The organism is Streptomyces fungicidicus, assembly GCF_003665435.1.
Classification (GTDB): domain Bacteria; phylum Actinomycetota; class Actinomycetes; order Streptomycetales; family Streptomycetaceae; genus Streptomyces; species Streptomyces fungicidicus.
Window position 1 is genome coordinate 1,294,207 of record NZ_CP023407.1, and the last position, 458,835, is coordinate 1,753,041.

Below are 458,835 nucleotides of genomic sequence, written 5' to 3' on the forward strand. Positions count from 1 at the left end.
CGCGTCCGTGGCGATGCCGCTGGCCGGCGGCATCAGCCACCGTTTCGGCGCCCGCACCGCGCTGCGCGGGCTGATCGCGCTGTGGACGCTCGCTCTCGTCCTGCCGTCGGTCGCCCCGAACCTCCTCACCCTCTGCCTCGCCCTGTTCGTCTACGGCGCCAGTGCCGGCATGTCCGACGTGGCGATGAACGCGCTCGGCGTGGAGGTGGAGAACCGTCTCAACAAGTCGATCATGTCCGGACTGCACGGCATGTGGAGCGCCGGCGCACTGGTCGGTTCGGCGGCCGGCACGCTCGCCGCCCACCTGGGCTCGGACGCCCGGCTGCACCACGCCCTCGCGGCAGCGGTCCTGACGGCGGCGGGCGTGACGGCCTGCGCCTGGGTCCTCGACCTGCAGCCGGCCGAGGACGAGGAACCGCCGCCGCGGTTCGCGCTGCCGCCCCGCTCCGCGCTGCTCATCGGCGCGATCGGGTTCTGCGCGGTGTTCGCGGAGGGCGCGAGCCTGGACTGGTCGGCGGTCTATCTGCGCGACCAGCTGGAGACCTCGGCCGGTCTCGCGGCGGCCTGCACCACCGGTTTCACGCTCACCATGGCGATCGCCCGGATCGCCGGCGACCGTGTGGTGGACCGCTACGGCGCCGTCCGCACGGTCCGCGCGAGCGGTGTGGTCGCGGTCCTCGGCGGACTGCTCATCGTGTTCGCCGAGCACCCCGCCATGGCGATGGGCGGCTTCGCGCTGATGGGGCTCGGCATCGCGGTGGTCGTGCCGCTGTGCTTCGCCGCCGCCGGCCGCAGCGGCGCCAACCCGAGCCTGGCGATCGCGGGCGTCGCGACCATCACCTACACCTCGGGCCTGATCGCCCCGAGCGCGATCGGCCTGCTGGCCCAGGCGACCAGTCTGATGGTGTCGTTCGTGCTGGTGACGGTGCTGTCGTGCGGCATCGCCGGCTTCGCGAGCGTGCTGCGGGCGGGAGACCGCACGAAGCGGATCAGCCGCCCGGACGCAGCAGTTCCCGACCCGCGTCCCTGAACGTCTCGCTCCAGGGCGCCGGGCGCAGGGTCGTGGCGTCCAGCCGCACCAGCACCCGGCTGCCCCGCGCGTAGGTCACCGCGCCGTCCTCCGAGCAGAAGCGGAAGCCGTAGGTCAGCCCGGTCGTGCCGAGCCGCTCCAGCCACAGGTGGACGGCGTACGCGCCGGCCCGGGTGACGGGCGCCTCGTAGCCGATGCGCAGTTCCCTGACCGCGTTGCAGGCGTCGCCCGCCGCCACCCAGTCGCCCTCGAAGCGGACGCCCTTCTCCTGCCACAGCTCGGTCCACGCCCGCTCGACCAGCAGCGGGTAGCGGGCGTTGTGCAGCAGTCCCAGCGCGTCGAGGTCGTCGAAGTGGACGGTCACGGGGATCAGCCGGCCGTACGACAGGGCGGGGGCGGGCGGGGCTTCGGCGGTCACGGGCGGGACTCCAGGGACGTACGGAATGGGTGCCGCTTACATCCAACAGCGGCGCGCCCTCATCCTAAGCAGACGCTCAGCCGGGCCTCCCCGGCCCGCCCGCCGGTACGGAGCACCGCTGCTCAGCCCGCACAATGGTCCGGACACGCTGCACGTACGACGAAAGCGACACCCCATGAATCTCGGCGTCCGGTGGAAACTGCACGGCGACGGACGCACCCCGGCACCCGGCGCGGTGGTCCGCCCCGACGAACGGCTCTCCTGGCCGCGCACGGCGGGACTGGGCGCCCAGCACGTCGTCGCGATGTTCGGCGCCTCCTTCGTCGCGCCGGTGCTCATGGGTCTGGACCCCAACCTGGCGATCATGATGTCGGGCGTCGCCACGATCGTCTTCCTGCTGGCCACCCGCGGCCGGGTGCCCAGCTACCTGGGCTGCTCGCTCTCCTTCGTCGGCGTCGCGGCGGTCATCCGGGCGCAGGGCGGCTCCAGCGCCACCGTCACCGGCGCGGTGTTCGTGGTGGGGGCCGCGCTGTTCCTGGTGGGTCTCGCGGTGCGCCGGTTCGGCGCGCGGATCATCCACGCCGCGATGCCGCCGATCGTGACCGGCGCGGTGGTGATGCTCATCGGCTTCAACCTGGCTCCGGTGACCGCGGCGACCTACTGGCCGCAGGACCAGTGGACCGCCCTGTTCGTGATGCTGTTCACCGGTCTGGCCGTGGTCTGTCTGCGCGGCTTCTGGTCCCGGATCGCGATCTTCCTCGGGCTGGTCTTCGGCTACGTCCTGTCCTGGGCGCTGGACCGGGTCTTCGGGCGGATCCACTCGGCCGACGCGAGCGGCAAGGTCACCGACCACTGGCGCCTGGACCTCTCCGGGGTGGGCCAGGCCGACTGGATCGGCCTGCCGGCCCTGCACGGCCCGTCCTTCGAGTGGTCGGCGATCCTGGTCGCGCTGCCGGTGGTCATCGCGCTGATCGCCGAGAACGCCGGACACGTCAAGGCGGTCGGCGAGATGACCGGCGACAACCTCGACGACAAGCTCGGCACGGCCATCTCCGCCGACGGCGTCGGCTCCATGCTGTCCACCGCGGTGGGCGGCCCGCCCAACACCACCTACTCCGAGAACATCGGCGTGATGGCCGCGACCCGCGTCTACTCCACGGCCGCGTACTGGGCCGCCGCCGGTTTCGCCCTGCTGTTCGGCCTCTGCCCGAAGTTCGGCGCGGTCGTGGCGGCCATCCCGGGCGGTGTGCTCGGCGGGATCACCGTCATCCTGTACGGCATGATCGGCCTGCTCGGCGCCCAGATCTGGATCAACGCCAAGGTGGACCTGCGCAATCCGCTGAACCTGGTGCCGGCCGCGGCGGGCATCATCATCGGTGTCGGCAACGTCAGCATGGAGTTCACCGACACCTTCTCGCTCAGCGGTATCGCCCTCGGCACGCTGGTCGTCATCACCGGCTACCACGCGCTGCGCGCCTTCGCGCCGGCCCACCTCAAGACGCAGGAGCCGCTGCTCGACGAGGGCACGTCCTCCTACGACACGGAGGGCACCGAGGGCGATCAGCGCGCCAAGTCGTAGGCGTACGAAGGGCTGAAGGCGCCCGGCTCCCCCTCGCAGCCGTCCGACTCCCCGGGCAGCTTGACCCACAGGTAGGCGTCGATCCGGGACTCCCCGGTGCTGAGCGAAGGCGCCCGGCCGAGCTTGCGGCCGGCCGGGTCGCACCACTCGCCGTCCGAGGGGGCGCCGTTGCCGTTGCGGCTGGTGTCGATCACCGCGCCGAGGCCCGGCGGCCCGGCGAGGGCGTCGAGCACGGCCCGGTCGTAGGCCATCTCGTCGGCCGTGCCGTGGAAGTTGGAGACGTTGCTGAACACACCGTCGGAGGAGTCGGCCGAGGCGGCCCCGGCCTGCCGCAGCAGGCTCGCCTGCTTGGCCGGGGCGTGCCAGCCGGAGTGCCCGGCGTCGAAGTAGACCCGCGCCCGGGGGTTGGCGTCCTTCAGCACCCGGCCGGCCCGGGCCAGCGAGGCGAAGCGGTCGGCGCGCCGTCCCGCAGGGAGGCAGTCGGACTGGGCGATCGAGTCGGGTTCCAGGACCACGACGACCTCCCCGCCTCCCAGCCCGGCGGCGAACCGGTCGATCCACTCGTCGTAGGCGGCCAGGTCGGGCGCCCCGCCCCCGGAGTGCCCGCCGCAGTCGCGGTCGGGGATCGCGTACGGCACGAGCACGGGCACCTGTCCCCGCGCGGCGCCGCCGGAGGCCACGGCACGCACCCGGGCGGTGATCGAGTCCGGGGAGTAGTCCGCGAACCACACGGCGGCCGGCCGTCCGGCGATACGGGACTCTATGACCGCCCGGCGCGGGTCCCCGGGGTTCCCCCGCACCCAGTCCAGGACCCGGCTCTCGGGGTGCCGGTAGAGGCGGGTGGACACGGGAACGGCCTGCCGCCTCCTCTCCGCCCCCGAAGCGGACGGCTTCGGCCCCGCCTTCTTCTCCGGGCCCGTCGTCGGCGAAGCGGACCCGGCGGCGGACGGCGGGGGCGACGGCGCGGGCAGCGGTTCCAGGCGCGGCGCGGAGGTCACCCGCGGGCGCGCCTCGTCCGAGCCGCCTCCGTCGCCGGCCGCCGACATCATTCCGGTGACGGTGCCGACCGCGACCACCACGGAGGCCGCCGCGACCATAGTGCCGCGCCGGGCGGCGCGTCTGCGCTCCGCCCTCCGCGCGGACAGGCGCCGGGCACGCGAGCCTGACACGGTAATGCTCCCCCTCCCCCACGGCGGGCGCGTTCCCCCGATCCGGGGATGTACCGGGCCCGCCGCCACCGGTGCCACCCTAAAGGTGCGACTCTGCGCGCATGGCGCAATACGAGCAAGTCCTCATGTCCGCGGACGGGGTCGTCTCCCGTATGCGCGCCCTCGACGCGGCCCTGTCCGCGCGGGACGGGGTCGCCGTCTTCAACCGTGTCTACCTCGCCGTCGCGGAGGCCGGTGACCGGCGCGTCGGCACCCGCCGGTCACCGGCCCCAGGCACGGCGATCACGCTGGACGTGCGGTGCGCGGAGCGCTATCTGACCGCGGTGGACGCGGTGCGGCCCCCCGCGTGCTGGCGTCCGCTGTTCCAGTCCCGCCACCATCCCGGGGTACGTCCCCTGCAGTTCGCCCTCGCGGGCGCCAACGCGCACATCGGCCACGACCTCGCGCTCGCCGTGGTGGACGCCTGTCGTAGCCTCGCCTGCGAACCGGAGGACCTGGAGGGGGAGTTCGACGCCGTGGGCGATCTCCTCGTCGCGCTGGAGGACCGTATCCGCGAGGAGCTGACCCCGGGCCCCGAGCTGCTGCGGATCGCCGACCCGCTGACCCATCTGCTCGGCGCGTGGAGCCTGGAACGCGCCCGGGACGCCGCCTGGACGGCGGCCCGGGCGCTGTGGGCGCTGCGCCAACAGCCCGAGGTCGCAGGTGAGTTCACCGACCGTCTGGACACGGCGGTCGGCTTCGCCGGCCGGATGCTCCTGACGCCGCTGCCGCACTGATCCGGTGTCGGGCTCAGTCCTCGGGCAGTTCGACCGGGGCGAGTTCCGTGTAGAGGTCGCCCGGGCCGGGGTTGGTCGGGTCGGTCTCGCCGCCGAAGTGGTGCATGACGCCCCAGACCGCGTTCAGCGCGGTCTGGACGGCGCCCTCGGCCCAGCCCGCCGTCCAGGAGATGTCGTCGCCGGCCAGGAAGATGCCCCGCTTGTCCTCGGGCAGTCCGTCCTGCATGAAGTGGGTGAACAGGCGCCGCTGGTAGCGGTAGTGGCCGGGCAGGTTGGCCTTGAACGCGCCCATGAAGTAGGGCTCGTTCTCCCAGGAGACGGTGACCGGGTTGCCGATGACGTGCTTCCTGATGTCGACCTTGGGGTAGATCTCGCCGAGCGACTTCAGCATGACCTCCATCCGCTCGTTCGCGGACAGCGGGAGCCACTTCAGGCTGTCGTCGCACCAGGTGTACGACAGACAGATCACGGCCGGCTTGTCCGGGCCGTCGTCCAGCAGGTACGTCCCGCGCGTCATCCGGTCCGTGAGCGTCATCGACATGACGTCCCGCCCGGTCTCCTCGTCCTTGTCGAGCCAGAACGGCCGGTCGACGGGCACGAAGAGCTTGGAGCTCTCCATGTAGTGGGTGCGCTCGATGGCCGTCCAGTGGTCGATCGGGAACAGCGAGTCGTCGCAGGCGATCTTGGACAGCAGCATCCAGGACTGGGCGGTGAAGATCGCCGCCGGGTAGGTGCGGATGTCGCCGTTCGCGTCCGTCACCGTGATGTGGTTGCCGGCGGTGCGGTTGAGCCGCGTGACCGCCGGGCGGGGCTCGCCGTCCACGTGCAGGGACCGCAGCGAGGTGCCGTAGGGCCAGTGGACGATCTTCTCCGGCTCGCGCTCCCACAGCCTGAGCGGCAGTTGCTGGGAGCCGCCGACGATGCCGCGGTGGTGGTCGTCGGCCTCGGTGTAGACGACCCGCAGGATCTCCAGGATGGAGTTGGGGAAGTCGGTGTCCCAGCCGCCGGTGCCGAAGCCGACCTGGCCGAAGATCTCGCGGTGCCGGAAGGACTTGAAGGCCTCGGAGTCGCAGAGGAAACCGTAGAAGGTCTGGTTGTCGAGCCTCTCGACCAGCTTCGCCCAGATCTCGCGGATGCGCGGGACGTCCCGCTCGCGCAGGGCGCGGTTCATGTCGGAGAAGTCGGCGCCCTCCTCCAGGCAGCGGGCCCAGGCGTCGGCCACGTCACGGTAGACCTGGGGCAGGTCGTCGAGGGTCTCGGCGTAGTGCGACTCGCCCTTCAGGTCCACGACGGTCGAGGGCGTGGCCTCGGCGAGCGGGTTGGGGAACGGCCGGGTCTCCAGTCCCGCGAGGTCGATGTAGTGCCGGAGCGCCGTGGAGGACGGCGGGAAGCGCATCGCGCCCATCTCGGCGGTCAGGGAGGGGTCGCAGCCCTCGAAGCCCACGGTCCGCAGCCGTCCGCCGATCCGGTCGGCCTCGTAGACGACCGGCTTCAGCCCCATCTTCATCAGCTCGTACGCGGCGACGATGCCGGACAGTCCGCCGCCGATGACCGCCACCTCGGTGCCGTGCGCGGTCGCCGGCACCTGGCCGAGGCCGGCCGGGTGGGCGAGGAAGTCGTCGTACGCGTACGGGAAGTCCGGGCCGAACATGGTGATCGGCGGCTGCTGCTCGTCGGCGTGCTCGATGGCGTTGGGCACGGTGGACGTCATGGGGTACGGACTCCTTGCACAGGTGAAGCGGTGGGGTTCAGACGAGGGACCCGTAGAGGCCGGGGCGGCGGTCGGCCAGATACGGGTTCGCCTCACGGGAGGCGGCGAGGAACACCGGGTCGGCGTCGGCGAGGAGCAGTTCCTCGTGGCGGCCGGCCCGGGTGCGGGCCACTCCGTCGGGCCCGGCGAGCGTGGACAGCCCGACGAACTCGAACTCGCCCTCCGGACCGACCCGGTTGACGTACGCCACGTACATCTGGTTCTCGAAGGCCCGCACCGGCACCATGTGCTCGGCGACGAACTGGAACGGGTGCATCTGTGCCGTCGGCACGAGCAGGAGGTCGGTGCCGGCGAGGGCGTGGGCCCGCACGTTCTCCGGGAACTCGACGTCGTAGCAGATCATCAGGCCGACGGTGAGACCGTTCAGCTCCGCCTGGACGACGGACTGCTCGCCCGGCGTGAAGTGTTCCCGCTCGAAGCAGCCGAAGAGGTGGGTCTTGCGGTAGTTCGCGAGACGCGTGCCGTCGGCGGAGATCAGCTGCAGCGAGTTGAAGACCCGCTCACCGTCCCGCTCGGGGTAGCCGTAGGCGATCGCCAGGCCGTGCCGGGCGGCCGTACCGGCGATCGCGGCGGCCGCGTCGCCGTCTGCGGGCTCGGCGAGCCGGGGCATGTCGTCGCCGACGGCGTACCCCGTGAGGAACAGCTCCGAGGTGACGAGCAGCCCGGCGCCCGCGGCGGCGGCGCGGCCGGCGGCCTCGTCGAGGACCTTGAGGTTCTCGGCGACGGATCCGGGCCGTCCGGAGCTCTGGAGCAGGGCGGTGCGCATGCGTGTTCCTCACCGGTACGCGGGGGGTTCGGGGGTCAGGAAGACGGTACGGTCGGGCGGCTCGCCCGGACAAGGCGGAGCTGTTGCGTGCCGGTGAGCGGTTCGTTGCGTCTGCTGGGGCGCGGGCGGCGATTCGTTGCATCGCCGTGCTACCGGTGCCCGGTGCGGTGCCGGTGCCCGGCGTGGGGGTGGGCCGGGGGTGGTCTGCGCAGCCCGGCGCTTACGGGGTGCCGTCGCGCCCACCCGTGCCGCCCCAGCGGCACGACTGCCCGCGGCTGGCGACGGGCGCTGCCCGCGGAGCGCGGCGGGTGCTCCCCGCGGCTGGCGACGGGTGCTCCCCGCTGAGCGCGGCGGGTGCTGCCCGCGGCTGGCAGCGGGTGGTGCCTGCGGAGGGCGGCGGGAGCTGCCCGCGGCTGGCGGCGGGAGCTGCCCGCGGCTGGCGGCGGGAGCTGCCCGCGGAACGCGGCGGGTGCTCCCCGCGGCTGGAGACGGGCGCTGCCCTCGGAGCGAGGCACGACTCCCCTCGGCTGGCGGCGGGTGTGGGGGATGGCCGCCGACGGCGCGGAGGGGGTGGGGCGGGGGTGGTCGCCCGCAGTGGCTGGCGCGTCCGCGCCCCTGACGTATTCCAGCCGGGGCAGTCGCGCCAGTCCGAGGACGGCCACCCCCGACCCGCCCCCGCCCCACCCACCGGCCTCAGGCGCTACGGCCCGGCCCGCCCCGCTTCCCGGCCAGAAGCAGCACCGCCGTCACCAGATACGGCACCGCGAAGACCACGAACGCCGTGCTGTGCGCGTACCCCGACGCGATCAGCGCGTATCCCCCGTACACCGCGACCGTCGCCAGTTCCGTGCCCAGCCCCGCGACCGAGGTCAGGGTCGCCCGCCCCGAGTCCTCGATGCGCCGCTGCAGCCGCGCATCGGCCAGCACCGTCGCCGCCTGGAAACCACCGAAGGCGAGCGCCACAAGAAGAAGTCCCGCCGGCGAACCGGCCGCCGCCCCGACAGCCAGGGCCACCCCCGCACCGGCCAGCAGAACACCGAGCCCGCCCGAGCCGAGCCGCTCGCCCTCCCCCGCGAGCAGACTCCCGGCAGTGGCCCCCGCCCAGATCAGCAGCAGCAGATACGGCACGGTCCCGTCGGCGACCCCCGTCCCCCGCACCAGCAGCGGCGTGTACTCATCAAGAGCGCCCCAGACGGCACCCACAGCCGGCACCAGCAGCAACGCCCCCCGCACCGACCGGTCCGCACGCGCCTCCGCGAGTCCCGCACGCAGCGTCGCCGTCCAGCCCACCTGCCCGTCCCCCGACGAGCGCCGCTCCGGAAACCGGAGCGCCAGGACCGCCGCCAGCAGGCACACCACCACACTCGCGCCGCCCACCGCGGCATGGCCGCCCCAGGCGAGCACAGGACCGGCAAGCCCCATCGCCGCCATGACGGCGACCAGCCCCGCCGCCCGCGCCCGCCCCATCACCCGGGCGTACCGGCCGGCCGCGTCGAGCCGCTCCAGCTCGTCGTAGACGAGCGCCTCCAGCGCACCGGAGCCAAGCGCTCCGCCGACCCCCCACAGCACGAACCCGAGGGCGAAGGCACCGTACGACGGAACGAGCACCCACAGCGCGAAGCCGGCCGCGGTGAACAGCGGACCGAGCCACAGCAGCAACCGCCGGGAGACCGCGTCGGCCCAGACGCCGGAGGGCACCTCCAGCAGCACACCGGTGACCGACCAGAGGGCGAACAGCGAGGAGATCTGCCAGACGGACAGCCCGGCGTCGCTGAACAGCAGCGCGTACACCGGGTACAGCAGGATGAAGTCTTCGAGGAACGCGTAGCCGTACAGCGTGGTCGTCAGCCGTCGCACGCGGACGTCGGACACACGCGGGGGCGTGAGAGTCATGAGGCCTTCCCGTAAGGGCGTTTCGGACACCGGACGTCGAGGACGTACGGCATCCGAGGCGGCCCTCGGGAGGCACACAGAGCGCACGAGGCGCAGAGGGATCAATGTCGCCAGGTCATGGCACCGATGCTAGCCGGGCGGCGCCCCCCGCGCCCGCCCTTTACGCGGGTGACCCCGAAGAGAACCGCCGCAGCAGCGGGGACAGCACCAGCACCGACTTGGTCCGCTCCACGAACGGCTCACCCGCGATGCGTTCCAGTACCCGCTCGAAGTGGCGCATGTCGGAGGCGAAGACCTGCGCGACCGCGTCGGCCTCCCCGGTGACGGTGGAGGCGGCCACCACCTCCTGGTACCGCTCCAGGCCCCGCTGGATGGTCTCCGGGGAGGTGTTCCCGCGGCAGTAGATCTCCACGAACCCCTCGGTCTCCCAGCCGAGGGCGGCGGGGTCCACCCGTACGGTGAAGCCGGTGATGGCCCCGGTGGCCCGCAGCCGGTCCACGCGCCGTTTCACGGCGGGCGCGGACAGGCCGATCAGCTGGCCGATGTCCGCGTAGGAGCGGCGGGCGTCCTCGGCGAGGGCGTGCACGATGCGTTCGTCGAGATCGTTCAGCACTGCGGGTGGTTCACTTCGCTTCAGACGTGGCGGGGGCGGCGAGCCGGGAGCGGCGGTAGCCGTACAGGAAGTAGAACACGAGCCCGACGGCCATCCAGACACCGAAGACCACCCAGGTGACGGTGGACAGGCTGCCCATCATCCACACGCAGAAGGCGAAGCCCAGCGCGGGCAGCAGCGGCGACAGCGGCACCCGGAAGGTGCGCGGCATCTCCGGGCGGCTCCGGCGCAGCACCACCACGGCCACGTTGACCAGCGCGAAGGCGAACAGGGTGCCGATGCTGGTGGCGTCGGCGAGCTGGCCGAGCGGAACGGCGGCGGCGAGCACGCCGCAGAAGAGGGAGACGATCAGGGTGTTGGTGCGGGGCGTGCCGGTCTTCGGGCTGACCCGGCCGAACGCCTTCGGCACCAGCCCGTCCCGGGACATGGCGAACAGGATGCGGGTCTGGCCGTAGAGCACGGTCAGGACGACGCTGGCGATGGCGACGACGGCGCAGAACGCCAGCAGGGTGCCCCAGAAGCTCTGGCCGGTGACCTCGCGCATGATCTGCGCCAGCGAGGCCTCGGAGTCGGTGAAGTGCTGCCAGGGCTTGGCGCCCACGGCGACGGCGGCGACGAGGACGTACAGCGCGGTCACGATGACGAGGGAGAGCATGATCGCGCGCGGCAGGTCGCGCTGGGCGTTCTTCGCCTCCTCACCGGCGGTGGAGGCGGCGTCGAAGCCGATGTACGAGAAGAAGAGCGTCGCCCCGGCCGCGCTGACGCCGGCCATGCCGAGCGGCATGAAGTTCTCGTAGTTGCCGGAGCGGAAGCCCTGGACGCCGATGGCGCAGAACAGCACCAGCGCGGCGATCTTCACCACGACCATGATCGTGTTGGCGCGGGCGGACTCGCGGGCCCCGCCCATCAGGAACGCCATGGCGAGCAGGACGACGATCAGCGCGGGCAGGTTGAAGACGCCGCCGTCGCCGGGCGGGGCGGACAGCGCGGCGGGGAGGGTGACGCCGATGGTGCCGTCGAGGAGTTCGTTGAGGTACTCGCCCCAGCCGACGGCGACGGCGGCGACCGACACGCCGTACTCCAGCATCAGGCACCAGCCGCAGATCCAGGCGATCAGCTCACCCATCGTTGCGTACGCATACGAGTAGGAGGACCCGGAGACCGGGATGGTCCCCGCCAGCTCGGCGTAGGAGAGGGCGGAGAAGAGGGCCGTCAGGCCGGCGATGACGAAGGACAGCGTGACGGCGGGACCGGCCTTGGGAACGGCCTCGCCGAGGACGACGAAGATGCCGGTACCGAGGGTCGCACCGATGCTGATCATGGTGAGCTGCCACAGCCCGAGGGAGCGCCGCAGGGAGCCGCCGTCGCCCCGGCCACCCTCCGCGACCAGCAGTTCGACCGGCTTGCGGCGCATGAGGCGCGCGCCGACGCCCAGGGATGGCGGGGCGGCGGGCTGGCCGTTGTGCGGGGGTGCGCCTTGGTCGAGCACGCGCTGGCTCCTTCGTCACTGCCGGTCTTCCGCGGCAGGGACCCGGGGGCGTCCCGTGACAGCCGGGGCCCGTCGGGCGGGTCCCCGCCGCACTACGTACAGCGCGTAACCCTACGAGGTTCTTCGTTGCTACTGAAATGCAGCAACCTTGCGCACCGCCGCAAGATCATTGCGTTCCTCCCGGCGGGACGGGTGTTCGTTGCGCGGACGGTGTGGGCCGCCGCACATCTGGTCAGACCGCACACCGCGCACCCGCCGCACACCCGCCCCGCTCCGGAGGGCCGCCGTCAGCTCCAGCTGGCGTGCAGCGGCTTGCCCTCGGCGTAGCCGGCGGCGCTCTGGATGCCGACGACGGCCTTCTCGGCGAACTCCTCGAGCGATCCGGCGCCGGCGTAGGTGCAGGAGGAGCGGACGCCCGCGATGACCGAGTCGATCAGATCCTCCACTCCGGGCCGGGCCGGGTCGAGGAACATCCGGGAGGTGGAGATGCCCTCCTCGAACAGCGCCTTGCGGGCGCGGTCGTAGGGGGACTCCTCCGAGGTGCGGTTGCGCACGGCCCGCGCGGAGGCCATGCCGAAGGACTCCTTGTAGGGGCGGCCGCCCGCGTCGTGCTGGAGGTCGCCGGGGGACTCGTGGGTCCCGGCGAACCAGGAGCCGATCATCACGTTGGACGCGCCGGCGGCGAGCGCCATCGCCACGTCGCGCGGGTGCCGGACACCGCCGTCGGCCCACACGTGCTTGCCGTACTTCCGGGCCTCGGCCGCGCACTCCAGGACGGCGGAGAACTGCGGCCGGCCGACGCCGGTCATCATGCGGGTGGTGCACATGGCGCCGGGGCCCACACCGACCTTGACGATGTCCGCCCCGGCCTCGATCAGGTCGCGCACGCCCGCGGCGGCGACCACGTTGCCGGCGACGACCGGCACCTGCGGGTCGAGGTCGCGCACCAGCTTCAGCGCGCTGATCATCGACTCCTGGTGGCCGTGCGCGGTGTCGATGACGAGCGTGTCGACGCCGGCGTCCAGCAGCTGCCGGGCCTTGCCGGCGACGTCGCCGTTGATGCCGACGGCGGCGGCGATGCGCAGTCCGCCGTTCGCGTCGACGGCCGGCGTGTAGAGGGTGGCGCGCAGGGCGCCCTTGCGGGTCAGGATGCCGGCGAGCCGGCCCTCGCCGTCCACGGCGGGCGCGTAGCGCCGGTTGGCGCCGTCGAGGGTGTTGAAGGCCTCGCGCGGGTCCGTGCCGGCGTCGATGAGGATCAGGTCCCGGGACATGACCTCGGTGAGCTGGGTGAAGCGGTCCACGCCGGACAGGTCGGTGTCGGTGACCACGCCGACCGGCCGGTGGTCCGCGTCGACGACGACGCCCGCGTTGTGCGCGCGCTTGGGCAGCAGGGCGAGCGCGTCGGCGACGGTCTGGTGCGGGGCCAGCACGATCGGGGTGTCCAGGACGTGGTGCCGGCCCTTCACCCAGGAGACGACCTCGGTGACGACCTCGATCGGGATGTCCTGCGGGATGACCACGAGTCCGCCGCGCCGGGCCACCGTCTCGGCCATGCGGCGTCCGGCGATGGCGGTCATGTTGGCGACGACGAGCGGGATGGTGGTGCCCGTGCCGTCCGGGGAACTGAGGTCCACGTCCTGACGCGAACCGACCGCGGAGCGGCTCGGCACCATGAACACGTCGTCGTACGTCAGGTCGTACGCGGGCCGGATGTCGTTGAGGAAACGCACGTGCTGCACATCCCAGTCGATCAGAGGTGGCCCCCGGACAGGTCAGCCAGGGGGAAGAGCACGTGCTTCATTGTCCCATGTGGCCCGGAATGCCATCTCCGGGCGGATCATCCGAGCAGGTCGGAGCCCTGTCCGGAGGATCCTCCAAGGGCCAGGGCCACGGTCAGCAACGGCGTCCGGCCGGCCGCCTCGGCGAACACCTCCTGGGCGGTCGCCCACTCGGCGGGATGGGCCCGCGCGTACGCCCGCCAGCCGTCCACGACGATCAGCAGCCCCCGTTCCACGGCGCCCTCGGGCCAGACGGTGCGGTCGGAGAGCGAGTCCGCGAGGGCGTCCCAGTTGCGCCCGAACCAGTCGGGCAGCGCCAGCGCCCGGGCGCAGCGGTCCATCAGGCCCGCCTTGTCGGCGACCCCGTCGAGGTCCACCGCGACCACGAGCCGGTCCGTCAGGTCGTACGTCATCCCAGTACCCCCGTGGTCGTCGGCGCGGTGGGGGGTCCCACCGCCCCGTGGCGGAGCGCCGCACCGGGGAAGCCGGCCCCCGGAGGCGGGCCGGCGCGGGGGCGGGCCCGTCCCGGCGGCATGCCGCCGGTGCTGCCCGGACCCGCCCCCGCGTCACACCCGTCAGGGACCGTCCGGGTCCGCGCGGTTCAGGGCGGACCTCGGGGTGGGGCCCGCCGTCATCAGGTAGTCCGCGGCCGACGTGTCCGTCACCAGGCTGGTGACGAGGCCGGAACGCAGTACGGCGTCGATCGCGGGCCCCTTGCGCTGTCCGCCCGCGATCGCGACGACCTCGGGGACCCGGCGCAGCTGGTCGGTCTTGACCGTGATGCACCGCTCCCCCAGGTCCCGGCCGACCCGGCGTCCCTCGGCGTCGAAGAGGTGCGCGGACATCTCCGCGGCGACCCCGAGGGAGGCGTAGTGCGCCCGCTCCTCGTCGCTGAGCATGTCGTGCACCGTGGAGATGCCCGGCTCCCAGGAGCCGATGGAGACACAGGCGACGGTGACCTTGTCGAAGTACTCGAAGGCCCGCGCGATGCCGGTCTGGTGGCGCAGCGCCTGAGCGGTGGCCGCGTCGGGCAGCAGCATCGGCGCGTAGATGGGGTGGGCGTCGCCGCCCGACACCTGGGCCGCGCGCCGCACGGCCTCCACCGAGCCGCGCTCGGCGGTCCCGGCGTCGTACACGCCCGTCAGCTGCACGACCGTGCAGGGCGGCAGCCGGTCCAGGGCCGCCGCCATGTGGATGGTGGAGCGGCCCCAGGCCAGGCCCAGCACATCTCCTTCGTTGACCAGCTCGCCGAGCAGGTCGGCGGCCACCTCTCCCAGGTTCTCGGGGTCGGGTGTCTCCTCGGCCTCGGCCGGGGACTCGACCACGACGGCGTTCCTGAGGCCGTAGCGGGCGCGGAGCGCGTCGGAGCGCTCGGCGTCCAGTTCGGCCGGCACGCGGATCTCGATCCGCACGAGATCCCGTTCGAGGGCGGTCTCCAGGACCCGGGCCACCTTGAAGCGGCTGACGCCGAACTCCTCGGCGATCTGGATCTTGGACTTCCCCTCGAGGTAGAAGCGGCGGGCCATGGCCGCCGCCTGCACCAGCTCAGCGGGTCCCATCCGCATGGCTGACCGGCCCGCCGACATACCCGACACGGCGATCTCCTCACTGCTGTTCACACTCTGGATTCGCCGTTCATCCTTGCAGATCCGGCGCGGTCGATCAGCCCTGCCGGGCGCCGTTCACTTTCCTGAAGCTCAGTGGTCGCATGCCCAGGACGCCTTGGACGTGGCGGCCTCGGCCTGGTTGCGCAATGCACGTACCGCCTCGGCCGGGTCCGCCGCCCCGTACACCGCGGAACCCGCGACGAAGACGTCGGCGCCGGCGTCGGCGCACTGCTCGATGGTGGAGGCGGAGACCCCGCCGTCGACCTGGAGCCAGAGCTCCAGACCGTGCTTGCTGATCAACTCGCGGGTACGGCGGATCTTCGGGAGCATGATGTCCAGGAAGGCCTGGCCCCCGAAGCCCGGTTCGACCGTCATGATCAGCAGCATGTCGAGTTCGGGGAGCAGGTCCTCGTACGGCTCGACGGGGGTCGCCGGACGCAGCGCCATGGAGGCACGCGCGCCCTTGGCCCGGATCTCCCGGGCGAGCCGCACGGGCGCGGTGGCCGCCTCGACGTGGAAGGTGACCGAACCGGCCCCGGCCTCCACGAACTGGGGCGCCCACCGATCGGGGGCCTCGATCATCAGATGGCAGTCCAGCGGAGTGTCCGTCGCACGGGCGAGCGACTCCACGACCGGCACCCCGAGCGTGAGGTTCGGGACGAAGTGGTTGTCCATGACGTCGACATGGAGCCAGTCGGCGCCGGCCACCGCCTTTGCCTCGTCCGAGAGGCGGGCGAAGTCGGCGGACAGGATGCTGGGACTGATCTGCGGGGCCATGGCTCAAGCCTGCCATGCTCCACGGGGGTTGTGTGCACGGGTCCCGGGCGGGGACGGTGGCGCGTAGCCCGCGGGCGGGCCGTGGCCGGCCGCCTCCGGGCTGCGGAGCCGCACACGTCACCGCCCGGCGCCCCACGCCGGTGCGGCTGCGGAGGTGGTCATGACAGGTAGTCGTGGTGTCGCGCGGCTGGTGTGCGGGCGGCGTTCCAAGTGGCTGGTGCTCGGCCTGTGGGTGGTGGTGCTGTTCTTCATGGCGCCGTTCGCCCAGAAGCTGACCGGAGCGCAGGACAACGACGCGGCGTCGTGGCTGCCCGGATCCGCCGAGTCCACTCAGGTGCTGAAGATCTCCGAGGACTTCCGGCCCGAGCAGATTCCGGCCGTCGTGGTCTACGCGCGGGACAGCGGGCTGACGGCCGCCGACCGTGCGCGGATCGCCGAGGACGTGGCGGCGCTCGCACAGCTGAGCGACCACGGCATCAGGGGCGCCGAGACCCGCGGCCCCGTGTTCGACCGGGAGCCGGACCCGCGCGCCGCGCAGGTCCTCGTGCCCATCACGATGGACGAGCGGGGGTGGGAGCGGATCCGGCCCGCCGTCGACTCCATCCGGGGCGAGGTCGGCGGGAGCGGTGAAGGACTCGCCGTGCACATCACGGGCCCGGGGGGCACCTCGGCGGACTTCGCCAAGGCGTTCGAGGGCATCGACTCCACGCTGCTGCTGGCGGCCACGGGCGTCGTCGTGGTGATGCTGCTGATCACCTATCGCAGCCCCACCCTGCTGCTGGTGCCGCTGGTCTCGGTGATCTGCGCCCTGTTCACGGCGCAGGCCCTGATCTACTTCCTGGCCGAGTACGGCGGGCTGACCGTCAACGGTCAGAGTGCCGGGATCCTTACGGTGCTGGTCTTCGGCGCGGGCACCGACTACGCCCTGCTGCTGGTCGCCCGCTACCGGGAGGAGCTGCGCCGGCACCGGGACCGGCACGAGGCGATGGAGCTGGCCCTGCACCGGGCGGGCCCCGCGGTGTTCGCCTCCGGCGCGACGGTCGTGCTGAGCATGCTGGTGCTGCTGACCGCCGAGATGAACTCCACCCGGGGACTCGGCCCGGTCGCCGCGCTCGGGGTCGCGGTCGCCCTGCTGGCGATGCTGACGCTGTTCCCCGCCCTGCTGGTCGTCTTCGGCCGGTGGATCTTCTGGCCGGTGATCCCGCACCACGGCGACCCGGACCCGACCGAGCGGGGCGTGTGGGCGCGCACGGGCCGCCGGATCGCCCGCCGCCCCCGCATGGTCTGGGCGGTGACGGCGGCGGTGCTGGCGCTCTGCTCGCTGGGCCTGGTCCAGCTCCGCGCGGAGGGCATCGGCAACGCGGACGCCTTCACCGGGAAGCCGGACTCGATCACCGGGCAGCAGGTCTCCGCCCGGTACTTCCCGGCGGGCAGCGGCGATCCCCTCGTGGTCGTCACCAATGGGGCGCAGGCCGAGCAGGTGGGCCGCGCGGTCGCCGGCACCGCGGGGGTCGTGCCGGACTCCCTGGGCCTCCCGCCGGGCACCAGACCGTCCTTCGGGGGCAGGGTGCTCTTCGAGGCCACCATGACCGCCCCGGCGGACAGCGACGCGGCCAGGCAGACCGTGCAGCGGGTCCGGGACGCCGTGCACGCGGTGCCGGACGCCGACGCCAAGGTGGGCGGCGGCACGGCGGCGCTGCTGGACATGGACGCGGCGACCACCCACGACAACCTGCTGATCATCCCGCTGGTGCTGGTCGTGGTGCTGCTGATCCTCTGTGTGCTGCTGCGCGCCCTGATCGCCCCGCTGCTGCTGATCGCGACGGTGATCCTGTCGTTCGCGGCGTCGCTCGGCCTCAGCGCCCTGGCCTTCCGGCACGTGTTCGACTACGCGGGCGAGTCGACCGACTTCCCGCTGTTCGTCTTCGTCTTCCTGGTGGCGCTGGGCATCGACTACAACATCTTCCTGACCACCCGCATCCGGGAGGAGGCCGCCCGGAGGGGCACCCGCCCGGGCGTGGTTACCGGCCTGGCCGCCACGGGCGCCGTGATCACCTCGGCGGGCCTGGTCCTCGCGGGCACCTTCGCCGCCCTGGGCACGCTCCCCATGGTCGCCTTCGCCGAGATCGGCTTCGCGGTCGCCCTGGGCGTGCTCATCGACACCTTCGTCGTGCGCTCGGTGCTGGTCACGTCCCTGTTCCTGGACGTGGGCCCGAAGGTGTGGTGGCCGCACCGGGCGGCCCGCGAGGAGGGCGGCGGGGTGAGCGTGCCCGGGGCGGACGTCAGCCGGTCCGGCGGATGAGCGCCAGGTACATCGCGTCGGTCCCGTGCAGATGCGGCCACAGCTGGACGTCGGGGCCCTCGCCCAGGTCCGGTACGCCGGGCAGCAGCGGCCGGGCGTCGATCAGATCGGCGTCCGGGAACTGCTTGAGGAGGTCGGCCACCACGGCCCGGGTCTCCGCGAGGTGCGGCGAGCAGGTGGCGTAGCCGACGACACCGCCGGGCCGCACGGACTCCAGGGCGGTGCGCAGCAGTCCGCGCTGGAGCGGGGCGAAGCCGTCCAGGTCCTCCGGGCGGCGCCGCCAGCGCGCCTCGGGCCGCCGGCGCAGGGCGCCGAGTCCTGTGCACGGCACGTCGACCAGCACCCGGTCGAAGCTGCCGGGCCGCCACGGCGGGCGCGTCCCGTCGGCGGCGATCACCTGGTAGGGCCCCGGGTTGCCGTGCAGGGCCTTCGCCACAAGACCGGCCCGGTGCGGCTGCTTCTCGGAGGCGAGCAGCAGGGCGCCCCGCTCGGCGGCGAGCGCCCCGAGCAGCGCCGCCTTGCCGCCCGGTCCGGCGCATCCGTCCAGCCACATCCGGTCGCGGCCCTCGACGGGCGCGTTGGCGAGCGCCAGCGCGACGAGCTGGCTGCCCTCGTCCTGGACGCCGGCCCGGCCCTCCGCGACCGCCGTGATGGCGCCCGGCTCCCCGCCCTCGGTGAGCCGCACCGCGTACGGCGACCAGCGGCCGGGTTCGGCGGCCTCCTCGTCCAGCAGCTCGGCGGGAGTCGCCCGGCCGGGGCGGGCGACCAGGGTCACCTCGGGCCGGTCGTTGTCGGCCCGCAGCAGTTCCTCGATGCCGGCCCGGCCGCCGCCGAGGGAGTCCCACAGCGCGGAGACGACCCAGCGGGGGTGCGAGTGCACCACGGCGAGGTGGTCCTCGGGGTCCTGGTCGTAGGGCGGCGCCACCCGCTCCAGCCAGCCGTCGAGGTCGTCCTGGGCGATCTTGCGCAGCACGGCGTTGACGAACTTGGCGCGGCCGTCGCCGAGCACCACCCGGGCCAGCTCGACGGTGGCGGACACGGCGGCATGGGTGGGGATCCGCGTCCCGAGCAGCTGGTGCGCGCCGAGGCTCAGTACGTCCAGCACCGGCGGGTCCACCTCGCGCAGCGGCCGGTCGACGCAGGCGGCGACGACGGCGTCGTACGTCCCCTGGCGGCGCAGTGTGCCGTACACCAGCTCGGTCGCGAGCGCCGCGTCCCTGGCCTCGAAGTCGCCGTTCTCGCGCGCCTTGCGCAGCAGCGGGGGCAGGACGAGGTTGGCGTACGCGTCCCGCTCGTCGACGGCCCGCAGGGCCTCGAAGGCGAGGATGCGGACGGGATCCTTCTTGGGCCGGCGGTAGGGCTTGGCGGGCTTGCGGGGCCGACGGGGCTGGTCGCTCACGAAAAAGGTGCTCCGGATGTGGGGTGAAGTGCGCGGTCCAGCCTACGTCGTGCGGGCCGGGCGGCGTCAGCCCCCGACGCTCTCCCCGGCGGTGATCCGCGCCCCGCGCGCCCAGTCCGCCGCCCGCATCGGCTTCTTGCCCTGGGCCTGCACCCACAGCAGCTCGACGGCATACGAGCCGGTGCCCACGTACACGTTGTTCTTGCCGGCGGACAGCTGCCCGGGCGCGAGGTCGGTCAGGGACGGGACGGTGGCGGCCTGCACGATCTTGAGCCGCTCGCCGCGGAAGGTGGTCCAGGCACCGGGCGCGGGGGTGCAGCCGCGCACCACCCGGTCGACGCGCAGCGCCGGGGTGTTCCAGTCGACGTGGGCGTCCTCGACGGTGACCTTGGGGGCGAGGCTGATGCCGTCGGCGGGCTGCGGCACGGCCTTCAGGGTGCCGTCCTCGATGCCGTCCATGGTGGCGGCGAGCAGCCCGGAGCCGGCGAAGGCGAGCCGGGTCAGCAGGTCGCCGCTGGTGTCGGTGGGGCGGATCTCCTCGGTGACGGTGCCGTAGACGGGTCCGGAGTCGAGGCCCTCCTCGATGAGGAAGGTGGCGGCGCCGGTGATCTCGTCGCCGGCCATGATGGCGTGCTGCACCGGTGCGGCGCCGCGCCAGGCGGGCAGCAGCGAGAAGTGCAGGTTGACCCAGCCCCGGGCGGGGATGTCCAGGGCGGCCCGGGGCAGCAGGGCGCCGTAGGCGACGACGGGGCAGCAGTCCGGCGCGATCTCCGTGAGCCGCTTTAGGAAGTCGGGGTCCCGGGGCCTGGCGGGCTTCAGCACCTCGATGCCGGCCTCCTCGGCGCGCTCGGCGACGGGCGACGCGACGAGCCTGCGGCCGCGTCCGGCGGGCGCGTCGGGGCGCGTGACCACGGCGGCCACCTCGTGCCGCCCGGAGGCGAGAAGAGCGTCCAGTGCGGGAACGGCGACCTCGGGGGTACCGGCGAAGACGAGCCTCATGGGGTGCTGGGGGCCTCTCGGGCGGGTCGGACACGGGCAGCGCACCAGTCTATGGGGCACGCGTCACCGGGTCGCACGAAGGGACGGACGCCGGCCGCGGGGCTCCCGCACGGGATCGCCCACGCCGGGGGCGTACGCATATGCCCCCACGCCCCCACCCCGTGACCCGCGGAGCGCTCCCGCGTTGGTCAAGAAAGAGTTGACCGCGGGCCCCCGACACGGGCCCATCCCTTTCAACGCCGGTTCGAGAGGCTTGTTCATGGCCGACCACGCAACCCACGACGCCCAGGCTCGGGCCAGCCTGCACCTGCTGGTGCGGGACATCGAGCGGGTCCGCCGGCAGGTGGACGCGCTGCGCACGCTCACCGCCCAGCTGGGCAACGTCTACCGCCCGCGCCGCTCCGGACCGTCCACGGGATTCGTGGTCTACGGACGCGCCCCCGCCCCGACGGTACGTCTCGCCCAGGAGCTGCGGGACAGTGTCGAGACCCTGGTCACGGCGGCCGTGGACTTCGACCGCTCGCTGGGCTTCTCGTGGGACGCGGTGGGCTCCGCGCTCGGCGTGACCAAGCAGGCGGTCCACCGCCGCTACGGCGCCCGCCGTGCCGCCTCCCAGACCCCGGCGGCCGCCGAGACCACCGCGCCGGAGCCGGCGGGGACGCGCACGGTCAACGTGGGCGCCGGCGTCACCACGGTGCCGACCGTGCCCGCGGCCCGCTCCATGCCGACCCAGCCCACGTCCGGCAGCCCGTCCCTGCGCGACGACCCGCGCCCGACCGCCTTCCCCGCCCCGCGCAACGGCTGATCCCCCGCGGGCCCGCGCCCTCCCGGACGCACCGCCTCCGGGAGGGCGCGGCACGTCCGGCGGCGTCAGCCGATGTCCGGGGGGTCGACACGGACCCACACGGGGGTGTTCCCGCCGCGGGCCATCCGGGCGGCCTGGGCGGACTTCAGCGCGGCGGTCAGCGCCGCGCCGTTCCCGGGGGGCACGCGGATCAGCGCACGGTCCCACTGCTCGCCCGGAGGCGGGGCGCCGGGCCGCCGTGGACGGCCCGCCGGGGTGACCGGCAGGGGCACGGGGCCGAGGATCTCCGCCTGCGCGGGCAGCGCCACCGCGCTGAGGAAGCCCGCCACCGCCTCGCCCGGACCCGACACCGCCGCCATCCGCGACACCGGCGGGAACCCCAGTTCGCCACGCTCGGCCAGTTCCCGCACCGCGTGCCCGACGGGGTCCCAGCGCACCAGCGCCTGCACGGGGCGCAGCGTCGGCTCGGCGACCACGACCACCGTGCCGCCCGCCTGCTGGGGGCGGACCAGCGCCGCCGCGGCGATCCAGCGGCGCAACGCGTCCTCCCCGGCCCGCAGGTCCGGCCGGCTCAGCATGGCCCACCCGTCCAGCAGCAGCGCCGCCGCGTATCCGCCCTCGGCCTCGGGCTCCGCGCCCGGCGTGCTCACCACCAGGGCGGGCGTGCCCGGCACCGTGTCCAGCACGTGTTCGCGCCCCGAGGTGCGCACCGGCACCGCGGGGAATGCCCGGCCCAGCTCCTCGGCGGTCCGCCGCGCGCCCACCACCTGGGCCCGCAGCCGGAACCCGCCGCACTCCGGGCAGTGCCAGCCGGTCTCCCCGCGCCCGCACCACGCGCACCGCAGATCGTCGGTGCCCTGGGCCTGAAGCGGTCCGGAGCAGTGCCGGCAGCGTGCCGGTTCGCGGCACCGGGCGCACGCCATCCGCGGCACATAGCCCCGGCGGGGCACCTGTACGAGCACCGGCCCGTGCCGCAGGCCCTCCCTGGCGGCCTGCCAGGCGAGGCTCGGCAGCCGGGCGGCACGGGCGGCCTCGTCGCGTGCCAGGTCGCCGTCCCCGACGGTCCGCACCAGCGGGGCGGCGGCCCGGACCCGCTCCCGCCCGGCGACCAGCGGCCTGGCCCAGCCGGTCTCCACCAGCTGGGCGGCCTCCACGGTGCAGTCCCGGCTGCCCAGCAGGAAGCCGCACCCGTCCTGCGCCGCCCGCAGCAGCAGCACCTCGCGGGAGTGCGGCTGCGGGGCGTGCTGCTCGCTGTGGCTGTCGTCGCCGTCGTCCCACACGGCGACCAGTCCGAGGTCGCGCACCGGTGCGAACATCGCCGCCCGGGTGCCGATGACGGCCCGTACCGACCCGCGCCGCACGGCGAGCCACTGCGCGTACCGCTTCTCGGGGCCGGCGTCGGCGGTGAGCACGGCGTGCCGTCCCTCGCCCAGCAGCCCGGTGAGCGCGGCGTCCAGGCGCGCGACGGACCGTCCGTCGGGCAGGACGGCCAGCGCGCCCCGTCCGGAGGCCAGGGTCGCGGCGACGGCCCTGGCCAGTTCCCCGCTCCATTCCGGGCCGGGCAGCGCGTTCCACACGGCGCGGGGGGAGCCGCCGGAGGCCAGTGACGCGAGGAAGCCGGGCCCCTGTTCGTAGCGGTCCCAGGAGCCGGGGCCGGGCGCCGGAGGTGGCGGCAGCGGGGCGGGCGAGGGGCGCTGCTCGGCGCGTGCGTTGCGCGGCGGCACGGCCAGCTGGAGGACGTCGGCGAGGCTGCCCGCGTACCGGTCGGCGACCGCGCGGGCGAGCCCCAGCAGTTCCTCGTCGAGCACCCGCTCGGGCGAGACGACCTGGGCCAGCGCCGCCAGGGGGCCCGAGTAGTCGGACTCGGCGAGCCGCTCGACGAGGAATCCGTCGATCAGTCCGCCGCCCTCGCGCCTGCCCTCGCGCACCCGGTGCCGGCCGGCCCCGAAGCGCACCCGCACCCGCACGCCCGGCTGGGCGTCGGCGTCCAGGTCCTCGGGCACGGCGTAGTCGAAGTAGCGGTCGAGGTGGAGCACGCCCTTGTCGACGAGGACGCGGGCCACGGGCAGCTCCTCGGCGAGCGCGGCGCCGCGCCAGGTGCGCGGTTTGGCCCGGGGCGCCTTGGCCTTGCGCACGCTCTCCCGGATGAGCGCGAGCTGCTCGGGGGGCGCGCTCTCCGCGTCCCCGTCCGGCTGTCCGTTCTCGCTGCTCACGCTTGCATTCTTACCAAACACGACTGACAGCGACGCCGGCCCGAGGCCGGCCCGGGCGCGGATCGCGCACGCGCCGAGGCCCGGCGGCCCCTCGGGAGGGGCCGCCGGGCCTCGGGGAGACGCGGGGTGTCCGGGCTACAGGCCGGCCGCCTCGCGGAGGGCGTCCACGCGGTCGGTGCGCTCCCAGGTGAATTCCGGCAGCTCACGGCCGAAGTGGCCGTAGGCGGCGGTCTGGGCGTAGATCGGGCGCAGCAGGTCCAGGTCGCGGATGATCGCGGCCGGGCGGAGGTCGAAGACCTCGTCGATGGCGCGCTCGATCTTCTCGGCGTCGACCTTGGCGGTGCCGAAGGTCTCCACGAACAGACCGACCGGCTCGGCCTTGCCGATGGCGTACGCCACCTGGACCTCGCAGCGGGCGGCCAGGCCGGCCGCGACGACGTTCTTGGCGACCCAGCGCATCGCGTACGCCGCCGAGCGGTCCACCTTGGACGGGTCCTTGCCGGAGAAGGCGCCGCCGCCGTGGCGAGCCATGCCGCCGTACGTGTCGATGATGATCTTGCGGCCGGTGAGACCGGCGTCGCCCATCGGGCCGCCGACCTCGAAGCGGCCGGTCGGGTTCACCAGCAGCCGGTACTTCTCGGTGTCGAGCTTGATGCCCTCGTCCAGGAGCGCCTTCAGCTCCGGCTCCACGACGAACTCGCGGATGTCGGGGGCGAGCAGCGACTCCAGGTCGATGTCGGAGGCGTGCTGGGAGGAGACGACCACGGTGTCCAGACGGACCGCCTTGTCACCGTCGTACTCGATGGTGACCTGGGTCTTGCCGTCGGGACGCAGGTAGGGGATGGTGCCGTTCTTCCGCACGTCGGACAGGCGCTTGGACAGGCGGTGGGCGAGGAAGACGGGCAGCGGCATCAGCGTCGGCGTCTCGTCCGTCGCGTAGCCGAACATCAGGCCCTGGTCGCCTGCGCCCTGCCGGTCCAGCTCGTCGTCGTCGCCCTCGACGCGGGACTCGTACGCCGTGTCGACGCCCTGCGCGATGTCCGGGGACTGCGCGCCGATCGACACCGAGACGCCGCAGGAGGCGCCGTCGAAGCCCTTCTTCGAGGAGTCGTAGCCGATCTCCAGGATCTTGTTGCGCACCAGCGTCGCGATGTCCGCGTACGTCTTGGTGGTGACCTCGCCGGCCACGTGCACCAGGCCGGTGGTGATCAGGGTCTCGACGGCGACCCGGGAGGTCGGGTCCTCACGGAGCAGCGCGTCGAGAATGGTGTCGCTGATCTGGTCAGCGATCTTGTCGGGGTGACCCTCGGTCACGGACTCCGAGGTGAACAGACGACGGGACACAACGCTCCCTGGGGTTGCAGCGGCTGCTGGCTGATCATTGGCGGACGGCGGGGGCTGCACCCGACGCCGTCCGTGGAACAGTTTATCGGTCGCGCTTCGCCGCGGGGGCCCCTGTCTCGTCTCGCGAGAGCGCTGTGACCTGCGGCACGGGCATTCTGCCCATGCGGAGCGATGTTGGCCAGTGGCGCCACGCCCCGGGAAAGGAGGTTTCGGGACCGGCCGCCGCGTCCGGCGGTCAGCCCAGGCGCTCCGCCACCAGGTCCCAGACGGTGTCCGCCAGGGCCTCCTTCGGGCCGTGCGCGACGGGGGTCTCGCTGCCGTCCGCGCCCAGTACCACGGCCTCGTTCTCCTCTGAGCCGAAGGTCTTGCGCTCCCCCACCTCGTTGACCACCAGCAGGTCGCAGCCCTTGCGCTTCAGCTTGGCCCGGCCGTTGGCGAGCACGTCGTCGGTCTCCGCGGCGAAGCCGACGATCACCTGTCCGGCGCGCGCCCGGTCGCCGGAGATCTCGGCCAGGACGTCCGGATTCCGCACCAGGGCGACGGGCTCGGGCTCCTGGCCGTCCTTCTTCTTGATCTTCCCGGCCGCGTAGACGGCCGGGCGGAAGTCCGCGACGGCCGCGGCCATGACCACGGCGTCCGCGTCGGCGGCGGCGCGCAGCACCGCCTCACGCAGCTCCACGGCGGTTCCGACGGGGACGACGTCCACCCCCGCCGGGTCGGGCAGCGCGGCGTTGGCGGCGACCAGCGTGACGCGGGCGCCCCGGGCGGCGGCGGTGCGGGCGAGGGCGTAGCCCTGCTTGCCGGAGGAGCGGTTGCCGAGGAAGCGGACGGGGTCCAGGGGCTCGCGGGTGCCCCCGGCGCTGACCACGACGTGCCGGCCCCGGAGGTCGGGCCCGGCGGCGCCCCGGGCCAGCACCCGCCGGCAGACCTCGAAGATCTCGGCCGGGTCGGGCAGCCGGCCCTTGCCGGTGTCGACGCCGGTGAGCCGGCCGACGGCCGGCTCGACGACGACGGCGCCTCGGGCGCGCAGGGTCGCCACGTTGTCCTGGGTGGCCGGGTGCTCCCACATCTCGGTGTGCATGGCGGGGGCGAAGACCACCGGGCAGCGGGCGGTGAGCAGGGTGTTGGTGAGGAGGTCGTCGGCCAGGCCGTGGGCCGCCCTGGCCAGCATGTCGGCGGTGGCGGGGGCGACGACCACCAGGTCGGCGTGCTGCCCGATGCGGACGTGCGGCACCTCGTGCACGTCGTCCCAGACCTCGGTGGAGACCGGGTTGCCGGAGAGGGCGGACCAGGTGGCCGCGCCGACGAAGTGCAGTGCGGAGGCGGTGGGGACGACGCGGACGTCGTGCCCCGACTCCGTCAGCCGCCTGAGCAGCTCACAGGCCTTGTACGCGGCGATGCCACCGCTGACCCCCAGAACGACCTTCGGCTTGTCCACCGTCTCTCCCCGGACCTCGGAAAACTGCGACCACCCCCATGAGACACCACAGGCCCGGCAGACGTGCTGCCGGGCCTGTGGAAAAGTCAGCTGCAGTCAGCTGATACGACGTACCAACCGCTTACTGACCGGGGCCTTCGACGGCCTCGGAGGTCAGCAGTCCCGCGTTGATCTCGCGCAGGGCGATCGAGAGCGGCTTCTCGTGGACATGGGTGTCGACGAGGGGGCCGACGTACTCGAGCAGGCCCTCGCCGAGCTGCGAGTAGTACGCGTTGATCTGGCGGGCCCGCTTGGCCGCGTAGATCACGAGGCTGTACTTCGAGTCCGTGGCCTCGAGGAGCTCGTCGATCGGCGGGTTGATGATGCCCTCGGGCGCGGAGATGGAAGAGGACACGCTCTACCTTCCGATGGATGGGAAAGAATCAGTCGGCGAGACCGGTGAACGATTGCTCACGATCACACGACGTTCATCAAGGCTAGCAGCTCGCGGGCGACGTCCTCGACGGAGGTGTTGACCAGGGTGGTGTCGAACTCGGGCTCGGCCGCCAGTTCGACCCTGGCGGCGGTCAGCCGCCGCTCGATGACCTCGGGCGACTCGGTGCCCCGGCCCGTGAGCCTGCGCACGAGCTCCTCCCAGGAGGGAGGAGCCAGGAACACCAGCTGGGCCTCGGCCATGGACTCGCGGACCTGCCGCGCACCCTGGAGGTCGATCTCCAGCAGGACGGGCACACCCGCCTCCAGGTGCTCCAGCACCGCCCCGCGGGGGGTGCCGTAGCGGTTGCCGGCGAACTCGGCCCACTCCAGCAGCTCGCCGTTGGCGATCAGCTTGTCCATCTCCTCGTCGGTGACGAAGAAGTAGTGGACTCCGTGCTGCTCCCCGGGGCGCGGCTTGCGGGTCGTCGCCGACACCGAGAGCCAGACCTCGGGGTGTTCCTTGCGCATATGGGCGACGACCGTGCTCTTGCCGACCCCGGAGGGGCCGGAGAGCACGGTCAGCCGCGGACGTTCAGTCATGCAGCGATTATTCCAGCAATCCCGGGGTGCCCGGGACTCAGGAGCCGGTGCTGCCGAACTCGCGCTCCAGGGAGGCGATCTGGTTGGAACCGAGACCCCGCACGCGGCGGCTCTCGGAGATGCCCAGTCGCTCCATGATCTGCTTGGCGCGGACCTTGCCCACGCCCGGCAGGGACTCCAGCAGGGCGGAGACCTTCATCTTGCCGATGACGTCGTTCTCCTGGCCCTGCTTGATGACCTCGTGAAGAGAGGCGCCGGAGTGCTTGAGTCGATTCTTGACCTCGGCCCGCTCCCGGCGAGCCGCGGCGGCCTTTTCGAGCGCGGCTGCGCGCTGTTCAGGGGTAAGGGGCGGAAGAGCCACGCCTACGTCACCTCGGATGTCGATCTGTCGGATACGGACCGGTGAGGAACCTAGTCGCCCCACACCTGGGGAGCCACGAGCAACACGCTTGCCCGTTCACTCTCCGTCGGAGACTAGCGGCCAACTCCGCCGGAGTCAGCGAGAACAGCGGAAAAGTCCTGGTCAGCCTCCGTCAGGACGGACATTGAGGACATACTGCCCTGGATTTGAGGGTGTATCCAGAGTGCGGCGACCTCGGAATCCGTCGCCGGCCGGTTCAGGCCGGCGTCACGGCGGCCCTGATCTCCTCCGCGAACCGCTCCACGGCGTCACGCAGAGCGACCGCTTCGGGACCGTGGCGCAACACTCCCCGGCTGACGTTCGGCACGACGTTGCGCACGGCGCGGCCGAAGACCGCCGGGAGGTCGGCCGGTGTGGCTCCCTGCGCGCCGATGCCGGGCGCCAGGATCGGCCCGCCCATGTCCAGGTCGTAGGAGGAGAGGTCGCCGAGTGTCGCGCCGACCACCGCGCCGAAGGAGCCCAGCGGCTCCTCGCCGGCGTTCTCCAGCGCGAGGTGACCGAGCATGGTCGCCCCGATGGTCCGCCCGTCGGCGCGGACCGCGTGCTGCACCTCGCCGCCCTCCGGATTGGACGTGAGCGCCAGCACGAACAGCCCCGTGCCGGACTCCCTGGCCAGTGCCACGGCCGGGCTCAGCGAGCCGTAGCCGAGGTACGGGGAGACGGTGAGGGCGTCCGAGAACAGGGGGGCGTCCCGGTGCAGGAAGGCCTCCGCGTAGGCGGCCATGGTGGAGCCGATGTCCCCGCGCTTGGCGTCCATGAGGACCAGCGCCCCGGCCGCCCGCGCCTCCTGGACCGTCCTCTCCAGGACGGCGACGCCGCGCGAGCCGAAGCGTTCGAAGAAGGCGCTCTGCGGCTTGAGCACGGCGACCCGGCCGGCGACCGCCTCGACCACCGTGCGGCTGAACCGCTCCAGGCCGTTCACGTCGTCGTTCAGGCCCCACTCGGCGAGCAGGGAGGCATGCGGGTCGATGCCCACGCACAGCGCGCCCCGCTCGTCCATCGCACGGCGCAGGCGCGCGCCGAAGGGTTCCGGAGCGGTCATACCGTCTTCCTCACGTCGGCGCCCACCGCGTCGGCGAGCGTGGCGTAGGGGCTGGTGCGCAGCCGCGCGGCGAGCCCCTTGTGCATGGCGCGGCCCCAGAAGGGGCCCTCGTAGATGAACGCGCTGTAGCCCTGGACCAGCGTGGCACCGGCCAGGATGCGCTGCCAGGCGTCCTCGGCGTTCTCGATGCCGCCGACGCCGACCAGGGTGATCCGGTCGCCGACGCGCGCGTAGAGGCGCCGCAGCACCTCTAGGGAGCGTGCCTTGAGGGGGGCGCCGGACAGGCCGCCGGTCTCCTTCACGACGGCCGGGTCGGACGTCAGGCCGAGTCCCTCACGGGCGATGGTGGTGTTGGTGGCGATGATGCCGTCCAGACCGAGCTCCACGGCGAGGTCGGCGACCGCGTCGACGTCCTCGTCGGCGAGGTCGGGAGCGATCTTCACCAGCAGCGGCACCCGGCGGGCCGGCACCGTGCGGTCGGCGGCCTCGCGGACGGCGGCGAGCAGCGGGCGCAGGTGGTCCACGGCCTGGAGGTCGCGCAGCCCGGGGGTGTTCGGCGAGGAGACGTTGACGACCAGGTAGTCGGCGTACGGCGCGAGCCGCTCGGCGGACTTCACGTAGTCGGCCACGGCCTCGTCCTCGGGGACGACCTTGGTCTTGCCGATGTTGACGCCGACGACCGTCCGGAAGACGGGCGTGCGGGAGGCCAGACGCGCGGCGACGGCGAGCGAGCCCTCGTTGTTGAAGCCCATGCGGTTGATCAGGGCCCGGTCCCCGACCAGACGGAACAGCCGCTTCCTGGGGTTGCCGGGCTGCGGCTCCCCGGTCACCGTGCCGATCTCGACATGGTCGAAGCCGAGCATGGCCATGCCGTCGATGCCGACGGCGTTCTTGTCGAAGCCGGCGGCGAGACCGAAGGGGCTGTGCAGCCGCAGTCCGAGCGCCTCGGTGCGCAGCTCCCCGTGGCGCGGGGCGAGCACGGCGGCGACGAAGGTGCGCAGGACGGGGACGCGGGCGACGCGGCGGATCCAGCCGAAGGCCAGGTGGTGGGCCTGCTCCGGGTCCATCCGCCGGAACAGCAGGGTGAAGAGAATCTTGTACATGATGTCCTCATGAAGAGGGGGACACCGTTTCCGGTGTCCCCCTGGGGGCTGCTGCTAGTCGCGGGCCGCGGTCAGATGTTCCGCGTGTTCCTGGAGCGAGCGGACGCCCACCTCACCGCGGTTGAGCGCGTCGATGCCCTGGACCGCGGCGGCGAGCGCCTGGACGGTCGTCAGACAGGGCACGGAGCGGGCCACCGCGGCCGTACGGATGTCGTAGCCGTCGAGGCGGCCGCCGGTGCCGTACGGGGTGTTGACGATGAGGTCGACCTCGCCGTCGTGGATGAGCTGGACGATGGTCTTCTCGCCGTTCGGGCCGGTGCCCTCGGACTGCTTGCGGACCACCGTGGCGTTGATGCCGTTGCGCTTGAGGACCTCGGCGGTGCCGGAGGTGGCGAGCAGCTCGAAGCCGTGCGCCACCAGCTCCCGCGCGGGGAAGATCATCGAGCGCTTGTCGCGGTTGGCGACCGAGATGAACGCGCGTCCCTTCGTCGGCAGCGGCCCGTAGGCGCCGGCCTGCGACTTGGCGTACGCCGTGCCGAAGACGGAGTCGATGCCCATGACCTCGCCGGTGGAGCGCATCTCCGGGCCGAGGACCGTGTCGACGCCGCGGCCGTGGATGTCCCGGAAGCGGGACCAGGGCAGCACGGCCTCCTTGACGGAGATCGGCGCGTCCAGCGGCAGCTCGCCGCCGTCGCCGTGCGCCGGGAGCAGCCCCTCGGCGCGCAGTTCGGCGACGGTGGCGCCCAGCGAGATCCGCGCGGCGGCCTTGGCCAGCGGCACCGCGGTCGCCTTCGAGGTGAAGGGGACGGTGCGCGAGGCGCGCGGGTTGGCCTCCAGGACGTAGAGGATGTCCCCGGAGAGCGCGAACTGGATGTTGATCAGGCCGCGCACCCCGACACCGCGCGCGATGGCCTCCGTGGAGGCCCGCAGCCGCTTGATGTCGAAGCCGCCCAGGGTGATCGGGGGCAGGGCGCACGCCGAGTCGCCGGAGTGGATGCCGGCCTCCTCGATGTGCTCCATGACGCCGCCGAGGTAGAGCTCCTCGCCGTCGTAGAGGGCGTCCACGTCGATCTCTATGGCGTCGTCGAGGAAGCGGTCGACGAGCACCGGCCGGGAGGGGCTGATCTCGGTCGACTCGGCGATGTACGACTCCAGCCGGGTCTCGTCGTAGACGATCTCCATGCCGCGCCCGCCGAGCACGTAGGACGGCCGGACGAGGACCGGGTAGCCGATCTCGTCGGCGATGGCCTTGGCCTCGGTGAAGGTGGTGGCGGTGCCGTGCTTGGGGGCCGGCAGGCCGGCCTCCTTGAGGACCCGGCCGAAGGCGCCGCGGTCCTCGGCGGCGTGGATGGCCTCCGGGGAGGTGCCGACGATCGGCACGCCGTTGTCCTTCAGCGCCTGCGACAGACCGAGCGGGGTCTGTCCGCCGAGCTGGACGACGACGCCCGCGACCGGTCCGGCCTGCTGCTCGGCGTGGACGATCTCCAGTACGTCCTCCAGGGTGAGCGGCTCGAAGTACAGCCGGTCGGAGGTGTCGTAGTCGGTGGAGACGGTCTCCGGGTTGCAGTTGACCATCACGGTCTCGTAGCCGGCGTCGCTCAGCGCGAAGGAGGCGTGGACGCAGGAGTAGTCGAACTCGATGCCCTGGCCGATGCGGTTCGGGCCGGAGCCCAGGATGATCACCGCGGGCTTCTCGCGGGGCGCGACCTCGGTCTCCTCGTCGTAGGAGGAGTAGAAGTACGGCGTCCGCGCGGCGAACTCGGCGGCGCAGGTGTCGACCGTCTTGTAGACCGGGCGGATGCCGAGGGCGTGCCGGACCTCGCGGACGACGTCCTCGCGCAGGCCGCGGATCTCGGCGATCTGCTGGTCGGAGAAGCCGTGCCGCTTGGCCTCGGCGAGCAGGTCGCGGGTCAGCTCGGGGGCGGCGGCCAGCTCGTCGGCGATCTCCTTGATCAGGAAGAGCTGGTCGACGAACCAGGGGTCGATCTTCGTGGCGTCGAAGACCTCCTCGGGGGTGGCGCCCGCCCGGATGGCGCCCATGACGGCGTTGATCCGGCCGTCGGTGGGGCGCACCGCCTCGCGCAGCAGCTCGGTCTTGTCGCCCGGCTCGCCGACGAAGGTGAACTGGCTGCCCTTCTTCTCCAGCGAGCGCAGCGCCTTCTGGAAGGCCTCGGTGAAGTTGCGGCCGATGGCCATGGCCTCGCCGACCGACTTCATGGTGGTGGTGAGGGTGGAGTCGGCACTCGGGAACTTCTCGAACGCGAACCGGGGCGCCTTCACGACCACGTAGTCGAGCGTCGGCTCGAAGGAGGCCGGGGTCTCCTGGGTGATGTCGTTGGGGATCTCGTCGAGCGTGTAGCCCACGGCGAGCTTCGCGGCGATCTTGGCGATCGGGAAACCGGTCGCCTTGGAGGCGAGCGCGGAGGAGCGCGACACCCGGGGGTTCATCTCGATGACGATGACCCGGCCGTCCTCGGGGTTCACCGCGAACTGGATGTTGCAGCCGCCGGTGTCGACGCCGACCTCGCGGATGATCGCGATGCCGACGTCGCGCAGCACCTGGTACTCGCGGTCGGTCAGCGTCATCGCCGGGGCGACGGTGATCGAGTCGCCGGTGTGCACGCCCATCGGGTCGAAGTTCTCGATGGAGCAGACGACCACGACGTTGTCGTGCTTGTCGCGCATCAGCTCCAGCTCGTACTCCTTCCAGCCGAGGATGGACTCCTCCAGGAGCACCTCGGTGGTCGGCGAGAGGGTGAGGCCCTGGCCCGCGATGCGGCGCAGCTCCTCCTCGTCGTGCGCGAAGCCGGAGCCTGCGCCGCCCATGGTGAAGGAGGGGCGGACGACCACGGGGTAGCCGCCGAGCGCCTCGACGCCCCTGAGGACGTCGTCCATCGAGTGGCAGATGTGGGAGCGGGCCGACTCGCCGTGCCCGATCTTCTTGCGGACCTCCTCCACGACCTCCTTGAACAGGTCGCGGTCCTCGCCCTTGTGGATCGCCTCCACGTTGGCGCCGATCAGCTCGACGCCGTACTTCTCGAGGACGCCGTTGCCGTGCAGGGAGATCGCGGTGTTGAGCGCCGTCTGGCCGCCCAGGGTGGGCAGCAGGGCGTCCGGCCGCTCCTTGGCGATGATCTTCTCGACGAACTCGGGGGTGATCGGCTCGACGTAGGTGGCGTCGGCGATCTCCGGATCGGTCATGATCGTCGCCGGGTTGGAGTTCACCAGGACGACGCGCAGGCCCTCGGCCTTGAGCACGCGGCACGCCTGGGTGCCGGAGTAGTCGAACTCGGCGGCCTGGCCGATGACGATCGGGCCGGACCCGATGACCAGGACGGACTGGATATCGGTGCGCTTAGGCACGCTGGCCCTCCATCGGGACGGTGCTCATCAAAGACGTGAAGCGGTCGAACAGGTAGGCGGCGTCGTGCGGGCCCGCTGCCGCTTCGGGGTGGTACTGGACGCTGAATGCCGGCTTGTCGAGGAGCTGGAGGCCTTCCACCACGTTGTCGTTCAGACACACGTGGGACACCTCGGCGCGGCCGAACGGGGTGTCGGAGACCTCGTCGAGCGGGGCGTCGACGGCGAAGCCGTGGTTGTGCGCGGTGACCTCGACCTTGCCGGTCGTGCGGTCCTGCACCGGCTGGTTGATGCCGCGGTGGCCGTACTTCAGCTTGTAGGTGCCGAAGCCGAGGGCTCGGCCCAGGATCTGGTTGCCGAAGCAGATGCCGAACAGGGGGGTGCCGCGCTCCAGGACCGCCCGCATCAGGGCGACCGGGTGGTCGGCGGTGGCGGGGTCGCCGGGGCCGTTGGAGAAGAACACGCCGTCGGGCTCCACCGCGTAGACGTCCTCGACGGTCGCGGTCGCGGGCAGCACGTGCACCTCGATGCCGCGTTCGGCCATGCGCTGCGGGGTCATGCCCTTGATGCCGAGGTCGACGGCGGCGACGGTGAACTTCTTCTCGCCGATCGCGGGGACGACGTACGGCTCGGTGGTGGCGACCTCGGCGGACAGGTCGGCGCCCGCCATCTGGGGGGCTTCCTGTACCCGGGCCAGCAGCGCGGCGTCGTCGCGCACGGCGTCGCCGCTGAAGATGCCGACGCGCATCGCGCCGCGCTCGCGCAGGTGGCGGGTGAGCGCGCGGGTGTCGATGCCGCTGATGCCGACGACGCCCTGGGCGGCGAGCTCGTCGTCCAGGGAGCGGCGGGAGCGCCAGTTGGAGGGCGTCCGGGCGGGGTCGCGGACGACGTAGCCGGAGACCCAGATCCGCTTCGACTCGGCGTCCTCGTCGTTGACGCCGGTGTTGCCGACGTGCGGGGCGGTCATGACCACGACCTGGCGGTGGTACGACGGGTCGGTGAGGGTCTCCTGGTAGCCGGTCATGCCGGTGGAGAACACCGCTTCGCCGAAGGTCTCCCCCACCGCCCCGTAGGCACGGCCGCGGAAGATCCGGCCGTCCTCCAGGACGAGTACGGCGGGAACCTTGCCGGTTCCCCTGGTGGAGGTTGTCATCGTGCGCCTTCCGTCTTGTTGATCAGGTGATTGAGGGTCTCGACCCATGCGTTGTGCTCCGCCGCGCTGTCGGAGCGGAAGCCCGAGTCGATCAGCCGCTCGCCGTGCGCCCAGGTGACGACCAGCAGGCCGCCCTCGGTGAGGACCTTGCCCGCGATGCCCTTGTCGAGCCGGGCGCCGCGCAGCGCACGGGCCGGGACGAAGAAGTCGTCCGCCCCGGGGCGTACGACGTCCAGTCCGGCGTCGGTCAGCGTGAGCTCGGCACGGCTGCGGGTGCCCAGGCCGTGCGCCACGATGCGGTCCAGCCACTGACCGGCGGTGGTGGATCCGTGGTAGCGGCCGCTCATCGTCAGTCTCGCCGGGCCCGGGTCGTCCGGCGCGCCGTGCAGCTCGGGCAGGTCGCCCTGGAGGGTGCCCCGCCACTTCCAGCCTTCGCGCATCAGCCAGTAGACGAGCGCGACGAAGAGGGCGAGTCCGACGACCCAGCCGATCCGGGCGGCCCAGTCGGTCACTTCCGCCGATTCCTTCTCGGCGGCCAGCAGGAGGAGAGGTGTCACGTGAGCTTCCCGTCGACGAGCGTGGCCTTGCCCCGGAGCCAGGTGTGCGTGACACGGCCCGGCAGCTCACGGCCCTCGTAGGGGGTGTTGCGGCTGCGCGAGGCGAAGCCCGCGGGGTCCACAGGGCCACGGTATGCCGAGTCGACGAGGGTGAGGTTGGCGGGCTCACCTGCCGAGACGGGACGGCCATGGCCCTCGGCCTGTCCGATGCGTGCGGGCTGGAAGGACATGCGGTCGGCGACGCCGGCCCAGTCCAGCAGGCCCGTGTCGACCATTGTCCCCTGGACCACGGACAGTGCGGTCTCCAGGCCGACCATGCCCATGGCGGCGGCGGCCCACTCGCAGTCCTTGTCCTCGTGCGGGTGCGGGGCGTGGTCGGTGGCGACGATGTCGATGGTGCCGTCGGCGAGCGCCTCGCGCAGCGCCATGACGTCCCGCTCGGTGCGCAGCGGCGGGTTGACCTTGTAGACCGGGTTGTACGACCGGACCAGTTCGTCGGTGAGCAGCAGGTGGTGCGGGGTGACCTCGGCGGTGACCCGGATGCCGCGGGACTTGGCCCAGCGGACGATCTCGACGGACCCGGCGGTCGACAGGTGGCAGATGTGCACCCGGGAGCCGACGTGCTCGGCGAGGAGCACGTCGCGGGCGATGATCGACTCCTCGGCGACCGCGGGCCAGCCGCCCAGGCCCAGTTCCGCGGAGACGACGCCCTCGTTCATCTGGGCGCCCTCGGTCAGCCGGGGCTCCTGGGCGTGCTGGGCCACGACGCCGTCGAAGGCCTTCACGTACTCCAGTGCGCGGCGCATGATCACGGCGTCGTGGACGCACTTGCCGTCGTCGGAGAAGACGGTGACGCCGGCCGCGGACTCGTGCATCGCGCCCAGCTCGGCGAGCTTCTTCCCGTCCAGGCCGACGGTGACGGCGCCGATGGGCCGTACGTCGCAGTAGCCGTGCTCCTGGCCGAGCCGCCAGACCTGCTCGACCACGCCGGCGGTGTCGGCGACCGGGAAGGTGTTGGCCATGGCGAACACGGCCGTGTAGCCGCCGCTCGCCGCCGCCCGGGTGCCGGTCAGGACGGTCTCGGAGTCCTCGCGGCCGGGCTCGCGCAGGTGGGTGTGCAGGTCGACGAGGCCCGGCAGGAGGATCCTGCCCCCGGCCTCGACGACGTCGGCGCCGTCGGCCGGCAGCCCGGTGCCCACCTGAGTGATCGTTTCGCCGTCGATCAGGACGTCCTGCGGCTCGCCGCCGAGCACCTTCGCACCACGGATCAGGGTCTTGCTCATCGTTCTTACTTCTCCTCGGTGGTACGGGCGGGGGTGAAGGCGGGTTCGTTGCCGCCGAGCAGCAGGTACAGGACGGCCATCCGGACGGAGACACCGTTGGCGACCTGTTCGATCACGGTGCAGCGGTCGGAGTCCGCGACCTCGGCGGTGATCTCCATGCCACGGACCATCGGGCCGGGGTGCATCACGATGGCGTGCTCCGGCATCCGCGCCATCCGGTCGCCGTCGAGGCCGTAGCGGCGGGAGTACTCCCGCTCGGTGGGGAAGAAGGCGGCGTTCATCCGCTCGCGCTGGACGCGCAGCATCATCACCGCGTCGGACTTGGTCAGCACCGAGTCGAGGTCGTAGGACACCTCGCAGGGCCAGGTGTCGACGCCGACCGGCAGCAGGGTCGGCGGGGCGACCAGGGTGACCTCGGCGCCGAGGGTGTGCAGCAGGTCGACGTTGGAGCGGGCGACCCGGCTGTGCAGGACGTCGCCGACGACGGTGATGCGCCGGCCGGAGAGGTCCTTGCCGAGCCCGGCGTCCCGGCCGACCAGCCGGCGCCGCATGGTGAACGCGTCCAGCAGGGCCTGCGTGGGGTGCTGGTGGGTGCCGTCGCCCGCGTTGATCACATGGGCGTCGATCCAGCCGGACGTGGCCAGCCGGTACGGGGCCCCGGAGGCGCCGTGCCGGATGACCACGGCGTCGACCCCCATGGCTTCCAGGGTCTGGGCGGTGTCCTTCAGGGACTCGCCCTTGGAGACGCTGGAGCCCTTGGCGGTGAAGTTGATGACGTCCGCGGACAGCCGCTTCTCGGCGGCCTCGAAGGAGATCCGGGTGCGGGTGGAGTCCTCGAAGAAGAGGTTCACCACGGTCCGGCCGCGCAGGGTCGGCAGTTTCTTGATCGGCCGGTCGGCGACCCGGGCCATCTCCTCGGCGGTGTCGAGGATCAGGACGGCGTCGTCGCGGGTGAGGTCGGCGGCCGAGATGAGATGACGCTGCATCTGTCAGGCTCCGTAAGGCAGTTCAATGAGGAGAAATCGGGCAGACGGGTGCGCCCGTGGGCGCGCCGAGCCGGCGCACGCCGTCGACGTGCGCGCCGAAGCGCTACTGGGCGGTCTGCTTGGCGCCGAGCAGCACGGTGTCGCGACCGTCCTCCTCGGCGAGCAGGACCTTGACCGTCTCCCGCAGCGACGTGGGGAGGTTCTTGCCGACGTAGTCGGCGCGGATGGGCAGTTCGCGGTGGCCGCGGTCGACGAGGACGGCGAGCTGCACCGCGCGGGGGCGCCCGATGTCGTTCAGCGCGTCGAGGGCGGCGCGGATGGTGCGGCCGGAGAAGAGCACGTCGTCGACGAGGACGACCAGCTTGCCGTCGATGCCGTCACCGGGGATCTCGGTGCGGGCCAGCGCACGCGGCGGGTGCATGCGGAGGTCGTCGCGGTACATGGTGATGTCGAGCGAGCCGACCGGGACCTTGCGCTCGGTGATCTGCTCGAGCTTGTCGGCGAGACGCCGGGCGAGGAAGACGCCCCGGGTCGGGATGCCGAGGAGCACCACGTCGTCGGCGCCCTTGGCGCGTTCGACGATCTCGTGGGCGATGCGGGTCAGCACCCGCGCGATGTCGGGGCCTTCGAGCACGGGACGTGCGTCCTGCTGCGGGCTCTGGGAGTTCTGCTTGTCCATATGAAACGGACCTCCTTCTCCGCCTCACGGGACGGATCTTAAAGGACGTCGGATGTGCGTTCCTCAGGCTAGCAGGTCGCCATCCGGCGGCAGCGACACCCCCGATCACCCGTATGGCGTAGCCGATCTTCGCTACCACGGAAGAGTCGGTGTGGACCATTCGGCTTGACGCACGAGTGTAACGCTGCGTAACCTCACAGTGAGTTACCAGCCGCGCGGCATGGAAACCAGCCAGTCGCGTCGACACAGTGCCGGGGAGCCATATGTCCAGCGAATACGCCAAACAGCTCGGGGCCAAGCTCCGGGCGATCCGCACCCAGCAGGGCCTTTCCCTCCACGGTGTCGAGGAGAAGTCCCAGGGCCGCTGGAAGGCGGTCGTGGTCGGTTCGTACGAGCGCGGCGACCGCGCCGTGACCGTGCAGCGCCTCGCGGAGCTGGCGGACTTCTACGGCGTCCCGGTGCAGGAGCTGCTGCCCGGCACGACTCCCGGCGGCGCCGCCGAGCCGCCGCCGAAGCTGGTCCTGGACCTGGAGCGGCTGGCCACGGTGCCGGCCGAGAAGGCGGGCCCGCTGCAGCGCTACGCGGCGACGATCCAGTCGCAGCGCGGTGACTACAACGGCAAGGTGCTCTCGATCCGCCAGGACGACCTGCGCACGCTCGCCGTGATCTACGACCAGTCGCCCTCGGTCCTCACCGAGCAGCTGATCAACTGGGGCGTGCTGGACGCGGACGCGCGCCGTGCCGTGGCCACGCACGAGGAGGCGTAACCGCTTCGCGGGCACGCGGATCCACGGGTACGCAGAAACGTGCCGCCGGGGTGGTCCGGACCTCATGAGGTCCGGACCACCCCGGCGCTTTTGCATACCGTGGGGACAGCGTCCTTACGGCGCGCCGCGCACGCTCACGCCTCGCGGCGGAGCGACGGCTTCAGCTCCTTGAGCCTGCCGAGCAGACCGTTCACGAACGAGGGCGACTCGTCCGTCGAGAACTCCTTCGCCAGCTGCACCATCTCGTCGAGGACAACCGCGTCCGGGGTCTCGTCCACCCAGATCAGCTCGTACGCGCCGAGCCGCAGGATGCTGCGGTCGACGACCGGCATCCGGTCGAGCGTCCAGCCGACCGAGTACTGGCCGATCAGCTCGTCGATGCGCTTCGCGTGCTCCGCGTAGCCCTCGACGAGCTGCATCGTGTACTCGCTGACCGGCGGCTGCCGGGTGTCGGACCGGGCGTGCCGGATCCAGTCGGCGAGGACGGTCAGGACCTCGGCGCCGCGCTGATCGCCCTCGAAGATGATCTGGAAGGCGCGCTTGCGGGCCGTGTTGCGGGCAGCCACGGTTAGCTGTTCACCCGGCCGAGGTAGTCGCTCGTACGGGTGTCGACCTTGATCTTCTCACCGGTGGTGATGAAGAGGGGGACCTGGATCTGGTGACCGGTCTCCAGGGTGGCCGGCTTGGTGCCGCCGGTGGAGCGGTCGCCCTGCACGCCCGGCTCGGTCTCCTGGATGGTCAGCTCGACGGCGGCCGGCAGCTCGACGAAGAGCACCTCGCCCTCGTGCTGTGCGACGGTCGCCTCGAAGCCCTCGATGAGGAAGTTCGCGGCGTCCGCGACCGTCTTGCGGTCGATGTGGAGCTGGTCGTAGGTCTGCATGTCCATGAAGACGAAGTAGTCGCCGTCCATGTACGAGAACTGCATGTCGCGCTTGTCGACGGTGGCCGTTTCGACCTTGACGCCGGCGTTGAAGGTCTTGTCGACGGTCTTGCCGGACAGCACGTTCTTCAGCTTGGTGCGCACGAAGGCGGGGCCCTTGCCGGGCTTGACGTGCTGGAACTCGACGACGGACCAGAGCTGGCCGCCTTCGAGCTTGAGCACCATGCCGTTCTTGAGGTCGTTCGTGGAAGCCACGGTTGCGGAATCTCCTGGGCTGGACTGACTGACGTGGACGACGGCCGGGGCGGGGGCAGGCGCACAGCGCGGGGCTAGAGCGCGAGCAGCTCCTTGGTCGTGATGGTGAGTAGCTCGGGTCCGCCGTCCGCCTCGGGGCGCACGACGAGCGTGTCATCGATCCGGACTCCGCCCCTGCCCGGGAGATGGACCCCCGGTTCGACGGTTACCGGCACGCAAGCGTCCAGTTTACCCATGGCCGCCGGGGTCAATTGAGGGTCCTCGTCGATTTCCAGTCCTACGCCGTGGCCGGTGGCCATGGGAAGGGCCTCGGCGTACCCGGCGGAGTCCAGTACGTGGCGGGCCGCGCGGTCCACGTCACGGCAGGCGGCGCCGGGGACGAGGGACTCCCGGCCGGCGCGCTGGGCCGAGAAGACGAGGTCGTACAGCTCGATCTGCCAGTCCGCGGGGGCCGTGCCGATGACGAACGTGCGGCCGATCTCGCAGCGGTAGCCGCGGTAGGTGGCGCCCAGGCAGACGGAGAGGAAGTCGCCCTCCTCCACGCGGCGGTCGGTGGGGCGGTGGCCCGGCCGGCCGGCGTTCGGGCCGGTGGCGACGGAGGTGGGGAACGCGGGGCCGTCGGCGCCGTGGTCGACGAGGCGGCGCTCGAGTTCGAGGGCGAGGTGGCGTTCGGTGCGGCCGACGAGGATGGACTCCAGGAGTTCGCCCAGGGCCTGGTCGGCGATCTCTGCGCCGATGCGGAGGCAGGAGATCTCCTCCTCGTCCTTGACGATGCGCTGCTGTTCGACCGCGCAGCCGATGCCGGCGAGGCGGAGGCGGGGGGCGACGGAGTGGATCTCGCGGTGGCGGGTGACGGTGAGATGGTGTTCTTCCACCGCGAGGGAGTCGACGCCCTGGGCCGCGGCGAGGCCGGCGGCGGCTACTGCGGCGTCGCCGCCGAGGCCGGGGACGATGTGGACGCGCAGGGCTTCGTCGGGGCGGCTCTGGGGTGAGCGGTCGTCGGGCGGGCCGACGCACACCAGCAGGTCCTCGGTTCCGCCCAGCAGGAGCACGGCGCCTTCGGGGGCGGCGCCGGCGAGGTAGCGCACGTTGGCGGGGCGGGACACCAGCGCCGCCGCGCTGCCGCCCGCGTTGCAGCAATCCCTTAGCCGCGTCCGGCGGACCGCGTGAACCTCTGACATTCTTCGAGCGTAGGAGGGGTGGCGGGATGTCGCCGGTCGAGCGGGGCCGAGTGGGGGGCGGGGGTGGGGTGGTGGGGTGAGGGCGCCGCAATCGGGCCCATCCGGTGCTGCCACGGGGAACGGCGTGAGGACCGGCTAAGCGGCGCCCTCACCCCACCACCCCACCCCCCAGCTGCGGGAAGTCGCAACGCACCCAGCTGCGGGAAGTCGCGACGCACCCAGCTGCGGGCAGTCGTGCCGCTGGGGCGGCACGGGTGGGCGCAGCGGCACCCCGCGAACGCGGGTGAGTGAAACCCAGCCCCGAGCCCGCACAGCGACCCCAGCCGCGATGCCCGCCCAGCTGCAGGCAGTCGTGCCGAGGGCTTCGGGGCCGTCAGAAGGCCGGGGTCGCTACCACGGTGGGGGGCTGGCGATCGAGCGGGCCAGGACGTCGTCCAGGATGCGGGCCGTCTCCGGTATGTCCAGCTGGGAGTTGTCGATGATGGGCAGACCCGACCCGTACCAGCCGGCCATGCGGCCGTGGATACGGGCGACCTCCTCGTCGGTGAGACGCCGGTTGCCCGAGCGCTCCGCGTTGCGCTCCAGGACGATGTCCAGGCCGGGGAGGAGGACGACCGGCAGCAGGCCGGGACCCACGTGCCGCTTCCAGCCGCCGAGGCCGACGACCGGCCGGTCGGGGAAGACGGCGTCGTCGAGGATGCAGGAGATGCCGTTGGCGAGGAAGTTGCGCGCGGCGAAGCCGCAGGTGCGGCGGGCCAGGCGGTACTGCGCCTCGGAGTGGTCGTTCCAGCCGGACTGGGGGTCGGCGAAGCCGGAGCGGACCCACTCGCGCACGTCGTCGAGGCTGATGTGGGCGGTCGGGACCCGGCGGTGCTCCGCCCAGTACTTGGCCACGCTGGTCTTGCCGGCGCCGGCCGGTCCTATCAGCAGCACCGCCATGATCGTCCCGGCCGGGTCGGGTGCCGCGGGCGCCTGCGGAGGGCTGGGCATGGCGACCGGGCCGCCGGGCGGCAGCGGCACATGGCCCGTGGTGTCGGGCGGCGGCGGGAACGAGCCGTGCGGGGCGGGCGCGGGCGGAGGCACCTGAAAGCCCGGTGCCTGGGGCGGCGCGGGCGCGGGGCCCTGGTGCGCGCCTGCTCCGGGCGGCGGGCCCGGGTGATGTGCGGCCGGTGACCAGCCCGCGGCCGGTCCCTGCCCCTGAGGGGGCGGCGGCAGCGGAGAACCCACTGCGTGCTGCATCCGGTGCCACTCCGTCTCGTTCAGGCGATGGGCGCTGACAGCGGGCGCTCACCCGCTCTCCGGCACAGCCTAAGGGGCGCAAGGCGCTCCCCTGCCGATCGGTGCCGCCCCCGGCTGTCGTACGGTGAACGGCCGGGGGCGGTCCGAAGTGCCCTCGTTACTCTCCGACTTCGCCGTAGGCGGCGAGCAGGACGGCCGGGTCCGGCCCCTCCAGCACCGTGGGCTTGCCGAGACCGTCGAGGACGATGAAGCGCAGCAGGTCACCGCGGGACTTCTTGTCGACCTTCATGGTCTCCAGCAGCTTGGGCCACTGGTCGTAGCGGTAGTGCAGGGGCAGGCCGACCGATTCGAGGACCGTGCGGTGCCGGTCCGCGGTGGCCTCGTCCAAACGGCCCGCGAGGCGGCCCAGTTCGGCGGCGAAGTGCATGCCGACGGACACCGCCGCGCCGTGGCGCCACTTGTAGCGCTCGTTCTTCTCGATGGCGTGGCCGAGGGTGTGGCCGTAGTTGAGGATCTCGCGGAGGCCCGACTCCTTCAGGTCGGAGGAGACCACCTCCGCCTTGACCCGGATCGAACGCTCGATCAGTTCCGCGGTGTGCGGGCCGGCCGGGCTGCGGGCGGCCTGGGGGTCGGACTCGATGAGGTCCAGGATCGCCGGGTCGGCGATGAAGCCGGCCTTGATGACCTCGGCGAGTCCGGAGACGTAGTCGTTGACCGGGAGGGAGTCCAGGGCCGCCAGGTCGCACAGCACGCCGGCGGGCGGGTGGAAGGCTCCGACCAGGTTCTTGCCCTCGGCGGTGTTGATGCCGGTCTTGCCGCCCACGGCCGCGTCGACCATGGCGAGCACGGTGGTCGGGATCGCGATCCAGCGGACCCCGCGCAGCCAGGTCGCGGCGACGAAGCCGGCCAGGTCGGTGGTGGCTCCGCCGCCCACGCCGACGATGACGTCGGTGCGGGTGAAGCCGGACTGCCCGAGCGCCTTCCAGCAGTAGGCGGCGACCTCGGCGGTCTTGGCCTCCTCCGCGTTGGGCACCTGGATGGCGATCGCCTCGTAGCCCTGGCCGGCCAGGTCGGCGCGGAGCGCGTCGCCGGTCTCGGCGAGTGCTTCGGGGTGCAGGATGGCGACCCGCTTGGCCCGGTCACCGATCAGCCCGGCCAGCTCGCCGAGGAGCTGACGGCCCACCAGGACGTCGTAGGGTTCGGTGCCCGCCGTGCCGCCGATGTGGATCCGCGTCACTGCTTCGCTGCTCATGCTTCTTTCCACTCCAGTGCGTCCAGGGCGGCCTCGGTGACCTCTTCGGGCGTGCGGCCGTCGGTCGGTACGACGGCGGTGGCGGCCTCCTCGTACAGGTGCCGGCGCGCCTCCATCAGTTCGCGCCACTGCTTGCGCGGGTTGACCGCCAGCAGCGGGCGGGCGACGCCCAGGCCGGTGCGCCTGACCGCCTCCTCGACCTGCATCGACAGGTACACGACGCGCTGCCCGGTGAGCAGCTCGCGGGTGTCGGGGTCGAGGATCGCTCCCCCGCCGAGTGCCAGGACGCCGTCGTGTTCGGTGAGCGCGGTGCGCACCGCCCGCTTCTCGATCGCCCGGAAGGCCGGTTCCCCCTCGTCGACGAAGATGTCGGCGATGGTCCTGCCCTCGGCGGCGACGATGTCGTCGTCGGTGTCGCGGTAGGCGACGCCCAGCCGCTCGGCCAGCAGATGGCCGACGGTGGACTTGCCGACCCCCATGGGGCCGACGAGGACGATCAGCGGGCTCACCGGATGGCCAGGTTCTCGAGGTAGGAGGTCACGTTGCGGCGGGTCTCGGTGACGCTGTCGCCGCCGAACTTCTCCGCGACCGCGTCGGCGAGGACCAGGGCGACCATCGCCTCGGCGACGATGCCGGCGGCCGGCACGGCGCACACGTCGGAGCGCTGGTGGTGGGCGGCGGCCTCCTCGCCGGTGACGACGTCCACCGTCCTGAGCGCCCGCGGCACGGTCGCGATCGGCTTCATCGCAGCCCGCACGCGCAGCAGCTCGCCGGTGGTCAGTCCGCCCTCGGTGCCGCCGGAGCGGCCGGAGGCGCGCTTGATGCCCTCGTCGGTGGCGAGGATCTCGTCGTGCGCCTTGGAGCCGGGCACCCGGGCGAGGTCGAAGCCGTCGCCGACCTCGACGCCCTTGATCGCCTGGATGCCCATGAGGGCGGCGGCCAGGCGTGCGTCGAGGCGGCGGTCCCAGTGGACGTGAGAGCCGAGGCCGACCGGGACGCCGTACGCCAGCACCTCGACGACACCGCCCAGGGTGTCGCCGTCCTTGTGGGCCTGGTCGATCTCCGCGACCATCGCCTTCGAGGCGTCCGCGTCCAGGCAGCGCACCGGATCCTCGTCCAGCCGCTCCACGTCGGCGGGGGTCGGGTACACGCCGTACGGCGCCTTGGCCGCGGCCAGCTCGACGACGTGGCTGACGATCTCGACGCCGGCCGTCTCCTTCAGGTACGACCGTGCCACCGCGCCCAGCGCCACGCGGGCGGCGGTCTCACGGGCGGAGGCACGCTCGAGGATCGGCCGGGCCTCGTCGAAGCCGTACTTCTGCATGCCGGCCAGGTCGGCGTGGCCGGGGCGGGGGCGGGTCAGCGGGGCGTTGCGCGCCAGGCCGGCCAGCACCTCCGGGTCGACCGGGTCGGCGGCCATGACCTGGTCCCACTTGGGCCACTCGGTGTTGCCCACCATGACGGCGATCGGGGAGCCGAGGGTCAGACCGTGCCGGACTCCGCCGAGGAAGGTGACCTCGTCGCGCTCGAACTTCATCCGGGCGCCGCGACCGTAGCCCAGCCGCCGCCTCGCGAGGTGGTCCGCCACCATGTCCGTGGTGATCGGCACGCCGGCGGGAAGGCCCTCCAGCGTCGCGACGAGTGCGGGTCCGTGGGACTCCCCCGCGGTCAGCCAGCGCAACCTGCTCAACGGTGCTCCTCCATGCTCGCGCCCCGGTACTGCCCTGCGTACGCGCGGTCTCGCGTACGGCTGCGGCGTGACGGGGTGCGCGGCCCCGGTCCGCCATGTCCGATCCTCCCACGTCCGGTCCGGGTGTCCGGCCGCCGGTCCATCAGGCGGACGGCGGGATCGCGGGCCGCGGGAGGCGGCCGGGACGCGGGCCGGAGCCGGGCGGGGCGGTCAGGCCCGGCCGTCGCCCGGGCGCTGCCGCGGCGCGTGGGCGCCGAGGAAGTCGGCCCCGCTGGGCTGCTGCGCGGGCCCTGCGGGCCGCGGTGCGTACTGGCCCAGGTAGTCCGCGCCGCTGCCCTGGCCGTACTGGGCCGCGGCGTGTACCGGACGGCCGTCGCGGACCGCGCGGCGATACGCGACCTTGCGTTTGATCTTCACGGCCCAGGACGACAGGACGGCTAGCACGACCAGGGCCAGCACCGTGATCTGCACCCAGTCGGGCAGGAAGCCCAGCACGGACTCGAATATCTGGGACTTCACCGACGCCAGCGGTATGCCTGCGGACATGGAACGCGTTCCCCTCCCCTGTTCCGCCCCCTGCGGAACCGAGGGTGGATCCTAGCGGTCCGCGAGGGCGCGTTCGCCCGCTTTTCGCATGGCCTCCAGCGGCGCCGGGGTGTGGCCGGTCATCTGCTCCACCTGCAGCACCGCCTGGTGCACCAGCAGGTCGAGACCGCCGACCACGGCGCCCCCGTACGCCGACCAGCGGGCGGCGAGCTCGGTCGGCCACGGGTCGTAGAGGACGTCGAAGAGTGCCGCCGGGCGTTCCGGGACGGCCCGGGCGAGGGTGTCCGTGACACCTGCCGGGGTGGTGCTGACGACCAGGGGGGCGTGCAGGGCCCGCTCGGCGTCGTCCCAGTCGGCGATGCGCAGGGTCACGTCGAGCCGCTCGGCCCACCGGCGCATCTCGGTGGCACGGGCGGCGCTGCGGACGTAGACGACGATCTCGTCCGAGCAGATCCGGCCCAGCGCGGCCAGCGCCGAGGAGGCGGTGGCGCCCGCGCCGAGGATCGCGGCCGTCTCCACCTTGTCGATGCCGTGCTCCCGCAGGGCGGCGACCATCCCGGGGATGTCGGTGTTGTCGCCGGTGCGGCGGCCGTCCGGCGTGAGGACGACCGTGTTGACCGCCTCCACCGAGGTCGCGGTGTCGCTGATCGAGTCGAGCAGCGGGATCACGGCCCGCTTCAGCGGCATCGTCAGCGACAGTCCCGCCCACTGCGGTCCCAGCGTGTCGAAGAAGCCCGGGAGCGCCTGCTCGTCGACGTCGAAACGGTCGTACGTCCAGCCTTCCAGACCCAGCTCCGCGTAGGCCGTGCGGTGCAGCACCGGGGAGAGGGAGTGGGCGATCGGGGAGCCGAGCACGGCGGCCCTGCGGGCGGCGGGCATCAGTCGCCCCTCGACGCGTTGAACTTGTCGACGAGCTTCTGGTGCTCCTCGATGGTCTTGGCGAACTCGGTCTTGTGCATGCCGTCCGTGGCCACGAAGTACATCCAGCCGTCGCTGGTCGGTTTCAGGGCGGCCCGCAGGGCCTCCTCGCCCGGATTGCCGATCGGGCCGGGCGGCAGCCCCCTGTTGGTGTACGTGTTGTACGGGTCGGGGTTGCTGTTGATCTCCGACTCGGAGATGTCGATCTCGCTCTGGCCCTTGAGGTAGTTGAAGCTCGAGTCGAACTGGAGTTCCTGGTTCGTCTCGGTGTTGGTGGGCTTGAGCCGGTTGTAGATCACCTCGGACATCTTGCGGAAGTCGTCGTGGGTCTTGCCCTCGGCCTGGACCAGGCTCGCGACCGTGACCAGCTCCCACGGTCCGTCGAGACCGAGGCTCTCGGCCTTGCCCTCGAAGTCGAGCTCCTCGTACTTCGCGGTGGCCCGGGCCACCATCTCCTTGAGCACGTCCTCGGGTTTCTGGCCCTTGGCGACGGAGTAGCTGGACGGATAGAGGAAGCCCTCCAGCGGGTCCTTGACGTTCTCGTGGTTCTTGGCCCAGTCGGGCAGGCCGAGGCTCTTCCACTTGGTCTCGGCCACCTTGGCCGTGGTGCCCGCCTTGGCCCCGAGACGCTTGTCGATCGCCTCGTAGATGACGGCGTTGCGCCTGCCCTCCGCGATGATCAGGCTGTTGCGGCTCTTCGGGCTGAGCATCAGTTCGACCGCGCTCGCGGCCGACATCTCCTTCTCCAGCGTGTACACGCCGTCCTGGATGTTCTTGCCCTGGGGGGCGGCCGCCTGGGCCGCGACGAACGCGTCGACGCTCTTGACCACGCCCTGTTTCTTGAGCACCTGGCCGATGGCGTAGCCGCCGGAACCCTTGGGGATCGTGACGGTCACCTGCTCGCCGTTGCCGGATCCCGCGAAGTCGGGGGCGCTGCCGAAACGATCCTGGTAGAACTGGTAGCCGAAGTAGCTGATACCGGCCAGGCCGCCGCCGAAGACCACGACCACCACGAGGCAGGCCAGTCCGCTGCGCCGTTTCCTCTCCTTGCCGCCCCGGCCCCGGCGTTCGCCGCGTCCGCTCCGGTCACCCGGCTCGTCGTCGTCGGCACCACCGTCGTCGCCGCCCGCGAAGAAGGCGTGTTCGCCCTGGTCGGGGCCCGGGTCCCAGTCGTTCTCCGGCTCGGGTTCCGCGCGGCGCCGGGCGGGTGGCTCGGGGGGCGGGTAGGCGTCGGGGGTGCTGTAGTAGTCGGCCTGCTCACCGCCGTACGGCGGCCCGGGCTGCTGGCCGTAGGGATCCGCCGGGCCGGCGGCGTACGGGTCACCCGGCTGGGAGCCCGTGGGCCAGCCGTTCTGGTCGTACTGCGGCTGGTGCTGCTGCGGCGCGTACTGCTGCTGGTCGTACTGCTGCTGGTCGTACTGCGGGTACTGCTGCCCGCCGCCGTACCCCTGCTGCTCCCCGGTGCCCCAGTCGCCGTACTGCTGCTGCGTCTGCGGCTGCTGCGGATAGTGCTGTGGCTGGCCGCCGTAGGGGGACTGCTGACCCTGCTGGGTCTGCTGTCCGCCCCATCCGCCGTCCCCGTACAACGGGTCGTCCGGATGCCACGGTTCGGAGCCCTGGCCCCGGCCATACTCAGTCATCGATCCCCTAGAGCCGCGAGGCGGCGGGCGCGGGGCCACCTGAAGACCACGGCTCCCGTACCGCCTCTTTCTGTGCGGCGGCTGTTCGAACACCGTCCGCATCGCGCGGAACGTTACCGTACCGCGATCAGATGACCACTTCGACGCCCTCACCGGGTGGTCTGCCTGACACCCGTTCGGATTCCAGCGCCTGCTGGAGGATGATCACGGCGGCGGCCTGGTCGATGACCGAGCGGCCCTTCTTGGACTTCACCCCGGAAGCGCGCAGTCCCTGGCTCGCCGTGACCGTGGTCATCCGCTCGTCGACCAGGCGCACCGGCACGGGGGCGATGCCGCGGGCCAGCTCCCGCGCGAAGCCCCTGACCTTGGCCGCGGCCGGGCCCTCGCCCCCCTTGAGGGAGCGGGGGAGGCCGACGACGACCTCGATCGGCTCGTACTCCTGCACGAGCAGCCCGAGCCGGCGGTGCGCGGCCGGGACGTCCCGGCCGGGCACCGTCTCCACCGGCGTGGCGAGGATCCCGTCGGGGTCGCACGAGGCGACCCCGATGCGGGCGTCCCCGACGTCGATCGCGAGACGGCGGCCGCGGCGCATCACCGGGCCGTCCGTCCGCTCGTTCACCGGGTCGTTCACTTGGCGGTGTCCGCCACGAGCCGTTCGACGGCGTCGACGGCCTCGCCGACGGCGGCCGGGTTCTGGCCGCCGCCCTGGGCGACGTCCGGCTTGCCGCCTCCGCCGCCGCCGAGCGTCTTGGCGGCCGTGCGGACCAGGTCACCGGCCTTGAGACCGCGCTCACGGGCGGCGTCGTTGGTGGCGATGACCGTGAGCGGCTTGCCGTTGTTCACCGTGAACAGGGCGACCACGACGGCCCGGCCGCCCTGGATCCGGCCGCGTACGTCGAGGACCAGCTTGCGCAGGTCGTCGGGCGTCGTGCCGTCCGGCACCTGGCCGGTGACGACGGCGACGCCGCGGACGTCCTTGGCGGACTCGGCGAGACCGGCGGCGGCCTGGAGCACCTTCTCGGCGCGGAACTTCTCGATCTCCTTCTCGGCGTCCTTCAGCTTGCCGAGCATGGCGGAGACCTTCTCGGGCAGTTCCTCCGAGCGGCCCTTGAGCAGTTCGGTGAGCTGGTTGACGACCGTGTGCTCACGGGCGAGGAAGTTGTAGGCGTCCACGCCGACCAGGGCCTCGATGCGGCGCACGCCGGAGCCGATGGAGGACTCGCCGAGCAGCTTCACCAGACCCAGCTGGGCGGTGTTGTGGACGTGGGTGCCGCCGCACAGCTCCTTGGAGAAGTCTCCGATGGTGACGACCCGCACGCGCTCGCCGTACTTCTCGCCGAACTCGGCGATGGCGCCCTGCTTGCGGGCCTCGTCGATGCCCATGACGTCGGCGCGCACGTCGAGGTCGCGGGAGAGCACCTCGTTGATCTTCTGCTCGACGTCGGTCATCACGGCCGTCGGCACGGCGGACGGGGAGCCGAAGTCGAAGCGGAACCGGCCGGGCTGGTTCTCGGAACCGGCCTGGGCGGCCGTCGGGCCGAGGGCGTCGCGCAGGGCCTGGTGGGTGAGGTGGGTGGCCGAGTGGGCGCGGGCGATGGCGGTGCGGCGGCGCCCGTCGATCGAGGCGTGGGCCCTGGCGCCGACGGTGATCTCGCCGACCTGGACCACGCCCTTGTGGACGTACACGCCCGGGACCGGCTTCTGGCAGTCGCGGATCTCGATGACGGCGCCGTTGTCGGCCCGGATCCGGCCGGTGTCGCCGATCTGGCCGCCGCCCTCGGCGTAGAACGGGGTGCGGTCGAGGACGATCTCGACCTCGTCGCCCTCGGTGGCGGCCGGGGAGGAGACGCCGTCGACGAGGATGCCGACGACGGTGGACTCGCCCTCGGTGGCGGTGTAGCCGATGAAGTCGGTGGCCCCGGCGCGGTCGGCGATCTCTCGGTAGGCGCCGAGGTCGGCGTGGCCGGTCTTCTTGGACAGGGCGTCGGCCTTGGCCTTCTCCCGCTGCTCCTTCATCAGGCGGCGGAAGCCGTCCTCGTCCACGGAGAGCCCCTGTTCGGCGGCCATCTCCAGGGTGAGGTCGATCGGGAAGCCCCAGGTGTCGTGGAGCAGGAAGGCCTTGTCGCCGGGCAGCACGGCGGAGCCGGCGGACTTGGTGTCGGTGATGGCCGTGTCGAGGATGTTGGTGCCGGCCTTCAGCGTCTTCAGGAAGGCGTTCTCCTCGGCGAGGGCGACCTTCTCGATGCGCTCGCGGTCGGTGACCAGCTCGGGGTACTGCTGCCCCATCATGCCGATGACGACGTCGATCAGGTCCTTGACGACCGGGCCGGTGGCGCCGAGCAGGCGCATGTTGCGGATGGCGCGGCGCATGATGCGGCGCAGTACGTAGCCGCGGCCCTCGTTGCCGGGGGTGACGCCGTCGCCGATGAGCATCACGGAGGTGCGCATGTGGTCGGTGACCACGCGCAGCGAGACGTCGGAGGCGTGGGCGTCGCCGTACCGCACGCCGGTCAGCTCGGTGGCCCTGGCGATGACGGCCATGGAGGTGTCGATCTCGTACATGTTCTGCACGCCCTGCAGAATCATGGCGAGCCGCTCGAGGCCGAGACCGGTGTCGATGTTCTTGCTCGGCAGGTCGCCGAGGATCTCGAAGTCGTCCTTGCCGGTGCCCTCGCCCCGCTCGTACTGCATGAAGACGAGGTTCCAGATCTCCACGTACCGCTCGTCGTTGACGGCGGGGCCGCCCTCGGCGCCGAACTCGGGGCCGCGGTCGTAGTTGATCTCGGAGCAGGGGCCGCAGGGGCCCGGGACGCCCATGGACCAGAAGTTGTCCTTCTTGCCCAGGCGCTGGATGCGCTCGGCGGGCACGCCGACGACGTCGCGCCAGATCTGCTCGGCCTCGTCGTCGTCCTGGTAGACGGTGATCCACAGACGCTCGGCGTCGAGGCCGTAACCGCCCTTGTCCTGAGAGCTGGTGAGCAGCTCCCAGGCGAGCTTGATGGCGCCTTCCTTGAAGTAGTCGCCGAAGGAGAAGTTGCCGCACATCTGGAAGAACGTGCCGTGCCGGGTGGTCTTGCCGACCTCTTCGATGTCCGGCGTGCGGACGCACTTCTGCACGCTGGTGGCGCGGTCGAAGGGCGGCTTGACCTCGCCCAGGAAGTAGGGCTTGAAGGGCACCATGCCGGCCGGGACGAGGAGCAGAGTCGGGTCGTCCGCGATGAGCGACGCCGAAGGGACGACGGTGTGCCCGCGCTCCTCGAAGAAGCTCAGCCAGCGGCGGCGGATCTCGGCCGACTCCATCAGTGGTCCTCATTCCGGTTGTACGGGTGGGTCGGGTACGCCGGCTTGTGCGCCGGGCCCTCGACGTACTTGGGGCTGTTGCGGTTCTCGATGACGGCATAGCTCCGGGGCGCCGGGAGTTCGCGGTCGACGGGGGCGTTGAGCCCGAGCGCGTCGCCCAGTTCGGCCTCGCGCCGGTGCATGTTGTCGCGGACCTCGAGCGCGAAGTCCACCGCGCGGTCCCTGAGCCGGCCGCCGGCCTCGATCGCCTTGTTCGCCGCGGTGACGGCGAGGTGCTCGGGCGTCAGCTGCTTGATCTTGCGGTTGACCTTGGTGGTGGCCCACACTCCGGCGGCGACGCCGGTGGTGAACCAGAACGTTCGGCGGAACATCGCTGGGTCAGTCCCTCTTCCCCCGGGTCCGCTTGCCCCGCCGCGCCCCCGGGACGGTACGGCCGGCGATCACGGTACGCCTCGGCGCGTCGGCCGGGGCGTCCTCCTTGCGGCCGCTGACGGCACGGCGGACGCCGTAGCCGAAGGCGGCGACCTTGACCAGGGGGCCGCCGAAGGTGGAGGCCACGGTGGTCGACAGCGCGGAGGCGTTGGAGGTGACCTCCTGGACGTCGGAGGCGATCGCGTCGACCCGTTCGATCTGGGTCTGCGCGGACCGCACCGCCGTGGAGGCGTCCGCGAGCAGCGGCACCGCCTGGTCGGTCACCTCCGCCACGAGTCTGGTGGTCGCCCGGAGCGTCTGGGCCAGCCTCGCCAGCGCGACGGCGAGGAAGGAGACCAGGATCGCCCAGAACACGGCCACCAGGATTCCGGCCACCTCGCCACCGGACACTGTGTGCACCCGCTCCCTTGAAACGCGCCTGTACATCGAGAAAGTAGTGCGACCGAGCCTATCGCGCCGGTGACGCGACTCCGTACCGGATTACCGTGCTCCACCGGCCGAGTCGTCCCGGGGCGCGGCGCGGGCGAAGACGAGCCCGCCGCCTCGCCCGCCGGGAGGGCGGGGAGACGGCGGGCTCGGGATACCGCGTCGTCCGCTGGGATCAGCGGGCGTAGTACTCGACGACGAGCTGCTCGTCGCAGATCACCGGGATCTCCTTGCGGTTCGGCTCACGGTCCAGGCGGAACGCCAGGGACTTGAGGTTCACCTGGAGGTAGCGCGGGATCTCGCCGTCGGGGGCGAAGCCGCCTTCACGGGCGATCGTGAAGAGGGTCTTCTCCTTGCTGCGCTCGCGCACCTGCACGACGTCGTCCGGGCGGACACGGAAGGAGGGCTTGTCGACCTTCTTGCCGTTGACCTGGATGTGGCCGTGCACGACCATCTGGCGGGCCTGGTAGATCGTGCGGGCGATGCCCGAACGCAGGACCAGCGCGTCGAGACGGCGCTCGAGCTCGATGACCAGGGCCTCACCGGTCTTCATCGACGTCTTGGCGGCACGCTCGTAGGCGCGGACCAGCTGACGCTCGGAGATGTCGTACTGAGCGCGCAGACGCTGCTTCTCGAGCAGACGGACCTTGTAGTCCGAGTTCTGCTTGCGGCCACGGCCGTGCTCGCCCGGCGGGTAGGGGCGGGCCTCGAAGTACTTGACGGCCTTCGGGGTCAGCGCGATGCCGAGGGCACGCGACTTCTTGACCTTGGGGCGGGACTGGTTCGCCACTTCTTTTCCTTTTCCTTTTCGGCTGCCTCAGGGTTACGGGAGGTCGCATCCGCAGCCGGGGAATTCCCCTCGGGTCCGCGAGGACCCTTGGGGCAGCCGCTCCCCTGGTCTGGGCACATACGTGCAGCACACGAACGGCCCACCGACCGGTCCCGGAAGATACGGGGAGGTGGTGGGCTGCCCGCGACACCTACGACGGTGCGCGACGCTCCTGGATCGAAGATCCGGCTGGATGTCCCGCCTGAGGCGCCGACCGGGGCCGGACACGGGACTCAGCACTGCCGAGGAGTCTACAGGGTGGTCAGGACCGCTTCCGACCGAGGTGTTTCCTGGTCCACTCCACCGCGTCCGCGTATCTCGCCTCCGCGCCGTGCCGGGTGGGCTCGTAGTACTCGCGGTCCTTGAGGGCGTCCGGCGCGTACTGCTGTGCGGCGATGCCCTCGGGCAGGTCGTGCGGGTAGGTGTAGCCCTTCCCGTGCCCGAGTTTCGTCGCGCCCTTGTAATGGCTGTCCCGCAGGTGGGAGGGCACCGGCCCGGCCAGTCCCTTGCGTACGTCGTCCAGCGCGGCGCCGATCGCCGTGGTGGCCGCGTTGGACTTGGGGGCGAGGGCGAGGGCGATGGTGGCGTGGCTGAGGGTGAGGGCGGCCTCGGGGAAGCCGATCATGGCGACGGCCTGGGCGGCGGCGACCGCGACGGACAGCGCGTTCGGGTCGGCGAGGCCGATGTCCTCGCTGGCGGAGATCATCAGCCGGCGGGCGATGAAGCGGGGGTCCTCGCCGGCCTCGATCATGCGGGCCAGGTAGTGCAGGGCTGCGTCCACGTCGGAGCCGCGGATGGACTTGATCAGGGCGCTGGCGACGTCGTAGTGCTGGTCGCCGTCGCGGTCGTACTTCACCGCCGCCCGGTCGACCGTCTCCTCCAGGGTGGCCAGGGTGATCTCCGCCTCGCCCTTGTCGAGGGCGGCCCCGGCGGCGGCCTCCAGGGCGGTGAGCGCGCGGCGGGCGTCGCCGCCCGCGATCCGCTGGAGGTGGTCCGTGGTGTCGTCGGGGAGGGTGACGGCACCCTTCAGGCCCCGCTCGTCGGTGAGGGCGCGCCGCAGCAGGTCGCGGATGTCGTCGTCGGTGAGCGGTTCGAGGGTGAGCAGCAGGGAGCGGGAGAGCAGCGGGGAGATGACCGAGAAGTAGGGGTTCTCGGTGGTCGCGGCGATCAGGGTGACCCAGCGGTTCTCCACGGCGGGCAGCAGGGAGTCCTGCTGTGCCTTGCTGAAGCGGTGGATCTCGTCGAGGAAGAGGACGGTCTCCTGGCCGTACCCGCCGGAGGCGCGGCGGGCGCCGTCGATGACCGCGCGGACCTCCTTGACGCCCGCGGTGATCGCCGACAGCTCCACGAAACGCTTGTTGGTGGCCTTGGAGACGACATAGGCCAGGGTGGTCTTGCCGGTGCCGGGCGGGCCCCAGAGGATCACCGAGGAGGGACCCGCGGGGCCCGAGGCGCCCTCGCCGACCAGTCTGCGCAAGGGGGAGCCCGGCTTCAGCAGGTGCTGCTGGCCCACCACCTCGTCGAGGGTGCGCGGGCGCATCCGGACCGCCAGGGGGCTGCCGGTCGGGTCCTTCTCCTGGCGTTCTTCTGCTGCGGCGGTGAACAGGTCGGGCTCCACGCTGAAACCCTAAAGCACCGCGCCGACAGCCCGGGGCGGGCGGTCAGCTGGTCCAGAACTCCCACCAGCGGGTCAGGATCAGCATGCCGATGATGCCGATGTGCAGGACCGGCATGACCCAGGTGAACTCGCCGAAGAAGCCCTTCAGCCAGCCGGGCGCGGGCAGGAAGCCCTGGCGGACGTTGAACGACGTCACGTACCAGAACATGATGATCGTGGCGACCCAGGCCAGGCAGCACCACAGGCACAGGGCGTTGATCCGGTAAAGGGACTGGAACATCAGCCAGGCGCAGAAGACGACGCCGAAGAGGGTGCCGGCGTTGAAGGTGAGCCAGTACCAGCGCGGGAAGCGGGCCCGGGCGAGCAGGCTCATGCCGACGCAGACGACGATGCCGTAGGCGACGAGGCCGAGCATCGGATTGGGGAAGCCGAAGACGGAGGCCTGGTCGCTCTCCATGACGCTGCCGCAGGAGACGACGGGGTTGAGGCTGCAGCCGGGGACGAACGTCTCGCCCTTGACCTTGGCCTCGAGCAGCTTGAACTTGTCGAGCGTGATCACCCACGCGGCGAGCACCCCGGCGGCGCCGGTGATCACCAGGAGCAGGGCGAGGGCCCGGCTCGCGCCCTCCGTGCGCGGCGCGGAGGCGGTGCGCCGCGGCGAGGCGGAGGGTTCGGGCTCCATGTCGACGTCCTTGACTGTCGTCTTGCTCATCACGCCGATTCCGTCACTGGGGGGTGTGGACCTGCTTCGGGCAGGGCCATTGTGCCGTACGGAACCGTGAACGCGCCGTCGGGCGGACATAAGAACAGACGGGTGTTCGCCCCTGGGCGTGGGGTTTCGGCCGACGTCCGTGGGACGCCCGCACACACGCTCCACCCGGTGTCCCCCGCCGGGGTGCCGGGGCGTCCGCGCGGTTGACGGCGAAGGCGCCGGGCACCCCGAGGGGCACCCGGCGCCTTCGTACGCCGTGTCAGCCGAGCCGTGACTCCAGCTCCGCCACGATCTCGTTGACGCCGACCGCCGTCTGCTCGCCGGACTCCATGTCCTTGAGCTGGACGACGCCCTCGGCGAGGTCGCGTTCGCCCAGCACCAGGGCGTAGCGGGCGCCGGAGCGGTTGGCGGCCTTCATCGCGGCCTTGAGACCCCTGCCGCCGTACGCGAAGTCCGCGGCCACGCCGTTCTTGCGCAGTTCGGTGACCTTCGCGAACAGCACCCGGCGGGCCTCCTCGCCCAGCGGGACGGCGAACACGCTGGTGGTGGCGGGGAGTTCGAGCTGGACACCCTCCGCCTCCAGGGCGAGCACCGTGCGGTCGACGCCGAGGGCCCAGCCGACGGACGGCAGCGCGGGGCCGCCGATCATCTCGGAGAGTCCGTCGTAGCGGCCGCCGCCGCCCACCGCGGACTGGGAGCCGAGGCCGTCGTGGACGAACTCGAAGGTGGTGCGGGTGTAGTAGTCCAGGCCGCGTACGAGCCTGGGGTCGTCCTCGAAGACCACGCCCGCGGCCGTGATCAGCTCGCGTACCTCCTCGTGGTACGCCTTGCACGCGTCGCAGAGGTAGTCCCGCAGCAGCGGCGCGCCGGTGAGCTGCTTCTGGACCGCCTCGCGCTTGTCGTCCAGGACGCGCAGCGGGTTGATCTCCGCGCGGCGCAGGGTGTCCTCGTCCAGGTCCAGGCCGCGCAGGAAGTCCTGCAGCGCGGACCGGTACACCGGACGGCACTCCTTGTCGCCGAGGCTGTTGAGCAGGATGCGGAAGTTCTGCAGGCCCAGCGAGCGGTAGGCCTGGTCGGCGAGGATGATCAGCTCGGCGTCCAGCGCCGGGTCCTCCGCGCCGATCGCCTCGGCGCCGACCTGGGAGAAGTGGCGGTAACGGCCCTTCTGGGGGCGCTCGTAGCGGTAGTACGAGCCGGAGTACCAGAGCTTGACCGGGAGGTTGCCCGCCTTGTGCAGGTTGGCCTCCAGGGCCGCGCGCAGGACGGAGGCGGTGCCCTCGGGGCGCAGGGCGAGCCGGTCGCCGCCCTTGGTCTCGAAGGCGTACATCTCCTTGGTCACGATGTCGGTGGACTCGCCGACACCGCGCGCGAACAGCTCGACGTTCTCGAAGCCGGGCGTCTCGATGTAGCCGTACCCGGAGCCGCGCAGCGGGGCGGCGATGGCCTCCCGCACGGCGAGGTACTTGGCGCTGTCCGGCGGGATCAGGTCGTACGTGCCCTTGGGGGCCTTGAAGGTGCTCACGGAAGGTCTCGTCACATTCCTCGTCGGGGCGCGTCGGAAGCGCCCTGGCCGGCGGCCACCTGCCGCAGATACGGATTGGTGGCGCGCTCCTGGCCGATGGTCGTCTGGGGGCCGTGGCCGGACAGCACCACGGTCGAGTCGTCGAGCGGCAGGCACACGCGGGCCAGCGAGTCGAGCATCTCGGCCATGTCACCGCCGGGCAGGTCGGTGCGTCCGATGGAGCCGGCGAACAGCAGGTCGCCCGAGAACATGATCGGCGGGATGTCCGCCGTCTCGGGCATGCCGAAGGTCACCGACCCCTTGGTATGGCCCGGCGCGTGCGCGACCGTCAGCTCCATGCCCGCCAGTTCCAGCCTGCTGCCGTCGGCCAGTTCACGGAGGTCGTCCGGCTCCCCGACGGTCAGCTCGCCCATCAGCGGCATGCCGATGGCGCGGCCGATGCCCTTCTCGGGGTCGCTCATCATGTACCGGTCGTCGGGGTGGATCCAGGCCGGCACGTCGTGTGCTCCGCACACCGGGACGACCGAGGCGACGTGGTCGATGTGGCCGTGGGTGAGGACGACGGCTACGGGCTTGAGCCGGTGCTTGCGGACCGCCTCCGCGACGCCGTCGGCGGCCTGGTGGCCGGGGTCGATGATCACGCACTCCTCACCGGCGGCGGGGGCGACGAGATAACAGTTCGTCCCCCAGGCCCCGGCGGGGAACCCGGCAATGAGCACGATCGTCCTTCGTTGTGTCGGTTCGGGAGGCTTGCGACGGGGCTGAGCCCGTGGTCAGAGCCTACCGGCGCTGCCGATTCCTCAGCGAACCCATATACGGTACGGGGCACACGCAGGCGGTCGGCTCACCGCACGCACGCACGCGTACCGGCCGGCACACGAGACGCATGAGGGAGAGAACCCGGTGGTCAGCCAGGAACAGCGGCGGCGTCAGCTCGCCCGGGAGAAGTTCTTGCGGCAGCAGCAGCGGCGCACCGAATCACGGCGGAAGTCGCGGATCCGTAACTCGGTGATCGCGTCCGTGCTGGGTGTGATCCTCGTGGGCAGCCTCGCGCTGTACACGACCGGGACGCTCAAGCAGGACGACGAGAAGACCAACGCGAACGCGGAGGTCACGCCGAGCGCCTCGGCGCCGAGCAAGGCTCCGGACCCGTGCGACAAGCCCGCCGAGGGCAAGGTCAAGTCGGAGAACTGGAAGAAGGAGCCGGCGCTCTCCATCGACAAGTCGGCGAAGTACACCCTGAAGCTGGACACGACGTGCGGCGCCATAGACGTGGCGCTGAAGGCGTCGGCGGCCCCGCACACGGTCAACTCGTTCGACTTCCTCGCCGACAAGGGCTACTTCGACCACAGCAAGTGTCACCGGCTCACCACGAACGGCATCTACGTGCTGCAGTGCGGTGACCCGACCGGCACCGGCACGGGCGGCCCCGGCTACACGATCCCGGACGAGAACCTGAAGGACAAAAGCCTGAAGGACAACACCTACCCGGCGGGCACGGTCGCGATGGCCAACACCGGGCAGAAGGACAGTGGCGGCAGCCAGTTCTTCCTGGTCTACGAGGACAGCCAGCTTCCGCCCAGCTACACACCGTTCGGCACCGTCTCGGACGCCGGCATGAAGGTGCTGAAGAAGATCGCCGACGCCGGGGAGAACACCGGAGCCGGTGACGGGGCACCCAACGCGACGGTCGTGATCGACAAGGCGACCGTCACCGAATCCTGACCCCCAACTGCGAAATTTCGGTCGCGCGGGATGCGGACAGGCATCCCGTCGGTCGCCTATGTTGGCCGTGACGAAACTGTGGACGATGCCCGGGGGAGCTTTGAGGCCCCCTCGGCGGCATCATGTGGAGGAGGCGCTGTGAGCAGCGACCCGTGGGGCCGCGTCGACGAGACGGGGACCGTGTACGTGCGTACGGCCGACGGCGAGCAGGTCGTCGGTTCCTGGCAGGCCGGCTCCCCCGAGGAGGCTCTGGCCTACTTCGAGCGCAAGTACGAGGGCCTGGTTGTCGAGATCGGCCTCCTCGAGAAGCGAGTGAAGACCACCGACCTGTCGTCGAAGGACGCGCAGACCGCGATCGGGCACCTGCGCGAGCAGGTGGAGGCCCACCACGCGGTCGGTGACCTGGACGCCCTCAGGGCCCGGCTGGACAAGCTCGTGGAGCAGGTGGACGCGCGGCGCGAGGAGCGCAAGGCGCAGCGGGCCAAGCAGTCCGACGAGGCGCGCCGCTCCAAGGAGGCGCTGGTCGCCGAGGCGGAGGAGCTGGCGCAGTCCGACCAGTGGCGGGCCGCCGGTGAGCGGCTGCGGGCCCTGGTGGACACCTGGAAGGGTCTGCCGCGGCTGGACCGCAAGTCGGACGACGAGCTGTGGCACCGGTTCTCGCACGCGCGGTCGGCGTTCTCCAAGCGGCGCAAGCAGCACTTCGCGCAGCTGGACGCGCAGCGCGAGGACGCCCGCCAGGCCAAGGAGCGGCTGGTCGCCGAGGCGGAGTCGCTGTCGAACTCGACGGACTGGGGTCCGACGGCCGCCCGCTACCGCGATCTGATGGCGGAGTGGAAGGCCGTGGGCCGCGCCCAGCGCGAGCACGAGGAGGACCTGTGGAACCGCTTCCGCGGCGCCCAGGACGTCTTCTTCGCCGCCCGCAGCTCGGTCTTCGCCGAGCGTGACGCGGAGCAGACCGAGAACCTCAAGCTCAAGGAGGAGCTGGCCGGTGAGGCCGAGAAGCTCCTGCCGATCACGGATCTGAAGGCCGCGCGGGCCGCGTTCCGCGCGATCAACGAGCGCTGGGAGGCCATCGGCCATGTGCCGCGGGACTCCCGCCCGAAGGTCGAGGGCCGGATGCACACCGTGGAGCGGGCGCTGCAGGAGGCCGAGGAGACCGAGTGGCGCCGGACGAACCCGGAGGCACGTGCGCGTGCCGCGGGTCTGACGGGCCAGCTCCAGGCCGCCGTGGACAAGCTGAAGGGCCAGATCGAGCAGGCCCGGGCGCAGGGCAACACCGCGAAGGCGGACAAGCTGGAGCGGGAGCTGGAGGGCCGCCAGGCCCTGCTGGACCAGGCGCTGAAGGGCCTGCACGAGTTCGGCGGCTGAGCCCGCGGAGCACGCACGGAAGGGGGCTCCCGTACCTCGCGGTACGGGAGCCCCCTTCCGTGTGCCCTAGGGTCTTTCGTTTGGGTCAGGCCGGATCAGGGAGCGGGGTCCGGTGCCGTGCGTCGCAAGGCGGAGGAGGGCGCCATGGCGGAGCCATGGCAACCGACGACAACGCGGCGAGGCGCGGTGCCGGGGCCCGCGAGCCCGGCGTGATCCAAACGAAAGACCCTAGGTGCGGTTGCGGGCCGAGGTCACCCGGTACACGTCGTACACGCCCTCCACACCGCGTACGGCCTTCAGGACGTGGCCGAGGTGCTTGGGGTCGCCCATCTCGAATGTGAAACGGGAGGTGGCGACGCGGTCGCGGGAGGTCTGGACGGCCGCGGACAGGATGTTGACGTGCTGGTCGGACAGCACGCGGGTGACGTCCGACAGCAGCCGGGACCGGTCCAGGGCCTCGACCTGGATGGCGACCAGGAACACCGACGACTGGGTGGGCGCCCACTCGACGTCGAGGATCCGCTCGGGCTCCCGGGACAGCGAGTCGACGTTGACGCAGTCGCTGCGGTGAACCGATACGCCGCTGCCGCGGGTCACGAACCCGATGATCGGGTCGCCGGGCACCGGCGTACAGCAGCGGGCCAGCTTCACCCAGACGTCGTCGACGCCCTTGACGACGACACCGGGGTCGGCGCTGGAGCGGCGCTTGCGGCCGCGTCCGCGGGCCGGCGGCACCGCCTCGTCGATCTCCTCGGTGGCCGCCTCCTCGCCGCCGAGGGCCTGGACGAGCTTCTGCACGATGTTCGGCGCGGAGACATGGCCCTCGCCGATCGCCGCGTAGAGCGCGGAGATGTCGGAGTAGCGCATCTCGTGCGCCAGCGTGACCAGCGAGTCGCCGGTGAGGATGCGCTGGATCGGCAGGTTCTGCTTGCGCATCGCGCGGACGATGGAGTCCTTGCCCTGCTCGATGGCCTCGTCGCGGCGCTCCTTGGAGAACCAGGCGCGGATCTTGTTGCGGGCGCGCGGCGACTTCACGAAGCCGAGCCAGTCCCGGGAGGGGCCCGCGCCGGCCGCCTTGGAGGTGAAGACCTCCACCAGGTCGCCGTTGTCGAGGGTCGACTCCAGCGGGACGAGCCGCCCGTTGACCCGCGCCCCGATGGTGCGGTGGCCGACCTCGGTGTGGACCGCGTACGCGAAGTCCACCGGGGTGGCGCCCGCGGGGAGCGCTATGACGTCGCCCTTGGGGGTGAAGACGAAGACCTCGTTGCGGGACAGGTCGAAGCGGAGCGACTCCAGGAACTCGCCCGGGTCCTCGGTCTCCTTCTGCCAGTCCAGCAGCTGGCGCAGCCATGCCATGTCGTTGAGGTGGTCGTCCTTGCTCTTGCCGGACGACTTGGGCGCGTCGGTGCGCACCTTGGAGGCGCCGGCGACGGCCTCCTGCTTGTACTTCCAGTGCGCGGCGATGCCGTACTCCGCGCGGCGGTGCATGTCGAACGTGCGGATCTGCAGCTCGACGGGCTTGCCGCCGGGGCCGATGACCGTCGTGTGCAGCGACTGGTACATGTTGAACTTGGGCATCGCGATGTAGTCCTTGAACCGCCCCGGAACCGGGTTCCAGCGGGCGTGGACGGTGCCGAGCGCCGCATAGCAGTCGCGGACGGTGTCCACCAGGACGCGGATGCCCACCAGGTCGTAGATCTCCGCGAAGTCCCGGCCGCGGACGATCATCTTCTGGTAGACGCTGTAGTAGTGCTTGGGGCGGCCGGTGACGGTCGCCTTGATGCGGGCGGCGCGCAGGTCCTGCTGCACCTCGTCGGTGACTATGGCGAGGTACTCGTCGCGCTTGGGGGCGCGCTCGGCGACGAGGCGGACGATCTCGTCGTACATCTTGGGGTAGAGGATCGCGAAGGCGAGGTCCTCCAGCTCCCACTTGATGGTGTTCATGCCCAGTCGGTGGGCGAGCGGCGCGTAGATCTCCAGGGTCTCGCGCGCCTTCTTCTCCTGCTTCTCGCGCTTGAGGTAGCGCATGGTGCGCATGTTGTGCAGGCGGTCGGCGAGCTTGATGACCAGGACGCGCGGGTCCTTGGCCATGGCGACGACCATCTTGCGCACGGTCTCGGCCTGCGCGGCCTCGCCGAACTTGACCTTGTCCAGCTTGGTGACGCCGTCGACGAGCAGGGTGACCACGTCGCCGAAGTCGCGGCGCAGGTCCTCCAGGCCGTACTCGGTGTCCTCGACGGTGTCGTGCAGCAGTCCGGCCATCAGGGTGGCCGGGTCCATGCCGAGCTCGGCGAGGATGGTGGTGACGGCGAGCGGATGCGTGATGTACGGGTCGCCGCTCTTGCGCTTCTGGCCGCGGTGCCAGCGCTCGGCGACCTGGTAGGCGCGCTCGATCTGGCGCAGCGTGGCGTTCTCGATCTTGGGGTCGTTGCTGCGCACGATCCGCAGCAGCGGCTCCAGCACCGGGTTGTACGGGTTCGCCCGCTGCACGCCGAGCCGGGCGAGGCGGGCGCGGACGCGGTTGGAGGAGCCGGAGCGCGGCTGGCCGGTGTTGGGGCGGGCCAGGGGCGCCGAGCGCTCGGGCGGGGCCGGCTTGGGGCGCGGCTGCTCGGGTTTGTCGGCCGGAGCTGCCTGGGCGTGCTGGACCGGCCCGCGCGAGTCGTTCTTCGCGTGGGGCGCGCTCGGCGCGGGCTTCGCCGCGGCCGCCGAGGCGGACTCGGGCTTGGCTGCGGTCAGGTGTTGGGCCTCGTCTGGCAAGAGGACTCCTCGTGCGCGATCCGGGTCCCCCGGTCAGGCTCCGGAGACCCCATGGTAGCGATCCCGTGCCCGGGGATCGCCTTCGGAGCGGTGTGAGGACCGTCTACCCGTGAAACGCACGAGGCGGACACCGGATTCCTCCGGGTCCGCCTGCGTGGTGTGACAGGGCGCCTCTCGCCCGCGCCTTGTCACGGGTCAGATCGTGAGCAGCGCCTCCAGCGGAGCGCCGGCCAGGGCCGGCTCCAGCCGGGCCCGGCCGCCGAGGAATCCGAGCTCCATCAGGACCGCGAGGCCGGCGACCTCGGCGCCCGCCCTGCGGATGAGCTGGACCGACGCCTCGGCGGTGCCTCCGGTGGCGAGGACGTCGTCGACCACCAGGACGCGGTCGTCCCGGGTGAGGTCCTCCGCGTGCACCTCGATCTCGGCGGAGCCGTACTCCAGGTCGTACGCCTGGCTGAGGGTGGCTCCGGGGAGCTTGCCCGCCTTGCGTACGGGGATGAAGCCGAGGCCCGCGCGGACGGCGACCGGGGCGCCCAGGATGAATCCGCGGGCCTCCAGGCCGACGACCTTGGTGGCGCCGGTGCTGCGGGCGATGCCGGCCAGGGCGTCGCTGAGCGCGGTGAACGCCTCGGGGTCCGCCAGGAGCGGGGTGATGTCCTTGAACATCACACCCGGCTCCGGGTAGTCCGCCACGTCCCGGATGCGGCTCAGCAGCAGGGCCGAGATGTCCGTGAGCCCGTTCATCGGCGCTTCCCGGAGGGACGGCCCCGGCCGCGGGCGCGGGCTGCGGGCTGGTGGCGCGGGCCGACGACCGCGGGTGCGGCGTCCCCGTCCTCGTCGCCGTACTCCTCGTCTGTGACCGCGGAGTGTTCGGTGTCGTCCGTGGCCCCGCCCTGGGCGCGCTTGGCCAGGACGCGCTTCTTCAGGGACTTCATCGACGGCTCGAGTTCCTTGAGGTCGGCGACGAGCGGGGTGGCGATGAAGATCGAGGAGTACGCACCGGCGGCGAGACCGACGAACAGCGACAGCGAGATGTCGTTCAGCATGCCGGCGCCGAGGACACCGCCGCCGATGAAGAGCAGGCCGGCGACCGGCAGCAGCGCCACCACCGTGGTGTTGACGGAGCGGACCAGCGTGCTGTTGATCGAGCGGTTGGCGATCTCGCTGTAGGTCCAGCGGGTCTGTTTGGTGATGTCCTTCGTCTGTTCCTTGAGGCTGTCGAAGACGACCACCGTGTCGTACAGCGAATAGCCGAGGATGGTGAGCAGACCGATCACCGTGCCCGGCGTGACCTCGAAGCCGACGAGGGCGTAGATGCCGACGGTGATGGTGATGTCGTGGATCAGCGCGACGAACGCGGCGACCGCCATGCGCCATTCGAAGGCGATCGCCAGATAGATCACGACCAGCACCAGGAAGATGCCCAGGCCCTGCCAGGCCTTGTTGGCGATCTGCTCGCCCCAGCTGGGACCGACCAGTTCGGCGTTGATCTGCTCGCCGTCGACCTTGAGGTCCTTGGCGAGGGTTTCCTTGATCTTGTCCGAGGTGCCGGTGTCGATGCCCGCGACCTGGATGCGCAGGCTGCCGTCACCGAGCTTCTGGACGATGGCGTCGTGGCCGGAGGCGTCCTCCGCGTACCCCTCGGCCGTGGCGACCGAGACGCTCATGTTCTTCGGGGTGGTGAAGACCGCTCCGCCCTGGAACTCGATGCCCATGTGCAGGCCGCGCACCGCCAGGCCGACGATGGCCGTGATGGTGATCAGGATGGAGATGCCGTACCAGATCTTGCGGTTCTTGATGAAGTCGTAGCCGACTTCGCCGTGGTGCAGTCGGGCACCGAGGTTGCCGAGCTTCGACATCTCTCACGCCTCCTTCGTGTGGGTGGGGGCGGAGGGACGGCGGGTCCGGCGCAGCGGCGGCTTCGCTCCCAGTGCCTTCGGGTCGAGACCGGACCACTTGTGGCCGCTCGCGAAGAACTTCCGGCGGGCCATCAGCGTCAGCAGCGGCTTGGTGAAGAGGAACACCACCACCACGTCGAGGACGGTGGTCAGACCGAGCGTGAACGCGAAGCCCTGGACCTTGCCGACGGTGACGACGAAGAGCACCGCGGCGGCGAGGAACGACACGAAGTCGGAGACCAGGATGGTGCGCCGGGCACGCGGCCAGGCACGCTCGACGGAGGGGCGCAGCGTGCGGCCCTCGCGGATCTCGTCCCGGACCCGTTCGAAGAACACGATGAACGAGTCCGCCGTGATGCCGATCGCGACGATGGCACCGCACACGGCCGGCAGGTTCAGCGCGAAGCCGATCGTCGGGCCGAGCAGCGACATGATCACGTAGGTGAGGGCCGCGGAGACCAGCAGGGAGGCGATGGCGATGAAGGACAGGCCGCGGTAGTAGACCAGCAGGTACAGGACGACCAGGGCGAGGCCGATGGCACCGGCGATCAGACCGGCCTTCAGCTGCTCGCCGCCGAGGGCGGCGGTGACGGTGGTGACGCTGTCCTCGCGGAAGGTCAGCGGCAGCGCGCCGTAGGACAGCATGTTCGCCAGTTCCTGCGACGACTGCTGGGTGAAGTTGCCGGAGATCTCGGCGTTGCCGCCGGTCAGGGCCTGGCTGACGTAGGGGTCGGAGACGACCTCGTTGTCCAGCACGATGGCGAACTGGTTCTGCGGCGACTGGTTCTGCGCGAGCTTGCCGGTGATGTCGGCGAACTTCTTGCTGCCCTTGTCGGTGAAGTCCATCGTCACGGTCCAGCCGGCGCCGGACTGCGTGTTCAGCACGGCCTTGGCCTTGTCGACCTCGGTGCCGTCGACCGCGGCGGGGCCGAGGATGTACTTCTGCCACTGGCCCTGGCTGTTCTGGCCGCAGGCGACGGTCGCGTCGGTGGACTTGGAGCCCTCACCGGCCTTGGCGCGGACGCTCTCCTTGGTGCAGTCGAGCGCGGCGTACTGGGCCTGGAGCTTGCTGTCCGCGTCGCCGGAGGTGCCGCCGGTCGCGGAGGGGGTGGGGGCCGCCTTGTCCCCGGCGGTGCCGCTCGGGGAGGCGGACGGCGTCTCGTCGGCCTTCAGGGCGTCGGTGACCGCACGGCCCTGGGTGGTGGCGCTCGCCGAGGGGGACGCGCCGTCGGTGGCCTTGTCCGTCGCCTTGTCGGTCGCCTTGTCCTTGCCGGAGTCCTGCTCCGAGCCGTTGCCGGTCGCGCTGGGCGTGGGAGCGGCGCCGCCACCCGCGAGTTCGGTGGTGAGGACGGGACGGAAGTACAGCTTCGCGGTGGTGCCGACCTGTTCCCGGGCCTGCTTGGAGTTCGTGCCCTTGGGAATGTTGACGATGATGTTGCGGGTGCCCTGCGTCTGGACCTCGGCCTCGGAGACGCCCAGACCGTTGACCCGCCGCTCCATGATGGAGACCGCGGTGGCCATGTTGGTCTTGTTGATCGCGGACTCCTGGCCGGCCTCGGGGACCGCTGCCAGCGTGATGCTCGTACCGCCGGCCAGGTCGATGCCGAGACGCGGGGTCTTGTGCCCGGAGGCGAACATTCCCCCGGTGAGCGCCACGATGGCGATCAGGATCAGAGCCAGCGAGCGCCACGGCTTACTTGTGGCGCTCGCGTTCCGTCCCTTTTTGAGTGCTGCCACCTTCTCGTACTCCCTCTCGGGCCGCCTCGCGCCCGGTCGGGGAGCCGGCGGCCATGACATGGTGTCGGGATTCCGTGCGAGCTGGGCATGTCCCGGGGCGCGCGGGCGGCACCCGCGCGCCCCGGGACACGACTACTTCGCCTCGGAGTCGCCCTCGGACTTCTTCGACTGTGCGTCCGCCTTCGCCTCGCCGGCCGTGTCGGCGTCGGCCGGCTCGTCGGCGGCGTCCTTCTTGCCGAGGTCGACGGGCGTGTCGTCGGAGGCGGCGGCAGCGTCGGAGGAGTCGTCGGTCTCGGTGAGGGAGGAGGCGTCGTCGGGGACGACGTCGGACTTCAGGTCGTGCTCGACGCCGTGGACGATGCGGTTGTACTCCTCGTCGGTCAGGACGGCACCGATCGCGTTCTTGGCGAACAGCAGTTCCACACCCGGGCCGGCGTCGAGGAGGACCGTGTCCTCGCTGACCTCCTTGACCGTGGCGTACATGCCCCCGATGGTGCGGACGCCGGAACCGGGCTGCATCTGGTTCCGCATGTCGACTGCCTGCTGCTGCTTCTTCTTGGCCGACCGGGTCATCAGGAACATGGCCCCGATGAGCACAATGAACGGGAGGAGGGTCAGGAGACTCACGGGTCGGAACTTCCTTCACACGACCGCGATGGTGAACGGCCTGATGGTTGGGGGTATGTGGTGCCGCCGTCAACGGCGGCATCGGCGGAGTCTAAGCGAGTCCGCACCAAGGGAACAACGCTCAGCATGGCACCCAGGTTCCTGCCTCGGCCAACACGCGCGGTGTCACGCCCCGAACAGGTCCCCTTGTCCGTTTCCGGCGGCCTGTGAACGGGGTGGTGCGAGACCGAGGTGCGCCCACGCCGCCGGGGTGGCGACCCGCCCGCGCGGGGTGCGGGCGAGCAGACCCTCCCGCACGAGGAAGGGTTCGGCCACCTCTTCCACGGTCTCACGTTCCTCGCCGACCGCGACGGAGAGCGTGGACAGGCCGACGGGTCCGCCGCCGAACAGCTTCAGCAGGGCCTCCAGCACGGCCCGGTCCAGCCGGTCGAGGCCCCGGGCGTCGACCTCGTAGACGGCGAGGGCCGCCTCGGCGATGCCCCGGGTGATCACTCCGTCGGCCTTGACCTGCGCGTAGTCCCTGACGCGGCGCAGCAGCCGGTTGGCGATACGGGGCGTGCCGCGGGAGCGGCCGGCGATCTCGGCGGCGCCGTGCGCGTCGATCTCCACGTCGAGCAGATGCGCCGAGCGGTGCACGACCCGCTGCAGCTCGGCGGGCTCGTAGAACTCCATGTGCGCGGTGAAGCCGAAGCGGTCGCGCAGCGGGGGCGGCAGCAGTCCCGCCCGGGTGGTGGCGCCGACCAGGGTGAAGGGGGGCAGTTCGAGGGGGATGGCGGTGGCGCCGGGGCCCTTGCCGACGATCACGTCGACGCGGAAGTCCTCCATCGCCATGTAGAGCATCTCCTCGGCGGGCCGGGACATGCGGTGGATCTCGTCGAGGAAGAGGACCTCGCCCTCCTGGAGGGAGGACAGGATCGCCGCGAGGTCGCCCGCGTGCTGGATGGCGGGGCCGGAGGTGATGCGGATGGGGGCTTCCATCTCGGCGGCGATGATCATGGAGAGGGTGGTCTTGCCCAGGCCGGGGGCTCCCGAGAGCAGCACGTGGTCGGCGGTGGCGCCGCGTGCGCGGGCGGCGCGCAGCACGAGGTCGAGTTGTTCGCGGACCTTCTCCTGGCCGATGAACTCGCCCAGGTCCTTGGGGCGCAGGGCGGCCTCCACGGCCTGGTCCTCGCCGTCGGCGACCGAGCCCACCAGCCGCTCGCCGGCGGCGTCCGTGTCGGTGGCGTCGTCCCAGTTCATGTGCGTATGCCTCAGCTCTCGGTACGGGCTATCGGGCGCGGTTCAGCGTCTGCAGTGCCGCCTTGAGCAGCTGCCCCACCTGCGGAGTGCCCCCGGCGGCCTCCGCCTGGGGCGTGACGGCGGCCACCGCCTCGTCGGCCTCCCGGGTGGCGTAGCCGAGGCCGATCAGGGCGGCGTGCAGCTGGTCGCGCCAGCCGCTGGTGACGGGTGCGCCGACGGCGGGGGCGCCGGTCGGCTCGCCGAGGCGGTCCTTGAGCTCCAGGAGCAGTTTCTGCGCACCCTTCCTGCCGATGCCCGGGACGGCGGTGAGCGCCTTCTCGTCCCCGGTGGCGACGGCTCCGCGCAGGGCGTCGGGGCTGTGCACGGCGAGCATCGCCTGGGCCAGCCGGGGGCCGACGCCGCTGGCCGTCTGGAGCAGCACGAAGACCTGGCGCTCGTCGTCGTCGGCGAAGCCGTACAGCGTGAGGGAGTCCTCGCGGACGACGAGGGAGGTGGCGAGCTTGGCGGGCTGTCCGACGCGGAGCGTGGAGAGCGTGTTCGGCGTGCACTGGACGGCCATGCCGACACCGCCGACCTCGACCACCGCGGCGTCGGGGGCGAGGGCGGCGACCGTGCCGGAGACGAAGGCGATCATGTCGTACGGCCTTTCGATGCGTGCGGGCGTGCGGTGGCGCGGGGCGCCTGCGGGGTCCCCGAGGCCTGCCGGGCGACCGCCTGCTGGAGCCGGTTCTGGGCGGGGGCGCGCCAGATGTGGCAGATGGCGAGCGCGAGGGCGTCGGCGGCGTCGGCGGGCTTCGGCGGCGCGTCCAGCCGCAGCAGCCGGGTGACCATGGCCCCGACCTGGGCCTTGTCGGCGCGGCCCGAGCCGGTGACGGCGGCCTTGACCTCGCTGGGCGTGTGCAGGGCGACGGGGATGCCCCGGCGGGAGGCGCACAGGATGGCGACCGCGCTGGCCTGGGCCGTGCCCATCACCGTCCGCACGTTGTGCTGGCTGAAGACGCGTTCCACGGCGACGTACTCGGGCCGGTGCTCGTCCAGCCACTGTTCGAGGCCCTGTTCGACGGCGACGAGGCGGTGGCCGAGGTCGGCGTCCGCCGGTGTGCGCACCACTCCGACACCGAGCATCGTGAGCGGGCGCCCGGCCACCCCCTCCACCACGCCGACACCGCACCGGGTGAGGCCCGGGTCCACCCCCAGTACGCGCACGCGTCGGCTCCTTCCCTCGATCACCTGTTTGTGCAGGCTATCGGGTGCCACTGACAGGGCGACGGGCCGACGGAAGTGTCCCGCCGGCCCGCTGAGCAGTGGACGCGTTACGCGTCGACCTTCTCCATGATCTCGTCGCTCACGTCGAAGTTGGCGAAGACGTTCTGCACGTCGTCGCTGTCCTCCAGGGCGTCGATGAGCTTGAAGATCTTCCTGGCGCCCTCCTCGTCCAGCTCGACCTGCATGGTCGGGACGAAGTTTGCCTCGGCGGAGTCGTAGTCGATCCCGGCGTCCTGCAGGGCGGTGCGCACGGCGACCAGGTCGGTGGCCTCGCTCAGCACCTCGAAGTTCTCGCCGAGGTCGTTGACCTCCTCGGCGCCCGCGTCCAGCACGGCGGTGAGGACGTCGTCCTCGCTCAGCTCGCCCTTGGGGACGATCACCACGCCCTTGCGGTGGAACAGGTAGGACACCGAACCCGGGTCGGCCATGGAACCGCCGTTGCGGGTCATCGCGACGCGCACGTCCGAGGCGGCACGGTTGCGGTTGTCGGTGAGGCACTCGATGAGCACCGCGACACCGTTGGGACCGTAGCCCTCGTACATGATCGTCTCGTAGTCGGCGCCACCGGCCTCGAGACCGCCACCGCGCTTGATGGCGGAGTCGATGTTCTTGTTCGGCACCGACTGCTTCTTGGCCTTCTGGACGGCGTCGTAGAGGGTCGGGTTGCCCTCCAGGTCGACACCGCCCATACGCGCGGCGACCTCGATGTTCTTGATCAGCTTCGCGAAGAGCTTGCCGCGCTTGGCATCGATCACGGCCTTCTTGTGCTTCGTCGTGGCCCATTTAGAGTGGCCGGACATCTGCCTGTCTCCTTCGCGTAACCCATCTCTGCAACGAACGCAGGAATCCTACAAGGACTCGGCCGTCCGGTTCGCGCGTGTCATGTCGACGAACAGGGCGTGCACGCGGTGGTCGCCGGTCAGTTCCGGGTGGAACGACGTGGCCAGCGCGTTGCCCTGGCGGACCGCCACGATGTGTCCGCCGTGCTCGGCGAGCACCTCGGCCCGGGCGCCCACGGACTCCACCCAGGGAGCGCGGATGAAGACGCCCTCCACCGGGTCGCCGGCGACGCCCGCGACGTCGACCGCCGCCTCGAAGGACTCGTTCTGCCGTCCGAAGGCGTTGCGGCGCACGATCATGTCGATGCCTCCGACGGTCTCCTGGCCCGAGCGCGGGTCGAGGATCTTGTCGGCCAGCATGATCATGCCAGCGCAGGTGCCGTAGACGGGCATGCCGTCGCGCACCCGTGCGCGCAGGGGCTCCATCAGGCCGAACAGGACGGCCAGCTTGGAGATCGTGGTGGACTCGCCGCCGGGGATGACCAGGCCGTCGACCTCGGCGAGCTCCCCGGGACGCCTGACCTCCCTGGCCGTTGCGCCGGCCGCGGCCAGGGCGACGAGGTGCTCCCGCACGTCGCCCTGGAGGGCCAGGACGCCGACGACCGGTGCGTCGCTCATCGGCGGACTACCAGCCGCGGTTGGCATAGCGCTCGGCCTCGGGGAGGGTGTCGCAGTTGATGCCGACCATGGCCTCGCCCAGGTTGCGCGACGCGTCCGCGATGATCTTCGGGTCGTCGTAGAAGGTGGTCGCCTTGACGATGGCGGCGGCGCGCTTGGCCGGGTCGCCGGACTTGAAGATGCCGGAGCCGACGAAGACGCCCTCGGCGCCGAGCTGGCGCATCAGCGCGGCGTCGGCCGGGGTGGCGACACCGCCGGCGGAGAAGAGGACCACGGGGAGCTTGCCCAGCGCGGCGACCTCCTTGACCAGCTCGTACGGGGCGCGCAGCTCCTTGGCGGCGGCGTACAGCTCATTGTTGTCGTAGCCGCGCAGCCGGGCGATCTCGTTCTTGATCTGCCGCAGGTGGCGGACGGCCTCGACGACGTTGCCGGTGCCGGCCTCGCCCTTGGAGCGGATCATCGCGGCGCCCTCGGCGATGCGGCGCAGGGCCTCGCCCAGGTTGGTGGCACCGCAGACGAAGGGGGTGGTGAACGCCCACTTGTCGGAGTGGTTGACCTCGTCGGCGGGGGTGAGGACCTCGGACTCGTCGATGTAGTCGACGCCGAGCGACTGCAGCACCTGGGCCTCGACGAAGTGGCCGATGCGGGACTTGGCCATCACGGGGATGGAGACCGCCCCGATGATGCCCTCGATCATGTCCGGGTCGGACATCCGGGCCACGCCGCCGTCCTTGCGGATGTCGGCGGGGACCCGCTCCAGCGCCATGACGGCGACGGCGCCGGCGTCCTCGGCGATCTTGGCCTGGTCCGGCGTGACGACGTCCATGATCACGCCGCCCTTGAGCTGCTCGGCCATGCCGCGCTTCACGCGGGCGGTGCCGGTTTCGGGACCCTGGTTTTCGGAGAGCGTGCTGGACACGGATGACCTCACTGACGGGAAAAGGGGGGTTCTGCAGCACTGAGGAAACGTGAACGGAGCAGTCCACAGCAAGGGCCAATGGGAAGCCGGTGGATCGTTTTCGGTCGGGGGCGGTCCTGCGGCGGGGCCGGGCGGCCGGATCCCGCCGTTACGCGGCCCGCTCGCCCAGGGCGGCCGGCGGCTCGTCGTCCATCTCGACGGCCATCGGGAACGGCGCGTGTCCGGCCAGCCGGAACCAGCGCACCTTGCGGTGGCGGCGCAGCGCCCGCGCGGCGCGGACGGCGTCGTTGTGGAAGCGCCGGGCCATCGGGACCCTGCGCACCGCCTCGCCGAGTTCCAGGGCCGTCTCCTCTCCCCCGGGCGCCTCCTTGACCGCGTCCACCTGCGGCGCGTCGGCGAACACCGCGCGCAGGGCCTGGCTGAGCTCGCTCTCGGCGACCTCGCGCTGCTCCTCGACCGCCTGCCGTGCGGCGTGCGCCGCCTCGTAGAGCACGATCGAGGCGGCGGGGTCGAGCACACCCGAGGTGGCCAGTTCCTGTGCCACGGAGGCGCGGCGCAGCAGTTGCGCGTCGAGCGCGGCCCGGGTGGCGTCGATACGGGTGTGCAGCCGGTCCAGCCGCCCCGCCGTCCAGCTCAGGTAGAGGCCGACGGCGACGAGGACGACGAGGATCCAGATGAGGGTTGCGGTCACGGGCGGCAAGGCTACCGGGACGTCCGCCGGGGCCGGCCGCCGTCACCGGGGGCCGGCCTCGCCCGGGACCTCGCCGCGCCCGGTCACCGGGCCGGCGGCGCCGGCCCGGGACGCCCGTCAGCCCTGGTCGCGCGCCAGTCCGAAGCGTGCCCGCAGTCCCGTCGCGCGGTCGTCCGTCGCCACCGCCGCCGCGCCCGCCGTCACCGTCTCGTAGACCGACAGGATGTCCGCCCCGACCGTCGACCAGTCGAAGCGGCGGACGTGGGCGCTGCCGCGCTCGCGCAGCTCCGCGCGGCGCTCCGGGTCCGCCATGAGCCGTACGGCCGCGTCGGCGAGGGCGTCCGCGTCCTCGTTGGCGAACAGCTCGCCCGCCGCCCCCTGGTCGAGGACCTGGGCGAACGCGTCCAGGTCGGAGGCGAGCACCGGGGCGCCCGCCGACATGGCCTCGACGAGGATGATGCCGAAGCTCTCGCCGCCGGTGTTGGGCGCCACGTACAGGTCGACGCTGCGCAGGAAACGGGCCTTGTCCTCGTCGCTGACCATGCCGAGGAACTCCACGCGCGGGCGCAGCTCCCGGGGCAGCGACTCGACCGCCTCCTTCTCGTCGCCGCGGCCGGCCACCAGCAGCCGGGTCGCCGGGCGGGCGGCGAGGATCTTCGGCAGGGCCCGCATCAGCACCGGCAGGCCCTTGCGGGGCTCGTCGATCCGCCCGATGAAGCCGATGGTGTCGCCCTGCCACTCCGGTCTGGGCTCGGCCTCGGCGAAGAAGTCGACGTCGACGCCGTTGGGGATGACCACCGCGTCCCCGCCCAGGTGCTCGACGAGGGTGCGGCGGGCGTACTCGCTCACCGCGATCCGCGCGCTGATCTTCTCCAGGGCGGCCTGGAGGATCGCGTACGCGGCGATCATCGCGCGGGAGCGCGGGTTGGAGGTGTGGAAGGTGGCCACGATCGGCCCCTCGGCCGCCCAGCAGGTCAGCAGGCCGAGCGAGGGCGAGGTCGGCTCGTGGATGTGGACGACGTCGAAGGCGCCCTCGTGCAGCCAGCGCCGGACCCGCGCGGCGGACAGGAAGCCGAAGTTGAGCCGGGCCACCGAGCCGTTGTACGGCACCGGCACCGCGCGGCCCGCCGAGACCACGTACGGCGGCAGCGGGGTGTCGTCGTCGGCCGGGGCGAGGACGGACACCTCGTGACCGAGCCGGATGAAGTACTCCGCCAGGTCACGGATGTGGAACTGGACGCCGCCCGGTACGTCCCAGGAGTACGGGCAGACGATGCCGATCCTCACGAGGTCCCCTTCTGATCCTTCTCGGGGGCCGTCACCGGGTCCCGCGCGGGGTCGAGGTCCCTCAGCCACAAGCGCTGCAGCATGTGCCAGTCCTCCGGATGGTCGGCGATCCCCGTGGCGAAGGCGTCGGCCAGCGCCTGTGTCATGACAGACGTCTTCTCAGGGCGCGTACCTGACGCGGGGACCTCGACCGGCGGATGCACTCTGCCGCGCATCACGGGCGAGTCGTCGTACCAGAGGGTCACCGGCAGCAGGCGGGCGCCGGTCTGCTGGGCCAGCAGGGCGGGTCCGGCCGGCATCCGGGCGGTCTCGCCGAAGAAGCCGACCTCGACGCCGGAGGCGGACAGGTCGCGGTCGGCGACCAGGCAGACCAGTCCGCCGTCGCGCAGCCGCCGGGCCAGTGTGCCGAAGGCGGAGCCGCCGCTGTGCGGGAGCACCTCCATGCCGAGGCCCTCCCGGTAGGCGACGAACCGGTCGTACAGCGTCTCCGGCTTCAGCCGCTCGGCGACCGTGGTGAACGGTATGCCCAGCTTGGTGGTGACCCAGGCCCCGGCGAGGTCCCAGTTGGCCAGGTGCGGCAGTGCCAGGATGACGCCCTTGCCCGCCGCCATCCCGTCGGTCAGATGGTGCAGGTCCTTGGGGTCGAAGCCGCTCGCCACCCGCTCGGCGCTCCAGGCGGGCAGCCGGAAGGACTCCATCCAGTACCGCAGATACGACCGCATGCCCGCGCGGGACAGCTCCGCCAGCCGTTCCGGGCCCGCGTCGGGCACGACGCGGGCATAGTTGCTCTCCAGCCTGAGCACGCCCTTGCCGCGCTGCTTCCACGCGAGGTCGGCGATGCTCCGGCCGAGACGGACGGCGACGGGTTCGGGCAGCTTCTTGACGGTGCCCCAGCCCGCGCCGTAGAGGGTGTCGGTCAGCCGCTCCCGGGCGCTCACTTCGCGGCCTCGCTCCCCCGGGTGTCCTGCCGCTCGGCGGCCTCGGCCTCGGCGGACTCCCGGCGCACGGTGACGACCCGCTGGATCAGCGTGACCAGGCTGCCGACGGCGACGATCCACAGCGCGACGGGCAGCAGGTACTGGATGCCGGGCACGCCGAACGCGTGCAGACCCGCGAGACCGGCCGCGACCAGCGAGATCACCAGCCGCTCGGCCCGCTCGACCAGTCCGTTCACGGCGACCGGCAGACCGATCGACTCACCGCGCGCCTTGGTGTACGACACCACCTGGCCGCTGGCCAGGCAGAAGATCGACACCGCGCACAGGGCGATGTCGTCACCGCCCCCGGCGTACCAGAGGGCGAAGCCGCCGAAGATCGCGCCGTCGGCGACCCGGTCCAGTGTGGAGTCCAGGAAGGCGCCCCAGCGGCTGGAGCGGCCCAGCTGGCGCGCCATGTTGCCGTCGACGAGGTCGGAGAACACGAACAGCGTGATGACGACCGTGCCCCAGAAGAACTCGCCCACGGGGTAGAAGACCAGCGCGCCCGCGACCACTCCGGCGGTGCCGATGAGCGTGACCGTGTCGGGGCTGACCCCCCGCCGGATGAGAAACGCGGCGAACGGTGTGAGGACACGCGTGAAGAATGCACGCGCGTACTTGTTCAGCATGGCCTTCCCGAGGGTCGGTGGGCCGCGCGGCCCCACTGGCCACCGGCGGGCACAATCGTAGCCACGCGCGCGCGTGGGCGGTGGCGGGGCACCCGGGCGCCCGCTCCGGGACGGGGTCCGTACCGGAGACCCGGAGGCGGGCGGCGGGATCGTGTCCCTCGTATGGACGCGCCGTGACGGGAGTGGAAAGCTCGAAGGACCGCGGGCGTCGCCGGAGCCGCACCGCACGCGGATTCCGCGGGTCCGCGCCCACAGTGACCTCACCGTGCACGGGAGGCAGGATCATGGGCGACAAGGCGCACACACACCCCGGGGCCGCCGGCAGGGCGCGGGCGGCCGACCATCCCACGTCCGTACGGAATGTGGTGCTGGTCGGCCACTCCGGATCGGGCAAGACGACGCTGGTGGAAGCCCTCGCGCTGACCGCGGGGGCGGTGAACCGGGCGGGCCGCGTGGAGGACGGCGGCACCGTCTCCGACTACGACGACATCGAGCACCGGCAGCAGCGTTCCGTACAGCTCTCCCTGGTGCCGGTGGAATGGGACGGCATCAAGGTCAACCTGCTGGACACCCCCGGATACGCCGACTTCGTCGGGGAGCTCAGGGCCGGTCTGCGCGCCGCGGACGCGGCCCTCTTCGTCGTCTCGGCCTCGGACGGCGTGGACGGCTCGACCCGCATGGTGTGGGACGAGTGCGCGGCCGTCGGCATGCCGCGCGCCATCGTCGTCACACACCTCGAGGCGGCCCGCGCGGACTTCGACGAGATGACCCGGATCTGCGCCGAGACCTTCGGCGGCGACGACCCCGACGCCGTGCTGCCGCTGTACCTGCCGCTGCACGGCCCCGAAGGACCCGACGGGCACGCGCCCGTGACGGGGCTGACCGGACTGCTGTCGCGCAAGCTCTTCGACTACTCCACCGGCGAGCGCAAGGAGTCCGAGCCCGGCGAGGAGCAGCGGCCGCTGATCGAGGAGGCCCGCGGCCGGCTCATCGAGGGGATCATCGCCGAGAGCGAGGACGAGACCCTCATGGACCGCTATCTCGGCGGCGAGGACGTCGACGTCAAGACGCTGATCCAGGACGCGGAACGGGCGGTCGCCCGCGGGGTGTTCTTCCCCGTCCTGGCCGCCGCCCCCGCCGCCGACGGCGCCCGGCAGGGCCTCGGCACCGTGGAACTGCTGGACTTGATCACCGGCGGCTTCCCGACCCCGCTGGAACACGGCACCCCGAGCGTCACCACCCCGGAGGGCAGGCCGCGCGAGCTCAGGCCCTGCGACCCCGACGCCCCGCTGGTCGTGGAGGTCGTGAAGACCTCGTCCGACCCCTACGTGGGCCGGATCTCCCTCATCCGGGTGTTCTCCGGCACCCTGCGGGCCGACCAGACCGTCCACGTCTCCGGACACGGGCTGGCCGACCGGGGACACGAGGACCACGACGTCGACGAGCGGATCGGCGCGCTGTCCACCCCGTTCGGCAAGCAGCAGCGGCCCGTCCCGCACGTCGTCGCGGGCGACCTGGCGTGCGTGGCGAAGCTCGGCCGCGCGGAGACCGGCGACACCCTGTCCGCCAAGGACGACCCGCTGCTCATGGAGCCCTGGGAGATGCCCGACCCGCTGCTCCCGCTGGCCATCCGGGCCCACAGCAAACCGGACGAGGACAAGCTCTCCCAGGGCCTGTCCCGGCTGGTGGCGGAGGACCCGACGATGCGGCTGGAGCAGAACCAGGACACCCACCAGGTGGTGCTCTGGTGCCTGGGCGAGGCGCACGCGGACGTGGCCCTGGAGCGGCTGCGCAGCCGCTACGGCGTCCAGGTCGACGTCGTCCCGCACCGGGTGCCGCTCAGGGAGACCTTCGGCGGCAAGGCCGCCGGGCGCGGCCGGCACGTCAAACAGTCCGGCGGGCACGGGCAGTTCGCCATCTGCGAGATCGAGGTGGAACCGCTGCCGAACGGCTCGGGCATCGAGTTCGTCGACAAGGTGGTCGGCGGCGCCGTGCCCCGGCAGTTCGTCCCGTCCGTGGAGAAGGGGGTACGGGCCCAGGCGGTCAAGGGGGTCGCCGCGGGGCATCCGCTGATCGACGTGCGGGTGACGCTCCTCGACGGCAAGGCGCACTCGGTCGACTCCTCCGACGCCGCGTTCCAGACGGCCGGCGCGCTGGCCCTGCGGGAGGCGGCCGCGGACGCGACGATCCATCTGCTGGAGCCGGTGGCCGAGGTGAGCGTCCTGGTCGGGGACGACTACGTGGGCACCGTGATGAGCGACCTGTCGGGCCGGCGCGGCCGGGTGCTCGGCACCGAGCAGTCGGCCGGCGGACGCACCCTCATCAAGGCCGAGGTCCCCGAGATCGAGATCGGCCGGTACTCCATCGACCTGCGCTCCCTCTCGCACGGCACCGCCCGCTTCAGCCGCCGCTACGCACGGCACGAACCCATGCCGCCGCAGGTGGCGCAGCGGGTCACCGAGGAGGCGCGTGCCGCCTCCTGACCGGCGCCGGGCGCCCCCGGGGAGACCCGGCGGGCGCCCGCGCACGCGCCTCGTACGCGCCTCCACAGCGCCTCGTGCCGGGGCGCCTTCGGGCGGGCTCACCCGGTGCCGCGGACGGCTTGGGCCGTCCGCAGACGCGGGGCAGTGGCTGCGGATACCCTGAAGACCTGATCAACAGGTGTGCGCAGCACGGAAGTCGGGAAGGCCGCAAGACGACAGTCGCGGCGATCGGGGGCGGGAATGACCGTTGAGAGCGGTTACGCGGAGTTCTTCGGTCCGCAGGTGCCGCGCACCGGCGACGAGGGGCAGACGCCGACCTTCGCGCTGGCGTCCGCGGCCTACCGGGACAACGAGGCGGAGGAGCTGCTCAAGGCCAACAGCGAGTGGCACAAGTCCGCCGTCGGCAAACCCAGGTTGAAGCTGCTGCGGCCGAACCTGGGCGAGGCCTACTCCAGGGCGATCATCGACCGGATGCTGGGCTCCGGGCGCGCACCGCTCATCCAGTCCTTCGGCACCCAGCCGCAGGTGGTGGTGGAGCACGCGCTCGCCGCGCACCGCATCCGCCGCGAGCGGGACAACTGGCTGAGCGCCGTCATGGTCCTGTGCGGCCTCCTCTTCCTGCCCGGGCTCATCCTGTGGCTGCTGGTCTTCCAGATCCGTACGACGATGGCGAAGCGCGAGGACAAGAGGGCCGGCGCACTCGCCACCACCCTGCTCGTCGCGGTGGGCGCGCTGGCCGTGCTCTTCCTCATCCGCATGCCGTTCGAGGGGTTCTGGGGCTGGTACGCGCGCGCGGCCGTCGTCGCCCCGGTGCTGGGCTGGTTCTGGGCCAAGCAGATCTGCGAGCGCACGGCGAGGGACCTGCGCGAGCGCTGGGCCGGCCTGCTCTCCGGCAGCAGCGTCGGCGCCAAGGTGCCCGAGGCGGTGCCGAGCAGCCCCGGCGAGACGGCGGCCGAGCAGCTGCGCCAGTCCCTGGCCCGGCTCGGCGCCGAGCAGCAGTCCAACTCCGTCTTCTACGCCGGTCCCAAGGGCATACTCGGCATGGGCACCCGCTGGGGCAGCTGGCAGCTCGCCGAGGACCTCGTGCAGGCCGACCCGGACCGGGAGATCCACCCGTTCCGCAGCTGGGACGTCGTCAAGGCCATCTACGACCGGCTGCGGATGCTGGAGCGCGGCCCGCTGCACACCGGGGGCTTCCCCAAGCCGTCCGTGCGGCACTGGATCGTCACGCCCATCGGCGAGAACGCCGACTCGGTCTCCCGGCCCGAGGGGACGGACGTCGAGGCGTACCAGGTCAAGACCCACGCGATACAGGACATCTGCAACAAGCAGCAGTTCGGCGCGGGCGACCGGCACTACCTGGGTGTGCAGTGGACGCTGTGGGACGGCCAGCTGGTGCTCACCATGCTGATCACCGTGACCGTGCTGCACGAGACGCTGCGCATCGAGGTCACCGGGCACGCGCTGGGGCCGGTGCACTCGCTCTTCACCAGCAAGCCGGCGGCCAAGGAGAAGGAGGTCCAGAAGTCGATCAAGTTCTGGGAGACCCGGAAGGTGAAGCTCCCGCTGGTCGACTCCGACGAGGTGGTGCGGCTGGCCGCCCGGGCGCCCCTGACCTGGTACCCGCCGCTGCTGTACTGGCTCGGCGGCAAGCTGAGCCTGCCCGAGCCGTTCGGTCTGCGGCACGCCTGGGCGGACAAGCCGTGGCGGCACCGGTTCATGGCGGACGACGCGCTGCGCGCGGCCGCGCCGGTGCTGCGGGTGGTGCACTCCGCGGCGATCAAGGTGCTGGACGAGCACGGCGTGGACACGGAGAAGTTCGGGTCGCGGTCGTCGTTCCTCAGCACGGCGGTGCAGGACGCCTCGCCCCGCAAGGCGGACGTGTACGACGCGTGAGCCTCCGGCGGCCAGGGCGGGCCCGCCCGCCTAGGCCGCCGGCCAGGCCTCCGCGAGCATCTTGCGGGTGTCCGCGAGGAGCTGCGGCAGCACCTTCGTGTGGCCGACCACCGGCATGAAGTTGGTGTCGCCGCCCCAGCGCGGGACGACGTGCTGGTGGAGGTGGGCGGCGATGCCCGCGCCCGCGACCGTGCCCTGGTTCATGCCGATGTTGAAGCCGTGGGCGCCGGACGCGGCCCGCAGCGCCGCCATCGCCTGCTTGGTGAGTTCGGCGAGCTCCGCCGTCTCCTCCACCGTGAGGTCCGTGTAGTCGGCGACGTGCCGGTACGGCACCGTCATCAGGTGGCCGCCCGTGTACGGGTACAGGTTGAGCACCGCGTACACCAACTCGCCCCGCCGCAGGATCAGCCCGTCCTCGTCGGACTTGGCCGGAAGGGAGCAGAAGGGGCAGCCGTCGTCGGCGCCCGGGCCGCTCGGCTTGTTCTCGCCCTGGATGTACGCCATCCGGTGGGGGGTCCACAGACGCTGGAACGCGTCGGGCGTTCCCACTCCCAGCTGCTGTTCCGGCTCACTCGTCATGCGTGCAGCATATGGCGTCACCGGAGGGGCACGGAAAAGGCCCCCGGGATCGCTCCCGGGGGCCGTGCCCCGCACCTGCGGGGCGTCCGGTCACACCTGGACCCGGCGCTCCACCACGTCGAGGAGCTTCGCCAGTGCCTGCTCGCGCGGGATGCCGTTCTCCTGCGAGCCGTCGCGGTAGCGGAACGAGACGGTGCCCGCGTTCATGTCCTCGTCACCCACGATGATCATGAACGGGACCTTGAGCTTCTGCTGGGTGCGGATCTTCTTCTGCATCCGGTCCGAGGAGGAGTCGACCTCCACCCGCAGGCCCTTCTGCCTGGCCTCCGTGGCGAACTTCTCCAGGTACTCGACGTGAGCGTCGCCCACCGGGATGCCCACCGCCTGCACCGGCGCCAGCCACGCCGGGAACGCGCCCGCGTAGTGCTCGAGGAGCACCGCGAAGAACCGCTCGATCGAGCCGAACAGCGCGCGGTGGATCATGACCGGGCGGGTCTTGGAGCCGTCCGCGGCGGTGTACTCCAGGTCGAAGCGCTCCGGCAGGTTGAAGTCGAGCTGGATCGTCGACATCTGCCAGGTGCGGCCGATCGCGTCCTTGGTCTGGACGGAGATCTTCGGACCGTAGAAGGCGGCGCCGCCGGGGTCCGCCACGAGTTCCAGGCCCTGCTTCTCGGCGACCTCGCGCAGCGTCTGGGTGGCCTCTTCCCAGGCCTCGTCCGAGCCGACGAACTTCTCCGGGTCCTTGGTGGACAGCTCCAGGTAGAAGTCGGTCAGACCGTAGTCGCGCAGCAGGTTCAGGACGAAGGTGAGGGTCTTGTCGAGCTCCTCGGACATCTGCTCGCGGGTGCAGTAGATGTGCGCGTCGTCCTGGGTGAAGCCGCGGGCACGGGTGAGGCCGTGCACGACGCCGGACTTCTCGTACCGGTACACGGTCCCGAACTCGAAGAGGCGCAGGGGCAGTTCACGGTAGGACCGGCCGCGCGCGTCGAAGATCAGGTTGTGCATCGGGCAGTTCATGGGCTTGAGGTAGTAGTCCACGCCCTCGTCGAGCTGCATGGGCGGGTACATGCCGTCCGCGTACCAGTCCAGGTGGCCCGAGGTCTCGAAGAGCTTCCCCTTCGTCGCGTGCGGGGTGTAGACGAACTCGTAGCCCTCCTCCTCGTGGCGGCGCCGCGAGTAGTCCTCCATGACCCGGCGGATGATGCCGCCCTTGGGGTGGAAGACCGCGAGGCCGGAGCCGATCTGCTCCGGGATCGAGAACAGGTCGAGCTCGCTGCCCAGCTTTCGGTGGTCGCGCTTCTCGGCCTCGGCGAGGAACTCCAGGTGCGCCTTCAGCTCGTCCTTGGTCGGCCAGGCGGTGCCGTAGATGCGCTGGAGCATCGGGTTCTTCTCGCTGCCGCGCCAGTACGCGGCCGCGTTGCGCATCAGCTTGAACGCCGGGATGTTCCGGGTGGTGGGCAGGTGGGGACCCCGGCAGAGGTCCTTCCAGCACAGCTCGCCGGTCTTCGCGTCGAGGTTGTCGTAGATCGTCAGCTCGCCGGAGCCGACCTCGACGTCCGCGCCGTCGTCGTGCGAGGCGGAGCCCTTGAGGCCGATCAGCTCCAGCTTGTACGGCTCGTCGGCGAGTTCCTCGCGGGCGGCCTCGTCGGTCACCACCCGGCGCGAGAAGCGCTGGCCGCGCTTCTGGATCTCCTGCATCTTCTTCTCGATGGCCTTGAGGTCATCGGGGTGGAAGGGCTTGTCGACGTCGAAGTCGTAGTAGAAGCCGTCCTTGACCGGCGGGCCGATGCCCAGCTTGGCCTCGGGGAACAGCTCCTGCACGGCCTGCGCCATGACGTGCGCGGTGGAGTGGCGCAGGATGTCCAGGCCGTCCTCGGAGGAGATCTCCACTCCCTCGACGGTCTCGCCGTCCGCGACCTCGTACGAGAGGTCCTTGAGCTCGCCGGCCACGCGCGCGGCGATGACCGAGCGCTCGCCGGCGAAGAGCTCGGCGGCCGTAGTGCCCGTCGTCACCACGCGTTCTTCCCGCTCGGAATCCCGCTGGATGATCACACGGACGTCTGACACCGGTCTCTCCTGACTGAAGGCTGTGGTCGCGGCGCCATACCGGAGCGCACGCATGGGTGCGATCGTACCGACCCGGACCGGCCGACCGCGAAATCATTCCCCGCAGTCCGGCCCGCAGGCCTCACCGAAGAAGGCCGCGGTCTCGGCGTTGGCCTGCAGTGCCTTCATCAGCCGGTCCCGTTCGGCCTCGTCGACCTGGACCGGCGCCACCTCCTGGACTCCGGTGAGCCGGCGGAAGCCGCCCCGGCTCTCCAGCCGCCCGCGCACCCGCACCGGCAGTCCGACGAGATGCGCGTGCCCGGCGACCCGGTAGTCCTCCTCGCCGAGCGTGATCCGGACCTGGCCGACCTCCGCCCCGGCGAGCACCCGCAGCCGGACCGTGCCCTCGCCGCGCGGCCCGGACCGGTGCATCCGCACGACCGCGCCGGTGATCCGCACCGTGACGGACGGCTCCGCGTGCCGGTAGCGGAGTCCGGCCTCGAGCAGGACGGGCAGGTCGCCGGGCGAGAACTCGACGGGCTCGGCGGAGGCCGCGCAGCCGGCGGGCACCCCGGCCGCCGGGGACCAGGCGACGGCGATCCGGGCGCCCTCGGTGCCCCGGACCAGGGCGACGAGGGCCTCGGTGAGCTCATGGCTGACGCCGGCCGTGACCGCCGTGTCGAAGGCGTCCATGCCGCCGGTGGCGCGGCGGTAGTCGATGGCCTCGCGGGTGGCGTGGAGGGCGTGGTGGAGGCGTACGGCGAGGGGGCGGCCGGTGGTGACGGGGGCGAAGACGGTCAGTCTCCGGCCGTCCGGCGCGGGGCCGACCAGGACGGTGTCGAGCTCGGCGGCGGCCGCGCGGCGGTGCCGGGCGCCGTGGAAGCCGGTCCGGGCGCGGGCGGCGAGCGCTGCGGCGAGCAGGATCCGGCGGGCGGCCGAGCGCAGCTGCTCCTCCGTGGTCCAGGCGGTGGCGCCGCCGGGTGCCGCCGGGATGTCGCGCCACCAGTGGATCTCGTCGCTGGGGACGGCGAGGGCGAGCAGGATCTCGCGGGCGGAGGGGGTGCCGGTGCGGGACAGGGCGAGCAGGGCCTCCGCGAGCAGGTCGTCGCTGTCGGGGAAGGCGCGACTCGCCGGTACCAGCAGGCTGGTGCCGGTACCCGGTCCTGGCGGGGTCCAGCGGCCGTAGCGTCCGGCGGCGCCGCCTCGCCGCTGCCAGCCGTGCCGGCGCAGCAGGGCGGTGAGCACGGCGGGGTCGACGTCGGCGGGCGCGGGCCCGTCGTGGACGGCGTCCGTATCGGGGTGCGGGCGTACGGGCTTCAGGGGTTCTCCGGTCGGGCGGTGCGTCACGGTCTTCCTCCCGTCCCGACCCGCGTCATGATCTCGCACAGCGCCCGGTCGTCGAAGATGCGTGAAGTGGGGATCCGTACGGTGGTGCGGCGCCGGCCGGTGACGGGGTGTCCGGCGAGGTTGGTCCAGTAGCAGCAGTGCCGCAGGTCGAGCCGGTCGTGTCCGGCGCGCAGCCAGTCGTCCTGCGAGCGCGGCACGATCATCACGACCAGGATCTTGTGCACGGAGACCGGGGTGCGGGCGAGCTTCTCCAGGTGGGCGTTGTCGAGCGTGAAGGAGAAGTGCCGGCCCGGGGGGCCCGGGGCGAGCTGGTAGGTCGCCTTGAGCTGCACCTTGATGGTGACCTCGTCGTCGACGAGGTGCCCCGGGGCGCTGTGGCTGACGTGCCAGTCGATGCCGTTGTCCGGGAATGGCTGGGACAGGGAGCAGCCCGCGGCGGCCGCGACGGCGTGCAGATAACCGACCTGCAGGGTCTCCATGCAGGCGGTGGTGGCGAGGGTGCCGCGGGTGGGTGGCGTGCGCTCGGGCAGCAGCCCGCCCCGTTCGGGCTGCGCGATGGCCATGGCCAACAGCCTTCCAGAACAAGTTTTTCCCCGTTGCGGGTCGCTGAACTGCACGGACCCGTACTCCTGTTGTCTCCTTCCGGCGTACGGCGCAAACAGCCCGGGTATCACCGGTTCGGGCAGCGGACGGCGCGTCAACTGCCGACGAAGATCGAGGGGTTGGTGGGTATGACGTATTGGTACGAGGGGCCGCTGGCCGCTTTCGACACGGAGACGACGGGCGTGGACGTCGAGAACGACCGGATCGTGTCGGCCGCCCTCGTCGTCCAGGACGCGTCGGGCGCCCGGCCGAGGGTGACCCGCTGGCTGGTCAATCCGGGGGTGCCGGTGCCGGCCGCGGCGACGGAGGTGCACGGGCTGACGGAGGAGCACCTGCAGCGCAACGGCCGGTGGCCCGCGCCCGTGATGTACGAGATGGCGGAGGCGCTGGCGGAGCAGGCCGCGGTGGGCCGTCCGCTGGTGGTGATGAACGCGCCGTTCGATCTGACCCTGCTGGACCGGGAGTTGCGCCGGCACCGCGCGTCGTCGCTGGGCCGCTGGCTGGAGCGGTCGCCGCTGCGGGTGCTGGACCCGTGGGTGCTGGACAAGCATCTGGACCGCTATCGCAAGGGCAGGCGCACGCTGACCGATCTGTGCGCGCACTACGGCGTCCCGCTGGAGGGGGCGCACGAGGCGGCGGCGGACGCGGTGGCCGCGCTGGAGGTGACCCGGGCGGTGGGGCGGCGTTTCGCTGCCCGGCTGGAGCGGCTGTCCCCCGCCGAGCTGCACACCCTGCAGGCGGTGTGGCACGCGGCGCAGGCGCGCGGGCTGCAGGCGTGGTTCGCGCGCAGCGGCACGGAGGAGGTGGTGGACCCGGCGTGGCCGCTGCGTCCGGAGCTGCCGGCGGCGGCCTGAGCCGGAGCCCCGCCGGGGATGCAAGAAGCCGGTCCGTCTGAGACGGACCGGCTTTCCCGGTGGGCGATACTGGGTTCGAACCAGTGACCTCTTCGGTGTGAACGAAGCGCTCTCCCACTGAGCTAATCGCCCGGGAACGCAGTGAACAATACAGGTCCGGGGACGCTTCCTTCAAACCGCTTCCAGGTACGCGGCCAGTCCGCGGCGCCCGGCGCGCATCATCATCGCGTGGTTGGCGCGGAAGACGGGCCGGGCGGGCACGGCGAGCAGGCGCAGCAGCCGCTTGCGGACGTCGACCTCCTGCTCGTAGTGGGCGAGACAGCCGTGGGCTCCCAGACCGGTGACGGTCCAGCGGGCCCAGCCGTCGATGTCGCCGGACAGGCCCGCCTCCAGGACCCCGGTCTCCCGGTCGCGCCGCCCCTCCCGCACGGTGGAGGTCAGGTCGTACGGCAGCAGGGAGCGGATCGTGACGATCCCGCTGGTGTCGTCGAGGCGGGTGACCTCGCGCACCTGGGGCCACCACAGGGGGTAGTCCTCGATCCGTTCCAGTGCTCCGTACACCGTGGCGGCGGGCGCGGACAGGGTCCACAGACTGCGGAAGCGGTAATGGTTCCAGTCCATGTACGGAGTGTGCCCGCCCGCGCCCCGGATGTGCGGTTACGGCATCCGGTCCCCCAGCAGCGCCAGGAGCTCGATGGCGGCGAGTCCGTAGAGCGCGGTGTCGTTGGTGGAGACCCAGGCGGCCTCGCTGCCGGCGACCAGGGCGGCCGGGCCGCTCACCTTCTCGGTCTTCCAGGGCGCCGACTCCTTGTAACCGTCGGAGTCGTAGAACTTCTGCCAGGCGCGCTCGGCCAGCTTCGCGTCGTCCGTCCGTACGGCGGCGTAGGCGTCCAGGCGGGAGTGGCCCTGGAAGAGGATCAGGCTGCCGAAGTTGGAGCCGTAGCGGGCCGCCTGTTCCGTCTTGCTCGCGTTGAAGTAGCGGCAGTAGTCGTAGTACGCCTCGTCGAACTCCGGCATGTCGACGAGGTCGATGAGTTCGGCGCAGAGCTCGTTGAGGCCGAAGACGGCCGAGAGGTGGGACACCTCGACCTTCGGGGTGTCGGCGACGGCGAACCTGCCGGTGTCGAGGTCGTAGAGACCGCTGCCCTGGACGAAGCCGTTGGGCTGGGCGGCGATGGTCTCCATGGTGGAGAGCACGCGGGCCCTGGCCTTCTCCCACTTGGGTCCCTTGCGTTCCCATTCGGTGAGCCAGGCGGAGACCAGTCCGCTCCAGTCGGTGCCGAAGCCGATGGACAGGGCGTTGCGGTCGGGTGTGTAGGGCTCGGTGCGGATCTTGCGCAGCGGGTCGAGGGCGAGGAAGGTCTCGTCGGAGTCGACGTTGGCGTGCATGAGGTCGCCGACGCGTTCGTCGGCGGTGAGGAAGTAGTAGAAGCGGCGGTAGGTGGTGTTGGCGATGCGCTGCTGCTTGGCGCTGTCGGCGTAGTGCTGGACGCCGTGCCGGGTGCCGAGGCCGGCCCATTTGCCGAGGTGGTAGACGTCGACCTCGCCGGTGTGGCGGGTCATCGCCTCGGCGAAGCGGAAGATGTCGGCACGGCCGGAGCGCAGATACGCGTACCAGAGCCACAGGTCGGGTGAGAGCTCGGAGTTGTCCCAGGCGTAGCCGCCGACGTCGTACCGCCACTGGTGCCGGACGGTGTCGTAGGTGTGCATGATGTCGCCGTAGTCCCAGAAGCCGTACCAGCGGCGCTGCTCCACCTGGTCCTTGTAGTAGGTGAAGAGGAAGTCGAGGTGGTCCTCGATCCTCGCCTTGGCGGGGGTGGAGCGGTCGGGTTCGGCGAACAGGCCCTTGCCGAAGACGCCGGCGCCGACGAGCTGTCCGGGCGGGGCGGCGAGCTGCGGGAGGACGCGGACGGCCTCGACCTGTTCGGCGAGCTTCTCGGCGCTCGGGGTGGACTCGTTGGCCCAGAAGAGGAGTTCGGAGGTGCGGGCGATGCCGTAGGGGGTGCCGAACTCGGGCTCGTAGTCCTCGTAGGTGATGTTGAGGCCTTCGAGCTGTTCCGGGAAGGTGTCCTGGCCCATGCCGTCGTGGTAGAAGCGCAGGTCCATGGGCTGGGCCTCGGGCGACCAGAGCCAGAGGGTGACCTCGGCCTGGTCGGTGTGGGCGTCGCGGATGTCGAGCTGGGCGGGGTGCTTCTCCCAGAAGTCGCGCAGGCCGAAGGAGAGGCCGCCGCCGACGCCGCCGACGTAGCCGAATCCGGAGGCGCGGCGGCCGCCGCCGGCGGCGATCCAGCCGTGGCCCTTCTTGGTGCGCTTGCGCAGGGTGAAGCCGTCGGCGGAGAGCTGGGAGAGGGTGTAGTCGCCCCATTCGGGGATGTACTGCAGCCGGGTGGTGACCCGCTGGTCCCAGGTGGACGGGTCGGGCAGCCGCTCGCCGGCGAACTGGGCGGCCTGTACGGCGGCTCCCGGGTCGCGGCGCAGTCCGGTGATGCCCTTGACGGCCTCGCGGAGCAGGCCGGTGCCGTCGCCGCCGAGGCGGATGTGACGGTCGTAGGACTCGTCGCGCAGGGGGACGGTGAAGCGGACGCCGATGCCGCGGATGAAGTCGCCGCTCGCCTTGCCGGGCTCCTGGTTGCCGTCGTAGGTGATGGTGTGGACCATGCGGAAGGAGTCGGCGCCCGCGTAGAAGTAGAGGCGGACGGAGAAGGGCAGCCAGCTCCGGTGGCCCTTGCGGTGCTTGCCGTCGACGCGGACCACCGCGCGGACCGGTCCGTCCTGTTCGACGGTGACCTCGGAGATCGTCCCGTCGAAGCGCTCGGTCCTCACCGTGGTCTGGTCGCCGTCCTCGGCCTCGGGCTGGCGCAGCAGGACGAGCCGGCCGTTCCTGGCGATCTCGGTGGAGCCGCGGGTGACGGACTTGACGAGGGTGGCGCCGGAGGTGCCGATCCGCGCGGTGATGACGCCGGTCGACACGTCGACGGTGCCGCCGCGTCTGCCGACGGTGACCTTCTTCTCGGGTGCGGTGGGCGTCCCCGCGGTCAGGGTCAGCTTGCCTGAGCCCGAACTCACGGCGTGGGCGGTCCATTTGAGGGAGCCGTCGGGCCAGTAGGCGAGAGGCCAGGACTGGACGGGGACGGACTTCCCGCCGGCGTCGGTCACGGCGAAGGTCTGGTTCTCCCGGTGGGCGCCCTTCGGCCAGGGCACACCGACGGTGGAGCCGGGGGCCGCGCCGAGGCCGCCGTCCTCCAGCCAGTCCAGGGTCACCGGGTCGGGGTCCGTGCCGGCGGGCCCGGACCGGGGCGCCGCGGTGGCGGTCTGCGTGCCGAGGGCCCAGCTGAACTGGGCGGCGGCTCCGGCGACGGCGGCCGCCTTGAGCAGGGATCGGCGGGGGATGGGGGACATGGCCTTTCCTTTCCGTTGCGGGGCGTGCAAGGGGTGATGTCAAGGGCATGACAGAGAGACACGGCGCCGGAGCGCCGGCCTCCGTAGCGGGCACCGCCCGTCAGCGGTGCCGGTGCCGTTCCTCCACGGCGACGGCCGCCGCCGCGACGGCCCCCAGCACGGGGACCGCCAGCGGCGGTGCGAACCAGGCGGACAGGGCCACGACGGCCGGCCCGCAGACGATCAGGAAGGACCCGGCGGGATCGAGCACGGTCCGCCGCCCGGCGTCCGCGAGCAGTGCCCGCCAGGTGGCGCCGGGCGTCCAGACGGCGGCCGCCCGCAGCAGGGCCACGGCGGCCCCGATCAGCGCGAGGACGCCGACGGCCCCGACGAGCGGCCCGCCGGGGAGCCCGGCACGGACGGCGAGGACGTCCACCCACACCGCGGCGGCCACCGCCCACCCGGCGAGCCCGGCGATCCAGCCGCCGCGCAGCGCCGTACCGAAGTCCCGGGCGAACTCCCGCAGCCCGCCGCCCTGGTGGGCGGTGCGCCGCCGCAGGTGCCGGGCGCCGGCGGCGAAGGCCGCGGGGTAGGTGACGACGCCGAGGCAGGCCACGGCGATCCACACGCCGGTGAGCAGGCACTCGGCGAAGACCGAGAAGCGTTCGCCGAACACGGACTCCCGGCGCCGGGTGCGCGCCTTCGCGTGTGCTTGCGCCATGGTGACCGCCTCAGCCCTTCAGTCCGGAGGTCGCCATGCCGTCGATCAGATGGCGCTGGAAGGCCATGAAGAAGGCGATGACCGGTACCAGCGCCACCAGCGACATCGCGATCATGCTGCCGTAGTTGGAGACGCCCTCCTGGTCGCGGAACATCATCAGGCCGAGCGAAACGGTGTACTTCTCGGGGGTGTTGAGGTAGATCAGCGGCCCCATGAAGTCGTTCCAGGCGTTGATGAAGGTGAAAATCGCGCTGGTGATGATCGCGGGCCGGCTCAGCGGCAGCACGATCGACCAGTAGGTGCGCAGGTGCCCGCAGCCGTCGAGCTTGGCGGCCTCGTCCAGCTCCCTGGGGAGCCCGCGCATGAACTGCACCATCAGGAAGACGAAGAACGCCTCCGTGGCCAGGAACTTCCCGGCGACGAGCGGCACCAGGGTGTCGGTGAGCTCGAGGTTGCGGAAGAGCACGTACTGCGGGATGAGCAGCACGTGGTAAGGCAGCAGCAGCGTGCCGATCATCAGGGTGAAGAGCAGGTTCCGCCCGGCGAACCGGATCTTGGCGAAGGCGTAGGCGGTCAGCGAGCTGGACAGCACGACACCGGCCACGGCGAGGACCGCGTACATCAGCGAGTTCCAGAAGAAGCTGCCCACGGAGATGCCGGAGATGCCGTCGGCGAGCCCCGAGAAGTTCGCCCAGACCGGCTTGGCGGGCAGCAGGTCGAGGCTGGCGATGATGTCCTTGCTCGGTTTGAACGAGGCGCCGACCACCCAGATCACGGGGTAGAGGACGACCGCGAGGACGGCGAGCGCGCCGACGTGCCAGGCGATCGACCCGGAGCGCCGCCGCTCGCTCGCGGTGGGCAGGGCAGGGCTGGTGGCACTGGTCACTTGGCGGCCTCCTCGTAGTGCACCCACTTCTTCTGCGACCAGAACAGGACCGCCGTGACGAGCGCCACCGCGACCACCAGCGTCCAGGCCATCGCCGAGGCGAAGCCCATCTGGGCCTCCTTGAAGCCCTTCTGGTACAGGTAACAGGTGTAGACGAGCGTGGCGTCGGCGGGCCCGCACCGGGTGTCGGAGACGACGTAGGCGGACCCGAACACCTGGAACGCGTGGATGGACTCCAGCAGCACGTTGAAGAAGAGCACCGGGGAGATCATCGGCAGCGTGATGTTCCAGAACCGCCGCAGCGGGCCGGCGCCGTCCACCTCGGCGGCCTCGTACAGCTCCTGCGGGACCTGCTTGAGGCCGGCCAGGAAGATGACCATGGGCGCGCCGAACTGCCAGATGCTCAGCGCCACCAGGGCGTAGATGACGTAGTCCGGGTTGCCGATCCAGCCGCCCACGTCGAGGCCGAAGATCTTCTGCGTACGGTCCACGACCGCGTCGTCGGAGAACAGCGCCCGCCACACGAAGCCGACGGAGACGCTGGCGCCGATGAGGGAGGGCATGTAGAACGCGGCCCGGTACAGGCCCTGTCCCCGCCGCTTCTGCGCGAGCAGCAGCGCGACGCCGAGCGCGAGCAGCAGCTTCAGGGGGGTCGCCACGACGACGTACTTGAGGGTGACCTCGACCGACTTCTGCCAGCGCGGGTCCTGGAACATCGTCGTGAAGTTGTCCAGACCGATCCACTGGGGCGGTGTGAACAGGTTGTAGCTGGTGAACGCGTAGTACAGCGACGCGATCATCGGTCCCGCCGTGAGCAGCAGGAATCCCGCGATCCACGGCGACATGAAGAGATAGCCGGCGAGATTCTCGCGGCGCCGCCCGCGCCGCCCGGCGGCGGGAGCGGCGGGCCGCTTCCCGGCCGGGCGCGCGGGCGCTTCCTTGACGAGGGTCATGGTGTCGGTACGTCCCCTCAGCCGGCGAACGCGGCCTTGGCCTCGCTGAACAGTGCCTTGGCGGCGTCGGCGGGCTTGGTCTTGCCCTGGGCGACCTCGCCGCCGATGCGCAGGAAGGCCGCCTCGATGACGTCGGCGCCGGACGGGTGCGGAGTGATCTTGCCGAGGACGCCGGCCGCGGCGACCTCCTCCTCGTAGGCCGCGACGCCCTTGTTGTTGTCGTCGGCGGGCTTGAACGCCTCGTACTGCTCGGTGGTGGCGAGGATGCCGCGGTCGTAGCCCATGATCTCGCCGACCTCGGGGTCGTGGACCATGAAGTCGATGAACTGGGCGACCTCCTTGGGGTGCTTGGTCCCCGAGAAGCCGCTGAGCATCAGCGAGCCGAGGTACTGGCCGGTGTCCTTGCCGTCCGTGGTGGGGATCGGGGCGAGCCCGTAGTCCGACTCGCCCTCACCCTCGTAGCGGATGGAGAAGTTGTCCCAGGTGAACTCGGACGCCGCGAGGCCGGCCGAGAGCGCGGACTTGGGCTTGACCTGCTCGACCTTCTTCGGGTCGGCGACCAGGCCGGACCGCACGCGCTTGTAGCCGTCCTCCCACCACTGCGTCAGATCGGCCTCGGTGAAGCCGAGGTCGGTGTCCGTGAAGAAGGCCTTGCCGTTCTGGCGCAGGTAGAGGTCGTAGAGGTACATGATGCTGAAGTAGCCGGTGTCGCCGGCGATCTTCTGCTTGTCCTGGATCTTCTGGAGCGCGTCGAAGTACTCGTCCCAGGTCCAGCCGAACTTCGGCTCGACACCGGCCTTCTCGAAGGCCTTCAGGTCGATGACGAGTGCCATGGTGTTGGCGCCCACGGGGACGGCGATCTGCTTGCCGTCGACCTGACCGTTCGCCAGGACGCCGTTGCGGAAGTTGTCCAGGCTCAGATTCCCGGCGTCCGCCTGCGTCTTGAGGTCCAGCAGAACACCGCGCTTGTCGTACTTCCGCAGGAAGCCGACCGCATTCTGGAAAACGTCCGGGGGATTCCCGCCGGAGGCCTGGGTCTGGAACTTCTCCCAGAACGCCTCGTAGTCGGTGAATTCCGGCTTGACCTTGATCTTCGGGAACTTCTTCTCGAAGAGCGCGATCGTCTTCTTGATGGCGATGGTGCGCGGCTCTCCGCCCCACCACGCGTAACGGATCGTCACCGTCCCGTCCCCCGAGCCGCTGTCGCCACCGCAGGCGGTGGCCGTCGCACCCAGTCCCACGACGGCCAGCGAGGCCCCCGCCGCTTTGAGGATCGTCCGCCTCTCCACATTCCCACCCTGCTGCATATGAGCCTCCCCAGCGACGTTCGCTTCCGCCTCATGAATCGTTTCAAGTAAGCGCTTGCTGGCACAAGTTACGGAGGGCCTACGGGCGCGTCAATGATTCGGACAGGAATTCATGGGCGGCCCCGTCCGCCGGCTGCGGCGGCGCCGTCGCCCGCCGGGCCGGGCGTGGCCACGAACGCCCAGGTGGCAGCCCCACGACCGATCAGTCGAACATTCGGGGGCCCACCGGACCGGCGGCGGGGGAAGGTCACGGTTGGATGAAGGCGAGCGGAACCGGAACGTCCCGGGCGACCGGGAAGGGGGCCCGTCGGCAGCGCCCTGCGTAGCCCCGGGGAGCCGTGCCCCCACGACAGAGCGGCCCGGCTCACTCCTGGTGAGCCGGGCCGCCTGATGATCCGGTGGGCGATACTGGGTTCGAACCAGTGACCTCTTCGGTGTGAACGAAGCGCTCTCCCACTGAGCTAATCGCCCGGACGCAGGAAGAACATTACCCCATGTCAGGGGGTGCCCGTGACCAGCGGGAGCAGGACCCTCCGGCTCCCGCGGCGGTTCACTGGTCCTCGATCTTCCAGGGCATCTGGAGGCCGAACTTCCAGAGGTAGACCCCGGCCAGCCCGGCGATGATCACCACGCCGATCGAGGTCAGGATGATGTTCCGCCGCCGCACCCGGGGGTCCAGGGCGCGCTGGGCCGCCTCGGTGACCTTGCGCTTGGTCCAGCGCAGCACCAGCTGGGCCCAGACGAACTCGGTCGCCCAGATCGCCATGCCGCCGAAGATCACGACCCAGCCGGGCCCGGGCAACACCAGCATCGCGGCACCCGCCGCCACGACCGCGAGGCCGACCACGAAGACGCCGACCTGCCAGCTGAGGTGCAGCGCGCGGCGCGCCTTGACGAACTCCGGCGCCCTCGACCCGAGCGCCCGCTCATCCCGGCTCTCGCTCTCTTCCACCATCACCCCGTGAGCCACCGCCGCGGCCTCGCCGGACCTGTTACTCCCCGTGTTCATACAGCCAAACACTACCCGAGCGAAACACATCACCGGAATGGGCGCACCTCTCGAACGATCTCTCGGCCGGAAGAGTTACCTAAACCCATGCAAAACACTCAGAGGGGTTTACAACGGCACCGTAGGTGGCATGTCGATTTCGCCGACGTGCGAATCCCCGAGCGCACACTGAGCGAAAGGCCCTGGCGCTTATGAACACCACGGTCAGCTGCGAGCTGCACCTGCGCCTCGTTGTGTCGAGCGAGTCCTCCCTGCCTGTCCCCGCAGGCCTGCGGTACGACACGGCCGACCCCTACGCCGTGCACGCCACCTTCCACACCGGAGCCGAGGAGACCGTCGAGTGGGTGTTCGCCCGCGACCTCCTCGCCGAAGGGCTTCACCGCCCCACGGGCACCGGCGACGTCCGCGTCTGGCCGTCGCGCAGCCACGGCCAGGGCGTCGTCTGCATCGCCCTGAGCTCGCCGGAGGGGGAAGCCCTGCTCGAGGCCCCGGCACGGGCTCTGGAGTCCTTCCTGAAGCGCACCGACGCCGCCGTGCCGCCCGGCACGGAACACCGGCACTTCGACCTCGACCAGGAGCTCTCGCACATCCTGGCGGAAAGCTAGGCGAGGCTCACGGAGCAGCCCGGCGCCGTCGACTCGGGGAGACGGCTCGGGCCAGTACAGCCGGATACGGGCAGCCGTACCCGGCCGGCACACGACGGCGCCGACGCCGCGGGTTTCCGCGGGCGGCGCCGTCGTGCTGGGTACCCGCCGGTCCGGGGAGCGGCGGCGGTCGTTCCGGCGTCCGGTGCGCAACCGTGTGCGAAGCGGGGAGGTGCGCGACACGCCGGAGCCACTACCATCGGCCAGCATCGGCGGGCACCCGCCCGACCCCCAGGCCAGGGAGCAAATCGTGCTGATCACCCACGACACCCGGTGCGCGCTCGACACCGTGGTGGATCTGGTGAACTCCGCGCCGGAGGACGACACGACACCGGAGGGACTGCCGGACGTCGCGGCCCTCCAGGAGTTCGTGCGTCAGCACCAGGTCAGCGAGGTCGGGGTGCTCACCGAATGGGACCTGGCCGCCGTGCGCAAGATCCGCGGCCGGTTCTCCGCGGTCTTCGCCTCCCCGGACGCCCACGCCGCCGCCGGGCTGATCAACGAGCTGATCGCGGCCGCCGGCACCACGCCCCGGCTCACCAACCACGACGGCTACGACTGGCATGTGCACTACTTCGCGCCGGGCGCCTCCGTGGCCGACCACCTGGCCGCCGACTGCGGGATGGCGCTGGCGTTCTTCGTGGTCGCCGGGGAGCAGGAGCGGCTGCGCCGCTGTGAGGCGCCCGACTGCCGGCACGCCTTCGTCGACCTGTCCCGCAACCGCTCGCGCCGCTACTGCGACAGCCGCACCTGCGGCAACCGCCTGCATGTCGCCGCGTACCGGGCGCGCCGCAAGGAGGCGGCGGGCTGACGGGCGAGGCGTCCTGTCCGATGCCGTGCCGACGCGGTCCCGACGGGTGACGCCGGGTACCGCGGGTACGGCTCACAGCCACAGCAGGTCGTGCAGGGCAGCCGTGAGCAGCAGACACCCGATCACCGCCAGGAAGATCATCAGCGGTGGCTGGGATAGGGCGAAGAGGCATCCACGCGGCTCGTCCTGCTGCGGCGCGGCATCGCTCTGTGTCGTGTCCAGCATCTCGCCGCGATGATGACGCATCGGGAGGCCCCGAAGCGATCAACACTCACGGAAAGCGTGCGAGTGAGCCGATTCCGCGATCTCCGGTTCGGGTTGTGATCATTTCCGGGCGCTCCGGGACCCCCTGTGACGCTTCCGCCGGTCACAGGGGGTGCGGCGGGGTCAGATGCCGTGCTTCTTGAGGATGGCCTCGATGTCGCTGAAGTCCTCGTCGCCCCGGGAGGCGGGGGCGGGACGGGCCGCCGGCCGCGCTCCCTGGCCGAGGGAGGGCGCGGAGGCGCCGGGGGCCACCGCCTCGGGCTGCGCTGCCGCCCGGGCGGCCTTGCGCTCCTTGCGGGTGCCGCCGCGCCGGCGCTCCACGGTGCGGGTGGTCGCGAACAGCAGCCACGCCAGCCCCAGCACTCCGAAGCCCGCCCACGCGGTCGGGCTGAACGCGGTGTCGGCCAGCCAGTCGACGACACCGGTCATCACCAGGCCGACGGGCACGAGCGAGTAGGCGGCGATACGGGCCGCCGCGAGGAAGCGTTTGCGGTAGGCCGTGACCACCGCGATGCCCAGGCCGGCCGCGGACACGGCTGAGCAGACGGTCTCGGCAATCATCCGGTCCTCCAGGCTGGGTACGGTCGCGTGGCACTTCGTCCCTTCCATCCTGCACCTGTGAGGGCCCGACGGGCCATGCTCCGGGCCGGACATCAGGGACTTCTCCGGGTCGGCGGTCCTCCGGAGGTCCCGGTGACCGGCGCCGCGGGCGCGCGCCCGGTCCGTCCGAGGTCCGATGCGGTGGTCCGGGGACCCGGCTGGGAGACTGTCGCCATGAGCGACTCCTCCCCCGCCCGCCCCGCCGTCCCCGTCCTCGACGTCTGGTGCGAGCTGCAGTGCCCGGACTGCCGCGGCGCCCTCGACGACCTCCGCGCCCTGCGGGCCCGCTACGGCGACCGCCTCGAGGTGCGGCTGCGGCACTTCCCGCTGGAGAAGCACAAGCACTCCTTCGCCGCCGCGCAGGCCGCCGAGGAGGCGCTAGAGCAGGGGCGGGGCTGGCCGTACGTGGAGGCCGTGCTGGGCAGGGTGGAGGAGCTGGACCGCGGCGGGGAGTCCTTCCTGGTCGAGGTCGCCCGGGAACTCGGTCTGGACGCCGAGGAGTTCGACACCGCGCTGATCGACGGACGGCACATCCTGATCGTCGACGCCGACCAGGCCGAGGGCAAGGCGATCGGGGTGACCGGCACCCCGACCTACGTCATCGGCGGTGAGCGCCTCGACGGCGGCAAGAGCCAGGAGGGGCTGCGCGAGCGCGTCGAGGAGATCGCGGACCGGCTGCTGGCCGAGGGCTGATCCCGGCGGGCGCCACCGGCCGTCCTGCCGTCACAGGAGCGGCTTGTAGAGCGTGTACTGCGTCGTGCCGTAGCCGAGCGAGTCGTAGAGCCGCTCGGCCGGGGTGTTGCCGGCGAACACGTTGAGGCCGATGACCCGCTTCCCCGCGGCGGCCGCCTGGGCCTCGGCGAGCAGCATGAGCGAACGTCCGTGTCCGCGGCCGCGGTGGGCGGCGTCGGCCTCGACGTCGAAGACGTAGGCCCCCTCGCCGCGCAGCGCCAGCCACAGGGTGCCCACGCGGGCTCCCCGGTGTTCGAGGACGCTGAACAGCATCCCCCCGGTGGCGCGGCCGTCGGGCAGCAGCACGGCGTCGTCGGAGGCCGCCTTGGCGCGTGCCTCGGCCTCCGGCACGCCGCGGCTGGTCCAGTCCCGTGCGTACTCCTCCTGCCCCTTGGCCCTCCAGGGCCCGAACTCGGCCTCGGTCATGGGGCGGGCCGCGCTGCCCTCCGGAAGCGCGGGCGGGACGGCCCCGAGGGTCTTCTCCATGTTCCGGTTGCGCAGGACGTAGCCGAGCGCCGTGGCGAGGCCGAGGGCTGAGCCGGGGGCGGCGGGGACGGCCGCCTCGATGCGGCGGCAGCCCCAGCCTCGCGCCACCTCCTCGGCGGCGAGCGCGGCCACCGTGCCCCGGCCGCGCCGGCGGTCGGGTTCCTCGATGCGCAGGCTCATGATGCGGGCCACGGCGTCGCCGAAGGCGGGATGCGTGCCGAGGTGTATCTCTCCGACGGGACGGCTGTTCACGCACACCAGGTAGCGGCGTGAGCGGGTCCCGTCGGAGTTCTGCTGAAGCGGCTCGGCCGGCCGCAGGGTCGTGGTCATCGAGGGTGTTCTACCCGTTGCCGCGCTTCCGGTCAGCCGAATTCCGGGTCCGTCACGGATCGAGGTCGGCCCCGGAGCGCTCGTCGAAGATCCGCATCGCCTTGGCGGTCACCGGGCCGGGGGCTCCGGGGAGTTCGCGGTCGTCGACCCGGTGCACGGCCTGGACGTCGCGCAGCGTGGAGGTGAGGAAGACCTCCTCGGCCCGCTCCAGCACGTCCAGCGGCAGATCGGTCTCCTTGGCGCCGGTCCACTCGACGACTAGGGCGCGGGTGATGCCGGCGAGGCAGCCGGAGGCGACCGGCGGGGTGTGGAGTTCGCCGTCGAGGACGACGAAGACGTTCGACCCGGTGCCCTCGCAGAGCTGTCCGACGGTGTTGCCGAACAGCGCCTCGGAGGCGCCCCGCTCACGGGCTCGGGCGAGGGCGACGACGTTCTCGGCGTACGAGGTGGTCTTCAGGCCGGTGAGCGCGCCCTTCTCGTTGCGCGCCCAGGGGACGGTGACGACGGCGGTGGAGTCGGGGCGGCGGGTGGTCTCGCCGAGGGCGGCCACGAGGGTCGGGCCGTGCTCGCCGCGGTCGGAGCCGAGCGGGCCGTGGCCGCCGGTGTAGGTGAGGCGCAGCCGGCCGAGCGGCACCGGGTTGGCCTCGAGGACCGCGGCGCAGGCGCGGCGGACCTCGTCGAGGTCGGGGTCGGGCAGCCCGAGGCCCCGGGCGGACCGGGTCAGCCGGTCGAGATGGCGGGTCAGCGCGAACGGCCGGCCGTCCACCGCCTTCACCGTCTCGAAGATGCCGTCGCCCACGGTCAGTCCGTGGTCGAAGACGGAGACGCGGGCGGACTCGGCGTCCTGCAGTCCGCCGTCGAGCCAGATCTTCACCTCTAGGTCCCTTCACTCACGTCGTACGTTCCCGACGCTACCGCGAGCAGCCGGGAGGCCTTCAGCTCGGTCTCCCGCCACTCCCCCTCGGGGTCGGAGCCCCAGGTGATCCCGGCGCCGGTGCCGAACCGCAGGACGGCGCCGCCCCCGGTCCGGTCGATCCAGAAGGTGCGGATGCCCACGGCCAGCACACCGGTGCCGCGGTCGGCGTCGACCCAGCCGAGACCGCCGCAGTACGGGCCGCGGGGCGCCGTCTCCAGCGCGTCGATGATCCGCAGGGCGCTCGACTTGGGCGCCCCGGTGACGGAGCCGGGCGGGAAGGCGGCGCCGAGCAGCCCGGGCCAGCCGGCGCCGTCCCGCAGCTCGCCCCGCACGGTCGACACGAGGTGGACCAGACCCGGGTGCTTCTCGACGGCGCACAGGTCGGGCACGGTCACCGTGCCGGTGGCGCAGACCCGTCCGATGTCGTTGCGGACCAGGTCGACGATCATGACGTTCTCCGCGTAGTCCTTCTCCAGCAGATCGGCCTCGGTGCGCCCGGTGCCCTTGATCGGCCCGGACTCCACGACCCGGCCGTCCCGGCGCAGGAAGAGCTCGGGGGACGCGGTGGCGATCTCCACCCCGTGCCCCGGCAGGCGAATCGTTCCGGCATAGGGCGCGGGATTGCCCCGGGCGAGCAGGGCGGTGAGGGCGTCCACGTCGGCGTCGGACGGCACGGGCGCGGACAGGACGCGGCAGAGGTTCGCCTGGTAGACCTCGCCGGCGGCTATGTGGCCGCGGATCCGGCGGACCGCCGCCGTGTACGCGCCGCGGTCGAGCGAGGACGTCCAGTCGCCGGCCCCCGGACCCCGCCAGGCCCCCGGCGCCGGGGCTGGCACCGCCTGCTCCCGGACGTCCCGGAAGCGGGCGCAGGTCAGCCGGCCCTCGTAGTCGGCGGCGACGGCCCAGAACCCCGTGGAGTCCAGGGCCGCGGGGTCGTCGGTGACGTCGAGGAGTCCGGTGGCGAGACGGTCGCCGAAGCGGGCGAGAGGCGGGAGGTCGGGCACGCCACGAGTCTATGGCGGGCGTGCTTCCGGCACCGTGGTCACGTCCCTGAGCAGGCGCAGCGCAGCACGCTGCACAAACGGGTTTTTGTGCTGGCCCCGGAATCCGCTAGAGTTCACTTCGTCGCCGGGACGCGCAAGCCGACCGAAACGACAGGCGGACGTAGCTCAGTTGGTAGAGCGCAACCTTGCCAAGGTTGAGGTCGCGAGTTCGAACCTCGTCGTCCGCTCGCAGGAAGAGGGGGCTTCCCGGCCCCTTGCACTCCTGGTGGAGTGGCCGAGAGGCGAGGCAACGGCCTGCAAAGCCGTCTACACGGGTTCAAATCCCGTCTCCACCTCCAAGGACGATTAGCTCAGCGGGAGAGCGCTTCCCTGACACGGAAGAGGTCACTGGTTCAATCCCAGTATCGTCCACTGGATCTTCGGATCCACCCCGCGCGATTAGCTCAGCGGGAGAGCGCTTCCCTGACACGGAAGAGGTCACTGGTTCAATCCCAGTATCGCGCACGCAGTGTCCATGATCCGCTCCACCGAGTGGCCGTGGTTCCCGAGGACGATTAGCTCAGCGGGAGAGCGCTTCCCTGACACGGAAGAGGTCACTGGTTCAATCCCAGTATCGTCCACACCACCCGAAGCCCCCGGTCCTGCGACCGGGGGCTTCGTCGTGTCTTCGTCAGCTGGAGAAGAGCATGCGGCCGAAGCTCTTCTGGCGGTGGTGCCCGTGGTGGCCGTGCGGGGCGCCCCAGGCGGGGGCCGGGGCGGCGGGGTAGGCCTGCGGGGCGGCGGGCGGCGGCGGAGCGGGCTGCGACCACTGGGCCTCCAGCCGGGTCAGCGACTCCAGCTCCCCGTAGTCGAGGAAGATGCCTCGGCACCCGCTGCACTGTTCGATCTGGACACCGTTGCGGTTGTAGGTGTGCATCGGGGCACGGCACTTCGGACACTGCATGATCGGTTCAACTCCTCGCCGGTGGTTCCTGCTTCGCGTATCGCCAGGACAGACTCTGTCCGGCTGCGGGTCGGTTGCACCCTACTTCGCGGAAGTTCGCCTCAACTCGACGGGTCGGCCGCGCAGTCGGAGCCGATGCGGGCGCAGGCGTCGACCAGTGACCGCTCCACCTCGTCGAGCGGCCGGCCCGCGGCGACCGCCTTGGTGACGGCGCGGGCGGCGGTCTGCGCGGTGAGCGCGCGGGCGGGGACGTCCAGTGCGGCCCACGGATCCCCGTCGGCCGGTACGGCCGGCCCGCCGGCCGCGCGGTAGGCGGCCAGGAAACGGAGCCACTCCTCGGACGTGAGCAGTCCGCAGGCGTACCAGGCGGCCGGGCGGGCCAGGTCCCAGGCCGGTACGCCGGTGCCGAGGTCGTCGACGTCGATCAGCAGCCAGGGCCCGTGGGGCGCGGGGTGGCGTACGAGCTGGCCGAGGTGGAGGTCGCCGTGGCAGAGGGTGGTGGTGTCCGGCATGGGTTCCTCACCGCGGGCCCACGGCGGAAGGGTGGCCCACGCCCGCAGTACCGGCTCGGTGCCGGGATGGCCGGGGGCGGTGGCACGGAGGCGCGCTACGGCGAGGGCGGCCTTGGCGGGGCCGCGCATGGGGGGTACGGCGGTGGGGGGCGGTGTGCGGTGCAGCCGGGCGAGGAGGGTGGCCGCGGCCTCCCAGGGCGCGGCGTCCGGGTCCTCGGGGTCCACGGGGGTGCCGTACGGCCAGAGGGTGACGAGCCGTCCCTGCACCGCCACGGGCGTGGGGGCGAGCGGGGGGAGGAGGATGCCGGGGAGGTGGGCGGCGGCGGTGACGCGGGGGGCGAGGTCCGCGGGGGTGATGTCCGGGGCGTGGGCCTTGGCGACGGTGCCCGCGTGGCGGAGGACGGTGGTGTCGTGCCGGTGGGTGAGGGTGGCTGCGGGGCAGGGGCAGGGGCCGGCGGGGGTGCGGCGGGGTGTGCCGGGGTGGGCCGTCGCCGTGACGTGGGCGGTCAGGGCGGGGAGGAGGTCCGGGGTCACGGGGGTGAGGGTATCCGGGCGGGGCCCTGCGGGCGGCGGGGGCCGGGTTTACGCGGTCCGGCGTTGCGAGGGTGCGCCGTGTCGGTGCGGGGCGGGGGTGGGTCTGCGCAGCCCGGCGCCAGCGGGGTGCCGTCGCGCCCACCCGTGCCGCCCCAGCGGCACGACTGCCCGCGGAGTGCGGTGCGACTGCCCGCGGAGTGCGGTGCGACTGCCCGCGGAGTGCGGTGCGGAGGGCCGCGGAGTGCGGTGCGGAGGGCCGCGCGGAGGGCGGACGGCGACTGTCCTCGGCGCGCGGAGGGCGGGGGTGCGGCGCGCGGAGGGCCGGCGGAGTGGCTGCCAGTGGGGGGCGGAGGGCGGGCGGAGTGGCTGCCAGTGGGGCGCGGAGTGCGGGCTGACTGGCCGCGAAGGGCGGCGGGTGGCGCCGGGAGGGCGGGGGTGCTGGCTGTGGTGGGTGGAGTGGCTGCCAGCACCGGGGTTCGCAGAGGGCGGGGGTGCTGGTTGTGGTGGGCGGAGTGACTGCCGGTGCCGGGGGCGGCGGGTGGTCGGCGACGGCGGGAGGGCTGACTGGCCGCGGAGGGCGGGGGTGCTGGTTGTGGTGGGTGGAGTGGCTGCCGGTGGCGGGGGCGGCGGGTGGTCGGCGACGGCGCGGAGGGGACGGGGCGGGGGTGGCCGCCCGCAGTGGCTGGCGCGTCCGCGCCCCGCACCCCTTGCAGCGCGCGTGATCCGCGCCAGTCCGAGGACGGCCACCCCCGGCCCGGCCCCGCACCACCCACCGGCACAAAGCAATGCCGGCGCAGCTCCCCAGCTGCGCCGGCATTCTGCCGTCCGCCGCACCCCCGTCCCCACGGGGTTTCATGGGTGGATGTCCCCGCCCGGACCGCTCTTCCGGGCCTGGGGTCGCTGGTTCAGCGCCCCAGCATCTCTCCCACGGACGACGCCTGTGTGGCCACCGTCTCCCACCCGTCGAAGACGAGGAGGAGCAGGACCGCCAGGGGCAGGGCCATCAGCGTCGCCACCAGCGGATGGCGACGCCCCTCGCCGCTCTCCCGCGTGCGGATCATCGTCCGCGGTGCCGTGTACGCCATGGTCCCTCTCCTGGCCGTTTCTGTTGTGTTGACAGCGGCGGGCGTCTGACCTCGGGGGACGAGTACTGCACCCGCCGCTTGACCTCCAATTTATGGGCCCGGCGCTCCCCCGACGTCATGCCCTCGTACCGAATGCCGGGCCTCCCGGAGGATGAGCCCTCCCCCACGGTGTACTCCTCAGGGTGGAGAAGTCCTACTGCGCCTCAGGGACATCCCCGAAGGGCCGCCCGCTCTGCCCCGCTTTCTCCGAGCCGTCCTCCCGCGGCACCGGCTGTTCCACCAGCGCGAGCACCCTGTTCGCCATGAACCGGGCGGTCCGCACGACGGCCCCGGTTCGGGTGACTTCGCTCACCTCGACCACCCCCCGCCGCACCGCCGTCTCCACCCTGCGCCCCGCCCTGCTCGCCACCACCTCGTACGTGCGCGTCGTGTCCCCGGCGTCCACGACGATCTCCACACGGTCACCCTTCATGCGATCAATCCCCCTTCGCTGTCGGGTGGTTGGGATAGGCTCCCGCGCGAACCCGGCCCGTCCGCGCGCCCCCTGACCACTCTTCAAGTGTCCCACCCAGCACTGACAATCCATCGATCCGCGAGGGCGCGGCCTCTGCGCACGGGCGGCCGTGGAAACGTAAGCTGTGGCACGTCACAGGACCGGGCAGCGGGGATGAACATGGCGATGATGCGCCTGAGGCGCGAGGACCCGCGCGTCGTCGGCTCTTTCAGGCTCCACCGACGGCTCGGCGCGGGCGGTATGGGCGTGGTCTACCTGGGCTCCGACAAGAAGGGGCAGCGGGTCGCGCTGAAGGTCATCCGCCCCGACCTGGCGGAGGACCAGGAGTTCCGCTCGCGGTTCGCCCGCGAGGTCTCCGCGGCCCGGCGCATCCGCGGCGGCTGCACGGCCCGGCTGGTGGCCGCCGACCTCGACGCGGACCGTCCGTGGTTCGCCACGCAGTACGTGCCGGGACCGTCGCTGCACGACAAGGTCGCCGGCGAGGGACCGCTCGGCGCGGCCGAGCTCGCCGCCGTCGGCGCGGCCCTGTCCGAGGGCCTGGTCGCCGTGCACGAGGCCGGTGTCGTGCACCGGGACCTCAAGCCGTCCAACATCCTGCTGTCCCCGAAGGGGCCGCGGATCATCGACTTCGGCATCGCCTGGGCGACCGGCGCCTCCACGCTCACGCACGTCGGCACGGCGGTCGGCTCACCCGGATTCCTCGCCCCCGAGCAGGTGCGCGGCGCGGCCGTCACGCCCGCCACGGACGTGTTCTCGCTGGGCGCCACGCTCGCGTACGCGTCGATGGGCGACTCCCCCTTCGGGCACGGCAGTTCCGAGGTGATGCTGTACCGCGTGGTGCACGAGGAGGCACAGCTGCACGGCGTCCCGGACGCCCTGGCCCCGCTCGTCCGCGCGTGCCTCGCGAAGAATCCCGAGGAGCGGCCCAGCACGCTCCAACTGTCGATGCGGCTCAAGGAGATCGCCGCGCGGGAGGCCCAGGGCCTGACCGACGTCCGCCCGCCGGCCCCGCGCGGCGCCGAGACGGAGCAGCCCACCGGGCGTCTCGCGGACACCTACCCGGACGGCGCGCAGCGGCGCAGGCAGGGGGACCCGGGAGGCAACGGCACTCCCCCACCGCGCGGCGGACGCGGCACCGCGCCCAAGGCCAACGGCCCCACCCCCCGCCGCGGCAACCGGAGCGTCCCCGCGTCGCGCGGCGGCTCCCGCAACAGCGGGTCCCGCAACAACGCCTCCCGCCGCGGCGGCCCCCGCGACACCTCCTCGCGTTCCGGCACGCCGTCCCGCCCCGGCACACCACGCCCCACACCGGCCTCACGGAACTCCACGCGCTCCGGCACAGGCGCCCGCCGCACGGGTCCCCGCACCACCGGGACCGGTCTGCGCCCCGCCAACCCAAGACTGCTCAGGCAGCGCCTCTTCGTGTTCGTCGTGGTGACGCTCCTGGTGGCGATCGGCATCGCCCTGGTCCAGGCCTGCCAGGGCCCGTCGTAACTCCTCGGCCGTCAGTGCCCCCTCTCCCTCCCCTTCTTCTCCCCCCACTCCCGGCTACGGGCGCATCCGCCGGCGTGCGCGTCCCGCCACCCAGCGGAACATCAGCAGGGCGAGGACCCAGCACGCGGCGACGCGGCCCAGTGGATCCGCCGCCTCCGGGATCCCGGCCGGAAGGGGCGCGGCGAGCAGCACGGTGACTCCCGCGACCCCGGTCATCGGACCGACGGCGTACCACAGCATCGCCAGGATCGGGCCGGCGTCGGCGAGCAGCGGACCGCCGTACAGCACCCATACGGGCACGGGCGACCGGTACGCGCTCAGCAGCCCCGCGGCGACCAGCACCGGCGCGGCGGCAGGCACCACCAGCAGTGCGGTGGCGCCGGCCGACAGCGCGGCCGGCACGGACCCCAGGCATCCCGCGGCCACCAGCACGAGGAGGGGCACGAGCGCGTGCTCGAGCGCGAGGCGCTCGTAGGGCCGCGGAGACCAGGCCGTGCGCCGTACGTCGTCGGCGTCCAGCCTGGCCGGCTCCAGCAGCTGTGACCCCGCGAAGTAGCCGAGCAGCGCGGCCGCCGCGGCGGCGAGGTACGTCGTCCCACCCGTCCCGCCCCCGGCCGCAGCACCCGCGGCCGCACCGGCCGGCACGAGCAGCAGGACCATCAGTCCGAGCCGTCTGGGCGCCATGACCAGGCCCACCGCGTCACGCCAGGCGACCAGCAGACCGGGAGAACGCGGCGGGGACAGCCGGGCGGCCCACCGTTCGAGGCGGCCACGGCCCCGGACCTCCAGGCCGCCGGTCATGGACAGCCGGACCGATCGCAGGTCCACGGCGAGGATGCCGGCCAGCACCCCGCCCGACGCCCTGGCCCGCGACCGCAGCACCGCGAGGGGCACCTCGCCGACCGCTTTCCCGGCGTGCACCAGGGCGGCCGCGGTGGCCGCCCCCAGCAGGCCGAGGGCCAGCGGCCACAGCGGGGCGGTCCCGCCCGCGGCGGCCAGGACGGGCTGCGCCGCCCAGCCCCACGGTCCGGACCACAGCTCCACCGTCTCCAGCGCCTTCGACCGGTGCCCCCGCGCCGCGGCCGCCACCTGCACGGCGCAGAGCAGAACGGCGAGCAGCAGCACCGGGGTGGCCCGGTGGAGCCGGTCGGCGGCCTTCCGGGACCGTTCCACCACTGTGGCCCCGGCCACGGCCAGCAGGGCGACGCAGACAGCGGGGCCCAGGAAGGCGGGGGCCAGCAGGCCGATCCGGCCGAGGCCGGCCGCCGCGACGAGCAGCGCGCCCACGAAGCCAAGCAGCAGTGCGGCGAGCGCCCAGATCCCCGCGGACAGGGCGAACCAGGGCAGCAGCACCGGACGGCGCCGGACGGGCAGCGCGAGCAGCCAGTCGACGTCCGGCCGCGGCAGGATCACCGGCCCCCGCCACAACGCGTCGCGGACCGTGAGGAAGAATCCCGCGAGGGCCGCGAGGACCAGACCGGACGGCAGCGTCCGGGCGATGGCTCCGGCACTGTCCGCCAGCGGACTGCGATGGCCGATCTCATGGAAGAGACCGATGGCGAACAGGCCGTACCAGCCGAGCAGCAGGACCAGCGCGACGTACGACACATAGGCGAACCGGCGGACCCGGCCGGCGCCGCGGCGGGCCCGCAGCCAGCGCGTCGTCTCCGCCGTCCGGTCCACGACGTCGCCTCGCCCCGCCTCCGCGGCTTCGCCGGCCTCCGTCCCCAGAGCGGTACCGCTCACTCGCCCGGCTCCTTCAGGACCTCGTCCGGGCTGCCGTCCGCGACCACGGCACCGTCCTCCAGAACGATCACACGCTGGGCGACCCGCGCCAGCTCGGGCTGGTGCGTGGCGAACAGCACCGCCACGCCCGTGCCGCCCTCGGCCCGCAGCACGTCCGCGAGACGCCCGCGCGCGCGGGGATCGAGCCGTTGCTCGGGTTCGTCGAGGACCAGCAGGTCACGGGGGCGCAGCAGAGCCGCCGCGAGCAGCATCGCCTGGAGCTGCCCGGAGGACAGCGCACTGGGCAGTGAGTCCGCGTGACCGTTCAGCCGCTGCTCGCTCAGGAGCGCGTCGATCCGTTCCGCGGGCACCCGGTGGGCCACGGCGACCAGTTCGAGGTGCTGGCGCACCGTCAGGTCGGGGTAGCAGCCGAGGGCGTCACCGACGACCGCCACCCGGGCGCGTACCCGCACGTCGTCCTCCGTCATCGGCTCGCCGTCGAAGTGGACCTCGCCGGTGGTGGGCCGGTCCCGGCCGCAGGCGATGCGCAGCAGGGTCGACTTCCCCGAGCCGTTGGGTCCCAGCAGCGCCACGCACTCGCCCGCAGCGACTTCGAGGTCGATGGCTCTCAGCGCCTCACGCTCGCCGAAGGTGCGGCTCACACCCGTTACTGTCAGCAGGGCTGCTCGCACCCTCTCGACTCCTTCCGCAGACGTCTGCTGCCGTTACATGACCCGAATCTACGGGAACTGTCGCGCCCGGATTGCCCACGAGTACGGTTCACGGCCACCCGCTCGGGCTCATTCCGCGTCTTCCGGGACGCGGCGGGCGGGCAGCGGCACGCCGGGAGCGGCGGGTCCGGCCGAGGAGGGACGCTTCTCACCGAGTCCCGTCCGCAGGAGCCGGTTCAGCGCCGGGCCCGCCATCGCGGTCGTGACCAGGGCCATGACCACCATCATCGAGTAGAGGCTGCCGTCGAGGATTCCCGTCTCCACGCCGACCGTCAGCACGATCAGCTCGGTGAGCCCTCGCGTGTTCATCAGGGTGGCCAGCACCGCCGAGTCGTGGTTGCCCAGCCCGTGCAGCCGGGCCGCCGCGAAGGCGCTCGCGGACTTTCCGACGACGGCGACGGTCAGGACGAGGGCAAGTTCCCCGAAGCCGCCCAGGTCCAGCGCGGACAGATCGACCTTGAGTCCGGCGAGCAGGAAGTAGGCGGGCAGCAGCAGGATCAGTGTGACCTGCCGGGTCTCCTGTGTGGCCGTTGTGCGCAGGTGGTCGCCGGTGCCCCGCGGGAGGACCGCGCCGAACAGGAACGCCCCGAAGAGGAAGTGCAGGCCCAGCCATTCGGTGGCGACGGAGGAGAGCAGCAGGCCGGTGAGCACGACGGTGAGTGCCGGTCCGCGGTCCTGGAACCTCCCGCGCTCCTCCAGGTGCCGCAGCGCGGGGCGTACCGCCCACAGCATGACCGCGACGTAGGCGGGCAGCAGTACCAGGCGCCACGGCTCCTGTCCGTCCCGTCCGACGACCGCCATCACCGCGGCGAGCATCGACCAGGCGAGTACGTCCCCGACGGCGGCGGCGCACAGTGCGATCCCGCCCAGCCGCGTCCGGTTCAGGCCGCGGTCCGCGAGGATGCGCGCCAGGACCGGGAAGGCCGTCACGGACATGGCCACGCCCATGAAGAGGATGAACCCCAGCCGCTGCTCGGGCGCGTGTCGCTCGGCAAGGTGGAGGGCCACCAGCGTGCCCGCCGCGAACGGCACCGCCACGGAAGTCGTGGCAAGCGTGGTGACGACGCGCTGACCGCCGCGCAGCAGGTCGCGGTTGAGATCGATGCCGACGCCGAGCATGAACAGTGCGACACCCACATTGGCCAGAGCGGCGAGCAGGGGCCGCACGTCCGCGGGGAACACCGCGTCGGTGACCTCCTGTCCGAAAAGGGTGGGCCCCAGCAGGATGCCCGCGGTGATCTCGCCGAGGACCGGCGGCTGGCCGAGGCGTTGGAACAGATGTCCCGCGGCACGGGCGCAGACGATGATCAGCGCCAGGTCGAGCAGCAGGAACTGCACCTGGTGGGCGCTCACGGGCGTCTTCCCGTCAGGCGGGCGCGGAAGTCCGGCGCCCATCGGCCCGTGGCCACCTGCGCCGCGGTGCCCGTCACGGACACCTCTCCGGAGCGGGCGGTCTCCACCTCCAGGCTGCCGCCGGGCATCTCGACGGTCACCTTCTCCCCCGTCAGACCCAGGAGCTGGGCGGCGCGGGCAGCGGCGCACGCGCCGCTGCCGGAGGCCAGGGTGTACCCGGCCCCGCGTTCCCAGATCTCCGCGCGCACGGTGGCGTGGTCCCGCACCTGCACGAACTCCACGTTGACGCGCCCGGGGAAGGCGGGGTGGCCGGCTATCCGCGGCCCGAGGGCATGGGCCAGCTCCGGTGTGACGTTCTCCCGTACGACGACACAGTGGGGATTCCCGTCGGACAGACAGGTGATCTCGATGTTCTCCCCGTCCACCCGGAGGGTCTCCCGCAGCATGGGCCGGTCGTGGCCGGTGGCGCCGACGTCCCGGCTGGACGACGACATGGGGCCCAGGGCGAGCCGGATCAGGCCGGAGGCCCGGTCGAGAACCCGGACGGCGGTCAGGCCCGCGTCCGTGCGAATGGTGAAGTCGTCCGCACCGGCATAGCCGTGGTCCATCAGGTAGCGTGCGAACACGCGGATGCCGTTGCCGCTCCTCGCGCAGGGCGTGCCGTCGGAGTTGAAGATCCGCAGCCCGAACACGCCACCGCCGCCGTCGGGCGTCAGGGGCGGCCCGTCGTCCGGACCGAGGTCCGCCAGCGGGCCGAACAGCAGGCCGTCCGCGCCGACCCCGCGCCGGCGGTCGGTGACCATCCGCACCGTGTCGGCGGTCGGGCTCGCCCACGCGGCACTGGGGTCGATGACGAGGTAGTCGTTGCCGAGCGCCTCGTACTTCGTGAAGTCCTGGTCCATGCAGACACGTCTCTCGTCGGTGTTCACGCCGCACACGGGCTCGCCCGGTCCGCCGGGCTCGGCCGGACCGGGTGAGCATTCTGTGTGTGTGGACTTTCTTCCTGTGCGCCTCGGTCAGTTGGGGACGAGGTGGAACATCACGCTGTCGGCCGGGACGGAGATGGGGTGTTCCCCCTCGCACCGCCAGCCGGCCTCCTCGAACACCGGACGCCATTCCTCCAGCGTGGGCAGGTAGTCGCCCATGACGGCGTGGGCCAGCTCGAAGGCCATGCTGAACACCGGCATGTCCGTGTCCGGGTACGAGGTGGTACGGGTCGCGTCGGCGAGCAGGAAGTGCTTGAGGTCGGGGAACACCTCGCGGATGCGGCGCAACGAGGCGACGGCCTCCGCCCTCGGCCAGAAGTCGTGGCCCATCATGAAGCAGGTGAGCAGGTCGACTCCGGCGAACTCGGGGCGGGGCTCGAGCGCCGTGGCGTCGCCCTGGACGAGGCTGATCCTGTCCGACAGGCCCGCTTCCGCCACCGCCGCAGTGGCCACCTCGATGGCACCCGCGGCGAAGTCGATGCCCAGGGCCATGACTTCGGGCCCGGTACGGGCGAGGCGGATCAGCCGTTCGCCGCTGCCACACCCGAGGTCGGCGACGGAGGTGAAGTCCAGTCCGCTGACGACCGGCCAGAAGACCGGGTCCCACCACTCGGCGTTGATCTCGCGGCAGGCCACGCTGATGGCGGCCGCGTCACGGCGGTAGAAGGAGCCCACCCGGTTCTTCTCCCGGACCAGTGCCGGGAGGGTGCTGAACAGCTCACCGCAGCCCCGGGTCATCCAGTGGAAGAGCGACTTGCACCGGTCCGCCTCCTCGAAGTTGGGGCCGCGCCGGATCTGCGCCCCGTCACGCGAGACGATGTCCGCCGCCGCGAGCGCCCGGAACAGCTCGTGCGTCGAGCGGGTGTCCAGGCCCTCACGGGCGGCGAACTCGTCCGCGTCCAGCCGCTCCGACACGCGCAGCGCGTCGAAGGCGCCCATCTCCCACGCCGCGCTGATCGCGGACGCCGTGATGGCGTGGTTGAACACCTCGGTGACCGTCGTCGGCGCCGCCTGCGCCATCACCGTCCCGCTCATGCCGCGCTCCCTTCCAGGGCCTCGACCAGGCTCGTGGGTCGCATGTCCGTCCACTCCCTCTCGATGAAGTCCACGCAGGTCTGCCGGTCGCTCTCCGGGTGGACCACCTTCCAGCCGCCGGGAATCTCGGCGAAGGCCGGCCAGAGCGAGTACTGCGCCTCGTCGTTGATCAGCACCAGGAAGGAGCCGTCCGGGTCGTCGAAGGGATTACTCACTGTTCGAGCTCCATTCTTTTCTCGATCTCGTGGGAAACGAGCAGGGGTGGGCGAGCTCAGAAGAGCGGAGCCGCGGCGGGAGCGCGCAATGTGCCCAGATACGGGTGCCACAGGTGGTCCGGGTTCTCCTCCACACGCCGGACGATCTCCCGCATCCGGGTCAGGGCCTTGGGTTCCTCTTCGCCGTAGACGTCACCCTGGAGCATCTTCAGCACGTCCAGCCGGTAACGCGGGTCCTGGACGAACGCGGTGAACAGGATGTTCAACCGGTAGTAGATGGAGATGAATTCGTACCAGCTGCTTACGCCGCGGCGCAACACCCGCTCGTAGTCGCCGAAGCTCTTCTTGCTGAAATCGTCGCGCTCGACGGCGGAAACGATGTCCTTCGCCAGCAGCCGGGCGCTGTTCATCGCCACGCTGACGCCACTGGAGAAGATCGGGTCGACGAACCGGGCGGCGTCACCGATGAGCGCCCACCGGTCACCGACGACTTCCTTCATTCCGTAGCTGTAGTCGCCCTCGGTCTTGAATTCGCGGACGCGTTCGGCCTTCTCCAGTGCCGCCCGGAGTTCAGGCCGCGTACCCAGGCAGTCCCAGAAGAATTCCTCGCGTTCCTTTCCGGAGGACTTCACCTTTGCCTTCTGGGTCACCACGCCGACGCTGGTGGTGGTCTCGGAGATGGGGATCTGCCAGACCCAGGTGTCGCTCACCGGCAGGAAGTGGATGAAGATGAAGTCCTCCTGGTCCGGGTCGTCGGCGAGCGCCTTGCGGTCGAGCCCGTCGAACCAGGCGTGGATTGCGTACTGGTTGAAGACCGGATCCGGGACCTTCAGCTTCTTCTTGCGGCCCAGCATGGTCTGCCGGCCGCTGGCGTCCACGACCATGCGCACCCTCAGCCGCTCGGTACCCTCGTCGCCGACGGCCGTGAGCACCACGCCGTCGTCGGTGAACTCCACGTCCTGCACGCGGGTCCGCTCACGGACGCGGGCGCCCAGTTCGGCCGCGTGCTGAAGCAGGATCTGGTCGTACTTCCCGCGGTCGACGTGGTAGGTGTAGGCCTGGTCCACGCCGGGCTGGTCGCGCTCCTGGAATTCGACGCTGGCGAGCCTGAATCCCTGGGTCATGCCGGTGAATCCCATTTCGGGCACCGTCTCCTTGGCCGCGGACGTCCAAGCCGCTCCGTACTTCTTCGGGAACCCCGCGGCATCCACCTTCGCCAGTGCCCCGATCTCCTGGAGCACCGGGGTCGTCGCGGTCACCAGCGACTCCCCGACGTGGGGCCGGGGGAATTCCGCGCTCTCCAGGACGATCGCGGATATACCTGCCTTGGCGAGATACGAGGCCATGGTGGAACCGGCCGGGCCACCACCGATGATGCCGATGTCGTAGTCGAAGTCGCTCATTTTTCTCCCTCACTCGTCGGATTCATTTCCCGCAGGGCCTGCGCGATCACACCGGCGATCTCCGCAAGCGGCTCGGGCTGCATCATGTCCTGATGACCGCAGGCGATTTCATGGTTTTCGACGCGGCCGTCCAGGACCTCGTACCAGACATCGAATTCGGGCACCCGGGGGTCCCGGTCACGGGTGGCGGTGAAGAAGAGCATGTCGCCCCGGTATTTCCCGGGACTGTAGTTCACGCGCAGTTCGATGTTGTTGTAGAAGACTTCGATGATGCCGCGTATGCGGCGCTCGTCGATTCCCTGGAGCACGCCGTCGGACCGGCCCAGGATGTCGATGACCTCCGTCTGCCGCAGCGGGCGGCCGTTCAGGCCCTCCACGTCGTAGTCGATGGAGTGCAACAGCGCCCGCAGAACGGCCTGTTCGGCGACCTCACGGGCGGGCGGCGCCTCACCGCCGTCCCCGAGGGCGAACGCGTCGAGCAGGGCGAGCAGGGACACCTCCTGCCCCTGGTGCTGGAGTTGCACCGCCGCCTCGTACGCCGCGACGCCGCCGAAGGACCAGCCCGTGAGGTGGTAGGGCCCGTACGGCTGGATGGTGCGGATCTGGTCGACGTAGTCTTCGACCATCTCCTCCAGGGTGGCGGGCAGCGGCTCGTCGGGGTCGGCCATGCCGCGTGCCTGGATCGAGTACACCGGCTGGTCGGCGGGGAGATGGGGCAGCAGCCGTGTGTAGATCCAGCCCATGCCGCCGCCCGGGTGGAGGCAGAACAGCGGCGGCCGGGTGCCGTGACTCCTGACCGGGAGCACCACCTCGAGCCCGCTGCGCGTGACCCGTCCGTCGAGCGCGGCCGCGAGGTCCTGGGCCGTCGGCGCCTCGAAGACGGTGCGTACGGCCAGTTCGACGCCGAGTTCGTCGCGGATCCGGCCGACCAGGCGTGCCGCGAGCAGCGAGTGCCCGCCCAGCTCGAAGAAGTTGTCGTCCGCGGCGACACCCGTGGTGCCCAGGGCCTCGGCGAACAGCCGGCACAGCACCGCCTCCTCGGGGGTGGCCGGCAGCCGTCCGCGCCCGGTGGCGTCGAGTTCCGCGGGCGGCAGCGCCTTGCGGTCGAGCTTCCCGTTCGGGTGCAGCGGCAGCGCGTCCAGGCTGACGAACGCCGCCGGGACCATGTAGTCCGGCAGGGTCCCGGCGAGGTGGTCGCGGAGAACCTGGTCCTGCCCGGTCGCCGTGGCCGTCGTGGGTACCACGTAGGCGACCAGCACCTTCCCGGCGGGCCCGGAGTGCTTCTCCTGGGTGGTGACCACGGCCTGGGACACCAGCGGGTGACGCTTGAGCGCCGCCTCGACCTCGCCGGGCTCGATGCGGAACCCGCGGATCTTCACCTGGTCGTCGGTCCTGCCGATGAACTCCAGGTTCCCGTCCGCCCGCAGACGGGCGCGGTCACCGGTGCGGTACATCCGGGCGCCGGACGGCCCGAACGGGTCCGCGACGAACCGTTCCGCGGTCGTGCCCGGGCGGCCGAGATAGCCTCTGGCGAGCTGCGGCCCGGCGATGCAGAGCTCTCCCGGCACGCCCGGGGGCACCGGCTGAAGCGCGTCGTCCAGCACGTACACGCGTACGCGTGGGATGGGGCGGCCGATCGGCGCGGCAGCGGGCCATGCTTCCGTGCCGGCCGGCAGCGTGAAGGCCGTCGCCCCGTGCGTCTCGGACGGGCCGTAGTGGTTGTGCAGCCGTACTCCGGGCCGTTCCGCGAAGAACTGCCGGATGCCGGCGGAAAGCACGAGCGCCTCACCGGCCTGGGACACGTCCGTCAGCGCGGGCAGCGCGACCTTGTGGCGCACGGCGGCCTCGCACATCGCGTCGATCACCAGCCAGGGCGCGAAGAACTCCTGCACCGACCGGCGTTCCAGCCAGCGGACCACCTGCGCGGGATCCCTGCGGGTTTCCTCGTCCGGCAGCACGAGGGTCTTCCCGTGCAGCAGCGCGGAGAAGATCTCCTGCATGGAGACGTCGAAGTGCAGTGGGGCGAACTGGGCGGTCCTGATGCCCTCACCGCCCGGGAAGTCGGCGTGATGCCACGCGACCAGGTTGGTCAGCGCCCCGCAGGTCATCACGACGCCCTTGGGCGTTCCCGTGGAGCCGGAGGTGTAGACCGCGTAGGCCGTGCTCTCCGGCACCAGGGGTGCGCCCCGTTCGGCGGGGGTGAGGTCGCTCTGCGGCTGGGCGGCGATCTGTGCCATGTCGTCCGGCCGGTCCTGCACCACCAGGGCGGGCGCCGTCCGCCCCTCGCCGGGTGCCGAGGGCAGCAGGTGCGCCATCGCCTCGGTGGTGATCAGCACGGACGGACGGGCGTCCTGGACGATGAGCGCGATGCGCTCCTTCGGATGGGCGGGGTCGACGGGCAGACAAGCGGCGCCCGTCTTGAAGACCGCCATCAGGGCGACCAGCGCGTCGCAGGACCGCTCCATGACCAACGCGATGAACGACTCCGGGGTGGCTCCGCGACGGATCAGCAGCCGGGCCAGCCGGTTGGCACGGTCGTTCAGCTCCCGGTACGTGAGCTGCCCCCCGTCCGACAGGACGGCGAGGGCGTCCGGGGTCACGGAGGCCTGCCTCTCGAACCGGACCGGCAGCGGCGTCTCGTCGAGGACGGACACACCGTCCGTGCCCGCCGTGGCGCCGCCCAGGGCGAGGTCCCGCTCCTCGGGGGACAACAGCCCGACGGAACCGATCCGGATGCCGGGATCCGAGGTCACCGCCCGGACGAGGCGCTCCAGCCATCGGGCCACCTGCTCGACCAGGTCGTGGTCGAAGAGGTCGGCGCTGTACTCGTAGCCCACGGCGATCTCACCGGGCGACCCGTCCTCGGCGAGGCTTTCGCGAACGCTCACGGCCAGGTCGAACCGTGCGACGTCGGACGTGATGGGCAGGGCCGCACCGGTACCGCCGCCCAGGAGCAGTTCGGCCCGGGGAACGTTCTCCAGCGTCAGCAGGACCTGGAAGAGGGGGTGACGGGCCAGGGACCGCTCGGGGTTGAGTTCCTCCACCAGCCGTTCGAACGGCAGGTCCTGGTGGGCGTAGGCCGCCAGGTCCGTCTCCCGCACCCGCTCCAGCAACTCCCGGAACGTCGGATCGCCCGAGGTGTCCGTCCGCAGCACCAGGGTGTTCACGAAGAACCCGACCAGATCGTCCAGCGCCGGATCCGTCCGCCCCGCCACCGGAGCACCCAACGGAATGTCCGACCCCGCACCCAGCCGCGTCAGCAACGCCGCCAGCGCCGCCTGCACCACCATGAACACCGACACACCACTACTGCGAGCCAGCTCCACCACCCCGGCATGCAACTCCGCGTCCCACCGCGCCACCACCCGGCCACCCCGGTGGGAGGCCTTGGCGGGGCGAGGACGGGACAGAGGGAGGGAGAGTTCCGCGGGAAGGTCCTCAAGGGCCTTGCGCCAGTACTCGAGCTGCCGGGCGGCCGCCGGCGCGACACCGTCGGCCCCCTCGCCCAGGAAGGCGCGCTGCCAGAGGGCGTAGTCGGCGTACTGGACCGGCAGCTCCGTACCCCATACGGGTGCCGCACCGGCCACCCGCGCCGTGTACGCGTGCGACAGGTCCCGCGCCAGCGGACCCATCGACCAGCCGTCGGAGGCGATGTGATGCACCACCAGCAACAGCACGCACGACCCGTCACCGACCGTGAACAGATGCGCCCGCAGCGGGATCTCGGACGCCAGGTCGAATCCCTGGGACGCCGCGCCGGCCAGCGACCGCTCCAGCTCCTCCTCCGCCACGTCACGCTCGACGAGCGGCACCTGCGCCAGGTCGGCCGGCAGCACCCGTTGCCAGGGCACACCGCTCGACTGCGGGAAGACGGTTCGCAGTGACTCGTGCCGGGCCACCACGTCGGCGAGCGCGGCGCGCATGGCGTCCGGGTCGAGTCGCTCGTTCAGGCGCACGGCGAACGGCACGTTGTACAGACCCGTGGCCGGCTCCAGCCGGTCGATGAACCACAGCCGCTGCTGCGCGTACGACAGCGGCACCCGCTCCCCACGCTCCGCCACCGCACGCAACGGCTCGCGCACCGCGTTGTTCTCACCGGTCAGGAGTACGGACAGGTGCTGGGCGAGCCGTTCGACGGTCGGTGCCTCGAACACGGCGCGGACACCGAGGTCGGTACCGAACAGCGCACCGACCCGTGCGGCGAGTCGGGTCGCCGTCAGCGAATGACCGCCCAGGGTGAAGAAGTCGTCGTCGACACCGACCCGCTCCAGGCCCAGGACCTCCGCGAACAGACCGGCGAGGATCTCCTCCTGCGCGGTACGCGGCCCGCGCCCCGACACCTGGGACGCGTAGTCCGGCACCGGCAGGGCGGGACGGTCCAGCTTGCCGTTCACGTTCAACGGCAGCTCGTCCAGCACCACCACCGCCGCCGGAACCATGTAGTCGGGCAGCACCCGCGCCGCATGCTCCTGGAGCTCCTGCTCCAGCCCGTCACCGTGCCGGCCGGCCGGCACGACGTAGGCGACCAGGCGCCGGTCCCCTGGCCGGTCCTCCCGCACCACCACCGCGACCCGGGCCACGGCCTCGTGCCCCGCCAGCACCCCCTCCACCTCACCCGGCTCGATCCGGAAACCCCGAATCTTCACCTGCCCATCCACCCGGCCCAAGAACTCGATCTGCCCGTCCGTACTCCACCGGCCACGGTCCCCCGTCCGGTACATCCGCTCACCAGCGGCACCGAACGGATCCGCCACGAACCGGCCCGCCGTCAGACCCGGACGGTCCAGATACCCACGCGCCAGACCGGAACCCGCGACATAGATCTCCCCGGCCACACCCGGCGGCGCCAGCCGCAGCGCGGCGTCGAGGACGTAGACGCGGGTGTCGTCCATGGGCCGGCCGATGGGGATCGACCGGTCGAGCCGCTCCGGAGCCGTCCGCACCGGGTGGTACATGGCGAAGGTTGTCGTCTCCGTCGGCCCGTAGACGTGCACCACCAGCGTCCCGGGCGAGGTGTCCAGCACCCGGCGGAACGCCGCCGGGGACACCTGCTCGCCGCCCGTCCACACCTCACGTACGTCGCGGAACGTCTCGGGACGCAGATCGGCGAGCAGGTTGAAGAGCGCGGTCGTGAGGAAGACGCTCGTGATGCGGTGGTCCACGATCAGTCGGCTCAGCACCTCGATGTCCGGATCCCCGGCCGGGGCGACGACGACCTGGTTGCCGGACAGCAGAGGGATCCACAGCTCGTATGTCGAACCGTCGAAGGAGTGGGCGGAGTGCAGCAGGACGCGCTGCTGGCTGCCCTCGTTCCTCCAGCAGCGGTCCGCGGCCAACGCGCAGACGGCCCTGTGGGTCGTGATCACTCCCTTGGGCGTGCCGGACGACCCGGAGGTGTACATCACGTACGCCGGCCGGTCGGGGGCGAGGGTGATGTCCGGGGCGCTCGCCGCGGTGGCGGCGGGTGCACCGTCCTCGCCGAGGACCAGCACGCCGACGCCCGCATCCGTGCACACCTTGACGAATTCCGCGTGCCGGGTGGCCGCGTCGGCGATGAGGACCAAGGCCCCCGCCTGCTCCGTCATCATCCGCAGGCGGGCCACGGGATGGCGGCCGTCGAGCGGGAGGTAGTACGCGCCGGCCTTGAGCACGGCCAGGATGGCGACCACCAGGTGCGCAGACCTGTCCATGAAGAGTGCCACCGGTGTGTCCGGCCGCACGCCCAGGCCGATCAGGCGGTGCGCGAGTGCGTTGGCGCGTACGTCCAACTCCCGGTAGGTGAGTTCCTGCGTCCCCTCGACCACCGCGACGGCGTCAGGTGTCTTCGCGGCCTGCTCGGCGAAGGCGGCGACCAGCGTCTCGTCGCCGGCGGCCGCTCCGGTGCCGTTCCACTCCTCCAGCATCCGGCGGCGTTCGGTTCCGGTGACCAGGTCGATGCGGCCGAGGGCGCGCTCCGGATCGGCGACCACCGCGCGCAGGAGCAGGCCGAGGCGCTGGACGTACTGCTCGGCGGTCTCGTCGTCGAAGAGGTCGGCGCTGTACTCGAGCAGCCCGGTCAGGCCTGCGCTGTGGCCGTCCGCCGTGTGCTGTTCGCGGAGATTGAACGCCAGGTCGAACTTGGCCTTCGCCAGCCGCACCGCGATCGGTTCCGCGTCGGCTCCGGCGAGGCGGAGGCTGTCCGGGGTGTCGTTCTGGAGGGTGAGGGCGATCTGGAAGAGGGGGTGGCGGGCCAGGGAGCGCTCGGGGTTGAGTTCCTCCACCAGCCGTTCGAACGGCAGGTCCTGGTGGGCGTAGGCGGCCAGGTCCGTCTCCCGCACCCGCTCCAGCAGCTCACGGAACGTGGGATTGCCGGACGTGTCGGTCCGCAGCACCAGGGTGTTCACGAAGAACCCGACCAGATCGTCCAGCGCCGGATCCGTCCGCCCCGCCACCGGAGCACCCAGCGGGACGTCCGTGCCCGCACCCAGCCGCGTCAGCAACGCCGCCAGCGCCGCCTGCACCACCATGAACACCGACACACCACTGCCACGGGCCAGCTCCACCACCCCGGCATGCAACTCCGCATCCCAGGTGAAGGCTATGCGTCCACCCTCGTGGGACGCGGTGGCCGGGCGGGGCCGGCTGGTCGGCAGGTCCAGCTCGGCGGGCAGGCCCTGGAGAGCCTCGCGCCAGTAGGCGAGCTGCTCGGCGCCGACGGCGTCGTCATCGAGGAGGGCGCGCTGCCAGAGCGTGTAGTCGGCGTACTGGACCGGCAGCTCCGTACCCCATACCGGTGCCGCACCGGCCACCCGCGCCGTGTACGCGTGCGACAGGTCCCGCGCCAGCGGACCCATCGACCAACCGTCGGCCGCGATGTGATGCACCACCAGCAACAGCACACTCGAGCCGTCGTCGAGGGTGTACAGATGCGCCCGTAGCGGCAGTCCGTCCGCCAGGTCGAAACCCTGGGACGCCGCCTCGACGAGGGACTCCTCCAGGTCATCCGCCGCGACGTCACGCTCGATGAGCGGCACCTGTGCCTGGTCGGCGGGCAGCACCCGCTGCCAGGCGGCGCCGCCCTCCTCGGGGAAGACGGTCCGCAGTGACTCGTGCCGGGCCACCACGTCGGCGAGCGCGGCGCGCATGGCGTCCGGGTCGAGTCGCTCGTTCAGGCGCACGGCGAACGGCACGTTGTACAGGCCCATGGCCGGAGTCAAGCGGTCGATGAACCACAGCCGCTGCTGCGCGTACGACAGCGGCACCCGCTCCCCACGCTCCGCCACCGCTCCCAGGGCTCTCCGGGAGGCCTGACCGCCTCCGGCCAGTCGAGCGGTGACGGACCGGGCGAGCCGTTCGACGGTCGGTGCCTCGAACACGGCGCGGACACCCAGGTCGGTACCGAACAGCGCACCGACCCGCGCGGCGAGTCGGGTCGCCGTCAGCGAGTGACCGCCCAGGGTGAAGAAGTCGTCGTCGACACCGACCCGCTCCAGGCCGAGGACCTCGGCGAACAGACCGGCGAGGATCTCCTCCTGCGCGGTACGCGGCCCGCGCCCCGACACCTGGGACGCGTAGTCCGGCACCGGCAGGGCGGGACGGTCCAGCTTGCCGTTCACGTTCAACGGCAGCGCGTCCAGCACCACCACCGCGGCCGGAACCATGTAATCGGGCAGCACCCGCGCCGCATGCTCCTGGAGCTCCTGCTCCAGCCCGTCACCGTGCCGGCCGCCCGGCACGACATAGGCGACCAGGCGCCGGTCCCCGGGCCGGTCCTCCCGCACCACCACCGCGACCCGGGCCACAGCCTCGTGCCCGGCCAGCACCCCCTCCACCTCACCCGGCTCGATCCGGAACCCCCGGATCTTCACCTGCCCATCCACCCGGCCCAGGAAGTCCAGCTCACCGTCCGCACGCCACCGGCCACGGTCACCCGTCCGATACATGCGCTCACCAGCCGCACCGAACGGATCCGCCACGAACCGCCCGGCCGTCAACCCCGCCCGGCCCAGATACCCACGCGCCAGACCAGGACCCGCGACATAGATCTCCCCCGCGACACCCGGCGGCACCGGCCGCAGCGCGGCATCGAGGACATACACGCGCGCGTTGACCATCGGACGGCCCACCGACGGATGCACCTCACCCGTCATCGGCCCGCCCACCGTGCACGCGGCCGTCACCTCCGTCGCCCCGTACACATGCAGCAGACGCCGGCCCCGCGCCCACCGCCCGATCACCTCCGGCGGACAACTGTCACCCGCCACCGTCATCACCAGCCCCGACGGAAACTCCTCCACCGGCAACGACGGCAACAACGCCGGCGGCAACGTCACATGCGACACCCCGCTGTCCCTCACCAGCCGCGCCAGCTCACCACCCGCCGCGAACCCCTCACCACCAGCAGGAACCAGCACCAGACGCCCACCGGTCAGCAACGCCATACAGACGTCCCACACCGACGCGTCGAACCCCGGCGAAGCGAACTGCAACACCCCACACCCCGGCCCCGCCCCGAACACCCCACCGAACGTGGCCACCAGACTCGCCACACCGGAATGCGAAACCACCACACCCTTCGGCCGCCCCGTCGACCCCGACGTGTAAATCACATACGCCGGAGACCCCAACGACAGAACAGAAAGCCGCTCACCATCAGAGACATCCCGCTCCGACATCCGCGAAAGCGCCGACACCGTCTCGGGCACGTCAAGCGTCAGTGCGTCGACACCTTCGGGCACGACATCCGCGTACTCCGTGGTCGTGACCGCGCACACCGGCCGCGCGTCACCGAACATGAACGCCACCCGCTCACGCGGATACTCCGGATCCACCGGCACATACGCACCACCGGCCTTCAACACCGCCAGCATCCCGACCACGAACTCCACCGACCGCGGCAACACCAGAGCCACCACCGACTCCGGCCCCACCCCACGACCCACCAACAACCGCGCCAGCCGATTCGCCCGCGCATTCAACTCCGCATACGACAACTCCACATCGCCACACACCACGGCAATGGACTCCGGCGCCCGAGCCACCCGCTCCTCGAACAACTCCGGAAACGTCAGCCCCTCCACCACCGCAGCCGAGTCATTCCACCGCTCCAACACCAACGACCGCTCAGCCGCAGTGACGACGTCCAGCCGGCCCACCACAGCCTCCGGATCGGCCGCGAACGTCTCCAGCAGCCCCCGCAACCGGGCGACGAGCCCCTCGACCTCACCCCGCGAGAACACATCCGGCCGGTAATCCACCCGCAACCGCAGCGCACCACCCGACCCCACCACCAGACCCAACGGGTAATGCGTCCCGTCCCGGCCCGCCATTCGGGTCAGCCGCACTCCCGAGGCCGCCGCGACATCGTCGAGACCACCGTGGGGCTGGTTCTCGAAGACGGTGGCGGTGTCGAAGAGGGTGCCCAGCCCGGCCAGGGCCTGGATGTCGGCCAGCCCCAGGTGCTGGTGCGCCAGCAACGCCGACTGCTCCTCCTGCACCCGCCGCACCAACCCCACCAACGACTCCCCCGGCACCACCCGCACACGCACCGGAAGCGTGTTGATGAACAACCCCACCATCGACTCCACACCCGGAATCTCCGCAGGCCGGCCCGACACCGTCGCACCGAACACCACATCCCACCGACCCGTCAGACGACCCAGCAAGACCCCCCACACCGCCTGCACCACCGAGTTCAGCGTCACCCCAGCCCGACGCGCCCCCGCCTCCACCGCAGACGACACCCCACCCGGCAGATCCACCACCACCGACTCCGGCACCACCACCGAACCCGGCACCCGACCCGCCGCCAACAACGTCGGCTCCTCCAACCCCGCCAACGCACCCCGCCACGCAACCTCCGCCGCCCCACGGTCCCGCCCCCGCAACCACCCCAGGAACTCCCGATACGACACCACCGGCCCCAACACCCGCCCCGCATACAACGCGAACAGCTCGCGGACGAGCAACGGGCCGGACCAGCCGTCGATCAGGATGTGGTGAACGGTCCACACCAGACGGTGCCGCTCGGGACCCATGCGCACCAGCAGGAACCGCATCAGCGGCGGCTCACCCAGGTCGAAACGCCGCAGCCGGTCCTCGTCGGCCAGTCGTCCTGCTTCCGCCTCGTGCGTGTGCGCCGGAGCGCCTTCGAGGTCGTGCTCGCGCCAGGGAATCTCGACCGTGGAGGGGATGACCTGGAGGGACTCCTCGAACTCCCCGGCGACGAATCCCGCCCTGAGGTTGGGGTGACGCTGGATCAGCTCCCGGGCGGCGGCGTGCAGACGGTCGGCGTCCAGTCGGCCCTCAAGGTCGAGGACGAGCTGCACGGTGTAGACGTCCACGCCGCCGTCCGCCTCGTAGCGGGCATGAAAGAGGAGGCCTTCCTGGAGAGGCGTGACGGGAAGGATGTCCTCGATCTCGGAGTGCGTCATTTCTTCTTCCTCCACACAGCTTCCAGACGGTCCAGCGCGGACTGGCTCAGCGAGAGCAGGGGCACGTCCGAGGGGGTACGGCCGCCCGCGTCGGGCCGCCGGGCGTGCGTGACGAGAGCGCCCAGGGCGCGGAACCACCCGTGTGCCAGCTCCTCGACCCGCTCCTCGGCCAGCAGGGCGGCGGGCCAGGACCACGTGACCACGAGGCGGGGACCGTCGGGACCCACGTGTGTCACGGCATTGATGTCCAGGACGTGGTGGAGGGCCGCTTCGGTGTCATGGGCGGCCGGGCGACCGCCCTTCTCCGCGCTGGGCCTCCAGACCTGCGGGAGGCCGGCGCCGGCGGTGTTGATGCGGCCCAGGTAGTTGAAGCCGATACGCGGTGTGGGCAACGCGGCGAGCCGCTCCGCGGTGGCGCTGTTCAGATGGCGCAGCAGTCCGTAGCCGATGCCGCGGTCGGGTATCGCCCGGAGTTGCTCCTTGAGTCGCTTGAGAGCGTGCCCGGCGGCGGCGCCACCCGACAGCGCCTCGTCCAGGTCGACGGTCCCCGCGTCGAGCCGCACGGGGAAGAGGCTGGTGAACCAGCCCACCGTGCGCGACAGGTCCACGCCGTCGACGAGTTCCTCGCGGCCGTGGTCCTCGAGGTCCAGCAGCACGGCGGTGCCCGTCCCGGGGCCGTGGCGGCGACGGTGGTCGGCGAGGGCGAGCACCAGACCCGTCAGCAGTACGTCGTTGACGCCGGCCCGGAACATCGCCGGGACGCTGGTCAGCAGCGGCTCGGTCTGCTCCTCGGAGAGGGTGAGTGTCAGGTGCCGCAGGGTGCCCGCGACGTCCCTGCCGGGCTCCGGGGCGAGGTCGGCGAAGAGACCCTGGTCGGGCTGCGTCATCCCGGTCCAGAGGTCGAGTTCGGCGGCCGTACGGTCCGGGTCGGCCGCGAGGTCCGTCAGCAGCCCGGCCCACGTGCGGAAGGACGTGGTCACGGGGGCCAGTCCGGCCTGCCGGCCGTCACGCGCCGCTTCCCAGGCGGACCGCAGGTCGGGCAGCAGGATCCGCCAGGACACCCCGTCGACGACCAGATGGTGCGCGACCAGCAGCAGCCGGCCGGGACCACGGCCCACGCCCGTGTCGAACCACACCGCCTGCAGCATCACCCCCGCCTCCGGATCGAGGCGCAACCGCGCCGCCTCCGCCTCCGTCGCCATCACCTTCCGCAGACCGTCGCCGTCCAGGGCGGCCGCGTCGACGCGCCGGAAGCACCGCCCCGGGTCGACGGCCCCGGGACCCGGGACGGTGAGACGCCACTCACCGTCCGGGTATTCCGGACGTACGAGGCGTGCACGCAGGACGTCGTGGTGGTCGAGGAGGGTGCCCAGGGCCGTACGGATCGGCGACTCGCCCAGGTCTTCGGGCACGTGCAGCAGCGTCGACTGGTTGTAGCCGTCGAACGCGCCGCCCCCGTCGATCAGCCAGTGCATGATCGGCGTGAGCGGTACGTCTCCGACGGGCTCGTCCTGGGAGCGCACCGAGGCGGTCGTGACAGGGGCGGCGACGGCCGACAGCCGTTCCACCGTCTTGTGCAGGAACACGTCCCGCGGCGTGACGGCCAGCCCGGCCTCGCGGGCACGGCTGACGAGCTGGATCGACATGATGCTGTCCCCGCCGAGGGTGAAGAAGTCGTCGTCGACGCCGACGCGTTCCAGGCCCAGGACCTCGGCGAACAGGCCGGCGAGGATCTCCTCCTGCGGTGTGCGGGGCCCGCGCCCGGAGATCAGGGCGGCGTAGTCCGGCACCGGCAGGGCGGGACGGTCCAGCTTGCCGTTCGGGTTCAACGGCAACGCATCCAGCATCACGAACGCCGCCGGCACCAGATAGTCCGGCAGCACCCCCCGCGCGTACTCCCGCAGCACCTCCGCCAGACCGGCTGCGCCCCCGGTCTCGGGCACCACATAGGCGACCAGGCGCCGGTCCCCCGGCCGGTCCTCCCGCACCACCACCGCGACCCGGGCCACGGCCTCATGCCCGGCCAGCACCCCTTCCACCTCACCGGGCTCGATCCGGAACCCCCGGATCTTCACCTGCTCATCCACCCGGCCCAGGAACTCGATCTGCCCGTCCCCACGCCACCGGCCACGATCCCCCGTGCGATACATCCGCTCACCCGCCGCACCGAACGGATCCGCCACAAACCGGCCCGCCGTCAAACCCGGACGCCCCAGATACCCCCGCGCCACACCCACACCGGCCACATACAACTCACCCGCAACACCCGGCGGCACCAGCCGCAACGCAGCATCAAGGATGTACACCCGCGTGTTGAAGAACGGACGCCCGATCGGCGGCAACCCCTCCTCCGGATCCGCCGGCCCACTGGTCACACAGGCCACCGTCACCTCGGTCGGCCCATACCCGTTCAGCAACCGCCGGCCCGGAGCCCACCGCCGCAGCACATCCACCGTGCACGCCTCACCACCGGCAACCACCGTGGCGAAATCCGGGAAATCCACCACCTCCACCGTCCCCAGCACCGACGGCGGAATCACCGCATGAGAAACCCGACCCTCACGCAAAACCCCCGCCAACACCTCACCCACCAACGGCCCCCGATCAGGAACAACCAACGTCCCCAACGCCCCGAAAGCCGCACACATCTCAATCACCACCGGGTCATAACTCGGCGACGAGAACTGCAACACCCGCGAATCCGGACCCGTCCCCCACCGGTCCACCGCCGACGCCACCAAATTCCCCAGACCCGCGTGCGAAACCACCACACCCTTCGGCCGCCCCGTCGACCCCGACGTGTAAATCACATACGCCGGAGACCCCAACGACAGAACAGAAAGCCGCTCACCATCAGAGACATCCCGCTCCGACATCCGCGAAAGCGCCGACACCGTCTCGGGCACGTCAAGCGTCAGTGCGTCGACACCTTCGGGCACGACATCCGCGTACTCCGTGGTCGTGACCGCGCACACCGGCCGCGCGTCACCGAACATGAACGCCACCCGCTCACGCGGATACTCCGGATCCACCGGCACATACGCACCACCGGCCTTCAACACCGCCAGCATCCCGACCACGAACTCCACCGACCGCGGCAACACCAGAGCCACCACCGACTCCGGCCCCACCCCACGACCCACCAACAACCGCGCCAGCCGATTCGCCCGCGCGTTCAACTCCGCATACGACAACTCGATGTCACCGCAGACCACCGCCACCGAATCCGGCGCCCAAGCCACCCGCTCCTCGAACAACTCCGGAAACGTCAGCCCCTCCACCACCGCAGCCGAGTCGTTCCACCGCTCCAACACCAACGACCGCTCAGCCGCAGTGACGATGTCGAGATTCAGCAGAGCCCGATCCGGGTCGGTAACCACCGTGCGGAGAAGGGATTCCAGGCGGTGGAGGAGCAGTTCGGCATCGTCGGGCTCGAAAAGGTCGAGGCTGTATTCGACCAGTCCGACAAGGCCGGCGGGCTCCTGATCCAGGGAGTGCCGCTCCCGGAAATTGAAGGCGAGGTCGAACTTCGCCACGCCGAGTTCCACGGGAAGCACGTCCGCGTCGGTGCCGGTGAGGCTGAGGCCGTCGAGGGTGTCGTTCTGGAGGGTGAGGGCGATCTGGAAGAGGGGGTGGCGGGCCAGGGAGCGCTCGGGGTTGAGCTCGTCCACCAGCCGCTCGAACGGCAGGTCCTGGTGCGCGTAGGCGGCCAGGTCCGTCTCCCGCACCCGCTCCAGCAGCTCCCGGAACGTGGGATTGCCGGACGTGTCGGTCCGCAGCACCAGCGTGTTCACGAAGAACCCGACCAGATCGTCCAGCGCCGGATCCGTCCGCCCCGCCACCGGAGCACCCAGCGGGACGTCCGTGCCCGCACCCAGCCGCGTCAGCAGAGCGGCCAGCGCCGCCTGCACCACCATGAACACCGACACACCACTACTGCGAGCCAGCTCCACCACCCCGGCATGCAACTCCGCGTCCCACCGCGCGACCACCCGGCCACCTCGATGGGAAGGAACCGCGGGACGCGGGCGGCTCACCGGCAGCACCAGCTCCACCGGCAGATCCGCCAGCGCCTGACGCCAGTACGCCAACTGACGCCCGCCCAGACTCTCCGCGTCGGCGTCGTCACCGAGCAGCCCACGCTGCCACAACGCGTAATCCGCGTACTGGACCGGCAGCTCCACACCCCACGCCGGTGCCTCACCGCTCACACGCGCCGCATACGCATGGGACAGGTCCCGCGCCAGCGGCCCCATCGACCAACCGTCGGCCGCGATGTGATGCGCCACCAGCAACAGCACACACGACCCGTCACTCACCGCGAAGAGATGCGCCCTCACCGGGACCTCATGGGCAAGGTCGAAGCCCTGGGCAGCTGCACCCGCCAGCTCATCGGTGAGCTTCTGCGCGTCGACGGCCTGCTCGAAGAAGGGCACCTGTGCCTGGTCGGCGGGCAGCACCCGCTGCCAGGCGACGCCGCCCTCCTCGGGGAACACCGTCCGTAGCGACTCGTGCCGCGCGACCACGTCCGCCAGCGCCTGCCGCAAGGCCCCCCGGTCCAACTCACCCATCATCCGCACCGCGAACGGCACGTTGTACAGACCCGAATCCGGCTCCAGACGGTCGATGAACCACAGCCGCTGCTGCGCGTACGACAGCGGCACCCGCTCCCCACGCTCAGCCACCGCACGCAAGGGCTCCCGCGCCACGTCGTTCTCACCGGCCAGGAGGACGGACAGGTGCTGGGCGAGCCGTTCGACGGTCGGTGCCTCGAACACGGCGCGGACACCGAGGTCGGTACCGAACAGCGCACCGACCCGCGCGGCGAGTCGGGTCGCCGTCAGCGAGTGACCGCCCAGGGTGAAGAAGTCGTCGTCGACACCGACCCGCTCCAGGCCGAGGACCTCGGCGAACAGACCGGCGAGGATCTCCTCCTGCGCGGTACGCGGCCCGCGCCCCGACACCTGGGACGCGTAGTCCGGCACCGGCAGGGCGGGACGGTCCAGCTTGCCGTTCACGTTCAGCGGCAGCGCGTCCAGCACCACCACCGCGGCCGGAACCATGTAATCGGGCAGCACCCGCGCCGCATGCTCCTGGAGCTCCTGCTCCAGCCCGTCACCGTGCCGGCCGCCCGGCACGACATAGGCGACCAGGCGCCGGTCCCCGGGCCGGTCCTCCCGCACCACCACCGCGACCCGGGCCACAGCCTCGTGCCCGGCCAGCACCCCCTCCACCTCACCCGGCTCGATCCGGAACCCCCGGATCTTCACCTGCCCATCCACCCGGCCCAGGAAGTCCAGCTCACCGTCCGCACGCCACCGGCCACGGTCACCCGTCCGATACATGCGCTCACCAGCCGCACCGAACGGATCCGCCACGAACCGGCCCGCCGTCAACCCCGCCCGGCCCAGATACCCACGCGCCAGACCAGGACCCGCGACATAGATCTCCCCCGCGACACCCGGCGGCACCGGCCGCAGCGCGGCATCGAGGACATACACGCGCGCGTTGACCATCGGACGGCCCACCGACGGATGCACCTCACCCGTCATCGGCCCGCCCACCGTGCACGCGGCCGTCACCTCCGTCGCCCCGTACACATGCAGCAGACGCCGGCCCCGCGCCCACCGCCCGATCACCTCCGGCGGACAACTGTCACCCGCCACCGTCATCACCAGCCCCGACGGAAACTCCTCCACCGGCAACGACGGCAACAACGCCGGCGGCAACGTCACATGCGACACCCCGCTGTCCCTCACCAGCCGCGCCAGCTCACCACCCGCCGCGAACCCCTCACCACCAGCAGGAACCAGCACCAGACGCCCACCGGTCAGCAACGCCATACAGACGTCCCACACCGACGCGTCGAACCCCGGCGAAGCGAACTGCAACACCCCACACCCCGGCCCCGCCCCGAACACCCCACCGAACGTGGCCACCAGACTCGCCACACCGGAATGCGAAACCACCACACCCTTCGGCCGCCCCGTCGACCCCGACGTGTAAATCACATACGCCGGAGACCCCAACGACAGAACAGAAAGCCGCTCACCATCGGAAACGTCAGAAGGAGAACACCGGTCCCCTGCTGATGCCGTCTCCGGAGAATCCAGCCTCAAGGCATTCACGCCATCCGGCACGACATCCGCGTACTCCGTGGTCGTGACCGCGCACACCGGCCGGGCGTCACCGAACATGAACGCGACCCGCTCACGCGGATACTCCGGATCCACCGGCACATACGCACCACCGGCCTTCAACACCGCCAGCATCCCGACCACGAAATCCACCGACCGCGGCAACACCAGAGCCACCACCGACTCCGGCCCCACCCCACGACCCACCAACACCCGCGCCAGCCGATTCGCCCGCGCATTCAACTCCGCATACGACAACTCGATGTCACCGCAGACCACCGCCACCGACTCCGGCGCCCGAGCCACCCGCTCCTCGAACAACTCCGGAAACGTCAGCCCCTCCACCACCGCAGCCGAGTCGTTCCACCGCTCCAACACCAACGACCGCTCAGCCGCAGTGACGACGTCCAGCCGGCCCACCACAGCCTCCGGATCGGCCGCGAAAGCCTCCAACAACCCCCGCAACCGGGCGACCAGCCCCTCCACCTCGGCCCGCGAGAACACATCCGGCCGGTAATCCACCCGCAACCGCAGCGCACCACCCGACCCCACCACCAGACCCAACGGATAATGCGTCGCATCACGGCCGGAGAAGCCGGTCACGCGTGTGGAGCCCGCGGACATGCGGAAGGCTTCCGGGTCGTGCGGGTAGTTCTCGAAGACGGTGGCGGTGTCGAAGAGGGTGCCCAGCCCGGCCAGGGCCTGGATGTCGGCCAGCCCCAGGTGCTGGTGCGCCAGCAACGCCGACTGCTCCTCCTGCACCCGCCGCACCAACCCCACCAACGACTCCCCCGGCACCACCCGCACACGCACCGGAAGCGTGTTGATGAACAACCCCACCATCGACTCCACACCCGGAATCTCCGCAGGCCGGCCCGACACCGTCGCACCGAACACCACATCCCACCGGCCCGTCAGACGACCCAGCAGAACACCCCACACCGCCTGCACCACCGAGTTCAGCGTCACCCCAGCCCGACGCGCCCCCGCCTCCACCGCAGACGACACCCCACCCGGCAGATCCACCACCACCGACTCCGGCACCACCACCGAACCCGGCACCCGACCCGCCGCCAACAACGTCGGCTCCTCCAACCCCGCCAACGCACCCCGCCACGCAACCTCCGCCGCCCCACGGTCCTGCCCCCGCAACCACCCCAGGAACTCCCGATACGACACCACCGGCCCCAACACCCGCCCCGCATACAACGCGAAGAGGTCACGGATGACGATCGGCATCGACCAGCCGTCCGCGAGGACGTGGTGGAGGGTCCACACCAGACGGTGCCGTTCGGGACCCATGCGCACCAGCAGGAACCGCATCAGCGGCGGCTCACCCAGGTCGAAACGCCGCAGCCGGTCCTCGTCGAGCAGCCGGGCGTACGCCTGCTCGGCGGCCTCCTCTTCCAGGGACGACAGGTCCGTCTCCTGCCAGCTCGGCTCGGCCGCGTTCCCGCCGCCGGGGACGATCTGGACGGGGCGTCCGGAGAGGGTGGTGCGGAAGCCTGCGCGCAGGTTCGGATGCCGCTGAAGCAGGGCCCGTACGGCGGTCCGGAGGGACGGCGCGTCCACGGGGCCTTCGAGCCGGAAGGCGCACTGGACGGTGTAGGGGTCGATTCCGTCCTCCTCGCCCTGGCTCATGTCGGCGTGGAAGAGCAGGCCCTCCTGCAGCGGTGTCACCGGGAGGATGTCCGCCGGGGTGGGGTTCCCGGACTCCAGGGCGTCGATCTCTTCCTGGGTGAGTGGGACCAGCGGGACGTCCGAGGGGGAGAACCCGCCGGCGCCGGGGGTCCGCACGTGGTCGACCAGGGCGTGCAGGGCCCGCGTGTAGGCGTCGGCGAACTGCCGCACCCCGTCCTCCGGCAGCAGGGCTTCCGGCCAGGTGAAGGTGAGCTCCAGCGTCGGGCCCCCGGCGTCCGCGTCGCCGTCGCGCGTCACCGCCGTGAGCGCGAGGGCGTACGGGAAGGGCCTGTCCGGTGCGTCTCCGGCGAGCAGCACCGCGGCGTCGCCCGGCACCGTCCAGTCGGCGTCCCCTCCTCCGGGGGTGCCGAACCGGCCGAGGTAGTTGAACGCGACGCGCGGCCTCGGGAGGGCGGCGAGCAGCGGCGCGGTCTGCGGGTTGAGGTAGCGCAGGGAGCCGTATCCGAGACCATTGTCGCGGCCGGTCCGCGTCCGCAGTGTCTCCTTGACGTGCTTGAGTGCGCGCCCGGCGTCCGGTCCTCCGGACAGCGCGTCGTCCAGGTCGATCGGTCCCGGGGCGAGCCGGACGGGGAAGAGGCTGGTGAACCAGCCCACCGTGCGGGACAGGTCCAGGCCCCCGGCCTCTTCGCGTCCGTGGCCCTCGACCTCGACGAGTACGCCTGAGCCCGGGCCGTCGCCGCTGTCGGCGGTGGGCCACTGCTTGGCCGCGGCCAGCGCGAGGCCGGTGAGCAGGACGTCGTTGATCCGGCCGTGGAAGGCGGCGGGGACCGCCGTCAGCAGGGCGGCGGTCGGCCCCGCGGGGACGGTGACGGTCACGGAGCGGGTCGTCGCCGTCGTGTCCCGGGTGGGGACCGGGGTCAGCGCTGCGGGCAGTGTGTCGGGGCCCTGGAGCACCTCGAGCCAGTTCTCCAGTTCGTCCAGGCGCTGTGCGGAGGACGCTTCCTCGTTGAGGTGCTGGGCCCAGCGGCGGAACGGGGTTCCCACGGGAGGCAGGGTGACCGGCCTGCCGTCGCGGAGCGCTTCCCAGGCGGCCCGCAGGTCGGGCAGCAGGATCCGCCAGGACACCCCGTCGACGACCAGATGGTGCGCCACCAGCAGCAGCCGGCCGGGACCACGGCCCACGCCCGTGTCGAACCACACCGCCTGCAGCATCACCCCCGCCTCCGGATCGAGACGCAGCCGCGCCGCCTCCGCCTCCCGGGCCACGAGGGCGGGCAGGCTGTCCGGGGCGGCGCCGGAGGCGTCCACCCGGTGCAGCAGCGACTCGGCGTCCACGGAGCCGCGGGGTGGGACGTCCAGGGACCAGAGGGCACCGCCGCCGGCCCGCACCAGGCGGGTACGCAGCACGTCATGGTGGTCCAGTGCCGCTTGCAGGACGCGGGCGAGACGCGGGACGTCCGCGTCGGCGGGCGACTGGATCACGGCGGACTGGCTGTATCCGTCGGCGGTCCCGCCGCGTTCCCGGAGCCAGTGGACGATCGGGGTCAGCGGCACGGGACCGGTCGCCTCGGCCTCGGTGTCGCCGGCGGGGCCGCTGTCGGCCGGGCCGGCCACGGCGGCCGCCAGGCGTTCCACCGTCTTGTGCAGGAACACATCACGCGGCGTGACGGCCAGCCCCGCCTCGCGGGCCCGGCTGACGAGCTGGATCGACATGATGCTGTCCCCGCCGAGGACGAAGAAGTCGTCGTCGACACCGACCCGGTCCAGGCCCAGGACCTCGGCGAAGAGCCGACTCAGCTGTTCCTCGCGGGCGTCGCGCGGTGCGGTCGCCGAGGCCAGCGCGGCCATGTCGGGGGCGGGCAGCGCGTCGCGGTCCAGTTTTCCGTTGGGGGTGAGCGGCAGCGCGTCGAGGAGGACGAACGCGGCCGGGACCATGTACTCCGGCAGAACCCCGACGGCGTACTCCCGTAGCGCGGCCACGTACCGCTGTGGGGCGCTGCCCGCCGGTTCGCCGGGGACGACGTAGGCGACGAGCCGCCGGTCGCCCGGGCGGTCCTCGCGCATGAGGACGGCGCTGTGGGCCACGGCGGGGTGTCTGCCGAGCGCGCTGCCTATCTCACCGGGCTCGATACGGAAGCCGCGGATCTTGACCTGGTCGTCGGCTCGACCGACGAACTCCAGTTCGCCGTCGGTCCGCAGGCGGACGACGTCCCCGGTGCGGTACATGCGGGCGCCGGGCGCGCCGAAGGGGTCGGGCACGAAGCGGCCCGCGGTCAGCCCCGGCCGGCCCAGGTAGCCGCGTGCGAGTCCCGCACCGGCGACGTACAGCTCACCGGGGACCCCCGGCGGCAGCAGCCGCAGCCGGTCGTCCAGCACATACGTCCTGAGGTCCGGCAGGGCCTCGCCGATCAGGCTGGAGGTGTGCCGGTCGGCGACGGCACTGTCCAGCACCCGCTGGGTGACATGCACGGTGGTCTCGGTGATCCCGTACATGTTGACCAGGGTCGGAGCGCCGTCCGGGTGGCGCTCGTACCAAGGGCGCAGCCGGCCGAGGTCGAGGGCCTCCCCACCGAAGATCACCAGACGCAGCGCGAGCGCGCCGGAGAGTTCCGGATGTGCGGCGTCCGCCTCGCTGAACCGGTAGAAGCTGGAAGGAGTCTGGTTCAGCACGGTGACGCCTTCACGGACCGCCAGCTCGAGCATGTCATCGGGTGACCGGCTCACCTGGTGGGACACCACGACCAGCCGGCCGCCGTGGAGCAGCGGGCCCCATAGCTCCCAGACGGAGAAGTCGAAGGCGTACGAGTGGAACAGCGTCCACACGTCGGTGTCCGAGAACGCGAAGGACGGTGCGGTGGCGGCGAAGAGGCGCACGACGTTCCGGTGCGGTACGACGACCCCCTTGGGGGCGCCGGTCGAGCCGGACGTGTAGATGACGTACGCCGCATGGCCGGGCGATGCAGGTGCGACGCGGTCGGCGTCGTCCGGGTCGTGGTCCGGGCAGGCGTCGAGCGCGTGCAGCGTGTCGGGCGCGTCGAGCCTCAGCAGCAGTCCGCTGTCGGCCAGTGCGCCGCCGACGGCTGCCTCGGAGGTCGTCAGGACACGGACCGGCTCGGCGTCGCTCAGCATCAGGGCGATGCGGTCCTCCGGGTAGGAGGGGTCGACGGGCAGGTAGGCCGCCCCCGTCTTGAGTACGGCGAGAACCGCGACGACCAGGTCGACGCCGCGGGGAAGGAGCAGGGCGACGAACTGCTCCGGACCCACTCCCTGCTCCATGAGGAGGTGCGCGAGCCGGTTGGCCCGGGCGTTGAGCTCGGCGTACGTCAGAGTGTCGTGGCCGCACACGAGCGCACTGTTCCCGGGGGTACGGGCTGCCTGCTGCTCGAACAGGGCGGTGAGGGTGGCATCGGGGGCCGCGACCTCGTTGCCGGCGAGCATCAGGCGCCGCTCCTCGGGCGACAGGACGTCGACGTCGCCGATGTGTGTCCCGGCATCGGCGGTGACAGTCCGCAGCAGCCGCTCCAGCCGTGCCGCGAACCGTTCGGCGTCCCCCCGGTCGAAGAGGTCCTCGCTGTAGTGGAGGTCGATCCTGCTGTCCTCCAGGTAGATGAGCAGGTCGAACTTGGCCGCGTGGAGGGCGACATCCAACGGATCGACCCGCGCACCCGGGAGTTCGAGCCGGGTGGAGGCGTGGTCCTGGGTGGTGAGGGCGATCTGGAAGAGGGGGTGGCGACCCAGGGAGCGCTCGGGGTTGAGTTCCTCCACCAGCCGCTCGAACGGCAGGTCCTGGTGCGCGTAGGCGGCCAGGTCCGTCTCCCGCACCCGCTCCAGCAGCTCCCGGAACGTCGGATCGCCCGACGTGTCCGTCCGCAGCACCAGCGTGTTCACGAAGAACCCGACCAGATCGTCCAGCGCCGGATCCGTCCGCCCCGCCACCGGAGCACCCAACGGAATGTCCGTCCCCGCACCCAGCCGCGTCAGCAGAGCGGCCAGCGCCGCCTGCACCACCATGAACACCGACACACCACTACTGCGAGCCAGCTCCACCACCCCGGCATGCAACTCCGCGTCCCACCGCGCGACCACCCGGCCACCTCGATGGGAAGGAACCGCCGGACGCGGCCGGCTCACAGGCAGGGCAAGCTCCTCGGGCAGTCCCGCGAGCGTTTCACGCCAGTACGCCAGTTGTCGCCCGCCCAGAGACTCCGCATCGGCGTCGTCACCGAGCAGCGCACGCTGCCACAGCGTGTAATCGGCGTACTGGACCGGCAGCTCCGCACCCCAAAGGGGTGCCTCACCGGCCATCCGCGCCGTGTAGGCGTGAGACAGGTCCCGGGTAAGCGGTCGCATCGACCAGCCGTCGGCCGCGATGTGATGCGCCACCAGCAGCAGCGCACTCGTCCCGTCGTCGACGGTGAACAGGTGCGCCCGCAGGGGAAGTTCGCTCGCCAGGTCGAAGCCCTCGGACGCCGCCCCGGTCAGGGACGCCTCGAGCTCCTCCTCCGCGACATCCCGCTCGACGAGCGGGACCTTCACCCGGTCGGCCGGCCGCACCCGCTGCCACGCGACACCGCGCTCTTCGGGGAACACCGTTCGCAGCGACTCGTGCCGCGCCACCAGATCAGCGAGCGCGGCGCGCAGCGCCTTTCGGTCCAGTTCCCCGGTCAGGCGCACGGCGAGCGGCACGTTGTACAGACCCGAGTCCGGCTCCAGCCGGTCGATGAACCACAGCCGCTGCTGCGCGTACGACAGCGGCACCCGCTCCCCACGCTCCACCACCGCACGCAACGGCTCGCGCACCACCGCGTCCCTACCGCCCGCCATTCGGGAGGTGACGAACCGGGCGAGCAGTTCCACGGTCGGCGCCTCGAACACCGCACGGACACCCGCATCGACCCCGAACAGCGCGCTCATCCGCCCGGCGAGACGGGACGCCGTCAGCGAGTGACCGCCGAGGGTGAAGAAGTCGTCGTCGACGCCGACGCGTTCCAGGCCCAGGACCTCGGCGAACAGGCCCGCGAGGATCTCCTCCTGCGGTGTGCGGGGCCCGCGCCCGGAGACCAGGGCGGCGTAGTCCGGCACCGGCAGGGCGGGACGGTCCAGCTTGCCGTTCGGGTTCAACGGCAACGCATCCAGCATCACGAACGCCGCCGGCACCAGATAGTCCGGCAGCACCCCCCGCGCGTACTCCCGCAACACCCCCGCCAGACCGGCTGCGCCCCCGGTCTCGGGCACCACATAGGCGACCAGACGCCGGTCCCCCGGCCGGTCCTCCCGCACCACCACCGCGACCCGGGCCACGGCCTCATGCCCGGCCAGCACCTCTTCCACCTCACCGGGCTCGATCCGGAACCCCCGGATCTTCACCTGCTCATCCACCCGGCCCAGGAACTCGATCTGCCCGTCCCCACGCCACCGGCCACGATCCCCCGTCCGGTACATCCGCTCACCAGCCGCACCGAACGGATCCGCCACAAACCGGCCCGCCGTCAAACCCGCCCGGCCCAGATACCCCCGCGCCACACCCACACCGGCCACATACAACTCACCCGCAACACCCGGCGGCACCGGCCGCAACGCAGCATCAAGGATGTACACCCGCGTGTTGAAGAACGGACGCCCGATCGGCGGCAACCCCTCCTCCGGATCCGCCGGCCCACTCGTCACACAGGCCACCGTCACCTCGGTCGGCCCATACCCGTTCAGCAACCGCCGGCCCGGAGCCCACCGCCGCAGCACATCCACCGTGCACGCCTCACCACCGGCAACCACCGTGGCGAAATCCGGGAAATCCACCACCTCCACCGTCCCCAGCACCGACGGCGGAATCACCGCATGAGAAACCCGACCCTCACGCAAAACCCCCGCCAACACCTCACCCACCAACGGCCCCCGATCAGGAACAACCAACGTCCCCAACGCCCCGAAAGCCGCACACATCTCAATCACCACCGGGTCATAACTCGGCGACGAGAACTGCAACACCCGCGAATCCGGACCCGTCCCCCACCGGTCCACCGCCGACGCCACCAAATTCCCCAGACCCGCGTGCGAAACCACCACACCCTTCGGCCGCCCCGTCGACCCCGACGTATAAATCACATACGCCGGAGACCCCAACGCAAGCCCACCAACCCGCTCACCATCGGCAACATTCGAGGCAGAGCACCCATCCAGTGCCGCCACAGTCTCCGAAGCGTCCAGGGTCAGAACATCCACGCCATCCGGCACGACATCCGCGTAATCGGTGGTCGTGACCGCGCACACCGGCCGCGCGTCACCGAACATGAACGCCACCCGCTCACACGGATACTCCGGATCCACCGGCACATACGCACCACCGGCCTTCAACACCGCCAGCATCCCGACCACGAACTCCACCGACCGCGGCAACACCAAAGCCACCACCGACTCCGGCCCCACCCCACGACCCACCAACAACCGCGCCAGCCGATTCGCCCGCGCATTCAACTCCCCATACGACAACTCGATGTCACCGCACACCACCGCCACCGACTCCGGCGCCCGAGCCACCCGCTCCTCGAACAACTCCGGAAACGTCAGCCCCTCCACCACCGCAGCCGAGTCGTTCCACCCCTCCAACACCAAAGACCGCTCAGCCTCGGTAACCACATCCAGTCGGCTTACGGGCTGTCCGGGTCCGGCGGCCAGCAGGCGCTGGAGCAGCGCCGCGAAGCGGTCGCGGTGGGCGGTGGTCTCCTGCTGCGTGTAGAGCGCGGGGTTGGTGTCGACGTCGATGCGGACCCCGGAGCCGTCGGAGCGGGCGTACACCGAGAACGCCAGATTCTCGACCGGGCCGTTGGAAACGTTGTGGACCGTCGCCCGGTGACCGTCGAAGCGCAGGTCGTACTCGAAACGCATGATGTTGACGACCGGGCCGTACAGGGCCTGCCGGCCCCTGACGAGGTCGAGGTCGCGGCGGATGTCCTCCACGCGGTAGCGCTGGTGCCGCAGCAGGCCGCGCATGGATCGGGCGACCTGCCCGATGAGTTGCCCCACCGTGGTCCCCGGCCCGAGGGCCACCCGCAGCGGCAGCACGTTGGACACCATGCCGGGGGTGTCGCGTTCGTCGGCGGTGACCCGGGCGGCCACGGGGATGCCGAGCGTGAGGTCGTCAGCTCCGGTGAGCGCCTGGGTGTAGACGGCGGCCGCGGCGACGATCGCGTCGGACCAGCTCAGGCCGGCCCCGGAGACGAGTTCGGTGAACCGGTCGACGTACTCGGGCGGCAGCAAGGTCGTGGCGCGCAGGAAGCCGGAGGAGACGGGCGCGTCGGCACCGGACAGCTGGGCCGGCCGCGGGCAGTCCGCGAGGCGCTCCGTCCAGTACGCGCGGTCGCGGGCGAACCCTTCCGAGGCGCGGTAGTGACGGTCCGCGGCAAGCAGCTCGGCGAGGGTCCCGAAGGGGCTCGGCTGGTCCTCGCCGTCGGTGCGGCCGAGCGCCGTGTAGATCTCGGCGACCCTCCTGGTCAACAGGGCGAAGCCGTATCCGTCGACCAGGACGTGGTGGATCCGCTGGTACCAGAAGTGCCGGTCGGGTGCGAGGCGCAGCAGGGCCTCGCACATGAGGGGATCGCGCGGGTCCCGGCCGGGGGCGTCGTCCGCAGCGGGCGCGTGGGGGCGGTTCAGTTCGGCGTGCATCCAGGCCTGTGCGGCCGCCTCGGGATCCGCTGCGCCGGTGAGGTCGACGAAGGTCACGCCGCACCGGTCGGCGATTTCCCGATCGAGGGTCTGCCGCGGTCCCTCGGCTCCGTCTGTGACCCTGGCGTGCAGGGTGTCGGCCTCGGCCACGGTCCGGCGCACCGCGGTCTCGAAGCGGGTGAGGTCCACGGGGCCGTGGATCTCGACGCACTGGGCTCCGCTGTAGGCGGCGCTCTCCGGAGCGAGCTGCTGGGCGAACCACATACCCGACTGGGCGGCTGACAGGGGGCGGCTGGCGCGCTCAGGCTGCTGCGACATGGTTGTTCCAACTCCGATGAAGATCGCGTTCCGTGAGGTGCGGCGGTGGTCGGGCGGTCAGGGAGAGCGGCAGGCGCCGAGTCGGGGACGACGGGGGCGGGCCGTCACCAGTCGAAGTTGCGCACGTCGTGCATGTCGAGCCCGATCGCGGCCTTGCCGAGGTACTCCAGGCATTCGTCGGGCTTTGCGGGCATCACTCGGCAGTACGCGGCCTCTCGCAGCCGTCGTTCGAGTGGGCGTCCACGGCTGAGCGCTGCGGTGCCGCAGATCCGGACCGCGGCGGAGACGAGATCGGCCAGCAGCTCGCCGACCTTGTACTTGGCCGCGTGCACGGCTTCGGCGGTCTCCACCGTGCCGCGCTGCTCCCCGACGGCCCCGGCCGCGGCGTGTACGAGGGCGCGCACCGCGCGCATCTCCGCGTTCAGCCGGCCGAGTTCGTGGCGTACCACGGGGTCCGTGCTGCGGCGCGGGTCGCGTGCCACGGACTCGATGATCAAGCCGTGGACGGCCGCGGCGAGGCCCAGATAGGCGCCGGTGTAGCCGGAGGTCATCCAGTGGGGTTCCTGGACGAGTTTGAACAGCGACATGCCTTCGACGTTCATCATCAGGCGGGCCCGTCGGACCCGGACGTCGTCGAGCACCATCGACGCGGTGCTGGTGCCGGCCATGGCGTTGCCGGGCCAGACTCCTTCGATGCGGACGCCGGGGTCGTCGCGGGCGACGACGAAGTGGGAGATCTCCCGTTCCGCGTCGTCGTCGGCGTTGCGGGCGGCCACGATGAAGTAGTCGGCGACCCCGGCCAGCGAGACGAAGGACTTGCGCCCGGACAGGACGTACCCGCCGTCGCATCGGCGGTAAGTCGTACTCAGGCGCTGGAGTTTGGCGCCGCTGCCTGCCTCCGAGGTGGCGGAGGCGAACATCCTGCCGTGGTGAACGACCTGGTCGAAGACCCAGGAGCGGAACTCGTGCGCGGCACCGGTCAGGGGACGGTCGCCGCTCTCGCACAGTGAGCCGATCGCGACGTAGTGCATGTTCAGGCCGAGCGCGGTAGGTGTGTCCGCGGCGCCGATCAGTTCGAGGATCAGCGTGTACTCCAGGAAGGACAGACCCTCCCCGCCCGCGCCGCGGGGCACCAGCAGGCGCAGCAGGTCGGCTTCCCGTACGAGCTTGTAGGCCGCCGCGCTGTCGGTCCGGCCCGAGTCGATGTCGGCGGCGAGGTCGGTGACCTGCTCGCCGAGCAGTGCCGCACGCTCTGGTGCCGTCCGGTGTTCCATGCGTTCCCCCTCGGTGTGTCGGCGTCAGTTCTCGACGGGCAGGCCCAGGTCCCGGGCGACCGCGACGCTCAGCAGGTCGTTGGGGCCGGCGTAGGTCAGGGCGGCCATGGGGTCCGCCAGGGATGCCGTGAGGCCGGAATCCTCGACGAACGCGCGCACACCGGCCAGTGCCGTGGCGTGCCGGGTGAGGGCCACGTAGTCCTCGGACACGGAGATCTTGGTGAGTGCCGCCGCCGAGGACAGCCGCCGGACCGACCCGCCCTGGTCCAACCGTGCGGCCATGGCACGCACCATGGTGCGGGAGCGTTCCAGGCGCAGGGCCATGTCGCTGACCCGGGCGGCGACCTGATGGCTGCTGCCCATCGCGCGGCCGAAGTGGTGCCGGGTGCCGGCCCATGCGACGACACGGTCCAGCAGCAGCTGCATGGGGCCGAGGGCGTAGGCGAGCAGCAGGGCCCGCTCCCAGGTCGTTGTGGCGCCGAGCACGGTCAGTCCGGATCCCTCCGCCCCGACCAGGGCGTCGGCGGGTACGGCCGTCCCTGTGAAGGTGAGAGAGCCCATGGGGGCGTCCTTGAGCGCGGTCTTGGTGACGCGCGCGCCTCGGGTGACCGTGTCGTCCGCGAGGTCGACGAGGAAGGCAGACAGCGCGAAGGGGGACCGGCCTTCGCCGGTGCGGGCGAAGACGAGACCCACGTCGGCGACCGGCGCGGCGGTGATGAACGACTTGGTGCCGTGCAGGCGGTAGCTCCCGTCGGGCTGCCGTTCGGCGCGCACCTCGCCGGACAGCGGGTCGCTGCCGCCGCCGGTCTCGGTGGAGGCGTGGCACAGCAGTGCGGTGCCGTCCTCGACGCCGGCCAGCATGGCGTGCTGTGCTTCGGACAGTAAGCGGAACAGCGGGAGTTGGATGCCGCACAGCTGCGATGCGAAGGCGTAGCACAGGCCGGGCTCCGTGCCGGCCAGTCCGATGCCCTCGATCGCGGCGACGGCGTGGCTGACGGGACCGGTGCCCGGGTCCTTGTCACGATCCCGGTGCTGCCGCTCCCGGGGCGTGCGCAGCAGCCCCGAGGAGGCGAGCCGTCGCCAGCGTGCGCGGAAGTCGCCTTCGGGCGCGCCGGTGAGGAGTTCGGCGGCGAGTGATCGGTAGTGGGCGGCTGTGGCGTCCAGCTGCTCTTCCCGGTGAACCGTGTCCATCGGCCAGTCTTCCCGTTCGTCCGTTCCGTCTTCCGTCGTCAGGAAACCTGTGTCCTCAGGGTGGACACGAACTTCCAAAGGTTCTCCGGGGTGCGGAAGTTGGTGGCCACGATCTCCGTCTCGGGGAACTCGAGGTCGAGGGTCTGCTCGATCTCGGAGACGACGCTGAGAACGGCGAGGGAGTCGAGGATGCCGAGGTCGAGGAGGCGGGTGTCGGGTTCGATCGGCACCGACGGCGCGCGTCCGGCGCGGCGGGAACTGGTCGGCGTCACCGCGCGGGTGATGAGCGAGCAGAGGTCTTCTACGGAGTTCATTCGGTTACCTCGGGGTGGGCGGTGACGAGGAGTCTCTTGCGGTCGACTTTTCCGTGCCGGGTCGTCGGGAGGCTGTCGGCCACGACGACCTCGTCGGGGAGCATGAAGCGGGGCAGCCGCTCCGAGAGGGCGGCGACGAGCGTGTCCGCGTCCAGGCCGGCGCTGCCGGTCACATGGGCGATCAGCCTGACGGCGTCGACGGACCCGGTCTGTGCGGCGGCGTCTTCCGGGTCGGTGCGGGCGACGACGCAGGAGGACTCGACACCGGGCAGCTCCGCGAGGGTGCTCTCGATGTCGAGCAGGTCGATGCGGTGACCGGCGCGCTTGATCTGCAGGTCGCGTCGGCCCAGCAGACGGAGCTTGCCGTCGGGCGTGCGCCGGGCCAGGTCGCCGGTCCGGTAGGCACGGCGCGGCCCGTCCGCGAAGCGCAGCTCGGTGGTGGGGTCGTGGACACGGCCGTCCATGAGGTAGCCGCTCATGACGACGGGCCCGGCGACGCAGATCTCGCCCTCGGAGTCGGTGCGCCGGCCGTGTTCGTCGAAGAGATCGACCGTCACGCCGTCGATGGCGGCACCGATCGTCGACGGGTCCGACGCCCGCCAGCCGGACGGGACGCGTTCATAGGTGCAGACGTTGGTCTCCGTCGGACCGTACAGGTTGTAGAAGGAGGTGTGCGGCAGGACCGTGAGGTACTCCTCCAGTACGGCCGGGGGGAACGGCTCACCCGCGTACGCGGCGATGCGCAGCGCTCCCGGGGGTGAGGCGGCGAGGTTCCCCCGGTGCAGCAGCATCTGATACAGCGTCGGCACGGCGTACAGCGCCGTGATCCGTTCGCTGTCGAGCCAGCCGACGACGCTGCGCGGAAAGGCCCGTACCGCTGTGGGCAGCAGGTGGACGGACGCGGCCGCCGCGGCCGTGCTGAAGATGTCGAAGGTGCTGAGGTCGAAGGTGAACGCGGCCTGGGCGCCGATGCGGTCGTCGGGGCCGAGGGCGAACTCGTCCGCGGCCCAGCGGGCGAAGTGCAGCACGTTCTCGTGGCTGAGCAGGACACCCTTGGGCCAGCCGGTGCTGCCCGAGGTGAAGAGCACGTATCCGCCCGACGCCGGTGCGGTGCGGGACTGCTGTTCCGGGGCCGCCGTGGAGGGCGACAGGCAGACCAGGCCGTGGGGAAGTTCCGCGGGCCACCACCCGTCCGGCACGGACTCCCGCGCACCGGTGAGCGTGTCGGGTGCGGCCAGCAGATGGGTCAGTCCGCCGCTGCGCAGGACACGTGCGGTGCGGGCCGGGGGTTCCCCGGCGTCGAGCGGTGCCACCACGGCTCCGGCGCGCAGTGCGCCGTAGATCGCCACGATGGCCTGGTGGCCGCGGTGGAGACGGACACCCACCCGGGTACCGTCCGTCACGCCGTGCTGCCGCAGGGCGTCGGCGGTCTCGGTCACCAGCGCGTCGAGCTGCGCGTAGCCGAGGAGGGTGTCACCGTCCACCACCGCGGTGCGCACCGGGTGGCGACGGGCGGCGTCGGCCAGCAGTCCGTCCAGCCGGCCGGTGCCGCCGCCCCCGGTTCCGGGGGTGTTGCTCATGACCGCCGCTCCTCAGCCCTCGGCCAGGGCACGCTGCTCGAAGTCGTCGCCGTGCCACTTGTCCTCCCAGGGCACCCAGGTGACGATCAGCGTGTCCCGGTGGCCGTAGTCGCCGACCGGCTCGATCTCCGTGACGTTGTGGTACATCTCCCGGTCCGCGAGGAGCGCGCCCTGGCCTGCCGGAACGGTGGCGCGGAAGAAGGGCTCTCCCTCGCCGCCGTGCGGCATGAGGGTCATTTCCGCGCCGGTGATCTGGTGCCGGGAGAACACGGCGATCAGCACGAAGTCACGGCCGTCGGAGTGCGGGCCCTCCGGAACGATCACACCGGAGGTCTCCTGCCGCTTGGCGATGATGCGGAACTGGTGGACGTTGACCTGCCAGTCACGGGCGGTGTCCAGCGGTACGCCCTCGGCGCCGGCGCGGATGTGCGGGGAGAAGTCCGCGAGGATCGGCTCGTAGTGACGCCGGATTCCGCCGGCCACGGGGTTGAACTTGGAGAACGTCACGTAAGGCCGGTGCTCCAGCCTCTCCAGTTCCCAGGACTCTTCCGACCAGTGCATACGGAACTGGGCGAAGCGGCGGTACCGGTTGTCACCCATGTATTCGTCGAACTTGAGGTCGCCGAAACTTTCGCGGACCTCCGGAGTGACTTCCGGGAGATCGATGATGGAGTAACCACGGTCGTTGAGCGGCATGCGCGTACCTCCTCAGGACGTGTGTGCGGCGGAGTCGTGGTGCAGGTGCATCAGCAGAGAGTCGAGGTAACGCTGCGACGAATTCAGTCGAATCAGCGCACCGACGGCGATCTCACGGCCGACGCGGGGGTCCCGGTCGACCGCCGGGGCGATCACGTTCTTGAACCAACCGGAGGCGTGCACCGCGTCAATGCTGATGTGTGCGTCGTGGTAGGCGATGCCCTCGCGCGGAAGTCCGATGTCCGCCCAGCGGTCGACGACCAGCTTGAAGCGCCGCGGCACCAGATACTCGGTGACCCCGAAGAATCCGACGGACTTGTAGTAGTGGCGGCGGGAGATTGCCAGGCAGGAAGCGAGGTTGCCTGATGCCTTGGCTTCCGGGAGGAGATTGCGGCGAATGTAGTCGCCGTTCACATCCAGGGCATCCAGAGCATGGGCGAACATGGCGGTGTGGACTTCGGCCGGCTTTCCATTGCCCATCTCGTCCCAGTAGTTCCCGGCGATCTCCATCTTCTCGTCGGGAGCGGCACCGATCTGCATGAATGCCAGGATGTCGTCGAACTTGGGGTCGAGATTGGTCTCCTGCGCGAGGTAGAAGCGGAAATCACCCTCGGTGGCCCTGGTCGGAACGAAGTCCCGGTAGAAGGGGTGGGCGGCGGCCGGGTGTTCACCGATGATGCGCTTGAGCCAGTGCACGTACTCCTTGCCGCTCCGCGGGTACGCGGAGATCTGCTCCTCGGATATGGAGTCCAGTTCCGCGGCGAGGACGGCGCCTTCCAGGATCGCCGCGATGTCGCGCAGCACCGGCTGGGTCTCGCAGCCCAGCAGCTCCACCGGCGCACCGGAGAAGTCCTGCTGGTAGATGAGGGCCAGTACGTCGTGCAGCTCCTCGAGCGCCGACGGGTCCTCCTCCACGAAGGCGTGGCGGGTCAGCGCCCGGCACGCCTCGCCGATCCTCCGGCGGGCGGTGTAGTCGGCGTTGAGCCGCTCCCAGGCGTCCGGATCCAGTGCCAGGAATTCCTCGACGACAGAGCGGTCGATCTTGAATGACTCAGGAATCATCACGCGTCCAAGATTCTCAGGAGGTTTTTCCTGCAACGGATCCGGTATCACTCGTTCACCAGCGCGTCGGCTTCGATCTCGACGAGTAGCGACGGATCGACGAGTGCGGAGACTTCGACGATCGTCGAGGCGGGACGGATGTGACCGAAGTATTCGCTGTGTACCTGCCCCACCTTCTCCCATTCGCGGATGTCGGTGACGAAAACACGGGTCCGCATCACGTCCTGGAGGGAGGCGCCGGCGTCCTCGAGTGCCGCTTCGATCCGGCGCAGCGCCTCCCGCGTCTGAGCGAGGACGTCGTCTCCGCCGACCGGCCCGTTCGCGGTCATCGCGGTACTTCCCGCGACGGACACGAACGGCCCGACGCGGACGGCTCTGGAATATCCGAAGACTGACTCGAACCGACTGCCGCCCGATACGAGCTTCCGTCCCGAAGAAGTGGTCACCCTGTCCTCCCCAACAAGTGACATTGGCGTCGCAGCGCATGGCGATACTACGTTCAACCGCCACAGAAAAACGGCTCCACGTGCGGGACAGTCGGGCGGCGGCCGTCGGCCTGTCCCGCCGGCGGGACAGGCCGGGCACCGAACGGGACCGCCTCGGATTCACGTTTCACGAGATCCGGGCAAGTGCGCCCCGTCCATGCATACTTGAGCAGCCGCGGCCTCTTGAACGGCCGCCCCGCGCATCCCGGACAATTCTGGATGGTGAAGCTGAGTGAACGCTGGAAGGCCGGAACTGAATGGCACAGTGGGCGCCGTTTCGTCGACGCACTGGCTGGCCTCCGGTACCGCGATGGCGATACTGGAAAAGGGCGGCAACGCCTTCGACGCAGTCACCGCCGCCGGATTTGTCCTCCAGGTCGTCGAACCGCATTACAACGGCCTGGGCGGAGATGTGTCCGTCCTCGCCTACAAGGCGGCCGACAGGCGCACCACGGCCGTGTGCGGGCAGGGCCCGATGCCGCGGACCGCCACTCCGGGCCACTTCCACGCACTGGGCCTGCGTCAGATACCCGGTTCCGGACTGCTGCCCGCCGTGGTTCCCGGCGCCATGAGCGCGTGGATGCGGCTCCTCGGGGAGTATGGCAGCCTTCCGCTGCGCGATGTCCTCGACGCCGCCATCGGATACGCCACCGACGGCTTCCCACTGCTTCCCGACACGGCACGGGCCATCCAGGTCCTTGCCCCACTGTTTCGCACCGAATGGGCCGAATCGGGACGTACCTATCTCCAGGGTGGGGAAGCGCCGCGCGCCGGTGCCCGCTTCCGCAACTCCGCACTGGCCGGCACATACCAGCGCCTGCTGCGGGAGGCCGAGACGGCCTCCTCCGACCGGGAGGCGCAGATCGCCGCGGCCGAGAATGCCTTCTACCAGGGCTTCGTGGCGGAGGCCGTCGACGCCTTCACCTCGGGCGCCCCGGTCCTCGACGCCACCGGACGCAAGCACCACGGGCTGCTGACCGGACAGGACATGGCCACCTGGCGGGCCACCATCGACGCCCCCGCCCTCCTGACCTACGGGAACCTCGCGGTCCACAAGCCGGGCCCCTGGTCACAGGGTCCCGTGTTCCTGCAGCAACTCGCCCTCCTCGACGGCTTCGACCTGCGCGCCATGGGACTGGGGAGCGCCGAGTACATCCACACGGTCGCCGAGTGCGCCAAGCTGGCCTTCGCCGACCGGGAGGCCTGGTACGGCGATCCCGCGCACAGTGACGTGCCGCTGGACACGCTGCTCAGCCCGGCCTACACGGCGGCCCGCCGCGAGCTGGTCGGGAGCGAGGCGGCGATGGACCTGCGGCCCGGGTCACCGGACGGCCGGCAGCCGTGGATCCCGGTGCAGCAGCCGGACGAACTTCCGCCCGCCGACAGCGAGTGGATGGCGCAGATGCACAGTGGCCTGCCGACCATCGTGCAGGCCACCGCCGCGCGTGGCGACACCTGCACCATCGCTGTCGCCGACCGGCACGGCAACCTCGTCGTCGCGGTGCCGAGCGGCGGCTGGCTGAAGAGCTCCCCGGTGGTTCCCGGCCTCGGCTTCTCGCTGGGCACCCGCGGCCAGACCATGTCCCTCGCCGAGGGACATCCCAACTCGCTGGCACCCGGCCGGCGTCCCCGGACCACGCTGAGCCCGACCCTGGTGCTGCGCGACGGTGAGCCGTACCTGGCGTTCGGGACACCCGGCGGCGACCGGCAGGACCAGTGGACGCTCGGCTTCCACCTGGCCGTGACCGAGTTCGGCCTGGACCTGCAATCGGCCGTCGGGACACTCGCCTTCCACACCGACCACTTTCCCTCGTCCTTCACGCCGCACGAGTCCCGGCCGGGGGTGCTCGTCGTCGAGGAGAACTGCGATCCCTCGACCGTCGACGCGCTGCGGCGCCGCGGTCACGAGGTCGAACTCGCCCCGGCGTTCTCGCTGGGCAAGGTCTGCGCGGTCGGCGTGGATCCGGAGCACCGCTTCCTGCGGGCCGCGGCCAGCCCCCGTGGCTCGCTCGCCTACGCGGTCGGCCGCTGAACCGATCATTCTCTCGCCCAGTTTCCCTATGGGGGTCATACGTCATGCCCGAGAACCTCGTGAGCCCAGACACCGGCGTGGGCCCGGCCACAGCGGCGGCGCCCGGGCCGGCCGGCCGGCCCCGCGGACCGGTCCCTCCGGCATGGCACCACCTCGCCGTGCAGACCGCGGACCTCGACGCCAGCATCTCCTGGTACGAGGACTTCTTCGACGCCAGGACGGCCTGGACTCTGGACACCTTCTCGGAACTCACCCGCCGACGGCTGCCCGGCATCACGCGACTCGCCGAACTGACCGTAGGGGACCTGCGCTTCCACCTGTTCACCCGGGGACCGGAGCACTCCGCCCCGCCACCGGCCGACACGGCGCAGTTCCAGCACGTCTGCCTGGCAGTGCCCTCGCACGAGGCGCTGAAGGACTGGCACGACCGCTGGTCGCACCTGTACTCCTCCGGCCGGTACCGCTTCGCGCGAGCGGAACCGGCCACCGAGATCGTGATCGACCCGGACGGCACCTGCAGCTTCTACGCCCACGACGTCAACGGCGTGGAGTTCGAATTCACCTACCAGCCCGGCGGTGGCGATGAGTCGGCGGGGTGAAGGGCCGGCCCGCGCGGGTGAGCCGCGGTCCACGGGACCGGCGGCCGAACCGGGAGCACGCGCGTACGGGCTCGAACCACTCGTCCTCCCCCCGCGCCCTCTGCCATTTCCGGCCCGCCCGGCCGACGGACCATGGGCGGAGTCCCGGCTGGACACAGCGGCCGAGGACGCGGCGTACACCGACGCACTCGACCTCTCCGACCCGGACCACGCCGAGCGGCTCTTCTGGTTCCGGTGGATCACCGGCCACCAGGCCAGCTTCGCCCTGTGGCAGCTCACCGCCGCCGCCCTCGCGCAGGCGTCCGAGGCTTCCGGGAAGCAGCGCCCGGCCGCCGTGGAGCGGGCACTGTCCTTCGTGAGGGGCTACTCCGCACTGCTGCTCTACACGAGTTCCTGCTCGGCGGGTCTCTACCACCGGGTGATCAGGCCGAGCATGGTCCGTCACCATCCGGCCATGAGCGGAAGCTGGGCCTCGGACTACGGGTGGGTGCGGTCGCTGTACTCCGGCCGGGAGCCGCTGCTCAAGGACGAGTGCGCAGCCGGACTGCGCCGCGAGATCGAGCTCAACACCCTGGTGCACGAGGGCGTCGCCGAGACGCTCGTCCCGTCCGGGGCGTCGCTCTTCCAGACGAGCGTGGCACAGGGGGGACCACGTCTGGAGTCCCGGAACACCCTGGTGACCCTCTACGACCTGTACTTCCTCACCCTGCGGGACCCCCACGCCACCTACGAGTCCGTGGTGGCGCAACTCGAGTGGCGGCTGAAGGCGATCTGCGCCGATATCAGCAACAACACGCTGCGCCCGGCGGTCGACGGTGAGGAGCCGATGACGGCCGCCCGGCTACGGGACCCCGCAGTCGTCGACATCGAATGGTCGGTGCCCACGATCCTGCGGCAGGCGGTACGCGCCTCGCGTGGTTGCCCGGCAGTGCTGTCCGGCACGCGTGCCCCGGGCTCCGAATAGCCGGGGAGCGGGCGGAGGCCGCGGCCGGGCAGTGCCCGGCCGCGGCCTCCGGCGTCGGTTCGCCCGGTCCGGATCAGAGTGCGCGCACCCTCGGCAGCACCTCGCCGGCGACTCGCTCCAGCATCGCCGGGTCGCCGGCGTACACCCCTTCCGCCCTTGGCCAGTGGATCACCAGATGCGTGATGCCCGCCTTGGCGTAGTCCACCGCCATCTCCTCGAAGCTCTCGGGGGAGGCAAGCGGGTCTCCGGCCGCCGGCGTGGCGACGAAGATCCGGTCGATCTCGTCGGGGTCGCGGTCCACGGCCTCGCACGCCGCGCGCAGCCGGTCGGTCTGGTCCCGCACCGCCGCCAGGCATGACGCGGGCGTGACACCTTCCGGGAACGCCGGCGGACCGAGGGTGACCCAGCCCTGCCCGTAACGGGCGACGAGCGCGAGGCCCCGGGGCCCGGTCGCGGCGAGCGCGAAGGGAACCCGCGGCCGCTGTACGCACGAGGCGATCACCCGTGCCTCACTGGTCCGGTAGAACCGTCCCTCGTACGACGTCACGGGCTCCCGCAGCAGACGGTCCGTCAACTCCACGAATTCGGCGAACCGGTCGGCGCGTTCGCCCGGGGTGAGGACGGTGTCGTCGACGACACCGGAGTCCCCCGCCCCAGGGGACCCGGCCCCAATTCCCAGGGTGAACCGGCCACCCGAGATGTCGTCGACCGTCATCGCCTCACTCGCGGTGACGACCGGGTGGCGGAAGTTCGGCGAGGTGACCAGCGTGCCGATACGGATTCGGCTGGTCGCACAGGCCGCAGCGGTCAGCACCGGCACGGTGGCGAACCATTCCCCGGCGCCCAGGCTGCGCCACCACAGGTGGTCGTACATCCAGGCCGAGTCGAATCCGAGGTCTTCCGCCCTGCGCCAGAGTTCACCGCTGTGCCGCCACCGCCGTTCCGGCAGGATCACCACTCCGACGCGCACGCTCAGTCCTCCGCGGCCGGTGCGAGGTCGTAGAAGCACATGCGCGGTCCCGCCACGGCCGGGGTGAGGATGCGCCGGCACTCCAGCCGGGTCTGCTCGAACACCCGCAACCAGCTGTGACGGTCCTGCGGGATGCCCTGGTCGGTCAGGACATGTACCAGGAAGAAGTCGGAGTCGTTCTCCCGGTCGTCGTATCGCGGTTCCGGCTCGCCGACGAGGAGCATCTTCCGGCCGGATACGTCGGCATAGGTGTTCAGGACGTCGACGACCGCCTGCTCACCGTCGCGGAAGTGCTCGTGGAGCATGCCGATCGCGAACAGGGTCTCGGCCTCGTGGCAGGCGTCGGGCCAGGTGTGCGGGGCGAAAGCGTCCGCGACGAAGAAGCTGAGCCGGTCGGCGACGCCGTTGCGGCGAGCCAGTTCCTGGGCGGCCGCCACCGCCTCGGGGGCCAGGTCGATGCCCACACCGCTGAAGCCGGGATCGTTCAGACACGCGTCCACCAGCAGCTGGCCGCCGCCACAGCCGAGGTCCAGGGCACGTGTGGCGCCCCGGCCGCGCATCGCCTCCAGGACGATCGGTGTGTAATACCGCGCGAAGACCGTCGCGCAGTGCTTGCTCAGAGGGCCACCGGCACGTTTCACCTCCACGCCGTAAGTGGCCCGCCCGGTCAGCAGCTCGCCGACCTTCCCAGTAACCGGACCGTAAGCTTCCAGATAGAACCCGAGGCGCGCCATGGGTATTTCCCCGGTAAGCAGTTCTCCCTTCCGGGTCAAGCGGTACTCTTCCTCCCACTGCGAGAGCACTCCCCGCACCTCGAGATAGCGCAGCAGGTTCTCAGCGATCCGCGAGTTCAGCCCCTCGAGCAATCCCGCTTTCACACTGTTGCGGCCGGTTCGTATCCTGTCCAGGATCCCGCATTCGGACACGGCCAGAAGAACCTGACCCAGGTGGATGGAGCCGATGATCTCGGGCATTCCCGACAGCTGGAATTCCTCCCAGGTCACCACGCCCTTCCTGTCGTGCAGTTCGAGCATTTCGACACCGGATCCCATGTAACCCGCACTCTCGTAGTCCGCCACAGCGTTACAACCTCTTCCGATGGTTGACGTCAGCAAGTCAAACCGCTCTGTCGAGAACTGCGCCCATCCATTCCGTCAGGGTGGTGCTGCTCTTGCGGGCCGCCGCCTCCCAGCGGTCCAGACGGTCCTGGGCGATGCGCACGCTCAGCCGCACCTCGGACTCGTCCGGCTCATCAGCACTTTCGCGGCTCGCCCGGACCTGCTTGCGCAGTTCGTTGCGGGACCAGCTCAGCCTGGACGCGAAGTCGAGCCAGTGGTCCTGCTCCTCCTCGGTCAGCGCCGCAACCTCCATATGGTGCTGGAACGTCAGGTCCGCGCAGCGCCGGTCGGGCACGAACCTGCGAGCCACCCATGCGTAGTTGCGTAGCGTCTGGTAGTCGAGCGTGGTCTCCGCCATGGCCCGCTTGTAGCGATCCGGAAACCGCTCCTGACCGAAGACCAGCCAGTCACCGATCCACCACGCCGACGAGTCCGAGAGGCCGGCGATACGCTCCCCGAGTCGCTGCCACGCGGCGATCGTCATGTCCCTCGGGAGTCTCAGCGATGTCCTTTCCACCTCGCCGAGAGCTTCCGGGCCGCCACCGCCCGAGAGCACTCGGGCACCATCTCCCGCCGTCATCGCGTTGTGCATCACAGCCATTTCCAAGGCGAAGTGCCCCTTCTCGTCCCGATGCTTCCGATCTGTGCCACCCTGCCGCATCGCTGCCGGTGGCGGGTTCTCGTCTCGTACAGTGCGGTGAAGCCGATGCGCCCCGACTCGTCTCGGCGCACGCCCGCCGGGCCGCCCTACCGCCCGCTGCCCCGTTCCGCCCGGCTTCCCGGCTTCCCGGCTTCCCGGCAGTGACGAGACCTCCGTTGCGACCTGCGGCGCGAAGAAGGAAGGGCCGGCCGCCATCGCCGCACAGCCATCCCTCGGCAACCCGGTGACAGCGTGTCGCCGACACGGCGGGCCCGGAGTCGGCGCCGCAGGACGAGACACGGACCTCTCGGGTACGGCGTGCACGTCCGTCCCCGACGTCAACCCGGCCGGTGGAGGGGGAAGCGAATCATCGACGCTTCATCCCGTCCGAAGCAGCCAACGACTTCCGGAGGCTCTCAGAGTCCTTCTTGAGTCGGGCGCGCCCACATCAGCGGGAGGCGAAGTCTTCTCGTCCCGGACCGTACCGGCGTCTCCGACGCCGCCCGCATTCCGAGGGCAGGACTTTCCTCGAGAAGCCATTCTCACAACGTCCCCCGATTCTTCTGCTTGCCCACCTCGAGGTGCTCTCTCGGGTGGCGAAACATCGAACGTCCAAGCGCCGGGACTTCATCACATCTCTGCTCCCCTCATGATGCAGGCCGCCCCGGGTCATCACGAGCCTTGTTCACGTTCATGCAGTCCCTGCGACGGAATCTCCTAACGGACCCTAGGGTGATCGCGAGCTTCAGAGTTTGTCGTACGTGCTGGAATCTTTGCCAGTCGTGCATGGCCTCGCGGTGCCCCACAGCAGACAAGGACCCTTGCGTGTCCCCCTGCGACGCCATTGCACAGTGGGAGAGACGACTGCCAAGCTGATGTTGCACCCGGCGTTCGAGGGGGAGTTGTGACGGAACGGGCCGAGAACTTGTCAGGTAGACGTTATGGCCGGGACCTGCGAAACCCTGCCTCATGAACCGGGCCCTGGACACCGCCTTCATACCGCCGCAGGACCGCGAAGAAGTAATCCGGAACGCGGTGTGGGAATCCATGGTGGCGGTCGAGATCGACCATCGCCCCCCGGCGGGGGAAATCTCCGCGCGCGTAAGGCTGGGCGCGGCAGGGCCTCTCAGGATCCTCTCGGCGCAGGCGACCGCGGTCACCGTCCGCCGCACGGATCGGAGAGCCCGGCAGGACGAGGAGCCGGCCGTCTTCCTCGGCTTTCAGATGACGGGCACCAGCCTGGTGGTGCAGAACGGCCGTGAGTGCCTGCTGAGGCCCGGTGACTTCGCCGTCTACGAATCGACGTCGCCCTACACGCTCGTCTTCGACGAGGGAGTCGACCATCACTTCATGCGTCTCCCCCGCACGGCACTCGCACTGCCCGAACGGTCGTTACGGAACATCGCCGCGGTACCACTCGGCCCCGGCAACCCCCTGGCGCGCCTCGCCTTCACCTACTTCACCCAACTGGCCATGAGCGACGGACTGCACGACGGGGTGCACGCGCATGCCGTCGTCGAACCCAGCATCGAACTGCTTCGTGCCGTCGTGGCGTCCCAGCCCGACGACTCCGGCCGGGCGAAAGCACCGCTGGACGAGACACTCGGACTGCGGATCACCCAGTACATCCGGGAGCATCTGGCCGCACCCGATCTGTCGGCGGCACGGATCGCCGCCGCACACGGCATCTCCGTGCGTCATCTCTACGCCGTGCTGTCCCGCTCCGGCATCAGCCTCGGCGACTGGATCCGTACACACCGCCTGGCAGAGTGCAGACGGGAGCTGGCCGAATCGAACGGGCGGGTGCGGACCATCGCGGCGATCGGGCAGAGTTGGGGCTTCGTGAACGCGACCCACTTCAGCAAGGCGTTCAAGCAGACCTACGGGATGTCACCCCGAGCCTGGCGCGACCAGAATCGCCCTACCCCGTCGGCCTGACCGTTTCCCTTCAGGGCCTCGTAGCGTAGAAGGCCACGGCGGAGGCCGCGGCGACGTTGAGGGAGTCCACTCCTCCGGACATCGGGATCCGGACCCACTCGTCGGCCGAGCGCAGGGCGTCGGCCGACAGACCGTCGCCTTCGGTGCCGAGCATGAGCACCAGCTTCTCGTACCAGCGGGCAGCCAGCTCTTCCAGCGTGATCGAATTCTCGTCGAGGCACAGGGCAGCCGTCACGAAGCCGTGCTCGCGGAAGATCCCGGCATCCTGCGGCCAGGAGGTCAGCCGGGTCCAGGGGACGTGGAAGACGGCGCCCATCGACACCTTCACGGCCCGGCGGTAGAGGGGGTCGGCGCAGCGTGGTGTGAGGAGGACGGCGTCGACGCCCAGGGCGGCCGCGTTGCGGAAGGCGGCCCCCAGATTGGCGTGGTCGACCAGGTCCTCGAAGACGGCGACGCGCCGGACCGCGGTCTCTCGCGGAGCCGAGGAGGGCATCGTGCCGACGCCGCGCAGCACGTCGGCCGCCGTGGGCAGCGGTGTGCGCTGCATGGAGGCGAGGGCGCCGCGGTGCACGTGGTAGCCGGTGACCTTTTCGGCGAGCGCGGGCTCGACGACGTACACCGGGGCTTCGGCGCGGTCGATGACGTCCCGCATGACGTCGGCCCACTTCGGCGTCAGCAGCATCGACCGCATGGCGTAGCCGGCCTCTCCGGCGCGCCTGATGACCTTCTCGCCCTCGGCGATGAACAGGCCCTCGGCGGGCTCGCGGCGGCGGCGCAGTTCGACGTCGGTGAGGCCGGTGTAGTCGTGCAGACGCGGGTCGTCGGGGTCCTCGACGGTGATCAGCCCGGCCATGTCACACCGTCCCGCGCGGGCCGACGCCGACGACCTCGCCGATGACGATGACGGCCGGCGGCTTCACGTCCTGGGCGACGACCGTGTCGGCGACCGTGGCGAGGGTGGCGTCGACGCGGCGCTGGGCCGCCGTGGTGCCCTCCTGGACCAGGGCGACCGGGGTGTCCGGGGACTTGCCGTTCGCCACCAGGGTCTCGGCGATGCGGCCGATCTTGTCGACGCCCATGAGGACGACGAGGGTGCCGGTGAGCTTCGCCAGGGACGGCCAGTCGACCAGGGAGCGCTCGTCGTCGGGGGCGACATGGCCGCTGACCACGGTGAACTCGTGGGCGACGCCGCGGTGGGTGACCGGGATGCCGGCCGCGCCGGGGACCGAGATGGAGCTGGAGATGCCGGGGACGACGGTGCAGGGGATACCCGCCTCGGCGAGCGCCTGGAGTTCCTCCATGCCGCGGCCGAAGACGTAGGGGTCGCCGCCCTTGAGGCGCACCACGGACTTGCCCCGCCGGGCGTGCTCGATCAGCGCGTCGTTGATGGCCTCCTGGGCCATGAAGCGGCCATAGGGGATCTTCGCCGCGTCGATCACCTCGACGTGCGGCGGGAGTTCGGCGAGGAGGTCGCGGGGGCCGAGCCGGTCGGCGATGACGACGTCGGCCTCGGCGAGCAGACGACGCCCGCGCACGGTGATCAGGTCCGGGTCGCCGGGGCCGCCGCCGACCAGGGCGACGCCCGGGGTGCGGGTGCGGTGGTGCGGGGCGACGAGGGTGCCGTCGCGCAGGCCCTCGACGACGGCGTCGCGGATGGCGGCGGTGTGGCGGGGGTCGCGGCCGCGGGCCTCCGTGGTGAGGACGGCGACGGTGACGCCCTCGCTGGAGCCCGTGGCCGGGGTCCACGCGGTCGCGGCGTCGGCGTCGTCGGAGCGGACGCACCACACGCGGTGGGCTTCCGCTTCGGCCGAGGCGCGGGTGTTCGCGTCGGTGTCGCTGGTGGCGATGAGGGCGTACCAGGCGGTCGCGAGGTCGCCTTCGGCGTAGCCGCGCCGGTGCCAGGTGATCTCGCCGGCGTCGGCCATGGCCTCCACGGAGGGAGTGGCCTCGGGGGACACGAGGTGGATGTCGGCGCCCGCCGCGATGAGGGCGGGGAGGCGGCGCTGGGCGACCTGGCCGCCGCCGAGGACGACGACCCTGCGGCCGGTGAGGCGGAGGCCTACGGGGTAGGCGGGGTTTTCGGCCATCAGGAGGCTCCTCGGACAAACGGTCGGTCAGCGGGCACGCTGCGCCTTCGGAGCGGGCCTGACGTGGGGATTTTATGCGCGCGTCCGGTGGGGGCGGGACGGGTGGGGTGTTTTCCCCGGCCCGCCCCTCCCCGGACCGGGGGCGCTGCCCCCGGTCCCCGCACAGCGGTGCGGGCTACTTCTCCGTGACTCCCGCCGAATCGAAGGTCGCCACCTCGTGCATCGCGCGTGCCGTGCTCTGCACCAGGGGCAGGGCGAGCAGTGCGCCGGTGCCCTCGCCGAGGCGGAGGTCGAGGTCGACCAGGGGGCGCAGGCCCAGCTTGTTGAGGGCGGCGACGTGGCCGGGCTCCGCGCTGCGGTGGCCCGCGATGCAGGCGGCCAGGACCTCGGGGGCGATGGCCCGGGCCACCAGGGCGGCGGCGCCGGCGCTGACGCCGTCCAGGATCACCGGCGTACGCAGTGAGGCGCCGCCGAGGAGCAGGCCGACCATGGCCGCGTGCTCGAATCCGCCGACCGCTGCGAGCACTCCGATGGGGTCGGCCGGGTCCGGCTGGTGGAATTCGAGGGCGCGGCGCACGACCTCGGTCTTGCGGGCGAGGGTCTCGTCGTTGATGCCGGTGCCCCGGCCGGTGACCTCCGCCGGGTCGGCGCCGGTGAAGACGGAGATGAGGGCGGCGGACGCGGTGGTGTTGGCGATGCCCATCTCGCCGGTGAGCAGCGCCTTGTTGCCGGCCGCGACCAGGTCACGGGCGGTCTCGATGCCGACCTCGATGGCCTGCTTGGCCTCTTCGCGGGTCATCGCGGGGCCGGTGGTCATGTCGGAGGTGCCGGCGCGGACCTTGCGCGGCAGCAGGCCGGGCGTGGCCGGGAGGTCGGAGGAGACGCCCACATCGACGACGCAGACCTCGGCGCCGACCTGGGCGGCGAAGGCGTTGCAGACCGCTCCCCCGCCGAGGAAGTTGGCCACCATCTGGGCGGTGACCTCCTGCGGCCAGGGGGTGACGCCCTGGGCGTGCACACCGTGGTCGCCGGCGAAGATCGCCACGGCGGCGGGCTCCGGGATGGGCGGCGGGCACTGCCGGGACAGGCCGGAGAGCTGGGCGGAGATGATCTCCAGCATGCCGAGCGCGCCGGCCGGCTTGGTCATGCGCTTCTGGCGCTCCCATGCCTCGCCGAGCGCCTTGGCGTCCAGCGGGCGGATCTGTGCGACGGTTTCGGCGAGCAGGTCGTGGGGGTCCTCTCCGGGCAGGGCACGGCGCCCGTACGTCTCCTCGTGCACGACCCACGACAGCGGGCGGCGCTTGGACCAGCCGGCCTGCATCAGCTCGGGCTCGTCCGGGAACTCGTCGACGTAGCCCACGCACAGGTAGGCGACGACCTCGAGGTGTTCGGGCAGGCCGAGGGCGCGGACCATCTCGCGCTCGTCGAAGAAGCTGACCCAGCCGACGCCGAGGCCCTCGGCGCGGGCGGCGAGCCAGAGGTTCTCCACGGCGAGCGCGGAGGAGTACGGCGCCATCTGGGGCTGGGTGTGACGGCCGAGGGTGTGCCGGCCGCCGCGGGTCGGGTCGGCGGTGACGACGATGTTGACCGGGGTGTCGAGGATGGCCTCGATCTTCAGTTCCTTGAACTGCTTGGCCCGGCCCTTGGGGAGCGACTTCGCGTACGCCTCGCGCTGACGCATCGCCAGTTCATGCATGGCGCGGCGGGTGTCGGCGGAGCGGATGACGACGAAGTCCCAGGGCTGCGAGTGGCCGACGGAGGGCGCGGTGTGGGCGGCCTCCAGGACGCGGAGCAGCACCTCGTGCGGGATGGGGTCGCCGCGGAAGCCCTTGCGGATGTCGCGGCGTTCGCGCATGACCTTCAGCACGGCCTCGCGCTCGGCGTCGTCGTAGCCGGGGGCGGCCGTGCCGGCGGGCGGAGCGGCGGTCTCCTCGTCGACTCCGGCGCCCTGGGTGTCCAGGTCGTCCGGGTTCTGCGCCGGTTCGGCGTCCGCCTCGCGGGGCTCCTCGGCGGGGACGGTCACGCCCTGCGGCGGGGTCGGCGCGAGGTGCGGGGCGGTGGGCACGGTCCCGTCCACGGGGACGAACTCCCCGAGGGGCAGGCCGGGTTCGGAGTCCGGGCCGACGGTGGCGGGGAGGGGGGCGGGGGGCTGCGGCACGCCCTGGACCGGGGCGCCGTCCGCGGGGGCCGGTGCGGCGGCGGAGTCGGCCGACTCCGCCGTGACGACGGCGGGGAGCGCGTCGGCGAGGGCTTCATCGGCCGCTGTCGCGGAAGCCGCCGCGACGGCTTCGGCCGGTTCCGGGACGGGCGGGGCCGCCTCCGGCTCGACGGCCTGCTCCGGCTCCGGAGCGACCGCGACGGGTGCGGCGTCGTCGGGGACGGCGCCGGACGGCTCCGGCAGTACACCGTCGCCGACCACGGCAGCGGACGGCTCCGGCAGTACCGCGTCGACGACCACGGCGGCGGACGGCTCGGGGGGTACGGCGTCGCCGACCACGGCGGCGGACGGCTCGGGGGGTACGGCGGCCTCCGGGGACGGCATCGGCTCGGCGGCCGGAACCGGCGCGGTGTCGGCCTCCGGGGCGGCGGCCTCCGGAGACGGCGCGGCTTCGGGAACGGCGACGGGTGCGATGTCCTCCGGGGCGGCGGCTTCGGGAGCCGGCACATGCTCCGGGGCGACGGCCTCGGCAGCCGGCGGCTCGACGGCCGGAGCCGCTTCGGCGACCGGCGCGACGGGGGCCTCGGCGACCTCGGCGGACGGGGCCTCGACGGCGTCCACCGCCTCGGTGACCTGGGGCACGGTCGCTTCGGCGGCCGGCGGCTCGACGGCCTGAGCCGCCTCGGCCCCTTCCTGTTCTTGCCCAACGACGGCGGTCTCCGCGTCCGGCGCCTCGGGAGCGCCCGGAACGGCGGCCGGTGCCGGAACGGCCTGCGGTTCCCCGGCCACGGGCACATCCTCCGGAGCGGCAGCCTCCGCAGGGGTGACCGGGACGGCCCCGGCCGCCGGGGCCGGCTCCGGTACGACGTCCGGCTCGGGGGCCACGGCGACGGCCTGCGGCGGCGCCTCAGCCCCGGCGCCCGGCTCCCGCGCGAGCTGCGGAGCGGGGACCTCGGCCGGCGGCACCGCGCCGGGAGCGGGCACCTCGGCGGCCTCCGGACGCGGCGCCTCCGCGACCGCGACGGCTTCGCTGCCCTGCACGGCCCCCGCCTCCGTGGCGACACGGGCGACGACCGCCTGGGCCACGTCCACCGGCTGAGGCGCCGGCAGGGACGCGGGCACCGGAACAACCGTTTCCGCAGTCGGCGCCCCCGCGCCCACCTGGGCCTGCGCCACCCAGGGTGCGGCTCCCTGCGGTGCCGTCGCCTCGCGGGCGCGCGGGATGTCGAGGTACTCCGGGCCCAGGGTCGGCGGCCCCGCGTGGCGGGCCGGCAGGTCGGCGGGCCCCCGGTCGGCGAGCGAGCGGACCGGGCCGGCGGAGACGTTGGGGATGGGCGGTCCCAGGTGCAGCGGGCGGCGAGGCGCCGCCTGGGCCGGCTGCGGGGCTTCGGGGAGCCGGACGCCGCTGAGGTCGACCGAGCCGCTGTCGCGGCCGGCCGTCTCGTGCGGGCCCGGCTCGTGCACGGTCTCGACGACCGGTTCGGGCGCGGGCGGGGCGATCTCGTTGCCCCAGGCGCTCTGGGCGCCGGGCAGCAACAGGTCTTCGTCCTCGGCGGGACTGTCGGAGAGGTAGGTGTACGCCTCGGGCGCGATGACGCCCGGCTGCTCCACCATGCCTGCGTTCTCCGGCAGTCCCTCGCCCGGGACCTGGCCGGTGTCGGTCATGCGTACCCCTCGCCCATCGGTTAGTGCTCCTACGACCAGCTCACCCGGAACGGCGCACCGACCGCCCCACACTGAAGAACGAGCGTGCGTCCCCAGCGGCACGAACGGCCCGTCCGAAAAAGGCGACAAAGCCCTTCACCGTCATTGTCGCGGCCGTACGGCCGTCGCGTCAGCTTGATCGGCGACGGTTCCACTGTGGACTGCGCCACGTTGCGCGTCCTCCGGTTCCCTGCCGTACCACGACCCACCCCAAAACGGGCACGCTTTCCGGACATTGGCCGACGAAGCGCCGGGTGTCCGGGTGCGGTACAACGATCGGCCAGCCTACCCCGCGCGGTCGGACAATCCGATCACGGGGACGGCAATCGGATCAGTTGCCGCGAGCGGGCAGCACCCCGCTGAGCAGGAACGCGACGCTCCGCTCCTTCTCCGTCCAGGCCCTGGTGTCGAGTTCGACGGACTGCAGCAGCGCGCACTCGACCTGGTAGCCGTGTTCCGTGAGATTCCGGCCGATGAGTTCGGCCGTGTCCCGGGTGGCGGCGTGCGTGACGATGCGCTGCGGACGGCGGTCGGCGACCGCGGAGACGACGGCCGCTCCCCCGCCGCCGACCCGGACGACATCCGGCTCGGGGAGGTTCTCCAGGACGTGCGGGGCGGTGCCGTGCACGATCTGCAGCTGGACGCCGTACCGGCGGGCGGTGGCGTCGGTGCGGGCGCAGGCGCCCGGATCGCTGTCGACGGCGATGACGGCGGCGCCCGCGCGGGCGGCGTCGGTGGCGAAGGCGCCGCTCCGGCACCCGATGTCCCAGACGAGGTCGCCGAGCCGCGGGCCCAGCCGGGCGAGTTGGGAGGTGCGCAGGGGTTCCCGCTCGCCCTCGCCGAGTTCGCCGCCGTACTCCCCGGCGGGCAGCGACCAGCCGCGGGGGCCGCCCGCGGGGTCCCGGCCGGCCAGCCAGCCGCCGGACTCACCGGCGCCGGCCCGGCCGCCGACGACGATGACGACGTTGGGGTCGCGCCAGGTGTGGTCGGCGGCCTTCTCCGAGGTGACGACGCTGACCTGCTCGCGTGCGGTGCCCAGTTCCTCGCAGATGACGAAGGTGCGGTGGACGCCCTCCAGGAGCAGCCCCAGTTCGGCGGGGCCGGCGCCGGGCGAGGTGAGGACCGCCACCTTGGTGTGGGCCCGGCATACGTTCACCGCGCGTCGCAGGGTGCGCGGGTGTGCGACGACCACGTGGGCGTCGTCCCAGGGCATTCCGGCGCGGGCGAAGGCCGCGGCGACGGAGGAGACGCCGGGGACGACCTCGACCTCGAGTCCGAACTCGGGTGCGCGCAGGGTCCGTACGACGCCGAAGAAGCCGGGGTCGCCGTCGGCGAGGACGACGGCCGTGCCGCGGTGGGCGGCGATGCGGCGGGCGGCGAGCGCGACGGATCCGAGCCGAATGCGCTCGGCTCCGCGGGGCACCTCGGGGAGTGCCAGGTGATGGGCCGCGCCGGCCACCAGTGTGGCGGCGCCCAGGGCGGAGCGGGCCGCGTCGGTCAGCGGCGAACCGTCCCAGCCGATCACCGTGACCCGGTCGGCCATCGTCGTCAGTCTCCTGGGGTCTGCGCAGGTCGTCGTCGGCTGTCCCGCGACGGGGCGGGTCCCGTGAGACTACCTGGTGCAGCCACGGACCGCGCCGCCGGTACCGCGTCCGGAGCTCAGTTCCAGTCCGGGTACGCGCTGAAGCCGCCGGTGTCGGCGAGTGGTCCGTCCGCGCCCTCGATGTCCTCGGGCAGCAGGCTCCACACGATGAAGTCGGTGCGCACGTCGCTCCAGCCGTCCTCGGTGCGGACATGGGCTATGCACGCGTTGCGCAGCACGCCCTCGCTGATGCAGCCGATCTTCTGGGCGACCTGCTGGGAGGCGGCGTTGTCGGCGGCCGTGCGCAGTTCGACCCGCTCGAACTTCTGGTCGCCGAAGAGCCACTGGGCGGTGGCGAGCGCGGCTTCGGAGGCGTAGCCCTCGCCGCGTGCCCAGGGGGCGACGATGTACGAGAGCTCGGTGGCGCGTACGTGCCAGTTCGTCCTGGTGAGCTGGATGAGGCCGACCAGGCGCTGGGTGAGGAACTCGGTGACGGCGAGGTCGAGTCCGCGGCCGGCCGCGCGCTCGGCGGGGGCGTGATCGGTGATCCAGGTGCGGGCGGCCTGTTCGGAGAAGGGCTGGGGGACGTCGGTCCAGGCGCCGACCTGCTCGTCGTTCATCATCTCTGCGAGGGCGGGGACGTCGTCCGTGTCGAGGGGGCGCAGCACCAACCGCTCCGTGCTGATGGAGATGTTGGGGAAGGTGCTCGTCATGCGCCGCTCCGTAACCTGAGAGACCGTCGGGTGCTGCTGAACTGCCCAGCATGCAGCATGGAAGCACGGCGCCGCACCACGGGGTCTCACCCCGTGGTGCGGCGGGCGCGGCGGATCAGAAGGACGCGAGGACGGAACCGGCGTACTTGTCCTCGATGAACTTCTTCACCTCGGGCGAGGTGAGGAGCTCGGCGAGCTTCTTCACGCGCGGGTCGTCCTCCTGGCCCTCCTTGACGGCGAGGAGGTTGTTGTTCGGGTTGCCCTCCGCCTTCTCCAGGACGAGGGCGTCGTCGGCGGGCTTGAGGTCGGCCTCGATCGCGTAGTTGCCGTTGACGACCGCCGCGTCGACGTCCTCGAGGGAGCGGGGCGTCTGGGCCGCCTCCAGCTCCTTGAACTTGAGGTTCTTCGGGTTCTTCGTGATGTCCTGGGGGGTCGCCGCGGTGCCGACGCCGTCCTTGAGGGTGAGCAGGCCGTTGGCGGCGAGCAGTTGCAGCGAGCGGCCCTCGTTGACGGTGTCGTTGGGGATGGCGATGGTGGCGCCGTTCTTCAGCGCGTCGGCCTTGTCGACCTTGTTCGAGTAGAGGCCGAGCGGCTCCAGGTGCACGTCGACGACGGACACGATGTGCGTGCCGTTCTTCTTGTTGAAGTCGTCGAGGTACGGCTGGGTCTGGAAGAAGTTGGCGCCGACCGAGCCGTCCTCGGTGGCCGTGTTCGGGGTGACGTAGTCGGTGAACTCCTTGACCTCGAGGTCGAGGCCGGCCTTCTCGGCGAGGTTGTCCTTGACGAAGGTCAGGATCTCGGCGTGCGGCACGGGGCTCGCGGCGACGATCAGCGGGCCGGAGGTGTCGGAGGCGGAGTCCTTGTCGGCGCCGCAGGCGGTGAGCCCGAGGGTGAGGGCTCCGGCGGCGAGGACAGCGGTGGTGATCTTGGCGGTGTTACGCACGAAAAGTGCCTTTCCTTGGGTGGTGCGGCCCCGTGTCGGGTATTACGGGGAGTCTTCGGGGGCGGTGCGGGGGCGGGCGGCGGTCACGCGACCTTGCCGACGTCGGCCCCGGCGGGCTCCTTGGCCCTGAGGAGCCGGAGCCTGGGCGAGGGGCCGGAGCGGCCGCCGCGGCGGTGCAGGGAGCGGGCCGCGAAGTCGCCGGCGAACTGGATGACGGAGATGACCACGGCGAGGATCGCGACGGTGATCCACATCAGTTCGCTGTCGAAGCGCTGGTAGCCGTAGCGGACGGCGAAGTCGCCGAGGCCGCCGCCGCCCACGGCGCCGGCCATGGCCGAGTATCCGATGAGGGCGATGACCGTGGTGGTGGTGCTGGCGATCAGCGAGGGCAGCGCCTCGGGGACGAGGACCTTGCGGACGATCGTCCAGGTGTTGCCCCCCATGGACTGCACGGCCTCGACGAGCCCGTGGTCCACCTCGCGGACGGCCGTCTCCACGAGCCGGGCGAAGAAGGGGATGCCGCTGATGGCGAGCGGCACGATCGCGGCCTCGCTGCCGATGGACGTGCCGGTGACCCAGCGGGTGAAGCTGGTCAGGGCGACCATGAGGATGATGAACGGCATCGAGCGGCCGATGTTGACGATCTGCCCGATGACCTTGCTCACCAGAGTGTTCTGCAGCAGTCCGCCCCTGTCGGTGAGGACGAGCAGGACGCCGAGCGGAAGACCGCCGGCGACGGCGATCAGGGTGGACCAGCCGACCATGATCAGCGTCTCGATACACGCCTGTTCGAGCAGCGGCTGCATCTGGGTCCAGGTCACTTGGCCCCCTCCTTCACCAGCGCGGGCTGTTCCCGGTTCACGACGTCGATCTGGAGGCCCTGTTCGCGCAGGAAGCCGATGGGCACGACGTTGTCCTCGTAGCGGCCGGGCAGTTCGATGCGCATCCGGCCGACCTGGAGGCCGCCGACGGTGTCGATGGCCGCGCCGAGGATCGATATGTCGATGTTGTAGGTGCGCGAGAGCTGGGAGATGACCGGCTGGGTCGCGCTCTCGCCGTGGAACGTGATGTCTAGGACGGTGCGTTCGTCGCCGGTGGCCTCGCCGCCCACCGGGAAGAGCGCGGAGGCCAGTTCGGAGCCGGGGGTGGCGAGGAGCTCGCTGACCGTGCCGGACTCGACGATGCGGCCGTCGTCCATGAGGGCGGCCGAGTCGCAGATCTGCTTCACGACGTCCATCTCGTGCGTGATGAGCAGGACGGTGAGGCCGAGCTGCCGGTTCAGGTCGCGCAGCAGCTGCAGGATCGAGCGGGTGGTCTCCGGGTCGAGGGCGCTGGTGGCCTCGTCGGAGAGCAGCACCTTGGGGTCGCCGGCCAGGGCGCGGGCGATGCCGACGCGCTGCTTCTGGCCGCCGGAGAGCTGGGCGGGGTAGGCCTTCGCCTTGTCGGCGAGGCCGACCAGGTCGAGGAGCTCCAGCGCCTTGCGGGAACGTTCCTTCCCCGAGGTGCCCAGGATTTCCAGCGGCAGTTCGACGTTGTCCTGCACGGTGCGCGAGGAGAGCAGGTTGAAGTGCTGGAAGACCATGCCGATGCGGCTGCGCGCCTGCCGCAGCTCCCGGCCGGCCCGGGGGCCGCGGCCGGCGAGCGCGGTGAGGTCCTGTCCGGCCACGGTCACGGTGCCCGAGGTGGGCCGTTCCAGCAGGTTGACGCAGCGGATGAGGGAGGACTTGCCGGCGCCGGACTGGCCGATGACGCCGTAGACCTCGCCCTCGCGGACGTGCAGGTCGACGCCGTCCAGGGCGGTGACCTCCCGGCCGCGGGAGCGGTAGACCTTCGTGAGGCCCGAGGTGGTGATCACGTGGGTTTCCGTCACTGTCGAGGGCACGGCGCGTCGTGGGCGCCGGGCCCGGGGCAATCAGGGTCGAAAGCAGCAGCAGGGCGCACTGATCCCGCGGGTGCGGCAGAGAAGTCCGTGGAGAACGTGCGCGGGGGCGTGACTCAGTCGCACAGGGGGACGGACATGAGCCGGCTCTCGCTTCGGGGCGCGAGGCTCAGGTGGTGCGGGGGCCCTCTAGAAGGCCCACATTCGGCACTGGCGCATACAACGAGCACCGGGCGTCGTGGTCGCCTCGGTCGCAGGGATGCGGTCGCTCGTCGTGGTCATGCGGTCAGTAAAGCAGACGTTTGCTCCTGACCGGACACGGCTGTCCGCATTATGGACAGCCGTGGACACCCGTGAGCCCACGTCAGGGGCGTGCGGAGATCTCCACCCCGCCGTCCGTGACCTGTACGGACAGGGCCGAGAGGTCCTCGACGACGAGGTCGGCGGTCAGCTCGTGGGCCCGGTGGGTTGTGGCCAAGGCCACGGTGGCCATCCCGGCGGCGCGGCCGGCCTGGAGCCCGGCCGGGGCGTCCTCGAAGACGACGCAGTGCGCGGGGTCGACGCCCAGGGTGCGGGCGGCGAGGAGGTAGGGCTCGGGGTCGGGCTTGCCGCGGGTGATGTCGTCTGCGGCGACGAGGGTCTTGGGCAGGATGCCGACGGCCTCGAGGCGGGCCTCGGCCAGGCGCCGGGTGGCGGAGGTGACCACGGCCCAGCGCTCGGCGGGCAGCGCAGCGAGGAGGTCCCGGGTCCCGGGCAGCAGGTGGACACCGCCCTGGGGCACGTCCTCCACCTCCAGGTCCTCGATCCGCGCCACGGCCTCCGGCACGACATGGGCGGGCAGCAGGTCGGCGGCTATCTCCGCGGCCGGCCGCCCGTGCAGCTCGACCCGCCCGAACCGCTCGGCCGTGATCCCGTACTCGGCGGCCCAGCGCGTCCAGCAGCGGTTCACCGAGGCGAGGGAGGAGACGAGGGTTCCGTCGTTGTCGAACAGCAGGGCCTGTGCATGGATGGTCATGCCATCGACCTTACGGTCCTGCCGTACCCCGCCGGATTCCCCGGGTCCGGCACCGGCCGCGGCGGACTCCGGAACCGGTGCTCGCGGGGGCGCGGACACCGGGGGTTTTCCGGCGTAATAGGGTCGCTGGCATGCTTGATGTCCTGACCGTGGTGACCGGTGTCGCCGCGCTGCTGCTCGGCGCCTGGTGCGGTTGGGCCGCCTACCGTGACCAGCCCACGAAGGACTGGCACTTCATCGGGATGGCCGTGGTCACGCTGCTGGCGCTGGTCCAGCTGGCCGTCGGGATCGTGCGGCTGGCCGGGGGCGGGACGCCGGAGCAGGGTACGACGGTCTTCGTGGCGTATCTGCTCGGCGCGTTCGCGTGCGTTCCCGCGGCGGGCTTCCTCTCGCTGGGCGAGCGCACCCGCTGGGGATCGGTGACGGTCGCCGCGAGCGGTGTGGTGCTGGCCGTGCTGGAGGTGCGCCTCCATGACATCTGGGGAGGCTGAGATGACCGCGACGCGGGAGAAGCCGGCCGGGACGCGGCTGATCGGCGGGCCCGGACTGCTGCTGGTGTGGCTGTACGGGGTGATGGTCGTCGGCGCGGTGTCGCGCTCGGCGTACCAGATCGCCACCGAGTTCGACCGGGCGCCGCTCGCGTACACGCTGTCGGCGCTGGCCGGGCTGGTCTACGGCTTCATCACCTACACCCTGGTGCGCGGCGGGGAGACGGCTCGCAGGGCGGCGCTGGTGTGCTGCGCCGCCGAGCTCGTGGGCGTGCTGACCGTGGGCACCTGGACTCTGGTGGAGCCGTCCGCGTTCCCCGACGCGACCGTGTGGTCGGACTACGGGATGGGATACCTCTTCATCCCGGTGCTGCTGCCCCTCACCGCCGTGTACTGGCTGCGCAGGGCGCGTCCCGGGCGGCCGGCGTCCTGATTCACGCGGTCGTCGCGTACGCCTGCGACCGCTTCTCCAGCACGATCATCGGTACGCCGTCGGCGCCCTGGGACGTGCCCACGCGCTGGTAGCCGACCTTGCTGTAGAGGCGCAGGTTGCTCTCGCTGCGGTGCCCGGCGTGCAGCCGGAACGTCCTGGCGCCCCGTTCGCCGGCGAGGGCGGACTCCGCGGCCCGGAGCAGACGCGCCCCGATGCCGTGTCCCTGGAGGCGGGGGTGGACGCAGAGCTTGCCGATCGCGGCGGCGCCGTCCTCGGTGATCCTGCCGTGCACCGAGCCGACGATCTCGTCGCCGAGGCGGGCGACGAACACGCAGTCGGCGGCGACCTCCTCGCGGACCGACTCGAGGGTCTGGACGAGCGGGTCGATGCGGTAGTTGCCGTAGAGGGCCGCCTCGCTCTGGAAGCACAGGTACTGCAACCTGAAGATCTGCTCGGCGTCCTGCTCGGCCGCCGCAGAGATGGTCACGCTCATGCCCATGTGCGCATGCCTCCCGCTCACCTGATCACCTGTCGTCCCTCACTCCTATCCCCGTCCTCAGCGCCCCGCAATCTCCGGTGTGAGCAAACGCCGCAGACATCCCAGGCATCTGGAGCGTTCCGGGCCGAGACTGCCCTGTGAGATAGCCAACTCCCCCGCGATTTCCCGGTATGTCGGATCGCGAGGGGACAGCAGCGCCTCGATCAGCCGGGGGCAGCGGCCGGGCAGTCGCAGTGCGGCGTCGCGCAGCGCGCGGCGGCGGGCGGCGGCGAGCACCAGGCGTTCGGGATCGTGCCGGCCGGTGTCGGCGGGGTCGCCGGTCAACGCCGTTTCCCGGCGGGCCCTGCGGCGGGTGCGGCGGGCCTCCGTGCGGACGGCCCGGCGCAGCCAGTCCGGCGGGTCGGGCGGCGGGCCGTCGGTGCCGAGGCGTTCCAGGAGGCGCAGCCAGACCGCCTGTTCCAGGTCGCCGGGCTCGGCCCCGCAGCCGGGCGCCTCGGCGGAGGCCTCCGCGGTGAGCAGCGGGCGCAGCGAGACGAGCAGTTCGTACGCCGTGACCGGTACAGGTGTCATACGCGCAACGACTCGGCCGCCCCGGGCACGGTTGCCGGGGCGGCCGCGGTTCACCCCTGGCGGGGCCGGACGTCTCAGCCGTTGACGAAGTCCTCGCGGGCCAGCAGCCCGGTGTCCGGGTTGTCGGTGAAGACGCCGTCGATGCCGGTGGCGAAGTAGGCGCGGTAGGCGCCGAAGACGTCGCCGTAGGCGTCGGGGTCGGTGCCCTTGCGGAAGTCGGCGGGCAGGAAGGGGTTCTCGTTGCGCATGGTGTAGGGGTGCAGGATCAGGCCCGCGCGGTGGGCGTCCCGCACCAGGCTGCTGGGCGCGGTGAGCCGGCCGCTCGCGTCGCGCGGGATGACCAGGTCGAGGGTGGGGCCGATGCCCTGGGCGTAGGAGGCGATCTCCTTGAGGCCCTCTGGGGTGACGAGGTCGGCGACGGTGCGCGGGTCGCCGGACTCGACGAAGTCCCAGGGGCGGCTGTTCGCGCCGGACAGCAGCACCACGAGCGGGTTGCCGACGAGCCCGCGCAGCCGCTGGACGCTGGTCGGCTCGAACGACTGGAGGATCACCGGCGCGTTCCGGCCGTCCTTGCCGTGCTTGCGCAGCAGCTTGGCCACCCGTTCCTCCAGGCCGAGGCCCAGACCGCGGAAGTAGGTGGGGTGCTTGGTCTCGGGGTAGATCCAGACCTGCTTGCCGCGCTTGCGGGTCTGCTCGTCCTGCCAGCGCAGCACCTCCTCGAAGGTGGGGATCTCCCAGCGGCCGTCGTACAGGGTGTTGTGCGGGCGGTTGGCGGGGATGCGCTCGACCGCGCGGAGCCGCTTCAGCTCGGCGAGGGTGAAGTCCTCGGTGAACCAGCCGGTGACGGCGGCGCCGTCCAGCGTCTTGGTGGTGCGGCGGCCGGCGAACTCGGGGTGGTCGGCGACGTCCGTGGTGCCGCCGATCTCCGGCTCGTGCCGGCAGACGATGTGGCCGTCCCTGGTGGGCACCAGGTCGCCCGCCTCGACGATGTCCGCGCCCATGTCGAGGGCGAGCTGATAGGCGCCGAGGGTGTGCTCGGGCCGGTAGCCGCTGGCTCCGCGGTGGCCGACGATCGTGGGGACGGGCAGACCCTTCAGCCCCCGGCCCGCGCCGTGCCGCGCGTCGGCGGCCCGCGCCGTGCCGGCCGGTCCCAGGACCGCTCCGCCCGCGCCCAGCACCGCCGCGCCGAGGAGGGCCCGCCGTCCGGTTCCGCCCGCGTGTCCGTTCGACTCCCGCTGTGCCATGTGGGCCCTCCTGATGTCGGCTGATGTCGGCTCGTTCGGTGCGGGCCGATCGTAGGTGGGCCCATGTGACGGGCGGGAGACCCCGGACCGAACACACGGATGATGTTGGATGGCGTAAGGCGGCCGCCGACGCGTCGTACGTCTGTCGTATTTCACCCGGTACCTGAGGGCCCGTCGGATCCGTCCGCCCGGAATGGGGCACCCGGGCGGTGCGCGGGATCCCGCCGGGCGGCCGAGGGGAAACGTGTGTCAATAGTGCGTAGGACCTCGGTGAACCGCACGTGCCCGATGTGCGCAACCCACGGGATCGCGAGTAATGTCCTCACCTGCACAGACTCATACGGCATTCACCGACGTACGTTTCCCACGGAGGGCCCGTTGTCCCGCTTCGCGCTCATCAAGGCCACGCTCGGTCCGATCATGCGCCTGATGTTCCGCCCACAGGTGGAGGGCGCGGAGAACATCCCGGGCGACGGTCCGGTGATCCTGGCCGGCAACCATCTGACGTTCATCGACTCGATGATCCTCCCGCTGGTCTGCGACCGTCAGGTCTTCTTCATCGGCAAGGACGAGTACGTCACCGGCAAGGGCGTCAAGGGCCGGCTGATGGCGTGGTTCTTCACCGGCGTCGGCATGATCCCGGTCGACCGCGACGGCGGCCGGGGCGGTGTGGCGGCGCTGATGACCGGACGCCGGGTGCTGGAGGAGGGCAGGGTCTTCGGCATCTACCCGGAGGGCACCCGCTCCCCCGACGGCCGGCTGTACCGGGGCCGTACCGGCATCGCCCGGCTCACCCTGATGACCGGCGCGCCGGTCGTGCCGTTCGCCATGATCGGCACGGACAAGCTGCAGCCGGGCGGTGCGGGGCTGCCCCGACCGGGCAAGGTCACGGTGCGCTTCGGCGAGGCGATGGAGTTCTCCCGGTACGAGGGCATGGACCGCGACCGCTATGTGCTGCGCGCGGTCACCGACTCGGTGATGACCGAGGTGATGCGGCTGTCCGGGCAGGAGTACGTGGACATGTACGCCAGCAAGGCGAAGGCCGCGTAGCGCCGGACGCCGGCCCGGCGCGCGGCCCGTCTCGCCTTCTGGCGCGGGCGGGCCGTCGGCCGGTTGCGCGGTTCCCCGCGTCGCTAGACGGTCTCGTCGAGGCGTTGGCCGCGGAGCATGAACCAGGACGCCGCCGCCGCGGCCAGCAGGACCGTCGCGCCCGTGCCCGCCGCCAGGGTGAGGCCGTCGACGAAGGACTGGCGGGCCGCGTCCAGCATCGGCCCGGCGACACCGGCGGGCAGGTGCGACGCCGCCTCCACCGCGCCGCCCAGGGACTCGTGGGCCGCCGCCGGTGTGCCCGCCGGACCGGTGAATCCGCGGTAGACACCCGTCACGACGGAACCGAGCACGGCGATGCCGAGGGCCGCGCCGAGTTCGTACGCCGTCTCCGAGACGGCGGAGGCGGCGCCCGCCTGTTCCTTGGGCACGCTGGAGAGGATCACGTCGGCGGTCACCGTGAAGGAGAAGCCGGCGCCCAGACCGACCATCAGCAGCGCCGCCCCGAGCAGGGGGTATCCGGTGGACCGCTCGATCACCGTCAGCGCGGCGAGCGCCAGTCCGATGGCTGCGAGCCCGCCGGCGACCACCGAGCGCACCGAGTAGCGCCGGGCGACCCGGCCGGCGACCAGTCCGGCCGCCACCGCGCCGATCGCGGCGGGCAGTTCGGCCAGTCCCGCCTCGAACGGGCGCCTGCCCTGGACGAGTTGCAGATACTGCGAGAGGAAGAACACCAGGCCGGACAGGCCGAGGATGGTCAGCAGGTCGGCGAGCACCGCTCCGCTGAACCCGCGGTGTCGGAACAGCCGCATGTCCAGCAGCGGGACGGGGAGCGTCAGCTGACGGCGCACGAACCCGTACAGGGCGCCCGCGCCCAGCAGGCCGGACACCAGGACGGGCACGCCGAGGCCGTGCGACGCCGCGTCCTTCACCGCGTACACGACGCCGATCATGCCGGCCAGGGACAGGACGACGCTGGTCAGGTCCCAGGGGCCGGGGTGCGGGGTGCGGGACTCGGGGAGCAGCCTGATGCCGACGACGACCAGTACGGCCATCACGGGCAGGTTGATCAGGAAGACCGAGCCCCACCAGAAGTGTTCGAGGAGGAAGCCGCCGAGGACCGGCCCGATCGCGGTGCCGGCGGAGGCGGTGGCGCCCCAGATGCCGATGGCGAGGCTGCGTTCGCGCGGGTCGTGGAAGAGGTTGCGGATCAGGGCGAGGGTGGCCGGCATCAGGGTGGCGCCCGCGACGCCGAGCAGCGCCCGCGCGAAAATCATCAGCTCGGGCGTGTGCGCGTAGGCGTTGAGCACGGATATCGCGCCGAACGCGGTGGCGCCGTGGAGCAGGAGCCGCTTGCGTCCGACGCGGTCGCCGAGGCTGCCCATGGAGACGAGCAGGCCGGCGATCACGAAGGAGTAGACGTCACCGATCCACAGCAGCTGGGTGCCGGTGGGAGCGAGGTCCTCGCTGATGTACGGGGTGGCCAGGCCGAGCACGGTCGCGTCGACGGCCACCAGCAGCACGGCGAGCACGAGCACGGAGAGGGCGAGCCAGCGGCCCGGGCGCCTGATGTCCTCGGTGGCGGTCTCCGGCCGCAGGGCGCTGGTCATGCTTCCTTCCTTCGCGCCGGGGCGTCCGGGCGTCGTACGCCGCCGAGCAGCAGCTCGACGATCATGTGGGTGAAGTCCTTGGGGGCGACACGGCCCTCGGCCACCGCCCAGGCGCCGGAGGCGAGCAGCCCGTAGAGCGCCTCGGTGAGCCAGGCCGGGGTGAGGTCGATACGGAACTCGCCGCTCGCCTGGCCGCGCCGGAACAGGGCGGCGATGCGCTCGTCGATCGCGGCCCAGTCGCCGTTCTGCTCCTCGCCCTCGAACAGCTGGTTCTCGGTGTAGAGGAAGGCGAGCAGGGGGGCGTGCGGTTCCACCTCGGCGACCAGACGGCGCACGGCGTCGGCGGCGGGCCCCTCGTCCGGCCGGGCCGCCTCCAGGGCCGCCTCGCACTCGGCGATGCCGAGCGCCTCCAGCGCCCGGACCAGCGCGTCCCGTCCGGCGAACTGCCGGTGCAGGGTGGCGCGGCTGATTCCGGCGGCCCGGGCGACCTCGTCCATGGTCGCGGTGGATTTGCGGGTCAGCAGGGCGGCGGCACTGCGCAGCACCTGGTCACGTTCGACAGCCATGAGACGACGATAGCGCATGTGAGACATTCATGTCTCATTCAAGGTGCGCATGTCTCATGGCGGACGGTGTGCGGGCGGAACGGCCGCTCAGTGCCAGGGCAGCTGCCCGCGCCGCTCCCAGTAGGCCCCCGGCTCCTCGGCGAGCGCGGCGAGGCGGGACGCCTGCTCGTCGGTGAGGTCGACGACGGCGGCGTGCAGGTTGGAGGCGAGCTGGGCGGTGGTCGCCGCTCCGGAGAGGACCACACCGGCCCACGGCTCCCGCAGCACCACCGCGAGGGCGACGGCGTCACAGCCCAGACCGGTCTCCTCGGCGACGGCCCGCAGCGCCTCCGGGGCGTGCGGGGCGGCGAGCCGGCCGTTGGCCATGCCCTCCTTGACGATCACCGTGAGTCCGGCGTCACGGGCCTCGGCGAGCGCGGGCCCCGCGGAGGTCTCCAGGGCGTTGTACGTCGACTGGACGGTGCGGAAGAGGGGCTCGCCGTCGACGGTGACGGCGAGGGCGGCGCGGATGGCGTCCGCCTGGGCCGGGCCGCTGGTGGAGAAGCCGACGGTGAGGCCCTGGCCGGCCGCCTCGGCGAGCCGGGCGTGCAGCTCCTTGTCGGTGAGGGCGGGGCTGTCCGGGGTCACCGAGTGGATCTGGTAGAGGTCGAGCCGTTCCCCGAGCAGCGCATCCGACTCGGCGCGCTGACGCTCGTACGCGGCGAGGGAGTGGTCCTTGATCTCGTGCCGCTCGGCGTCGGTGGTCCAGTCGGCGGTGTAGGTGTAGCCCCACTTGCTGCCGACGACGACGTCCTCGACGTCGGTCCGGTTCTTCAGCCAGTCGGCGAGGAACTCCTCCGAGCGGCCGTAGGAGCGGGCGGCGTCGAAGTAGCGCACGCCCTGGGCGTAGGCGGCGTCGAGGAGTTCGTGTGTGCGGGTGCGCAGCGTCTCGACGCTGCGGTCCTCGCCGAGGTCGTCGTTCCGGCCCAGGTTGATGTAGCCGGGGCGGCCGATGGCGGCGAGGCCGAGGCCGATGTGGCAGGTGGGGGTTGTCGCTGTTGCCAGTCGGGCGAAGGGCATCGCGGGCTCCGTTCGGTCGGGTCCGGTCCGGTTCCCGACCAACGTAACCCGCGATGACCTTGGTTTCGCCCGGGCGCTCGGCTGCCCGCGCCCCCGGACGGCTGCCCCCGGCGGTGTCCGGTCAGCTCCGCCGCTTCGCGTTCGCCCAGGCGTGCTGTGCCGCCAGGTCCGCCTTCACCTCGGCGAGCTGGACCGCGACCGCGCTCGGGGCCGTGCCGCCCCGGGCGTCACGGGAGGCGAGGGCGCCGGGGACGTTCAGGACCGTGCGGACCTCCGGAGTGAGGTGGGCGGAGATCTTCGCGAACTGCTCGTCGGTCAGCTCGTCCAGTTCCTTGCCCTCGGACTCGGCGACCTTGACGCACTCGCCGGCCACCTCGTGCGCCACACGGAACGGCACGCCCTGCTTGACCAGCCACTCGGCGATGTCGGTGGCGAGCGAGAAGCCGGCCGGGGCCAGCTCCTCCATGCGCTCGCGGTGCACCGTGAGGGTGGCCATCATGCCGGTGAAGGCCGGGAGCAGGATCTCCAGCTGGTCGATGGAGTCGAATACCGGCTCCTTGTCCTCCTGGAGGTCGCGGTTGTACGCGAGCGGGAGGGCCTTGAGGGTGGCCATCAGGCCGGTCAGGTTGCCGATGAGACGTCCCGACTTGCCGCGCGCCAGCTCGGCGATGTCGGGGTTCTTCTTCTGCGGCATGATCGACGAGCCGGTGGAGAAGGCGTCGTGCAGGGTCACGAAGGAGAACTCCTTCGTGTTCCAGATGATGACCTCCTCCGCGATCCGGGAGACGTTCACGCCGATCATCGCCGTGATGAAGGCGAACTCGGCGACGAAGTCCCTCGACGCGGTGCCGTCGATGGAGTTGGCCGCGCTGCCGTGCTCGAAGCCGAGGTCCTCGGCGACGGCCTCCGGGTCCAGCCCGAGGGAGGAACCGGCGAGCGCGCCCGAGCCGTAGGGCGACACGGCCGTGCGCTCGTCCCACTGGCGCAGCCGCTCGGCGTCCCGGGACAGCGCCTGGACGTGGGCGAGGACGTGATGGGCGAAGAGCACCGGCTGGGCGTGCTGCAGGTGGGTGCGGCCGGGCATGGCCACGTCCGGGTGGGCCTCGGCGAGGCCGGTGAGCGCGTCCTGGAGGTCGGCGATCAGACCGCCGACGGTGCGGGCGTGGTCCCGCAGGTACATCCGGAAGAGGGTCGCCACCTGGTCGTTGCGGGACCGGCCGGCGCGCAGCTTGCCGCCGAGGTCGGGGCCGAGGCGTTCCAGCAGGCCGCGCTCCAGGGCGGTGTGCACGTCCTCGTCGGCGATGGTGCCGGTGAAGGAGCCGTCGGCGACGTCCGCCTCGAGCCGGTCGAGTCCGGCGAGCATCCGGGTGAGCTCGTCCGCGGTGAGCAGCCCGGCCGTGTGCAGCACACGGGCGTGGGCGCGCGAGCCGGCGATGTCGTAGGGCGCGAGCCGCCAGTCGAAGTGGACGGACGCGGACAGCTTCGCCAGGGCCTCGGCGGGACCGTCGGCGAAACGGCCGCCCCAGAGCCGTACGTCACCGCTGTTGCTGCTCACTACCTGCGCTCCTCAAGGATGGTGATGAAAAGCGCCCCCGAAGGGGCGCGGGGAACCGCGCGATCGGCCACAGCGGGCCCGCAGTTCCCCTCCCACAGCCATATCCTGGCCGTCAGGCCAAGTCCCGCTTCGCGGCGATCTTCGACGACAGACTGTAGATGTAGATGAACCCCTTCGCGGCGGCCTGGTCGAACGTGTCGCCCGTGTCGTACGTGGCCAGGTTGAAGTCGTACAGCGACGACTCGGAGCGCCGGCCGGTGACGACCGCGCGGCCGCCGTGCAGGGTCATCCGGATGTCGCCGTTGACGTGCTGGCTGGCCTCGGTGATGAAGCCGTCCAGGGCGCGCTTGAGCGGCGAGAACCACTGGCCGTCGTAGACCAGTTCGCCCCAGCGCTGCTCGACCTGCCGCTTGTAGCGGGCGAGCTCGCGCTCGACGGTGACGTTCTCCAGCTCCTGGTGGGCCGTGATCAGGGCGATGGCGCCGGGCGCCTCGTACACCTCGCGGGACTTGATGCCGACGAGACGGTCCTCGACCATGTCGATCCGGCCGATGCCCTGGGCGCCGGCGCGCTCGTTGAGCTGCTGGATGGCCTGGAGCACGGTGACCGGCTTGCCGTCGACGGCGACGGGGACGCCCTCCTTGAAGGTGATGGTCACCTCGTCGGGCTCCCGCGGCAGGGCCGGGTTCTGCGTGTACTCGTAGACGTCCTCGATCGGGGCGTTCCAGATGTCCTCGAGGAAGCCCGTCTCGACGGCGCGCCCGAAGACGTTCTGGTCGATGGAGTACGGGGACTTCTTGGTGGTCGCGATCGGCAGGCCCTTGGCCTCGCAGAAGGCGATGGCCTTGTCGCGGGTCATGGCGTAGTCGCGGACCGGGGCGATGCACTTCAGGTCGGGGGCGAGGGCGACGATGCCGGCCTCGAAGCGGACACGGTCGTTGCCCTTGCCGGTGCAGCCGTGGGCGACGGTGGTGGCGCCGTGCTTCTGCGCGGCGGCGACGAGGTGCTTGACGATCGTCGGCCTGGACAGGGCGGAGACCAGCGGGTAGCGGTCCATGTAGAGGGCGTTGGCCTTGATCGCCGGGAGGCAGTACTCCTCGGCGAACTCGTCCTTGGCGTCGGCGACCTCGGCCTCGACGGCACCGCAGGCGAGGGCGCGCTTGCGGATGACGTCCAGGTCCTCGCCGCCCTGGCCGACGTCGACCGCAACGGCGATGACCTCGGCGCCCGTCTCCTCGGCGATCCAGCCGATGGCGACGGAGGTGTCCAGACCGCCCGAATAGGCGAGTACGACGCGCTCGGTCACGGGTTTCTCCTCACAGTGCATTCGCTGACATGCATGAGTATGCAGGACTCCGCATGAATCGTCAATCTGCCCGGGAATCGGGGCGTGGGCTGAACGCCCGAAACCGCTTTCGCGTACTGGTGTCCGGACGCAGGCGCCGCGTCGGACCGAACGAGACCGCACCGACCGACCGTGACACCCCCGACCCGAGTGAGGCATCCGCATGTCCAGGGCCCTTCCGAAGTACAACAAGCGCCGCGTCGGCTTCATCGGCGGCGCCGCCGCGGTGGCGCTGACCGGCGCGGTGATCGCCGGCACCGCCCTCGCCGGCGAGTCGTCCGGAGACGGCGGCGCCGCGAACGCCCGGACGCTGGCGGGGCCGGGCACGGTCTCCTGCCCGGACGTGGCCCCGGAGCTGCCCGCGATCCCCGCCTCCGCGCAGGCGGAGGTCGAACGCACCCTCGCCGACCTCGACAAGCAGATCGCCGAAGCCGACAAGCGACTCGTCGACACCGTCGGACAGGGCGGACCCAACTTCGTCCAGAACGCCATCCTCGGCCCCCTCGAGGACAAGCGCTTCGCCGCCATCAACCGCATCGCCACCGCCATCGGCCGCACCGCCGAACGCCCCTCCGGGCTGGACTCCCTGGCCGCCTGCACACTCACCAAGTGAGGTGACAGGCGCTGTGGCCGCCCCGTTTCAAGCGCCGGCCGGGGCGGCCACGGTATTCCTCCGCACCGGTGGCCACTTATTGCTTAGACAAACGAAAGACTTGCCCGCATAATCGGTGGCCATGGGAAAGACGTATGAGCGCATAGACGGCCGCCTCCGCACCTTCATCGAGGAACAGCCGGTCTTCTTCACCGCCACCGCCCCGCTGTCCGCCGACGGCACGGTCAACCTCTCGCCCAAGGGCCTCAAGGGGTCCTTCGCGGTCCTCGACGAGCTCACCGTGGCCTACCTCGACTTCGCCGGCTCCAACGCCGAGACCATCGCCCATCTGCGGGAGAACGGCCGGATCACCCTCATGTGGTGCGCCTTCCAGGGGCCCCCGAACATCGTGCGGGTGCACGGCCGCGGCGAGCCCGTCTTCCGGGACGACCCCCGCTTCGGGGAGCTGCTGACGCACTTCCCCGACATCGACGCCTCCTCCCACGGCCTGCGCGCCGTCGTCGTCGTGACGGCCGAACTCGTCCGGGACACCTGCGGATACGCGGTGCCCTTCATGGCGTACGAGTCGGAACGGGACCTGCACGCGCGGCGGTTCGCGCGGGAGGACGACGCCTCCCTCGACGCGTACTTCACCAGCAAGGAGTACATCGCGACCAGCATGGACGGACTGCCCGGGCTGCCGTTGCCGCTGCCCCCGTCCACGGTCTGAGCCATGCGCCGAGGTGTCGCCCGGCCGGCCTCGCCGCTGCCGGACCGGATGACGGACACCGGGGGGACCGAGTCCCGCGCCACCGACTGCCGGGCCACCGAGGCCGAGCACCTGATCGGCTTCCGCGCGCAGTACGTCACTGAACCGGTCTCCCCTCTGAACACTCCGGCGTGACGGCACGTATCTGTGGGCCAAGGGCCAAGTCCCACGGAGGAACCGTGACCACCACGCTCGCCGGCGGCCGTGCCGCCCGCCGCCAGACGATGCGCCGCATCCGTCCGCGCCGCTCCCCCGCCGTGCCGCTGCTGCTCGCCGTGGGCGCGGGCGCGGTGGCCGTGCTGTGGCTGTGGTGGACCAGCACACCGTCCATCGCGGACACCACCGGGAAGATCATTGCCGCCGGCCGGATCACCGGTCTGCTCGCCGGCTACCTGATGGCCCTGGTGGTGCTGCAGATGGCGCGGGTGCCGGCGCTGGAACGCCGGGTCGGTTCGGACCGGGTCGCCCGCTGGCACGCGATGAGCGGGCGCTACACCGTCACCCTGGTCGTCGCGCACGTGTTCCTCATCATGTGGGGCTACGCCCGGCAGGCGGGCCGGAGCCTCGGCGGCATCGTGCAGCAGACGATCACCTCCGTCAGCACGCTGCCGGACATGGGCAAGGCAGCCGTCGGCACCGGCCTGCTGTTCGTGATCGCCTTCCTCTCCGTCGGCCCGGTCCGGCGCCGGCTGCCGTACGACGCCTGGTACCACGTGCACCTGCTGACGTACGCGGCGGTGTTCCTGACGTTCTGGCACCAGATCACCACCGGAAACGAGTTCGCCGTCGAACCGGCCGCGAAGACCTTCTGGTACGGGCTCTACGGCGTGGTGACCGCCCTGGTCCTGTGGTACCGGGTGATCACCCCGGTCCGGCTGAACATGCGGCACCGGATGCGGGTCGAGGCGGTCGTCGAGGAGACGCCGGGCATCGTGTCCGTGCTGATCGGCGGGCGCAGGCTGCACCGGATGGGCGCGGAGGCCGGGCAGTTCTTCCGCTGGCGGTTCAAGGCGCCGGGCATGCGGTTCAGCTCCCACCCGTACTCGCTGTCGGCGGCGCCCCGCCCGGACATGCTGCGGATCACGGTGAAGGCGATCGGCGACCACACCTCACGGCTGCGCGAGCTGCGGCCCGGGACGAAGGTGTGGGCCGAGGGCCCCTACGGGGCGCTGACCGCGCAGCGGCGCAGCCGCGGGAAGGTGCTGCTGGTGGCGGGCGGGGTGGGGATCACCCCGATGCGGGCGCTGTTCGAGACGCTGCCCGGCGCCGCCGGTGACATCACGCTGCTGTACCGGGCCAACAGCACTCAGGACCTGGCGCTGTGGAGCGAGTTGGCGAAGATCGCCGAGGAGCGGGGCGCCCGGCTGATGTACGCGGTGAACAGCCCCGACGGGGAGCGGCCCGACATCTCGGCGGAGAGCCTGCGACGGAAGATCCCGGACGTCGACCGCCACGACGTGTTCATGTGCGGGCCGCCCGGGTTCGCGCAGTCGGTGTACGACGCACTGCGCGACGCCGGTGTCCCCGCGCGCCGTATCCACCACGAGTCGTTCGAGATGTGAGCGACGGGCCGTCCACCCGGGTCACCCACACCCGTCAGGAGCTTGAGAAGCGATGAGGAAGAGTCACCCCGTCCGGCGTGCCGTGCTCGCGACCGCCGCCACCGTGTCCGGCATCGTGCTGCTGCTGTCGCTCAAACCGGCGTCCGATCCGGGCTCGGCCGCCGCGGCCGGCGGTGCGGCGCCGCCCGTGGCGGCGCAGTCGCCGCAGGGCGGCGCCGAGCCCATCGGGAACGGCACCGTCACCGGTGACGCGGCGCAGACCCAGTACGGCGCCGTGCAGGTACGGCTGACCGTGAGCGGCGGCAAGATCACCAAGGCGGAGGCGGTCCAGGCGCCCAAGGGCGGGCAGAGCGACCGGATCACCTCCAACGCAGTGCCCCGGCTCAACCAGGCCGCCGTCGCGGCCCAGGGCGCGGAGATCGACGCGGTGTCGGGGGCGACCTACACCAGCGGCGGGTACAAGAAGTCGCTGCAGTCGGCGCTGGACAAGGCGCGGGCGGCCGGCGCCGGGCAAGGAGCCGGCACCGGTTCGGGGCAGGGTGCCGGGGGCGGCGGCAGCGCGCAGGCGCGGACCGTCACCGGTGACGCGGCGCAGACCCAGTACGGGCCGGTGCAGGTGCGGATCACCGTGAGCGGCGGGAAGATCACCGAGGCCGGGACGGTCCAGGCGCCCAAGGGCGGGCAGAGCGACCGGATCACCGCCAATGCCGTGCCGAAGCTCAACCAGGCGGCGGTGGCCGCCGGGGACGCGGAGATCGACGCGGTGTCGGGGGCCACGTACACCAGCGCGGGCTACAAACAGTCGCTCCAGTCGGCGCTGGACAAGGCCGGTGGCTGACACGGTGGCCGAGCCGGCCGGGGCTCCCGCCGCGGTGCGTCATGTGGAGGAGACGATGGGGACCGTCTTCTCCCTCGACGTCCGCGGCGGGGAATCCGCCGCGGTGCGCGCGGCGCTGGAGGAGACGGTCGCCGGGCTGCACCGGGTCGACGAGGTGTTCAGCACGTATCGCGACGACAGCCAGATCTCCCGGCTGGCTCGGGGCGAGCTGGACGTCGGGGAGTGCGATGCCGAGGTCGCCGAGGTGCTGGAGCTGGCGGCCGAGGCGGAGCGGGTGAGCGAGGGGTGGTTCAGCCCGCGGTACCGGGGGCGTCTCGACCCGACCGGCATCGTCAAGGGCTGGGCCACCGAACGGGCCGCGCGGCGGCTGGCGGCGGCGGGGGCGACGGGAGTGAGCGTCAACGGCGGCGGGGACGTGCAGCTGCTGGGTGCGCCGGGGGCGGGGCGGCCCTGGCGGGTGGGGGTGTCGGATCCGCTGCGGCCGGGCGGTCTGGCGGCCGTCGTCTCGGCGGCGGGGGCGGACGAACTGGCCGTGGCGACGTCCGGGACCGCGGAGCGGGGGGACCACATCGTCGACCCCCGGACGGGGCTGTCGGCGGTGACCGACCTGGTCGCGGTGACGGTGGTCGCGCCCCGGCTGACGTGGGCGGACTGCTGGGCCACGGCGGCGTTCGCGATGGGGTCCCGGCAGGCGCTCGGCTGGCTGGAGTCCCTGCCGGACGTCGAGGCGCTGCTGATCACCGCGGGTGACGAGGTGCGGTGCACCGGAGGACTGGCGGCACGCCTGGGCTGAGCGGCGCCGCGGCCGGAGTACCGGCGTGCCCCTCGCCCCCGTGCGCTGCCCGCAAGCGGTGGGGCGGCTCCCTCAGGGGCGGGGGGAACTGCGCGACCGGCCCCCGCCGGCCCGCAGTCGCCGTACGGCCCCGCCCCGCCCCCCGCGGAGCGGTCAGTGGCCGTTCTGGGCCAGCCGGAGCATGTGGTCGGCCAGGGCCTGACCCCCCGCCGGCTCCCGGCTGATCAGCATCAACGTGTCGTCGCCGGCGATCGTGCCGAGGACGTCGTGCAGCTCCGCCTGGTCGATCGCCGAGGCCAGGAACTGCGCCGCGCCCGGCGGGGTGCGCAGGACGACCAGGTTCGCGGAGGCCTCCGCGGAGATCAGCAGCTCCTGCGAGAGCCGCCGCATCCGCTCCTCCTTGGCCGACCCTCCCAGCGGCGCCCGGGGGGTGCGGAAACCCCCCTCGCTCGGCACCGCGTAGATCAGGTCGCCGTCGGTGTTGCGGATCTTCACCGCGTTCAGCTCGTCCAGGTCGCGGGAGAGCGTCGCCTGGGTGACGCTCAGCCCGTCGTCGGAGAGCAGCTTCGCCAGCTGGCTCTGCGACCGCACCGGCTGCCGGTTGAGGATGTCCACGATCCGGCGGTGGCGTGCGGTGCGCGTCTGCGGCACGGCGGGCCCGGCCTGCTGGCCCTGGTCCTGCTCCTGGCTCATCGTCGTCTCATTCTCCGGATCGTCCTTCCCCGCCCGCGCTGCCGGCCTCGTCCAGGATGCCGGGCAGCGCCCCGAGGAAGGCGTCCACCGCGTCGTCCCCGAGGGTCAGCGGCGGCATGAGCCGTACGACGTTCGGGGCGGGCGCGTTCACGAGGAACCCGGCGTCCTGAGCCGCCTGTTGCACCTGGGGCGCGAGCGGCTCGGTGAGCACGATACCCAGGAGGAGGCCCGCGCCCCGGACATGGTCGGTCAGGGCGTGCCCGGACGCCTCGATTCCGTCGCGCAGCCGCTCGCTCTGCCGCTTGACGTTCTCCAGCAGTCCGTCGTTCGCGATGGTGTCGAGCACGGCGAGTCCGGCGGCGCAGGCGACCGGGTTGCCGCCGAAGGTCGTGCCGTGCTGACCGGGCCCCAGCAGGTCGGCGGCGCGTCCGAAGGCGACGGTGGCGCCGAGCGGCAGTCCGCCGCCGAGCCCCTTGGCCAGCGTGACCACGTCGGGCAGGACGCCCTCGTGGGCCTGGTACTCGAACCAGTTGCCGGTCCGTCCGACCCCGGTCTGCACCTCGTCGAGGACGAGCAGCGCGCCCGTGGCCGCCGTGATGGCGCGGGCCGCCTTGAGGTAGCCGGGCGGGGGCACGACCACCCCGTTCTCGCCCTGGATCGGCTCGATGACGACCAGCGCGGTGTCCCCGGTGACGGCGGAGGCCAGCGCCTGCGCGTCGCCGTACGGGACGTGGGTGACGTCCCCGGGCAGCGGCTCGAAGGGCGCGCGCTTGGCGGGCTGGCCGGTGAGGGCGAGGGCGCCCATGGTGCGGCCGTGGAAGCCGCCCTCGGTGGCGACCATGTGGGTGCGCCCGGTCAGCCGGCCGATCTTGAACGCGGCCTCGTTCGCCTCGGCGCCCGAGTTGCAGAAGTAGACCTTGCCGTCCCGTCCGAAGAGCTGGATCAGCCGTTCGGCGAGCGCGACCGGCGGTCCGGCGACGAACAGGTTGGAGACGTGGCCGAGGGAGGCGATCTGCCGGCTCACGGCCTCGACGACCGCCGGGTGGGCGTGACCGAGCGCGTTGACGGCGATGCCGCCCACGAAGTCGGCGTACTCCCTGCCGTCGGCGTCCCAGACCCGCGCGCCCTCGCCGCGCACCAGCGGCAGCCGCGGCGTGCCGTAGTTGTTCATGAGCGCGCCCTGCCACCGCCGGGTCAGCTCTTCGTTGCTCATGACTCCCCCTGTTCGTCGGGCACGACCATCGTCCCGATGCCCTCGTCCGTGAAGATCTCCAGCAGGATCGAGTGCTGGACCCGGCCGTCGATGACGCGGGCGGTGGTCACGCCGTTGCGCACGGCGTGCAGACAGCCCTCCATCTTCGGCACCATGCCCGAGGACAGCTCCGGCAGGAGTTTCTCGAGCTGGGAGGCGGTGAGGCGGCTGATCACCTCGTCGCTGTCCGGCCAGTCCTCGTAGAGGCCCTCGACGTCCGTGAGGACCATGAGGGTTTCGGCGCCCAGTGCCGCAGCGAGTGCCGCAGCCGCCGTATCAGCATTGACGTTGTAGACATGGTGGTCGTCCTGGCTGCGGGCGATCGACGAGACGACCGGGATGCGGCCGTCGGCGAGCAGTGCCTCGATCGCGCCCGTGTCGATCTCGGTGATCTCGCCCACCCGCCCGATGTCGACGAGCTCGCCGTCGACCCGGGGCCGGTGCTTGGTGGCGGTGAGGGTGTGCGCGTCCTCGCCGGTGAGGCCGACGGCGAGCGGTCCGTGCCGGTTGAGCAGCCCGACCAGCTCCCGCTGCACCTGTCCGGCGAGCACCATGCGTACGACGTCCATGGCGTCCTCGGTGGTGACGCGCAGGCCGGCCTTGAACTCGCTGACGATGCCGTGCGTCTGGAGCGCCCGGCTGATCTGCGGGCCGCCGCCGTGCACGACGACCGGCTTCAGGCCGGCGTGCCGCAGGAACACGACGTCCTGGGCGAAGGCGGCCTTCAGGTCCTCGTCCACCATGGCGTTGCCGCCGAACTTGATGACGACGGTTTTTCCGTGGTGCCGGGTGAGCCAGGGCAGCGCCTCGATGAGGATCTGCGCCTTGGGCAGCGCGGTGTGCTTACGGGTGCCGGTCATGAGGAGTACGCGCTGTTCTCGTGGACGTAGTCGGCGGTGAGGTCGTTGGTCCAGATGGTGGCGGTGGCGTCGCCGGCGGCGAGGTCGGCGACGATGTGGACCTCGCGGTAGCGCATGTCGACCTTGTCGCGGTCCTCGCCGACGCCGCCGTTCTTGCACACCCAGACGCCGTTGATGGCGACGTTCAGCTCGTCGGGCTCGAAGGCGGCGCTCGTGGTGCCGATCGCGGAGAGCACCCGGCCCCAGTTGGGGTCCTCGCCGTGGATGGCGCACTTGAGGAGGTTGTTGCGGGCGATGGAGCGGCCCACCTCGACGGCGTCCTCCTCGGTCGCGGCGCCCACCACCTCGACCCTGATGTCCTTGCTGGCGCCCTCGGCGTCGCGGATGAGCTGCTGGCCGAGGTCGTCGCAGACGGCCCGTACGGCCTCGGCGAACTCCTCGTACCCGGGGGTGACGCCGGAGGCGCCGGAGGCGAGCAGCAGCACGGTGTCGTTGGTGGACATGCAGCCGTCGGAGTCGACGCGGTCGAAGGTGACCCGGGTGGCGTCCCGCAGGGCCCGGTCGAGCGCGTCGGAGCCGAGGTCGGCGTCGGTGGTGAGGACGACGAGCATGGTGGCGAGGCCGGGGGCGAGCATGCCGGCGCCCTTGGCCATGCCGCCGACGGTCCAGCCGTCCCCGGTCACGACGGACGTCTTGTGGACGGTGTCGGTGGTCTTGATGGCGATGGCGGCCTTCTCGCCCCCGTGCTCGGACAGCTGCGCGGCGGCGGTGCCGACGCCGGGGAGCAGCTTGTCCATGGGGAGCAGCACGCCGATGAGTCCCGTCGAGCAGACGGCGACCTCGCCCGCGCCGGTGCCGAGCACCTCGGCGGCCTTCTCGGCGGTGGCGTGGGTGTCCTGGAAGCCCTTCGGTCCCGTACAGGCGTTGGCGCCACCGGAGTTGAGGACGACGGCGGACAGCTGCCCGCTCTTCAGCACCTGCTCGGACCAGAGCACGGGTGCCGCCTTGACGCGGTTGGAGGTGAAGACGCCGGCCGCGGCGCGGCGGGGGCCGTTGTTGACCACGAGGGCCAGGTCGGGGTTGCCGTTCTCCTTGATCCCGGCGGCGATGCCGGCCGCCGTGAATCCCTTTGCTGCCGTCACACTCACGGCGCAACTCCGATCGTCGTCAGCCCCGTGGTCTCGTCGAGACCCAGGGCGATGTTCATGCTCTGGACGGCACCGCCCGCGGTGCCCTTGGTCAGGTTGTCGATGACGCTGATCACGATGATCCGGCCCGCGGCGGCGTCGTACGCGACCTGCACCTGAACGGCGTTCGAACCGAGGACGGCCGCGGTCGTGGGCCACTGCCCCTCGGGGAGCAGGTGGACGAAGGGCTCGTCGGCGAATGCCTTCTCGTACGCGGCGCGCAGTGACGCGGCGGTGACGCCGGTCCTCGCCTTCGCGGTGCAGGTGGCGAGGATGCCGCGGGGCATCGGCGCCAGCGTCGGGGTGAAGGAGACGGAGACCCGCCCGCCCGCCGCCGCGCTGAGGTTCTGGATCATCTCGGGGGTGTGCCGGTGGCCGCCGCCGACGCCGTAGGGCGACATGGAGCCCATGACCTCGGAGCCCAGCAGGTGCGGCTTGGCCGCCTTGCCGGCGCCGGAGGTGCCGGACGCGGCGACGATCACCGCCTCGGGCTCGGCGAGGCCGGCGGCGTACGCCGGGAAGAGGGCCAGGGAGACGGCGGTGGGGTAGCAACCGGGCACCGCGACGCGCCTGGACCCCTCCAGCGCGGCGCGGGCGCCCGGCAGTTCGGGCATGCCGTACGGCCAGGTGCCGGCGTGCGGGGATCCGTAGAACGCCTCCCAGTCGGCGGCGTCCTCCAGCCGGAAGTCGGCGCCCATGTCGATCACGAGCACCTCCTCGCCGAGCTGCTCGGCGACGGCGGCGGACTGCCCGTGCGGCAGGGCGAGGAAGACGACGTCGTGCCCGGCGAGCACGTCGGCCGTGGTCGGCTCCAGGACCCGCTCGGCGAGCGGCAGCAGATGCGGCTGGAGGCTCCCGAGCCGCTGTCCGGCGTTGGTGTTCCCGGTCAGCGCGCCGATCTCGACACCGGGGTGCGCCAGCAGCAGACGCAGCAGCTCCCCACCCGCATATCCACTGGCTCCGGCCACAGCCACTCGTACGCTCACGGAAACCTCCTCCTCAGAGGCATGACTATACGGACATGCGCACGTTTATGCAACGGGAAGGCCGGCCGCCAGGGTGCCCCTCAGGCGCCGTCCGCCCATGCGCGGCGCAGGAAGGCCGAGGCGTCGGTCAGCTCGGGGACGGCGACGCCGTGGCCCAGGCCCGGATAGAGGCGCTCTTCGAGGTGTGCGCCGGACGCCTCGCGGAGCCAGGCGCCGGTCCGGGCGACGAGGTCGGCGGGGATCACCTGGTCCGCGGCGTCGCGGCCCCAGAAGACCGGCACGCCGGTCAGGCGGCCCCGCTCCTCGGGCAGCCCCGCGTCCCACGGCAGGGTGCCGGACAGCAGGACGGCGGCGGCGAACCGCTCCGGACGGGCGAGCAGCAGGCCGCCGGCCATGGCCATGCCGCCGGAGAAGCCGAGGAGCGAGACCGACGCATGCCCGGCGGCCTCGGTGTCGAGCCAGCCGAAGAGCCAGTCGGCGGTGGCGGCGATGGAGTCGGGCAGGGGCCGCCCGATCCCCCGGTTGGCGAACCACGCGTATCCGCCGCCCTCGGCGAGCGGGGCGCGCACGAAGGCCACCGAAGCCTCGGCCGGCAGCCGCGGCGCCAGCTGGGCGAACGACGCCTCGTCGGCTCCCCGTCCGTGCAGGGCGACGACCAGCGGCGTGCCGGGCCTGCGGTCGGGCGCGACGGACCAGCTGACCGTGGGGGCGGCGGTGTGGGGCATGGCGGCGACTCCTCGAGCGGGGCGGGTTCACGGATGGCGGGCGCGGTCGAGCCTACCCGGACTGCTTGAAAGTTGAAGCAAGAGCCCGAGTGGTTTAGCTTGAAGGTTCAAGATTGCCGGGACGGGGTGCCGCTCGGTGCCGAGCGGCGCGTCCCCACCGTCTTCGCCGTCCCCTTCCGAGGAGTCCCCCCATGACCGGTCCCACCACCCTGTCCCGCCCTGCCGCCGCCGCTTCCGGCCAGGGCGGACCCGCCGTTCCCGCCCGTGCCTACGACATCGGACTGCTGCTCCTGCGTCTCGTGCTCGGTCTGACGATGGCCGCGCACGGCGCCCAGAAGCTGTTCGGCTGGTTCGGCGGGGGCGGTGTCGAGGGCACCGGGATGTTCTTCGCGTCCCTCGGCTACCCCTCGCCCGAGGCGTTCGCGGTCGTGGCCGGGCTCACCGAGACCCTCGGCGGGCTCGGCCTCGCGCTCGGTCTGTTCACCCCGCTGGCCGCCGCGGCCGTGGCCGGCACCATGGTCAACGCGATCGCCGTGAAGTGGGGCGGCGGCTTCTTCGCCCCGGAGGGCGTGGAGTACGAGCTGCTGCTCACCCTGGCCGCGGTGGCGCTCGCCCTGACCGGCCCCGGGCGGATCGCCGTGGACCGGCTGCTGCCCTGGCTGCGTACGCACCGCCTCGCGTACGGCGTCGCCGCGGTCGCGCTGGGCGCCGCGGTGGCCGGTGTCACCCTGCTGCTGCGCCACTGACACGCCGGGCGGCTTCCCGGCCGGTGCCGGGTGCGGGCCGCGTCCACCGGACGACGGCCCGCACCCGGGCCGTCACCGCCGCGCGATGCGCAGGAACGTCACCGAGTGCGCCGGGAAGGTGTACGTGAACCTGTCGGACACGCCCCGCAGCGTGGACGTCACCGGGGTGACCGGGGTGTCCGTCTCCGTGTTGACCGCGTCCGCGTCGGCCGCCAGCGTGGTCACGCGGGCGCGCGAGGCGACCTCGGCGCCGCCGAGGTCGACCGCCGTGCGGGCCTCGGCCGGCTGGGCGTTGACGACCTTGACGATCAGGTCGCCGGTGCGGTCGTCCTCGGTGACCACCTGCCGGAACGGCTCGGCCGGCTTGTCGTCGGTGAAGCCGCCCCACTCCTGGCCGTCGAGGTAGAGGGTGACCTGGCGGCCCCGCACCTTGACGTCGATGTCGTAGGCGCGGCCCGTCTCGATGGACCCGGCCTTGGAGACCAGCGTCGACTTCCCGCCGTCCACGGCCTGCTCGACGGCGGACCGGGTGTTGTTCCAGCCGCCGAGGTTCCACCAGTAGTAGTTGCCGGTGTCCTTGACCCCGAAGGCGACGAGGAAGCCCTCCTTGCCGGCCTTCTTGGTGGCCCTCACGTGCAGGTCGTAGTCCTTCCAGGCCGGGTCACCGGCCGTGACCAGGGTGTTCTCGGCGGCCTCGTCGGTCTGTACGTACTCCCCGTCCCGGACGCTCCAGCTGCCGCCCCCGCTGTGGGTCCACCGCGAGGCGTCACCGGAGAAGTCGTCGCTCAGCAGGGACGCGCCGTCGGCCGAGGTCACCCTCACGTCGTCGTACGCCGCGCTCGTCGCCCACGTCGACAGGCCCACGGCTCCCGCGATGGGGCCGCTGACGTCCGGCGTGCCACTCGCCTCGGACGGCACCACACGGTCGCCGGTGTTGGTCATGAACAGCTTCTGGACCTCGTAGTTGGCCGAGCCCCAGGAAGCGCGGTTGTTGAACCAGATCATGTCCGGACGCCACTGGACGTAGTCCTCGTTGGCGAGCAGCGGCGCGTATGAGGCCAGCTCGACCACTTCGGCGTTGCGTTCCAGGCCGGTCATGAAGGCGGCCTCGGCGAGGCCGTTCTTCCAGGCGTTGCCCTGGGAGGCGTACTCGCCCAGGAAGACCTTGGGGCCGTTCCTGTCGTACGAGTCGTAGCGGTCGTTGTTCTGCAGGAACCACTGCGGGCTGTTGTAGTAGTGCTCGTCGACCATGTCGACCTCGCCCTCGCGGTTGAGCTGCCAGGCGGTCTCGAAGGTCGTGCCGGAGTCGTCGGGGCCGGAGTTGGAGACGACCGTGATGTCCGGGTACTTCGCCTCGATGGCGGCCCGGAACCGCTGGAAGCGGGCGAAGAACTCTCGGGGGAGGTTCTCCTCGTTGCCGACCCCGATGTGGGTGAGGCCGAAGGGCTTGGGGTGGCCCATCCGGGCGCGCACCTTGCCCCAGGTGGAGCCGGCCGGTCCGTTGGCGAACTCGATCAGGTCCAGGGTGTCCTGGATGTGCCGCTTGAGCAGTGCCTCGTCGTCGGTGGCCCGGTTCTGCCCGCAGCCGGTGACCAGCGCGGGGACGACGGGCAGCGGCATCGCGCCGACGTCCTCGGCGAAGCGGAAGTACTCGTAGTAGCCGAGGCCGTAACTCTGGTTGTAACCCCAGAAGTTGGCGTTGGTGGCGCGTTCCTCGACCGGGCCCACCGTGTCCTTCCACTGGTAGGAGCGCTTGCGCTGCCAGCCGGAGGCCTCGCTGTAGTCCTGCATGGAGCCGGTGTTGACCAGGCAGCCGCCGGGGAAGCGGACGAAGCCGGGCTTCAGGGCGGCGATCTTCTCGGCGAGGTCCTTGCGGAGGCCGTTCGGCTGGTTCTTGTAGGTGTCGCGCGGGAACAGCGACACCATGTCGAGGGCCGCCGGCCCGGAGGAGGCGACGGCGAGCCGGCCGCGGTTGCTGGTGCGGGAGGCGGTGAAGGAGGCCCGGTACGCGGCCCAGTCGCCCTTGACGGCCACCCGGCGGACGGTCGCGAGCTCACCGGCGGCGTCCTTGAGCGTGACGGTGAGGGTGGTGGCGCTCTCCGCGCGGGCCCACACCGAGAAGTCGTACCGCTTGCCCTGCTCCACCCGGACGCCGGTGTTGTAGCCGGCGTTGGTGACCGACGAACCGGCGCCCAGGGACAGGTAGTTGCGATTGCGTTCGTTGAGCCGGCCTGAGTCGTTCAGCACCTCGGCCGTGCCGCCCACCGTCCAGGAGGTCAGCGGCGTGTAGGAGCCGTTGTCGGCGGTGGAGTACTCGAAGGACCGGTTCTGCACGAGTTCGGCGTAGAGACCGCCGTCGGCGGCCCGGTTGATGTCCTCGAAGAAGACGCCGTACATCGTGTCCTCGATCGCCGCGCCCCTGGCGTCCGGGTCGACGGTGATCGTGTAGTCGTTGGTGTCCTCGGCGTGCGCGGGGGCCGGGACGAGGGCGGCGGCCGTCAGGAGCGCGGTGGCGGTGAGACCGAGTCTGAGGCGGGCGCGGTGGTGCGCGGTGCGTGACATGGATACTCAGCGGCTCTCTCTAGGAGTGGGGTGACTCTAGGAGTGTTCGACATATCGGCCAATGGTCAGCACTTCGAACGGCAAGATAGGGAGGAGGCAGGGGCACGTCAATGGAGCGTGCGACACCGACGACCACGCGGGAACGAGGCGGGATGGGCGGGTTCTGGCCGGTACCCGACGTACTGGACTACCTGAGCGGCCGGTGGCGGGCGGAGCGGACCGTGCGCGACCTGGCGGGCGGCGACCGGGGGCGCTTCGAGGGGACGGTCGTTTTCGGCCCGCTGGAGGGCGGCGGTCTGCTGCAGCGGGAGTCCGGCGACTTCACCTGGCGGGGCGTCACCCGGCCGGCCGAGCGGACCCTGCGCTTCCTGCCCGGCCCGGGCGGGACCGCGGACGTACGGTTCGCGGACGGCCGCCCGTTCCACGCCCTCGACCTCACCACCGGCCGGTACGTCGCGGACCACCCCTGCTCCGCCGACCTCTACCGGGGCGAGTTCACCGCCCGCGACGCGGACCACTGGCGGACCCTCTGGCGGGTCCGCGGCCCCACGAAGGACCTGGAGCTCACCACGGACTACGCACGCGCGGACTGAGCGAACACGCCTTCGAGGCGCAGCTTCCAGCGGCCCGCCCGGCCGGCCACACCGACCGTCGACAACGGCCGCACGTCGATGTTCCAGTACGCGGCGGGGGGCGCCTTGAGCACATACAGCAGGGCCGCGCGGATCACGGACGGCTCGGCCACGGCCACGACCCGGCAGTTCTCCTCGGCCGGCCGGGTGTCCAGCCAGCCGCCGACCCGGCCGATGAAGTCGAGCAGCGACTCGCCGCCGTGCGCAGTGGACCTCGGGTCGGCGAGCCAGGCGTCCACCGCCTGCGGCTCCCGCGCCATCGCCTCGCCCAGGGTCAGCCCCCGCCAGCGGCCCATGTCGCATTCCCGCAGGGCCAGTTGCACCAGCGGGGCGTACCCGAGGCCCTCCCCGGTGGCGCGGCTGCGCGGGGCCGGGGAGCAGTAGCGCAGATCGGCCGCGGCGAGCGGCAGCAGCTCGTGCGCGGCCCGCTGCACCTCGCTCCAGCCGGCCTGGTCCAGCGGCCGGACGTCCTCGAAACGTTCGGCGAGCACCGAGGAGCTCCCCGCGGCGGCGACGAACGTGACCCGAAGTGCCATGCCGCGATCGTGAGTCGCCGGGGTGCCCGGGTCAAGGGGTGTCACCGAGACGTCACTTACGGTGCATCCGGTCTTACCGGCTGGTAAGGACGCGCCGGACAAGTGCCCCGGAAACACCGCCCGGGACGGGTCACTCGGAGACGAGCACCATCCACTGGTCGGGCCGCTCCAGCGGTCCGAAGCCGAGCTTGGCGTAGACGCCGTGGGCGTCGTGCGTGGCCAGCATGATCCGCTTCAGCCCGCAGGGCCGCAGCTCGTCCCGTACGGCCGCCACCAGCGCCGTGCCGACGCCCTTGCCGCGTACCGACGGGTCGACGTACACGTCGCACAGCCAGGCGAAGGTCGCCCGGTCGGTGATGACCCGGGCGTACGCCACCTGCTCCCCCGAGAGCGTGTCGTACACGCCGAAGTTGAGCGACCCCTCGATCGCGAGGTCCTGCTTCTCGCGGGAGCGGCCCATCGCCCAGTAGGCGTCGGTGGACAGCCACCGGTGCACGCGCCCGGCGTCGATGCGGGCGGGGTCGGTGGAGATCTCGTAGCCCTCGGGCAGGCGCGGGGTGTCGGTCATGGCCGGATGCTCCCAGGTCGGGCGGGGCGGCGTCGAACCCTTTGTCCCCGGTGTCACAGCACCTCGTCGCAGGCGGTGCGCAGGCGGCGCACCCCCTCGGCGATCTCGTCGGCGCCCGCCACCGCCGCGAAGCTCAGCCGGAGGTGGCCGGCCGGGGGCTCGGCGCTGAAGTAGGGGCGGCCGGGGGTGACGGCGACGCCCGCCCGCAGCGCGGCGGCGGTCAGGGCGGGCTCGGGCGCGCCGGCGGGCAGCCGCGGCCAGAGGTGGTAGCCGCCGGACGGGACGTACGGCAGGTGGAGTTCGGGCAGGTGCAGGCGGAGCGCGGCGGTCATCGCGTCCCGGCGGGACCGCAGCGCGGCCGAGATCGCGCGCAGATGGCGTGGCCAGGCGGGCGAGCCGACGAGTTCCAGGGTGGCCTCCTGCAGCGGCCGGGGGACGAAGAAGGTGTCGACGATCTGGATGGCCCGCAGCCGTTCGAGCACCGGGCCGTGCGCGGCGAGCGCGCTCACCCGGAAGCTGGGCGAGGTCGCCTTGGTCAGCGAGCAGACGTGCACCACCACCCCGTCGGGGTCGTCGGCGGCGAGCGGGCGGGGCAGCGGGCCCGCGTCCTCGTGCACCAGCCGCCGCACGAAGTCGTCCTCGATCACGAACGCGCCGGCCTCGCGGGCGATGCGCAGCACCTCCCCGCGCCGCTCGGGGGCGAGCACGGCGCCGGTGGGGTTCTGGAACAGCGGCTGGCAGACGAAGACCCGGGCGCCGGTCGCCCGGAACGCGTCGGCGAGCAGCGCGGGCCGTACGCCGTCCGCGTCGACCGGGACGGGCACCGGGCGCAGTCCGGCCGCCCGGGCGATGGCCAGCATGCCGGGGTAGGTGGGCGACTCGACGAGGACGGGGGCGCCCGGCGGGGCGAGCGCGCGCAGGGCGGTGGTCAGCGCGGACTGTCCGCCCGAGGTGACCAGCACGCCCGCCGCCGTGACCGGCCCGCCGATGCTGCGGGCGAACCACTCGCGCAGCTCCGGCAGCCCCTCCATGGGCGGCCGTCCCCAGGCGCCGGGTCTGCGCCCGGCCCGGGAGAGCGCCGCCGCCATCGCCCGCTCCGGCTGCAGGGTGGGGTGCAGATAGCCGCCGTTGAACTCGATCACCCCGGGCGGCGGCGCGGCCAGCGAGACAAGCACCCCGGAGGCGTCCACCGAGCGCGGCACCAGGTCGGCGGCGCCGTCCGCGCTGAGAGTGACCTCCTGCCACGAGGTGTCCCCGGCGGGAGCGGCCGTGGTCCGCGGCCGGGCACGGAAGGCGCCGGCGCCGGGCCGGGTGACCACCAGCCCCTCGGCGGCCAGCCGCGCCAGCGCGCGGGAGACGGTCACCGGGCTCACCCGGAACCGCTCCACCAGGACTCTGCTGGACGGCAGCTTTCCACCGGGAGAGTAGCGGTCGAGCTCCCGTCGCAGCTGTTCCGCCAGTTCACCGACACTGCTACGCTCATGCATGAGAGCACAGAGTAGCGCTACTGCCGCGCCGCCGATAGCGGTCACCGGCCCCCGGGACCACCGCGGTCTCGGCACCCTGCAGGCCGCCCTCGGCGTGGTCGCCTTCTCCCTGACCTTCCCCGCCACCGCCTGGGGTCTCGAAGGCTTCGGGCCCTGGTCGCTGGTGGCCGTGCGCAGTGTGCTCGCGGCGTTCATCGCGGGCGGCTGTCTGCTGGCCCTCCGTGTGCCCCCGCCGGCCCGGCGGCACTGGCCGGGGCTCGCGGTGGTCGGCGCGGGGGTGGTCCTCGGCTTCCCGATGCTGACCACCCTGGCGCTGCAGACCTCGACCACCGCGCACGCGGCCGTCGTGGTGGGCCTGCTGCCGCTGACCACGGCGCTGCTGTCGGCCCTGCGGGTGGGCTCCCGGCCCTCACGCGTCTTCTGGCTGGCGGCACTCGCCGGGGCCGCCGCGGTGCTGGGGTTCACCGTGCAGCAGAGCGGGGGCGCGCTGACCACGGCCGACCTGTACCTCTTCGGTGCGCTCCTGGTGTGCGCGGCCGGCTACACCGAGGGCGGCAGGCTGGCCCGGGTGATGCCGGGGTGGCAGGTGATCGGCTGGGCGCTGGTCATGTGCCTGCCGCTCACGCTGCCGGTCGCCGCGGTCGCGCTGAGCGCCGAACCGGTGCGGCTGACCGCGCACAGCGTCGCCGGCCTGCTGTGGGTGGCGGCGGGTTCGCAGTTCCTCGGGCTGATCGTCTGGTACCGGGGCATGGCGGCCATCGGCATCCCGAAGGCCAGCCAGTTGCAGCTGGCCCAGCCGCTGCTCACACTGGTGTGGTCGGTGCTGCTGCTGAACGAACGGCTGACGGTGGCCGCCCCGCTGACGGCCGCGGCGGTGCTCGTGTGCATCGCCGTCACCCAGCGGGCACGCGGCTGAGAGGAGGCCCCGATGCGCGCAACCAAGGGTGACCAGCTTGTCCAGCACGGCAGGGTGGTCGGCCAGCACGACAAGGTCGGAGAGATCGTCGAAGTGATGGGCGAGAAGGGGAACCCGCCCTACCGCGTCCGCTTCGAGGACGGACACGAGGGCGTGTGCTCCCCCGGCCCCGACACCGAGATCCGCCACACGACCCCACACCCGCAGCACTAGGGCCTGTCGCGAGAACGCGGTGCCACCGCGGGCCGGCGGTAGTGGTCCGCGGTCACCCTCGCCATCGCTCCGGCCGGATCCGCCGTCACCTCGCGGGCGGCGAAGAAGACGTGCCCGCGGCCTCCGGGGTCTCTCGCCGCCAGGGTGAGGTGGCGGGACAGCTCGGCCGGGTCCCGCCAGGCCGCGGGCTGCGCGGGATCGCCCGCCTTGTACAGGGCCTCCCCCGCGTACAGCTGTGTCCCGGAGCCCCGGACGACCTCCGCCCACCAGGGGAGCAGCTTCGCGTAGTCGGCGGCGGCGAAACCGATGTTCCAGTAGAGCTGGGGGCAGATGTAGTCGATCCAGTTCTCCCTGGCCCATCGGCGGGTGTCCGCGTACAGGTCGTCGTAGGTCTGCACGCCCGCGGACGTGTCCGAGCCCCGGGCGTCCACGTCGGCGTTGCGCCACACTCCGAAGGGGCTGATGCCGAAGCGGGTGCCGGGCCGGATCTCCCTGATCCCGGCGGCCGTCTCGCGCACCAGCCGGTCGACGTTGTCCCGTCGCCAGGCCGCCCGGTCCGGGAAGCCGCCGCCGTGGGTGTCGTGGGCGAGGTCGTCGTCGAAGGTCTGCCCGGCCACCGGATACGGATAGAAGTAGTCGTCGAAGTGGACCGCGTCCACGGGGTAGCGGCGCACCGCGTCGAGCATCGCCTCCCGCACGAAGGCGCGGACCTCGGGCAGCCCCGGGTTGTAGTAGAGCCTGCCGCCGTACGGGACGACCCAGCCGGGGTTGCGGCGGGCCGGGTGGGAGGCGGCTAGCCGTGCGGGGTCGGCGTGCATGGCCACGCGGTACGGGTTGAACCAGGCGTGCAGCTCCAGACCGCGGGCGTGCGCCTCCTCGACGGCGGTGCCGAGCGGGTCCCAGCCGGGATCCCGGCCCTGGGTCCCGGTGAGGTACTGCGACCAGGGCTCGTGCGGCGAGGGCCACAGCGCGTCGGCCGTGGGCCGCACCTGGAAGACGACGGTGTTGAGCCCGGCGCGCACGGCGGCGTCGAGGTGGGCGAGCAGCTCGGCCCGCTGCCGGTCGGCGCCGAGCCCCGGCCGGGAGGGCCAGTCCCGGTTGGTGACGGTGGCCACCCACATGCCCCGCATCTCGCCGGTCGCCGCGCCGCCCCGGCCGGGACCTCCGGGCGCCCCCGAGAGGTCCCGGGGCGCGGCAGACGCCCGTGGTGTCGCGGCAAGCGCGGACAGCGCCGCCGTGGCGAACACCCTGCGTGACACCCGTCCCATCGCGCCCCCTCGCACGCCGTCCGGCCACCCGGCGGGCCGCCTTCTGGCGCCCAGGATGCCCCACCCCCACGATCGATCATCGATACTTCGGAGTAACGTGCACGAACGGAGCAGGCACCGGGACCCGGCAACCTGCCACAGCCGTAAGCAGTAGCGAAGGGAACGATGTGACCGACATCGAACGCGTCGGAGTGGTGGGCTGCGGTCAGATGGGCGCGGGGATCGCCGAGGTGTGCGCCCGCGCGGGTCTGGACGTCAAGGTCGCCGAGACCACCGGCGAAGCCCTGGAGATCGGCCGTACCCGGCTGTTCAACTCCCTGTCGAAGGCGGCCGAGCGCGGCAAGATCTCCGCGGAGGAGCTGGACTCCACCCAGGCCCGGCTGAGCTTCACCACGGACCTCGGCGAGTTCGCCGACCGTGATCTGGTGATCGAGGCCGTGGTCGAGAACGAGCAGGTCAAGACCGAGATCTTCCAGGTCCTCGACCAGGTGGTGACCCGTCCGGACGCGATCCTGGCCTCCAACACCTCCTCCATCCCGCTGGTGAAGCTGGCGGTCGCCACCTCGCGGCCCGACCACGTCATCGGCATCCACTTCTTCAACCCGGCCCCGGTGCAGAAGCTGGTCGAGCTGATCCCGGCGCTCACCACCTCCGAGGGCACGCTGAGCCGGGCCCAGGTCTTCACCGAGAAGATGCTGGGCAAGCACGCGATCCGCGCCCAGGACCGCTCCGGTTTCGTGGTGAACGCGCTGCTGATCCCGTACCTGCTCTCCGCGATCCGGATGTTCGAGTCGGGCATCGCCAGCCGCGAGGACATCGACAACGGCATGGAGATGGGATGCGCCCACCCGATGGGCCCGCTGAAGCTGTCCGACCTGATCGGCCTGGACACGGTGGCCTCGGTGGCGTACTCGATGTACGAGGAGTACAAGGAGCCGCTGTACGCCGCTCCCCCGCTGCTGCAGCGCATGGTCGACGCGGGCCGGCTGGGCCGCAAGAGCGGCTCGGGCTTCTACACCTACTGAGCGCCTGCGGGGGCCCGGCACCCGGCGGGTGCCGGGCCCCCGGTGCGTCTCAGGGCCTGCCGTCCTGGCCGGGCCTGAGATGGTGCAGCAGGAGTAACGCCGCCGCCATGTTGGCGGCCGGGACCTCCCCGGCGGCGACCAGGTCGGGGACCACTTTCAGGGGCACCCACTCCCGGCGGTCCGACTCGAAGTCGTCCACCGGGTGTCCGACGTACTCGCCCTCGTCGGACCAGTAGATGTGGTGCCGGGCGTCGGTGAGGCCGTTGGACGGCTCCACGCTCATCAGATGGCGCAGCGGTCCCGGCCGCCAGCCGGTCTCCTCCTCCAGTTCCCTCGCGGCGGCCCGGACGACGTCCTCGCCGTCCTCGACGACGCCGGCCGCGAGCTCCCACCCCCAGCTGTCGGTGATGAAACGGTGGCGCCACAGCAGGAGGACCTCGTTGGCCTCGTTCACCACCGTGGCCACGGCGACGGGCCGCAGCCGTATCAGGAAGTGGTCGAGATGCCGGCCGTCCGGCAGCTCCACATCCGCGAGATTGACGCTGAACCAGCGGTTTGCGTACACAGTTTGTTCGTTCTGCTTCGTCCACTGCACGGTTCTGCCACCTTCCGACGGGTAAGGGGCAATATCGCAGCAGCGGCGGTGCGGCAGCAGGCGCACGGGAGGCCGCCCGCGGTGCGGCGGCGGGCGCGGTGGAGGCGCGTACGGGGCACGGATGCCCGAGGGCGGCGCCCGTACTACAGCGGTACGCGCAGTGCCCCGTCGATGAGCTCGGCCGCCTCGGCCGTGCCCGCGCAGCCGCTGCGGACGAGGTGGTCACGCACCGCGCGCAGTCTGTCCCGCAGCCGCTGCGACTCCATCCCGCGGGCCTGTTCGGTCATCTGCACCGCGACGGCCACCGCCTTGTCGGCATTGCCCTGGCGCAGTTCGACGGTGCTCAGCATGGCCAGCCGGTGCACCCGGCCCCGGTCGTGCGCGGGGTTGTCCACGGCCGCCGCCGCGTGCTCCCGGGCCGCCGCCAGCTCGCCGAGGCTGAGCAGGGCCTCCGCCACCTGGACGTTGACCAGGCCGGGCTGGACGTAGCCGGTCTCGTCGGGTTCGTGTCCGCGCCGGATGCGCTCGGCGGCCCGCTCGGCCCGGCGGATGCAGGACAGCGCGCCGGTGCCGTCGCCGAGGTGTGCGTACGCCTTGGCCTGCATCGCGTACAGGTCGGAGGCGAGGGCGGGGGTGATGCGGGTGCCGGCGGCGCGCAGCGCGGCCTCGGCGAAGGCCACGGCCTGCCGGTACTCCCGCATGAACAGCGACTGGTTGACGAGCAGGGCGATCACATAGGCGCCGAGTCCCCGGTCGCCGCTGGCCTTCGCCAGCCGGAGCGCCTGGTGGAAGTAGCGCTGGGCGAGGCCGTGCGCGTCGGAGTCGTACGCGCAGATGCCGGTGATCGCGACCAGGCCCCCGGTGGCGCGGTGCAGTTGGCGGCCGGTGGCGTCGGTGTAGTGGCCGCGCAGCAGCGGGGCGGCCTCGGCGTTGAGGAATCCGACGATCCGGGCGCGGGTCGCGACACCGCCGGCCTTGCGGTACATCTGCTCGTAGTGGGTGCGGGCGGCCCGCAGCATGTCGAGGTCGCCGGGGGTGACCCGGTGCCGGCCGCCGCGCGAGACGTCCATGTCCTCGGGCGGGTTCTCCCACTCCCACACGGGCATCACGGCGGGCGTCCCGGTGACCGCGGGAGCGCCGAGCACATGCGGGCGGCGCTGCTGGTCGGAGCGCCACAGCGCGGTGGCCCGCTCGACGAAACCGGAGAGCGAGCCGGTGTGCGGGGCGGACGGTTCGCCGGGCACGCCGAGGCCGATGTCGTCGAGGGTGACCTGACGGCGCAGCCGGGCGGCGAGCACCTCGCAGATCAGGTCGGGCACCTGCCCCCGGGGCCGCTGTCCCTTCAGCCACCGGGCCACGGCGGTGTGTTCGTAGCGCAGCGGCAGACCGCGCGCCCGGCCGGCCTGGTTGACGTGCGCGGCCAGGCCGGCGTGTGAGATCGCGGCCTCGTCCAGGATCGCGTCGAGCAGGGTGTTCGGCTGCATTCCAGGCCCCCCGGTGGCTCGGTGCCGGACAGAGTAGTGGCTGCCCGTTCACACGGGGTGTGAACGGAGTGCCCGAATCCGAAGGGTGCGCGCACTGTCGCGGAGCGTGTCCGGCGGGTTGACTGAACTGCCTCGAAAGAGGCCGGCCGGGCCGCCGGCTCCCCCTCATACAGTGCGGCGGCCCGATCCACGCCGTCCGCCCTGCTGCCTGCCCGACACTCCGTGGCGGGACGGACGGCGTGGCGCCGCCGGTCATGCCAGGGACTGGAGGCGGTCCGTCGGGTGCGGCTGCGCGGCCGAAGGGCGCGCGGCCTGCCGCGCTCCGGAACGAGTGCCTTCCCCGTGCCGCTCGTTCCGGAGGATCAGCAGGGCCACGTCGTCCTTCGGCGGGCCGGCGGTGTGCCGCAGCAGTTCCGTGAGAACCGTGCACAGCAGGGAGCGGGGCGTGGACGGGGTGGTGCGGGCCGCCTCGCCCAGGACGTCCCGCAGCGGGAAGAACCGGCCCCCGGCGTCCCGTGCCTCCTCGGCTCCGTCCGTGTACAGGACCAGCGCGTCGCCGGGCAGCAGACGTCCGCAGGGGACGGTGGGGAGTCCGGGCGGCAGGGGGAACAGGCCGAGCGGGGGAAGCGGGTCGGCGCTCACGAGGGGTTCGGCGCGGGCGCCGGTCAGCAGATACGGCCAGGGGTGCCCGCAGTTGAGAGCCCGCACTCCGCCGTCCGGGAGGATCTCCAGGAGCAGTACGGTGACGAACTCCTCGGCGGAAGCCGCGTGTTGAGCGGTGGACGCGGCCGCGGGTTCCGGAGCTGCGAGGTCCCGCTCCCGCCGGCGCCGGGCCATGGCCCGCTCCAGGCGGCGCAGCACGCCGGCCAGTTCGGCCTCGTCGTGGGCGGCCTCGCGGAAGCTGCCGAGGACGGCGGCGGCGGTTTCCACCGCGGCGAGTCCGTGGCCGCGGACGTCGCCGATCACGGCCCGTACGCCGTGCTCGGTGGCGACGGCCTCGTACAGATCTCCGCCGATCCGGGCTTCCGGATCGGCGGAGAGGTGGACCGCGGCGGCGGCCAGGCCGTCGACCCGCGGGGGCGGCGGTCGCAGCAGTGCGTTCTGCGCGGTCTCCGCGGTGCGGCGGGACCGCCGGAGTTCGCGCAGCAGCCGGTGCCGGGCGTGCACCACCAGGCCTGTGCCGAGGGCGCACATCACCGCGCTGCTGATCAGACGGGCGGCGAGGGCGTCGTCGTGGGCGAGCGGGCAGGTCATCCGTTAGGCGACCGCGGTGGCGCCCAGTGCCGTGGGCACCGCGAGGCCGGGTACCCGGGAGCGGAGCCGGGGTGGCACCCTGCGGGGAGCCCCGGGTTTCGAGCGGATCATGCCGATGGCCCCCCATGTAGGCCCGGACAGCGCAGATGGGCCCCGAGAGGCCGGTCCGATTCTGTCGACCGGTGAGGGCTTTTTGACGCATCGGGCGGAATCGTCACCCGAATGAGTGAGGTGACTGGTGGGGTGGGGGTGGTGGCGAGGTGGGGGTGGGGCGGGCAGGGGTTTTCGCCCCCGCCGCCCCTTCCCGTCCCGTCTTCGGGGGCTTCGCCCCCGGGCCCCCAGTCCTCAAACGCCGGACTGGCTGGAAGTTGCCGGACGGGCTGGAAGTTGCCGGACGGGCGGGAAGCGGCGCCGGACGGGCGCGGGGCCCGTCCGGCGGGGGGTCAGGCTCTGAGGGTGGCTCCTGTGCGGTCGCCCGCGAGGGTGACCGCCGCTTCCCGGGCCGCCGACGCCTCGTCGACGGTCAGGGTGCGGTCGGTCGCTCGGAAGCGCAGCGCGTAGGCCAGGGACTTGCGGCCCTCGCCCAACTGCTCCGCGTTCTCGTAGACGTCGAACAGGCGGATGGACTCCAGCAGTTCACCGGCGCCCTCGCGCAGCGCCGCCTCGACGTCCGACGCCGGGACGAACGCGTCGACGACGAGCGCCACGTCCTGCGTGGCGACCGGGAAGGTGGAGATGCCCGGCGCCTGCGGAGTGTCGTCGCCGACCTGCTCCAGGGCGTCGAGGTCCAGCTCCATCGCACAGGCGCGCGCGGGCAGGCCCAGGTTCTTCAGGACGCGCGGGTGCAGCTCACCGGCGTGGCCGATGACGCGCTCGGCGCCGTCGACGGTGACGGTCAGCTCGGCGCAGCGGCCCGGGTGCCAGGGACCGTACTGGCCCTTGCGGACGCCCAGTTCGGCGCCGGCCTCGCGGGCGACGGTCCGGGCGGCCTCGACCGCGTCGGCCCAGTCGCCGGCACGGCCCCTGCCCCACCAGCCGGCCTGCTCGCGGGCTCCGGCCAGGACCACGGCGACGTGCCGCGGCTGGTAGGGCAGCGCGGCGTCCAGCGCGGCGATGTCGTCCTCACTGGGGCGCCGGTCCACGGACAGGTTGACGGCGGTCCGCTGCTCGTCACGCGGCTGGAAGACCAGGCCCGTCTCGAACAGCGCGAGGTCGTGCGCGCCCCGGCCGTCGTTGCGGCGCAGCGCGCCGAGCAGACCCGGCAGCAGCGTGGTCCGCAGCGCGGGCTCCTCGTCGCTGAGCGGGTTGACCAGCCTGACGACGCGGCGGGCCGGGTCGTCGGCCTCGAGTCCGAGCTGGTCGAAGACCTGCTCGCTGACGAACGGGTAGTTCAGCGCCTCGACGTACCCTGCCCCGGCGAGCGCGCGCCCGATACGGCGGTGCAGACGCTGGCGGGCGGTCAGGCCCCGGCCGGCCGGCGGCCTGGGAAGCGTGGAGGGCAGGTTCTCGTAGCCCTCCAGCCGGATGACCTCCTCGGCGAGGTCGTTCGGGTCGGCGAGGTCGGGCCGCCAGGACGGGACGGTGACGATCAGCTCGTCCTGCCCGTACACGTCGCAGCCGACCTCCTGCAGGCGGCGTACGACGGTCTCCCGGCCGTACGACACGCCCGCGACCTTGTCGGGGTGGTCGGCGGCGACGGTGACGGTGTGCGGCGCGGACGGGGCGACGACCTCGGTGACGCCGGCCTCGGCGGTGCCGCCGGCGAGCAGCACCAGCAGGTCGACGGTGCGCTGCGCGGCAGCGGCGGCGGCCTGCGGGTCGACGCCGCGCTCGAAGCGGCGGGAGGCCTCGGAGGACAGCTTGTGCCGTCGGGCGGTGCGCGCGATGGCCACCTGGTCGAAGTGGGCGGCCTCGATGACCACGTCGGTCGTCGAGCTTCCGCCGTTCTCGGCCGCGTCGTGGTCCGCGATCTCCGTGTCGGCGCCGCCCATGACGCCGGCGAGGCCGATCGGACCGCGGTCGTCGGTGATGACGAGGTCCTCGGCGTGCAGCTTCCGCTCGACGCCGTCGAGGGTGACGATCTTCTCGCCCTCCCCCGCGCGGCGGACGCCGATGGTGCCCTGGACCAGACCGCGGTCGTACGCGTGCAGCGGCTGGCCGAGCTCCATCATCACGTAGTTGGTGACGTCGACGGCGAGCGAGATCGGGCGCATGCCGACCTTCTGCAGCCGGCGCTGGAGCCAGATCGGGGAGCGCGCCTCGGGGCTGAGGCCGGTCACCGTGCGGGCGGTGAAGCGGTCGCAGCCGGCCGGGTCGGAGACCTTCACCGGGTAGCCGAAGGCGTTCGGTCCCGGCACGTCGAGGAGGGCCGGGTCGCGCAGCGGCAGGCCGTAGGCGATGGCGGTCTCGCGGGCGACGCCGCGGATGGACAGGCAGTCGCCGCGGTTGGCGGTGACCGCGATGTCCAGGACCTCGTCGACCAGCTCGAGCAGCTCGATGGCGTCCTTGCCGACCTCGGTCTCCGGCGGCAGCACGATGATGCCGTGGGTGCCGTCGTCGCCCATGCCCAGCTCGTCGCTGGAGCAGATCATGCCGTGGGACGTCTTGCCGTAGGTCTTGCGGGCGCTGATCGAGAAGCCGCCCGGCAGGGTGGCGCCGGGGAGGACCACGACGACCTTGTCGCCGACGGCGAAGTTGCGGGCGCCGCAGACGATCTCCTGGGGCTCGCCGGTGCCGTTGGCCTGGCCGACGTCGACGGTGCAGAAGCGGATCGGCTTCTTGAAGCCCTCCAGCTCCTCGATGGTCAGCACCCGGCCGACGACGAGGGGGCCCTTGAGGTCGGCGCCGAGGTGCTCGACGGTCTCGACCTCGAGTCCGGCCGAAATGAGCTTGGCCTGTACGTCACGGCCGGTCTCCGTCGCCGGCAGGTCGACGTACTCCCGCAGCCAAGAAAGCGGGATCCGCATCAGATCTCCATCCCGAACGGCCGGGTGAACCGGACGTCACCCTCGACCATGTCTCGCATGTCCTCGACGTTGTGGCGGAACATCAGCATCCGCTCGATGCCGAACCCGAAGGCGAAGCCGCTGTACTTCTCCGGGTCGACGCCGCAGGCGGTGAGCACCCGCGGGTTGACCATGCCGCAGCCGCCGAGCTCGATCCAGCCCTCGCTGGAGCAGGTGCGGCAGGGCCGGTCGGGGTTGCCGACGGACTCGCCCCGGCAGACGTAGCAGAGCATGTCCATCTCGGCGCTCGGCTCGGTGAAGGGGAAGAAGTTCGGCCGCAGCCGGGTCTTCATCTCCGCGCCGAACAGCGACTGGACCATGTGGTCAAGGGTGCCCTTGAGGTCCGCCATGGTCAGGCCCTCGTCCACGGCGAGCAGCTCGACCTGGTGGAAGACGGGGGTGTGCGTGGCGTCCAGCTCGTCGGTGCGGTACACCCGGCCGGGGCAGATCACGTAGACCGGCAGTTCGCGGTCGAGCAGGGAGCGGATCTGCACGGGCGAGGTGTGGGTGCGCAGCACCACACCGGACTCGGTGCCGCCGTCGGGGCCCTGCACGAAGAAGGTGTCGGCCTCGCCGCGGGCGGGGTGGTCCGGGCCGATGTTGAGGGCGTCGAAGTTGAACCACTCGGCCTCGGCCTGGGGGCCCTCGGCGACCTCGTAGCCCATGGCCACGAAGACGTCCTCGATGCGCTCCGACAGCGTGGTGAGGGGGTGGCGGGCGCCGGCCGGGACACGGTCGTGGGGCAGCGTGACGTCCACGGCCTCCTCGACCAGCACCCGGGCGTCCCGCTCGGCCTCGAGTTCGGCCTGGCGGGCGGCGAGGCCCTTGTTCACGGCACCGCGCGCCTGGCCCACCCGCTTGCCCGCGTCCGCCTTGGCGTGCGGCGGCAGGGCGCCGATCTCGCGGTTGGCCAGCGACAGCGGGGAGGTTCCGCCGGTGTGGGCGACCTTGGCCTCCTGGAGCGCGTCGAGCGAGTCCGCGGCGGCGAAGGCGGCGAGCGCCTCGTCCCGCATGCGCTCGATCTCTTCCGGTTTCAACGCCTCGACCTCGACAGGGTCGTACGACTTATTCGGTGCCGACATCTCTTCCCGTGCTTCCGATTGCTGGCTGATGGGTCCCCGTCATCGACTCGTGGACGAGTCGTCGCCGTCGCGTCTTCTCGTCGTCGCGGCTCTCGTCCTCGGGACGCAAAGGTGCCAGTGGCCGAGTCTAACGGGGTGGGGGAACGCGGATGCGCCCGTGGGGCCGCCGGGCGTCTCAGGTGAGGTACGCCGGCGCCGCCACGGGCAGCGTAAATCGGAACTCGGCGCCGCCGCCGGGGGCGCGTCCGACCGTGATGGTGCCGCCGTGGGCCTCCACGATGCCCTTGACGATGTACAGCCCGAGGCCTGTCCCGCCGCGCTTGCTGCCCCGCCAGAAGCGGGTGAAGACGCGGTTCATGGACTCCTCCGGGATGCCGGGCCCCTCGTCGCTCACCGTGACCGACGTGGCTGCGTTCTCGCCGTTCTCCCGCTCTCGCGGGGACACCGAGGGCGTGACGTCAATGGTGACGGTTCCCTCGCCGTGGCGCACCGCATTTTCCAGCAGGTTGCTGAGCACCTGGTCGACCTTGTCGGGGTCGGCCCACAGGTCGGGCAGGGGGCGCTGCACCCGCAGCAGGAACCGGTCGGCCGACTGTCCGGCGGCCACGTACGCCTGGATGTGCCGTCCGACGGCGGCGCCGATGTCGACGGGCTGGCGGCGCACCTCCAGACGTCCGGAGTCGATGCGCGATATGTCGAGCAGCTCGGCGATGAGCCGGGTGACCCGGTCGGCGTCGGCGTCGACGGTCTCCAGCATCAGCCGCTTCTGGTCGTCGGTGAAGCGCTCCCACTTGGCGAGCAGGGTGGCGGTGAAACCCTTGACGGAGGTGAGCGGGGAGCGCAGCTCGTGGGCGACGGTGGCGATCAGCTCGGCGTGGCTGCGTTCGGTGCGGCGGCGGGCCTCGGTGTCGCGCAGGGTGACGACGACCCGGTAAACGGGGCCGGTGGGTTCGGTGCGGACGTAGCGGGCGGAGACGAGGACCTCCCGGCCGCCGGGGAGCAGGAGGTTGCGTTCGGGCTGGCGGACGCGGATGGCGAGGCCGCCGTAGGGGTCGGTGAGCTGCCACCAGCGGCGGCCCTCCAGGTCCTCTAACGGCAGGGCGGTCTCCAGCCGCTGTCCGAGGGCCTGCCCGGCGGGGACGGCCGCGATGCGCGCGGCGGCCGCGTTGAAGCAGATCACCCGTCCGTGTTCGTCGGCGACGACGAGTCCGTCGGGCAGCTGGTCGGGGTCGATGCCGAGTTCGGCGAGATCACCGGGCCGGGGCGCGGGCGGGCGCGCCGTCCGCTGTGCTCCCGGTGCGCTGCTCGTGCCGACACTCATCCCCGTACCCCACCTCTCACAACTTCCTCGGGGCGCCCCGTGCCCGGGCCCTGCCGAGAGCTTGGGGGAGGGTCCCCGGGCTGGTCACCCTACTAGTTCCCGGTGACGGAGCGGCACCCTCCGGCGGCGCGCTGTGCGCGTGCCGACGCGTAGAGACATACGGCGGCGGCGGTCGCCAGGTTCAGACTCTCCGCCTTTCCGTGGATCGGCACACGGACGACGGCGTCGGTGAGGGCGCGGGTCTCCTCGGGCAGCCCCCAGGCCTCGTTGCCGAAGACCCAGGCGGTGGGCCCGCCCATGGTGCCCTTGTCGAGTTCGTCGTCGAGGTCCCGGTCGCCGGCGCCGTCGGCGGCCAGCAGCCGCACACCCGCGTCCCGCAGCCCGGTCACGGCCTGTCCGACGGGTACGCCGACGGCGACGGGCAGATGGAACAGGGAGCCGACGGAGGCGCGCACGGCCTTGGGGTTGTACAGGTCGACGGAGGCGTCGGTGAGCACGACGGCCTCGGCTCCGGCGGCGTCGGCGCAGCGCAGTACGGTGCCGGCGTTCCCCGGGTCGCGCACATGGGCGAGGACGGCGACGAGGCGGGGCCGGGCGGCGAGGATCTCCTCGAACGGCGTGTCCAGGAACCGGCACACCCCGACGAGCCCCTGCGGGGTGACGGTGGTGGAGATGTCGGCGATGACGTCCTCGGAGGCGAGGTGGACACGGGCCCCGGCGTCCCGGGCCGCCCCGACGATGTCGGCGTACCGCTCGGCGGCGTCGACGGTGGCGAACAGCTCGACCAGGGTGGCGGCGCCGGCGCTGCGGTGCGCGGCGGCCTCCCGCACGGCCTGCGGTCCCTCGGCCAGGAACAGCCGTTCCTTCCCCCGGAAGTTCCGCTTGCCGAGCCGCCGGGCGGCGGCGACGCGGGAGGAGCGGGGAGAGATCAGCTCGGGGCTGACGGAGGCCATCTTCTTCACCTTCGGGAGCGCTCTCGACACGCGGAACATGCACTTCCCCGGGGCGCGGGGAACCGCGCGACCGGCCACGACGGACCCGCGGCCGGACGGCCGGCCGGCGGGCGGCAACGACAGGACCCGCAAGCCCCAGAGCCTGCGGGTCCCGAAAAACTCACGCCGACTTCAGGCCGACGCGGTGCTCACGCGGCCTTGGGCGCGTTCACGTCCGCCGGGAGGGCCTTCTGCGCGACCTCGACGAGCGCGGCGAACGCGGTCGCGTCGTTGACGGCCAGCTCCGCGAGGATCTTGCGGTCGACCTCGACGTTGGCGGCCTTCAGACCCTGGATGAAGCGGTTGTACGTGATGCCGTTGGCGCGGGCAGCGGCGTTGATGCGCTGGATCCACAGCTGGCGGAAGTCACCCTTGCGCTTCTTGCGGTCGTTGTAGTTGTAGACCAGCGAGTGGGTAACCTGCTCCTTGGCCTTGCGGTACAGGCGCGAGCGCTGACCGCGGTAGCCGGAGGCCTGCTCGAGGATCGCCCGGCGCTTCTTGTGGGCGTTGACTGCCCGCTTGACGCGTGCCACTTGTTAACTCCTTGTAGCGGGGCCGTGGTTGTGCTCACACGGCCCGGAAACGATTGGGTCCCGGTGCAGGTGGGTCAGGCGCGGGGCGCCCGGCCTCACTTGCCGAGAAGCTTCTTGATCTTCGCGGCGTCGCCCGGGGCCATCTCGGCGTTGCCGGTGAGGCGACGCGTCACGCGGGACGACTTGTGCTCGAGCAGGTGGCGCTTGCCGGCGCGCTCACGGAGCACCTTGCCGGAGCCGGTGACCTTGAAGCGCTTGCTGGCACCGCTGTGCGACTTGTTCTTCGGCATAGCGCCGTTCTCTCCTCGTCGGTGGCGCTCCGGTGCCCGGTCGTGAAACCGGGCACGGTGGAGCGTCGTACTTGTGTCGGTCGGTTGATTCCCGGGGCTCGCGCCCCCGGAGTCACGCCTCGGCGGGTTCCTCGGCCGGCTGGGCCTCGGCGTCCGCGGCGTTCTGCGACTTGCCGGGGTTGGCCTTCGCCTCCGCCTTGCGGGCTTCCTGCGCCTGGCGAGCCTCGGCCATCGCCTCGGTCTTCTTCTTGTGCGGACCGAGAACCATGATCATGTTGCGGCCGTCCTGCTTCGGGTTCGACTCGACGAACCCGAGGTCCTGGACGTCCTCCGCGAGCCGCTGCAGCAGTCGGTAGCCGAGCTCCGGCCGGGACTGCTCGCGACCACGGAACATGATCGTGATCTTGACCTTGTCGCCCTGCTTGAGGAACCGGACGACGTGACCCTTCTTGGTGTCGTAGTCGTGCGGGTCGATCTTCGGCCGGAGCTTCATCTCCTTGATGACCGTGTGCGCCTGGTTCTTGCGCGCCTCACGGGCCTTCATGGCCGACTCGTACTTGAACTTCCCGTAGTCCATGAGCTTGCACACGGGCGGACGGGCGTTCGCCGCGACCTCCACGAGGTCGAGGTCGTACTCCTGGGCAAGCTCCAGTGCCTTGGCCAGCGGGACGATGCCCACCTGCTCACCACTGGGACCGACAAGTCGCACCTCGGGAACGCGAATCCGGTCGTTGATGCGGGGCTCGGCGCTGATGGATCCTCCTCGGTAGCACCACGCGACGGTCTGGCGGACAGCCGCGTAACGTCTGTGTTCGTTGGACCTAACCGCGCCGAGGCAAAGAAAATGCCCCGGACGGTCACAGGCGGGGCTCCTCGAACTACCGGAGCACCGCCGCGATGACCGCGGGGCGCGACTTCGGGCGGGTCGCCGCCTCGGGGACGGGACCGCCTGACCGGTGACCTGCCGCCCCGAGGGCGATCAGGTGGGAGTTCGAAGCCTCCACTTGTGGGCCGGAACCGCGAGCCGTGAGGCATACGGGTCCGACCGGTCGTTACACAAGGTTAGCAGCTCCGGGTGAGGTGCACCAACCGGCCGCCTCCGGCCTCCTGCCGTCGGCGGGACGACCGGCTGCGCCTATCGTGTGGGGCATGAGTGACACCTCCGCCTCGGACACCCCCGAGACCCCCGGCAACCCCGACTTCGACGCCATGGCCCGCGACATCGCCGAGGTCCCGGCCGTCGAGGTGATCGTGACGGTCGCCGTCAACCTGATGAGCGCCGCCGCCGTGAAGCTCGGTCTGACCGAGGAGGGCGACACCTACAAGGACCTGGACGAGGCCCGCAAGCTGGTGCACGCGCTGGCCGGTCTGCTGGACGCCTCCGCGACCGAGATCAGCTCGTTCCACGCGGCGCCGCTGCGCGACGGTCTGAAGTCGCTCCAGCTGGCGTTCCGCGAGGCCTCGCTCGTCGCGGACGAGCCGGGCAAGGGGCCGGGCGAGAAGTACACCGGCGCGATCTACGGCTAGGGACTCAGGGACGTACGTACAGGGGCTCGCCGGGTGGCGTCGCCTCGGCCGGCAGGACTGCCAGGTCGAGGCCGCGCACCAGGCGGGCCCTCAGTGTCTCGTCGGCGGCGAGCCGCCGGGCGACGGCGCGGGCGGCCTCCGCGGCGGGCACCGCGGGGTCGAGGACGAGGGCGAGGATGCCGTCGGCGTTCCCCGGCCCCAGGTGGGCGCGGAGCACCGCGGGTTCCGCGGCGACGGCGGCCCGTACGGCCCCGACGACGGCCGGGTCGGCGAGCGGGTCGGTGCTGGTGCGGCCCTCGGCGAGGGCGAGCAGGGTGGGGCCGGTCAGTTCGAAGGCCACCGGTCCTGACAGGTCCAGCACCACCGTGTCCGCCTTCTCGTGGGCGGCGGCCTGCAGGGCCTGGTGCAGCGGTACGGCGACGGGGCGGGCCGCGGGGTCCCAGCGGGCGAGCGACTCGGTGGACGTGAAGGCGGGGAGCGCCTTGCGGCCGCCGGCCCGCAGGGTCGGCACGGCCATGTCGCTGGTCTTCTCGCGCCGCAGCCCGTTCTCGTCCTCCTCGACCTCGCCGAGCACGGCCACCACGGGGACGAGCAGCCGGGCGCCCTTGAGTGCCTCCAGGACGGGGCCGACGGCGTTGCCGTCCTCGGCCCAGGCGGCCAGCGCGGCGCTCAGCCGGGGGTCGGCGGTGCCGTCGTCGTCGCGGAACGGGGAGTCGGGGATGTTCTTGTTCGCCACGGTCACCGAGCCTATCGGGGGGCGGCCGTTGCTCCTCACCGGCCTCTCACCGGGATCTGACGCGGCTCTCAGCCCGGTCCAACGGTCCGCACAGCCACCGCCCCGACGATCGCGGCCATGGACTCCTCCAGTGGACCGCGCCGGCGCCGTCGGGCCCGTCGCCCCCGGCGCCGTGCCCTGTTCTCCCTCGCCCTCGCCCTGATCACCGTCGGCTGCGGTACGACGGCGGGGACGATGTACATGACCTCGCCGGCGCACTCCCCGACGGCGGGCGCCGTATCCTCGTCGGCCACGCGGGCGGCGGACAGGGAGGAAGCGGTGGGGAGCGCTGCGGAGGCTGCGGTGGACCGGGACGCGCTGCTGGCGGCTGCCATGGCGTCGGTGGACGTGGCGGAGGGCGCCGAGGTGTCGGTGGCGGTGCTCGACCCGGACTCCGGGGAGACCGCCTCCGGCGGAGGGGGCGCCTTCGACACGGCGAGCATCGTCAAGGTGGACATCCTGGCCGCGCTGCTGCTCCAGGCGCAGGACGCCGGGCGGACGCTGACCGCCGAGGAGAAGACCTACGCCACCGCCATGATCGAGAACAGTGACAACGACTCCGCGTCGGCGCTGTGGCGGACCATCGGGACGGCGGACGGGCTCGACGCGGCGAACGAGCGGTTCGGGCTGACGGGGACGGCGGGCGGGGACGGCCCGCTGTGGGGACTGACGCAGACCACGGCAGCCGACCAGCTCACGCTGTTGCGGCAGGTGTTCACCGCGACGGGTTCCGAGCTGACCGAGGCCTCGCGGACGTATGTGCGGGAGCTGATGGAGCGGGTCGCCGCGGGGCAGCGGTGGGGGGTCTCCGCGGCGGCCGACGGCACCGCGTGGGCGTTGAAGAACGGCTGGCTGCGGCGCAGCACCACCGGGCTGTGGGTGATCAACAGCATCGGGCGGGTGACGGCGGGCGGCCACGGCTACCTGGTGGCGGTGCTGTCGCGGGGCAGTGCGACCCAGGAGGACGGGATAGCGCTGGCCGAGGCGGCTGCGCGGGCGGCGGTGTCCGTGTTCACCGGGGACGGCGCGGTGGACCCGGCCGTTCAGAGTTCGTCGTAGCGGGCGCGGCGGCCGCGCCACAGGACCACCGCGGCCACCAGCATTACTCCGCCGGCGCCGCCCGCCAGGGGGGCCGCCCATCCGGCCGTGTCGTCGCCGGAGCCGGCGGTGTCCGGGCCGGGGCCGAAGTACTCGTCGCCGTACGCGGCCGCCTTCAGGCCCTCCGGCTTCAGCCGGGACGCGGCCTCGATGGCGGCGGCCGGGTCGACGAAGCCGAAGCCGCGGGAGTCGTCGCGGCCGTCGGCGGGGGCGTTGCGGGCGCTGTCCTCCAGGAGTCGCTTTACCTGGGCCGGGGTGAGGTCCGGGTGGGCCGCCCTGACCAGGGCGGCGGCGCCGGAGACGAACGCGGCGGCGGCGCTGGTGCCCCAGCCCTCGTAGTACTTGTGGTCCGGGTCGGCGATGATCACGTCGACGCCGGGGGCACTGACCGTGGCGTACCAGCGGCGGGTGGAGAACGGGGCGCGGGTGCCGTAGCGGTCGACGGCGGTGGCGGCGATGACGCCGGGGTAGGCGGCCGGGTAGGAGACGTGGTCGCCCTTCTCGCCGCCGTTCCCGGCGGAGGCGACGACGGTCACACCCTTGCGCAGGGCGTACTGGATGGCCTGGTCCTCGCCGGGTTCGGGGTGCGCGGAGGCGGAGTCGTCGCCGAGCGAGAGGTTGATGACGTCGGCGCCGTGGTCGGTGGCCCAGCGGATGCCCTCGGCCAGGGCGTTGCCCCGGGTGCTGCGGGCCTTGGCGCGGGAGGGGTCGCCGTCCTCCAGGATCACGCGGACGGGGAGGATCTTCGCCTCGGGGGCGATGCCCATGACGCCCTCCGTGTCGCCGGGCCCGTGTCCGTGGCCGGCGATGATCCCGGCCATCGCGGTGCCGTGCCGGGCCCAGGCCCGGTCGCCCTCGCTCGCGCCGAAGCCGACCAGGTCCGTGCCGGTGAGCACGTTGCCGTCGAGGTCGGGGTGGTCGGGCTCGACTCCGGTGTCCAGGACGGCCACGGTGACGCCCGCGCCCTTCGTGGTCTGCCAGGCCTGCTCGGTGTGCATGGCCTCCAGGGACCACTGCCGGGCACGGATGCCGTCGGCGTGCGCGGTGGCGGCGGGGACCAGCACGAGCGCGGCGGCGAGGAGGCCGCCGAGGGCCGCGGTGGCGGGGCGGCCGCCGGTGACGCGCCTCATGACGGCTGCTCCGTGGCGGTGCCCGCCCTCTTGCGCAGTCCGCGTTCGGCGCGGTCGGCGAGGCCCTGTGCCTCGTGGCCGAGACCGGCCTGGGCGGGGGCGGTGGTGGCTCCGGACTCCATGGCGTCCTCGGCTGGTTGCGGGGTGTCGACGGTGCGGCCGTCGGCCCATCCGGAGACGGCGTAGACGACGACGGGGGCGTCCGTGAGGACGGAGATCGCCCAGGAGGCACGCTGCCCGGCGCCGAAGCCCGCGGCGGCGGTGCCCTTCGCCGCGTACGGCAGGGGCATCAGGTCGGTGCGGCGGTCCAGGCGCTCCCGGTCGAAGCGGCGGGCGAGGGAGGCCATGGCGGCGGCGTCGGCCTTGGTGAACAGCAGTCCGACGGTGGTGACATGGCTCTGGGTGGCGTCGGTGTAGGTGGCGCGCAGCAGGCGCTCGCAGCCGACGGGGGCCAGGACCTTGCGGAGCAGCGGGTCGAAGGCGTTCCCGCAGCCGCCGTCGGGGGCCACGGCGATACGCGTCCAGGTCCGGTCGGCGCCGCCGGGTCCCGCGCCCCCGCCCTGCACGGTGGGCGGGAACAGCTGGTCGACGGGCACGCTGTGCCACATGTCCTGGGCGGCCGCGAAGCCGTGCCGGGCGCCGGGTCCGTCGGAGTCGTCGGCGAGCACGCTGCCGGTGACGGCGCCGCCGATGAGGCCCGCCCCGAGGACGAGACAGGCGGCGGCCGCCAGTGCCTGCGACCGGCCCCGCCGCCCGAGCGGGCGCGGGAGGGCTCCCAGGTCGTACCCCTCCGGCTCCCCGAACGACACCACGGGCCGGCCGCTGCCGGGCACGGCGCCCGGCGCCCTGGGGGCGCTCCAGGAGAGCGCGGGGTCGGGAGCGGGCGGCGGCGCGTCGTGTGCCGGGTGGGAGGGCGCCGGGCCGGAAGGCACGGGGCGGAGCGGGGTGGTCGTCTCCGACGGGGTCGCGGCGGGGGCGCCCGTGCCGCGTTCGGCGGGCCGGTGGGCGGGCTGCGGCGGCACGGCGGGCGGGCGGCCCGGGAGCCGTGTGTCGCGGCCGACGGTCGGCGGCGCGTCGGGGAAGCGGGCGGAGGCGCGCGGAGGCGGCGGCGCCCCGGGGTCCGTGCCGGAGGGCAGGGTCTCGCCGAAGCCCGGGGCCCGCGGCCGGGGCGCGGAAGGCCCGCGGCCGGGAGCGGCGGCGCCGGCTTCGTCCGGGCCGCCGCCCGCGGCCGGCCGGGCACCCTCCCGGGTTCCGGACGCCGCGGATCCGCCGGCGGGGCCGTCCGGGGGGCGGGTCGGTGTGCGGGGGTCGAAGAGGCCCGCGCCGCCCGAGGTGCGTCCGCGCGGGGCGGTCTCCGGGCCGTGTTCGGTGCCGGGAGCGGGCTCGGGCGCGGCCGGGGGGTGTGCCGGGCGCGGCGGGGCGGTGGGGCGCGGGGGGTGGGAGGCGCGGCGCGCTTCCGTGCTCATGCACCCCCCAGTCGCTCGTGCTCGCCCGGCACGGACTCGTACCGGGCACAGATACCCGCACCGACGGCGCGTCATCCCGGCCGGCGCCGTTCCGCCGTGCGTGCGCGTCACTCTACGGCGTGGTCCGCGCCGAACGGGAACCAGTCCGCTTCGGCCGCGGCATCTGCCCGGAACATCCCCTACCGTGCGGTAATCGTGTCTGGCAGGCTGCGTCCATGACTGCGCGCGCCGCCGACCGGGCCCGTTACGACCGGGCCACCGACCGACTCGACGCCCCGTTCGCGATCGTCGATCTGGACGCCTTCGACGCCAACGCGGACGACTTGGTCCGCAGGGCCGGCGGCAAACCGGTGCGGGTCGCCAGCAAGTCCGTGCGCTGCCGTGCGCTGCTCGAGCGGGTCCTCGCGCGGGACGGTTTCGCGGGGATCATGTCGTTCACCCTCGCCGAGTCCCTGTGGCTGGCCCGGTCCGGTTTCGACGACGTCCTGCTGGCCTATCCGTCGGCGGACCGCGCCGGGTACGCCGAGCTCGCCGCCGACCCGAAACTGGCCGCCGCCGTCACGGTCATGACCGACGATCCGGCTCAGCTGGACCTGATCGACGCCTCCCGCGCGGGCGGCGGCGAGGTGGTGCGGGTCTGCCTGGAGCTGGACACCTCGCTGCGGCTGTTCGGCGGGCGGGTGCGGGTCGGGGCCCGGCGGTCCCCGCTGCACTCCCCCGCCCAGGCCGCCGAGTTCGCGCGGGCGGTGGCACGGCGGCCCGGGTTCCGGGTCGTGGGGGTCATGGCGTACGAGGGTCATGTGGCCGGTGTCGGCGACGCGGTGGCGGGGCGGCCGCTGCGGTCGCGTGCGGTGCGGCTGATGCAGGCCGCCGCGCGCCGTGAACTCGCCGGGCGGCGGGCCGCGGTGGTGGCTGCGGTGCGTGAGGTCGTACCGGATCTGGAGTTCGTCAACGGCGGGGGCACGGGCAGTGTGCAGCACACCGCCGCGGAGGGGGCGGTCACCGAGATCGCGGCCGGTTCGGGGCTGTACGTGCCGCGGCTGTTCGACAACTACACGTCGTTCAGGGGCCGTCCCTCGGCCCTCTTCGCCCTGCCCGTCGTACGGCGGCCGGGGGTGGGCGTGGTGACGGTGCTGGGCGGGGGGTATCCGGCGTCGGGCGCGGCCGGCGCGGACCGGCTGCCGGTGCCGTATCTGCCGGAGGGGCTGCGGTACGACCCCCAGGAGGGGGCCGGCGAGGTGCAGACGCCGCTGCTGGGTCCGCCCGCCGACGATCTGCTGATCGGCGACAAGGTGTGGTTCCGGCACGCCAAGGCGGGCGAGCTGTGCGAGCGGTTCGACGCGCTGCACCTGGTGGAGGGCGACGCGGTGGCGGCGACCGTGCCGACGTACCGCGGCGAAGGCCACACGTTCCTGTAGCCCGCTCAGTCGCCGGGGCCGATGCTGCTGCCGACGCCTCCGCCGGAGGCCGCGTCGGTGACCGGGCGGATGCCCTTGGTGATGCGGTCCATGTCGGCCGGGGGCGGGCCGTCCTCGCCCGCGTCGAAGACGAAGCGGACGAGGATCGGGGACTCGGTGCCGACGCTGGACGGGAACACCAGCGACTGCACGTAGCCGCCGGGTCCCTTCGCGGTGGTGACGCGCCAGCGCACGAGGTACCCGGCGCGGCCCGCCACCGCGACCGGGCCGGACTTCACCACCTCGTGGGACTCCAGACCGCCGTAGGGGCGCTGGCCGAGGGAGTCCTCGTCGAATGCGGCGTCGGCGGCTTCGGGGATGTCCTCCTTCGCGAGCGCCTCGGGCGAGGTCTCGTCGTTCTCGGTCACCGTGCGGGAGATGACGAGGCCGTGGCGGCAGACGCTGCCCTCGCCGGGGCAGTCGTAGGTGCCGTCGGTGGTCATGACGACGTCGTCCTGGGCGACGTGCCGGGGCCGGACCCAGCCGTCGAGGAGCGGGAAGGTGATCCCGTTGAGCTGGTCCTCGACCACGTCCGGGTCCTCGGCGGGGGTCTCGGACGTGGCCGCCGGGGACGACGGGGCGACGGGCGCGGAGGCGGCGGTCGGGCCGGACCCCGCGCGCGGGGCGTCGTCGTCGCCGCCGAGGACGACGACGCCGGTGACGAGCGCCGCGGCCAGCAGGACCCCGGCGGTGGTGAGGGCGACCGCCTTGGCGCGGCCCGTGCCGCCGGAGCCGCCCGGAGGCCGGGACAGCGGCACGGTGGGCGTCTCCGGGGTGCGCCGGTGCTCGGTCCAGGCGGTGCCGTCCCACCAGCGCTCCAGGTGCGGGGCGTGCGGGTCGGGGTACCAGCCGGGCGGGGGCGTCATGCTCATCCCGGCACTGTAGAGGCCTGCCTAGAGGGGCGTGACGTACGCACCCGAGATCCCGCCGTCCACCAGGAAGTCGGTGGCGTTGACGAAGGAGGAGTCGTCGCTGGCCAGGAAGGCGACGGCGGCGGCGATCTCGTCGGCCTCGGCGAACCTGCCGAGCGGAATGTGGACCAGACGGCGGGCCGCCCGCTCGGGGTCCTTGGCGAACAGCTCCCGCAGCAGCGGGGTGTTGACGGGGCCGGGGCACAGGGCGTTGACGCGGATGCCCTCGCGGGCGAACTGTACGCCGAGCTCCCGGGACATGGCGAGGACGCCGCCCTTGGAGGCGGTGTACGAGATCTGGCTGGTGGCCGCCCCCATCCGGGCCACGAAGGACGCGGTGTTGATGATGGAGCCCTTGCCCTGGCGCCGCATGTAGGGGATGGCGGCCTTGCAGCACAGGTAGACGGAGGTGAGGTTGACCTCCTGGACGCGCTTCCATGCCTCCAGCCCGGTCTCCAGGATGGAGTCGTCGTCGGGCGGGGAGATGCCCGCGTTGTTGAAGGCAATGTCGACGCTGCCGTAGGTGTCGTACGCGGTCCGGAACAGCGCCTCGACCTGTTCGGGGTCGGTGACGTCGGCGCCGACGAAGATCCCGCCGGTCTCGTCGGCGGCCGCCTTGCCGCGCACCTCGTCGACGTCCGCGCAGACCACGTGGGCGCCCTCGGAGGCGAGCCGGCGGGCGGTCGCGAGGCCGATGCCGCTGCCGGCTCCGGTGACGACGGCGCTGCGGCCGGTCAGCCGGCGGCAGATGTTCTCTTCGCTCATGTGCGGTCAGGCCTCCGTGCTGATGAAGACGTTCTTGGTTTCGGTGAAGGCGGCCAGCGCGTCCGGGCCCAGCTCGCGGCCTACGCCGGACTGCTTGAACCCGCCGAAGGGGGTCCAGTAGCGCACGCTGGAGTGGGAGTTGACGGACAGGTTGCCCGCCCGGACGGCCCGGGTAAGGCGCAGGGCGCGGCCGACGTCCCGGGTCCAGACGGAGCCCGACAGGCCGTAGTCGGTGTCGTTGGCCAGGCGTACGGCGTCGGCCTCGTCGTCGAAGGGGAGGACCACGGCGACGGGGCCGAAGACCTCCTCGACGGCCACCCGTGCGCGGGGGCCGACGCCGGTGAGGACGGTGGGCGGGAACCAGTAGCCGGGGCCTTCGGGGGCCTTGCCGCGGATCCCTTCGAGGTCGTCGGTGACGTACGAGCGGACCCGGTCCAGCTGGGTGCGGGAGATCAGCGGGCCCATCTGGACGTTCTCGTCGGCCGGGTCGCCGACCCTGACGGACTCGACGGCGGGGGCGAGGAGGTCCAGGAACCTGTCGTACACGGAGCGTTCGACGAGGACGCGGGTGCGGGCGCAGCAGTCCTGGCCGGCGTTGTCGAGGAAGGACATGGGGGCGGCCGCCGCGGCGGCCTCCAGATCGGCGTCGGCGAAGACGATGTTGGGGCTCTTGCCCCCGAGTTCGAGGGTGACGCGCTTGAGGCGGTCCGCGCCCCTGGCCCACACCCGCTTGCCCACGGCCGTCGACCCGGTGAACACGATCTTGGCGACGCCGGGGTGTTCGACGAGGGCGTTCCCGGCGACCGGGCCGTGTCCGGGGAGCACCTGGAACAGGCCCTCGGGCAGGCCCGCCTCCAGGGCGAGTCCGGCGAGCCGCAGGGCGGTGAGGGGGGTGGTCTCGGCGGGCTTGAGGAGCACCGCGTTGCCGGCGGCGAGGGCGGGGGCGGCGCCCCAGGCCGCGATCGGCATGGGGAAGTTCCAGGGGGCGATGACGCCGACGACACCGAGCGGTTCGAGGAAGGTGACGTTCACTCCGCCGGGGACCGGGATCTGCCGTCCGGTGAGGCGTTCCACCCCGCCGGCCGCGTAGTCGAGCAGGTCCCGGACGTTGCCGGCCTCCCAGCGGGCGTTGCCGAGGGTGTGGCCGGCCTCGCGGACCTCGAGAAGGGCCAGCTCCTCGGTGTGCTCGTCGACGGCCGCCGCGAACCGGCGCAGCAGCCGGGCCCGGTCGCCGGGGGCGAGGGCGGCCCAGGCGGTCTGCGCGCGTGCGGCGCGTACGACGGCGGCGTCGACGTCGGCGGGGGTGGCGGCCGGGACGGTGGCGATCACCTCCTCGGTCGCGGGGTTGCGTACCTGGAGCTCAGGGGGGTGGTCGGACACGGAGGGCCTCACATGCGTTCGAAGGAGCGGCGCAGCTCCCAGTCGGTGACCGCGGCGTCGAAGGCGTCGGTCTCGACGCGCGCCATGTTGCGGTAGTGCGCGACGACCTCGTCGCCGAAGGCCGCCTTGGCGATCTCGCTGGTCTCCCACAGCTCGGCCGCCTCGCGCAGGCTGGTGGGGACGTGCGCGAAGTCGGCGGTGTAGGCGTTGCCGGCGCAGGGTTCCGGCAGCTCGAGCCGCTGCTCGATGCCGTACAGCCCGGCCGCGACCATGCCCGCCACGGCGAGGTGCGGGTTGACGTCGCCGCCGGGCAGCCGGTTCTCGAAGCGCAGGGAGCGGCCGTGGCCGACCACGCGCAGGGCGCAGGTGCGGTTGTCCCGTCCCCAGGCGACGGCGGTCGGCGCGAAGGAGCCCGGCTGGAACCGCTTGTAGGAGTTGATGTGCGGGGCGTAGAGCAGGGAGAACTCGCGGAGTGCGGCGAGCTGCCCGGCGAGGAAGTGACGCATGACCTCGGACATGGCGTCCGGGTCCTCGGCGGACTCCGGCATGGCGCTGTCGCCGGCGGCGTCGGCGAGCGAGAGGTGGATGTGGCAGGAGTTGCCCTCGCGCTCGTTGTACTTGGCCATGAAGGTGATCGAGACGCCCTCCTGGGCGGCGATCTCCTTGGCGCCGGTCTTGTAGATCGCGTGCTGGTCGCAGGTGACCAGGGCCTCGTCGTAGCGGAAGGCGATCTCGTGCTGGCCGGGGTTGCACTCGCCCTTGGCGGACTCCACGGTGAGTCCGGCGCCGGCCATCTCGTTGCGGATGCGGCGCAGCAGGGGCTCGATCCGGCCCGTCCCGAGCACCGAGTAGTCGACGTTGTACTGGTTGGCGGGGGTGAGCCCGCGGTAGCCGGCGTCCCAGGCCTGTTCGTAGGTGTCCCGGAAGACGATGAACTCCAGCTCGGTGCCGACCCGGGCGGTGTGGCCGAGCGCGGCGAGGCGGTCCAGCTGGCGGCGCAGGATCTGCCGGGGGGCCGCGACGACCGGGGAGCCGTCGGCCCAGGCGAGGTCGGCGACGACCATGGCGGTGCCCTCGTTCCAGGGCACCCGGCGCAGGGTGTCGAGGTCGGGATACATGGCGAAGTCGCCGTAGCCCGTCTCCCAGGAGGACATCTCGTACCCGTCGACCGTGTTCATGTCGGCGTCGACGGCGAGCAGGTAGTTGCAGCCCTCGGTGCCGTGCCGGAGCACCTCGTCGAGGAAGAAGCGCGCGGCGAACCGCTTGCCCTGGAGCCGCCCCTGCATGTCGGGGAAGGCCAGGACGACAGTGTCGATCTCGCCGCCGGCGACGAGGGCGTGCAGCTCCTCGACGGCGAGCGGGGGCGTGCGGTCTGCCACGGGAGGACCTCCTGGGGCTTCTTCGGTCGAGCCGGGAGCCATAAGGTATTGCCGGGAACCATTGGTTGGGAAGGGGGCACGGCGAGATGCCGGAGGAAGCGGTCGGCGCGGTCGGGGACCGTCTGGCGCCGGTGCTGCGGCAGGTCCGCGCGGGCAACGGCTTCGAGGAGGCCCTTGAGCAGATCCTCCAGGTGGTGCGGCTGGGCCTGGTGGCGGGCGGGGAGCGGCTGCCGGCCGAGCGGGAGCTGGCGGAGCGGCTGGGGATCAGCCGGGTGACGCTGCGCGAGGTGCTGAAGGTGCTCCAGGACCAGGGCCTGGTGGAGTCGCGGCGCGGCCGGTACGGCGGAACGTTCGTGCTGCCCCGTCCGACGGACACCGGCGAGGAGGAGCTGCGGCGGCGGATCGCCGAGGTCGACATCGAGGACGTGCTGCGTTTCCGTGAGGTGCTGGAGGTGGGCGCGGCGGGGCTGTGCGCGGCGCACGGGCTGACGGACGAGCGGGCGGCGCGGCTGCGCGAGGCGCTGGCGGGCACACAGGAGGCCCCGCTGGCGGAGTACCGGCGCCTGGACACCCTGTTCCACCTCACCCTGGCGGAGCTGAGCGGCTCACCGACGCTGACCGCGCAGTACGCGGCGGTCCGGGCGACGGTGAACGACCTGCTGGACTGCATCCCGCTGCTGGTGCGCAACCTGGAGCACTCCCAGCGGCAGCACGCGGCGATGGTCGAGGCGGTGCTGGAGGGGGACGCCGACGGGGCGCGGGAGATGACCCGGGAGCACTGCGCCGGAACGGCGGCGCTGCTGCGCGGGTTCCTGGCGTGAGGGCGTGACGCCGCCCGGAGGGTTTACCGCGGCTTCACGCACGGGGCTTGCGCTCACGGCGTCCGCACCACGAAGGTATGGCCCCACAAAGGTCTGGATCAGTTCCATTGCCACCGTCTCACCGCCGTCCCCTGGGGAGTCGCCCCGTGAGCCTTCCGTCCGCGTCCCAAGATTCCGCCGGTGAGGCGGACGACTACCTCGCACGCAGGAGGCTGCGCCGCGGCAGCGCCGGCTGGCTGCTGCTGACCGGCCTCGGTGTCGCCTACGTTGTGTCCGGCGACTACTCGGGCTGGAACTTCGGCCTGGCCGAGGGCGGCTTCGGCGGTCTGGCGATCGCCATGGTGCTGATGGGCGCCATGTACACCTGCATGGTGTTCGCCCTGGCCGAGCTGTCCTCGATCCTGCCCACGGCGGGCGGCGGCTACGGCTTCGCCCGACGGGCGCTGGGGCCGTGGGGCGGGTTCCTCACCGGGACCGCGATCCTGATCGAGTACGTGCTCGCGCCCGCCGCGATCTCCATTTTCATCGGCGACTACGTCGAGTCGCTGGGCCTGTTCGGCCTGGAGTCCGGCTGGCCGGTGTACCTGGCCTGCTTCGTCGTCTTCATCGGCATCCACCTGTGGGGGGTGGGCGAGGCGCTGCGGTTCAGCTTCGTCGTCACCGGCATCGCGGTCGCGGCGCTGGTGGTGTTCGCGCTGGGAGCGCTGCCCGAGTTCGACGCGTCGTCGCTGGACGACATCCCGGTGGACTCCTCGGCGTTCGGCGCGAACTCGTGGCTGCCGATGGGGCTGCTGGGCATCTGGGCGGCGTTCCCGTTCGGCATGTGGTTCTTCCTGGGGGTGGAGGGCGTACCGCTGGCCGCCGAGGAGACCAGGGAACCGGCCCGCACGCTGCCGAGGGCGATCCGCTGGTCCATGGGCATCCTGGTGGTGCTGGCCGTGGTGACCTTCTTCGCGGCGGCCGGGGCGCGCGGTTCGGCCGCGGTCCAGGACGCGGGCAACCCGCTGGTGGAGGCGCTCCAGCCGGACGGCGAGGCGACGGGGCTCAGCCGGATCGTGAACTACGCGGGTCTTGCGGGGCTGGTCGCGTCGTTCTTCTCGCTGATCTACGCCGGTTCGCGCCAGCTGTTCGCGCTGTCCCGCGCGGGCTATCTGCCGAAGTTCCTCTCCCTCACCAGCCGCCGCAGGGCTCCCTACCTCGGGCTGCTGGTGCCGGGCGCGATCGGCTTCGCGCTGGCCGCCGGCACGGGCAACGGCGCGCGCATGCTGAACATCGCCGTCTTCGGCGCGACGATCTCGTACGCGCTGATGTCCCTCTCGCACATCGTGCTGCGCCGCCGGGAGCCGGAGCTGCCGCGGCCCTACCGCACGCCGGGTGGCGTGCTCACCTCGTCGGTGGCCCTGGTGCTGGCCTGCGCGGCGCTGGTGGCGACGTTCCTGGTGGACGTGACGGCGGCGCTGATCGCGCTGGCCGTGTACATCGTGGCGGTGGCGTACTTCGGGCTGTACAGCCGCAGGCGTCTGGTGGCGAGGGCGCCGGAGGAGGAGTTCGCGGCGCTGGCGGCGGCCGAGGCTGAGTTGTCACGGGACTGAGGCACGGGAAAGGTGAAGGGCATGACGGCCGGACCACTCATCGGCATCAGCACGTACGCGGAACCCGGTGTGCGCTGGGGCGTGTGGCAGCTGGACGCCGTGCTGCTGCCGGCCGGCTATCCGCGGCTGGTGCGGCGGGCGGGCGGACTGGCCGCGCTGCTCCCGCCGGACGCGCCGGAGGTGGCCGCGGCGGCCGTGGCCCGGCTCGACGGACTGGTGATCGCGGGCGGCCCGGACGTGGAGCCCGTCCACTACGGCGCCGAGCCCGGCCCGCGCACCGGGCCGCCCGCACGGGCACGGGACGCCTGGGAACTCGCCCTCATCCGGGCGGCCCTGGACCGGGGTGTCCCCCTCCTGGGGATCTGCCGGGGCATGCAGCTGCTGAACGTCGCCCTGGGCGGCACGCTGGTCCAGCACATCGACGGCCACGCGGAGACCCCGGGCGTCTTCGGCCGGCACCCGGTCAAGCCGGTCCCCGGCACGCTGTACGACGCCGCCGTCCCGGAGCAGATCTCCGTGCCGACCTACCACCACCAGGCGGTGGACCGCCTCGGCGCCGGCCTCATCCCGTCGGCGTACGCGGAGGACGGCACGGTGGAGGCGATCGAACTCCCCGGGCCGCCCGGCTGGACCCTGGGCGTCCAATGGCACCCGGAAATGGACGACGACCCCCGCCTCCTCCAATCCCTGATTGCAGCCACCTGACCCCCACCCACCGCTCCCTCCGCCCTCCGCGGGCCGTCGTGCCGCACCGGCTCACCCCCGCGTCAGGGTCAGAAGATCCCGGGCCGGCCCCGTGGGCCGGTGCCCCGTGGGCCACACCGCTCGCAGATCACGCGTCAGGGCGACCCCGTTCACGGGAATCACGACCAGCCGCCGCATCGCCAGCTCCTCCCCCACCGCCAGCTCACTGAGCACCGCGGGCCCCGCCCCGCCCACCGCCGCCGCCTTCACCGCGATCGTCGACGACAGCTCGATCAGCGGCCGGGCCAGCCCCCCGAGCGCCGCGTCCAGCACCTGCCGCGTCCCCGACCCCTCCTCCCGCAGGATCAGCGGCGTGCTCGCCAGCTCCCCGGCGGCCAGTGGACGCCGCCGCCGGGCCCAGGCGTGCGACGGCGCGGTCACCACGATCAGCCGGTCATGGGCGATCACCGCGGAGTCCAGCCCGCCCGGCACCGTAAGCCCCTCCACGAACCCCACGTCCGCCTCCCCCGTCAGCAGCCGCTCCGCCACCGCCGCCGAGTTCCCCGCGAGCAGCGACACCGCCGTGTCCGGCCGCTCCGCACGCAGCGCGAGCAGCCAGCCCGGCAGCAGGTACTCGGCGATCGTCATGCTCGCCGCAACCCGAAGCCGTGAGTCCCTGCGGTCGCGCAGCGCCTGCGCCCCCACGTCGAAGGCCTCCGCGGCCTCCACGATCCGCCGCGCCCAGTCGGTGACCAGCGCGCCCGCGTCGGTCAGCCGGGACCCCCTGGGCGACCGGTCGACCAGGGCCACGCCGAGCTGCCGTTCCATCGACCGGATCCTGCTGCTGGCGGCGGGCTGGGTGATGCCCACCTCCCGCGCCGCCCCGCCCAGGCTCCCGAGCCGTGCCACCGCCAGCAGCAGTTCCAGCGCCCCGAGGTCCGGCACCCGGTGCGCCAGGGACCCGGGGCTCACGGGGCGGTGCCCCGGACGGTCGTGGTCGTCCGTTGTGCTCATAAGCCCAGCTTATGCCGCCATAGAAGGGTGCTCCCTGGTGCCGGCGCAGGCCCCGCGGGACCGTGTGACCATGGCCACCGCGACCCGTCCCCCGCCCCCCGTACCGCCCCTCCCCCGTGCCGTCGCACGGCCCCCGCGTGCCGCCGCCGTCCGTCACCTCGGGCCGAACTGGTACGCCTGCGTCATGGGCACCGCCATCGTGGCCGGCGCGGGCGCCGTGCTCCCCGTGCGGGCGCCCGGTCTGCGTCCCGCGCTCACCGGCGTGTGGGCGCTGTCCCTCGTCCTCCTGCTGGTCCTGCTCGCCGCCCGCGCCCTGCACTGGGCCCACCACCGCGACCGGGCCCGCGCCCACCTCCTCGACCCCGCCATGGCTCCCTTCTACGGCTGCCTCTCCATGGCGCTGCTGGCCGTCGGCGGCGGCGCGCTGAGCCTCGGGCGGGACTGGACCGGGCTGCGCGCCGCCGTGGTCCTCGACGCCGTGCTGTTCACCGCCGGTACGGCCGTGGGGCTGGCCGCCGCCGTGGCCGTCCCGTACCTCATGGCGGTACGCCACCGGGTGACGGCGGAGCAGGCGACACCGGTCTGGCTGCTGCCGCTGGTCGCGCCCATGGTGTCCGCCGCGCTCGGGCCGCACCTGGTGCCGTACCTCCCGGCCGGGCAGCCGCGCGCCACCCTGCTGCTCGCCTGCTTCGCGATGTTCGGGCTCAGCCTGATCGCCACCCTGGTGACGCTGCCCCTGGTCTTCGGCCGGCTGATGACCGGAGGCCCGCTGCCCCTCGCGCTCACCCCGACGCTGTTCCTGGTGCTCGGGCCGCTCGGCCAGTCCACCACCGCCGCCGGCGCCTTCGCGGACGTCGCCCCGGGGGTCGTGCCGGCGCCGTACGACGCGGGGTTCGGGGTGCTCGCCGTGCTGTACGGGGTGCCCGTCATGGGCTTCGCGCTGCTGTGGCTCTGCCTCGCCGCCGCCCATGTCGTTCGGGCCCGCCGGCGGGGCATGCGCTTCGCGATGACGTGGTGGTCGTTCACGTTCCCGGTCGGCACCTGTGTCACCGGGGCCGCGGCGCTCGCCGCGCGCACCGGGCTGCTCGCCTACGACGTGCTGACGTTCGCCCTGTACGCCGTGCTGGCCGGCGCCTGGGCCACCGCCGCCTGGCACACCGCGCGCGGCCTGTTCAGCGGCGCGCTGCCCGCAGGGCCCGCCCCAGCACTGCCGGGGCCCCGGCCAGCGACGGCCCGTACCAGGTGAGGTGCCGGCCGTCGACGAGCGCGCAGGGCAGTCCGGGGAAGGCCTCCGGCCCGTCGTCGGCGGTGAAGCGGTACGGCTCGTCGGGGAGGACGACGAGGTCGGGGGCGGCGGCCCGCAGGTCGTCGAGCGGGACGCGCGGATAGCGCTCCGGGTGGGCCGCGTAGAGGTGGTCGACGCCGAGGCGGGACAGCAGGTCGCCCGCGAAGGTGTCCCGGCCCAGCACCATCCAGGGACGCCGCCAGACGGGCACGACCGCCGTCCTGCGCTCCGGGGGCGCGGGCGGCGCCGCCCAGGACTCCTCGGCCTCGTCCAGCCAGCGGGGGCGGGAGCGCGCCCCGCACGCCGTGAGCACCCGGTCCAGTTCGCGGAAGGCCCCGGGAAGTGTCCGCACCTCGGTCACCAGCACGTCCAGACCGGCCGTACGCAGTGCCGCAAGGTCGGGCTCGCGGTTCTCCTCCTCGTTGGCGATCACCAGATCGGGGGCGAGGGCGACGATCCGGTCCACCTCCGGGTTCTTGGTGCCGCCGACGCGGACGACGTCCAGCCCGGCCGGGTGCGTGCACCAGTCGGTGGCGCCGGCCAGGGAGCCGGGCGCGGAGAGCGCCACGGCCTCCGTCAGCGACGGGACGAGGGAGACGATCCGGAGGGGACTCATCGGCGCGGCTTGTCCCGCACCGCCTCGATGTGCTCGGCGACGGCGACGACCAGCAGCCGGGTCTCCGGGACCGTGGCCCGCCAGCGGTGCCGTACTCCCCCGGTGAGGTACAGGGTGTCGCCGCGGCCGAGACGGTACGCGCGGCCCTCCGCCTCGATCTCCACGGCGCCGTCCGCCACGTACATCAACTGGTCGTTGCGGAACTGGAGTTCACGACCGGCGTCATGGTCGCCGGTGAACTCGGAGGCGTGCATCTGGTGGTGACCGCGCACCAGGGAACGCGCGCCCGCTTCGGCCCAGTTCCCGGCGTCCCCGGCCCGGACCACGTCCACGCTGCACGCCGGGTCTGCGGCGGCGAGGAGCTCCACGGCGGTGGTGCGCAGCGCGTCGGCGACCTTCTCCAGGGAGGTCTGGCTCGGACGCGCCCGCTCGTTCTCGATCTGGCTCAGGAACGGGACCGACAGGCCGCTGCGCTCGGCCACGACGGCGAGGGTGAGGTCCAGCGCACGACGTCGCCGACGCACGGCCGCGCCCACCCGCAGGGGCTGTTCCTTGTGGTCGCCCATCGCTCCGGCTCCCTCCTCCGCCGATCGTCCCGCACCCCGTGCGCCGCTGCTCCGGCGCACTCCCTCCGGTGAGTTGTCTGCACCCTACGCATGTTCGGCAAACCGTTTCAGGCGCCTGCCACGACGCCGTCACACGCCGGCGGCGCCAACCCCACGGTTCGCGCCGGCCGACCGGCGGGTCCCTCGGTTCGCCCGGTGCGCGACAAAGGGTGCTTCCGCCATTGTTCACCCGTCCGAGCGGAAGGTCACGGGGAGGTCCGGGGAGGGCATAGCGCTGCGTGGTTGTCCGGATTCCGACCGTGTTCCCGGCGGGCTGTGGACATGACCGAGGGGCGGGCCCGGCCGCGCCGTCAGGTGCGGGTCCGGGCCCGCCCCTCGGGGGCGGCCGGTACGGCGGTTACTGCGGGGTCATCCGCTCCACCATGTCCGGGTGCTCCTTCAGCCAGGCCGCGACCGCCTCCTCCTCGTGGCCCTGGCCGCGGTCCTTGATCTCGGCCTCCAGCGTGCCGAGCTCGTCCTCGCTCATCCGGAAGTCCTTGATCCACTCGGTGAGCTGCGGATACTGCTCCGGGAACTTCTTGCTCGCGATGGTGCGGATCGTGTTGCCCTCGCCGAAGGCCTTCTTCGGGTCCTTCAGCTTCGTCAGCTCGTAGTCGCTGTACGCCCAGTGCGGCGACCACAGCGTGACGGCGATGGGCTCCTTCTTGGCGTAGGCGCGCTTGAGCTCGGCCAGCATCGCCGGCGTGGAGCCGTCGACGACCTTGTACTCGTCCTCCAGGCCGTAGCCGGGCAGGACCTCGTTCTTGAGCAGCTGCATCTCACCGGTGCCCGGCTCGATGCCGATGATCCGCCCCTTGAAGAGGTCGGCCTTGCCCTTGAGGTCCGCCAGGGACTTGACGTCCTTGACGTACGAGGGAACGGCGATCTCCAGCGAGGTGGGCTCGTACCAGGTGCCCAGGTCGGTGAGCTTGTCCTTGCTCTTGTCCCAGTAGTTCTTCTGCGCGTACGGCAGCCAGGCGTCGAAGTTGAGGTCGAGGTCCCCGGAGGCGAGGCCGGTGTAGACCGGGCCGACGTCCATCTGCTTGAGGTTCATCTTGTAGCCGCGCCGCTCGAGGACGTTCTTCCACAGGTAGGTGACGGCCACGTCCTCCTCCCACGGGAACCAGGCCACGTCCAGCGCCCGCTCCGCCTCGGCGGGGGTGTCGCCGGAGCCGGAGCCCACCGGGGCCAACTTGTCGGCGACGCCCGGGTTGTCCTTCATCCAGGCACGGACGGCGTCCTGCTGGCGGCCCTTGCCGGCCTTGTTGATCTCGGCCTCCAGGCTGGTGAGTTGCTTCTCGGTCATCGAGAAGTCCTTCAGCCACTTGGCCACGGTGGGGTTGTCACCGGTGAAGCCCTTGCGGGACAGCGTGTGCACGCCGTCGCCCTTGCCCCAGGTGCCCTTGGGGTCCTTCAGCTTCTTCAGGTCGTAGTCGCTGTACGCCCAGTGCGGCGACCACAGCGTGACGACGACCGGTTCCTTCTTGCTGTAGGCCCGCTTGAGCTCGGCCAGCATCGCCGGCGTGGAGCTGTCGACGACCTTGTACTCCTTGTCGAGGCCGTACTCCTTGAGGACCTTGCTCTTCAGCAGGCCCATCATGCCGGCGCTGGACTCGATGCCGGTGATCTTCCCGTCGAAGGTGGACGCCTTGCCCTTGAGGTCCTCGAGGGAGTTGACGTCCTTCATGTACGACGGGACGGTCAGCTCCAGCGACGTCTCGCCGTACCAGGAGCCGAGGTCCTCGAGCTGCTTGCCGTACTTCTTCCAGTACGCCTCGTGGGTGGTGGGCAGCCAGGAGTCGGTCTGGAAGTCGATGTTGCCCTGCGCGAGGGCGGTGTAGAGCGGGCCCGCCTCGAACTGCTTGGCCTCGACCTCGAAGCCGCGCTGCTCGAGGATCTCCTTCCACAGGAAGGTGGAGGCGACGCCCTCGTCCCAGGGGATGTAACCGATGGTGATCTTCTTGCCGTTGCCGACATTCTTGCCGTCCGCGGTGGCGTTGCCGGAGTCACCGGCGCCGCCGAACATGCTCATGCCGCCGGCGACCAGGGCGAGGACGACGACACCGACCACCGCGACCTGCGGGCGGGGCCGATAGGACCAGATCTTCAGCCCCTGGCCGGCGCGCGCCTTGGCGGCGGCGCGACGGCCGAGCGGGGAGACCTGGGTGCCCAGGGCGCTGGTCATGCGGTCCAGGTAGATCGCCAGGATGACGATGGCGAGACCCGCCTCGGAGCCCAGTCCGATGTTGAGCTGGCCGATGGACTCGATGACCGCGCCGCCGAGTCCGCCGGTGCCGACCATGCCGGCGATCGCGGCCATGGACAGGCCGAGCATGATGACCTGGTTGACGCCCGCCATCACCGTGGGCAGCGCCAGCGGCAGCTGCACCCGGAGCAGGGTGTTGCGGGGGGTGGTGCCGAAGGCCTCCGCGGCCTCGACCAGTTCCTTGTCGACCTGGCGGATGCCCAGCTCGGTCATGCGCACGCCCGGGGCGAGCGCGAAGATCAGGGTGGCGACGATGCCCGGCGCGGGGCCGGTACCGAAGAACAGGATCGCCGGGATGAGGTAGATCATCGCGGGCAGCGTCTGCATGAAGTCCAGGATCGGCCGGACGAATGCGCTGACCCGGTCCGAGCGCGCCGCCCAGATGCCCACCGGCACCGATATGACCAGCGCGATCACGGTGGCGACGATGACCAGTGCCAGCGTCACCATCGAGTCCTCCCACAGTTCGAGGGAGTCCAGGAAGGCGAAGCCTCCGAAGGTGAGCACACCGGCGAAGGTGCCGCGCAGCCAGAAGGCGATCACCGCGAAGATGCCGGCGAGCAGCAGCGGTTCGGGCGCCTGGAGGACGGCGTTGACACCGTCGTAGGCGCCGGTGAAGACGGCCTTGAAGAAGTCGAACAGCCAGGTGACGTTGGCGAGCAGCCAGTCGACGGCGCTGTTGACCCAGTCTCCGAGCGGAATCCTAGGCACGGGCCATCACCTTCTCGCCGCCCTTGTCCCGCGGGGTGTCGCAGACCCCCGGGTCGGCCTCCTCGTCGCCGAGGAACCCGACGAGGCGCTGGCGCGGGACGACGCCGACGAGCGCGCCGTCCTTGTCGAGCACCGCCACGGGGTGCGGCACCCGGGCGCTGATCGCGCACAGGTCGGTGAACGGCGTCCGCGGCGTCGCGGTCTCGCAGCCGCAGTCCGCCTCGTCGCCGCGCACCTCGGAGTCCATCACGGACCCGGCGGTCAGCACACGGGAGCGGTCGACGTCCTGGGTGAAGGAGGCGACGTAGTCGTTGGCGGGCCGGATCAGGATGTCCTGCGCGGTGCCGATCTGCACGATCCGGCCGTCGCGCATCACCGCGATGCGGTCGCCGAGGCGCATGGCCTCGTTGAGGTCGTGGGTGATGAAGACGATGGTCTTCTTCAGCTTCTTCTGCAGTTCGATCAGCTGGTCCTGCATGTCGCGGCGGATCAGCGGGTCGAGGGCGCTGAAGGACTCGTCCATCAGCAGCAGGTCCGCGTCGGTGGCGAGCGCGCGGGCGAGGCCGACGCGCTGCTGCATGCCGCCCGACAGCTCGTCGGGCCACGACTTCTCCCAGCCGGCCAGGCCGCACAGGGCGAGCGCCTCGTCGGCGCGGCGTTCGCGCTCGGCGCGGGGCACGCCCTGCACTTCAAGACCGTAGGCAGCGTTGTCGCGGACGCTGCGGTGCGGGAACAGCGCGAAGTGCTGGAACACCATGCTGATCTTCCGGGAGCGGACCCGGCGCAGCTCCCGGTCGGGCAGCGCGGTCAGGTCCTCGCCGTCGAAGCGCACGTGCCCGGCGGTGGGCTCCAGCAGGCCGTTCAGCATCCGCAGCAGGGTGGACTTGCCTGAGCCGGACAGGCCCATGACGACGAAGATCTCGCCCGGCTCCACGCTGAACGTGGCATCGATGACGGCGGCGGTGACGCCGTCGGCGCGCAGCTCCTCCCGGTCGGCTTCCTTCTGGCGCAGTCTCTCGACCGCCTGGTCCGGTCGTCTGCCGAACACCTTGAACAGGTGCTCGGCCTCAAGCCTGGATGACACGCGTACCTCTTGTCTCGACGGCAATGGCAGGAGCGATGCGCGGCGGGCGGCTCACGCGGCCCAAAACAGTTGAATCTGTAACCGGCATCGCTCCGGGGGCGCGCCTCCCCGGTTTCGTATGGCGCAAACACGTTCGTGCGACGGCTCACAGTGGTCGCGCAGGGCGCAACTCGTTGCAGTGAGGGCATCGGGGAGTGTGGGTGGGGTGCGGTTGGTGGGTGCGGTTGGTAGGTGCGGTTGGTGGGCGTGACGGCGGGGTGTTGTCGGTGGGGTGCGGCATGATGCGGTCGTGACCGGACGACTGATGCTCCTCGACACCGCTTCCCTGTATTTCCGCGCCTACTTCGGCGTCCCCGAGTCGGTCAGAGCGCCCGACGGCACACCGGTGAACGCCGTGCGCGGGCTGCTGGACTTCATCGACCGCCTGGTCAAGGACCACCGGCCGGACCAGCTGGTGGCCTGCATGGACGCCGACTGGCGGCCGGGGTGGCGGGTGGAGCTGATCCCCTCCTACAAGGCGCACCGCGTCGCCGAGGAGCGTGCGGCGGGCCCGGACGAGGAGGAGGTGCCGGACACGCTGTCGCCGCAGGTGCCGGTCATCGAGAGCGTGCTGGACGCGGTGGGCATCGCGCGCGTGGGGGTCGCCGGGTACGAGGCGGACGACGTGATCGGCACGTTCACCGCCCGGGCGGCGGGGCCGGTCGACATCGTCACCGGCGACCGCGATCTGTACCAGCTGGTGGACGACGCGCGGGGGGTGCGGGTGCTGTATCCGCTGAAGGGCGTCGGCACGCTCCAGATCACCGACGAGGCGGTGCTGCGCGAGAAGTATGGGGTGGACGGCAAGGGGTACGCGGACCTGGCACTGCTGCGCGGTGACCCGAGCGACGGCCTGCCGGGCGTGCCGGGCATCGGGGAGAAGACGGCGGCCAAGCTGCTGGCCGAGTTCGGCGACCTGGCCGGGATCCTGGCGGCCGTGGACGACCGGCAGGCCAAGCTCACCCCGTCGCAGCGGAAGCGCCTGGACGAGGCCCGGCCGTACCTCGCGGTCGCCCCGAAGGTCGTCCGGGTCGCGGACGACGTGCCGCTGCCGGACGTCGGCACGGCGCTGCCGCGCGAGCCGCGCGACCCGGCGGGAGTGGAGTCGCTCGGGGAGCGCTGGGGGCTGGGCGGTTCGCTGCAGCGGTTGCTGACGACGCTCTCGGTGTGATTCGCGGACCAGGACACAGGTGCTAACTTAGGCAACCCTAACTGTGACATCTGGGAGGCTCCTCATGGCAGAGCGACCGGCACGCGCTTCGCGCGCTCCGCACACCGCCGAGGTCGTCCGCACCGAGCGGCTGACCCCGCACATGCAGCGTGTCGTGCTCGGCGGTGAGGGGCTCTCCGACTTCTCGGCGGACACCTGCACCGATCACTACGTCAAGCTGCTGTTCCCGGTGCCCGGGGCGACGTATCCGGAGCCGTTCGATCTGCAGCGCGTCCGGGCGGAGCTGCCGCGCGCGCAGTGGCCGGTGACCCGGACGTACACGGTGCGCCACTGGGACGCCGCGCACCGCGAGCTGACGCTCGACTTCGTGGTCCACGGCGACGAGGGGCTGGCCGGTCCCTGGGCGGTGAACGTCCGGCCGGGCGAGGTCGTCCGGTTCATCGGGCCTGGCGGCGCCTACGCGCCCGATCCGGCCGCCGACTGGCATCTGCTCGCCGGTGACGAGAGCGCGCTGCCCGCTATCGCCCGGTCGCTGGAGGCGCTGCCGGCGGGGGCGCGGGCGTTCGCCTTCGTGGAGATCTCCGGTCCGGAGGAGGAGCAGAAGATCGACTCCGACGTGGAGGTCCGCTGGCTGCACCGGGGGGGCCGGCCGGTCGGGGAGGCTCTGGTGGAGGCGGTCCGGGGGCTCGCGTTCCCGGAGGGGCGGGTGCACGCTTTCGTGCACGGCGAGGCCCATTTCGTGAAGGAGCTGCGCGCTCTGCTGCGGGTCGAGCGCGGCATTCCGCGGGAGGACCTGTCGATCTCGGGGTACTGGCGGCTCGGCCACAACGAGGACGGCTGGCAGGCCTCCAAGCAGGACTGGAACGCACGGGTCGAGGCGGAGCAGGAAGGCGCGGGGGCCGCCTCGTCCTGAGCCGCGGTGGGTGGGTGGGGCGGGGCCGGGTCGGGGGTGGCCGTCCTCGGACTGGCGCGACTGCCCCCGCTGGAATACGTCGGAGGCGCGGACGCGCCAGCCACTGCGGGCGACCACCCCCGCCCCGTCCCCTCCCCGCCGTCGGCAGCAATCCCCCGAACCCACCGCTCCCGCCATCTCCGCCGCCTCCGCAGACACCCGCCACACCAGCCCGTCTCCGCAGGCACCACACCCGCCGCTCCCCGCGGCCATCCGCCGCACCCGCCGCTCCCCGCGGCCATCCGCCGCTCTCCGCGGCTACCCGCCGCACCCGCCGCACTCCGCGGGCAGTCGTGCCGCAGGGCGGCACGGGTGGGCGCGACGGCGCCCCGTGAGCGCCGGGCTGCGCAACACCCCCCGGCCCACCCCACCGCCGGGTACCGGTGCGGCGCCGGGCCACGCGGACCCGCCCCGGGCAACCGGCGGACCCGGGACCGAGTCACCACCCCGCCGGTGCGCCCAGCACAGCAGCACCGCCACGTCCGCCGGACGAGGGAACCCCACGCCGTCCCCACGGGCACCACGGCGTGGCGGGCGCAAAGCCCCACCGCACTCCCCCATGATCCGGCCGCGTGGCACACACCTTCGACGAACTCGTGGCCAAACAGCGCGCCGCCGACGAGGCACACGCGCGAGTACGGCAACTGCGAGACACCTACGGCGCCCCCACCAGGACCAAGTGGAGCGAGCACCAGACCACCACCTGGGAGACCGCCCGGCGCGCCTGGCGGGACCTCGCCCGCGACGTCCGCCTCGCGGTCACCGAGTACGCCCGGACCGAGGGCAGACCGCTCCTCGAGATCGAGGCGGAGGTGAGACGCGCGGCGGAGGCCGGACCCGACGAGCGGGGCGGCGACCAGGGCTGAGCGGCCCGTACCCTTGCCCGGTGTGAGACGCAGACGGCCCCTTCCGCCCTCTCCCCTGCCACAGCGCGACGGAGTGGACCCGGTACGGGTGCGGCTGCCCGCCGGCGGGCAGGGGGCCACCGTGCGGGACCACCTGGTGCTGCGGCTCTCGGCCGGCCCCGGCGTCGTGGACGGCATGTTCGCCGAGGGGCTGATCGTCGGGGCGGACGGCCGGGCCGTACCGGCGGAGACACCGTACGAGCCCGGAATGTTCGTGTGGTTCCACCGGGAGCTGCCGACCGAGGTCCCGGTGCCGTTCCCGCTGGAGGTGGTCCACCGGGACGAGCACATCGTCGTGGCCGACAAGCCGCACTTCCTGGCCACCACCCCGCGCGGCAGCCATGTCACCCAGACCGCGCTCGCCCGGCTCCGCCGGGAGCTGGACATCCCGGAGCTCGGCGCCGCGCACCGGCTGGACCGGCTCACCGCGGGTCTGGTCCTGTTCACGGTGCGGCCCGGGGAGCGCGGCGCGTACCAGACGCTGTTCCGCGACCGGCTGGTGCGCAAGGAGTACGAGGCCGTCGCCCCGTACGACCCGGAGCTGGTCCTGCCCCGGACCATGCGCAGCAGGATCGTGAAGGAGCGCGGGGTGCTGACCGCACGGGAGGTCGAGGGCGAGCCGAACGCGCTGACCCGTGTGGAGATCGCTGAGCGCCGCTCGGACGGTCTCGCCCGGTACCGGCTGGTGCCGGGCACCGGGCAGACCCATCAGCTGCGGGTGCACATGAACAGCCTGGGCGTGCCGATCCTGGGCGATCCGCTGTATCCCAAGGTGACCGGGCCCGGTCCAGCCGGTGACTTCCGGCGTCCGCTGCAACTGCTCGCGCGGACACTGGAGTTCACCGACCCGGTGACGGGAGCGGAGCACCGGTTCAGCAGCGGGCGGGCGCTCGCGGCCTGGGCGTCATACGAGGACTGGGCCGCCGGTCAGTAGCCGCGCCACCAGCGCAGGAAGCGCTGCCAGGCGTTGAGCGGCGGGGCGGGTTCCGTCACCGGTGGGGGCGCCGGCACCGGCTGCACGGGCGGGGGCGTGGGGTTCGGCGGGGCAGTGTGCCGGTTCCGGCGCGGTGAGGCGTCGTTCTCGTGGCTGGGCTTCTGGAGGACGTCCTGCTGCGGGCGGGGCCTGAAGTGGACGGGAAGCCTCACGAGATGCCGGGAGGCGATGGACTCGGTGAAGGTCAACTCGTCCTCGCTGATGCTCAGTTCCACGTCGGGCAGCCGCATGAGCAGGGCGTCGACGCCGACTTCGGCCATGGTGCGGCCGATGTCCTGGCCGGGGCACTCGTGCGGGCCGCCGCCGAAGGCGAGGTGGGAGCGGTTGCCCCGCATGTCGGCGGCCGGGTCGGGGCGCACGCGCGGGTCGACGTTGGCCGGGGCGGGCGCGAACAGCAGCCCGTCGCCCTTGCGGATGCGCCGGCCGCCGAGCTCCGTCTCCTGCTTGGCGAAGTAGGCGAAGATGGTGCTGAACGGCGGCTCGTCCCAGAGCAGTTGCTCCACCGCCTGGGGCACGGTCATCTGGCCGCCGTTGAGCTGGGAGCGGAAGCGCGGGTCGACCAGCACCTGGCGCAGCACATTGGCGAGGAGGTTGGCGGTGGCCTCGTAGGAGGCGATCAGCACCACTCTGAGGTGCTGGCTGACCTCGTCGTCGGTCAGCCCGGCCGGGTGTGCGACGAGGTGGCCGGCGAAGTCGTTGCCCGGCTCGGCCCGGCGGCGCGCGGTGAGGCGCTCCAGGGCCCCCATGACGTAGGCGTTGCTGGCGATGGCCGTCTCGGTGCCCCTGATCATGTCGCGGGCGGCCTCGACCATCCGGTCGTTGTACTCGTCGGGCATGCCGAGGACGTGGCACATCACGGCCATCGGCAGGTGCTCGGCGTACTGGCCCACCAGGTCGGCCTCGCCCGCCTCGCAGAACCGGTTGACGACGCGCTGGACGCTGCGGTTGACGTGCCGGCGCAGGCTCCGGAAGTCGGTGGCCGCGACGGCGGCGTCGATCGCGCCGCGCAGCCGCCGGTGCTCGTCGCCCTCGGCATGGGCGCACATCGGCTGCCAGGCGATGTGCGGCATCAGCGGATGGTCGGGCTTGACCAGGCCCTCCTCGAGCGCGGACCAGATGCGGCTGTCCTTGCAGAACCGCGCGGGGCTGCGCACCAGTTGCTGGCTCTCGGCGTGGCCGAGCACCACCCACAGCGGCACGTCGTCGTGGATCAGCACGGGGGCCACCGGTCCGTACTCGGCCCGCAGTTCCTCGTAGAGCTTCTTCAGGTCCCCGGACTCGTGCAGCCGGCTCGGCCCGCCGGGGCCCGTACGGTGCGCGGGGCAGCCGGGGGGCGGGCCGGTCCGGGGGGCGTCCGTGCCGGTCGGGGCGTTCGGTTCAGGGGTCACAGTGGTCGCTCCGGGGAGGTGGTCAGGCGGTCGGGCCCGTCAGGGCGAGCGAATGCAGGAAGCGCGTCAGCGTCATCAGGACGTCACGGCTGGAGGCGCGGCGCCGCACATCGCACTCGAGGATCGGGACCCGCTCGGAGAGGTCGAGGGCGCCGCGCAGTTCGGCGACGGGGTGGCGCGGGGCGTCCGGGAAGGAGTTGACCGCGACGACGAACGGCACACCGCGCTCCTCCAGCCTCCCCATGACGTCGAAGCTGACTTCGAGGCGGCGGGTGTCGACCAGGACGACCGCGCCGAGCGCCCCCTCGAACAGCCCGTTCCACAGGAACCAGAAGCGCTCCTGGCCGGGGGTGCCGAACAGGTACAGCACCAGCTGGTCCGTGATCCTGATGCGGCCGAAGTCCATGGCGACCGTGGTGGCCGTCTTGGACGCGGAGCCGAAGTCGTCGTCGACCCCGATGCCGGCCTGGGTCATGGTCTCCTCGGTGGTCAGCGGTCTGATCTCGCTGACCGAGCCGACCATGGTCGTCTTGCCGACCCCGAATCCGCCCACGATCACGATCTTCACCGCGGCCTGCGCCGTGTGCGGCAACTGGTCCTCGGCACGGGGGCCGGGGATGGTCTCAGAGCCTTTGAAGTCCATGCATCACCGCTTCGAGAAGGGAACGGTCGGGCAGCGCCGTGCGGACGATCGAGGAGCGCGCCTGGACCAGTTCCGCCGTCAGCAACTCGGTGAGCAGCGCGGTCACCGCACTGAACGGCAGGCTGAGATAGGCCGACAGTTCGGCCACGGACAGGGGGGCGGCACAGAGCCGGAGCAGTGCCGCCTGCTCGGGGGTGGCGGACGGCGGGGGGTCCGGGGAGCGGGCCACGATCAGGGTGACGAGGTCGAGGTCCGCCCGCGCGCCGTCGGGTCCGGCGACCACGTACAGCCGCTCCGGGTTGCCGCCCGTGCCCTCCTTCCCGGCCGGTCCGGCCGGTCGCGGCGGGGTGTCGTTCCGGGGGGAGCGCCTCCGGCGTCGCGGAGGAGTCATACGGTCTGCCCGTTCCGTCGGGGCGGACTGGTCAGATGGGCGCCGATGCGGACGACGAGGTCGCGCATCATGCCGCCCATGCGGCCGGGTTCGCAGGTCATGTCGGAGAGCACCGCGAGGTAGGCGTTGGCGCCGGCCGCCATCAGATAGAAGTAGCCCCCGTTGATCTCGATCAGCACCATCTTCATCTCGCCGTCGCCGTGCGGGAGTTCCTGGGCGACGGCCCCGGCGAGGCTCTGGACGCCCGCGCAGGCGGCGGCGACCCGGTCCGCGGCGTCCGGCTCGCCGCCGTAACGGGCGATGCGCAGGCCGTCGGCGGAGAGCACCACGATCATCTCCACGCCGGGTACGCCGTCGGCGAGTTCCTTGAGCATCCAGTCGAAGTTGGCGCGTTGCCGGATCACTTGAGGTTCCCCTCGTCGTCGGCCTCGGTGCGGGCCGGTTCGTTGATGAGATGCAGGTAGGCGGTCGGGTTCCGGGTGAAGTCGGTGGGGTGGACGCCCGGGTCGAGGTCCTTCTTCAGTCCCTCCCAGAAGGCGTCGACCCACAGCCCGGGTTCGCGGTCGTCCCGCTTCTTCTCCTCGGGCCGGGGCGTGGCCCAGATGTCGTGGTACTCCTCGCCCCGCTCCCTGGCCTCCCGCTCGGCCCGCTCGGCGGCCGCCTGCTCGGCGTACCGCTGTTCCAGCGGGGTCTTCACCCGGCTGCGGCGTTGTGGCAGCCCGCCCGCGGTCCACTCGGTGACCTCGGGGGCGTCGTCCTCGGCGGAGACGGTGTCGGGCAGGCGGGGGCTGGTGGGGCGACGCCTCTTGGGGGCGCGCTCCGGGCCCGGGAGGGCGTCGACCGGGCGGGGCACGGAGGTCGCCCCGATGCCGTGGGCGAGGCCGACGCCGGGCTCGTCGGTGAGCATCTCGCTGGGCACGACGAGGACGGCGCGGACGCCGCCGTAGGCGGAGGCGCGCAGCGAGACCCGCATGTCGAACGCGGTGCAGAGCCGGCCCACGACGGCGAGGCCGAGGCGGGGGTTCTCCCCGATCTCCTGGAGGTCGGAGCCCTTCTGGGCCTGTTCGAGGAGGCCCTCGATCCGGGCGCGGGCCTGTTCGTCGAGGCTGACGCCGGCGTCCTCGATCTCGATGGCGACGCCGGTCTGCACCTCCGTGGCGGTGACGCTCACCTTGCTGGTCGGCGGCGAGTAGCGGGTGCCGTTGTCGAGGATCTCGGCGGCGGCGTGGATGACCGGCTCGACGTAGATGCCCTTGATGTTGACCTTGGCGATCGACTTCAGGTCGATGCGGCGGTACTCGAGGATGCGGGACATGGCGCCGCGCAGCACGCTGTAGAGCGCGACGGGCATGGGCCACTGGCGGCCGGGGCGGCCGCCGCCGAGGACGGAGATGGAGTCGGCGAGGCGGCCGATCAGCGCGGTGCCGTGGTCGATGCGCAGCAGGTCGTCGAAGACCTCCGGGTTGCGGCCGTGGTCCTCCTCCATCTCGCGCAGCTCGATGGCCTGCTGGTGGACGATCGCCTGGACGCGTCGGGCGATGCTGACGAAGGAGCGCTGGGAGGAGTCGCGCAGGTTCTCCTCGTCGTCGATGATCTTCAGCATCGTCCGCAGCATGCGGAGCTGGTACGCGGGCAGGTCGTGCCAGTCCGGGTCGAGCCGGGGCAGGTCGCGGAGCACCTCGTCGGGTTCGTTCCCGTTGTGCAGGTGGTCCAGGGCCGCGGGGACGACCTGGTCGACGAACCGGTCCGTCTCCGTGTCGTGGGCGGCGATCCGGGCCTCCAGATACGCACGGTGACGGTCGTGCCCGGCCCGGGCCTCGCACAGTACGCGGCCGCGGCGCACCGCCTCGGCGGCGGTGGCGGTCACCAGCAGGGTCGCGACCGCTCCGCACACGCCGACGGCGGTCCGGGCGGGCTCCGTCACCAGGGCGACGGCGGCCCCGGTCGCCGCGGCCATCACTATGGCCGGCAGCAACAGCACACGTGCATAGGGAAGTTGGACACTCGCCATGTGAGCCCTCTGAAGCGAATCGACTGATGAGCGGGAAAGCTGCGCATAGGGAACAAGCGCACGAATCCATCCCAACTCGGTGCGCTGCGGGCGAGCCTAGTCCGGCGGGATCATCGCGATGTCATATTCAGCAAGTGCCGGAAACGGCCTCTGCGGCAGGAGTACGCTCAGGTCGTTTGACACGCTGGGCTTCCGTTCGAACGCGGGCCGTAACGACGCACGCGCGTACGAAGAACACTCACCGTCACGAGTGAGGCGGGCGCGGGAACGCGTGAGCCCGGCACGCGCGGGGCGCACCGGGCTCACGCGGCCGGAACGGGGGTCAGCCCACGGACGAGTAGGCGACCACTCCGCGCAGCAGTCCGTCCACGGCCTTGCGGGCGTTCTTGGGGACCGTCGAGCCGTCGGCGGACGGCGCCGCGGCCGCGATCTGACCGAGCACGTCGATGACCTGCTTGCACCAGCGCACGAAGTCGCCGGCCGGCATCTCCGCCTCCCGCAGCACCTCGTCGAGGCCCTTGCCCGAGGCCCACATGTACGCGGCCCAGGCGAAGCCGAGGTCGGGCTCGCGCTGGCCCACGCCCTCCGTCTGGCTGATCCGGAAGTCCTCCTCCAGGGCGTCCAGCCGGCCCCAGATGCGGACCATCTCGCCCAGCGCCGCCTTCGCCCTGCCCGAGGGCAGCTTGGGCGCCATCGCGTCGTCGGCGGCCCGCGCCTCGTACACCAGCGCCGAGACGCAGGCGGCGAGTTCGGCGGGGGCGAGTCCTTCCCAGACGCCCTCGCGCAGGCATTCGCTGGCCAGCAGGTCGAGTTCGCCGTACAGCCGCGCCAGCCGCTTGCCGTGCTCGGTCACCTCGTCGCCGCGCAGATAGTCCATCTCGGTCAGCAGCGCGACGATCCGGTCGAAGGTGCGGGCGATGGTGTTCGTCCGGCCCTCGATGCGCCGCTCCAGCTGCGAGGTGTCGCGCAGCAGCCGGTGGTAGCGCTCCGCCCAGCGGGCGTGGTCCTCGCGGTCCTGGCAGCCGTGGCACGGGTGCGCCCGGAGCTCCTTGCGCAGCCGGGCGATCTCCCGGTCGTCGGCCGCCTGGGAGCGCTTCTTGCGGTGCCGCTCGGGGGTGATGTGCCCGGCCTTGGTGCGCAGCGCGGAGGCCAGGTCCCGGCGGGACTGCGGGGAGCGCGCGTTGAACGACTTCGGGATCCGCATCCGCTCCAGCGCCTCGACGGGCACCGGGAAGTCGATCGACGCCAGCCGCTTGACCTGCCGTTCGGCGGTCAGCACCAGCGGGCGCGGGCCGTCGTGGTGGTCGAAGCCGCGGTGCCCGTTGGAACGCCCCGCGGGCAGGCCCGGGTCGAGGACCAGCGCCAGCCCCGCGTACTTTCCGGTGGGCACGTGGATGACGTCACCGGGCTTGAGCTTCTCCAGTGCGACGGCGGCCTCCGCGCGCCGGTGCGCCGCGCCCTGGCGGGCCAGCTCGGTCTCCCGGTCCTTGAGCTCGCGGCGCAGCCGCGCGTACTCCTCGAAGTCGCCGAGGTGGCAGGTCATGGAGGCCTTGTAGCCGTCCAGGCCCTCCTCGTTGCGCTGCACCTGCCGGGAGATGCCGACGACCGACTTGTCCGCCTGGAACTGCGCGAAGGAGGTCTCCAGCAGCTCGCGCGAGCGGTGCCGGCCGAACTGCTCGACCAGGTTGACCGCCATGTTGTACGACGGCTTGAAGCTGGACCGCAGCGGATAGGTGCGGGTGCCGGCCAGCCCCGCCAGGTGGTCGGGGTTCATGGCGCGCTGCCAGAGCACCACCGCGTGGCCCTCGACGTCGATGCCGCGCCGGCCGGCCCGGCCGGTCAGCTGGGTGTACTCGCCGGGGGTGATGTCGGCGTGCTGCTCGCCGTTCCACTTGACGAGCTTCTCCAGGACCACCGAGCGGGCGGGCATGTTGATGCCCAGGGCGAGGGTCTCGGTCGCGAACACGGCCTTCACCAGACCGCGGACGAAGAGTTCCTCGACGACCTCCTTGAACGTCGGCAGCATGCCCGCGTGATGGGCCGCGATGCCGCGCTCCAGGCCCTCCAGCCACTCGTAGTAGCCCAGGACGTGCAGGTCCTCGGCCGGGATGGAGGCGGTGCGCTCCTCGACCAGGGAACGCACCTGCTCGCGCGCCTCCTCGTCGTTGAGCCGCAGGCCCGCGAAGAGGCACTGCTGCACGGCGGCCTCGCAAGCGGCGCGGCTGAAGATGAAGGTGATCGCGGGCAGCAGGCCCTCGGCGTCGAGCCGCTCGATGACCTCGGGCCGGCTCGGCGTCCACACCCGTGAGCGCTGTCTGCGCTCGCGCTCCCGGTCGGCCTCGCGCATGTTGTTGCGCCCCCGCCGCCGGTCGCCCCACGACGGGCGGGCGGCCTCCAGCCGGGCCATCCGCGTGAGGTCGGGGTTGACGGCCTTCTTCCGGCCCTCGCCCTCCTCGAACAGGTCGTATATCCGGCGGCCGGCGAGCACGTGCTGGAACAGCGGCACGGGCCGGTGCTCGGAGACGATCACCTGGGTGTCGCCGCGGACGGTGTCCAGCCAGTCGCCGAACTCCTCCGCGTTCGACACCGTCGCCGAGAGCGACACCAGGGTCACGGACGGCGGGAGGTGGATGATCACTTCCTCCCAGACGGCGCCGCGGAAGCGGTCGGAGAGGTAGTGCACCTCGTCCATCACCACATGGCCGAGGCCGAGCAGGGTCTGCGACCCGGCGTACAGCATGTTCCGCAGCACCTCGGTGGTCATCACGACCACCGGGGCGTCGGAGTTGACGCTGTTGTCGCCGGTCAGCAGGCCGACCTTGTCCGTGCCGTAGCGGCGGCACAGGTCGGCGTACTTCTGGTTCGACAGCGCCTTGATGGGTGTCGTGTAGAAGCACTTCTTGCCCTGCAGGAGGGCGAGATGGACGGCGAACTCGCCCACGATCGTCTTGCCGGAGCCGGTGGGCGCGGCCACCAGCACTCCCTTCCCCGCCTCGAGGGCCTGGCAGGCCTCGATCTGGAAGGGGTCGAGGCCGAAGTCGTACATCTCGCGGAAGGAGGCGAGCGCGGTGGCCTGCTCCGCGGCGCGCCTGCGTGCCGCCGCGTACCGCTCGGCCGGTGAGAGATCCTCTGTCATCGTGCTTTCGAGCGTACCGGGCCGCACCGACAACAGGACGATCATTATCCGGAAGCGTTCCGGCGTGCGGCGGGGCCGCCCGCTTCAGGGGCCGACGACCCGCAGGGCGCCCGGCACGCACCGTGCAGTCAGCGGCAGCGGCCCCACCGGCTCGCCGTCCGCGTAGCCGGTGACCTGCTCGGCGGCCAGCTCCACGGTCGCCGCGCGCAGCACGGTGACCGCGGGGTGGTCCACGTGCGTCCCCCGGTAGACCCGCGGGAACACCCGGAGCAGGGTGGCCCGGCTGCACTCGCCGACCACCGTGATGTCGAACAGCCCGTCGGTGAGGTCCGCTCCGGGGCATATCCGCATGCCGCCGCCGTACGACGGCCCGTTGCCGACGGCGACCAGCGTGGCCTCGACCTCGCGGACCCCGCCGCCGTCGAGGGTGATCCGGTACGGCAGGGGGCGGAAGGCGGCGAGTTCGGCGACCGTCGCGAGGTCGTACTTGAAGCGGCCGAGGGGCAGCCGCATCCGGTTGCCGCGGTCGTTGACCCGGGAGTCGAAGCCGGAGGCGAGCACGGCGGCGAACCAGCGGTCGCCGATCCTGCCGAGGTCGATGTCGCGGACCCGGCCGCACTTGAGGGCGTCGGCGATCATCCGGCCGGCCGCGGCCGGTTCCCGCAGCGGCATCCCGAGGGCGCGGGCGAAGTCGTTGCCGGTGCCGGCGGCCACCAGGCCGAAGGGGGTGCCGGTGCCGACGACGGCCTGCAGGGCGAGGTTCGCCATGCCGTCACCGCCGACGGCGATCAGGGCGCCGGTGCCGCCGTCGACGGCGGCGCGCGCCCGGTCCAGGGCGTCCCGGGGGTCGTCGCCGAGCACGGTCCGCACGGAGAAGCCGGCGTCCCGCAGCGCGGCGGCGGCCGGGCGCGCCGCGCGGGCGCCCCGGCCGCCGCCCGCGGTGGGGTTGACGAAGAGGGTGATCTCGCTGGTCACGGGAGTGACCCTATGAGCTGCGGCCCCGTCCTCAGGTCACGTCGTCATAACCGTTGACCCGGTCCCTGGTGGTCTGCTCGGGCAGGGCCTTCACGGGCTCCACCGGATCGATGTCGTCGGGGGTGAGGTCCAGCTCGGACGCCTCGTCGTCTCCGGGGCCCATGGCCTCCAGGCGGCTCTTGCGGCGGTCGTTGAGCAGGGCCACGGCGACCGCGCCGAAGTACAGGACCCAGATCGGCCCGGCGAGCGCCATCATCGTCAGCGGGTCGGTGCTCGGCGTGGCGATGGCCGCGAACAGCGTGATGCCCATGATCATGCCGCGCCACCAGCCGAGCATCCGCTTGCCGCTCAGCACCCCGGTGAAGTTGAGCATGATCAGCAGCAGCGGCAGCTCGAAGGAGAGGCCGAAGACGACCACCATGCGCGTGACGAGGTCGAGCAGGTCGTCCAGCGGCAGCAGGTTGTCGACGCCGAACGGCGTGAAGGTGATGAGCACCTCTGCGGTGGTCGGCAGCACCGCGTACGCGAAGTAGGCGCCGCCGAGGAAGAGCGGGAAGCCGGTCGCGACGAACGCGTAGGCGTACTTCCGCTCGTGCCGGTGCAGACCCGGGGCGACGAAGGCCCACAGCTGGTACAGCCAGACCGGCGAGGCCAGGACGACGCCGGCCATGAGGGAGACCTTCAGCGCCAGCGTGAACGGCGTGAGCAGACCGTTGATGGTGATCTGCGCGCACGGCTCCGACTTGTCCAGGCGGGCGAGTTCCTCGAAGGACTGCTTGCACCCGACGGACTTGAGGACCGGCTCGGTGAAGAAGTTGATGATGTCGTTGTAGAAGAAGGCCGCGACGACCGTCACCAGGACGATGCCCAGCAGCGCTTTCGCGAGCCGGTTGCGGAGCTCACGAAGGTGCTCCGCGAGGGGCATCCGCCCCTCGGGATCCCTCTCCTGCTTGCGGGCAGACTTCAGCAACCCACGTTCCCATCTCGTGCGGCGGGCCGGATTTCACCGGCCCTGCGTCAGCGCTTGGTCGTGTCCGTCGGCTCCGTCACCGGGCGGGAGCTGGTCACGTCGCCGGGGGCGGCCTGGATGGTGCGCTGCGCCGCGGACTGCTCGCCGCTCGCCGGCGGGTCGGCCGGAGCGGAGGACTTGTCCTCCTTCATCGCCTTGGCCTCGCTCTTGAGGATCCGGGCGGACTTGCCGAGCGACCGCGCCATGTCGGGAAGCTTCTTCGCGCCGAACAGCAGGATGATGACGACGAGGATGAGAATGATCTCGGGGGCGCCGAGCCTTCCGAACATAAGTCTTTACCTTCTCACCGAGGCTGCTGGGGGTGGGATGCCGTCCGACCGGTCGGACATACGTCCGAACGATCGTGTCGTCAGCGATCGTAACGCTCGGGGGTGAACGTGAGGCAATCCCCGTGCGTACTCCCGTCCGCGGTCCGGGCCTCGTCTCCGGGCCGCGATCAGCAGCGTACCTGCCGGAACCCGCACGGTGACAGGGCGAAGCCGCGCCAGGCGTGACGCGGCCGGTCAGAGGGCTTCGGCGGAGCGGGCCGTGCCGGCCGCCGCTCGTTCCAGGTCCTCCGCGGCGCGGCCGATGCGGCGGGCCGAGTCCGTGACCTGTCTGCCGAGCCGTTCCGCCTCGACGAAGACCCTGACGGCGAGCACGCCGAGCACCAGCAGACCCAGGAACCCCATGGCAACCGCGAACATCGGCCAGAACATGAGGGTGAGCCTAGACGGTCGAGTGCAGCCGCAGGGTGCGGACCCCGCCCCCGGTGAGCAGCTCGACGATCCGCTCCCCCGCCGGCTTGCGGACGGCCGCCCCGCACTCGGGGCAGGTGAAGGAGTAGAAGGTGGTGCGGCTGCTCGCGCCGATGGCCAGGCGCAGCGCGCTCGCGGCGAGCTCGAACCGCTCCCGGCAGTCCGGGCAGCCCGCCCGGAACACCACCGGGGCCACGCTTCGCATCCCCGCGAACGCGGACGCCGCCGTCATGGTCCGCGCACCGGACGTCGCCGACTCGCTCAAAGCACTCGCTCCCGCCTTGTCGTCCTGTCCGTCCCGCCCCGGGTGCGGCCGGCTCATCCGGCCGCCACCGCTCCGTCGTACGCCGCGAGCGCCTCACGGGCCGCCTGCCGCGCGCTCTCTGCCAGCTCGTGCGGCTCGACGATGCGGCCGTCGCGGCCGAGCCGCAGGGCCAGCCGTCTGAGCGAGGCCGGGTCGGGGGTGCGCAGGGTGATCCGCAGCCCGCCTTCGGGTAGTTCCTCGGCGCTGTCGTGGGGGTAGTACTCGGCGACCCAGCGCCCGCCGGGACCGACCTCGACCACGACCTCGGGGTCCTCGGCCGCGGGCTGCACCAGCCCTTCCGACAGGTCCCGCAGCTCGACCTCGGGCGGCGCGGACGGCTCGTCGAGGATGCGGATCTCGGCGACCCGGTCGAGCCGGAAGGTGCGGCGCGCCTCGGAGCGGCGGCACCAGGCCTCGACGTAGGTGTGGCCGACGCTGACCAGGCGGATCGGGTCGATCTCGCGCTCGGTGACCTCGTCACGCGCGGGCGAGTAGTAGCGGATCCACAGTCTGCGGCGTTCGGCGATGGCCCGGTCGACGTCCGCGAAGACGCCGCCCTCGGACTCGAAGGTCACCGAGAGCCGTGAGCTGGCTCCCGCCGCCTCGCCGGCCGCGGTCTCCACCTTGGCGGTGGCCCGCAGCAGCGCCTGCCGGTCACTCTCGCGCAGCCCCGGCAGGGTGGCCACGGCGCGGGCGGCGACCAGCAGCGCGGTGGCCTCGTCGGCGGCGAGCCGCAGCGGCTCGGCCGCCTCCGCGCCGAGCGCGGCGGGGTTGTGCCACCAGATGCGCTCACCGTCGGTGTCGATGTCCAGCAGATCGCCGCCGCGGAAACTGGTGCCGCACATGGGCAGCACGTCGAGGTCCGAGACCAGCTCGTCCTCGGTGATGCCGAAGGCGCGCGCCACGTCCTCGATCCGCGCGCCGGGACGCTCCCGCAGGTACGTCACCAGGGAGAGCATCCGCCGGGTCTGGTCGATGGCGTTCACGGGCCTGACCGCTTTGCCTGCCACGTTCTTGTCCGCTCCCCCTCAGCCCTTGGCCACGGCCCGCAGCCGGTCCACCACGTCGGCCCGCAGCTCGGCGGGCTCCAGGACCACCACGTCCGGTCCGAACTCCACCAGCCAGGCATCCAGGCCGTGCCCGTACGGAATCTCCAACTCGTCCCAGCCGTCGCCGAGTTCCCGGACCGCGGTGGCCTTCGCCCGGAGCGGGTAGCCGGCGTCGGAGCGCAGCCGGATGCGCGCCGAGCGGTCGGCGGTCTCCCCGGCCCAGCTCGCCACGGTCTCCCGCACGGTGACGACGTCCGGCACCGGCACGGTGAACCGGCCGCTGCGCGAGCGCACCTTCCCGGTGATCCGGGAGAGCCGGAAGACCCGCTCGGCGCCCCGGTCGCGGTCCCAGCCGGCCAGGTACCAGTGGCCGCGCCAGCACTCCAGCGCCCACGGTTCGACGTGCCGCTGCCCGGGCTGGGCGGCGTTGGCCTTGCGGTAGTCGAAGACGACCGGCCGGCGGTCGCGGCAGGCCAGCATCAGCGGCTCGAACGCGGCCTCGTGCACGGGGATGCGCGGCTCCAGCGCGCCATGGGCCCCGTAGGGGTCGACGTCCTCGGGCAGCCCGGCCGCGCGCAGCTTCTGCAGGGCGCCGCTGGCCGCTCCGGCGAGCCGGGCCTGCTGCCACACCTTGGCGGCGAGCCCGAGCGCGGCGGCCTCCTCGGCGTCGAGGGTGATGGGCGGCAGCCGGTTGCTGTCGCGGCGCGCCAGATAGCCGACCTCGCCGTCGAGGTTCTCCACGGTCTCGATGACCAGTCCGAGCTCGCGCAGATCGTCCTTGTCGCGCTCGAACATCCGGTTGAAGGAGTCGTCCGAGCCCGCTTCAAGGTACGCCTCGATGGACTCGCGCAGCTCACGCTTGCTGAGCGGGCGGCGCGTCCCGAGCAGACACAGCGCCAGATTCATCAGCCGCTCGGCCTTGGCAATGGCCATCGACCCGCTTCGCCTCCCTATGGTGCTTACGAGCGATGACCGTACCGTCCCGCAGTGGCCGGGTAAAAGCCGAGGGCCCACGCCCGGACAGGCATGGGCCCCGGATGATCGGCTCCGGTCGGATCAGACGCCGAGCAGGTCGACCACGAAGATCAGGGTCTCACCGGGCTTGATCGCCGGGGTGGGGCTCTGGTTGCCGTAGGCGAGGTGCGCGGGGATGGTCAGCTGGCGGCGGCCGCCGACCTTCATGCCCTGCACGCCCTGGTCCCAGCCCTTGATGACCCGGCCGCCGCCCAGCGGGAAGCGGAACGGGGTGCCACGGTTCCAGCTGGCGTCGAACTCCTCGCCCGTGCTGAAGGCGACACCGACGTAGTGGACGGTGACGGTCTGGCCCGCCTGGGCCACCTCGCCCTCGCCCTCCCAGATGTCCTTGATCTCGAGGTCCGCCGGGGGCTCGCCGCCCGGGAAGTCGATCTCGGGCTTGTCGATGCTCACGTCTAACGCTCCTGCTTGTCTGCGGAAAGGCGAACACGCACAGTCTTACATCCTCACGCGGTCACAGCTTCGCGAGGATGTCCACCGAGAAGACCAGCGTCGAGTCCTTCTTGATGCCGCTGCCCTCCGGCGGGTTGTCGCCGTAACCCAGCTCCGGGGGGATGACGATGAGGACCCGGCTGCCGACCTTCTTGCCGGTGAGCCCCTGCGCCCAGCCCTTGACGACCTGCTGGAGCGAGAACGACGTCAGCTGGCCGCGGGCGTAGGTGGAGTCGAACTCCTTGCCGCCGTCCCACAGCACGCCCTTGTACTGCACCAGGACGCTGTTGTCGGCGCCGACCTTCTCGCCGTCGCCCTCGATGACGTAGCTCGACACGAGCTTCTTCGGGGCGTCCGCGTCGGGCACCTCGATGGAGGGCGCCTTGCCGTCGGTGTTGGTGCCGACCTTGGGCAGGTCCTTGTTGTCCTGGGCCACCTCGCTGCCCTTGGCGGAGCTCTTGGCGTTGAACGTGTCCTGCACGTCGACCACGAACACCAGCGTGTCGGTGCCCTTGATCCCCGCCTGCTGGTTGCCCTGCTCGCCGTACCCCCAGGTCGGCGGGACGGCCATCTCGACGCGGCTGCCGGTCTTCTTGCCCGCCAGCGCGTACCGCCAGCCGTCGATGATGCTGCCCTGGGCGAGCTGGATGGCCAGCGGGCTCTTGCGGTCGTACGAGTTGTCGAACACCTTCGCGGTGCTCCACACCTGACCGAGGTAGTGGGCCACGATGAAGTCGTTCTCGGCGATCGTCCTGCCGCCGCCCGCGATGACCGTCTTCACCGCGAGGTCCTTGGAGGGGTCTCCGCTGCCCTTGGCGACCGTGGGCTTCTCACCGAACTTCGTGCCGGCCGTGATCGCCGGCAACGGCCCGTCGACGATCTTCGGCGAGGGCGCCGCGGACGTCTGGGGCGCCGAGGGCGAGGCGCTGTCGCTGGCCTTGCCCGAGTCGGACTTGTCGTCCCCGCACGCGGCGAGGGTGACCAGTCCGGCGGGAACGGCGATGAGAAGTGAGCGTCGGCGCACGGTGGGGGCCTCGTAATCGTCGATCTTGTGGGTTGGCGTCCGCGCAACTCTACGGCGTGAGAAGGGCGCCGTACGGTGTGACGTACGGCGCCCGTGTGACGTTCCGGGAATTTTGGGATCCCCTGGCGGAACGCCTCTCTCACATTCCGGCGATCAGCTTCTCCACGCGTTCGTCGACCGAACGGAACGGGTCCTTGCACAACACCGTCCGCTGGGCCTGGTCGTTGAGCTTGAGGTGCACCCAGTCGACGGTGAAGTCGCGGCGCTGCTCCTGGGCCCGCCGGATGAAGTCGCCGCGCAGCCGGGCCCTGGTGGTCTGCGGCGGAACGGACTTGCCCTCGAAGATCTTCAAGTCGTTGCAGATCCGGGCCGCTTGTCCCTTTTTCTCCAGCAGGTAGTAGAGACCCCGCCGGCGGTGGATGTCGTGGTAGGCGAGGTCTATCTGCGCGACCCGCGGGTGCGACATGGTCATGTTGTGCTTGGCCCGGTACCGCTCGAGGAGCTTGTACTTCATGACCCAGTCGATCTCGGTGCCGATGCGGTCGAGGTCCTCGGCCTCGATCGCGTCCAGCGTGCGGCCCCACAGCTCCAGGACCTGCTCGACGGTGCCGGTGCGGATGCCGCGGCGCTCGCAGAAGTCCAGCGCCTTCTCGTAGTACTCGCGCTGCACCTCCAGCGCCGACGCCTCCCGGCCGCTGGCCAGGCGCACCTTGCGCCGCCCGGTGATGTCGTGGCTGACCTCGCGGATCGCCCGGATCGGGTTCTCCAGGGTCAGGTCGCGCATCACCGTGCCCGCCTCGATCATGCGCAGCACCAGGTCGGTGGCGCCGACCTTGAGCAGCATGGTCGTCTCCGACATGTTGGAGTCGCCCACGATGACGTGCAGCCGGCGGTAGCGCTCGGCGTCCGCGTGCGGCTCGTCGCGCGTGTTGATGATGGGCCGCGAGCGGGTCGTCGCCGAGGAGACGCCCTCCCAGATGTGCTCGGCCCGCTGGCTGACGCAGTACACGGCGCCGCGCGGCGTCTGCAGCACCTTGCCGGCGCCGCACAGCAGCTGCCTGGTCACCAGGAACGGGATGAGGATGTCCGCGAGCCGCGAGAACTCGCCGTGGCGGGCCACCAGATAATTCTCGTGGCAGCCGTAGGAGTTGCCCGCGGAGTCGGTGTTGTTCTTGAAGAGGTAGACGTCGCCCGCGATTCCCTCCTCGTGCAGGCGTCGTTCGGCGTCCACCAGGAGTCCTTCGAGAATGCGCTCGCCGGCCTTGTCGTGGGTGACCAGCTCGGTCACGTTGTCACATTCCGGCGTTGCGTATTCCGGATGTGATCCCACGTCGAGATAGAGGCGGGCGCCGTTCCGCAGAAAGACATTGCTGCTGCGGCCCCATGACACGACACGGCGGAAGAGGTACCGCGCCACCTCGTCAGGCGACAGGCGGCGCTGTCCCCTGAACGTGCACGTGACGCCGTACTCGTTCTCCAGCCCGAAAATGCGGCGGTCCATGAGGGAACATTACGCCCGATCCCCCGAGCTGAAACGAGGTTCGACGGCACGATTTGGATCATTTTCCGAACGGGCCGCGACCACCGCCCTCCCGGCGGGAACTGCCATTACCCGTCGGGTGGCGATCAAAACCAGCAGCGACACGCCGCCTGCGAGGCCCGGCACCGCGAACCCCCACACCGCCCCGCCCACCTCGATGACCGGACCGGTGAGGCCCGTTCCGACCGAGGCGCCGACGGTGAACGTGGTCACGAGCCAGGAGAACGCCTCGGTGACCGTCCCGCGCGGCGCGTGCCGGTCGACGAGCACGAAGGCGCAGGCGATGGCCGGCGCCAGGAAGACCCCGGCGACCACGGTGAGCAACGTCATGGCCACCACACCGGGCGTCAGCATCAGGGGCAGGTAACACACCGCCAGAAGGGCCACCAGCACCCGCAGTCGCCGCGCGGGCTCACCGGCCCACTGGCGCGCCCCGTAGACCGCGCCGCCGACCAGGGCGCCCAGCCCGATCCCCGCCATCAGCCAGCCGTACACCTGGTCACCGCCGTGCTCGTCCGCGTACCCCACGGCCGCCACGGTGATGGACCCCAGCGCCACACCCACGCACAGGAAGGCGGCCAGCAGCGCCAGCAGCCCCCGCGAGCGCAGCGCGCCCAGCCAGTGCGCCTCACGGGGCGCCGACCGCCAGGCGCGTGACGGCGGGGAGACGACCACGGAGAGGGCGCCCAGCACGCCGATGGCGTTCAGCACGACCAGTGCGGCCCCCGGCGACCACAGCGACGCGCACACCGTCACCAGCAGCGGCCCGACGGTGAACATCACCTCCTGGGCCACGGCGTCCATGGCGTACGCCCGGTGGACGTGGTCCTCCCTGGGCAGCACGGAGGCCCACAGGGCGCGCAGGCCGCCCTCCAGGGGCGGAGTGAAGAGTCCGGCCGCGGTCACCGCGCCGTAGGCGACCGCGCGCGGCTCGGTCCCCACGAAGGCGAACAGCGCCATCGCCAGCGCCGACAGCACGGCGGCGGGCAGCTGCACCCGCGGCTGCCCCCGCAGGTCCACCAGCCGCCCCAGCACGGGCTGCCCGACGGCGTTGGCCACGCCGTACACCGCCGCCAGCCCGCCGGCCAGGCTGTACGTGCCGCCCCCCGCGCGTACGAACAGGACGATCGCGATGGCCGCGGTCACGTTGGGCAGCCGCCCCACGAGCGTGCCCACGAGCAGCCGGGTGGCGTGGCGTGCCCGGAGGATCTCCAGGTATCCCGTAGCCATGCGGATCCCTTCACTGGAAGTGTTACGTATAACTAAGCGCTCCATACGTACCATGTCCGCTGTTGACCAGTCCAGACGAAGGAGCCGCGCGACGATGCCCCGAGCCGGCACCCGCCCCACGAGCCGGGACGTCGCCCGGGCCGCCGGCGTGTCCCAGGCCGCCGTCTCCCTGGTCCTCGGCGACAAATGGCGCGGCCGGGTCGCCGAGGCCACGGCGGAACGCGTCCGCGAGGCCGCGCGCACCCTGGGCTACCGCCCCAACCTGGCCGCCCGCAACCTCCGGCTGGGCCGCACCCGTACGGTCCTGCTGGTCGTCCCCGCGCTCACCACGGAGTTCTTCGCGGGCGTCTACACGGGGGCCGCGCGGGTCGCCTCCCGGCACGGCTTCGGTGTGGTCCTCTACCCCTCCCCCGAGGGCATCGGCCCCGCCCGCGACCCCTTCGCGTCCGCCCAGGCCGCGCTGGACGGCGTGATCGCGTCCTCGATGGCCGCGGAGGCGCTCACGGCGATCCGGGGCGACCAGCTGCCGCTGGTGATGCTGGACAGCGACCCCTCGGGCAGTGTGGGCGCGGCCACGGTCAACCTGGACATCGCCGGCGGTGTCCGCCAGGTCACGGAGCACCTCCTCGCGCTGGGCCACCGCCGCTTCCTCCACCTGGCGGCGGACGTGGCGTCGTGGACCTTCGAGGTGCGGGCGCGGGAGCTGGCGGCGCGGCTGCGGGAGGTTCCGGGCGCGTCGTTGCGCACGGCGCGGGCGCCGCTCTCCATCAAGGGGGCGGAGGTGTCCGCGGAGGCGGCGCTGTCCGGTCTGCCCGCCCCGGACCGGCCCACCGCCGTGGTCTGCGACGACGACCACCTGGCCGCGGGCACGTACAAGGCGGCGCGGCGTCTGGGGCTGCGGGTCCCCGAGGACCTGTCCGTCACCGGGCTGGACGATCTGGCTCTCGCGAGCGCGATCGATCCGGAGCTGACCACGGTGCGGCTGGACGCGGAGCTGTTCGGGGAGCGGGGGATGGAGGCGTTGCTGGCCGTGCTGGAGGGGCGGGCGCCTGCGGCGGGCGACATTCCGGTGGAGCTGGTGGTACGGGGGTCCACGGGGCCGGCGTGAGCGGAGGGCTGGCGCCGGCTCGGTTGCCTCGCTGCCCGGCGTGGGTGCGGGCCGGGGGGTGTTCGCGCAGCCCGGCGCTTACGGGGCGCCGTCGCGCCCACCCGTGCCGCCCCAGCGGCACGACTGCCCGCGGAGTGCGGGGCGACTGCCCGCGGAGGGCGGCGGGTGCTGCCCGCGGAGTGCGGGGCGACTGCCCGCGGAAGCGGCGAGTGCTGCCCGCGGAGTGCGGGGCGACTGCCCGCGGAAGCGGCGAGTGCTGCCCGCGGAGTGCGGGGCGACTGCCCGCGGCTGGCGGCGGGTGCTGCCCGCGGAGTGGGGCAGGTACGCCGGGTGCGGTAGGTGCGGCAGGTGGTCGGGGACGGCGCGGAGGGGGCGGGGCGGGGGTGGTCGCCCGCAGTGGCTGGCGCGTCCGCGCCCCGCACCTCTTCCAGCCGGGCCAGTCGCGCCAGTCCGAGGACGTCCACCCCCGACCCGACCCCGCCCCACCCACCGACCAACCGACCGACCGTCGGCTACTCGACGTCTCCCCCGGAGTCCGTCTCGTCCTCCTCCGCCTCGGACGCCGTCGCCGCCCCGCCCGCTTCCAGCAGACGAGCCAGCTGACGCCCCCCGATCCGCCTGAACTTGCGCTTCTGCGGACGCGTACGGTCCAGCACAGCCACCTCCAGCCGCTCCGCGGGAATCTCCCGCTCACCGCCGTTGGTGTCCCGCGACAACGCCTGCACCGCCAGCTTCAGCGCCTCAGCCAGCGTCATCCCGTCCCGGTGCCGCTGATCGAGGTACCCGCTGATCTGCTCAGCGTTGCCCCCCACCGCCACCGAGCCGTGCTCGTCCACGATGGACCCGTCGTGCGGCAACCGGTAGATCTGGTCGTACTCCGGGGTCTCCCCGACCTCGGCCACCACCAGCTCCACCTCGTACGGCTTCTCCCCCACACTCGAGAAGATCGTCCCCAGCGTCTGCGCGTACACGTTCGCCAGACCCCGGGCCGTCACATCGTGACGGTCGTAGGTGTAGCCCCGCAGATCGGCGTACCGCACGCCCCCGATCCGCAGGTTCTCGTACTCGTTGTACTTGCCGGCCGCGGCGAACCCGATCCGGTCGTAGATCTCGCTGAACTTGTGCAGCGCACGGGACGGGTTCTCACCGACGAACACGATCCCGTCGGCGTACTGCAGCACGACAAGGCTGCGGCCACGGGCGATGCCCTTACGGGCGTACTCCGCCCGGTCGGCCATCGCCTGCTGGGGTGAGACATAGAACGGCGTCGACACCGGTTATCCGTCCCTTTCTGTCAAAGTCACTGGACCACCCTGAACAACCACACAACCGCCCACGCCGCGACTACAGCAGCGAGGCCCGCGGACCGTCCGGCTGCTCCAGCCGCCGCTCCAGCACCGACCGGGCGATGCCGGACGCCTCGTCCTCGGTGAGCCGGCGGAAGCCGTCCTCGGTGATCACGGTGACGATCGGGTAGATCCGGCGGGCGACATCGGGGCCACCGGTCGCCGAGTCGTCGTCTGCCGCGTCGTACAGCGCCTGCACCACCAGTGTGGTCGCCTCGGACTCACTCAGGTCGTCCCGGAACAACTTCTTCATCGCACCACGCGCGAAGATCGACCCGGACCCGGTCGCGGCATACCCCTGCTCCTCGGAGCGCCCGCCGGTGACGTCGTAGGAGAAGATCCGGCCCTTGTCCCGGTCGACGTCGTACCCCGCGAAGAGCGGGACCACGGCCAGCCCCTGCATCGCCATGCCCAGGTTCGAGCGGATCATCGTCGACAGCCGGTTCGCCTTGCCCTCCAGCGACAGCTGCGCGCCCTCGACCTTCTCGAAGTGCTCCAGCTCCAGCTGGAACAGCTTCACCATCTCGACCGCCAGCCCCGCCGTGCCGGCGATACCCACCGCCGAGTACTCGTCGGCGGGGAACACCTTCTCGATGTCCCGCTGCGCGATCACATTGCCCATCGTGGCCCGCCGGTCACCGGCGAGGACCACGCCACCCGGGAACGTGACGGCCACGATGGTCGTCCCGTGCGGCGCCTCGATCACACCCTGCACGGGCGGCAACGACCTCTTGCCCGGCAGCAGTTCCGGCTGGTGCTCGGAGAGGAAGTCCATGAAGGAGGAGGACCCCGGCGTCAGGAAGGCGGCCGGCAGACGCCCCGTACTACGAGTGTTCGCTTCCACGAAGTTCCTTCCAGGTAGGCGGCTGCCCGACGAACAGCGTCGGGATCATCTCCCAACTTGCCGATGGCCGAATTGCAGTTGAAGCACGGTACGCCACGGACCCTACCCGCACCGTGGCAATGATCCACATATACGGCGGAGGCTTTCGGGCGGCTCCGGCGACCCGCGCCCGGAGCGCGAACGCTGCCCGCGGCCGACCCATCCCGCACCACGGACAGCGTTCCACGCCACCTTCGGCTCTTACCTCGATCGGCCACCCAGCCTGCGGTCCGAAGGCCACCAGCCGGCCTGCGGCCAGAGGGCTACTGGCCGCCCTTCTGGACGAAGGACCGCACGAAGTCCTCGGCGTTGGCCTCGAGCACGTCGTCGATCTCGTCCAGGACGTCGTCCACGTCCTCGCTGAGCTTTTCCTGCCGCTCCTTGAGGTCCTCGGAAGCCTGCGTCTCCGCCGCCTGCTCCTCGACCTCCTCGGTGGACCGGGTGGCCTTCTGCTGTCCGCCGCCGGTGTCCTTGGTCGCCATCACCCTCACCCCGCTCGGTTCGCCCGACACACTTGCTCGGTCAAGATCAGACCCTACAAGCCGGGTCCGACAATGCCCCCGCAGTTGCTCCAACGTACGGGGACCACCTCGATGATTCCCGGACCCGGGGTTTTCCACCCTGTCCGGCCGGCCCTTCCCGGGTGTCCCCGGTACCCGCTCAGTTCCCCGACAACACCCTGACCAGGTCTTCCGCCGTCCGGCAGCGGTCCAGGAGCTCCTTGACGTGATTACGCGTTCCGCGAAGCGGTTCCAGGGTTGGCACCCGCTGGAGCGAGTCGCGGCCCGGCAGATCGAAGATCACGGAGTCCCAGGAGGCCGCCGCGACGTCGTCCGCGTACTGCTCCAGGCACCGCCCGCGGAAGTAGGCGCGGGTGTCCTCGGGAGGCGTCGTACGGGCCCGCTCGACCTCTCCCTCGTCCAGCAGCCGCTTCATCCGCCCGCGGGCCACCAGACGGTTGTACAGGCCCTTCTCGGGGCGTACGTCGGCGTACTGCAGGTCCACGAGGTGCAGCCGGGCGGCGTCCCAGTCCAGGCCGTCCCTGCGCCGGTAGCCCTCCATGAGCTCCCGCTTGGCGACCCAGTCCAGCTCGCCGGCCAGGCTCATCGGGTCGTTCTCCAGCCGCGTGAGGGTGTCCTCCCAGCGCGCCAGGACGTCCTTGGTCTGCTCGTCGGCGTCCGCCCCGAACCGCTCCTCGACGTACTTGCGGGACAGCTCGTAGTACTCCATCTGGAGCTGTACGGCGGTCAGCGTCCGCCCGCTGCGCAGCGTGACGAGCCGCTTCAGCGTCGGGTCGTGCGACACCTGGTGCAGCGTCCGCACCGGCTGGTCGACGGCCAGGTCCACCGCGATGAACCCGTCCTCGATCATGGACAGGACCAGCGCCGTGGTGCCCAGCTTCAGATACGTCGAGATCTCGGAGAGGTTCGCGTCCCCGATGATCACGTGCAGCCGACGGTACTTCTCCGCGTCGGCGTGCGGCTCGTCCCGGGTGTTGATGATCGGGCGCTTCAGCGTCGTCTCCAGGCCCACCTCGACCTCGAAGTAGTCCGCCCGCTGGCTGAGCTGGAAGCCGTGCTCGTGGCCGTCCTGGCCGATGCCCACGCGGCCGGCGCCGGTGAAGACCTGGCGGGAGACGAAGAACGGCGTCAGATGGCGCACGATGTCCGAGAAGGGGGTCTCCCGCTTCATCAGGTAGTTCTCGTGCGTGCCGTAGGACGCGCCCTTGTTGTCGGTGTTGTTCTTGTACAGGTGGATCGGCTGGGCGCCGGGGAGCTGCGCGGCCCGCTCGGCGGCCTCGGCCATGATCCGCTCGCCGGCCTTGTCCCAGAGCACGGCGTCGCGCGGGTTGGTGACCTCGGGGGCGCTGTACTCCGGATGGGCGTGGTCCACGTAGAGGCGCGCGCCGTTGGTGAGGATGACGTTGGCCAGGCCGATGTCCTCGTCGGTGAGCTGGCTGGAGTCGGCGGCCTCACGGGCGAGGTCGAAGCCTCGCGCGTCCCGCAGCGGGTTCTCCTCCTCGAAGTCCCACCTGGCCCGGCGGGCCCGGTGCATCGCCGCCGCGTAGGCGTTCACGATCTGGGACGAGGTGAGCATGGCATTGGCATTCGGGTGACCGGGGACGGAGATGCCGTACTCCGTCTCGATGCCCATTACTCGCCGTACGGTCATGCGGCCCTCCTTGCCCGGCGGCGTCCCCGGTCGGGGGCGCCGCAGTCCCGCCGGCGCTCCGGTGCGTGTGCGGTGCCCGTCCCCGCACTGCGCGACTCGGCGATACGGAAGAGCCTAGAACGCCTCCGCGCTGGTGGGGAGATCATTTGCGTCATTGCTGTGCTCCAGCCGTGGCCCGAAAAGCAGTCGGCTGCGGGTACCCGTCGAAGGCACCCGCAGCCGCCCTGGCTTTTACAGGTACTGACCGGTGTTCGCCACCGTGTCGATGGAGCGTCCGGTGTCCGCGCCCTGCTTTCCGGTGATGAGCGTACGGATGTAAACGATCCGCTCGCCCTTCTTTCCGGAGATCCGGGCCCAGTCGTCCGGGTTGGTGGTGTTGGGCAGGTCCTCGTTCTCCTTGAACTCGTCCACGCAGGCCTGGAGCAGGTGGGAGACGCGGAGACCCTTCTGGTTCTTCTCCAGGAAGTCCTTGATCGCCATCTTCTTGGCGCGGCCCACGATGTTCTCGATCATGGCGCCGGAATTGAAGTCCTTGAAGTAGAGGACTTCCTTGTCGCCATTGGCGTAGGTGACTTCCAGGAAGCGGTTCTCCTCGGATTCGGCGTACATCTGTTCCACGGCGGTCCGGATCATGCTCTGGACCGTCATGGACCGGTCGCTGCCGTGCTCGGTGAGGTCGTCGCCGTGCAGCGGGAGGCGCTCGGTGAGGTACTTGCCGAAGATGTCCTGGGCCGCCTCGGCGTCCGGACGCTCGATCTTGATCTTCACGTCGAGCCGGCCGGGCCGCAGGATCGCGGGGTCGATCATGTCCTCGCGGTTGGAGGCGCCGATCACCACCACGTTCTGCAGGCCCTCGACGCCGTCGATCTCGGCGAGCAGCTGCGGGACGATGGTGTTCTCCACGTCCGAGCTGACACCGGAGCCACGGGTGCGGAACAGGGACTCCATTTCGTCGAAGAAGACGATGACGGGGGTGCCCTCGCTGGCCTTCTCCCGGGCCCGCTGGAAGACCAGGCGGATCTGCCGCTCGGTCTCGCCGACGTACTTGTTCAGCAGCTCCGGGCCCTTGATGTTGAGGAAGAAACTCTTGCCCGCGGCCTGGCCGGTGACCTCGGCGACCTTCTTGGCCAGCGAGTTGGCGACGGCCTTGGCGATGAGCGTCTTTCCGCATCCGGGCGGCCCGTACAGCAGCACACCCTTGGGCGGCCGCAGTTCGTGCTCCTTGAACAGGTCCGGGTAGAGATAGGGCAGCTCGACCGCGTCGCGGATGGCCTCGATCTGGCCGCCGAGACCGCCGATCTGCTCGTAGCCGATGTCGGGGACTTCCTCGAGGACGAGTTCCTCGACCTCGCTCTTGGGGACGACCTCGTAGACGTATCCGGAGCGGGGCTCCATGAGCAGGGCGTCGCCGGGGCGGATGGTGACGTCCAGCAGCGGCTCGGCGAGCCGCACCACCCGCTCCTCGTCGGTGTGCCCGAGCACCAGGGCCCGCTCGCCGTCCTCGAGGATCTCCTTGAGGGTGACGATGTCGCCGACACGCTCGTACTCCATGGCCTCGACCACGTTGAGCGCTTCGTTGAGCATCACTTCCTGGCCGCGCCGGAGCTCGTCGAGCTCGACGCTGGGGCTGACGTTCACCCGGAGCTTGCGGCCGCCGGTGAAGATGTCGGCCGTGCCGTCCTCGTTCGCCGTGAGGAAGACGCCGAAGCCGGCCGGGGGCTGTGCGAGCCGGTCGACCTCCTCCTTGAGGGCCACGATCTGGTCGCGGGCCTCACGGAGCGTGCCCGCGAGTCGTTCGTTCTGGGCGGACACGCCGGCCAGGTTGGTCTGCAGCTCGACGATCCGCTCTTCGAGAATCCTCGTGTGTCGCGGAGAGTCGGCGAGCTTGCGTCGCAGGACGGCGATCTCCTGCTCAAGATAGGCGATCTGCCCGGCCGGGTCGTCGGACCCGCGTCCTGGGCGGATGCCGCGGTTGATGTCGTCGTCGTGGGCTGCCACGGTCCTCACCTCCTCCAAGGGGAGCTGGACGCTTCCAGACCCTACCTGGGCGGGTGTCGATTGAAACCCCTAGATCACAAAGACGGTCGAGGTGTGTCCGATCTTCACCCTTGCGCTCTCCCTCACGCCAGGGGAATACCCACCGATGATGATTGGAACCCAGGCGAAGGTAGGGTCGAAGTGTTCAACACCCGTCGGAGCTGGCCGGATTCCCGCCCGGTCCGACGCAGGAGACGGCAGGAGAGATGAGCGTGCAGCAGGAGGCCGGTGTCGACGGGGAGGCCCTGGAGGTCTGGATCGACCAGGACCTGTGTACCGGCGACGGCATCTGTGCCCAGTACGCGCCGGAGGTCTTCGAGCTGGACATCGACGGCCTGGCCTACGTGAAGAGCCCGCAGGACGAGTTGCTGCAGGACACGGGGGCGACGACGCCCGTGCCGCTGCCGCTGCTCACCGATGTGATCGACTCCGCGAAGGAGTGTCCCGGCGAGTGCATCCACGTACGCCGGGTTTCGGACAGCGTCGAGGTGTACGGGCCGGACGCCGCGTGACCGGTGCGGCACGGGCCGTCACGTCTGTCTGATTTCTCGCCTATGGGGCGTTCGCCCCGTGGTGCGCCCCCGCGCGGGTCATACGGTCCGGGCGCCGGAGGGGGCGGAGCGCACGAACGTGCCGTTCTCCCAGTGCCACTTCACGCCCTCCCGCACATCCGGGCAGCAACTGGGCACGTCGGCGGAGGAGTAGCCGAGGAGCACGGCGGTGACCTCGCCGTCGCGCACGGCGAAGTCGTCGACGTTGGTGCGGTCCTTGGGGTCGGCCAGGGTGGCGACCACGCGGGGCGCGCCGCCGCCGGCGGCCCGGGTGAGCACGTAGACGCCGTCGGGCGGGGTGCCCATCGGGGCGTCGCAGTGGACCACGGCCACCGTTTCCGGGCGGCCGTCGCCGTCGAGGTCTCCGGAGGCCTTCTTCTTCACCACGGCCTTCACCGGACCGCATTCGAGGGGGAACTCGACGGCCGCGGGGTCGGGCGGGGCGATGTGCGCCGGGGCGCTCTTCGTCTGCGGTCCGGACGCCGGGGCGGCCGCGGTGGCGGCGTCGGGCCCCAGGACCGAGGAGAGGGCCACGACTCCGGCGAGGGCCGTGGCGGTGGCGACCCAGTGGATGGGCCGGGCGTGCGTGTGGGCGAGCTCCGGGACGGCGGATGGCTGCACGAGGAGTGTCTCCTGTGAGGGCTGTGCCGGTGGGGGTGGCCAGCATCGTGCCACACGTCACAGTGCGGGGGAACGGCGGGGGGTGTGCGAATGCGGCACGGGGGAACCTGGAGGGGTTCGCCGTACGCGGCGCGCTGCCTGCCGTGGGGTCAACGTGCGGGCGCCGTGGCGCAGTTCCGCACCCGTTGCGGGGAACTGCGCCACGGCGCCCGTGCGTTGCGTGAGTGAGGGGCCGCGTCAGCGGGCGGCGCCTCCGTCGGCGTTGGGGCCGGCGTAGTCCTCGCCGTAGGCGCCCTTGGCGGGGCGGCGGCGGCGCATGGGCGGCTCGACGCCGTCGGCGAGGCGACGGGCGGTGAGCAGGAAGCCGGTGTGGCCGATCATCCGGTGGTCCGGGCGGACGGCCAGGCCCTCGATGTGCCAGTTGCGGATCATCGTCTCCCAGGAGGTCGGCTCGTTGAAGCAGCCGATCTCGCGGATGGACTCGACGGTCCGGGCGAGCTGGGTGGTGGTGGCGACGTAGCAGCAGAGGATGCCGCCGGGGACGAGCGCCTTGGAGACGGCCTCCAGGCACTCCCAGGGCGCGAGCATGTCGAGGATGACGCGGTCGACGTCGGCGTCGGACAGGTTGTCCTGCAGATCGCCGACGGTGAGCTGCCAGGCGGGGTGCGGGCCGCCGAAGTACCGCTCGACGTTCTGCCGGGCGATGTCGGCGAAGTCCTCGCGGCGCTCGTAGGAGTGCAGCATGCCCTGGTCGCCGATGGCGCGCAGCAGGAAGCTGCTGAGGGAGCCGGATCCCACGCCCGCCTCGACGACGCGGGCGCCGGGGAAGATGTCGGCGAAGGCGAGGATCTGCCCCGCGTCCTTCGGGTAGACGACGGCTGCCCCGCGGGGCATGGACAGGACGTAGTCGGGGAGCAGGGGGCGCAGCGCGAGGTAGGCGACGTTCCCGGTGGTGCGGACAACGCTGCCCTCGGGAGCACCGATCAGTTCGTCGTGGGGGAAGGAACCCTTGTGGGTGTGGAAGTTCTTCCCGGCCTCGAGCGTGAACGTGTAGTGGCGGCCCTTGGGGTCGGTCAGCTGAACCTGGTCCCCGACCTTGAAGGGCCCGCGCCTGCGGGCGGCACCGGTCGGTTCGGACATGTGAACAGCCTACCGGTCCCGCGAGGGGGCACCGACCACTGCCGCCCGCCCGGGAGCCATGCTCAGCTGGGGCGGGCCATGGCCTTCACGAAGGCGCGCTCCACGTCGGCCGCGGACAGCACGCCGTAGATCTCGCCGGTCTCCTCGACCACCAGGTACTCGGTCGCCGGCGCCGCGCGCAGGGCGTCCAGCAGGTCCTCCCCGGCGAGCTCGGCGGAGACGCGCATCCCGGGGTTGAGGTCCTGGGCGAGCCCGCCGACGGGCACCCAGGGGCGGCGGTGCTCGGGTACGCCCACGATGGCGGCCTCACGGACGAGCGAGAGCGGGACGCCGTCGGGGTCGACGACGACCAGGGCGCGGGCCCCGGCGGCGTTGGCGCGGCGCAGTGCCTCGGAGAGCGGGGTGTCGGTCTCGACGGGCACCGCGCGGCGGGTGAGGTTGCGGGCGCGCAGCTCCGGGAGGTGTTCGCGCAGACGGGCCATGCGCAGGCTGTTGCCGGCGCCGGTCCAGATGATCGCGGCGAGGATGGCGGCGAGCAGCGCGTCCAGGACGGTGTCCATGCCCACGTTGTCCACGGCGTCGGAGCCGAGGGCGCCGGACTGGGTGAGCAGCGGGAGGCCGATCAGGACGGCGACGGCGAGGGCGCGGCCGACCCAGGCGGCGGCGATGGTGCCGGTCATCGGCTTGCCGCTGATCGCCCAGACGACGGCGCGGAGCATCCGGCCGCCGTCCAGGGGGAGGCCGGGCAGCAGATTGAAGACGGCCACGATGAGGTTGGAGACCATCAGCCCGGCCAGCAGTACGCCGGGGACGGTGGCGGGGTCGACGGCGAGCAGCCCGAGGTAGAACAGGCCGGCCAGCACGAGGGAGAGCAGCGGCCCGACGAAGGCCAGCACGAACTCGCGTCCGGGGGTCTCGGCCTCCTTCTCGATCTCGGAGACGCCGCCGAAGAACTGCAGCTGGATGCGGCGCACCGGGAGCTTGAAGCGGAGTGCGGCGAGGGTGTGGGCGAGTTCGTGGACCAGTACGGAGGCGTAGAAGGCGACCGCGAAGAACAGGGAGACGAGGTAGCTGACTGCGCCGAGTTCGGGCAGCACGCGGTCGATCTGTCCGCCGAACACCCAGGTGATGAGGATGGCGACGAGGAACCAGCTGGGCGCGACGTAGACGGGCACCCCGAACGGGCGTCCCATCAGCAGTCCGCCCCGCTGCTGCTCCTGCGGCCGCTGCGGCGGGGGCGTCTGGCCGGTGCCGGAGTGGGCGAGCGGCGGGCCCCCGCCGGTACGCCGGTCCCGCTGTCCGTCGCCGGGGCCCCCGGCGGCCGGGGTCCCCGGACGGGGGGAGTCGGAGGGGGCGGCCGGGGTTCCGGGGCGCGCGGGGGCGTCCTCGGCGGGCTCCTCCGCCGGGCCGGCGGAGGCCGGGGGCCGGGGGCCCTCGGGTCCCTCGGGGCCCTGGTGGGAGGGGTCGGGGGCCGGGGGCTGGGGGCCCGTGTGGTCGGCCGACTCGCCGTTGCCGGGTGGCGGCTGTCCACGCCCGCCGCTTACGTCCACCGGTGTCCCCTCGTTCGCTGCGTCTCCCCCGCCTGCCGGACGGGAGGGTCTGGTGTCGATGGTATGCGGCCTGCGCCACACGTTCCGCCCCGGCACCCTGTCTCCTGCGCTCCTTCCCCCTCCCCCACCGCTGTCACGCGCCGTGGGCGGCGCACGCGCTGTCGGTGGCTGGCCGTAAGGTCTCGGGCATGGAGACGAGCATCGAGGGCGGGCCGGCCGCAGCGGGCGCACGGACGGACGGGGCCGCCGCCGCACCGCCCGCCTCGCTGTCGCCCTCGCGCGCGAGCGATTTCATGCAGTGCCCGCTGCTGTACCGGTTCCGGGTCATCGACCGGCTGCCGGAGAAGCCGAGCGAGGCGGCCACCCGGGGCACGCTGGTGCACGCGGTGCTGGAGCGCCTCTTCGACGCCCCGGCCGCGGAGCGCACCGCGCCGCGCGCGAAGTCGCTGGTACCGGGCCAGTGGGACCGGCTGCGCGAGAGCAGGCCGGAGGTCGTGGAGCTGTTCGCGGACGATCCGGAGGGCGAGCGGCTGGCGCGCTGGCTGGCGGAGGCGGAGTCGCTGGTCGAGCGCTGGTTCACGCTGGAGGATCCGAGCCGGCTGGAGCCCGCCGAGCGGGAGCTGTTCGTCGAGGCGGAGCTGGACTCGGGGCTCAGGCTGCGCGGCATCATCGACCGGGTCGACGTCGCGCCCACCGGCGAGGTGCGGATCGTCGACTACAAGACGGGAAAGGCGCCCCGGCCGGAGTACGCCGAGGGCGCGCTGTTCCAGATGAAGTTCTACGCCCTGGTGGTGTGGCGGCTGAAGAACGTGGTGCCGCGGCGGCTCCAGCTGGTCTACCTGGGCAGCGGGGACGTGCTGACGTACGACCCCGTGCTCGCCGATCTGGAGCGGGTCGAGCGCAAGCTGCTCGCGTTGTGGGAGGCGATCCGGGAGGCGACGGAGACGGGTGACTGGCGGCCGCGTCCCACGAAGCTGTGCGGCTGGTGCGACCACCGGACGCACTGCCCGGAGTTCGGCGGCACTCCCCCGCCGTACCCGCTCACGGTGAGGGCGCCCGAGTCCGGCGGTGCCCGGCAGGGCAGAATTGGGCCGGACTAGCGAAGGAGACTTACGTGGCCATCCGCGTCCTACTGGTCGACGACCAGCCGCTGCTGCGCACCGGGTTCCGGATGATTCTGGAGGCCGAGCAGGACCTCGCGGTCGTCGGCGAGGCCGGAGACGGCCTCCAGGCCCTGGACCAGGTGCGGGCGCTGCAGCCCGACGTGGTGCTGATGGACATCCGCATGCCGCGGATGGACGGGGTGGAGGCGACCCGGCAGATCACCGGGCCCGAACGGGACGGGCCGGCGAAGGTGCTGGTGCTGACGACGTTCGATCTCGACGAGTACGTGGTGGAGGCCCTGCGGGCGGGGGCCAGCGGCTTCCTGCTGAAGGACGCCCCCGCCAACGAGCTGGTGCAGGCTATCCGTGTGGTGGCCGCCGGGGAGGCGATGCTCGCGCCGAGCATCACGCGCCGGCTGCTGGACAAGTACGCCACGCATCTGCCGTCCGGTGACGAGCCGGTGCCGGACACCCTGCACACGCTGACCGAGCGTGAGGTGGAGGTGCTGAAGCTGGTGGCGCGCGGGCTGTCCAACGCGGAGATCGCCGCGGACCTGTTCGTCAGCGAGACCACCGTCAAGACGCATGTCGGGCATGTGCTGACCAAGCTGGGCCTGCGGGACCGGGTGCAGGCGGCGGTGTACGCCTACGAGAGCGGGCTGGTGCGCCCCGGCGCGCAGTAGCGCGGAAGCCGCCGTACGACGAGGGCGCCCTCCACCGTGGTGGAGGGCGCCCTCGTCTTGGTGCGTTCGTGCGGTCCGTCAGCCGGTGACGCCTCGGCCGAGCTCCCACAGCTGCAGCGTCGCGGAGGCGTTGACGGCGTAGGCGGTGCCGGTGACGCCGTCGCGGGCGGCGACGTACTGCTTGCCCTGCCACAGCGGCAGCACCGGGACGTCGTCGGCGACGATGTTCTGGATCTCCGTCAGGCTGTCCGAGGCGGAGAGCCGGTCGGCCTGGCGGCGCGACTCCGGGATCAGGTCCTTGCGGATCTCGTTGTTGGCGTAGGGCGAGTTGAGGAAGTTGTCCTCGTCGAGGAAGGGCGCGAGGAAGGCGTCGGCGTCCGGGTAGTCGGGGAACCAGCCCATGCCGTAGACGTCGTACTTGCCCTTCTGACCCGACGGCCGGAACTTGCTCCAGGCGGTGCCCTCGGTGTCCGTCTCGAACAGACCGCTGTCGTTGAGCTGCTTGCTCAGCTGCTCGAACTCGGCCTTGGTGGCGGGGCCGTAGTGGTCGGTCGTGTAGTGCAGGGTCAGCTTCACCGGGGTGGTGACGCCGGCATCCTGCAGCAGCTCGCGGGCCTTGGCGGCGCTCGGGTCGCCGTACTTGTTGAAGAAGGCGTTGGAGTGACCGGTGACGCCGGCGGGCACCAGCGAGAACAGCGGCTCGGCCTGGGAGCCGTAGACGTTGCCGACCAGCTCGCTGCGGTTGATGATCTGGGCCATCGCCTGGCGGACGGCCTTGTCCTTCACGGACGTGGCGTTGGTGTTGAACGCCAGGTACCGGATCTCCAGACCGGGCGACTCGACCAGCTCGATCTCGCCGCCGGTGGCGGTGCCGAGCTTCTGGATCTGCTCGGGCGACATGCTGCGGGTCATCAGGTCGAGGTCGCCCTTCTCCAGCGCGTCGCCCATGGCGTCGGCGCTGTCGAAGGAGACCATCTCGACCTTGTCGTTGTTCACCTTCAGCGCGCCCTTGTACGAAGGGTTCTTGGTGAAGGTGGCGCTGACCAGGGCGCCGTCCTCGACCTTGCTCTCGATGGTGTAGGGGCCGGAGCCGTCGACGTCGAAGCCCTCGCGCAGCTTGCCCTTGTCGTAGTCCTCGGAGTTGACGATGCCGGCGACCGGGGTGGACAGCTTGTACGGGAAGGTGGCGTCGGCGCTCTTGAGGTGGAAGATCACCTCGCGGTCGCCCTGCGTCTCGACGGTGTCGATGGTGGACAGCAGCGCGAACACACCGCTGTCGCCCTCGAGGGAGAGGGCACGCTCGATGGAGAACTTCACGTCCTCCGCGGTGATCGCGTCGCCGTTCGAGAACTTCAGACCGTCACGCAGGGTGCAGCTGTAGCGCTCGTTGCCGGCGTCGGTGAATCCGCACGACTCGGCGGCCTCGGGCACCGGCTCGCCGTCGCCCCGCGGCTGGACCATCAGGGTCTGCACGGTCTGCCGCAGGATGTTCCAGGTACCGACGTCATAGGCCCAGGCGGGGTCGAGGGGCGCGAGGCCCTCCTCCTCGGAGGCGGTGAACCGGTCCGTGGTGCCCACGACGATCGCGTCGCCGCTTCCGCTCCCGCCCTCGCTGTCGCCGCAGGCGGCGAGCACCGGCGCGAGCAGGCCCATCGCTGCCGCCAGCACCAAAGTCTTGCGGTTCATGCTCGAGTTTCTCCAGGACTGTCGACTCCGTGTATCCAGCACGCAGGGGTTGTTGCAGCGGACCACGGGGATAGGGGGCGAGGTTCTCGCGACGAGATTAGTCCGCGCCCGCAGGACCACTCGCAGCCACCGGAGTTGAGGGCTCATCACGCAGTGAGACCGGGTGTGAACGCACCGGTAAAGGTGACGGGGGAAGGATTAGTGCAGCTTTCCATCAATCGGGACACAAGGGCGCACCGGCGACCCCCGAAATGGTGCGGAAGGCACACCTGGACATCGTTGTCGATGCCCTCTCGCGTGATGAACATCACATGTGAAAACGGGCTGAACGGTACTGGAATTCAGCCACGCACCGCCTCATCGAATTCTTCCGGACACGGGCCGCGATCATGCGGACGGAAGAGGTCGGGAATTCCGGCGGTAACACCGCTGCGCTGGGTGAACGCCTAGCGCATTTCCGTCATCAGACCGCGCAGGAATGTCAGGTCCACCGCTTCCAGGGAGGGCACGACGGTCCGCCGGACGGCCGGGGTGATCGGACCCACCGAGGGCACCGCGACGACATGGCAGCCCGCCGCCTCGGCGGCGGTCACACCGGTCACGGTGTCCTCGACGACGGCGCACCACAGGGGGTCCACGCCGAGCCCGCCGGCCGCGGCGAGATACGGGTCGGGGTGCGGCTTGGTGCGCGGCACCTCGTCGCCGGCGACCGACAGCGCGAAGTGGTGCGGGCCAAGGGTGGTCAGCACCCGGTCGATGATGCGCCGGTGGGAGGCGGAGACGAGCGCCGTGGGGATCTCGAACTCGGACAGTTCGGCGAGCAGCCGCGCGGCGCCGGGCATCAGCGGCAGGGCGCGGTCGATGCGGTCCTCGAAGCCGTCGTTGAGCAGCACCGTCAGTTCGTCGAGGCCGATGTCGGCGCCGGTCGCCTCGATGAGGAAGCCGGCGCTGCGGGTCATGGGGCCGCCGACCACGACATGGCGCCAGGAGTCGTCGAGGGTGTGGCCGAGCGAGGCGAAGACCTCCACCTCGACGTCCCACCAGAAGCCCTCGGTGTCCACCAGGGTGCCGTCCATGTCGAGGAGCACGGCCTGCAGTGACGAGCCTTCGGCCGTCCGGGTTCCGAGCGCGGGGACCGTACTGGTCATCCACGTACCTCCTTATGGGGACGATCAGGCCGGTTCCCACGAGGGGAACCGGCCTGCAGTGGACCGACCAGTGTACGTCGTACGGGGAGCGAATGCCTGGTGTGGCCGCTGAGCGCCGTACGCGTCGCTCAGCGGGCGTTGAAGTACTTCGCCTCCGGGTGGTGGATGACGATGGCGTCCGTGGACTGCTCGGGGTGCAGCTGGAACTCCTCGGACAGCTGCACGCCGATGCGCTCCGGCTCCAGCAGGTCGGCGATCTTGGCCCGGTCCTCCAGGTCCGGGCAGGCGCCGTAGCCGAGGGAGAAGCGGGCGCCCCGGTACTTCAGGGCGAACATGTCCTCCATCGCGGCCGGGTCCTCACCGCCGAAGCCCAGCTCGGCGCGGACCCGCGCGTGCCAGTACTCGGCGAGGGCCTCCGCCAGCTGCACGGACAGCCCGTGCAGCTCCAGGTAGTCGCGGTAGGCGTTCGCCTCGAACATCCGGGCGGTCTCCTCGCCGATCCTGGAGCCCACGGTGACGACCTGGAAGCCGACCACGTCGGTCTCGCCGGACTCCTCCGGACGGAAGAAGTCCGCCAGGCACAGACGGCGGCCGCGCCGCTGGCGCGGGAAGGTGAAGCGGGTGCGCTCGTTGCCCCGCTCGTCCAGGACGATCAGGTCGTCGTCCTTGGAGACGCACGGGAAGTAGCCGTAGACCACGGCGGCCTCCAGCAGGTTCTCCGTCTGGAGCCGGTCCAGCAGTCCGCGCAGCCTGGGCCGTCCCTCGGTCTCGGCCAGCTCCTCGTAGCTCGGTCCGTCGCCGCTGCGCGCCTGCTTCAGGCCCCACTGGCCCTTGAAGAGGGCGCCCTCGTCGAGCCAGCTCGCGTACTCCTTGAGCTGGATGCCCTTGACGACGCGGGTGCCCCGGAAGGGCGGGGTGGGGACCGGGTTGTCGGTGGCGACGTCGGAGCGGACGTGCCCCTCCTCGGGGCGCTCCTCGATCTCGACGGCGGCCGCGCGGACCCGGCGCTGCCTCAGTTCCGGCAGCTGGGCGCCGGGCACACCGCGCTTGATGCCGATGAGGGCGTCCATCAGGCGCAGGCCCTCGAAGGCGTCGCGGGCGTAGCGGACCTCGCCCTGGTAGATCTCGTGCAGGTCCTGCTCGACGTAGGCGCGGGTGAGGGCGGCACCGCCCAGGATCACCGGGTAGTCGGCGGCCAGGCCGCGCTGGTTGAGCTCCTCCAGGTTCTCCTTCATGATCACGGTGGACTTGACCAGCAGGCCGGACATGCCGATGACGTCGGCCCTGTGCTCGTCGGCGGCTTCCAGGATCGCGGAGACCGGCTGCTTGATGCCCAGGTTGACGACGTTGTAGCCGTTGTTCGACAGGATGATGTCGACCAGGTTCTTGCCGATGTCGTGCACGTCGCCGCGGACCGTGGCGAGCACGATGGTGCCCTTTCCGGCCTCGTCGGTCTTCTCCATGTGCGGCTCGAGGTGGGCCACCGCGGTCTTCATCACCTCGGCGGACTGGAGCACGAACGGCAGCTGCATCTGGCCGGAGCCGAAGAGCTCGCCGACCACCTTCATGCCGTCCAGGAGGGTGTCGTTGACGATGGCGAGGGCCTTGCGGGTCTGCAGGGCCTCGTCCAGGTCGGCCTCCAGGCCGTTGCGCTCGCCGTCGATGATGCGGCGCTTGAGGCGCTCCTCCAGCGGCAGCGCGGCCAGTTCCTCGGCCTTGCCCGCCTTCAGGGACTTCGCGGTGGCGCCCTCGAAGAGCGCCATCAGCTTCTGCAGCGGGTCGTAGCCCTCGCTGCGGCGGTCGTGGATGAGGTCGAGGGCGGTGCGGACCTCCTCCTCGCTGAAGCGCGCGATGGGCAGGATCTTCGACGCGTGCACGATCGCCGAGTCCAGTCCGGCCTTGACGCACTCGTCGAGGAAGACGGAGTTCAGCAGGATGCGGGCGGCCGGGTTGAGGCCGAAGGAGATGTTCGACAGACCCAGCGTGGTCTGCACCTTCGGGTGGCGCCTCTTCAGCTCGCGGATGCCCTCGATGGTGGCGACGCCGTCCTTGCGGGACTCCTCCTGGCCGGTGCAGATGGTGAAGGTCAGACAGTCGACGAGGATGTCCTCCTCACGGATGCCCCAGTTGCCGGTCAGGTCGTCGATCAGCCGTTCCGCGATCTCGACCTTCTTCTCGGCGGTGCGTGCCTGGCCCTCCTCGTCGATGGTCAGCGCGATCAGCGCGGCGCCGTGCTCCTGGGCCAGCCGGGTGACGCGGGCGAACCGGGACTCCGGTCCGTCGCCGTCCTCGTAGTTCACCGAGTTGATCACCGCGCGGCCGCCGAGCTTCTCCAGCCCGGCCCGGATGACGTCGACCTCGGTGGAGTCCAGGACGATGGGCAGGGTGGAGGCGGTGGCGAACCGGCCCGCCAGCTCCTCCATGTCGGCGACGCCGTCGCGGCCGACGTAGTCCACGCAGAGGTCGAGCATGTGCGCGCCCTCGCGGATCTGCTCCCGGGCCAGCTCCACGCAGTTGTCCCAGCGGCCCTCGAGCATCGCCTCGCGGAACTTCTTCGAGCCGTTGGCGTTCGTACGCTCGCCGATCGCCAGGTAGGCGGTGTCCTGGCGGAAGGGGACGCTCTGGTAGAGGGAGGCGGCGCCGGGCTCCGGACGCGGGTCGCGCTCGACGGGGGCCAGGCCGCGCACCCGCTCCACGAGCTGCCGCAGGTGCTCGGGCGTCGTGCCGCAGCAGCCGCCCACGAGGGACAGGCCGTAGTCGCGGACGAAGTTCTCCTGGGCGTCCGCCAGCTCTCCCGGGGACAGCGGGTAGCGCGCGCCGTCCTTGGTGAGTTCCGGCAGACCGGCGTTCGGCATGCACGACAGCTGGACGCGGGAGTGGCGGGCGAGGTGGCGCAGGTGCTCGCTCATCTCGGCCGGGCCGGTGGCGCAGTTCAGGCCGATCATGTCGATGCCCAGCGGTTCCAGCGCGGTGAGCGCGGCGCCGATCTCGGAGCCGAGCAGCATGGTGCCGGTGGTCTCCACCGTGACCGAGACGATCAGGGGGACCTCGAAGCCGGCGGTCTCCATCGCGCGGCGGGCGGCCACGACGGAGGCCTTGGTCTGCAGCAGGTCCTGGGTCGTCTCCACCAGCAGGGCGTCGGCGCCGCCGGCGAGCAGGCCCTCGGCGTTCTGCTGGTAGGCGTCGCGGATGGCGCCGAAGGTGGTGTGGCCGAGGGTGGGCAGCTTGGTGCCGGGGCCCATCGAACCGAGCACCCAGCGGGCGCGGCCGTCCCGGGCGGCGTACTCGTCCGCCGTCTCACGGGCGATGCGGGCGCCCGCCTCGGACAGCTCGACGACGCGCTCGGCGATGTCGTACTCGCCCAGGGCGGAGAGGTTGGCGCCGAAGGTGTTGGTCTCGACGCAGTCGACTCCGGCGTCGAAGTACTCGGCGTGGACCGAACGGACGATGTCCGGCCGGGTCAGGTTCAGGATCTCGTTGCAGCCCTCGAGGTTCTCGAAGTCCGCGAGGGTGGGGTCGTGTGCCTGGAGCATGGTGCCCATGGCACCGTCGGCGACCACCACCCGGGAGGCGAGTGCCTCGCGGAGGGCGGACACACGGGTCCGGCTGTCGGCGGAAGGGGTCAGCGGCAACGAGGCCATGTACGGGGCTCCCTCAGGTGCGACGGCTGTCGGCTTTGCGGCTGCCCGGGAAACCCGTCGTCGGAGCGTCCCCGGCTGGGCGCACCCCGTCAGGGTATCCGGGACCTCGCCCCGATGTTCAGGGCGTCCACGGGGCGGACGATGATGACCGGCGGCCGGCGTACGGAGTACGGGTGACGGAACCGATCACGACCGAACATTGGCGAGAGGTCGGCATCGACCGGTAGTGTTCGGCATTGCCGAACAGTGGCAGCGGCGCGTCACGGGGCGACGGGCCGAAGGGGACGGAGGCAGTACGGCGATGGCACGGAACATCCAGTCGCTCGAACGGGCGGCAGCGATGCTGCGGCTGCTCGCGGGCGGCGAGCGGCGGCTCGGCCTGTCGGAGATCGCCTCGTCGCTCGGCCTCGCCAAGGGCACCGCCCACGGGATCCTGCGCACCCTCCAGCAGGAGGGGTTCGTCGAGCAGGACGACGCCTCCGGGCGCTATCAGCTGGGCGCCGAGCTGCTGCGCCTGGGCACCACGTACCTGGACGTGCACGAGCTGCGGGCGCGCGCCCTGGTGTGGACGGACGACCTGGCCCGCTCCAGCGGCGAGAGCGTCCATCTCGGCGTGCTGCACCAGCGGGGCGTGCTGATCGTGCACCACGTCTTCCGGCCCGACGACAGCCGGCAGGTCCTGGAGATAGGCGCCATGCAGCCGCTGCACTCCACGGCGCTCGGCAAGGTGCTGTCGGCCTACGACCCGGTGGCCCACAGCGAGGCCCTGGAGGCCGACCGCACGGCCTTCACCGACCGCACGGTGTGCGATCCGGACGCCTTCGAGCAGATCCTCGACCTCACGCGTGCGCGGGGTTACGCGGCGGACGTGGAGGAGACCTGGGAGGGCGTCGCCGCCGTCGCCGCCCCCATCCACGACCGGCGGCGCATGCCGGTGGGCGCGGTGGGCATCACGGGGGCGGTGGAGCGGCTGCGCCGGGAGGGCGAGCTGCGGCCCGAGCTGATCGCGGCGGTGCGGGACTGCGCCCGCGCGGTGTCGCGGGACCTGGGCGCCGGGCGGTTCTGAGCGGAACAGGAGAACTTCGACCGGGATGCCGTGCGGCATTCCGGTCATGGGCGTACCCGGAGGCCCTCATGCCGGTCACATGGGTACAGAACCGCCTGAAGATCGATAACTCGTGGCGATCAATAACGATCGCGTTTTCGATAACCAAACTCTTGACGCCCGCCTGACGTCGGGAAAGACTCCCGTCCATCGGTCGGCATTGTCGAACACCTACCGGCAATACGCGTTAGAGTGTGACAACGCCATGGGCCGGCATCGCTCTCACCCCTGAGGGCGCCAATCCCCGGTGGGACCCGGGGGTCGGCTCCCTGGACGAAGGACAAAGGAGTCGCGGGTGTCCAGCTCCGACATCTTCATCGGCGAGACCATAGGTACCGCCATACTCATCCTGCTCGGCGGCGGTGTGTGCGCCGCCGTGACGCTGAAGGCCTCCAAGGCCCGTAACGCCGGCTGGCTCGCCATCGCCTTCGGGTGGGGCTTCGCCGTCATGACGGCGGTCTACATCGCCGGACCGCTCTCCGGCGCCCACCTCAACCCGGCCGTCACCGTGGCGCTCGCCATCAAGGACGGCGAGTGGGGCAACGTTCCGGTCTACTTCGCCGGAGAGTTCCTCGGCGCGATGATCGGCGCGGCCCTGGTCTGGCTCGCGTACTACGGCCAGTTCCTGGCGCACCTCACCGACAGCGAGATCGTCGGCGGCCCGGGAGCGCAGGACACCGCCGCCAAGGCGGTCGAGGCCCAGGAGAAGGGCGCGGGCCCGGTGCTCGGCATCTTCTCCACCGGTCCGGAGATCCGGCACACGGTGCAGAACCTCGCCACGGAGATCATCGGCACCTTCGTGCTGCTGCTCGCCATCCTCACCCAGGGCCTGAACGACGCGGGCAACGGCCTCGGCGTGCTGGGCGGCCTGATCACGGCACTCGTCGTCGTCTCCATCGGTCTGTCGCTCGGCGGCCCGACCGGTTACGCGATCAACCCGGCCCGTGACCTCGGTCCGCGCGTCGTCCACGCCCTGCTGCCCCTGCCCAACAAGGGCGGCTCCGACTGGTCCTACGCCTGGATCCCGGTGGTCGGTCCGCTGATCGGCGGCGCCATCGCGGCCGGTGTCCACAACGTCGCCTTCGCGTAACGCCGCAGCAGCGCCTTACGTACTGCCCCGTTAACCAAGGAACTCCAGGAGCACACCGTGACCGACGCCCACACCGCCGGCCCCTTCATCGCCGCCATCGACCAGGGCACCACCTCTTCCCGCTGCATCGTCTTCGACCGCGACGGACGCATCGTCTCCGTCGACCAGAAGGAGCACGAGCAGATCTTCCCCAAGCCGGGCTGGGTGGAGCACGACGCCACCGAGATCTGGACCAACGTCCAGGAGGTCGTCGCCGGTGCCGTCGAGAAGGCCGGCATCACCCGCGACGACATCAAGGCCATCGGCATCACCAACCAGCGCGAGACCACCGTGCTGTGGGACCGCCACACGGGTGAGCCGGTGCACAACGCGATCGTCTGGCAGGACACCCGCACCGACGCCCTCTGCCGCGAGCTCGGCCGCAACGTCGGCCAGGACCGCTTCCGCCGGGAGACCGGTCTTCCCCTCGCCTCCTACTTCGCCGGCCCCAAGGCCCGCTGGCTGCTCGACAACGTCGAGGGCCTCAAGGAGCGCGCCGAGGCGGGCGACATCCTCTTCGGCACCATGGACACCTGGGTCATCTGGAACCTGACCGGGGGCACCGACGGCGGCCACCACGTCACCGACGTCACCAACGCGTCCCGCACGATGCTGATGAACCTGCACACCATGCAGTGGGACGGGAAGATCGCCGACTCCATCGGTGTTCCCCTGACGATGCTTCCGGAGATCCGCTCCTCCGCCGAGGTCTACGGCGAGATCAAGGGCGGCAGACTGGGCGACCTGCTCGGCGGCATTCCGGTCGCCTCCGCGCTGGGCGACCAGCAGGCGGCCCTGTTCGGCCAGACCTGCTTCGCCGAGGGCGAGACCAAGTCGACGTACGGCACCGGCACCTTCATGGTGATGAACACCGGCGACAAGATCATCAACTCCTACAGCGGACTGCTGACCACGGTCGGCTACCAGATCGGCGACCAGAAGCCGGTCTACGCCCTGGAGGGCTCGATCGCGGTCACCGGTTCGCTGGTGCAGTGGATGCGCGACCAGATGGGCCTGATCTCGACCGCCGCCGAGATCGAGACCCTCGCGCTCTCCGTCGAGGACAACGGCGGCGCCTACTTCGTCCCGGCCTTCTCCGGCCTGTTCGCCCCGTACTGGCGCTCCGACGCCCGCGGTGTGATCGCCGGCCTGACCCGGTACGTCACCAAGGCGCACCTCGCGCGCGCCGTGCTGGAGGCCACCGCCTGGCAGACGCGGGAGATCGCCGACGCCATGACGAAGGACTCCGGCGTGGAGCTGGCCGCCCTCAAGGTCGACGGCGGCATGACCTCCAACAACCTGCTGATGCAGACCCTCTCGGACTTCCTGGACGCCCCCGTGGTGCGTCCGATGGTCGCCGAGACCACCTGCCTCGGCGCCGCCTACGCCGCCGGCCTCGCCGTCGGCTTCTGGAACAGCACCGACGACCTGCGCGCCAACTGGCGGCGGGCCGCCGAGTGGACCCCCCGCATGGACGCGGAGACCCGCGACCGTGAGTACAAGAGCTGGCTCAAGGCCGTCGAGCGGACCATGGGCTGGATCGCCGACGAAGACTGACGAGGAGCAAGAACCGCCATGACCACCCAGTCCACCCTGCAGTCCGTGCCTGCCCTGGGGACGCACCCGGCGTCCGGCTCGAACCCGAGCCGTGCCGAGACCCGGGAGCAGCTCTCCAAGGCGTCGTACGACCTTCTCGTGATCGGCGGCGGCATCCTGGGCATCTCCACCGCCTGGCACGCCGCGCAGTCCGGCCTCAGGGTGGCCCTGGTGGACGCCGGCGACTTCGCCGGCGCCACCTCCTCCGCCTCCTCCAAGCTGCTCCACGGCGGTCTGCGCTACCTGCAGACCGGCGCGGTGAAGCTGGTGGCGGAGAACCACTTCGAGCGCCGTGCGGTCTCCCGCCAGGTGGCCCCCCACCTGGCGAACCCGCTCACGTTCTACCTCCCCGTGTACAAGGGCGGGCCGCACGGCGCGGCGAAGCTCGGGGCCGGCGTCTTCGCCTACTCGGCGCTGTCCGCCTTCGGCGACGGCGTCGGCCACCTGCTCTCCCCCGCCAAGGCCGCGCAGGACGTGCCGGAGCTGCGCACCGACAACCTCAAGGCCGTGGCCGTGTACGGCGACGACCAGATGAACGACGCGCGCATGGCGCTGATGACGGTCCGCGCGGCGGCCGAGTCCGGCGCGGTCGTCCTCAACCACGCCGAGGTGACGGGACTGCGCTTCACCCGGGGCCGGGTCACCGGCGCCGAACTGCGCGACCGCCTGAGTGGCGACGAGTTCGGGGTGAACGCCCGGCTGGTGCTCAACGCGACCGGCCCGTGGGTCGACCACCTGCGCCGCATGGAGGACGCGGACGCCGCGCCGTCCATCCGGCTGTCGAAGGGCGCTCATCTGGTCCTGAAGCGGACCTCGCCGTGGAGGGCCGCGCTGGCCACGCCGATCGACAAGTACCGGATCACCTTCGCCCTCCCCTGGGAGGACATGCTGCTGCTCGGCACGACCGACGAGGAGTTCGAGGGCGACCCGGCGGACGTCGCCGTCACCGAGAAGGACACCGCGCAGATACTCGACGAGGCCGCGTTCTCCATCCGCGACCAGCAGCTCGACCGCGATCTGATCACGTACGCCTTCGCCGGTTTGCGGGTGCTGCCGGGCGGTCCCGGGGACACGGCCAAGGCCAAGCGGGAGACGGTCGTCACCGAGGGCCGGGGCGGCATGCTGTCCGTCGCGGGCGGCAAGTGGACCACGTTCCGCCACATCGGCCGTACGGTGATGCGCAAGCTGCAGGAACTGCCGGGGCACCCGCTGGGCGACGACTTCGAGCCGGTGGCCTCGCTGCCGAAGAAGCTGCCGCTGCCGGGCGTGGCCAACCCCCGCGCGGTCGCCCACCGGCTGATGGTGGACGGCCCGGCGCCCGGTCCCCGGATGGCGGCGGACACCGCCAGGCACCTGGCCACCCACTACGGTTCGCTGGCCTTCGACATCGCCCGGCTGGCCAACGAGGACCCGGCGCTGGCCCGGCGCGTCCACCCGGACGCCCCGGAGATCTGGGCGCAGGTCGTCTGGGCCCGGGACCACGAGTGGGCGGAGACCGCGGACGACGTGCTGCGCCGCCGCACCACGCTGACGATCCGGGGCCTGGCCACGGACGAGATCCGCGCCGACGTCCAGGACGTGCTCGACAAGAAGTAGCCGGCGCCCCGGCCTCCCGCAGGGGAGCCGGGACCGGGGAGGAGGGCGGCTCCGCACCGGCGGAGCCGCCCTCCTCCCGTACCGACATAATGGGCTGGATACATCGGAGGTCTGGGGGCAGGGAGGCGCGGTATGGCAGTCACCGACGAGGCGATCGAGAAGATCAAGGGGATGATCGTCTCGGGTGCGCTGCGTCCCGGCGCCCGGCTGCCGAAGGAGAGCGAGCTCGCGGCCGAGCTGGGACTGTCCCGCAACTCGCTGCGCGAGGCGGTGCGCGCGCTGTCGCTGATCCGCATCCTGGACGTGCGGCAGGGCGACGGCACCTACGTGACCAGCCTGGACCCGCAACTGCTGCTCGAGGCGCTGAGTTTCGTCGTCGACTTCCACCGTGACGACACGGTCCTGGAGTTCCTCGCCGTGCGCCGCATCCTGGAGCCGGCCGCGACGGCCCTCGCGGCCACCCGGCTCGACGAGGAGCAACTGGACGCGCTGTCGGAGCAGTTGGACAGGCTCGGTGACGAGCCGCCGGTGGAGGACCTGGTCGCCGCCGACCTGGAGTTCCACCGGAGCATCGTGCGCGGCTCCGGCAACTCCGTGCTCTGCTCGCTGCTGGACGGTCTGTCCGGTCCCACCACCCGGGCCCGGATCTGGCGCGGGCTCACCCAGGAGGACGCGGTCGGCAGTACCCTGCGCGAGCACCGGGCGATCCTCGCCGCGCTGCGGAACCGGGACGCGGAGGCGGCGCGGTCCTGGGCGACGGTGCACATCGCGAGCGTCGAGCAGTGGCTGCGCTCCACGCTGTGAACAGCCGCTTCCGTCCGGAGTGCCGCGGATCACCGCCGGGTGTTTCCGTGTGCCCGACGGGGCAGTGATGGGGCAGTCCCCCCGTGAGGGGGCTGCGGACGCCCCGTGGGCACGCCGTAAGGTTGGGGCGTACGCGAGGGCACGTCGGAAGGAGGCGCTGGGTGATCGAGCTCGAGGGGGTGCCCGAGCTGATCGACCCGGTCATGGTGGCCGCGTTCGAGGGCTGGAACGATGCCGGTGACGCCGCTTCCACCGCGGTCGGGCATCTGGACAGGGAGTGGAAGGGCGAGGTGTTCGCGGCGCTCGACGCCGAGGACTACTACGACTTCCAGGTGAACCGCCCCACGGTGTTCATGGACGGCGGGGTCCGCAAGATCACCTGGCCCACGACGCGGCTGTCGGTGGTCCGGGTCGGCGGCGAGAAGCCCCGCGACCTGGTCCTGGTCCGGGGCATCGAGCCGTCCATGCGGTGGCGCTCGTTCTGCAACGAGATCCTCGGCTTCGCGCACGAGCTGGGCGTGGAACTGGTGGTCGTGCTGGGCGCGCTGCTCGGCGACACCCCGCACACCCGGCCGGTCCCGATCAGCGGGACCACGTCCGACCCGGACCTGGCCCGCCGCATGGACCTGGAGGAGACCAAGTACGAGGGCCCCACGGGCATCGTCGGCATCCTCCAGGAGGCGTGCACGCACGCCGGCGTGCCCGCGGTGTCGCTGTGGGCGGCGGTCCCGCACTATGTGTCGCAGCCGCCCAACCCGAAGGCCACGCTGGCCCTCCTCAACCGCCTGGAGGACCTGATCGACGTGCGCATCCCGCTGGGCGAACTGCCCGAGGACGCGCGTGCCTGGCAGGTGGGCGTGGACCAACTGGCCGCTGAGGACAGCGAGGTGGCCGAGTACGTCCAGACGCTGGAGGAGGCCCGGGACACCGCCGAGCTGCCGGAGGCGTCGGGCGAGGCGATCGCCCGCGAGTTCGAGCGCTATCTGCGGCGCCGCGACGGGGCGTCGGGTCCGCCCGGCGGGCACGCCACGGCCGACGGCTCGGACGGCACGTCGTACCGGCGGGACAGCCCGGGCGGGCGCACCCGCCCGCCGAAGCCGCCGAAGCCGGAGGCGGACTCGGACGGCGAGGAGTCGTCGGAGGACTGAGCGGGTCGGAGGACCGACAGAAGGGGCGCCCCGTCGTGAGGACGGGGCGCCCCTTCTTCCTGCCTCGCCGCGTCCTACAGCGCGACGCCGAGCAGCGCGTCCACCGCGCGGGAGACGACGCCGGGGGCGCCGATGTCCGTGCCGCCGCTCTCCTCCTGGAGCACCGCCCAGCGGTCGACGGCGGCCAGCGCCGCGGGGGCGTTCAGATCGCCCGCGAGCGCCTCGCGGATCTCCTCGACCAGCGCGTCGGCGGGCGGGCCGTCGGGGCGGGACACCGCGGCACGCCAGTGGTCCAGGCGGGTCACGGCGTCCTGGAGGACCTGGTCGGTCCACTCCCAGTCGGCGCGGTAGTGGTGGGCGAGCAGCGCCAGCCGGATCGCCGCCGGGTCCACGCCGTCCTGCCGGAGCGTGGACACGAAGACCAGGTTGCCCTTGGACTTGGACATCTTCTCGCCGTGCAGGGCGACCATGCCGGCGTGGACGTACGCCTTGGCCATGGGGAACTCGCCGGTGAGCACCTGGGCGTGCGAGGCGCCCATCTCGTGGTGCGGGAAGACCAGGTCGGAGCCGCCGCCCTGGACGTCGAAGCCCATGCCGAGGTGGTCGAGGGCGATGGCCACGCACTCGATGTGCCAGCCGGGGCGGCCCCGGCCGAGGGAGCCGCCGTCCCAGCTCGGCTCGCCCTCGCGGGCCGCCATCCAGAGCATGGGGTCGACGGGGTCCTTCTTGCCCGGACGCTCCGGGTCGCCGCCGCGCTCGGCGGACAGCAGCCGCATGGCGGCGGCGTCGAGGTGGGAGACCTCGCCGAAGTGCGGGTCCGCCTCGACGGAGAAGTAGATGTCGCCGTCGAGCTCGTAGGTCGCGCCGAGCTCGCGCAGCCGTTCGACGAGGGGGACGATGCCGGGTATCGCCTCCACGGCGCCTATGTACTGCCGCGGGGGCAGCATCCGCAGCGCCGTCATGTCCTCACGGAACAGCGCGGTCTCGCGCTCCGCGAGGGCGGTCCAGTCGAGGCCGTCGCGTTCGGCCCGCTCCAGCAGCGGATCGTCGACGTCGGTGACGTTCTGGACGTAGTGAACCTGCCGCTTGGTGTCGAGCCACACACGCTGCACCAGATCGAACGCGTTGTAGGTGGCCGCGTGTCCGATGTGGGTGGCGTCGTAGGGGGTGATGCCGCAGACGTAGATGCGGGCGACGGGACCGGGGTCAAGGGTGACCAGGTCCCCGGTCGCGGTGTCGTGGATCCTCAGGTCGCGGCCCTGACCGGGCAGGGCGGGGACCTCGGAAGCGGGCCAGGCATGCATGTCATGAGCGTAACCGGACCGGGGTTCCAGATACGAACCGGAGCGGTCCGGATGACCGGGAAGGCGCTCTTGCGCGGCGTCGTCCGGCGTGCTTGGGACCCCGTCAGACCGGTGGCCAGGGGATGGCGGGCCAGTCGCCGCCGGGCTCCGGGTGGGTGCCGGCGGTGAGGAGGGCGCCGACGCGTGCGCGGGTGGCGTCGATCTCCGCGGGGGTGAGGTGGGGGGCGAGCGCGGCGGTGAGGGCGCCGTCGTCCGTCAGGGCCCGTGCGAGGCTCCCGAGGACGTCCAGCGCGTCCTCGGTCAGGGGCTCCCCCGCCCAGCCCCAGAGGAGGGTGCGGAGCTTGTCCTCGACGTTGAAGGTGACGCCGTGGTCGATGCCGTACAGCCGGCCCTCCGCGGTGGGCAGCAGGTGCCCGCCCTTGCGGTCGGCGTTGTTGATCACCGCGTCGAGCACCGCGAGGCGGCGCAGCCGCTCGTCGTCGGCGTGCACGAGCAGCGCGGTACGGCCCTCACCGACCTCGGCGAAGCCGATCGCCCGCCAGCCCGGCTCGGGCTCCTCGCCGTCGACCAGGGCCAGGAGTTCCGCGCCCGGTGCGGTCTCGATCCACAGCTGGCACATGCCCTCGCCGTAGGGCCCGTCGCGCAGCACGGTCGGGGGCACGAGCCCCCAGCCGGTCGCCCGGGAGACCTCGTACGCCGCCACCTCGCGCCCGGCGAGGGTGCCGTCGGGGAAGTCCCACAGGGGCCGTTCCCCCGCGACCGGCTTGTAGACGCACGCGGCCTCCCGGCCCTCGTGCGCCACGGTGCAGTACAGCGCCGCGTTCGACGCCTCACGGATGCGGCCGCGCACGGTCAGCTCGCCCTCGGCGAGCAGCACGGCGGCGGCCGGGTCGACGGCCGTCACGCCCCGCGGCGGTATCCGTTCTGGCGCGGACATACGTGTCCTTCCGGGTCGAGCGGGAGGCTGCACAGCGGGCAGGGCGGCCGCCCGGCGTTGACGACGTCGAGGGCGCGCTTGGCGAAGGCCCGGGCCTGGGTGCCGGTGAGCCGGACGCGGAGCATCGGGGGCCCGTTCTCCTCGTCCTGGAGCAGCCGCTCCTCCGCCTCGGCGAGGTCCTCCTCGGACTCGGCGTCCAGTTCGACGAGGGCCTGCGCCTCGACGATCATGCGCTGGTCCTCGCCGTCCCAGGCCAGCGCCATGGTACCGACGCGGAACTCCTCCTCGACGGGGGTGTCCAGCGGGGCCGTGTCGGTGATCTCGGCGGGCACCACGGCGGGCACCGAGGCGCTGCCGCCGCTACGGCGTACGACCTCGTCGAGCAGTTCGTCCATGCGCTCGGCGAGCGCCGCGACCTGGGTCTTCTCCAGGGCCACGCTGGTCACCCGGGAGCCGGCGGTGGCCTGGAGGAAGAACGTACGGCGCCCTGGCAGTCCGACCGTACCGGCCACGAAACGTTCCGGTTGGTCGTAGAGGAACACCTGACGGGACACGTCCTGACTCCATTGAGAGTTGTGGCGGGCGTTGGGGGTACGGGCGGCTGTGCGAAACGGGGACGCACTGACGCGACCGCTTCACCCTACTGCGGCCGACGATCACGGTGCGCCCGCGCCGCCCCCGACCGTGGCGTCGCCGGCGGGCGGTTCCTCGCGCGGCGCCAGGGACGCGAAGTCGCCGGTGTCGCCGAGGCGGACCAGGAAGGGGCGCAGCCGGGTGTAACGGATCGCGGTGATGGAACACGGTTCAACGGAAATCCGCTGGAAGAGGTCGAGATGAAGTCCGAGCGCGTCCGCCACGAGCGACTTGATGATGTCGCCGTGGGAGCACACGAGATACACGGCGTCGGCGCCGTGGTCGCGCTCCACGCGCGCGTTCCACTCGCGCACCGCCTCGGCGGCGCGCGTCTGCATCGCGCGCATGGACTCACCGCCGGGGAACGCCGCCGCGGAGGGGTGCGCCTGCACGACCTCCATCAGGGGCTCGTCCTTGAGCTCGGCGAGTTTGCGGCCGGACCAGTCGCCGTAGTGGCATTCGCCGACGCGGTCGTCGGTGTGCGGGACGAGGCCGGGTCGTGCCTCCAGGAGCGGCCGGATCGTCTCCTGGCAGCGCTGGAGGGGGCTGGTGACGATCTCGGCCAGCGGCAGCTCGGCGAGCCGCCCCGGCAGTGCGGCCGCCTGCGCGGCGCCGCGGTCGTCGAGGGCGACGCCGGGCGTCCAGCCGGCGAGCAGTCCCTCGGTATTGGCGGTGGAGCGTCCGTGCCGGACCAGGAGCAACGTGGGCATGCGGCCCAGGGTAGGCGCACCGGTGCGCGGTGCGTCCGTCGCGGGAAAGGAGAAGGTGCTTCGTGATCGTCGACTGTGCCATTTACCGGGAGGGGCATCGGTCGGAGGGGCCCCGGGACTTCTCCGACGCGCTGGACGAGGCGCGGGCGGCAGGGGGTTTCGTCTGGATCGGGCTGCACGAGCCGTCGGCGGACGAGTTCGACCTGGTCGCGCAGGAGTTCGGGCTGCATCCGCTGGCCGTCGAGGACGCCCTCAAGGCCCATCAGCGGCCCAAGCTGGAGGTGTACGACGACTCGCTCTTCGTGGTCCTCAAGCCGGTGGTGTACGAGCCGCGGAGCGACACCGTCTCCTCCGGCGAGGTCATGATCTTCCTGGGCGACTCCTTCGCGGTGACCGTGCGGCACGGGGAGGGCACGCCGCTCAAGGCCGTGCGGCAGCGGCTCGAGCGGGAGCCCGATCTGCTGGGCGAGGGGCCGACGTCGGTGCTGTACGCGGTCGCCGACGCCGTCGTCGACCACTACCTGGAGGTGGCGACGGAACTGCAGAACGATCTGGAGGAGCTGGAGACGGAGGTCTTCCTCCCGGACAGCGGGGGTTCGCGGCACACCGCGTCGCGGATCTACGACTTCAAGCGGCAGATCCTCGAGTTCCGCCGGGCGACCGGGCCGCTGGCGCTGCCGATGACGCGGCTCGCCGGGGTCGGCACGTACGGGGCGCCGGTCCCGTTCGTGCGGGACGGCGCGCGGCCCTTCTTCCGTGACGTGCACGACCACCTCACGCGGGTGAACGAGTCCGTGGAGGGGCTGGACCGGCTGGTGTCGGACATCCTCTCGGCGCATCTCGCGCAGATCAGCGTGCGGCAGAACGACGACATGCGGAAGATCTCCGCGTGGGCGGCCATGGCGGCGATCCCCACGATGCTCGCGGGGATCTACGGGATGAACTTCGAGCACATGCCGGAGCTGCGGTGGGAGTGGTCGTATCCGGTGGTGATCGTGGTGATGGCCGTGTTGGAGGTGCTGCTGTATCGCCAGTTCAAGCGGCGGGGGTGGATGTAGGGGCGGGTGAGTGAGTGGGTGCGTGGGTTGGGGTGGTGTGGGGTGGGGTCGGGTGGCGGATACGCGAACTCCGGTTCCGGGTTCGCCGGGCCGTCCAGGGCGTTGCGGCGGTCGGGCATCCTGAGGGAGACCATGCGGCGCCAGCCGGCCAGACGCTCGTAGGCGTACACCGCGTGGATGCCGGCGGCGAGGACCGCCGCCTTGGGCTTCGGCCAGCCGAGGATGCGGCCCATGTGGGCCATCACGGCCAGGCTGACGTCCCGGTAGACGCGGATCTCCGCGAGTGCGCACTCGCGGAGGGTGCGCTGGATGGCGCGGCCGTGCCCGGCGCGGGCGAAACGGAGCAGTTCCTCGTGGCAGTAGGCGAGGTGGTTGTCCTCGTCGTGGGAGATCATCCTGACCGCGCGGCCGAGGTCGGGGTGGTCGGCGAAGTGCTTGCGGAGCAGGTCCATCTGCTCGGAGGCGCGCTGCTCCGTGACCCTGCTGTGGGCGAGGTAGGTGACGATGTCCGGCAGGGTGAGGGGTTCGTCGCGTTTGAGCTTGTCGTGGGCGAGACCGATGCCGTTCTGTTCGAGGAGCATCGTGTAGTCGGTCTCCGGGGGGACCGGGACGGGACGCAGGCCCCGCTTCTTCATCAGCGCGCTGAAGATGCGGCCGTGCTTGTCCTCGTCGGCGCCGTGCCTGACGATCTTGGGGGCGAGGTCGCGCTGGGTGTCGGGGACCAGCGCGGCGATGCGGGCGTTCTCCCAGCCGCCCTGCGACTCGCCGCTCGCGGCGATGGAGCAGAACAGGGCGAACGACTCGTCGTTGTCGAGGATTTCCTGGAACAGACTCTTGGCCGAAAGCATGGTGGGCTGCCGCCTCTCCGCAGGCTGCCGCGGTCCGGAGTTGTGGGGGTCCGTTGTTCCGGGTTTCCGCGGTCCGGGTTTCTGCAAAGAACGAGTCAAGTGCGCGGGACGGGGTCCGGCAACAGGTGGGGCGGGGAACTCCGCCGAAAGGAGTACGGGAGAGGGGGCCCGGGAGCGTAACCGGGTGGGTGCGCGGGCGTTGTTGTGGGTGACGGCCGTGGCGGGGAGGACCCCCGAGCCCCCACCACGGCCGTGGGGGCTATGCGAGACCGGCGCGCTCCAGGGCCTCGGTGCCGGCGCGCAGGGACGCGAGCCGCTCGTCGAGCGTGAAGCCGGCCGGGGCGAGGGTGAGGGTGGTGGCTCCGGCGGCGGCGTAGGCCTTCATCCGGTCGGCGATGCGGTCGACGGAGCCGAGGAGGGTGGTCTTGTCGATCAGGTCGTGCGGGACCGCGGCGGCCGCGCCCTGCTTGTCGCCGGTCAGGTACTTGTCCTGGATCTCGGCGGCCTCGCGCTCGTAACCCATGCGCTGGGCGAGCTGGTTGTAGAAGTTCTGCTTGCGGCTGCCCATGCCGCCGACGTACAACGCGGTGTAGGGGCGGAAGGTGTCGGCGAGGGTGCTGACGTCCTTGTCGTCGCCCACGGCGAGGGGGACGGTGGGGCAGATGTCGAAGCCCTCGAGGGTCTTGCCGGCCTTCTCGCGGCCCGCCCTGATGTGCCTGACGGCGGTGTCCTCGAGGTGGTCGGCGGAGGGGAAGATCAGCAGGGCGCCGTCGGCGATCTCGCCGGTCTGCTCGAGGTTCTTCGGGCCGATGGCGGCGATGTAGAGGGGGATGCGCTCGCGCTCGGGGTGCACGGTGAGCTTGATCGGCTTGCCGGGGCCGCCGGGGAGGGGGAGGGTCCAGTGCTCGCCCTCGTAGGAGAGGCGCTCGCGGGTCATGGCCTTGCGGATGATCTCCACGTACTCGCGGGTGCGGGCGAGGGGCTTGTCGAACTTGACGCCGTACCAGCCTTCGGAGACCTGGGGGCCGGAGACGCCCAGACCGAGGCGGAAGCGGCCGCCGGAGAGGGAGTCGAGGGTGGCGGCGGTCATCGCGGTCATCGCGGGCTGGCGGGCGGGGATCTGGAAGATCGCCGAGCCGACGTCGATGCGGTGCGTCTGGGCGGCGACCCAGGTGAGTACGGTGGCGGCGTCGGAGCCGTAGGCCTCCGCGGCCCAGCAGACCGCGTAGCCGAGGCGGTCCGCCTCCTGGGCCACGGCGAGGTTGTCCGCGTCCATTCCGGCACCCCAGTAGCCGAGGTTGATGCCTAGCTGCATGACGGGTCTCCCCTTACCGATGAGTAACGTCGCTTGTGCGGAGACCCTATACCTGTGGTGCGCCCCGGGGTGGGGGGTGGGGCGGGGACGGGGTGGGGGTGGCCGTCCTCGGACTGGCGCGACTGTGCCGGCTGGAAGGGGTGCGGGGTGCGGACGCGCCAGCCACTGCGGGCGGCCACCCCCACCCCGCCCCCTCCGCGCCGTACGCGACCATCCGCCGCACTCCGCGGGCAGCACCCGCCGCCAGCCGCGGGCAGCCGCGGGCAGTCGTGCCGTAGGGCGGCACGGGTGGGCGCGACGGCGCCCCGTAAGCGCCGGGCTGCGCGAACACCCCCCGGCCCGCACTAACGCCGGGCAGTCGGTCAAATCCGTTGTCCACAGGCTCCCCACACTCAAGGCTGTGGCCAGTAATCTCGGCGTCCATGGAGCAGAGGCATCTCGGCCGCACCGGCCTGCGTGTGTCCCGCATCGGACTCGGGACGCTGACCTGGGGTCGGGACACCGACGAGCACGACGCCGCCGATCTCTTGAAGACGTTCTGGGAAGCCGGCGGCACCCTCGTCGACACCGCCGACGTGTACGGCGACGGCGAGTCGGAGTATCTGCTCGGCAAGCTGATGGACGGGCTCGTACCCCGCCGGGACCTCGTCATCTCGACGAAGGCCGGCAGCGTGCCCGACCCCGACCGCCGCGTCGACGGCTCCCGCGGACACCTGCTCGGCGCGCTGGACGCCTCGCTGGCCCGCCTCGGCACCGACTACGTCGACGTGTGGCACATCCACGCCTACGACCCCGTCACCCCGCTGGACGAGACGCTCCAGGCGCTGGACGTCGCCGTCGGCAGCGGCCGCGCGCGCTATGCCGGTGTGTCCAACTTCTGCGGGTGGCAGCTGGCCAAGGCGGCGACCTGGCAGCTGGCCGCGCCGGCGCGGACCCGGCTGGCGAGCACGCAGATGGAGTACTCGCTGCTGCAGCGCGGTGTGGAGCGCGAGGTGCTGCCCGCCGCCGTCGATCTCGGGATCGGAATGCTGCCGTCCTCCCCGCTCGGCAGGGGCGTGCTCACCGGCAAGTACCGGAATGGCTCCGCCCCGACGGACTCCCGCGGCGCCTCGGAGCACCTGGCGCCGTTCGTCGAGCCGTACCTCGACGACACGGCGGGCCGGATCGTGGACGCCGTGACCACCGCGGCGGACGGGCTCGCCGTGACCGCGCTCCAGGTCGCCCTCGCATGGGTGCGGGACCGGCCGGGCGTGACCGCCCCCATCGTCGGCGCGCGCAACGCGCAGCAGCTCACGGCGGCGTTGTCAGTGGAGGCGCTTAGTCTTCCTGACGAGATCTGCCGGGCTCTCGACGACGTGTCGGCGCCCGTGCACCGCTATCCCGATCACGACTGGAGCACGCTGTGAGCACGGACCCGCCCGAGACCGCGGAGGACGCCGAGGAGCCGGGGACGCCTGCCGGGGCGTCCGAGGCGGAGGCCGAGCTGGCCGCGCAGCGCGTGGAGCGGGAGCGGATCGAGCGGCGGAAGGCGGAGCGGCAGGGGCCGATCACGGCCGGGGCGAAGCTGAGCGGCACCGCCGCCGATCTGCTGGCCGCGGTCCGTGCCGTGGAGAGCGGTGAGAAGCCGGCCGCCACCGTGTTCGAGGAGCCCGGGCCCGCGCCGCGGCGGCCCGCTCCCGAACCCGTGCGCAGGGTGGCGCCGGCCGCTCCGGGTGAGCGGGTGCCGGACGCGGGCGCCGTCGAGGACGTGAGGGGGGTGCTGGTCCGGGGAGGTGCGCCGGAAGGGCTCGCCGGACCGGCCGCCGGTGTGCTCGGGGAGGGTGCCGCGGCGGTGCTGGGCGCCGATCCCTGGCAGTTGCTGCGGGTTCCCGGGGTGCTGCCCGAGCAGGCCGACTCGTTCGCGCGGGCGCTGCTCGGCGGCGAGGCCGGGCCGGACGACGACCGGCGGGGGCGGGCCGTCACCGTGTGGCTGCTGGACCGGGCCGCGCTCTCCGGGCACACCGCGCTGGAGATGCCGGCGCTGGTCACCGCGCTGGGGCGGCAGGGGGTGCCGGAGCCCGAGGAGGCCGTGCAGAACGCCATCGCGGAGGGGGACGTCCTGGTCTTCCAGGACGCGGTCGGTGAAGCCGCCGGGGAGGACGAGGAGCCTCCGGTGCGGGTGCTGGTGGGGCTGGAGCGGTTCGCGATGGCCGAGGAGAGCCTGGCCGACGGGCTGGCCCGGTTGGTCAACTCCGCGCCCGGGGGGAACGGGGCGGGCGAGGAGTGGGAGCGGGCGGCCTCGGCGGGAGGTTCCGCGGGGGACCTGATCCGGGCGGTCGCCGGTCACGGGCTCGTGCTGCACACCGGTGGGGAGGCCTCGCTGGCCGAGCCGGCTGCGCTGGTCGGCGCCGCGAGAGGTCTCGGGCTGCGCGTCTGGGCCGTCACGCACGGCCCGGTGGGGCGCGCCCGGTTCGCCGCCCTGCTGGGGGACGAGGGGGCGGGGGTCGCCACCGTGGCGGGGCTCTTGTCCGGGGCCGAGGGGCCCGGGCGGGACGCCGACGGGGCGCTGGACGTGGACCTGCTGGTGGTGCTCGACGCGCCTCAGCTGGACGTCGAGGCCGCCGCGCTGCTGACGGAGTCGCTGCCGGACGGGGCCCGGCTGGTGCTGGCCGGTGATCCGGGGGTGCTGTGGTCGGTGGGGCCCGGGCGGGTGTTCGCCGATCTGCTGGCCGCGCGGGCGTGCCCGCAGGTCGCCTCCCGGCGGCCGGATCCCGGGCCGCTCGGTGAGCTGGTCTCCGGCATCGGCGTCGGCGAGCTGAACCAGGTGGCGGCGCCCGGCAAGGAGGTCGTGATCGTGCCGGTGCGGGACGCGGGCGAGGCCGTGCACCGGACCGTCCAGCTGGTGGTGGACTCGGTGCCGCGCGCGATCGGGGTGCCGGCCGAGGAGACCCAGGTGATCACCCCGGGGCACGGAGGCGCCGTCGGTACGCGCGCGCTGAACGCGGCGCTCAAGGAGCGGCTGAACCCGGGTCCTGGCCGCTTCGGCGGGTTCGACCCGGGTGACCGCGTCGTCCACTCCCCCGCTCCGGGGCGTACGCTGCCGGGCCGCGTGGTGACGGCCGACGGTGAGGGGCTGCACCTGGAGTGTGCGGGCGAGCGGATCGTGGTGCCGAGGGAGCGGGTGGAGTCTTCCGTGCGGCACGGCTGGGCGCTCACCGCGCACCAGGCCGTGGGCTGCCGGTGGCCCGCGGTGGTCGTGGTGCTGCCCGGTGACGCCGCGGGGGCCCTCAGCCGGCCCTGGGTGTACACGGCGTTCAGCAGGGCCGACCGGCATCTGTCCGTGGTGCACGGAGTGGAGCAGGCGCTGCCGCGTGCGGTGGCCGAGGTGGCGGCGAAGCCGCGGACGACCCGGCTGCCGGTGCTGCTGGCGCCGCAGGTTCCGGTGGCGGACGGCTGAGACGGGCCCCGGTACGCGGCGACGGCGGCACCGTCGGTGCCGCCGTCCCCGGGGGTGCGGTCAGCGTTCCGCGTCGAGGGGTTCCAGGTCCTCGTCCAGTGCGTCCACCAGGTCCTCGTCGTCGAGGTCGTCCTCCTCGTCGTCGAAGACCGCGCTGACGTCGAAGCGGCACACCACCCGCTGCGGGTCGGCCTGCTCGAACGGCGCCTCAAGCCACTCGCCGGGGTCCGCGGGTTCGTCCGATGCCGTCACCCAGAGCGTGGAGTCGCCCTCCTCCAGCCCGAACTCCTTGTGCCGGGAGGCGATCTCGTCCGGCTCGTACTCGCCGAACAGCAGGCCCAGCGCGCCGTGGACGGTGCCCGAGGCCTCCGAGCCCTCGTCGTCGTCCGCCGCCTCGATCCGCTGGGCGTGCGCCAGCAGCCGCTGGGGTTCCACCACCGCGTAGTCGCGGCGGATCAGCACGCTGAGCCCGTGCGGTTCCTCGGGTCCGGTGTACGGCGGCAGCGCTTCCTCCGCGCCGGGGATCTCGAAGGGGGTCACCTCGTCGTGGCGGTCGTAGAGCAGTTCGTCGTACGTCTCCGCGGCCGCGGCCAACTGGTTGAACGCCTCGTAGACGGCCGGGTCGTCCTCCCCCGACCGGCTCTCGACCGCGGCCAGGTGGCGGTCGATCGCGGTCTTCACCGCCTCGGCGGCGGCGCGTACCTCGGCAGCGGTGGGCTGCGCAGCATCAGACATAGTGCAGACGCTATCCGTACCGGGGCCCGGCCCGCACAATAGATGCGATGCCGGAATACGAATTTGTCGACGTGTACGTGCCGCGCGGGGTCTCCCGCAAGGAGACGGCGCGGCTACTGACGGACCATGCCGAGTACGGACACTGGGAGCTGTACCGCCTGACGCTGATGCGTGACGGCAGCCGCAGGGTGCGGCTGCGCAGGCGGATCATCCGCCAGGTGCGCGCCACCTGGTGAGCCGGGACCACCCGACCTGACTCAGAGAACGGAGCGGGCCCCGCGGTCGCGGGGCCCGCTCCGTGTACCCGGGGTCACGCGGCGGTGCGCGCCTTGCGGTAGAGGATGGCGCCGGCGAGCAGCGCCCCCGCGCCGGCGGGCAGCACCAGGCCCATCGGCACCTCGCTGCCGGTCCGGGCGAGCTGTACGTCGTGCTGGGGCCGGTCGGCGGGGCGGGCGCCCGGCTCGTCGCCGGTCGAGGGGCGCTCCGGGGCCGGCTCGACGGGGGTGTCCGGCCCGTCGCCGGGCTGCTCGGGGCTGCCGGGTTCGCCGGGCTGTCCGGGGGTTTCGCGCTCCGGGCCGCCGTTGGCGCAGCCGTTGTCCTCGGCGGCATTGCCGGCGCCGAGGACGTCGACGCTGTTGCCGCAGACGTTCACCGGGATGTGGACCGGGGCCTGGATGTGGTTGCCGGAGCCCACGCCGGGTGAGTCGGTGGCCTGTCCGCCGGCGTGCGCGCCGCCGGAGCCGCCGTGGCCGTCCGCCGTGGAGCCGCCCTCGTTGGCGCAGGAGTTCCCCACGGCCGGGTTGAGGACGCCGACGACGTCGACGGTGTTTCCGCAGATGTTGACCGGCACGTCCACCGGCGCCTGCACCGTGTTCCCGGAGAGGACGCCGGGCGAACCGGCGGCGGTGCCCGTCGCGCCGGAGTCGGCGTGGGCGGCGCCGCCCACGGCGGCGAGCACGCCCGACGCGGCCGCCATCGTCATCAGGCCCTTGCGGGTGACCTGTCGCATTGCTGAAATCCCTGCCTTCGACCTGGTTCCGGGAGTCGGCGTTCCGCCGGATTCCCGGTGTTCCTACGTTCGGTGAGACCGGTCGGCCCCGGAGCGCATGGCGGGCGCTCCGGGGCCGACGGGCTCGAGCCCTCAGGGGGCGTGCCCTAGAGGGCGAGGCACAACGTCACTTGTTGACGCAGGCGTTGCCGAAGGCGGGGTTCAGCAGGCCGATCACGGAGATCGTGTTGCCGCAGACGTTCACGGGGACGTGGATCGGGGCCTGGACGACGTTGCCGGAGAGGACACCCGGGGAGTGCACGGCGGCACCCTGGGCACCGGAGTCGGCGGCGGCGAGGCCCGCGCCCGCGAGAACCAGTCCACCCGTGGCGGCGGCGACGGCGACGACCTTCTTGAGCATTATTCCTCCTAGTTGGCAAAGCGATCCAAAGTCGCGGATCACATCACGGCTAACGAGGACGGAGTAATGAGGCTACGAGCCTATCGTCGCATTCACTCTTCCCAGACAACTCCGTACGCTTGCCCGATTGTTGAGTTCATCGGGTGATCCGCTCAGGAGGCGTCGAGGAAACGGTCGAGCACCCGTACGCCGAACTTGAGGCCGTCCACCGGGACCCGCTCGTCGACGCCGTGGAACATGCCCGCGAAGTCCAGCTCCGGGGGCAGCTTCAGCGGCGCGAAGCCGAAGCAGCGGATGCCGAGGTCGTCGAAGGACTTGGCGTCGGTGCCGCCGGAGAGCATGTACGGCACGGCCCGCGCGATCGGGTCCTCGGCGCTCAGCGCGGTCTGCATGGCGTCGACGAGCCTGCCGTCGAAGTCGGTCTCCAGGGCCTTGTCGGAGTGCACGTCCTCGCGCCGCACGCGCGGGCCGAGGATCCGGTCGAGGTCGGCCAGGAACTCCTCCTCGTAGCCCGGCAGGAAGCGCCCGTCGACATGCGCGGTGGCCTGGCCGGGGATGACGTTGACCTTGTAGCCGGCGCCCAGCTGGGTCGGCGCCGCCGAGTTGCGCAGCGTGGTGCCGATCATGCGGGCGATGCCGCCGAGCTTGGCGAGGGTCTCGTCCATGTTCTCCGGGTCGAGCTCGGTGCCGAGCGCGTCGGAGAGTTCGTCGAGGAAGGCCCGCACCGTCTTGGTGACCCTGACCGGCCACTTGTGCCGGCCGAGGCGGGCCACGGCCTCGCACAGTTCGGTGATGGCGTTGTCGTCGTTGGTCATCGAGCCGTGGCCCGCCGTGCCGTCGACGGTGAGCCGCATCCAGTGCATGCCCTTCTCGGCGGTCTCGACGAGGTAGAGGCGCAGCTTCTCGTTGACGGTGAAGGAGAACCCGCCGACCTCGCCGATCGCCTCGCTGACGCCCTCGAACAGCCCGGGGTGCTGGCGCACCAGGTGCTTGGCGCCGTACGTGCCGCCCGCCTCCTCGTCGGCGAGGAACGCCAGCACGATGTCCCGGGGCGGCTTGCGTCCGCTGCGCATGCGGTCGCGGACGACCGCGAGGGTCATCGCGTCCATGTCCTTCATGTCGACGGCCCCGCGGCCCCACACGCACCCGTCGGCGATCTCTCCGGAGAAGGGGTGGTGGGTCCAGTCGTCGGCGTTGGCCGGCACCACGTCGGTGTGGCCGTGGATGAGCAGCGCGGGCCGGGACGGGTCCTCGCCCTCGATCCGGGCCACCGTGGAGGCGCGTCCCGGGTGGGACTCGAAGATCTTCGGCTCGAGCCCCACCTCCGCGAGCTTCTCGGCGACGTACTCGGCCGCCTTGCGCTCGCCGGGGCCCGAGTGGTCGCCGTAGTTGCTGGTGTCGATCCGGATCAGCTCGCGGCAGAGGTCCACGACCTCGTCCTCACCGGTGACGCTCCTGGCCGTGTCCGTCTCGCTCACGTGCTTCCTCCCGCTGCTGGTGTTCCCGCTGGTGGGTTCCCCTCATCCTCCCCCGCCCGCGGGCCCGCCCCAAGACCCGGCCCGGCCCGTCACACGCAGTTCGCACGACGACCCCGCCGGGCGGGTGTGATCGGCCACCCCGGAACACCTGGTAATGTTTACGTCGTCGCCGCGGGGGGAAACCCGCGCGACAGACACCTTGTCCGGGTGGCGGAATGGCAGACGCGCTAGCTTGAGGTGCTAGTGCCCTTTATCGGGCGTGGGGGTTCAAGTCCCCCCTCGGACACATGAAGCGCGAGGGCCGCGACCACGAGGTCGCGGCCCTCGGGCGTTGCCGCGGAGGGTGACCATGACCACGCGTTCCTGCCCCTGCGGGCTGCCCGAGGCGTACGAAGCCTGCTGCGGGCGCTATCACTCCGGGGCCGCCGCCGCGCCCACCGCCGAGCGGCTGATGCGGTCGCGGTACTGCGCGTTCGTGCGGCGGGACGCCGCGTACCTGCTCCGGACCTGGCATCCGCGGACCCGGCCGGAGCGGCTCGACCTCGATCCCGGGATGCGCTGGACCGGGCTGGAGATCCTGGACACCACCGGCGGCTCGGCCTTCCACACCACCGGCACGGTGACCTTCCGGGCGTCCTACCGGGGCGGCTCGCTGCACGAGCGGAGCCGGTTCGAGCGGGTCGACGGGCCATGGGTGTACGTCGACGGGGACTTCCCGGGCTGAGAGGCCGGGGAACTACGGCGCCAGGATGTCCAGTTCCTGGAGGGCGCCCTCGGTGATCTCGCGGGTCAGCCGTTCCGCGCGGGCGGCGTCGCGTTCGCGGACCGCCTCCGCGAGCTGGACGTGCAGGGTGACGGCGGCCGGGTCGGGGTCCTCGAACATCACCTCGTGATGGGTGCGGCCGGCCAGCACCTCGGCGACTACATCGCCGAGCCGGGCGAACATCTCGTTGCCGGAGGCGGTCAGGATCACGCGGTGGAACGCCACGTCGTGCAGGAGATAGCCCTCCAGCCGGTGTCCGCTCGCGTTGGCGACCATGCCGAGGGCGCACTCGGTGAGCTCGGCGCACTGCTCGGGGGTGGCGTTGCGGGCGGCCAGGCCGGCCGCGACCGGCTCGATCGCCGAGCGCAGCACCGTCAGTGAGCGCAGCTGGCGGGGGCGGTCGGCGCCGGCCAGCCGCCAGCGGATGACCTGAGGGTCGTACACGTTCCACTCGCAGGCCGGCAGCACCGTCACGCCGACGCGGCGCCGGGACTGGACCAAGTACATGGACTCCAGCACGCGGACGACCTCCCGCATCACGGAACGCGACACGTCGAAACGCTGTGCGAGCTCGTCGGTGCGGAGGACGCTGCCGGGCGGGTATTCGCCTGCGGTGATCTCGGGGCCGAGGGTGTCCAGTACCCGGCCGTACAGCCCTCGGCCCGTGGTGCTCATGCACTCAGAGTACGGGTCGGGTCACGCCAATAAAAAGTCAGACTTATACGTCACACACTCTTGAAGTTGTCGTACTAATGGGCTTCAGTTACGTCGACATCAGGTGTCGACGAAGACAGCAGACAGTGAGGCAGCGATGAACACCCCCCATGTCGTCGTGGTCATGGGCGTCGCGGGTACCGGCAAGACCACCATCGGTCCCCTGCTCGCGGCCCGGTACGGCGTCCCGTACGCCGAGGCCGACGACTTCCACCCGCCCGCCAACATCGCCAAGATGTCGGCCGGCACCCCCCTCACCGACGACGACCGGTGGCCGTGGCTGGACGCCATCGGCGACTGGGCGCACGGACGGGGCGGACTCGGCGGGGTGGTCAGCTGCTCGGCGCTGAAGCGGTCGTACCGCGACCGGCTGCGGTCCGCCGCGCCCGGCGTCGTCTTCGTGCACCTCACCGGCGACCGCGCCCTCGTCGAGGACCGGATGTCGCACCGCCAGGGCCACTTCATGCCCACGGCACTGCTCGACTCCCAGTTCGCCACGCTCCAGCCCCTGGGGCCGGACGAGGCGGGAGTCGCCGTGGACGTGACGGGCAGCCCCGAGGAGATCACCGAACGGGCGCTCGCCGCCCTGGGGGCCCTCCCGGAGCCGGCCCCGTAGGCCACTGGCCGGAACCACCACCTGCCGGGGCGCCCCACCCCCGGCCCCCCTCCCCGACCCCGTAGAAACAAGGGAACCACCGTGACCAGACTCAGCGTTGAGATGCTGGCAGCGGACGCACCCGAGGCGATCACCTCGGCCGGCCACGCTCAGCTGGGCATCGCCGTCCTGGCGGGCATCGCCGTCATCGTCCTGCTCATCACCAAGTTCAAGCTGCATGCCTTCCTGTCCCTGACCATCGGGTCACTGGCGCTCGGCGCGTTCGCCGGGGCGCCGCTGGACAAGGTGATCACCAGCTTCAGCGCCGGACTCGGCTCGACCGTCGCCGGCGTGGGCGTCCTCATCGCCCTCGGCGCGATCCTCGGCAAGATGCTGGCCGACTCCGGCGGCGCCGACCAGATCGTCGACACGATCCTCGCCAGGGCCAACGGCCGCACGATGCCATGGGCGATGGTGCTGATCGCCTCGGTGATCGGTCTGCCGCTGTTCTTCGAGGTCGGCGTGGTGCTGCTGATCCCGGTGGTGCTGATGGTCGCCAAGCGCGGCAACTACTCCCTGATGCGCATCGGCATCCCGGCGCTCGCCGGTCTGTCCGTGATGCACGGTCTGGTCCCGCCGCACCCCGGCCCGCTGGTCGCGATCGACGCCGTGGACGCCAACCTCGGTGTGACGCTGGCGCTGGGCGTGCTCGTCGCCATACCGACGGTAATCATCGCCGGTCCGCTGTTCTCCAAGTACGCCGCCCGCTGGGTGGACGTCCCGGCGCCCGAGCGGATGATCCCGCAGCGGCCCTCCGAGGAACTGGAGAAGCGTCCCGGCTTCGGTCCGACGCTGGCCACGATCCTGCTGCCGGTCGTGCTGATGCTCGCCAAGGCCCTGGTGGACATCGTCGTCGACGACCCCGAGAACAGCGTGCAGCGCGTGTTCGACGTGGCCGGCTCCCCGCTGATCGCCCTGCTCGCCGCCGTGCTGGTCGGCATCTTCACGCTGGGGATGCCCGCCGGTTTCAGCCGTGAGCGGATCTCGCAGCTGGTTGACAAGGGGCTCGCGCCGATCGCGGGCATCCTGCTGATCGTCGGCGCGGGCGGCGGCTTCAAGCAGACGCTGATCGACACCGGCGTGGGCCAGATGGTCCTGCACATATCCGAGGACTGGTCCATCCCCGCGCTGCTGCTGGCCTGGCTGATCGCGGTGGCGATCCGGCTGGCGACCGGTTCGGCGACCGTGGCGACCGTCTCGGCGGCCGGTCTGGTGGCGCCGCTCGCGGCCGACATGTCGACCACGCACGCGGCCCTGCTGGTGCTGGCGATCGGTGCCGGCTCGCTGTTCTTCAGCCATGTCAACGACGCCGGTTTCTGGCTGGTGAAGGAGTACTTCGGGCTGAGCGTCGGTCAGACGATCAAGACCTGGTCGATCATGGAGACGATCATCTCGGTGGTCGCCGGTGGTCTGGTGCTGCTGCTGTCCCTGATCATCTAGCCGGGATCCCGGGCGCGTACGGCCCACCCGCTTCCCCTCGGGGCGCGGGTGGGCCCTGGTGTGTCAGGGCCGCCACAGCGGGTGTTCGCGCTCCGCCCAGTCGCGGCCCACCGAGCCCGTGCGCATGCCGCGCCGGGCCTCGGGATCCGCCAGGGCCATCCCGATGTGCCCGGCGAGGACGATGCCGACGGTCAGGGCCAGCCAGTCGTGGACGAAGGTCGCGCTGGTGCGCCAGACCAGCGGGGTGAGGGGGGTGAACCACATCAGCAACCCCGTGCCCAGCATCACCAGCGTGGCGCCGGCGATCCAGGCCGCGTAGAGCTTCTGTCCGGCGTTGAACTTGCCGGCCGGACGGGACGAGGGGCGCTTGTCGCGGCGCAGGGCGGCGCGCAGCCAGATCCGGTCGTGCGGCCCGAAGCGGTTCAGCCGGCCGAGGTCGGCGCGGAACGCGCGGGAGGCGAGAGCGGCGAGGACGGGGAGGGGCAGGGCCAGGCCGGACCACTCGTGGACGGTGACGACGAGGGCGCGGCGGCCCACCAGCTGGGCGAGCTGGGGGACGTAGAGGCAGGCGGCCGTGGCCACGCACAGGCCCATCAGCACGGCCGTGGCGTGGTGCGCCCACCGCTGGGGGCGGCCGAAGCGCCGTACCGCGGTGACGGCGGGCCCGGGGTCAGTGCGTGGGCTCATCGTCGCGTCCGTTCGAGCGGCCGACCCAGGCGTCGACGTCGTAGCCGCGTTCCTCCCAGTAGCCGGGTTCGACGTCCTCGGTGACGGTGATGCCGGAGAGCCACTTGGCGGACTTGTAGAAGTACATCGGGGCCACGTAGAGGCGGGCCGGGCCGCCGTGGGCGTGGCCGAGGTCCTCGTCCCGCATGCGCAGCGCGACCAGGACGTCGGGGCGGCGGGCCTGGTCGAGGGTGAGGCTCTCCGAGTAGGCGCCGTCGAAGCAGGTGAAGCGCACCGCCCGGGCCGAGGGGCGCACTCCCGCGGCGTCCAGCAGCCGGGACAGGCGCACCCCTTCGAACGGGGTGTGCGGCACCCGCCAGCCGGTGACGCACTGGACGTCCCGGACCATACGGGTCTGCGGCAGGGCCTTCAGCTCGGGCAGGGTGTAGGTGGCGGGGCGGTCGACGAGGCCGTCGACGGTGAGGCGGTAGGTGGCCGCGGTCCTGCGCGGGACGGACGAGGTGACGGAGTAGTAGCGGAAGCCGCCGCCGTTCGGGAGGAGTCCGGTCAGGCCGGTGGGGTCCTTGTCGGCGGCCCCGGCGAGGAAGGACTCCAGGCCGCGCTGGAGGGAGGGCGCGGTGACCACGCCGAGGGCGCCCAGGCCCAGGGTGCCGAGGAAGACCCGGCGGCCGACGGGTGTGCCTCGCGCGTCCCCCTCGTCAGGGGGAGGCGGCGGCTGTTCGGAGTTCACTCCTCCATTCGAGCACCCGCGTCCCCGTCGGACCAGGGAGCGCGGGTGCCCGTCAGACTTTCGTAAGCGTCTCTCCTACGAGGTGCGCTCGGCCTCCCGCTCCAGCTGGAAGGCCTCGTTGCCGAGCCCGATGCGGGCATGCTTCTCGGGGGCGCGGGAGCGCAGTACGGCGCCCTGGACCAGGCCGACGACCAGGGCCAGCCCGATGATGCCGGGCAGGATCCAGCTCAGCGAGGAGTCGGGGCCCGCGCCGACCAGTACGTCGAAGTCCTTGACGGTGTAGCCCGCGATGACGACCAGGGCGATGCCCGCCAGCGCGGAGGTGACCAGCCGCCAGCTCTGGGCGCCTGCGGCGCCGCGCCGGACGAAGAAGACGACGACGGACAGCGAGGCGATCGCCATCAGCACGATGACGCCGAGGGCGCCGATGTTGCCGCCCCAGGTGAACAGGTGCAGGACCGGGGCGGTCGGGTCGCCGGTCGGCTTGTCGTCGGTGAGGGCGAAGGCGAGGACGAGGACGGCGGCGATGACGGTCTGGAGCAGGGAGCCGGTGCCGGGGGCGCCGCTGGTGCCGGTGGTGCGGCCGAAGGCGGAGGGCAGCAGGCCCTCGCGGCCCATGGCGAAGGCGTACCGGGCGACCACGTTGTGGAAGCTGAGCATGGCCGCGAACATGCCGGTCACGAAGAGGATGTGCAGGACGTCGGTGAAGGTGGAGCCGAGCCGGTCCTCGGTGAGGAAGAACAGCAGTCCCGCGCTCTGTTCCCGGGAGGCGCCGATGATCCCGGAGGGGCCGGTGGCGACGGTGAGCGCCCAGCTGCTGAGGGCGAAGAAGACGGCGACGCCGCTGACCGCGAGGAACATCACCCGGGGCACCAGTACGTGCGGCCTGCTGGTCTCCTCGGCGTAGACGGGGGCCTGCTCGAAGCCGAGGAAGGCCGCGATGCAGAAGCACAGGGCGGTGCCGACGCCGGCGCCGGTGAGGGTGTCCGGGTTGAAGGCGTGCAGGGACAGGCCCTCCTTGCCGGGGTCGGCGACGGCGGCGATGTCGAAGACGACGACGAGCAGCACCTCGATGACGAGCAGGACGCCCAGCACGCGCGCGTTGACGTCGATCTTCAGCCAGCCCAGCGCGCCGACGGCGAGGACGGCGAGGAGCGCCGGTATCCACCAGGCGACCTCGAGGTCGGCGTAGGTGGCGAAGAGGCCCGACACCTCGAAGCCGAAGATGCCGTAGATGCCGACCTGGAGGGAGTTGTAGGCGACCAGCGCGACCAGGGCGGCGCCCGCTCCGGCGGTGCCGCCGAGACCGCGGGAGATGTAGGCGTAGAAGGCGCCCGCGTTGTGGACGTGCCGGCTCATCTCCGCGTAGCCGAGGCTGAACAGGACCAGTACGACGCCGAGCGCCACGAAGAGCAGCGGCTGGCCGACGATGCCCATCACCGCGAATGTGGTGGGCATGACACCCGCGACCACCATGAGGGGGGCGGTCGCGGCGAGGACGGAGAGCAGCAGGCCCCCCGTGCCGAGGCGGTCGGCGCGCAGGGCGCGCTCCTGCCCCTTGAACGTACTGATGCCGTCGGCAGGTGCTCTGCTGGTGCTCGAACTGTCCGTCGTCATCGGAAGGCCGTCCTTGGTCGGTTGTGGTGGTGGCGGGCGGGGGGTGGGGGCTGGGGTCAGGTCGTGCCCAGGGCTGCGGCCCGGGCGGTGCGGAAGACGGTGACGCCGTCCCGGTCGGGGTACGACCAGGGCGCCGGGGTGACGTGCTCGCCGATGCGGTGGAAGAGGGCGGCGGCCTCGGCGCCCCGGCCCTCGCAGACCTTGGCGTGGGCCAGGAAGTTCAGGTCGACCAGGCGGCGCGGGTGGTCCTCGTGCTCCCACTCCAGCCACCAGTCGAAGGCGGCCTTCATCACCTGCCGGGCGCGGCGGCCGACCCAGTGGCCGGAGGCGACCGGGTCGGCGGGTTCGTGTCCGGCGGCGGCCAGGGCGCGGTAGCGCTCGGCGTGCGCGATGACCGGCAGGATCGCCAGCGGGGAGTCGGCCGGCGCCTGCTCGGCGGCCCAGTTGGCGAAGTCGTACACCTCGTGCAGCGGGTCGGGGCCCGCCTCCACACGGCGCTCGGCGAGCCAGGCGACCACGAGGTGGTGGGCGTGGTGGTGGTCCGCGTACCGGGTGCGGACCTGTTCGAAGATCCGGACCACGTCACCCTCGGCCCCCTCGGCGCACTCCAGCAGGAGCAGTCCGAGCCAGGGGGTGGGGTCGGCGGGCACCAGGTCCGCAGCCTCGATGCAGGTGTCGCGGACGCGGGCGGGCTTCTCCTTGCCGCCCAGCGCGCGCCGCACCTGGGCCAGGGCGAGCAGCACCGAGGCGTCACCGGAGTCGGGTTCGGCGAGCAGCCACTCGCGGGCCCAGGCGGCGCTGTACGACTCCCGGGCGAGCACCGTGACGCGGTGTCCCCGGCGGTCCCAGTCCTCCCCCGTGCGGACCAGCAGTGAGCGGGTGTCCTGCCAGCGGCCCTGCGCCAGCGCGGCCCGCGCGGCGACGAGTTCGGCATCGTCGAGAGCCTCGTCGAAGGCCTGTGCCGCGCGTTTGCGGGCACGGCCGAGGGGAGGCGGGGGTGGGGGCACCGCGGGACTTCCTCACGCGCTTTCTCTTGTGGTCGTCCGCTCACGGCAGGTGGTCGGTACGGCAGTGGTCGACTGCCGATTGCCATGAACTGATCACTCACAGCAAACCGCCCGTCAGCGGATCACGTCAAGGGCAACCTTCGTGTTACACGCGTCAACCACGGTCACGAAAGGGCGACTTGCGACACGCGGGGCCGACAGGCCGTCCGGAGCGCGCGACGGGCGGCTCCCTCCGCTGCCCCGGCGCGGGGCGGCCGCTGATTGGATGGCCCGATGAGCGCTGACGAGATCATCGACATCGTCGACGAGGACGACCGCGTCATCGGGACGTCCCCGCGCGGTGAGGCCTACGCCCGGGGACTGCGCCACCGCTGCGTCTTCGTCCTGGTCCGGGACGCCGGGGACCGGATCTTCGTCCACCGCCGCACGCCGGGCAAGCAGGTCTTCCCCTCCCTGTACGACATGTTCGTCGGCGGGGTCGTCGGCGCGGGCGAGGGCTACGACGCGGCGGCGCTGCGGGAGGCCGAGGAGGAGCTGGGCGTGACCGGGCTGCCGCGCCCCGAGCGCCTCTTCAGGTTCCTGTACGACGACGGCGCGGGCCGCACCTGGTGGTCGGCGGTGTACGAGGTCCGCTGCGACCTGCCGGTACGGCCGCAGCCCGAGGAGGTGGCCTGGGGTGACTTCCTGCCGGAGGCCGAACTGGAACGGCGGCTGGACGAGTGGGAGTGGGTGCCGGACGGGCTGGCCGCGTACGCGCGGCTCCGGACGTACCGGTCGGGCGGGTCCCGGGGCTGAGAAGTAGGGTCGCGGCGTGAGCGAGTTCGTACGGAACGTTCGGTTGTGGTTCGTGCCCGGTGAGGTGCGGGGGGAGGGCGACACGCCCGACTACCGGTTCTCGCTGGCGAACGAGCGGACGTTCCTCGCCTGGCTGCGTACCGCGCTCGCGCTGATCGGCGGCGGGTTCGCCGTGGACCAGTTCCTGCCGGACCTGCGCTGGGGGTGGCGGGTCGGGCTGGCGCTGGCCCTGCTGGGCGCCGGGGTGCTGTGCGCGCTGCGGGCGGTCAACCACTGGGTGCGGTGCGAGCGGGCGATGCGGCGCGGGGAGGATCTCCCGGTGTCCCGGTTCCCGGCGGTGCTGAGCCTCGTGGTGGCGGTGGTGGCGGTGGCGATGGTCGTCGTCGTGCTGTTCGGGTGGGCCGGATGAGCGGGACGGCGGAGCGGGATCCGGGGCTGCAGCCGGAGCGGACGCGGCTGGCGTGGCGGCGTACGACGCTGTCGGCGACCGTCGTGACCGTGCTCGCCCTGAGGACGGCGCTGGGGGGCGGGGCGTCGGTGGTGGCGGTCGTCGCGTGCGCGCTGTGCTGTGTGTGCTGGTTCCTGTTTCTGCGGGTCGCCCACCGGCGGATCCGGGGGCTGGCGGGGGTGAGTGTGCCGGGGGCACTTGTTCCGGGGTACGCGGTGGTGGCGGCGATCTGTGCGGTGGGCATGGCGGGGTGGGGGGCGGTGCTGGTGGGGGTGGGGTGAGTTTGCCTCGCTCCCGCCCGCCTGAAGCGCCGGGCGGGCTCAGTGGGACACCGTCACCACGATCTTGCCGCGGGTTCGGCCCTCCTGGCTGAGGCGGTGGGCTTCCGCCGCCTGTTCGAGGGGGAAGGTCTTCGAGACGTGGATCTTCACCGTGCCCTGGGCCGCCAGGTCGGAGAGGTGCTGGAGGTCCTGGGGGTCGGGGCGGACGAACCAGTAGTGGCCGCCGTAGGCAACCACCTCGGGATCGGTGATCGAGGCCAGCCGTCCCTCGGGGGCGAGCAGATTGGCGGAGACCTTGAGGGCGTCGCCGCCCACCGAGTCGAACGCCGCGTCCACGCCCTCGGGAGCCAGTCCCCGCACCCGCTCGGCCAGGCCCTCGCCGTAACTCACCGGCTCCCCGCCCAGACCGCGCACGAAGTCGTGGTTGCCCTCGCTCGCCGTGCCGATGACCCGGGCGCCGAGGTGGACGGCGAGCTGGACCGCGATGGATCCCACGCCGCCGGCCGCGGCGTGCACCAGGACCGTCTCGCCCCGTTTGACCTCGAGCACCCGGTGCAGCACCTGGTACGCGGTGAGCCCCGCGAGGGGAAGGCCGGCCGCCTCCTCGAAGGACAGGCCGCGCGGCTTGCGCGCGAGGGTGCGCACCGGGGCGGCCACGTACTCGGCGAAGGTCCCCCGGGAGAGGACGTCCTCGCGGACGTAGCCGATGACCTCGTCGCCCGCGGCGAACTCCGGTACGGCGGGTCCCGGCCGGACCACCACGCCCGAGACGTCCCAGCCGGGGATCACCGGGAACACCGGCTGCAGGATCTGGTCGAGGTGGCCCCCTCGGCACTTCCAGTCGACCGGATTGACGGCCGCCGCGCGCACCTCCACCAGCACCGAGTCGGGCCCGACCCGGGGGTCGTCGGCCTCCCCGAGTTCGAGTACCTCCGGGCCGCCGTACCGTGCGTACCTGATCGCCTTCATGGGTCCGACCCTCAGGGTTCCGGCCGCGCCGTGCAAGCCGAACGGCTCGACATACGCCCATCGCGTGGCCGGCGGACGAACGGCGGGCGCGGCTTGCGCCTATCGTGGCCCCGATCACGTTCGGCCGCCGCTCTGGACGGCATACCGACCGGTCGGCATCATGTGCGGGTACCCTTCACCTGCCCGTAGGAGCGACGATGAGCCCCGATCACCCGCCCGGACTCGACCTCGACCGGCTGCGCGGCCTGCTCGAACGGGAGCGGCCCGGCCTGGTGAACGGCCCGCTGTCCGGCCGGCTGATCGAGGGCGGCAGGTCGAACCTCACCTACGCGGTCTCCGACGGTGACGCGAAGTGGGTGGTACGCAGGCCTCCGCTCGGCCATGTGCTGGCCACCGCGCACGACATGAGGCGCGAGCACCGGGTGATCAGCGCGCTGCACCCGACCGCCGTCCCGGTGCCGCCCACCGTGCTGCTGTGCGAGGACGAGGACGTGCTCGGGGCGCCCTTCTACGTGATGGAGTTCGTCGAGGGCACCCCGTACCGGACGGCCGGCCAGCTGGCCCCGCTCGGTCCCGGGCGCACCCGGGACGCCGTGCTGAATCTGGTGGACACGCTGGTCGAGCTGCACGCGGTGGACGCCGCCGAGGTCGGTCTCGCCGACTTCGGCCGCCCCGAGGGCTTCCTGGACCGGCAGCTGCGGCGCTGGGGCAAGCAGCTGGACGCCTCCCGCAACCGGGAGCTGGCCGGCATCGACGAGCTGCACGCCGCGCTCGGACGCGAACTGCCCGTCTCCCCCGCGCCCTCCGTCGTGCACGGCGACTACCGCCTCGACAACGTGCTGATCGGGGAGAACGACGAGATCACGGCCGTCCTCGACTGGGAGATGTCCACGCTCGGCGATCCGCTGACCGACCTCGGGCTGCTGGTGATGTACAGCATGCCGCTGGGCACGCCGGACTCCCCCGTCTCCACGACCGCCGAGGCCCCCGGGCACCCGACGCCGGGCGAGCTGATCGAGCGGTACGCCGCGCGGTCGGGGCGCGATGTCTCCGCGGTGTCCTGGTACACCGCGTTCGCCTGGTTCAAGCTCGCCGTGATCCTGGAGGGCATCCACTACCGCTACACCCTGGGCCAGACGGTCGGACGCGGCTTCGACCGCATCGGCGACCTGGTCCCGGTCTTCATCGAGCACGGTCTGACCACTCTCCAGGAAGGCTGACCCGACATGGACTTCGCGTTCGACGCGCGCACCGAGGAGCTGCGCGGCAGGCTGCTCGCCTTCATGGACGAGTACGTGTACCCGGCCGAGGCGGTCGTCCACGAGCAGCGTGCCGGCCTGGACTCGCCCTGGCGCAACGTGCCCGTGGTGGAGGAGCTGAAGGCGGAGGCCCGCCGGCAGGGGCTGTGGAACCTGTTCCTGCCCGACTCCGAGTACGGCGCCGGCCTCACCAACCTCCAGTACGCCCCGCTCGCCGAGATCATGGGCCGCTCCCCGCAGATCGCGCCGACCGTCACCAACTGCGCGGCGCCCGACACCGGGAACATGGAGGTGCTGGCGCAGTTCGGCGACGAGGCGCAGAAGAAGCAGTGGCTCCGGCCGCTGCTGGCCGGTGAGATCCGCTCGGCGTTCGCGATGACCGAGCCGGAGGTGGCCTCCTCGGACGCCACCAACATCACCACGCACATCGAGCGGGACGGCGACGAGTACGTCGTCACGGGCCGCAAGTGGTACATCTCCGGGGCCATGCACCCGGACTGCGCCGTCTTCATCGTGATGGGCAAGACCGACCCGGACGGGGCGGACATCCGCCGCCAGCAGTCCATGGTGCTCGTCCCGCGCGACACCCCGGGCGTCACGATCACCCGCGCGATGCAGGTGTTCGGCTACGAGGACCACTACCACGGCGGGCACGCCGAGGTGGTCTTCGACCGCGCGCGCGTGCCGGTGTCGCATCTGATCGGCGAGGAGGGCGGCGGCTTCGCCATCGCGCAGGCCCGGCTCGGTCCCGGCCGGATCCACCACTGCATGCGGCTGATCGGCATGGCCGAGCGGGCCATCGAGCTGATGTGCCGCCGTGCGGTGTCGCGGGACGCCTTCGGCAAGGCGCTGGCGCGGCAGGGCGTGGTGCAGAACTGGATCGCCGACGCCCGCGTGGCGGTCGAGCAGCTGCGGCTGCTGGTGCTGAAGACGGCCTGGATGATGGACACCGTCGGCAACAGGGGCGCCCACACGGAGATCCAGGCCATCAAGATCGCCACCCCGCGCACGGTCGTCGGCATCCTCGACCGGGCGATCCAGCTCCACGGCGCCGGCGGGGTCAGCCAGGACTTCCCGCTGGCGGAGCTGTACGCCGGCGCCCGCACGCTGATGCTCGCCGACGGTCCCGACGAGGTGCACCAGCGGTCGCTGGCCCGGCGGGAGCTGAAGAAGTACCTGTAGAACCCGCTAATAGCCGCCGGACGGTGTGTGGTCCGCCAGCGCCAGCGCCCGGAGGAAGTCGCACAGGCGCAGGAGCCGGCGGGCCAGCAGCCGGGGAACGGCGGGGGCGTCGGGGGCGTAGGCGGTGGTCCACAGGGCCGGCAGGAGATCCATGCCCTCAGCATGGGGACGGCCCCGACCAGCGGTCCAACAGATGGTTTCGCTGGCACCGATCTCTAGAATGGATGGATGGAGATCCGTCAGCTCCGTCACTTCATGGCGGTCGTCACCGAGGGCGGCTTCACCGCCGCCGCCCGCTCCGAACTGATCGTGCAGTCCGCGCTCAGCACCTCGATCCGCAACCTGGAACGGGAGCTGGGCGCCGATCTGTTCGACCGCACCGGCCGCCGGGTCGTCCTCACCGAGGCGGGGCGCGCGCTGCTGCCGCAGGCGCGGGCGCTGCTGGCCGGGGCGCGGTCCGCGCGGGAGGCGGTGGCCGCCGTGGCCGGGCTGCACACCGGCCGGGTGGCGATCGGCACCATCCAGACGCTGACCTGCGTCGATCTGCCCGGCGAACTGGCCGTCTTCCACCGGGAGTTCCCCGGCGTGCAGGTCTCCGTGCGGGACGCGACGGTGGACGAGCTGACCGCGGCGCTGCGGGCGGGCGAGCTGGACCTGGCGTATCTCGCGCCGGACGCGCGGGAACTGCCGGAGGGGCTGACCGTGCACGCGACCTGGCACGAGGAGCTGGTGCTGATCACCGCGCCGGGGCATCCGCTGGCCGCGGCCGGGCGGACGCTGATCAGCGACCTGGCCGAGGAGCCGTTCGTGGACTTCCGCGCGGGGACCGGCCTGGAGACGGCCGTGCGGCGGCTGGCCGCCCACTGCGGGCTGCGTCGCCGCATCACCTGTGACGTCACCCAGGCCGGGCTGCTGGTGGAGCTGGTGCGGGCCGGTATCGGGGTGGCGTTCGTGCCCCGGCCGATCGGTGAGCGGGCGGGACTGCCGTGCGTCACGGTGCGGCAGCCGGACCCGGGGCGCACGGTGGTGCTGGCCGGGCGCGGGCCCCGGCCGCGCAACCCTGCGGCGGCGGCCCTCCTCGACCGTCTGACGGGCCGCGGGGAGACCGTCAGGGACGCAGCGCCCGCAGCAGCAGGTCGGCCAGGTGATCGGCGACCTCCTGAGGGCTGAGCGGACCGTCGGGGCGGTACCAGGTCGACAGGTGGTGCACCGAGCCGAAGTGGTAGTCGACCACCAGGTCGGCCGGGGTCGCCGTGGAGAACACGCCCTCCCGCTGGCCCTCCTCGATCAGCGCGCGGAAGCGTTCGTGGTAGCGGCGGCGCTCGGCGCGCACCTGCTTGTTCTTCTCCGGGCCGAGGTGGTGCATGGACCGGAAGAAGATCGACGCGTCGTCGAGGTTCTCGATCGTGGTGACGACGACGTCGGCCGCCGCGCCGCGCAGCCGCTTCTCGATCGGCTCGTCGGCCCCCGCGAAGTGGTCGAGGCGTTCCTGCTGGAGGCGCAGCACACGGGCGTACACCTCGTGCAGCAGATCGTCCTTGGAGCCGAAGTAGTGGTAGAGCGCCCCCTTGGTGACGCCGGCCGCCTCGACGATCTCCTGCACCGAGGTGCGGTCGTAGCCCTGCTCGGCGAAGAGCCGGGTGGCGGCGGCCAGCAGCCGCTGCGGCACAGGAGTCCCGTCACCGTCCGTCGTCCTGGGCACTGCGGCCACCCGCCTTTCCGTGTCGCTTTCGGTTCTCGTCGGTCGGGGAACGCGGTTCCCGACGGAGGATCTTCCCACTCCCCGCGCCCGGCGTGCGCGGCAGGACCTCCGACCGGCGCCCGGGGGCCGGTCAGCGGGAGGTCTCCCAGTGCTGCTGGAGGCGGTTCATGCCGTTCAGCCAGCGGTCGGGGTCGGCGGCGCGGGCCTGGTAGTACTCGGCGACCTCCGGGTGCGGGAGGATCAGGAAGCGGTCCTCCTCGATGCCGCGGAAGAGGGCGTCGGCCACCTCGTCCGGTTCGATCGCGGTCGGCTTGAGGACGAGGTCGCCCGCGCTGCCGCTGGCGTCGAGCATGTCGGTGCGCACCCCCTGCGGGCAGATCGCGTGGACCTTGACCCCGCGGTGGCGGTAGGTCAGCGAGAGCCACTCGGCGAAGGCGTACGCGCCGTGCTTGGTGACGCTGTACGGAGCGGTGCCGATCATGGTGAGCAGTCCGGCGGCGGAGACCGTGGAGACGAAGCGTCCGCTGCCGCGCTCCAGCCAGTCCGGGAGCAGGGCGTGCGCCGCGCGGACGTGCGCCATCACGTTGACGTCCCAGGAGAGCGCCCAGCCCTGCTCGTCGAGCTCGCCGCCGGGCTCCCCGCCGTCGCGGCCGACGCCGGCGTTGGCGCAGTAGACGTCGACCGTGCCGCCGAGCGCGTCCCGGGCCTCGGCGACGACCGCGCAGGCGTCGCCGGGGACCGCGATGCCGCCGATCTCCTCGGCGACGGCCTTCGCCCGGTCGGCGTCCAGGTCGTTGACGACGACCTTGGACCCGTGGGCGGCGAAGCGGCGGGCGAGCGACGCGCCGATGCCGCCGCCGGCTCCCGTGACGACCACCTTCGCGTTCTGCAGGGCTTGCACCATCGGTCTCCTTCGACGCGGCTCCCAGCGGTTCCGGGCGTCAGACTAACCGGTCGGTATGCCCGGTGGAAGAGCTGTTCGGCGCGGGGTCGGTCCGGTTCGTTCCCCGGGGCGGTCATGCGCGCTAGCGTGCGTGCTCATGACACCCGCAACGATCACGGAGGTCACTGCATGAAGCTGTCCAGACGGAGCCTGCTCGCCACCACCACGGCCGCGGTCGCGGCCTCCGCCGCACCGGCCGCCGCCGCATCCGGGCCGGGGGCGGCGCAGGGAGGTGGCCGGGGGCTGCGCACCGGGTTCGAACGGCTCGCCGCGGACGGCTACGCGCTGCTCGACGGGCGGCGCGTGGGCGTGGTCACCAACCCGACGGGCATCACCCGGGACGTACGGCACATCGTCGACGTGATGCACGCCGACGGGCGGGTGGACCTGAGCGCGGTCTTCGGCCCCGAGCACGGCTTCCGGGGCACCGCGCAGGCGGGCGGCTCGGAGGGCCGCTACGACGACCCCGCGACCGGGCTGCCCGTCTACGACACCTATCTGAAGAGCGGTCAGGCACTCGCCGACGTCTTCACGGCGTCCGGCGTGGACACGGTCGTCTTCGACATCCAGGACGTCGGCGCGCGGTTCTACACGTACATCTGGACGCTGTTCGACTGCATGGAGGCGGCCGCGCTCGCGGGCAAGCGGTTCGTGGTCCTGGACCGGCCGAACCCGGTGACCGGGCGGGCGGCGCTGGGCCCGGTGCTGCACAAGGAGTTCGCGACCTTCGTCGGGCGGCAGCCGATCTCGCAGGCGCACGGGATGACGGTGGCCGAGCTGGCCCTGCTGTTCAACGCGGAGTTCCTGACCGAGCCGGTGCCGCTGGAGACCGTACGGATGTCGGGCTGGAAGCGGTCGGACTTCTACGACGCGTCCGGGCTGCCCTGGGTGCCGCCGAGCCCGAACATGCCGACGCCGGAGACGGCGCTGGTGTACCCGGGCACCTGTCTGTTCGAGGGCACCAATCTGTCGGAGGGGCGCGGGACCACCCGGCCCTTCGAGCTGCTGGGCGCCGAGGGGATCGACGGGCGCTGGGCGGCCGAGGCGAACGGGCTGGGCCTGGCGGGCGTCCGCTTCCGGGAGGCGTACTTCGCGCCGACGTTCTCCAAGTTCCAGGGCAGGACCATCGGAGGGGTGCAGCTGCACGTGCACGACCGGGAGGCCTTCGATCCGGTGCGGACCGGCATCGGACTGCTGATCACGGCCCGGCGGTCGTGGAGCGGGTTCGCGTGGCGTCCGGACAACTGGATCGACAAGCTCACCGGATCCACCCGGGTGCGCACGATGATCGACGCGGGCGCGGACACGGACGAGGTGGTCGCCGGCTGGCGGGACGAGCTGGCGGGGTTCCGGAGGATGCGGCGGGAGTACCTGCTCTACCGCTGAGCGGAAGGCACGGACGGCGGCGGGTCGCGGACAGCGGCCCGCCGCCGTGCTGTGCCGGGCCGTCGCACCTCCGTGACCTGCGATGACGTGACCGGGGGTGTAGCCGCGCGGTCGGCGGCAACCAGGGAGGGACGGCCGGTGTGCATATCCGAGGCGTCTCCAAGGAACCCGTGGAGCCCGCGGGGAGTTCTCAGACTGTCGAGGAGGGGCGCCTCCCCGCGGTGAGGGTACGCGGCGGGCTACCGCCCGGTACCCCCGTGAACGACCACAACTGAAGTATGGGCCAAGGGAGTTGGCCCCGACGTCCCCGCGGCCGGCTGGGGGGCCATCACAAAAAAGGATGGAGCCGATTCGCGTGTCGATACGTCTATTCGGCGACGTCCGTTCGACGACGCCGAAGTGACCGGATTACAGGTGCAGGTGTGACGGAGGTGCAGGACGATGGCCGGTTTCCGGAGTCTGGCGAGACAGGTCCGAGATCCCCGGTGCGATCTGGCGCTGCGGCGCTACTCGCTGCGCAAGTGCCTTGAGCGGTTCGCTCCTTACGGGCACAGGGCGACCTGGGACCATCTGTGCTCGCGGGCCGGGTTCGATCCCGAGGACCGCTCCGTCGACCCGGCGCGGCTCGTGGCCGCACTGGACGAACTGGAGGAGGCCCGGGCGGTCTGGCTGGCCTACGAGGTGGAGTTCGCCGAGCGCCGCAGGAAGGAGAAGCACGACGGTCTGCGCAGGCCGGGCAGTGTGGACGACTGGCACCGGCTGACCTGGGGCGGTTTCGGGGTGGCCTGGTGCGACGATCCGCGGGTGCATCCGCGCGAGCCGCTCGCCGAGGTGCTGCGGCGGCTGATAGCCGCGCTGGAGCGCGAGCCGGGCACGGCGTGTCCCGTGTGCCAAGGGGAACGGCTCGTGTGGCGCCACGACCTGGACCACGAGCCGTCGGCCGGCCCGGTCTGCACGGACTGCGGGATCCTGGTGCCGCGCCCCGTGCTCACCCCCGGGGCCCTGGCGGACGCCCGCCGGGTGAGGCTGCTGGTGTCGGCTTGAGGGCCTGAGCGGCAGGGAGCAACGGGGCGACGGGGTGCGCAGGGGATGCAGCACCCCCGTCGGCGCCCGAAAGGCCCGGCCGGGTGCGCGCCCGCGGGTTCAGCCCTCGCACCCCGGACGGCCGCCGCGGCGCGTGCCGCCGGGTTCCGTCATCAGGCGGGAGCCGGTCAGGCGGTCGCCGGAGACGTCGTCGGGGTTGGACAGGACGCAGGTGTCCAGGGAGAGACAGCCGCAGCCGATGCAGTCCGTCAGATGGTCCCGCAGGCGGTTGAGCTGCTGGATGCGTTCGTCCAGCTCGGAGCGCCACGCCTCGGAGAGGCGCGCCCAGTCGTCCCGGGTCGGGGTGCGCTCCTCGGGCAGCTCGGCGAGCGCCCCGCGGATCGTGGCGAGCGGGATGCCGACGCGCTGGGCGGCGCGGATGAAGGCGACCCGGCGCAGGGTGTCGCGGGTGTAGCGGCGCTGGTTCCCCGGTGTGCGGCGGCTGCTGATCAGGCCCTTGGACTCGTAGAAGTGCAGGGCTGAGACCGCGGCGCCGCTGCGGGCGGCGAGCTGGCCCACCGTGAGCTCGTGGATCTTCTCGGGAATCTGAGGCACTCCCCGAACCCTACCCACCCGTCCGGCGGCCGGTTCCGTTGACAGGGACCGCACGGCACACCATGCTAAGCAGTTGCTTAGGCATGCGCAGCGGGATGCGCTGCGACTACGTGACGCGAGAGGCCGGGACATGGCAGAGCCGAGGATCTTCACGTCCGTCGACGACCTGAAGGCGGCGGTGGGCGAGCAGCTGGGGTACACCGACTGGCTGGAGGTCGACCAGAAGCGGATCGACCTGTTCGCCGAGGCCACCGGGGACCACCAGTGGATCCACGTGGACCCGGAGAAGGCCGCGGCGGGGCCGTTCGGGACCACCATCGCGCACGGCTATCTGACGCTGTCGCTGCTGCCGCTGTTCGGCCCCCAGCTGCTCTCCGTCGAGGGCGTGAGGATGGGCGTCAACTACGGCACCAACAAGGTGCGCTTCCCCGCCCCGGTCCCGGTCGGCTCGCGGGTGCGGGCGACCGCGACGGTCACCGCGGTCGACGAGGTGCAGGGCGGCGTGCAGGTGGCCACCGCCTTCACCGTGGAGCGCGAGGGCGGGGACAAGCCGGTGTGCGTGGCGGAGTCGGTGGCCCGGTACTACCTCTGAGCGGGGGCGGCTTCCCGCGCCCCGACCATCCTGAGCACGAGGTCGGCGTAGAGCGCGCCGACCTGCTCGGGGGTGCGGGGCCCGTGGACGTTGAACCAGCGGGCCACGTCGATGCAGAGGGAGAGCACGGCGAGGGTGGTGCCCGGCACGTCGTCGACGTCGAACTCGCCGGAGCGCACGCCCTCCTCGATGATCCCGCGCACCTCGGCGTCGACCTGCCGGCGCAGTCCGACGATCTCCGCGCGGGCCTCGGGGCCCAGCGAGTCGAGTTCGTACTGCACGACCCGGGCGGTGGTGCGGCCGCCCGCGTGCCAGCGGACGAAGGAGCTGACGGCGTCGGCGAGCCGCTCGGTCGGGCCGCCCTCGGCGCGGGCCGCCGTGCGCAGGATCTCCACGGCCTTCTCGTGGCCGATCCTGCTGATGCGGTGGAGCAGCTCTTCCTTGGTCTTGTAGTGGATGTAGAGCGCGGCCGGGCTCATTCCCGCACGGCCGGCGATGTCGCGGGTGGTCGTGGCGTGGTAGCCGCGCTCCGCGAACGCCTCCACGGCGGCGAGCAGCAGCCGTCGGGCCGCGTCGGGCGTGACCTCACCCCACGGCTGCGCCTCACCGCCGGCCGTCTCCTCCGCCGTACTCATCGCTCACCTCATTCGCTGGCAGGGGTAACACCATACCGGCAAGGGTGAGCGGGCGCTTAGTGCGCCCGCCGTCACAGCTTCTGCAGCGGGTCGTGCTCGGAGAGGAGCTTCTCCAGGCGGGCCTGGTCGACGCGGTTGACGATCTGCCCGGCCTCCTGCCGGTCGCGGACGACCTTGGCCAGGGTGAAGGCGGAGGTGACGAGGTACAGGACCGCGATGCCCAGGAAGGCACGGACCCAGGCGTCGGTGTCGAGGTTGAAGATGCCGACCGCGGTGGCGCCCATGGCCACTCCGAAGGACGCGACGGCCTGGCCGTAGAAGGCGGCCGTACTCTGCTGCTTGACGGGTGTGTCACTCATGGGGACAAGGATCGGCGGAGGCGTCCGCGGCCACATCCGTTCGGCTACTCAGGCCGTACTCAGAACGCCGAAACCCCGGTCAGGGCACGGCCGATGACCAGTTTCTGGATCTGGCTGGTGCCCTCGTAGAGGGTCATCACCCGTGCGTCCCGCAGGAGTTTGCCGACCGGGTACTCGTCGATGTACCCGTAGCCGCCGAAGACCTGGAGCGCGTTGTTGGCGGCGCGGACGGCCGCCTCCGAGGCGAAGAGCTTGGCCTTGGAGGACTCGACGGCGAAGGGCCGCCCCCGGTCGACGAGATCGGCGACCCGCCAGGTGAGCAGCCGGGCCGCGTCGACGTCCACGGCGATGTCGCTGATCAGCTCCTGGACGAGCTGGTGACGGGCGATGGTCTTCCCGAACTGCTCGCGCTCCCCCGCGTAGCGCACCGCCGCGTCCAGGGCGGCCTGGGCTATGCCGACGCAGCCGGCCGCGACCGACATCCGGCCCTTGGCCAGGGCGGACATGGCGACCGAGAAGCCCTTGCCCTCGGGGCCCAGCATCGCGGAGGCGGGCACCCGCACGTCCTCCAGCACCAGTTCCGCGGTGGCCTGGCCGCGCAGGCCGAGCTTGCCGTGCAGTGCGCGCCGGGTCAGCCCCGGGGTGTCGGCGGGGACGAGGAAGGCGGAGACGCCCTTGTGCCCGGGGGCGTCGGTGGAGCGGGCGAAGAGCAGGACGACGTCGGCCCAGGTGCCGTTGGTGATGAACGTCTTGGTGCCGTTGACGACGTAGCCTCCCCCGCCGTCGCGCACCGCGCGGGTGGTGAGGTTGCCGGCGTCCGAGCCGGTGCCCGGTTCGGTGAGACCGAAGCAGCCGACGTACCCGCCGGAGGTGAGGCCCGGCAGCCAGGCGCGCTTCTGCTCCTCGCTCCCCCAGGCGGCGACCGTCTTGGCGACCAGGCCGAGGGAGACGGAGACGATGCCCCGCACGGAGGAGTCGGCGCGGCCCAGCTCCTCGGTGACCAGGCAGTACGCCAGGTGGTCGCCTCCGCTGCCGCCGTACTCCTCGTCGACCGTCAGCCCGAGGAAGCCGACCTCGCCGAGCTTCCTCACGATGCCGCGGTCGACCTCCTCGGCGCGGTCCCAGGCGGCGGCGTGCGGCACGACCTCGCGCTCCACGAAGTCCCGGGCGAGCCGGCGGACGGCTTCCTGCTCCTCGCTCAGCTCCAGGTTCATACCGCGTCACCCCGTGTGAGATCCAAGTGCCGGCACGTCCGTACGGCAGTGGGCCTTTAAATTAGCACTGCTAGTTTCCAGTCGCGGTCCTACTATGTGCGCCATGGCCCGACCGCGCAAGCCCCTGCTCAGCACCGACCGGATCGTCGGTACGGCCCGCGCGCTGGTGGACGCGGAGGGCCTCGCCGCCGTCTCCACACGCCGGCTCGCCGCGGAACTGGGGGTGAGCGGGCCCTCGCTCTACAACCACTTCCGCACCAAGGACGAGATCCTGGAGGCGGTGGCCGACTCGGTGAGCGCGCTGGTCGACCTGTCGATGTTCGAGGACGGCCGGGACTGGCGGACCGCGCTGCACGACTGGGCGGTCTCCTACCGTGCCGCGCTGCGCGACCACCCGAACATCGTCCCGGTCCTGGCGCGCGGTCCGGGCCGCCGCCCGGCGGCGCTGCGGCTCGCCGACGCGGTCTACGGCGCGATGGTCGAGGCCGGCTGGCCCCCCGCACAGGCCACCTCCATCGGCGCGCTGATGCGGTACTTCATCATGGGCTCCGCGCTCGGTTCCTTCGCGGGCGGCTTCGTGGACGACGCGAGCGCCTACGATCCCGCCGACTACCCCCACCTCGGACAGGCCCATCTGCTCGCCGAGCAGCAGGAGAAGATCGACGAGCGGGCCTTCGAGGCGGGGCTGGCGGCGCTGCTGGACGGGCTGGCGCTGCAGTACGAGCAGGTACGGGCCGGGGCATAGGGCCTGTTCGCGGCGGGCCCCGGCCGGGCGGCGGACCCTTCGGTGAACGCCGAACCGTCCGTGCCGCATGCTGGGGGCATGACCACCAAGGACCCCCGGGCGGCGGGGCTGGCCCGGTACGCCGCGCTGGTCGCCGACGAGACCCGGGCCGCGTGTCTGCTGGCGCTGCTGGACGGGCGGGCCTGGACGCAGGGCGAGCTCGCCCGGCACGCCGGGGTCGCCGCGTCCACGCTGAGCGAGCACCTGGGCAAGCTGGTCGCGGGCGGGCTGCTCACCGAGGAGCGGCAGGGGCGGCACCGGTACGTGCGGCTGGCCGGCACCCGGGTCGCGCAGCTGGTGGAGGAACTGGCGGCGCAGGTGTCGCCGGACGCCGCCGCACGCCCCCGCACGCTGCGGCAGTCGGGCGCCGGCTCGGCCATGGCCCGCGGGCGCACCTGCTACGACCATCTCGCCGGGCGGCTCGGCATCGCCGTCACGGACGCCTTCGCCGCGCGGGGGCTGCTGCTGCGGGACACCGGGTTCGCGCTCACGGACGCGGGGCTGCGCTGGTTCGCGGCGGCCGGCATCGAGCTGGACCGCCGCGGCCGCCGCCCGCTGGCCCGGGCATGCCTGGACTGGACGGAGCGCCGCCCCCATCTCGCCGGGGTGGCGGGCGCGGCCCTGTGCCGGCACGCCCTGGACACGGAGTGGTGCGTGCGGATCGGCAGCGAGCGGGCGGTGAAGGTGACGGGAGCGGGCGAACGCGCGCTGTCCGAACTGCTCGGGATCGACGCGGCGACCCTCCGGTGACCCCCGGGACGCCCGTCCGAGAACCGCGGGCGTCCCGGCCCTTGGTCCCGGTCCCGAACGGCGACGACCGTACGGGCGGCCGCCGCCCCGGTTTCCCGGGAGGAGACCGCCCGCAGGCCCTAGAACACCACCAGTGCCCGTCCGCCCTTGCCGGACAGCATGTTGCCGAAGGCCGCCGGGATGCCGTCCAGGGTGATGCGCTCGGTCACCAGGGCGCCCGGGTCGAGGCGGCCGGCCCGGATGTGGCCGGCGAGGACCGGCAGGTCGCGGGCGGGGTCGGAGTCGCCGTAGACGCAGCCGGAGAGGGTCCGGCCCCAGTGGAAGATCTCCAGCGCGTTGAAGGTGACCAGCTGGTCCTTGCCGCCGATGCCGACGACCGTGGTGCGTCCGCCGCGCCGGGTGGACTCCCAGGCCGTGCGGATGGTGACCGCGCGGCCGACGCACTCCACGGCCACGTCCACGCCCTCCTTGCCGGTGAGGGCGCGGATCTCGCGGGCGGTGGTGTCCGAGGCGACGAGGTAGTCGGTGGCCCCGGCGGAACGCGCGAGTTCCTCCTTCTCCGGGGAGACGTCCACGGCGACGATCGTGGACGCGCCCGCCAGACGCGCCGACTGGAGGGCGGCGAGGCCCACTCCCCCGACGCCGAACACGGCGACCCGCTCACCCGGGCGCACCCGAGCGGAGTGGTGGACGGCGCCGTAGCCGGTGAGCACCGCGCAGCCCAGCAGGGCGGCGTCGGCGAGCGGGACGCCGTCCGGGGCGGGCAGCACACAGGACGCGGACACCACGGTCTCCTCGGCGAACGCGGCGACGTTCAGCCCCGGGTACAGGTCGGTGCCGTCGTCGGCGCGGCGGGCGTGCACCTCGGCCGCGCCGCCCAGGGCGTTGGCGCACAGCCAGACCTCGCCGCGCGCGCAGGCGGGGCAGGCGCCGCACGACGGGGCCCAGTTGAGGACCACGCCGTCACCGGGCGCGACATGGGTGACACCCTCACCGACGGCGACGACCGTGCCGGCGCCCTCGTGGCCGAGGACGGCCGGGACCGGCAGGCGCATGGTGCCGTTGGCGAGGGACAGGTCGGAGTGGCAGACCCCCGCGGCGGCGAGCCGGACGCGGACCCGTCCGGGGCGGGGTTCGGGCAGGTCGATCCCGGTGATCTCCAGCGGGGCGTCGACGGCGGGCAGGACGGCGGCACGTACGGCCATGGCGGACACGGCTCCCCTAGAACTGGAAGGACTTGGTCTGGAGGTACTCGGCGAGGCCGTGCGCGCCGAGTTCGCGGCCGACGCCCGACTGCTTGTAACCGCCGAACGGCGCGAGGGGGTTGAAGCGTCCGCCGTTGATGTCGACCTGTCCGGTCTCCATCCGGCGGGCGAATGCCACCGCCTCCGTTTCGTCCGCGGCCCAGACGGCGCCGGCCAGACCGTAGACGGTTCCGTTGGCGATGCGCAGGGCGTCCTCCTCGTCGGTGTAGCGCAGGACGGACAGGACGGGGCCGAAGATCTCCTCCTGGGCGATGGTCATCTCAGGGGTGACGTCGGCGAAGACGGTGGGGCTGACGTAGTAGCCCCGCTCGTGCGGGGAGTCGGGGCCGCCCGCGGCCAGCCGGGCGCCCTCGGCGACGCCCTTGGCGATGTAGCCGCGTACGCGGTCCCGCTGCGTGGCGCTGACCAGCGGGCCGATGCGGTCGCCGTACTTCGCGGCGGCGGCCGCGGCGAGCTCCACCGCCTCGTCGTACTGGTCGTGGTGGACCAGCATGCGGGTCCAGGCGCTGCAGGTCTGGCCGGAGTTGGACATGACGTTGGCGACGCCGACGTTGACCGCGCGGGCCAGGTCGGCGCCGGCAAGGATGACGTTGGCGGACTTGCCGCCGAGTTCCAGGGCGACCTTCTTCACCATGCCCGAGGCGATCGCGCCGATCCGGCGGCCGACGGCGGTGGAGCCGGTGAAGGAGACCAGGTCGACGCCCGGGTGCTCGGCGAGGGCCCGCCCGGCGACCGGGCCGAGGCCGGTGACGAGGTTGAACACGCCCGCCGGGATCCCGGCCTCGTGCACGGCCTCCGCGAACAGCCGGGCGACCAGCGGAGTGTCCTCGGCGGGCTTGACGACGACGGTGCAGCCGGCGGCGAGCGCGGGGGCGGTCTTGGCGACGATCTGGTGGAGCGGGTAGTTCCAGGGGGTGATCGCGCCGACCACGCCGACGGGCTCGTGGAGGACCGTGGAGTTGCCGGTCCGCTCCTCGAAGGCGTACGTCGCCGCCAGCTCCGCGTACGAGCCGGTCACGGCGATCGGGACGCCCGCGTGGACGGTCTGGGAGAGCTTCGGCGGTGAGCCGAGTTCGGCGGTCACCGTTTCGGCGATCTCGTCCTGCCGGGCCACCAGCACGTCACGGAGCGCGGCCAGCCGGGCGGCGCGCTCGGCGGGCGGGGTGGCGGCCCACCCGGGGAGGGCGGCCCGGGCGGCGCGCACGGCGGCGTCGACGTCCTCCACGGTGCCCGCCGGGACGGTGGCGATCACCTGTTCGTCGGCCGGGTTCACCACCTCGATCACGCCGGGACCGGCGGCGGGGCGCCAGGCGCCGTCGATGTACATGCCGTCGTGTGCCTTCATCGCGCTTCCTCCGGGGCGGGGCGTCGGTGTCCGACCGCTCAGTACGTGCGGGCACCTAAACTAGCGGTGTTAGTTTTATCGCGCCAGGGGACTCCCGTACGCGGGTGTCACTCGTCCAGGTCGGGCAGCCGCGCCGGGTTGGGGCAGATCCGTTCGCCGCTCTGGTCGAAGACGAAGAGGTGGGCGAGGTCGACCAGCAGCGGCACCTGCATGCCCTGCCGGAGGCGGAGGTCGGGGGTGGTCCGGACGATGAGGTCGCCGGGCAGCCGCGGCTCGGCGGAGTCGGGAGCGGGGTCCGGCGCCGACGGGTCCGTCGTCACCACGGGCCCCGCGCGCAGCACGCCGGCCCTTCCGCGCAGCCGGTCCAGGACCGTGCCCCCGCGGCGTCGGCGCCTGGACGGGCGCTCGCCGGGGCGCGGACGCGGCGCCTCGAGATCGGCGACGACGGCGGGGCGGGAGCCGGTGTCGAAGTGGACGAGGACCTCGTGGCCCTGGAACTCCAGGTGCTCCACCAGGCCGGTGAGCACCACCTCGCCGGTCCGGGCGGCGGACGGCTTGGCGATCCGTACGGCCTCGGAGCGCAGCCCCACGATGACCTCGCGACCCTGCTGCACCCGCAGCAACTGGTGGTCAAGGCAGAGGGGTTCGGGCAGCCGCAGGAACTGCTTGCCCAGGCTGATGGTCATCGCCCCGTCCAGCGGGGCGCGCACCAGGCCGCGCAGCAGGTTGATCCGCGGGGTGCCGATGAAAGCGGCGACGAAGACGTTGCTCGGCAGCGAGTACACCGTGCGCGGACTGCCCACCTGCTGGAGGACGCCGCCGCGCAGTACGGCGACCCGGTCGCCGAGCGACATGGCCTCGGACTGGTCGTGGGTGACGTAGACGGTGGTGACGCCCAGTTCGCGGGTGAGCCGGGAGATCTCGGCGCGCAGACGGTTGCGGAGCTTCGCGTCCAGGTTGGACAGCGGCTCGTCCATCAGGAAGGCGGAGGGGTGGCGGGCGATGGCCCGGCCCATGGCGACGCGCTGGCGTTCACCGCCGGAGAGCTGGGCGGGGAAGCGGTCGAGGAGGTCCTCGATGCCCAGCATGCGGGCGGTGGCGTCGACGCGCGGGGCCGGGTCGGCGCCGGGCGACTCGATGCGGAGCGGGAAGCCTATGTTGTCGCGGCTGGTCATGCTCGGGTACAGGGCGAAGTTCTGGAACACCATCGCCATGTCGCGGTCGGAGGGGGGCAGGTCGTTGCCGTACTCGCCGTCGAGGAACAGCAGGCCCTCGTCGATGTCCTCGAGTCCGGCGATCATCCGGAGCACCGTGGACTTGCCGCAGCCGGACGGGCCGAGCAGGACGAGGAACTCGCCGGGGGCGATGTCCAGGGACAGCTGGTCCACCACGCGTACGCCTCGCGTGTAGGTCTTGCTCACGTCGTGCAGGGAGATGGCGCGTGTCATGAGGGTGCCCCCGGGGGCGGTTCTGGGGCGCTGGCGCTCCGCGTTCGGAACGCCCCGTGCGGGTCGCACGGGGCGTATGGGTCACGGAAGCTAACGGAAAGTAGCAGCCGGGGGAAGACGCGGGACGGAATCAGGGCGCTCCCGTCCAGCAGGTGAGAAAGCGGACGCCCGCATTCAACGGGATCTCCGGTGTTTCCCCGTCAGTCGCCGTCGCCCTCCCTGTCCCCGCCGCTTCCCGAGCGGCCCTTCGAGCCGGCGCGGAGCAGCTCGCCCGCCGGCAGGGTCCCCTTCGCCACTCCGCGCGCCCCGCGCGGACCGCTCCGGGCCGCCCGGACACGCCGCCGCCCGGTGGGCGGCTCCGCACCTCCGGGTGCGATCGCGTCATCCTGCCGGCACAAGGACGCCGGCCGGGAACGGCCCTAGCGCGAGGTGCGGCGCCGTGGGCGGGGCCCGGTGCCGGCAGGGGTGGACGGCGGGTCGTCCGCCGGCCTCGAAGGGGCCCGCAGCGCGACTCCCGAGGAGAGGAACAGCAGGGCGCCCAGCATCACGAACGGGGCGGCCACGCCCGCGACGCCCGCGATCAGGCCGGCCGCCGCGGGGGCGGCGACCTGGCCCAGGCGGTTGCCGGTCAGCCGCAGGGCGAGGGCGGTGGAGCGGGCGTCGGCGGGGGCCGCCTGGACGACCGTCGTCATCGACAGGGGCTGGCCGACGCCGAGGCAGAAACCGAGCACCGCCAGGACCAGCGCCAGTGCCCAGACCGGCAGCGGCAGCGCGACGCCCGCGCACAGCAGCGCCGCCAGCAGACAGGTGACCGTCAGCAGCACGGTGCGGCCGAGCAGGCGCAGCAGTGGGGTGAGGACGAGCCGGCAGGCGATGGTGGCCGCCGCGCGGAGGCTGAGCAGGACGCCGATGACGGCCGGGTCGATGCCCCGGTGCTCGCCGACCACCGGGAGGTAGGCGGTGAGGATGTCGGTCGCGGACAGCACGGCCAGGCTGATGAGGATGCCCGCGGGGACGCCCCGGGCACGCAGGATGGCCCGCACCGGCACCCGCGTGCCGTGCGCCCCGGGGGGCTTCGGGGGTGCGGGGCGTTCTATGCGCCACAGCGAGGTGAGCGCGACGGCGCCGCCCGCTCCCGCCGCCAGCAGGGCCAGCGCACTGGTCCGGGCCATGTCCGCGCCGATCAGCGCGCCCGCCGCGACGGGTCCGACCAGCTGTCCGAGCGAGGCGCCGATGGTGAAGTGGCCGAAGTTGCGGTCCTGTTCGTGCGGCGCGGACTGGCGGGCGACGAGCGACTGCGCGCCGATGACGAAGCAGAGGTGGCCGAGGCCCATCACCCCGCTCCACAGGGCCATCGTCCACAGCGAGCCGGCGAGGCCGCTCAGCGCGCAGCCGCCGGAGATGAGGACCACCCCGGCCGGCAGCAGGGGCGCGCAGCGGCCGTGGTCGGTGCGCCGGCCGAGCGGTACGGCGGCGAACAGCGGCAGCAGCGCGTACACGCCCGCGATGACGCCGACCGCCCTCTCGTCCGCCCCCAGGGCCAGCGCCCGGTAGGAGACGGCGGGCCGGGCCATCGACACCGCCCCCTGCGCGAAGCCGAAGGCGATGACGAGGCGGAGCAGCCAGCCGCGGTTCCCACCGGGCGTCATGATCGGGTCCTTCCTGACAGGGGGCCGGTACCGGCCTCAGATGATGCCGAACAGGATTCCGGCCGCGAGGATCACCAGGCAGATCATGGCCGCCCACTTCACCACGAACCTGGTGTGGTCGCCGAACTCGACCTTGGCCATGCCGACCAGGACGTACACGGCGGGGACGAGCGGGCTGGACATGTGCAGCGGCTGGCCGACGAGGGAGGCGCGGGCCATCTCCAGCGGGGTGACGCCGTGCGCGGCGCCGGCTTCGGCGAGGACGGGCAGGACGCCGAAGTAGAAGCCGTCGTTGGACATGAAGTACGTCAGCGGCAGGCTCAGCACCCCGGTGACCAGGGCCATGTGCGGGCCCATGCCGTCGGGGATGACGTCCACCAGCCACTTGGCCATGCTGTCGACCATGCCGGTGCCCTGGAGGACGCCGGTGAAGACGGCGGCGGCGAAGACCATCCCGGAGACGTTGAGGACGTTGTCGGCGTGGGCCGCGAGTCGGGCCTTCTGGTCGGGGATGTTCGGGTAGTTGACGGAGAGCGCGAGCGCGGCGCCGAGCAGGAACAGCACCGGGATCGGCAGCAACTCCATGATCATGGCGGTCAGCAGGCCGACCGTGAGCAGCGCGTTGAACCAGTACAGCCTGGGGCGCAGGGTGGGGCGGTGGGGGTCGAGGCCCTGGAAGTCGTCGTCGTCCGCGTCGGCGTCCGTGCCGGAGCCGGAGCCGCCGGTGCGCTTCCCGGCGATGACGCCGGTGCCGCCGCCCGCGCCGACGAGGACCGTCTCCTTCTCCTCGGCCGGCGCCTCGTCCAGCGTCACCACGCCCAGCCGCCTGCGCTCGCGCAGACCGAGCACGTAGGCGAGGACGACCACGCCCAGCAGGCCGACCAGCAGGGCCGGGATCATCGGGACGAAGATGTCGCCGGCGTCGAGCTTGAGCGCGGTCGCCGCGCGGGCCGTCGGGCCGCCCCAGGGGAGGGTGTTCATCACGCCGTTGGCCATGGCGGCGACACCGGTCATCACGACCAGGCTCATCTTCAGGCGCTTGTACAGCGGGTACATCGCCGAGACGGTGATCATGAAGGTGGTGGAGCCGTCGCCGTCCAGCGACACGATCGCGGCGAGCAGCGCGGTGCCGACGACGATCCGCATCGGGTCCGCCCTGCAGAACCTGAGGATGCCCCGGACGATCGGGTCGAAGAGCCCGACGTCGATCATCACACCGAAGTAGACGATCGCGAACATGAGCATCGCCGCGGTGGGCGCGAGGCTGGAGACGCCGTCGATGACGTAGTCACCGAGGTGGGCGCCCTTGCCGACGAACACGCAGAACAGCGCGGGGATCAGCACGAGCGCCGCGATCGGCGACATCTTCTTCAGCATGATCAGGACCAGGAAGGTCGCGATCATGGTGAAGCCGAGGATGGTCAGCATATGAGTGGATACCTAACGTTCGCCCTTGAACATCCCACCAGGGCCGGCGGTGCGACGACGTTAGGTGCCGCGAAGCTGCGTTAACAAGATGTTGACGTGCGAGCAATAAGCGCAAAACCCCAGGTCACAGCTTTGCTCAGGTCAGAGCGCCGGACGCCGTGGCCCCGGCGGGGGTCAGCGGGGCCACCTCGACGGGCACTCCGTTGAGGACGGCGTTGCCCGACAGCGGGTCGAGGAGGCTGCCGTCGAGGAGCTGGTTGACGTTGACGCCGGGGTCGGCGGCGGCGTGCCGGGTGCGGGTGCCGGGGCGGTCGTGTCCCCAGCCGTGCGGCAGGCTCACCACACCGCGGCGCACGGCGTCGGTGACCTCGGCGGGCGCGGTCACCTCTCCCCCGGCGCCCTTGATCCGCACCGGTTCCCCGTCCCGCACGCCGAGGCGTTCGGCGTCCTCGGGGTGGAGCTGCAGGGTGCAGCGGTTGGAACCGCCGGTGAGGGCGGGCACGTTGTGCATCCAGCTGTTGTTGGAGCGCAGGTGACGGCGGCCGACCAGGACGAGTCCGGCGGGGCGCTCGTGGAGGGCGGCGCGCAGCCGCGGGAGGTCGGCGGCGATCGGGGCGGGCAGCAGCTCCACCTTGCCGCTGCGGGTCTTCAGCGGCTGGGGCAGCCGCGGGCGCAGGGGGCCGAGGTCGATGCCGTGCGGGTGGGCGAGCAGCCTGTCCAGGGTGAGTCCGTCCGGGTCGGCGCCGAAGCCGTCGCCGTAGGGGCCGAGGCGCAGCATCATGTCGAGGCGCCGTTCGGGGCCGTTCACTCCGGTGAGCAGGCCGGCGAGGTCCTTCGGGTCGCGGCCGTGGACCGGCGAGTGCGGCTCCCGGACGGCCTTGCCGAGGGTCTGGTCGATCACCATGGCGTCGACGGCGGCGGGGTCGGCGCCGTGCATGCCGGTCGCGGCGAGGACCAGCCTCGCCAGGATCTCGGTCTCCGCCATCCGGCCCGGTTCGAGGGGGACGGCGGGGCGGGTGTACCGGACCTGGTTGCGCACGGCGAGGGTGTTGAAGGCGAAGTCGTGGTGCGGGCTCTGCGCGGGCGGGGGCGGCGGCAGGACGACGTCGGCGTGGCGTGAGGTCTCGTTGAGGTACGGGTCGACGCTCACCATGAAGTCGAGGGAGTCGAGGGCCTTGTCGAGCCGGTCGCCGTCCGGTGCGGAGAGCACGGGGTTGGCGGCGACGGCGATGAGGGCGCGCACCGGCTCGCCCTCGTCGGTGGCGGTGTCGATCTCCTCGGCGACTGCGGACAGCGGCAGTTCGCCCTTGGCCTCGGGGTGCCGGCTCACCCGGGAGTGCCAGCGCCCGAGGGCGAAGCCGTGACCCGGCCCGGCGGGGCGCGGGGTCCTGTCGGTGGCGGCCTGGGGGAAGAGGGCGCCGCCGGGCCGGTCGAGGTTGCCGGTGAGGACGTTGAGGACGTCGACGAGCCAGCTGGCGAGGGTGCCGTGCGGGACGGTGCAGCTGCCGATGCGGCCGTACACGGCGGCGGTGGGGGCGGCGGCGAGTTCCCGGGCCAGGGCGCGGATGGTGCCGGCGTCGACGTCGCACGCCTCCGAGACCGCTTCGGGCGTGAAGTCACGGAGCGCCGACCGGAGTTCCTCGAAGCCCTGGATGTGCGGCGCCCGCTCGCCGAGGTCGGCGAGCCCCTCGTCGAAGAGGGTGTGCGCCGTCGCCGCGAGGAGCAGGGCGTCGGTGCCGGGCCGGACCGCGAGGTGCCGGTCGGCGAGGCGGGCGGTGCGGGTGCGGCGCGGGTCGACGACGGTGAGGGTGCCGCCGCGGGCCCTCAGCGCCTTGAGCCGGCCGGGGAAGTCGGGCGCGGTGCACAGACTGCCGTTTGACTCCAGCGGGTTGGCACCGATCAGCAGCAGGTGGTCGGTGCGGTCGAGGTCGGGCACGGGGATGGCGTTCGCGTCGCCGAAGAGGAGTCCGCTGGAGACGTGCTTGGGCATCTGGTCGACCGTGGAGGCGGTGAACAGGCTGCGGGTGCCGAGCCCGGCCAGCAGGACGGGCGGGTAGAGGGCGCCGGCCACGGTGTGGACGTTGGGGTTGCCGAGGACGATGCCGACGGCGTGCGGTCCGTACCGCTCGACGAGGGGCCGTATCCCGGCGGCCACGGCGTCGAACGCCTCCGCCCAGGTGGCCTCCCGCAGTTCGCCGCCGACGCGGACGAGCGGGGCGCGCAGCCGGTCGGGGTCGCCGTCGACGGCTCCGAAGGCGGCGCCCTTGGGGCAGATGAAGCCCTTGCTGAACACGTCGTCGCGGTCGCCGCGGGCGCCGGTGACACGGCCGTCGTCGATGGTGAGGGTCAGGCCGCAGGTGGCCTCGCACAGGGGACAGATACGAAGGGCGGTGCGGGGCACGGGGCCTCCCGGGTACGGCGGCTGCGGTGACGCGCGGACGGGCCGAGCATACCGACCGGTACGCATGGACGGGAGGGGGTCGCCCGGAGCGTCTCCGGCGGGCCGCTCAGTCCAGCGTCCGGGCCAGGTACGCCCGGAGCATCTCGCGCAGTTCGCCGACGACCTGTCCGTCGCCCTCGGGCGCCATCCGGAACGCCAGGTGGACGAGGGCGTCGGCGGTCTCGACGGCGACGAGGAAGGCGCGGCGCAGATCGTCGTCGGGCTCGCGGCCCAGGTAGCCGGAGATCAGCCCCGCCAGGCGGTCGGCGACCCGGAGGTTGGGCTCGGCGCGGCGGGTGCCGACGGGTATCTGGTTGCCGAAGTCGACGAGGGAGAAGCCGGGCGCGGTGCGCTTCATGTCGAGGTACTCGTCGAGCACGACGTCCATGGCGTCCCGCCAGCCCCGGTCACCGGCGGTGCCGAGCCGTTCGGTGACCCGCGCCGCGAAGCGCTCCAGGTTGCGCTGGGCCAGGGCGTCGGCCATCTGGCGCTTGTTGCCGAAGAAGCGGTAGACGGAGCCGATGGGCACACCGGCGCGCTGGGCGACCGCACGGGTGCTCAGGTCGTCGTAGCCGACCTCGTCGAGGAGGTCGGCGCAGGCGTCGAGGATCCTGGCCAGCCGTTCGGCACTGCGCCGCTGCACCGGCGCTCGGCGGAGCGATGTCGCGTCGGGCACGCTGTCATCATGCCTGCTCGGCGCCGCCCGGTGAACCTCGCCCTCCGTCACGGTTCCGCCCCGCCGTCCCGCGCACCGGTTCCGGCGGCGCCGTGGCGATCGGCTCGACGCTCGGGTCGGGGCTCGGCTCCTGGTCCGACACGGTGATGTCGGCCGTGCTCTCCACCGGCTCGCCGTCCACGGCCCACACCGAGCCGTCGTCGGCGTAGAGGCGGGCGGTGACCTGGTGCGTGCCGCGCGGGACGGAGCCGCCGGAGAGGTGGTACTCGGGGGTGCGCAGCAGGGCGACGCGGCGGCCGTTGAGCTCGAGGTGCGCCAGCCCCCGGCCGGCCACCGCCCGCTCGCCGGTGCCGTCCGGCGAGAAGCGGAAGTTGCGCACCGTCAGCCGCACGTCCCAGCCGCCGTCGGCGTCGGGGGTGACCACGACGCCCACCGCGGGCGCGCCCTCCGCGTCGACCTGGCGGTAGGGGCTGCCCTCCCCGTCCCTCCGGTCCAGGAGTTCGCCCGCCGGGGAGGGCGACGCACCGCCCCGCTCCCGGGCGTCACTCGGACCGCAGCCCGCGGATCCGGTCAGGAGTGCGACACAGACCGCGAGCGCGGCGATCGGGCCCCGCTTCCTCGTCATGCCGGGGAGCGTAGAACACGGGTGCGACACCGCGGATCCCCCTGAAGTCGGGTTCCGCGTCCTCCGCGATGAGGAGCGGACGGAAGGACGGGAGGGAGATCGCGTGGCCCTCTTGCGCCGGGGAAAACGCAATCCTACGGTGGTGCATAGGAATCGGATCGCAAGGGAGCACCGAGCATGAGCGATGGGGGCACCGCCCGCGTGACCACAGTCGAGCGCGAGGGGGCGCGCAAGACCGCCGAAGGACTGGAACACCTCACCGGCTTCGGCAACGAGCACAGCTCGGAGGCGGTCCCGGGCGCCCTGCCCGAGGGCCGCAACGCGCCGCAGCGCGCACCGCTCGGGCTGTACGCCGAACAGCTGAGCGGTACGGCCTTCACCGAGCCCCGCGCGGAGAACCGCCGCTCCTGGCTGTACCGGATCCGTCCGTCGGCCGCCCACCCGGCGTTCATCCGCACGGGCAACGGCGCCCTGCGCTCCGCCCCCTTCACCCAGACGGTGCCGGACCCCAACCGGCTGCGCTGGAACCCGCTGCCGGAGCCCGCCGGGGGCACCGACTTCCTGGCCGGGCTGTGGACGCTGGGCGGGAACGGCGACGTCACCCAGCGCTCCGGCATGGCGGTGCACCTCTACCACGCCACCGCCTCGATGGAGCGCGTCTTCAGCGACGCCGACGGCGAGCTGCTGATCGTCCCCGAGCACGGCGGGCTGCTGCTGCGCACGGAGTTCGGGATGCTGCATGTGGAGCCGGGACACATCGCGCTGATTCCCCGTGGGGTGCGGTTCCGTGTGGAGCTGCTGGAGTCCTCGGCCCGCGGCTATGTGTGCGAGAACTACGGTGCGCCGTTCCGGCTCCCCGACCTCGGCCCGATCGGCGCCAACGGGCTGGCCAACGCCCGGGACTTCCGGGCGCCGGTCGCCGCGTACGAGGACGTCGAGGGGCCGGTGGAGGTGGTGAACAAGTTCTGCGGCAACCTCTGGTCGGCGGTGTACGACCACTCCCCGCTCGACGTCGTCGCCTGGCACGGCAACCATGTGCCCTACGCCTATGACCTGCGCCGCTTCAATGTGATGGGCACCATCTCGTACGACCACCCGGACCCGTCGATCTTCACGGTGCTGACCTCGCCGAGCGACACCCCGGGGCTGGCCGGGGTGGACTTCGTGGTCTTCGCCCCGCGCTGGCTGGTCGGCGAGGACACCTTCCGTCCGCCGTACTTCCACCGGAACGTGATGAGCGAGTACATGGGCCTGATCGAGGGCGCCTACGACGCGAAGGCGGAGGGCTTCGTCCCGGGCGGGGGCTCGCTGCACAACATGATGTCGGCGCACGGCCCGGACCGGGAGACCTTCGACAGGGCGAGCGCCGCCGAGCTCCGTCCGCAGAAGATCGACGACGGCCTTGCCTTCATGTTCGAGACCCGCTGGCCGGTGTCCCTGACCCCCCAGGCCGCCCGGGCGGACCACCTGCAGCAGGGCTACGACAACCGTGTGGCAGGGCCTCGAGCGTCACTTCCGCCCGTTGCACTGAACGTTCCCCGACCGGTACGGATAGCCCCGTGACCTCCTTCGCCCCGGACTCGATAGTCCTGAACCGCAAGCTGCCGCTCTGGTACCAGGTGTCGCAGTCGCTGCGCGCCTCCATCCTCGGGCGCTCGCCCCGGGACCCGCTGCGCCTGCCCACCGAGGAACAGCTGGCCGGGCACTACGGGGTGAGCGTGCTGACCATGCGGCAGGCGCTGAAGGAGCTGGAGGACGAGGGGCTGATCAGCCGCCACCGGCGGCGCGGCACGTTCATCGAGCCGGACGCCCGGCGGGGCACCCCGGTGCGCCTGCTGGGCTCGGTGGACGCGATCGTGGCCCAGCAGTCCGGGATGACCACGGAACTGCTGGAGCACGGCACGGCGCCGGTGCCGGCCGAGCTCGCCGAGTACTTCCCCGGCCTGTCCGAGGCGGCGGCGTACCACCGGCTGCGCAGCGACGAGAAGACGGGCGAGCCGACCAACCACGCCCGCAACTGGGTCCGGCCCGAACTGGCGGCGCGGATGGACCTGGACGACCTGGTGCGGTGGCCGATGACCAAGGTGCTGCGGGACGTCGTCGGGGCGGACATCAGCCGGATCACGGACACGGTGGAGGCGCGGCTCGCGGACCCGGAGACGGCCCGGCTGCTCCGGGTCCCGCTGCTCAGCCCGATCCTGCACTACACGGGCATCACCTACGACAGCGACGGCCGCCCCCTGGACGTGGCCGTCATCCACTACCGCGGCGACCGGTTCTCCTTCACGGTGACGCTGGACGCCACCTGATCCGCCGCCCCCGCGACTCGTTACGATGCCCTGCGTGACGCCCGACGACGCTCCGCTGCTGGCGGACCTCATGCCGTGGTCCGTCGCACCGCCGCGGCTCGGCCGGGGGTGGCCGGCGGCCCCCGACGCGGCGTCCCTCAGGGCCCGTTGGGACGCCCTGCTGAAGGCCGAGGGGGCCGAGCGCGAGGCCCTGTTCCTGCCGACGCGCTCCCGGACCCCGCACACGGCGGTGGGACAGCTGCCGGGGCGTGACGGCGGCACGGAGAAGCTGGTCCGCGCCACCGGCCCGTGCCCCGAGCCGGTACGGGTGCTGTACGCCCCGTTCGACGAGCAGTGGCTGATCCCCGACCAGCGGCTGATCGACGCGGCCCGCCCGGAGCTGTGGCGGGTGGCGGACGCACGGCAGGTCTTCGTGGTCGAGGCGGGCCCGGCGCGGGGCGCCGCCCAGGACCCCGCAGGACCGCCCCTGCTCGCCACTTCCCTGCTGCCCGTGCTGCGCACCGGCCGGGTCCGTCCGCTGTACCGCCGGCCGGGCGCCGCCGAACCCAACCTGGCGCCCGGGCTCACCGGCCACCTGGCCGCCAGGCTCGGCCACGACACCTCGCCCCTGGACGTCCTCGCCTGGACGCTGGCGGCTTCGCGCGCCACGCCCGCCGGGCTCGCGGTGCCGCTCACCGGGGACGCCGAGGTGTGGGCGCGGGGCGTGGAGACGGGCCGCCGGATGCTGTGGCTGTCGCGGCGCGACGGGGAGCGTCCCAGGCTGCCCGGCGGGCGCCGCCCGTATGTGCGCGCCCCGCTGCCCTCCCGTCCGCGGGCCGTGCGCTACGACCGTGACGAGGAGACGCTGCTGTTCGACGAGGGCCGCATCTCCCCCGTGCCGCCGGGGGCCTGGGACTTCGAAGCCGGCGGTGTCCGCGTGCTGGAGGCGTGGTGCGCGGCCCGCACGGAGCCGGCCGAGCCGGGCACCCTGGCCGCGATCCGGCCGGCCGGCTGGCCGCAGGCCTGGACCTCGGAGCTCCTCGAACTGATCACGGTCCTCACCCTGCTGACCGAACTGCGCGCGCAGCCGGCGGATCCTGCGGTCCCCGACCCGGTCACCCCGGCCGAGCTGCGCGCGGCGGGCGTGCTGCCGGTGCCGTCCTCCGCACGCCGTCCCGCCTCGGTCCTGGACTCCCACGAGGAGGGGCCGGAGGGCCAGCTCGCCCTCATCTGAGCGCGCGGGTCAGCGGGCGGGGTCGAAGCCGTCCAGCATCCGGCCGAGCGCCCGCTCGAACACGGCCTCCAGGTCGATCGGCCCGGCGTCCTCCTGGAAGGCGGCCGCCATCCGCGGGTACTGGCCGGTGGCGATCCGGCCGCCCAGGTAGGCACTGCGGATCGCGTGCTCCTGCTCCTGCGACCAGGGCAGCGAGCGGGTGCGCTCGGCGGTGGCCAGCTCGTTGCTGACGTAGGTCGTCACGATGCCGTTCAGCATCGCGATCAGCTCCAGCTTGGTGCCGTAGGTCCCGGGGAGCGGGTCGAGGCAGGCCAGGCAGTGTTCGAGGTAGCGCAGGGAGTTGGGGCTGAAGCCGTAGACCGGTGACATCAGCCGCGGCAGCCAGGGATGGCGGTGCATCAGGGCGCGGGACTGATGGGCCACCCTGACCATGTCGGCGCGCCAGTCACCGGACGGTTCCCACAGCTCGTGCTCGCCGCCGGCCGCGTCCACCATCAGCTCGTACAGGTCCTCCTTGCGGGGGACGTAGTTGTACAGCGACATGGTGCCGCAGCCGAGTTCGGCGGCGACGCGGCGCATGGAGACGGCGTCCAGCCCCTCCGCGTCGGCGATCCGCACCGCCGCCGCCGCGATGTCGGCGCGCGTGTACGCCGGTCTGGGACCTCGGCCGGTGCGCTCGGGGCGCGCCCAGATCACTTCGGGTTCGGCCGCTCGGCCCGCCATCGTTCATCACCTCGCTCACCATCGTAGTTACGTACACCGTACGTAGTGCGCTATGGTCGGACCATGACTACTACGTACGCTGTACTTAGTGAGGGTCTGGAGAAGAGGTTCGGCGCGGTCCACGCCCTGCGGGGACTGGATCTGGCGGTGGCCGAGGGCACGGTGTGCGGGGTGCTCGGGCCGAACGGGGCGGGCAAGACGACTGCCGTGCGGCTGCTGACCACACTGCTGCGGCCCGACGCGGGCTCCGCGCGGATCGCGGGCCGCGACCTGGTGCGGGAGGCCGCCGCCGTAAGGCGCGCGATCGGCGTCACGGGCCAGGACACCTCGATCGACGGGGACCTCACGGGCCGCGAGAACCTGCGGCTGTTCGCCCGGCTGCACCGGGTGAACGGGGCGGCCGCACGGGCCGCCGAGCTGCTCGAGCGCTTCGGGCTCGCGGAGGCGGCCGACCGGCCGGCGTCCGGCTGGTCCGGCGGGATGCGGCGGCGGCTGGACCTGGCGGCCGGCCTGATCCGGCGCCCCGAGGTGCTGTTCCTGGACGAGCCGACGACCGGCCTCGACCCGGGCAGCCGCAATCTGATCTGGGACGTGGTGCGGGAGCTGACCGACGAGGGCACCACCGTGCTGCTCACCACCCAGTACCTGGAGGAGGCGGACCGGCTCGCCGACGACATCGCCGTGGTGGATCGGGGGCGGGTCGCGCACACCGGTTCCCCGGCCCAGCTCAAGTCGCTGGTCGGGACGCACGCCGAGGTGGTCGTCGCGGACCCGGACGCGCTGACGGCGGCGGCCGGGGTGCTCGACCGGCTCACCGGCGCGCCGCCCTCCCTCGACCGGGAGCGCAACGCCGTCGGCGCGGTCACCAGGGACCCGGCACTCACCCTCCCGCACCTGGTGCGCACGCTGGACGCGGCGGGTGTGCCGCTGCTCGACGCGAGCCTCAGGCCCCCGACCCTCGACGACGTGTTCCTGCGGCTGACCGGCCCGGCGGGCTCACCTCACCCCTCCGACGACAAGGAGCGTGCCGCATGAGCACGTTGGCGTACGACGGCACCGCGATGCTCGGCCGGCAGCTGCGGCGGATGCGGAACAACCCGGGCCTGCTGATCATCACCCAGACGATGCCGGTCAGCATGCTGCTCTTCTTCGGCTACGTCTTCGGCAGCGCGCTCGCCCTGCCGGGCGCCGAATACCGGTCCTTCCTGGTGCCGGGCCTGCTGGTGGCGACGGCGGCGGGCGGCGTCATGACCGGCATGTTCCAGTCGGCGCAGGACGTCCACCGGGGGGTGACGGACCGGTTCCGCACACTGCCGGTGAGCCGGGCGGCGGTACCGGTGGGACAGGCGGCGGCAGACGTGCTGGTGACGGCGGCCGGGACGGTGCCGTTCCTGCTGGTGGGACTCGCGGTGGGCTGGCGGGTGGAGGGGAGCACGCTCGAAGCCGTGGGCGCCGTCGCCCTGTTGCTGCTGTTCCGGTTCGCCTGCGTGTGGATCGGGATGTTCCTCGGTCTGCTCACCCGTAACGAGGAGGCGGCCGGCCAGCTGGGCGGGGCGACGTTCCTGCTGCCACTGCTGTCCAGCGCGTACATCCCGACGGCGGGGCTGCCGGACGGGCTGCGCACGGTGGCGGAGTGGAATCCGATCAGCGCGGTGGCGACGGCGCTGCGGGAGCTGTTCGGCAACGCGCCCGTCCCCGGGGGCGCGGCCTGGCCGGTGGCGCATCCCGTCGCGGGGTCGCTGGCGTGGTGCGCGGTGCTGCTCGCGGTGTTCGTACCGCTCGCGGTACGGCAGTACGGGCACGGGAGGCGGTGAGGGAACCGACGGGGAGGATGTCAGGTTCCTGCCAGGGAGGAGCGGGCCGGTGAGCCCCCGGGTGGGTTCGGGGGCGCCGCAGGGGGTGCCGGTGTCGTTTCGGGCAGCGGGGGCCGCCGCGTGCCCGCGGGGATGACGGACGGGCGCGGGGCGCCGCGCCGGGACGGTGGTGGGCCGTCCGGGCGCCGGCGCTACCGGCCGCCGAACAGGGAGCGGCGCAGCCGGCGCAGCGGGGCGAAGAGCGAGACGCGGCTCGCCCGGGCCCGTGCGCCCCTGGCGCCGCGGTCGTGCGCGGTGTCACGCGCGATGAGCTCGCGCATCAGTGACGTCGCCTCGGCCGTCTCCCGCTGCGGGAGCGCGGGCCCCCCGAGGACCGAGAGATGGCGGTCGAGGCGCGAGCTGGTCGCGCTGCCGCCGCACGTGATCGCAGGGACCCTGGCCCTGCTGCGCACCGTTATCTGTTCCATGTCACTCCCCACCCGTACGAGTCCACCCGGCCCGGGCAGGGTAACCCTATCGCCCCGTACGGGCACTCGTGTATCGAGGTCACAGGATTCACCTTCCCCATAAGGGGGTTGACGAACACTCGTCGATTACGCTCCGAATCCGACCGCTTCCAGGGCGAGTTGGACGATGGGCTGGGTGGTGGGCTGTTCGGAGCCGCCCTCCGGCTCGACGGTCACGGCGAGTGATGTCGCGGCGGGGTCGAGGCCGGACGCGACCAGGGGCGTGTCCCCCTCGAAAAGCCCCAGGGAGCGAGGTCGCCCGCCGTCGCCCATGAGCCAGAGCTGGTGCACACGTCCGTTCGGAGGGTCGCCGTATCCGCCGAGGGTGACGATCGCGCCGCGGGCCGACGCGGAGGCGATCACCCCGATCGTGCGGCCCCGCGCGTCCCGGCCGCTGCTTGCCCGGGCGTCCGGGGCGGCGAGAACGTGGGCGATCTCACGTGACCGGTCACGCTCGGCGTTCAGCTGGTCCTGGGTGCGGTTCGCCTGGACGGCGAAGAGCGAGGCGACGACGAGCGCCGCGGCGGCGGTGGCCGTAGCGAACGGCACGAACAGCGGCGCCCGGCGCCGGTCACGGGCGCGCGGCGGCGGCGCGGCGCCCCAGACGTGCGCCGGGAACTGCGGGGCCCGCGCGCGCGGGAGGTCCTGGGGTGCAGGTTCCTGCGGAGTGGTCCGCACGGCGGCCAGGACCCGGTCCCGCATCGCGGCGGGCGCGGGGGCGGCCGTGGACCAGGCGAGGCGGACGGCGTCCTCGGCGAGGGCGCGCACCTCGGCGGCACAGCGGCCGCACGACGTCAGATGCCTCTCGAAGCGGACCCGTTCGGCGGGCTCCAGTGCGTCGAGGGCGTAGGGGGCGGCGAGGGAGTGCGGATTCCCGCGGCGCGGCAGTCGGTCGAACACGCTCATGCCGCGCCTCCCAGGCAGTCGCGCAGGCGGGTCAGGCCGTCGCGCATACGGGTCTTGACCGTGCCCAGCGGCAGCGACAGCCGCTCGGCCACTTCGCGGTAGGTGTAGCCGTCGTAGTAGGCGAGGGTGACCGACTGTCTCTGGAGCGCGGTGAGCCGGTCCAGGCAGCGGCGCACCCATTCGCGTTCGAGGCCGGCCTCGACCTCCTCGGCGACCTGGTCGAAGGCGGGGCCGGGACCGCGCCGGGCCTCGCGCTGCTCGCGTTCGCCGGCCGCGCGGGCGCTGCGCACCCGGTCGACGGCGCGGCGGTGGGCGAGGGTGAGGACCCAGGACAGCGCGGTGCCCCGGCCGGGGTCGAACCGGGCGGCGGAGCGCCAGAGTTCGAGCAGCACCTCCTGCGCCACCTCCTCGGACTGGGCGGGATCGCGCACCACGCGCCGCACCAGCCCGTACACCGGCCCGGAGACCAGCCCGTACAGCTCCTCGAACGCCTTCTGGTCGCCCCCGGCCACCCGCACCAGCAGCTCGTCCGCCTCCAACGCGCATCCCCCTCCCGGGCCCCTGCGGGGCCGCCCTGTCACACGAGGCGTTCGCAGCGGGCGAGCCTCCGGACGGTAAGTACGGATCGACGGACCGAAAACGCGGGTCGGCGGCGAGAAACTCCACGAGCGTACGGCCCCGTGCGCGGGAGGCCCGGACGAATTTCCGAACTCGACCAATCCGGCCCGCCGTTCGCTCCGAAAGCCAGTGCGTCAGGCAAGTTGGCACTGAGGACGGACGGCATGACACCTAACTCCAGGACCGGTGCGGGGCGCGGCGGTCTCGCGACACTGCTCTGCGGCGCGCTGGCCGCCGGGGGGCTCGCGGCCGCCGGCGTGACCGCGCTGGAACCCGAGGCGGCCTCGGCCTCCTCCCACCGGGAGGCCCCGCTGATCTCGGGCACCCCGCAGTACGACAACACGGACCTGTACGCGTTCGTCAGCCCCGACAAGCCGGACACGACGACGATCATCGCGAACTGGATCCCCTTCGAGGAGCCGGCCGGCGGACCGAACTTCTTCACGTTCGCCGAGGACGCGCAGTACGACATCCACATCGACAACAACGGGGACGCGCAGGGCGAGCTGCTGTTCCGTTACACCTTCCGGACGCACACGAAGAACGACAAGACCTTCCTCTACAACACCGGCCCCGTCACCGCCCTGGACGACCCGGACCTCAACATCACACAGACCTACGACATCGAGCTGCTGAAGCTGAAGGACCAGCGGGCGGTGTCCCGCACGAAGATCGCGGACGACGTCCCGGTGGCGCCGTCGAACGTCGGCAAGGCGTCCATGCCGGACTACGACACGCTGCGCAAGCAGGCGGTGCACGAACTGGCGGGCGGGGCCACGACGTTCGCCGGTCAGGCCGACGACCCGTTCTTCCTGGACCTGCGGGTCTTCGACCTGCTGTACGGCGGCAACCTCTCCGAGGTCGGCAACGACACCCTCAAGGGCTACAACGTCAACTCGCTCGCCCTCCAGGTCCCGACAGACATGATCGCCGAGTCGGCGGAGCAGCCGGTCGTCGGCATCTGGTCGACGACGCAGCGCAAGAACGCCGAGGGGCACTTCGTGCAGGTCTCCCGGCTGGGCAACCCGCTGGTGAACGAGGTGGTCAACCCGCTGAAGGACAAGGACACCTTCAACGCGTCGGGGCCGTGGGACGACGCGCAGTTCCTGAAGAACGTCACCGAGCCGGAGCTGCCGAAGCTCATCGAGGCGATCTACAGGATCCCCGCCCCGGACGAGCCCCGCGACGACCTCGTCGACGTGTTCCTGAAGGGCGTCGAGGGGCTCAACCAGCCGCCGCACGTGACGCCCTCGGAGATGCTGCGGCTCAACACGTCGATCGAGCCGGCCGCCGAGCCCAAGCGGCTGGGCGTCCTGGACGGCGACAACGCCGGCTTCCCCAACGGACGCCGGCTGACGGACGACGTGATCGACGCCGCCCTCCAGGTCGTCGAGGGCGAACTGGTCGGGGCGAAGAACGACCTGGGTGACGCGGTCGACGCCAACGACAAGGAGTTCGGGGCGGCGTTCCCGTACCTGGCGAACCCGACGGAGGGGTCACGGGGGCCGCTGGCCAAGGGCGTGGACGGCGGCAACGACGTGCGCAACCAGCTCGGTGACGCGCTGCGCCCGGCGGGCGCGGAGGGCTCCGGCGACACGGCCCTGATCGCCGCGTCCGCGGGTGCGGGCGCCGGCGGGCTGCTGCTGATCGGCGCGGCGCTGATGTGGTGGCGCCGGATGCGCGGCCGCGCGTACTGACCCCCGACAGGCGCGGCCCGTCCCCCGTCCCCCACGGCGCGGGCCGCGCCGCCGACTTCCGACCACCGGCGAACGACCGAGGAGAGAGGCCATGCCTCCGCGTACGAACGACAGCGCCCCCGACGGCGGGGGGCACCCGGTGCCGCCCGCACCGGGAGCGGAGACCACCCGTCCCGTCCGTGCGGAACACGCGCGGGACACCGGCCGCGGCGACGAGGTGCCGGGGGCGGCCGCCCCCGGGCGGCCCGCCACGGGCCGGCGGGCGCGGGGGCTGCGTCTCCTCTCGTGTGCCGCCCTGCTGGCCGTCGCGGCGAGCGCCGGGGCCGTCGCCGTGGGCGGCGGCCGGGACGGCGCGGGGGCCGGGGCGGCCGACGCCGCGCCGGCCGCCGTGGCAGGCGTGCTCGCCGGGGGTGATCTCGGCGCCGGGATACGGTCGTTGCAGGCCCATCTGCGGGCACAGCCGAAGGACGCCGCCGGCTGGGCCACCCTCGGGACCGCCTACGTCGAGCAGGCGCGCACCCAGGGTGATCCCTCACGCTATCCGCAGGCCGAGCGGGCGCTCCGGCGCTCCCTCGCCCTGGACCCGGGGAACGACCAGGCCCTCGCCGGGCAGGCCGCCCTCGCCGCCGCACGGCACGACTTCACCGGCGCCCTGGCGTACGCCGACCGCGCGCTGGAGCGGAACCCGTACAGCGAACGCGCCCTGTGCTCCCGGGTCGACGCGCTGGTCGAGCTCGGCCGGTACGAGGAGGCCGAGGCCGCCGCCACCACCGCCGACCGCAGGCGGCCCGGTGTGCCCGCGTTCACGCGGTACGCGTACGTACGGGAGCTGCGCGGCGACGTGCGCACCGCGCGGGAGGTGCTGCGACGGGCCCTCCGCAGCGCCGCCTCGCCCGCGGACGTGGCGTACGTGGCGACCGCGCTGGGACAGCTGGCCTGGAACCAGGGCGATCACGGGGCGGCCCTCGAGCACTATGCGCGGGCGCTCGCGGCCGACGACGGCTACCTGCCCGCCCTGGAGGGCCGGGCCCGCGCGCAGGCCGCGAGCGGGGACCGCGCGGGAGCCGTCGCGGCGCTGGAGCGGATCGTCGCCCGGTCCCCGCTGCCCGGGCCGCTGGTCGCCCTCGGCGAGCTGTACGAGGACCGCGACGGCGACGGCGACCGCGCGAGGGCACGCGACCAGTACGCCCTCGTCGACGCCTGGACCGCGCTGGCCCGGGCCGGCGGGGTCGACGCCGGCCTCGACACCGCGCTCGCCGCTGCCGACCACGGCGACGCCGGTGCGGCGCTGCGCGCGGCGCGCGCGGAGTGGGACCGGCGGCACAGCGTGCACACCGCGGACGCCCTCGCCTGGGCGCTGCACGTCAACGGCCGCGACGAGGAGGCGCTTCCGTACGCCCGCCGCGCCACCGCCACCGGCTACCGCAACGCCGCCTTCCTCTACCACCGGGGCGTGATCGAGAAGGCCGCCGGGCGGGACGGCGCCGCCCGCGACTCGCTGACCGCCGCGCTGGAACTGAACCCCGGATTCTCGCCGTCGGGCGCCCGTGCGGCCCGTGCCGCGCTGAAGGAACTGGGGGCGGCACGTTGACTCTCCGCCGTTCCGTCACCGCCGGCGCCGCCGTCCTGACCGCCGCCTGCGCGCTCGCGCTGGTCCCGGCCGCGACGGCGGGGGCGCACCCGCTGGGCAACTTCACCGTCAACCGCTACGACGGACTCGTGGCCGCACCGGGCGAACTCCGCGTCCACCACGTCGAGGACCTCGCCGAGATCCCGGCCGCACAGGCCGGACCGGACGTCGAAAGGCTGGGCGGGCGGGCGTGGGCCCGGGAGCGCTGCGCCGCCGCCGCGCTGGACAGCGAGGTGCGCGTCGGGGGGCGGGCGGTCCCGCTCTCGGTACGCGACGCCCGTGCGCGGGTACGGCCCGGTCAGGCGGGTCTCGACACCCTGCGCGTGGAGTGCCGGCTGGCCGCTCCGCTTCCGGAGGGCGAGTCGCTGGACGTCCGCTTCGACGGAGCGGGTCCGGCGTCCGGGCCGGGCTGGCGGGAGATCACCGCGCGGGGCGACCGGATGACGCTCGCCGCCTCGGACGTGCCGGAGTCGTCGCTGTCCGGCGAGCTGACGCGGTATCCGGAGAAGCTGCTCTCCTCGCCGGCCGACACCAGGACCGCGGCCCTGACGGTCCATCCGGGCGGACCGGCGGCGGAGGAGAAGGCGGAATCGGGCGACGCGCCCGCTTCCGCCGTGCTGCCGCGCGGCGCCGACCGCTGGACACGCGCCCTCGACGACCTGGTCGCACGGCGCGACCTCACCGCCGGCTTCGCCGCGCTGGCCGTGCTGATCGCCGTCGTGCTCGGCGCGGCGCACGCGCTCGCGCCGGGGCACGGCAAGACCCTGATGGCCGCGACGGCGGCGGCGCGCGGAGGCCGGGCCGGGCTGCGGGACGTCCTGCCCATGGCCGCCTCGGTCACGGTCACCCACACGCTCGGTGTGGTCGCGCTGGGCCTGCTGGTCACGGCGGGGTCGGCCGCCGCGCCCTCGGTGATCGCCTGGCTGGGCGTCGCGAGCGGCGTCCTCGTCACGCTGGCCGGGGCGAGCCTGGTGCGCCGCGCCCTGCGCGACCGTCACCCCACCCACCGGCACTCGCACACGCACACGCACACGCAAGGCCACGACTACGGCCGCGTCGAGCACAGCCACGGCGGCCACACCCACACCCACCCCGCCGCCCCCACCCTGCGCGGCACGATCCTGCTCGGCTTCGCCGGCGGGCTGGTGCCGAGTCCCTCCGCCGTGGTGGTGCTGGTGGGTGCCGCAGCGCTCGGCCAGGCCTGGTTCGGGCTGCTGCTCGTCGTGGCGTACGGCGCCGGACTGGCCCTGACCCTCACGGCGGCCGGGTACGCCGTGGTCCGGGCGGGCGGCGGGCTGAGCCGGCTGCTGGCACGGCGTCCCCGCTGGACGGCGGCTCCGTGGGCGGCGCTGGCGCGCCGGAGTGCGCCCCTGGGATCGGCGTGCGTGGTCGTGGTCCTGGGGGCCGGATTGGTGTTCAGGGGGGCGGCATCCGCACTCGGCTGAGCTACTTTCATGAGGAAAAGGGGAATTCGCCCGGCTGCGAAGGGGGGCGCCGTGTCCGAAGAACCGGGCAGTGAGCGGGTGGTCGCGGGTCGCTACCGGCTGCTGTCACCGCTGGGCGAGGGCGGTATGGGCACCGTGTGGCGGGCCCGCGACGAGGTGTTGCAGCGCGAGGTCGCCGTCAAGGAGGTGCGCGCCCCGGCCGGGCTGCCGGCGTCCGACGTGGAGCGGATGTACGCCCGGCTGGAGCGGGAGGCGTGGGCGGCGGCCCGGATCACCGACCGCAATGTGGTGACGGTGTACGACGTGGCGACCGAGGGGGGCCGCCCGTGGATCGTCATGGAGCTGGTCCGGGGCCTGTCACTGGCCGAGGTGCTGGACGCCGAGGGCCCCCTGCCGCCGCGCCGTGCCGCGCACATCGGCGCGGAGGTGCTCGCCGCGCTGCGCGCCGCGCACGCGGCGGGGGTGCTGCACCGGGACGTGAAACCGGCGAACGTCCTGATCGCGAACGACGGGCGGATCGTGCTCACCGACTTCGGGATCGCCACGGTCGAGGGCAGCTCCGCGCTGACCATGACCGGGGAGGTCGTCGGATCCCCCGAGTTCCTCGCCCCGGAGCGGGCGCTGGGGCGCACGCCGGGGCCCGAGTCGGACCTGTGGTCGCTCGGTGTGCTGCTGTACGCGGCGGTGGAGGGGCACTCGCCGTTCCGTCAGGACACCCCGCTGAGCACGCTGCGGGCGATCGTCGACGAGGAGCTGCCGCCGCCGCGCCGGGCGGGTCCGCTCGCCCCGGTAGTCGAGGGGCTGTTGCGCAAGGAGCCGGCTGAACGGACGGCGGCGGAACGGGCGCTGGAGGAACTGCGGGTCGTCGGGGCCGGCGGCGCTCCCCGTACGGGCACGACGCGTCCGGTGCCGTACACCCCGACGGTGGCCGCGCTCCCGGGGCCGGGCCCCGGGACGTCCTCCCCCGCTCCCCCGGGCCCGGTGACGGAGGCGGGGACGCCGGTGACGGACAGCCGGCCGGGGCGCGACCGGCGTGCCGCGGCAGCCCTGGTGGCGGGCGTGGTCGTGCTGATGCTGGCGCTCGCCGGGCTGACGTACGCGCTGCTGGACGGCGACGACGACGGCGCCGACGCCAAGGGCACCGGCGGTGGGGTGAGTTCGCCCGCGCGGACCGGCGACGGCGGGGACGGCGACGGCCGGACGCCGGAGACGGCCGATCCGGCGGCGTCGCCCACCGGCAGCGACGACGAGGAGGAGAAGTCCGCTCCGCCGCCGCAGACGGTGTCGGTGACGGTGACCGGCGCGCGCACGGAGTACTCCGGCGGCTGTCCGCCGCCCGCTGAGCGGGCGCCCGCGTTCACGGCGACGTTCACGGTGGGGCGGCTGCCGGCCGAGGTCTCGTACCGGTGGGTGGCCGAGGACGGCTCGGTGGCCGATCCCGGCTGGCGGAAGCTGTCGTTTCCCGAGGGAGGCGGCCGTACGGAGCACGACACGGTGACCGTGACGACGTACTCGGAGACCGGGACGTACCGCGGCGAGATCGGTGTGGAGGTCAGGGAGCCGGTGCGGGAGACCTCCGGGACGGTGCCGTTCTCGGTGACGTGCGAGACGGAGACCCCGCCGGGCGAGGCCTCCCCCTCCGCGTCCGCTTCCGCGGACGACCACTGACCGGTCAGGCCGCGGCGTTGAACACCGGGAGATAGCCGCCGGACTGCCCCGCGGCCTTCGGGTGGTACGAGTTGCCGATGTTGGTCCAGTCCACGCTGTGCAGCCAGGAGCTGCCGGAGCAGAGCTCGTGGCCGGTGAACGTGGAGCGGACGTCACCGAAGGTGAAGCCGTGGGCGCGAGCACGCTGTCCGATCACGTTGTTGAGGTGGTCGGACGCGTCGTTGATCGCCTTCCGCTTGGTCTCCGAGAGACCGACGCAGAACGTGCCGAGCTTGTAGAAGCGGGGGTATCCGAGCACGGCCACATGGGCGTTGGGGGCCTTGCCGCGGATCGACGTGTAGACGTTGTCGAGCTGGCCGGGCAGCGTGGAGTCGATGTACGCCCGCGCGGTGTTGATGCGCGAGATGCAGGTGCTGTCGGACTGGAGCACACAGGTGGTCATGACGTCGGCGAAGCCGGCGTCGTTGCCCCCGACGCTGACGGAGACGAGGCTCGTGCCGCTGTTCAGAGGACCGAGCTGTCCGGCGAGAACATCACCCGTTCGGGCGCCGGAGCAGGCGGTGAAGGAGAAGGACGAAGGGGAGTTGGCGGCTGCCCAGAGGTAGGGATAGGCGTTCGTGCTGCGCTTGCAGTCGCCGCTGGAGTCGATGTACGAGCCTGCCCCCACGCCGGAGGAATAGGAGTCGCCGAGCGCCACATAGCCGCCGCTCGCGGCCTGTTCGGCGGACTGCGCCGTCGCGGCCCCGGTGAGGGCGGTGACGACGGCGAGGAGGAGTGAGCCCAGAAGAAGCAATGGGCGGGGATGTCTCATGGGACCTCCGTTTAGCAGGATTGCTGCATCAACCGTTGTAGCGGCTACGCGCGTTGACAGGAAGTGTTCATGTCAAAACTTGCATCGCATCGAGCGGATTGGCCCGTTCATGTTTAAACCCGGAGCAAATCTGGCCGTTGGACCTTTCGGCCCTTGACGGCCCTTACGGGGTGGGCCACATTGAAGCCCGGCATCCGACACTTCGGGGGGCAAAGTCGGCCATGCAGACACACACATCTCGGCGAGACACGTACGTAACGGCCAAATCAACGAAAACGTGAGTGGCCGTTCCAGGTCTTGCCATTAGGTGTCAATCGTCAATACCGTCATACATCTCACTCGCATCGGTCCGTCGGCAAGCGGCTCCAGGGGAGGGCTCGGGACCGCGACGGAAACCGGCGCGGGGCGCGGTAGGGGGGTGCCGTGCCCGGTGACCGCAGGCGGTGACCGGGCCGTGCCGCGCGGTCGGCCGCCGTTCTCGCGGCCGGCCAGCTTTGCCAGCTCACCCGGCGTGCACGGAGCTCCGTTCGCCGCGCCCGTGGGGTGAGAACCCCCCTTTCGAACCGGACGAACAGCCGGGCCGCCCGAGGGGCGGGCGGTCCACCGGACGAGAGGGACCAGACTCATGAGTTCCGTTCTGCAGCCGGCGACCGAGGACCAGGATCCGCCGGCCGCCCGCACGTACCGGCCCGTCTCCACCCACCTGGCCATCGCGCCACCGGTGAGCGTGGTGATACCGGCCATGAACGAGGCGGAGAACCTGCCGTACGTCTTCAAGACGCTTCCCGACTGGGTCCACGAGGTGGTCCTGGTCGACGGCAACTCCACCGACGACACCGTCGGGGTGGCACGCGAACTGTGGCCCGGCGTCAAGGTCGTCGGGCAGCGCGGCAAGGGCAAGGGGGACGCGCTGCGCTCCGGCTTCGAGGCCTGCACCGGCGACATCATCGTGATGGTCGACGCGGACGGCTCGGCGGACGGCAACGAGATCGTCAGCTACGTCTCCGCGCTGGTCTCCGGCGCGGACTTCGCCAAGGGGTCCCGGTTCGCCAACGGCGGCGGCACCGACGACATGACGTTCATCCGCATGCTGGGCAACCGGGTGCTGTGCGCCGTCGTCAACCGCAAGTTCGGCGCGCGGTACACCGACCTCTGCTACGGCTACAACGCCTTCTGGCGGCACTGCCTGGACAGGATCGACCTCGACTGCACCGGCTTCGAGGTCGAGACCCTGATGAACATCCGGGTCGTCAAGGCCGGGTTCAAGGTGCAGGAGATACCCAGCCACGAGTACTTGCGCATCCACGGCACGAGCAATCTGCGGGCCGTGCGCGACGGGCTGCGCGTGCTGAGAGTGATCCTCGGGGAGCGCTCCAACCGGCGTGCGCTGCGCCGCCGCCCGCGCCCCTCGCCGCTGCTCGGCGCGGTCCGGGGGAAGGTGTCTTGAGCGGACCCGGAACCCCGGGCGTCTCGGTCGTGATCTGCGCCTACACCGAGGACCGCTGGGAGGACGTCCTCGCGGCGGTCGCCTCGGTTCGGGCGCAGTCACGGCCGGCCCTGGAGACCCTGCTGGTCGTCGACCACAACCGGGCCCTCCTGGACCGTCTGGGCGAGGAGTACAAGGAGAGCGGGGACGTGCGGGTGCTCGCCAACGCGGGCCCCCGCGGCCTGTCCGCCGGCCGCAACACCGGGATCGCCGCCTCGCGCGGGGAGGTCGTCGCCTTCCTCGACGACGACGCGGTGGCCGAACGCGACTGGCTGAGGCACTTCGCCGAGGCGTACGACGACCCGCGCGTGATGGCGGTCGGCGGGCGCACCGAGCCCGTCTGGGCCTCGGGCCGGCGGCCCGACTGGTTCCCCGAGGAGTTCGACTGGGTGGTGGGCTGCACCTACCGGGGTCTCCCCGGCGGGCGGGTACGGGTCCGCAACGTGCTCGGCGGCAACGCCTCCTTCCGGCGCACCGCCTTCGACGCGGCGGGCGGCTTCGCCACCGGCATCGGCCGCGACGGGAGCAGACGTCCGCTGGGCGGCGAGGAGACGGAGCTGTGCATCCGCCTCAGCCGCGCCCGCCCGGACGCGGTCCTGCTGATCGACGACCGCGCGGTGATCCACCACCGGGTGCCCGAAGTCCGCGAGCGCTTCGGTTACTTCCGTACCCGCACGTACGCCGAGGGGCTGTCCAAGGCGCTGGTGGCGCGCAGCGTGGGCGCGGGCAAGGGGCTGGAGTCCGAACGCCGGTACACCACGCGCGTGCTGCCCGCAGGGGTGGTGCGGGGGCTGCGCGACGCCCTGCTGGCCCGCCCGGGCGGCGCCGCCCGGGCGGGCGCGATCGTGGCCGGGGTGCTCACGGCGGCCGGCGGCTATCTGATGGGGAGCGTGCGGGCCGTACGGGGCGGGGTCACGTTCTCCGTGGCGGGGACCGGGGAGGGCGGCCGTGACTGACGTACCCGTCCCGATCCTCATGTACCACGCGGTCGCGGCCGATCCGAGCGGGGCGACCCGTGCCCTGTCCGTGTCCCCGGAGGCGTTCGCCGAGCAGATGGCGGTGGTCGCGGACCGGGGCCTCACCCCCGTCACCACGGCGGAGCTGGCCGCCTGCTGGCGCTCGGGCCGTGCGTTGCCCGAGCGTCCGGTCCTCGTCACCTTCGACGACGGCTACGAGGGCGTGCACCGGCACGCGCTGCCCGTGCTCGCCGGGCACGGCTTCCGCGCCACCCTCTTCGTCTCCACCGGCTGGCTCCGCGGGCCGTACGACACCGGCGGCGGCCCGGACACCATGCTCGACTGGGACCAGGTGCGCGAACTGGCGGGCGCGGGGGTGGAGATCGGCGGGCACAGCCACAGCCATCCGCAGCTCGACCAGCTCGACGACCGCCGGCTGCGCTCCGAGCTGACCCTGTGCAGGGAGATCGTCTCGGACCAGCTGGGCTCCGCGCCGGCCTCGTTCGCCTATCCCTACGGCTACTCCAGCCGCCGGGTGCGCCGGGCGGTGCGGGAGACGGGGTACGCCCAGGCGCTGGCCGTGGGCAACGGGCTCGCCCGCCGCGTCCAGGGGCCCTACGCCCTGCGGCGCGTCACGGTGCGGAGGTCGACGGACATCGCCGCGTTCGAACGGCTGGTGACGGGGCGGGCCGTCGCCCGCGTCTTCGCCCGGGACCGGGCGCTGACCAAGGGGTACGCGGTGGTGCGCCGGGCCCGGCGGGTGCGGGCGGTGGCCGGCCGGCCGCCGGACTGAACGGGGGACGGGCCACGCCCGGGCGCCGCGTGTACGCCGGAAACGGGGTGCGCGCGACGCCCGGGTGACCGATCATGGCGGCATGTCCGCGCAACCGCACGACGCACTGCCGATCCGGCTCAACGTCGACGACAGCGACTCCCCGTCCGATGTCGTCGACGCGCTGTTCCTCGGCCGCTTCGCGACGGGCGAGCAGCCGTACTCGCACGCCGTCAACATCGACCGCGTGCGCTCCGGCGCGAGCCTGCTGCCCGCGGGCGCGCGGGTGCTGCGGCTCGCCAGGGACGACGACCGCAGCGCCACCCTGGCCGAGGGCGACGGCTGGACGCTGCTGGTCTCCCGCTGGAACCGGGGCGCCGACGTCACGGTCACCGCGATCAGCGAGGAACTGGCGGCGCTCGTCCTTGAGGAAGCCACCGAGGGCGCGGCCGACGAGCCCGAACCGCAGCCGGAGAACGTCACCATGGGCTTCTGGTACGTCTCCCCGCGCCGGGGTCCGCACCGCACCACCCGGCAGATCTCGGCGGGCACCTGGGAGGAGGTCCGGCCCAACTACACCGCGCCGGTGGCGGACGCGATGGACCGCCTGATGAAGACCACGCCCGAGGACATCTCGGGCCGGCTGCTCCTGCTGCACGGCCCGCCGGGCACCGGCAAGACCTCCGCGCTGCGCACGCTGGCCAGGTCCTGGCGGGACTGGTGCCAGGTGGACTGCGTCCTGGACCCCGAGCGGCTGTTCAGCGACGTCGGCTATCTGATGGACATCGCGATCGGCGAGGAGGACGCGGCGGGCAAGGGCCGCTGGCGGCTGCTGCTCCTGGAGGACTGCGACGAGCTGATCCGCGGCGAGGCCAAGCACACCGCGGGTCAGGCCCTGTCACGGCTGCTGAACCTGACGGACGGTCTGCTCGGCCAGGGCCGCAACGTCCTGGTGGGGGTCACCACCAACGAGGACCTGGAGCGCCTGCACCCGGCCGTGGTCCGCCCGGGCCGCTGCCTCGCCCGGATCGAGGTGGGCAGGCTGACCCGTGCGGAGGCGGTGGGCTGGCTGGGCCACGAGGACGGCGGCGTCGGCCGGGAGGGCGCGACCCTGGCCGAGCTGTACGCCCTGCGCCGGGGTACCTCCCCGACGTCCCTGCCGGAACCCCGGGGCGACGCGGAAGCGGGTCTGTACCTGTAGGTGTTTGATGGCCGTATGACCCTGTTCGTCGGAACGTCGGGGTGGCAGTACAAGGACTGGCGCGGGGTGCTGTATCCGGCCGGGCTTCCGGTGCGGCTCTGGCTGGAGGAGTACGCGGCGCGGTTCGCCACCGTCGAGATCAACAACGCCTTCTACCGGCTGCCGTCCCGGGAGACCTTCGAGTCCTGGCGGGAGCGCACCCCGCCGGGGTTCGTCGTCGCGGTCAAGGCGAGCCGGTATCTGACCCACGTCAAACGGCTGCGGGAGCCCGAGGAGCCGGTGGAGCGGCTGATGAGCCGGGCCGCCGGGCTCGGCGACCGGCTCGGCCCGGTCCTGCTCCAGCTCCCGCCCACGCTCCAGGCCGATCCCGCGCTGCTGCACGCCTGTCTGCGCCGCTTCCCGGAGTCGGTCCGGGTGGCGGTCGAGCCGCGCCATCCGTCCTGGTGGACGCCCGAGGTGCGGGCCGTGCTGGAGTCGCGGGGCGCGGCCCTGTGCTGGGCCGACGTCCTGGGCCGGCCGGCGACCCCGCTGTGGCGCACCGCCGACTGGGGCTACGTCCGCTTCCACCAGGGCCGCGCGCACCCCTGGCCGCACTACGGCCGCCAGTCCCTGCGCACCTGGCTCCACCGCGTCACGACCGCCTGGCCCCCGGAGGCGGACGTCCACGCCTACTTCAACAACGACCAGAACGCGGCGGCGGTGACCGACGCGGCCCTGTTCGCCCGCCTGGCCCGCACCACCCCCCGCCCCGTCCCCCGAACCCCCACAGCCCTGACCAACCCGCCATGACAGCGGACCCCGCCCCCCCAGAGGCGCGGGGCTGAGTGGACATGCGGCTCCGCCGCGCGGGCGCGACCAGCCACGACGCGCCCGCACCGGACGCGGCAGCCCCGCCCCGACGGCGCCCCCGCTCACCGGTACACCGCACGCAGTGCGTCCCGCACCGCGGCCACCGCCTCCTCCTCCGAGCAGCCCAGCCGCCGCGCCCTCGCGGCGAACTCCTGCGCCGCCGAGGCCAGCTCCCGCTCCGCCGCCGCACCCGCCGCGGCGATCAGCGTCCCGTTGCGCCCCCGTGTCTCGATCACCCCGTCGGCCTCCAGCGCCCGGTACGCCTTGGCCACCGTGTTCGCGGCGAGGCCGAGCGTCTCGGCCAGTCCCCGCACCGTGGGCAGCCGGTATCCCACGGGCAGCGCGCCCGACCGTGCCTGCTCGGAGATCTGCGCCCGCACCTGCTCGTACGGGGGCGTGCCGTCGTCGATCCGGATCTTCAGGGTCACGGCCCGATTGTCGCGCACCCGGGCGGAAAATGAGAGGCGCCCCGGGCGCGGCCCCCGTAGCGTGCGCCTCCATGACCGTCACCGTCCGCGATCTCCGCGCCGACGCCCGCGCCGACCTCGAGGGCTTCGCCCGTGTCCGGCACGCCGCGTTGCCTTTCCTCCTCGTCACCCCGGAGTCCCTGGTCCACGACCTGACCCGGCTCCACCCCGACGCCCACTACCGCCCGCTGGTGGCCGAGGCCGACGGCGAGGTGATCGGCACGGCGCAGGTGCATCTGACCCACGAGAGCGCCGAGCCGGGCCAGGGCAACATCAACGTGTACGTGCACCCCGGGCACACCCGCCGGGGCGCCGGGACGCTGCTCGTGCGTGCCGCCGAGGAGCATCTGGCGGCGCACGGGGCGACCCGGCTGTTCGCCTGGGTGGTGGACCGTCCGGGCAACCGCGCCTTCGCGGAACGGCACGGCTACGGGGCGAGCCGCTCCGCCCATTTCTTCCGCCTGGACCTGGCGAACGGCGCCCTGCCCCCGCTCCAGGACCCGCCGCCGGGCGTGGAACTGCGCCCGGGCTCGGACTTCGCCGCCGACCCGCGCCCGCTGTTCGAGCTGGACGCGGAGACGACGGCGGACGAACCGAGCGACGTCGAAACCGAGTTCACGGACTACGAGGCCTGGCTGGAGGAGACCTGGCGGCACCCGCTGTTCAGCCCCGCGCTGACCACGGTGGCGCTGGTCGACGGCCGCCCCGCCGCGTTCACCGCGGCCCGCACGGACGGCGCCACCCGGTACGCCACGGTCATGACCGGCACCGCCCGAGCCCACCGCGGCCGGGGCCTGGCCAAGCTCGCCAAGAACGACTCCCTGCATCGCGCCCGCGCGGCCGGGTACTCGGAGGCGTTCACGGGCAACGACACCGGGAACGGGCCGATGATCGCGATCAACAAGTGGTTCGGGTACGAGATCTGCGGAACGGAGGTGCGGTATGTCCGCGCACTCGGCTAACGGACCGGCCCGGGTGGAGGTCGTGCTCGTCAAGGCGGGGCGGATGAAGATCCGCTACCCGGCCGAACTCCTCGCCGACGACGGCGTCCGGGCCACCGTGCGCGCCCCCTGGGCGGGCGAGGGGGTACGGGACTTCGGCTTCGTCCGCTTCGAACCCGGCGACATGTTCACGGAGCACTACTGGCGCGACCGGTGGTACTCGGTCAAGGAGGTCCGCGCCGCCGACGGCACCCTCAAGGGCCACTACTGCGACATCACCCGCCCGGCCGAGCTCTCCGCCGGCCGGCTGGTCGTCGAGGATCTCGACCTGGACCTGTGGGTCTCCGCGGACGGCGCCGACATACGGCGGCTGGACGAGGACGAGTTCGCGGCGAGCGGTCTGCTCACCAGGGACCCCGAGGCGGCGGCCGCCGCGGTGGCCGCCCTCGACGAACTGGACGCACGGGCCCGCGAGGGCGGGTTCGGCGCGCTGCTGGCCTGAGCCCGCCGGGTCAGTCCGGGACCGCGACCACCGCGTAGCGCTCGTCGTCCACGTCCCGGCCCCAGAGCGCGCGGTCCCCGGACAGCGGCTGCACGCGCACCCGCCCGCCGAGCGGTGCCAGGAGGGCGGTGAGCCGGCCGGCGGATATGCCGACCGGGCTCACCGTCCCCCACACCCCCTCGACCAGCACCAGCCGGCCTCCCGGCCGGAGCAGGTCGCGCCAGTGCCGCAGCGCCCGGTCCGGTTCGGGCAGCGTCCACAGCACGTGCCGGACGAGGACCGTGTCGTAGCGCTCCTCACCGACCGGGGGTGCCGCCGCGTCGCCGACGAGGAACACGGCGTCCCGTCCGGCGAGCTTCTCCCGGGCGAGCGCCACCATGGCCGGGGAGCGGTCGACGCCGGTCACCCGGTGCCCCTGCCCCGCCGCGAGGAGGGCCAGGCTGCCGGTGCCGCAGCCGAGGTCGAGGACGTCTCCGGCCCGCTCGGGCAGCCAGTCCCGCAGCCGCTCGGCCCAGGCGGCGCGCACCTCGGGGTCGCGCAGCCCGTGGTCCGGCTCCTCGTCGAAGGAGGCGGCCGCCGCGTCCCAGTCGACACCGTCCGTACCCGTCCCGTCACCGTCTCGGATGGCCATGACCCCAGAGTGACACCTCCCACTGACAATCGATTCGTGACAGCGGCCACAGACAGAACGGGACCGATGAGGAACTCTCCCCCGAAAGGTCTGCCTCCGTGAGAACGCGGAACCCGGTGGACCCCGAAGGAGGCAGCCATGCGCCGTGTCACCGTGCAGAAGCCCCCGAGGAAGAGCGACGCCCGCCGGGCCCGTGAGGAGGCCGAGGAACGTCCCGCGGGACGACCGGAGGTCCGCAAGGACATCGCCCGCACCTGGTGGCCCGACGGCTGACCGCCCCCGCGGCACGGGGCTCAGCCCGGCCGCTCGCGGTAGTGGATCCGGTCGACGTCGGCGGCGACGGCCGGGCGGATCCGCCCGTCTGTCATGCCGCGCACGGTACCTACCTGATCCCAGCCTGAGCACTCCCTTAACGCGGCCATAAGGATCTCCCTCCGCGGCCTCGGACAGGCGATTTCACCGGTCAGGGGGGCTAGTTTCTGAGCCACCCCCACGGGATTCACCACCCCCCACCCCGATCCAGTGATCGTTGTCGAGGAGTTGCTGCCCCATGCCCGCACGCCGCAAGGCCGCTGTCGCCGCCGTCGGTCTCGTCCCGCTCGCCCTGACCGGGCTGTCCGCCGCGCCGGCGTCCGCGCACGGTTCGATGGGCGACCCGGTCAGCCGGGTCTCGCAGTGCTACGCCGAGGGCCCGGAGAGCCCGGATTCGGCGGCGTGCAAAGCGGCGGTCGCGGCCGGCGGCACCCAGGCGCTGTACGACTGGAACGGCATCCGCATCGGCGACGCGGGCGGACGCCACCAGGAGCTGATACCCGACGGCAGGCTGTGCAGCGCCGGCGACGACACGTTCAAGGGGCTCGACCTGGCCCGCGCCGACTGGCCGGCGACCAGCGTGAGCAGCGGCTCGTACACCTTCAAGTACCGCGTGACCGCCCCGCACAAGGGGACCTTCAAGGTGTACATCACCAAGCCGGGCTACGACCCGTCGCAGCCGCTGGCCTGGGACGACCTGGATCTCGCGAACCCGGTGGCGACCTCCACCGACCCCGCCGCGTCGGGCGGCTTCTACACCTTCTCCGGGGCCCTCCCCGAGCGCTCCGGCAAGCAGCTGCTGTACGCGGTCTGGCAGCGGTCGGACAGCCCCGAGGCCTTCTACTCCTGCTCGGACGTCACGTTCGGCGGCGGAGCCCCGGCGGCCGGAGCGGGGGCGGGCGACGGTGCCGCCGCCGACTCGGGCGACACCCCCGAGGAGGCCGCCGTCCCCGCGCCCACCGCCTACGCCCCGTCCGAGGAGCAGATCGAGGACGGCGCCGCGAAGTCGACCGTCGAGAACCACGGGCACGGCGACGACGACCCCGCCACCACGGCGGAGCCGGCCGCGGCGGACGCCGGCGCGGACGGAACCGGTGCCGTCGCCGGTGACGGCACCACCGACAACCGGCCCACGGCGGCCGGCGCTTCGCGGAATCTCGCGGAGACCGGCGGCGACGGCAACACCGCGTACCTGATGATCGGCGGCGCCGCGGCGCTGGCGCTCGGCTCGGCGGCGCTGTTCGCCTCCGCCCGCCGGCGCACGGCGGGCGCCCGGCACGGCCGCTGAACCGGCTCGGGGCCCTGTCCGGCGGCTCAGGCCGGACAGGGCCCCTGGGCGTTCCGTCGCCCGCACGGGTCAGCTGAAGGCGGAGGCGCAGGTGGTGGGCCTGGCGTGGGCCGGGTCGAGGGCGTTGGCCACCTCGTGGAAGGCGACCCGGTCGAACAGCCCGATCGCCAGGTGCTCTGACAGGTCGAGCGGGCACAGGTCCTGGAGCAGGACGTTGCGCACGTTCGGCCCGGTCAGATAGCCGCTGCGGTAGGGCGTGACCACCTCGTCGTACCGGGTGGCGATGACGGTGTAGCGGACGCCGGGCACGGTGTCGCCGCCCGCGTTGAGCTTGGTGAGGAAGGCCGAGCCGGCGATCTGGTCGGCGAGTGCGGGGGTGGCCTCGCTCAGCAGGTCCTCCGCGCCGGGGAAGTGGGGCAGCAGCCGGGTGAGGCCGTTCAGGGTGGTGCCGTGGTTGCTGGGGGCGATGCCGACCAGCGCGTTCACCTCGTCGGCTCCGCCGAGGAACCTGAGGTAGTAGCGCGGCATCATGCCGCCCTGGGAGTGGCCGACGATGTCGGTCTCGGCGGCGCCGGTGGCGGCGAGCACCTTGTCGACGAAGGCGTCGAGCTGTTCGGCGGACTTCTCCGTGGGGCCGAGGCCGTGGAAAAGGGGGACGCCGGGAAGCTGTCCGTAGTCGAGGGAGTAGACGCAGTAGCCGCGGGCCTTCAGATAGGGCGCGAGGCCCAGCCAGTTGTCGACGGAGTTGCCGAAGGTGCCGTGGACCAGGACGACGGGGCGGGGATGCGCGGCGGAGGGCCTGCAGGAGTAGTCGTTCCAGCCGCTGGACGGCGCGCCCGCGGCCTGGGCGCCGGCGGCGGCGGGGAGGGTGACGCCCGCGGCCAGCAGCAGTGCGGCCAGCGGTCTGATCAGTCGCTTCCAGGGCAGCATCGGGTGATCTCCTTGCGACGCGGGGAAAGGGGTGGGGGTCCTTACGCCCTGTGATCCGGATCACGAGGATGCTGTTCACTCGTCAAGTTACGGGCGAGTAGCAAAAGGGGGAAGTTACGCGTCGGTAAAAACTTCCGGAGTCAACCGGCGGACGTGGGCGCGCCGCTGACAACAGGTCACCAAGCGGGACGGATCGCCCCGTTGGGCGCGATACGCAGCAGCCGTTCCGCCAGCGCGCGCGTCTCCGCCTCCCCCAGCACCTCGCTCCAGGCCCGCACGGCCTCCGCCGCCGCCTCCTCGGCCGCCCGGGTGCAGGCCCACCCCGCCCCGGTCAGCACCACCAGCCGGGCCCGCGCGTCGCCGGGGTGCGGGCGCCGCTCGGCGTACCCCTTGCGCACCAGCTCGTCGACGAGCTGGCTCGCGGCCTGCTTGGTCACCCCGAGGTGGACCGCGAGGTCGGTGACCGTCGCGCCGTCCGGGGCGAGCCGGGCGAAGGCGAACCCGTGCGCGGGCCGTATCCCCTCGAAGCCACGGGCGACCACCCCGTCGTTGATGCGCCGGGTGAGCTCGCCCGCGACGGCGAGCAGGGCGGCGGACAGGGCCATGGCCTCGGAGTTCTGCACGGAGGAATTCAAGCACCTTGACGAAATGGTCAAGGAGACTGACCATATGGTCAAGCTACTTGACTACCGAGAGGTCCCCGTCATGCCCGTGGTCCGCCCGTCCGACGCCGTCGTCCATGAGATGCACGGCGCCCGCTTCGTCTCGTACGCCGCCCCCTCGACCGGCAGCGAGGAGCTGTGCGCCTGGCGGGGCGAGATCCCCGCCGGGACCCGGGCGCCCGCGCACACCGTCAGCCGGGAGGAGATCTTCCATCTGCTCGCCGGCGAACTGCTGATCACCCTCGACGGCACCACCCACCGCGTCACCGCCGGCGACACGGTGATCATCAACCCGGGTGCGACCCTCGCCGTCGAGAACCCGGCCACCGAGGTCGCCGTCTCCTGGGTCACCGCCTCCCGCGGCCTGGAGGCGACCCTGGCCGACGGCACGCGCGTCGTGCCGCCGTGGGCCAACTGAGTGAGCGGCCCTACGCGGCCAGGGTCCCCGGCATCACCGCGCGGGGGCCGAACTTGGCCCGCGCGCGGTCCGCGACCTCCTCCAGCCGGCGCACCTTCTCGTCCACCGGGTCGAAGGTGAGCTGGTGGGACGCCTGCTCGGCGGGGTCGAGCCCCTCCGCGCGGAGGGCGATCACGCGCACCCGGGCACGCTGCAGACCGAGCGCCTCGTACAGGCCGTACGCCGCCCCGACGAGCGCGGCCGAGTGGGCGGTCGGCTCGGGGAGGGTGCGGGTGCGGGTGGTGGCGGACCGGTCGGCGTAGCGCACGGTGAGGGTGAGGCTCCGGCAGACCTTGTCGACGGCGCGCAGCCGGGCGCCCAGTTCCTCGGCGGCCGAGAGCAGGGCGCGGCGGTGCCGGCCGGGGTCCAGTTCGTCGCGGGTGAAGGGGCGTTCGGTGGCCAGGGAGCGGGAGACCGCGTTGGGGACGACCCGGCCGCGGTCGACGCCGTTCGCCTTCTCCCGCAGTTCCCGCCCGGCCCTGGCCCCGATCAGCCGCTGGAGCGTGGACAGCGGGGCGGCGGCGACCCGGCCGAGGGTGTCCAGGCCGTACTCGCACAGCGTGCGGGCGGTCCGGGCGCCGACGCCGGGCAGCGCGGCGACGGGCCGGCCGGCGAGGAACTCCCGCACCTCGTCCTCGGGCACCGCGCGGGTCAGCCCCGGCCGGGCGTCCCGCAGGGCCATACGGGCCAGCATCGGGCCGGGCCCGGCGCCGATCACGCAGTCGACGCCGTGCAGGGCGAGGGCGCGGACCCGGATCACCGAGGCCAGTTCGAGGGCGGTGCGCCCGAAGTACCTTTCCGCGCCGCGCAGATCGGCCAGCGCCCCGTCCGGCGGCAGGGCCTGCACGACGGGGGTGAACTCCTCCAGCAGGCCGAGCAGCCGGGGCAGGGCGGCCTCGTACATCGGAGGCAGCAGAAAACGTACACAGAGGACAGTCATCCCGCACTCCCCGGGCTCTGGTGCCACAACTTCCTTCCCACCGCGGGCCCTTCGCCCGCGGGGCGCAGATCGGCCCAGGGGTGCATCTCGTACCCCGTGGGCATGCGGATCGTCCGGTCCTCCATCGGGTCCCGGGCGGCGGAACCGGCCGGCGCGGGCCGTCCGTCCGAACCGGCGAGCCTGCTGCGGGCCGGACCCCCGCCGTCGTCGCCGGACGCCCCGGGACCGGCGCCGGCCGGCCCGGCGAGCCGCGCGGCGACGCCCTCCAGTCCCTCCTCGCGGCGGATCTCCAGCAGGTCGGCGAGGTTCCAGGCGGCGGAGCCGACCACGCTGAAGCTGCGCGGTCCGCGGCGCTGCACCACCCCGCGCACCAGCAGCAGCCAGGAGTGGAAGACGGTGTGGGCGCAGGCGTCGTGGGAGTCGTCGAAGAAGGCGAGGTCGACCAGGCCGGTGCCGTCGTCCAGGGTGGAGAAGATGACCCGTTTGCCGGAGCGGATGGGCGGGGTCTGGGTGGCCGCCTTGGCGCCCGCGACCAGCACCGTCTCCCCGTGCCGGGTCTCGCGCAGCCGCCGCGCGGAGACCACGCCGAGCTCCTCGAGGAAGGTGGCGTGGTCGTCCATCAGATGGTGTGAGGCGTCCATGGACAGCACGCCCAGTTCGGCGCTGAGCCGCTCCGGCGGGGTGAGGTCGGGCAGTCCGGCCGGGGCGGTCCTGCGGCCGCCGGACAAAGGCAGCTGGTCGCCCCGTCCGCCGCGGGCGCCCCGGTGCAGTTCGGTCAGGTGGAGTTGCAGGTCACGGCGGTTGGCGCCGAACGCGTCCAGCGCGCCGACCTGGGCGAGGCGTCCGGCGAGCGGACGGCTGGGCCGGGCCCGCTCCCAGAAGTCGAGCAGGGAGGCGTACGGCTGCCCCCCGGCGATCCGGGCGGCCTCGGACTCGCTGATGCCGTGCACGTCGGAGAGCGCCAGCCGCAGTCCCCACACCTCCTTCGACTCCTTTGATTCAGACACCAGTTCGATCCTGTGGGCGACCCCCGACTTGTTCACGTCCAGCGGCAGGACCGGCACCCCGCGCCGCCGCGCGTCCGCCAGCAGCAGCCGCTTCGGGTACATCCCGGGGTCATGGGTGAGCAGCCCGGCGTAGAAGGCGGCCGGGTGGTGCGCCTTCAGCCACGCCGACTGGTAGGTCGGTACGGCGAAGGCGACCGCGTGCGCCTTGCAGAAGCCGTAGGACCCGAAGGCCTCGACGATCTCCCAGGTGCGCTGAATCGTTTCCGCGTCATAGCCGCGGGCCGCCGCGTGCTGGGCGAACCAGACCTTGATCCGCCCCTGCGACTCCGGGTCGGACAGCCCGCGCCGCACCCGGTCCGCCTCGCCGCGTCCGCAACCGGTCATGACCGAGACGATGTCGATGACCTGCTCGTGGAAGACGACGACCCCGTACGTCCCCTTCAGCGACTCCTCCAGGTCCGGGTGCGGATAACGCACCGGCGCCCGTCCGTGCCGCGCCTCGATGAACGGACGCACCATGTCGGCGGCGACCGGGCCGGGCCGGAAGAGGGAGATGTCCACGACCAGGTCGTGGAAGGTGGACGGCTGGAGCCGCCCGACCAGGTCCCGCTGGCCCGGGGACTCGATCTGGAAGCAGCCGAGCGTCTCGGTGGACCGGATCAGCCCGTACGTCGCCGGATCGCCCTCCGGCACCGCGTCCAGGTCGATCCGCTCCCCCGTCGCCCGCTCCACCTCGGTGACCGCGTGCGCCATCGCCGACTGCATCCGCACGCCCAGCACGTCGAGCTTGAGCAGCCCGAGGTCCTCGACGTCGTCCTTGTCGAACTGCGCCATGGGGAAGCCCTCGCCGCTGGTCGGCATGACCGGCGTACGGGTCAGCAGGGACGCGTCGGACAGCAGGACGCCGCAGGGGTGCATGGCGATGCCGCGCGGGAGCGCGTCGAGCGCCTCGACCAGCTCCCACAGCCTGCCGTACTTCTCCTTCTCCCCCGCCAGCCGCCGCAGTTCGGGGAGTTCCTCGAGCGCCGCGCGGGCGTCGCGGGCGCGGATGTGCGGGAAGGACTTGGCGATCCGGTCGATCTCGTCCGGGTCCATCGACAGCGCCGCGCCGACGTCCCGGACGGCGTGGCGCACCCGGTAGGTCTCCGGCATGGCGACCGCGGCGACCCGCTCGGCGCCGAACCGGCCGATGATCGCGCGGTAGACCTCCAGACGCCGCGCGGACTCCACGTCGATGTCGATGTCGGGCAGCACGACCCGCTCCTTGGACAGGAAGCGCTCCATCAGCAGCCCGTGCTCGACCGGGTCGGCGTGCGCGATGCCGAGGAGGTGGTTGACCAGGGAGCCGGCGCCGGAGCCCCGCGCGGCGACCCGGATGCCCATGTGCCGTACGTCGTCGACGACCTGGGAGACGGTGAGGAAGTAGGAGGCGAAGCCGTGGTGGGCGATGATGTCCAGCTCGCGGTGCATCCGCTCCCAGTACTCCCGGCGGCCGGCGTAGCCGTGCAGCACCATGCCCGCCGCCGCGCGGGAGGCCAGCGCCCGCTGGGCGGTACGGCGGCCGGCGCCGACGAGGTGCGGTTCGGGGAAGTGGACGCTGCCCATGCCGAGGTCGTCCTCGGGGTCGACCAGGCACTCGGCGGCCGTGGCCTGCGTCTGCTCCAGCAGCCGCGCGGCCGCCTCGCGCCGGAAGCCCGCGGCCTCCACGATCCGCTCGGCCGCCTCCCGCATGGCGCCCTGCTCCTTGAGCCAGGCCTCACCGGAGTCCAGCCCTTTGGCCGGGTCGACGGGGACCAGCCGGCGGGCGGCGTCCAGGACGTCGGCGACCGGGCCGAGCCCCGGGTCGGCGTAGCGGACGGCGTTGCTGAGCACGGGCCGGACGCGCTGTTCGGCGGCGAAGCCCAGGGTGCGGGCGGCCAGCCGCAGCGAGCCGGGGCCGGTGCCCGCGCGGCCGTGCCAGAAGGTCTCCAGGCGCAGGGCGTCGCCGTAGACCTCCCGCCAGGGGGCGAGCAGCCGGGCGGCGCGGTCGGGGCGGCCCGCGACGAGGGCCCGGCCCACGTCGGAGTCGGGGCCGAGGAGGACGGTCAGGCCGTCGGCGCGGTTGTCCTCCCAGGGCAGCCGCGGGAGCCCGTCCCCGGTGTGGGAGGCGGAGACCAGGCGGCACAGGTCGGCCCAGCCGCGGGCGCCGTCCCGGGCGAGGAAGGTGACGCGCGGCGCAGACTCGTCGACGAAGGCGCCGCCGCGCACCGGGGTGCGGCGGCGGTCCCGCCGTACGGTCCCCTCCCCGGGCGCCGCCGGCGCGGGGCCGGCCACCGCGAGCTCCGCGCCGAACAGCGGGCGGACACCGGCCTTCGCGCAGGCCTTGGCGAAGCGGACGGAGCCGGCGAGGGTGTCGCGGTCGGTGAGCGCGAGGGCGTCCATGCCCCGCTCCGAGGCGCGCTCGGCCAGCCGCTCCGGATGGGACGCGCCGTAGCGCAGGGAGAATCCGGAGACGGTGTGCAGATGCGTGAAACCCGGCACACGCACCTCCCGCACTCGTGAGCCCCGACCGACTCTCGAACAACTGTTCCAACTACTTCACCCCCACCATAGACCAATTTTCGAATGCGTGTGCGACATCCGTTCGGCCCCTTCCCACCTGCGCAAACGCCCGCTTCCCCGGACCGTGGGGACATGACGCAGAGCGCCGGCGCCGGTCCTCGCCCGGTCTCGTTCCTCGGCGAGGTGCGGGACGCCGTCACCCCACGGGCCACCCTGCTCGTGCTCGGCGTGATCGCGCTCCAGCTGCTGTTCATCGCCTCCTACGTGGGCGCCCTGCACCACCCGAAGCTGCGGGACGCGCCCTTCGGGGTCGCCGGGCCCCCGGCCGCGGCCGAGCGGACCGTGAACCGGCTGGAGCGGCTGTCCGGCTCGCCGCTGGACCCGCGCGCGGTGCCCGACGCGGCCGCCGCGCGCGAGCGGATCAGGGACCGGGAGATCGACGGCGCGCTGGTCCTCGACCCCGGAGGGACCACCGACACGCTGCTCGTCGCCACCGGGGGCGGCACCTCGCTGGCCACCGCCCTGGAGCGGCTGCTCACCGGCGTGGAGAAGTCCGGGGGGCGCGCCCTGCGGGTCGTCGACGTCGCTCCGGCCTCCGCCGGGGACGCAAACGGGCTCTCGTCCTTCTACGTGGTGGTGGGCTGGTGCGTGGGCGGCTATCTGTGCGCGGCGATCCTGGCGATCAGCGCGGGCGCCCGGGCGTCCACTCCGCGGCGCGCGGTGATCCGGCTCGGCACCATGGCCCTGGTCGCGCTCGCCGGGGGACTCGGCGGCGCCCTCATCGTCGGGCCGGCACTGGACGCGCTGCCGGGCGGGTTCGCGGCCCTGTGGGGGCTGGGCGCGCTGGTCACCTTCGCCGTGGGGGCCGCCACGCTCGCCCTGCAGGCCACCCTCGGGGTCGTCGGCATCGGAGCGGCCATCCTGCTCGTGGTGATCCTGGGCAACCCGAGCGCGGGCGGCGCGCTGCCGCCTCCGCTGCTCCCGCCGTTCTGGGCGGCCGTCGGTCCGGCGCTGCCACCGGGCGCGGGCACCTGGACGGCCCGCTCGATCGCGTACTTCGGGGGCAGGGACGTGACCGCCTCACTGCTGGTCCTGTCCGCGTGGGCCGTGGCGGGCGGCGCCGTCACCCTGCTGGCGTCGGCGCTGCGGCACGAAGACGGACGTCCCGCCCCTCCGTGACGGAGGAACGGGACGTCCGTGAAGGGGGTGCGTTCAGCCGATCTGCGTACCGGTGGCCGACAGGGCCTCCGTCACCGGCTGGAAGAAGGTCTCGCCGCCCGAGGTGCAGTCGCCGCTGCCCCCGGAGGTGAGGCCGACCGCGCTGCTGCCCGAGAAGAGCGAGCCGCCGCTGTCGCCGGGCTCGGCGCAGACGTCGGTCTGGATCAGGCCGTTGACGATGTCGCCGTTGCCGTAGTTCACGGTGGCGTCCAGGCCGGTGACCGTGCCGGAGTGCACCTGGGTGGTGGAACCGCTGCGGGTGACCTGCATGCCGACGGTGGCCTCGGCGGCGCCGGAGATCGCCTGCGTGGAGCCGTCGTAGAGGTTCACCTCGCTCGGGTGGGCCACGTCGGCGGTGTACTTGACCAGACCGTAGTCGTCGCCCGGGAAGCTGGAGTCCGCGTTCTCGCCGATCACGCTGCCCGAGGAGTCGGACCAGGTGGAGATCCCCTCGGTGCAGTGCCCGGCGGTGAGGAAGTGCGGCTCGCCGCCCTTGGTCACGTTGAAGCCGAGCGAGCAGCGCCCGCCGTTGCCGGTGATGGCGTCGCCGCCCGCGACGAAGGGCTTGTACTCGCCCTCGGTGCGCTGGAGTTCCGCCTTGGCGCCCAGCCCGTCGACGACCTTGGTCAGCTTGGCCCACTCGGCCTCCGAGACCGTGCGGTCCGCGGTGACGACGACCTTGTTGGTGGTCGGGTCGGTCACCCAGGAGGTGCCCGGGATGGTGGCGTCCTGCTTCAGGGTGGTGTGCGCGCCCTTCAGCGCGGCGAGGGAGTTCGCCACGACTCTCGCCTCGGCGCCGGCCGACTCGACGGTCTCGGCGGCGGCCTCGTCGAGCACGTTCACCACGAGGGACTTGCTCTTCGCGTCGTAGTACGTTCCCGCCGCGTCGGCGCCCAGGTCCTGGGCGAGCGTCGAGGCGAGCTTTCCGGCCGCCTGGACCGAGAGGGTCCGGGGGGCGGCGTCCGCCGGCGGCTCACTGGCGTTCGCAGTCTGGAAGGTGGCCGCGCCCGCGGCCAGCGCGGCGATGCCCGCACCCGCCATGACCGCACGGCGCCTGGGTATGCGTCGGTGCTTCAACTCACGTCCTCCTGTGGGGGGACGGCCCGGGAGGTTGTGGGGACCCCGCCGGACCGGAAGGCGTACGGCGACGGGGGCGGAACACGAAAGAAGCCACGCCCGTGCCGGTCGAACGGCGCCTACTCTTCCGAACGCCGCGGGGAGCACACAAGGTCGACTTCAGGACGCGCGTACGACAACGGCCGTGCGCCCCCTATGTCCTGACAGGTCATGGACACGCAGGGCCGTTCATTCTGCAAACGCTACGGAGGGGTAACAGGCGGTACGGTCGGCGCCCCGCACCCTTGGCTTGAATTCGCCCCCTCCCGGTCCGGATCGAACCGGGCCGCGGCGGGCGGACGTTGCTTTCGCACCGGTCGCGCGACCGCCGCCACGCGCAAGGGCGAGCCCCCGCACGGCGGTTGCCGTGCGGGGGCTCGTGGTGCTGCCGGCTGCGGTGAGACTCGCGGAACCGGAGGTGCGGCCGGTCCCGGCACCCGGTCCTAGTAGACGCTGACCCCGTAGGCGCTCAGGGCCTCGGTCACCGGCTGGAAGAAGGTCGTGCCGCCGGAGGAGCAGTTGCCGCTGCCGCCGGAGGTCAGACCGTACGCCGTGCCGTTGCTGCCGTAGAGCGCGCCGCCGGAGTCGCCGGGCTCGGCGCAGACCGTGGTCTGGATGAGACCGGAGACGATGTCGCCGCCGCCATAGTTCACGGTCGCGTTGAGCGCCGTGACCCGGCCGCTGTGGGTGCCCGTGGTGGAGCCGTCACGGATGACGGTGGTGCCCACGCTCGGGGTGGCCGCACGGGTGATGTCCACGCCGTTGGCGGTGCCGGGCCGGCTGACGGAGCCGGTGTACCGGACGATGCCGTAGTCGTTGCCCGGGAAGCTGGAGCCGGCGGTCGAGCCGATGGCCGTGGTGCGCGCGGAGTTGGAGTACCAGGTGCCCGCGCCGTCGGTGCAGTGACCGGCGGTCAGGAAGTACTCGACGCCGCTGCTGCTGCGGACGTTGAAGCCGAGGGAGCAGCGCCAGCTGCTCGCGTAGATGGCGTCACCGCCCTGGATCAGCTTGTTGATCTTGCCCGGGGTGCGCTTGACGGTGATCGCGCCCGCGTCGTCCCCGGCCTGCCGCTTGATCTTGTTGATCTCGGCCTGGGAGACGGTGCTGTCCACGGTGACGAGCACCCGGTTGGTCTTGCTGTCGACGGCCCAGGCGGTGCCCGGGACATCGGCCTTCAGCACCGAGCCGCTCACACTCTTGAGCTCGGCGGAACTGAAGGTGGTGGGAGCGTCGGACGCGTTCGCGCTGGGGACCGCGATCGCGGCGGCGGCCACGAGGCCGGTGGATACGGCGATCAGCCGAGTCCGTCTCGAGATGCCGCTGCTGGGGGTGGTGCGCTTGATCCTCACTTCTCGTTCCTCCACAAAGGAAGTAGGGGGCCCTCGTGGGGTTGTGGGCCCGTGAGGCGCAGCCAGGGAGACGGATGCCCGGATTCCGAACACGCCGTGCCCCTGACAAGCGCTGTGGGAAGCGAGTATTCGGCCGACCGACCGTTCGGCGCAAGGGTGCCTTTTGGCCGTCGACCTTTGAACCATCTAGGAGATTTGATCCGCCCGCGGGTCAGCGTTACTGGTGGTCACACCTGCGTGACGATTGATCGACCACTTCACCCGCTGTCCGGAATTCGCCCCTCCGATTAGCCGGGTTCCGGGCGGTCCGCCCGGCTCCGTCCGGCTCCCGGTCAGCAGTCGCAGCCGCAGTCGCAGCCGCTGCAGCAACCGTCCTCACCACAGCAGTTGCAGCACTCGCAGCAGTTGCAGCAGTCGCCGCACCCGCTGCAGTCGCAGTTGGTGCAGGGCCCCTGCTTGGGCTCGCGGCTCCAGGGGTCGTCGTAGGTGCCGCAGCACAGCTGGCAGGTGCAGGCGAGTCCCAGCCACACGGCGCAGCCGGCGAGCAGCCCGCGCCGGTCGCGGCGCGGCGGCCCGGGAGGAATCGGGGCGCCGGGGCCACCGGGAGCACCGGGAGGCGCGTAGGGATGGGATCCGTGGGCACAGGAGACCGTACCGAAGGCGCGGTTGACGGAGTTGGGGAGTTCATGGACGAGCAGCCGGTGCGCGAGACCGCCGTCGGCGAACTCGACCTCGCGCAGCGCGAGCCGGATGCCGTGCACCGCGTCGTCGGCGAGCCGGCGGGCCTCCTCGAGCGGCGTCCCGGTGGCGGCGAGCGGGTTCCAGGCGCCCGAGGCGGCGTCGGCGTCCTTGTCCTCCACCGCGTCCAGCAGATGCGCGAGGCGCCCGAAGAGGCGTCCGGCCTCCGCGAGCGGCACGGCGTTGCGCGGCCGGCCGGCCAGCACGGCGGTGTGCGCGAAGGCCGCCGCAGTGGCGGTCTCGGTCGGCTCGGTGACGGTGAGGATCGGCGTGCCGGGCCCGGCGAGGGTCTCGATGCCCGTCTGCCGGTCCACGGCGTCGACGAGGACCGCGGTGTCGAACCCGATGTCGGCGCCGGTCCGCGCCCCCGCCCGGTCCCAGCCCGCCGCGACCCGGCGCGCGGCGAGCGCCACCGGCCTGCGCGCCAGCAGCCCGTCACCGTCGGCGACATGGTCGCGCACCTTGGCGGAGGCCAGCACCAGGGAGACGGCCGCCGCGAGCCGCGCGCCCTCACCGTGCGCGACGGAGGCGGTGCGCATCCCGCGCAGCGGGCAGGGTCCCGCGGTGCGCCGCCCGTCGTCGGGGCGTGCGGACTGAGCCTCCGTCAGGACGGAGATGAGGAGCCCGTCGTAATTGGTGACGATCCGCGCGAGCTGCCCGTGGTCCCCGCGCAACGCGAGGCAGAGCCCGCACAAATGGGCCATCCACTGGGCGGTGAGCTTCTCCCCGAGCCGGTGCCGACACGGCCTGACCATTCCGAACACGACATTCCCCCGTGCAGTTGTACGACGTCGAGCGGCGGCATCGTACCGGCCGGCGCGTTCACCCGTACGCACCCCTCATCACCCGTACGCCGGGAAGAATCATATTTCACTCACAGTCAGCAGCCGTTTACACCAGGACCCTTGGGAAACCCGGACTCTCGACGGATCAGCTGTGCACCAGTACCGTCACAAACCCCCCGCGCGGCGTCTATCCACTTGGCGCGACGTCCGCATCATGGACGACCATAGGGATGCGCGAAGCAGATAAAGACCGCTGTGAGAGGAGGCGTCCATGGGATCGGTACGCAAGGCGAGTGCCTGGCTTGGCCTCGTCGACGACAACGAAGACGAGCGTTACTACGACGACGACTACTCCGACGGAACCGAGCCCGGCGAGGCCTGGGTCACCGATCCGCGGGTCAAGGTGGCCGCGGACGTCGCCGAGGAGAGGGGCCGCCGGATCGGCACGGTCACCCCGGACAGCTTCCGGGACGCCCGCGCCATCGGTGAGCTGTTCCGCGAGGGCGTTCCCGTCATCATGAACCTCACGGCCATGGACGCCGGCGACGCCAAGCGCGTGGTCGACTTCGCGGCGGGCCTGATCTTCGGTCTGCGCGGCTCCATCGAGCGGGTGTCGAACCGGGTGTTCCTGCTCAGCCCGGCCGACACCGAGGTGGTCAGCGGTGAGCCGGCCGCGCACCGGTCGGACGGCTTCTTCAACCAGAGCTGAGGCGGGGCCGCCCACCGGCCCCGCCCCCGCGCGGGCTCACCGGAAGGCGTCGAGTCCGGTGAGTGCCTTGCCCAGCACGAGCTGGTGCATTTCGACGGTGCCCTCGTAGGTGAGCACGGACTCCAGGTTGGTCGCGTGCCGCATCACCGGGTACTCGAGCGAGATTCCGTTGGCGCCGAGGACCGTCCGCGCCGTCCGGCAGATCTCGATCGCCTCGCGGACGTTGTTGAGCTTCCCGAAGCTGACCTGCTCGGGACGCAGACGGCCGGCGTCCATCCGCCGCCCCAGATGGTGGGCGAGCAGCAACCCCTTGTGCAGTTCGACCGCCATGTCGGCGAGCTTGGCCTGGGTCAGCTGGAAGCCCCCGATCGGCCGCCCGAACTGCTCCCGCGACTTCGCGTAGTCGACCGCCGCCTCGAAGCAGCTCCGCGCGGCGCCCATGGCGCCCCAGACGATCCCGTACCGGGCGTGCGAGAGACAGCCGAGCGGCCCCTTGAGCCCGGTCACCTCCGGCAGCACCGCGTCGGCGGGCAGCCGTACGTCGTCGAGGACCAGCTCGCTGGTGACGGAGGCGCGCAGCGACCACTTGTGCTTGATCTCGGGAGCCGAGAAGCCGGGGGCGTCGGTGGGCACCACGAAGCCGCGGATCCCCTCGTCGGTGCGCGCCCACACCACGGCGACGCCGGCCACGGAGCCGTTGGTGATCCACATCTTGCGCCCGTTGAGCACCCAGTCCCCGCCGTCGCGCTTGGCGTGGGTGCGCATCGAGCCGGGGTCGGAGCCGTGATCGGGCTCGGTGAGCCCGAAGCAGCCGATGACCTCGCCGGAGGCCATCCGGGGCAGCCAGTGCCGCTTCTGCTCCTCGCTGCCGAACCGGTGGACGGCGTACATGGCGAGCGAGCCCTGCACGGAGACCAGGGAGCGGATGCCGGAGTCGGCCGCCTCCAGCTCCAGACAGGCCAGCCCGTACTGCACGGCGCTCGCGCCCGCGCAGCCGTAGCCGTCGAGCGACATGCCGAGCGCGCCGATCCCGCCGAGCTCCCGCGCCAGTTCCCGGATGCCGGGCAGCTCGCCCTTCTCGTACCAGTCGGCGACGTACGGCAGGACGCGGTCGGCGGCCCAGGTGCGCACGGTGTCCCGCACGGCCAGGTCCTCCGGCTCCAGCAGGTCGTCGAGGCCGAGGGGGTCGGCGGGGTCGAAGGCGGGCGGCTTCGCGGACATGGGCACCCTCCGGGGGTTGCTCCGGGACCGTTGATTAGCGGTGCTAGTCAGACTGGGGCGACGCTACGGCGCGGTCTTCCGCGCGTCCACCCCGGGCCGGGAGGGCGTGGCTCACACCTTCACCCCGGCGGCGCGGGGCTCCACGGCCTCCCGCTGCGCGGGCACCTCGGCGGCCGGCGTCTCGCACTGCATCGTCCGGGGCAGTCTGAGCGCTATCGCCGCCCCGGCCAGCAGCAGACCCGCGCTCACCAGCAGGGTCACGTGCAGTCCGTGCACGAAGGAGTGGCGCGCGGCGTGCCGCAGGGCGGCACCGGCGGGCCCGCCGAGCCGGTCGGCCACCTCGTAGGCCTCCCCCAGTGAGTGCGAGGCCGCCGAGGAGGCCGACGCGGGCACCCCCGCGACACCGGTGAGGCCGGGCGCGTAGGCCGCGTTCATCACGCTCCCGAGGAGCGCGATGCCTATGCCGGCGCCCAGCTGGTAGGAGGTCTCGCCCATCGCGGCCGCCCCGCCGGCCTGTTCCGGCGGCGCCTCGCTGAGCATCGACTCGTACGCCCCGAACAGCGTGGTCTCCAGGCCGAAGCCGAGCAGGACGAAACCGGCGAGCAGCAGCGGCCAGTCGTCCCGGCCGCCCATGCCGGTCAGCAGCACCACCGCCGCGGCCGTGAGACAGAAGCCGGCGGAGACCATGCGGCGCGGGCCGAACCGGCGCAGCATCCGCGCGCCCGCCAGGCCGGCCGCCATCGCCGCGACGGTCAGCGGCAGCAGGCGCAGTCCGGTCTCCAGCGGGGAGAGCCCGAGCACCAGCTGGAGGTACTGGGCGGCGATCAGTTCCAGGCCGACCAGCGCGAGCATCGCCAGCACGATGCAGCCCACCGAGGTGCTGAACGCCGGCCGGGCGAACATCCGCAGGTCGATCAGCGGATGCGTGCGGCGCCGCTGCCGGCGCATGAACGCGGCCAGCAGCCCGGCGCCCACGAGCAGCGGCAGTACGGTCCACGGGCTGCCGGCGGCCTCGCCGCCGCCGAGCCGCTTCACTCCGAGGACCAGCGCGAACAGTCCGGCGGCCGCCATCAGCGCGCCGGTCACGTCCCAGGGGCCGTCGCTGTCGCCCTTCGACTCGGGCAGCAGGATCCGTCCGACCGGGAGGCTGACCAGCATCAGCGGGATGTTCACCAGGAACACCGAGCCCCACCAGAAGTGCTCCAGCAGGAAGCCGCCGAGCAGCGGGCCGGCCGCCGCGCCCACCGCGGCGACCGCGCTCCAGACGCCGATGGCCAGGGCGCGCTCGCGCCGGTCCGGGAAGACCTGGCGCAGGATCGACAGCGTCGCCGGCATGATCATCGCTCCGCCGACGCCGAGCAGCGCCCGTGCCGCGATCAGCACCTGGGCGTTGTCCGCGAGGGCCGCCACCGCGGAGGCGACGCCGAACAGGGTGTAGCCGAGCAGGAGGACGCGTCTGCGGCCGACCCGGTCGCCCAGGGTGCCGAAGAGGATCAGCAGCGAGGCGCAGACCAGGGGGTAGGCGTCGACGATCCAGAGCAGCTCCATCGCGCCGGGCCTGAGGTCCTCCGTGACGGCGGGGACCGCCACGTGCAGCACGGTGGCGTCCACGGCGACCAGCAGCAGGCTGGCGCAGAGGACGACCAGCACCGCCCAGCGGTTGGCACCGGCCCCGGCCGCCCGACGGCGCAAAGCGGCGGCGGCCGTGGTCGTCCCGGACATGTACACGTACCTCCCAGCTGTTCCCTCGCGACCGGCGGGCTCACGGGGGTGGGGACTCCCCCGCGACTCGGCCGGAGAGGAGCGGTGGTCTCCGGCCCGCGCAACGAACGGCGAGTGACACGTCAGAGTACGCGAGTGGGAGCCGGGGTCGAGTGGCGGACCTCTCACTGCCGGGGCCGATCCGTGTGGCGTACACCACTTCCCCGCCGCGGCCCGCTCCCCCGCCGGGCCTGCCGGTTCCGCCCGGCGTCGATAATCGGGCGGGTGAACGATCTCGACACGCGCCTCGCCCCGGCCCGGCCCGGGGCACTGCGCCGGGCCGCCCCGGCGCTCCTGGGGTACGCCGCCGTACGCGCCCTGGGGCTGGCGGTGCTGGCCCTGTGGAGCGGGGCGCGCGGCAAGGACGCGTACACACTGCTGACCGCCCGCTGGGACTCCCTCTGGTACACGAGGGTGGCCGAGCTGGGGTACGGCTACGAGGTGCGGCTGCCCAACGGCGACGTGCACTCCAACCTGGCGTTCTTCCCGCTGCTGCCGTGGCTGGAGAAGCTGGGGGCGGCGGTGTCGCCGCTGTCGTATGCCGACGCAGGCTTCGCGGTCGCCCTGCTCGCCTCGCTCGCCGCGGCCTGGGGCATCTTCGCCGTGGCCGACCACGTGTACGGGCCCCGGGCCGGGGTGTGCGCGGTGCTGCTGTGGGCGGTGCTGCCGGTCGGGATCGTGCAGTCGATGGCGTACAGCGAATCGCTGTTCACCGCGCTCGCCGCGTGGTCGCTGTACGCCGTGCTGACCGGCCGCTGGGTGACGGCGGGCGTCCTGGCGGGCCTCGCGGGGCTGACCCGGCCGGTGGGGCTGGCGGTGGTGGCGGCGGTGTGGGCGGCGGGCGCCGCCTCTTTCGTGCGGGACCGCAGCGTGGCGCCGGAGCACGGCGCGCGGGACGCGGAACGCGCCGGTGCTCCCCCGGCCGACCGGCGCGTCCGGGCACCGGAGGGCGCTCGCGTCGGACCGGATGCACCCGGCGTGCGCCTGCGCCGGGCGCTCGGCATGCTCCTCGCGCCCCTGGGAGCAGCCGGTTACGTCCTGTGGGTCGGGCACCGGACCGGCGGCGGGCCGCTGGGATATCTCGACGTGCAGGCCGGATGGCGGAACGGGTTCGACGGGGGCTACGCCTTCGCCCGCTTCGTGGCCGGCAGGTTCACGTCGTTCCCGTCCGCCCTGGCGGGTCTGGGGCTGGTGGCCGGGGTCGGCCTCGTGGTGTGGCTGTACGTCGTCTGCGTACGGCGGCGCCAGCCGCTCCCGCTGCTGGTGTACACCGGGGTCGTCACCGCGCTCGCCCTGTGCGCGTCGAGCTACTTCGGCTCCAAACCGCGGCTTCTGATGCCCGCCTTCCCCCTGCTGCTGCCCCTCGCCCTGGCACTGGCCCGGCTGCGTACGCCCAGGTCGGCCGCGGTCGTGGCGGCGGTCGCGGCGGCCTCGGCGGTGTACGGCGCCTTCTGGCTGAACGGCTCCGGCCCGCCGTGATCCGCCCGAACGGCCGATGAGCGCCGGGGAAATTCCGCGCCAGCCCCCGGTGAACGAATTCATAAGCGCGATAAAACCCTCCCCCGGAATGATCAAAGGAATTGAAGTCCACGGCATCCGGGGTTTGCGGATTCATCCGCGATAAAGGCCTTCCTGAGAGGAATGCCACATCACATCGTCATCACAAAGCCGCTGATTCGACGGGGTTCCGCACTCACTCGCTGTAACGTCGATTGGGTGCGTACCGAACGGAAGCCCACCCGTCTGGACCGGGTGTTCGCGAGGCTGGATCGTGAGCCGGAGCGGCCGGCTCACATCGGCGTGCCGCGAATGAGCCGGCACCGGGTGGTGCTGTTCGGCGCCGCCCTGGTCTGCTATCTGGCGATCGTGTGGGCCGTGCTGATCACCTCCTGGCTGGTCCGGCTGGACTGGCAGGTGATGTTCTTCCGCCCCTACCAGCAGTGGTCCGAGATCCACGCCTTCGTCGACTACTACGTGGTGCTCGGCCAGCGCGGCCCCACCGCCGTGATGGTCGCGGCCTGGCTGGGCTGGCGCTCCTGGCGGCAGCACACCCTGCGTCCGCTGCTCGCCCTCGGCGTCTCCCTGCTGCTGCTCAACGTCACCGTCGGTGCCGCCAAGTACGGCATGGGGCGCCTCGGACCGCACTACGCGACCGAGATCGGCTCGAACGAGATGTGGCTCGGCGGCGATATATTTCCCAGCGGCCACACCGCCAACGCCGTGGTGACCTGGGGAATCCTGGCCTATCTGGCCTCCACCCCGAGAGCCCGCCGCTGGCTGTCGGCCGTGTCCGCGGTGACCTCGCTCGGCGTGGGGCTGTCCACCGTCTACATCGGGACGCACTGGCTGAGCGACGTGGTCCTGGGCTGGATCGCCGGCCTGCTGATCCTGCTCGCGCTGCCCTGGTTCGAGCCGCTGATCGCCCGCGCGGAGGAGCGGATCTTCGATCTGCGCGCCCGCTGGCGGGACCGCAGGCGCGGCGCGGTGCCGGCCGGAGGGCCGGTCGGCCGGCCCGTCGTGCTCAGGCCGCTCACCGACCGTGCGGACGCGGCGCCCGACCCGGTTCCCACTGGCCGTCCGGCCTCCCGGCCGCCCGCCTATCTGGCGCCCGGACCGCACACCACCCGCGCGGAGCGCTCCCCGGTCACGCCGGCCGGCAGCCGCCGCCCGCCGCACCCGGAGCGTCACCCGCGCGGCACGACGCCCGTGACCCGCCCCTGACGGGCGGAGCGTCCACCGCACATGCCACGGCCCCGGTTCCCTGTCGGAACCGGGGCCGTGGCGTGTGTCAGCCCTTCCAGGCGCGTGCCACCAGACCGTCCTTCACCTCGAAGTTCAGCCTGCCCGCGCGGTACTCCATGGTGATGATCGCGCCCGGCGGGAGCGCCCGCACCGTCGGCCAGCCGCGCTCCCGCGCGAGGTGCTCGGCCCGGTCCGCGGCGAGGCCGACATAGGCGTCCGGGCTGTCGTGGGGTTCCGCCGGGGGTGTGGGAATGGGTGCCATACGGTCACGCTATGCCCTGACCCGGAAGCGGGGAACCCCGCACCGGGAACACCCGGCCGGATCCCCCCGCGGTCACACTTCTGTCACAGGATCACGACAGCCGTGGGTGACGGTCGCCGTCACCCGGACGGGCGGTTCCGTACCTCTTCCGCAGGCATTCGAACGTGATTTCCGCGTGTCACACCACTGCCGCGATTAACCCCGGCGGAAAGTGCCCGGGGAAGTACTTCCGGGGCCCCATTTCCTTTTCGTCGCAGCGCGTCGCCGGACGGCCGGATGCGCACAGAAAATACTCGTGTCCACCACACGACCCGCCCCTGTCCTCTGTCGGGGACGGGCGGGGTCGAGCATCATGGCGTGGGCCCGGAGGTATCGGTGGCGCGGGCTCCCGGGGCCCGGCGCGCGTGGAGCGAAGGGGCGAGCGATGGGGACGCAGACCGTGCGGGCGGCGACGCCGCCGGCGGGCGTGCAGCGGCGCGGGCAGCTGGTGATCGACTGGCTGACCACCACCGACCACAAGAAGATCGGCCACCTCTACCTGATCACGTCGTTCGTGTTCTTCCTGATCGCGGGCGTGATGGCGCTGGTGATGCGCGCCGAGCTGGCCCGGCCCGGACTGCAGATCGTCGACAACCAGCAGTTCAACCAGTTGTTCACCCTGCACGGCACGATCATGCTGCTGCTGTTCGCGACCCCCAGCTTCGCCGGTTTCGCCAACGAGCTGATGCCGCTGCAGATCGGTGCGCCCGACGTGGCCTTCCCCCGGCTGAACATGCTCTCGTACTGGCTGTTCCTCTTCGGCGGGCTGATCGTGCTCGGATCGCTGGTGGTCACCGGGGGGCCGGCGGCGTACGGCTGGTTCGCCTACGCGCCGCTGAACAGCATGGAGTACTCGCCCGGCCTGGGCCCGGACCTGTGGATCATGGGTCTTGCGCTGTCCGGCTTCGGCACCATCCTCGGCGCGGTCAACTTCATCACCACCATCATCGGGATGCGCGCCCCCGGTATGACGATGTTCCGGATGCCGCTGTTCACCTGGAACACGCTGTTCACGTCGATCCTGATCCTGCTGGCGTTCCCGGTGCTCGCGGCGGCGCTGCTGGTGCTGGAGGCGGACCGGCGGTTCGGCGCACAGGTCTTCGATGCCGCGAGCGGCGGGGCGATCCTGTGGCAGCACCTGTTCTGGTTCTTCGGCCATCCCGAGGTCTACATCATCGCGCTGCCGTTCTTCGGGATCGTCACGGAGATCATCCCGGTCTTCAGCCGCAAGCCGCTGTTCGGCTATCTGACGCTGGTCGGCGCCACCATGGCCATCACGGGACTGTCGGTGGTGGTGTGGGCGCACCACATGTTCGCCACCGGCGCCGTGCTGCTGCCGTTCTTCTCCTTCATGAGCTTCCTGATCGCGGTGCCGACGGGAGTGAAGTTCTTCAACTGGACCGGCACCATGATCAAGGGCTCGCTGTCCTTCGAGACGCCCATGCTGTGGGCGACCGGGTTCCTGGTGTCGTTCCTGTTCGGCGGGCTGACCGGGGTGCTGCTGGCGTCGCCGCCGCTGGACTTCCACGTGACGGACTCGTACTTCGTGGTCGCCCACTTCCACTACGTGGTCTTCGGCACCGTCGTCTTCGCGACCTTCGCCGGGTTCTACTTCTGGTGGCCCAAGTTCACCGGGCGGATGCTGGACGAACGGCTCGGCAAGATCCAGTTCTGGACCCTGTTCACCGGCTTCCACATGACGTTCCTGGTGCAGCACTGGCTGGGCGCCGAGGGCATGCCGCGCCGCTACGCCGACTATCTGGCGGCGGACGGCTTCACCGCCCTGAACACCGTCTCCACCATCGGCGCCTTCCTCCTCGGCATGTCCACGCTGCCGTTCCTCTACAACGTCTGGAAGACCGCCAGGTACGGCGAGAAGGTCGACACGGACGACCCCTGGGGGTTCGGGCGTTCCCTGGAGTGGGCGACCTCGTGCCCGCCGCCCCGGCACAACTTCACGACGCTGCCCCGGATCCGTTCGGAGTCGCCGGCGTTCGACCTGCACCATCCGGAGTACGCGGCGGTGACGCCGCAGCCCGAGCCAGCGAGCGAGCAAGCCGGTCGTGAGCCGTTCTGACCGCGTCGATCAGCCCGGCCGGTTCCAGCACCTCGAAGTCGAAGCCGAGCAGCATCACGTGGATCACCATGACGTCGAGGCTCGCGGCCCCGGTCCGCAGCAGACAGCTGTGCGGGCCCTCCGGCTCCAGCGTCCCCGCGGTGGGTGAGATCCGCTCGGCGGCCTCCTCGACGGGCGCCAGCAGACGGACCACGGCGTGACTGGCGTAGGCGCGGGTGGAGACGCCCCGGGAGACGTAGGCGGCGAGGTTCTCGGCGGGCGGCTCCCGCGGGACGAAACGCGGCCCGTGCGGCGGCCGGGGGGCGATGCGGTCCACGCGGAAGGTGCGCCAGTCCTCGCGGCCGAGGTCCCAGGCGACCAGGTACCAGCGGCGCTCGGAGCACACCAGGCGGTGCGGCTCGACCGTGCGGCGGCTCGGCGTGCCGTCGTGGCCCCGGTACTCGAACCGCAGCCGCTCGGCGTCCCGGCAGAGGTGGGCCAGTTCGGTCAGCACGGCCGGGTCGACCGCGTCCGGGCCCGGCCCGCGCAGCATCGGCACGGTGAACGCGTTCAGGGCCCCGACCCGACGGCGCAGCCGGTCCGGAAGCACCTGTTCCAGCTTGGCGAGGGCCCGTACCGAGGTCTCCCCGATGCCCTCGACGCCCTGCCCCGCGGCGGTGCGCAGTCCGACGGCGACGGCCACCGCCTCCTCGTCGTCCAGCAGCAGGGGCGGCAGTTCGGCGCCCGCGCCCAGCTGGTAGCCGCCGCCGGTGCCGGGGCTGGCGTTGACGGGGTAGCCGAGCTCGCGCAGCCGGTCCACGTCCCGGCGCACCGTGCGGGCGCTGACCCCGAGCCGGTCGGCCAGGTCGGGGCCGGACCACTCGCGGTGGGCCTGGAGCAGGGACAGCAGACGCAGCAGGCGTGCCGAGGTCTCCAACATGGGGCGAGTCTGCCAGCCGTCGCGGACAGCCACTGTCCTCGACCGCGCGGACCCCGGGGTTCGTGGGCGAACCTCCCGACGACGGCCATGGGCCCCCGGAGGTGTCCGACGGGTGCCGAACAGGGGCGATTTTCGGTCACCCCCTTCATTCGCCGATTTCGGGATTTGTCGACCAGGGCGCGGGTCGTGAAACGAGTCGCCGCACCCGGGCAACACCGTCCGATACACGGGGAGTTGACGGTGAGGAGCAGATTCCGCGTGCGGTCCCACCGGGTGCGCCGGTTGGTTCGATTCCGTTCGCTCCGGGGCGTGACTCCCGCCACCGGTAGCCCGTTGTCTTCTGCATGAGCCGGGGACCCGCCCGGACCACGGGCCGGGAGCCACCCGGCCTCGCCACGCACCGCATCCCCAGGGAGCCACCCGTGCCGCGCATGCTCGACGTCAGCGACGAGGTACGCGCCGAGATCGGCGACGAAGAAGCAGCCCGCCTGCTCGCCGGAGATTCCGCCCCGGGCAGTTACGACTGCACCTCATGCCGCACCCCGGGCCACCCGGAGCAGGAGCGCACCAGCACCGTCCTCTTCGTGGGGGACGAGACCGCCGTTCTCGCCTTCGCCCACGCCACCTGCCTGCCCTCGCAAGTCGTCCAGGTCACCGAGGCACAGCTCCAGGGGGCCGTACGGGCCATCGGCGGTGACACCGGGGAGCCCGCGCCCGTGGACGTCACCCCCGAACAGGCCGTGCTCGGGGTGACCAGCGGACTGGTCCTGATCGCCGGGGAGTTGCACCCGGCGCTGGTCGTCGAGCCGACCGCGCCGGTCGCCCGGCCCGGCTCGTTCGGGACCGGCGACGACTTCCTGCCGCTCCTCATCGAGCAGGGCTTCATGCCGCTGACCGAGCTGTCGGCCGTACCGCCGGTGCTGCACGGCTGGTCGGTGCTGCTCGCCGCGGGCCAGCTGCACGCCGTGCTCCAGCCGAACCCGGCCGGCGGCCACCCGGTGGCCTGGTGGCAGGCGCACCAGCCGCTCCAGGTCACCGACGGCTGGCGGTCGGCCGCCAACAAGCACCAGCAGGTGCTGATGTTCGCCGCGCCGGTCGGCTCGATCGGCCGCCAGCCCCGCGAGGACCTGCTGCGCGACGCGCTGGACAAGGCGGCGGCGAACGGAAAGCTGGTCGCCGCGGCGCTGCCCCTCGCGGGCGTCTGACCGGCCCGGCGGGACCATGTCGCGGAGTGACCGGCGAAAGCCGCAAAACGGCCGCATCCCTTACGGTACGGGGTCGTTTGGACATACGTGCACGCATATGACGTTCCCCGCCGCCAGTCCCTCGCCTCGGTTCCCGCACCCGTGCGGCCGGCACAGGACTCCCGGAGCGGCCTCTCGGCCACGCCCATCTACGACGCCCTCTACACCGAGTACGTCGCGTCCTTCCGTTCGCTGCCGGGTGACCGCAGCGGCGAGGAGGAACTGGGCTTCGTCGCCTTCGGGGACATCCCGCACAGTACGGCCCCGCACGGCGGGCACAGCCCGGGCACGTTCGGCGCCTCCCTCCTGAACGGCGCGTACGGCGCCGGCGGCGGCCGTCAGGGCGCCGGGCCCCAGCCGCAGTGGCAGCGGGTGAGCACGGCCGGCCGTCCCGCCTCCGGGATGCGGCACGTGCCGGCCGGGCTGCCGCCGGCCCCGCGCCGGGGCGCCTGACCCGGGGCATGGCGAAGGGGCGGTCCCGTCCGGGACCGCCCCTTCGCCATGCCCGCCGGGGGCTACTTCTTCCTGCCGCGCTTCTCGCGCACCCGCACGGAGATGTGGATCGGCGTGCCCTCGAAGCCGAACTCCTCCCGCAGCCGGCGCTCGATGAAGCGCCGGTAGCCCGCCTCGATGAAGCCGGAGGCGAACAGCACGAACCGCGGCGGCTTGGTGCCCGCCTGGGTGCCGAACAGGATGCGCGGCTGCTTGCCGCCCCGTACGGGGTGCGGGTGGGCGGCGACCAGCTCGCCGAGGAAGGCGTTCAGCCTGCCCGTCGGCACCCGGGTCTCCCAGCCTTCCAGGGCCGCCTCGATGGCCGGGACCAGCTTCTCCATGTGCCGTCCGGTGCGCGCCGAGACGTTCACCCGCGGCGCCCACGCCACCTGGCCGAGCTCGGTCTCGATCTCCCGCTCCAGGTAGTAGCGGCGCTCCTCGTCGAGGGTGTCCCACTTGTTGTACGCCAGGACGAGGGCGCGGCCCGCCTCCACGGCCATGGTGACGATCCGCTGGTCCTGCACCGAGATGGAGTCGGCGGCGTCGATGAGGACGACGGCCACCTCCGCCTTCTCGACGGCGGCGGCGGTGCGCAGCGAGGCGTAGTAGTCGGCGCCCTGCTGGAGGTGGACGCGCTTGCGGATGCCCGCCGTGTCGACGAACTTCCAGGTCTTGCCGCCGAGTTCGATCATCTCGTCGACCGGGTCGCGGGTGGTGCCGGCGAGTTCGTTGACGACGACCCGCTCCTCGCCCGCGACCTTGTTCAGCAGCGAGGACTTGCCGACGTTCGGACGGCCGATCAGGGCCACCCGGCGGGGGCCGCCGACGGCGGAGCCGAAGGTCTGCGCCGGGGCCTCCGGCAGCGCCTCCAGGACCTGGTCCAGCATGTCGCCGGTGCCGCGGCCGTGCAGGGCGGAGACCGGGTACGGCTCACCCAGGCCCAGGGACCACAGATAGGCCGCGTCGGCCTCGCCGCTCGGGCCGTCCACCTTGTTGGCGCAGAGCACGACCGGCTTGCCGGCCTTGCGCAGCAGCCGGACGACGGCCTCGTCGGTGTCGGTGGCGCCGACCTTGGCGTCGACGACGAAGACGACCGCGTCGGCGGCCTCGATGGCGTACTCGGCCTGCGCGGCCACGGAGGCGTCGATGCCGAGGACGTCCTGCTCCCAGCCGCCGGTGTCGACGACCTTGAAGCGGCGGCCCGCCCACTCGGCCTCGTAGGTGACACGGTCGCGGGTGACGCCCGGCTTGTCCTCGACGACCGCCTCACGGCGGCCGATGATGCGGTTCACCAGGGTCGACTTGCCGACGTTGGGCCGGCCGACGACGGCGAGCACGGGCAGCGGACCGTGGCCCGCGGCCTCGATGGCGCCCTCGACGTCCTCGAGGTCGAAGCCCTCCTCCGCGGCGAGCTCCATGAACTCCGCGAACTCGGCATCGCCCAGCGCCCCGTGGTCGTGCTCGTGCGCACCCTCGTACGCGTCCGGGCCGTCGGGCTGGATGTGGTCGTTCATGAAGTCCGTTACCTCGTCGTTCATCGTGGTGATCGGTGGACCACGCCCTGTGCGGGGGTGGTCCACTACTCAAGTGTCGCTCAGCGCCCGGTGAGGCGCCTCGCGTTTTCCAGGTGCGCGGTGAGCTGCTTCTGGATGCGCTCGGTGGCCTCGTCCAGCGCCTTGCGCGTACGTCTTCCGCTGCCGTCGCCCGCCTCGAACGGGTCGCCGAAGACGACGTCGACCCGGGAGCGCAGCGGGGGCAGCCCCTTCAACAACCGTCCGCGCCGCTCGGAACTTCCCAGGACGGCCACCGGCACGATCGGCGCGCCGCCGCGTACGGCGAAGTACGCGAGCCCCGCGCGGAGCGAGGCGAAGTCGCCGCCGCCGCGGGTGCCCTCGGGGAAGATGCCGAGGACGCCGCCCTGCTCCAGCACGCCCAGCGCCCGGGAGATCGCCGTGCGGTCGGTGGTGGTCCGGTCCACCTTGAGCTGGCCGATGCCGTTCAGGAACGGGTCGAGCGGGCCGACGAACGCCTCCTTCTTGATCAGGAAGTGCGTCGGCCGGGGCGCCACGCCCATGACCATCGGGCCGTCGATGTTGTGGGAGTGGTTGACGGCGAAGATCACCGGGCCGGCCGTGGGCACCCGCCAGGCGCCCAGCACTCGCGGCTTCCACAGCCCGTACATCAGGCCGACGCCGATGCGCCGGCCGACCTCGGCGCCCCGCACCGATGGGACGTCGGTCACTTCCCCGCCCGCTTCTCCTCGACGAGGGTGACGACGCACTCGATGACCTGCGTGAGGGTCAGCTCGGTGGTGTCCACCTCGACGGCGTCGCCGGCCTTGGCCAGCGGTGAGGTCTTCCGGCTGGAGTCCGCCGCGTCCCGCTGGACCAGGGCCTCGCGGGTGGTGTGCAGGTCGGCGCCCTTGAGCTCACCGCTGCGGCGGGCCGCGCGGGCCTCGGCGGAGGCGGTCAGGAAGATCTTCAGGTCGGCGTCGGGAAGCACGGTGGTGCCGATGTCACGGCCCTCGACGACGATGCCGGTGACCGCGGAGGCCGCGATGGACCGCTGCAGCTCGGTGATCCGGGCCCGCACCTCGGGGACCGCGCTGACCGCGCTGACCTTGGAGGTGACGTCCTGTCCGCGGATCGGCCCGGCCACGTCGGTCCCGTCGACGGTGATCGTCGGGTCCTTGGGGTCCGTGCCCGAGACGATCTCCGGCTTCCCGGCGACGGCGGCGATCGCGGACGGGTCCTGTATGTCGATGCCGTTGGTCACCATCCACCAGGTGATCGCCCGGTACTGGGCGCCGGTGTCCAGGTAGCTCAGGCCGAGCTGCGCCGCCACGGCTTTCGACGTGCTCGACTTGCCCGTGCCGGAGGGGCCGTCGATGGCGACAATCACGGGCTGGGCGGCGCCGTTTTCCACGGGGGAACACCTTCCTGGTGCGGTGGAGTGGTGTGTGCGGGGCGCGGACACGCCCCGCACCAGATTACCGGCCCCCCGGGACCCCTCCGACAAGCGGACGATCCGGCCCCTCGGGGGACGGGCCACCCCGGCCCCGGGCCGTCACTGGCGGATCGCCCAGCCCCGCTCCCGCAGCCCGGCGGTGAGGACCGGGGCCGCCTTGGGCTCCACCATCAGCTGGATCAGACCGGCCTGCTGTCCGGTGGCGTGCTCGATCCGGACGTCCTCGATGTTGACGCCGGCGCGGTCGGCGTCCGCGAAGATGCGGGCCAGCTGGCCGGGCTGGTCGTCGATGAGCACCGTCACGTAGACGCGCGGCGCGGAGCCGTGCTTGCCGGGGACCCGGACCTGGCCGGCGTTGCCGCGGCGCAGCACGTCCGCGATGCCGGAGCCGCCCTCGCGGCGCTTGTCCTCGTCGGAGGACTGCAGCGCGCGCAGGGCGCGCACGGTCTCCTCCAGGTCGGCGGCGACGTCCGTGAGCAGGTCGGCGACCGGCCCGGGGTTCGCGGAGAGGATGTCGATCCACATCCGCGGGTCGGAGGCGGCGATGCGGGTCACGTCCCGGATGCCCTGCCCGCACAGCCGTACGGCGGCCTCCTCGGCGTGCTCCAGGCGCGCGGCGACCATGCTGGACACCAGGTGGGGCATGTGCGAGACGAGGGCCACGGCACGGTCGTGGGCTTCGGCGTCCATGACGACCGGCACCGCGCGGCAGTGGGAGACCAGCTCCAGGGCGAGGTTCAGCACCTCGGTGTCGGTGTCGCGGGTCGGGGTCAGCACCCAGGGGCGGCCCTCGAACAGATCGGCGGTGCCGGCCAGCGGGCCGGACCTCTCGCGGCCGGACATCGGGTGGGTGCCGATGTAGGCGGACAGGTCGAGGCCGCGCGCCTCGAGCTCACGGCGCGGTCCGCCCTTGACGCTGGCGACGTCGATGTAGCCGCGCGCCGCGCCGCGCCGCATCGCTTCGGTGAGCACGTCGGCCACGTGGGCGGGCGGGGCTGCGACGATCGCCAGGTCGACCGGCCCGTCGGGGGCCTCGTCGGTGCCGGCGCCGAGCGCGGCGGCCGTACGGGCCTGCTCCGGGTCGTGGTCGGCGAGGTGGACGGTGACACCGCGTCCGGTCAGGGCGAGCGCGGCGGACGTGCCGATGAGTCCGGTGCCGATGACGAGGGCGGTCCTCACTGGGCGATGTCCTTGCGCAGGGCGGCCGCGGAACCGAGGTAGACGTGCGCGACGTCGGCGCGGGGCCGGTCGGACTCGGTGTGCGCGAGGACCCGGACGACGCGGGGCATGGCGCCCTCGATGTCCAGTTCCTGGGCGCAGATCAGCGGGACGTCGACGATGCCGAGCTTGCGGGCGGCGGCGGCCGGGAAGTCGCTGTGCAGGTCGGGCGTGGCCGTGAACCAGAGGCTGATCAGGTCGTCGGTGTGCAGTCCGTTGCGCTCCAGGATCGCGGTGAGCAGGGCGCCGACCTGCTCCTCCATGTGTCCGGCCTCGTCCCGCTCCAACTGGACGGCCCCCCGGACCGCGCGTACCGCCACGACGATGCTCCTTGCTGGTGTGCTGCAGGCTGTTCGGTCGTCCAGCGTAGTCAGGCCGGGCGGGGGCGGCTCCGGGTGTTCGTCCGCTGAGACAGCCGATACGCCCGTACGACGGCCCCGGCGGAGGAAATTCCGGTCCTCCGGACGTGCGCCGCCGCGTACCCTCCCGGTCATGCTCCCCGAGACCCTGGTCGGCGACCACACGATCTACGCCTGCGTCATGGGCTCGCGCGCCTTCGGGCTGGCCACCGAGGGCAGCGACACCGACCGCCGGGGCGTGTTCCTGGCGCCCACTCCCCTGTTCTGGCGCTTCGAGAAGCCGCCGACGCACATCGAGGGGCCGGCCGAGGAACAGTTCAGCTGGGAGCTGGAGCGCTTCTGCGAGCTGGCCCTGCGCGCCAACCCCAACATCCTGGAGTGCCTGCACTCCCCGCTCGTGGAGCACGCCGACGCCACCGGCCGTGAACTCCTCTCCCTGCGCGAGGCGTTCCTCTCCCGCAGGGTGCACCTGACCTTCACGCGGTACGCCCACGGCCAGCGCCGCAAGCTGGAGGCGGACGTCCGCGTCCACGGCGCCCCCCGCTGGAAGCACGCCATGCACCTGCTCCGCCTCCTGACCAGCGCCCGCGACCTGCTCCGCACGGGCACGCTCGTGATCGACGTCGGCGAGCGACGCGCACCGCTGCTCGCCGTGAAGCGGGGCGAGGTGCCCTGGCCCGAGGTGGAGTCCCGGATGGAACGCCTGGTGGAGGAGGGCGCGGAGGCCGCCCGGCGCAGTCCGCTGCCCGAGGAGCCGGACCGGCGCCGGATCGAGGACTTCCTGCTCCGCACCCGCCGCGCCTCGGCCCTCCGCGCGGATCCGCACGGCGAGCCGGCGCGGGCCGCCGGTCAGGGCTGACGGGCACCGGCCGCCGGCCGGGCGTCCCAGAGAGTGCCCAGCGACAGCAGGTCGTCCCGGTACTCGATGCGGTCCGCCCACTCGGCCGGCCAGGCGTCGGCGCCCAGGTGCGCGCCGGCGAAGGCGCCCGTCAGGCAGGCGATGGAGTCGGAGTCGCCCGCGGTGCAGGCGGCGCGGCGCAGGGCCGTGAGGGGTTCGTCGACGAAGAGGAGGAAGCAGAGCAGCCCGGTCGCCAGTGCTTCCTCGGCTGTCCAGCCCTCCCCGGTCGCCAGGCACGGGTCGGTCTCCGGGGAGACGGTGCGCACGGCGTCCTGGAGGCGTCCGAGGATCTCCAGGCACTCGTCCCAGCCGCGGGCGATGAAGTGCTCGGGGGTGGGGTCCTGGGCGCGGGTCCACAGGTCGCCGAGCCAGAACTCGTGGTAGCGGGTGCGGTTGTCGTAGGCGTAGGAGCGCAGCAGGCCGATCAGGCCGGTCGGCTCGGCGCCCTCGGCGAGCAGCCGTACGGCGTGGGCGGTGAGGTCGGAGGCGGCGAGCGCGGTGGGGTGCCCGTGGGTGAGGGCCGACTGCAACTGTGCGGCGCCCGCGCGCTGTTCCTCGCTCAGCCCGGGGACGAGGCCGACGGGAGCGACGCGCATGTTGGCGCCGCAGCCCTTGGAGCCCACCTGGCTGGCGTGCTGCCAGCGGCGGTCCTCACGGGCCAGCAGGTGGCAGGCCTTCAGACAGGTGTTGCCGGGTGCGCGGTTGTTCTCCGGCGAGCGGTACCACTCCACGAACTCCTCACGCACCGGCCGCTCCAGCCGCTTCGGGGTGAGCGTGCCGCGGTCCATCGCGGTGCGCAGCCCCTTGCCCAGGGCGAGCGTCATCTGGGTGTCGTCGGTGACGACGGCCGGCCGGGGCAGATCCATGCCGCGCCAGGGCCCGAACTTGGCGAGGATCGACGGGACGTCGTTGAACTCGGTCGGGAAGCCCAGCGCGTCCCCGAGGGCGAGTCCGGTGAGCGCTCCCGTGGCGGCGCGCTTGGTGACGGTGGTCGCGGTCATGCGGGGCGTCCTTCCGGGGTCGGCCGGAGCAGCGGCGGATGGAGGGCGGCGGCGGTGCCCGCGCGGTACAGCGCGGCGGGTTTGCCGCGGCCGCCGGTGAGGCGCGCGGCGCCGGGCACGGCTTCGACGAAGCCGGGGGTGGCGAGCACCTTGCGCCGGAAGTTGGGGCGGTCGAGGGATGTGCCCCACACGGTCTCGTAGACCTGCCGCAGTTCCCCGAGGGTGAACTCGGGCGGGCAGAAGGCGGTGGCGAGGCAGGTGTACTCGAGCTTGGCGCCGACGCGTTCCCGGGCGTCGGCCAGGATCCGGTCGTGGTCGAAGGCGAGGTCCCGCGCGCTGTCGTACGGCGTCCAGCGGGCCTGGGCCGCGTCGCCGCCGCCCTGTGCCTCGGGGGCGTCGGGCAGCAGCGCGGTGAAGGCGACCGACACGACCCGCATCCGGGGGTCGCGGCCGGGTTCGCTGTAGGTCCGCAGCTGTTCCAGGTGCAGCCCGGACACGTCCGTCAGCGCGGTCTCCTCGCCCAGCTCGCGCCGTGCGGCGCTCTCCGCGGACTCGTCCGGCAGGACGAAGCCTCCCGGGAGCGCCCACCGCCCGGCGTACGGCTCCTGGCCGCGCTCGACGAGCAGGACGTGCAGCGCGCCCGCGCGGAGGGTGAACACGGCGAGGTCGACGGTGACGGCGAAGGGTTCGAAGGCGTGCTTGTCGTACCCGTCCACCACCCGCACCCCCTTTAATAGTCGTAGTGACTATTAAAGGGGGTGCGGGTCCTGCCGCACAAGCCCTTAGAGGTCGACCTCCTGCATCAGCATCCCGACCTCGGTGTTCGACAGCCGGCGCAGCCAGCCCGACTTCTGGTCGCCCAGGGTGATCGGCCCGAACGCGGTGCGCACCAGCTTGTCGACCGGGAACCCGGCCTCCGCGAGCATGCGGCGCACGATGTGCTTGCGGCCCTCGTGCAGGGTCACCTCGACGAGGTAGTTCTTGCCGGTCTGCTCCACGACCCGGAAGTGGTCCGCGCGGGCGTAGCCGTCCTCGAGCTGGATGCCGTCCTTCAGCCGCTTGCCGAGGTCGCGCGGGATCGGGCCCACGATGGCCGCCAGGTACGTCTTCTTCACGCCGTACTTGGGGTGGGTCAGCCGGTGCGCCAGCTCGCCGTGGTTGGTGAGCAGGATGACGCCCTCGGTCTCGGTGTCGAGCCGGCCGACGTGGAAGAGCCGGGTCTCGCGGTTGGTGACGTAGTCACCGAGGCACTGACGGCCCTCCGGGTCCTCCATCGTGGAGACCACACCGGCGGGCTTGTTCAGCGAGAAGAACTGGTACGACTGCGTGGCGACGGTCAGCCCGTCGACCTTGACCTCGTCCTTCTCCGGGTCCACCCGCTTGCCCTGCTCGAGGACGATCTCGCCGTTGACCTCGACCCTCGCCTGCTCGATCAGCTCCTCGCAGGCGCGCCGGGAGCCGTAGCCCGCGCGGGCGAGCACCTTCTGCAGCCGCTCGCCCTCCTGCTCGGCGCCGGGGAAGGTCCTGGGCGGCTTGACGTCCTTCTTGCCCGCGTACCGCTCCCGGTTGCGCTCCTCGGCCCGCGCCTCGTACTCACGGGAACGGCCGGGGGCCGTACGGCCGCGCCCGCCGCCCTGCGGAGACTGCTTGGGGCCGCCCTTGGCGCCCCCGCGCGCGGAGCCGCCGCGGCCGGACTTCGGGCCGTCCTTGGTGGCCCCGGGGCCCACGTCGTAGCGGCGCTCCTCGGGGCGGGGCTTGGCGGGGCGGCCCTGCCCCTGCTTCTGGTCCCTGTTGTTGCCGGCACCGCGGTGGTTACCGCGTCCGCCGCTCTTGCCGCTGCCGCTACCGCTGCTTCGCATCAGAATTCCGTCGTCGTCGTGTTCATCGGTGGACCGTCGTCCGCGTCCGGGGCGTCCGGATCGAACGACGGCACGCCTTCCTGTGTCTCGGCCTCGATCGCCTCCGCCTCCGGGAGGAAGGGCGCGAGCTCCGGGAGCTCGTCCAGACCGCGCAGGCCCATCCGCTCCAGGAAGTAGTTCGTCGTCGTGTACAGGATCGCACCTGTTTCGGGTTCCGCGCCCGCCTCCTCGATCAGACCGCGCTGCAACAGGGTGCGCATCACACCGTCGCAGTTGACTCCGCGTACGGCGGAGACCCTGCCGCGGCTCACCGGCCGGCGGTAGGCGACCACGGCGAGCGTCTCCAGGGCGGCCTGGGTGAGCCGGGCCTGCTGGCCGTCCAGGACGAAGCCCTCGACGGCGGCGGCGTACTCGGGGCGGCTGTAGAAGCGCCAGCCGCCCGCCACGAGCCGCAGCTCGAAGCCGCGGCCCTGGACGGTGTACTCGTCCGCCAGCGCGTTCAGCGCTTCCGCGACCTCGCGCCGGGGGCGCTGAAGGATCTTCGCCAGATGCTCCTCGGTGGCGGGCTCGTCCACGACCATGAGGACCGCCTCCAGGGCGGGTCCGAGGTCGAGGTCCGCGACGGTGCGCGCTCCCGCGGGGGTCCCGTTCGTCTCCTCGCTCACGGTTTGCTCTCCTCCTTGGGCTGCTCGGGCGGCCGGTCGAACTCGTCGGTGACGGCGGGCGCGGCCTCCCCGTCGCCGCCGGTCCAGCGCACGGTCAGCTCGCCGAGCGCGGTCTCCTGGTCGAGGGCGACGGCCTTCTCGCGGTACAGCTCCAGCAGCGCGAGGAAGCGGGCCACGACGGTCAGGGTGTCGTCGGTGTCCTGGACGAGCGCCCGGAAACTGGCCTCCCCGAGCTCCTTCAGCCGGGCGACCACGATCCCGGCCTGTTCCTGCACGCTGACCAGTGGCGCGTGGATGTGGTCGACGTACACCTGCGGCTTGGGCCGGGGCTGCATCGCCTTGACGGCGAGCCTGGCGAACCCCTCGGGCCCGATGCTGATCACGACGTCGGGCAGCAGCTCGGCGTGGTGCGGCTCCAGTCCGACGGTACGGGGGTACCGCCGGCCCTCGTCGTCGAGCCGCCGGCTGAAGATGTCGGCGATCTGTTTGTACGCGCGGTACTGCAGCAGCCGGGCGAACAGCAGGTCGCGGGCCTCCAGCAGGGCGAGGTCGGCCTCGTCCTCCACCTCGGCGGCGGGCAGCAGCCGCGCGGCCTTGAGGTCGAGCAGCGTGGCCGCCACGACCAGGAACTCGGTCGTCTCGTCCAGGTCCCAGTCCGGCCCCATGGCCCGGATGTACGCCATGAACTCGTCGGTCACCCGGGACAGCGCGACCTCGGTGACGTCCAGCTTGTGCTTGGAGATCAGCTGGAGCAGCAGGTCGAACGGCCCCTCGAAGTTAGCCAGCCGGACCTTGAACCGCCCGTCACCAGCGGCCTCTGGACCGCCTCCGGGCTCCGGCCCGGCGGTGCCCTCCCGGCCGGCCGCGACGGTGTCAGTGCCGTCCCCGGGCTCCCGCACGGGTTCCGCTCCCCCGGGCGTCACCGCGGCTTTCGGCGGGGCCTGCGGGGCGGGCGCGGGCACGGCGGATTCGGCAGCCGCCTCCGGCACGCGCGACTCTGTCGTGGGCCGACGCGCGGAGGAGCCGCCCTCAGGCGCCTCGACGGGCGTCTCCCGCGGCTGCGGCCTCCCCGGGCCGTCGGACAAGGGCTCCCGTTCCGGGGCCGCGGTGGCGGGCGCCGGCGCCGGCTCGGCGGGTGACGGGGTTTCCGGGGGAGTCTCGACGCCCGTCTCCCCCGCACGCGTCCCGCTCGTCGCGGCCGGGGCGGAGGCCGGGCCCCTGCCCAGGGTGCGGCGGCGGGACGGCCGGGCGCCGGGGGTGGGTGCGTCGTTCGAGGTCATGACCTCCGCAGGCTACCGCTACCGTCCGCGCAGGCGTCGTACGAGGATGCTGGCGTCTCCCCGGCTCTCCAGGTCGGCGAGGACCACGGCGACCGCCTCGCGGACGATCCGTCCGCGGTCCACCGCCAGCCCGTGCTCGCCGCGCAGCACCAGCCGCGCGTGTTCGAGGTCCATCAGCTCTTCGGCGGAGACGTACACGGTGATCTTCTCGTCGTGCCGCTCGCGCCCGCTGGGCCGCCGCGCGGACTGGCGTCCGCGCTTGCGCGGAGCCGCCGCGGCGCCTTCCTGCGCCGCCTGACGCCGCCCCGAGCCGGCCGCGTCGCGGCTGCGGGACTCGCCGGTCCCGTCCGGCTCCGCGTCCGCCGCGACGTGCTCCGCGCCCTCGCCGTCACCGGCCTGCGCGGGCACCGACTGCGGCGCGTCCTCGGCGGCGGCCGCCGCCGCGTCGCCCTCCCCCGCGGGTGCGGGAACACGGGCGTCGCCGTTGGCCTGGCGCCGGGGGCTGGACGCCTGGAGCGCCATCCCCCCTGTCGTACGGAAGAGTTCGTCGGCCCCGGGCAGACTCACTCGGCGTGACACCGGGCGAGCACCTCCCTGGCGAGCTGGCGGTAGGCGGCGGCACCGACGGAGTTGGACGCGTACGTGGTGATCGGCTCACCGGCGACCGTGGTCTCCGGGAAGCGGACCGTACGCCCGATGACCGTGTGGTACACGTGGTCGTCGAACGCCTCGACCACGCGCGCGAGCACCTCACGGCTGTGCACCGTGCGCGAGTCGTACATGGTGGCGAGGATGCCGTCGAGCTCCAGGTCGGGGTTGAGCCGCTCCTGGACCTTCTCGATGGTCTCGGTCAGCAGCGCCACACCGCGCAGCGCGAAGAACTCGCACTCCAGCGGCACGATCACCTTGTGGGCGGCGGTCAGCGCGTTGACCGTGAGCAGGCCGAGCGAGGGCTGACAGTCGATCACGATGTAGTCGTAGTCGTCCATCAGCGGCTTCAGCGCCCGCTGCAGCGTGGACTCGCGCGCGACCTCGCTCACCAGCTGCACCTCGGCCGCCGACAGGTCGATGTTGCTGGGCAGCAGGTCCATGTTGGGGACCGCGGTCTTCAGCAGCACCTCGTCGGCCGCCATGCCCCGCTCCATGAGCAGGTTGTAGACGGTGAGGTCGAGCTCCATCGGGTTGACGCCGAGGCCGACCGACAGCGCGCCCTGCGGGTCGAAGTCGACGAGCAGCACCCGGCGCCCGTACTCGGCCAGCGCGGCTCCCAGGTTGATGGTCGACGTGGTCTTGCCGACGCCGCCCTTCTGGTTGCACATCGCGATGATCTTCGCGGGGCCGTGGTCGGTCAGCGGGCCCGGGATCGGGAAGTACGGCAGCGGACGCCCGGTCGGGCCGACGCGCTCGCGGCGCTGGCGCGCCGCGTCGGGCGCGAGCGTGGCCGCGTACTCGGGATCGGGCTCGTACTCCGCGTCGGGGTCGTAGAAGTGCGCCTCGGGCAGTTCGTCGTAGTCGGCGAGATGGTTGTGGGGCGCGCCACTTCCGTCGCCGGCCATGGCGTTCACGTGATGGCCATCCATGCTCTGGTGTGCTGGGCGAGTCACCCCTGCTGTCTGGTGACCCCGGTGGGCTGCGAAGGTGCGCACTGCGACGGAGCCGACAGCAGCGACTCCCGCGGACCCCTGGGCCGGTGCGGGCATTCCTGGTTGACCACCCCCGGGAGTAAATGTCGACTCATTCACAAGTCGTCTTACCTCCTTGGTGACCAGGAAACTTCTAGACAGGTCAGCGTGGCACCATGCCGACGATTGGCGACTCTATGGCGTGTCGGCCGTCCGCAGCAACACAATCCGCCGGACCCGGCCCGATGTGTCGACAATGAAACATCCCTCTGTCAAGGGCGTACGGCCGTCGCACCGCAGGCTTCACGGGTGTGCGAATCGGTAGAAGGGTTACGTTCGAGGCGAGTTGTCCCGGAATCAAGAAGTGACCATACACACATCCGGCCGGACCTTGTGGCACAAGGTCCGGCCGGATGCGTGGCGTTGACGACACATGTTGACGTATCGCCTTTACGGGTGGACGACTTGGTCGACTTGCCGTCCCGGCGGCTCAGCCGAGCAGCGAGGCGAGCTCGACGTGCTCCAGGCCGTGCGCCTGGGCGACCTCCTTGTAAACGACCTTGCCGTCATGCGTGTTGAGTCCCTTGGCGAGCGCGGGGTCACGGCGCAGCGCCTCCACCCAGCCGCGGTCGGCGAGTTCGACGATGTACGGCAGCGTGGCGTTGGTCAGCGCGTAGGTGGAGGTGTTGGGCACCGCGCCGGGCATGTTGGCGACGCAGTAGAAGACCGACTCGTGCACCTTGAAGGTCGGCTCGGCGTGCGTGGTCGGGTGGGAGTCCTCGAAGCAGCCGCCCTGGTCGATCGCGATGTCGACAAGGACACTTCCCGCCTTCATCCGCGACACCAGCTCGTTGGTGACCAGCTTCGGGGCCTTGGCGCCGGGGATGAGCACCGCGCCGATCACCAGGTCGGCCTCGAGGCAGGCCTTCTCCAGCTCGAAGGCGTTGGAGACCACGGTCTGGATCTTCGAGCCGAAGATCCGGTCCGCCTCGCGGAGCTTGTTGATGTCCTTGTCGAGCAGGGTCACGTGGAAGCCCATGCCGATGGCGATCTGGGCGGCGTTCCAGCCGGAGACGCCGCCGCCGATGACGACGGCCCGGCCGGCCAGCACGCCGGGGACACCGCCGGGCAGCACACCGCGGCCGCCGTTGGCGCGCAGCAGGTGGTAGGCGCCGACCTGGGTGGACAGCCGGCCGGCCACCTCGGACATCGGCGCGAGCAGCGGCAGCGCGCGGCTGGGCAGCTCGACCGTCTCGTAGGCGATCGCGGTGGTGCCGGACTCCAGCAGGGCGTCCGTGCACTCCTTGGACGCGGCCAGGTGGAGGTAGGTGAAGAGGGTCTGGTCCTTGCGCAGGCGGTGGTACTCCTCCGCGACGGGCTCCTTGACCTTCAGCAGCAGATCGGCGGCGGCCCACACCTCGTCGGCGGTGTCCAGGATCTGCCCGCCGGCGGCGGTGTACTCGCCGTCGGGGATCGAGGAGCCGACGCCGGCGCCGCGCTCGATGACGACCTGGTGGCCGTGGCGCACCAGCTCGTGGACGCCGGCGGGGGTGATGGCCACCCGGAACTCGTTGTTCTTGACCTCGCGGGGGATGCCGACCTTCACGTCGATCACGGTCCTTGGCTCAGAGGGTAGGGGGATATCACTACACATACCCGGGCACGCACGGGCACACCGGGAGAGACCGCAGGAGATGGTGCGGCAGAGCCAGTTTAATGAAGGTGTTCCCGCTGTCTAGCCTTTCATTGCATCAATCTGCAGCGGGAGTGCTGCGGATTTCGCAGGCGTTAGCGTCGTGTTCCGGTTCGACGTCCTCGTCCGCGGCCTCCTCGGCCAGCATCCGCTCGGCCGTGTCCCGGTGCAGCGCGGCCGACGCGGGGTCGCCGAGGTGCTCGAAGGAGTCCGCGAGCCGCAGGTGCAGCGCCGCCTGCAGCCGGCCGTCCTCGGCCCGGCGCGCCCACTCCACGGCCTCCCGGCAGGTGCGCAGCGACTCGTCGAAGCGTCCCGCGTACTCCTGCACCCGGGCCAGTTCGCTCAACGCCCGGGCCTGGGCGGCGATGTCGCCGTTCTTGCGGTGTCCGGCCACGGCCGCGCGCCAGTTGCGCAGCGCCTCGCCGTAGCGGCCCGCGTAGGTGTGGGCGACGCCGATGCGGCCGTAGAGCCGGGCGGCGTCCTCGCGCTCGCCCCGGGCCAGCCGCTCGGTCAGGGCCCGGCCGAACCAGTCGGCGGCCCGGTCGTAGTCGTCGAGCTCGAGATGGGCGCCGCCCACGGATTCCATCGCGCGGCCGGCCGCGTACGGGTCGTTCGCCTCGCGTCCGGCGTCCAGCGCGGCCCGGTAGCGGCCCAGGGCGTCCGTGGTGCGGCCGGTGCGGGCGTCGAGGTCGCCGAGGTTCAGCAGGGCCGCGGCCCTCTCCCGCGGCAGGTCCCGGCGCTCGGCGACGTCGAGGACCAGGCCGTGCAGGTCGTACAGGTCGCTCGCGGCGGCCTGGGTGCCGAAGTGCGCCACCATGGCCCGCACCAGCTGCGACATCAGGCGCCGGGCGAGGGTGTCCAGCTCCCCGTCGGCGACCGCGAGCCGGGCGGAGGCCAGCAGGGCGGGACGGCGCAGGCGCAGCCAGTCCGCGGCGGCCCGCGGGCCGGAGAAGCGCAGGGCGCGCGGCATGCCGAGGAGCTTCTCGCGCGCCTGGGGGCTGTCGGTCTCGGTGATTGCCCGGCACGACTGGAGCAGCCGCACGGTCCGCTCCAGCATCCTGGCGCGGGCCAGCTGGAGCTCGGCGGGCCGTTCGTGCGCCTCGGCGAGCGCGCGCAGCAGGGGGTGCAGACAGCAGGGCACCTCGAACTGCTCCGGCGACGGCCCCGCGGGGTGCAGCAGTCCGTGGGCGGCGAAGTCGTCCAGGACGCCGCGGGCGGCCTCCACCGAGCAGCCGGCCAGGGAGGCGGCGGTGTGCGGGTCGACCAGGCCGGCCGGGGCCAGGCTGAGCAGCCGCAGGGCCCGGGCGGCGGACGCGGGCAGCGAGTCGTGCACGAGGCCGAGGACCCGGCCGACGACGGTGCCCCGGCCGGGGTCGGTGTGCAGCTGCTTGGCGAGGTCGGCGACGGCGGCCTTGGGCCGGGCGGCGAGCCAGCCGCCGGCCAGCGCCAGGGCGGCCGGCTGGCCCTGGCACTGCTCGGCGAGGCGCTCGGCGGCCCGGGGGTCGACCGTGACGCGGACCGACCCGGTGTACCGGGAGAGCACCTCGACGGCGGACTTGGTGTCGAGTCCGCCCAGCGTGCACGGGCGGACGTCGGCGATGCCGGTCAGCGGCCCCGAGGAGACGACGACGGCCAGGCAGTCCGGGTTGTCCGGGAGCAGCGCGTCGACCTGCTCGGCGTCGGCCGCGTCGTCCAGCAGGAGCAGCGCCCGCCGGTCGGCGAGCGCGGCGCGCAGTGCCTCGCCGAGCTCGTCCTCGCCCGCCCCGGCCGGGGCGGGCGCGTCCAGCGCGTCGAGCAGTTCCCGCGCGGCGCGCGCCACGGGCACGCGCGTGCCGTCGGGTTCGCCGAGCCGGACGCGCAGCACGCCGTCGGGGTAGCGGCCGGCGACCTGGCGCACGAGTTCCCCGGCCAGCGCCGTGCGGCCGGAGCCGGGCCGGCCGGCGATGAGCAGCACCCGCGCCCGGGGGGCCTTGCGGCCGGAGAGGGTGTCCAGTCCCGCGCGCTCGATGTCGGCGCGCAACTCCTTCAACTCCCTGGTACGGCCCAGGAATCGACCCTCGTCGGCGTCCTCCCTGAGGAGCCGCGCACCGTCTGGGTCCACCGCCTGATCCGTCACGGGCCACACTCCCGTCCCACCGCACGCGCAAGCCCGCCGGGTCCCCGGTTCGGGCGTTTTCCAGAGCCTAGTTCACGCTCTGCGACGTTCCCTGTGGAGCGCGGCGGGCATATCCCCCGATCGGATCAGCCGATGGTCATATCAGCTGGGGGATGCGGCGGGGATCAAGCCTCGAAGGGGCGCGCCGGCCACGGCGACTGCGCCGGGCGCAGCGCGTCCAGGCCGTCGCCGGCCCGCGCGGCGACGAGCGAGAGCACGCCCACCACCAGGCAGTTGTTGTGCAGCTCACCGGCCAGCACGCCACGCACCAGCTCCTCTGCCGGGACCCGGGCCAGCTCCATGTCGGCCTCCTCGTCCTCGACTTCGAAGCGCTCGCCCTCGGCCTCGGAAAGACCCCGGGCCAGGAAGATCCGTACGGCCTCGTCACAGCCGCCGGGCGTGGTGTAGACGTCGGTCAGCACCCGCCAGTCCTCCGCCTTGACGTGCGCCTCCTCGTACAGCTCCCGCTGGGCGGCGTGCAGCGGGTTCTCGCCCGGCACGTCGAGCAGGCCGGCCGGGATCTCCCACAGCTTGTGGCGCACCGGGTGGCGGTACTGGCGCAGGACCACGACCCGGTCGGCGTCGTCGAGGGCGAGGACGGCCACCGAGCCGGGGTGCACCTGGTAGTCACGGTGGACCACGGTGCCGTCGGGCATGACCACGTCGTCGGTGCGGACGGAGGTCTTGTTGCCCACGAACGGGGTCCCGGTCGCGCGGACCTCCCACTCTTCCGGGCTGTCCTTGATCGTCATGGCTGTCCTTCCCGACGTACGGCGGTCATGCGCGTGCCGTGCGTGCACTCGTGCAAAAAAGCGGCCGGGGCGCGCACCCTGTGAAGGTTCGCACCCCGGCCACCGTACAACTGGGCGTGTTACTTCGAGATCTTCCGCTCGACCGCCGCCTTCACCAGGCCGGCGAAGAGCGGGTGCGGACGGGTCGGACGCGAGCGCAGCTCCGGGTGCGCCTGGGTGGCGACCAGGTACGGGTGGACGTCCCGCGGGTACTCGACGTACTCGACGAGCTTGCCGTCCGGGGAGGTTCCGGAGAAGACGATGCCCGCCTTCTTCTCCAGCTCCGCGCGGTAGGCGTTGTTCACCTCGTAGCGGTGCCGGTGGCGCTCCTCCACGTACTCCTTGCCGTCGTACACCTCGCGCACGATCGAGCCCTCGGCCAGCTTGGCCGGGTACATGCCGAGCCGCATGGTGCCGCCCATGTCGCCCTCACCGGCGACGATGTCCATCTGCTCGGCCATGGTGGAGATGACCGGGTGGGCGGTGGCCGGGTCGAACTCGGTGGAGTTGGCGTCGGAGACGTCCGCGAGACTGCGCGCCGCCTCGATCACGATGCACTGCAGACCCAGGCACAGGCCGAGCAGCGGGATGCGGTTCTCCCGGGCGTACTTGATGGCGCCGACCTTGCCGAGCACACCGCGGTCGCCGAAGCCGCCGGGGATGCAGACGGCGTCGACGTCCCCGAGCTGCGCCTGGGCGCCGGCCGGGGTCTTGCAGTCGTCGGAGGTGACCCACTTGATCTTCACGCGGGCCTTGTTGGCGAAGCCGCCGGCGCGCAGCGCCTCGGTGACCGAGAGATAGGCGTCGGGCAGGTCGATGTACTTGCCGACCAGGGCCATGACGATCTCGTGCTCGGGGTTGTGGACGCGGTCGAGCAGGTCGTCCCAGGTCGTCCAGTCCACGTCACGGAACGGCAGGTCCAGCTTGCGGACCACATAGGCGTCCAGGCCCTCGGAGTGCACGACCTTCGGGATGTCGTAGATCGAGCGGGCGTCGGGACAGGCGACCACGGCGGCCTCGTCGACGTCGCACATCAGCGAGATCTTCCGCTTGATCGCGGTGGGCACCTCGCGGTCGCAGCGCAGCACGATCGCGTCCGGCTGGATGCCGATGTTGCGCAGCGCCGCCACCGAGTGCTGGGTGGGCTTCGTCTTCAGCTCGCCCGAGGGGCCGATGTAGGGCAGGAGAGAGATGTGGACCACGAACACGTTGTCGCGGCCGACCTCGTGCCGCACCTGGCGGACGGTCTCCAGGAACGGCAGCGACTCGATGTCGCCGACCGTGCCGCCGACCTCGGTGATCACCACGTCGACCTCGTCGGTCGCCATCCGGCGGATCCGGTGCTTGATCTCGTTGGTGATGTGCGGGATGACCTGCACGGTGTCGCCCAGGTACTCGCCGCGCCGCTCCTTGGCGATCACCGTGGAGTACACCTGGCCCGTGGTGACGTTCGCCGAACCGTCCAGGTCGCGGTCGAGGAAGCGCTCGTAGTGGCCGATGTCCAGGTCGGTCTCGGCGCCGTCGTTGGTGACGAACACCTCACCGTGCTGGAAGGGGTTCATCGTGCCCGGGTCGACGTTCAGGTACGGGTCGAGCTTCTGCATCACGACGCGCAGACCGCGGGCCTTGAGCAGCATGCCGAGGCTGGAGGCGGTCAGGCCCTTGCCGAGCGACGAGGCGACACCCCCGGTGACGAAGATGTGCTTGGTCGTCGAAGCGGTGCTGTTTCGATAAGCGGGGGGCGGCATGGCCAAGACGGGGCTCCCGTGGTCGCGGTCTCTGGGTGCGGTTCCGGGGTTCTCTCGCCCACCGGTCCACGGGCTACCAGCGTATCAGCGCCGCGGAGGGATGGCTCCCGGCCACGCTCCGCGCACGCGCCGCCACTGGGTGGCCACCGCACACGGGACCGTCACCCCCTGCTCACTCGTTCGGCTGAGCCGGGTTGTCCCGAGCGGCACACAGATCATCTACGTGCGTCGTATCCTGCTCGGACACTCGCTGCCGAGCCCGGCCGGCCGAAGGGCACCACCCCACGCCCGTTACTTCCGGAACAACGTGAGCTCGTCAGTTCGTTGAACATGGATTGACGCTTTGCATTCACTGTTCGGTGACTGCTTTGCTTCACAGCTCAACGACGCATTTCACAATCCCCTTGACCGCACTAGCGACAACCCCCTCGCGGGGTGACGTGGCCGTTCGACTGGAGTTGCACGTGGCCGGGCGCATCGAAGACTACGCACTCATCGGAGACATGCAGACCGCGGCACTGGTCTGCCGGGACGGCACGGTGGACTGGCTGTGCCTGCCCCGTTTCGACTCCCATGCCATCTTCGCCGGCCTGCTGGGGACCGAGGAACACGGATTCTGGCGGCTGGGTCCCGAGCACGCCGAGGGTGCCGAGCCGCCCGCGGCGACCCGGCGCGCCTACCGCGGCGACTCGCTGATCCTGGAGTCGGAGTGGGACACACCGCGCGGCACGGTCCGGGTGACGGACTTCATGCCCCCGCGTGACGGCGCCCCGCAGCTGATCCGCATCGTGGAGGGCGTCTCGGGCCGGGTGCCCATGCGCTCGGCGCTGCGGATGCGCTTCTCCTACGGCAGGGTGGTCCCCTGGGTGCACCGCCACGAGGGACGCACGGTCGCCGTCGCGGGCCCCGACTCCGTGTGGTTCGACACCTCCGCCGAGACGTACGGCGAGTCGCTGACCACGTACTCGGACTTCACCGTCGCGCCGGGCGAGCGGATCGCGTTCACCGTCTCGTGGGAGCCCTCGCACAAGCAGCCGCCGCCGCTGGCGGAGCCGGAGCAGTCGCTGGAGGCGACCGAGGAGTTCTGGCGCGAGTGGGTCGAGCACTGTACGTACCACGGCCCCTACCGCGAGGCCGTGATCCGCTCCCTGATCACGCTGAAGGCCCTGACCTACGCCCCGACCGGCGGCATCGTGGCCGCGCCGACCACCTCCCTGCCGGAGGACATCGGCGGCGTCCGCAACTGGGACTACCGCTACACCTGGCTGCGGGACGCGGCCATCACCCTGTCCTCACTGCTGCGCACCGGCTACCGGGAGGAGGCCCGCGCCTGGCGCGAGTGGCTGCTCCGCGCGGTGGCGGGCGACCCGGAGAACCTGCAGATCATGTACGGCATCGCCGGTGAGCGGGAGCTCGGCGAGGCGGAGCTGGACTGGCTGCCCGGCTACGAGGGCTCCACCCCGGTCCGGGTCGGCAACGGCGCCGCGCACCAGCTGCAGCTGGACGTGTACGGCGAGGTCACCGAGGCCCTGCACCTGGCCCACATGACGGGCCTGGCCCGCAACGACTACGCCTCGGTGCTCCAGCTGAAGCTGATCCGCTACCTGGAGGACCACTGGCAGGAGCCGGACGAGGGCATCTGGGAGGTGCGCGGCCCGCGCCGCCACTTCGTGCACTCCAAGGTGATGGCCTGGGTCGCCGTCGACCGCACCATCAAGCTGATCGAGTCCGGCGACGCCGACGGCCCGCTGGAGCGCTGGAAGCAGCTGCGCGACGACATCCACCGGGACGTCTGCGAGAAGGGCTACGACAAGGAACGCAACACGTTCACGCAGTCGTACGGCTCCCGGGAGCTGGACGCCTCGCTGCTGCTGATCCCGCAGATGGGCTTCCTGCCGCCGGACGACAAGCGGGTCATCGGCACCATCGAGGCCATCCAGCGGGAGCTGTCCACCTCGGACGGCTTCATCCTGCGCTACCCCACGGACGGCAAGGACGAGGGCGTCGACGGCCTGCCGGGCGACGAGGGTGCCTTCCTCGCCTGCTCGTTCTGGATGGCCGACGACCTCGCGATGATCGGCCGGGTCGACGAGGCCCGCAGGCTGTTCGAGAAGCTGCTGGGGCTCCGCAACGACCTCGGGCTGCTGGCTGAGGAGTGGGACTCGCGCCTGAAGCGCCAGGTCGGCAACTTCCCGCAGGCCTTCAGCCATGTCCCGCTGATCGACACCGCCCTGCGGCTGACCGCCTCGGGGGCGTACGGGGGCTGAGCCCCGGACGGGTAGCGTCCGGGTATGGACAGCGCATACGACACCCGGGGCGCCGGGATCACGGTGCGGCGGGCGCTGGAGCTGCCCGCTCTGCGCAGTGGACTGCCCGAGGTCGTCGCGGGCACCGACCGGCTGGGGCGCACGGTGCGCTGGGTGCACGCCGGTGAGGTGCCCAACATCGCCTCGCTGCTCAAGGGCGGCGAGCTGCTGCTGACCACCGGGTACGGGCTCGGCACCCGCCCCGCCGACCAGCGCGCGTTCGTCCGCACGCTGGCCGAGCGGGGCATCGCCGCCCTCGTGGTGGAGCTGGGCACCCGCTTCGGCCGGCTGCCCGCCGCCCTGGTCGACTCGGCCCGTGCGGCGGGGCTGCCGCTGGTCCAGCTGCACCGCGAGGTGCCGTTCGTGACGGTCACCGAGGAGATCCACACCGAGATCGTCAACGGGCACTACGCGCTGCTGCAGCGCGCGGAGGAGGTGCACCGCCGGTGCACCGAGGCGCTGCTGGGCGGCGGCGGGGTCCCCCAGGTGCTGGAGATCCTCGCCGGGTTCACCGGCAACCCGGTGTTCCTGGAGACGACCGACGGCCGGCTGCTGTACGCGGCCGGCGAGGGCCCCGAGGGCGCGGACCCGCTCCAGGTGTGGGAGGGACTGCGCGACCGGCAGCGGGAGGACCCGCCGGCCGGTTCGGCCCTGGTGGACGTGCCCGGGAGCGGCCCCGGCGGTGGCGGCGTACGCGCCCGTCTGGTGCTGCTCCCGGTGCGCAACGCCCCGGAACCGGTGCACCGGATGGCCGCCGAGCGGGCGGCCGGGCTGCTGGCGGTGGTGCTGATGCAGGCCCGTCAGGAGGAGGAGCTGGCGGCGCGCGGGCGCGGGGACTTCCTCACCGACCTCGCCGAGGGCCGGATCGGCGCGCGGGACGCGCCCGCGCAGGCGCGCGTGCTGGGCTTCAAGCCGGGCTCCGGCCCGCTGCTGCCGGTGGTGATGCGGCTCGGTGACGCCCTGCCGCCGCAGGGCGGGGGCTGGGCGGTGCTGGCCCGCGCGGTGGGCGAGGAGCTGGCCTCCCTCGGGGTGCCCGTGCTGCTGGGCGTGCGGCCGGTGGAGGGGCGGGTCCCGCTGTTGCTGGGGCTGCGCGCGGAGGCCGAGCGGCCGGCGGTCGCGGACCGGGTGGCGGCGGCGCTGCGGGCGGGCGTGGAGCGCGCGGGCATACTGCGGCCGGGCGGGCGGCCGCCCGTCGTGGTGGCAGGGCCGGCCGGCGGCTGGGCGGCGGCGTCCACCGGCCTGCGGCACGCGGCGGAGACGGCGACGGCGGCGCAGGGACTCCCGGACCGCCCCTGGTACGACGCCCGCCGGCTGGACATCGACCTGCTGTTGTGGCGGCTGCGCGACCACCCGGACCTGGCGGACTTCGTGGACCGCTCGATCGGTCCGGTACTGGACCACGACCGCCGGTCCAAACCGCCGCTGCTGCCCACCCTGGAGACCTATCTGGCGCACGCCGGACGCAAGGCCGAGACGGCCCGCGAACTCCATCTCAACCGGCAGACGCTCTACAACAGGCTCGCCCGCATCGGGGAGTTGCTGGGCAGCGACCTCGACGACCCGCACACCGTACTGGCGTTGAGCCTGGCCCTGCGGGCGCGGCGGCACGTGCCCTGAGTCAGATCAGCGGCCGGGGCTGCGTCAGCTCGTCGTAGACGCTCAGCACCTGGGCGACCGTCTCGTCCTCGGTCGGCCAGGTGGCCGCCTGCCGGGCGCCGCGCTCCGCGAGCAGTTCCCTGCGCCCGGGATCCTCCAGCAGCCGTTCGACGGCGTCGGCGAGCGCCCGCGCGTTGCCGTAGGGGACGAGTTCGGCGGCGTCGCCGACGAGTTCGGGGATGCCGCCCACGGCGGTCGCGACGAGCGGGACCCGCGCGTGGAGGGCCTCCTGGGCGAGCGGGGAGCGAGACTCCCAGCGGCTCGGCAGCAGCGCGACGTCGGCGGCGGCGAGCAGGTCGCTGATGTCGTCGCGCCGGCCGATCAGCCGGACCGGCAGTTCCTCGGCCTCGATCCTGCGCTGGAGTTCGCCGCGCAGCGATCCCTCCCCGGCGAGCACCACCAAGGGGGCGGGGTCGAGGCGCCGCCACGCGTGGGTGGCGTCCAGCAGGACGTCGTAGCCGCGGTGCCGCTCCAGGGAGCCGACGGCGATGAGCAGGGGGCGGCCGGTGGCGCCGAGTTCGGCCCTGATCTTGGGCCGCAGCCCGTCGGGGTCGTCCGGCGCCGGGAGGACACGGGGGCCGGGGAGGGACACGGCGGCCAGCCGCGCGTCCCGCGCTCCCGCCCGGCGCGCCCGGTCGACGAGGGCGGAGGTCGTCCCGAGCACCACCGCGGCCGCCTTGGCGACCCGCCGCTCCAGCACCCGCAGGAAGTGCGCGCGCGGGCCCTCGGCGCGTGCCCGGTCGTGCCAGGTGACGACGAGCGGGGTGCGCCGTCCGCCGAGCGCGAGCACGGTGCGGAAGGAGGCGTGCAGCCCGTGCGCGTGCACCAGGTCGGCGCGGGCGCAGGCGGCCCGCAGCGCGGCCACCGACGCCGGGTCGCTGCTGCGGGGCACGTGCACATGGTCGGCGCCGACGTCGGTGAAGCCGTAGGCGTGATCAGCCTCCGCGGGGGCGCACACCGTGACCCGCACGCCCCTGGCGACGAGCCCCGCGGCCAGCGAGCGCACATGGGCGCTGCTCGCTGCGTTGCCACCGCCCAGCACCTGCACGGTGCGCAGCGGTGAGTGGCTGCTCGCGGGGGTCACGTGGCCGGGCTCCTGGTGGGTTCGTGCGTCGCGAAGAACGTACGGAAGGGTCGGGCGAGGGGCCGGTACCGCGCGGATTCCTCCACGTACTCCGTCAAGGATGCCAGTACGTACGGCCGTTCCGGGAACGCCCGTCGTACGGAGGCCGGGCCGCACGGGCCGACGTTCACCCACACGGGTGACGGAAGGCTCGGCTCCGGATGTTGCCGGCCCTCCGCTACACGTCCGCCCGCGCCGTCTCCAGCAACTCCTCCGCGTGCGCCCGGGCCGTCTCGGAGTCCTCCTGGCCGGCCAGCATGCGGGACAGCTCCCGGACCCGCTCCTCGCCTTCGAGCACCTTCACTCCGGACCGGGTGACCGACCCGTCGTCGGTCTTCTCCACCAGCAGCTGACGGTCGGCGAACGCGGCCACCTGGGGCAGGTGGGTGACGACCACGACCTGCGCGCTCTTCGCCAGTTTCGCGAGCCGGCGCCCGATCTCGACCGCCGCCTTGCCGCCGACACCGGCGTCGACCTCGTCGAAGAGGTACGTCGGCACGGGGTCCGTCCCCGCGAACACCACTTCCACGGCCAGCATCACGCGCGACAGTTCACCGCCCGAGGCGCCCTTGGCGATGGGCCGGGGCGGCGCCCCGGGGTGCGGGGCGAGCAGCAGCTCGACCTCGTCCACGCCCGCCGGGCCGTAGGCGACCGTGCGGCCGCCCACCTCGACGCCCTCCGGGTCCTCGCTCTGCCGGATGTCGAACGACACCCGCGCGTGCGGCATGGCGAGCGAGCCCAGTTCGGCGGTGACCGCCGCCGCGAACCGCTCCGCCGCCTCGGTCCGCGCGTCCGTCAGCTCCTGGGCCAGGGCGCCCAGTTCGCCGCGGAGCGCGTCACGCTCGGCGGTGAGTTCCCCGATCCGCTCGTCGTCGCCGTCCAGTTCGGTCAGCCGCGCGGCGCCCTGCTCGGCCCACGCCAGCACCGACGCGACGTCCTCGCCGTACTTCCGGGTCAGCCCGGTGAGCGCGGCCCGCCGCTCCTCGACCGCCGCCAGCCGCAGCGGATCGGCGTCCAGGTCGTCGGCGTACCCCGCCAGCTCCCCGGCGACATCCCGCACCAGGATCCCGATCTCCCCGATCCGGTCGCAGAGCGCGGCCAGCGCCGGATCGTGCGCCCGCACGGCCTCCAGGGCACGCTGGGCGCCCACGACGAGCGTCCCGGCGTCGACGCCCTCGGGGTCCTCCGGATTGCCCGCGAGCGCGGCGTGCGCGACCGCGGCGGCGGACGCCAGCGCCTCGGCGTGCCCGAGCCGCTCGGCCTCCTCCGCCAGCTCCACGTCCTCGCCCGCGCGGGGCTCCACGGCGGCGATCTCCTCGAGCCCGAAGCGCAGCAGGTCGGCCTCCTGGGCCCGCTCCCGGGCACGGGTGGTGATCTGCTCCAGCTCCGTGGCCACGGCCCGCAGCCGCCGGTACGCCTCGGCGTACTTGCCGAGCGGCACGGCGACCGCGAACCCGGCGTACCGGTCGAGGGCCTGCCGCTGCCGGGACAGCTTCAGCAGCCCCTGCTGGTCGGTCTGCCCGTGCACCGCCACGAGGTCGTCGGCGAGCTCGGCGAGCAGCCCCACGGGCACGCTCCGCCCGCCCAGGTGCGCCCGTGAGCGCCCCTCGGCGGACACGGTCCTGCTGACCAGCAGGGTCCCGTCGTCGAGCTCGGCCCCGGCCTCCTCGGCCCGTACGACGGCCGCGGCGCCCTCGGGCACGGCGATCCGCCCTTCGACGACCGCGTTGCGCGCGCCGATCCGCACCAGGGCCGCATCCGCGCGTCCGCCCAGCAGCAGGCCCAGGCTGGTGACCACCATGGTCTTGCCCGCACCCGTCTCACCGGTGACGGCGGTGAAGCCGGGCGACAGCTCGACGACAGCATCGTCGATGACCCCGAGCGACCGTATCCGCATCTCCTCAAGCACGCCCCCGACCTTACGAGGTCGAAGCCGAGGAGTGCGACCGCCCCGCCCTTGTCACCCGCGGGAGTGGACCTGCCCGGGGGCGCGGGGAACCGCGCGGGCGACCACGTGCCACCCGCACTCGCCGGCGCTCCGGAACCCCGCCGAAACCGCTAATGAGGTGCGCCGCGCCATCCGGACACGGGAAGCGCGAACTTCGCCACCAGCCGGTCGGTGAACGAGGCGTGGTGCAGCCGGGCCAGCCGCACCGGCACGGCGCCGCGCCGCACCTCGACCCGTGCCCCGGGCGGCAGCTCCAGGGTTCGCCGGCCGTCGCACCACAGCACCCCCGGAGGGACGTGCGGCAGCACCTCCACCGCCAGCACCGAGTCCGGCGAGGTCACCAGCGGCTTGGCGAACAGCGCGTGCGCGGAGATCGGCACCATCAGCAGCGCCTCGACCTCCGGCCACACCACGGGCCCGCCCGCGGAGAACGCGTACGCGGTCGAACCGGTCGGGGTCGCGCACACGATCCCGTCGCAGCCGAAGCCGGTGACCGGCCGCCCGTCGATCTCCAGCACGACCTCGAGCATCCGTTCGGCGGACACCTTCTGCACGGCCGCCTCGTTCAGCGCCCAGTCGGTGTGCACGATGTCACCGTTGCGGTGCACGACGACGTCGACGGTCATCCGCTCCTCGACCTCGTACGCCCGGCTCACCACCCGGTCGACGACCTTGTCCAGGTCGTCCCGCTCGGCCTCGGCGAGGAACCCGACCCGGCCCAGGTTGACGCCCAGCATGGGCACCCCGGAGGCGCGGGCGAACTCGGCGCCGCGCAGCAGCGTGCCGTCACCTCCCAGGACGATCAGCAGCTCGCAGCCGTCCAGGCACTCCGGGGTGGCCTCCTTGACGGTCTCCACGTCGTCCGGCAGCGGCAGGTCGCGGGCCTCGTCCTCCAGCACCCGCACCCCGAGCCCGGAGCGCAGCAGTCCTTTGACCACCAGTTCGGCGCTGCGGATCGCCGCGGGCCGCCCGGTGTGGGCGAGCAGGAAAACAGTTCGCGCTCGGTTCTGTGTCAACGCGGCCCCTCCGCCACTGCACGGTCAACGTCGGCCGGGTCCAGTTCCGGAGCCCCGGCCCGCAGCCACAGAAAGTATTCGACATTCCCGGAGGGTCCGGGCAGCGGACTGGCCGTCACGCCCTTCACTCCGAGACCCAGCTCCCAGGCGCGGCCCGCCACCCCCCGCACGGCCTCGGCGCGCAGCTCCGGGCTGCGGACGACCCCGCCGCTGCCCAGCCGCTCCTTGCCCACCTCGAACTGCGGTTTCACCATCATCACCAGGTCGGCGTCCGGCTTCACGCACCGCTTCAGGGCGGGCAGCACCAGCCCGAGCGGAATGAAGGACAGATCCCCCACGACAAGATCCACAGGCTCCCCATCGATGACCTCGAGCGTCAACTCCCGTACGTTCGTACGGTCCTTGACGGTGACGCGTTCATCGTTGCGCAGTGACCAGGCGAGTTGTCCGTATCCGACGTCCACGGCGACCACGTGCGCGGCCCCGGCCCGCAGCAGTACGTCGGTGAAGCCACCGGTCGAGGCGCCGGCGTCGAGCGCCCGGCGCCCCTCGACGGCCAGCCCGGCCGGGCCGAAGGCATCCAGGGCGCCGGCCAGCTTGTGGCCGCCGCGCGAGACGTAGTCCGGGTCGCCCGCGTCCTCGGCGACGACGATCGCGGCGGCGGTCTCCACCTGGGTGGCGGGCTTGGTCGCGACCGTCTTGCCGACGCTGACCCGCCCGGCGGCGATCAGCTGGCCGGCGTGGTCGCGCGAGCGCGCGAGCTTACGGCGGACCAGCTCGGCGTCGAGACGGCGGCGTGCGACTCCTGCCACGTTCGGTTCAGCTCCTGTGTTCGTGGGGCGCGGCGGGCTCGCGGCCCGCGGGGCCCCGTTGCGGGGTGGTGGTCGGGGGACGGCCGGGCGCCTGGGGTCCCGGGCGGGCGTCGAGCGCGGTGAGCGCGTCGCGCAGCCCCCGGTGCACATCCTCGTACACCTCGGGATGGCCGTCCGTGGCGAGGTGGTCGGCGTCGGCCAGACGCGCCACGTGGGCGTCCACCTCGGCGTGCCCGGTGGGGGTGCGCGGCACGCCGAGGGGGGCGGGCGCGGCGGGGCCGTCGTCGGGCGGCGGCTGCGCGATGCCCGGGTCCGTGCCCTCCGCCTGCGGCACTGCGTCGTTCATGCCCCGACGCTACCGCGAACGGCTGCGGTACCGTCGTCGGCGATGGCCACGATCAAGGAGTGCCGTACCGCACTCGACAAGCTTTCGGACAGCATGCAGGGCGCCGAGGGGGACGTCCGCGCGGCCGCCGCGCTGGACCGCTCGGTCAGCTGCCACATCACGGACCTGGACGTGACCTTCGCCGGCCGGCTCACCGGCGGGCGGATCGAGGTGCACGAGACGTTCCCCGGCCCGCCGCGCGAGAAGGCGCAGATACGGCTCGCGATGACGGGCGACGACCTGGTGGCGCTGGTCGGCGGCGAACTCCACTTCGCCCGCGCGTGGGGTTCGGGCCGGGTGCGCCTGGAGGCGGGTCTGCGCGACCTGTTCCACCTCAGGAAGCTTCTGTAGCGCCCACCTTCTGCGCCGCCGCGCCCCCGGCCCGTGCCCTGCGGGCCGCTGGCACCACCAGCGGGGTCCCCGTCTCGGGGTCGTCGATGATCTGGCAGCGCAGCCCGAAGACGTCCCGGACCAGCTCCGCGGTGACGATGTCGTTCGGCGCGCCCTGGGCGATGACCTCGCCGCCGCGCAGCGCGATGAGGTGGGTGGCGTACCGGGCGGCGTGGTTGAGGTCGTGCAGCACGGCGACGAGGGTGCGCCCCTGCTCCTCGTGGAGGTCCGCGCACAGGTCCAGCACGTCGATCTGGTGCTGGATGTCCAGGAAGGTGGTCGGCTCGTCGAGCAGCAGCAGCGGCGTCTGCTGGGCCAGCGCCATGGCGATCCAGACGCGCTGCCGCTGACCGCCGGAGAGCTCGTCGACGTAGCGTTCCGCCAGTTCGGCGACGCCGGTGCGGGCCATCGACTCCCGGACGACACGCTCGTCCTCGCCCGACCACTGCCGCAGCAGGCCCTGGTGCGGGTACCGGCCGCGGCCCACCAGGTCGCCGACCGTGATGCCGTCGGGCGCGACCGACGACTGGGGCAGCAGACCGAGGGTCCGGGCGACCTTCTTGGCCGGCATCGACTGGATGGCCTGCCCGTCGAGCAGGACCCGTCCCTCGCTGGGCTTGAGCATCCGCGACAGCGCCCGCAGCAGGGTCGACTTGCCGCAGGCGTTGGGTCCGACGATCACGGTGAAGGAGTTGTCCGGTATCTCCACCGACAGCTGTTCGGCGATGACCCGCTGGTCGTAGGCCAGGGTGACGTTCTGGGCGGACAGTCGGTTCACGGTGCTCCTTCGGTGGTTCGGCCCGCTGCTGGTGGTGCCGCCGGCGCTCATATCCGGCCCGCCCTGCGCTCGGTGACCAGCAGCCACAGCAGATAGACACCGCCGAGCACGCCGGTGACCACGCCCACGGGCAGCTGCTCGGCGCCGAACGCCCGCTGCGACACCCAGTCGGCGGTGACCAGGAGGGCGGCGCCCATGCACAGCGAGGCCGCCAGGTTCGGGCCGGGCGAGCGGGTGAGGCGCCGGGCGAGCTGCGGCGCGGTGAGCGCGACGAAGCTGACCGGCCCGGCGGCGGCGGTGGCGGACGCGGTGAGCAGTACGGCGGACAGCATCAGCAGCAGCCGTACGCGCTCCACGCGCACTCCGAGGGCGTACGACACGTCGTCGCCCATCTCCATCATCCCGAGCGCGCGGGAGTTGGCGAGGACCAGCGGCAGGAGGACGGCGCTCAGGGCGAGCAGCGGCCAGACCTGGTCCCAGTCGCGGCCGTCGAGGGAGCCGGTCATCCAGACCACCGCGCGGGCCGCGTCGACGATGTCGGACTTGGTGAGCAGGTAGCCGTTGACCGCCGTGACGATCGCCGAGACGCCGATGCCGACGAGGACCAGCCGGTATCCGTGCACGCCCCGCTTCCAGGCGAGCAGGTAGATGGCGGTCCCGGTCACCAGTCCGCCGGCGAGCGCGCCCAGGGCCACCTGGTTGGCGGTGCCGCCGAACAGCACGATCACCGTGAGGGCGCCGGCCGTCGCCCCCTGCCCGAGGCCCAGCACGTCAGGGCTGCCCAGCGGGTTGCGGGAGATGGACTGGAACAGCGCGCCGCCGAGCCCGAGGGAGGCGCCGACCAGCAGCCCGACCAGGACCCGGGGCAGCCGCAGCTCGGTGACGATGAACTCCTGGCCCGCGTCGCCCTCGCCGGCGAGGGTCCGCAGCACGTCGGCGGCGGAGATCGGGAAGTCGCCGGTGCCGATCAGCACCACGCCCGCGGTGAGCGCCGCCAGCAGGAGCAGCACGACGACGGTGAGGGCGCGCACGTCCAGCCGGACCGAGAGGCCGCCGGGGGTACGCACCGCGCGGTTGGTCTTCACAGCTGGGCCGTCCTCCGCCGTCGTACGAGAAAGATGAAGACCGGGCCGCCCAGGACCGCGGTGACGATGCCGACCTGCAGCTCCGCGGGCCGGGCCACGATCCGGCCGACGACATCGGCGCCGAGCAGCACCACGGGCGACAGGATCGCCGCGTACGGCAGGATCCAGCGCTGGTCGGGCCCGGTGAAGGAGCGCACCACGTGCGGCACCATCAGGCCGACGAAGACGATCGGCCCGCAGGCGGCGGTCGCGGCCCCGCTCAGCACGGTCGCGGCGAGCATGGACAGCGCCCGGGTGCGGTTGAGGTTCGCGCCGAGGGCCTTGGCGGTGTCGTCGCCCATGGCCATCGCGTTGAGCGGCCGGGCCAGCGCCAGCGCCAGCAGGGCCCCGCCGAGGATGAACGGCAGCACCTGCGTGATGGTCGAGTTGCTCCCCGAGGACAGCGAACCGACCGTCCAGAAGCGCATCCTGCCGAGCGCCGCGTCGTCGAGGATCATGATGGCCTGGAGATAGCCGAACAGGGCCGCGCTGATGGCCGTACCGGCGAGCGCCAGCCGCACCGGTGTCGCGCCCCGGCTGCCGCCGAGGAACCACACCAGCGCGCCGACGGCCGCCGCTCCGAAGAAGGCGAACCACACGTATCCGGACAGTGAGGTGACGCCGAAGAAGGTGATGGCGGTGACCACGGCCGCGGAGGCGCCGGCGTTGATGCCGAGCAATCCGGGGTCGGCCAGCGGGTTGCGGGTGAGGGCCTGCAGCACCGATCCGGCCAGGCCGAGCGCCGCCCCGGCGAGCACGCCCAGGACCGTTCGTGACAGTCTGTCGGCCACGACGACGTCGCCGTAGGTGCCGGTGTCCGCGAACAGGCCGTGCCAGACCTGCTCCAGGGACAGCTCCTTCGCCCCGACCGCGATGCTCGCCAGTGCGACGAGCACCAGGATCACGACGGAGGCGAGCAGCCCGAGGACGCGTATCGCCCGGCGGTTCGGGGGCGCGGGGGCGGTCTCCGCGCGCTGTTCGGGGGGACTCTCGACCAACACGCAGTTAGGTTAGCCTACCCTCCCATTCGATCACGATTCCCGGGACCGGCCCCCGACGGGCCGAGGGCCCCTCACCATCCCAGCCGTGCCAGTGCCTTGCCCCCGTCCAGCGCGCAGGCGCCGTCCCCGGCCTGCGTCCACGCCGCCGCGCACAACGCCCGCAGCCCGTCCAGGGCGCCGCCGTCGCCCTCCAGCTCCAGTTGCTCGGCACCGGCCCGCGCCGTCCAGCCACCGCAGCGGAATCCGTCGCCCGCCGAGGCGACCTCCGGCTGCCCGGTGAGCAGCCCGCGCAGATCGGCGTCCACGTACGTCGGCCGGTGCCGCGGCGCCGCCGCGAGCAGCTGGGCGCCGTCCGTCACGCCGGTCAGCACCAGCAGCGAGTCGACCTCGCCGTTGAACGCGCCCTCGATGTCCGTGTCCAGCCGGTCCCCCACGACCAGCGGCCGCTCGGCGCCGGTCCGCAGGATCGTCTCGCGGTGCATCGGCGGCAGCGGCTTGCCCGCGACCTGCGGCTCGGCGCCCGTGGCGATCCGGACGACCTCCACCGCCGCGCCGTTGCCCGGGGCGATGCCCCGGCCGCTGGGGATCGTCAGGTCGGTGTTGGACGCGAACCACGGCAGCCCGCGCGCCACGGCGTACGACGCCTCCGCGAACCTCCCCCACGGCAGCTCGGGCCCGCCGTATCCCTGGACGACCGCCACCGGGTCGTCGTCCGCGGACTCCACGGGCACCAGTCCGCGTTCGCGCAGCGCCACCCGCAGCCCCTCGCCGCCGACGACCAGCACCCGGGAGCCCTGCGGCACCTGGTCGCTGATCAGCCGCGCCACCGCCTGCGCGGAGGTGATGACGTCGCCGGCCTCCGACGGTATGCCCAGCTCGGTCAGATGGGCGGCGACGGCGTCCGGAGTGCGCAGGGCGTTGTTCGTCACGTAGGCGAGGCGCATTCCGCCCTCGCGGGCCGCGGCGAGCGACGCGACGGCATGGTCGATGGCGTTCCCGCCCGCGTACACCACACCGTCCAGGTCGAGCAGCGCCGTGTCGTACGCCTCGTTCAGGGTCTGCCCACTGCCCTCGGGCCTCGTCCTGACGCTCCGGCTCATTCGGCATCGCTCCTCGTTCGACGGCTTTTCCCCCGATCATCCCCCATGCCCCCGGCAGCCGTACGATGCCGGGATGAACACTGCAGGTCACTCGACGGCGAAGGCGCCCCGGGGCCTGGAACTCACCCCGTTCCGAGGCCTTCGTTACGACCCCGACCGGGTCGGCAGCCTGGCCGCCGTGACATCCCCGCCGTACGACGTCGTCGTCCGCCCCGACGGCCTGCACCACCTCCAGTCCGCCGACCCGTACAACATCGTGCGGCTGATCCTGCCCGAGGCCGGCACGCCCGCGGCGCGCAACGCCCAGGCCGCCGGCACACTGCGCCGCTGGCGCGCCGAGGGCGTGCTGACCGTCGACCCGGAGCCCGGCCTGTACGTCTACGAGCAGCGGGACGGCGACGGCATGGTGCAGCGCGGCGTCATAGGGGCACTGCGCGTGTCGGACCCCGGCGAGCGGCTGGTGCTGCCGCACGAGGACGTCATGCCGCACATCGTCGCCGACCGCGCGGACCTCATGCGGGCCACCTCGGCCAATCTCGAACCGCTGCTGCTCACCTACCGGGGCGACGGGGACGACGGCTCGACGGCCGCCGTCACGGCCGGCCTGATCGAACGCACGGCGGAGCGGCGGCCCCTCCTCGCGACCACCACGGAGGACGGTTTCCACCATCGCCTGTGGTCGGTGACGGATTCCGCAGACACGGCGGCGGTCCAGCGGGAGCTCGCAGGGCACCAGGCCCTCATCGCCGACGGCCACCACCGCTGGGCCACCTACCGCCGCCTCCGCGCGGAGCACCCCTCCCCCAGCCCCTGGGACCACGGCCTGGTGCTCCTCGTGGACACGGCCCGCTATCCCCTGCGCGTCCGCGCCATCCACCGGCTGCTGCACGGTCTGCCGGTCGCGGACGCCGTGGCCGCGCTCGACGGGCTGTTCCGGGTGCGCCGCCTCGACGGCACCACGCTGTCCGGTGCCCTGGACGCCCTGGCCCCGGCGGCCTCGGCCGGCAACGCCTTCCTCCTCGCCGGTGACGGCGCCTTCCACCTCGTGGACCGGCCGGACCCCGGTCTGCTGGCCCGCACCGTGCCGGTCGACCGCCCGGCGGCCTGGCGCGCCCTGGACGCCACGGTCCTGCACGCGACGCTCCTCGACCACGTCTGGCGCGTCCCCGACGACCCCGCCCGCATCGCGTACATCCACGACACGGCCGCCACCGTCGAGAAGGCGGAACGTGACGGCGGCACGGCCGTCCTGATGCACCCGGTGCGCGAGGACGTCGTCCGTGACCTCGCCCGCGAGGGTGTCACGATGCCGCGCAAGTCGACGTCGTTCGGCCCGAAGCCGGCGTCGGGTCTGGTCCTGCGCGCGCTCGATCTCGAGCCCGGCCTGTGACGAAGGGGGCGGGTCTCCGTAGAGACCCGCCCCCTTGACGGCTGTTCCGCGCCCTGCCCGGACGTCAGTCCTTGTCGTCCTCGGCGCCCTTGTCGTCCTCGGCGTCCTTGTTCACGGCGTTCTCGCCCTCGCCCTCGTCGAGGGCGTCCATGAACTCCACGCCGTCCAGCTCGGCGAGCCGGTCGGAGGCGTCGGTGCTGCCGTCCCGGTCGGCCTCGACGGCCTTGGCGAACCACTCCCGTGCCTCGCCGTTACGGCCGGCGGCGAGCAGCGCGTCGGCGTAGGCGTAGCGCAGCCGCGCGGTCCACGGCTGCACGGAGTGGGACGCCAGCTCGGAGCTCTGCAGCGTCACGATCGCCGCGTCCAGCTGCCCCATGTCGCGCCGTGCGCCGGCGGCGACGAGCCGCATCTCGACCTGGCCGGCCTTGTCCAGCTTCTGCACCTCGGGCGCACCAGCCATGTCGAGCGCCTTCTCGGGCCGCCCGAGCCCGCGCTCGCAGTCGGCCATGAGGGGCCACAGCTCCACGGTCCCGGTCATCCGCCGCGCGGCCCGGAACTCGGCGAGCGCCTCGGAGTACTTCTGGTTGGCGTACGCGGCGAAACCGGCGGCCTCCCGTACGGCGGCGACACGCGAGGCCAGCCGCAGGGCCACCCTGGAGTAGCCGTACGCGCCCTCGGGGTCCTCGTCGATCAGCCGCGCGACCATCACCAGGTTCTTGGCGACGTCCTCCGCGAGCGTCTTGGGCAGGCTCTGCAGCTCCTGCCGTACGTCGCCGTCGATCTCCTCACCCGTGACGTCCTCGGGGATCGGCAGCCGCTTGATCGGCTCGCGGTCGCGTTCCCGCTCCTCACGGAACCGGCCGCCACCGGGCCGGTCGTCGCGCCCACGGTACCCACCGGGCCGACCGCCACGGTCGTCCCGCCGGGGCCCACGCCCACGGTCGTCACGGCCCCGGAAGCCACCACGGTCCCCACCGCGCTCGCCACCACGGGTGTCGTCGCGACGGAAGCCGCCTCGGTCACCGCTGCGGGTGTCGTCCCGACGGAAACCGCCCCGGTCACCACTGCGGGTGTCCTCCCGGCGGAAACCACCACGGTCGCCGCTGCGGGTGTCCTCCCGACGGAAACCACCACGGTCACCGCTACGGGTGTCCTCCCGGCGGAAACCACCGCGGTCACCGCCACGGCTGTCGCCTCGGTCGTCACGCCGGAAGCCGCCGCGGTCACCACCGCGGCTGTCCTCGCGGCGGAAGCCACCGCGGTCACCGCTGCGGGTGTCGTCACGGCGGAAACCACCACGGTCGTCACGACGGAAACCGCCGCGGTCGTCACGGCCACGGTCGTCACGGCCACGGAAGCCACCGCGATCGTCGCCCCGCCGGTCGTCACGACGGTCGTCACGGCGGTCGTCACGGCGGTCGTCACGGCGGAAACCGCGGTCACGGTCGTCCTCACGGCGGAAGCCACCGCGGTCACCGCCACGGGTGTCGTCGCGGCGGAAACCACCACGGTCCCCACCGCGGTTGTCGTCGCGGCGGAAACCACCACGGTCGTCACGACGGAAACCGCCGCGGTCGTCACGGCCACGGTCGTCACGGCCACGGAAGCCACCGCGATCGTCGCCCCGCCGGTCGTCACGACGGTCGTCACGGCGGAAACCGCGGTCACGGTCACCACCACGGTCGTCCTCACGGCGGAAGCCGGACCGCTCGCGGTCGTCCCGTCCGCGATAACCACCGCGCTCGCCACCGCGGTTGTCGTCCCGTCCGCGGTAGCCGCCACGTTCCGGCCGGCCGCCGCTGCGGTCGTCACGACGGAAACCGCGGTCACGGTCGTCGCCTCGACGCGGGCCGGCGCCGCGCTGACCACCGCGGTCGGAGCGCTCAGGACGGTCACCACTGTCCCGTCGCCGCTGGTCGCGGTCAGGTCGGTCGTCGGGAGAGTTGGTGGACATCGGTGACTCCTGTCTTCGGTACCGCAAGCATAAATAAAAAAGGGACCCCCGGCCCCAGCTGAACGCTGGAGACCGGAGGTCCCTTCCAAAGATTGTTCGGCGGCGTCCTACTCTCCCACAGGGTCCCCCCTGCAGTACCATCGGCGCTGTAAGGCTTAGCTTCCGGGTTCGAAATGTAACCGGGCGTTTCCCCTACGCTATGACCACCGAAACCCTAATGGTTTCGAGCGAACAAGCACACTTTTCTTTTGTCTGTTCTGCTCAAAGCCGACAACGGTCGTTGTCTCAGAACTAACACAGTGGACGCGAGCAACTGAGGACAAGCCCTCGGCCTATTAGTACCGGTCAACTCCACACGTTACCGTGCTTCCATATCCGGCCTATCAACCCAGTCGTCTACTGGGAGCCTTACCCTCTCTAGGAGGTGGGAGTCCTCATCTCGAAGCAGGCTTCCCGCTTAGATGCTTTCAGCGGTTATCCCTCCCGAACGTAGCCAACCAGCCATGCCCTTGGCAGAACAACTGGCACACCAGAGGTTCGTCCGTCCCGGTCCTCTCGTACTAGGGACAGCCCTTCTCAAGACTCCTACGCGCACAGCGGATAGGGACCGAACTGTCTCACGACGTTCTAAACCCAGCTCGCGTACCGCTTTAATGGGCGAACAGCCCAACCCTTGGGACCGACTCCAGCCCCAGGATGCGACGAGCCGACATCGAGGTGCCAAACCATCCCGTCGATATGGACTCTTGGGGAAGATCAGCCTGTTATCCCCGGGGTACCTTTTATCCGTTGAGCGACGGCGCTTCCACAAGCCACCGCCGGATCACTAGTCCCGACTTTCGTCCCTGCTCGACCCGTCGGTCTCACAGTCAAGCTCCCTTGTGCACTTACACTCAACACCTGATTGCCAACCAGGCTGAGGGAACCTTTGGGCGCCTCCGTTACTCTTTAGGAGGCAACCGCCCCAGTTAAACTACCCATCAGACACTGTCCCTGATCCGGATCACGGACCCAGGTTAGACATCCAGCACGACCAGACTGGTATTTCAACGACGACTCCCCCTGAACTGGCGTCCAGAGTTCAAAGTCTCCCAGCTATCCTACACAAGCCGAACCGAACACCAATATCAAACTGTAGTAAAGGTCCCGGGGTCTTTCCGTCCTGCTGCGCGAAACGAGCATCTTTACTCGTAGTGCAATTTCACCGGGCCTATGGTTGAGACAGTCGAGAAGTCGTTACGCCATTCGTGCAGGTCGGAACTTACCCGACAAGGAATTTCGCTACCTTAGGATGGTTATAGTTACCACCGCCGTTTACTGGCGCTTAAGTTCTCAGCTTCGCCCACCCGAAAGTGAGCTAACCGGTCCCCTTAACGTTCCAGCACCGGGCAGGCGTCAGTCCGTATACATCGCCTTACGGCTTCGCACGGACCTGTGTTTTTAGTAAACAGTCGCTTCTCGCTGGTCTCTGCGGCCACCCCCAGCTCGAGCAGCAAGTGCTCTCACCAGACGTGGCCCCCCTTCTCCCGAAGTTACGGGGGCATTTTGCCGAGTTCCTTAACCATAGTTCACCCGAACGCCTCGGTATTCTCTACCTGACCACCTGAGTCGGTTTAGGGTACGGGCCGCCATGAAACTCGCTAGAGGCTTTTCTCGACAGCATAGGATCATCCACTTCACCACAATCGGCTCGGCATCAGGTCTCAGCCTTAATGAACGGCGGATTTACCTACCGTCCGGCCTACACCCTTACCCCGGGACAACCACCGCCCGGGATGGACTACCTTCCTGCGTCACCCCATCACTCACCTACTACCAGCTCGGGTCACCGGCTCCACCACTCCGACCTCGTCCGAAGACTCAGCCGGCGGCTTCACGGGCTTAGCATCACTGGATTCGATGTTTGACGCTTCACAGCGGGTACCGGAATATCAACCGGTTATCCATCGACTACGCCTGTCGGCCTCGCCTTAGGTCCCGACTTACCCTGGGCAGATCAGCTTGACCCAGGAACCCTTAGTCAATCGGCGCACACGTTTCTCACGTGTGTATCGCTACTCATGCCTGCATTCTCACTCGTGAACCGTCCACAACTGCCTTCCGGCGCTGCTTCACCCGGCACACGACGCTCCCCTACCCATCACGATCCCCGTTGGGGGTACATATCGCAATGACACGACTTCGGCGGTACGCTTGAGCCCCGCTACATTGTCGGCGCGGAATCACTAGACCAGTGAGCTATTACGCACTCTTTCAAGGGTGGCTGCTTCTAAGCCAACCTCCTGGTTGTCTGTGCGACTCCACATCCTTTCCCACTTAGCGTACGCTTAGGGGCCTTAGTCGATGCTCTGGGCTGTTTCCCTCTCGACCATGGAGCTTATCCCCCACAGTCTCACTGCCGCGCTCTCACTTACCGGCATTCGGAGTTTGGCTAAGGTCAGTAACCCGGTAGGGCCCATCGCCTATCCAGTGCTCTACCTCCGGCAAGAAACACACGACGCTGCACCTAAATGCATTTCGGGGAGAACCAGCTATCACGGAGTTTGATTGGCCTTTCACCCCTAACCACAGGTCATCCCCCAGGTTTTCAACCCTGGTGGGTTCGGTCCTCCACGAAGTCTTACCTCCGCTTCAACCTGCCCATGGCTAGATCACTCCGCTTCGGGTCTTGAGCGTGCTACTGAATCGCCCTATTCGGACTCGCTTTCGCTACGGCTTCCCCACCCGGGTTAACCTCGCAACACACCGCAAACTCGCAGGCTCATTCTTCAAAAGGCACGCAGTCACGAGACACCAGCAAGCTGATGTCCGACGCTCCCACGGCTTGTAGGCACACGGTTTCAGGTACTATTTCACTCCGCTCCCGCGGTACTTTTCACCATTCCCTCACGGTACTATCCGCTATCGGTCACCAGGGAATATTTAGGCTTAGCGGGTGGTCCCGCCAGATTCACACGGGATTTCTCGGGCCCCGTGCTACTTGGGTGTCTCTCAAACGAGCCGCTGATGTTTCGACTACGGGGGTCTTACCCTCTACGCCGGACCTTTCGCATGTCCTTCGCCTACATCAACGGTTTCTGACTCGCCCTACGGCCGGCAGACCGTAGAAGAGAGATCCCACAACCCCGTATGCGCAACCCCTGCCGGGTCTCACACGCATACGGTTTGGCCTCATCCGGTTTCGCTCGCCACTACTCCCGGAATCACGGTTGTTTTCTCTTCCTGCGGGTACTGAGATGTTTCACTTCCCCGCGTTCCCTCCACTTGCCCTATGTGTTCAGGCAAGGGTGACAGCCCATGACGACTGCCGGGTTTCCCCATTCGGAAACCCCCGGATCAAAGCCTGGTTGACGACTCCCCGGGGACTATCGTGGCCTCCCACGTCCTTCATCGGTTCCTGGTGCCAAGGCATCCACCGTGCGCCCTTAAAAACTTGGCCACAGATGCTCGCGTCCACTGTGCAGTTCTCAAACAACGACCAACCACCCATCACCCCGAGCCATGAGCTCGAGTGCACTGGGGCCGGCACTGAAGGCAGCCATACGGCCGTGCCCTCAGACACCCAACAGCGTGCCCGACACCCTCACCGCTTCCCTCATTCGTTCCACGCTCTGACGAGCAGTACTGGAAGGAGAAGACGATCAAGTGTGCCGAGTAGTCAACGTTCCACCCATGAGCAACCAGCATCAGACATTCGCTGATGTACTGGCCTCTGACCAACCGGAGTTGGTAAGAAGTGCTCCTTAGAAAGGAGGTGATCCAGCCGCACCTTCCGGTACGGCTACCTTGTTACGACTTCGTCCCAATCGCCAGTCCCACCTTCGACAGCTCCCTCCCACAAGGGGTTGGGCCACCGGCTTCGGGTGTTACCGACTTTCGTGACGTGACGGGCGGTGTGTACAAGGCCCGGGAACGTATTCACCGCAGCAATGCTGATCTGCGATTACTAGCGACTCCGACTTCATGGGGTCGAGTTGCAGACCCCAATCCGAACTGAGACCGGCTTTTTGAGATTCGCTCCACCTCGCGGTATCGCAGCTCATTGTACCGGCCATTGTAGCACGTGTGCAGCCCAAGACATAAGGGGCATGATGACTTGACGTCGTCCCCACCTTCCTCCGAGTTGACCCCGGCGGTCTCCCGTGAGTCCCCAGCACCACAAGGGCCTGCTGGCAACACGGGACAAGGGTTGCGCTCGTTGCGGGACTTAACCCAACATCTCACGACACGAGCTGACGACAGCCATGCACCACCTGTACACCGACCACAAGGGGGCGCCTGTCTCCAGACGTTTCCGGTGTATGTCAAGCCTTGGTAAGGTTCTTCGCGTTGCGTCGAATTAAGCCACATGCTCCGCCGCTTGTGCGGGCCCCCGTCAATTCCTTTGAGTTTTAGCCTTGCGGCCGTACTCCCCAGGCGGGGCACTTAATGCGTTAGCTGCGGCACGGACGACGTGGAATGTCGCCCACACCTAGTGCCCACCGTTTACGGCGTGGACTACCAGGGTATCTAATCCTGTTCGCTCCCCACGCTTTCGCTCCTCAGCGTCAGTATCGGCCCAGAGATCCGCCTTCGCCACCGGTGTTCCTCCTGATATCTGCGCATTTCACCGCTACACCAGGAATTCCGATCTCCCCTACCGAACTCTAGCCTGCCCGTATCGACTGCAGACCCGGGGTTAAGCCCCGGGCTTTCACAACCGACGCGACAAGCCGCCTACGAGCTCTTTACGCCCAATAATTCCGGACAACGCTCGCGCCCTACGTATTACCGCGGCTGCTGGCACGTAGTTAGCCGGCGCTTCTTCTGCAGGTACCGTCACTTTCGCTTCTTCCCTGCTGAAAGAGGTTTACAACCCGAAGGCCGTCATCCCTCACGCGGCGTCGCTGCATCAGGCTTTCGCCCATTGTGCAATATTCCCCACTGCTGCCTCCCGTAGGAGTCTGGGCCGTGTCTCAGTCCCAGTGTGGCCGGTCGCCCTCTCAGGCCGGCTACCCGTCGTCGCCTTGGTGAGCCGTTACCTCACCAACAAGCTGATAGGCCGCGGGCTCATCCTGCACCGCCGGAGCTTTCGAACCGCCTGGATGCCCAGGCGGGTCAGTATCCGGTATTAGACCCCGTTTCCAGGGCTTGTCCCAGAGTGCAGGGCAGATTGCCCACGTGTTACTCACCCGTTCGCCACTAATCCCCACCGAAGTGGTTCATCGTTCGACTTGCATGTGTTAAGCACGCCGCCAGCGTTCGTCCTGAGCCAGGATCAAACTCTCCGTGAATGTTTACCCGTAATCGGGTGCGCACACACGAGAGCGGAACCACCGGAGGAATAGTCCGGTGGTTCACAGCGTCCTCGCTGTGTTTTTTCAAAGGAACCTCGACCATCCGAACCGGATGGACGGGGTATCAACATATCTGGCGTTGACTTTTGGCACGCTGTTGAGTTCTCAAGGAACGGACGCTTCCTTTGTACTCACCCTCTCGGGCTTTCCTCCGGGCGCTTCCCTTCGGTCTTGCGTCTCCGACTCTATCAGATCTTTTCTCGACCCGATTTCCTCGGCGCTTTCCAGGTTTCCGCTTTCGCGTTTCCCTTTCCGGCGGTTCCGACTCTATCAGATCCTCTCGGCCTGATTCCCGGTCGGCGGGTTTTGTCGTCGAACCCTCGGCTTTCGCCTGTCGGCCTTTCGACATTCACTACGCTAGCCGATTCCCCCGCCCGATTCATAATCGGGCTCCGCGGTTCGGAATTCAGACATGCGGACATGGCGAATTCGACCCCGCTGAGGGGTGATCGTAGGTAGTGGGTTGGCCGCTTCCGGCTGCAGGCAATGCCGTACCCGGTTCAAGCGGCTCGGACTACACTACGCACCTCGCCAGGTCGAGTCAACTCGGCTGTCGGTCCGGCGGCTCAGGCCCCGGTGGACGGCTTGGCTCTCGGGCTCAGGCGGTAGGCAGAGACCGTGCGATCGCCGGCGAGGTAGAAGCGGTGCTGCCAGTCGTGGGCCTTGCTCACGCCCACCCGAGGGCCGATCCGGATGAGGTCGGCGGGTACCTGCTCGCCGTCGGACAGCGCGACCGGGGAGCCCTTCAGCAGATTCGCGCCGTCGTGCTCCGCCGTGATGCCGAGCGCCTGGCAGAAGTTCCCCGGCCCCCGCGCGAGACGTGGAGTCTCGACCGTGCTCCCGCGCCGTCTGCGCGCCAGTTCCTCCCCTTCGACGACCCTGCCCGCCCGGATGAGGACGGCTGAGGCGATGCCGTCCGTCCCGGTGACGATGTTGGCGCACCAGTGGAGACCGTGGGAGCGGTAGACGTACATGTGTCCGGCCGGTCCGAACATGACGGCGTTGCGGGTTGTCCTGCCCCGGTAGGCGTGGGAGGCGGGGTCGGCCGTACCGGAGTACGCCTCGGTCTCCGTGATGGCGATGGCCACGGTTCCCTCGGGTGTCTCGTGGGTGAGGACGGCGCCGAGCAGCCTGGGGGCGACTTCTTCCGCGGGGTGGGCGAGGTCGGTGACGTTCATGCCGTGGGCGTACGGTCGGGTGTCGCGATCATGCCGTCCGAGCGTACTGGAGAAGGCGGATGCCGCGGGGTGGTCACCGTGGCCCCGCACTTGCCAGGGTGAGGGCCGACGGAACCGGCCACGGCCGGATCGCGTTGTTAGAGGTCAGGGTCCTTGCACGGAAGCGATGGCAGGACGACAGAGGGAGAGACATGGCGTTCAAGAAGCTGCTGGCGAGTCTGGGTGCCGGCGGGGCCTCGGTGGAGACGGTGCTGCACGAGGTCAACGTCGTTCCGGGCGGGGTCGTCCAGGGCGAGGTGCGGATTCAGGGCGGGTCCGTGAACCAGCAGATCGAGGGTCTGTCGGTCGGGCTGCAGGCCAAGGTCGAGGTGGAGAGCGGCGACCAGGAGTACAAGCAGGACATCGAGTTCACGAAGTCGTCGCTGGGCGGTGCCTTCGAGCTCCAGGCCGGTGCGGTGCACGCGGTGCAGTTCGGGCTGGAGATCCCGTGGGAGACGCCGATCACGATGATCGACGGGCAGTCGCTGCGCGGGATGAACATCGGGGTGAGCACCGAGCTGGCGATCGCGCGTGCCGTGGACTCCAGTGACCTGGACCCGGTCAACGTGCACCCGCTGCCGGCGCAGAAGGCGATCCTGGACGCGTTCATCCAGCTGGGCTTCCGCTTCAAGAACGCGGACATGGAGCGCGGCCAGATCCGGGGTACCCGGCAGAAGCTGCCGTTCTACCAGGAGATCGAGTTCTTCCCGCCGCAGCAGTACCGGGGGCTGCACCAGGTCGAGCTGAGCTTCGTGGCCGATGAGCAGGCCATGGACGTGGTGCTGGAGATGGACAAGAAGCCGGGTCTGTTCAGCGAGGGCAGCGACACGTTCCGCTCCTTCAAGGTGGGACTGAACGACTACCAGGGGACCGATTGGACGGCGTACCTCAACCAGTGGCTGTCGGAGGTCGGCAGCAGGCGCAACTGGTTCTAGGCTCGGTCCCCGACCGAACGCAATCGATCAGGAGGTACCGAGGTGACCGAGCTCAAGCGGCGGCCGCTCCCCCACGACTTCCATCCGCCCGTGCCGTCGTTCACGGTGACGAGCGAGGATGTGAAGGAGGGGGCGACGCTCCAGGATGCTCAGGTCCACGCGGCCGGGAACACCTCGCCGCAGCTGCGGTGGGAGGGTTTCCCGCCGGAGACCAAGAGCTTCGCCGTGACCTGCTACGACCCCGATGCCCCGACGGGCAGCGGGTTCTGGCACTGGGTGCTGTTCGACATCCCGGCCTCGGTGACCGGGCTGCCGGCCGGTGCGGGCGGCGGCGGGTTCGAGGGACTGCCCGAGGGCGCGGTGCACGCGCGCAACGACTACGGCAGCAAGGACTTCGGCGGTGCCGCGCCGCCTCCCGGGGACGGACCGCACCGGTATGTGTTCACGGTGTACGCCGTGGACCAGGAGAAGCTCGGTCCGGACTCGGACGCGTCGCCCGCCGCCGTGGGCTTCAACCTGCGGTTCCACACGCTGGCGCGTGCGCAGCTGATCGGTGAGTACGAGGTTCCCGCGGAATCCTGAGGCGGTCCCGGCGGCCCCGAGGGTTCACGGAACGTTTGCCCGCCCCTGGTCTTGGAATTGATCAGGGGCGGGCATTTTTTTGTTGCCGGGGGTCGCGGGGGTCACCTCCCGCGGGAGCAGCAGATATTGCGTTGTCCATCTCGGCGTGCCCGGCCAGAGTTGATCCCAGCCCGCCGAGGGGTGGGCCGGTGCACACGGGAGGTGGGCTGGTATGCGGGACACGCTGGTTCTCAACGCGAGCTTCGAGCCGTTGTCGACGGTGACGCTGAACCGAGCCGTCGTTCTGGTGCTCCAGGACAAGGCCGTCGTCGAGCAGGCCCACCCCGAGCTGCGGATGCGCGGAGCCGAGGTCGACATACCGGCGCCCCGGGTGATCAGGCTCTGCCAGTACGTGAGGGTGCCGTTCCGAAGACAAGCGCCGTGGTCCAGGCGGGGTGTACTGGTGCGGGACCGGCACCGGTGCGCGTACTGCGGGCGGCGGGCGACGACCGTGGACCACGTGGTGCCGCGGTCGCACGGTGGGCAGGACACGTGGCTGAACACGGTGGCCTCCTGCGCGGAGGACAACCACCGCAAGGCCAACCGGACGCCGGAGCAGGCGGGGATGCCGCTGCTGCGCCGGCCCTTCGAGCCGACGCCGGCCGACGCGATGCTGCTGGCGCTGGGCGCCGAGGAGTTCGAGGCGCTGCCCGAGTGGCTGGCGCTGGACGCGGCGTGAGGGCTTCGCCGTAGGGGCGGGGGTCGCTGCCGGATGCGGGTGCATCGTGGTCGCCCGGGCAGTTCCCCGCGCCCCTGAGGCGGTGTCAGTCGATGGACGGCTTCTCGCGGCGCTCCTGGGCGGGGACGTTGGCCGACGGGCCGTTGCCGCCCGAGCCGCCCCCGATGCCACCGAAGTTGCCCATCGCGCCGGAGAGGCCCTTGAGGGCGTCGCCGATCTCGCTGGGGACGATCCAGAGCTTGTTGGCGTCGCCCTCGGCGATCTTCGGGAGCATCTGGAGGTACTGGTAGGAGAGCAGCTTCTGGTCCGGGTCGCCGGCGTGGATGGCCTCGAAGACCGTACGGACGGCCTGGGCCTCGCCCTCGGCGCGCAGGGCCGCCGCCTTGGCCTCACCCTCGGCGCGCAGGATCTGGGACTGCTTCTCGCCCTCGGCGCGCAGGATCTCGGACTGCCGGACACCTTCGGCCTGGAGGATGGCGGCGCGCTTGTCGCGGTCGGCGCGCATCTGCTTCTCCATCGAGTCCTGGATGGAGGTGGGCGGTTCGATGGCCTTGAGCTCGACCCGGTTGACGCGGATGCCCCACTTGCCGGTGGCCTCGTCGAGGACGCCGCGCAGGGCCGCGTTGATCTCCTCGCGGGAGGTCAGGGTCCGCTCCAGGTCCATGCCGCCGATGATGTTGCGCAGGGTGGTGACGGTGAGCTGCTCGATGGCCTGGATGTAGCTGGCGACCTCGTAGGTGGCGGCCCGGGCGTCGGTCACCTGGTAGTAGATGACGGTGTCGATGTTGACGACCAGGTTGTCCTGGGTGATCACCGGCTGCGGCGGGAAGGGGACGACCTGTTCGCGCAGGTCGATGCGGTTGCGGATGGTGTCGATGAACGGGACGACGATGTTGAGGCCCGCGTTGAGTGTCCGCGTGTAGCGGCCGAAGCGCTCGACGATGGCGGCGCTGGCCTGTGGGATGACTTGGATCGTCTTGATCAGGGCGATGAAGACCAGCACCACCAGGATGATCAGGACGATGATGATCGGTTCCATCGTTGGTTCCCCGAACCCTTCTTAGCCTCGGCGCCTACGGCAGGTCGTGTGCCTGTGGAAGATCCCGCAGTTGAAGATCTTGCTGGTCGAGTCTGACAGACCATCGGTGCAACTGGGGAGTTGTTCGGCCCAGTTGTGTCGTGCGCGGTCACATGATGATCGCTGTGGCTCCCTCGATGTCCACGACGTCCACTTCCTGGCCTACTTCGTAGGCGCGGTCGGCGTCGAGGGCGCGGGCCGACCAGACTTCGCCGGCCAGCTTGATCCGGCCGCCGGAGCCGTCGACGCGTTCCAGCACGACGGCGTGTTTGCCCTTCAGGGCGTCCACCCCGGTGGCGAGTTGGGGCCGTCCGCGGTGTCTGTTGGCGATGGGCCGTACGACGGCGATGAGCGCGGTCGAGACGACGGCGAAGACCGCGACCTGGGCGACGGCGCCGCCGCCGAAGATGCCGGAGACCAGTGCCGCGGCGACGGCGCCCACCGCGAGCATGCCGAGTTCGGGCATCGCGGTGATCACGAGCCCGATGCCGAGTACCGCCGCGCCGATCAGCCACCACAGCCATGCGTCGATGTCCACGTGGTCATGGTAGGTCCGCACACCCGGTCCCCGACAGGGCGCCGATCAGTCGAACGCGGCTCGCCACTCGGGAATTTGGGGATGGCGGGGGCTCAGGGCCACCGGCTTCAGGCCATCGGGAGGCCCTGGGCGGTCCAGCGGTCGCCGACCTGCTCGACGACGAGCGGGAGGCCGAAGCAGAGGGAGAGGTTGCGGGAGGTGAGCTCGAGCTCCAGCGGGCCGGCCGCGAGTACCTTGCCCTGACGGATCATCAGGACGTGGGTGAAGCCCGGGGCGATCTCCTCGACATGGTGCGTCACCATGATCATGGAGGGGGCGATCGGGTCGCGGGCGAGCCGGCCGAGGCGGCGTACCAGGTCCTCGCGGCCGCCGAGGTCGAGACCGGCGGCGGGCTCGTCGAGCAGGAGCAGCTCGGGGTCGGTCATCAGGGCGCGGGCGATGAGGGTGCGCTTGCGCTCGCCCTCGGAGAGGGTGCCGAACCTGCGGTCCAGGTACTCGGACATGCCGAGGCGGTCGAGGAAGGCGCGGGCGCGCTGCTCGTCGATGTCCTCGTACTCCTCCTGCCAGCCGGCGGTCATGCCGTAGGCGGCGGTGAGCACCGTCTGCAGGACCGTCTGCTTCTTGGGGAGCTTGTCGGCCATGGCGATGCCGGCCACACCGATGCGGGGGCGCAGCTCGAAGACGTCGGTGCCGGGCTTGCCGAGGGTCTCGCCGAGGATGGTGGCGGTGCCCTTGCTGGGGTAGAGGTAGCTGGAGGCGAGGTTGAGGAGGGTGGTCTTGCCCGCGCCGTTGGGTCCGAGGATGACCCAGCGCTCGCCCTCCTTGACCGACCAGGAGACCTGGTCCACCAGAGCCCGGTCCTCGCGGACCACGGATACGTCCTGAAGCTCCAGAACATCGCTCATGAGCGCAGTGTCTCCCCTTGCAGTGTGGCCGGGTCTCGGCTGTCGCGTACGCCTGTGGGTCGGTCCGCCGCACCCCGTGGGCGCAGCCCTTCATGAAATCTACGCCACTGGTCGGGCGGGGCATTCCCTCGGTCCGGTTGTTGGGCGCTGTCTAGGGTGTACGCATGCTTTCGGAACCTCGCTCTGGACGTCTTGCCGCTTGGGGAAACGCCCTTCTTGCCGGACTTGTCTCCCCGGACGACGCCGTGCTCGCCGTGGTCGGCGAGGACGCGGTGCACCGGGTGGAGGGGCTGCCGGGTGAGCCGGCGCCCGTAGGGCTCACGCTGGCGCTGGGGCGGCTGCGGGCGCTGGGGGTGACCGGTCTGCGGGTGGCGCTGCCGGTGCCGGGGCATCCGCTGGGGCTGAGCGGGCCGCCGGAGTTCAACGCGCGGGCGCTGGAGGTGGAGGAGGCGGTCGTGTGCGAGGGGGCGGCTCTCGGGCTGGTGCCGGAGGTCCGCGAGGCCGGGCCCGAGGGTGATGTGCATGTGGAGGTGGTGTGGCACTGCCTGCCGGTGCGGGAGGCGCCGCCGGCGGACGTGCCGTCGCTCGGGGAGGCGGAGCGGGAGCTGGCGGAGGCCCTGCGGGAGGCGACGGAGGTGCTGACGCGGCTGGATGTGGCCGGGTCGGGGCCGGTGGCGGAGGCGGCGATCGACGCGTACCGGGCGCGGGCCGCCGCGTCGCGGGGGCTGGAGGTGCTGGCGCCGGGGTATCCGCCTCGGGCGGTGCGGGTGTTGGAGCTGGCGCAGCGGGTGGGGGCGTTGGTCGCGCTGGCGGGGGGCGGGGGGCACGGGGGTGCGGTGAGTGCGTCCGAGATGGCGGCGCGGGCTGTGGCGTTGCGACCGGTGGAGCGGACTGCTCGGCGGGCGCAGGTCGCTGCGTACAACTCCGTTGTGGAGGCGCGGGGGGTGTGACGGGTCCCTCGTTTTCGGGGGTCCGGCGTGAGTGACCGCGCTGTCCGGCGTTTGCGGGGCGCGCGGTGTTGGTGCGGGACGGGGCGGGTCGCGCGGCCCGGCGCTTGCGGGGTGCCGTCGCGCCCACCCGTGCCGCCCCAGCGGCACGACTGCCCGCGGGAGCGGTGGGGTGGGGGTGGGCTTCCGCCCCAGCGGCACGACTGCCCGCGGGAGCGGTGGGGTGGGGGTGGGCTTCCGCCCCAGCGGCACGACTGCCCGCGGGAGCGGTGGGGTGCGGGGATCCGCCCCAGCGGTACGGATGGCTACGGGAGTGGTGGGGCGGGGTGGGGACCCGCACCAGCGGCACGATCGCCCGCAGGAACGGCGGTGGGGGTGGGGTTCCGTCTCAGCGGCACGGATGGCTGCGGGAACGGTGGGGTGGGCCCCGGGGCTTGGTGGGGTGGGCCGGCCGGGGCCTTGGCGTCAGTGGTTGATCGCCGTGTTGCCGAAGGCCGGGTTCAGGAGGCCGATGACGTTGACGCTGTTGCCCGACACGTTGACCGGGATGTCGACCGGGACCTGGATGACGTTGCCGGAGACGACGCCCGGGGAGCCCACGGCCTTGCCGTCGGCGTGGCTGCCGTCGGTGGCGGAGGCCATTCCCGTGCCGGCGGCGAGCAGACCGCCGGCCACCATCGTCACGGCCGCTGCCTTCTTCAGGTTCTTCACTTTCCGAGCCCTCCTTGCGATGACCGCGGCAGGCGCCGCGGTACGCACTGGAGAACGCCCGGCACCGGCCGGGGATACGGCCATCCGGGGGACATTCCCACGACGGTATGAATCTCTGATCGGAGGGGAACCTTCCGCCCGGCCCCCGGCGTCACGGTCAGCCGCTGACGCCGTGGCGCACGGCCCACAGGGCGGCCTGGGTGCGGTCCGCCAGGTCGAGCTTCATCAGGATGTTCGAGACATGGGTCTTCACGGTCTTCTCGGAGAGCACCAGGGCGCGGGCGATCTCCCGGTTGGCGCGGCCGTCGGCTATCAGCCCGAGCACCTCCCGCTCCCGTTCGGTGAGCGCACCGGCACGTCCCGTGCCGGGGCCTGCATCCTCCTGGGACAGCAGCGCGCCGGCCACCTCGGCCTGCAGCAGCACGTGCCCGGCGTGCACGGAGCGGATGGCGCCGGCGAGCGCGTCGGGGTCGATGTCCTTGTACACGTAACCGGCGGCGCCCGCGCGGAGGGCGGGGACCACCGTGCGCTGCTCGGTGAAGCTGGTGACGACCAGCACCCGCGCGGGATGCTCCAGTTCACGGAGCCTGCGCAGCGCGTCCACGCCGTCCATCCCCGGCATCTTGACGTCCATGAGGATGACGTCCGGCGCCAGCTCACCCGCCAGGGCGACTCCCTCGGCGCCGTCCGCGGCCTCGCCGACGACCTCGATGTCGTCCTGCACCTCGAGGAAGGTGCGGAGTCCCCGGCGTACCACCTGGTGGTCGTCGACCAGCAGCACCTTGATCGCGTCAGCCACCGGGCACCTCCATCTCGATCGTGGTGCCCTTGCCGGGCGCCGATTGCACGGTCAGCCTGCCGCCGACCCCGCTCGCCCGGTCCCGCATGGAGACCAGTCCCAGGTGGCGGCCCGCGTTGCGGACGATCCGCGGGTCGAAGCCGCCGCCGTCGTCGCTGACCCGCAGCACCGCTCCGCCGCCGCGCCGGTCCAGGGTGACGTCGACGTGGTCGCCCCCGGAGTGCCGCAGGGCGTTGTGCAGCGCCTCCTGGGCGACGCGCAGCACCGCCTCCTCCTGGGCTGCCGGCAGGGCGCGCACGCCGTTGCCGGTGAAGGTGACGCGCGCGGTGTGGGCCCGGTCGAGGACCTGTGTCTGGGTGCGCAGCGTGGCGACGAGTCCGTCCTCGTCGAGGGCGGCGGGGCGCAGTTCGACGACCGCCGCGCGCAGCTCGTCGGCGGCCTCCGCGGCCAGCGCGGCCACCTGCTGGAGCTCGCCCTTGGCGCGGGAGGGGTCGCGGTCCACGAGGCGGGCGGCGGCCTGGGCGGTGAGCCGCAGGGAGAAGAGCTTCTGGCTGACGGCGTCGTGGAGCTCGTGGGCGAGTCGGGAGCGTTCCTCGGCGATCGTCAGTTCGCGGCTGCGCTCGTAGAGCCGGGCGTTGGTGAGGGCGATCGCGGCGTGCTGGGCGAGGATGCCGAGGAGTTCCTCGTCGTCCTCGGTGAAGCCACAGGTGCCCTCCGGCTTGGGACACCGCTTGTTGGCGAGGAACAGCGCGCCGATGACCTCGTCGCCGTCGCGGATGGGCAGGCCCAGGAAGTCGACCAGATCGGGGTGGGCGCTGGGCCAGCCCTCGAAGCGGGGGTCCCGGCGGACGTCGGCGAGGCGCTGCGGGATGGCCTCGTCGATCATCGCGGCGAGGATGCCGTGCTGGCGCGGCAGGGGGCCGATGGCCTTCCACTGGTCGTCGCTGACGCCGTCGACGACGAACTGGGCGAAGCCGCCGTGGTCGTCGGGCACGCCGAGGGCGGCGTACTGCGCGTCGAGGAGTTCGCGGGCCGAGGCGACGATCGTCTTGAGGACGTCGCGCACCTCGAGGTGCCTGCTCATGGCCAGCAACGCGGAACTGACCGCGGCGAGGCCGGACCGGGGGCCGTGGCTCATGTCCTCACGGTACCGGCGGGCGCCGGCGGCGGGATCGGACGTGCGGCGGCCGTCGGGCGGGCCGTGGGACCTAGGGCGGAGGTCCCGCGGTCCCGGCCGGCGGCGTAGGGCCGCGGGACCGGGGACGGCGGCGTAGGGCGAAGGGACCCGGGGCGCTGCGTCCGGGGCCCGAGGCGGTGACGGCGGGCCCGTCCCTAGGTTGAGGGCACGCCGATCAAGCGGCGTCGGACATCGAGGGGACGGTTGCCATGCCGGTCGCGGTCATCACGGGGGCTTCGAAGGGGCTCGGGGAGGCGCTCGCCGGGGCGCTGGCGGCGCGGGGGTGGGATCTGGTGCTCGACGCGCGGGATCCGGTGCCCCTCGCGGAGGCGGCCGGGCTGGTCTCGGCGCACGGTACGCGGGTGACGGCGCTGCCCGGGGACGTCACGGACGCGGCGCACCGCGCGGAGCTGGTGGCGGCCGCGTGGCGGCTGGGCGGAGTGGATCTGCTGGTGCACAACGCCAGCGCGCTGGGTGCCGAGCCCCTGGTCGCCCTGGAGGAGCTGCCGCTGGAGGGGCTGCGGCGGGCGCTGGAGGTGAACGTGGTGGCGGCGCTGGGTCTGGCGCAGGAGGCGCTGCCGCTGCTCAGGTCGGCGCCGGCCGGGTCGGTGCTGGTGGTCAGCTCGGACGCCGCCGCCGAGGCGTATCCGACGTGGGGCGGGTACGGGGCGTCCAAGGCGGCGCTGGACCAGCTGGCGGCGGTGCTGGCGGTGGAGGAGCCGGGGCTGCGGGTGTGGGCGGTCGATCCCGGGGACATGGCGACGGACCTGTACGCGGCGGCCGTGCCGGACGACGATGCCCCGCGGCCGGAGCCGGCCAGTGTGGTGCCCGCCTTCCTGCGGTTGCTGGACGAGCGGCCGGCGAGCGGTCGCTACACGGCCCCCGCGCTGCTGGAGGAGCGGCGGTGACCGTGATCGCCGGGGTGCCGGAGGAGCTGTCGGCGCGTGTGCCGGTCGAGCAGCGGGGGCCGGGGCTGGACCGGGACTCGGTGCGGCTGCTGGTGTCGCGGGGCACGGCGGTGTCGCACCACGCGTTCGTGGAGCTGCCGAGGCTGCTGCGGGCGGGGGACCTGCTGGTGGTGAACACGTCGCCGACGCTGGCCGCGGCCGTCGGGGGGTGGATCGGGCACGGGCGGGTGGTGGTGCACTTCTCCACGCGCGGTGACGACGGCCGGTGGGCGGTCGAGCTGCGCGATCCCGACGGGCACGGGACCACGCGTGCGCGCGCGGGGGCGCCCGCGGGTACAGAGGTGCGGCTGGCCGGGGGCGTGCGGCTGGTGCTGGAGGAGCCGCTGAGCGCGCGCGGGGAGCGACTGTGGTGGGCGCGCGCGTCGGGGGACGTGCGCGGGGCGCTGCGGGAGTACGGGCGGCCGATCCGGTACGCGTACACGGAGCGGGACCAGCCGTTGTCTGCGTACCAGACGGTGTTCGCGCTGCCGTCGCCGGACGGGGCGGGGAGTGCGGAGATGCCGAGCGCGGGGCGTCCGTTCACCGCGCGGATGGTGACGGAGCTGGTGAGCCGGGGGGTGCAGTTCGCCCCGGTCACGCTGCACTGCGGGGTGGCCTCGCAGGAGGCGCACGAGCCGCCGTACGCGGAGCGGTTCGTGGTGCCGGAGGCGTCGGCGCGGCTGATCGGGGCGGTGCGGGCGGGTGGCGGCCGGGTGATCGCGGTGGGGACGACCGCTGTACGGGCGGTGGAGTCGGCGGCCGGGGCGGACGGTGTGGTGCGGGCCCGCGCGGGGTGGACGGATCTGGTGGTGACGCCCGAGCGGGGGGTGCGGGTGGTGGACGGGCTGCTGACCGGGCTGCACGAGCCGGAGGCCTCGCATCTGCTGATGCTGGAGGCGGTGGCGGGGCGGGCGGCCGTGGGCCGCGGGTACGAGGAGGCGCTGGGCGGGCGCTACCTGTGGCACGAGTTCGGGGACGTGCATCTCGTCCTGCCGGGGTAGGGCCGGTTCCGGCCGCCCGGAGACCCCTCACACAGTGCATTGCTTCAGCAACCTGCGGTGACACCTGGGGGTGTGCTGTGTGAGGCCGGGCATAGGGCGCACGTCACGTACGAAGCGGAGTAGGAGAGACATACCGACCGCGTGAGCGGCCCATACTGCCCAAACTGCCCTGATTTGACCGGCCCTGATCCACTACCCGGCTTCGTACGTCACACCTTTGCTCTGCCATTTTGCGGCCGCTAAGAATGGCTGCGTCGCTCAGCGCCGTGGGTTCTCCCCCGCGGCGTTTGTGCCGGAAGCACCCTGTCCCCACCGGACGTTGAGCGACCTCCGCGCTATTCGAAGAGGTCCACTCCGCATGTCGAAGAACTTCCTCATCCGTGGTCGCAGTCTTGCCCTGACCCGTCACCACAAGATCGCCGCCGCCGGTGTCGCCACCCTCGGCGCCGCCGCCATCGGGTTCTCGGCCATCCCGAGCAACGCGTCCACGGCCACCACGACCGAGGTTGCCGCCCCGACCGCGAAGGTGGCGTACAGCACCGAGCAGATCAAGGGCGTCCACGCCAGCATCACCGACCAGATGGCCGGCGCCAGCCTCCAGGCGGAGCAGATCGCGGCGAAGAAGCAGGCCGCAGCCGAGGCCGCCGCCAAGAAGGAGGCCGCCGCTGCCGCCGCCGAGGCCAAGGCCGAGAAGGCCCGCCAGGCCAAGGAGGCCGCCAGCCGCGCCGCCGAGCGCGCCCAGGTGAAGAAGGCCGCCGCTCCGAAGTCCTACAGCGACAACCTGGACGGCTGGATCCGTGAGTCCCTGGACATCCTGAAGAAGCACGACATCCCCGCCTCCTACGAGGGCATCCACCGCAACATCATGCGGGAGTCCTCGGGCAACCCGAAGGCGATCAACCTCTGGGACATCAACGCCCAGAACGGCATCCCGTCCAAGGGCCTGCTGCAGGTGATCCCGCCGACCTTCGACGCGTACCACGTCCCCGGCACGCCGAAGGACATCTACGACCCGGTCGCCAACATCACTGCCGCCTGCAACTACGCGGCCGACAAGTACGGCACCATGGACAACGTCGACAGCGCGTACTGAGGTCGGCGCGGACCTCTTCTCGCGTATCCGACGACAGAAACGCCGAAGGGCGGCACCCTCCTGACGGGGTGCCGCCCTTCGGGGGTCGTACGGCGATTACTTGCGCATGACCTCGGGCTCGTGCCGGCGCAGGAAGCGGGCCACGAAGAAGCCGCAGATCACGCCGAGGACGATCAGCGCGCCCATGTCCATCGCCCAGGCCCCGGCCGTGTGCTCCCACAGCGGGTCGGTGTCGCCTGCCGTCTCCGGCGGGCTGATCCTGTTGAAGTCCAGCGTGGCGCCCGAGGCGGCGACCGCCCAGCGCGACGGCATCAGGAACGAGAACTGGTTGACGCCGATCGAGCCGTGCAGGGCGAACAGACAGCCGGTGAAGACGACCTGGATGATCGCGAACATCACCAGCAGCGGCATGGTCTTCTCGGCGGTCTTCACCAGCGAGGAGATGATCAGGCCGAACATCATCGAGGTGAAGCCGAGCGCCATGATCGGCACGGAGAGTTCCAGCAGCGTGAAGCCGCCGAAGACCAGGCCCTCCTCCGGGATCTCCCGGCTGGAGAAGCCGATCACGCCGACCAGCAGGCCCTGCAGCACGGTGATCATGCCGAGCACGAACACCTTTGACATCAGGTACGCCGAGCGGGACAGGCCGGTGGCGCGCTCCCGCTCGTAGATGACCCGTTCCTTGATCAGCTCACGCACGGAGTTGGCGGCGCCCGCGAAGCACGCGCCGACCGCGAGTATCAGCAGCACCGTGGTGGCCGTGCCGTTCGGGATGATCCGGCCGGTCTGCGGGTTGGGCGGGTTGGGCAGCAGGCCCTTGTCCGCGTCGATGAGCAGGCTGACCGCGCCGAGCACGGCCGGCAGGATCACCATCAGGGCGAGGAAGCCCTTGTCGGAGACGATCACCGAGACGTAGCGCCGCACCAGTGTCACGAACTGCGACATCCAGCCCTGCGGCTTCGGCGGCTTCATCGCCTGCATCGACGGGACCTGTACGGACTGCGGCGCGACCGCGTCGATGTCCGCGGCGTACATCTGGTAGTGCTGCGAACCCTTCCAGCGGCCCGCCCAGTCGTAGTCGCGGTAGTTCTCGAAGGCGGAGAAGACGTCGGCCCAGGTGTCGTAGCCGAAGAAGTTCAGCGCCTCCTCGGGCGGGCCGAAGTAGGCGACGGAACCGCCGGGCGCCATCACCAGGAGCTTGTCGCAGATCGCCAGCTCGGCCACCGAGTGGGTGACGACGAGGACGGTGCGGCCGTCGTCGGCCAGTCCCCGCAGCAGCTGCATGACGTCGCGGTCCATGCCCGGGTCGAGGCCGGAGGTCGGCTCGTCCAGGAAGATCAGCGACGGCTTGGTGAGCAGCTCCAGGGCGACGGAGACGCGCTTGCGCTGGCCGCCGGAGAGGGACGTGACCTTCTTGTCCTTGTGGATGTCCAGCTTGAGCTCGCGCAGCACCTCGTCGATGCGGGACTCGCGCTCGGCGGCCGTGGTGTCGGCGGGGAAGCGGAGCTTGGCCGCGTACTTGAGGGCCTTCTTGACGGTCAGCTCCTTGTGCAGGATGTCGTCCTGCGGGACCAGACCGATGCGCTGGCGCAGCTCGGCGAACTGCTTGTACAGGTTCCGGTTGTCGTAGAGCACCTCGCCCTGGTTGGCGGGGCGGTAGCCGGTGAGGGCCTTGAGCAGCGTGGACTTGCCGGATCCCGACGGGCCGATGACCGCGATCAGCGACTTCTCGGGGACGCCGAAGGAGACGTCCTTGAGGATCTGCTTGCCGCCGTCGACGGTGACCGTCAGATGACGGGCGGAGAAGGAGACCTCACCGGTGTCGACGAACTCCTCGAGCCGGTCGCCGACGATCCGGAACGTCGAGTGACCGACGCCCACGATGTCGGTGGGACCGAGCAGTTGGGCGCCGCCCTTGGCGATCGGCAGACCGTTGACGTACGTGCCGTTGTGCGAGCCGAGGTCGCGGATCTCCATGCGGCCGTCGGGCGTCGAGTGGAACTCGGCGTGGTTGCGGGAGACCTGGAGGTCGGAGACGACGAGTTCGTTCTCCAGGGCACGGCCGATGCGCATCACACGGCCGAGGGAGAACTGGTGGAACGTGGTGGGGCTGCGGTCGCCGTAGACGGGCGGCGCCCCCGCGCCGCCGGGGCCCTGCTGCTGCGGGATGTGCGGCGCGGGCTGCTGCGGCGCCTGCTGCTGAGGCTGCTGCCAGCCGGGCTGCTGCGCGGGCGGCTGCTGCTGTTGGGGCGCCTGCTGGGCCCAGCCGGCGTTCGCGCCCTGGGCCGCGTACGGCTGCTGGGGCGCGGCGGCCGGGGCCGCGGCTCCGGCGCCGGACAGCGTCACACGCGGGCCGTCGTTCGCGTTGCCCAGGTTCAGCACCGTGTCGGAGCCGAACTCCAGGTGGTGGATCCGCTGTCCCTGCACGAACGTGCCGTTGGTGCTGCCGTGGTCCTCGATGACCCAACCGCGCCCGTTGAAGCTGATGGTGGCGTGACGCCAGGAGACCCTGGCGTCGTCCAGCACGACGTCACCCTGCGGATCGCGTCCGAGGGTGTATGCCCTGGACGGATCGAGCGTCCAGGTCCGTCCGTTTGATTCCAGTACGAGTTCCGGCACTCCATGCCCCACTGAGTTGTCCCCCGAATTTCCCCCATCGCAGGGAGTCTAGGGATGTCGAACATCGGGGGGAACTATTTCAGGCTCGGCCCTCCGACCGAAAGTCGGGCCTTGTCACGAGCGCGCACCAAGGTGTTCACCGTCTTTCGCGGACGAGGGTTGAAATCGGCTCGGAGAGTGGTAAACCACGCGAGGGGGACACGCGCGGTCGTCTCGCCGCGCAGCGGATCGGGGGGTCTGCCATGAGTGCTGCCACGAACGTCCGTTCCGCGGGGCGGCGGGCGCCGGTGCCGTGGGGCGACGTGGTGATGTCGGCGGTCGCCGCGGTGAGCTGGGCGCTGATCGGGATGGCGGGCACGGCCGCGCTCGGACTGCGTCTGCTGGACGCGGACGCGGCCGGCTCGCCGGCACCGATGACCGCCGCGGTAGTGGCGCTGGGGGCGGGCGGTTCGGTCACGCCGTCCGGTGACGTGTCGGCGTTCGGGCTGTCCGGCGCGGAGGCCGGTACGGCCCTGGAGGTCACGCCCCTGGGTGTGGGGCTGGTGGGCGCGCTACTGCTCTCGTTCTTCTTCCTGCGGTCCCTGCGGGCGGCGGGAGTCGTGGTCTCCCTCACCGAACTCCTCGCGCGCGCCGGGGCGGTGGTCGCGCTGTTCGTGGCGTTGGCGGGCGGGCTGGCCCGGGTCGGCCACGACGTGATCACCATCGACGGGGGCGCTCTGGCGCCGGACGACCTGCCGGGTGTGGGCGGGGTGGAGATTCCGGGGCTGGGGGATGTCGGGGGGCTGCTGCCGGACCGGGTGGGTGATCTCGTGGACGCCGAGGCGGCCGTCGGATTCACCGTCGACACGGCGCCGACCCTGCTCGGCGGCCTCTGCTGGGTGGCCGGGGTCCTGCTCGTCGCGCTGCTGGCGTCCCGACGCACTCCCCTGCCGCCCGGCTGGGACGCGGTGCACCGGGTCGTACGGCCGGTGGTGTCCGCCCTCGTCACGGTGCTGCTTGTGGCGGTGGCGGCCGGGCTCGCGGCGGCGGCGTACGCGGCGGTCGGCGACGACCACCCGCGGCGGATCGCGGGGGCGGCGCTGCTGGGGGCGCCGAACGGGGTGTGGACCGGGGTGCCGCTCGGTCTGTTCGTGCCGTGGGACGGGCGGGCGAGCGGGGCGCTGCTCGGGGTGCTGCCCCATCCGGTGGACGACCTGCTGCGGGCCGGCCAGGACCGGCCCGTCACGCTGGGGCGGCTCGCGGAGTACGACGGGCGGGTGTGGCTGCTGGCGGTGGCCGCCGCGCTGATGATGCTGCTGGCGGGGGTGCTGACGGGAGTGCGGACGCCGGTGGGGGTCGCGGCGGACGGCGGGGCGGCCGGTTTCGCGGGGCGGTGCGCGCTGCGGCTGGGCGCCGCTACGGCGGCGGCTCTGCCGTTGCTGGTCTGGCTGACGCAGGTGTCCGCGAACGCCTCGCTGTCCGTGCTGGGCCTCGACGTGTTCGGCGCCGGCGTCGAACTGCGCGGCCGGCTCGGCACGGCGTTCCTGCTGGGCGCGGTGTGGGGGGCCGGCGCGGGTGCGGTGGGGGCGCTGCTGGCACGGGCCTGCGAGGCGGCGGGGGCGCGGGCGGCGCCACTGGCACGGGGTGACACGGGGGCGGCGGAGGGGGTGGCCGGCCGGTGGCCGGAGCAGGTTTTTGAAGGCGGGGTGTCCGGAGGTTCCGGGGGGCCCGGGGCGGGGCCGTATGCGCCGGGGGCGTCCTACCGGCCGCCGAACCCGGACACCAATCCGTATCTGCGGGTGGGACGGGAGCGGTGGGGGTCCCGGGAGCCGGAGGACGCGGTGCCGTCACCGGGTGCCGGTGACCCGCACGGCTCCGGAGAGCGTGACGGGGGCGGCGACGTCTACGGGGCGCCCACCGTGATCGGGCCGGTCGGGCCGCCCCGGCGGGGGTCCGGGCCCGCGGGGCGGAACCGGTCGCCGCTGTGGCCCGACGAGCCACCTCCGCCACCGCCTCCTCCTCCGCCGCCCTCTCCGCGGGCGCCCCGGAAGCCGGACGGCGCGTAAGGTCCGGGACATCCACGCGCCTGCCGCTGTTCACCGTCCGGCAGGCGGACCTCGGAAGCGACGGGCACTGGGTGCCGGATACGGTGGGAGCACCATGAGCGCATCGCAGACCTCTGACGTCCCCACCCTCCTTGTGAAGATCTTCGGCAAGGACAGGCCGGGCATCACGGCCGGCCTCTTCGACACCCTCGCCGCGTACTCGGTCGACGTCGTCGACATCGAGCAGGTCGTGACGCGGGGCCGCATCGTGCTCTGCGCGCTCGTGACCGAGCCGCCCAGCGGCCTGGAGGGGGACCTCCGGGCGACCGTCCACAGCTGGGCGGAGTCGATGAAGATGCAGGCCGAGATCATCTCCGGTCTGGGCGACAACCGTCCGCGCGGGCTCGGCCGCTCCCTGGTCACCGTGCTGGGCCACCCCCTCACCTCGGAGGCGACGGCGACGATCGCCGCGCGGATCACCAAGGCAGGCGGCAACATCGACCGCATCTTCCGGCTCGCCAAGTACCCGGTGACGGCGGTGGAGTTCGCGGTGTCGGGCGTGGAGACGGAGCCGCTGCGGACCGCGCTGGTGACCGACGCGGCGCGGTTCGGGGTGGACATCGCCGTGGTCGGCGCGGGGCTGTACCGCAGGGCGCAGCGCCTGGTCGTCATGGATGTGGACTCCACCCTCATCCAGGACGAGGTGATCGAGCTCTTCGCCGCGCACGCCGGCTGCGAGGGCGAGGTCGCCGAGGTGACGGCGTCCGCGATGCGCGGGGAGCTGGACTTCGAGCAGTCGCTGCACGCGCGGGTGGCGCTGCTGAAGGGGCTGGACGCCTCCGTGGTGGACAAGGTGCGCAGCGAGGTGCGGCTGACGCCGGGCGCGCGCACCCTGATCCGTACGCTGAAGCGCCTCGGTTACCAAGTGGGCGTGGTCTCGGGTGGCTTCACCCAGGTGACGGACGACCTCAAGGAGCGGCTGGGGCTGGACTTCGCCCAGGCCAACACCCTGGAGATCGTCGACGGGAAGCTGACGGGGCGGGTCACCGGGGAGATCGTGGACCGGGCGGGCAAGGCCCGGCTGCTGCGGCGGTTCGCCGCCGAGGCGGGCGTGCCGCTGTCGCAGACGGTGGCGATCGGTGACGGTGCGAACGATCTGGACATGCTGAACGCGGCGGGGCTGGGCGTGGCCTTCAACGCCAAGCCGGTGGTGCGGGAGGCGGCGCACACCGCGGTGAACGTCCCCTTCCTGGACACGGTCCTCTACCTGCTGGGCGTCACCCGCGAGGAGGTCGAGGCGGCGGACACGCTGGACGTGGACTGAGCCGCCGGACCGAGCCGCCCGTCCCCGGAGCAGGGGAACGGCCGGGGCCCGCCCACCGACGTCCGTCGGTGGGCGGGCCCCGGCCGTGCGGGTGTCACTCGGTCGGCGCCCAGTAGTCGGCCAGCGTGCCGACGCCGGGCTCGAGGGACTTCCAGGAACCGGTGAAGGACAGGACCGCGAATGCGGCGGCCGGGTAGCCGCGCCGGCTCATGCGCTCGCGGGCGTCGCCCTCCGCCGCGCCGGCTAGGACGTCGGCGAGCGCCTGGACGCCTGGGTTGTGGCCGACCAGGAGGACGTTCTGCGCGTCGTCGGGGGTTTCGTTGAGCAGGGCGATCAGCTCACCGGGCGAAGCCTCGTAGATCCGCTCCTCGTAGACGGTCTTCGGGCGCTCCGGGAACTCGTGCACCGCGAGCTTCCAGGTCTCCCGCGTCCGGACCGAGGTGGAGCACAGGGCCAGATCGAAGGCGATGCCGGTGTCGGCGAGCTTGCGTCCGGCGACGGCGGCGTCCATACGGCCCCGCTCGGCGAGCGGGCGCTCGTGGTCGGACACCGGGGGCCAGTCGGCTTTCGCATGCCGGAAAAGGACAATCCTGCGAGGTTCTGCGACGCTCATGTGACCCAGCTTCGCATGAAACAGGCCACGAGGCGCAGGGAGTTGACCGGCGCCTCCGGGAGGGTTCAGCGGGCTATGAGCTGCTGCGCACGCTCGACGAGGTGGGTGAGCGCGGGCTCACCCGTGGCGGCGTGGGCGTCGGAGGGGTTGAGGACCAGGGTGAGCAGGGCGACGAAGGCGAGGGTGGGCAAGGCCAGGGCCCACCACGGCAGCCGGGTGTCGACGCCGCCCCGGGGGGCCGGGTGGGGCCGGGTGTGCGTGTGCGCCGACATGGGGCCTCCGCTCTTCGCAACGGTCCGTGGCCGGCCGTGCGCGGCCACATCTCGAAGGTACGGATCGTCCGGGCCTCAACCCATCCGGTGATCCACCCACTTGACCCTGAGCCTGGCCCCCTAGGGGATGGGGGTGCTGGCACCACCATGGGGCGCGGGGGTGCCCCCGAAGGTGCCCCCGGGGGGTGTCATGGCGCGAGGATCGTCGCGATCACGCCGATGACGATGAAGATGGCGAAGAACGTGCCGAAGACGAGGAGCATCTTCTTCTGGCCGTTTTGCGGATTCGGGTCGAGGACTGGCATGGGGTCAGTCTCGCACCTTGTTCGCCTGCGGCGGGCTTCGGGGGTGTTGCGGCGGGGCGTGCGCCGGGGCGGTCCGCTGACCGGTGTGCTGCCGGGCGCGGGGGTCGGTGCGGGGCGGGGGGTGTCGCGCAGCCCGGCGCTTGCGGGGTGCCGTCGCGCCCACCCGTGCCGCCCCAGCGGCACGACTGCCCGCGGGAGCGGTGGGCTGCGCCGCGGACGCCGGGCGGCGGGGCGCTGCCCCACGGAGCAGCCCTGCGGCACGACTGCCCGCGGAGTGCGGTGGGCTGCGCCGCGGAGGCCGGGCGGCGGGGTGCTGCCCGCGGGTCCGGAGGGTGGGGGTGGCGCCCGGGGAGGGCCGGAGGCCGGGGCGGTGCCCGCGGAGCCGGTGGGTGGTTAGTGGGAGGGGGTGGGGGGTTGGGATTCGTCTTCTACTGTGCGGGGGCGGCCGGCGAGGACGCCTACGGCCATCTGCGGGATCATCAGGGCGGCCATCAGGGCGATCGGCAGCCCCCAGCCGCCGCTGTGCTGGTAGAGCACGCCCACCAGGAGCGGCCCGGGGATGGAGATCAGATAGCCGGTGCTCTGCGCGAAGGCCGACAGCTGGGCCACGCCCGCGCCGGTCCTGGCCCGCATCCCGACCATGGTGAGCGCCAGCGGGAACGCGCAGTTCGCGATGCCCAGCAGCACCGCCCAGACCCAGGCCCCGGCGGCCGGAGCGAGGTACAGGCCCGCGTATCCGACGAGACCGCTGACGCCCAGCGCGAGCGCGATGGGCCCCTGGTGGGGCAGCCTGGTGGCGAGGCGTGGGATGACGAAGGCCAGCGGCACGCCCATCACCATGGTCACCGCGAGGAGCAGCCCGGCGGTGCCGGCCGGCACGCCCGCGTCCCGGAAGATCTGCGCCATCCAGCCCATGGTGATGTAGGCGGCGGTGGCCTGGAGCCCGAAGAAGACGGCCAGCGCCCAGGCGGTGCGGCTGCGGGTGATGCGCAGCGGCGGCGCGTCCGCGGGGGTGACAGGCTCGGTCCGTGCGCCGTGTGCCCCGTCCCGCTGCCGGTCCCGGCCGCGCACGAAGGGGACCCACGGCAGTACGGCGGCGACCGCCAGGGCCGCCCAGACGGCGAGGCCCGACTGCCAGTTCCCGCCCAGCGCGCCGGTCAGTGGCACGGTCGCCGCCGCGGCCGTGGCGGTGCCCAGGGCGAGGGCCATGGAGTACAGGCCGGTCATGGAGCCGACCCGGTCGGGGAACCAGCGCTTGACGATGACCGGCATCAGCACGTTGCTGACGGCGATGCCCATCAGCGCCAGCGCGCTGGCGGCCAGGAAGGCCGCCGTGCCGCCGACGTACGGGCGTATCAGCAGGCCGGCGCCGATGGCGACCATGCCGGCGCAGACCACCGCGCCCGCCCCGAAGCGGCGGGCCAGCCGGGGCGCGGTGACACCGAAGACGGCGAAGCACAGCGGCGGCACGGAGGTGAGCAGTCCGGCCACGCTGCCGCTCATGCCGAGCCCGTCCCGGACCTCCTCGAGGAGTGCGCCGAGGCTGGTGATGGCGGGGCGGAGGTTCAGGGCGGCCAGCACGATGCCGATGACGAGCAGCCGCGTCCGCCAGGGGCGCGCGGCGGGCGTCCCGGGGGCGGTCCGGGCCGCATGCGGGGCCGGCGTGCGTACGGTCGTGGACGTGAGCGTCCGGGTTTCCTCGCGAGCCATGCGGACCATCATAGAATCATTGGATGATTGGTTGTCCATGTCGAAGCCGCCGTGCGGCGCCCCCGTCGTGCGAAGGTGAGTCATGCCGCTGAGTCATCCGCGCCGTTCGGCACTGTCCGAGCAGGTCATCGCCGCCCTCCGCACCCAGATCACCTCGGGCGAGTGGGCGGTCGGCACCCGCATCCCGACCGAGCCCGAGCTGGTCGAACAGCTGGGGGTGGCCCGCAACACGGTCCGTGAGGCCGTCCGCGCGCTGGCGCACAACGGGCTGCTGGACATCCGCCAGGGATCGGGCACGTACGTGGTGGCCACGAGCGAGCTGGCGGGCGTGATGCACCGCCGTTTCGCGGGCGCGGACCCCCGGCACATCGCCGAGCTGCGTTCGACGCTGGAGTCGTCGGCGGCGCGGCTGGCCGCCGAGCGGCGCACGGAGAAGGACCTCAAGCAGATCGACACCCTGCTGCTGCGCCGGGAGGAGGCCTGGGAGTCGGGCGAGGAGGAGGCGTTCGTGGCGGCGGACGCGACGTTCCACCTGGCCGTGGTGGCCGCCTCGCACAACGACGTGCTGACCGCGATGTACGCGGATCTCAGCGAGGTGCTGCGGGACTGGCTGCGCGGCGACGTGAACGGGGACATGTCCCCGCGGTCGCACATGGACCACGGGCGGCTGGTGGACGCGATCCGCGCGGGTGACGCGGCGACGGCGGCCGAGGAGGCCGCCGCCTATCCGTTCGTGTGCCGTCCCGGGCGGATCGGGCCGCCCTCCGCCGCGCGGGGATGAGCCGGGGGGGGCGGACGAGCGGGGGCGGGCGACGCGAAGGGCCCGCGCCCCTTCCGGGACGCGGGCCCTCGTGGGGCGTACGGTCAGGCGCCGATGGCGTGCAGACCGCCGTCGACGTGGACGATCTCGCCCGTCGTCTTCGGGAACCAGTCGCTCAGCAGGGCGACGACACCGCGGCCGGCCGGCTCGGGGTCCTTGAGGTCCCACTCCAGCGGGGCGCGGCTGTCCCACACGGAGGCCAGCTCGCCGAAGCCCGGGATGGACTTGGCGGCCATGGAACCGAGCGGACCCGCCGAGATGAGGTTGCAGCGGATGTTCTGCTTGCCCAGGTCGCGGGCCATGTAGCGGTTGGTGGCCTCCAGGGCGGCCTTCGCCGGGCCCATCCAGTCGTACTGCGGCCAGGCGTACTGCGCGTCGAAGGTGAGGCCGACGACGGAGCCGCCGTTCTGCATCAGCGGCAGGCAGGCCATGGTCAGCGACTTCAGGGAAAACGCCGAGACGTGCATGGCCGTGGCGACGGACTCGAACGGGGTGTTGAGGAAGTTGCCGCCGAGCGCGTCCTGCGGCGCGAAGCCGATGGAGTGCACGACGCCGTCGAGGCCGCCGAGCTCCTCGCCGACGACGTCGGCCAGCCGGCCCAGGTGCTCGTCGTTGGTGACGTCGAGCTCGATGACCTTGGTGGGCTTGGGCAGCCGCTTGGCGATGCGCTCGGTCAGGGTGGGCCGCGGGAACGCGGTCAGGATGATCTCAGCGCCCTGCTCCTGGGCCAGCCGGGCGGTGTGGAAGGCGATGGAGGACTCCATCAGCACACCGGTGATCAGGACGCGCTTGCCCTCGAGAATTCCGCTCATGGTGTTTCAGTGACCCATTCCCAGTCCGCCGTCAACGGGGATGACGGCTCCAGTGATGTACGAGGCGTCGTCCGAGGCGAGGAACCGCACCGCCGCGGCGATCTCGTCCGGCTTCGCGTACCTGCCCAGCGGCACCTGCGACACGATCTTCGCCCGCTGGTCGTCGGTGAGCGCCTTGGTCATGTCGGTGTCGACGAAACCGGGCGCGACGACGTTGAAGGTGATGTTGCGCGAGCCCAGCTCACGGGCGAGGGAACGCGCGAAGCCGACCAGGCCGGCCTTGGAGGCGGCGTAGTTCGCCTGCCCCGCGGAGCCGAGCAGGCCGACCACCGAGGAGATCAGCACGACGCGGCCCTTCTTGGCGCGCAGCATGCCGCGGTTGGCGCGCTTGACGACCCGGAAGGTGCCGGTGAGGTTGGTGTCGAGGACCGTGCTGAAGTCCTCCTCGGTCATGCGCATGAGGAGCTGGTCCTTGGTGACACCGGCGTTGGCCACGAGCACCTCGACGGTGCCGTGCGCCTCCTCGATCTCCTTGTAGGCCTGCTCCACCTGCTCGGGGTCGGTGATGTCGCACTTGACGGCGAGGAAGCCGGCCGGCGGCTCCCCCGAGCGGTACGTGACGGCGACCTTGTCGCCGGCGTCGGCGAACGCACGGGCGATGGCGAGGCCGATGCCCCGGTTGCCTCCGGTGACGAGAACCGAGCGGCTCAACGGATCACCCTTTCGATAGCGGTCTGGTTCACCCGCCCGGACACCCTGATGACAGGCGGCTTCCCCGAAAACCTATCGGTCCGGGCCCGCCCCGGGACATTGGGGCACCGACAGTGGCTCCCGTGGCCTCCTGTCGGGTTCCTACAGTTCGCGTAGTTCGTGGACCCGGTCAGTCCGTCATCCCCGGTGCGTGAGCGGACAGCCCTTCGGCGCGAGCGGTCTCGAGCATCCTGCGGTCGTAGGTCACCAGGGCGGTCAGGTCGTCCCTCAGGGAGAGCGCGCTGGCCACGTGAATCGCGTCCAGCGTCCTCAGGCGCCCGACCAGCGGAGCCGCCGAGTCACGCACCTCACGGGTGAGGAGGATCTCGGTGATCCGGGCGTCCAGGTCCTCCATGGCCTTCGGAAAGTGCCCCATGAGGTCCAGGGTCCGTGCGGTCTCCACGAAACCGAGCGTGCTGGTGGCGAGCGGCTCCGTGGCCCGTGCCTGGAGGAAGGCGTCCAGCGCGTCCCAGTGACTGCGCCGGGTCATCCAGGTGACCAGCGCGGTCGTGTCCATGTAGATCAACGGTCGTCGTCTTCGCGCTCGGCCATCAGCAGCGCCACGGGATCGACGTCGTCCGGCACCTCGTAGTGCGGCATGCTGTGCCGCTCGGCGGCGGTGACCGGCTTCAGCTTGATCTTCCCCTGCGCCACCAGGTGCGCGTACCGCTCCATGGGGCTACCGGCCGGTGACAGTATCGCGATCACGTTGCCGTGGCGGGTGACCTCGATCGCCTCGCCCTTCTCGACGCGGGCGAAGACGGCGCTGGGGTTGTACGAGAACTCGCGGACGGAAATGGTGCTCACACCGCGCTCCCCTCATGGCAAGCAGGTTGTGCGTACATGCACCCGGGAGTACCTACATCTGACCCGTCGCGGTCGCCTTCACAGGGTGCCGCCGGGCATCGGACACTTCGACGCCGACGAGGCCCGCGGTCCAGGCATTTCGGGGGAGCACGGCACCTGGGACGTGGTTCACTGCCTGACGACGGCCACCGCAGGCAAGCCCCCGAAGGGATCCCTACCCGTGCCCCATGAAGTCGATCAGTCATTTCTGGCGCTGCCGCTGAGGCCGCTCGCCGACGCCGCGCTCGCGCGGGCGCGGGCGCTCGGGGCGGAGCACGCGGACTTCCGCCTGGAGCGGGTGCGCAGCGCGTCCTGGCGGTTCCGGGACGCCAAGCCGGCCGGGTCGTCGGACACCACCGACCTCGGGTACGCGGTGCGGGTGGTGCACGGCGGGACCTGGGGGTTCGCGTCCGGGGTGGACCTGACCCTGGACGCCGCCGCCAAGGTCGCCTCGCAGGCGGTGGCGATGGCGAAGCTGTCCGCGCAGGTGATCAAGGCGGCGGGGTCGGACGAGAGAGTCGAGCTGGCCGGTGAGCCCGTGCACGCCGACAAGGTCTGGGTGTCGTCGTACGACGTCGATCCGTTCGCCGTGCCCGACGAGGAGAAGGCGGGGCTGCTGGCCGACTGGAGCGCGCGGCTGCTGGCGGCGAACGGGGTGGACCATGTCGACGCCTCGCTGCTCACGGTGCACGAGAACAAGTTCTACGCGGACACCGCCGGGACCGTGACGACGCAGCAGCGGGTGCGGCTGCATCCGGCGTTCACGGCGGTGTCGGTGGACGACTCCAGCGGCGAGTTCGACTCCATGCGCACCGTCGCGCCGCCCGTCGGCCGTGGCTGGGAGTACCTGCGGGGCACCGGCTGGGACTGGGACGAGGAGCTGGCGCGGATCCCGGAGCTGCTCGCCGAGAAGATGCGGGCGCCGAGCGTCGACCCGGGGCTGTACGACCTGGTGGTGGACCCGTCCAACCTGTGGCTGACGATCCACGAGTCCATCGGGCACGCCACCGAACTGGACCGCGCGCTCGGCTACGAGGCGGCGTACGCGGGCACGTCGTTCGCCACCTTCGACCAGCTGGGGAAGCTGAAGTACGGCTCCGAGCTGATGAACGTCACCGGTGACCGCACCGCCGAGCACGGCCTGGCGACCGTCGGCTACGACGACGAGGGCGTCGAGGCGCAGTCCTGGGACCTGGTGAAGGACGGCACGCTGGTCGGCTACCAGCTGGACCGGCGGATCGCGAGGCTGACCGGGTTCGAGCGGTCCAACGGGTGCGCGTTCGCGGACTCCCCCGGCCATGTGCCGGTGCAGCGCATGGCCAACGTGTCGCTGCGGCCGGACCCGGCGGGGATGTCGACGGAGGATCTGATCGGGGGCGTGGACCGGGGCGTCTACGTGGTCGGCGACCGCTCGTGGTCGATCGACATGCAGCGGTACAACTTCCAGTTCACCGGGCAGCGCTTCTACCGGATCGAGAACGGGCGGCTGGCCGGGCAGCTGCGGGACGTCGCCTACCAGGCCACGACCACCGACTTCTGGGGCTCCATGGCCGCCGTCGGCGGTCCGCAGACGTATGTCCTGGGCGGCGCCTTCAACTGCGGCAAGGCCCAGCCGGGGCAGGTCGCGGCGGTCTCCCACGGCTGCCCGTCCGCCCTCTTCAAGGGAGTCAACATTCTGAACACCACGCAGGAGGCCGGTCGATGAGCGTCAGCACCGAGTCCGGCCGGGGGTCCGGGGGTCGCCCCCCGGGACAGCACAGCCTGAACACCACGCAGGAGGCCGGGCGATGAGCGCGCGAAGCAGCAAGCCGCACGAGATCGTCGAGCGCGCCCTCGAGCTGTCCCGGGCCGACGGCTGCGTCGTGATCGCCGACGAGCACTCGACCGCCAATCTGCGCTGGGCGGGCAACGCGCTCACCACGAACGGCGTCACCCGCGGGCGCACACTCACCGTGATCGCCACGGTGGACGGCGCGCGGGGCACGGCTTCCGGGGTGGTGTCCCGGTCCGCGGTGACCGTGGACGAGCTGGAGCCGCTGGTGCGGGCCGCCGAGGCCGCCGCGCGGGGCGCCGGTCCGGCCGAGGACGCGCAGCCGCTGGTCACCGGAGTGGCGCCGTCCCCCGAGTTCACCGAGGCGCCCGCGGAGACCTCCTCCGCGGTGTTCGCCGACTTCGCCCCGGCGCTGGGCGAGGCGTTCGCCCGCGCGCGCGGCGGCGGCCGGGAGCTGTACGGCTTCGCCAACCACGAGCTGGTCTCCAGCTACCTCGGCACGTCGACGGGGCTGCGGCTGCGGCACGACCAGCCGAACGGCACGCTGGAGCTGAACGCCAAGTCGCCGGACCGTACGCGCTCGGCCTGGGCCGGGCGTTCCACGCGCGACTTCAAGGACGTCGACCCGGCGGCGCTCGACGCCGAGCTGGCAGTGCGGCTGGGCTGGGCGCAGCGGCGGCTCGAGCTGCCCGCGGGGCGGTACGAGACGCTGCTGCCGCCGACCGCGGTGGCGGATCTGCTGATCTACCAGCTGTGGTCGGCGTCGGGGCGGGACGCCGCGGAGGGGCGCACGGTGTTCTCCAAGCCGGGCGGCGGCACCCGGGTCGGCGAGCGGCTGACCGGGCTGCCGCTGACCCTGCGCAGCGACCCGAACGAGCCGGGCCTGGAGTCGGCGCCGTTCGTGCTCGCGCACTCCTCGGGCGGCGACCAGTCGGTGTTCGACAACGGGCTGCCGCTGGCGGCCACGGAGTGGGTGAGCGGCGGCGAGCTGAACCGGCTGACCACCAGCAGGCACAGCGCGGCGCTGACCGGGCTGCCGACGGCCCCCGGGATCGACAACCTGATCCTCGACGGAGGCGACGACCGCTCCCTGGAGGACATGGTGGCGGCCACCGAACGCGGGCTGCTGCTGACCTGCCTGTGGTACATCCGCGAGGTCGACCCGGCGACCCTGCTGCTCACGGGGCTGACCCGGGACGGCGTCTACCTCGTGGAGAACGGCGAGGTCACCGGCGAGGTGAACAACTTCCGGTTCAACGAGTCGCCGGTGGACCTGCTGGGCCGGGCCGCGGAGGCGGGCCGTACGGAGAAGACGCTGCCCAGGGAGTGGAGCGACTGGTTCACCAGGGCCGCGATGCCTGCGCTGCGCGTCCCCGATTTCAACATGAGCTCTGTCAGCCAGGGCGTATAACCTCGTAGGCATTCCCACCGGCCGTCACCCGGCCGGCCGAAGATCATCGAGGAGACACGAGAACCGTGACGGACATCGTCGACGAGCTGAAGTGGCGCGGGCTGTTCGCCCAGTCCACCGACGAGGACGCTTTGCGCAAGGTGCTCGCGGACGGTCCCGTCACGTTCTATTGCGGCTTCGACCCGACGGCGCCGTCCCTGCACGTGGGGCATCTGGTGCAGGTGCTCACGCTGCGCCGGCTCCAGCAGGCCGGTCACCGGCCGCTGGCGCTGGTCGGCGGGGCGACGGGCCAGATCGGTGACCCGCGCCCGACCGCGGAGCGCACCCTGAACGCGCCGGAGACCGTCGCGGGCTGGGTCGAGCGGCTGCGTGGTCAGATCGAGCCGTTCCTGACCTTCGAGGGTGAGAACGCGGCCACGATGGTCAACAACCTCGACTGGACGCAGAACCTCTCCGCGATCGAGTTCCTGCGGGACATCGGCAAGCACTTCCGCGTCAACAAGATGCTGACCAAGGACTCGGTCGCCCGGCGGCTGGAGTCCTCCGAGGGCATCAGCTACACGGAGTTCAGCTACCAGCTGCTGCAGGCGATGGACTTCCTCCAGCTGTACCGGAGGTACGGCTGCGTCCTCCAGCAGGGCGGCAGCGACCAGTGGGGCAACCTCACGGCCGGCCTGGACCTGATCCACAGGCTGGAGCCGGAGGCCTCCGTCCACGCCTACGCCACTCCGCTGATGACGAAGGCGGACGGCACCAAGTTCGGCAAGACCGAGGGCGGGGCGGTCTGGCTCGACCCGGAGATGACGACGCCGTACGCGTTCTACCAGTTCTGGCTGAACGTGGACGACCGGGACATCTCCGGCTACATGCGGATCCTGTCGTTCAGGTCCCGTGCGGAGCTGGAGGAGCTGGAGAAGCAGACGGCGGAGCGGCCGCAGGCCCGCGCAGCGCAGCGCGCGCTGGCGGAGGAGCTGACGACGCTGGTGCACGGCGCCGGCCAGACGGCCGCCGTGATCGCCGCGTCCAAGGCCCTCTTCGGGCAGGGCGAGCTGGGTGAGCTGGACGACCGCACGCTGGCCGCGGCGCTCTCCGAGGTGCCGCACGTCCGGGTGAGCGAGCTCGGCCCGGTGGTCGACCTGTTCGCCGAGGTCGGCCTGGTGCCGAGCAAGTCCGCCGCGCGGCGCACGGTGAAGGAGGGCGGCGCCTACGTGAACAACGTCAAGGTCACCGCCGAGGACGCCGTCCCCGCCACGGAGGACCTGCTGCACGGGCGCTGGCTGGTGCTGCGCCGCGGGAAGAAGAACCTGGCCGCGGTCGAGGTCACGGCCGGCTGAGCCGGCGGGCTCGCGGAAGGGGCGGTCTCCGGCGCGTGCCGGAGACCGCCCCTTCGGCGCCTCGGGGGTGTCAGACCCGTTGCTGCTCGTGCCGCTTGCGCTTCATCGAGGTGTACAGCATGTCCACGATGAAGACGATGACGATCGCCGCGCCCAGCTGGAAGATGTGCCGGCCCCAGTCGAAGCCGGGGGTCTCCTCGATCCCGAAGCCCCGCGCCATCGAGTTGCCCACGATGGCGCCGAGGATGCCGCAGATGGTGGTCAGCCACAGGGGACTGTGCTGCTTGCCGGGAATCACCGCTTTGGCGATCAACCCCAGCACGAAGCCCACGATGATCGCCCACAACCAGCCCATGACTGCCTCCTCGTACGGCTTGACGCGAGCATTACGGCCAGTGTCGGCCCGGACGCGGTACGCCGCATGTCGGACAAGCCGCGCGCGCCGCGGCGCGGCCCCGGTGTCCCACGGGCGTGCCGACCCGCCCTCGTGACGGGCGCGGACGCGGCGTAACGTGGACATGTTCGGACCCGGCGGCACGGAGCGGGTCACGGGCGGTCAGGTACGGGCAAGTCCCGATGCGGGCGGACGGTGGAATGTGATGCGGAAGCAGCATGGCGGCGGCAGCGTCCAGGTGTTCCGGATCACCGGCGCGCGGACGGGTCTGCAGGATGACGTACGGGCGCGGCAGCGCCGGTATGTGATCTCGATGGCCGTCCGCACGATCTCGGTCATCCTCGCGGCGACGCTGTGGAACGTGGAGCGGCATGTCGCGATCGTGGCGCTGGTGCTCGGCGCCGTGCTGCCGTACGTCGCGGTGGTGATCGCCAACGCCGGGCGCGAGAACGCGCCGTCACTGCCGTCGACCTTCGTGACGACGCCGATGAAGCCGATGATCGCGCCGGCGCGGACGAATGACGGCTCCGCGGAATCCGATGCGGAAGATGTGGCGTCACAGGCGGCGCCGGGCGCACGAACGGAGCGGCCCGAGCGGTCGTGAGGAGCGGGGCGGGAGCGGGAACGCCGGCAAGCGGAAGGCAGTTCCCCGCCAAGCTCAAGAAAACCTCAGATCAATCATGTCCATCCGGGGGCGGTGGCGGGGTGTGCCGTGACATACTTCGTACGCGCTCCGCATCCCCCGTCGGAGCGACAGACCGACGCCGGGCAGCTCCCCCCGTGGCTGCTCGGCGTCGCCTTTTCCGGCCGGGTTAGGGTCGGCGTGTGATGGTCCCTGATCCCGAGACGCCGATCTGTTCCGCCAAGGGCTGCCGTGCCGCCGCCGTGTGGGTCCTGGCGTGGAACAACCCGAAGCTGCACACCCCCGAGCGCCGTAAGACATGGCTCGCCTGCGAGGAGCACCGCGAGCATCTGTCGCAGTTCCTCGGGGTGCGCGGCTTCCTGAAGGACGTCGTCCCGTTCGACGACTGGAAGGCCCCCGAAGGGGCCTAAGGCCTGTGCGGCTCAGCCGCCGATGGCGGACATCGGGCGGTCCGGCTGGACGAAGGTCGGGTCGTCCAGGCCCGCTCCGGCCTTCTTGCCCCACATGGCGAGCCTCCAGAGGCGGGCGATCTCCTCGTCGGGGGCGCCGGAGCGCAGCGCCGCGCGGAGGTCGGTCTCCTCGGTGGCGAACAGGCAGGTGCGCACCTGTCCGTCGGCCGTCAGGCGGGTGCGGTCGCAGGCGGCGCAGAAGGGGCGGGTGACGGAGGCGATGACGCCGACGCGGTGCGGGCCGCCGTCGACCAGCCAGCGCTCGGCCGGTGCGGAGCCGCGGGCCTCGTCGCCCTCGGGGGTCAGTTCGAAGCGGGTGCGCAGGGAGGTGAGGATGTCCCCCGCGGTGATCATGCCGTCGCGCTTCCAGCCGTGCTGGGCGTCCAGCGGCATCTGCTCGATGAAACGCAGCTCGTAGTCCTGCTCCACGGCCCAGGCGAGCAGGTCGGGGGCCTCGTCGTCGTTGAGCCCCGGCATCAGGACCGAGTTGACCTTCACGGGCGTCAGACCGGCCTCGCGGGCCGCGGACAGGCCGTCGAGGACGTCCTGGTGGCGGTTGCGGCGGGTGAGGGTCTTGAAGACGTCCGGGCGGAGCGTGTCGAGGGAGACGTTGACCCGGTCCAGGCCCGCCGCCTTCAGCGCGGCCGCGGTGCGCCGCAGGCCGATGCCGTTGGTGGTGAGGGACATCTGCGGGCGGGGGTCCAGGGCGGCGACGCGCTCCACGATGCCGACCAGTCCGGGGCGGAGCAGCGGCTCGCCGCCGGTGAAGCGGACCTCCTCGATGCCGAAAGAGGTGACGGCGATGCCGACGAGGCGGACGATCTCGTCGTCGGTGAGCAGGTCGGGCTTGGCCAGCCACTGCAGCCCTTCCTCGGGCATGCAGTAGGTGCAGCGCAGATTGCACCGGTCGGTCAGTGAGACTCTCAGGTCGGTGGCCACTCGGCCGTAGGTGTCGATGAGCACGTGGGCCCCCTCCCTCGACGCGGATCACTCGTTCCCGGCTACCTGCGAGCCTACGTGACGCCGCCGACAACCCACAGTGTCCCCGGCCGGCGGGATGACGCACGGCCGCGCCGTACGGACCGGTCGGGGTCCGTACGGCGCGGCCGCGGGGGTGGGTCAGTGGGCGCCGGTGCCGGTCAGGGACCGGACCTCCAGCTCCGCGTACTTCTTGGCGTCCGGCTCCTCCTTCGACAGGACGGTGCCGAGCCAGCCCATCAGGAAGCCGAACGGGATGGAGATGATGCCCGGGTTCTTCAGCGGGAACCAGGCGAAGTCGACGTCCGGGAACATCGCCTTGGGGTCGCCGGAGACCACGGGCGAGAAGAGCACCAGGCCGACGGCGACGACGAGACCGCCGTAGATCGACCACAGGGCGCCCTGGGTGGTGAACCGCTTCCAGAACAGGCTGTAGAGGATGGTCGGCAGGTTGGCGGACGCGGCGACCGCGAAGGCCAGCGCGACCAGGCCGGCCACGTTCAGGTCGCGGGCGAGGGCGCCGAGCCCGATGGAGACGATGCCGATGAGGACCGTCGCCCAGCGGGCCGCCCTCATCTCCTCCTTCTCGGTCGCCTTCCCCTTGCGGATGACGTTGGCGTAGATGTCGTGCGCGAAGGACGACGACGAGGCCAGGGTGAGTCCGGCGACCACGGCGAGGATGGTCGCGAAGGCGACCGCCGAGATGGTGGCGAGCAGGATCGCGCCCCAGGCCGATTCGACGCCGCCCAGGTGCAGGGCGAGCAGCGGGGCCGCCGTGTTGCCCGACGGGTTGGACGCGATGATCTCGTCCTGGGAGATCAGTGCCGCGGCGCCGAAGCCGAGGGCGATGGTCATCAGGTAGAAGCCGCCGATGATGCCGATGGCCCAGTTCACGGACTTACGGGCGGCCTTGGCGTTGGGCACCGTGTAGAAGCGGATCAGGATGTGCGGCAGACCGGCGGTGCCGAGCACCAGGGCGATGCCGAGGGAGATGAAGTCCAGCTTGGTGGTGCCGTCGGCGCCGTACTGCAGGCCGGGCTCGAGGAAGGCCTCGCCCTTGCCGCTGTTCTCGGCGGCGCTGCCCAGCAGGTCGGAGATGTTGAAGTTGAACTTCAGCAGGACCAGGAAGGTGATGAGGAGCGTGCCGCCGATGAGCAGCACGGCCTTGACCATCTGGACCCAGGTGGTGCCCTTCATGCCGCCGATGGAGACGTACACGATCATCAGGACGCCGACGAGGGCGACGATGAGGATCTTTCCGGCGTCGGAGGTGATGCCGAGCAGCAGCGAGACCAGGACGCCGGCGCCCGCCATCTGGGCCAGCAGGTAGAAGATCGACACCACGATGGTGGAGGTGCCGGCGGCGGTGCGCACCGGGCGCTGGCGCATGCGGTAGGCGAGGACGTCGCCCATCGTGTAGCGCCCGGAGTTGCGCAGCGGCTCGGCGACCAGGAGGAGGGCGACCAGCCAGGCGACCAGGAAGCCGATGGAGTACAGGAAGCCGTCGTAGCCGAAGAGGGCGATGGCGCCCGCGATGCCGAGGAAGGACGCGGCCGACATGTAGTCGCCGGAGACCGCGAGTCCGTTCTGGAAGGCGCTGAACTGCCGTCCGCCCGCGTAAAAGTCGGCGGCGTCCTTGGTCTGCCGGCCCGCCCAGACGGTGATGCCGAGGGTCGCGACGACGAACAGCGCGAACAGCGTGATGATCAGCGTGCGGTGTTCGCTCGCCTCGTTCGCGGCGAGGGTGACATGGGTGATCGCGGGGCTCATGCGCCGCCCTCCATACGGGTCTTGATGGCCTCGGCCTTGGGGTCGAGCTGGGCGGCGGCGTGCCGGGAGTACCACCACGCGATGAGGAACGTGGTGACGAACTGCAACAGGCCGAAGACCAGGGCGACGTTGATGTTGCCGAACAGCTTGGTGCCCATGAAGCCGCCCGCGTAGTTGGAGAGCAGGACGTACAGCAGGTACCAGACGACGAAGGCGATGGTCAGCGGGAAGGCGAAGGAGCGGTGGGAGCGGCGCAGTTCACCGAACTCAGCGCTCTCCTGCACCTCGGTGAACTCCTCGGGGGTGGGGAGTTTGTGTTGTTCCTTCGAGGGGGGCGGTGCTTCGGCGGCCACGGAGTCTCCTCGCGGTGCGGGTGCGGGTCGGACGGGGACGGAAGGCGAGTGTCCTCGCGCTTCCTGCCCAAGGGCACGGCGCCACGCGAGGACCGGTTCAACTCTCCGGCGTTCTTTTCCGGTGCCGTTTTCCGAAGACGTTCCCGGCAAAACATTGCTGGCCAGCGAGAGCGCGGGATAGCTTCACCCTGCACCACCCCGTCATGTACCTGCCCGAGCAGCACCATCTCCTGTTCGGGCCGGTTTCGTTTCCGGATGATGTGGAGACCCCATGGCTCATCTGCGTTCCAGACGCCGGCTCGTCCTCGCCGTGCCCGTCGTGCTGTCCCTGACCGCCTCTCTCGGCTTCATTCCGGCGGCGGCCTCGGCGGCCCCGCGGACCGCGGCGGCCGAGCAGGCGGCGGACGCGCCCGCCCTGGCGTACGTCGTCAACACCAAGGCGGACCACCGCACCATCGCGTCGGTGAAGCGGGCGATCGCCGCCGCCGACGGGAAGGTCGTCGCCACGTACGACCGCATCGGCGTGATCGTCGTGCACTCGGCGAACCCGGACTTCGGCAAGGAGATCCGCGCGGTGCGCGGCGTCCAGTCGGCCGGCGCCACCCGTACCTCGCCGCTCACCCCGGCCGGGACCACCGACGCGGGCGCCGCCGACTTCGTGACGGCCGCCGAGGCCGCCAGGACGCGGGCCGCCTCCGCGCTGACCCCCGGCAGCGAGCCCCTCGAGGCCGACCAGTGGGACCTGCGGGCGATCGGCGCCGACAAGGCCGCGAAGATCAACCCGGGCAGCGGCAAGGTGACCGTCGCCGTGATCGACACCGGCGTCGACGACACCCACCCGGACCTCGCCCCGAACTTCTCCGCCTCCCAGTCGGCCAACTGCGTCGGCGGCAAGGCGGACACCAGCGAGGGCGCCTGGCGGCCGTACACGGCCGACGACTACCACGGCACCCATGTCGCCGGTGAGATCGCCGCGGCCCGCAACGGTGTCGGCGTCGCCGGCGTCGCTCCCGGCGTCAAGGTGGCCGGCATCAAGGTCAGCGACCCGGACAGCGGCCTGTTCTACCCGGAGAACGTCGTCTGCGCGTTCGTCTTCGCCGCCGACCACGGCGTGGAGATCACGAACAACAGCTACTACGTGGACCCGTGGCTGTACAACTGCATGGACGACCCGGACCAGAAGGCGATCGTCGACGCGGTCAACCGGGCCCAGCTGTACGCCCAGAAGAAGGGCACGCTGCACCTCGCCTCGGCCGGCAACTCCAACCACGACCTGGCCTCCGACGCCATCGACGACGCGTCCAGCCCGAACGACAGCACGCCGGTCGAGCGCACCATCGACCCGTCCGAGTGCTACGACATCCCGACCCAGCTGCCGGGCGTCGTCACGGTCAGCGCGACGGGCGTGCAGAACCTCAAGTCGTACTACTCCACGTACGGCAAGGGCGTCGTCGACGTCGCCGCGCCCGGCGGCGACCGCCGCTACCAGCTGCCGGACACCCCGTCGAAGGACGGCCGCATCCTGTCCACCATGCCGAACGGCCAGTACGCCTGGCTGCAGGGCACCTCGATGGCCTCCCCGCACGCCGCCGGCGTCGCCGCGCTGCTGAAGTCCAAGCACCCGCGGGCCACCCCGGCCCAGCTGCAGGCGCTGCTGAAGGCCCAGGCGAACAACCCGGGCTGTCCCGAGTCCTACGACCAGGACGGCGACGGCGTGCAGGACGCGACCTGCGAGGGCGGCAGCCGGGTCAACGGCTTCTACGGCTTCGGCATCGTCGACGCGCTGCGCGCCGTCAAGTGAGCGCCGTCAGACCGCACTTTCCGCCCGCATTCGTGAACGAACTGGAGACTTCATGACAGCGTCCCTCCCGCGTCACCGCCGCGCGCTCGTCATCCCGGCCGGGATGGCCATGGCGACGGCGCTGGCGTTCCTGCCGAACACCGCGGCCACGGCCGCACCGGCCGACGCGGCGCCGGCCGCGGTCTCCGCCGACGCCTCCTCGCTCAGCTACGTGGTCAACGTCAAGGGCGGGCACGCCACGTCGGCGTACGTGAAGAAGGCGATCGCCAAGGCCGGCGGCACCGTCGTGACGTCGTACGACAAGATCGGCGTCATCGTCGTCCACTCGTCGAACGCCGACTTCGCGAAGACCATCCGCACGGTGCGCGGGGTGCAGTCGGCCGGCGCCACCCGCAACGCGCCGCTGCCGTCGGCGGTCACCGCGGACATGGGCGCCCCGAAGGCGCTCAGCGCCGCCGAGATCGCCCGGGCCGAGTCGGCCGCGGCCGCGGACCAGGACCCGCTCCAGGGCCTGCAGTGGGACCTGCCCGCCATCAAGGCGGACAAGGCGCACGAGAAGTCGCTTGGCAGCTCCAAGGTGACCGTCGCCGTCATCGACACCGGCGTCGACGACACCCACCCGGACATCGCGCCCAACTTCGACCGGGCCGCGTCGGTCAACTGCGTGACGGGCAAGCCGGACACGAGCGACGGCGCCTGGCGGCCGGGCGCGCAGGAGAGCCCGCACGGCACGCACGTCGCCGGTGAGATCGCCGCCGCCAAGAACGGCGTCGGCATGACCGGTGTCGCGCCCGGCGTGAAGGTCTCCGGCATCAAGGTGTCCAACCCGGACGGCTACTTCTACACCGAGGCCGTGGTGTGCGGCTTCATGTGGGCGGCCGAGCACGGGGTCGACGTCACCAACAACAGCTATTACACCGACCCCTGGTACTTCAACTGCAAGAACGACCCGGACCAGACGGCGCTCCTCGAGGCCGTCACCCGGGCCACCCGGTACGCGGAGCGCAAGGGCGCGGTGAACGTGGCCGCGGCCGGCAACGAGAACTACGACCTCGCCGCCGACGAGATCACCGACCCGGTCTCCCCGAACGACGGCACCCCGTCGGACCGGGTGATCGACCCGACCGAGTGCCTCGACATCCCGACGCAGCTGCCGGGTGTCGTGACGGTCGCGGCGACCGGCGCCAAGGGCCTGAAGTCGTCGTTCTCCAACTACGGCCGGGGTGTCATCGACATCGCCGCGCCCGGCGGCGACTCCACGCGCTACCAGACGCCGGAGCCGCCGGCCACCAGCGGCCTGATCCTGGGCACACTGCCCGGCGGGTCGTGGGGCTACATGGCGGGCACGTCGATGGCGTCCCCGCACGTCGCGGGCGTCGCCGCGCTGATCAAGTCGACGCACCCGAAGGCCTCGCCGGCGCTGGTCAAGGCCATGCTGTACGCGCAGGCCGACGCCACCGCGTGCACGGACCCGTACGACATCGACGGCGACGGCAAGGTCGACGCGGTGTGCGAGGGCCCGAAGAACCGCAACGGCTTCTACGGCTGGGGCACCGCCGACGCGCTGGACGCGGTGACGCGGTAGTCACGCTCACCCGGCAGTCACGCGGGAACGGTTCGAGAGGGGGCCGGGCGCTCCGCCCGGCCCCCTCTCGCGGCATAGTGCGGTCATGACCGACATCACGTCCGTGTGGTCCGCCCTCGGCGGCGACCCCGCCCTGCTCGCGCGCGTGTCCCGGGTCGAACGGCCCGGCACGCTCCCCGCCCGCCTGCCCGTACGGGAGTCGGCGCGCTCCTGCGTCGGCGCGTGCGCGCTGGCCGCCGCCGAGCTGGGGGCCCGGCGTACGGGCGGCGGGGTGCCGGCGGTGACGGTGGACGACGGCGCGGTGGCCGCCGCGTTCACCAGCGAGCGGCATCTGCTGGTCGGCGGGCGGGCCCCGGAGACCTTCGCGCCGCTGTCGCGGTTCTGGCGGACCGCCGACGGGTGGGTGCGCACGCACGCCAACTACCCGCACCACCGGGCCCGGCTGCTGGCCGCGCTGGACGTGCCCGGGGACCCGGACGCGGTGGCGGCGGCGCTCGCGGAGCGCTCCGCGCGCGAGGCCGAGGAGGCGGTGTACGCGGCCGGGGGTCTCGCCATCGCCCTGCGGACGCCCGAGGAGTGGGCGGCGCACCCGCAGGGCGCGGAGGTGGCGAAGCGCCCCCTGGTGGAGCGGGAGCGGCTGGACTCGGCAGCCGCGCGGGACCTCCCGCCGCTGGGGACGGGCGCGGGTCCGCTGCTGCCCGCGGCGGGGCTGCGGGTGCTGGACCTCACCCGGGTCATCGCGGGCCCGGTCGCCACCCGGACGCTCGCCCTGCTCGGCGCGGACGTGCTGCGCCTGGACGCGCCGGGGCTGCCCGAACTCCCCGGGCAGCACGCCGACACGGGGTTCGGGAAGCGGTCGGCGCTGCTGGACCTGACGGCCGACCGGGAGGTGTTCGAGGAACTGCTCGCGACGGCGGACGTGGTGGTGACCGGGTACCGTCCGGGCGCCCTGGACCGTCTCGGGCTGACCGCCGGGGCGCTGGCCGAACGGCGGCCCGGGGTGGTGGTGGCGCAGCTGTCGGCGTGGGGCGCGTACGGGCCGTGGGGCGGGCGGCGGGGGTTCGACAGTCTGGTGCAGGTGGCCACGGGGATCGCGGCGACGGAAGGGTCGGCGGCGGGGCGGCCGGGGGTGCTGCCGGCGCAGGCGCTCGACCACGGCACGGGGTATCTGCTGGCGGCGGGGGTGTTGCGGGCGGTCGGTGAGCAGGTGGAGGCGGGGGGCAGCAGGGTGGTGCGGGTGGCGTTGGCGCGGACCGCGGGGTGGTTGCTGGCGGGGGCTTCCCGGGGGGACGGGGTGTCCTCTTCCGGTGACGTGGCTGTCGGGGGGTGGCTGTCGGAGCGGGAGAGTGCGCTGGGGAGGCTGCGGTACGCCTTGTCGCCGGTGGTGTTCGAGGGTGGGCCGCGTGACTGGGGGCGGGGGCCGGGGGGTTGGGGTGCCGATCCGGCGCGGTGGGTTTGAGCGGGCGGGTGGGGTGTCGCTTACCGGCGCTTACAGGGTGCCGCTGCGCCCACCCGTGCCGCCCCAGCGGCACGACTGCCCGCAGCTGCGTGGGGGAGGGCGAGTTGTGCGCGGCTGCGGGCTTGCCCTGGTCTGGGGGGCTTGTGAAGATTCCGGGGTGAGTTTGATGAGAACCGGGGTCGGGGTGGACGGTGGGCGGCGGCGGGCCGTCGGGGTGCTCGTGCTGGTGGGGGTGGGCGCCTTGATACCGCTGCTCGGGCCGTCGCCCGCGCTGCACGGCACCGGGGAGGCCGACGCGCCCGGCACCGGTGGCATAGCCCTGCTGCGGACGGTGCTGTTCGCCGCGCTGTCCGTACCCGTCGGCGAGCTGTTCGTGAAGCGGATGGCGCGTTCGGTGCCCGGCGCTCCCGCCGCCGCGCCCCGGAGTTGGTCCACCGCGGCGAACTCCGTCGGCTTCGTGGCCGCCCTCGGACTCGCCTCCGTCGTGGCCACCGGCAACCTGGTTCCCGGCGGCCTCGCCGACATCGACGTCGGCGGTCTCTACGGCTCCAGGGACGGCAAACTCGCCCTCCTGGAGGTCAACGCGTTCCTCGCGGCGGCCCTGTGCGCGGCGTCCGGCCGCCCCGGCACCCAGGCGTGGCCGCTGGCCGCGGTGATCGTGGCGGAGGCGCTGCGGGCGCATCCGACGACCGAGTACAGCCCGCTGATCGGCTCCGGGCTGACCCTGGTGCACCTGGTCTGCGCCTCGCTCTGGGCGGGAGGCCTGCTGCAGGTGCTGCGCACCCTGCGACGGTGGCCGCGGGGGGAGGCGGCCGTCGCGCTGCTGGGGCGCTACGCCCGGGTGGCCGCCGCCCTCCTCGTCGCCATCACCGCGACGGGCGTGGGCAGTTCGCTGCGCCGGATGCCGCCGGAGACCGTCCTGGAGCAGCTGACGGACACGGCGTACGGGCGCGTCCTGCTCGCCAAGGTGGTCCTGATGGCGGGGGTCGCCGCGCTCGCCCTGTGGTCCCGGATCCGGCTGGCCCGCGCGGCGGATCCGCTGACCGCCTGCTCCCCCGCGCGGGCCGAGGTGTACGCGCTCGGCGCGGTGGTCGCGGTGTCGGGACTGCTGACGGCGCTTCCGGTGCCGATCCGCTGGTGAACGGGCGCCGGGAACGGGTCTTCGTGACGCGTACGGACATTCCCGGCATCCGAACGTCCGTGCCCGGCAGGGGACCTGACGGGCCGGGGTGTCGGTCCCGGCCCGTATCCTCGTGAACCATGCTCGATGACCTCACGACCGCAGCGCCCTCCCCCACCGTGTGGCCGGCCGCGTATCCGGAGGGATACGCGGTCGTCGACGTGGAGACCACGGGGCTGGCCCGGGACGACCGCATCATCTCCGCGGCCGTCTACCGCCTGGACGCGCGCGGCGAGGTCGAGGACCACTGGTACACGACGGTCAACCCGGAGCGGGACCCCGGCCCGGTGTGGATCCACGGCCTGACGAGCGACGTGCTCGAGGGGGCGCCCCTCTTCAAGGACGTCGCCGCGGAGTTCGCGGCCCGGCTCGAGGGCCGGGTGCTCGTCGCGCACAACGCGGTCTTCGACTGGCAGATGATCGCCCGGGAGTACGCCCGCGCGCGGGGTGAGGCGCCGGTGAGGCAGCGGCTGTGCACCATCGCGCTCTCCAAGGAGCTGAAGCTCCCGCTGCCCAACCACAAGCTGGAGTCGCTCGCCGCGCACTTCGGCGTCGTACAGCGGCGGGCGCACCACGCGCTGGACGACGCCCGTGTGCTGGCGGAGGCGTTCCGGCCCAGCCTGCGGGCCGCGGCGGCGGGGGGCGTACGGCTGCCGCTGCACGAGTGCCGGCCGCTGACGGAGTGGACGGAACGGCCGCGCATCGGGCAGCAGGCGGGCCCCGGCGGCTACCGTCCGGCCAGTTGGCGCCCGTCCCGCAAGCGGCCCGCGTGCCCGTACCCCAACCCGGGCCGGTACGAGCCGGGCGGGCGGCTCAGGCAGGGCATGCGGGTGGCGTTCTCCGGGGACACCTCGACCGAGCGGGACCTGCTGGAGGACCGGGCGGCCGAGGCGGGCCTGCACGTGGCCACCAGCCTGTCCCGGCTCACCAGCCTCCTGGTCACCAACGATCCGGAATCCGGCACCTCCAAGGTGGTCAAGGCCCGGCAGTACGGCACGCCGGTCGTCGACGAGGCCGCGTTCGGCCAGCTGCTCGGCGACGTCGAGGCGGCGCGGGAGAACTGACCGCGACACCGGAGGGACGACCGTACGGACGGGTGATTGGCGGGCGACTCGCCCGCCGCCCGCTCGCCCGCGCCGGGCCGACGGCTCACCCTGTGGCCCATGGCGACATGCGAAGTTTGCGGCAACAGTTACGGAATGACCTTCGAGGTCCACGCACAGGGCTCGGTGCACGTCTTCGACTGCTTCTCCTGTGCGATCCACCGCATGGCCCCGATCTGCGAGCACTGCAGGGTGCAGATCATCGGCCAGGGCGTCGAGGCGGACGGGCACTGGTACTGCGGCGCCCACTGCGCCCGCGCCGAGGGAAATGCGGGGATCATCGACCGGGTGTGAAGGGACGTACCCGGCTGAAGGCACCCCGCGACCGAGTTGTACGGTCGTGGGGTGTACCGCTTTCTGTTGTCCCGCCAGTGGGTGATCATCACACTGGTCGCCCTGCTCCTCGTTCCTACGATGATCTGGCTGGGCTTCTGGCAGATGGACCGCCACGACGAGCGCGCCGCCCGCAACCAGCTGGTCGCCGACGCGCTGGCCGCCGACCCGGTGCCCGTGGAGCGGCTGGCCGCCCCGGGCCACCGCATCACCCGCACCGAGCGGTACCGCACCGTGACCGCCAAGGGGCACTTCGACACCGCTGACGAGGTCGTCGTCCGCCGCCGCGTCAACGCCGACGACGAGGTCGGCTTCCACGTCCTGACCCCGTTCATCCTCGAGGACGGCAGGGTGCTGCTGGTCAACCGGGGCTGGATCCCCGCGGACGGACCGAGCCAGACCGCGTTCCCCGAGGTGCCCGCGCCGCCGCGCGGCGAGGTCACGGTCGAGGGCCGGCTGATGCCCGACGAGACGACCGAGGCGAGCGGGATCAAGGACCTCGAGGGGCTGCCGGACCGGCAGATCATGCTGATCGACAGCGAGCGGGAGGCGGAGCGGCTCGGCGCCCGGGTGCTCGGCGGCTACGTGGCGCAGACGGCGCCCGAGCCGAAGGGCGACGTCCCGCAGCGCCTGGGCGACCCCGGCAAGGAGAACGCGGCGCTGAACTACGCGTACGCCGTCCAGTGGTGGCTGTTCGCGGCGGCCGTGCCGGTCGGCTGGGTCGTGCTGGTCCGCCGCGAGACCCGGGAGCGGTCGCGGACGGCGGGCGAGGAGACGGGCGCCGAGGAGACGGAACCGGCGGCGGTGTAGCCGGGGCCGGGCACGGCCGGACGGCCGGCGCCGTGCCCGTGAAGGGCCGCTCCCTGCTGTGACCTGCGCCGCCCCTCCCGGTTCCGGGCGGTCTGTGCGAGAGTGACGCGGCGCGCCGGACGGATGTGCCCCTCGTCCGCTGTCATCCGGACGGGCCGTCCGCGCAACTCTCCCCCGAGGGCACAGCACACCAAGGACGGTGATTCATGGCCGACGCCGCCATGACCACGACGTTCCTCGCCGTGATCGGCGGGGCGTCGCTGCTCGCCGTCACCGCGCGACGGCTACGGCCGAGCGACCGGCTGCCCTCGCTGGAGGGCTGGGCGCTTGCCGACCGGAGCCTCACGACCGGCTGGACCTGGCTGCTGCTCGGCGGGACGGTCTACACGGCGTACACCTTCACCGCCGTCCCCGGTCTGGCCTACGGCAACGGCGCGCCCGCCTTCTTCGCGGTGCCCTACACGGTGATCGTCTGTCCGCTCGCGTTCGTGCTGCTCAGCCGGCTGTGGAGCGTGGCCCGGCGGCACGGCTACATCACCGCCGCCGACTTCGTGCGCGGCCGGTACGGGTCACCGCCGCTGGCCCTGGTCGTCGCGCTGACCGGCATCCTGGCGACGATGCCGTACCTGGCGCTGCAACTGCTGGGCATCCGCGCGGTGCTCACCGCGGGCGGGCTGTACCCGCACGGCGCCACCGGGGACCTGGTGATGGTGGCGGTGTTCGCGGGGCTCGCGGTGGCCACCTACCGGCACGGGCTGCGGGCCCCCGCGGTGATCTCCGCGCTGAAGGCGGTGGCGGTGTTCGTCTCGCTCACCGCCGTCTGCTGGCTGGTGCTGCGCCGGTTCGGCGGGCCCGGCGCGGTCTTCGACGGCGCGGCGCGCGCCCTCGGCGGCACCGACACGGCCCACTCCCCGCTGCTGCTGACGCCGGGACAGCAGCCCGCCTACGCCACGCTCGCGCTGGGTTCCGCGCTCGCCCTGCTGATGTACCCGCATGTGCTGACCGCCGGGTTCGCCGCCGACGGGACGCGCACCCTGCGCAAGGTGTCGGCGGGGCTGCCCGCCTGGACGGCGCTGCTGGCGCTCTTCGGGTTCCTCGGCATCGCGGCCCTGGCGGCCGGGGTGCGGGCCCCCGAGGGCGGCGCCGAGGCCGCCGTGCCGATGCTGGTCGACCGGCTGATGCCGGGCCCGCTGGCCGGGCTGGTGTTCGGTTCGATCGTGGTGGGCGCGCTGGTGCCGGCCGCGGTGATGTCGATCGCCGCGGCGACGAGCTTCGTACGGAACGTGTACGTCGAGTACGTCCATCCGACGGCCACGCCGAAGCGTCAGGTGCGGGTCGCCAAGGCGGTGTCGCTGACCGCGAAGCTCGGGGCGGTGGCGTTCGTGTTCGGGCTGCGCGACCAGGACGCCATCAACCTCCAGCTGCTCGGCGGGGTGTGGATCCTGCAGATCTTCCCGGCGGTGGCGGTCGGCCTGTACAGCCGGTGGCTGCACCCGCGGGCGCTGCTCGCCGGCTGGGCCGTGGGCATGGCAGCCGGGACGTACCTGGTGGTGCGTGAGGGGTTCTCCTCGATCGTGCCGCTCGACGCCGGGGCGGGACCGCTGGAGATCTACGCCGGGGTCGCCGCCCTGCTGCTCAATCTGACCGTCGCGGTGGCCGGCACCCCGGTCCTCGCACGCCTCGGCGTCCCGCGCGGCGCCGACGCCACCGACCTGCCGTCCCGCCTGATGGTCGGGCGACGTCCACAGACGGGAGCGAACCACCCGTGAGACGCAGACAGCACTCCCAGGCCACCCTGCCGCCCGCCCCCACCCCCGCGGCGGCAGCGGCGGCGGGGCCGCTCGGGCCGGCGGTCACCGGCCCGGCCGATCTGGAGCGGGAGGCCGGCGTCGCCCGCCTCTTCGAGCTGCACTACTCCTCGATGCTGCGGCTGGCCGTGCTGCTCGGCGCGGACGACCCGGAGAACGTGGTGGCCGAGGCGTACTACCAGATCTACCGCAAGTGGCGGCGGCTGAAGGACGTGGCCGCGGCGGAGGCGTATCTGCGCTCCACGGTCTGCAATCTGACCCGGATGCGGATCCGCCACCTCCAGGTCGCCCGCCGGCACGAGGAGCGTCCGCCGGCGCCGGCGGACGAGATCGTGGCGTCCGCCGAGAACACCGCGCTGCTCCACGACGACCAGCGGGTACTGCTCGACGCGCTCCAGCACCTTCCGGCCCGGCAGCGCGAGGCACTGGTGCTGCGCCACTGGCTCGGGCTGAAGGAGAGCGAGATAGCCGCCGCGATGGGGATCTCCCGCGGCTCGGTGAAGACCCACACCTCGCGCGGGATCGCCGCGCTCACCCAGGCGATGGAGGCGCGGCGATGACGCATCGAGATGCGACTCCGTCGCGTGGCACCGGCCCGGACCGCACGGACAACGAGCCGGTCCAGCCGCGTCCGCCGGGCGCCGACCGCACCGAACGGGAACTCCGGGACGCCCTGCGGGCCCTGGCCGGCGGGGTGCTGCCCGACCCGGACGCCTACCGCACGGCCCGCGGCGAGTGGCTGCGCCGCGAACGCAGGCGGCGGCTGGTCCTCACCGTGCTCGTCGCGGTGGTGTTCGCGCTGGCCACGCTGATCGGCCTGTGGGTGCTCAACCAGGCCCCGGCGAACCCCGGCGTGATCTTCAACGGCGACGGCGCGGCGGCGGCCGACGGCCCGTCACTCCCCCGGCGCCTGCCCTGATTGCGGCCCCCTTCGGCCGGGAACCCGCACCCCGTGCACCGTATCGAGGACTACGCGCTCATCGGCGACGAACAGACCGCTGCCCTGGTGGGCGTGGACGGCTCCGTGGACTGGCTCTGTCTGCCCCGCTTCGACTCGGCGGCCTGCTTCGCCCGGCTGCTCGGGAACGAGGACAACGGGCACTGGCGCATCGCCCCGGCCGGCGCGGACCGGTGCACCAGGCGGTCCTACCGCAAGGACACGCTGGTCCTGGACACCGAGTGGGAGACCCCCGACGGGGCGGTGCGGGTCACCGACCTGATGCCGCAGCGCCACCGGGCACCCGACCTGGTGCGGATCGTGGAGGGCGTACGCGGTGAGGTGACCGTGCGCAGCACGCTGCGGCTGCGCTTCGACTACGGCTCGGTCGTGCCGTGGGTGCGCAGGGCGGACGGCCACCGGGTGGCGGTGGCCGGGCCGGACTCGGCGTGGCTGCGCAGCGTGCCGGAGGTGGACACCCGGGGCGAGGACCACAGCACCGTCTCGGAGTTCACGGTGCGGGAGGGCGAGCGGGTGGCGTTCGTGCTCACCTGGCACCCCTCCCACGAGCCGCGGCCCCCGCTGGTCGACCCGTACTCCTCGCTGCGGCACAGCGTCACGGACTGGCGCGCCTGGGCGGCCCGCTGCCGCTACGACGGGCCGTACCGGGACGAGGTCGTCCGGTCGCTGATCACCCTCAAGGCGCTCACCTACCGTCCCACCGGCGGCATCGTCGCCGCGGCCACCACCTCGCTGCCGGAGGAGCCGGGCGGGGTGCGCAACTGGGACTACCGCTTCTGCTGGCTGCGCGACTCCACACTGACCCTGAACGCGCTGCTGGCCGCCGGCTACCAGGACGAGGCGGAGGCCTGGCGCAACTGGCTGTTGCGCGCGGTCGCGGGCGACCCGGGGGACCTGCAGATCATGTACGGGCTCGCGGGCGAGCGGCGGCTGCCGGAGTTCGAACTGCCGTGGCTGTCCGGCTTCGACGGCGCCGTGCCCGTGCGGATCGGCAACGACGCGGTGAACCAGCTCCAGCTGGACGTGTACGGCGAGGTCGTGGACTCCCTGGCGCTGGCCCGGCGTTCGGGGCTGTCCGCGCATCCGGACGTGTGGGCCCTGCAGTCGGTGCTGCTGACGTTCCTTCGCTCGGCCTGGCGGCAGCCGGACGAGGGGCTGTGGGAGGTGCGCGGCGGCCGGCGCCACTTCGTGCACTCCAAGGTGATGGTGTGGGTGGCCGCCGACCGCGCGGTGCGCGCCATGGAGGAGGACCCGGACCTCGAAGGGGACCTGGAGGGCTGGCGGGAGCTGCGCGAGGAGGTCCACCGGGAGGTGT

400 protein-coding genes, 8 tRNA genes, 3 rRNA genes and 4 pseudogenes (2 of these 415 cut by a window edge) are annotated in these 458,835 nt (G+C 72.1%); 135 read left to right on the forward strand and 280 right to left on the reverse strand.

The window, feature by feature from the left end:
• Positions 1–1,030 carry the 3' portion of an MFS transporter gene (locus tag CNQ36_RS05850; RefSeq protein ID WP_004934044.1) on the forward strand. It extends 179 nt beyond the left edge of the window, so 1,030 of the gene's 1,209 nt are visible here — the last part of the coding sequence; its start codon lies off the left edge, out of view; the stop codon is at positions 1,028–1,030.
• Here the strand turns inward: CNQ36_RS05850 and CNQ36_RS05855 are convergent.
• Positions 990–1,448: an acyl-CoA thioesterase gene (locus tag CNQ36_RS05855; RefSeq protein ID WP_040907696.1), complete on the reverse strand. Its 459-nt coding sequence runs from the start codon at positions 1,446–1,448 to the stop codon at positions 990–992. The two genes, CNQ36_RS05850 and CNQ36_RS05855, sit on opposite strands and share 41 nt — an antisense overlap.
• Positions 1,449–1,623: 175 nt before the next feature.
• On the opposite strand from CNQ36_RS05855, the gene CNQ36_RS05860 reads away from it, so the two are divergent.
• A complete protein-coding gene (locus CNQ36_RS05860; RefSeq protein WP_040907695.1) occupies positions 1,624–3,027 on the forward strand; it encodes a uracil-xanthine permease family protein in 1,404 nt (467 codons plus the stop codon).
• Here CNQ36_RS05860 and CNQ36_RS05865 read toward each other — a convergent pair.
• Positions 3,009–4,124: a glycoside hydrolase family 6 protein gene (locus tag CNQ36_RS05865; RefSeq protein WP_121545214.1), complete on the reverse strand. Its 1,116-nt coding sequence runs from the start codon at positions 4,122–4,124 to the stop codon at positions 3,009–3,011. The genes CNQ36_RS05860 and CNQ36_RS05865 overlap by 19 nt on opposite strands.
• 173 nt (positions 4,125–4,297) lie before the next feature.
• On the opposite strand from CNQ36_RS05865, the gene CNQ36_RS05870 reads away from it, so the two are divergent.
• Positions 4,298–4,972, forward strand: coding sequence for a DUF5995 family protein (locus tag CNQ36_RS05870; protein WP_121545215.1), 675 nt, complete (start codon positions 4,298–4,300; stop codon positions 4,970–4,972).
• Between the two features lie 13 nt (positions 4,973–4,985).
• Here the strand turns inward: CNQ36_RS05870 and CNQ36_RS05875 are convergent, their stop codons facing one another.
• The 9 genes from CNQ36_RS05875 to rpe form a co-directional block, all read right to left on the reverse strand.
• Positions 4,986–6,683, reverse strand: a complete 1,698-nt coding sequence (locus CNQ36_RS05875) for a flavin monoamine oxidase family protein (RefSeq protein WP_004934035.1) — start codon at positions 6,681–6,683, stop codon at positions 4,986–4,988.
• Positions 6,684–6,720: 37 nt separating this feature from the next.
• Positions 6,721–7,509, reverse strand: a complete 789-nt coding sequence (locus tag CNQ36_RS05880; RefSeq protein WP_121545216.1) for a carbon-nitrogen hydrolase family protein — start codon at positions 7,507–7,509, stop codon at positions 6,721–6,723.
• Positions 7,510–8,202: 693 nt separating this feature from the next.
• Positions 8,203–9,402 carry an MFS transporter gene (locus CNQ36_RS05885; RefSeq protein WP_121545217.1) on the reverse strand — a complete coding sequence of 400 codons (1,200 nt, stop codon included), beginning with the start codon at positions 9,400–9,402 and terminating at the stop codon, positions 8,203–8,205.
• Between the two features lie 160 nt (positions 9,403–9,562).
• Positions 9,563–10,015 carry an Lrp/AsnC family transcriptional regulator gene (locus CNQ36_RS05890; protein WP_004934024.1) on the reverse strand — a complete coding sequence of 151 codons (453 nt, stop codon included), beginning with the start codon at positions 10,013–10,015 and terminating at the stop codon, positions 9,563–9,565.
• A gap of 10 nt (positions 10,016–10,025) precedes the next feature.
• On the reverse strand, positions 10,026–11,504 hold the full coding sequence (locus CNQ36_RS05895) for an amino acid permease (protein WP_121545218.1): 1,479 nt from the start codon (positions 11,502–11,504) through the stop codon (positions 10,026–10,028).
• A 287-nt stretch (positions 11,505–11,791) separates the two neighbouring features.
• Positions 11,792–13,234 (reverse strand): GuaB1 family IMP dehydrogenase-related protein, encoded by a 1,443-nt coding sequence (locus tag CNQ36_RS05900; RefSeq protein ID WP_040908846.1) that lies wholly within the window; start codon positions 13,232–13,234, stop codon positions 11,792–11,794.
• 107 nt (positions 13,235–13,341) lie between these two features.
• Positions 13,342–13,695 carry a barstar family protein gene (locus tag CNQ36_RS05905; protein WP_121545219.1) on the reverse strand — a complete coding sequence of 118 codons (354 nt, stop codon included), beginning with the start codon at positions 13,693–13,695 and terminating at the stop codon, positions 13,342–13,344.
• Between the two features lie 162 nt (positions 13,696–13,857).
• Positions 13,858–14,901 carry a sugar-binding transcriptional regulator gene (locus CNQ36_RS05910; protein WP_004934012.1) on the reverse strand — a complete coding sequence of 348 codons (1,044 nt, stop codon included), beginning with the start codon at positions 14,899–14,901 and terminating at the stop codon, positions 13,858–13,860.
• A gap of 78 nt (positions 14,902–14,979) precedes the next feature.
• Positions 14,980–15,666, reverse strand: a complete 687-nt coding sequence (gene rpe, locus CNQ36_RS05915) for a ribulose-phosphate 3-epimerase (protein WP_121545220.1) — start codon at positions 15,664–15,666, stop codon at positions 14,980–14,982.
• Between the two features lie 160 nt (positions 15,667–15,826).
• On the opposite strand from rpe, the gene CNQ36_RS05920 reads away from it, so the two are divergent.
• Positions 15,827–17,968, forward strand: coding sequence for an MMPL family transporter (locus CNQ36_RS05920; RefSeq protein ID WP_121545221.1), 2,142 nt, complete (start codon positions 15,827–15,829; stop codon positions 17,966–17,968).
• Here CNQ36_RS05920 and CNQ36_RS05925 read toward each other — a convergent pair.
• Positions 17,949–19,367, reverse strand: a complete 1,419-nt coding sequence (locus tag CNQ36_RS05925) for an RsmB/NOP family class I SAM-dependent RNA methyltransferase (RefSeq protein WP_121545222.1) — start codon at positions 19,365–19,367, stop codon at positions 17,949–17,951. The genes CNQ36_RS05920 and CNQ36_RS05925 overlap by 20 nt on opposite strands.
• 66 nt (positions 19,368–19,433) lie before the next feature.
• Entirely contained in the window at positions 19,434–20,366 is a 933-nt protein-coding gene (fmt, locus tag CNQ36_RS05930; protein ID WP_121545223.1) for a methionyl-tRNA formyltransferase, read from the reverse strand.
• Between the two features lie 259 nt (positions 20,367–20,625).
• On the opposite strand from fmt, the gene CNQ36_RS05935 reads away from it, so the two are divergent.
• The gene (locus CNQ36_RS05935) at positions 20,626–21,171 is read left to right on the forward strand and encodes a hypothetical protein (RefSeq protein ID WP_121545224.1); all 546 of its coding nucleotides are present in this window, start codon (positions 20,626–20,628) and stop codon (positions 21,169–21,171) included.
• A 65-nt stretch (positions 21,172–21,236) separates the two neighbouring features.
• Here CNQ36_RS05935 and CNQ36_RS05940 read toward each other — a convergent pair whose 3' ends face one another.
• The 14 genes from CNQ36_RS05940 to pyrR form a co-directional block, all read right to left on the reverse strand.
• Positions 21,237–23,384: a primosomal protein N' gene (locus CNQ36_RS05940; RefSeq protein ID WP_121545225.1), complete on the reverse strand. Its 2,148-nt coding sequence runs from the start codon at positions 23,382–23,384 to the stop codon at positions 21,237–21,239.
• 135 nt (positions 23,385–23,519) lie between these two features.
• A complete protein-coding gene (metK, locus tag CNQ36_RS05945; protein ID WP_004933990.1) occupies positions 23,520–24,728 on the reverse strand; it encodes a methionine adenosyltransferase in 1,209 nt (402 codons plus the stop codon).
• Between the two features lie 235 nt (positions 24,729–24,963).
• Positions 24,964–26,166: a bifunctional phosphopantothenoylcysteine decarboxylase/phosphopantothenate--cysteine ligase CoaBC gene (gene coaBC, locus CNQ36_RS05950; protein ID WP_121545226.1), complete on the reverse strand. Its 1,203-nt coding sequence runs from the start codon at positions 26,164–26,166 to the stop codon at positions 24,964–24,966.
• Between the two features lie 121 nt (positions 26,167–26,287).
• A complete protein-coding gene (gene rpoZ / locus CNQ36_RS05955) occupies positions 26,288–26,560 on the reverse strand; it encodes a DNA-directed RNA polymerase subunit omega (RefSeq protein WP_004933985.1) in 273 nt (90 codons plus the stop codon).
• Between the two features lie 62 nt (positions 26,561–26,622).
• A complete protein-coding gene (gmk, locus tag CNQ36_RS05960; RefSeq protein ID WP_004933980.1) occupies positions 26,623–27,180 on the reverse strand; it encodes a guanylate kinase in 558 nt (185 codons plus the stop codon).
• 37 nt (positions 27,181–27,217) lie between these two features.
• The gene (locus CNQ36_RS05965) at positions 27,218–27,541 is read right to left on the reverse strand and encodes an integration host factor (RefSeq protein WP_003977346.1); all 324 of its coding nucleotides are present in this window, start codon (positions 27,539–27,541) and stop codon (positions 27,218–27,220) included.
• Positions 27,542–27,797: 256 nt separating this feature from the next.
• Entirely contained in the window at positions 27,798–28,643 is an 846-nt protein-coding gene (gene pyrF, locus CNQ36_RS05970) for an orotidine-5'-phosphate decarboxylase (RefSeq protein ID WP_121545227.1), read from the reverse strand.
• Entirely contained in the window at positions 28,640–29,746 is a 1,107-nt protein-coding gene (locus tag CNQ36_RS05975; RefSeq protein WP_121545228.1) for a quinone-dependent dihydroorotate dehydrogenase, read from the reverse strand. Before CNQ36_RS05975 ends, pyrF begins: the two co-directional genes overlap by 4 nt.
• A gap of 54 nt (positions 29,747–29,800) precedes the next feature.
• Complete coding sequence (carB, locus tag CNQ36_RS05980) at positions 29,801–33,109, reverse strand: carbamoyl-phosphate synthase large subunit (RefSeq protein WP_121545229.1); 3,309 nt, start codon at positions 33,107–33,109, stop codon at positions 29,801–29,803.
• Positions 33,102–34,259, reverse strand: a complete 1,158-nt coding sequence (gene carA, locus CNQ36_RS05985) for a glutamine-hydrolyzing carbamoyl-phosphate synthase small subunit (protein WP_121545230.1) — start codon at positions 34,257–34,259, stop codon at positions 33,102–33,104. The genes carB and carA overlap by 8 nt, the downstream gene beginning before the upstream one ends.
• The gene (locus CNQ36_RS05990; protein ID WP_121545231.1) at positions 34,256–34,816 is read right to left on the reverse strand and encodes a PH-like domain-containing protein; all 561 of its coding nucleotides are present in this window, start codon (positions 34,814–34,816) and stop codon (positions 34,256–34,258) included. Before CNQ36_RS05990 ends, carA begins: the two co-directional genes overlap by 4 nt.
• A complete protein-coding gene (locus tag CNQ36_RS05995) occupies positions 34,813–36,099 on the reverse strand; it encodes a dihydroorotase (protein ID WP_004933962.1) in 1,287 nt (428 codons plus the stop codon). The genes CNQ36_RS05990 and CNQ36_RS05995 overlap by 4 nt, the downstream gene beginning before the upstream one ends.
• A gap of 5 nt (positions 36,100–36,104) precedes the next feature.
• Positions 36,105–37,085: an aspartate carbamoyltransferase catalytic subunit gene (locus CNQ36_RS06000; RefSeq protein WP_004933959.1), complete on the reverse strand. Its 981-nt coding sequence runs from the start codon at positions 37,083–37,085 to the stop codon at positions 36,105–36,107.
• Positions 37,086–37,188: 103 nt separating this feature from the next.
• Positions 37,189–37,764 carry a bifunctional pyr operon transcriptional regulator/uracil phosphoribosyltransferase PyrR gene (gene pyrR / locus CNQ36_RS06005; protein WP_121545232.1) on the reverse strand — a complete coding sequence of 192 codons (576 nt, stop codon included), beginning with the start codon at positions 37,762–37,764 and terminating at the stop codon, positions 37,189–37,191.
• 263 nt (positions 37,765–38,027) lie between these two features.
• Between pyrR and bldD the strand changes: the two genes are divergently transcribed.
• Positions 38,028–38,531: a transcriptional regulator BldD gene (gene bldD, locus CNQ36_RS06010; protein WP_004933955.1), complete on the forward strand. Its 504-nt coding sequence runs from the start codon at positions 38,028–38,030 to the stop codon at positions 38,529–38,531.
• Between the two features lie 134 nt (positions 38,532–38,665).
• Here bldD and nusB read toward each other — a convergent pair whose 3' ends face one another.
• The 19 genes from nusB to CNQ36_RS06110 form a co-directional block, all read right to left on the reverse strand.
• Positions 38,666–39,097 carry a transcription antitermination factor NusB gene (gene nusB / locus CNQ36_RS06015; protein WP_004933952.1) on the reverse strand — a complete coding sequence of 144 codons (432 nt, stop codon included), beginning with the start codon at positions 39,095–39,097 and terminating at the stop codon, positions 38,666–38,668.
• Between the two features lie 2 nt (positions 39,098–39,099).
• On the reverse strand, positions 39,100–39,666 hold the full coding sequence (efp, locus tag CNQ36_RS06020; RefSeq protein WP_004933948.1) for an elongation factor P: 567 nt from the start codon (positions 39,664–39,666) through the stop codon (positions 39,100–39,102).
• Positions 39,667–39,740: 74 nt separating this feature from the next.
• The gene (locus CNQ36_RS06025) at positions 39,741–40,847 is read right to left on the reverse strand and encodes an aminopeptidase P family protein (protein ID WP_121545233.1); all 1,107 of its coding nucleotides are present in this window, start codon (positions 40,845–40,847) and stop codon (positions 39,741–39,743) included.
• Positions 40,848–41,237: 390 nt separating this feature from the next.
• Positions 41,238–42,086 carry a Pro-rich N-terminal domain-containing protein gene (locus tag CNQ36_RS06030; protein ID WP_121545234.1) on the reverse strand — a complete coding sequence of 283 codons (849 nt, stop codon included), beginning with the start codon at positions 42,084–42,086 and terminating at the stop codon, positions 41,238–41,240.
• A gap of 157 nt (positions 42,087–42,243) precedes the next feature.
• Positions 42,244–43,338 carry a 3-dehydroquinate synthase gene (aroB, locus tag CNQ36_RS06035; protein WP_004933941.1) on the reverse strand — a complete coding sequence of 365 codons (1,095 nt, stop codon included), beginning with the start codon at positions 43,336–43,338 and terminating at the stop codon, positions 42,244–42,246.
• Entirely contained in the window at positions 43,335–43,817 is a 483-nt protein-coding gene (locus CNQ36_RS06040; protein ID WP_050782637.1) for a shikimate kinase, read from the reverse strand. Before CNQ36_RS06040 ends, aroB begins: the two co-directional genes overlap by 4 nt.
• Positions 43,818–43,843: 26 nt before the next feature.
• Positions 43,844–45,028, reverse strand: coding sequence for a chorismate synthase (gene aroC / locus CNQ36_RS06045; protein WP_121545235.1), 1,185 nt, complete (start codon positions 45,026–45,028; stop codon positions 43,844–43,846).
• Between the two features lie 210 nt (positions 45,029–45,238).
• Positions 45,239–45,574 carry a hypothetical protein gene (locus tag CNQ36_RS06050; protein ID WP_121545236.1) on the reverse strand — a complete coding sequence of 112 codons (336 nt, stop codon included), beginning with the start codon at positions 45,572–45,574 and terminating at the stop codon, positions 45,239–45,241.
• A 51-nt stretch (positions 45,575–45,625) separates the two neighbouring features.
• The gene (locus CNQ36_RS06055; protein ID WP_121545237.1) at positions 45,626–46,453 is read right to left on the reverse strand and encodes a shikimate dehydrogenase; all 828 of its coding nucleotides are present in this window, start codon (positions 46,451–46,453) and stop codon (positions 45,626–45,628) included.
• On the reverse strand, positions 46,453–48,132 hold the full coding sequence (gene mltG / locus CNQ36_RS06060) for an endolytic transglycosylase MltG (RefSeq protein ID WP_121545238.1): 1,680 nt from the start codon (positions 48,130–48,132) through the stop codon (positions 46,453–46,455). The genes CNQ36_RS06055 and mltG overlap by 1 nt, the downstream gene beginning before the upstream one ends.
• A gap of 127 nt (positions 48,133–48,259) precedes the next feature.
• A complete protein-coding gene (ruvX, locus tag CNQ36_RS06070; RefSeq protein WP_040908845.1) occupies positions 48,260–48,724 on the reverse strand; it encodes a Holliday junction resolvase RuvX in 465 nt (154 codons plus the stop codon).
• 35 nt (positions 48,725–48,759) lie between these two features.
• Positions 48,760–51,432 carry an alanine--tRNA ligase gene (gene alaS, locus CNQ36_RS06075; RefSeq protein WP_121545239.1) on the reverse strand — a complete coding sequence of 891 codons (2,673 nt, stop codon included), beginning with the start codon at positions 51,430–51,432 and terminating at the stop codon, positions 48,760–48,762.
• Complete coding sequence (locus CNQ36_RS06080) at positions 51,432–51,803, reverse strand: hypothetical protein (protein WP_004933918.1); 372 nt, start codon at positions 51,801–51,803, stop codon at positions 51,432–51,434. The genes alaS and CNQ36_RS06080 overlap by 1 nt, the downstream gene beginning before the upstream one ends.
• Positions 51,804–51,810: 7 nt before the next feature.
• Positions 51,811–52,263, reverse strand: coding sequence for a DUF948 domain-containing protein (locus tag CNQ36_RS06085; protein WP_086014723.1), 453 nt, complete (start codon positions 52,261–52,263; stop codon positions 51,811–51,813).
• Positions 52,264–52,465: 202 nt separating this feature from the next.
• Entirely contained in the window at positions 52,466–53,080 is a 615-nt protein-coding gene (gene rpsD, locus CNQ36_RS06090; RefSeq protein WP_004933912.1) for a 30S ribosomal protein S4, read from the reverse strand.
• Between the two features lie 301 nt (positions 53,081–53,381).
• On the reverse strand, positions 53,382–54,737 hold the full coding sequence (locus CNQ36_RS06095; protein ID WP_121545240.1) for a replication-associated recombination protein A: 1,356 nt from the start codon (positions 54,735–54,737) through the stop codon (positions 53,382–53,384).
• Positions 54,738–54,780: 43 nt separating this feature from the next.
• Entirely contained in the window at positions 54,781–55,449 is a 669-nt protein-coding gene (locus CNQ36_RS06100; RefSeq protein ID WP_121545241.1) for a vitamin K epoxide reductase family protein, read from the reverse strand.
• 259 nt (positions 55,450–55,708) lie between these two features.
• Positions 55,709–56,971 carry a histidine--tRNA ligase gene (gene hisS, locus CNQ36_RS06105; RefSeq protein WP_121545242.1) on the reverse strand — a complete coding sequence of 421 codons (1,263 nt, stop codon included), beginning with the start codon at positions 56,969–56,971 and terminating at the stop codon, positions 55,709–55,711.
• An 11-nt stretch (positions 56,972–56,982) separates the two neighbouring features.
• The gene (locus tag CNQ36_RS06110; protein WP_004933899.1) at positions 56,983–57,690 is read right to left on the reverse strand and encodes an MBL fold metallo-hydrolase; all 708 of its coding nucleotides are present in this window, start codon (positions 57,688–57,690) and stop codon (positions 56,983–56,985) included.
• Positions 57,691–57,874: 184 nt separating this feature from the next.
• Between CNQ36_RS06110 and CNQ36_RS06115 the strand changes: the two genes are divergently transcribed.
• Positions 57,875–58,696, forward strand: a complete 822-nt coding sequence (locus CNQ36_RS06115) for a peptidylprolyl isomerase (RefSeq protein WP_004933897.1) — start codon at positions 57,875–57,877, stop codon at positions 58,694–58,696.
• Positions 58,697–58,834: 138 nt separating this feature from the next.
• The gene (locus tag CNQ36_RS06120) at positions 58,835–60,064 is read left to right on the forward strand and encodes a DUF349 domain-containing protein (protein ID WP_121545243.1); all 1,230 of its coding nucleotides are present in this window, start codon (positions 58,835–58,837) and stop codon (positions 60,062–60,064) included.
• A gap of 228 nt (positions 60,065–60,292) precedes the next feature.
• On the opposite strand, the gene relA is transcribed toward CNQ36_RS06120, so the two are convergent.
• The 15 genes from relA to pgsA all read right to left on the reverse strand — a co-directional run bounded on the left by relA (position 60,293) and on the right by pgsA (position 75,548).
• Positions 60,293–62,821 carry a GTP pyrophosphokinase gene (gene relA, locus CNQ36_RS06125; RefSeq protein ID WP_121545244.1) on the reverse strand — a complete coding sequence of 843 codons (2,529 nt, stop codon included), beginning with the start codon at positions 62,819–62,821 and terminating at the stop codon, positions 60,293–60,295.
• A 195-nt stretch (positions 62,822–63,016) separates the two neighbouring features.
• Entirely contained in the window at positions 63,017–63,565 is a 549-nt protein-coding gene (locus tag CNQ36_RS06135) for an adenine phosphoribosyltransferase (protein WP_004933887.1), read from the reverse strand.
• On the reverse strand, positions 63,562–64,680 hold the full coding sequence (gene secF / locus CNQ36_RS06140) for a protein translocase subunit SecF (RefSeq protein WP_004933885.1): 1,119 nt from the start codon (positions 64,678–64,680) through the stop codon (positions 63,562–63,564). The genes CNQ36_RS06135 and secF overlap by 4 nt, the downstream gene beginning before the upstream one ends.
• A gap of 3 nt (positions 64,681–64,683) precedes the next feature.
• A complete protein-coding gene (gene secD, locus CNQ36_RS06145) occupies positions 64,684–66,456 on the reverse strand; it encodes a protein translocase subunit SecD (protein WP_121545246.1) in 1,773 nt (590 codons plus the stop codon).
• 132 nt (positions 66,457–66,588) lie between these two features.
• Positions 66,589–67,083 carry a preprotein translocase subunit YajC gene (gene yajC, locus CNQ36_RS06150; protein ID WP_004933882.1) on the reverse strand — a complete coding sequence of 165 codons (495 nt, stop codon included), beginning with the start codon at positions 67,081–67,083 and terminating at the stop codon, positions 66,589–66,591.
• Between the two features lie 165 nt (positions 67,084–67,248).
• A complete protein-coding gene (gene ruvB / locus CNQ36_RS06155) occupies positions 67,249–68,322 on the reverse strand; it encodes a Holliday junction branch migration DNA helicase RuvB (RefSeq protein ID WP_004933880.1) in 1,074 nt (357 codons plus the stop codon).
• Between the two features lie 28 nt (positions 68,323–68,350).
• Positions 68,351–68,956 (reverse strand): Holliday junction branch migration protein RuvA, encoded by a 606-nt coding sequence (ruvA, locus tag CNQ36_RS06160; protein ID WP_121545247.1) that lies wholly within the window; start codon positions 68,954–68,956, stop codon positions 68,351–68,353.
• Positions 68,953–69,528, reverse strand: coding sequence for a crossover junction endodeoxyribonuclease RuvC (ruvC, locus tag CNQ36_RS06165; RefSeq protein ID WP_121545248.1), 576 nt, complete (start codon positions 69,526–69,528; stop codon positions 68,953–68,955). The genes ruvA and ruvC overlap by 4 nt, the downstream gene beginning before the upstream one ends.
• Before the next feature lie 107 nt (positions 69,529–69,635).
• On the reverse strand, positions 69,636–70,388 hold the full coding sequence (locus CNQ36_RS06170; RefSeq protein ID WP_004933872.1) for a YebC/PmpR family DNA-binding transcriptional regulator: 753 nt from the start codon (positions 70,386–70,388) through the stop codon (positions 69,636–69,638).
• Between the two features lie 48 nt (positions 70,389–70,436).
• Entirely contained in the window at positions 70,437–71,045 is a 609-nt protein-coding gene (gene pdxT / locus CNQ36_RS06175) for a pyridoxal 5'-phosphate synthase glutaminase subunit PdxT (RefSeq protein ID WP_121545249.1), read from the reverse strand.
• Positions 71,046–71,052: 7 nt separating this feature from the next.
• The gene (gene pdxS, locus CNQ36_RS06180; RefSeq protein ID WP_240659460.1) at positions 71,053–71,901 is read right to left on the reverse strand and encodes a pyridoxal 5'-phosphate synthase lyase subunit PdxS; all 849 of its coding nucleotides are present in this window, start codon (positions 71,899–71,901) and stop codon (positions 71,053–71,055) included.
• Positions 71,902–72,112: 211 nt separating this feature from the next.
• Entirely contained in the window at positions 72,113–72,655 is a 543-nt protein-coding gene (locus tag CNQ36_RS06185; protein ID WP_121545250.1) for a LemA family protein, read from the reverse strand.
• 117 nt (positions 72,656–72,772) lie between these two features.
• Positions 72,773–73,942 (reverse strand): glycosyltransferase family 4 protein, encoded by a 1,170-nt coding sequence (locus CNQ36_RS06190; protein WP_121545251.1) that lies wholly within the window; start codon positions 73,940–73,942, stop codon positions 72,773–72,775.
• Complete coding sequence (locus CNQ36_RS06195; protein ID WP_004933860.1) at positions 73,939–74,880, reverse strand: phosphatidylinositol mannoside acyltransferase; 942 nt, start codon at positions 74,878–74,880, stop codon at positions 73,939–73,941. The genes CNQ36_RS06190 and CNQ36_RS06195 overlap by 4 nt, the downstream gene beginning before the upstream one ends.
• Positions 74,877–75,548 (reverse strand): phosphatidylinositol phosphate synthase, encoded by a 672-nt coding sequence (gene pgsA / locus CNQ36_RS06200; protein WP_121545252.1) that lies wholly within the window; start codon positions 75,546–75,548, stop codon positions 74,877–74,879. Before pgsA ends, CNQ36_RS06195 begins: the two co-directional genes overlap by 4 nt.
• 284 nt (positions 75,549–75,832) lie before the next feature.
• On the opposite strand from pgsA, the gene CNQ36_RS06205 reads away from it, so the two are divergent.
• Both CNQ36_RS06205 and CNQ36_RS06210 read left to right on the forward strand, forming a co-directional pair.
• Entirely contained in the window at positions 75,833–78,031 is a 2,199-nt protein-coding gene (locus CNQ36_RS06205; RefSeq protein ID WP_121545253.1) for an elongation factor G-like protein EF-G2, read from the forward strand.
• A 240-nt stretch (positions 78,032–78,271) separates the two neighbouring features.
• Complete coding sequence (locus CNQ36_RS06210) at positions 78,272–79,927, forward strand: hypothetical protein (RefSeq protein ID WP_004933852.1); 1,656 nt, start codon at positions 78,272–78,274, stop codon at positions 79,925–79,927.
• A 30-nt stretch (positions 79,928–79,957) separates the two neighbouring features.
• Here CNQ36_RS06210 and CNQ36_RS06215 read toward each other — a convergent pair whose 3' ends face one another.
• The 4 genes from CNQ36_RS06215 to CNQ36_RS06230 form a co-directional block, all read right to left on the reverse strand.
• Positions 79,958–80,506 carry an HIT family protein gene (locus CNQ36_RS06215; protein ID WP_040907673.1) on the reverse strand — a complete coding sequence of 183 codons (549 nt, stop codon included), beginning with the start codon at positions 80,504–80,506 and terminating at the stop codon, positions 79,958–79,960.
• A 90-nt stretch (positions 80,507–80,596) separates the two neighbouring features.
• Positions 80,597–82,573 carry a threonine--tRNA ligase gene (gene thrS / locus CNQ36_RS06220; protein WP_004933846.1) on the reverse strand — a complete coding sequence of 659 codons (1,977 nt, stop codon included), beginning with the start codon at positions 82,571–82,573 and terminating at the stop codon, positions 80,597–80,599.
• A gap of 93 nt (positions 82,574–82,666) precedes the next feature.
• Positions 82,667–83,899, reverse strand: coding sequence for a hypothetical protein (locus tag CNQ36_RS06225; protein WP_121545254.1), 1,233 nt, complete (start codon positions 83,897–83,899; stop codon positions 82,667–82,669).
• Positions 83,896–84,462, reverse strand: a complete 567-nt coding sequence (locus tag CNQ36_RS06230; RefSeq protein ID WP_121545255.1) for a DUF4365 domain-containing protein — start codon at positions 84,460–84,462, stop codon at positions 83,896–83,898. The genes CNQ36_RS06225 and CNQ36_RS06230 overlap by 4 nt, the downstream gene beginning before the upstream one ends.
• A gap of 168 nt (positions 84,463–84,630) precedes the next feature.
• Between CNQ36_RS06230 and CNQ36_RS06235 the strand changes: the two genes are divergently transcribed.
• Complete coding sequence (locus CNQ36_RS06235) at positions 84,631–85,356, forward strand: 3'-5' exonuclease (RefSeq protein ID WP_004933839.1); 726 nt, start codon at positions 84,631–84,633, stop codon at positions 85,354–85,356.
• A gap of 60 nt (positions 85,357–85,416) precedes the next feature.
• Here CNQ36_RS06235 and CNQ36_RS06240 read toward each other — a convergent pair.
• The 9 genes from CNQ36_RS06240 to CNQ36_RS06280 form a co-directional block, all read right to left on the reverse strand.
• A tRNA-Val gene (locus CNQ36_RS06240) sits at positions 85,417–85,488 on the reverse strand.
• Between the two features lie 39 nt (positions 85,489–85,527).
• A complete protein-coding gene (locus CNQ36_RS06245) occupies positions 85,528–85,977 on the reverse strand; it encodes an SRPBCC family protein (RefSeq protein ID WP_004933835.1) in 450 nt (149 codons plus the stop codon).
• Between the two features lie 36 nt (positions 85,978–86,013).
• The gene (locus CNQ36_RS06250; protein WP_121545256.1) at positions 86,014–88,755 is read right to left on the reverse strand and encodes an exo-rhamnogalacturonan lyase family protein; all 2,742 of its coding nucleotides are present in this window, start codon (positions 88,753–88,755) and stop codon (positions 86,014–86,016) included.
• Positions 88,756–88,855: 100 nt separating this feature from the next.
• On the reverse strand, positions 88,856–89,455 hold the full coding sequence (locus CNQ36_RS06255) for a hypothetical protein (protein ID WP_121545257.1): 600 nt from the start codon (positions 89,453–89,455) through the stop codon (positions 88,856–88,858).
• A 10-nt stretch (positions 89,456–89,465) separates the two neighbouring features.
• The gene (locus tag CNQ36_RS06260; RefSeq protein WP_040907671.1) at positions 89,466–90,341 is read right to left on the reverse strand and encodes a carbohydrate ABC transporter permease; all 876 of its coding nucleotides are present in this window, start codon (positions 90,339–90,341) and stop codon (positions 89,466–89,468) included.
• A complete protein-coding gene (locus CNQ36_RS06265) occupies positions 90,338–91,294 on the reverse strand; it encodes a carbohydrate ABC transporter permease (protein WP_040907670.1) in 957 nt (318 codons plus the stop codon). The genes CNQ36_RS06260 and CNQ36_RS06265 overlap by 4 nt, the downstream gene beginning before the upstream one ends.
• Positions 91,295–91,311: 17 nt before the next feature.
• The gene (locus CNQ36_RS06270) at positions 91,312–92,601 is read right to left on the reverse strand and encodes an ABC transporter substrate-binding protein (RefSeq protein ID WP_121545258.1); all 1,290 of its coding nucleotides are present in this window, start codon (positions 92,599–92,601) and stop codon (positions 91,312–91,314) included.
• A gap of 399 nt (positions 92,602–93,000) precedes the next feature.
• Positions 93,001–93,072, reverse strand: a tRNA-Val gene (locus CNQ36_RS06275).
• A gap of 79 nt (positions 93,073–93,151) precedes the next feature.
• Positions 93,152–93,610, reverse strand: coding sequence for a TIGR02611 family protein (locus CNQ36_RS06280; RefSeq protein WP_121545259.1), 459 nt, complete (start codon positions 93,608–93,610; stop codon positions 93,152–93,154).
• A 191-nt stretch (positions 93,611–93,801) separates the two neighbouring features.
• On the opposite strand from CNQ36_RS06280, the gene CNQ36_RS06285 reads away from it, so the two are divergent.
• The gene (locus CNQ36_RS06285; protein WP_004002642.1) at positions 93,802–94,215 is read left to right on the forward strand and encodes an SsgA family sporulation/cell division regulator; all 414 of its coding nucleotides are present in this window, start codon (positions 93,802–93,804) and stop codon (positions 94,213–94,215) included.
• 289 nt (positions 94,216–94,504) lie between these two features.
• Positions 94,505–95,065 (forward strand): CGNR zinc finger domain-containing protein, encoded by a 561-nt coding sequence (locus CNQ36_RS06290; protein ID WP_004933802.1) that lies wholly within the window; start codon positions 94,505–94,507, stop codon positions 95,063–95,065.
• A gap of 72 nt (positions 95,066–95,137) precedes the next feature.
• On the opposite strand, the gene CNQ36_RS34605 is transcribed toward CNQ36_RS06290, so the two are convergent.
• Both CNQ36_RS34605 and CNQ36_RS06295 read right to left on the reverse strand, forming a co-directional pair.
• Complete coding sequence (locus CNQ36_RS34605) at positions 95,138–95,290, reverse strand: hypothetical protein (RefSeq protein ID WP_019523797.1); 153 nt, start codon at positions 95,288–95,290, stop codon at positions 95,138–95,140.
• 162 nt (positions 95,291–95,452) lie between these two features.
• The gene (locus CNQ36_RS06295) at positions 95,453–95,890 is read right to left on the reverse strand and encodes a hypothetical protein (RefSeq protein WP_121548380.1); all 438 of its coding nucleotides are present in this window, start codon (positions 95,888–95,890) and stop codon (positions 95,453–95,455) included.
• Positions 95,891–96,103: 213 nt separating this feature from the next.
• Between CNQ36_RS06295 and CNQ36_RS06300 the strand changes: the two genes are divergently transcribed.
• On the forward strand, positions 96,104–96,622 hold the full coding sequence (locus tag CNQ36_RS06300) for a DsbA family protein (protein WP_106429160.1): 519 nt from the start codon (positions 96,104–96,106) through the stop codon (positions 96,620–96,622).
• A 30-nt stretch (positions 96,623–96,652) separates the two neighbouring features.
• Here the strand turns inward: CNQ36_RS06300 and CNQ36_RS06305 are convergent, their stop codons facing one another.
• Genes CNQ36_RS06305 through CNQ36_RS06315 form a run of 3 tightly spaced genes read right to left on the reverse strand, consistent with a single transcriptional unit; the run spans position 96,653 to position 99,397 of the window.
• On the reverse strand, positions 96,653–97,477 hold the full coding sequence (locus tag CNQ36_RS06305; RefSeq protein ID WP_004933795.1) for a GNAT family N-acetyltransferase: 825 nt from the start codon (positions 97,475–97,477) through the stop codon (positions 96,653–96,655).
• Positions 97,478–97,529: 52 nt separating this feature from the next.
• A complete protein-coding gene (locus CNQ36_RS06310; protein ID WP_121545260.1) occupies positions 97,530–98,351 on the reverse strand; it encodes an aminotransferase class IV in 822 nt (273 codons plus the stop codon).
• Between the two features lie 2 nt (positions 98,352–98,353).
• The gene (locus tag CNQ36_RS06315) at positions 98,354–99,397 is read right to left on the reverse strand and encodes a chorismate-binding protein (protein ID WP_004933788.1); all 1,044 of its coding nucleotides are present in this window, start codon (positions 99,395–99,397) and stop codon (positions 98,354–98,356) included.
• A 154-nt stretch (positions 99,398–99,551) separates the two neighbouring features.
• On the opposite strand from CNQ36_RS06315, the gene CNQ36_RS06320 reads away from it, so the two are divergent.
• The 5 genes from CNQ36_RS06320 to CNQ36_RS06340 all read left to right on the forward strand — a co-directional run bounded on the left by CNQ36_RS06320 (position 99,552) and on the right by CNQ36_RS06340 (position 100,017).
• Positions 99,552–99,624, forward strand: a tRNA-Gly gene (locus CNQ36_RS06320).
• Between the two features lie 37 nt (positions 99,625–99,661).
• A tRNA-Cys gene (locus CNQ36_RS06325) sits at positions 99,662–99,735 on the forward strand.
• A gap of 1 nt (position 99,736) precedes the next feature.
• Positions 99,737–99,808: transfer RNA gene (locus CNQ36_RS06330), tRNA-Val, on the forward strand.
• Positions 99,809–99,829: 21 nt separating this feature from the next.
• Positions 99,830–99,901: transfer RNA gene (locus CNQ36_RS06335), tRNA-Val, on the forward strand.
• Between the two features lie 44 nt (positions 99,902–99,945).
• Positions 99,946–100,017 (forward strand) — tRNA-Val (locus CNQ36_RS06340).
• Positions 100,018–100,067: 50 nt separating this feature from the next.
• Here CNQ36_RS06340 and CNQ36_RS06345 read toward each other — a convergent pair.
• The 4 genes from CNQ36_RS06345 to CNQ36_RS06360 form a co-directional block, all read right to left on the reverse strand.
• Positions 100,068–100,340, reverse strand: a complete 273-nt coding sequence (locus tag CNQ36_RS06345; RefSeq protein ID WP_084828263.1) for a TFIIB-type zinc ribbon-containing protein — start codon at positions 100,338–100,340, stop codon at positions 100,068–100,070.
• A 101-nt stretch (positions 100,341–100,441) separates the two neighbouring features.
• Complete coding sequence (locus CNQ36_RS06350) at positions 100,442–101,386, reverse strand: phosphotransferase family protein (RefSeq protein ID WP_121545261.1); 945 nt, start codon at positions 101,384–101,386, stop codon at positions 100,442–100,444.
• A 905-nt stretch (positions 101,387–102,291) separates the two neighbouring features.
• Entirely contained in the window at positions 102,292–102,471 is a 180-nt protein-coding gene (locus CNQ36_RS06355) for a hypothetical protein (RefSeq protein ID WP_040907664.1), read from the reverse strand.
• Positions 102,472–102,664: 193 nt separating this feature from the next.
• On the reverse strand, positions 102,665–102,943 hold the full coding sequence (locus tag CNQ36_RS06360; RefSeq protein WP_004933783.1) for a hypothetical protein: 279 nt from the start codon (positions 102,941–102,943) through the stop codon (positions 102,665–102,667).
• Positions 102,944–103,138: 195 nt separating this feature from the next.
• On the opposite strand from CNQ36_RS06360, the gene CNQ36_RS06365 reads away from it, so the two are divergent.
• Positions 103,139–104,479, forward strand: coding sequence for a serine/threonine-protein kinase (locus tag CNQ36_RS06365; protein WP_121545262.1), 1,341 nt, complete (start codon positions 103,139–103,141; stop codon positions 104,477–104,479).
• Between the two features lie 54 nt (positions 104,480–104,533).
• Here the strand turns inward: CNQ36_RS06365 and CNQ36_RS06370 are convergent, their stop codons facing one another.
• The 16 genes from CNQ36_RS06370 to CNQ36_RS06445 all read right to left on the reverse strand — a co-directional run bounded on the left by CNQ36_RS06370 (position 104,534) and on the right by CNQ36_RS06445 (position 144,681).
• Positions 104,534–106,225: a hypothetical protein gene (locus tag CNQ36_RS06370; RefSeq protein ID WP_121545263.1), complete on the reverse strand. Its 1,692-nt coding sequence runs from the start codon at positions 106,223–106,225 to the stop codon at positions 104,534–104,536.
• Positions 106,222–106,896, reverse strand: coding sequence for an ATP-binding cassette domain-containing protein (locus tag CNQ36_RS06375; protein WP_004933777.1), 675 nt, complete (start codon positions 106,894–106,896; stop codon positions 106,222–106,224). The genes CNQ36_RS06370 and CNQ36_RS06375 overlap by 4 nt, the downstream gene beginning before the upstream one ends.
• A gap of 108 nt (positions 106,897–107,004) precedes the next feature.
• Positions 107,005–108,288 carry a cation:proton antiporter gene (locus tag CNQ36_RS06380; RefSeq protein WP_121548381.1) on the reverse strand — a complete coding sequence of 428 codons (1,284 nt, stop codon included), beginning with the start codon at positions 108,286–108,288 and terminating at the stop codon, positions 107,005–107,007.
• On the reverse strand, positions 108,285–109,217 hold the full coding sequence (gene dapF, locus CNQ36_RS06385) for a diaminopimelate epimerase (protein ID WP_163013207.1): 933 nt from the start codon (positions 109,215–109,217) through the stop codon (positions 108,285–108,287). Before dapF ends, CNQ36_RS06380 begins: the two co-directional genes overlap by 4 nt.
• 87 nt (positions 109,218–109,304) lie before the next feature.
• Positions 109,305–110,309 carry a class I SAM-dependent methyltransferase gene (locus tag CNQ36_RS06390; RefSeq protein ID WP_121545265.1) on the reverse strand — a complete coding sequence of 335 codons (1,005 nt, stop codon included), beginning with the start codon at positions 110,307–110,309 and terminating at the stop codon, positions 109,305–109,307.
• Positions 110,306–110,524: an MbtH family protein gene (locus CNQ36_RS06395; RefSeq protein ID WP_004933768.1), complete on the reverse strand. Its 219-nt coding sequence runs from the start codon at positions 110,522–110,524 to the stop codon at positions 110,306–110,308. The genes CNQ36_RS06390 and CNQ36_RS06395 overlap by 4 nt, the downstream gene beginning before the upstream one ends.
• Before the next feature lie 56 nt (positions 110,525–110,580).
• Entirely contained in the window at positions 110,581–111,927 is a 1,347-nt protein-coding gene (locus CNQ36_RS06400; protein WP_121545266.1) for an NAD(P)/FAD-dependent oxidoreductase, read from the reverse strand.
• On the reverse strand, positions 111,924–122,339 hold the full coding sequence (locus CNQ36_RS06405; protein ID WP_121545267.1) for a non-ribosomal peptide synthetase: 10,416 nt from the start codon (positions 122,337–122,339) through the stop codon (positions 111,924–111,926). Before CNQ36_RS06405 ends, CNQ36_RS06400 begins: the two co-directional genes overlap by 4 nt.
• Positions 122,336–138,094, reverse strand: coding sequence for a non-ribosomal peptide synthetase (locus CNQ36_RS06410; protein ID WP_121545268.1), 15,759 nt, complete (start codon positions 138,092–138,094; stop codon positions 122,336–122,338). Before CNQ36_RS06410 ends, CNQ36_RS06405 begins: the two co-directional genes overlap by 4 nt.
• Before the next feature lie 104 nt (positions 138,095–138,198).
• Positions 138,199–139,368, reverse strand: coding sequence for an acyl-CoA dehydrogenase family protein (locus CNQ36_RS06415; RefSeq protein WP_121545269.1), 1,170 nt, complete (start codon positions 139,366–139,368; stop codon positions 138,199–138,201).
• A gap of 24 nt (positions 139,369–139,392) precedes the next feature.
• Positions 139,393–140,559, reverse strand: coding sequence for an acyl-CoA dehydrogenase family protein (locus CNQ36_RS06420; protein ID WP_106429081.1), 1,167 nt, complete (start codon positions 140,557–140,559; stop codon positions 139,393–139,395).
• Positions 140,560–140,597: 38 nt separating this feature from the next.
• Positions 140,598–140,873, reverse strand: coding sequence for an acyl carrier protein (locus tag CNQ36_RS06425; protein ID WP_040907656.1), 276 nt, complete (start codon positions 140,871–140,873; stop codon positions 140,598–140,600).
• The gene (locus CNQ36_RS06430) at positions 140,870–142,453 is read right to left on the reverse strand and encodes an amino acid adenylation domain-containing protein (protein WP_121545270.1); all 1,584 of its coding nucleotides are present in this window, start codon (positions 142,451–142,453) and stop codon (positions 140,870–140,872) included. Before CNQ36_RS06430 ends, CNQ36_RS06425 begins: the two co-directional genes overlap by 4 nt.
• Positions 142,454–142,465: 12 nt before the next feature.
• Positions 142,466–143,149 (reverse strand): 2OG-Fe dioxygenase family protein, encoded by a 684-nt coding sequence (locus CNQ36_RS06435; RefSeq protein ID WP_121545271.1) that lies wholly within the window; start codon positions 143,147–143,149, stop codon positions 142,466–142,468.
• Positions 143,150–143,161: 12 nt separating this feature from the next.
• Positions 143,162–144,211, reverse strand: coding sequence for an iron-containing redox enzyme family protein (locus CNQ36_RS06440; protein WP_121545272.1), 1,050 nt, complete (start codon positions 144,209–144,211; stop codon positions 143,162–143,164).
• Positions 144,212–144,258: 47 nt separating this feature from the next.
• Positions 144,259–144,681, reverse strand: a complete 423-nt coding sequence (locus tag CNQ36_RS06445) for a RidA family protein (protein ID WP_004933744.1) — start codon at positions 144,679–144,681, stop codon at positions 144,259–144,261.
• Between the two features lie 325 nt (positions 144,682–145,006).
• On the opposite strand from CNQ36_RS06445, the gene CNQ36_RS06450 reads away from it, so the two are divergent.
• The 3 genes from CNQ36_RS06450 (at position 145,007) to CNQ36_RS06460 (ending at position 148,291) form a co-directional block, all read left to right on the forward strand.
• Positions 145,007–146,728, forward strand: a complete 1,722-nt coding sequence (locus CNQ36_RS06450; RefSeq protein WP_228312924.1) for a gamma-glutamyltransferase family protein — start codon at positions 145,007–145,009, stop codon at positions 146,726–146,728.
• Positions 146,729–146,886: 158 nt separating this feature from the next.
• Complete coding sequence (locus tag CNQ36_RS06455; protein ID WP_040907652.1) at positions 146,887–147,327, forward strand: VOC family protein; 441 nt, start codon at positions 146,887–146,889, stop codon at positions 147,325–147,327.
• Positions 147,311–148,291: an L-tyrosine 3-hydroxylase gene (locus CNQ36_RS06460; protein WP_121545274.1), complete on the forward strand. Its 981-nt coding sequence runs from the start codon at positions 147,311–147,313 to the stop codon at positions 148,289–148,291. Before CNQ36_RS06455 ends, CNQ36_RS06460 begins: the two co-directional genes overlap by 17 nt.
• 73 nt (positions 148,292–148,364) lie before the next feature.
• On the opposite strand, the gene CNQ36_RS06465 is transcribed toward CNQ36_RS06460, so the two are convergent.
• From CNQ36_RS06465 to hrmB, 3 genes are read right to left on the reverse strand one after another with little or no spacing between them, the layout of a single operon-like run.
• A complete protein-coding gene (locus CNQ36_RS06465) occupies positions 148,365–149,261 on the reverse strand; it encodes an LLM class flavin-dependent oxidoreductase (RefSeq protein ID WP_228312925.1) in 897 nt (298 codons plus the stop codon).
• 2 nt (positions 149,262–149,263) lie between these two features.
• Positions 149,264–150,340 carry an SAM-dependent methyltransferase gene (locus CNQ36_RS06470; RefSeq protein ID WP_228312926.1) on the reverse strand — a complete coding sequence of 359 codons (1,077 nt, stop codon included), beginning with the start codon at positions 150,338–150,340 and terminating at the stop codon, positions 149,264–149,266.
• Positions 150,341–150,377: 37 nt separating this feature from the next.
• Positions 150,378–150,971: a hormaomycin biosynthesis transcriptional activator HrmB gene (hrmB, locus tag CNQ36_RS06475; RefSeq protein ID WP_167499294.1), complete on the reverse strand. Its 594-nt coding sequence runs from the start codon at positions 150,969–150,971 to the stop codon at positions 150,378–150,380.
• Positions 150,972–151,988: 1,017 nt separating this feature from the next.
• Between hrmB and CNQ36_RS06480 the strand changes: the two genes are divergently transcribed.
• Positions 151,989–152,957: an AraC-like ligand-binding domain-containing protein gene (locus CNQ36_RS06480; protein ID WP_004933729.1), complete on the forward strand. Its 969-nt coding sequence runs from the start codon at positions 151,989–151,991 to the stop codon at positions 152,955–152,957.
• 10 nt (positions 152,958–152,967) lie between these two features.
• Here CNQ36_RS06480 and CNQ36_RS06485 read toward each other — a convergent pair whose 3' ends face one another.
• The 9 genes from CNQ36_RS06485 to CNQ36_RS06525 all read right to left on the reverse strand — a co-directional run bounded on the left by CNQ36_RS06485 (position 152,968) and on the right by CNQ36_RS06525 (position 165,038).
• On the reverse strand, positions 152,968–153,810 hold the full coding sequence (locus CNQ36_RS06485) for a TrmH family RNA methyltransferase (RefSeq protein ID WP_121545277.1): 843 nt from the start codon (positions 153,808–153,810) through the stop codon (positions 152,968–152,970).
• A gap of 1 nt (position 153,811) precedes the next feature.
• On the reverse strand, positions 153,812–155,044 hold the full coding sequence (gene cobA, locus CNQ36_RS06490; RefSeq protein ID WP_121545278.1) for a uroporphyrinogen-III C-methyltransferase: 1,233 nt from the start codon (positions 155,042–155,044) through the stop codon (positions 153,812–153,814).
• A 175-nt stretch (positions 155,045–155,219) separates the two neighbouring features.
• Positions 155,220–158,867 (reverse strand): nicotinate-nucleotide--dimethylbenzimidazole phosphoribosyltransferase, encoded by a 3,648-nt coding sequence (cobT, locus tag CNQ36_RS06495; RefSeq protein WP_121545279.1) that lies wholly within the window; start codon positions 158,865–158,867, stop codon positions 155,220–155,222.
• 370 nt (positions 158,868–159,237) lie between these two features.
• On the reverse strand, positions 159,238–160,449 hold the full coding sequence (gene cbiE / locus CNQ36_RS06500; RefSeq protein WP_121545280.1) for a precorrin-6y C5,15-methyltransferase (decarboxylating) subunit CbiE: 1,212 nt from the start codon (positions 160,447–160,449) through the stop codon (positions 159,238–159,240).
• Positions 160,450–160,565: 116 nt separating this feature from the next.
• Positions 160,566–161,201: a GNAT family N-acetyltransferase gene (locus tag CNQ36_RS06505; protein WP_121545281.1), complete on the reverse strand. Its 636-nt coding sequence runs from the start codon at positions 161,199–161,201 to the stop codon at positions 160,566–160,568.
• 115 nt (positions 161,202–161,316) lie between these two features.
• Positions 161,317–162,144 (reverse strand): MetQ/NlpA family ABC transporter substrate-binding protein, encoded by an 828-nt coding sequence (locus CNQ36_RS06510; RefSeq protein WP_121545282.1) that lies wholly within the window; start codon positions 162,142–162,144, stop codon positions 161,317–161,319.
• Positions 162,145–162,227: 83 nt separating this feature from the next.
• Positions 162,228–162,965: a methionine ABC transporter permease gene (locus tag CNQ36_RS06515; RefSeq protein ID WP_004933716.1), complete on the reverse strand. Its 738-nt coding sequence runs from the start codon at positions 162,963–162,965 to the stop codon at positions 162,228–162,230.
• Complete coding sequence (locus tag CNQ36_RS06520; RefSeq protein WP_040907646.1) at positions 162,962–163,999, reverse strand: methionine ABC transporter ATP-binding protein; 1,038 nt, start codon at positions 163,997–163,999, stop codon at positions 162,962–162,964. Before CNQ36_RS06520 ends, CNQ36_RS06515 begins: the two co-directional genes overlap by 4 nt.
• A gap of 388 nt (positions 164,000–164,387) precedes the next feature.
• Entirely contained in the window at positions 164,388–165,038 is a 651-nt protein-coding gene (locus CNQ36_RS06525; RefSeq protein WP_121545283.1) for an HAD family hydrolase, read from the reverse strand.
• Between the two features lie 131 nt (positions 165,039–165,169).
• Here CNQ36_RS06525 and CNQ36_RS06530 point away from each other — a divergent pair, with 131 nt between their 5' ends.
• Both CNQ36_RS06530 and CNQ36_RS06535 read left to right on the forward strand, forming a co-directional pair.
• The gene (locus tag CNQ36_RS06530) at positions 165,170–165,529 is read left to right on the forward strand and encodes a hypothetical protein (RefSeq protein WP_121545284.1); all 360 of its coding nucleotides are present in this window, start codon (positions 165,170–165,172) and stop codon (positions 165,527–165,529) included.
• A 1-nt stretch (position 165,530) separates the two neighbouring features.
• On the forward strand, positions 165,531–165,959 hold the full coding sequence (locus tag CNQ36_RS06535) for a hypothetical protein (protein WP_121545285.1): 429 nt from the start codon (positions 165,531–165,533) through the stop codon (positions 165,957–165,959).
• A 1-nt stretch (position 165,960) separates the two neighbouring features.
• Here CNQ36_RS06535 and CNQ36_RS06540 read toward each other — a convergent pair whose 3' ends face one another.
• The 3 genes from CNQ36_RS06540 to CNQ36_RS06550 form a co-directional block, all read right to left on the reverse strand.
• Positions 165,961–166,458, reverse strand: a complete 498-nt coding sequence (locus CNQ36_RS06540) for a GNAT family N-acetyltransferase (RefSeq protein ID WP_004933709.1) — start codon at positions 166,456–166,458, stop codon at positions 165,961–165,963.
• A 57-nt stretch (positions 166,459–166,515) separates the two neighbouring features.
• Positions 166,516–167,028 (reverse strand): sigma-70 family RNA polymerase sigma factor, encoded by a 513-nt coding sequence (locus CNQ36_RS06545; protein ID WP_121545286.1) that lies wholly within the window; start codon positions 167,026–167,028, stop codon positions 166,516–166,518.
• A 74-nt stretch (positions 167,029–167,102) separates the two neighbouring features.
• A complete protein-coding gene (locus CNQ36_RS06550) occupies positions 167,103–168,272 on the reverse strand; it encodes a glycerophosphodiester phosphodiesterase (protein WP_004933704.1) in 1,170 nt (389 codons plus the stop codon).
• A 288-nt stretch (positions 168,273–168,560) separates the two neighbouring features.
• Here CNQ36_RS06550 and CNQ36_RS06555 point away from each other — a divergent pair, with 288 nt between their 5' ends.
• Entirely contained in the window at positions 168,561–169,322 is a 762-nt protein-coding gene (locus CNQ36_RS06555) for a lysophospholipid acyltransferase family protein (RefSeq protein ID WP_121545287.1), read from the forward strand.
• Positions 169,323–169,405: 83 nt separating this feature from the next.
• On the opposite strand, the gene CNQ36_RS06560 is transcribed toward CNQ36_RS06555, so the two are convergent.
• From CNQ36_RS06560 to CNQ36_RS06580, 5 genes are all read right to left on the reverse strand, one after another.
• Positions 169,406–170,929 (reverse strand): MFS transporter, encoded by a 1,524-nt coding sequence (locus tag CNQ36_RS06560; protein ID WP_121545288.1) that lies wholly within the window; start codon positions 170,927–170,929, stop codon positions 169,406–169,408.
• Positions 170,926–171,495 (reverse strand): TetR/AcrR family transcriptional regulator, encoded by a 570-nt coding sequence (locus CNQ36_RS06565; protein ID WP_004933695.1) that lies wholly within the window; start codon positions 171,493–171,495, stop codon positions 170,926–170,928. The genes CNQ36_RS06560 and CNQ36_RS06565 overlap by 4 nt, the downstream gene beginning before the upstream one ends.
• Positions 171,496–171,582: 87 nt before the next feature.
• Entirely contained in the window at positions 171,583–172,554 is a 972-nt protein-coding gene (locus CNQ36_RS06570; RefSeq protein ID WP_121545290.1) for an aldo/keto reductase, read from the reverse strand.
• Positions 172,555–172,675: 121 nt separating this feature from the next.
• Positions 172,676–174,109: an argininosuccinate lyase gene (gene argH, locus CNQ36_RS06575; RefSeq protein WP_004933652.1), complete on the reverse strand. Its 1,434-nt coding sequence runs from the start codon at positions 174,107–174,109 to the stop codon at positions 172,676–172,678.
• A 112-nt stretch (positions 174,110–174,221) separates the two neighbouring features.
• Positions 174,222–175,415, reverse strand: a complete 1,194-nt coding sequence (locus CNQ36_RS06580) for an argininosuccinate synthase (protein WP_206278430.1) — start codon at positions 175,413–175,415, stop codon at positions 174,222–174,224.
• A gap of 202 nt (positions 175,416–175,617) precedes the next feature.
• Here CNQ36_RS06580 and CNQ36_RS06585 point away from each other — a divergent pair, with 202 nt between their 5' ends.
• The 6 genes from CNQ36_RS06585 to CNQ36_RS06605 all read left to right on the forward strand — a co-directional run bounded on the left by CNQ36_RS06585 (position 175,618) and on the right by CNQ36_RS06605 (position 180,008).
• Complete coding sequence (locus tag CNQ36_RS06585) at positions 175,618–176,067, forward strand: hypothetical protein (RefSeq protein WP_121545292.1); 450 nt, start codon at positions 175,618–175,620, stop codon at positions 176,065–176,067.
• Between the two features lie 121 nt (positions 176,068–176,188).
• Complete coding sequence (locus CNQ36_RS06590) at positions 176,189–176,776, forward strand: pyridoxamine 5'-phosphate oxidase family protein (RefSeq protein WP_004933644.1); 588 nt, start codon at positions 176,189–176,191, stop codon at positions 176,774–176,776.
• Positions 176,777–176,779: 3 nt separating this feature from the next.
• Positions 176,780–176,950 carry a hypothetical protein gene (locus CNQ36_RS34610; RefSeq protein ID WP_163013209.1) on the forward strand — a complete coding sequence of 57 codons (171 nt, stop codon included), beginning with the start codon at positions 176,780–176,782 and terminating at the stop codon, positions 176,948–176,950.
• A gap of 44 nt (positions 176,951–176,994) precedes the next feature.
• Positions 176,995–178,377, forward strand: coding sequence for a ferredoxin reductase family protein (locus CNQ36_RS06595; RefSeq protein ID WP_163013210.1), 1,383 nt, complete (start codon positions 176,995–176,997; stop codon positions 178,375–178,377).
• Between the two features lie 52 nt (positions 178,378–178,429).
• Positions 178,430–179,215 carry an FMN-binding protein gene (locus CNQ36_RS06600; protein WP_121545293.1) on the forward strand — a complete coding sequence of 262 codons (786 nt, stop codon included), beginning with the start codon at positions 178,430–178,432 and terminating at the stop codon, positions 179,213–179,215.
• Positions 179,216–179,270: 55 nt separating this feature from the next.
• Positions 179,271–180,008, forward strand: a complete 738-nt coding sequence (locus CNQ36_RS06605) for an FAD:protein FMN transferase (protein WP_004933630.1) — start codon at positions 179,271–179,273, stop codon at positions 180,006–180,008.
• 153 nt (positions 180,009–180,161) lie between these two features.
• Here the strand turns inward: CNQ36_RS06605 and CNQ36_RS06610 are convergent, their stop codons facing one another.
• The 6 genes from CNQ36_RS06610 to CNQ36_RS06635 all read right to left on the reverse strand — a co-directional run bounded on the left by CNQ36_RS06610 (position 180,162) and on the right by CNQ36_RS06635 (position 185,711).
• Entirely contained in the window at positions 180,162–180,701 is a 540-nt protein-coding gene (locus tag CNQ36_RS06610; RefSeq protein ID WP_121545294.1) for an arginine repressor, read from the reverse strand.
• A gap of 7 nt (positions 180,702–180,708) precedes the next feature.
• Positions 180,709–181,914 (reverse strand): acetylornithine transaminase, encoded by a 1,206-nt coding sequence (locus CNQ36_RS06615; RefSeq protein WP_121545295.1) that lies wholly within the window; start codon positions 181,912–181,914, stop codon positions 180,709–180,711.
• Positions 181,911–182,813, reverse strand: a complete 903-nt coding sequence (gene argB / locus CNQ36_RS06620; protein WP_004933623.1) for an acetylglutamate kinase — start codon at positions 182,811–182,813, stop codon at positions 181,911–181,913. Before argB ends, CNQ36_RS06615 begins: the two co-directional genes overlap by 4 nt.
• Positions 182,810–183,961: a bifunctional glutamate N-acetyltransferase/amino-acid acetyltransferase ArgJ gene (argJ, locus tag CNQ36_RS06625; protein ID WP_121545296.1), complete on the reverse strand. Its 1,152-nt coding sequence runs from the start codon at positions 183,959–183,961 to the stop codon at positions 182,810–182,812. Before argJ ends, argB begins: the two co-directional genes overlap by 4 nt.
• Positions 183,958–184,986 (reverse strand): N-acetyl-gamma-glutamyl-phosphate reductase, encoded by a 1,029-nt coding sequence (gene argC, locus CNQ36_RS06630; protein ID WP_121545297.1) that lies wholly within the window; start codon positions 184,984–184,986, stop codon positions 183,958–183,960. The genes argJ and argC overlap by 4 nt, the downstream gene beginning before the upstream one ends.
• Before the next feature lie 80 nt (positions 184,987–185,066).
• The gene (locus tag CNQ36_RS06635) at positions 185,067–185,711 is read right to left on the reverse strand and encodes an alpha/beta hydrolase (RefSeq protein WP_121545298.1); all 645 of its coding nucleotides are present in this window, start codon (positions 185,709–185,711) and stop codon (positions 185,067–185,069) included.
• A 191-nt stretch (positions 185,712–185,902) separates the two neighbouring features.
• Between CNQ36_RS06635 and CNQ36_RS06640 the strand changes: the two genes are divergently transcribed.
• Positions 185,903–186,457 carry a DoxX family protein gene (locus CNQ36_RS06640; protein ID WP_121545299.1) on the forward strand — a complete coding sequence of 185 codons (555 nt, stop codon included), beginning with the start codon at positions 185,903–185,905 and terminating at the stop codon, positions 186,455–186,457.
• Between the two features lie 72 nt (positions 186,458–186,529).
• On the opposite strand, the gene CNQ36_RS06645 is transcribed toward CNQ36_RS06640, so the two are convergent.
• A complete protein-coding gene (locus tag CNQ36_RS06645; RefSeq protein WP_121545300.1) occupies positions 186,530–189,019 on the reverse strand; it encodes an alpha-L-arabinofuranosidase C-terminal domain-containing protein in 2,490 nt (829 codons plus the stop codon).
• Positions 189,020–189,171: 152 nt separating this feature from the next.
• Here CNQ36_RS06645 and CNQ36_RS06650 point away from each other — a divergent pair, with 152 nt between their 5' ends.
• Positions 189,172–189,612 (forward strand): DUF6314 family protein, encoded by a 441-nt coding sequence (locus tag CNQ36_RS06650; protein ID WP_121545301.1) that lies wholly within the window; start codon positions 189,172–189,174, stop codon positions 189,610–189,612.
• Here CNQ36_RS06650 and CNQ36_RS06655 read toward each other — a convergent pair.
• The 3 genes from CNQ36_RS06655 to CNQ36_RS06665 all read right to left on the reverse strand — a co-directional run bounded on the left by CNQ36_RS06655 (position 189,594) and on the right by CNQ36_RS06665 (position 192,242).
• Entirely contained in the window at positions 189,594–190,187 is a 594-nt protein-coding gene (locus tag CNQ36_RS06655) for a histidine phosphatase family protein (protein ID WP_121545302.1), read from the reverse strand. The genes CNQ36_RS06650 and CNQ36_RS06655 overlap by 19 nt on opposite strands.
• Before the next feature lie 130 nt (positions 190,188–190,317).
• A complete protein-coding gene (locus tag CNQ36_RS06660; RefSeq protein WP_121545303.1) occupies positions 190,318–190,755 on the reverse strand; it encodes a GNAT family N-acetyltransferase in 438 nt (145 codons plus the stop codon).
• A gap of 53 nt (positions 190,756–190,808) precedes the next feature.
• On the reverse strand, positions 190,809–192,242 hold the full coding sequence (locus CNQ36_RS06665; protein WP_121545304.1) for an aminotransferase-like domain-containing protein: 1,434 nt from the start codon (positions 192,240–192,242) through the stop codon (positions 190,809–190,811).
• On the opposite strand from CNQ36_RS06665, the gene CNQ36_RS06670 reads away from it, so the two are divergent.
• Entirely contained in the window at positions 192,241–193,158 is a 918-nt protein-coding gene (locus tag CNQ36_RS06670; RefSeq protein ID WP_121545305.1) for a DMT family transporter, read from the forward strand. The two genes, CNQ36_RS06665 and CNQ36_RS06670, sit on opposite strands and share 2 nt — an antisense overlap.
• A gap of 12 nt (positions 193,159–193,170) precedes the next feature.
• A complete protein-coding gene (locus CNQ36_RS06675) occupies positions 193,171–193,371 on the forward strand; it encodes a DUF1918 domain-containing protein (RefSeq protein ID WP_004933605.1) in 201 nt (66 codons plus the stop codon).
• Here the strand turns inward: CNQ36_RS06675 and CNQ36_RS06680 are convergent.
• Positions 193,368–194,639, reverse strand: coding sequence for a glycoside hydrolase family 10-like protein (locus CNQ36_RS06680; protein WP_206278432.1), 1,272 nt, complete (start codon positions 194,637–194,639; stop codon positions 193,368–193,370). The two genes, CNQ36_RS06675 and CNQ36_RS06680, sit on opposite strands and share 4 nt — an antisense overlap.
• A gap of 167 nt (positions 194,640–194,806) precedes the next feature.
• Between CNQ36_RS06680 and CNQ36_RS06685 the strand changes: the two genes are divergently transcribed.
• Positions 194,807–195,664, forward strand: a complete 858-nt coding sequence (locus CNQ36_RS06685) for a 3-hydroxybutyryl-CoA dehydrogenase (RefSeq protein WP_004933601.1) — start codon at positions 194,807–194,809, stop codon at positions 195,662–195,664.
• A gap of 49 nt (positions 195,665–195,713) precedes the next feature.
• On the opposite strand, the gene CNQ36_RS06690 is transcribed toward CNQ36_RS06685, so the two are convergent.
• The 10 genes from CNQ36_RS06690 to infC all read right to left on the reverse strand — a co-directional run bounded on the left by CNQ36_RS06690 (position 195,714) and on the right by infC (position 206,974).
• On the reverse strand, positions 195,714–196,259 hold the full coding sequence (locus tag CNQ36_RS06690; protein WP_121545307.1) for an NUDIX hydrolase: 546 nt from the start codon (positions 196,257–196,259) through the stop codon (positions 195,714–195,716).
• Between the two features lie 143 nt (positions 196,260–196,402).
• On the reverse strand, positions 196,403–197,743 hold the full coding sequence (locus tag CNQ36_RS06695) for an NsdA family TPR-like regulatory protein (protein WP_121545308.1): 1,341 nt from the start codon (positions 197,741–197,743) through the stop codon (positions 196,403–196,405).
• Between the two features lie 252 nt (positions 197,744–197,995).
• Positions 197,996–198,997 (reverse strand): PP2C family protein-serine/threonine phosphatase, encoded by a 1,002-nt coding sequence (locus tag CNQ36_RS06700; RefSeq protein WP_228312927.1) that lies wholly within the window; start codon positions 198,995–198,997, stop codon positions 197,996–197,998.
• A 443-nt stretch (positions 198,998–199,440) separates the two neighbouring features.
• Positions 199,441–201,963 (reverse strand): phenylalanine--tRNA ligase subunit beta, encoded by a 2,523-nt coding sequence (pheT, locus tag CNQ36_RS06705; RefSeq protein ID WP_121545309.1) that lies wholly within the window; start codon positions 201,961–201,963, stop codon positions 199,441–199,443.
• Positions 201,963–203,084 carry a phenylalanine--tRNA ligase subunit alpha gene (pheS, locus tag CNQ36_RS06710; protein WP_004933583.1) on the reverse strand — a complete coding sequence of 374 codons (1,122 nt, stop codon included), beginning with the start codon at positions 203,082–203,084 and terminating at the stop codon, positions 201,963–201,965. The genes pheT and pheS overlap by 1 nt, the downstream gene beginning before the upstream one ends.
• 175 nt (positions 203,085–203,259) lie before the next feature.
• Entirely contained in the window at positions 203,260–204,405 is a 1,146-nt protein-coding gene (locus tag CNQ36_RS06715; protein WP_121545310.1) for a sensor histidine kinase, read from the reverse strand.
• A gap of 92 nt (positions 204,406–204,497) precedes the next feature.
• On the reverse strand, positions 204,498–205,358 hold the full coding sequence (locus tag CNQ36_RS06720; RefSeq protein ID WP_040908822.1) for a TrmH family RNA methyltransferase: 861 nt from the start codon (positions 205,356–205,358) through the stop codon (positions 204,498–204,500).
• Between the two features lie 188 nt (positions 205,359–205,546).
• A complete protein-coding gene (gene rplT / locus CNQ36_RS06725) occupies positions 205,547–205,930 on the reverse strand; it encodes a 50S ribosomal protein L20 (protein ID WP_004933571.1) in 384 nt (127 codons plus the stop codon).
• A gap of 95 nt (positions 205,931–206,025) precedes the next feature.
• On the reverse strand, positions 206,026–206,220 hold the full coding sequence (gene rpmI / locus CNQ36_RS06730; protein WP_004933563.1) for a 50S ribosomal protein L35: 195 nt from the start codon (positions 206,218–206,220) through the stop codon (positions 206,026–206,028).
• A gap of 112 nt (positions 206,221–206,332) precedes the next feature.
• Positions 206,333–206,974 carry a translation initiation factor IF-3 gene (gene infC, locus CNQ36_RS06735; protein WP_073933682.1) on the reverse strand — a complete coding sequence of 214 codons (642 nt, stop codon included), beginning with the start codon at positions 206,972–206,974 and terminating at the stop codon, positions 206,333–206,335.
• A gap of 395 nt (positions 206,975–207,369) precedes the next feature.
• On the opposite strand from infC, the gene CNQ36_RS06745 reads away from it, so the two are divergent.
• Complete coding sequence (locus CNQ36_RS06745) at positions 207,370–207,747, forward strand: DUF1844 domain-containing protein (protein ID WP_004933554.1); 378 nt, start codon at positions 207,370–207,372, stop codon at positions 207,745–207,747.
• 4 nt (positions 207,748–207,751) lie between these two features.
• Here CNQ36_RS06745 and CNQ36_RS06750 read toward each other — a convergent pair whose 3' ends face one another.
• The gene (locus CNQ36_RS06750; RefSeq protein ID WP_121548384.1) at positions 207,752–208,483 is read right to left on the reverse strand and encodes an SseB family protein; all 732 of its coding nucleotides are present in this window, start codon (positions 208,481–208,483) and stop codon (positions 207,752–207,754) included.
• A gap of 117 nt (positions 208,484–208,600) precedes the next feature.
• Here CNQ36_RS06750 and CNQ36_RS06755 point away from each other — a divergent pair, with 117 nt between their 5' ends.
• Positions 208,601–209,581 (forward strand): serine hydrolase, encoded by a 981-nt coding sequence (locus tag CNQ36_RS06755; protein WP_121545311.1) that lies wholly within the window; start codon positions 208,601–208,603, stop codon positions 209,579–209,581.
• On the opposite strand, the gene mycP is transcribed toward CNQ36_RS06755, so the two are convergent.
• On the reverse strand, positions 209,566–210,750 hold the full coding sequence (gene mycP, locus CNQ36_RS06760; protein ID WP_121545312.1) for a type VII secretion-associated serine protease mycosin: 1,185 nt from the start codon (positions 210,748–210,750) through the stop codon (positions 209,566–209,568). The genes CNQ36_RS06755 and mycP overlap by 16 nt on opposite strands.
• Positions 210,747–212,216: a hypothetical protein gene (locus tag CNQ36_RS35190; RefSeq protein ID WP_228312928.1), complete on the reverse strand. Its 1,470-nt coding sequence runs from the start codon at positions 212,214–212,216 to the stop codon at positions 210,747–210,749. The genes mycP and CNQ36_RS35190 overlap by 4 nt, the downstream gene beginning before the upstream one ends.
• Positions 212,217–212,431: 215 nt before the next feature.
• On the opposite strand from CNQ36_RS35190, the gene CNQ36_RS06770 reads away from it, so the two are divergent.
• Positions 212,432–213,634, forward strand: coding sequence for an amino acid deaminase/aldolase (locus CNQ36_RS06770; protein ID WP_121545313.1), 1,203 nt, complete (start codon positions 212,432–212,434; stop codon positions 213,632–213,634).
• Between the two features lie 5 nt (positions 213,635–213,639).
• Here CNQ36_RS06770 and CNQ36_RS06775 read toward each other — a convergent pair whose 3' ends face one another.
• From CNQ36_RS06775 to CNQ36_RS06790, 4 genes are read right to left on the reverse strand one after another with little or no spacing between them, the layout of a single operon-like run.
• A complete protein-coding gene (locus CNQ36_RS06775; protein WP_121545314.1) occupies positions 213,640–214,539 on the reverse strand; it encodes a DUF2510 domain-containing protein in 900 nt (299 codons plus the stop codon).
• 27 nt (positions 214,540–214,566) lie between these two features.
• Positions 214,567–215,349 (reverse strand): 3-oxoacyl-ACP reductase, encoded by a 783-nt coding sequence (locus tag CNQ36_RS06780; protein WP_121545315.1) that lies wholly within the window; start codon positions 215,347–215,349, stop codon positions 214,567–214,569.
• A gap of 6 nt (positions 215,350–215,355) precedes the next feature.
• Positions 215,356–216,729 (reverse strand): aldehyde dehydrogenase family protein, encoded by a 1,374-nt coding sequence (locus CNQ36_RS06785; protein ID WP_121545316.1) that lies wholly within the window; start codon positions 216,727–216,729, stop codon positions 215,356–215,358.
• Between the two features lie 8 nt (positions 216,730–216,737).
• Positions 216,738–218,108 (reverse strand): glutamine synthetase family protein, encoded by a 1,371-nt coding sequence (locus CNQ36_RS06790; RefSeq protein WP_121545317.1) that lies wholly within the window; start codon positions 218,106–218,108, stop codon positions 216,738–216,740.
• Positions 218,109–218,194: 86 nt separating this feature from the next.
• Between CNQ36_RS06790 and CNQ36_RS06795 the strand changes: the two genes are divergently transcribed.
• From CNQ36_RS06795 to CNQ36_RS06805, 3 genes are all read left to right on the forward strand, one after another.
• Complete coding sequence (locus tag CNQ36_RS06795; protein WP_121545318.1) at positions 218,195–218,929, forward strand: FadR/GntR family transcriptional regulator; 735 nt, start codon at positions 218,195–218,197, stop codon at positions 218,927–218,929.
• A gap of 77 nt (positions 218,930–219,006) precedes the next feature.
• Positions 219,007–220,521: an ethanolamine permease gene (gene eat / locus CNQ36_RS06800; RefSeq protein WP_390326313.1), complete on the forward strand. Its 1,515-nt coding sequence runs from the start codon at positions 219,007–219,009 to the stop codon at positions 220,519–220,521.
• Positions 220,522–220,542: 21 nt separating this feature from the next.
• Entirely contained in the window at positions 220,543–221,226 is a 684-nt protein-coding gene (locus tag CNQ36_RS06805; protein WP_121545320.1) for a gamma-glutamyl-gamma-aminobutyrate hydrolase family protein, read from the forward strand.
• 51 nt (positions 221,227–221,277) lie between these two features.
• Here the strand turns inward: CNQ36_RS06805 and CNQ36_RS06810 are convergent, their stop codons facing one another.
• On the reverse strand, positions 221,278–222,219 hold the full coding sequence (locus CNQ36_RS06810) for a LysR family transcriptional regulator (protein WP_121545321.1): 942 nt from the start codon (positions 222,217–222,219) through the stop codon (positions 221,278–221,280).
• Between the two features lie 70 nt (positions 222,220–222,289).
• Here CNQ36_RS06810 and CNQ36_RS06815 point away from each other — a divergent pair, with 70 nt between their 5' ends.
• The gene (locus tag CNQ36_RS06815; RefSeq protein ID WP_121548386.1) at positions 222,290–223,465 is read left to right on the forward strand and encodes a TDT family transporter; all 1,176 of its coding nucleotides are present in this window, start codon (positions 222,290–222,292) and stop codon (positions 223,463–223,465) included.
• Here the strand turns inward: CNQ36_RS06815 and CNQ36_RS06820 are convergent.
• From CNQ36_RS06820 to CNQ36_RS06835, 4 genes are all read right to left on the reverse strand, one after another.
• Complete coding sequence (locus tag CNQ36_RS06820; protein WP_121545322.1) at positions 223,392–224,120, reverse strand: helical backbone metal receptor; 729 nt, start codon at positions 224,118–224,120, stop codon at positions 223,392–223,394. The two genes, CNQ36_RS06815 and CNQ36_RS06820, sit on opposite strands and share 74 nt — an antisense overlap.
• On the reverse strand, positions 224,117–224,686 hold the full coding sequence (locus tag CNQ36_RS06825; RefSeq protein ID WP_121545323.1) for a helix-turn-helix domain-containing protein: 570 nt from the start codon (positions 224,684–224,686) through the stop codon (positions 224,117–224,119). The genes CNQ36_RS06820 and CNQ36_RS06825 overlap by 4 nt, the downstream gene beginning before the upstream one ends.
• A gap of 397 nt (positions 224,687–225,083) precedes the next feature.
• Entirely contained in the window at positions 225,084–227,702 is a 2,619-nt protein-coding gene (locus CNQ36_RS06830; protein WP_121545324.1) for an ABC transporter permease/substrate binding protein, read from the reverse strand.
• Entirely contained in the window at positions 227,695–228,786 is a 1,092-nt protein-coding gene (locus tag CNQ36_RS06835) for a quaternary amine ABC transporter ATP-binding protein (protein ID WP_121545325.1), read from the reverse strand. The genes CNQ36_RS06830 and CNQ36_RS06835 overlap by 8 nt, the downstream gene beginning before the upstream one ends.
• A 304-nt stretch (positions 228,787–229,090) precedes the next feature.
• On the opposite strand from CNQ36_RS06835, the gene CNQ36_RS06840 reads away from it, so the two are divergent.
• The 4 genes from CNQ36_RS06840 to CNQ36_RS06855 all read left to right on the forward strand — a co-directional run bounded on the left by CNQ36_RS06840 (position 229,091) and on the right by CNQ36_RS06855 (position 232,787).
• Entirely contained in the window at positions 229,091–229,996 is a 906-nt protein-coding gene (locus CNQ36_RS06840; protein ID WP_121548387.1) for a 5'-3' exonuclease, read from the forward strand.
• A 64-nt stretch (positions 229,997–230,060) separates the two neighbouring features.
• Entirely contained in the window at positions 230,061–230,909 is an 849-nt protein-coding gene (locus CNQ36_RS06845) for a siderophore-interacting protein (RefSeq protein ID WP_004933503.1), read from the forward strand.
• A gap of 611 nt (positions 230,910–231,520) precedes the next feature.
• Positions 231,521–231,814, forward strand: coding sequence for a hypothetical protein (locus tag CNQ36_RS06850; RefSeq protein ID WP_121545326.1), 294 nt, complete (start codon positions 231,521–231,523; stop codon positions 231,812–231,814).
• Between the two features lie 22 nt (positions 231,815–231,836).
• Entirely contained in the window at positions 231,837–232,787 is a 951-nt protein-coding gene (locus CNQ36_RS06855) for an RluA family pseudouridine synthase (protein ID WP_121545327.1), read from the forward strand.
• Here CNQ36_RS06855 and CNQ36_RS06860 read toward each other — a convergent pair.
• From CNQ36_RS06860 to CNQ36_RS06940, 17 genes are all read right to left on the reverse strand, one after another.
• The gene (locus CNQ36_RS06860; RefSeq protein WP_121545328.1) at positions 232,781–234,235 is read right to left on the reverse strand and encodes a cytochrome P450; all 1,455 of its coding nucleotides are present in this window, start codon (positions 234,233–234,235) and stop codon (positions 232,781–232,783) included. The two genes, CNQ36_RS06855 and CNQ36_RS06860, sit on opposite strands and share 7 nt — an antisense overlap.
• 22 nt (positions 234,236–234,257) lie before the next feature.
• Positions 234,258–234,878 carry a GTP-binding protein gene (locus tag CNQ36_RS06865; protein WP_004933496.1) on the reverse strand — a complete coding sequence of 207 codons (621 nt, stop codon included), beginning with the start codon at positions 234,876–234,878 and terminating at the stop codon, positions 234,258–234,260.
• Positions 234,859–235,269: a DUF742 domain-containing protein gene (locus CNQ36_RS06870; protein WP_004933494.1), complete on the reverse strand. Its 411-nt coding sequence runs from the start codon at positions 235,267–235,269 to the stop codon at positions 234,859–234,861. The genes CNQ36_RS06865 and CNQ36_RS06870 overlap by 20 nt, the downstream gene beginning before the upstream one ends.
• Positions 235,266–235,673, reverse strand: coding sequence for a roadblock/LC7 domain-containing protein (locus CNQ36_RS06875; RefSeq protein ID WP_004933493.1), 408 nt, complete (start codon positions 235,671–235,673; stop codon positions 235,266–235,268). The genes CNQ36_RS06870 and CNQ36_RS06875 overlap by 4 nt, the downstream gene beginning before the upstream one ends.
• Complete coding sequence (locus tag CNQ36_RS06880) at positions 235,670–237,280, reverse strand: ATP-binding protein (RefSeq protein WP_176116738.1); 1,611 nt, start codon at positions 237,278–237,280, stop codon at positions 235,670–235,672. Before CNQ36_RS06880 ends, CNQ36_RS06875 begins: the two co-directional genes overlap by 4 nt.
• 322 nt (positions 237,281–237,602) lie before the next feature.
• Positions 237,603–240,461, reverse strand: coding sequence for a DEAD/DEAH box helicase (locus CNQ36_RS06885; RefSeq protein WP_121545330.1), 2,859 nt, complete (start codon positions 240,459–240,461; stop codon positions 237,603–237,605).
• 39 nt (positions 240,462–240,500) lie between these two features.
• Positions 240,501–241,391 carry a diacylglycerol kinase gene (locus CNQ36_RS06890; protein WP_121545331.1) on the reverse strand — a complete coding sequence of 297 codons (891 nt, stop codon included), beginning with the start codon at positions 241,389–241,391 and terminating at the stop codon, positions 240,501–240,503.
• Between the two features lie 31 nt (positions 241,392–241,422).
• A complete protein-coding gene (tatC, locus tag CNQ36_RS06895) occupies positions 241,423–242,361 on the reverse strand; it encodes a twin-arginine translocase subunit TatC (protein ID WP_121545332.1) in 939 nt (312 codons plus the stop codon).
• Positions 242,362–242,408: 47 nt separating this feature from the next.
• Positions 242,409–242,690 (reverse strand): Sec-independent protein translocase subunit TatA, encoded by a 282-nt coding sequence (tatA, locus tag CNQ36_RS06900; protein ID WP_121545333.1) that lies wholly within the window; start codon positions 242,688–242,690, stop codon positions 242,409–242,411.
• Between the two features lie 234 nt (positions 242,691–242,924).
• Positions 242,925–243,119 carry a hypothetical protein gene (locus CNQ36_RS06905; RefSeq protein ID WP_121545334.1) on the reverse strand — a complete coding sequence of 65 codons (195 nt, stop codon included), beginning with the start codon at positions 243,117–243,119 and terminating at the stop codon, positions 242,925–242,927.
• Between the two features lie 10 nt (positions 243,120–243,129).
• Positions 243,130–243,390: a hypothetical protein gene (locus tag CNQ36_RS06910; protein ID WP_040908818.1), complete on the reverse strand. Its 261-nt coding sequence runs from the start codon at positions 243,388–243,390 to the stop codon at positions 243,130–243,132.
• 86 nt (positions 243,391–243,476) lie between these two features.
• On the reverse strand, positions 243,477–244,472 hold the full coding sequence (locus CNQ36_RS06915; RefSeq protein ID WP_121545335.1) for a helix-turn-helix transcriptional regulator: 996 nt from the start codon (positions 244,470–244,472) through the stop codon (positions 243,477–243,479).
• 18 nt (positions 244,473–244,490) lie between these two features.
• Complete coding sequence (locus CNQ36_RS06920; protein ID WP_121545336.1) at positions 244,491–245,444, reverse strand: helix-turn-helix transcriptional regulator; 954 nt, start codon at positions 245,442–245,444, stop codon at positions 244,491–244,493.
• Between the two features lie 123 nt (positions 245,445–245,567).
• The gene (locus tag CNQ36_RS06925) at positions 245,568–245,939 is read right to left on the reverse strand and encodes an FKBP-type peptidyl-prolyl cis-trans isomerase (RefSeq protein ID WP_004933466.1); all 372 of its coding nucleotides are present in this window, start codon (positions 245,937–245,939) and stop codon (positions 245,568–245,570) included.
• A 61-nt stretch (positions 245,940–246,000) separates the two neighbouring features.
• On the reverse strand, positions 246,001–247,002 hold the full coding sequence (locus CNQ36_RS06930) for an FKBP-type peptidyl-prolyl cis-trans isomerase (RefSeq protein ID WP_121545337.1): 1,002 nt from the start codon (positions 247,000–247,002) through the stop codon (positions 246,001–246,003).
• A gap of 139 nt (positions 247,003–247,141) precedes the next feature.
• Positions 247,142–248,503 carry a Pup--protein ligase gene (gene pafA, locus CNQ36_RS06935; RefSeq protein ID WP_004933460.1) on the reverse strand — a complete coding sequence of 454 codons (1,362 nt, stop codon included), beginning with the start codon at positions 248,501–248,503 and terminating at the stop codon, positions 247,142–247,144.
• A 9-nt stretch (positions 248,504–248,512) separates the two neighbouring features.
• Positions 248,513–249,772 (reverse strand): MFS transporter, encoded by a 1,260-nt coding sequence (locus CNQ36_RS06940; protein ID WP_121545338.1) that lies wholly within the window; start codon positions 249,770–249,772, stop codon positions 248,513–248,515.
• A 94-nt stretch (positions 249,773–249,866) separates the two neighbouring features.
• Between CNQ36_RS06940 and CNQ36_RS06945 the strand changes: the two genes are divergently transcribed.
• Positions 249,867–250,880, forward strand: coding sequence for a LacI family DNA-binding transcriptional regulator (locus tag CNQ36_RS06945; RefSeq protein ID WP_040907604.1), 1,014 nt, complete (start codon positions 249,867–249,869; stop codon positions 250,878–250,880).
• 512 nt (positions 250,881–251,392) lie between these two features.
• Here the strand turns inward: CNQ36_RS06945 and prcA are convergent.
• The 6 genes and pseudogenes from prcA to arc all read right to left on the reverse strand — a co-directional run bounded on the left by prcA (position 251,393) and on the right by arc (position 257,279).
• Positions 251,393–252,154, reverse strand: coding sequence for a proteasome subunit alpha (gene prcA, locus CNQ36_RS06950; RefSeq protein ID WP_004933451.1), 762 nt, complete (start codon positions 252,152–252,154; stop codon positions 251,393–251,395).
• Positions 252,155–252,224: 70 nt separating this feature from the next.
• A complete protein-coding gene (gene prcB / locus CNQ36_RS06955) occupies positions 252,225–253,070 on the reverse strand; it encodes a proteasome subunit beta (RefSeq protein ID WP_004933448.1) in 846 nt (281 codons plus the stop codon).
• Positions 253,022–253,216: pseudogene (locus CNQ36_RS06960) on the reverse strand (endonuclease domain-containing protein); the annotation flags it as partial. The pseudogene CNQ36_RS06960 and the gene prcB, both read right to left, overlap by 49 nt.
• 156 nt (positions 253,217–253,372) lie before the next feature.
• Positions 253,373–253,591 (reverse strand): ubiquitin-like protein Pup, encoded by a 219-nt coding sequence (locus tag CNQ36_RS06965; protein ID WP_037932349.1) that lies wholly within the window; start codon positions 253,589–253,591, stop codon positions 253,373–253,375.
• A 178-nt stretch (positions 253,592–253,769) separates the two neighbouring features.
• Positions 253,770–255,281 (reverse strand): depupylase/deamidase Dop, encoded by a 1,512-nt coding sequence (gene dop / locus CNQ36_RS06970; RefSeq protein ID WP_338058021.1) that lies wholly within the window; start codon positions 255,279–255,281, stop codon positions 253,770–253,772.
• A gap of 231 nt (positions 255,282–255,512) precedes the next feature.
• Positions 255,513–257,279: a proteasome ATPase gene (gene arc / locus CNQ36_RS06975; protein ID WP_121545340.1), complete on the reverse strand. Its 1,767-nt coding sequence runs from the start codon at positions 257,277–257,279 to the stop codon at positions 255,513–255,515.
• 245 nt (positions 257,280–257,524) lie between these two features.
• Between arc and CNQ36_RS06985 the strand changes: the two genes are divergently transcribed.
• Positions 257,525–257,830, forward strand: coding sequence for a ferredoxin (locus CNQ36_RS06985; protein WP_121545341.1), 306 nt, complete (start codon positions 257,525–257,527; stop codon positions 257,828–257,830).
• 78 nt (positions 257,831–257,908) lie between these two features.
• Here the strand turns inward: CNQ36_RS06985 and CNQ36_RS06990 are convergent, their stop codons facing one another.
• The 3 genes from CNQ36_RS06990 to CNQ36_RS07000 form a co-directional block, all read right to left on the reverse strand.
• Positions 257,909–258,490: a hypothetical protein gene (locus tag CNQ36_RS06990; protein WP_121545342.1), complete on the reverse strand. Its 582-nt coding sequence runs from the start codon at positions 258,488–258,490 to the stop codon at positions 257,909–257,911.
• A 237-nt stretch (positions 258,491–258,727) separates the two neighbouring features.
• A complete protein-coding gene (locus CNQ36_RS06995; RefSeq protein WP_004933426.1) occupies positions 258,728–259,630 on the reverse strand; it encodes a tRNA (adenine-N1)-methyltransferase in 903 nt (300 codons plus the stop codon).
• A gap of 62 nt (positions 259,631–259,692) precedes the next feature.
• Positions 259,693–261,180: a site-2 protease family protein gene (locus CNQ36_RS07000; protein WP_121545343.1), complete on the reverse strand. Its 1,488-nt coding sequence runs from the start codon at positions 261,178–261,180 to the stop codon at positions 259,693–259,695.
• 188 nt (positions 261,181–261,368) lie between these two features.
• Here CNQ36_RS07000 and CNQ36_RS07005 point away from each other — a divergent pair, with 188 nt between their 5' ends.
• Positions 261,369–262,280 carry a RecB family exonuclease gene (locus CNQ36_RS07005; protein WP_228312929.1) on the forward strand — a complete coding sequence of 304 codons (912 nt, stop codon included), beginning with the start codon at positions 261,369–261,371 and terminating at the stop codon, positions 262,278–262,280.
• A 14-nt stretch (positions 262,281–262,294) separates the two neighbouring features.
• Positions 262,295–262,966 (forward strand): response regulator, encoded by a 672-nt coding sequence (locus tag CNQ36_RS07010; RefSeq protein WP_121545344.1) that lies wholly within the window; start codon positions 262,295–262,297, stop codon positions 262,964–262,966.
• A 78-nt stretch (positions 262,967–263,044) separates the two neighbouring features.
• Here CNQ36_RS07010 and CNQ36_RS07015 read toward each other — a convergent pair whose 3' ends face one another.
• From CNQ36_RS07015 to metH, 3 genes are all read right to left on the reverse strand, one after another.
• Entirely contained in the window at positions 263,045–264,652 is a 1,608-nt protein-coding gene (locus tag CNQ36_RS07015; RefSeq protein WP_004933415.1) for an ABC transporter substrate-binding protein, read from the reverse strand.
• 446 nt (positions 264,653–265,098) lie between these two features.
• A complete protein-coding gene (locus CNQ36_RS07020; RefSeq protein WP_121545345.1) occupies positions 265,099–265,800 on the reverse strand; it encodes an HAD family hydrolase in 702 nt (233 codons plus the stop codon).
• 128 nt (positions 265,801–265,928) lie between these two features.
• Positions 265,929–269,441: a methionine synthase gene (gene metH / locus CNQ36_RS07025; protein WP_121545346.1), complete on the reverse strand. Its 3,513-nt coding sequence runs from the start codon at positions 269,439–269,441 to the stop codon at positions 265,929–265,931.
• 301 nt (positions 269,442–269,742) lie between these two features.
• On the opposite strand from metH, the gene CNQ36_RS07030 reads away from it, so the two are divergent.
• The 6 genes from CNQ36_RS07030 (at position 269,743) to CNQ36_RS07055 (ending at position 276,819) form a co-directional block, all read left to right on the forward strand.
• A complete protein-coding gene (locus tag CNQ36_RS07030; RefSeq protein ID WP_121545347.1) occupies positions 269,743–270,507 on the forward strand; it encodes an IclR family transcriptional regulator in 765 nt (254 codons plus the stop codon).
• A 334-nt stretch (positions 270,508–270,841) separates the two neighbouring features.
• A complete protein-coding gene (locus CNQ36_RS07035; RefSeq protein WP_004933396.1) occupies positions 270,842–271,636 on the forward strand; it encodes an MIP/aquaporin family protein in 795 nt (264 codons plus the stop codon).
• A 57-nt stretch (positions 271,637–271,693) separates the two neighbouring features.
• Positions 271,694–273,232, forward strand: coding sequence for a glycerol kinase GlpK (gene glpK / locus CNQ36_RS07040; RefSeq protein WP_004933393.1), 1,539 nt, complete (start codon positions 271,694–271,696; stop codon positions 273,230–273,232).
• 18 nt (positions 273,233–273,250) lie between these two features.
• Positions 273,251–274,867: a glycerol-3-phosphate dehydrogenase/oxidase gene (locus CNQ36_RS07045; protein WP_004933390.1), complete on the forward strand. Its 1,617-nt coding sequence runs from the start codon at positions 273,251–273,253 to the stop codon at positions 274,865–274,867.
• Positions 274,868–274,999: 132 nt separating this feature from the next.
• On the forward strand, positions 275,000–275,671 hold the full coding sequence (locus CNQ36_RS07050) for a FadR/GntR family transcriptional regulator (RefSeq protein WP_121545348.1): 672 nt from the start codon (positions 275,000–275,002) through the stop codon (positions 275,669–275,671).
• A gap of 161 nt (positions 275,672–275,832) precedes the next feature.
• Positions 275,833–276,819, forward strand: a complete 987-nt coding sequence (locus CNQ36_RS07055; RefSeq protein ID WP_121545349.1) for a PAC2 family protein — start codon at positions 275,833–275,835, stop codon at positions 276,817–276,819.
• Positions 276,820–276,893: 74 nt separating this feature from the next.
• Here the strand turns inward: CNQ36_RS07055 and mshC are convergent, their stop codons facing one another.
• The 4 genes from mshC to CNQ36_RS07075 form a co-directional block, all read right to left on the reverse strand.
• On the reverse strand, positions 276,894–278,123 hold the full coding sequence (gene mshC / locus CNQ36_RS07060) for a cysteine--1-D-myo-inosityl 2-amino-2-deoxy-alpha-D-glucopyranoside ligase (RefSeq protein ID WP_121545350.1): 1,230 nt from the start codon (positions 278,121–278,123) through the stop codon (positions 276,894–276,896).
• 103 nt (positions 278,124–278,226) lie between these two features.
• Positions 278,227–279,060: an SCO1664 family protein gene (locus tag CNQ36_RS07065; RefSeq protein WP_206278434.1), complete on the reverse strand. Its 834-nt coding sequence runs from the start codon at positions 279,058–279,060 to the stop codon at positions 278,227–278,229.
• Positions 279,024–279,614, reverse strand: coding sequence for a DUF3090 domain-containing protein (locus tag CNQ36_RS07070; RefSeq protein WP_004933378.1), 591 nt, complete (start codon positions 279,612–279,614; stop codon positions 279,024–279,026). Before CNQ36_RS07070 ends, CNQ36_RS07065 begins: the two co-directional genes overlap by 37 nt.
• A 102-nt stretch (positions 279,615–279,716) precedes the next feature.
• A complete protein-coding gene (locus CNQ36_RS07075) occupies positions 279,717–280,403 on the reverse strand; it encodes a histidine phosphatase family protein (protein WP_121545352.1) in 687 nt (228 codons plus the stop codon).
• Between the two features lie 62 nt (positions 280,404–280,465).
• Between CNQ36_RS07075 and corA the strand changes: the two genes are divergently transcribed.
• The gene (corA, locus tag CNQ36_RS07080; protein WP_121545353.1) at positions 280,466–281,461 is read left to right on the forward strand and encodes a magnesium/cobalt transporter CorA; all 996 of its coding nucleotides are present in this window, start codon (positions 280,466–280,468) and stop codon (positions 281,459–281,461) included.
• Positions 281,462–281,523: 62 nt separating this feature from the next.
• Here corA and CNQ36_RS07085 read toward each other — a convergent pair.
• Together CNQ36_RS07085 and CNQ36_RS07090 are read right to left on the reverse strand one after the other, a co-directional pair.
• A pseudogene (locus CNQ36_RS07085) lies at positions 281,524–282,309 on the reverse strand (ferritin-like domain-containing protein); the annotation flags it as partial.
• A 259-nt stretch (positions 282,310–282,568) separates the two neighbouring features.
• Positions 282,569–283,624 carry an LLM class F420-dependent oxidoreductase gene (locus tag CNQ36_RS07090; protein ID WP_121545354.1) on the reverse strand — a complete coding sequence of 352 codons (1,056 nt, stop codon included), beginning with the start codon at positions 283,622–283,624 and terminating at the stop codon, positions 282,569–282,571.
• Positions 283,625–284,046: 422 nt separating this feature from the next.
• Here CNQ36_RS07090 and CNQ36_RS07095 point away from each other — a divergent pair, with 422 nt between their 5' ends.
• Complete coding sequence (locus tag CNQ36_RS07095; protein WP_121545355.1) at positions 284,047–285,030, forward strand: aldo/keto reductase; 984 nt, start codon at positions 284,047–284,049, stop codon at positions 285,028–285,030.
• Entirely contained in the window at positions 285,027–287,060 is a 2,034-nt protein-coding gene (locus tag CNQ36_RS07100) for an ATP-dependent DNA helicase (protein WP_121545356.1), read from the forward strand. The genes CNQ36_RS07095 and CNQ36_RS07100 overlap by 4 nt, the downstream gene beginning before the upstream one ends.
• A 60-nt stretch (positions 287,061–287,120) precedes the next feature.
• On the opposite strand, the gene CNQ36_RS07105 is transcribed toward CNQ36_RS07100, so the two are convergent.
• On the reverse strand, positions 287,121–287,795 hold the full coding sequence (locus CNQ36_RS07105; protein ID WP_084828255.1) for a hypothetical protein: 675 nt from the start codon (positions 287,793–287,795) through the stop codon (positions 287,121–287,123).
• Between the two features lie 47 nt (positions 287,796–287,842).
• On the opposite strand from CNQ36_RS07105, the gene CNQ36_RS07110 reads away from it, so the two are divergent.
• Positions 287,843–288,031 carry a DUF5703 family protein gene (locus CNQ36_RS07110; protein ID WP_004933366.1) on the forward strand — a complete coding sequence of 63 codons (189 nt, stop codon included), beginning with the start codon at positions 287,843–287,845 and terminating at the stop codon, positions 288,029–288,031.
• A 74-nt stretch (positions 288,032–288,105) separates the two neighbouring features.
• Here CNQ36_RS07110 and CNQ36_RS07115 read toward each other — a convergent pair whose 3' ends face one another.
• From CNQ36_RS07115 to CNQ36_RS07125, 3 genes are all read right to left on the reverse strand, one after another.
• Positions 288,106–288,804 (reverse strand): chaplin, encoded by a 699-nt coding sequence (locus CNQ36_RS07115; protein ID WP_121545357.1) that lies wholly within the window; start codon positions 288,802–288,804, stop codon positions 288,106–288,108.
• A gap of 166 nt (positions 288,805–288,970) precedes the next feature.
• On the reverse strand, positions 288,971–289,204 hold the full coding sequence (gene chpH, locus CNQ36_RS07120) for a chaplin ChpH (protein WP_121545358.1): 234 nt from the start codon (positions 289,202–289,204) through the stop codon (positions 288,971–288,973).
• A gap of 152 nt (positions 289,205–289,356) precedes the next feature.
• Complete coding sequence (locus tag CNQ36_RS07125) at positions 289,357–290,682, reverse strand: M20/M25/M40 family metallo-hydrolase (protein WP_121545359.1); 1,326 nt, start codon at positions 290,680–290,682, stop codon at positions 289,357–289,359.
• 201 nt (positions 290,683–290,883) lie between these two features.
• On the opposite strand from CNQ36_RS07125, the gene CNQ36_RS07130 reads away from it, so the two are divergent.
• Both CNQ36_RS07130 and CNQ36_RS07135 read left to right on the forward strand, forming a co-directional pair.
• Positions 290,884–290,968 (forward strand) — tRNA-Leu (locus CNQ36_RS07130).
• Between the two features lie 63 nt (positions 290,969–291,031).
• On the forward strand, positions 291,032–291,406 hold the full coding sequence (locus CNQ36_RS07135; RefSeq protein ID WP_121545360.1) for a YchJ family protein: 375 nt from the start codon (positions 291,032–291,034) through the stop codon (positions 291,404–291,406).
• A gap of 12 nt (positions 291,407–291,418) precedes the next feature.
• On the opposite strand, the gene CNQ36_RS07140 is transcribed toward CNQ36_RS07135, so the two are convergent.
• Positions 291,419–292,120, reverse strand: a complete 702-nt coding sequence (locus CNQ36_RS07140; protein ID WP_121545361.1) for a FadR/GntR family transcriptional regulator — start codon at positions 292,118–292,120, stop codon at positions 291,419–291,421.
• Positions 292,121–292,256: 136 nt separating this feature from the next.
• Here CNQ36_RS07140 and CNQ36_RS07145 point away from each other — a divergent pair, with 136 nt between their 5' ends.
• Together CNQ36_RS07145 and CNQ36_RS07150 are read left to right on the forward strand one after the other, a co-directional pair.
• Positions 292,257–292,775: a gluconokinase gene (locus CNQ36_RS07145; RefSeq protein ID WP_121545362.1), complete on the forward strand. Its 519-nt coding sequence runs from the start codon at positions 292,257–292,259 to the stop codon at positions 292,773–292,775.
• Between the two features lie 81 nt (positions 292,776–292,856).
• The gene (locus CNQ36_RS07150; RefSeq protein WP_121545363.1) at positions 292,857–294,254 is read left to right on the forward strand and encodes a GntT/GntP/DsdX family permease; all 1,398 of its coding nucleotides are present in this window, start codon (positions 292,857–292,859) and stop codon (positions 294,252–294,254) included.
• Positions 294,255–294,317: 63 nt separating this feature from the next.
• Here the strand turns inward: CNQ36_RS07150 and CNQ36_RS07155 are convergent, their stop codons facing one another.
• The 4 genes from CNQ36_RS07155 to CNQ36_RS07170 all read right to left on the reverse strand — a co-directional run bounded on the left by CNQ36_RS07155 (position 294,318) and on the right by CNQ36_RS07170 (position 298,295).
• Complete coding sequence (locus CNQ36_RS07155) at positions 294,318–294,941, reverse strand: cytochrome b/b6 domain-containing protein (protein WP_121545364.1); 624 nt, start codon at positions 294,939–294,941, stop codon at positions 294,318–294,320.
• The gene (locus tag CNQ36_RS07160; protein WP_121545365.1) at positions 294,925–295,671 is read right to left on the reverse strand and encodes a molybdopterin-dependent oxidoreductase; all 747 of its coding nucleotides are present in this window, start codon (positions 295,669–295,671) and stop codon (positions 294,925–294,927) included. Before CNQ36_RS07160 ends, CNQ36_RS07155 begins: the two co-directional genes overlap by 17 nt.
• Positions 295,672–295,746: 75 nt before the next feature.
• Positions 295,747–297,288, reverse strand: a complete 1,542-nt coding sequence (locus CNQ36_RS07165; RefSeq protein ID WP_121545366.1) for an APC family permease — start codon at positions 297,286–297,288, stop codon at positions 295,747–295,749.
• Positions 297,289–297,344: 56 nt separating this feature from the next.
• Positions 297,345–298,295, reverse strand: a complete 951-nt coding sequence (locus tag CNQ36_RS07170; protein ID WP_121545367.1) for a hypothetical protein — start codon at positions 298,293–298,295, stop codon at positions 297,345–297,347.
• 273 nt (positions 298,296–298,568) lie between these two features.
• Here CNQ36_RS07170 and CNQ36_RS07175 point away from each other — a divergent pair, with 273 nt between their 5' ends.
• Genes CNQ36_RS07175 through CNQ36_RS07185 form a run of 3 tightly spaced genes read left to right on the forward strand, consistent with a single transcriptional unit; the run spans position 298,569 to position 299,819 of the window.
• Complete coding sequence (locus tag CNQ36_RS07175) at positions 298,569–299,090, forward strand: NUDIX domain-containing protein (RefSeq protein ID WP_121545368.1); 522 nt, start codon at positions 298,569–298,571, stop codon at positions 299,088–299,090.
• Between the two features lie 16 nt (positions 299,091–299,106).
• On the forward strand, positions 299,107–299,499 hold the full coding sequence (locus tag CNQ36_RS07180; protein WP_121545369.1) for a YidH family protein: 393 nt from the start codon (positions 299,107–299,109) through the stop codon (positions 299,497–299,499).
• On the forward strand, positions 299,496–299,819 hold the full coding sequence (locus tag CNQ36_RS07185) for a DUF202 domain-containing protein (protein WP_121545370.1): 324 nt from the start codon (positions 299,496–299,498) through the stop codon (positions 299,817–299,819). Before CNQ36_RS07180 ends, CNQ36_RS07185 begins: the two co-directional genes overlap by 4 nt.
• A 39-nt stretch (positions 299,820–299,858) precedes the next feature.
• Here CNQ36_RS07185 and CNQ36_RS07190 read toward each other — a convergent pair whose 3' ends face one another.
• A complete protein-coding gene (locus tag CNQ36_RS07190; RefSeq protein WP_121545371.1) occupies positions 299,859–300,788 on the reverse strand; it encodes an NADP-dependent oxidoreductase in 930 nt (309 codons plus the stop codon).
• Positions 300,789–300,985: 197 nt separating this feature from the next.
• Between CNQ36_RS07190 and CNQ36_RS07195 the strand changes: the two genes are divergently transcribed.
• Positions 300,986–302,008 (forward strand): phosphotransferase family protein, encoded by a 1,023-nt coding sequence (locus CNQ36_RS07195; RefSeq protein ID WP_121545372.1) that lies wholly within the window; start codon positions 300,986–300,988, stop codon positions 302,006–302,008.
• Between the two features lie 6 nt (positions 302,009–302,014).
• Positions 302,015–303,229 (forward strand): acyl-CoA dehydrogenase family protein, encoded by a 1,215-nt coding sequence (locus CNQ36_RS07200; RefSeq protein WP_004933334.1) that lies wholly within the window; start codon positions 302,015–302,017, stop codon positions 303,227–303,229.
• Between the two features lie 6 nt (positions 303,230–303,235).
• Here the strand turns inward: CNQ36_RS07200 and CNQ36_RS34615 are convergent, their stop codons facing one another.
• Positions 303,236–303,382: a hypothetical protein gene (locus tag CNQ36_RS34615; protein ID WP_163013211.1), complete on the reverse strand. Its 147-nt coding sequence runs from the start codon at positions 303,380–303,382 to the stop codon at positions 303,236–303,238.
• Between the two features lie 75 nt (positions 303,383–303,457).
• On the opposite strand from CNQ36_RS34615, the gene CNQ36_RS07205 reads away from it, so the two are divergent.
• Complete coding sequence (locus CNQ36_RS07205; protein WP_121545373.1) at positions 303,458–304,399, forward strand: LysR family transcriptional regulator; 942 nt, start codon at positions 303,458–303,460, stop codon at positions 304,397–304,399.
• On the opposite strand, the gene CNQ36_RS07210 is transcribed toward CNQ36_RS07205, so the two are convergent.
• The gene (locus CNQ36_RS07210; RefSeq protein ID WP_040908814.1) at positions 304,338–304,931 is read right to left on the reverse strand and encodes a TetR/AcrR family transcriptional regulator; all 594 of its coding nucleotides are present in this window, start codon (positions 304,929–304,931) and stop codon (positions 304,338–304,340) included. The two genes, CNQ36_RS07205 and CNQ36_RS07210, sit on opposite strands and share 62 nt — an antisense overlap.
• Before the next feature lie 130 nt (positions 304,932–305,061).
• Positions 305,062–305,835: an SDR family oxidoreductase gene (locus CNQ36_RS07215; protein WP_121545374.1), complete on the reverse strand. Its 774-nt coding sequence runs from the start codon at positions 305,833–305,835 to the stop codon at positions 305,062–305,064.
• A gap of 168 nt (positions 305,836–306,003) precedes the next feature.
• On the opposite strand from CNQ36_RS07215, the gene CNQ36_RS07220 reads away from it, so the two are divergent.
• Together CNQ36_RS07220 and CNQ36_RS07225 are read left to right on the forward strand one after the other, a co-directional pair.
• Entirely contained in the window at positions 306,004–307,260 is a 1,257-nt protein-coding gene (locus tag CNQ36_RS07220; protein WP_206278435.1) for an exo-beta-N-acetylmuramidase NamZ family protein, read from the forward strand.
• 441 nt (positions 307,261–307,701) lie between these two features.
• Positions 307,702–308,304 carry a hypothetical protein gene (locus CNQ36_RS07225; protein ID WP_121545376.1) on the forward strand — a complete coding sequence of 201 codons (603 nt, stop codon included), beginning with the start codon at positions 307,702–307,704 and terminating at the stop codon, positions 308,302–308,304.
• 99 nt (positions 308,305–308,403) lie between these two features.
• On the opposite strand, the gene soxR is transcribed toward CNQ36_RS07225, so the two are convergent.
• Complete coding sequence (soxR, locus tag CNQ36_RS07230) at positions 308,404–308,898, reverse strand: redox-sensitive transcriptional activator SoxR (protein WP_121545377.1); 495 nt, start codon at positions 308,896–308,898, stop codon at positions 308,404–308,406.
• 130 nt (positions 308,899–309,028) lie between these two features.
• Between soxR and CNQ36_RS07235 the strand changes: the two genes are divergently transcribed.
• Positions 309,029–309,490 carry a MaoC family dehydratase gene (locus tag CNQ36_RS07235; protein ID WP_004933322.1) on the forward strand — a complete coding sequence of 154 codons (462 nt, stop codon included), beginning with the start codon at positions 309,029–309,031 and terminating at the stop codon, positions 309,488–309,490.
• On the opposite strand, the gene CNQ36_RS07240 is transcribed toward CNQ36_RS07235, so the two are convergent.
• The 3 genes from CNQ36_RS07240 to CNQ36_RS07250 all read right to left on the reverse strand — a co-directional run bounded on the left by CNQ36_RS07240 (position 309,481) and on the right by CNQ36_RS07250 (position 311,698).
• Positions 309,481–310,125, reverse strand: coding sequence for a TetR/AcrR family transcriptional regulator (locus CNQ36_RS07240; RefSeq protein ID WP_121545378.1), 645 nt, complete (start codon positions 310,123–310,125; stop codon positions 309,481–309,483). The genes CNQ36_RS07235 and CNQ36_RS07240 overlap by 10 nt on opposite strands.
• 71 nt (positions 310,126–310,196) lie before the next feature.
• Complete coding sequence (locus CNQ36_RS07245; protein WP_004933318.1) at positions 310,197–310,484, reverse strand: YiaA/YiaB family inner membrane protein; 288 nt, start codon at positions 310,482–310,484, stop codon at positions 310,197–310,199.
• A 59-nt stretch (positions 310,485–310,543) separates the two neighbouring features.
• Entirely contained in the window at positions 310,544–311,698 is a 1,155-nt protein-coding gene (locus tag CNQ36_RS07250) for an acyl-CoA dehydrogenase family protein (RefSeq protein WP_121545379.1), read from the reverse strand.
• Between the two features lie 103 nt (positions 311,699–311,801).
• Between CNQ36_RS07250 and CNQ36_RS07255 the strand changes: the two genes are divergently transcribed.
• Together CNQ36_RS07255 and CNQ36_RS07260 are read left to right on the forward strand one after the other, a co-directional pair.
• Positions 311,802–312,443 carry a TetR/AcrR family transcriptional regulator gene (locus tag CNQ36_RS07255; RefSeq protein ID WP_004933315.1) on the forward strand — a complete coding sequence of 214 codons (642 nt, stop codon included), beginning with the start codon at positions 311,802–311,804 and terminating at the stop codon, positions 312,441–312,443.
• A gap of 78 nt (positions 312,444–312,521) precedes the next feature.
• Positions 312,522–313,232 (forward strand): ArsR/SmtB family transcription factor, encoded by a 711-nt coding sequence (locus CNQ36_RS07260; RefSeq protein ID WP_040907579.1) that lies wholly within the window; start codon positions 312,522–312,524, stop codon positions 313,230–313,232.
• A gap of 119 nt (positions 313,233–313,351) precedes the next feature.
• On the opposite strand, the gene CNQ36_RS07265 is transcribed toward CNQ36_RS07260, so the two are convergent.
• From CNQ36_RS07265 to CNQ36_RS07305, 8 genes are all read right to left on the reverse strand, one after another.
• Positions 313,352–314,437: a Zn-dependent alcohol dehydrogenase gene (locus CNQ36_RS07265; RefSeq protein ID WP_121545380.1), complete on the reverse strand. Its 1,086-nt coding sequence runs from the start codon at positions 314,435–314,437 to the stop codon at positions 313,352–313,354.
• A gap of 16 nt (positions 314,438–314,453) precedes the next feature.
• Positions 314,454–315,842, reverse strand: a complete 1,389-nt coding sequence (locus tag CNQ36_RS07270; RefSeq protein ID WP_121545381.1) for an aldehyde dehydrogenase family protein — start codon at positions 315,840–315,842, stop codon at positions 314,454–314,456.
• 107 nt (positions 315,843–315,949) lie between these two features.
• Positions 315,950–317,290 carry an ABC transporter ATP-binding protein gene (locus tag CNQ36_RS07275; protein ID WP_121545382.1) on the reverse strand — a complete coding sequence of 447 codons (1,341 nt, stop codon included), beginning with the start codon at positions 317,288–317,290 and terminating at the stop codon, positions 315,950–315,952.
• Positions 317,291–317,709: 419 nt separating this feature from the next.
• Entirely contained in the window at positions 317,710–318,939 is a 1,230-nt protein-coding gene (locus CNQ36_RS07285) for an MFS transporter (RefSeq protein ID WP_121545384.1), read from the reverse strand.
• A gap of 36 nt (positions 318,940–318,975) precedes the next feature.
• Positions 318,976–320,367: a CitMHS family transporter gene (locus CNQ36_RS07290; protein ID WP_121545385.1), complete on the reverse strand. Its 1,392-nt coding sequence runs from the start codon at positions 320,365–320,367 to the stop codon at positions 318,976–318,978.
• 136 nt (positions 320,368–320,503) lie between these two features.
• Positions 320,504–322,768: a molybdopterin oxidoreductase family protein gene (locus CNQ36_RS07295; protein ID WP_121545386.1), complete on the reverse strand. Its 2,265-nt coding sequence runs from the start codon at positions 322,766–322,768 to the stop codon at positions 320,504–320,506.
• Positions 322,769–322,874: 106 nt separating this feature from the next.
• The gene (locus tag CNQ36_RS07300) at positions 322,875–323,483 is read right to left on the reverse strand and encodes a TetR/AcrR family transcriptional regulator (protein WP_004933298.1); all 609 of its coding nucleotides are present in this window, start codon (positions 323,481–323,483) and stop codon (positions 322,875–322,877) included.
• Positions 323,484–323,490: 7 nt separating this feature from the next.
• A complete protein-coding gene (locus CNQ36_RS07305; protein WP_121545387.1) occupies positions 323,491–324,108 on the reverse strand; it encodes a hypothetical protein in 618 nt (205 codons plus the stop codon).
• 177 nt (positions 324,109–324,285) lie between these two features.
• Between CNQ36_RS07305 and hmgA the strand changes: the two are divergent.
• The 3 genes and pseudogenes from hmgA (at position 324,286) to CNQ36_RS07320 (ending at position 327,630) form a co-directional block, all read left to right on the forward strand.
• A pseudogene (gene hmgA, locus CNQ36_RS07310) lies at positions 324,286–325,639 on the forward strand (homogentisate 1,2-dioxygenase).
• Positions 325,640–325,667: 28 nt separating this feature from the next.
• A complete protein-coding gene (locus CNQ36_RS07315; RefSeq protein ID WP_121545388.1) occupies positions 325,668–326,417 on the forward strand; it encodes a GntR family transcriptional regulator in 750 nt (249 codons plus the stop codon).
• 25 nt (positions 326,418–326,442) lie between these two features.
• On the forward strand, positions 326,443–327,630 hold the full coding sequence (locus CNQ36_RS07320) for a type ISP restriction/modification enzyme (protein ID WP_121545389.1): 1,188 nt from the start codon (positions 326,443–326,445) through the stop codon (positions 327,628–327,630).
• 9 nt (positions 327,631–327,639) lie between these two features.
• Here CNQ36_RS07320 and CNQ36_RS07325 read toward each other — a convergent pair whose 3' ends face one another.
• Positions 327,640–328,353 (reverse strand): TetR/AcrR family transcriptional regulator, encoded by a 714-nt coding sequence (locus tag CNQ36_RS07325; protein WP_121545390.1) that lies wholly within the window; start codon positions 328,351–328,353, stop codon positions 327,640–327,642.
• A gap of 63 nt (positions 328,354–328,416) precedes the next feature.
• On the opposite strand from CNQ36_RS07325, the gene CNQ36_RS07330 reads away from it, so the two are divergent.
• The gene (locus CNQ36_RS07330; RefSeq protein WP_121545391.1) at positions 328,417–329,388 is read left to right on the forward strand and encodes an ATP-binding cassette domain-containing protein; all 972 of its coding nucleotides are present in this window, start codon (positions 328,417–328,419) and stop codon (positions 329,386–329,388) included.
• The gene (locus CNQ36_RS07335) at positions 329,385–330,167 is read left to right on the forward strand and encodes an ABC transporter permease (protein WP_121545392.1); all 783 of its coding nucleotides are present in this window, start codon (positions 329,385–329,387) and stop codon (positions 330,165–330,167) included. The genes CNQ36_RS07330 and CNQ36_RS07335 overlap by 4 nt, the downstream gene beginning before the upstream one ends.
• A gap of 191 nt (positions 330,168–330,358) precedes the next feature.
• Here the strand turns inward: CNQ36_RS07335 and CNQ36_RS07340 are convergent, their stop codons facing one another.
• The 3 genes from CNQ36_RS07340 to CNQ36_RS07350 all read right to left on the reverse strand — a co-directional run bounded on the left by CNQ36_RS07340 (position 330,359) and on the right by CNQ36_RS07350 (position 332,118).
• Complete coding sequence (locus CNQ36_RS07340) at positions 330,359–330,634, reverse strand: hypothetical protein (protein WP_121545393.1); 276 nt, start codon at positions 330,632–330,634, stop codon at positions 330,359–330,361.
• Positions 330,635–330,760: 126 nt separating this feature from the next.
• Positions 330,761–331,579: an anti-sigma factor gene (locus CNQ36_RS07345; RefSeq protein WP_121545394.1), complete on the reverse strand. Its 819-nt coding sequence runs from the start codon at positions 331,577–331,579 to the stop codon at positions 330,761–330,763.
• Positions 331,576–332,118: a sigma-70 family RNA polymerase sigma factor gene (locus tag CNQ36_RS07350; protein ID WP_004933285.1), complete on the reverse strand. Its 543-nt coding sequence runs from the start codon at positions 332,116–332,118 to the stop codon at positions 331,576–331,578. Before CNQ36_RS07350 ends, CNQ36_RS07345 begins: the two co-directional genes overlap by 4 nt.
• 243 nt (positions 332,119–332,361) lie before the next feature.
• Here CNQ36_RS07350 and CNQ36_RS07355 point away from each other — a divergent pair, with 243 nt between their 5' ends.
• The 4 genes from CNQ36_RS07355 to CNQ36_RS07370 all read left to right on the forward strand — a co-directional run bounded on the left by CNQ36_RS07355 (position 332,362) and on the right by CNQ36_RS07370 (position 338,637).
• The gene (locus CNQ36_RS07355; RefSeq protein WP_121545395.1) at positions 332,362–333,894 is read left to right on the forward strand and encodes a DUF4331 domain-containing protein; all 1,533 of its coding nucleotides are present in this window, start codon (positions 332,362–332,364) and stop codon (positions 333,892–333,894) included.
• A gap of 91 nt (positions 333,895–333,985) precedes the next feature.
• The gene (locus CNQ36_RS07360) at positions 333,986–335,485 is read left to right on the forward strand and encodes a tetratricopeptide repeat protein (RefSeq protein WP_121545396.1); all 1,500 of its coding nucleotides are present in this window, start codon (positions 333,986–333,988) and stop codon (positions 335,483–335,485) included.
• On the forward strand, positions 335,482–336,969 hold the full coding sequence (locus tag CNQ36_RS07365; RefSeq protein ID WP_121545397.1) for a nickel transporter: 1,488 nt from the start codon (positions 335,482–335,484) through the stop codon (positions 336,967–336,969). The genes CNQ36_RS07360 and CNQ36_RS07365 overlap by 4 nt, the downstream gene beginning before the upstream one ends.
• 78 nt (positions 336,970–337,047) lie before the next feature.
• Positions 337,048–338,637, forward strand: a complete 1,590-nt coding sequence (locus CNQ36_RS07370; RefSeq protein WP_410177130.1) for a serine/threonine-protein kinase — start codon at positions 337,048–337,050, stop codon at positions 338,635–338,637.
• Between the two features lie 4 nt (positions 338,638–338,641).
• Here the strand turns inward: CNQ36_RS07370 and CNQ36_RS07375 are convergent, their stop codons facing one another.
• On the reverse strand, positions 338,642–339,448 hold the full coding sequence (locus CNQ36_RS07375; protein WP_004933275.1) for an SGNH/GDSL hydrolase family protein: 807 nt from the start codon (positions 339,446–339,448) through the stop codon (positions 338,642–338,644).
• Between the two features lie 625 nt (positions 339,449–340,073).
• Here CNQ36_RS07375 and CNQ36_RS07380 point away from each other — a divergent pair.
• The 5 genes from CNQ36_RS07380 to CNQ36_RS07400 all read left to right on the forward strand — a co-directional run bounded on the left by CNQ36_RS07380 (position 340,074) and on the right by CNQ36_RS07400 (position 344,652).
• Positions 340,074–340,895 carry a glycosyltransferase family 2 protein gene (locus CNQ36_RS07380; protein ID WP_004933273.1) on the forward strand — a complete coding sequence of 274 codons (822 nt, stop codon included), beginning with the start codon at positions 340,074–340,076 and terminating at the stop codon, positions 340,893–340,895.
• Complete coding sequence (locus tag CNQ36_RS07385) at positions 340,892–341,890, forward strand: glycosyltransferase family 2 protein (protein WP_121545399.1); 999 nt, start codon at positions 340,892–340,894, stop codon at positions 341,888–341,890. The genes CNQ36_RS07380 and CNQ36_RS07385 overlap by 4 nt, the downstream gene beginning before the upstream one ends.
• Positions 341,883–342,683, forward strand: coding sequence for a polysaccharide deacetylase family protein (locus CNQ36_RS07390; RefSeq protein WP_121545400.1), 801 nt, complete (start codon positions 341,883–341,885; stop codon positions 342,681–342,683). Before CNQ36_RS07385 ends, CNQ36_RS07390 begins: the two co-directional genes overlap by 8 nt.
• A gap of 82 nt (positions 342,684–342,765) precedes the next feature.
• Entirely contained in the window at positions 342,766–343,863 is a 1,098-nt protein-coding gene (locus CNQ36_RS07395; RefSeq protein WP_121545401.1) for a DUF5925 domain-containing protein, read from the forward strand.
• Positions 343,864–343,878: 15 nt separating this feature from the next.
• Positions 343,879–344,652, forward strand: a complete 774-nt coding sequence (locus CNQ36_RS07400) for a DUF72 domain-containing protein (protein ID WP_121545402.1) — start codon at positions 343,879–343,881, stop codon at positions 344,650–344,652.
• A gap of 122 nt (positions 344,653–344,774) precedes the next feature.
• On the opposite strand, the gene CNQ36_RS07405 is transcribed toward CNQ36_RS07400, so the two are convergent.
• Positions 344,775–345,140 carry a GntR family transcriptional regulator gene (locus tag CNQ36_RS07405; RefSeq protein ID WP_121545403.1) on the reverse strand — a complete coding sequence of 122 codons (366 nt, stop codon included), beginning with the start codon at positions 345,138–345,140 and terminating at the stop codon, positions 344,775–344,777.
• A 71-nt stretch (positions 345,141–345,211) separates the two neighbouring features.
• Between CNQ36_RS07405 and CNQ36_RS07410 the strand changes: the two genes are divergently transcribed.
• Both CNQ36_RS07410 and CNQ36_RS07415 read left to right on the forward strand, forming a co-directional pair.
• Positions 345,212–346,141: a GNAT family N-acetyltransferase gene (locus CNQ36_RS07410; RefSeq protein ID WP_121545404.1), complete on the forward strand. Its 930-nt coding sequence runs from the start codon at positions 345,212–345,214 to the stop codon at positions 346,139–346,141.
• Complete coding sequence (locus CNQ36_RS07415; protein WP_121545405.1) at positions 346,122–346,622, forward strand: ribonuclease FAU-1 family protein; 501 nt, start codon at positions 346,122–346,124, stop codon at positions 346,620–346,622. The genes CNQ36_RS07410 and CNQ36_RS07415 overlap by 20 nt, the downstream gene beginning before the upstream one ends.
• A gap of 10 nt (positions 346,623–346,632) precedes the next feature.
• Here the strand turns inward: CNQ36_RS07415 and CNQ36_RS07420 are convergent, their stop codons facing one another.
• On the reverse strand, positions 346,633–347,253 hold the full coding sequence (locus tag CNQ36_RS07420; RefSeq protein WP_121545406.1) for a class I SAM-dependent methyltransferase: 621 nt from the start codon (positions 347,251–347,253) through the stop codon (positions 346,633–346,635).
• Positions 347,254–347,391: 138 nt separating this feature from the next.
• On the opposite strand from CNQ36_RS07420, the gene CNQ36_RS35570 reads away from it, so the two are divergent.
• Both CNQ36_RS35570 and CNQ36_RS07425 read left to right on the forward strand, forming a co-directional pair.
• On the forward strand, positions 347,392–347,526 hold the full coding sequence (locus CNQ36_RS35570; protein WP_086014717.1) for a hypothetical protein: 135 nt from the start codon (positions 347,392–347,394) through the stop codon (positions 347,524–347,526).
• 277 nt (positions 347,527–347,803) lie between these two features.
• Positions 347,804–348,853: a lytic polysaccharide monooxygenase auxiliary activity family 9 protein gene (locus CNQ36_RS07425; RefSeq protein ID WP_121545407.1), complete on the forward strand. Its 1,050-nt coding sequence runs from the start codon at positions 347,804–347,806 to the stop codon at positions 348,851–348,853.
• Between the two features lie 69 nt (positions 348,854–348,922).
• Here the strand turns inward: CNQ36_RS07425 and CNQ36_RS07430 are convergent, their stop codons facing one another.
• A complete protein-coding gene (locus tag CNQ36_RS07430) occupies positions 348,923–349,783 on the reverse strand; it encodes an esterase/lipase family protein (RefSeq protein ID WP_121545408.1) in 861 nt (286 codons plus the stop codon).
• Positions 349,784–349,959: 176 nt separating this feature from the next.
• On the reverse strand, positions 349,960–350,406 hold the full coding sequence (locus tag CNQ36_RS07435; protein WP_121545409.1) for a MarR family winged helix-turn-helix transcriptional regulator: 447 nt from the start codon (positions 350,404–350,406) through the stop codon (positions 349,960–349,962).
• Positions 350,407–350,488: 82 nt separating this feature from the next.
• Here CNQ36_RS07435 and CNQ36_RS07440 point away from each other — a divergent pair, with 82 nt between their 5' ends.
• Complete coding sequence (locus CNQ36_RS07440) at positions 350,489–350,863, forward strand: cupin domain-containing protein (RefSeq protein ID WP_121548389.1); 375 nt, start codon at positions 350,489–350,491, stop codon at positions 350,861–350,863.
• A gap of 10 nt (positions 350,864–350,873) precedes the next feature.
• On the opposite strand, the gene CNQ36_RS07445 is transcribed toward CNQ36_RS07440, so the two are convergent.
• Entirely contained in the window at positions 350,874–351,842 is a 969-nt protein-coding gene (locus CNQ36_RS07445) for a DNA polymerase Y family protein (RefSeq protein ID WP_121545410.1), read from the reverse strand.
• Entirely contained in the window at positions 351,839–355,369 is a 3,531-nt protein-coding gene (locus tag CNQ36_RS07450; protein ID WP_121545411.1) for a DNA polymerase III subunit alpha, read from the reverse strand. Before CNQ36_RS07450 ends, CNQ36_RS07445 begins: the two co-directional genes overlap by 4 nt.
• A 153-nt stretch (positions 355,370–355,522) precedes the next feature.
• Between CNQ36_RS07450 and CNQ36_RS07455 the strand changes: the two genes are divergently transcribed.
• Entirely contained in the window at positions 355,523–356,569 is a 1,047-nt protein-coding gene (locus CNQ36_RS07455; RefSeq protein ID WP_121545412.1) for a DUF3533 domain-containing protein, read from the forward strand.
• Between the two features lie 33 nt (positions 356,570–356,602).
• Here CNQ36_RS07455 and CNQ36_RS07460 read toward each other — a convergent pair whose 3' ends face one another.
• The 3 genes from CNQ36_RS07460 to CNQ36_RS07470 all read right to left on the reverse strand — a co-directional run bounded on the left by CNQ36_RS07460 (position 356,603) and on the right by CNQ36_RS07470 (position 360,575).
• Positions 356,603–357,685 (reverse strand): S1 family peptidase, encoded by a 1,083-nt coding sequence (locus CNQ36_RS07460; RefSeq protein WP_121545413.1) that lies wholly within the window; start codon positions 357,683–357,685, stop codon positions 356,603–356,605.
• A 482-nt stretch (positions 357,686–358,167) separates the two neighbouring features.
• Positions 358,168–359,073, reverse strand: a complete 906-nt coding sequence (locus CNQ36_RS07465; RefSeq protein WP_121545414.1) for a S1 family peptidase — start codon at positions 359,071–359,073, stop codon at positions 358,168–358,170.
• Positions 359,074–359,405: 332 nt separating this feature from the next.
• Positions 359,406–360,575 carry a DUF5685 family protein gene (locus tag CNQ36_RS07470; protein WP_084828251.1) on the reverse strand — a complete coding sequence of 390 codons (1,170 nt, stop codon included), beginning with the start codon at positions 360,573–360,575 and terminating at the stop codon, positions 359,406–359,408.
• Between the two features lie 292 nt (positions 360,576–360,867).
• On the opposite strand from CNQ36_RS07470, the gene CNQ36_RS07475 reads away from it, so the two are divergent.
• Positions 360,868–361,305, forward strand: coding sequence for a cell division protein SepF (locus CNQ36_RS07475; protein WP_004933240.1), 438 nt, complete (start codon positions 360,868–360,870; stop codon positions 361,303–361,305).
• 36 nt (positions 361,306–361,341) lie between these two features.
• On the opposite strand, the gene CNQ36_RS07480 is transcribed toward CNQ36_RS07475, so the two are convergent.
• Entirely contained in the window at positions 361,342–362,526 is a 1,185-nt protein-coding gene (locus CNQ36_RS07480; RefSeq protein WP_387914347.1) for an acyl-CoA dehydrogenase family protein, read from the reverse strand.
• Between the two features lie 111 nt (positions 362,527–362,637).
• Complete coding sequence (locus CNQ36_RS07485) at positions 362,638–364,248, reverse strand: MFS transporter (protein ID WP_121548390.1); 1,611 nt, start codon at positions 364,246–364,248, stop codon at positions 362,638–362,640.
• A 264-nt stretch (positions 364,249–364,512) separates the two neighbouring features.
• Between CNQ36_RS07485 and CNQ36_RS07490 the strand changes: the two genes are divergently transcribed.
• Together CNQ36_RS07490 and CNQ36_RS07495 are read left to right on the forward strand one after the other, a co-directional pair.
• Complete coding sequence (locus CNQ36_RS07490) at positions 364,513–365,766, forward strand: glycosyltransferase family 39 protein (RefSeq protein WP_121545416.1); 1,254 nt, start codon at positions 364,513–364,515, stop codon at positions 365,764–365,766.
• A gap of 237 nt (positions 365,767–366,003) precedes the next feature.
• Complete coding sequence (locus CNQ36_RS07495; RefSeq protein ID WP_121545417.1) at positions 366,004–367,008, forward strand: phosphatase PAP2 family protein; 1,005 nt, start codon at positions 366,004–366,006, stop codon at positions 367,006–367,008.
• Between the two features lie 67 nt (positions 367,009–367,075).
• On the opposite strand, the gene CNQ36_RS07500 is transcribed toward CNQ36_RS07495, so the two are convergent.
• A complete protein-coding gene (locus CNQ36_RS07500; protein WP_121545418.1) occupies positions 367,076–367,291 on the reverse strand; it encodes an I78 family peptidase inhibitor in 216 nt (71 codons plus the stop codon).
• A gap of 424 nt (positions 367,292–367,715) precedes the next feature.
• Here CNQ36_RS07500 and ctaD point away from each other — a divergent pair.
• A pseudogene (gene ctaD, locus CNQ36_RS07505) lies at positions 367,716–369,401 on the forward strand (aa3-type cytochrome oxidase subunit I); the annotation flags it as partial.
• On the opposite strand, the gene CNQ36_RS07510 reads toward ctaD, so the two are convergent.
• Positions 369,286–370,326, reverse strand: coding sequence for a helix-turn-helix transcriptional regulator (locus tag CNQ36_RS07510; protein WP_121545419.1), 1,041 nt, complete (start codon positions 370,324–370,326; stop codon positions 369,286–369,288). The pseudogene ctaD and the gene CNQ36_RS07510 overlap by 116 nt on opposite strands.
• Before the next feature lie 422 nt (positions 370,327–370,748).
• On the opposite strand from CNQ36_RS07510, the gene CNQ36_RS07515 reads away from it, so the two are divergent.
• A complete protein-coding gene (locus tag CNQ36_RS07515) occupies positions 370,749–371,531 on the forward strand; it encodes a hypothetical protein (RefSeq protein WP_121545420.1) in 783 nt (260 codons plus the stop codon).
• An 87-nt stretch (positions 371,532–371,618) separates the two neighbouring features.
• Entirely contained in the window at positions 371,619–372,023 is a 405-nt protein-coding gene (locus tag CNQ36_RS07520; protein ID WP_121545421.1) for a hypothetical protein, read from the forward strand.
• Between the two features lie 62 nt (positions 372,024–372,085).
• Here the strand turns inward: CNQ36_RS07520 and der are convergent, their stop codons facing one another.
• The 5 genes from der to aroH form a co-directional block, all read right to left on the reverse strand.
• Complete coding sequence (gene der / locus CNQ36_RS07525) at positions 372,086–373,576, reverse strand: ribosome biogenesis GTPase Der (RefSeq protein ID WP_121548391.1); 1,491 nt, start codon at positions 373,574–373,576, stop codon at positions 372,086–372,088.
• Positions 373,577–373,656: 80 nt separating this feature from the next.
• Positions 373,657–374,304, reverse strand: a complete 648-nt coding sequence (locus tag CNQ36_RS07530) for a lysophospholipid acyltransferase family protein (protein ID WP_121545422.1) — start codon at positions 374,302–374,304, stop codon at positions 373,657–373,659.
• The gene (gene cmk, locus CNQ36_RS07535) at positions 374,301–374,987 is read right to left on the reverse strand and encodes a (d)CMP kinase (RefSeq protein ID WP_121545423.1); all 687 of its coding nucleotides are present in this window, start codon (positions 374,985–374,987) and stop codon (positions 374,301–374,303) included. The genes CNQ36_RS07530 and cmk overlap by 4 nt, the downstream gene beginning before the upstream one ends.
• A 141-nt stretch (positions 374,988–375,128) precedes the next feature.
• Positions 375,129–376,208 carry a prephenate dehydrogenase gene (locus CNQ36_RS07540; protein ID WP_121545424.1) on the reverse strand — a complete coding sequence of 360 codons (1,080 nt, stop codon included), beginning with the start codon at positions 376,206–376,208 and terminating at the stop codon, positions 375,129–375,131.
• Entirely contained in the window at positions 376,205–376,567 is a 363-nt protein-coding gene (gene aroH / locus CNQ36_RS07545; RefSeq protein ID WP_121545425.1) for a chorismate mutase, read from the reverse strand. Before aroH ends, CNQ36_RS07540 begins: the two co-directional genes overlap by 4 nt.
• A 172-nt stretch (positions 376,568–376,739) precedes the next feature.
• Here aroH and CNQ36_RS07550 point away from each other — a divergent pair, with 172 nt between their 5' ends.
• On the forward strand, positions 376,740–377,465 hold the full coding sequence (locus CNQ36_RS07550) for a nucleotidyltransferase domain-containing protein (protein ID WP_121545426.1): 726 nt from the start codon (positions 376,740–376,742) through the stop codon (positions 377,463–377,465).
• Here the strand turns inward: CNQ36_RS07550 and CNQ36_RS07555 are convergent.
• The 11 genes from CNQ36_RS07555 to CNQ36_RS07605 form a co-directional block, all read right to left on the reverse strand.
• The gene (locus CNQ36_RS07555) at positions 377,456–378,505 is read right to left on the reverse strand and encodes an ADP-ribosylglycohydrolase family protein (RefSeq protein WP_121545427.1); all 1,050 of its coding nucleotides are present in this window, start codon (positions 378,503–378,505) and stop codon (positions 377,456–377,458) included. The genes CNQ36_RS07550 and CNQ36_RS07555 overlap by 10 nt on opposite strands.
• Positions 378,502–379,221 (reverse strand): NUDIX hydrolase, encoded by a 720-nt coding sequence (locus tag CNQ36_RS07560; RefSeq protein WP_121545428.1) that lies wholly within the window; start codon positions 379,219–379,221, stop codon positions 378,502–378,504. Before CNQ36_RS07560 ends, CNQ36_RS07555 begins: the two co-directional genes overlap by 4 nt.
• A gap of 66 nt (positions 379,222–379,287) precedes the next feature.
• Positions 379,288–380,364, reverse strand: coding sequence for a pseudouridine synthase (locus CNQ36_RS07565; RefSeq protein ID WP_040907559.1), 1,077 nt, complete (start codon positions 380,362–380,364; stop codon positions 379,288–379,290).
• Positions 380,364–381,029, reverse strand: coding sequence for an SMC-Scp complex subunit ScpB (gene scpB, locus CNQ36_RS07570; RefSeq protein ID WP_004933213.1), 666 nt, complete (start codon positions 381,027–381,029; stop codon positions 380,364–380,366). Before scpB ends, CNQ36_RS07565 begins: the two co-directional genes overlap by 1 nt.
• A complete protein-coding gene (locus CNQ36_RS07575) occupies positions 381,026–382,309 on the reverse strand; it encodes a segregation and condensation protein A (RefSeq protein ID WP_121545429.1) in 1,284 nt (427 codons plus the stop codon). Before CNQ36_RS07575 ends, scpB begins: the two co-directional genes overlap by 4 nt.
• A gap of 18 nt (positions 382,310–382,327) precedes the next feature.
• Complete coding sequence (locus CNQ36_RS07580) at positions 382,328–382,888, reverse strand: hypothetical protein (protein ID WP_240659416.1); 561 nt, start codon at positions 382,886–382,888, stop codon at positions 382,328–382,330.
• Positions 382,873–383,874, reverse strand: coding sequence for a ParA family protein (locus tag CNQ36_RS07585; RefSeq protein WP_387914337.1), 1,002 nt, complete (start codon positions 383,872–383,874; stop codon positions 382,873–382,875). Before CNQ36_RS07585 ends, CNQ36_RS07580 begins: the two co-directional genes overlap by 16 nt.
• 547 nt (positions 383,875–384,421) lie before the next feature.
• A complete protein-coding gene (ald, locus tag CNQ36_RS07590; RefSeq protein ID WP_040907557.1) occupies positions 384,422–385,546 on the reverse strand; it encodes an alanine dehydrogenase in 1,125 nt (374 codons plus the stop codon).
• A 136-nt stretch (positions 385,547–385,682) separates the two neighbouring features.
• Positions 385,683–387,740 carry a tetratricopeptide repeat protein gene (locus tag CNQ36_RS07595; protein WP_121545432.1) on the reverse strand — a complete coding sequence of 686 codons (2,058 nt, stop codon included), beginning with the start codon at positions 387,738–387,740 and terminating at the stop codon, positions 385,683–385,685.
• Positions 387,741–387,904: 164 nt separating this feature from the next.
• Positions 387,905–388,531 (reverse strand): NUDIX domain-containing protein, encoded by a 627-nt coding sequence (locus CNQ36_RS07600; RefSeq protein ID WP_004933204.1) that lies wholly within the window; start codon positions 388,529–388,531, stop codon positions 387,905–387,907.
• A 119-nt stretch (positions 388,532–388,650) separates the two neighbouring features.
• Positions 388,651–390,318: a CTP synthase gene (locus CNQ36_RS07605; protein WP_004933202.1), complete on the reverse strand. Its 1,668-nt coding sequence runs from the start codon at positions 390,316–390,318 to the stop codon at positions 388,651–388,653.
• A gap of 464 nt (positions 390,319–390,782) precedes the next feature.
• Here CNQ36_RS07605 and CNQ36_RS07610 point away from each other — a divergent pair, with 464 nt between their 5' ends.
• Complete coding sequence (locus CNQ36_RS07610) at positions 390,783–392,585, forward strand: glycoside hydrolase family 15 protein (protein ID WP_040907555.1); 1,803 nt, start codon at positions 390,783–390,785, stop codon at positions 392,583–392,585.
• Between the two features lie 24 nt (positions 392,586–392,609).
• A complete protein-coding gene (locus CNQ36_RS07615) occupies positions 392,610–394,241 on the forward strand; it encodes a PucR family transcriptional regulator (protein ID WP_121545433.1) in 1,632 nt (543 codons plus the stop codon).
• Position 394,242: 1 nt separating this feature from the next.
• Here CNQ36_RS07615 and CNQ36_RS07620 read toward each other — a convergent pair whose 3' ends face one another.
• The 5 genes from CNQ36_RS07620 to CNQ36_RS07640 all read right to left on the reverse strand — a co-directional run bounded on the left by CNQ36_RS07620 (position 394,243) and on the right by CNQ36_RS07640 (position 399,525).
• Positions 394,243–395,364, reverse strand: coding sequence for a glycosyltransferase family 4 protein (locus tag CNQ36_RS07620; protein WP_121545434.1), 1,122 nt, complete (start codon positions 395,362–395,364; stop codon positions 394,243–394,245).
• A 217-nt stretch (positions 395,365–395,581) separates the two neighbouring features.
• On the reverse strand, positions 395,582–397,300 hold the full coding sequence (gene recN / locus CNQ36_RS07625; protein WP_040907554.1) for a DNA repair protein RecN: 1,719 nt from the start codon (positions 397,298–397,300) through the stop codon (positions 395,582–395,584).
• A gap of 161 nt (positions 397,301–397,461) precedes the next feature.
• Positions 397,462–398,367, reverse strand: a complete 906-nt coding sequence (locus CNQ36_RS07630; RefSeq protein ID WP_004933194.1) for an NAD kinase — start codon at positions 398,365–398,367, stop codon at positions 397,462–397,464.
• Positions 398,364–399,179, reverse strand: a complete 816-nt coding sequence (locus tag CNQ36_RS07635; RefSeq protein WP_121545435.1) for a TlyA family RNA methyltransferase — start codon at positions 399,177–399,179, stop codon at positions 398,364–398,366. The genes CNQ36_RS07630 and CNQ36_RS07635 overlap by 4 nt, the downstream gene beginning before the upstream one ends.
• Before the next feature lie 7 nt (positions 399,180–399,186).
• Positions 399,187–399,525, reverse strand: a complete 339-nt coding sequence (locus tag CNQ36_RS07640; RefSeq protein WP_004933190.1) for a hypothetical protein — start codon at positions 399,523–399,525, stop codon at positions 399,187–399,189.
• 42 nt (positions 399,526–399,567) lie between these two features.
• Here CNQ36_RS07640 and CNQ36_RS07645 point away from each other — a divergent pair, with 42 nt between their 5' ends.
• On the forward strand, positions 399,568–399,915 hold the full coding sequence (locus tag CNQ36_RS07645) for a hypothetical protein (protein WP_004933187.1): 348 nt from the start codon (positions 399,568–399,570) through the stop codon (positions 399,913–399,915).
• On the opposite strand, the gene CNQ36_RS07650 is transcribed toward CNQ36_RS07645, so the two are convergent.
• The 4 genes from CNQ36_RS07650 to CNQ36_RS07665 form a co-directional block, all read right to left on the reverse strand.
• Positions 399,899–400,783, reverse strand: coding sequence for an ABC transporter ATP-binding protein (locus CNQ36_RS07650; RefSeq protein ID WP_121545436.1), 885 nt, complete (start codon positions 400,781–400,783; stop codon positions 399,899–399,901). The genes CNQ36_RS07645 and CNQ36_RS07650 overlap by 17 nt on opposite strands.
• The gene (locus tag CNQ36_RS07655; RefSeq protein ID WP_004933182.1) at positions 400,780–401,817 is read right to left on the reverse strand and encodes a FecCD family ABC transporter permease; all 1,038 of its coding nucleotides are present in this window, start codon (positions 401,815–401,817) and stop codon (positions 400,780–400,782) included. The genes CNQ36_RS07650 and CNQ36_RS07655 overlap by 4 nt, the downstream gene beginning before the upstream one ends.
• Positions 401,814–402,857, reverse strand: a complete 1,044-nt coding sequence (locus tag CNQ36_RS07660) for a FecCD family ABC transporter permease (RefSeq protein WP_121545437.1) — start codon at positions 402,855–402,857, stop codon at positions 401,814–401,816. The genes CNQ36_RS07655 and CNQ36_RS07660 overlap by 4 nt, the downstream gene beginning before the upstream one ends.
• A 71-nt stretch (positions 402,858–402,928) precedes the next feature.
• Positions 402,929–403,957: an HAD hydrolase-like protein gene (locus tag CNQ36_RS07665; RefSeq protein ID WP_121545438.1), complete on the reverse strand. Its 1,029-nt coding sequence runs from the start codon at positions 403,955–403,957 to the stop codon at positions 402,929–402,931.
• A 73-nt stretch (positions 403,958–404,030) separates the two neighbouring features.
• Between CNQ36_RS07665 and CNQ36_RS07670 the strand changes: the two genes are divergently transcribed.
• The gene (locus tag CNQ36_RS07670) at positions 404,031–405,347 is read left to right on the forward strand and encodes a DUF1015 domain-containing protein (RefSeq protein ID WP_121545439.1); all 1,317 of its coding nucleotides are present in this window, start codon (positions 404,031–404,033) and stop codon (positions 405,345–405,347) included.
• Between the two features lie 64 nt (positions 405,348–405,411).
• Here CNQ36_RS07670 and CNQ36_RS34995 read toward each other — a convergent pair whose 3' ends face one another.
• The 6 genes from CNQ36_RS34995 to CNQ36_RS07700 all read right to left on the reverse strand — a co-directional run bounded on the left by CNQ36_RS34995 (position 405,412) and on the right by CNQ36_RS07700 (position 413,815).
• On the reverse strand, positions 405,412–406,161 hold the full coding sequence (locus CNQ36_RS34995; RefSeq protein WP_206278556.1) for a tetratricopeptide repeat protein: 750 nt from the start codon (positions 406,159–406,161) through the stop codon (positions 405,412–405,414).
• The gene (locus CNQ36_RS35815; protein ID WP_206278589.1) at positions 406,053–407,243 is read right to left on the reverse strand and encodes a hypothetical protein; all 1,191 of its coding nucleotides are present in this window, start codon (positions 407,241–407,243) and stop codon (positions 406,053–406,055) included. Before CNQ36_RS35815 ends, CNQ36_RS34995 begins: the two co-directional genes overlap by 109 nt.
• 152 nt (positions 407,244–407,395) lie before the next feature.
• A 5S ribosomal RNA gene (gene rrf, locus CNQ36_RS07680) occupies positions 407,396–407,512 on the reverse strand.
• 104 nt (positions 407,513–407,616) lie between these two features.
• Positions 407,617–410,740: ribosomal RNA gene (locus CNQ36_RS07685) — 23S ribosomal RNA — on the reverse strand.
• A 308-nt stretch (positions 410,741–411,048) separates the two neighbouring features.
• A 16S ribosomal RNA gene (locus CNQ36_RS07690) occupies positions 411,049–412,574 on the reverse strand.
• Together the 16S, 23S and 5S rRNA genes form the textbook arrangement of a ribosomal RNA operon.
• 629 nt (positions 412,575–413,203) lie before the next feature.
• Positions 413,204–413,815: a DNA-3-methyladenine glycosylase gene (locus CNQ36_RS07700; RefSeq protein ID WP_004933176.1), complete on the reverse strand. Its 612-nt coding sequence runs from the start codon at positions 413,813–413,815 to the stop codon at positions 413,204–413,206.
• Positions 413,816–414,006: 191 nt separating this feature from the next.
• On the opposite strand from CNQ36_RS07700, the gene CNQ36_RS07705 reads away from it, so the two are divergent.
• From CNQ36_RS07705 to CNQ36_RS07715, 3 genes are all read left to right on the forward strand, one after another.
• Positions 414,007–414,789 carry a sporulation protein gene (locus CNQ36_RS07705; protein ID WP_004933174.1) on the forward strand — a complete coding sequence of 261 codons (783 nt, stop codon included), beginning with the start codon at positions 414,007–414,009 and terminating at the stop codon, positions 414,787–414,789.
• Positions 414,790–414,831: 42 nt separating this feature from the next.
• Positions 414,832–415,371, forward strand: a complete 540-nt coding sequence (locus tag CNQ36_RS07710) for a YbhB/YbcL family Raf kinase inhibitor-like protein (protein WP_004933171.1) — start codon at positions 414,832–414,834, stop codon at positions 415,369–415,371.
• A gap of 211 nt (positions 415,372–415,582) precedes the next feature.
• A complete protein-coding gene (locus tag CNQ36_RS07715) occupies positions 415,583–416,089 on the forward strand; it encodes an HNH endonuclease (protein ID WP_004933169.1) in 507 nt (168 codons plus the stop codon).
• An 85-nt stretch (positions 416,090–416,174) separates the two neighbouring features.
• On the opposite strand, the gene CNQ36_RS07720 is transcribed toward CNQ36_RS07715, so the two are convergent.
• The 3 genes from CNQ36_RS07720 to CNQ36_RS07730 form a co-directional block, all read right to left on the reverse strand.
• The gene (locus tag CNQ36_RS07720) at positions 416,175–417,128 is read right to left on the reverse strand and encodes an SPFH domain-containing protein (protein ID WP_004933168.1); all 954 of its coding nucleotides are present in this window, start codon (positions 417,126–417,128) and stop codon (positions 416,175–416,177) included.
• A 148-nt stretch (positions 417,129–417,276) separates the two neighbouring features.
• A complete protein-coding gene (locus CNQ36_RS07725; RefSeq protein WP_121548392.1) occupies positions 417,277–417,705 on the reverse strand; it encodes an NfeD family protein in 429 nt (142 codons plus the stop codon).
• A gap of 107 nt (positions 417,706–417,812) precedes the next feature.
• A complete protein-coding gene (locus CNQ36_RS07730; RefSeq protein WP_121545441.1) occupies positions 417,813–418,610 on the reverse strand; it encodes an ABC transporter ATP-binding protein in 798 nt (265 codons plus the stop codon).
• 164 nt (positions 418,611–418,774) lie between these two features.
• Here CNQ36_RS07730 and CNQ36_RS07735 point away from each other — a divergent pair, with 164 nt between their 5' ends.
• Positions 418,775–419,560, forward strand: coding sequence for a hypothetical protein (locus CNQ36_RS07735; protein ID WP_121545442.1), 786 nt, complete (start codon positions 418,775–418,777; stop codon positions 419,558–419,560).
• Between the two features lie 462 nt (positions 419,561–420,022).
• On the opposite strand, the gene CNQ36_RS07740 is transcribed toward CNQ36_RS07735, so the two are convergent.
• The 3 genes from CNQ36_RS07740 to CNQ36_RS07750 form a co-directional block, all read right to left on the reverse strand.
• Entirely contained in the window at positions 420,023–420,268 is a 246-nt protein-coding gene (locus CNQ36_RS07740) for a chaplin (RefSeq protein ID WP_004933155.1), read from the reverse strand.
• A 157-nt stretch (positions 420,269–420,425) separates the two neighbouring features.
• The gene (locus tag CNQ36_RS07745; RefSeq protein WP_121545443.1) at positions 420,426–421,067 is read right to left on the reverse strand and encodes a response regulator; all 642 of its coding nucleotides are present in this window, start codon (positions 421,065–421,067) and stop codon (positions 420,426–420,428) included.
• Positions 421,060–422,205: a GAF domain-containing sensor histidine kinase gene (locus tag CNQ36_RS07750; RefSeq protein WP_004933149.1), complete on the reverse strand. Its 1,146-nt coding sequence runs from the start codon at positions 422,203–422,205 to the stop codon at positions 421,060–421,062. The genes CNQ36_RS07745 and CNQ36_RS07750 overlap by 8 nt, the downstream gene beginning before the upstream one ends.
• Before the next feature lie 248 nt (positions 422,206–422,453).
• On the opposite strand from CNQ36_RS07750, the gene CNQ36_RS07755 reads away from it, so the two are divergent.
• The 3 genes from CNQ36_RS07755 to CNQ36_RS07765 all read left to right on the forward strand — a co-directional run bounded on the left by CNQ36_RS07755 (position 422,454) and on the right by CNQ36_RS07765 (position 425,285).
• Positions 422,454–423,152: an SDR family NAD(P)-dependent oxidoreductase gene (locus CNQ36_RS07755; protein WP_121545444.1), complete on the forward strand. Its 699-nt coding sequence runs from the start codon at positions 422,454–422,456 to the stop codon at positions 423,150–423,152.
• On the forward strand, positions 423,149–424,192 hold the full coding sequence (locus CNQ36_RS07760) for an S-adenosylmethionine:tRNA ribosyltransferase-isomerase (protein WP_121545445.1): 1,044 nt from the start codon (positions 423,149–423,151) through the stop codon (positions 424,190–424,192). Before CNQ36_RS07755 ends, CNQ36_RS07760 begins: the two co-directional genes overlap by 4 nt.
• A 358-nt stretch (positions 424,193–424,550) precedes the next feature.
• Positions 424,551–425,285 (forward strand): transglycosylase SLT domain-containing protein, encoded by a 735-nt coding sequence (locus CNQ36_RS07765; RefSeq protein ID WP_121545446.1) that lies wholly within the window; start codon positions 424,551–424,553, stop codon positions 425,283–425,285.
• A 96-nt stretch (positions 425,286–425,381) separates the two neighbouring features.
• Here CNQ36_RS07765 and CNQ36_RS07770 read toward each other — a convergent pair whose 3' ends face one another.
• On the reverse strand, positions 425,382–427,904 hold the full coding sequence (locus tag CNQ36_RS07770) for an ABC transporter ATP-binding protein/permease (protein WP_206278436.1): 2,523 nt from the start codon (positions 427,902–427,904) through the stop codon (positions 425,382–425,384).
• Between the two features lie 242 nt (positions 427,905–428,146).
• On the opposite strand from CNQ36_RS07770, the gene CNQ36_RS07775 reads away from it, so the two are divergent.
• Positions 428,147–429,949, forward strand: coding sequence for a streptophobe family protein (locus tag CNQ36_RS07775; RefSeq protein WP_121545447.1), 1,803 nt, complete (start codon positions 428,147–428,149; stop codon positions 429,947–429,949).
• A 94-nt stretch (positions 429,950–430,043) separates the two neighbouring features.
• Positions 430,044–431,252: a phosphoserine phosphatase SerB gene (gene serB, locus CNQ36_RS07780; protein ID WP_040907552.1), complete on the forward strand. Its 1,209-nt coding sequence runs from the start codon at positions 430,044–430,046 to the stop codon at positions 431,250–431,252.
• Positions 431,253–431,346: 94 nt separating this feature from the next.
• On the opposite strand, the gene CNQ36_RS07785 is transcribed toward serB, so the two are convergent.
• From CNQ36_RS07785 to CNQ36_RS07800, 4 genes are all read right to left on the reverse strand, one after another.
• Positions 431,347–431,865, reverse strand: a complete 519-nt coding sequence (locus CNQ36_RS07785; protein WP_121545448.1) for a SixA phosphatase family protein — start codon at positions 431,863–431,865, stop codon at positions 431,347–431,349.
• A 65-nt stretch (positions 431,866–431,930) separates the two neighbouring features.
• A complete protein-coding gene (locus tag CNQ36_RS07790) occupies positions 431,931–432,137 on the reverse strand; it encodes a hypothetical protein (RefSeq protein WP_040907551.1) in 207 nt (68 codons plus the stop codon).
• A gap of 188 nt (positions 432,138–432,325) precedes the next feature.
• Positions 432,326–432,442, reverse strand: coding sequence for an SGM_5486 family transporter-associated protein (locus CNQ36_RS35575; protein WP_086014715.1), 117 nt, complete (start codon positions 432,440–432,442; stop codon positions 432,326–432,328).
• A gap of 393 nt (positions 432,443–432,835) precedes the next feature.
• Positions 432,836–434,164, reverse strand: coding sequence for a CynX/NimT family MFS transporter (locus tag CNQ36_RS07800; protein WP_121545449.1), 1,329 nt, complete (start codon positions 434,162–434,164; stop codon positions 432,836–432,838).
• A 70-nt stretch (positions 434,165–434,234) separates the two neighbouring features.
• On the opposite strand from CNQ36_RS07800, the gene CNQ36_RS07805 reads away from it, so the two are divergent.
• Positions 434,235–434,933: a FadR/GntR family transcriptional regulator gene (locus CNQ36_RS07805; RefSeq protein ID WP_121545450.1), complete on the forward strand. Its 699-nt coding sequence runs from the start codon at positions 434,235–434,237 to the stop codon at positions 434,931–434,933.
• 83 nt (positions 434,934–435,016) lie between these two features.
• Here the strand turns inward: CNQ36_RS07805 and fabI are convergent, their stop codons facing one another.
• From fabI to CNQ36_RS07825, 4 genes are all read right to left on the reverse strand, one after another.
• Positions 435,017–435,784: an enoyl-ACP reductase FabI gene (gene fabI, locus CNQ36_RS07810; RefSeq protein ID WP_004933117.1), complete on the reverse strand. Its 768-nt coding sequence runs from the start codon at positions 435,782–435,784 to the stop codon at positions 435,017–435,019.
• Between the two features lie 6 nt (positions 435,785–435,790).
• The gene (gene fabG, locus CNQ36_RS07815) at positions 435,791–436,495 is read right to left on the reverse strand and encodes a 3-oxoacyl-[acyl-carrier-protein] reductase (RefSeq protein ID WP_121545451.1); all 705 of its coding nucleotides are present in this window, start codon (positions 436,493–436,495) and stop codon (positions 435,791–435,793) included.
• 169 nt (positions 436,496–436,664) lie between these two features.
• Entirely contained in the window at positions 436,665–437,051 is a 387-nt protein-coding gene (locus CNQ36_RS07820; RefSeq protein ID WP_121548393.1) for a type II toxin-antitoxin system VapC family toxin, read from the reverse strand.
• A gap of 5 nt (positions 437,052–437,056) precedes the next feature.
• The gene (locus tag CNQ36_RS07825) at positions 437,057–437,341 is read right to left on the reverse strand and encodes a type II toxin-antitoxin system Phd/YefM family antitoxin (protein ID WP_121545452.1); all 285 of its coding nucleotides are present in this window, start codon (positions 437,339–437,341) and stop codon (positions 437,057–437,059) included.
• Between the two features lie 220 nt (positions 437,342–437,561).
• On the opposite strand from CNQ36_RS07825, the gene CNQ36_RS07830 reads away from it, so the two are divergent.
• The 3 genes from CNQ36_RS07830 (at position 437,562) to tyrS (ending at position 441,896) form a co-directional block, all read left to right on the forward strand.
• Positions 437,562–439,085, forward strand: a complete 1,524-nt coding sequence (locus CNQ36_RS07830) for a TldD/PmbA family protein (protein WP_004933110.1) — start codon at positions 437,562–437,564, stop codon at positions 439,083–439,085.
• An 82-nt stretch (positions 439,086–439,167) separates the two neighbouring features.
• Positions 439,168–440,562: a metallopeptidase TldD-related protein gene (locus CNQ36_RS07835; RefSeq protein WP_004933107.1), complete on the forward strand. Its 1,395-nt coding sequence runs from the start codon at positions 439,168–439,170 to the stop codon at positions 440,560–440,562.
• A 65-nt stretch (positions 440,563–440,627) separates the two neighbouring features.
• Positions 440,628–441,896, forward strand: a complete 1,269-nt coding sequence (gene tyrS, locus CNQ36_RS07840; RefSeq protein ID WP_121545453.1) for a tyrosine--tRNA ligase — start codon at positions 440,628–440,630, stop codon at positions 441,894–441,896.
• Positions 441,897–441,966: 70 nt separating this feature from the next.
• On the opposite strand, the gene CNQ36_RS07845 is transcribed toward tyrS, so the two are convergent.
• Positions 441,967–442,251 carry a GlsB/YeaQ/YmgE family stress response membrane protein gene (locus tag CNQ36_RS07845; protein WP_121545454.1) on the reverse strand — a complete coding sequence of 95 codons (285 nt, stop codon included), beginning with the start codon at positions 442,249–442,251 and terminating at the stop codon, positions 441,967–441,969.
• 244 nt (positions 442,252–442,495) lie between these two features.
• Between CNQ36_RS07845 and CNQ36_RS07850 the strand changes: the two genes are divergently transcribed.
• A complete protein-coding gene (locus CNQ36_RS07850) occupies positions 442,496–442,894 on the forward strand; it encodes a DUF3099 domain-containing protein (RefSeq protein WP_040907550.1) in 399 nt (132 codons plus the stop codon).
• A 224-nt stretch (positions 442,895–443,118) separates the two neighbouring features.
• The gene (locus CNQ36_RS07855) at positions 443,119–443,343 is read left to right on the forward strand and encodes a hypothetical protein (RefSeq protein ID WP_040907549.1); all 225 of its coding nucleotides are present in this window, start codon (positions 443,119–443,121) and stop codon (positions 443,341–443,343) included.
• Between the two features lie 12 nt (positions 443,344–443,355).
• Here CNQ36_RS07855 and moaA read toward each other — a convergent pair whose 3' ends face one another.
• The 3 genes from moaA to CNQ36_RS07870 all read right to left on the reverse strand — a co-directional run bounded on the left by moaA (position 443,356) and on the right by CNQ36_RS07870 (position 446,483).
• A complete protein-coding gene (moaA, locus tag CNQ36_RS07860) occupies positions 443,356–444,345 on the reverse strand; it encodes a GTP 3',8-cyclase MoaA (RefSeq protein WP_121545455.1) in 990 nt (329 codons plus the stop codon).
• 156 nt (positions 444,346–444,501) lie between these two features.
• On the reverse strand, positions 444,502–446,130 hold the full coding sequence (locus CNQ36_RS07865) for a solute symporter family protein (protein WP_004933088.1): 1,629 nt from the start codon (positions 446,128–446,130) through the stop codon (positions 444,502–444,504).
• Positions 446,127–446,483, reverse strand: a complete 357-nt coding sequence (locus CNQ36_RS07870) for a DUF485 domain-containing protein (RefSeq protein WP_004933084.1) — start codon at positions 446,481–446,483, stop codon at positions 446,127–446,129. Before CNQ36_RS07870 ends, CNQ36_RS07865 begins: the two co-directional genes overlap by 4 nt.
• Before the next feature lie 271 nt (positions 446,484–446,754).
• Here CNQ36_RS07870 and CNQ36_RS07875 point away from each other — a divergent pair, with 271 nt between their 5' ends.
• The 11 genes from CNQ36_RS07875 to CNQ36_RS07925 form a co-directional block, all read left to right on the forward strand.
• Positions 446,755–448,284: a S8 family serine peptidase gene (locus CNQ36_RS07875; protein WP_121545456.1), complete on the forward strand. Its 1,530-nt coding sequence runs from the start codon at positions 446,755–446,757 to the stop codon at positions 448,282–448,284.
• A 52-nt stretch (positions 448,285–448,336) separates the two neighbouring features.
• On the forward strand, positions 448,337–449,869 hold the full coding sequence (locus CNQ36_RS07880; RefSeq protein WP_004933078.1) for a S8 family peptidase: 1,533 nt from the start codon (positions 448,337–448,339) through the stop codon (positions 449,867–449,869).
• A gap of 85 nt (positions 449,870–449,954) precedes the next feature.
• Positions 449,955–451,328, forward strand: a complete 1,374-nt coding sequence (locus CNQ36_RS07885; protein ID WP_121545457.1) for a CoA transferase — start codon at positions 449,955–449,957, stop codon at positions 451,326–451,328.
• 166 nt (positions 451,329–451,494) lie between these two features.
• Positions 451,495–452,469 (forward strand): CopD family protein, encoded by a 975-nt coding sequence (locus CNQ36_RS07890; RefSeq protein WP_121545458.1) that lies wholly within the window; start codon positions 451,495–451,497, stop codon positions 452,467–452,469.
• Positions 452,470–452,588: 119 nt separating this feature from the next.
• Positions 452,589–453,572, forward strand: coding sequence for a DEDDh family exonuclease (locus CNQ36_RS07895; RefSeq protein WP_121545459.1), 984 nt, complete (start codon positions 452,589–452,591; stop codon positions 453,570–453,572).
• Positions 453,573–453,671: 99 nt separating this feature from the next.
• Positions 453,672–453,905: a hypothetical protein gene (locus tag CNQ36_RS07900; RefSeq protein WP_004933066.1), complete on the forward strand. Its 234-nt coding sequence runs from the start codon at positions 453,672–453,674 to the stop codon at positions 453,903–453,905.
• Between the two features lie 51 nt (positions 453,906–453,956).
• Positions 453,957–454,754, forward strand: a complete 798-nt coding sequence (locus tag CNQ36_RS07905) for an SURF1 family cytochrome oxidase biogenesis protein (RefSeq protein ID WP_121545460.1) — start codon at positions 453,957–453,959, stop codon at positions 454,752–454,754.
• Between the two features lie 206 nt (positions 454,755–454,960).
• Positions 454,961–456,523: a sodium:solute symporter family protein gene (locus tag CNQ36_RS07910; protein ID WP_121545461.1), complete on the forward strand. Its 1,563-nt coding sequence runs from the start codon at positions 454,961–454,963 to the stop codon at positions 456,521–456,523.
• Complete coding sequence (locus CNQ36_RS07915) at positions 456,520–457,122, forward strand: RNA polymerase sigma factor (protein WP_121545462.1); 603 nt, start codon at positions 456,520–456,522, stop codon at positions 457,120–457,122. Before CNQ36_RS07910 ends, CNQ36_RS07915 begins: the two co-directional genes overlap by 4 nt.
• Entirely contained in the window at positions 457,119–457,481 is a 363-nt protein-coding gene (locus CNQ36_RS07920; RefSeq protein ID WP_121545463.1) for a hypothetical protein, read from the forward strand. The genes CNQ36_RS07915 and CNQ36_RS07920 overlap by 4 nt, the downstream gene beginning before the upstream one ends.
• 33 nt (positions 457,482–457,514) lie before the next feature.
• A protein-coding gene (locus tag CNQ36_RS07925) for a glycoside hydrolase family 15 protein (RefSeq protein WP_121545464.1) crosses the window boundary here: on the forward strand, positions 457,515–458,835 show its 5' portion. It continues 461 nt past the right edge of the window; 1,321 of the gene's 1,782 nt are visible here — the first part of the coding sequence; the start codon lies at positions 457,515–457,517; its stop codon lies off the right edge, out of view.

Coding starts and splice junctions, on each gene's coding strand:
- CNQ36_RS05860 (WP_040907695.1), top strand. CDS start 1,624: ATGAATCTCGGCGTCCGGTGGAAACTGCACGGCGACGGACGCACCCCG.
- CNQ36_RS05865 (WP_121545214.1), bottom strand. CDS start 4,124: ATGGTCGCGGCGGCCTCCGTGGTGGTCGCGGTCGGCACCGTCACCGGA.
- CNQ36_RS05870 (WP_121545215.1), top strand. CDS start 4,298: ATGGCGCAATACGAGCAAGTCCTCATGTCCGCGGACGGGGTCGTCTCC.
- CNQ36_RS05875 (WP_004934035.1), bottom strand. CDS start 6,683: ATGACGTCCACCGTGCCCAACGCCATCGAGCACGCCGACGAGCAGCAG.
- CNQ36_RS05880 (WP_121545216.1), bottom strand. CDS start 7,509: ATGCGCACCGCCCTGCTCCAGAGCTCCGGACGGCCCGGATCCGTCGCC.
- CNQ36_RS05885 (WP_121545217.1), bottom strand. CDS start 9,402: ATGACTCTCACGCCCCCGCGTGTGTCCGACGTCCGCGTGCGACGGCTG.
- CNQ36_RS05905 (WP_121545219.1), bottom strand. CDS start 13,695: ATGACGTACGACCTGACGGACCGGCTCGTGGTCGCGGTGGACCTCGAC.
- rpe (WP_121545220.1), bottom strand. CDS start 15,666: ATGGCCCCGCAGATCAGTCCCAGCATCCTGTCCGCCGACTTCGCCCGC.
- CNQ36_RS05920 (WP_121545221.1), top strand. CDS start 15,827: ATGACAGGTAGTCGTGGTGTCGCGCGGCTGGTGTGCGGGCGGCGTTCC.
- fmt (WP_121545223.1), bottom strand. CDS start 20,366: ATGAGGCTCGTCTTCGCCGGTACCCCCGAGGTCGCCGTTCCCGCACTG.
- CNQ36_RS05935 (WP_121545224.1), top strand. CDS start 20,626: ATGGCCGACCACGCAACCCACGACGCCCAGGCTCGGGCCAGCCTGCAC.
- gmk (WP_004933980.1), bottom strand. CDS start 27,180: ATGACTGAACGTCCGCGGCTGACCGTGCTCTCCGGCCCCTCCGGGGTC.
- pyrF (WP_121545227.1), bottom strand. CDS start 28,643: ATGACCGCTCCGGAACCCTTCGGCGCGCGCCTGCGCCGTGCGATGGAC.
- CNQ36_RS05975 (WP_121545228.1), bottom strand. CDS start 29,746: ATGTACAAGATTCTCTTCACCCTGCTGTTCCGGCGGATGGACCCGGAG.
- carA (WP_121545230.1), bottom strand. CDS start 34,259: ATGACAACCTCCACCAGGGGAACCGGCAAGGTTCCCGCCGTACTCGTC.
- CNQ36_RS05995 (WP_004933962.1), bottom strand. CDS start 36,099: ATGAGCAAGACCCTGATCCGTGGTGCGAAGGTGCTCGGCGGCGAGCCG.
- CNQ36_RS06000 (WP_004933959.1), bottom strand. CDS start 37,085: ATGCAGCGTCATCTCATCTCGGCCGCCGACCTCACCCGCGACGACGCC.
- pyrR (WP_121545232.1), bottom strand. CDS start 37,764: ATGGACAAGCAGAACTCCCAGAGCCCGCAGCAGGACGCACGTCCCGTG.
- bldD (WP_004933955.1), top strand. CDS start 38,028: ATGTCCAGCGAATACGCCAAACAGCTCGGGGCCAAGCTCCGGGCGATC.
- CNQ36_RS06025 (WP_121545233.1), bottom strand. CDS start 40,847: ATGTCAGAGGTTCACGCGGTCCGCCGGACGCGGCTAAGGGATTGCTGC.
- CNQ36_RS06030 (WP_121545234.1), bottom strand. CDS start 42,086: ATGCAGCACGCAGTGGGTTCTCCGCTGCCGCCGCCCCCTCAGGGGCAG.
- aroB (WP_004933941.1), bottom strand. CDS start 43,338: ATGAGCAGCGAAGCAGTGACGCGGATCCACATCGGCGGCACGGCGGGC.
- CNQ36_RS06040 (WP_050782637.1), bottom strand. CDS start 43,817: ATGGGGGTCGGCAAGTCCACCGTCGGCCATCTGCTGGCCGAGCGGCTG.
- CNQ36_RS06050 (WP_121545236.1), bottom strand. CDS start 45,574: ATGTCCGCAGGCATACCGCTGGCGTCGGTGAAGTCCCAGATATTCGAG.
- CNQ36_RS06055 (WP_121545237.1), bottom strand. CDS start 46,453: ATGCCCGCCGCCCGCAGGGCCGCCGTGCTCGGCTCCCCGATCGCCCAC.
- mltG (WP_121545238.1), bottom strand. CDS start 48,132: ATGACTGAGTATGGCCGGGGCCAGGGCTCCGAACCGTGGCATCCGGAC.
- ruvX (WP_040908845.1), bottom strand. CDS start 48,724: ATGCGCCGCGGCCGCCGTCTCGCGATCGACGTCGGGGACGCCCGCATC.
- alaS (WP_121545239.1), bottom strand. CDS start 51,432: ATGGAGTCGGCCGAGATCCGCCGCCGCTGGCTGAGCTTCTTCGAGGAG.
- CNQ36_RS06080 (WP_004933918.1), bottom strand. CDS start 51,803: ATGTTCCGCCGAACGTTCTGGTTCACCACCGGCGTCGCCGCCGGAGTG.
- CNQ36_RS06100 (WP_121545241.1), bottom strand. CDS start 55,449: ATGAGCAAGACGACAGTCAAGGACGTCGACATGGAGCCCGAACCCTCC.
- CNQ36_RS06135 (WP_004933887.1), bottom strand. CDS start 63,565: ATGAACGGGCTCACGGACATCTCGGCCCTGCTGCTGAGCCGCATCCGG.
- secF (WP_004933885.1), bottom strand. CDS start 64,680: ATGTCGAAGCTCGGCAACCTCGGTGCCCGACTGCACCACGGCGAAGTC.
- ruvB (WP_004933880.1), bottom strand. CDS start 68,322: ATGAACTGGGACGACGCCACCGACACGGACGCCGCCGGCGAGCGGCTG.
- ruvA (WP_121545247.1), bottom strand. CDS start 68,956: ATGATCGCCTTCGTCTCCGGCACGGTCGCCGCCCTCGCCCCCGACGCC.
- CNQ36_RS06170 (WP_004933872.1), bottom strand. CDS start 70,388: ATGTCCGGCCACTCTAAATGGGCCACGACGAAGCACAAGAAGGCCGTG.
- pdxT (WP_121545249.1), bottom strand. CDS start 71,045: ATGAGCGACGCACCGGTCGTCGGCGTCCTGGCCCTCCAGGGCGACGTG.
- pdxS (WP_240659460.1), bottom strand. CDS start 71,901: ATGGCCGAGCAGCTCAAGGGCGGCGTGATCATGGACGTCGTCACGCCG.
- pgsA (WP_121545252.1), bottom strand. CDS start 75,548: ATGCTGAACAAGTACGCGCGTGCATTCTTCACGCGTGTCCTCACACCG.
- CNQ36_RS06205 (WP_121545253.1), top strand. CDS start 75,833: ATGGGCGACAAGGCGCACACACACCCCGGGGCCGCCGGCAGGGCGCGG.
- CNQ36_RS06210 (WP_004933852.1), top strand. CDS start 78,272: ATGACCGTTGAGAGCGGTTACGCGGAGTTCTTCGGTCCGCAGGTGCCG.
- CNQ36_RS06215 (WP_040907673.1), bottom strand. CDS start 80,506: ATGACGAGTGAGCCGGAACAGCAGCTGGGAGTGGGAACGCCCGACGCG.
- CNQ36_RS06230 (WP_121545255.1), bottom strand. CDS start 84,462: ATGGCCATCGCGCAGCCCGAACGGGGCGGGCTGCTGCCCGAGCGCACG.
- CNQ36_RS06235 (WP_004933839.1), top strand. CDS start 84,631: ATGACGTATTGGTACGAGGGGCCGCTGGCCGCTTTCGACACGGAGACG.
- CNQ36_RS06245 (WP_004933835.1), bottom strand. CDS start 85,977: ATGGACTGGAACCATTACCGCTTCCGCAGTCTGTGGACCCTGTCCGCG.
- CNQ36_RS06250 (WP_121545256.1), bottom strand. CDS start 88,755: ATGTCCCCCATCCCCCGCCGATCCCTGCTCAAGGCGGCCGCCGTCGCC.
- CNQ36_RS06255 (WP_121545257.1), bottom strand. CDS start 89,455: ATGGCGCAAGCACACGCGAAGGCGCGCACCCGGCGCCGGGAGTCCGTG.
- CNQ36_RS06265 (WP_040907670.1), bottom strand. CDS start 91,294: ATGACCCTCGTCAAGGAAGCGCCCGCGCGCCCGGCCGGGAAGCGGCCC.
- CNQ36_RS06270 (WP_121545258.1), bottom strand. CDS start 92,601: ATGCAGCAGGGTGGGAATGTGGAGAGGCGGACGATCCTCAAAGCGGCG.
- CNQ36_RS06280 (WP_121545259.1), bottom strand. CDS start 93,610: ATGAACACGGGGAGTAACAGGTCCGGCGAGGCCGCGGCGGTGGCTCAC.
- CNQ36_RS06285 (WP_004002642.1), top strand. CDS start 93,802: ATGAACACCACGGTCAGCTGCGAGCTGCACCTGCGCCTCGTTGTGTCG.
- CNQ36_RS34605 (WP_019523797.1), bottom strand. CDS start 95,290: ATGCTGGACACGACACAGAGCGATGCCGCGCCGCAGCAGGACGAGCCG.
- CNQ36_RS06295 (WP_121548380.1), bottom strand. CDS start 95,890: ATGATTGCCGAGACCGTCTGCTCAGCCGTGTCCGCGGCCGGCCTGGGC.
- CNQ36_RS06300 (WP_106429160.1), top strand. CDS start 96,104: ATGAGCGACTCCTCCCCCGCCCGCCCCGCCGTCCCCGTCCTCGACGTC.
- CNQ36_RS06305 (WP_004933795.1), bottom strand. CDS start 97,477: ATGACCACGACCCTGCGGCCGGCCGAGCCGCTTCAGCAGAACTCCGAC.
- CNQ36_RS06345 (WP_084828263.1), bottom strand. CDS start 100,340: ATGCAGTGTCCGAAGTGCCGTGCCCCGATGCACACCTACAACCGCAAC.
- CNQ36_RS06355 (WP_040907664.1), bottom strand. CDS start 102,471: ATGGCGTACACGGCACCGCGGACGATGATCCGCACGCGGGAGAGCGGC.
- CNQ36_RS06360 (WP_004933783.1), bottom strand. CDS start 102,943: ATGAAGGGTGACCGTGTGGAGATCGTCGTGGACGCCGGGGACACGACG.
- CNQ36_RS06365 (WP_121545262.1), top strand. CDS start 103,139: ATGAACATGGCGATGATGCGCCTGAGGCGCGAGGACCCGCGCGTCGTC.
- CNQ36_RS06390 (WP_121545265.1), bottom strand. CDS start 110,309: ATGAGCGGGACGGTGATGGCGCAGGCGGCGCCGACGACGGTCACCGAG.
- CNQ36_RS06400 (WP_121545266.1), bottom strand. CDS start 111,927: ATGAGCGACTTCGACTACGACATCGGCATCATCGGTGGTGGCCCGGCC.
- CNQ36_RS06405 (WP_121545267.1), bottom strand. CDS start 122,339: ATGACGCACTCCGAGATCGAGGACATCCTTCCCGTCACGCCTCTCCAG.
- CNQ36_RS06410 (WP_121545268.1), bottom strand. CDS start 138,094: ATGTCGCAGCAGCCTGAGCGCGCCAGCCGCCCCCTGTCAGCCGCCCAG.
- CNQ36_RS06415 (WP_121545269.1), bottom strand. CDS start 139,368: ATGGAACACCGGACGGCACCAGAGCGTGCGGCACTGCTCGGCGAGCAG.
- CNQ36_RS06420 (WP_106429081.1), bottom strand. CDS start 140,559: ATGGACACGGTTCACCGGGAAGAGCAGCTGGACGCCACAGCCGCCCAC.
- CNQ36_RS06425 (WP_040907656.1), bottom strand. CDS start 140,873: ATGAACTCCGTAGAAGACCTCTGCTCGCTCATCACCCGCGCGGTGACG.
- CNQ36_RS06430 (WP_121545270.1), bottom strand. CDS start 142,453: ATGAGCAACACCCCCGGAACCGGGGGCGGCGGCACCGGCCGGCTGGAC.
- CNQ36_RS06435 (WP_121545271.1), bottom strand. CDS start 143,149: ATGCCGCTCAACGACCGTGGTTACTCCATCATCGATCTCCCGGAAGTC.
- CNQ36_RS06440 (WP_121545272.1), bottom strand. CDS start 144,211: ATGATTCCTGAGTCATTCAAGATCGACCGCTCTGTCGTCGAGGAATTC.
- CNQ36_RS06445 (WP_004933744.1), bottom strand. CDS start 144,681: ATGTCACTTGTTGGGGAGGACAGGGTGACCACTTCTTCGGGACGGAAG.
- CNQ36_RS06450 (WP_228312924.1), top strand. CDS start 145,007: ATGGCGATACTGGAAAAGGGCGGCAACGCCTTCGACGCAGTCACCGCC.
- CNQ36_RS06460 (WP_121545274.1), top strand. CDS start 147,311: ATGAGTCGGCGGGGTGAAGGGCCGGCCCGCGCGGGTGAGCCGCGGTCC.
- hrmB (WP_167499294.1), bottom strand. CDS start 150,971: ATGCACAACGCGATGACGGCGGGAGATGGTGCCCGAGTGCTCTCGGGC.
- CNQ36_RS06480 (WP_004933729.1), top strand. CDS start 151,989: ATGAACCGGGCCCTGGACACCGCCTTCATACCGCCGCAGGACCGCGAA.
- CNQ36_RS06485 (WP_121545277.1), bottom strand. CDS start 153,810: ATGGCCGGGCTGATCACCGTCGAGGACCCCGACGACCCGCGTCTGCAC.
- cobA (WP_121545278.1), bottom strand. CDS start 155,044: ATGGCCGAAAACCCCGCCTACCCCGTAGGCCTCCGCCTCACCGGCCGC.
- cobT (WP_121545279.1), bottom strand. CDS start 158,867: ATGACCGACACCGGCCAGGTCCCGGGCGAGGGACTGCCGGAGAACGCA.
- cbiE (WP_121545280.1), bottom strand. CDS start 160,449: ATGGCCGACCGGGTCACGGTGATCGGCTGGGACGGTTCGCCGCTGACC.
- CNQ36_RS06505 (WP_121545281.1), bottom strand. CDS start 161,201: ATGACGAGCACCTTCCCCAACATCTCCATCAGCACGGAGCGGTTGGTG.
- CNQ36_RS06525 (WP_121545283.1), bottom strand. CDS start 165,038: ATGACCATCCATGCACAGGCCCTGCTGTTCGACAACGACGGAACCCTC.
- CNQ36_RS06530 (WP_121545284.1), top strand. CDS start 165,170: ATGCTTGATGTCCTGACCGTGGTGACCGGTGTCGCCGCGCTGCTGCTC.
- CNQ36_RS06535 (WP_121545285.1), top strand. CDS start 165,531: ATGACCGCGACGCGGGAGAAGCCGGCCGGGACGCGGCTGATCGGCGGG.
- CNQ36_RS06540 (WP_004933709.1), bottom strand. CDS start 166,458: ATGGGCATGAGCGTGACCATCTCTGCGGCGGCCGAGCAGGACGCCGAG.
- CNQ36_RS06545 (WP_121545286.1), bottom strand. CDS start 167,028: ATGACACCTGTACCGGTCACGGCGTACGAACTGCTCGTCTCGCTGCGC.
- CNQ36_RS06550 (WP_004933704.1), bottom strand. CDS start 168,272: ATGGCACAGCGGGAGTCGAACGGACACGCGGGCGGAACCGGACGGCGG.
- CNQ36_RS06555 (WP_121545287.1), top strand. CDS start 168,561: ATGTGCGCAACCCACGGGATCGCGAGTAATGTCCTCACCTGCACAGAC.
- CNQ36_RS06560 (WP_121545288.1), bottom strand. CDS start 170,929: ATGACCAGCGCCCTGCGGCCGGAGACCGCCACCGAGGACATCAGGCGC.
- CNQ36_RS06565 (WP_004933695.1), bottom strand. CDS start 171,495: ATGGCTGTCGAACGTGACCAGGTGCTGCGCAGTGCCGCCGCCCTGCTG.
- CNQ36_RS06570 (WP_121545290.1), bottom strand. CDS start 172,554: ATGCCCTTCGCCCGACTGGCAACAGCGACAACCCCCACCTGCCACATC.
- CNQ36_RS06585 (WP_121545292.1), top strand. CDS start 175,618: ATGTCCAGGGCCCTTCCGAAGTACAACAAGCGCCGCGTCGGCTTCATC.
- CNQ36_RS06590 (WP_004933644.1), top strand. CDS start 176,189: ATGGGAAAGACGTATGAGCGCATAGACGGCCGCCTCCGCACCTTCATC.
- CNQ36_RS34610 (WP_163013209.1), top strand. CDS start 176,780: ATGCGCCGAGGTGTCGCCCGGCCGGCCTCGCCGCTGCCGGACCGGATG.
- CNQ36_RS06600 (WP_121545293.1), top strand. CDS start 178,430: ATGAGGAAGAGTCACCCCGTCCGGCGTGCCGTGCTCGCGACCGCCGCC.
- CNQ36_RS06605 (WP_004933630.1), top strand. CDS start 179,271: ATGGGGACCGTCTTCTCCCTCGACGTCCGCGGCGGGGAATCCGCCGCG.
- CNQ36_RS06610 (WP_121545294.1), bottom strand. CDS start 180,701: ATGAGCCAGGAGCAGGACCAGGGCCAGCAGGCCGGGCCCGCCGTGCCG.
- CNQ36_RS06615 (WP_121545295.1), bottom strand. CDS start 181,914: ATGAGCAACGAAGAGCTGACCCGGCGGTGGCAGGGCGCGCTCATGAAC.
- argB (WP_004933623.1), bottom strand. CDS start 182,813: ATGACCGGCACCCGTAAGCACACCGCGCTGCCCAAGGCGCAGATCCTC.
- CNQ36_RS06635 (WP_121545298.1), bottom strand. CDS start 185,711: ATGCCCCACACCGCCGCCCCCACGGTCAGCTGGTCCGTCGCGCCCGAC.
- CNQ36_RS06640 (WP_121545299.1), top strand. CDS start 185,903: ATGACCGGTCCCACCACCCTGTCCCGCCCTGCCGCCGCCGCTTCCGGC.
- CNQ36_RS06645 (WP_121545300.1), bottom strand. CDS start 189,019: ATGTCACGCACCGCGCACCACCGCGCCCGCCTCAGACTCGGTCTCACC.
- CNQ36_RS06650 (WP_121545301.1), top strand. CDS start 189,172: ATGGGCGGGTTCTGGCCGGTACCCGACGTACTGGACTACCTGAGCGGC.
- CNQ36_RS06655 (WP_121545302.1), bottom strand. CDS start 190,187: ATGGCACTTCGGGTCACGTTCGTCGCCGCCGCGGGGAGCTCCTCGGTG.
- CNQ36_RS06660 (WP_121545303.1), bottom strand. CDS start 190,755: ATGACCGACACCCCGCGCCTGCCCGAGGGCTACGAGATCTCCACCGAC.
- CNQ36_RS06670 (WP_121545305.1), top strand. CDS start 192,241: ATGAGAGCACAGAGTAGCGCTACTGCCGCGCCGCCGATAGCGGTCACC.
- CNQ36_RS06665 (WP_121545304.1), bottom strand. CDS start 192,242: ATGCATGAGCGTAGCAGTGTCGGTGAACTGGCGGAACAGCTGCGACGG.
- CNQ36_RS06675 (WP_004933605.1), top strand. CDS start 193,171: ATGCGCGCAACCAAGGGTGACCAGCTTGTCCAGCACGGCAGGGTGGTC.
- CNQ36_RS06680 (WP_206278432.1), bottom strand. CDS start 194,639: ATGGGACGGGTGTCACGCAGGGTGTTCGCCACGGCGGCGCTGTCCGCG.
- CNQ36_RS06695 (WP_121545308.1), bottom strand. CDS start 197,743: ATGCAGCCGAACACCCTGCTCGACGCGATCCTGGACGAGGCCGCGATC.
- CNQ36_RS06700 (WP_228312927.1), bottom strand. CDS start 198,997: ATGACCTGCCCGCTCGCCCACGACGACGCCCTCGCCGCCCGTCTGATC.
- pheT (WP_121545309.1), bottom strand. CDS start 201,963: ATGCGGATCCCGCTTTCTTGGCTGCGGGAGTACGTCGACCTGCCGGCG.
- pheS (WP_004933583.1), bottom strand. CDS start 203,084: ATGTCGGCACCGAATAAGTCGTACGACCCTGTCGAGGTCGAGGCGTTG.
- CNQ36_RS06715 (WP_121545310.1), bottom strand. CDS start 204,405: ATGAGTGTCGGCACGAGCAGCGCACCGGGAGCACAGCGGACGGCGCGC.
- CNQ36_RS06720 (WP_040908822.1), bottom strand. CDS start 205,358: ATGGCCTCCGTCAGCCCCGAGCTGATCTCTCCCCGCTCCTCCCGCGTC.
- rpmI (WP_004933563.1), bottom strand. CDS start 206,220: ATGCCGAAGAACAAGTCGCACAGCGGTGCCAGCAAGCGCTTCAAGGTC.
- CNQ36_RS06745 (WP_004933554.1), top strand. CDS start 207,370: ATGAGTGACACCTCCGCCTCGGACACCCCCGAGACCCCCGGCAACCCC.
- CNQ36_RS06755 (WP_121545311.1), top strand. CDS start 208,601: ATGGACTCCTCCAGTGGACCGCGCCGGCGCCGTCGGGCCCGTCGCCCC.
- mycP (WP_121545312.1), bottom strand. CDS start 210,750: ATGAGGCGCGTCACCGGCGGCCGCCCCGCCACCGCGGCCCTCGGCGGC.
- CNQ36_RS35190 (WP_228312928.1), bottom strand. CDS start 212,216: ATGAGCACGGAAGCGCGCCGCGCCTCCCACCCCCCGCGCCCCACCGCC.
- CNQ36_RS06770 (WP_121545313.1), top strand. CDS start 212,432: ATGACTGCGCGCGCCGCCGACCGGGCCCGTTACGACCGGGCCACCGAC.
- CNQ36_RS06775 (WP_121545314.1), bottom strand. CDS start 214,539: ATGACGCCCCCGCCCGGCTGGTACCCCGACCCGCACGCCCCGCACCTG.
- CNQ36_RS06780 (WP_121545315.1), bottom strand. CDS start 215,349: ATGAGCGAAGAGAACATCTGCCGCCGGCTGACCGGCCGCAGCGCCGTC.
- CNQ36_RS06795 (WP_121545318.1), top strand. CDS start 218,195: ATGCCGGAGGAAGCGGTCGGCGCGGTCGGGGACCGTCTGGCGCCGGTG.
- eat (WP_390326313.1), top strand. CDS start 219,007: ATGGCCCCACAAAGGTCTGGATCAGTTCCATTGCCACCGTCTCACCGC.
- CNQ36_RS06805 (WP_121545320.1), top strand. CDS start 220,543: ATGACGGCCGGACCACTCATCGGCATCAGCACGTACGCGGAACCCGGT.
- CNQ36_RS06810 (WP_121545321.1), bottom strand. CDS start 222,219: ATGAGCACAACGGACGACCACGACCGTCCGGGGCACCGCCCCGTGAGC.
- CNQ36_RS06815 (WP_121548386.1), top strand. CDS start 222,290: ATGGCCACCGCGACCCGTCCCCCGCCCCCCGTACCGCCCCTCCCCCGT.
- CNQ36_RS06820 (WP_121545322.1), bottom strand. CDS start 224,120: ATGAGTCCCCTCCGGATCGTCTCCCTCGTCCCGTCGCTGACGGAGGCC.
- CNQ36_RS06825 (WP_121545323.1), bottom strand. CDS start 224,686: ATGGGCGACCACAAGGAACAGCCCCTGCGGGTGGGCGCGGCCGTGCGT.
- CNQ36_RS06840 (WP_121548387.1), top strand. CDS start 229,091: ATGCTCCTCGACACCGCTTCCCTGTATTTCCGCGCCTACTTCGGCGTC.
- CNQ36_RS06845 (WP_004933503.1), top strand. CDS start 230,061: ATGGCAGAGCGACCGGCACGCGCTTCGCGCGCTCCGCACACCGCCGAG.
- CNQ36_RS06865 (WP_004933496.1), bottom strand. CDS start 234,878: ATGGACTTCAAAGGCTCTGAGACCATCCCCGGCCCCCGTGCCGAGGAC.
- CNQ36_RS06870 (WP_004933494.1), bottom strand. CDS start 235,269: ATGACTCCTCCGCGACGCCGGAGGCGCTCCCCCCGGAACGACACCCCG.
- CNQ36_RS06880 (WP_176116738.1), bottom strand. CDS start 237,280: ATGGCGAGTGTCCAACTTCCCTATGCACGTGTGCTGTTGCTGCCGGCC.
- CNQ36_RS06885 (WP_121545330.1), bottom strand. CDS start 240,461: ATGATCGTCCTGTTGTCGGTGCGGCCCGGTACGCTCGAAAGCACGATG.
- tatA (WP_121545333.1), bottom strand. CDS start 242,690: ATGTTCGGAAGGCTCGGCGCCCCCGAGATCATTCTCATCCTCGTCGTC.
- CNQ36_RS06905 (WP_121545334.1), bottom strand. CDS start 243,119: ATGTTCTGGCCGATGTTCGCGGTTGCCATGGGGTTCCTGGGTCTGCTG.
- CNQ36_RS06910 (WP_040908818.1), bottom strand. CDS start 243,390: ATGACGGCGGCGTCCGCGTTCGCGGGGATGCGAAGCGTGGCCCCGGTG.
- CNQ36_RS06920 (WP_121545336.1), bottom strand. CDS start 245,444: ATGGCCATTGCCAAGGCCGAGCGGCTGATGAATCTGGCGCTGTGTCTG.
- pafA (WP_004933460.1), bottom strand. CDS start 248,503: ATGGACCGCCGCATTTTCGGGCTGGAGAACGAGTACGGCGTCACGTGC.
- CNQ36_RS06940 (WP_121545338.1), bottom strand. CDS start 249,772: ATGGCTACGGGATACCTGGAGATCCTCCGGGCACGCCACGCCACCCGG.
- CNQ36_RS06945 (WP_040907604.1), top strand. CDS start 249,867: ATGCCCCGAGCCGGCACCCGCCCCACGAGCCGGGACGTCGCCCGGGCC.
- CNQ36_RS06965 (WP_037932349.1), bottom strand. CDS start 253,591: ATGGCGACCAAGGACACCGGCGGCGGACAGCAGAAGGCCACCCGGTCC.
- dop (WP_338058021.1), bottom strand. CDS start 255,281: ATGACCGTACGGCGAGTAATGGGCATCGAGACGGAGTACGGCATCTCC.
- CNQ36_RS06985 (WP_121545341.1), top strand. CDS start 257,525: ATGAGCGTGCAGCAGGAGGCCGGTGTCGACGGGGAGGCCCTGGAGGTC.
- CNQ36_RS06995 (WP_004933426.1), bottom strand. CDS start 259,630: ATGTCCGAACCGACCGGTGCCGCCCGCAGGCGCGGGCCCTTCAAGGTC.
- CNQ36_RS07005 (WP_228312929.1), top strand. CDS start 261,369: ATGGAGACGAGCATCGAGGGCGGGCCGGCCGCAGCGGGCGCACGGACG.
- CNQ36_RS07015 (WP_004933415.1), bottom strand. CDS start 264,652: ATGAACCGCAAGACTTTGGTGCTGGCGGCAGCGATGGGCCTGCTCGCG.
- CNQ36_RS07020 (WP_121545345.1), bottom strand. CDS start 265,800: ATGACCAGTACGGTCCCCGCGCTCGGAACCCGGACGGCCGAAGGCTCG.
- metH (WP_121545346.1), bottom strand. CDS start 269,441: ATGGCCTCGTTGCCGCTGACCCCTTCCGCCGACAGCCGGACCCGTGTG.
- CNQ36_RS07030 (WP_121545347.1), top strand. CDS start 269,743: ATGGCACGGAACATCCAGTCGCTCGAACGGGCGGCAGCGATGCTGCGG.
- CNQ36_RS07045 (WP_004933390.1), top strand. CDS start 273,251: ATGACCACCCAGTCCACCCTGCAGTCCGTGCCTGCCCTGGGGACGCAC.
- CNQ36_RS07050 (WP_121545348.1), top strand. CDS start 275,000: ATGGCAGTCACCGACGAGGCGATCGAGAAGATCAAGGGGATGATCGTC.
- mshC (WP_121545350.1), bottom strand. CDS start 278,123: ATGCATGCCTGGCCCGCTTCCGAGGTCCCCGCCCTGCCCGGTCAGGGC.
- CNQ36_RS07065 (WP_206278434.1), bottom strand. CDS start 279,060: ATGTCCGCGCCAGAACGGATACCGCCGCGGGGCGTGACGGCCGTCGAC.
- CNQ36_RS07075 (WP_121545352.1), bottom strand. CDS start 280,403: ATGCCCACGTTGCTCCTGGTCCGGCACGGACGCTCCACCGCCAATACC.
- CNQ36_RS07090 (WP_121545354.1), bottom strand. CDS start 283,624: ATGCAGCTAGGCATCAACCTCGGCTACTGGGGTGCCGGAATGGACGCG.
- CNQ36_RS07095 (WP_121545355.1), top strand. CDS start 284,047: ATGGAGCAGAGGCATCTCGGCCGCACCGGCCTGCGTGTGTCCCGCATC.
- CNQ36_RS07105 (WP_084828255.1), bottom strand. CDS start 287,795: ATGTCTGATGCTGCGCAGCCCACCGCTGCCGAGGTACGCGCCGCCGCC.
- CNQ36_RS07110 (WP_004933366.1), top strand. CDS start 287,843: ATGCCGGAATACGAATTTGTCGACGTGTACGTGCCGCGCGGGGTCTCC.
- CNQ36_RS07115 (WP_121545357.1), bottom strand. CDS start 288,804: ATGCGACAGGTCACCCGCAAGGGCCTGATGACGATGGCGGCCGCGTCG.
- chpH (WP_121545358.1), bottom strand. CDS start 289,204: ATGCTCAAGAAGGTCGTCGCCGTCGCCGCCGCCACGGGTGGACTGGTT.
- CNQ36_RS07135 (WP_121545360.1), top strand. CDS start 291,032: ATGACCACGCGTTCCTGCCCCTGCGGGCTGCCCGAGGCGTACGAAGCC.
- CNQ36_RS07140 (WP_121545361.1), bottom strand. CDS start 292,120: ATGAGCACCACGGGCCGAGGGCTGTACGGCCGGGTACTGGACACCCTC.
- CNQ36_RS07145 (WP_121545362.1), top strand. CDS start 292,257: ATGAACACCCCCCATGTCGTCGTGGTCATGGGCGTCGCGGGTACCGGC.
- CNQ36_RS07155 (WP_121545364.1), bottom strand. CDS start 294,941: ATGAGCCCACGCACTGACCCCGGGCCCGCCGTCACCGCGGTACGGCGC.
- CNQ36_RS07165 (WP_121545366.1), bottom strand. CDS start 297,288: ATGACGACGGACAGTTCGAGCACCAGCAGAGCACCTGCCGACGGCATC.
- CNQ36_RS07175 (WP_121545368.1), top strand. CDS start 298,569: ATGAGCGCTGACGAGATCATCGACATCGTCGACGAGGACGACCGCGTC.
- CNQ36_RS07185 (WP_121545370.1), top strand. CDS start 299,496: ATGAGCGGGACGGCGGAGCGGGATCCGGGGCTGCAGCCGGAGCGGACG.
- CNQ36_RS07190 (WP_121545371.1), bottom strand. CDS start 300,788: ATGAAGGCGATCAGGTACGCACGGTACGGCGGCCCGGAGGTACTCGAA.
- CNQ36_RS07195 (WP_121545372.1), top strand. CDS start 300,986: ATGAGCCCCGATCACCCGCCCGGACTCGACCTCGACCGGCTGCGCGGC.
- CNQ36_RS07200 (WP_004933334.1), top strand. CDS start 302,015: ATGGACTTCGCGTTCGACGCGCGCACCGAGGAGCTGCGCGGCAGGCTG.
- CNQ36_RS34615 (WP_163013211.1), bottom strand. CDS start 303,382: ATGGATCTCCTGCCGGCCCTGTGGACCACCGCCTACGCCCCCGACGCC.
- CNQ36_RS07205 (WP_121545373.1), top strand. CDS start 303,458: ATGGAGATCCGTCAGCTCCGTCACTTCATGGCGGTCGTCACCGAGGGC.
- CNQ36_RS07215 (WP_121545374.1), bottom strand. CDS start 305,835: ATGGTGCAAGCCCTGCAGAACGCGAAGGTGGTCGTCACGGGAGCCGGC.
- CNQ36_RS07220 (WP_206278435.1), top strand. CDS start 306,004: ATGAAGCTGTCCAGACGGAGCCTGCTCGCCACCACCACGGCCGCGGTC.
- CNQ36_RS07225 (WP_121545376.1), top strand. CDS start 307,702: ATGGCCGGTTTCCGGAGTCTGGCGAGACAGGTCCGAGATCCCCGGTGC.
- CNQ36_RS07235 (WP_004933322.1), top strand. CDS start 309,029: ATGGCAGAGCCGAGGATCTTCACGTCCGTCGACGACCTGAAGGCGGCG.
- CNQ36_RS07240 (WP_121545378.1), bottom strand. CDS start 310,125: ATGAGTACGGCGGAGGAGACGGCCGGCGGTGAGGCGCAGCCGTGGGGT.
- CNQ36_RS07245 (WP_004933318.1), bottom strand. CDS start 310,484: ATGAGTGACACACCCGTCAAGCAGCAGAGTACGGCCGCCTTCTACGGC.
- CNQ36_RS07250 (WP_121545379.1), bottom strand. CDS start 311,698: ATGAACCTGGAGCTGAGCGAGGAGCAGGAAGCCGTCCGCCGGCTCGCC.
- CNQ36_RS07255 (WP_004933315.1), top strand. CDS start 311,802: ATGGCCCGACCGCGCAAGCCCCTGCTCAGCACCGACCGGATCGTCGGT.
- CNQ36_RS07260 (WP_040907579.1), top strand. CDS start 312,522: ATGACCACCAAGGACCCCCGGGCGGCGGGGCTGGCCCGGTACGCCGCG.
- CNQ36_RS07265 (WP_121545380.1), bottom strand. CDS start 314,437: ATGGCCGTACGTGCCGCCGTCCTGCCCGCCGTCGACGCCCCGCTGGAG.
- CNQ36_RS07270 (WP_121545381.1), bottom strand. CDS start 315,842: ATGAAGGCACACGACGGCATGTACATCGACGGCGCCTGGCGCCCCGCC.
- CNQ36_RS07275 (WP_121545382.1), bottom strand. CDS start 317,290: ATGACACGCGCCATCTCCCTGCACGACGTGAGCAAGACCTACACGCGA.
- CNQ36_RS07285 (WP_121545384.1), bottom strand. CDS start 318,939: ATGACGCCCGGTGGGAACCGCGGCTGGCTGCTCCGCCTCGTCATCGCC.
- CNQ36_RS07290 (WP_121545385.1), bottom strand. CDS start 320,367: ATGCTGACCATCCTCGGCTTCACCATGATCGCGACCTTCCTGGTCCTG.
- CNQ36_RS07305 (WP_121545387.1), bottom strand. CDS start 324,108: ATGACGAGGAAGCGGGGCCCGATCGCCGCGCTCGCGGTCTGTGTCGCA.
- CNQ36_RS07320 (WP_121545389.1), top strand. CDS start 326,443: ATGCCCTGCGTGACGCCCGACGACGCTCCGCTGCTGGCGGACCTCATG.
- CNQ36_RS07325 (WP_121545390.1), bottom strand. CDS start 328,353: ATGGCGGGCCGAGCGGCCGAACCCGAAGTGATCTGGGCGCGCCCCGAG.
- CNQ36_RS07330 (WP_121545391.1), top strand. CDS start 328,417: ATGACTACTACGTACGCTGTACTTAGTGAGGGTCTGGAGAAGAGGTTC.
- CNQ36_RS07335 (WP_121545392.1), top strand. CDS start 329,385: ATGAGCACGTTGGCGTACGACGGCACCGCGATGCTCGGCCGGCAGCTG.
- CNQ36_RS07340 (WP_121545393.1), bottom strand. CDS start 330,634: ATGGAACAGATAACGGTGCGCAGCAGGGCCAGGGTCCCTGCGATCACG.
- CNQ36_RS07345 (WP_121545394.1), bottom strand. CDS start 331,579: ATGAGCGTGTTCGACCGACTGCCGCGCCGCGGGAATCCGCACTCCCTC.
- CNQ36_RS07355 (WP_121545395.1), top strand. CDS start 332,362: ATGACACCTAACTCCAGGACCGGTGCGGGGCGCGGCGGTCTCGCGACA.
- CNQ36_RS07360 (WP_121545396.1), top strand. CDS start 333,986: ATGCCTCCGCGTACGAACGACAGCGCCCCCGACGGCGGGGGGCACCCG.
- CNQ36_RS07375 (WP_004933275.1), bottom strand. CDS start 339,448: ATGAGACATCCCCGCCCATTGCTTCTTCTGGGCTCACTCCTCCTCGCC.
- CNQ36_RS07380 (WP_004933273.1), top strand. CDS start 340,074: ATGAGTTCCGTTCTGCAGCCGGCGACCGAGGACCAGGATCCGCCGGCC.
- CNQ36_RS07395 (WP_121545401.1), top strand. CDS start 342,766: ATGTCCGCGCAACCGCACGACGCACTGCCGATCCGGCTCAACGTCGAC.
- CNQ36_RS07400 (WP_121545402.1), top strand. CDS start 343,879: ATGACCCTGTTCGTCGGAACGTCGGGGTGGCAGTACAAGGACTGGCGC.
- CNQ36_RS07410 (WP_121545404.1), top strand. CDS start 345,212: ATGACCGTCACCGTCCGCGATCTCCGCGCCGACGCCCGCGCCGACCTC.
- CNQ36_RS07415 (WP_121545405.1), top strand. CDS start 346,122: ATGTCCGCGCACTCGGCTAACGGACCGGCCCGGGTGGAGGTCGTGCTC.
- CNQ36_RS07420 (WP_121545406.1), bottom strand. CDS start 347,253: ATGGCCATCCGAGACGGTGACGGGACGGGTACGGACGGTGTCGACTGG.
- CNQ36_RS35570 (WP_086014717.1), top strand. CDS start 347,392: ATGCGCCGTGTCACCGTGCAGAAGCCCCCGAGGAAGAGCGACGCCCGC.
- CNQ36_RS07425 (WP_121545407.1), top strand. CDS start 347,804: ATGCCCGCACGCCGCAAGGCCGCTGTCGCCGCCGTCGGTCTCGTCCCG.
- CNQ36_RS07430 (WP_121545408.1), bottom strand. CDS start 349,783: ATGCTGCCCTGGAAGCGACTGATCAGACCGCTGGCCGCACTGCTGCTG.
- CNQ36_RS07440 (WP_121548389.1), top strand. CDS start 350,489: ATGCCCGTGGTCCGCCCGTCCGACGCCGTCGTCCATGAGATGCACGGC.
- CNQ36_RS07445 (WP_121545410.1), bottom strand. CDS start 351,842: ATGACTGTCCTCTGTGTACGTTTTCTGCTGCCTCCGATGTACGAGGCC.
- CNQ36_RS07455 (WP_121545412.1), top strand. CDS start 355,523: ATGACGCAGAGCGCCGGCGCCGGTCCTCGCCCGGTCTCGTTCCTCGGC.
- CNQ36_RS07475 (WP_004933240.1), top strand. CDS start 360,868: ATGGGATCGGTACGCAAGGCGAGTGCCTGGCTTGGCCTCGTCGACGAC.
- CNQ36_RS07480 (WP_387914347.1), bottom strand. CDS start 362,526: ATGTCCGCGAAGCCGCCCGCCTTCGACCCCGCCGACCCCCTCGGCCTC.
- CNQ36_RS07485 (WP_121548390.1), bottom strand. CDS start 364,248: ATGTCCGGGACGACCACGGCCGCCGCCGCTTTGCGCCGTCGGGCGGCC.
- CNQ36_RS07500 (WP_121545418.1), bottom strand. CDS start 367,291: ATGGCACCCATTCCCACACCCCCGGCGGAACCCCACGACAGCCCGGAC.
- CNQ36_RS07510 (WP_121545419.1), bottom strand. CDS start 370,326: ATGTTGGAGACCTCGGCACGCCTGCTGCGTCTGCTGTCCCTGCTCCAG.
- der (WP_121548391.1), bottom strand. CDS start 373,576: ATGAACGACCACATCCAGCCCGACGGCCCGGACGCGTACGAGGGTGCG.
- CNQ36_RS07550 (WP_121545426.1), top strand. CDS start 376,740: ATGCTCCCCGAGACCCTGGTCGGCGACCACACGATCTACGCCTGCGTC.
- CNQ36_RS07555 (WP_121545427.1), bottom strand. CDS start 378,505: ATGACCGCGACCACCGTCACCAAGCGCGCCGCCACGGGAGCGCTCACC.
- CNQ36_RS07565 (WP_040907559.1), bottom strand. CDS start 380,364: ATGCGAAGCAGCGGTAGCGGCAGCGGCAAGAGCGGCGGACGCGGTAAC.
- CNQ36_RS07575 (WP_121545429.1), bottom strand. CDS start 382,309: ATGACCTCGAACGACGCACCCACCCCCGGCGCCCGGCCGTCCCGCCGC.
- CNQ36_RS07600 (WP_004933204.1), bottom strand. CDS start 388,531: ATGACGATCAAGGACAGCCCGGAAGAGTGGGAGGTCCGCGCGACCGGG.
- CNQ36_RS07605 (WP_004933202.1), bottom strand. CDS start 390,318: ATGCCGCCCCCCGCTTATCGAAACAGCACCGCTTCGACGACCAAGCAC.
- CNQ36_RS07615 (WP_121545433.1), top strand. CDS start 392,610: ATGGACAGCGCATACGACACCCGGGGCGCCGGGATCACGGTGCGGCGG.
- recN (WP_040907554.1), bottom strand. CDS start 397,300: ATGCGGATACGGTCGCTCGGGGTCATCGACGATGCTGTCGTCGAGCTG.
- CNQ36_RS07640 (WP_004933190.1), bottom strand. CDS start 399,525: ATGAACGACGCAGTGCCGCAGGCGGAGGGCACGGACCCGGGCATCGCG.
- CNQ36_RS07645 (WP_004933187.1), top strand. CDS start 399,568: ATGGCCACGATCAAGGAGTGCCGTACCGCACTCGACAAGCTTTCGGAC.
- CNQ36_RS07650 (WP_121545436.1), bottom strand. CDS start 400,783: ATGAGCGCCGGCGGCACCACCAGCAGCGGGCCGAACCACCGAAGGAGC.
- CNQ36_RS07665 (WP_121545438.1), bottom strand. CDS start 403,957: ATGAGCCGGAGCGTCAGGACGAGGCCCGAGGGCAGTGGGCAGACCCTG.
- CNQ36_RS07670 (WP_121545439.1), top strand. CDS start 404,031: ATGAACACTGCAGGTCACTCGACGGCGAAGGCGCCCCGGGGCCTGGAA.
- CNQ36_RS07700 (WP_004933176.1), bottom strand. CDS start 413,815: ATGAACGTCACCGACCTCGCCCACCCCGCGGAAGAAGTCGCCCCCAGG.
- CNQ36_RS07705 (WP_004933174.1), top strand. CDS start 414,007: ATGGCGTTCAAGAAGCTGCTGGCGAGTCTGGGTGCCGGCGGGGCCTCG.
- CNQ36_RS07715 (WP_004933169.1), top strand. CDS start 415,583: ATGCGGGACACGCTGGTTCTCAACGCGAGCTTCGAGCCGTTGTCGACG.
- CNQ36_RS07720 (WP_004933168.1), bottom strand. CDS start 417,128: ATGGAACCGATCATCATCGTCCTGATCATCCTGGTGGTGCTGGTCTTC.
- CNQ36_RS07730 (WP_121545441.1), bottom strand. CDS start 418,610: ATGAGCGATGTTCTGGAGCTTCAGGACGTATCCGTGGTCCGCGAGGAC.
- CNQ36_RS07735 (WP_121545442.1), top strand. CDS start 418,775: ATGCTTTCGGAACCTCGCTCTGGACGTCTTGCCGCTTGGGGAAACGCC.
- CNQ36_RS07750 (WP_004933149.1), bottom strand. CDS start 422,205: ATGAGCCACGGCCCCCGGTCCGGCCTCGCCGCGGTCAGTTCCGCGTTG.
- CNQ36_RS07755 (WP_121545444.1), top strand. CDS start 422,454: ATGCCGGTCGCGGTCATCACGGGGGCTTCGAAGGGGCTCGGGGAGGCG.
- CNQ36_RS07765 (WP_121545446.1), top strand. CDS start 424,551: ATGTCGAAGAACTTCCTCATCCGTGGTCGCAGTCTTGCCCTGACCCGT.
- CNQ36_RS07775 (WP_121545447.1), top strand. CDS start 428,147: ATGAGTGCTGCCACGAACGTCCGTTCCGCGGGGCGGCGGGCGCCGGTG.
- serB (WP_040907552.1), top strand. CDS start 430,044: ATGAGCGCATCGCAGACCTCTGACGTCCCCACCCTCCTTGTGAAGATC.
- CNQ36_RS07785 (WP_121545448.1), bottom strand. CDS start 431,865: ATGAGCGTCGCAGAACCTCGCAGGATTGTCCTTTTCCGGCATGCGAAA.
- CNQ36_RS07790 (WP_040907551.1), bottom strand. CDS start 432,137: ATGTCGGCGCACACGCACACCCGGCCCCACCCGGCCCCCCGGGGCGGC.
- CNQ36_RS35575 (WP_086014715.1), bottom strand. CDS start 432,442: ATGCCAGTCCTCGACCCGAATCCGCAAAACGGCCAGAAGAAGATGCTC.
- CNQ36_RS07800 (WP_121545449.1), bottom strand. CDS start 434,164: ATGATGGTCCGCATGGCTCGCGAGGAAACCCGGACGCTCACGTCCACG.
- CNQ36_RS07805 (WP_121545450.1), top strand. CDS start 434,235: ATGCCGCTGAGTCATCCGCGCCGTTCGGCACTGTCCGAGCAGGTCATC.
- fabI (WP_004933117.1), bottom strand. CDS start 435,784: ATGAGCGGAATTCTCGAGGGCAAGCGCGTCCTGATCACCGGTGTGCTG.
- CNQ36_RS07820 (WP_121548393.1), bottom strand. CDS start 437,051: ATGGACACGACCGCGCTGGTCACCTGGATGACCCGGCGCAGTCACTGG.
- CNQ36_RS07835 (WP_004933107.1), top strand. CDS start 439,168: ATGAGCGCGCGAAGCAGCAAGCCGCACGAGATCGTCGAGCGCGCCCTC.
- CNQ36_RS07845 (WP_121545454.1), bottom strand. CDS start 442,251: ATGGGCTGGTTGTGGGCGATCATCGTGGGCTTCGTGCTGGGGTTGATC.
- CNQ36_RS07850 (WP_040907550.1), top strand. CDS start 442,496: ATGCGGAAGCAGCATGGCGGCGGCAGCGTCCAGGTGTTCCGGATCACC.
- CNQ36_RS07855 (WP_040907549.1), top strand. CDS start 443,119: ATGGTCCCTGATCCCGAGACGCCGATCTGTTCCGCCAAGGGCTGCCGT.
- CNQ36_RS07865 (WP_004933088.1), bottom strand. CDS start 446,130: ATGAGCCCCGCGATCACCCATGTCACCCTCGCCGCGAACGAGGCGAGC.
- CNQ36_RS07875 (WP_121545456.1), top strand. CDS start 446,755: ATGGCTCATCTGCGTTCCAGACGCCGGCTCGTCCTCGCCGTGCCCGTC.
- CNQ36_RS07880 (WP_004933078.1), top strand. CDS start 448,337: ATGACAGCGTCCCTCCCGCGTCACCGCCGCGCGCTCGTCATCCCGGCC.
- CNQ36_RS07885 (WP_121545457.1), top strand. CDS start 449,955: ATGACCGACATCACGTCCGTGTGGTCCGCCCTCGGCGGCGACCCCGCC.
- CNQ36_RS07890 (WP_121545458.1), top strand. CDS start 451,495: ATGAGAACCGGGGTCGGGGTGGACGGTGGGCGGCGGCGGGCCGTCGGG.
- CNQ36_RS07895 (WP_121545459.1), top strand. CDS start 452,589: ATGCTCGATGACCTCACGACCGCAGCGCCCTCCCCCACCGTGTGGCCG.
- CNQ36_RS07900 (WP_004933066.1), top strand. CDS start 453,672: ATGGCGACATGCGAAGTTTGCGGCAACAGTTACGGAATGACCTTCGAG.
- CNQ36_RS07910 (WP_121545461.1), top strand. CDS start 454,961: ATGGCCGACGCCGCCATGACCACGACGTTCCTCGCCGTGATCGGCGGG.
- CNQ36_RS07920 (WP_121545463.1), top strand. CDS start 457,119: ATGACGCATCGAGATGCGACTCCGTCGCGTGGCACCGGCCCGGACCGC.